We start from the raw sequence: 461,373 nt of genomic DNA, 5'->3' as shown, positions 1-461,373 counted from the left end.
GTCCACTTATTGGTCTGCTAGGTACTGTAACTGGGATGATCGCGGTTTTCGAAACCATGGCAACTCAGGGCACAGGTAACCCTCGACTAATGGCATCAGGTATTTCAATGGCAACAATCCCAACAATGGCTGGAATGGTTGCGGCACTATCGGGTGTATTCTTTAGTACACGTCTTGAAGCACGTGCAAAAATGGCTAAAGAGAAGCTCGTCGATAGCTTGCCTCATCACTAGAGAGAGATTTGAATATGGCACGTAAACAACGTTTTCGTGAAGAAGAAGAAGCAGCCGTCGATATGACGCCGATGCTGGACATCGTATTCATCATGCTTATCTTCTTTATCGTAACTACTTCGTTCGTTAAAGAAGCGGGTATTGATGTAAATAAACCGGAAGCAGCGCAAGCGACTAAGAAGAAGAATGCAAATATCTTCATCGCTATTCGCTCTAACGGTGAAATTTGGATGGACAAGCGTCAGGTCGATGTCGAGCGTGTTGCTGCAAACATTGAACGTCTACTGGCTGAGCAGCCTACCGAAATCGTAATTATCCAAGCGGATAAAGATGCGAAGCACGGTGTGGTTGTGAAGGTCATGGACCAGATTAAAGCTGCAGGTATCGATAAGATATCAATCGCTGGAGATAAGTAATGATTCGTTTTCTGTTTTCACTGATTGCAGGTGGGGCAGTTACTTTCGGCTTATTCTTTTTCATGGCTTACCTAATCTCCGGTGGAGATAACAGGGCAGCCAACGAGAAAGAGAAGATCGTTGTCGAAATTATGACGAATCCACCTGAATCCAAGGTGCAGGAGCGTAAGCGTGTACCGCCGCCGCCTCCACCACCGCCTAAGCAGCCGCCTAAACCGCAGCCGCCACAGCCTGAGAATAGTAACCCTAATCCAGGTTCACTCGGTTTCAATATGCCAAGTGTTAATGTAGGTAGCTCAGCGGGTGGTCTAAGTGGCCCAGGTGCATTTGGTCGAGATGGTGATGCAACACCTCTTGTTCGAATTGAACCTAAATACCCGGTGCAAGCCGCGCGTGATGGTAAAGAAGGCTGGGTACAGCTGTCATTCACCATTAACGAAGTGGGCGGTGTAGAAGATGTAGAGGTAATCGATGCAGAACCTCGTCGTATCTTCGACCGTGAAGCTAAGCGTGCCTTGCGTAAGTGGAAGTACAAGCCAAAAGTAGTTGATGGCAAGCCGGTTAAACAGCCTGGCATCACTGTTCAGCTTGACTTCAAACTTAACCAAGACCAGTAAGGAGAGTGTAGTATGAAAAATCTATCTAAAGTGACTGCACTCGCTCTTCTTATCTCGTTGTCTGGTAGTGTAGTGAGTACTTCGGTATTCGCTGCGCCTAACTACGAAGAGATAGAAAAGCGCAAAAACGCTAAGACCAAGGTCATGAGTGAGCGCACTGGTAAGAAGGTCATGAAAGCGTTTGAGTTTGTTGATGCAGAAGACTTCAACGGCGCAATCGCAGTTCTTAAAGAACTCGACCCGTCTGATGAGTTCGACCGTGCGACTATTGATCGCTACTTAGGTCAGCTGTATGCCCAAGTAGACAACTATCAGTTGGCTATTAAGTATACACAAGACGCAATCAAGCCAGATGAGCTTAACTTTAACGACCAAGAGCAGGCGATGAAGCTGCTTGGTGACTTGTTGGCTAACATCAAGAAGTACAAAGAAGCAAAGCAAGCGTATATCGACTGGATGGACTTCACTGGTGAAGAAGATCCCACTGTATACACGCGTATCGCTCAAGCGAGTTATGAGCTTGGTCAGTTTAAAGATGTGGTAGAGCCTGCTGAGCGTGCTATTGAGCTCAATGCTAAAAAAGAGCCAAAGAAAGCACCGTTTCAGTTATTGATGGCAGCTCACTATGAAGCAAAAGAATTTGATAAAGCAGTTAAAATTCTTGAGCGCATGGTGAAAACCTGGCCAACAGACGGCAAAGCCTGGGTTAACCTTGGTAAGTTCTATATGCAAGTAGAAGACTATGAAAAAGGTCTCACTACGATGGATATTGCTTATGACAGTGGTTTCTTTGAATCAGAAACTGACTATAAAGTGTTAGCACAGCTCTACTCATTTGTAGGCGTTCCTTACAAAGCCGGTTTCCACATGGAGAAGGCCATCACTGATGGTAAGGTTAAGCGCATTAAGCAAAATGTCACGGCAATGGCTAGCTACTTTCATAATGCTAAAAACATTAAGACAGCAGCGAAGTATTACGAGGAAGCCGCAGAGTTTGATAACGATGCAGAGCTGTTCCGTAAAGCCGGTGCCTTGCGCTTACAAGAGGAACAATTCGATAAAGCAGTGGTTTTATTGAAGCGTGCTCTTGATGAAGGCTCTGATAAGAAAGGGACTATTTACTCTGACTTAGCAGAAGCTTACCTACAGCAAGAAAAGTATAAGCAAGCCTACGCTGCGATTACTAAAGCAGCAGAAGATCCAAGCACGCGTAAATTCGCGCGTAGTTGGAAAACCTTCATTAAAGATAAAGCACAACGTAATGGTGTGAGTCTTTAAGCTCCTTATGCAATAATAAAAGGCCCCTCATTGGGGCCTTTTTTATTTCCACGCAATGCTTATTTAAGGAGCCATACGCGGTGCGCATACACAGCTTAATCTTGTTTGCTTTATTAACAACAGGGTGCTCTGAGCCTCAATCTATTTCAGCAACTACTTCGCAGCAGGCCTTAGTACAATTGAACGCCAAACTTACAGGCGATTTAACGAGCCCCTTAACGCCTTGGCCTTATTCTGATGCGTATCTCAAGCAGCGCCATGACCTATATCAGCAGTTTGATAGAGCGGCGCTCAGCAACGCACAGCGCGCAACATTGGACTATTTAATTACCGAGCAAAGGTATGTACGTCGCTATCAGCCTTGGCCCCTGAGCAGCGCTATTTTCCGCTCTGAGCAGGCATTGCAAGATAGTCAAACGCAAGAACAAGCAGCGCAGTGGCTTGAGTTAGTGAAAAGCCGCTTGCAACAAGGTGAACAAAGCCAAATTTTTGTTAATCGCTATGAATTAGCAATGATGCAAGGTGAAGTAGAGCGGTTAATCGAGCTCGCTGATAACAGTAAACTCAAAAGTGCAGCGGCCCAACTACAACAGTATTTAGCTAACTATCGCCCTCGCAACCAGCTGGGGCTAAGTCAGCTGCCAAATGGCACTCAGTGGTATCAAGCAAAACTAAATTACTACACTGGCCGGGTGCAGGCGCCGATTAAATGGCTTATGCAAATTCAAAGTAAGCTGGCCACACTCTCTGAATATGGCATCGCGCCTTTGCGCCAACCAGACAATGACCAGCGCGATGTAGGGCTAGATTGGCGACAAGGCTATGTGAATAAGCGCCTGTGGGCTCAGCAACAGAGTTTGAGTGTGGAACAAACGCGGTTAGCGCTTTTGTATATGGAGCTTGATATAGGTATTCACAGCCAACTTTGGACTGAGCAAATGGCGCTAACGTCGCTAGCCAAACAGGGGATCAGCGAGCGACGAGCAAAGCAAATGGTGTATGAGGTGGTCGCTTATCCAGCGATGAGCTTTATTTATGGCCATTTAATTGCGCGCGACTGATACTGTCGCAGCGCGCGCAGCGCTGCGTCGTCACATCTTGTTCTAAACGGTGTGGCTCTATGGGCTCTTCACAGTCAGAGCAAAAGCCAAATAGTCCCAAATCAAACTGGCACTGAGTCGCTTCTAAGCGCTCTAGCCGGATAATGAGGTCTTTGTATTCTGGGCCTAAATGTTCGCTCAGTAATGCCACCCAGTCGCTTTCCGGCTCGTTGGTAAGCTTAGCATGCAGTCTTCTTTCATGGACTTGTGAAGCTTGTTGTAGCTTTGCCAAGAGTTGTCTGCGCGCATCCGCAAGCGCCTGAGCAACCTGTTGCTCGAAGTCATGGGTGAGGATACTCATAAATCGCCCCGTGTTTGCCTTGAATTGACTTTTATTGTGGCCAATATTCAAACTTGGGAACATGACAAGGATCAACCTTGGCGAATTTAGCAGATATTTTTTATCATCGTTGAGCGTGGTGCTGTAATTGTGCGAGTACTTCGTCCTTATCATGTAGTCGGCGAATATCATCAAATAGCTGATCTGCTTGATGGTAAGTTCGTCGTAGATACCCTAACCACTGTTTAGTTCTGTTGGCAAAATAACGCTTCGCTTTGGTGTCGTCATCGTGCATAGATGAGTGAATAATATGGTAAAGCACATCGTGCCAAGTCATTTTCTCATGTGTTTTGTTTTGGTCTGCGGCTTTGATCCAAGCCGCTAAGTCTGGCATTGCAAGCGCGCCGCGACCGAGCATCAGATGTTGGCATAAGCTTTGATTCCTCGCACTATGAGCATCGTCGAGGCTCCAAATCTCTCCGTTTGCAACAATTTCAATATCAGCGTTACGCTGCACCAGCGGTGCCAGCAAGTGCCAATAAGCGGGAGGGCGATAGCCGTCGCGTTTAGTGCGGGCATGGATAGCAATACTGTCTGCGCCTGCTTGCACAACAGCATCAAAAATTTCACTACTACGTGAGGTATCGTCAAAGCCCAAGCGTACCTTAGCGGTTACCTTGTGTTCCTGTGCTACTGCTTCACGTACAGTTTTAACGATTTGATAAAGCTGTTCGGGCTCTTTGAGTAGTACGGCGCCGCCTTTACTTTTATTGACCGTTTTTGCTGGGCAGCCAAAGTTAAGGTCAATGCCATGAGAGCCGAGCTCTATAGCCTTAATCGCATTTTCTGCCAGACACTGTGGATGCTGTCCAAGTAGTTGAATCCTCACGGGCGTTCCTGCACGCGTATAACCGCCGTTGAGTAGCTCAGGGCAATAGCGTAAGAAAACACGGCGCGGTAATCGCTGATTGACTACCCGCACAAACTCGGTCACACAGAGGTCAAAGCCGCCAATATCGGTAAGTAGTTGGCGCATTTTAAAATCAACAACGCCTTCCATGGGGGCTAAAATTAGTTTCATATATGACCTTTACTGCTAGCTGGGCGCGTATTCTAACCCGTTCGTCGCTATTGATAAAATACCTATATCGCGCCATAGTTATTCTGGTAATCGATATACCACATAAAAATTTAAAAATAATTTGAAAGGATCCAGGATGCATTCGGGTCTGATCTGTTGAATGCTACCAACCGAGAGAGAGCTAAAGCATGAATAATTTAAAAAAGAACTCCATCGCCTTAACCTTAGGTGCTGTTGTTGCATCGGGTGCGGCTGTGACTGCAACTGATGCGCAGGCCAACCCATTTGAAATGCAAGAGATGGTTGCAGGATACCAGCTTGACGCAGCAGAGGGTAAATGTGGTGAAGGTAAGTGCGGCGGCGAAGCCAAAGGCAAAGAAGGCAAGTGCGGCGAAGGTAAATGCGGCGGTGAAGCCAAAGGCAAAGAAGGCAAGTGCGGTGAAGGCAAATGTGGCGGTCACGGTCATGCCAAAGGCAAAGAAGGCAAGTGCGGCGAAGGTAAATGCGGCGGTGAAGCCAAAGGCAAAGAGGGCAAGTGCGGCGAAGGTAAATGTGGCGGTGAAGCCAAAGGTAAAGAAGGTAAGTGTGGTGAAGGCAAATGCGGTGGTCACAGCTAATCAGCCTTGAACTATCGTTAATTACCCGTAGTACCTAACAAGCCGCCGTAGAGCGGCTTGTACACTTTAAGGAGTGCAATATGTTGCAGCAGTCAGCGCCATTAGCTAATGTGGGCCTGGGTCTACGTCGTGAAATGCTGAGCGATATGCTTAATCATATTCCTAAGCAAATTGGCTTTATGGAGGTCGCCCCTGAGAACTGGTTGCGTCTAGGTGGTAAGCTTGGCAAGCAGTTTCGTGCGCTCACAGAACGTCATCCGTTCATTTGCCATGGTTTATCCTTATCATTGGGCTCGCCCGATCCTTTGGATGTGGCGTTTTTAAAAGATCTGAAGCAGTTTTTTGATGTGCACGATATTCGCCTTTACAGCGAGCACCTCAGTTATTGCTCCGCCGATGGTCATATGTATGATTTGATGCCCATTCCTTTCACAGAGGAGTCGATAAGCTATGTCGCTGCGCGGATCCGCCAGGTGCAAGATGTGTTAGAGCGTCCTTTAGTCATTGAAAATGTGTCTTACTATGGCGCGCCAGGGCAGCAGATTACAGAACTTGAATTTACTCAGCGTATATTGGCAGAGGCCGATTGCCAGTTGCTGCTTGATGTTAATAATATTTATGTGAACTCAGTGAATCATGGCTATGATGCCGAGCAGTTCTTGGCCGGTCTCCCCAGCGAGCGGATCGCCTACATGCATGTGGCTGGGCACTACAACGAGGCTGAAGATTTAATTGTCGACACCCATGGCGCTGATGTGATCGACCCCGTCTGGCAACTGCTCAGGCGAGCTTATGAGTTGCACGGTGTACAGCCAACGTTATTAGAGCGGGACTTTAATATTCCACCACTTAGCCAACTACTTAAAGAAATCGATACCATTGCTGATATCCAACAGCCTTTTTTAGCCCAACAGCAAAGAGCCTGATCATGCAGTTTCAACAACTACAGAAGCAATTTAGCGCCCATATTCGCGACCCCGAAGCTAATCCGCGCCCCGCAGATGTTGAAGACCGGCGAATGAAAATTTATCGTGAGTTGTTTTTCAATAACGTCAATGGCTTTTTAGAAAGTGGCTTTCCTGTGCTGCGAAGCTTGTACGATGATCAGCGGTGGCAGCAGTTAGTACGTCGATTTTTTGCTAGCCATCACGCCACATCTCCCTATTTTTTGGATATTTCTAAAGAATTTGTACTGTTTTTGGCACAGCAGTATGAGTTACAACACAGCGATCCGCCTTTTTTACAAGAGTTAGCCCATTACGAGTGGGTGGAGTTGGCAGTGTCTAGTGCACAAGACAGTGGCCAGTTAAAGCCGCTTTTTAATGTGCAAGAGCAACCTTTGTATATGAGTGAAACCGCGCAAGTAGTGTGTTATCACTTCCCTGTACAAACCATCTCGGTGGATAATCAGCCGCAGCAAGCGGATGAACAGCCCAGCTATATTTGTGTTTATCGCGACCAACAAGATGAGGTGCAGTTTCTCGCCTTAAACATGATGACCGCGTTATTGCTGGATACGCTTTCACAGCAACCAGGCATGACCTTAACGCAAGTATGTGAAGCGTTACAGCGCCAGGCGCCGCAATTTAATTATCAGCAGCTTTATCAGGGAGCCCTACAAATTGCAGAGCAATTGGCGCAGCGTCAAGTACTGCAAACGCTGGATTGTTAACCTCGATTCGATTATTATATGCGCCGTTTTATCGTGCTTAAAGAGGTAATGAAGATGGCGCAAAAAGGTGATTTTAAAGACCCTTTCAACTTTAAATATTTCGTCGCGTTTATCGCTGTATTTGCTGGCATTGGTTGCTTAAATGCCATTCTAGGTTGGGCCACATCTTTGGCCGCCTAATCACAGTACATACAAAGAAATTGAAGCCCCGTGTTATTCGGGGCTTTTTAGTTTAACTAAACACCTCTTCTAAAACACGGATACTGCCTTGGTCCGCGTCAAGCTTAACTTGGGCACCTACAGGTAAAATAAATTGTCTCTCAATATGGCCTATCATGGCTCCGTGATAGGCTGGAATGTTCAGCGGGGCAATGTAATCAGCCAAGACTTGCTCAAGTGTTAACGACCCATACCCACTGCCAGGCTGGCATTGGTTGCAATCACCAAACACGAAGCCGTTAATCTTATCCAATGCGCCCATGAGCTTGAGTGTACTCATCATTCGGTCAATGCGATAAGGCGCTTCATCAATATCCTCTAAAAATAAAATCGCGCCCTCAAAATTGGGTAAATAGTCACTGCCCGCAAGCGCCGACAGTACGGATAAATTACCGCCGATAAGGTGTCCTTGCGATTGTCCTGAGGTAATGGTTTGGGTGAGGTAGTGACGATTAACAAGCTCATCATCAGCTTTGTCTAAATTTTGGTAGAGCACTCGCTCGCGGTGAACAAATAATTGTTTAAATTGGTGTACATTAAAGGGATTCCACTGGCTTGTGGCGTTGGGACCGTGGAAGCTGATCAACCCAGTTTTAGCAAGCAGGGCGTTATGCAGTGCAGTGATATCAGAGTAGCCCAGTAAGGGCTTAGGGTTAGCCTTGATAATCTGGTAGTCGAGCAGTGGCAAAATGCGTGCAGCGCCAGAGCCGCCGCGCAAGCATACGATGGCATCAACATTGGGGTCGGCAAAAAAGCCGTTAAGGTCGTCAGCGCGCTGTTGATCTAGACCCGCTAAATGCCCACGCCGCGCCATGATATGGGGGCTGAGCTTGACGCGATAACCCAGTGCTTTGATTAACTGCTGCGCTAATATGATGTCTTTATGTTCAGCTGTGGCTGCTGAGGGGCTAGCTATACCTATGGTTGCATCAGTAGGCAAGGCTTTAGGTTTCAGTGTCGCTAAGGTGCTTTGCTGTGGCACACCAATCGCTTGGGCCGCAGGAGCGAGTAGCGCACCGGCACCGAGCACAGTACAGCTTTTCAGGAAGTGACGTTTATTCATGGTATTGCCTCATCGTTTACCCTATAGGTAACGTAATGAAGCAATTATTTCAAATAAAAAAGTTGGCAGGAATAAAATAGTTTTAAGGCAGCCCTCAAAGTGATCTGAAGGCTGCTTTACAGTTACTCTACACCACGAAGTAGGGCGTTGACGCCAACTTTCTCGCGTGTCTGTTGGTCCACCTTCTTGACAATAACGGCGGCATACAGGCTATGGCTGCCATCTTTGCTAGGAATGGACCCAGGCACCACAACGGCTCCGGCTGGTACGCGACCGTAATGAATTTGCCCGGTTTCACGGTCAAAGATACGCGTGCTTTGCGAGATGTACACACCCATAGAAATGACCGCGCCTTGCTCGACAATAACGCCCTCAACAATTTCAGAGCGCGCACCGATAAAGCAGTCATCTTCAATGATAGTCGGGTTAGCCTGCAGTGGTTCGAGCACGCCGCCGATACCGACGCCCCCGGAAAGGTGCACGTTTTTACCAATTTGCGCGCATGAGCCCACTGTGGCCCATGTATCGACCATGGTACCGTCATCGACATAAGCACCAATATTAGTGTAAGAAGGCATCAGAACGACGTTCTTACCAATATAGCTGCCTTTGCGTGCAACTGCGTTGGGCACTACACGCATGCCTTCACGTTGAAATTGCTCGCTGCTGTAGTCGCTAAATTTTAGTGGCACCTTATCGTAGAACTGATTAACGCCATCGCTAATAGGCTGGTTGTCACGGATCCGAAAAGACAACAGCACCGCTTTTTTAAGCCATTGGTGCACCACCCACTCACCCGAGAGCTTTTCAGCCACCCGAGCATCACCTTTATCCAAACGCTCCAATACCGTATCTATCGCGTTTTTTACATCAGCATCAACCGTACTTGGGCTAATCGCGTCACGGTTTTCCCACGCGTTTTCAATAAGGGTTTTTAAATCTGCCATGGTGTCCTCATTAGTGAGCCGATTAAGCGGTGGTCGCTTCATTATCGGCATTTAGTTTTTTCCGAAGTGCCTGATGGATTTTAACTTGTTCTTCATCCGTCAGAGCTTGGTAATCATTATTTGAGACGACAAAAAAGTCTTCTGCGCGCTCACCCACAGTGGTAATGCGAGCGGCGTGTATGTGTAAGCGATGGCGCTGAAAAACCTGTGCTATTTTTGTTAACAGGCCAGGAATATCCACCGCTTGTATCTCAATTAAACTGCGGTCTTTGCGCGCGTGCGGCCGCAATACAATTTTTGGTTTAATATTAAAGTCTTTAAAACGCTGCGAACGATTTTTCTTGATCCGGATCTTCTTCTTCGGATCCTGCATTATTTGCTCAAGGGCACGGCGCATGCCGTTGCCGCGACTTTTACTCAACGGCTCGCCATTCACCTCAAGAACAACAAAACTGAAAATGACATAGCCATCTTTGGTGGTCATTACTTGAGCGTGCTGAATTTGTGCTTTTTTAGAGCCAATGACGCTAACTAAACGCGCAAATAAACCGCCGGTATAAGGGCTATAGGCAAAAACCTGAGTGCCGCCATGCATCGCACAATCGGAAACGGTGACACTCGGTGCGGATAAGTCCTGTGCATTGAGTAAGTGTTCACAGTGCCAAGAGATTTGCTGTTCACTAAAGGCGGTGAAATAATTGGCTTTAAAGCGGCTCCAAAGCAAGTCGATGTGGCTCTCATCATACCCTAGATTGATTAACCGCTGCTTAGCTTGCTGCTTCTTATCACGAATTTGGTCGCGCATATCCATGGGGTTTTCTAGCCCTAAGCGCAATGCCCGCTGAGTATGCAAATACAGCTCGCGCAGCAGGGTGTTTTTCCAATCATTCCACAGGTTATCGTTGGTGGCACGAATATCGGCCACAGTTAAGCAATAGAGGTAGTCCAGCTGGCGCTCATTTTTTACCTTAGAAGCGAACTCATTGATCACATCCGGGTCGTTAATATCCTTGCGCTGCGCCGTGACTGACATTAATAAGTGGTTTTCCACCAACCAAGCAATCAATTTGCCGTCGGATGTAGGTAGGCGGTGCAGCTTGGCGAATGCAAGTGCATCGACTGCTCCGAGTTCGGAGTGATCGCCGCCGCGACCTTTGGCAATATCGTGAAAAATAGCCGCAAGATATAACAGTTCCGGCTTATCCATGCGGGTGACAATCTCACTGCACAAGGGGAAGTCGCTGACCTTGGATTTATCACTGTACTGATAGATGTTGTTAATCAGCTTATGAGTATGCTCATCGACGGTGTAAGCGTGAAATAAGTCGAACTGCATTTGTCCGAAAATATTACGCCACTGGGGTAGATACGCAGCAATGATGCCGTGTTTGTGCATTAAGGTGAACGCGCGGCCCATGCCGTTGGGGTGTTTTATTAGGCGTAAAAATGCATCGCGACAGGCGGCATAATCTTGCAAGTCACCAAGTAGACGCCGACGGACTTGGCGCATAGTGCGAATGGTGCTGGGGTAAATATGAGTGATTTGCGGGTTACTGGCGATGTGCTCGAACAGCACCAACAGTTGATCGCGGCGGAAAAACACGGAAGGGTTTTTAACGCGAATTTGATGACCAATGCGCTCAAAGCTGCGGTCCAATTCAACCACCGGTAAATCCCGATGATCCGGTAAAATGGATTGCTCAAAATACGACAGTAGCATTTGGTTGAGTTCACGGACCCGACTCATAATCCGAAATAAGCGCTTCATCATACGCTCGACCGAGGCTTTACCATCACTACCAAAGCCAAGTATTTCTGCGGCATGGGGCTGGTAGTCGAACAACAAACGGTTCTCGCTGCGCTCGGCGGCCAAATGCAGAGCAAAACGAATATTCCACAAGTTTTCTAAGCACTCGAGCAGCTCTTGGTACTCCTCATGGGTGAGGTAACCATGGTTGATGAGCTCTTCTAAGGTTTCGGCATGAAAGTGTTTTTTCGCCACCCAAATGATGGTTTGTAAATCACGCAGACCGCCCGGATTTTCTTTGATGTTCGGCTCGAGATTGTAGGCGGTGCCATGGCACTTTCGGTGTCGCAGGTCTTGCTCTTGGCGCTTTGCAATAAAAAACTCGTCAGAGCGCCACACCGGGGTTTGTAAAATATGCTGTTTGAGCTTTTCAAACTCGATATGGTTACCAAAAATAAGGCGGCTTTCCAGTAAGCTTGTGGAAAAACTGACATCTTCACGCTTTTGCTCAATCACTTGCTCTATGGTGCGTACACTGTGGCCAATTTCCAAATTCAGATCCCACAGCAGGGTCACAAACTGGCCTATTTTTTCACGCAGCTCGGCGTTGGGCTCTTCGCTAACCAGCAACAGAAAGTCGATATCGGAGTAGGGGTGTAGTTCTCCTCGGCCGTAGCCGCCTACGGCAACCAAAGCCAGCTCAGGCTCATGGGCAAGGTTGCAGCAGTGAAACAGCTTGATCAATAAGCGGTCGATATATTCCGCGCGCGCACGGATGAGTGACCCTACCGGTTGTTTATCAAATTGGTTGCCCAGCCACTTATAAAAGTATTGGCTACAGGCCTTATATTCTTCCAACTCGTCAGCCTGCTCAAGCAGGTCTTTTAATTTATTCGGTAAGGCCACAGGTTTGCCCCTTTTTAATTAGCTGTGTTCAATCACGCGAGGAAGCTCTTCATCGCTGCGTAGGGTTAGTACTTCTACGCCATTGTCGGTCACCAACAAAGTGTGCTCCCATTGTGCTGATAGGCTACGGTCTTTAGTGATCACCGTCCACTCGTCTTTGAGCAGCTTACATTGGCGTTTGCCAGCATTGACCATGGGCTCAATGGTTAAGCACATACCGGCTTTGAGAGTCTCACCGGTGCCTGGGCGACCATAGTGCATGACTTGCGGCTCTTCGTGAAACTCTTTACCGATACCGTGGCCACAGTATTCGCGCACAATCGAGTAGCTAAAGCCTTCTGCGTATTTTTGAATGGCGGCACCGATATCGCCTAAACGCACGCCAGGCTTCACCATTTTTATGGCCAGATACAAGCTCTGTTGGGTAATCTCACACAGGCGCTTACCTTGAATAGTTGGCTGGCCTACATGAAACATTTTTGAGGTATCGCCGTGGTAACCATCTTTAATCACGGTGACATCGATATTAATGATATCGCCTTCTTTTAATGGTTTATCATTGGGGATGCCATGACAAATAACATGATTAACCGAAGTACAAATTGATTTTGGGAAACCATGATAATTTAACGGAGCCGGAATAGCCCCTTGCTCGTCAACAATGTAGTTATGGCATAGGGTGTTGAGCTCATCAGTGGTCACCCCAGGCTTGACATGTGGGCCTATCATTTCCAATACGTCTGCGGCCAAACGGCCGGCTACGCGCATTTTTTCGATTTCTTCCGGGGTTTTGATCACTGCAGTCATTGATGCTCCAATTGTGTTCTTTAAATAAGTTAAGTGCGCACAAATAGTGCACAAAAGATTGAGTCTTCACGGCCAATATGGTATAAAGCGCGCCGTCTTTTTACAAATTAAAATCACTTGCTTGTTGTTGGTGTTCACCTATAACAGTGAAGTGCTTTATCTGTAACGAAGACACATAACCATTTAATATTAACACACACACATATCGACACATACACTTGGGTGCATCGCGGAATAACTTCCAAGGTGTTGGTGCTATGGGATATGTGGAGGCCTAACCCTAAACATTAGAGGAAAAAATACCATGGCAAACGTTTCAATGCGCGATATGCTTAAGGCGGGTGTACACTTCGGTCACCAAGCTCGTTACTGGAATCCAAAGATGAAGCCGTTCATCTTCGGTGCTCGCAACAAAGTTCATATCATCAACCTTGAGCAAACTGTACCTATGTTTAACGACGCGTTGACTTACCTGTCAAACGTAGCGTCTAACAAAGGCAAAATCCTTTTCGTTGGTACTAAGCGCGCTGCAAGCGAAGCAGTAAAAGAAGCGGCAGTTAAATGTGACCAGTTCTACGTAAATCACCGTTGGTTAGGTGGTATGTTGACTAACTGGAAAACTGTTCGCCAGTCAATCAAGCGTCTTAAAGATCTTGAGACTCAAAGCCAAGACGGCACGTTTGAGAAGCTAACTAAGAAAGAAGCGTTAATGCTTACTCGTGAAATGGCTAAGCTTGAAAAAGGCCTTGGCGGTATCAAAAATATGGGCGGTCTTCCTGACGCGCTTTTCATTATTGATGCAGACCACGAACACATCGCGATTAAAGAAGCAAACAACCTGGGCATCCCAGTAGTATCTATCGTTGATACTAACTCTAACCCAGACGGTGTTGACTACGTTGTTCCTGGTAACGACGATGCAATCCGTGCGATCCAGCTTTACACTAATGCAGTTGCTGATGCAGTTGTTGAAGGTCGTGAAAGCAACATCGCAGTGCAAGCTGAAAAAGACGATTTCGTTGCCGCTGAGTAATTGCAACTCGCTTGTCATCAAGTCTTCATCCTAGTGCGATGAAGACTTGATATTCTTATTTCAAAGTGACCTTGGTCACTTGCTCTAACACATTGATTTGAGGAAATTCCCATGGCTGTAACTGCTGCCCTAGTAAAAGAATTACGCGAGCGCACTGGCGCTGGCATGATGGATTGTAAAAAAGCATTGACTGAAACCAACGGTGACATCGATGCAGCAATCGAAAACATGCGTAAAAACGGTCAAGCGAAAGCTGCTAAAAAAGCAGGTAACATCGCTGCCGAAGGTACTATCATCATCAAAGAAGCTGATGGTGTTGCTGCGCTTGTTGAAGTTAACTGTCAAACAGACTTCGTTGCTAAAGACGACAGCTTCCTAGGTTTCGCTAACACAGTAGCGGACGCTGCAATTGCTGAAAAACTAAGCATTGAAGAGCTTCAAGCTAAGTTCGAAGAAGACCGCGTAGCGCTAGTTGCTAAAATCGGTGAAAACATGAACATCCGTCGTGTTGAGTACATCGAAGGTGCAAACCTAGCTTCTTACCGTCACGGCGAGCGCATCGGTGTTGTTGTTGCCGGTGATGCAGACGCAGAAACGCTTAAGCACGTTGCTATGCACGTTGCTGCTTCTAAGCCTGACTACGTTAACCCTGAAGACGTACCAGCGGACGTAGTTGAAAAAGAAAAAGCAGTACAAGTTGAGATCGCGATGAACGAAGGCAAGCCTGCTGAAATCGCTGAAAAAATGGTTACTGGCCGTATGAAGAAATTCACCGGTGAGATCTCACTAACTGGTCAAGCTTTCATCATGGAACCAAAGCAAACTGTTGGTGAAATGCTTAAAGAGCGTGGCGGTTCTGTTGCAACCTTCAAGCGCCTAGAAGTGGGTGAAGGTATCGAGAAGAAAGAAGAAGACTTCGCTGCAGAAGTTGCGGCTCAAGTAGCTGCTGCAAAAGGCGAGTAATCGCTTAGGTTGGAATTTAACCATGTTGTGTTGGCAATATAAGCAACTTGTTCAAGGCTTCGCGGGTAGCGGGTTTATCCCTCTATTTACGGGGTTGAAGCGATGATTTGCTTTTGCGTCAGACAGCAAAATTAATTAGAATAACCGCGCTCTTATGTACTCACATAGGCGCGGTTATTTTTTATCTCAATTCGTTATTGGCCAGGAAAATATGAATATTAATCGCAAACCTATTTTTAGACGTGTTCTTCTCAAGCTCAGTGGTGAAGCACTGATGGGAGATGAAGGCTTTGGTATAGACCCGAAAGTCTTAGATCGTATGGCTCAAGAAATTAAAGAGCTGGTAGAACTCGACGTAGAAGTGGGTTTGGTGATCGGTGGTGGTAACTTTTTACGCGGTGGCTCGTTAGCAGAGGCGGGTATGAACCGTGTTGTTGGTGACCACATGGGGATGCTGGCCACAGTGATGAATGGCTTAGCGATGCGTGATGCACTTCACCGTGCATTTGTAAATGCTCGCCTCATGTCGGCGATTCCTTTAAACGGTGTATGTGACGCGTATAACTGGGCAGAAGCTATCAGCCTGTTGAAGTCTGGCCGTGTCGTTATCTTCTCGGCGGGCACAGGTAATCCTTTCTTTACCACAGACTCAGCAGCCTGTTTACGTGGCATTGAAATTGAAGCAGATACCGTGATTAAAGCCACTAAAGTGGACGGGGTATTCAGTGATGATCCAGTGAAAAACCCAGATGCCACGCTTTATCGCCATCTTGCCTATAATGAAATTATTGAAAAAGAGTTGAAGGTGATGGACTTAGCGGCATTTACTTTGGCCCGCGACCACAAAATGCCTATCAGCGTCTTTAATATGAATAAACCTGGCGCGCTTAAGCGCGTGATCATGGGTGAAGAAGAGGGAACTTTAATTTCCTCAGAAGCCTCAAGCGAGACAAAATAAGTAGGATACTAGCGTGATAAACGATATTAAAAAAAGTGCGCAAGAGCGCATGCAAAAAAGTGTCGCTGCTCTAGGCAGCCAACTATCTAAAATCCGTACCGGTCGTGCTCACCCAGCATTACTTGACGGCATTACTGTCTCTTATTACGGCGCCGATACTCCGCTTAACCAAGTGGCTAACGTAACAGTTGAAGATTCACGTACATTGGCTATCAGCGTATTTGACAAATCGTTAGCGCAGGCAGTAGAAAAGGCGATCATGACTTCTGATTTGGGCCTTAACCCAGCTGCAGCTGGCACGGTTATTCGGGTACCACTTCCTCCGCTTACGGAAGAGCGTCGTAAAGACCTTATCAAGGTCGTGCGTGGTGAAGTAGAGAGCGGCCGCGTAGCTGTGCGTAATATCCGTCGTGACGCGAACAGTGAAATTAAAGCCTTGCTAAAAGACAAAGATATTTCTGAAGATGAAGCGCACCAAAGCGAAGATGAAATTCAGAAGCTAACAGATAAGTACATCAAAGAAATGGACGCGCAACTAAGCGCTAAAGAAGAAGAATTGATGGAAATCTAACGCCCAATTTATGGGCATATTGCTCATAAATTGCCATTAGGCTTGTAACGCCGTCTAGGGTATACTAGGCGGCGTTTTTTTGTGGATAATGTGAGTTTTATGGCTTTAGACGCACAGCAAATAGCACAACAATCGCTACCTAAACATGTCGCGATTATCATGGATGGCAATGGCCGCTGGGCACAGGCGCAAGGGCGTCCTCGTGTGTACGGACATAAGAAGGGTGTTGATGCGGTTAAAGGTGCAGTGAAATTTTGCTCTAAGCTAGGTATCGAGTCGTTGACTCTGTTTGCCTTTAGCAGCGAGAACTGGCGTCGTCCTGAGGAAGAGGTCAGCACGCTCATGGAGCTATTCATGATGGTACTGGGCCGCGAAGTTAAAAAACTCCATAAAAATAACGTTAAATTATCCATAATTGGCGACATGAGTCGCTTTTCTAACAAGTTACAAGAAAAAATAGCTGCAGCTGAGTCACTAACTGCTGAAAACACCGGGTTACGCTTAAATATCGCCGCCAATTACGGGGGCCGATGGGATATAGGGTATGCCGCACAACAGTTAGCGAAGCAAGTACAAGCAGGCGAATTATCAGCGGATGACATTGACGAGCATTCGTTGGCAAAGCATATTAGTCTTAATGAACAAAGTGAGCTGGATTTATTGATCCGCACTGGTGGTGATTTACGCATCAGCAATTTTTTACTTTGGCAGGCGGCCTATGCTGAGCTTTATTTTACGCCGACGTTGTGGCCAGACTTTAACGAGTCGGCTTTTGCTGACGCGATCGCTTGCTACGTATCGCGAGAGCGCCGGTTTGGATGTACTGGTGAACAAATAAAACAACTACTCTGTACAGCTCAGCCCTAAGTTGAAGGTATAACATTTGCTAAAACAACGAATTTTAACGTCTTTGGTGTTAGCGCCACTGGCCTTGGTGCTGGTATTTTTAACACCGTTAGACTGGTTTAGTTATTGTGCAGGCGCAATCGTCTTACTAGGCGCCTATGAATGGTCTGCACTAATGGGTATTTGTAAGCGTGTACAGCGCCTAGGCTATGTTGCCTTGGTCGGCGTATTGGTGGCATTGATGCAGTGGCATTGGCCAGTCGATAGTTTATGGCAGCAAGGCCAATTGCTGGCAGATGCCAATTATGTGTTCACCTTATCCTTCGCCTGGTGGTTAGTGGCCACCATCTTGGTCATTCGTTATCCTAGATTCAGCGATGCTTGGTCACAAGGCCTGGTAATGCGCGGTGTGGCCGGGCTGTTGACTTTGGCTCCATTGTGGCTGGCATTAAACGTATTGCGCAGTGCCAATTACACCGACTCCAGCCAATTTGGCTCATTTCTTATTCTTGCCGTGCTCGGCATCGTATGGAGCGCGGACATTGGCGCCTATTTTTGCGGTAAAAACTTTGGTAAACACAAGCTGATGCCTAAAGTGAGCCCAAACAAAACAATTGAAGGCTTCGTCGGTGGTCTCGCAAGTGCTGCTCTTTTTGTCGTGGGATTTTGCTATTTCAATGGCATCGACCCCAGCTTATGGCTTATCTACGGCGCTATGGCGGTGATTGTGGCGGCGTTTTCAGCCATTGGCGACTTACTTGAGAGTATGTTTAAACGCGAAGCAGGTATGAAAGACAGCGGTAAATGTCTCCCTGGCCATGGCGGCATTCTTGACCGTATAGACAGCCTAACGGCAGCCGCGCCTATTTTTGTGGTGTTCTACGCATGGACCATGACACTATGAGCAAAAAGTGGGTCACTGTATTAGGCTCCACCGGCTCAATTGGGCAAAGTACACTGGATGTTGTTAGCCGTAACAGCGAGCGTTATGGCGTCTTCGCCCTTGTCGCTGGCAGCAATGTGACGCAAATGGTTGCGGATTGCCAGCGCGTTAATCCAAAGTTTGCTTGCCTTAGTGACGATGTCGCCAATCAGGCGCTCACAGCAGAGCTCAATCGCTTGAAACTGCCCACTAAGGTGATTGATTACCGAACAGACCTCGCTATGGCCTGCCAAGACAGCGAGGTCGATATGGTGATGTCCGCTATTGTCGGAGCCGCTGGGCTATTACCAACACTGTATGCTATGGAAGCTGGCAAAATTGTGTTGTTAGCGAATAAAGAGTCCTTGGTGATGTCGGGGCAGCTGTTTATCGACAAAGTAAAAGCGCATGGGGCGACGCTATTGCCGATTGATAGCGAGCACAATGCTATTTTCCAAAGCATGCCCTCTGGGATTCAAGGGCACAGCGATCAATGCTTGCACCACCATGGGGTGAGCAAAATTTTATTAACCGGCTCGGGTGGCCCTTTTCGTGAACGGCCATTATCGACCTTTGACGATATTACTGTTGCCGAAGCCGTTGCCCACCCAAATTGGTCTATGGGGCAAAAGATTTCTGTAGATTCCGCCACCATGATGAATAAAGGGCTTGAATTTATTGAGGCAAAATGGCTCTTCAACGCAGAGGTCGACGATATTGAGGTGGTTATCCACCCGCAAAGTATGATTCACTCCATGGTGCAGTACGTCGATGGCTCAGTGCTTGCGCAAATGGGACAACCCGATATGCGTACACCTATCGCTCATGCCATGGCTTATCCCGAGCGCATTGATGCCGGCGTAGCACCGCTAAACTTTAGCCAAATGAAAGACTTTAGCTTTCACGCTCCTGACTTTACCCGCTACCCCAACTTAAAACTGGCGATGGATGCATGTCGTGTGGGGCAAAATGCCACCACCACCATTAATGCTGCCAATGAAGAGGCCGTGGCGGCGTTTTTACGCGGTCAGATCCGTTTTCCTGATATCTACAGTATTAATGCTGATACTTTATCAGCGCTGACGCTTACGTATGATGCCAGCCTCGACGGCGTGTTAGCTTGTGATGCGGATGCACGAAAAACAGCGCAGCAATTAATTACAAAGAGGGCGGTTGATGTTTGAATTTGTGTGGCACCTAGGCTCGTTTATTCTCGCTCTGGGCATTTTGGTTACCGTTCATGAATATGGCCACTTTTGGGTGGCGCGCAAAGCGGGCGTTAAAGTTCTCCGCTTTTCTATTGGCTTTGGCAAGCCACTGGTACGCTGGCATGATAAATATGGTACCGAATATGTATTGGCAATGATCCCTCTGGGCGGTTACGTGAAAATGCTTGATGAACGAGTGGATGACGTACCGCAAGAACAAAAGCATTTATCCTTCAATAGCAAATCGGTGTATTGGCGTATTGCTATTGTCAGTGCCGGCCCACTGGCCAACTTCCTATTTGCAATCTTTGCGTTGTCGTTGATGTATGTCATCGGTGTGCAGTCAGTCAAGCCCATCGTCGGTGATGTGACAGAGCAAAGCCGCGCTGAAGCGGCGGGTCTGCAGGCGGGCGAACAATTGCTGACTATTGATGGCAAACAAACTCAAGATTGGCAAGAAGTCACACTGGCATTGATGCAGCACCTAGGAGATGACGAGGTGAATGTCAAAGTGCAAGCTGAGTCTGGTTCTCAGGCAGTGCGCACCTTAAATTTACAAGGCTGGACGCTGCAGCAGCGCGATGAGTCGCCACTGACGTCGATAGGTATCAAGCCTTACCGACCCGATGCAACGCTGACGCTTGCGATGGTTGCTCCGGACTCGCCCGCACACAGTGCAGGACTCAAAGAGGGCGATGTGTTGGTCAGTGTTGAGGGTGAGCTTATCAAAAGTTGGCAGGCCCTGGTCAATCGTATTGAGCGCTCAGCAGGGCAAGCATTGAACTTTTATGTTATGCGCGGTGCCCAAGGCCTTGATGTGACCATTACCCCAGCTAACAAGCCTACTGAAGATGGCTTCTCTCGAGGTTACTTGGGAGTGGTGCCGGTAGTTGAGCCTTGGCCAGAAGAGGCCATTTCAACACGCAGCTACAACGTGATTGATGCAGCTGGCCTGGGCGTGGCAAAAACATGGCAAATGATTAGCCTGAGCTTTGAGATGATAGCGAATTTAGTCACCGGGCAAGTATCAATCAAAAATATCAGTGGCCCGGTGGGCATTGCAGTCGGGGCTGGAACTAGCGTAAGCTACGGCTTCGTTGCCTTTTTGAGCTTTTTAGCGTTAATCAGCGTCAGCCTAGGGGTATTTAATTTGCTCCCCTTGCCGGTGTTAGATGGCGGGCATTTAATGTATTACGTAATTGAACTAATTCGTAAAAAGCCAGTCTCTGAAAAGACACAAGAAATTGGCTTTCGCATCGGTGCCATGTTGTTGTTAGCGCTTACCGCGTTTGCATTACTGAACGACATAGCAAGATTGTAAATAGGTACACCATCCGCTTAACGCGTTAACTGCGTGTTTTTTGAGCGTGATGTATAAAGAAACAGCTGTGTAAGCCAAACAGCAATGATAAGATGGCAGCCAATGATGCAGCCAACGGCCTACTCACCCAGCCAGCCGTGCGCAAAACGGGAATGAGGGTGAGCTGGGTGAAGACACTGTAGTAAAGGACAAAGATAATAAAATGGCTATAAAAAAACATTTGGCAGTTACGAGTTTATTAGGGGCAAGCTTTGCAGCCCTAGGCCAAGAATCCTTTATCGTAGAAGATTTAAAAGTAGAAGGGTTGCAGCGTGTTGCACTCGGTGCAGCGCTGACACATATTCCAATTAACGTTGGCGATCAGGTAGACACCTACACTGTGTCAAAAACCATCAAGTCGCTTTACAAGTCTGGTCACTTCGATGATATCGAAGCGTATCGTGATGGTGAACGCATCGTGTTCAAAGTGACCGAGCGACCCACGATCAGCTCTATCGAATTCGATGGCAACAAAGATATTAAAGACGAGCAGCTTAGTGAGAGCTTGAATCAACAAAATATCCGCCAAGGCGAGCCACTCGACAGAACCGTGCTTGATAGTGTTGAGAAGGGGCTAATCGACTTCTTCCACAGTATTGGTAAGTACAACGCCAAAATCGACCTTGAAATCACTCGCCTACCGCGTAACCGGGTTCGTTTAAAGTTAAACTTCGATGAAGGTGATGCCGCTTCAATTCGCCAGATTAATATCGTCGGTAACGAGTTATTCCCTGATGAAGAACTACTGAACCTCGCAGAGTCTAAGCAAGATTTGCCTTGGTACATGTTCATGTCGTCGGATCGCTACCAAAAGCAAACCATTGAAGGGGACTTGGAGAAAATCCGCAGTTATTACCTCGACCGTGGTTACCTGCGCTTTAATATTGACTCAACCCAAGTATCAGTGAGCCCCGAGCGTGAATCAGTCTATGTCACTGCGAACGTCACCGAGGGTGAGCAGTACATGGTCAAAGGCTTTGATTTCATCGGCGACTTGTTAGGCCGTGAAGAGTTAATTAAAAGCGTTATCCCGCTCAAAACAGGTGAGTTGTATAATGGCTCGGTGGTGACGTCTTCAGAAGAATTCATTAAGAGCTTTTTAGCCCGTTTTGGATATGCCAATGCTGAAGTGCGTACCATCCCTGAAATCGACGATGAAAATAAAGAGGTGCAATTAACCTTGTCAGTTGACCCTGGCAAACGTGTTTATGTGCGCCGTATCGATATTTCTGGTAACCAAAACACCGCTGACGAAGTATTGCGCCGGGAAATGACGCAGCTTGAAGGTGCGTGGTTATCAAACCAAAACCTAGAGCGCTCAAAGCTGCAAATTCAGCGTCTTCCTTACATGGAAAGTGTTGAATTTGATGTTACCCCGGTGCCCGGTACTGATGATGAAGTCGATGTTGATTTCACCGTAAAAGAGCAGTCAGCAGGTAGCTTTACCGCCGGTCTGGCTTATGGTTCTTATTACGGCCTGCAATTTAACATTGGTGTCAGTGAGTCAAACTTCCTAGGGTCAGGCAACCAGGTGTCGTTTAATATCAACACCTCGCGCGGCTCTGAAAGTGTGAGCTTGTCCTACACCGACCCATATTTCACTCCAGATGGGGTATCTCAGGGTTCAAGCATTTTCTATCGTAACTACGATGCCAGTGAGTTCAGCTTGATTGACTATAAGTCAAAGAGTTATGGCCTTGGTACCAATATTGGCTTCCCAATTAATGCCAATAACCGAGTTAATTTCGGTATTCGTTGGATTGAAGAAGAGCTTTCAGACTTAGCCGAATACGAGCAAACTCGAGTATTGCGTGAGACCTTCTTAGACCCTGAAAATCCGGATGCGGGTTTTGAGTTCACTAAATTTGAGCTCTCAACCGGTTGGTCACGGGTGACCGTGAACCGAGGGTTATTCCCAACAGCGGGCTCACGTCAGTCGCTTAACTTGACGGCAACCACGCCGAACTCTGACCTTAACTACTACAAAGTGAACTATAACTCGCGTTTTTACTGGCCTATCAGTAATGACCATCGCTGGGTATTCTCAACCCGTGCAGCGCTAGGCTATGGTAATGGTTATGGCTCTACCAACGGCTTTGACCAAGTATTACCAGTGCAAGAATTCTTCCGAATCACGGAACAAGAGCTTCGTGGATTCGATAGAAACACCATCTTACCGCGCGCAGTGGTAAGAGCACCTCAGAACATTCCTGGCACCACCTTGCCAGATGGCACGCCAGCTGGCAGTATCGGTGGGGCAGAAGAGTTCGACACCTTGCGCCTTGCTGGGCGTATTGGTGGTAACGCCAAGGCCGTGGCTGGTATGGAAATGATTGTGCCAACGCCATTCTTGGACGAGGAAAATACCAGTTCCGTACGTACCAGCTTCTTTGTTGATGCAGCTAACGTATGGGATACTGAGTTTAACGTAGATCGTTATCAAAATTTACAACCTGATGAACGTGCTCGCTTAGATGACTATTCAGATCCGTCACGCTTTAGGGTGTCGACAGGTCTATCCATTCAGTGGATTTCACCTATGGGGCCGATGTTAATTAGTTTTGCGTATCCGTTGAAAGAACAAGAAGATGATGATACCAAGACCATTAGCTTTAACATCAGTAATACTTTCTAATTCTTAAGGAGTTTTTTGTGAAAAAATTATTTAAAAGTACGGCTATGGCGGTACTCGCTGCACTAACAATGGGTACTTCAATGAGCGTTTTGGCGCACAAAGTGGGCATTGTTGATATGCAAACAATCTATGCGCAAGTACCGCAAACTGCAGCCATTGAGAAGACCCTGCAAAGCGAATTTGCTGAGCGTCGTCAGGAGCTAGAAAAGCTACAAGGTGACATCCGCTTTGAAACTGAGAAGTTCCAGCGTGAAGGCACGGTGATGAGCGATGAGCAGAAGCAAGAGCTGCGCGCGAAGATCCAAGGTATGCAAAAGCAACTAATGGAGAAAGGTCGCCCGCTTGAGCAAGAGATCAAGCGTCGCCAAAACCAAGAGCTAGGCAAATTGCAGCAAACTATCGTTGCAGCGATTCAAGAAGTAGCCAAAGAAGGCGACTTTGACGAAGTTAAAGTGAAAGATGGCACTATCTACTTCAACCCAAGTGAAGTGACCGACCTATCTGAAGACGTTATCGACGCTGTTAGTAAGAAGTAATAATGACAACAACACTAGCGAACATTGCTCAGCACTTAGGTGCTGAGCTAGTTGGTGACCAGGGCCTGCAGATTGACGGTATTCAAACACTGGAAAAAGCAGGCCCTAAACATATCAGTTTCCTCGCCAATAAAAAGTACCGTAGTGCGCTGAACACCACCCAAGCTGGTGCGGTGATCCTCAGTGCGGATGATGCCGAGCATTATGATGGCAACAAGGTTATCTGTGCCGATCCTTATGTCGCCTATGCCAAGTTAGCACAGCTATTAGACACTACGCCGGCAGCAGCACAGGGGGTGCACCCCAGTGCGGTGATAAGCAGTGAAGCAACAGTCAGTGAGAGCGCCAACATTGGCCCTTTCGTGGTTGTTGAAGCCGGTGCTCACATTGGCGAACATGCTCAAATAGGCAGTCATTGCTTTATAGGTGCTAATGCGCGTATTGGCGCAGGTACTAAGTTATGGAATAACGTCACTGTTTACCACGAAGTGAATATAGGCGCGCAGTGCTTGATTCAAGCGAATACCGTGGTGGGTGCCGATGGTTTTGGCTATGCCAACGAACAAGGGCAATGGGTTAAGATCCCGCAGCTTGGATCTGTTATAATCGGCGACCGTGTTGAGATTGGTGCCAGCACCACCATCGACCGAGGTGCCATTGACGACACCCTTATCCACGACAATGTGATTATCGACAACCAATGCCAGATAGCACATAACGTTGAGATTTGTGAAGGGACCGCTATCGCTGGTTGTACCGTGGTTGCAGGCAGTACTAAAATTGGCCGTTATTGCCAAATTGGTGGCCTAAGCGCCATTACCGGTCACGTGGAAATTTGCGACAAAGTGGTGCTAACCGGCATGAATATGGTTACCAGTGGCATTAATGAGCCTGGTATTTATTCATCTGGTGTTCCGCATAGCAAAAACAAAGAGTGGCGCCGCACCATCGCGCACTTACGAAATATTGGTGACATGCACAAGCGTATCAAGTCCATTGAAGCGCAGCTGAAGTCGCAAGAGTAAATTAGTTTTAAGGAAAATAAGTTGGCTAATCAGTTAAATAGCTTTGATATTCAAGAAATATTAAGCCTGCTACCCCATCGTTACCCTATGCTGCTCGTTGATCGTGTTATTGATTACACGCCCGGTGAGCGTTTGCATGCGATTAAGAATGTGACCGTGAATGAACCGATTTTTACCGGCCACTTTCCCGATCAGCCCATATTCCCCGGGGTGATGATTCTCGAGGCCCTAGCCCAAGCAACTGGTTTACTCGGCTTTAAAACCACGGAAAATCGCGGTGACAATGAGCTATACTTGTTTGCAGCTATTGATAACGCACGCTTTAAGCACCCAGTAGGGCCAGGCGATACCATGCATTTGCATGTTGAGTTTTTAAAAGAGCGTCGCAATTTATGGAAGTTTTATGGCGAAGCACGCGTCGACGATAAAGTCGTGTGCAGCGCAGAATTGATGTGTGCTAGAAGAGAGTTTTAATCGTGATTCATCCGACCGCAATTATCGAACCGGGCGCAAAGCTTGCCGACGATGTGCAAGTAGGTCCATACAGCTACATCGGCAATGATGTAGAAATCGGTGCAGGGACAATTATTGAGTCGCATGTGGTAGTTAAAGGGCCATCTACTTTAGGTCAAAACAACCACATCTATCAATTCGCATCGGTTGGCGAGGCCTGCCAAGATAAAAAGTACAAGGATGAACCAACGCAGCTGATTATTGGTGACAACAATGTGATCCGCGAATGTGCCACTATCCACCGTGGTACCATTCAGGACCAGGGTATTACCAAAATTGGTAGCAACAACTTATTTATGGCTTATACCCATGTTGCTCACGATGCCGTGATTGGTGATAACGTTATTTTTGCCAACAATGCCAGTGTGGCGGGGCATGTACACATCGGCAATTGGGTTATTTTGGCTGGCAACTCGGGTGTACACCAGTTTTGTAAAGTAGGCGATCATGCCTTTATCGGTATGTACTCTGGGGTGAACCAAGATGTACCGCCGTATGTTACCACCATTGGCACGCCGGCACGCCCTGTGGCAATTAATACTGAAGGACTCAAGCGTCGTGGTTTTGAGTCTGATGAGATTATGGCCCTTCGCCGTGCGTACAAAACCTTGTTCCGTAAAGGTTTAAAAGCCGATGAAGCCGTGGCCCAATTAACTGAAGATGCGCAGCAATTTCCAGCCATTCAGCCAATGATTGACCTCGTTCAACAGTCTGAACGCGGTATCATTCGCTAGACTCGATATTTTGAGTGAATAATAAAAAGCGCCTTGAGGGCGCTTTTTTTGTGGCTTAGTTAATCACACTGGTTAGGCGGACATAATCACGGTGCTTTTGCAGTTGCTGATGTGTGCCCGTGGCCCTAACACGGCCCTGCTCGAGCCAAACCACCTGGTCCATACGGTTTAACAGCGTGCTTTCATGGGTCACGGTGATCACGGTACGAGTGTTAAACAGTGCCATTAAGGCGTCAATAACCAGCTCTTGGTTGCGGTTATCCAGTCCGCGTGTGGGCTCGTCGAGTAACAGCACGCGTGGGTCGCGTAATAATTGCTGGGCAATGTACAAACGTCGCGCTTCGCCTCCAGATAGAGTCCGCCCGCCAGTGCCCACAAGCGTATCGAGCTGATGCTCCGTTGTCGCGACAAAATCCTTCAGCTGCGCTTGAGCAAGTGCCTGCCAAAGTTGCTGCTCGTTGGCATCGTCTTTCGCCAACAGCAAATTGTTCTTAATACTACTACTGAACACATGGCATTGTTGCGACAACATACCCAAGTGCTGGTAAAGCCAATGCGTGTTAAGACTCGAAAGCGGGCGAGAAAAACACTCTAGGCTGCCGGAGCTCGGCTGCAGCTGGGCACTGAGTAATGCCAGCAGGGTAGACTTGCCAGCACCGCTGGCACCAACGATAGCCACTTTTTCGCCTTGCTTAATGGTGAAGCTGATATCCGTTATGCCGTTACTGCTATCGGGGTAGGTGTAATTAACTGCGTCCAGGGAGTATACCTCTTGGCTAGTGAGCTCGCCTATCTCCTTAGCTTGACTGTGCTTGGGCTGTGTCACCAATTTGCGTAAGCGCTCGCTGCTAGCCAATGTCAGTTCGAGTTTAAGCATGGCATCAGGGAGTGTTAGTACAATTTCAAATCCCCCGAGTACCAGTAACATCAACATCGCCAGGTTGACGTTAACCATAGCGCCACTGGTGACCATGGGGATCATGACGATAAGCACGAAAATAATGGTCAGTTGGCTAACAAATAATGACAGTCCTTGATGACGCGCATACCAATTTTGTGAGCGTTGTTGCTCTTTGGCTAGGGCGTGTTGGGCATGATCGATGTGCTCCCAGTAACGCTCACAGGCGCCGGCCAGTTGTAGCTCTTTTAACCCTCGGGTCGCTTCCACCAAGCGCTCATTAAGTTGTGTGTGAGCCGCTTGGGTGTCGGTGCCAATGCTCTTTAAGTTGCGGCTCAACCACCAGGGTAACAGTACGCCGCACAGCAGCAGTGCACTGACGCTGACCACCATCAACATTATGCTATACAGGCTTAATACCCAAGCGAACAAAGGCAGCGCAACAAGGGCAAGTAAAATCGGTAGCAGCACACCAATGTAAAACTCATCAAGGCGCTCAACATCGTCTTGCAATTGCGATAGCTGTTGGCCAATACTGGTGAATTGTTGCAAGGGCACTTTAGTGAGCGCTGCAAACACGCTCACTCGCAAGGTTTTGAGCACCAAAAACGTGGTGTTGTGATTGACCAAGCGTTGACCGTAACCACTGGCGGTGCGCACCACCGCCAAAAAACGAATAATGCCCGCTGGGGTAAAATAGTTCATGGTGATCCCTTGCAGTCCGGCACTGGCCATGGCTGCAAGAAACCAACCGGAGATCGCCAGCAAAGTAACATTCGCTATTAAGGCGCACAGCGCCAGTGTCAAGCCAATGACTGCCCACTTTAGATGGGGGCGCAATAACGATAACAAAAACTGCCAATTAGCCATGATCGACCGCCGCTCCTTGGAGTAAGTGGTTGAGTGCTGAATGAGGTTGCTGTATCAACTGTGAGTAATTACCTTGCTCAGCGATACGGCCTTGCTCCATGACCACCACCTGCTGTGCATCGCTGATGGTATGCAAACGATGGGCAATAACGATAATTAAGCAGTGTTTACTGAGCTGCTCTAAGCACCGCTGCACATGCGCCTCACTGTGCTTATCAAGGGCCGCTGTGGGCTCATCTAAAAACAGCACTTCGGGTTTGCCTAACAGTGCACGGGCCAAAGCTAGGCGCTGTATTTGTCCTCCGGATAACCCTTTACCGAGCTCGCCTATGGGCGTGTCGTAGCCTTGCGTGAGGGTCATAATGTAATCATCCAGGGCAACGTCTTTACAGACCGCGCGAATGGCACCCAGTGGTGCGTCTGGTTGCGCCAAGGCGACATTTTCGGCGATGCTGCCACTAAAGAGTGTCGGCGATTGGGCAACCCAAGTGATGCGCTGTTGATATTGCTGGATGTCTAAAGTGCTTAAGGCGTGGTCGTTTATTTTAATGGCTCCGGCGACACTGGGTTTTAGGCCCATCAAGCAATCCAGTAATGTGGACTTGCCGCTGCCGCTTGCGCCGACAATGGCATGCATGCCGGGGCCGCAGAACTTAAGCGATAGCTGCTGTAAGGTGTCGTGCTGGGCGTCGTCAAAGCGCCAGCACAGATTCTCGGTGCTCACTGTATGGATAGGGATATGGTTCGCTAATTGCTCACCTTTAATAGTGTCGGTGTCTGCTTTTTGTAGCAGCGACAGCATTGAGCTGGCACTGGCTAAGCCTTTGAGCTTGGCATGGTAGTGCTGACCTAACTGGCGCAGCGGCAGATAAAACTCCGGCGCCAACAACAGCACCACAAAACCGGTGGCAAAATCTAACGAGCCAAAGTAAAGGCGAAAGCCAATAATCACAGCCACTAAGGCGATACTGATGGTCGCCAAAAATTCCAGTGCTAAGGTGGATATAAAGGCAATGCGCAGCACCGAGAGGGTGGTGATGCGAAATTTATCGGCCATCAGCGCGACATTTTCAATTTGCTGGCGCTCGTTATTGAATAGCTTCAGCTGCACTAAGCCTTGTAGGCGGTCCATAAAATAATGGCCAAGACGCTGGAGCTGCTGCCAGTTTTGCTCATTGAGCGCCTCGGCTTTATAACCGATTAAAATCATGAAAAAAGGAATGAGTGGCGCCGTAACAAGAAAGATTAACCCAGATTGCCAGTCGATAGGAAACACCACCGCGATAATAGCGAGAGGGATAAAGCCCGCGTAAGCGACAGCGGGAATGTATTTGGCGAAGTAATCGTGCAGTGATTCCACGCCTTGGTTAAGGGTGTTGACCAGCTGCGCTGGGCTGTGTTCAAGCTGACCTTGGCGCTGTTTTGCGACTATGGCTTGCCAAAGTGCATGGCGCATTTGCTGTTTTAGGGCGATGGCGCAGCGCTCACTGACATAGCGACTAACGCCACTGCACAGCGCTCGCAGTACCACTATACCAGCCAGTATGGCTAACTGGGTGTGCTGTTGCGCTAAGTGCTCATCTGCAAACATCACCGCATGGCAAATGTGTGCTAATAAGTAACAGCTCACTATCATCAGTAAGGCATTGACGATACCTAAGGAAATGCTTATCAGCATCGCGCCATTTTGTGAACGTGAAAAGTTTTTTAAAAAAACGCGCAGCTGGTTTTGCTGCGCGCGGTTGGGGCGGGGGGTCATGTATTAATCATGCTCCTTGTGATCGTCGGCCACACAATCATTGTGCTGGCCCATTTCATACCACATGACGTTGATCACGCCGAAGGCAACAGCGAATAATACCCCTAAAATCCACGTAAAATACCACATAGTGCCTCCTTAATAGCTGCCATGGGTGTTGTTTTCAATCTCTTCACTGCTTACTCGGCGCCACATCTTCACATAACACCAAGTGGTGTAAGACAGTACTATAGGGAGCAGTATAGCGACCACAATAAACATGATATTCAAAGTCATGTGGCTGGAAACGGCGTCCCAAATGGTTAAGCTCATATTGGCGTCATGGCTGGAAGGCATAATGAAGGGGAACAGGGATGCGCCAAAGGTCATAATAATGCCTAACAACATGATGCTCGAACAGATGAAGCCAAAACCAGGTCTACCCGTAAGTGAGCACACCAACGCCAACAGACCTCCGGCAAACGCCAAGATTGGGAAGGCGAGGGTCCAACTGCGTTCGCTGTAATTGTTCAACCATAGACCGGTCGCAGTGGTCACTGTTTTTGCTAATGGGTCGGCATGGGCATTGGTATCGGCCATAGTGACAATCTGCATGCCGTCGATTTGCGTCAGCCACGCACCGGCCAAGGCAAAGCCAGCGAGGGCGACAACCAGCGCGATGCGACCGAAACGGGCGCTACGTGAAGCTACGGGCTCAGCGGTGCGCATTTGTAACCATACGCCACCGTGGCCAACCAGCATGGCTACACTGATCACACCGCATAGCAGTGCAAAAGGATTCAACAGCCCAAAGAAGGAGCCGTGATAGCTCACACGCATGAGATTGTCGATATGAATAGGTACCCCTTGCAACAAGTTACCAAAGGCCACCCCGAAAATCAGTGCTGGAATGAAACTGCCGCAGAAAAGCGCCCAATCCCAGCGGTTACGCCATGTGGGGTTATCCAGTTTGGAGCGATAGTCAAAGGCCAAGGGGCGGAAAAACAGCGCAAACAACACCAGCATCATGGCAAAGTAGAAGCCTGAAAAGGCAGCGGCATACACCATTGGCCAAGCGGCAAATAGTGCACCGCCTGCGGTAATAAGCCAGACTTGATTACCGTCCCAGTGTGCACCTACGGTGTTAATCACTACTCGGCGCTCGACATCCTGTTTGGCAACGAAAGGTAACAAGGTGGCAGCGCCCATATCCATGCCGTCAGTAATGGCAAAGCCAATGAGCAATGCGCCAATAAGCACCCACCAGATAAGTTTTAGCGTTTCATAATCAAATATCATGATTTGCTCTCCTGTAGTTGCTGTTGACGCTCGAAGTAATACTTACCTGTATGCAGTGAGCTTGGCCCCTGCTTAATAAAGTGCAACATTAACCAGATTTCGATAATGGCCAATATGGTGTAAAAGGTAATAAAGCCAATTAAGGAGATAAGCACATCATTAAAGGTCAGACTCGAGGTGGCCATAAAGGTCGGTAATACCTCGGAAATAGCCCAAGGCTGGCGGCCATACTCAGCCACAAACCACCCTGTTTCAATGGCAATCCAGGGCAGTGGTATGGCAAATAACGCCGCTTTGAGTAGCCAACGTTTTTGCTCGATTTGGCGTTTAGCATTGTAATAAAACGCGGCGGCAAAGATCAGCAGCATCACCATGCCACAGGCAACCATAATACGAAATGCCCAAAACAGTGGCCCAACTTGTGGGATAGAGTCTTGCACCGCTTTTTGGATTTGCGCTTCATCGGCGTTATACACGTCATCCAAATAACGCTTTAATAGTAAGCCGTAGCCTAAATCGTCTTTGTACTGATTGAATTGACGAATATTTTCTGGTGTTTCCTCGCCATTACGCAGCTTTTCCAAGTAGCGATAAGCCACCATACCACTGCGGATACGTTGCTCATGGTTTTGTTGCAACTCTTTAATGCCGGTGACTTCCTCATCCAGCGAGCGGGTAGCGATAATGCCCATAACATAGGGGATTTTCACCGCCGCATGGGTTTGTTGTGTTTCAGAGTCTGGAAAACCAAATAACGTGAAAGCGGCTGGGGCAGGCTCGGTTTCCCACTCCGCTTCAATCGCCGCGAGTTTCACTTTTTGCACCTCGCCGACCTCGTAGCCGGACTCATCACCGAGCAGAATCACGCACAATACCGAGGCTAAACCAAAACTACAGGCAACCGAAAACGAGCGTTTAGCAAAAGCAACATCACGGCCGCGAAGAATATAAAAGGCACTGATCCCAAGCACAAACATAGAGGCGGCAACATAGCCGGCAGAGACGGTATGAATAAACTTAACCTGTGCCACCGGGTTAAACACCAATTCGGCAAAGCTTTGCATTTCCATACGCATGGTCAGGTAGTTAAACTCTGAACCCACAGGGTTTTGCATCCAGCCATTGGCGACTAAAATCCATAGTGCAGAGAGGTTGGTGCCCACCGCCATAAAGAAGGTCACCCCCAAGTGCTGCACTTTACTGAGCCGATCCCAGCCTAGAAAGAACATGCCGACCAAGGTGGACTCTAAGAAAAATGCCATTAGCCCTTCAATGGCAAGGGGCGCACCGAAGATATCACCAACGTAATGAGAATAATAAGACCAGTTGGTACCAAACTCGAACTCCATAGTCAGTCCGGTGGCCACCCCTAAGGCGAAGTTGATACCAAATAACTTCCCCCAGAATTTCGTCATATCACGGTAAATTTCGCGTCCTGTCATTACATAGACAGACTCCATTATCACCAAAATCCATGTCATCCCTAGCGTGAGCGGCACGAACAAAAAGTGATAGAAGGCAGTGATTGCAAATTGTAGACGGGAGATGTCTACAAAGGATTCATCTATCATGGAACACCCCTTAATGTAAGCTTGTTTAAAGTTTCAGTAATTACTGAAACTTTCGTTAGTATCCAGACTACTGCTTACGAAGTCAACACAATATTAGCAACATCTAATTTAAAAGAAAGGCACACTGGAAAAATATCAACCAGCTCATCAAGCTAGGCCGTAGAAGGATTGTGCATTTAATAGCAACGAGGTTTTAAGCGCATCGCAAACAGGGTAGACTAGGCGGTTAATAACAACAGCCCAAAGTGGAACCTGTCCCCAATATGAGCGCCACTCAACCTCTTCGCATCGGCATCGTTGCCGGTGAAATGTCCGGTGACATTCTTGGTGAAGGCCTAATAAAAGCCATTAAACAACGCCACCCTGATGCCCAGTTCGTCGGTATTGGCGGTCCCCGCATGAACGCCCTCGGGTGTGAAAGCTTGTTTGATATGGAAGAGCTCTCGGTAATGGGACTCGTTGAGGTGCTCTCGCGCTTGCCTAGGCTGTTAAAGATTCGCAAAGGATTGGTGCAGCACTTTATCGACAATCCCCCTGATGTATTTATTGGTATTGATGCGCCCGACTTTAATTTGCGCGTTGAGCTGCCGTTGAAGCAAGCGGGGATCACCACTGTGCATTATGTCAGTCCTTCGGTGTGGGCGTGGCGACAAAAGCGTATTCATAACATCGCCAAAGCCACCAATTTAGTGCTGTCGCTGCTGCCTTTTGAGAAGGCCTTTTATGACAAGCACCAAGTGCCATGCACCTTTGTCGGCCATACCTTGGCCGATGATATCGCTGTAGAGCAAAGCAACCAGCATGCGCGGGCGCAACTGGGGCTCAGTAGCGACGATAAAGTGTTGGCGCTGTTACCGGGTAGTCGTGGCTCGGAAGTGGGGCTACTGACACCCACCTATGCGCAAACGGCCGAGCGTCTGCAGCAAGCCAATCCAGACTTAAAAGTTGTGGTGCCCTTGGTGAACGAAGCGCGCAAAGCGCAGTTCTTAGCGTTGCAACAACAACATGCACCGAAGTTAAACGCGCTATTACTTGATGGTCAATCGAGCTTAGCGATGCAAGCCAGTGACGCCATTCTACTGGCGTCGGGAACCGCCTCACTAGAGGGAATGTTATATAAGAAACCTATGGTGGTGGGTTACAAGCTCAAAGCCATGACCTATTGGATGGTGCAGCATGTGTTTACCTTCACCATCAAATACTTCTCGTTGCCTAATTTGTTGGCTGACGAGGAGCTGGTTCCCGAGTTTTTACAGCACCAGTGTAATGTCGATAACTTATGCGCCGCGCTTGAGCCTAAGTTATACGGGGATAATCAAGCCTTGATTGCGCGTTTTACGCAAATCCATAAAGACATTCGCTGCGATGCCAGTGCTCAAGCAGCCAAAGCCGTATTGGAGCTTATTGATGCAAATTAATCGTCCCGATGTTCAGTATATTGCCGGTGTAGATGAAGTGGGGCGTGGCCCGTTGGTGGGAGATGTGGTGACCGCAGCGGTGATCCTTGACCCCAATAAACCGATAGCCGGACTGAGTGATTCAAAAAAGCTGAGCGATAAAAAGCGCACCGCCTTAAGTGCTGAGATAAAAGAAAAGGCATTGAGTTACTGTATCGCCCGTGCCAGTGTCAGCGAGATAGATGAGCTCAATATCTTGCACGCCACCATGCTGGCCATGTCGCGAGCTGTGGCGGGGCTCGATATTACTCCTGACTTTGTCTTTGTTGATGGTAATCGCCTACCGCAACTCGATGTGGCTGCACAAGCCGTGGTCAAAGGCGACGCGCTGGTGGCTGAAATCAGCGCCGCTTCGATTTTAGCTAAGGTGGCGCGGGATGAGGAAATGATAGCCTTGGATGCGCAATTCCCCGAATATGGCTTTGCGGGCCATAAAGGCTACCCAACTAAAGCTCATTTTGCGGCATTGGCCGAACATGGAGCCACCGAGTTTCACCGCAAGAGCTTTAAACCGGTGCAGCGTGTACTCGCCGAGCGGGGGCAATAATGGCCGCACCTGAATTTGTCCATCTGCGCGTTCACAGCGACTTTTCCATGGTTGATGGCTTGGCTAAGACCAAACCTATTGTCAGTGCGGCGCAAGCACAGCAGCTCAGCGCCTTAGCCATTACCGACCAAATGAACCTGTGTGGTCTGGTGCGTTTTTATGGTGCCGCCCATGGCGCTGGGATAAAACCCATTGTCGGCGCCGATATTTGGCTCAATAGCCCGGAGTTTCCCGATGAGCCTTGTCGTTTGGTGGTATTGGCAAAGAATAACGAAGGCTATAACAACCTCACCTTACTGATTTCTAAAGCCTATTTGCGTGGTCATGTGATGCACCGCGCTATGGTTGACCGTCAGTGGTTAGCCGAGCACAGTGAGGGGCTAATTTTACTCAGTGGCGGCAAAGACGGTGACTTGGGCAAGGCGCTGCTTAAGGGCAATGCTGGAGTGATTGAAGAGATCAGCCAGTTCTACCGCCAACATTTTGCCGGCAATTTCTACCTTGAATTAATGCGCACCGGGCGTGCTGATGAAGAAAGCTACTTACATTTGGCCGTTGAGCACGCGACAGCGCATCAACTGCCTGTGGTGGCAACCAATGAAGTGGTGTTTCTTGAGCAGCAAGATTTCGAGCCCCATGAAATTCGTGTCGCCATCCATGACGGCTACACCTTAGAGGATAAGCGCCGACCGAAGCGCTTCTCCAGCGAACAGTATTTAAAAACCCCAGCGCAAATGGCCGAGCTATTCAGTGATATCCCTGAGGCGCTCGCCAATACCGTTGAAATCGCCAAGCGCTGTAACGTGACCGTGCAGCTAGGCACTTACTTTTTGCCAGATTATCCCACCGGTTCGCTAAAAATAGACGACTTCTTGGTTAAAGTCTCTCGTGAAGGTTTAGAAGAGCGGTTGCAATTCCTGTTTCCCGATGAGCAGGTACGCGCTGAGCGTCGTGGCGAATATGATGAGCGCCTGCAAATCGAGCTCGATGTGATTAACCAGATGGGCTTCCCCGGTTACTTCTTAATCGTTATGGAATTCATCCAATGGTCCAAGGATAACAATATCCCAGTGGGCCCAGGACGTGGTTCCGGTGCCGGTTCACTGGTGGCGTATGCCCTGAAAATTACCGACTTAGACCCACTGCAATTCGATTTGCTATTCGAGCGCTTTTTGAACCCCGAGCGGGTCTCAATGCCGGATTTCGATGTCGACTTTTGTATGGACCGACGGGATGAGGTGATTGATCACGTTTCCAAATTATATGGTCGTGATGCAGTATCACAGATCATTACCTTTGGTACTATGGCCGCAAAGGCGGTGATCCGCGATGTGGGGCGGGTATTGGGCCATCCCTATGGGTTTGTTGACCGTATTTCCAAATTGGTGCCCGGCGACCCGGGTATGACCTTGGAAAAAGCCTTTGAGGTTGAGCCGCGACTGCCAGAGGCCTACGACGGCGATGAGGAAGTGCGCGATCTCATTGATATGTGCCGTATTCTTGAAGGTTGTACACGAAACGCCGGTAAGCACGCTGGCGGCGTGGTGATATCGCCGACCACCATCACTGATTTTGCGGCGCTGTATTGTGATGAGGAGGGCAAGTTCCCGGTCACGCAATTCGATAAGAATGACGTGGAAACCGCCGGCTTAGTGAAGTTTGACTTCCTCGGTCTGCGTACCTTGACCATCTTGCAATGGGCACTGGATATGACCAACGAGCGCCTAGCCCGTGAAGGCAAGGAGCCGGTGGACATCAATGCCATTCCCCTTAACGACCGCGCCAGTATCGACTTGCTGTTACGGGCCGAAACCACTGCGGTCTTCCAGCTCGAATCGCGCGGGATGAAGGACCTTATCCGCCGCCTGAAGCCGGACTGCTTTGAGGATATGATAGCCCTAGTGGCTTTGTTCCGACCCGGTCCATTGCAATCGGGCATGGTTGATAACTTTATCGACCGTAAGCACGGACGCGAAGAAATCTCCTACCCAGACTCGCAGTATCAGCATGACAGCTTGAAACCGATTTTGGAGCCCACTTACGGGGTTATCCTTTATCAAGAGCAGGTCATGCAGATTGCTCAGGTACTCGCCGGCTACTCACTCGGCGGCGCAGATTTGCTACGTCGAGCCATGGGTAAGAAAAAGCCAGAAGAGATGGCAAAGCAGCGTTCAACCTTTGCTGAAGGGGCGCAAAGTCAGGGAATTGACAGCGAACTGGCGATGAAAATCTTTGACTTGGTGGAAAAATTCGCTGGGTACGGATTTAACAAATCGCACTCTGCGGCCTACGCCTTGGTGTCTTACCAAACACTGTGGATGAAAACTCATTACCCTGCCGAATTTATGGCGGCGGTGATGTCAGCAGATATGGATAACACCGATAAAATCGTGACCTTGGTTGATGAGTGCGAGAATATGAAGCTCGCCTTGTTGCCACCGGACGTTAATGCCGGTCTCTACAAGTTTACGGTGAATCGCCAAGGTGAGATTGTGTACGGCATCGGCGCCATCAAAGGCGTGGGTGAAGGACCCGTTGAAGCCATCCTCAGTGCTCGCGAGCAGGATGGTCCGTTTAAAGATCTCTTTGATTTTTGTGCACGGGTGGATTTAAAACGCCTGAATAAACGGGTGATTGAAAAGCTCATTATGTCGGGAGCCATGGATAAACTTGGCCCAGACCAAGTACAAGGTGGGCGTGCTATTTTAATGGCCTCACTGCCCGAAGCGATTAAATCCGCTGAGCAGCACAACAAGGCCGAGCAATTGGGCCAAGGCGATATGTTTGGGCTCTTGGCTACCGAACCCGAGGAAGTCAAACAAGCCTTTAAGCGGGTACCTTATTTTACCGATAACCAATGGTTGGATGGCGAGCGCGAAACGCTCGGGCTGTTTTTAACTGGCCACCCCATTAACCAATATCGCAGTGAGCTTAAACATTACACCAGCGGCAAGTTGGTGGATTTAGTGCCCACAGAGCGTGATGTGCAAACCACAGCGGCCGGTCTGGTGATAAATGCACGCACTTTGGTTAATAAAAAGAATAAACGTTGGGGATTGCTGACCTTAGATGACAAGAGTGCGCGAATTGATGTACGCTTATTCCCAGAACAGTTCGAAACTTTCCAAGAATTGCTACAAATCAACAATATCTTGGTTATAACCGGACAGGTCAGCTTTGATAACTTCTCTGGCGGCATTACAATGACCGCCAGAGACGTCTGTACACTCGCTGAGGCCCGTGAAAAGCGCATTAAAGCGATGAAAATGACGGTAGATATGGCGCAAATTGATGCTAACTTCTTCGAAAAGTTAGAGAAAGTGCTGGAACCATATAAGTTCGGTACGTGTCCGATAAAAGTCGTTTATCGCCGGCCGGACGCCTTAGCCGAGCTAGAACTAGGAACACAATGGTGTGTGACGCCAGCGGATGATTTGATTCATAAGTTATCCTTACTGACGGCGCAAGATATCGAATTAGAATTTAATTAAGTGGGTTAATTAGAGCATGAGTCTCAATTATTTGGATTTCGAACTGCCAATTGCCGAATTGGAAGCGAAGATTGAAGAGTTACGCACAGTGAGTCGTGCTGGCGAACTAGATTTAGGGCTGGAAGAAGAAGTCAGCCGTTTAAAAGAGAAAAATGTCGAACTAACTGAAAAGATTTTCTCTGAGTTAGGCGCATGGCAAGTTTCGCAGTTAGCGCGTCACCCTTTGCGTCCTTATACGCGCGACTACATTGAACGTATTTTTACCGAATTTGATGAACTAGCGGGCGATCGTGCCTTCGCTAACGATCCTGCTATTCTCGGTGGTGTAGCCCGCTTAGACGGCGAACCAGTGATGGTGATCGGTCAGCAGAAGGGCCGTGATACGGCAGAGAAGATCAAACGTAATTTTGGCATGCCTAAACCGGAAGGGTATCGCAAAGCGCTGCGCCTAATGGAAATGGCCGAACGTTTCAAAATGCCTATATTCACCTTTATCGACACCCCTGGAGCCTATCCTGGTGTGGGTGCCGAGGAGCGCGGCCAAAGTGAAGCAATTGCTCGTAATTTGAAGGTCATGGCGGCATTGAAAGTGCCAACGGTATGCACCGTGATAGGTGAAGGTGGCTCGGGTGGTGCATTAGCCATTGGTGTTGGCGACCGAGTGAATATGTTGCAATACAGCACCTACTCAGTGATCTCCCCTGAAGGCTGTGCATCGATTCTATGGAAAAGTGCAGAAAAAGCGCCCTTGGCAGCCGAGGCGATGGGTGTGACAGCGCAGCGAGTGAAAGAGCTTGATCTCATCAATACCGTAATTGAAGAGCCTTTAGGCGGCGCTCATCGTAACTACGATGCCATGGCGAAAAGCCTTAAAGCACAGCTTAAGCGCGATTTAGCCGAGCTGCGTGAACATAGCGTTGACGAGATGCTTGATGCTCGCTATCAGCGCTTAATGAGCTTTGGTTACTGTTAAGCCATCGCTAGTAAGGCCGATATTTGTCGGCCTTTTTATTGCCTACCTATGCAAGATACCTTTTCCTCAGAGCTTGATGCTTTACTAAAATGTGCGCCAGACACAAAAGGGTTGGCGGTGGCCTTAAGCGGTGGCCTCGATTCTATGGTGCTTTTAGAATTGGCCTGGCGCTATGCTCAGCGTGAAAACCTAGCGCTGTGTGCTATTCACGTTCATCATAACTTGAGTGCTGATGCCGATCAGTGGTTAGACTTCTGTGCACAGCAGTGTGAGCAGCGTGAAATCGCGTTTTTCAGCGAGCGTGTCCACATTGGCACACAAACACGTCGTGGTATTGAAGATAAAGCTCGGCAAGAGCGATATCAAGCACTTGATAGCTGTGCGCCAGCGGGTTATGTGTTGCTACTTGGTCAACACCGCGACGACCAAGTGGAAACCTTCTTTTTACGCCTTAAACGTGGTGCAGGGTTGAAAGGGCTTGGTGGCATGCAGGCGTTGAGCTATTGGCATCAACGGCCGCTATTACGGCCCCTGTTGGGTTTTTCTCGCGCCGAGCTTAACGATTATGCAGAGCGTCAGGGCCTGCTTCATATTCATGATGAATCAAACGATGACAACGGCTTTGATCGTAATTTTTTACGCAATCAAGCATTACCGCTGCTCAGTGCGCGTTTTAACGGTTTTTATAAAAAAGTCGCGCAGAGTATGGCAATCATACAACGCCAGCAGCGCTTGTTGGATGAAATTGCGCACGATGATATTGCTAACGCCCACGGCCAGAGCTCACTTAATCTAACATCACTACGTAAGCTCAGCGACGCGCGCTACCACAATGCGTTACGTTATTGGTTACACAGCCATGATGTGGTGATGCCCAGTGAAAAGCAACTACAGGACTTAGCTCAGCAGTTATCTTGCGCTCGCGCTGACAGTCAGATGCAAGTGCCATTGAAGCGTTTGCACGGCTTGTCATGTGTATTACGCCGATATCAAGACCATGCTTATTTGTGCACGGAGCAACCGAGCTTGGAAGCGCAGCGTTTAAGCACTGATTGTACGAGTGTGACGTTGAGTGATGGCACCGTACTGAGTGCTCAACCAGGCGAAGGAGTGCGCCCTCTAGAAGGAGCAGAGCAGTTGAGCGTGCGCTTTGGACAGCTAAGTAGCGTGATTCGTCCTCATAATAAAGCGCACTCTAAGAAGTTGTCACAGTGGTTTAAAGCCCTGCAAGTGCCTCCGTGGCAGCGTCAACGCGTGCCGCTTATTTACTACGATGATGTCTTGGTGGCCGTGGTCGGCTATTTCTATAATTATGATTATTTCAGCAAAAACGGAGTGCAATGGCAGTGCAGCGAACGCCCCAAGTAGGTTTATCTTTAGTCAACAAAGCCCCTGCGGCACTAGCCGTTACTTTCACGTTATTAGTGGTGGCGCTGCTGCTGAGCACATTACATGTCAATGTATTGGCATATGCAGGGTTTAGTGGCGTATTATGCGGTGCTTTGTTACTCGCTTACTGGCTAGGCAAGGGCGGCATGTTTTTCGTGCTCGGGATACTGGCACCGCTGGTGAGTGTTATTGCCATTGATATACCCAGCTTTACATCCTTGTTTCAGCTGATTTTGGCATTCTTCTCTGGGTTTTGGCTGCTATTGTGTGTATTTAAGTTAGTGCGCTCTAAAGTGTGACTGTTAGCCTCACCATAATGGGTATCGCGGCCTAAGTTCTTCGCTTGATATAAGGCTTTGTCGGCGCGGGCAAATAAACTCATACTAGAGTCTTTGGCCTCAGCCAAGGCATAACCAATACTGCTTGTCACACCATGACGAGCCATCAACGCATTGGCATGCACCGCCTTTTGCACTCGCTCGGCGACAACTTGGTTGGTATCAAAATCGTCGTCGTCAATCAGCACTGCGAACTCATCGCCGCCAAAACGAAAGACCGAGTCGGTACCACGTACTGAACTTTTTAGGATCATGGCAAACTCTTGTAGAGTTTCATCGCCTACTTGGTGGCCCTGTTGGTCGTTAACCTGCTTAAAGTTATCTAAATCCAATAACATCAAGCTGAAAGGACGGTTCTGACGGCGGCAAACCTCGAGCTTCTTTTCCATGCCAATATTGAAGTCGCTGCGATTATTGAGCCCCGTTAATGGGTCGCGCGTGGCTAGGCGTAACACCCGATTGTAGGTGAGGGCGTTGCGCAGTGGATAGCTGAGTATTTGGTGCCATTGTTTTAGCTGCGTACAAAGCTGATCGCTAAACGGGCTGTGGCTGTAATACACCAATTGACCGAGATGTTCTTGTTCAACGTCAATATCGAAGCGATTGGCGACGCTGGTGTTGCGGCTGTTGCTCATTTCACTGACGCCTAAACTACTGTGTAATTGCAAACCATCAAAACTGGCATAAGGCGCCACAAATTGCGCGAACGTATCAAGCAACACCACCACCTCCAGACTACGCTGAAGTTGCTGGGTTAACGCCACGACATTGACCGCAGATTGCGGGCGGCAAAACGATGCCGCTTGCTGCTGATCATGGCTTGATTGTGTATTGGCATAAGTCAAAATGTGGACATTATCCATCTATTGCACTCCCAGACTAAATTCGTAGTGTTTATAAGCGAAAAACATGCCAAATTTTTAAACTGGATATAAAACAAGCCCTTGCTATAGTTAATGGTAAAGTATTAGCCCAGAGTCAGGTCTTTGACGCCAAAGGAGTGCCATGCAACAGCTGTTTATTGAATTGATGGGTCTATTACTCAGTGCGGTGATCTTAGTGTGGATGTTTAAACGCCTTGGATTGCCGCCCATCTTAGCGTACTTAGCCACAGGATTGTTGGCCGGACCGCATGGATTTGCCTGGCTTGCCAATGGCCATGAAATGCATGGTATCGCTGAGCTTGGCATTGTCTTTTTACTATTCAGTTTGGGCCTCGAATTCTCCCTGCCACGCTTGATTGCCATGCGTAATATCGTGTTTGGTGTTGGCTTACTGCAAGTGGTGCTCACTTCTGCGGTGTTTTTCTTGTTGTTGTGGGGTTTTGCGTTTGACGCGTTGAGCGCGTTTGCCATCGCAACGCTAATGGCGCTGTCCTCTACGGCGGTAGTGGTTAAATGCTTGAAGGACACCGGGCAGCTGCAGAAACGGCGCGGTCAACTCGCTGTTGGGGTGTTGCTGTTCCAAGATTTAGCCGTGGTACCGCTGCTTATTACCATCCCGTTACTGGCCAGTGATACTGAGCAATCATTAACCTATAGTTTGGCAATGGCTTTGGCTAAAGGGGCCGTTGTGTGCACCTTGCTGTGGGCCATCGGCAAATGGTGTTTGCCACGGATCTTTAATGAAGTGGCGCGAATGCGTAATGAAGAGCTGTTTGTATTAACCACTTTATTGGTGACGTTATTTGCCGGTGGGCTAACTTACTGGTTCGGGTTATCCATGGCTTTAGGGGCTTTTTTAGCGGGAATGATGTTGGGTGAAAGCCAGTACCGGCACCAACTTGAAAGTGATATTCGGCCGTTCCGGGACATCCTTATGGGGCTCTTTTTTGTCACCGTGGGGATGCAGTTAGACCTGGCCTATGTATTAACGCATGCCCATATTATTCTCGCCGCGTTAGCGGTCTTGATGCTCAGTAAACTGGTGTTACTGGCTGGTATTGCGCAACTGATGGGAGAGCGCAAAAGCGATGCTTTAAGTGCAGGCCTGATGCTCTGTCAAATGGGGGAATTTGGCTTTGTATTGGTGGCTTTAGCTGGGAACCAGGGAATTTTTGCCGGTGAGTTGGCGTCGTTTCTCATCGCCTTAGGGGTGTTTTCCATGGCCATTACTCCTTATTTAATAGAGCACTCGCCTAAGTGGGTACATCATCTTTTTCGCGCCAGTACTGAAGCCCCCGAACGCATTGAGTGTGTTGATGAAAGCCTCAGTGAGCATGTGATAATTTGTGGCTACGGGCGAGTTGGACAAAATATCGGGCGTTTTCTTTCCAGTGAGGCATTGCCTTTTGTTGCCATTGAACTGGACCCTTACCTCGTGCAACAAGGAAGAAATTCCGGTTACCATGCCATGTTTGGCGACGTCACGCAAAAAAGCATTCTTGAGCGTGCAGGAACGGCACAGGCGCGTTTGGTGGTGATTACCTTCACTGATCTTAGCAAGGTACAAATGGTGGCCGAGGTAGTGAAACAAGTCGCGCCGCAGGTGAATATCCTCGCGCGCATGCCCGATGATGCCCATCTTGATGAGTTAAAAGAAAGTGGCGTGTCAGAGGTCGTGCCTGAGTCGTTAGAAGCGAGTCTGATGTTGTCGTCTCATGTACTATTTATGAGCGGGGTACCGATGAAACGCATTATTCGTCGGGTTAGCCAAGAGCGAGAAAACCGTTACTCCTTATTGCACAGTTATTATATTAGTGATGAGGCGCCACATCGCGATGAAAACACCGAGCGTTTAGAGTACTTGCATGTGTTTGCTTTGGCAGATAACGCCTATGCCGTGGGTAAAACCATCGCCGAGCTCAACTTGCAAGCGCGGCGTGTGAGTATTGCCGCGCTGCGCCGTCAAGGACGTGAGATAGAAGCGCCCAGTATTGAAACCAGTCTACAGGGGCATGACGTGCTGGTATTAAAGGGCAAACCACGGCGAGTAGAGCGTTGCGAGCGCTTTTTACTCAATGGCGGCAGTTAATCGAGACACAAAAACGCGCGCAGCTGCCCCAGTTGCGCCAGCCCGTCCTGATAACCTAGCTCCATCAAGTGTTGTGTATAGCGGCGTTCAAACAACAAGTAGCTCGGCAAGCTAGACTCACTGTAGCGTTTTACGCCGATACCACGTAGTAGGGTGCGAATGGCCAGCGGCATATCATCGTAATACTCGCTACTAATGGCATTAAAGTTATGTGATGGGTTGATCACCATCGTATCGATATGCTTGAGCTCACGATGTTTATCTTTCGCGCTCAACAACCCCACCGTACGGTTAATGCGCTCAAGACGCTCTAAATCACCATGCAGTGTGTCAGCAAACACACTGTCCAACAGATGCCCCGCGATATGCGAAATGCCCGGGTAGTGCGGCGCATATTTACGATGTTCCTCTTTGGGCTGTTCAACACCGATAACAAAAATGCGCTCGGCACCAAGGTGAATGGCGCTGGATAGGGGAGACATTTGGTGAATGGAACCATCACCATAGTATTGGTGTCGAATCTTTACGCTGGGAAAGACCACGGGAATAGCACTGGAGGCCATCAGGTGTTCTAAATGGATGCGAGCTTTGACACCCTGACGTTTGGCCCGCCGCCAGGGTTTGGCCTCATTGCTTTGATAGAAGGTAACGGAGTCACCGGTACTGTAGTTAGACGCAGTGACTGCTAACGCATCGAGCACACCACGGTGAATGTTACGGTCGATACGCTCCATAGGCAGCACTTCGGCTAATAACTGCCGCAGAGGGGCATTGTTGAATAAGCTCGCTGGGGCATGGTTGGCGTGCCCAGAGCGAAAGCTCGATAAAATATTTTTTATAAGGTGGCCAAATACATGCGCAAAGTCACTGCGATAAACATCGCTGGTGTGAAACTGTCCCCAGACTTGCTCAAGCTTGCGGCTCGCCAAATGAGCACACGAAGCCCAACATCCAAGCGCCACAGAGTTAATTGCTCCGGCAGAGGTGCCTGTGATCACTTTAAATGGCAGTGGCGCCGTTCTTGGAAGGCTTTGTGTTAGCGCTTTGAGGACACCTACTTGATAAGCGGCTCGCGCGCCGCCGCCGCTCAGTAGCAACGCTGTTCCAGCGCGACCGCAATTAGTTTGCTTTCGCATTGTATTTGCACTTAAATGGACACATAGTGTTAATGTAAAAGATTCTAAAATAAAAAGATATGCTCAACGGCGAGTATGCTCGCAGCAATTAGGGCAGATTACTTTTTGAAGATTGGCGATTTTGACTTTTTCATAACGGAGCCTTTATGAGTGAACAACCTACCGAACATGAGAGTAAACGCGGACCCAGCCGTAACAACATCATCCTAGCATTGGTGGTGTTAGTGGTGCTGGCTGTGGTGGTAATTTTTGTCGTCAGCAAACAATCTCAACAGCCTTTACCACTTGAGGCCACTCCTGAGCCTGCGCAGTTGCCAGTGGAAGACAAACCTCAGCCTGTTGCAGAGCCCGAGCCTGAAAGTAAACCCCAAGCCGCGCCGGCAACCACAGACGTGAGCAACCCCGATGAGCAGCAACAGCGTCCACAGTCTCGTGAAAACGAGCAGCCCGAGCCGCAACCCGAGTTGCCGGCCTTGGACGATAGCGATGAGATGGTCAGCGCCAGCTTGCAACAATCACTGGCTCAATCCAGCGCTAATTTGCTGGTCAATGATGACTTGATCCGCCGCACTGTGGTGTTTGTCAATAATCTCGCCGAGGGGCGTGTGGCCACAAACCACTCGCCAGTGGAAAAACTCGAGCAGCCTTTCACCGTGGAAGAGGGCGATGTGCTGACGATGGATCCGAAGAGCTTTGAGCGCTATGACCCGTATGTTGGTATTTTGACCTCAATGAATACCGATCAGTTGGTGGCACTGTATGAACAATATGAACCGCTGATTGAACAGGCCTATGGTGAAGTTGGCGATCCTAACAGTAGTTTTGAGGCGCGCTTAAAGCAGTCGATTGACTTGCTTTTAGAGACACCCGAAATGACTACTCAGGTCCCCTTATTACGGGATTCAGTCACCTACAAGTATGCTTATTCCGAATGGGAGAATTTACCTCCCGCTCAGAAGCAGCTATTACGCATGGGGCCAGAGAATGTTGAGAAGGTAAAAGCGGTATTGAAGAAGCTGCGCGCAGAATTGGATTAATTCAACTTTCGTTAAAAAAGGGGCCATCGGGCCCCTTTGTTATTACTAATTGGCGGTGATCGATAAATTTACACCCGTGGCGCTATTATAGCCGTACAAATCAATGTACCAAGTTCCACTTTGCGGGTTGCTAATGGTACAGGTTTCATTGTTACCATTTTTGTATGGACGGCATTGCCATTGCGACTGACTGGACGGTGAGCCAAGGTTTAAATACAGATCGGCATCGCCGCTACCGCCGGATATACTCACCTGTAATTGCGAATAGCCGCTAGTAAGAGGCTGCTCAAAGCGTTGCCATTGAGAAGACGCGACAGAAATAGGCCCTTCGCTACGATTAATGGGAGTTGGACCGGTTGAACCTGATTGATACTCACCGACCAGATTAACACCGGAAATGGCATTCCAAGCCTCAACCATCACGTAGTAAGTCCCTGTTTGTGGCGCGCTAAAGCTACAGCTTTCGGTGCTTGATGCTGTGGTACTTTTGCAATCATAGCTACTGAGTGTCGGTGGCGTGCCAAATTGCACGTATAAATCAGCATCACCGCTGCCGCCATAGGTATTAAAGTTAAGATCAGTGGCATCGCTGGGTACATCCATGGTGTAAAGCAGCTGTTCCTTAGCACCAGCGCTAAGGCCAGACTCAACCACACCATTAGTGAGCTCGTTATCACTCGGTGGTGGCGGCGCAGAGCCAGCGCTTTTCGCAAGCTCAGCGAGATAAACACTGGCCAAGCGTGCAAAATTGATGGCATGACTGGCATCAAACTGGTCATCACTACTGGTGTGAATTCGGTAGTTGATATCACTCATTTTTGATTCAAACGGCATCGAGGCGGCAAAGCCTTGGTTATGCCAAGAGGCATGATCCGAGCATCCGTAACCACATTGATCATAGCCAATAACCAGGTCACTGAGATAAGTGCTGGCAAGGTTTGCCATAAATTGATTCTGGCCGCTGTTGGTATAGTCGGTCATCAATACAATATCTTCAGCTGAGCCGTTATTACCGGTCATATCAAACTGCGCCATGCCCACCACATTGATGCCTTGGCTTTTGTAATCGCTAGCTATAGCGCCGGAGCCTCTGAGTCCCACTTCTTCAGCCGCAAAGCCCATAATTTTGATGGTGCGTTTAGGCTTAAAGTCACTGTCGACGACCGCTCGCAGCGTTTCTGTTAATACAGCAATGCCGCTGGCATTATCATCAGCTCCTGGTGCACGACCTTGGCTGGGTGATGATTGGTTAATCGAGTCTAAGTGACCGCCAATGATCACCACTTCATCACTTAACTCTTGTCCGGCGATTGTCACCACCACCGAATCTTGAGCCCAACTATGGTTGTAACTTTGCACGGTGATATCGCTGCGACTACTGGCGATTTGTTGCCAGTGGGTGCGTAACCAATCTGCTGCATCGACACCGCTTTGTTGTGAATAATAACGGTTATGGAATGCTGCTAGGGTACTTACGGTGTTATCTAGACGAGTGGTGCTCAGCTCAGCCAGCAGCGCCTGGGCTGCAGCAGGGTTATCGATGCTGTAATTAACAGAGGCAACTGTTTGCGTGTTATTGACTTGAGCCTGTTGCAAGTAGGCTTTCGCCGCTTGCTCAGATTCATGATAAATAAAGCCGCCACAGCGTTTGTATTCATGGTGCATAAAATCGCTTAGCCGATGTATATGCTTAGGATCTATAGCGATAACATCAACTGCTGTGCCAGCGATTGATTGCGTTGCAGCGCTTTGCCACTGTGTTTTTTGCTGTTTTTGATAGTGCGCCATGGCATGGGCCTCGACCGTGAGCCATGCCTTTTCCGGTGCCGCTAAGGCGCTGTTCGTAGCGCAAGCAAGCGCCGCACCGATGGCGAGGTAAGAATATTTCATAAGATGGGTCCTTAAACGAAAAAGGGGCCAGTAGCTGGCCCCTACTCAGGGAGAATGATTTAGTCTGCTTGGATGGTTAGGGTGACACCACTTGCTGCGCGGTAGCCACGTAAATCCATATGCCATGTACCTGCTTGCGGATTGCTAAAGGTACAGGTTTCTGAGTTGCCATTGCGATATGGACGACAATCCCAGTCGCTGGTGGTTGATTGCGAACCAAAGTTGACATACAGATCGGCATCGCCGCTACCACCGCTAATGGTTACCGTGAGGTTACTGTAGCCACTGCCAATGTTTTGGCTAAAGCGAGCCCAGCCGCCTTGGTTAACACTGATGTTGCTCTCGGTGCGATCAATCGGCGTTGGCCCCGTGCTACCATCGTCATAGTTACCTTCTAAGGTCACATTACTGATTTGGTTCCACGCTTCGACCATGACATAGTACTCGCCGCCTTGAACGGGGCTAATTGCACATGACTCAGTACTGGTTGATGACGTGCTGTTACAATCGTAATCGTTAAGCGTTGGACGTGAACCATATTTCACGTATAAATCAGCATCACCTGAACCACCTGAGGTGTTGAAGGTGAGATTCGTAGCACCTGCGGGCACATTCATAACGAAGAACATTTGCTCTTTCGCCGCACCGGAAATACCTGTGCGAGGCACGCCGTTGGTGATTTCTTCATCAGGTATTGGCGGAGTTGAACCACAGTCACTACCCGCGCTTAGGCTTGATGTTACCCCTACGGCCGCGAGGGCTGCTTTAACATCATTCGGCTCATAACCAAGATCGCACGCGGCATCCATCACACCGTTACCTGCTAAGTCCCAGTTGGTGCTCGCTGTCCAATAAAGTTGGTTAGCACGTGCCATGGTCTTAAAGGCCTTTTGTGTATCCCAGCCGCTGGTGGTTGCCAACAAGTAGAAGGCCTTGTTGTACACCCCTGAGCTGTAATGCACATCCATGCCTGAGTAGTAATCTGATTGATTACCAATGGAGCGGCCGTCTTGTGGAGGATTAGCCATGTAACGTAACGCACCATTACCTTTGAAGATTTGCTCACCGACGAGCCAATCATTACTACCCAGCATGTAAGCTTCCGCAGCTTCACCGGCCATATCGGAGAACGCTTCATTTAAGCCGCCTGATTTACCAGAATAAACCAACCCTGAGTTTTGTTCGGTAAAGCCGTGGCTGACTTCGTGTGCAGATACATCGAGGCTAACTAATGGGTAAAAGGTTGTGGCGCCGTCACCGAAGGTCATCGCTTGGCCATCCCAAAACGCATTTTCATAGTTATTGCCATAGTGCACGCGCATACGTAACTGAAATGACAATGGCGCAGTACCAACCCAATCGTTGTACATATTAAACACTACGTTGCCAAAGTAATGGGCATCATTAAGAGGTGAATAGGCGCCATTCACTTGCTGGTAGGTATTTTCTGGGCAGGTAAAGCTGTACGCTGTTGACCCGCTAGTACCATTATTGAGGTTAATGGTGCGCACATTGGCGTTTTCCATGGTACAAGTGCTGCCAGATTGGCTCACATCCAAATAGCCGTAGTCGGTTCCATAATTGTATTGTCCGGTTTTCTGGTTGCCGCCTGGGCCGGTGGCATCAGCATGCTGTAAATTGTCGAACTGATGCAATACATTACCGCTTTTGGCGTCGATAATCATGTAGGGACGCGACGGGGTATCACCATAACTGTTGTAGGTCACCTCATAAGCAAGGTGCGCTTTGTTCGTATCGTCTAACCAAATGACTAAGCGAGATTGCTCATTCTCGATGGCAGGCGCTGCTTTGCCTTGATGCATTTTACGATGCATGGCGCGCACTAGTTTGCCTACTTGTTTCTTACTTACCTTGGCGTTTACCGAGGGGACGTCGGCAGCGATGTTATTGACCACGGCGCCATGGGCACGAATAAGCTGATCATCTTTGTTGTAAGTTAGAATGGCATGATCGCCGATAACAGGAACGCCTTTGTGCATTTGCTGATAGCGAAACGTTTTATCGCCGTTTTGGCTGTTGTACTGCTTTACAACACTGATACTATCCTGAGTATCAAGGCCGAGTACCGTTGCAGCAGGGGAGGCTGAAACGGCAGTCGACTTTGCCATCATAATATCTTTAATTTGATTTTGTTCACTTAGGTAGGTTTTTTGCGCCGCAATACTCGTTGCGGGCAAAATTGCTGCCAGTGAAACGGCTATTGATAAGGTTGATAGCATAAATCCTTGAGGTTTATTCATTGTTTGCTCCCGATTAGTTTTCCCGAATGGGTGGTGCTGAACACCGCTAATACTCGTTTGATCCTGCAAACTTCTCCAAAGCGAGCGATTCTAATCTAGTCAAAATGGGTACTAATGTAAAATAAAAGTAAAAATTATTAATTTAAAATTAAATAAATATTAAATTTATCTATATTACTCAATGCCTTGACGGGTAATTTAATGTGTTAAAACGTAATCAAGGTTAAAATTTGTACACTTTTGTTTCCAAAATGTGTAAGTGAAAGGTTTTTGCCTCAAGATGGGTTAGCGAGTTACAAAAGTGGAGCAGGGCTAAAGTGATGCGTATCACTGCGAAATGGTCAGTTACTAGGCAGTTGGTAGTAAATAGTAGGATTTTCCTTGAATCCCAGTAGTAAAGTCGCGATAATCCCTCCTGCGCCCAACGAAGGCCCTCAATGGTAGCCTTATTGGTCCTCTCGCAACACTAGCAGGTGAATCTGGTCAGGCCCGGAAGGGAGCAGCCACAGCGTGTGACGTGTGTGCCGAGATGTGGCTGGTAAGGCTGCCACCCAAATTTCCCCCTTGTTGTTTGAAGTATAAGTTGACATAAATTTGAACAATAAGTTGTCATAGCCAATTTTTAGTCAGTGCGCTAGAAAGCAGCTATTACTGACGCAAAACCAAGTACTCTAGAGTTAAAAACCTTTTTAAATTCGCCAGTCAAAAGATCAAGGCGACCTGTCTCTTAGAGTCGGCATTAGAGTTCGGTGCTTATTTCCACTTCGAATATTCCCCAGTGATTGTCGCATTCGAGGCTCAGCCTCTAGGCTTTCAATACGACTATGTGAACTGCCGCGTAGGCAGCTGAAATTAGGCTAGGAAGTAATCAACCACAACAGTTACTTTTAACTGCCGAAAAGGCAGGGCTAGACATCATACACCCCTGCAAATACAGGAGATTTTCTTTTATTCAAAAGGTAATCTGAGGTATATCTACTCGTATGGAGTCAGGTTAGGAACTTTCTTGTTAATAGTGTTCGAATATTTGGATTGGCAATGTTATCACTAACAGCCGTTACCTGCCCCAAAACAAGCTAGAAAATTTTGCTCAAAGGACTAACAACACCGTTTGCGTCTTGCTGTAAAACATGCGTATATATTTGCGTTGTCTTCACATCGGAATGACCCAGTTGAGCTTGCACGGTTCTAATATCTGCACCACTTTGTAGTAAATGAGTAGCAAATGAATGTCTAAAAGTGTGGGGCGTTATAGGTTTTATTATTTGTGCTTTTTTGGCGGCCTTTTTAACCGCTTTACGTACACCTGTTTGATGAAAATGATGTCGGCGAATCTCGCCAGTTTCAGGATCAGCACTTAACTTATATGAGGGAAATAGATACTGCCAAGCAATTGACTTATTGGCGCTAGGATATTTTCTTGCTAGTGCCTTTGGCATCCATACACCAGCATATTGTTCATTCTGGGAATCTAATTTTAAGTATTCATCAGCCTGAGCTATTTGATTTCTTAGCAAAGGTATAAGTTCTGTGGCGAGTGTAACCACCCGATGTTTATTCCCTTTACCATTCCAGATCCGAATGCACTTGTAGTCAAAGTCAATATCCTGAACTCGTAGTTGAACAGCTTCCATTACACGTAAGCCGCTACCATACATTAAACCTGAAATTAAATAATATCGTTTACTTAAAAACGACATGAGGAGTTTAACCTCCTCGGGGGTCATAACAATTGGTAACTTAGATTGGCGCTTGCTTCTAACAAACGTTAGATTCGGACACAATTCCTGTTTAATTATTTGCTTATACAAAAAAGATAACGCATTTAACGCTGTCGCTTGTGTTTTAGGCGACACATTCCGTTTAAGTACAAGGTAGTCGAGATATTCGACAACCTCGTTATTGCCCATTGAAGCTGGGTGACGTTTATCATGATAATGAATATAGGAAGAAATCCACTTAAGATATGTATCAACGGTTCTGAGTGAATATTGCTTAGTCAACATTAACTCGGCGATGTGATTTAAAAATGGTGAACGAGTTCTCATTGAGCTAGCTCCGACAAGTATCTGTATATATGTACAGTATTATTGTGTTTCTCCTATAGTCAAGAAAACGACCCACTGGGTCGTTTTTTTCTTATCCACGTTTAGAGCAATGTAACGTAACTTCAATGCTGGTAAGTACTTCCTAAATTTGCTATCAATGGTCTAAGGACTAAAACGAGACAGGTTGCGGTAGAAAAACGACCCAATCGCTCGATATTAAATTGTTATATTCAAAGGAAGGATCGGCGTGTTCAATAAGTTTTTGAGTGGGTTAGTGTTTGGTAGCGGTTTTGCGATAGCCTTTGTTTTTATTACCTATTTAGGTCTACAAGTACTCCTTCCTGCTGTAATAAATAGCTCTAACAAAACTCCTGAATTTAATGATTCGAAAGCAGCCGAGGTCATAGAGCAAGAGCCATCATCTACTCCCAAAATGACAACCAATAATGATTTCAAACTATATAAAAACTCTAGCGCAAAGATGGAAGTGCCAGAAGGTGGCGGAATTTTATCTATAGCTTCAATAAATACTCCCGCTGGAAATAAGTTCCCTAGTACTTATCAACTTTGGATTACAGAATCAGAGTTTTGGCAGGTTAAAACGAATGAACAAAATATCGAAATTGAACAACTTAAATATCCGACCGTTTTGCCAATAGATGCCGTTGACGCAACGATGAGAAAACAAGCTGGGTACGCTATGAGTACAATGACAGTTCATTCTGAAGCAATTACATCTTTAAAAATGGGTAATGGTTCATGGCACGATAAGGACATGAACGGAAAAACGAAAATAACAAAAGAAGGTGTTGTATTTATTCAACCCAATGAATTTTGAATATAACAAGCCAATTAAGGGCGGGACTGCTAAAGCTTGGCTCAGTTTCGCTTCGCTACACAGTTTAGCCAAGCATTACCAGCCCCTTATTGGAGCGTTAAGTTTCAAGGAGAGGCTGTGCCGGAGTTCAAAATACTCAATCACGTCATCGACTATATGGAATCTACAGGCTCAACTTATAAGCTCGTTACTCTTTCTGTTGACCAAGAACTTGTAGATCAGATAAATGAGGAAAACAAAACTTCATATTCGCTTGCTGAGCTAGAGAAAGCCACTGATAAGTGCTTGGCACATGAATGGCTTGAGCATGCAACACTTGGTGGTGGGAAATACGGTAGTTTAAGGATTACTCCTAAGGGTGTTGGTGCAGCAAGGTCTAAAAGAAAATCTGAGGAGCAAAAGGCTTCTAGAAGTCCTCTTAAAAAAGCGTCTGATTATGTCGAAGACCGCAAAGGGCTATTTGTTGTTTTGGGCTTCTTATTAGCTTTAACAACTCTCTCACTAAAGATTTTTGGAGGGTGATATATGAAGGATAAAAGCTTTACAGTTGAATTGAAGTGTTTGTTTTGTGATTGCTCGTTAGAAGGGGATACTGAGAAAGAGTATGTTTCGGGAGATATGCTCGAATGCCAAAATTGCCATGAGCTTAATGATTATGATGCGCTAATTGATGTTGCTGCGGAAGAAGGTAAAGAGCTTGCAGCCGATTATGCGCAGAAAGAGATCGAGAAAATGCTAAAAAAGACATTCAAAAAATGAAACTTAACAAGGCAATGAAAGATCGCCGGTAAAAATACACCGGCTGGACGCCCAACACTCCGGTTGCTTTGTGTTGTCGCTGCGCTCCAAAATAACACAAAGCAGCCTACGTATTGGCCGCCCTTTATTGCGGCGTTATATTCCCTTATAGATATGAGCAAACTCGAACAGAAGATACATGAATTTAGCTGTAGGAAAGAGCATGAGAAACTCGTCTCTAGTTTAGACCCTTTGATGCGCGCATTTTTTGAGTCTGTCCCAAGAACAGATAGGAAAGAGGCAGTTAGAAATTTAACTCTTTCTAGTTGGAATAACGGTGAATTTAAGCCTAGTCGTGAGAGTGTAGTTAGCTGGAGTCGAACTGAATATCTCGATTTCCCATCTACGATAATAGATATCAAAAAATTGAAAATTCCTGACCATTATACAGGTTGGCTAAGTTTTGATTTTCAAGGAATGCATTATCAAATGAGTGCCAAAGGTTTTAAATCAAACTTATTTGGTATCATGCAATTACTAGCTGGCGAAAATGGTGGTTTTAGAGATTTGTCCTGGGTCGGAGAGTCACTGGATTTTGGAGTTATCTTTGAGTTCAACGAAAACCAAAGCCCTCAATTTGAAGTCTGTGTTTGGGGAATATAACAAATTAATCAAACAATGGACGCAAAACAGCAGGCTTGCGCTCATTCTTCGCTTAGTTTAGCCTGCTATTTTTCGCCGCTTATTAAGGCGTTATATGTTATGGACGAATCAACATTGAATAATTTTGAACGCGAAGATTTGATTAAAACAAGCTGGGAATTGCATAGTCTGGTAGAAGCTAATTATTTGGCTAATCCCGTAACTAAAGACGATAAGGAATGGCTTGAAAAGCAGCGTGTTCTATTAGCTGATATGGCCATTCATTTGTTGCAAACAGCAATAAACCCTGGAAATCTTGAACTCGATAAGTTACGGAATAATATTCATTCTATTTTAACCATATCTGATCAGTTCTTACCGAAAGCAGATCTAAAAAAAGCAACGGAAAAGCTTTACGAGTGAACGTATAACAAACTGTTTAAAGTGGACAAAATTACGTTGGCTTGGTTTCGCTCCGCTTCACATTTTAGCCAACATAAATTAGCCCATTAACAGGGCGTTATACGTTTCGATAGTCAGGTACGAAGTCAATGTACGAAGAAGCAAAGACATACGCAAATAAATTGCTCGAAAGCGATGAAGATTACCTTGATAACGTTGTGGCACTTTGGCGTATCGGAACGAAAGATATGAGCATTGTTGGAACACGGAGTTTCATGTGTTTGGAGTCATCGAGTCGGATACTGATCACTTACCACTAAAGCATGTTAGGCCCATGTGTTCAGCTGAATTTCTAGCTAAAGCTGACAAAGAAATAGCTGAAACAATAGAGTTCTACCGTACTGATGTTGTTCGTGCTTGTAATCAAATAATCAGTGGCAAAAACGTATAACAAACGCATTAATGAATGGACGTCTTAAGCTTGGCTGACGCTCGTTCCTCGCTGATTTTAGCCAAGCTTAATCCGCCCATTATGCGGGCGTTAGGTGACTAAATGGCATTACCTCAGACTAATATGGAAGTGCAAAAGCCTTATAGAAAAAAGCCAAAAGTTGGCGATATCTTTAGGCTAAAGTATTCTGGTTGTAGGTATATATTTGGTCAGGTTGTTTCCTTAACCGCAAATACGGGTGGCTTTGAAAACTGCATAAAAGTTAACGTATTCGACTTCGTAACTAGTGACCCTGAAAAAGTAAACGAAGATGAATTTAATGAGTTGATGTTTGCACCTTTATTCATTAATCGCCTAGGCTTCTCGCGCGGGTATATGCCAATTCTGGCTAACAAGCCCTTAATGAAACTCACTACAAAGTATTGCTATTTTGATGTGCCTTTTAAAAAGTACATAGATCCAGATGGTGATGAAATTCCAAACCCTGTAGGGTTGGTTGGAACGTGGGGGTTAAGCAATTACTTAGTTCTTGATGATCTGGTAAGTGAAAAATTGGGGATTCCTTGTATAGATGATATTTAAACGTCACCTAACAAGGCCATTATGGCAAATTGGACGCAAAACGCTTGGCTTGCGCTCCTTCGTCGCTAAGTTTAGCCAAGCATTTGTGCGCCTCATATGGCGGCGTTAGCTGTACACCAATCTGAAATAATAGAGAAATAAATGGAATCAATACTCGGAAGTGTTATCTGGCGTTTTTTCAAATGGTTGCCACCATTCATTCTGAGAAGAATATTCTCGGCCGAATGGATGATGAAAAACATCTATATTGATATTCGCCCGAGGCATACTTCTGTAGAAATTTGTCAGCCTGATAACCCGAGGGTAAGCATCTATTTAGACATTAGAAATAATACCCACTTCAATGTAGAGATTGATCGGATATTGCTCAGCTTTACATATGGTACAGAGCTGGCTAATCCACAGCATTTTAAACGAGAATACTTAAAGCCCGGCGAGTCCCGAACAATATATTTCACTGGCAATATAGATCACAGTAGGTTTCAAGGGCTGGCGTTCCAGTACCAAAATAATTTTCGGCACTGCAATTTGGGTATTCTAGCTGAGTGCAATACACGACTGCATAAATTGTGCATAGAAAGAACTCTCGAGGGTATCAAGCCTGAAATATTAAATGCCCACCTTCTAGAAGCAGTTAACAAGTCAAGCAAAATGGACGCGGAAACAGCGCGCGCCTCTTCTTGAGGCGTTATGTGTTTTTTAAAGTATGAGGTTCCAATATGCCAAATAATACAGATGTGAGACTTGCGTTGTACCTTGCTGATTGGGACTATGAAACAGGGAACAAGCGTAATTTAAGACGAACTGCTGTTCGAGTCATGCCGACAGAATACACTGAGCAAATGCAAGGTAATATTTTTTGTCCAGAATGTTGTGCGCCATTATTTAGGTCTCCACATGATAGACCATTTAATTCTAGAGGAGTCGCAGCGTTTTTTGCTCACTCCAGAGCATTCTCGCCAGAATGCAGCTTACGGGTTAGAAGAGCAGAAGGCAGGACTTTTCTTAATGAAGAATCAGCAAGGCAAGCTATAGAGGATGAAGAACTAGTTGTCATAAGCTCTTTTCTAAGGGACAGACCTGCTTCAGGGAATGGAGAACAAAGAGTTTATGATGGAGATCATATTGAAGATAGCAATGGCCAAACAACAGAAGTAGCTATTGGGAGGCATAATGGTGAATCTTTTAATCTTCCAAGTAGGATAACAACAGTTAGAGGTATTTGTAGAAATTTCGATCGTAATTTCTATAAGTACTATACGTTTCCTGGAAGGAATAATGCCGTTCAATTAAGAGATTTACTCGTCGATGTATCAACAGTCACTGAGACAAATGATTCACCAAGGCTATATTACGGACGAATCTCAAACTCATATAACTGTGGCCCTACACCTCAAAATATCAGGCAAACCATGTTTGATTATAATCGCAACTCTGAGTACGTTGACTTTTGTCTCAAAGTAACAGACCAGCAGTCGAGTGACCACGGTATTAACGATAATTCAGACGGTAAGTTTGTATTGATGTACGGCACAGTTGAAGGAAGTGGTATCGGCTTATGTATTAGAAATTTGGGTTGGGGAGAGTTCGCTACCTTACCAGAGCAATATAATCATCTATTAGAGTAGAAAACACATAACAAAGCCTTAAAGCCGGATTCGCAATAGTTGGCTCGGTTCCGCTTCGCTTCACAACTTAGCCAACAATTACTCACCGCTTAAGGCGGCGTTATATTTACATGGAGTTCACCCGTTGAAGTTTAGTCAATTTATACTTTCTTTTATGATCGCATCGAGTGCTCATGCAGATCAGCAAGCTCTTCGTTTAGCCAAATATATTGGCAATCTAAACATGTATGACGTTACTTTTGCGTTGGTAGACTCCAAATGCAGTACATCCTATTCATTGACGAAAAAGCAAGTTGAAGAAATTAATAAATTAACTTTAGAAAAAACACGGGTATCGTATAAAAAATTCAACTCAATTATTGGCGATCCCGAACTCACACTAGAAATGGCTGAAGAATCAATTCAACCGCTTCTTGATAGCAACTGTAATTCTAAATTACTCGAGTATTGGTATTCTAAAGTATCAAAAGACTTCGATAAAAATTTGTCAGAACTAAGAAATGAAGAACCAACGAGTGTGCAAATAAAGTAAATATAACAAGGCCATTATGGCAATTGGACGCAAAACGCTTGGCTTGCGCTCATTCTTCGCTAAGTTTAGCCAAGCATTTATGCGCCCCATATGGCGGCGTTATGTGATTGGAGTAACATGGAAAAATTAGCGCATGAAATATGGATATTTGATGGTGAACCTGTTCAGTTCTTAGGGTTACCTTTTTCCACTCGAATGACGGTTGTTAGACTTTCTAGTGGAGATCTATGGGTTCATAGTCCAATTAAATTGTCTGAGTCAATTACGGAGCAAATTGACAGTCTCGGTTCTGTTAAATATTTAATTGCCCCCAATCATTTACACCACTTGTTCTTATCTGAATGGATTGCGGCGTATCCAAACGCAGAAGTCCTTGGGACAAGCGAGGTGATTAAAAAGCGTAGCGATATCTCTTTTCATGCATCTCTTAATAACTCGCAAAGTTATGCTTGGGAGCCTGACATTGAACAAGAACTATTTTCTGGTTCTCCGTTAATGGAAGAGTGTGTTTTTTACCATAGCAGTTCAAGTACGTTAATAGTTACTGACTTGGTTGAGAACTTTTCAGGTAAAGACTTTAACTACTGGCAACGGGTTGTGGCCAAAGGTGTTGGTATACTTGCCCCTAAAGGGAAAATGCCTTTGGATTGGCGTTTAAGCTTCATGTTTGGTAAAGCGGACGCGCGGAAACACGTCAATAGGTTGTTGTCTTGGAACCCGCAAATATTGGTCATGGCTCACGGTGAAATCGTCACTGAAAATGCAGACAAATTCTTACAAAAGTCTTTCAAATGGTTAGTATGAGAAACCTTTGAGAAAATCACATAACAAAGCATTTAAGAGGGATTCTCAACGCTTGCCGGTCTTTGCCGGTCTTGGTTCAAAGTTCAGCTTCAATGTTTATGGCACAATGGTTTAGGTCGGGTGGTTTGCGTTGTTCACCCCTTAATGCGGCGTTACCGAATAAATACTCTAACGCGTCTCTGTCCAAAAATGAGTTGGTTTGAATGTCTGATTATTTAATTGGTTGTATGATGCACTAGCCGAACGACTGAAAATGCACAAAAGGGGCACGCGAGGGTCAATATCTGGAAAATAAGGAACTTTTTGTCAGCTTTTACTTCAAATTTATGTCAGTTTATACTTCCATAATATCTGTCTAGAGTCCGGAACAAGGGCTCGTACTATATCAATTTATACTTTAAACAAGCTCACTGAAAAAGCACAGCTGGCTCTGTGTTCTAGCCAGCTGTTTCAATTTCAATAGCCCATTATGTAACCAAATCAGTTAAAGCTCAGCGTGGGGGCCAAACACTTCGTAGTGTATACGATGCTCACTCACCCCTAGGGCGATTAAGTGGGTTTTTACAAATTTCATAAAGGCCAGCGGACCACACACGTAAAAATCACCATCGTCGATGGGCAGTGTGATAGCACAGAAGTCCATGAAGCCGTTAAATGTATTGACCATGTCGCCTGGCTCGTGGTTATACCAGGTCGCATGTTGCCAGTGGTAATCAGCGCATAGCGTTGCGGTGTGCTGAGCGAACGAGTGTTGAGCACGGGTCTCGCAGGCATGGAGATAGGTTACAGGGAAGGGGTAATTACGTGCGGCTAGGGTTTCTAACATGGCTTGCATGGGCGTTACGCCTACGCCTGCAGATATTAATACCACAGGGGCTTGTCGGTCTTGCCAGAAAAAATCTCCCGTTGGTGCATGTAAGTCAACGATGTCGCCAAGTTTAAGATGATCATGTAGGAAGTTCGACATGACTCCTGTATGTTCCCCCACCTCACGCTTGACCGAAATGCGGTAACTTTTGCCATTTGCTGTGCTCGATAGCGAGTATTGGCGGATTTCGATGTGAGCCGAAGTAGAGGGCTTAAGCTCGATAGCAATGTATTGCCCGGGTTTAAAGTCCATCACTGCTTGCTGATCAACGGGCTCGAACGTAAAGCTGGTGACCAGCTGTGACTCTTTTACCTTGTGAGTCAAGCTAAAGGCGCGCTTGCCGCGCCAGCCACCGCTTGCTTGCTCGCGAGCTTTATACAGAGCCTGCTCACGCTGAGTAAACAGTTGCGCCAACACCGCATAGGCAGCGCGCCAAGCCTGCTCAACCTCACAACTAAAGCGGTCTCCTAGCAGCTCGCGCATGGTTTCAATTAAGTGATGGCCAACGATGTGGTAATCATCAGGCTGTATGTTAAAGCTCACATGCTTGTTAGCAATACGCTCCACGGCGTGCTTGAGTACAGCGACATTATCAAGGTTGTTAGCATAGGCCATTATAGCTTCAAATAGTGCTACTTTCTGGCGTCCTGAATGTTGATTACTTAAGTTAAATACGTCTTTTAATTCAGGGTTATGGGTAAACATCCGTTGATAAAAATGATCGGTCACTGTCGTCCCTGCTGCACTTATTAAGGGCAGCGTTGATTTAACCGTGTTGATGTGGTGTGAAGATAACATGCATACTCCGCAAGGTTATTGGCGCGGTGCACTGAGCACCGGCCAGTAGATGAAAAAGAAAATCGTGAATGAAGCAACCCAAAGCGCGGCGCTCAAGGCCCAGCCTATAAATGCATGGCCAGTCAACGTCAGAGTAAAGCGCAGCAATGTAGCCCCAACCAAGCATATAAAAGCGGCTGTGATCTGGGGTTTAACGTTGAGTTTGCGCCCCGTGTGCCCTAACGAGACGCGACTTATCATCGCCAGGATCATCAAACCAATGGCTCCGAGGGTGATTAGGTGCAGGGCGTTGCTAAAGAGTAATGTGTCGATGTAGTAACTCAGACCTAGCGCAATAAGCCCGAGCCCCATAAAGGCGTATGCGCTATGCAGCGACCACAGCAAAGGCATGGTGAAGGTACTTAAGCTAGACCACGGTTTCATACGAATAAGGTGCACGCACCCTGTGATTATCAACAATATGGCTGGGGAAAAGGGCAATAATTCGAAGCGACTGGTGATAAACACAACCAGGCAAGTGACCGTGAGTGGCAGCTGTATTTTCTCTGCCCATATCATCGGTGTTTGGGCATCAATATTTGCACCGCGAGCCGTAAAAAACGGGATCACCCGGCCGCCAATGACCCCAATGAGAAGCGTAAACAGCAATACAGCTGAGCGGATAAGGTGCAACGCGATTAAATGCTCTCCCATGAGCGAGAGCACCAAGGTGGCTGCGTTTAGTGTCGCCAGTGCCATTAGCATGGGCACGAAAAGGTAGTTGCGCACATTGCCCGCGCTGAAAACGATACGCGTAAAAGTGAACACAATGGCGGCCCACCATAAAAGCGACATAATTAACGCGGCGATAATAGTGGTGTGCGTGTTAGTAAATACCAGTATACGAATACACACCCAAAGTAACAGTAAAGCTGCCACGGGGAGGCCCGTTATACTGGGCAACCCTGTCCATGTTTGCACCGCCGTCATTATAAAACCAACGGCGATGAGCGCTGCAAAACCAAAGATCAATTCATGACTATGCCACAGCACGGCTGGCAATATTGGTTGCGGTAAAGTGATGAGCCCGGCCAGCATCGCTGCCCATAAAGCAATAGCTGTCGTCGCAAATAGCGAGCCAGTTAAGAAAAATGAGCGAAATGCTAATTGCCAAAACGGATGGTGGAAGCCATTTTGTTTATTGTCGGGTGTGTTGGGTTCTTGTATTTGCATTTAAAACACCCTGTAGCCCAAGCCATAAACGCCGACACAACGCACCACATACGCCAACTTAAAGATTGCCGCGAACACTATGGTGCCGATATGGGCAGTTATCTGCATGGAGATGGGTAAATATGAGTCGAAATAAAAGCTCATTAATAGGCTGCAAATCACGAGGCCAAGTGACAGCACCATGCTCCAGTTAGCAGCAATAATGCATTTTTGAAAGCTTAACTGTGCCCCCTTGAGTGCATTATTAGCGGGAAGAACAAATTGCGAGTACATAGGCGCTCCTACAAATGAATCTATTGGAGCTATATCAAAACTAATGCCACCTTTTTAACTTGTTGAAAAATATGAGGTATATAATAAAGTAGATTATTTTTGTGTCATTAAGACATACTTGTTGTATGTGTCTTAATGACTACAATAGAGTTAAAATGATTTCGGGCCACGTATATGAACCGCCTTACCGACAACCAACTTTTGGAATTATCCATCACCCTCGCGCAGAGCGTCGCCAGTCAACAGCGCTTTGATGAATTGCTCAGTGCCATTCGTAAAGTGATCACCTGTGATGCCATCATGTTATTGGCTCACAAAGGCGACTATTTACAGCCTCTGGCTCATCAAGGGCTGAGCCATGAAATACTTGGGCGTCGCTTTATTATTGCTGAGCACCCTCGGTTTGTTGCGATTTGTCAGTCATTAACAGCCACGCGTTTTCCCGCAGAGTGTGAACTGGCAGACCCATATGATGGCTTACTCACGGCTATGGAGGGCGACTTACCTGTGCATGCGTGTATGGGGATCCCGCTGTATTTTCAAAATCAGCTACTTGGTGTATTAACGTTGGATAGTCTATCTCCAGGGGTGTTTGATTCACTTTCAGAACGCTCATTGGCGTTAATTGCATCCATGGCTTCGGTGAGCTTACATACGGCACTGACTGTCGATTTGCTTGAGGCCAATGTCAGCCATTCACAAGAAGTATTGCGTGCTCTGAGCGAACCCAGTGCCTCAGGCTGTCCGGCGGAAATCATTGGCCAAAGCCCCTGTATTGATAAACTTAAAAATGAAATTTCCTTGGTGGCCCCATCCAATTACTCGGTACTTATTGAAGGCGAAAGCGGCACAGGCAAGGAGCTGGTGGCGCACAGTGTGCACCAGCAATCAAGTCGTGGTGATCAAGCGCTTATTTATGTCAATTGCGCGGCGCTGCCAGAGAACTTGGTAGAGAGCGAATTATTTGGTCATGTTAAAGGTGCGTTTACCGGGGCTGAGCGCAAACGAGCGGGTAAGTTTGTCATTGCCAGCGGTGGCACCTTGTTTTTAGATGAGGTGGGGGAGTTACCCTTAGCTGCGCAAAGTAAGCTTTTACGGGCGTTACAAAGTAATGAGGTTCAACCTGTTGGCCAAGATGAAGTGATAAAGGTGGATGTGCGTGTTATTGCCGCCACCAATCGTGATTTAAAAGCTGAGGTGGAAAGCGGGCGCTTTCGCAGCGACTTGTATCACCGCCTCAACGTATACCCACTAAAAGTGCCGCCTCTACGTGAGCGTATGGCAGATATCCCACTATTGGCTGGTTTCTTTATCGAGCGTGCAAGGCGAAAACTCGGTGTAAACCAGCTGAAAATTTCCCCAGCGCTTTTAGACAGACTCGCCCAGTATACTTGGCCGGGCAATGTTCGCGAGTTTGAGCACTTGTTGAACCGCGCAGCATTAAAGGCTTGTGCCAAAGTACCGATACACAGCCGCCATGATAGCCTAGTGACTTTGACGCTCGGCGACTGCGATGAACTGCATGAGACAACGCAAAGAAAATCAGACTCGCTAAACACCGAGGAAAACACGCAAACGCCACTTCTATCAGATATAACGCCTGATACCATGACGACAGAGGAACCGATTAATTTGCGCCAGGCTGTGGATGATTACCAACGCCAGATAGTCAAACGTGCCTTACAGGCTCATCGAGGCAACTGGAGCCGAACAGCCAAGCATTTAGGTGTTGATCGCGCTAACTTAATTCGTCTGGCTAAGCGTTTGCAAATACACGTTGAGAAAGTCGTGTTTTGAAAAAGGCGATGATTGACTTCGGGGTTCCCAGCTAAAGAGCGGTCACCACTTAAATGCTCATTAAAGAAAACGCTGTTTCGAAGAGATGAGCTTGATGTGACAACATAATTAAGCAATAAAGTAGACGTTGCGCCCATGACTAAACTCGTTTTGTGGTATCGCTTTTCAAAATGTTTAACGCTATCTTTATTGAGCGTCTTGTTTGTTGTGAGAGTGTAAATGACCGAACAAAGTAAAGTTCTCGTGATTGATGATGAGCCCATTAATACCCTTCAGCTGGAGCATGCGTTGGCGGGGATAGGTGAGGTTCAATCATGTAATGAGAGCAGCGAAGCGATGGCGCTTATTGCCGATTTTAAGCCAGATATTTTGTTGCTTGATTTAGAAATGCCTACTATCAGCGGTTTTGACTTACTGGCTCAAATTCAATACCAGCCCTCACTTAGTGCGCTGCGCATTATTGTTATCACTGCACACAACGACCCGGAAATCGAAGAGCGCGCACTCGCGCTGGGTGCCATCGACTTTATCTCCAAGCCTTTGAATCTTACGTTGTGCCGTATGCGAGTAGAGAACCATGCCAAAGTGCGTGCACAAGAGCGAGCATTGGAAAAGACACAAAGGCTACTGGCGGCAGAAAAAGAGCATCTGCGCATTACCCTAGACTCTATTGCGGATGGCGTAATTTCGACCGATGAGCATGCCTGTATCACCTATCTGAACCCGGTCGCACAACGTTTGACTGGTTGGTCGCAAACCGCTGCTAAGGGACGACATATTGAAGAGGTGATGAGGCTAAGGGATGCCTCAACGAAAGAAGCGTCTATTAATCCTTTGACCGTGGCATTAAAAGAAAATAGGCCTGTGGTCATGGCAATAAATACTCAACTGGTCAGTAAACAAGGGCTGGAGTATCGCGTGGAGGACAGTGCTGCGCCAATCCTTGACGAGCAACGTCAACAGCGTGGTGCCGTGATGGTGTTTCAGGACGTGAGTGAAACCCTCGCTATGTCAGTGCAAATGACCTACCTCGCTCATCATGATCAGCTCACCGCACTGCCTAATCGAGTACTGTTGCACGACCGGCTTACACAAGGTATTGCCAGAGCTTCGGCCGGCAAACGTAAAGTGAGCTTAATGCTGCTTGATTTAGACAACTTTAAATATATAAACGACGCCATGGGCCATCACATCGGCGATGAAATTATCGCGCATGTTGGCCACAGTCTTGACCGCTTTGCCTGTAGTGATATTACTGTTGCTCGTGTCGGCGGCGATGAGTTTGCGTTGGTGGTACCGCAAGAGAAAAGTTCGTTCGGGTTGGAGGGGTTAATTAGCCAGTTGCTAGATGTCATCGCTAAGCCTTTTCGGTTGGGAGGCGAGCAACACAACTTGAGTGCCAGTGTGGGTATCAGCGTCTATCCAGACGATGCCTCCAGTGTTGAAGAAATGCTTCGTCATGCCGACTCAGCTATGTATAAGGCGAAACAAGCAGGGGCGAATAGTTACTGTTATTTCAGCGATGATTTACAACATGAAATGAACCAACGCTTAGCTGTCGGCTATACGCTTCGTGAAGCACTGGAGCAAAACGCGTTAGAAGTTCACTATCAGCCTAAATTTGACTTAAATACCAATGACATTATCGGAGCTGAGGGGTTAGTCCGATTAAGAGACGCAGATGGCAAGTTAATATCACCAGCTCAGTTTATTGAATATGCTGAAGAGTCAGGGTTGATTTATCGCCTTGGTGAACAGGTTTTAGAGCAATGCTGTCGTGACGCCAAAGCATGGCTCGATGCTGGGCATGCGCAGAAAGTAGCGGTTAATATTTCGGCAAAGCAGTTTTCTGACTCTGCGCTGGTCGATACCGTTGCCGCTATACTTGAGAAAACTCAGCTGCCGAGTCGATATTTAGAACTTGAGGTCACCGAATCTGCACTGATAGACAGTTACGAGCAAACAATTACTCAGCTTCAATCCATCGCGGAAATGGGTGTGAGCATTGCTCTTGATGACTTTGGTACCGGCTACTCAAGTCTTTCTTATCTAAGGCTCTTCCCCCTGAATGTGTTGAAAATCGATCAGTCTTTTGTGCGAGATATGCTGGCAGAGCCCCAAGCGTTAGATATTGTGACGGCTATCATAGATCTAGCAAATTCGTTAGGCTTGGAAATTGTCGCAGAGGGCATTGAAACCGAACTGCAAGCCAAAAAGCTCCGTTCTTTGGGGTGCGGCATTGGCCAAGGGTATTTACTGGCTAAACCTATGGTATCTGTGTCATTGTCACATTTATTAGAGCAACAAGCAGCAGGAACGCTATGCACCTAGATATAAAACCGTTTTCCCAGTGTAAAGTGCTGGTGGTCGACGATGATGAAATTGCACGGCTAACCTTAGAAGCAATGCTGGAAGAGTACTTTGATGTCACTACATTGAGTGATAGTTCCCAGGTTTTAGCGCACTGCGCTGCTGAGATACCCGATTTAATTGTACTCGACGTTAATATGCCCCATATTAGTGGCTTAGAGGTCTGTAAAGAGCTAAAACAAAGCGCTTTGCTTGAACAAGTGCCCGTGGTCTTTGTGACTGGCACCTATGATACCCAATCGCAAAATGCATGCTGGGAGGCGGGAGCCAGTGATTTTATCGGAAAACCCGTTGCTGCTTCTACGTTAATTCACCGAACGCAAAATCACCTTGAAAATAAGTTGAGACTGGAAGCACTCATTAAGCTCACATATAAAGACTCTTTGACAGGACTTTACAATCGCCACTACTTAGACGAGGAAGTCGTGAACTCATTGCGTCAATCCATGCGTGAGAGCAGGCCTTTTAGTGTATTGATGATCGATATTGACCACTTTAAACAATACAATGATCACTATGGTCACCCCCAAGGCGATGAGTGCCTTAAGCAAGTTGCGCAGGTGTTGCAACAGAGCTTGCGTAGACCCCATGATGTGGCGGTACGCTTTGGCGGTGAGGAGTTCCTAGTGATCATGCCCTATACGGATGCAAGTGGTTGCAAATTTATTTGCAAGCAAATAATGAATAATTTAAGCGTAGCTAATCTTAAACATGACTATTCGCCGTTTTCGCGGGTGACCGTTAGTATTGGTGCTACAACCAGTAATCAGAGCGCTGAAGTAGCCCTTGAAAAACTGATAGCGGATGCAGATCAAGCCCTTTATGATGCTAAACGAGCGGGTCGAAACCGGTATCAGTGTTTCGATTAAGTACTGCCAAGAGGGAAGAAAATTTTTTCTAATTTAAGGGCTTAGTCTACACTTTGTAGCAAACTTAACGACTGGATTCCGGTTAATGAGCTACTCTCCCACACGTCGGCAATTTTTACGTACTCTAGGTCAGGGAGCGGCGGTATCAACGCTTGCTCTCAAAGCGCCCTATGTCTTCGCAAAGAAAAAAGTCTCCCTCAGGGTCATGGGCACACATGTGACCTTGCAAGAAGAGCTACGCCAACGAGCGATGCGCGAGTTGGGTATTCACTTGGTTTTTTCCCCTATGGGCAGTGCGGCACTGTTACAAAAGGCAGCGGCAGACCCAAGCTCATTTGATGTATACGAGCAGTGGTCGGACTCTATTAATATTTTATGGCAAGCAGGCGCGATACAACCCATTGACGTTGATAGGTTAACTTACTGGGATGAAATTAATAACCTAACAAAAACGGGGCAACTGACCAAAAACGCACGAGTGGGGGCGGGGGATGCGCCCAATAAAATCTTGTATGTGCAGGATGATGGCCAGTTAGGGCCGCAGGCCACAGACAAAGTTAGCTTTATGCCTTACGTGCACAACGTTGACTCCTTTGGCTATAACACTCAGCACATTGCTAAAGGCCGGGCCTATGAAACAGAATCTTGGTCATGGCTCTTGGATGAGCAAAACAAAGGTAAAGTGGCGCTTGTCAATGCACCGACCATTGGTATTTTTGATGCTGCTTTGGCAGTGCAGGGCCAAGGACTCATGACATTTAAAGACATGGGCAATATGTCCATTGCTGAAATTGATAAGCTGTTCAGTATTTTGCTTGCTAAAAAGCGCCAAGGTCATTTCTCTGGCTTTTGGACCTCCGTACCCCAGTCGGTCGATTTTATGAAAACGAGCCGTGTGCATATACAAAGCATGTTTTCACCGGGAGTGAGTGCTTGTCGAGGGCAGGGGATCCCTGTGGTCTATGCAGCGCCTAAGGAAGGCTACCGGGCATGGCATGGGGTCATGTGTTTATCAGCACACACCTCAGGAGCTGTCAAAGACGCAGCGTATGAATATATGAATTGGTGGTTGTCAGGTTACCCGGGGGCCTTTATTGCACGCCAAGGCTACTATATTTCTAACCCCCAACGTAGTCAGCCATTGATGTCCAAAGCAGAGTGGCAATATTGGTATGAGGGTCATGAAGCCAGTATGGATTTGCGGGGCACTGATGGCAAGGTATCGGTCCGGGCTGGGCAAATACGCAATGGTGGCAGTTATACAAAACGTTTTTCTAATGTTGCGGTGTGGAATACGGTGATGCCAAATTACGACTATAGCCTTGATAAATGGTATGAATTACTGAATGCGTAAGGATAGGTGGTGATTGAATTCATATCTCGCTCCGTTGCCGCGAAAATGACACTGGCACTGGCCCTAGTAGTTGCTACGCTCGTTGCTAGTTACCTTGTAATGGACCGCAGGCTACAGAGTATAGAACGCTCTGTTGATGATGTTACCGAAATTAGTAATCACGCTATCGGTATTTTGCGTATTAATAAAGACATTGTTGAAATGCAACGTGATATTTCGGTATATGGGGCCTCTGGGAGTATCGCCGTATTTGAAAAAATAGAGCAAAACTACCGCAGTATTCAGCAGCGCCTTGATATACTCAATGACGCCAGTGTAGCGCCTAGCGAGCAAACCTATATCGATGCAATGAACGACTTGGTCGAGCGCTATGGTAACAACCTCGCGGTGTTGACTAAACGCTACACCATCCGCAGTTCGCTGATTGATGACGAGTTACCAAGAATTTATCAAGGTGCCATTGACCGTCTAGAGGGCCTTAAAGAATTATCCACTAATACCGACGAGCGTCTAGCGCTCACCGAGACAATTAACTCTTGGCACCGCTTGCACTATAACGCTCGACTGTTTTTAACAAAAAAAGACTATGCTAAGCGCCAAGAAGTCAGACAAATTATTAAGACGATTTTATCTTTCGATCGCAATCTCAGTGCGCAGTTAGTGAATAAGTATCCAGAGTTAGTAGGCTCAATTGTGCCATTGGTAAAAGCGTATCAGAGCGCATTTAATAAAAGTGTGCAGGCCAACCGTAATTATTTCACCTTAGTTAATGTAGTGATGGCAGGAGATGCCATTGAATTTAGCGCCCTAGCGGATACATTAAGAGAGCAATCACTTGAAAGACTGCAGCAAATCAAGCATAAGGCAGAGTCCAGTGTTTCGAATACGACTCAGATCCTTAATGTCTTGGGGGTGTCGGCAGCACTTTACATTGTCGTTCTGGCGCTGTTTTTCCACTTTCATATTGCCAAAGCGGTGCGTAGGCTGACCAATAGTTTTCGTTGCTTTTTACAAGGAGATTTATCTGCACCGATTACTGACACTGAACGCAAAGATGAAATAGGCGTCTTAGCTGGCGCTGCTAACCGTTTTCGCGAACTCAGCAAAGACCTAATTGTTGCTAAACAGGCAGCTGAGCGCACGAGCAAGGTGAAGTCAGAGTTTTTAGCCAATATGAGCCATGAAATCCGCACGCCTATGAATGGTATTCTCGGTATGGCAAGGCAGCTTAGTAACACGGCATTAAGCCCAGAACAAAAACGCATGTTGGGTATGATCCGCTCTTCTGGCACGAGTTTGCTGGTAATTATTAACGATATCCTCGACTTAAGTAAAATTGAGGCTGGGAAAATAGAATTAGAATCTCAGCCTGTCGAGCTTACTTCCCTTCTTGAGGAACTCCGTCACCTTTTTGCTGAGCAAAGTCAGGCCAAAGGTGTTCAGTTATTTATTAGCGCAACACAGAGCGACAATGAGCTTATTTTTGACGCAGATGAGACCCGATTAAAGCAAGTACTCATGAATTTGTTGGGCAATGCCGTGAAATTCACCGAAAAAGGCAGTGTGGCTTTGAACGTGACCATAAGCCAGCAAAAAGGCGATGATCTAACATTACTGTTTAGTATCTCAGATACAGGGATTGGCATAGCACCAGAGCATATCTCCTCGCTTTTTGAAGCCTTTTCTCAAGCTGATACATCCATTACTCGACGTTTTGGCGGTACGGGCCTGGGACTCACCATTACCAGCAAACTATTGGCGCTAATGGGAAGCGCTTTAAAGGTGGAAAGTGAGCTTGATCAAGGTACGCATTTTTACTTTGAGCTCAGCACTCAAGTGAGTGCGCACAAGCAACAGACCGAGGTAAGCTTGCAAGAACAGAATATCCACGAGCAAGACCTCTCAACACTGAGCGTGCTGGTTGTCGAGGATAATGAAATTAATCAAGTGGTGACAGAGGCGCTACTTAATGAATTCGGGATATCGGCTATCAGTATGGCAAGCGATGGGGAGCAGGCGATTGCCATGTGTGAGGCTGGATCTTATGACATTATCTTTATGGACATGCAAATGCCAGTACTTGATGGCCCGCAGGCGACGCGAGTAATTAAAGCGTTGCCCAATTACGGCTCAATCCCAGTGGTTGCGCTAACGGCCAATGTGCTATCGGCAGACCGACAACGTTGCTTTGATGCGGGGATGGATGATTTTCTTACTAAGCCTATCGAGTATGAACAATTGGCTGCGGTCTTGCGCAAGTGGTGCACTGACAGTGAACCGCTCTGTGATATAAGTAATTAGCAGGGAAGTAAACATGAGCAAAGCAAAGCACAGCAGTTCAAGAAAACTAAAATCCAGTGCCTTTATATGGGCAGCTACCTTATTATTTGTACTTATTACCACTGCCACAGTGGCCATATTTGAAGGGAGTGTAAAACAAAATACATTAAAGCAGATACGTGTAGACCTGGAGGAAACTGCGGAGCGACTCAAAGAAGTGGTGACCAAATCCGTTGCTAACTATAAGGCCGACCTGCGTTTTTTACATTCTACGCCGCCAATAGCCGGGCTGCCTCGAGCACATTTTAATAGCGGCGTCGATACTTATGATGGGACCACGTACACACAATGGAAAGAACGTCTCGAAACCATTTTTATCGGTTTTATGGAGAACAACCTTGCTGTAGAGCAACTACGGGTCATCGCCATAAATGCCGAAGGCAATGAATTGGTTCGTGTGCAGCGTCGTGGCGCTGCAGTGGAAGCCGTGCCGGACTATTCTTTACAGAATAAAGCGGGTGAAGGGTATTTCTTACCTAGTTCACAGCTGGGGTTAAACCAAATTTACATGTCGCCGTTATCGTTAAATCGTGAATTTGGTGATATATCCTTCCCTTATAAACCTATGTTGCGTTTTGCAATACCTATTTACAGTGAGCAAGGCAAGCGGTTCGCGTTTTTGATTATGAATGTCAATGCCAACCAGCTTATCTCACAACTAGTAGAAACCACGTTTGATTATTCACATCTAGTGATCACCAGCTCTGAGGGGGATGTTATTTACCACCCCAACGAGCAGTATCGATTCACTCGTGATTTAGCTCCAGATATAACCTGGTCGTCGCTATATAGCAGGCCTATTGAGTATGAAAATACATACTTTGCAGAGCAACGCTTTTCAGAGCAACAGGGCGTGTATATCTATTCTGAAAAAGTACAAACTCGGCCTAACAATAAGTATGGGTTTGTTAACTTTAATGTACTCACTCCTGAAACCCATATTAACGGGATTATAAATGAGAAGCGGCTTTTAACTTATTCATTTTTAACCGTGGTTGTGCTGCTCTCTTCAGTTTTAATTGTTACTTTTCATCGCAGTGCCATTCGCAGTCAATTGCTTGCGGACGCGCGTCGTGAGTCCTCAGCGATTGTGGAGGGTTCGATTGATGCCATAGTCGGTATTGATTTAAAGGGGCAAATAACGAGTATAAATCATGCTGCTGAGCAGCTGTTGGTTGTCACTAGCCAAGCTGGAATTGGTAAATATTACGAGCAACTATCGCTGTTACAAAAACTACCGGTGGAAAAGTACATTACTGATTTGCAAACATCGGAAACACAGATAAAAGATCAGTGTGAAGTGGCTATTGACGAGCGTGCTTTATATTTGGCCGTTTCTGTTAGCCCCGTCGTATCTGAATCTCAAGATTTAATAGGTATCGCGCTCATTATTCGCGATATCAGTAAAGAAAAAGCGGCAGAGCTGAAAGTTAAACGTCTAAATTCTGAATTAGAGGCCAAGGTTCGACAGCGTACCCGGGCTCTTGCGCAAGCTAAAGATGAAGCCCTCAAGAGTAGTGATATTAAAAGTGCATTTATTTCTAATATCAGTCATGAATTACGTACCCCACTAAACGGTGTGATTGGCACGCTCAATATTTTAAAGCGTGAGCCATTATCTGAAAAAGCACGGCAATTTACCGATATGATGGAGTTAAGTGCGTCTAACTTAAGGCTGCTGATAAACGATATTTTAGATTTATCAAAAATAGAAGCAGGTAAACTCGATTTAAATGCCAAACCTTTTGACCCCGTTTCGTTACTGGAAAGCTTGGTCGGGTCTTGTGCCGTTCGCGCTTATGATAAGGGGCTGGAAGTGTTTATTGATACCCAGCAGTTGCGTTGCACGCAGGTAGTGGCTGATCCTCTTCGCTTTACGCAAATAGTGAATAACCTTATCAGTAACGCCATTAAATTCACGGAACAAGGATATATTCGTGTCATTGCTTCGGGTGATGTTGTCGATGGCCAATCATATCGTTTACAGGTAAGTGTAGAAGACAGTGGTATGGGTATTAATGAGCAGGCGCAACCACAGTTATTCAAGGCATTCAGCCAAGCCGATGGCAATATTGCCGCGCGCTACGGGGGAACGGGCCTCGGGTTATCTATTTGTAAGCAGTTATGCCAATTAATGGCCGGAGATATAAGTGTAAGCAGCCAAGAAGGTGAAGGCAGCACGTTTAGCTTTTATATCTCCTTACCCTTAGAAAGTGTCGCGATAGCGCAAAAAACAGCCTATTTTGCTGACAAATCCTGTGCGGTGATCTGTACCTATGAGTATGCACGCGCCCATGTACAACGCTTGATTGAAGGCGAAGGAGGGCGTGTTCACACTGATATAGAACAGGTATCCAATGGATCACTAGGGTGCGACTTTATCTTTATCGATGGTGTTTCTTACAGTGTAGAAGAGCTAAGTAAGCTGGTCACCAAGTGGCAGCAAGACTGCCCACAAGCCCAACTTGTATTGCTACAGCAACCGGGTACGGGATCGCCAAAAAGCCTCAGTGTTGATGTTGTTACAATTAGTAAGCCATTGACTCACAGCGACTTACTAAGACTTATAGGCGCAAAAGAGGTCGTACCGTTAATATCGGGGCACAATGACACTAATGAGCGCGCTGATGATATCTCCGAAGAGTTAATGCAGCGCATTAGTGGTTGTCGAGTGTTGATAGTTGATGATAATGAAATCAATGTTGAAGTGGCGTGCGGCGTATTGAATACCTTGCCAGTAGAGCTTGAAAAAACGTATAACGGCAAACAAGCCATTGATATGTTGCAAAGCAGTGCGCGCGAGGGTAAAGCCATTAACTGTGTGTTGATGGATTGTCAGATGCCTGTTCTCGACGGTTACCAAACTAGCGAGCAAATTCGTGCGGGTGTTGCCGGTTCTGAGTTTACTGATATACCCATCATTGCGATGACGGCAAATGCCATGATGGGGGAGCGAGAGAAGTGTTTAACAGCGGGCATGAGTGACTATATTAGTAAGCCTATCAACCCAGATGAGGCATTGGAAAAAGTTCTGCACTGGGGGTTATCAAATTATGACAATCATTCTCAGCCCCAGGCAGGTGAGCAACTTAGCCATACGCAAGACTCTGAACAGCCTCTCTGGGATAGAGACGCGGCGCTCTCTCGGCTATTAAATAAAGAGGTGTTGCTAAATAAAATATGCCGACTGTTTATCAAAACCGCACCTCAAAAACTGGCTCAACTGCACCAAAGCCTGAACGATGAAAATCATGAACAGGTGCGTCAAGTGGCGCATTCTCTAAAAGGCTTATGTGGCGAAATTAGTGCAACAAGATTACATCAATTACTTGCTGAGGTGGAGCACTTGGCTGGCAGTGGAACTTTAGAGATGCAAGACCAAGTGCAAGAAATTGACACTAGCCTACCTGAACTTATTGCAGATATTGAGCATTATTTAGAAGTGTCTGACTAGATATTGCTGTTAAGGGCTTAAGCCCATACAGCGGCAAATGCACCAGCTATAAATAGAAGGCCGCAATGGCCTGCATATAGTTCGGTGCTAGTATCTCTTTTTTAGGTGTTTTGCGCTGTTTCTAGCTCTTTAATCTTTTTATAGATTTCATCGGCCTCGTAGGTTAATTGTGAATAACCGCGAATGTTGCCGTTGCGCTGGGCATGCATAGCTTGTTCGAGTTTCTGCGCGTGTTGGCGTTCAAGTTTTTTGCTGGGATTCGATTTAAACCATGAGAACATCGGCTGACTCCTTTTTTATTGTTCAGATTTGTACGGGGCCTAAACCCAAAGAGTTTAAAAATCATCTATATTTTTCATCAGCGGCAATATTTTTCACACCATTAAGGAGCACGAATGCCCGGAAGTTACTCAGATAAAATACGTGAACTGGCGCTCTATGATGGCCGTTTTGATGCCTACCAATTAAAAGCGCAGGGCTGCGACGTGTTATTTGCTTCATACCCCGCAGGTACCACCATTGCAGCGCACACCCACGACACAGACAACCATGGGGTGATCATAAAAGGAGAATTAATACTGACGATGAAGGGTAAAACGCAGCGCGTTGGTGCAGGGCAGTGGTATTGCGTACCGGCTCATGTTGAGCATGAGGCGCACTTTGAAGTGCAGACCGATGAGATTGAGTTTTGGTTTAACGCAGAAAAAGAAAAATAAATTCACCCCTTTTTGTTTCCCCCGGCGTTTTGTTGCTAAGCCCGTTTAAATGGGTGTGTTTTCAAAAGGGGATTACTATGCAACAAACGCAAACTTTTCATAATCAGCTCTTCGCTCCCAGCGCAAAAATATTGGCGTGTGTATTTCTTGGTAGTGCGGTGACCTTCGCTATTTTCTTATTTATGGTGTCTTTACTCGATGGCCCTGCCAGGGTGCCTGATGCGCCGAAGGAGTATCCCATCGTCGAGATCCTCCAGCCCAAAGAGCCAACCAAGGTCATTGAGAAAGCGAAACCGGTGCCGCCCAAAGTACCACCGCGACCGCAGCAGCGTCCACAAGTGGCGGCTGAGCCTGCCTTTGAGGGCCCGGGGACAATAGCGGTTACTCCTGATGTACCCGCACCCTCGACTCAACTTGATGCTTTTCCAAGTGCGGCACAAGGCGCGGCAAGACCTTTGGTAAGAGTACCGCCTCAATATCCACCGCAGGCGGCGCGCGAGGGTATCGAAGGGTTTGTGGTATTAAGATATGATATCTCCGCAACGGGGGCGGTAATGAATGCCGAGGTTATAGACAGCGAACCCAAACGTATTTTCGACCGTCATGCCTTAAAAGCACTGCGTAAGTGGAAGTTTAACCCCATGCTTGATAACGGTGGTGCGCAAGTACAGCGCAATCAACAAGTAAGGTTAGACTTTAATTTGCAGCAATAAAGGGAGAGCGGCAACTGCGGTTGCCGCACCAAGGAGTCGTTATGATAAAAGCCGCAGCGGCTTGGTTTTTAAAGCCAAAGTTACAACAAAATGAGCCGTTGAGCGATGAGCAGTTAGTGCACCAAGCACTCAAGGGGGATGCTCAGAGCAAAGCGGCGAAACACGCGTTAATATCGCGCTTGAGCGACGATTTACTTTACTTTGTGCAAGCGCAACTAGGCAGTGTGATTGACGATACGCACACCCGTCGGCAGCTGGCATTAGATATGCTGCAGGAAATATGGCTAATGTGGCTCTCGCATCCGCAGCGCTATCAAGACCAAGGTCACGGCAGTTTTAAAGCGTGGCTGTTTCGTGTTGCTCGAAATCGCGTAATCGATTATGCCCGGCGGGTCAAAGTGACGCTAGATATCGACACGGATGAAATAGCTATCACCTTGAATATAGACCATCAGCAGGTTGATAGACTTATTGCTGATGCCGAACTAGCCCAGTTATCAGCGGCCATGCAGCAGCTGCCCTTTCATCAAAAAGAGGCGCTGATGCTCCAACTCGAGGGGTTCAGCTTGGGTGAGATCGCGACCATTACTTACACCGCCAAAGAGAGTGTCAAAACCCGTTTACGCTATGCCAGAGAAAAGCTGGCGATAGTACTGCAAGCAGGAGCAAAGAATGACTAAGTTAAGTGACGAGCGTTTACACCAAGCGCATCAGCGGCAAAAGCGAGAGCAGCGATTAACTGATACTGAAAAGAAGCAGTTGCACCACACCTTGTTTGAATCAAGGCACATCAAGCAAGCATGGTGGATGCGAACACAGTGGCTCATGGCTTGTGTCGCTGTGTTTGTGCTCGGCGCGATAAGTTGGCAGCAGTATCATGGGCCTGCACCGAGTACTTACACCTTGGCGTCTTATCAGCGTATTGAAATCTATGACTTGCAAGGCAGTGAGCAGCGCGTGCGTGTGAGTGCGGTGGTGCCCAGAAAAATTCGCAACATTGAAGATGCTGAGCGTCAATTAAGCGCGCAGTTACAGCGCCAACAACTTGCTTATGGTGCGGCAATTGAGGGTGAGTACCAGCGTATAGCGCGTGTTGTGCACCTTGATGATGATTGGCTACTTGCTGATTGCCAAGAACAAGTACTGCTTGCGTTGAGTGCCCCATTATTGGCGCGTTTAAAAACGCCGGCGAGGATGCCTGAAAAGGATATGCTTATGCAGTTAGAGTTTAATACTCAAGGCCAACTCGTTGCCGTGCGTGGCGCACCGAGTCAATCATGTGGGTAGCGAGCGAGGCAAGCAGCGATGCTACTTGCCGACATTTTTATAGCGGGGTGTAGGGAACATATTTGGCCAGCTCAACCTGGAATTGTTCGACACCATCTTTGCCCTTGTACATACGCACCATCATGTAATTCATTTTGGGTGCAAACCAAGCGATTGCTTGGCGCTTATCGTTATCGTAAAGGCGCTTTACCTTAACTGTTTCTACATTGCCGATAGGCAAGGTGATGGTTTCAGTGCCGACAACCTCAAAAGCATATTCGCGACTATTACCTTTTTTATCCACTATGGGGTAGGCAAATCGCTCTTGTCCTTCGGCTAATGCTTTGCGCAGGGCTATTTGGTAAGACAGTACATCTTGATAATCTGCTTTCCAAGGGCAATCGAGCGCGTATTTAGACTCGTTACTGAATACTTGTTGATTGCTGTGATCGAAACTGATCTTATACTCTTTATCAGGGCCTGTACCGGTGCGCTCCATGGTGTAGTAAATAGGCGTTACTTCGCCATCGGTAAACTGAAAGCGACTGGTTTCTTCACGTTCGTCGGAAAAAATCATCCACTCTATATCGCTGCGGTAACTCAGTTGGTAGTGGCTATCGTCAATACGCGTGAGTGCGCGCCTGGCTTTACCGTGGCGTTCACCTTGGCGAGTGACATGGTACTCCGCGCTGTATTCAGTAAGGGCAGAGGTTGCATCGCTGGCTTGAGATTGCGGCTGTGCATCAGCGGCGAAAGAGCCGCAGCCTAACGCTGCGACCAATAAAATATTAGCTGTCCAAGTACGCGTTAAGGTCGGCACCTTGGCTAGGAAGGGTGTTGTTATCGAGCACTGCATAGTTATCTTCCATCGTCAGTCGTTGTTCGCTGAACCACTTTACTACCAACGGATAGATTATATGTTCTTGTGCATGGACTTTTTGTGCCAGCGTTTGTGCTGTGTCACCATTTTCAATGGGCACTTGGGCTTGGACAATCACAGGTCCGCCATCGAGCTCCTCGGTAACAAAGTGAACGCTAACGCCATGCACTTTATCGTTTGCATCTAGTGCGCGCTGGTGGGTGTTCAGCCCTTGATACTTAGGCAACAATGAAGGATGAATGTTCAACATTTTTCCTTTAAATTTTTGCACTAAGCTAGGGGTTAGAATACGCATAAATCCAGCTAATACAACACAGTCTGGTGAAAAACTATCAATAAGCTCACCCAGAGCCACATCGTATTCATCGCGAGAGGCAAAAGCTTTATGGTCTAGTACTTCAGCGCGGATCCCGCTATTGCGAGCGCGCTCTAGGCCATAGGCGTCGGCTTTGTTGCTGATCACCGCGCATACTTCAGCGGGAATATTTCCCGCTGCACAGGCGTCAATAATCGCTTGCAAGTTTGAGCCGCTGCCCGAAATCAATACTACGAGTCGGGCATGGGCCATTACTTACTTCCACCTAGAATTTCTACTTGCTCTTCATCGGCTCCGGCATCTTGAATTTCACCGATGTGCCATGCGTCTTCACCTGCGTCTTTCAGGATGCTTAAGCTTTGCTCTAGTTTATCGGCTGGCACGGCAATAACCATACCGACACCACAGTTAAAGGTGCGGTACATTTCGTGTGTTTCGATATTGCCGTTTTCTTGTAGCCAGTTAAATACCGCAGGCCACTGCCAGCTATCGCCTTTAATCACGGCTTTAGCTGATTGTGGTAATACACGGGGGATATTTTCCCAGAAGCCGCCACCTGTGATGTGTGAAAGCGCATGCACATCAACTTGTTTAAGTAGTTCCAGTACCGGCTTAACATAGATACGGGTAGGTTCCAGTAGATGCTCGGCAAGAGGTTTGCCCGCAAATTCGCTGCTGGTATCTGCGCCCGACACTTCAAGTACCTTGCGGATCAGTGAATAGCCATTGGAATGAGGACCACTTGAGGCTAACGCAATGAGTTGATCGCCAGCTGCGACTTTGGTGCCATCGATAATGCCTTGTTTTTCCACCACACCAACGCAAAAGCCAGCCATGTCGTAGTCATCACCTTCGTACATCCCTGGCATTTCTGCAGTTTCACCACCTATAAGGGCACAACCTGAAAGCTCACAGCCTGCGCCAATACCGGTGACCACATCGGCGGCGGTATCAACATCTAACTTTCCAGTGGCGTAGTAATCTAGGAAAAATAATGGCTCCGCACCTTGGACGATCAAGTCGTTGACACACATTGCCACAAGGTCAATCCCTACTGTATCGTGCTTTTTTAGGTCGATAGCGAGGCGTAGCTTAGTGCCAACGCCATCAGTACCAGCAACAAGAACAGGCTCTTTGTAGCCAGTGGGAAGCTGGCAGAGCGCGCCAAAGCCACCAATTCCGCCCATCACTTCAGGGCGTTTAGTCTTTTTAACAACGCCTTTAATGCGCTCAACGAGGGCGTTACCAGCATCAATATCGACGCCAGCGTCTTTGTAGCTAAGAGACTGTTTTTGTTCGCTCACAGGTTTTCCTCAAATAAATTTAGGGGTTGCTTAGAAACGCCGGGCATTTTACAGCAAATGCCCCTTGGAGGCTAGAAAAAGGAGGACGAATGTCCTTGTTAGGCTGTGGCAACCAGCACGGCGCGAAGTGGCGCTGGATACCCTTCGATGGTTTTGTTGACATCATTCGGGTCAAGGAAGTCGGCCAGCGACTCATTTTCCATCCACGACGTGCGCCGTTGCTCTGCCAATGACGTCTGATCGGTGTCAACAACGCGGATATCTTTAAAGCCGACGCGTCGCAACCACAGCTGCAATGCGTCGGTGCTTGGGATGTACCACACGTTGCGCATCTTTGCGTAGCGATCTTCCGGCATCAGTACCGTGTGAATATCGCCTTCGACGACCAAGGTCTCTAACACCAGTTCACCTCCCGGGCGCAATTGCGCTCGTAGCTGTGCTAAGAAATCGATAGGGGAGCGCCGATGATAAAGCACCCCCATGGAAAATACCGTATCGAAGGCTTTTAAGGCTGGCAGTTGTTCAACGCCCAAAGGCAGCAAATGCACAGCAGGATCTGGGTGATACTGTTTAATGGCTTGGAATTGACACAAAAACAAGTCACTGGGGTCGATGCCCACCACCAGTTCGGCGCCTTCACCACGCATACGCCACAGGTGGTAGCCTGAACCGCAGCCAATATCTAGGACCTTACGATGTGATAAATCGCTGATATGGGGTAACACGCGCTCCCATTTCCAGTCGCTGCGCCATTCGGTGTCAATGTCGATACCAAACAGTGAAAACGGGCCTTTACGCCACGGCATAAAGCGCTTTAGTAGATGCGTTAACTGTTTGCGCTCGCCGTCACTAATGTCTTCGGCTTGGCCTATTGCGACCTGCGTACGAACATCAATGTTTGATGGCGTTAACTCAGGCAGATTGTTCAGCACTTTTTGCCATTTTGGCATATCGCCATGACGAGCTTGGTCCTGCCAATGTTGCAATTGCCCAGGTAAGGTATTTAGCCAGTGGCTCAAATCGGTGCAGGCGATATGTTGATAAAACTGATTAAACCATTGATTCATAACTGTTCCGTTTATTTAATTGCGACCATAGAGCAAAAGTTAAAGCACTGATACCACACTTGGGTTTGGCTAAAGCCGACGTCTTGCAAGCGTTCAATATGGGTGCTCAAGGTGTCGGTGCGCATGACATTTTCAATGGCGGTGCGTTTTTGGCTTATCTCTAACTCTGAGTAGCCATTGGCGCGCTTGAAATCATGATGGAGGTCAACCAATAACTCGTCGACATCGGCATTTTCGCCTTTGAGTTTTTCACTTAGCAGCAACACACCACCGGGCTTTAGGGCGTTAAAAATGCGTGTTAGCAGGGCATGGCGTTGCTCGGGTGGAATAAACTGCATGGTGAAGTTCATCGCCACGACAGAGGCATTTTCAAGTTTAGCGTCAAGAATGTCGCCAAGCTGCACGTCAACGGGTACAGCAGAGCGAAAGCCTTGTAAATGCATGCGACAACGTTCAACCATGGCTTGAGAATTATCAATGGCGACTATTTCACAGCCACTTTGGGTGAGGTTACGGCGCATACTAAGGGTTACGGCGCCTAGCGAGCAGCCTAAATCATACAGCCGCGTATGTGGCTGTGCATATTTGCCGGCCAATTTACCAAGGGTGCTAACGATGGTGGCATACCCCGGTACCGAGCGTTCAATCATATCTGGGAACACCTCGACGACGTTGGCATCGAAGGTGAAATCTTTTACTTGCTGTTCAGCAGCATAAATACTGTCTTTCACTGACACTTTGCTAAGCTCTAGATAGAAACAATGACAATATTTTATCAAATTTGTTGGCGCTGTGGTGAGCTTTAGCAGCACAAATCGGCCGCATTAGGCTGCATTCGCTTTCGCTGGGTCACAAAAGGTGCCAAAAAATGTAAACAGTACTGGCTAGTTTTTCGGTTATTCAGTAAGTTAACCGCTGTAGTATGGTTTTATGCCAGTAAATAAAGATGTGAGACAGTGCATGAAAAAAAGCAAAGTAATTAGTACCGAGGATATTCTTTCCACGTTATGTCATTCGGTGACCGAGGTGTTGTCTTCTGCCAGCGGCAATAATATTAGCTATTCGGCCATGGTGCAAAAAATAACCCGCACCTGTATGCGCCCAGATATTGGCTGCTTCGTGTTATTCGATGGTGGCTTTACAGGGTTGGTGGTGACGAATTTTACCGCGCAAGCGGCGATGGAAGTCTATTCTGACTACTTGCGTAACATGGGCATGCCCGAGGAAGAGTTAGCGAAGAGCCACCTTTCTGATGATGTTTCCAATGTGCTAGGGGAGCTCATGAACCAAATCGTCGGTGACTTTACTAATAAAGTCAGGGAGCAACTGCACACGTCGATCACCCAAAATCAGCCGAAAATGATGGCCATCAACAAGCAAGTGCAAATCTCTGTGGATACCACTATGGACAGGCCTCAGGCGCGCCGTGTGACGTTTACCACACAGAACCAAAACATTTTTTATCTTGAATTGGCGATGGATAAAACGGAGTTCATCAAGCTTCATGATTTTGACATCACCGATGCGGTAGACCCTGATGACATCATTGAAAGTGCCCACGCCGATAAGCAACAAGCTGAAGAAAAAGCAAAAAAGCAGCAGGCTGAGCAGGATATCGATGACGATTTTATGGAAAACCTAGGTCTTTAATAGCCCCATACACGGCGTGAGGCTAACAATACTTGCGACCCTCTGTGACTGGTGTGATGCCAGTACATAGGTCTATGTAGCCGTGCTAAAAGAGCTGTTCCTGTTGGTGCTTTTCACCCGGGAATGGCTCAACGGCACGATGATAATAGCCACAAAAGCGCTGCAAATCCTGAGCAAACTGGCGTGCCAATAAAGGCGCTCCGTCGTTATCAGCGGTGTGTAAAAACACATAAGGTGACTTGCCTTCATCTAACCACTGTTTAATCTTTGCCAACCAAGGCTGGTAATAGTGCTGATACTCATCACTTAGCGCAGCAATCACAAAACGCACCACTGGGCGCTCGCCCAAGGCCACCGCATGCACTGGTAAATGAGGTTTCTTCTGCTGTGCGTCAATAATGGCGTCACTATAGGGAGAGACGGCAAACAGCGCCCGGGTGTCCATACAAACACGATCAATATTATGTTGATGTAAAAATCGGTTCAGCGCGCGCTCGCTGTCACCTTTGGTAAAAAAATCGCGGTGGCGCACTTCCACGCTGTAGTGCAAGTCTTTGGGTAGTTGGGCAATAAAGTGTTGCAGTCGGGGTAGGTGCGTCGGTGTAAAGCTTGCTGGCAATTGCAACATCAAGCTGCCTACTTTGCTGAATAAGGGCGCCATTAGTTTAAGCCAGTGCGTGAGTTCTTGCTTTGGAGCTTGCAAAGCACTGTCGTGGCTAAAACGCTTTGGAAATTTAAAGGTAAAGCGGAAGTGCTCATCACTGCTGTGCAGCCAGCGCTTTACCACATCGGGGCTGGGGTCGGCATAGAAAGTGGTATTTCCCTCCACAGCATTGAATACTTCGCTGTAACGGGCGAGCATCTGTGATTGTTGGCAGTGTTGGGCAAATAATTGTCCTTTCCACGCGGTATTAGACCACTGTGGACAACCTAGATAAAGCATGGTTAGAGCACGGTTCATAGTGATTGGCAGCTATGCTAGCACAGCTTTATGGCTTTGGATGTTCAATAAGTGTGCAACTCGGAGTTTGCTTCGTGACATTGACTGCCGTTTTTATATAATTGACGCAATTAATTTGGCCACTGCGTGCTTAAACCAATGCGCGCTTACAATTAAAACAGGAATATTATGCGCTCTATATATTGCGGACACTTAAATAAAAGTCATGTCGACCAAGAAGTTACTCTGTGTGGGTGGATCAACAAACGCCGCGATTTAGGTGGTTTGATCTTCGTCGATGTGCGTGACCGCGAAGGTTTGGTGCAGGTGGTGTTCGACCCGGAAGTCGAAGGGCTTATGGATGTGGCGAATAAACTTCGTCAAGAATTCTGTGTACAAGTCAAAGGGGTAGTCCGCGCTCGCCCTGACAGCCAAGTCAACAAAGACATGAGCACAGGTGAAGTAGAAATTCTGGGTACTGGCCTTGAGATCATTAACCGCAGCGACGCTCTACCACTGGATTTTAACCAGCAAAACTCCGAAGAGCGCCGTTTAAAGTACCGCTACTTAGATCTTCGCCGCCTAGAGATGAGCGACCGCATTAAGTTGCGTGCCAAAGCCACAAGTTTTGTTCGCCGCTTCCTTGATAGCAATGACTTCCTCGATATTGAAACGCCGGTACTGACCAAAGCGACCCCTGAAGGAGCACGTGACTACCTTGTGCCAAGCCGTGTGCATCATGGCAGCTTTTATGCGCTGCCGCAGTCGCCGCAGCTGTTTAAACAATTGTTGATGATGTCTGGCTTTGACCGTTACTACCAAATCGTTAAATGTTTCCGTGATGAAGATTTACGTGCCGACCGCCAGCCAGAGTTCACGCAAATCGATATCGAAACCTCATTTATGAGTTCAGACCAAGTTCGCGGTGTCACTGAAAAACTGATCCGTGATATGTGGCAAGAGTTGCTGAATGTTGATTTGGGCGAGTTTCCTGTGATGGCCTACAGCGAAGCCATGCGTCGTTTTGGTTCAGACAAGCCTGACCTACGTAATCCGATGGAGCTTATTGACGTTGCTGATTTGGTTAAAGACGTTGAGTTTAAAGTGTTCTCTGGCCCTGCCAATGATGAGAAAGGCCGCGTAGCCGTGCTTAGCGTGCCAGGCGGTGCGTCTTTATCACGCAAGCAAATCGATGAATACACGAAGTTTATCGGCATCTATGGTGCTAAAGGTTTAGCCTGGATGAAGGTCAATGACCGCGACGCAGGTGTGGAAGGCGTGCAATCACCGATTGCTAAATTCTTGAACGAAGAGGTGATCACCGCCTTACTTGAACGCACCAATGCGCAAACTGGCGATATCATTTTATTTGGTGCCGACTCACGCAATGTGGTCAACGAAGCCATGGGTGCGCTGCGCTTGAAGATTGGTTTAGACCTTGAGCTAACTGATTTGACCAAATGGGCACCATTGTGGGTCGTAGACTTCCCGATGTTTGAAGAAGACGATGAAGGTAATCTACACGCTGTTCACCACCCATTTACTGCGCCAAAAGATGTCAGCCCAGAGGAGCTGGAAGCAAACCCTGCCGACACGCTTTCTGATGCGTACGACATGGTTCTTAATGGTTACGAAGTTGGTGGTGGTTCGGTGCGTATCCACAACAATGCGATGCAACAAGCGGCGTTCCGAGTATTGGGGATCAATGAGCAAGAGCAACAAGATAAGTTCGGTTTCCTACTCGATGCATTGAAGTATGGTACACCGCCGCACGCAGGTTTGGCGTTCGGCCTTGACCGCCTAGTGATGTTGCTTTGTGGCACAGACAATATTCGTGATGTCATTGCCTTCCCGAAAACGACGCAAGCATCTTGTTTGATGACCGATGCTCCGAGTGTGGCAAATCCCGACGCTCTGCAAGAGCTGGGTATCGGAGTGACTGCCTCTGAGAGTGAACAAAGCGAATAAGCGATAGCGATAAAAGAAGCGGCTCAGGCCGCTTTTTTTATGCTTCAGCTTTACACTGGTCATACATACAGTTACCATTTCCATAAGCGAGAATAATAATAAGGTCAGTGGGTGAGTATAATTTTGGGAATTGACCCCGGCTCGCGCTTTACCGGCTATGGTGTCGTGCAGCAGCAAGGGCATAAGTTCCATTACTTGGGCAGTGGCTGTATTAAGCTAGGTGATAACGCCTTCCCGTTGCGTCTAAAAATGATTTTCCAAGGCGTCAGCCAACTCATTGAGCAATTTAACCCTACCGCGTTTGCCATAGAGCAAGTGTTTATGGCCCACAATCCAGATTCGGCATTAAAGCTAGGGCAAGCTCGGGGCGCAGCCATTGTCGCCGCCACCTTGGCCGATATTGACGTGTCAGAATACTCCGCACGGCAAGTGAAACAAGCAGTGGTTGGGCGAGGCTCTGCGGAAAAGGCACAGGTACAACACATGGTGAAGCATATCTTGAAGCTGCCAGCGACGCCGCAAGCAGATGCCGCCGACGCCTTGGCTATTGCCATGTGTCATGGTCACTCACAACAAAACTTAATAAAACTGTCCGGTCAAGCACGTAAAACCGTGCGCGGACGCTTGAGGTAACAATGATAGGACGAATTAGAGGATTGTTGGTTGAGAAGCAGCCCCCTGAAGTGTTAGTGGAAGCAGCGGGCATTGGCTATGAAATCAACCTCCCCATGAGTTGCTTTTATGCACTTCCCGAGTGTGGCGAACAGGTCACCTTGTATACCCACTTTGTGGTGCGAGAGGATGCGCAGCTGTTATTTGGGTTTAATACGAAAAACGAACGCGCCCTGTTTCGAGAATTATTAAAAGCCAATGGGGTAGGGCCGAAACTAGGCCTAGGTATTTTATCGGGGATGTCGGCAGAGCAATTTATCCATTGCGTTCATCATGGCGATGCAAGCACCTTAGTAAAGCTTCCCGGCGTTGGCAAAAAAACCGCAGAGCGGTTAGTGTTAGAAATGAAAGATAGGCTTAAAGATTGGGGTCCTGACTTATTTACCCCTCACACTGACGCGGCACCAATAGATGCGCCCAATGGCGATACTTTGGTCGCGAGTAATGCCCAAGACGATGCGGTTGCCGCACTTGAGGCTCTGGGGTATAAAAATGCTCAGGCAGTGAAGTCGGTAAAAGCAGTCGCGAAGCCAAGCATGGCCTCCGAAGAAATGATTAAGCAAGCGCTCAAAGCGATGCTATAACAGAGATACCATCATGATAGAAGCGGATCGGCTGATTGAGCCAGAGGTACAGGGTAATGAGGATGTGGTCGATAGAGCCATTCGGCCTAAGTTATTGGCCGACTATCACGGCCAACCTCATGTTAAACAGCAGATGGATATTTTTATCGAGGCCGCACGCTCACGTAGCGAGGCCTTAGATCATCTCCTTATATTTGGTCCCCCTGGGTTAGGTAAAACCACGTTAGCCAATATTGTTGCTAATGAACTCGATGTGAGTATTAAAACGACTTCCGGTCCGGTGTTGGAAAAAGCCGGCGATCTCGCCGCCTTACTGACAAATTTAGAAGCTCATGATGTGCTGTTTATCGACGAAATTCATCGCATGAGTCCGCATGTTGAGGAAATACTCTATCCAGCCATGGAAGACTATCAACTCGATATCATGATTGGTGAAGGCCCCGCAGCGCGCTCGATTAAACTTGATTTACCGCCATTTACTTTAATTGGTGCTACGACCCGTGCAGGCTCATTAACCTCTCCGCTGCGCGATCGTTTCGGTATTGTGCAACGTTTGGAGTTTTATTCTGTTGCCGACCTTGCTGCCATTGTCAAACGCTCCGCCGATCATCTAGGTTTAGCAGTTGACGAGCAGGGCGCTTTAGAAGTCGCCAAGCGCTCGCGAGGGACTCCCCGCATAGCTAATCGACTACTGCGTAGAGTGCGAGATTTTGCTGAAGTTAAAGGTGATGGTCGTGTATGCATTGATATTGCCGCACAAGCGCTCGATATGGTCGATGTAGACAAAAGCGGTTTTGATTATATGGACCGTAAATACTTGTTAGCGATTATAGAAAAGTTTATGGGCGGGCCGGTCGGGCTGGATAATCTCGCAGCAGCCATCGGCGAGGAAAAAGAAACCATAGAAGATGTGATTGAACCTTATCTAATACAGCAAGGCTTTATCCAGCGTACGCCGCGAGGACGCATTGTATCAGATCATGCCTATGCGCATTTTGGTCTCAGTAAAACAACAGACTAACTTTGGCACACCATGCCGAGCGTTTTGGCTCGGCCCAACCTGCCTCATTCTCTTCCCAATACACCCAAGTCTAGGTCGACGCTATCAAGCTGCTCGCCTCATAAAGCTTATTAAAAGCAGAGTAATTCACAACAGATTAAGCTGTGCTTGGTATCTTATTGCAGGCAAAAAAAAGCCCGCTAACAAAGCGGGCAAAACAACAAGTTGAAGGAAGTAAATCCAAATAAGCCAAGTGAATGAGCAACGCTAAAGTTAATCAATCAATGGCCGAGGTGGGGAATCAGAAACCACCTCTTGAACTGTGCATAAGAGCTCAATTGGTTGCGCTAGCTCAGTACAGGGTGAATATTACGGACTAAATGGGCCCTAATCAAACTAGAAAAATTATATTTTTCGGATAAGAAAATCTAATATTGAATAGTTTTTTAAGATGGTAATTTTCATCGTAAAGTATGGGGTTATGTTTTTTTAATATTGATATTAAAGGGAAATATTATTTGTGTGCTTTTTTTGTTCTATTAGATTTACTAGTTTCTAACGTGTAGATATTTTGGCAAATGAAAGCTTATGCGCACAAAGTGCATAAAACGCAATTAATTTGAACTTTTGTTAGGGTTTTAGAGCCCAATAATGGCGTGTACTTTTTTACATCGCATCATTAATTAGGTGTTTAACTTGGGTTTGTAGCAATTCGTGGCAAGGCCATTGTCAGCGCTACAACGACTGGTTACACTAGTGCCCATTGTGTCGTGCTCGAAGACACGTGGAAGTTGTAAACTGCGCCTCAGGAGAAAAGACGTGGATTCTGGATTAAATTTTATTGATCTTATTTTAAAAGCCAGCTTTTTAGTACAGCTGGTGATGCTTACCTTAGTAGCTCTGTCGGTAATATCGTGGGCCATCATCATTCAGCGTCGTAAAACCTTGGGCCATGCGCTTAGTAGCGCCAAGAAGTTCGAATCGCGTTTTTGGTCAGGTGTTGATTTGTCGAAGCTCTACAGTGAGATTTCGGCGCGTGGCAATAAAAGTGAAGGACTAGAAGCGTTATTTACCTCAGGCTTCAAAGAATTTGCACGACACAAAAAGAATAATGTTCATTCTGCGGGTATGGTCACCGAAGGCGCACATCGTGCGATGCGTGTGGCACTTTCTCGTGAGATTGAAAAACTTGAAACAAGCTTGTCCTTTCTTGCAACCATAGGTTCAATCAGCCCCTACATTGGCTTGTTTGGTACCGTGTGGGGGATCATGACTGCCTTTATCGCCCTCGGTGAAGTAAAGCAAGCAACACTGCAAATGGTCGCTCCGGGTATCGCCGAGGCCTTGATTGCTACTGCAATGGGCTTGTTTGCAGCCATCCCTGCGGTTATTGCGTACAACCGCTTTGCCAATAAAGTTGAGAAAATAGAGTCGCATTACGCCAATTTCATGGAAGAGTTTTCTAATATTCTTCATCGCCAAGCGATCACCCAAGAGGTAAAGTCGAATGTATCAGCGTAAGAAACGTCGTCCGGTCGCAGAGATCAACGTTGTTCCTTACATCGACGTGATGTTGGTGCTGCTGATAATTTTTATGGCCACAGCACCACTTATCACCCACGGGGTCAAAGTTGATTTGCCAAAGATGGAAAAATCTGAGCTGGTGGAAACTAAAGATGCACCGCCGATTATTGCCTCTATCGACGCCGATGGTAAGTACTATGTGAGTGTTGGTACTGACCCCGAAGCACCGATGGAAGCGGTGGATGTCGCCGCTGTCATCAAGCTCAAGTTAGAGCAAAACCCCGATACTCCAGTGATGATTAAAGGATCAGGCCGCGTCAGTTATCAAGAAGTACTGCTATTAATGGACTTTTTGAAAAACGCCGGGGTACCCGAGGTAGGCTTAATGACGGAGTCGTTTGAGGATTAGCATGCAGCAGTATAAAACGCCACTTCTCATTTCCCTCGCTTTACACCTTGCGCTTATTGGTGTTTTGGTGGGCGTGGGTTTATTTCGTGATTCAGCACCTGAAATCATGAAAGTGACTCTTAATACACCGAGTAATGAAGATACGCCAGAGCAAGCAGTTAGCGCCGTGTCTGTTGATCAAAAACAAGTAGAGCAACGTCTCGCTGATCTTAAGCAGAAAGAGGAAGCCAAAAAGCGTGCCGAGCAACAGCGTATTAAAGAGTTGGAAGAACGCGCCGCCGCCGCCCGCAAACAGCGTGAGGCCGAAGCCGAGCAGATCAAAAAGTTAGAGCGGCAGCGTCAAGCCAAAGAGCGTGAACGTAAACAGGCTGAGGCCGAAGCTAAACGTGCTCGAGAGCAAGAGCGTAAAGAGCGCGAAAAAGCACGTAAAGCCCAGCAGGAAAAAGAAAAGGCAGAGCAAGCGGCTAAAGCGGCTGCTGAAAAACGTCGCAAGGAAGAAGAAGCGGCGCGCAAGGCCGAAGCTGAGCGTAAACGAAAAGAGCAAGAAGCTGCCCGCAAGGCTGAAGAAGCAAGACAAAAAGCGCTGGCTGAGCAACTGCTGCAAGAGCAATTGGCTGCCGAGCAAGCGGCACGCTCGAAAGCGCGTCGACAGCAAGTGATGTCGGAAGTGGATAAATATCGCGCTCTTATCGCCCAACGCATTCAGCAAAACTTGCTATTAGATCAGAGCTACCGTGGTAAAGAGTGTCGATTAAACATTAAATTGGCATTCAACGGCTTGGTCACCAGTGTCAGTTCACTCGGTGGCGACCAGCAAGTCTGTGAAGCTGCGGTTCGTGCAGTGCGCCGTGCTGATACCTTACCGGTCTCCAAAGATCGTGATGTATTTGAAAAATTAAAAGATATTAACTTAACGGTTAAACCAGAGTTTTAGGGGAACACCATGGTAAAGATGTGCCGATACCTGTTTATTTCCATGCTAGCTAGCGTCAGTCTATGGGCTAATGCAGCGTTGGAAATTGTTATTACTGAAGGGGTCGACAGTGCCCGACCTATCGCTGTGGTGCCGTTTGCCTACGAAGGCACCGGTGAAATGCCGATGCGCATCAGTGAAGTGGTCGCCGCTGACTTGCGTCGCAGTGGTAAGTTTAAGCCAATCGCCAGCATTAATATGCCACAGCGCCCAAGTACTGATGCTGATGTGGACTACAGTGCCTGGGTTCAAGAAGGGGTGGAAGCCATTGTTGTTGGTCGTGTACAGCAACAAAATGGCGGCCGATACCTGGTCAGTTACGAGCTAATCGACGTGCTCCGTGGGCAAATAACCGGTGGCGAGACACGCATTCTCAACAACGGTAAGTTAATCAAAAGCCAAGACCATGTACTTGACGCTCGGGAAACAGTCATCACGGCGCAAAACTTCCGCCGTTACGGTCACCGCATTAGCGATGTCGTATACGAGGCGTTAACGGGTGAGCGCGGCGCATTTTTAACTAAAATTGCCTACGTGATTGTACGTGACCAAGATGATAAGCCTTATCAGCTTGTTGTGGCGGATTACGATGGTTATAACGAGCAGGTACTACTGCGCTCTAAAGAGCCACTGATGTCACCCTCATGGTCACCTGATGGCAATAAACTGGCTTATGTCACCTTTGAAAATCGTCAAAGTCAGATTTATATCCAAGATATTTATACAGGCCAGCGACAGTTAGTCACCAGCCACCCAGGTATCAACGGTGCCCCGCAATTTTCACCTGATGGCACGAAATTAGCTATGGTGCTATCAAAAGACCGCACCGGTGCTACCGAGCTTTATTTGTACGACTTACAAACAAAGCAAGAGCGTCGTTTAACTCGCCACCGGAGTATCGATACCGAGCCAACTTGGCATCCAAACGGCAAAGAGCTCCTGTTTACCTCGGAAAGGGGTGGTAATGCCCAGATTTATAAGTTAAATTTAGATTCAGGCCGAGTGAAACGCATGACGTTCGACGGTGATATGAATTTAAATGGCTCAGTTACGCCCGATGGCAAGCACTTAGTGATGGTAAATCGGACGCTGGGCCGTTATCACATTGCTAAGAAGGATCTTGAATCAGGCAACTTCCAAGTACTTACACGTACACGTTTGGATGAGTCGCCGAGCGTGGCGCCCAACGGCTCCATGATTATTTACAGCACGATGCATAACAACAAAAATGTATTGGCTTTGGTTTCAATGGATGGTCGGTTTAAAGCGCGTTTACCCGTACTTGATGGACAAGTAAAAGCGCCAGCTTGGTCACCGTTTTTATAATTCGCTCAGGGTATAGTCAGCTTTGGACGCATAAACTTGAATTTTATGTAAATTGCTTACTATATTAAGACAAATTGAAAATCAGGTGCTGGTTTCACTTTTTGATAATAGGAATCTACTCAATGCAACTTAAAAAAATAGTTAAAGGTCTGCTTATTGCAGTGCCAGTTATGACGCTAGCGGCATGTAGTTCTTCATCTAGCCAAGATGAAGGCCAAGCCAACGAGACAAATCAAGTTGAAACCCAAACAACTGATACAGTTGAAGTGGAAACAGTAAAACGCGAGAAAACAGCAGAAGAGAAGCTGCGCGAAAAGTATGAAGCGCTTCGTCAACAGCAAATCATTTACTTTGATTTTGACAAGGCAACCATTCAGAGCAAGTATGCTGAATTGCTACAAGCTCACGCTCAGTTCCTAACGCAGAACCCTTCTGTAAAAGTACTTATCGAAGGTCACGCAGATGAGCGTGGTACGCCAGAGTACAACATTGCACTAGGTGAAAGCCGTGGTCAGTCTGTAGAAAAATACCTACAGAGCCTAGGTGTTAACCCTAACCAAATGTCTGTTGTTAGCTACGGTGAAGAGAAGCCGATGGTTAAAGCGCGTAACGAAGAAGCGTTCGCCAAAAACCGCCGTGCAGTCTTGGTATACTAAAATTTAAAAGAGTAACAATGAAGCCGAAAATTATTTTGGCAGCCTTACTCATGAGCGGGAGCACCCAAGTTTGGGCTGCTCCCGCTCCTGTTTCAGAGGCCTCTGCCAGTGAATCAAGTGTCGAAAAACGTTTAAGCCGCTTAGAGCAAATGATGCAAACTCGCAATTTGCTGCAAGCCGACCTACAACAGCAACTGGATCTGTTGCAAGATGAAGTGAGTCAGTTGCGTGGCGTCACCGAAGAGCACAGCTACAAGCTAGAAAAGGTGCTGCAACGTCAACGCGAGCTATATCAAGAAATAGAAAACCGTGTTAGCGCCGCTTATTCGCAGCAGCAACAGCCAAGCTATGATGATGGTTACAGTACGTCCAGTGCCGCGACCACCAGTGATAGCGCTGCCAACAGTGCCGCGCCGATGAGTAGCAACCTGTCGGAAAATGAAGCGTATGACAAAGCCGTCAAGCTGATCATGCAGGACAAGCGCTACGACGCAGCTATTCCTGAGTTTCAAGCATTTCTGCAAACCTATCCAGAGTCAGTATACGTGCCGAACGCACATTATTGGTTAGGCCAACTTTTGACGATTAAAGGTGATACGAGCGGCGCCAAGGGCCACTTCGAAACCGTGGTGAATCAATATACTGATTCTAATAAGCGTGCCGATGCGATGCTTAAGTTGGGTACCTTGGAACAACAGCAAGGCCAACTCGCCAAAGCGAAGCAATTGTTTAATAAAGTGATTGCTGAGTACCCTAACACCACAGCCGCTAAATTAGCGACCGAGCGTGTTAGTAAGTTGTAGCAGATTTTGCTAAGTGTTTGCTTTTAGACCGCAGGCAGTTTAAAGCGGTCTAAAATTAGGCAACTAAGCGGAAAAACTAAAAAAAACCGAGCATTTGTATTGCACTTGGTTTTTAAATAAGTATTATAAGCGCCCGCAGCAGACGATAACCCCTCGGGGATAACGCTGCGCAAATAACGATGAAATGGGTCATTAGCTCAGTTGGTAGAGCAGTGGACTTTTAATCCATTGGTCGATGGTTCGAATCCATCATGACCCACCATTTTTTCGTTATCCAGGCATTGCCTGCTCAAGAAGCAAGCAAGGTGTTGGGTCATTAGCTCAGTTGGTAGAGCAGTGGACTTTTAATCCATTGGTCGATGGTTCGAATCCATCATGACCCACCATTTTATATAAAGCCTACTATCAAGCGATTTAGTCGCAATGATGGGTCATTAGCTCAGTTGGTAGAGCAGTGGACTTTTAATCCATTGGTCGATGGTTCGAATCCATCATGACCCACCACTTTATATAACGCCTACTATCAAGCGATTTAGTCGCAATGATGGGTCATTAGCTCAGTTGGTAGAGCAGTGGACTTTTAATCCATTGGTCGATGGTTCGAATCCATCATGACCCACCACTTTACATCATCAGCTACATACGTAGCGCACTTTCAAATATTGAAAGACACCAGTTATGAGTCATTAGCTCAGTTGGTTGAACAGTCAACATCGAAATATTATTTCGATGGTCTGTGAAAGCGAGTCAGGACGACGAGCCGGAACACCGCTTCAGGATGAATTAATGGCATTAAAACTCGGTATGGGTCATTAGCTCAGTTGGTAGAGCAGTGGACTTTTAATCCATTGGTCGATGGTTCGAATCCATCATGACCCACCATCGCCTTTTCTCATTATTACCCAACTTCTTATAATTAAGCGCACAAGAATCTAGTCGTAGCGCAGACCTTTGCTTCTTTTTAGCGTCATAGTTTCGTATAATTACGGCAATACTTTTGCAATGTAGATGTAGTTTGACCAGTATGGGTATCAGCGAGAATATCATGCCGGAGGATTATATTTTTCCTCCTAAGCCAGCTCCTCTTTCTGATGAGCAGAAACAGCAGCACAAGGCGCGCATTAAACAATTACTGCAAGAAAAAAATGCAGTGTTAGTGGCGCACTATTATACCGATCCAGAGATCCAGGCCCTAGCAGAGGAGACCGGCGGCTGCGTAGCAGACTCGTTGGAGATGGCTCGCTTCGGCGCGCGCCAAGAGAACGCTGATATGATTATCGTAGCGGGTGTGCGTTTTATGGGTGAGACAGCGAAGATCTTAACTCCAGAAAAAACCGTGGTCATGCCCACCTTAGAGGCAACTTGCTCATTGGATGTGGGTTGCCCAATTGATGAGTTTAGCCGCTTTTGCGATCAGCACCCTGACCGTAAAGTAGTCGTGTATGCGAATACTTCAACGGCTGTGAAAGCGCGCGCTGACTGGATCGTCACTTCATCTTGTGCGTTAGAAATCGTTGAGCACCTAGACAGCGAAGGCGAGAAGATCATTTGGGGCCCAGATAAGCATCTAGGTAGCTACATTCAAAATCAGACCGGCGCTGATATGATCATGTGGAATGGCGCATGTATTGTTCATGATGAGTTTAAAACCAAAGCGCTCAAAGATATGAAAGCGCTGCACCCTGATGCAGCGGTTTTGGTGCACCCTGAGTCACCTGCTGAGATAGTTGAACTTGCTGATGCCGTAGGCTCCACGAGTCAGCTTATCAAAGCGGCACAAACCATGGACAACAAGAAGTTTATTGTTGCCACCGATCGCGGTATTTTCTATAAAATGCAGCAGCTGTGCCCAGAGAAAGAGTTTTTTGAAGCACCGACTGCAGGTGAAGGCGCAACGTGTAAAAGCTGTGCCCATTGCCCGTGGATGGCCATGAACGGCCTCAAAGCCATTGAGGAAGCGCTCATAGACCCGCAAGGCAAAGAGGTGTTTGTGGACATGGAACTGCGCCAAGGCGCACTGCGCTCGCTTAATCGCATGCTAGACTTCACCGCCGCCATGACACGCTAACGGTGTTTTACTAACCAGTTGATTTGGTTTTGTTAAAAACACCTTGCAACCCCGGCAGTGATTGCATAGTATATGCGGCGATGCCAAGGCAGCGAAAAGTGCGGAGAGGTGGCTGAGTGGCTGAAGGCGCACGACTGGAACTCGTGTATACGTTAATAGCGTATCGAGGGTTCGAATCCCTCCCTCTCCGCCATTAATTAATACAAAAAAGCCCAGCATTATGCTGGGCTTTTTTGTTTCAGTGTCCGGTCGCAAGCTTATTCCCATCTATCAATCTCTACTTTGTAGGCAAGGCATTGGCCTTGCGGTTGTCAGGCTAAAGCCAGACCCACAGGGGGGATGTTTGTAGGCAAGGCATTGGCCTTACAGTTGTCAGGCTCAAGCCAGACTTCCAGGGGATTATGTTGTAGGTAAGGCTTTTAGCCTTACACAGGGTTTAGTCAGGCTAAAGCCCGGCCCATAGGATTGTGTTGTAGGCAAGGCATTGGCCTTGCGATTATCCGACTCAAGCCCGACCTACACGAGTTTGTTGTAGGCAAGGCATTGGCCTTGCGATTGTCAGGCTCAAGCCAGACCTACAGGAGTGTGTTGTAGGCAAGGCATTGGCCTTGCAGTTGTCAGGCTAAAGCCCGACCCACAGGGGATTGCTTGTAGTCAAGACATTAGCCTTGCAGTTGTCAGGCTAAAGCCAGACTTCCAGGGGATTATGTTGTAGGTAAGGCTTTTAGCCTTACACAGGGTTTAGTCAGGCTAAAGCCCGACCTACACGAGTTTGTTATAGGCAAGGCAATGGCCTTGCGGTTGTCAGGCTAAAGCCCGACCCACAGGGTGTGTGTTGCAGGCAAGGCATGGGTCTTGCGGTTGTCAGGCTCAAGCCCGACCCACAGGGGAATTGTGTTGTAGGCAAGCTGTTGCCTTGCGGTTGTCAGGCTAAAGCCCGACCCACTGGAGTGTGTTGTAGGCAAGGCGTTGGCCTTGCAGTTGTCAGGCTAAAGCCAGACCCACAGGGGTTGTTTGTAGGCAAGGCAATGGCCTTGCGGTTGTCAGGCTAAAGCCCGACCTACAGGAGTGTGTTGTAGGCAAGGCATTGGTCTTGCCTTTGTCAGGCTAAAGCCCAAGCCACAGGGGAATTGTGTTGTAGGCAAGGCATTGGCCTTGCGATTGTCAGGCTCAAGCCCGACCTACAGGAGATTGTTTGTAGGCAAGGCATTGGCCTTGCGATTATCCGGCTAAAGCCCCACCCACAAGAGATGCTTGCGCATTGCTGCTCGCGTTACTATTCCCTACTTACACTTTATTTGCTGCTCACCGAGGTGATATACGTTATTAACGGCGACATAGCCACCTGAGAGAATGGCGGTGGCGGGCAGAAGTATCGGCGTGAGTAATATCCCAGAGAGGGAATAATAAGTGTTCGTCTCTTCAGCTACGTTAACAATGCGCAAAGTCTTCTTGTCTGACGAGAGCTCACACTTGCGCTCTACATAAGGGGTATCGCTGGGCATCACAACACAGGCGCTAGAGATGATACACAGCGTGGCTACAACGACTGATTTAAGGTATTGCATCGTAGTCCCTTCGATTAAGCTAGTTCATCAGCGACTTCAGCTATTTTTTGCCGTAACCATACGTGGCTAACATCGCGATGTAATAGCGGCGACCAAATCATATCCAGCTCAAAAGGTGCAATGGGGAAAGGCGGCTCTAAAATGGTGAGCCCGGGATCGTCTTTATAAATCTTTGCGGCTTTGGAGGGCAAGGTGGCAATGAGATTTTGCTCCTTGGCCAAATGAATAGCGACGTGGTAATTACGGGTAAAGGTGGCGATATTTCGATGCTTACCAAAATGTGCTAAGGCTTCGTCCACCCACCCGAGTTTTTGCACATCCTCTGGGTCCATTCCCACGCCCACACCAAAACCGGTTTTGCTGACCCAAATATGGCGGGCATGAAGATAACTGTCGAGGTTAAAGTTATTTAAAATCGGGTTGTCTGATTTGACCAAACACGAGAAGCTGTCTTTCCAGATACGTTTATGATGAAACGACTGAGGCAGTTTTTCAAAACGGTTAAGCGCCATATCAACCTTGCCATTTTCAACATCATGAAAAGTCACATCACTGGGTGTAAGAATATCCAAAGTGGTATCCGGGGCTTCCTCATGTAGCTTACTCAGTAATCGTGGAGCCAAAGTACTGGCTGCATAGTCACTGGCCATCATGCGGAACACACGCTTACTGCTTTGCGGCTCAAAGTCGCGATTCGGCGCTAGCGTCTCCTCTAACGTCATGAGCACGCCACGGATCACGGGTTGCAACTCTAGTGCGCGCTCAGTGGGGACCATGCCCTCACTGGTGCGCACCAGCAGCGGGTCATTAAGCAGATTTCGTAAGCGTTTTAAACCATTACTCATTGCCGGCTGAGTAATACTCAACTGGTTCGCGGCCTTTGTGACATTGCATTCGCGAAGCAAAGTATCAAGATAGACGAGTAGGTTTAAATCAATCTTATTTATATTCATTACTTGCTGCCATTTTTATTATTTATGCCTAGTGTAGCTTAAAGGTGGCTAAGAAAACACACTACCAATGATGTATAAAGCGTTGGCACTGTGGGTAGGGATAAACCTGTTTATACTCACCTTGAGTGATTTTAGCTTGTGCTTGGCGCCAGTAGGCGGGGTCGAGAAGCTCAGGGTGAGTGGCCAGTAGTGCTTGTTTGTGCACCGGGTTGGGTAATACAAAGGTGCTTAGCTGCTCGGGGAACACATCGTTAGGTGCGACCGACAAAGTGCTTTCTTCGCCGCAGGCATCGTCATGGCCAAGCTCGCGAAACTGCATATCGGTGAGGTACTGCACTTCGTCATAGTCATAAAATACCACGCGGCGATGTTTCGTCACGCCAAAGTTTTTTAATAACATATCACCGGGAAAGATATTGGCGGCAATCATATCTTTGAGTGCTTGGCCGTATTCATCAATGGCTTGTGCGGCTTTAGTACCATCCACTTCCTGCAAGTATAAGTTCAACGGCGTCATACGGCGCTCAATATACAAATGCTTGATGATGAGCATATCGCCTTCAATACGAATAGAGTTGGCGATACTCGCCTTAAACACCTCAAGTAGTGGCGCGCTAAAGCAGCTCAAAGGTAAAGCAACATCTGAATATTCCAAGGTGTCCGCCATGCGGCCAACACGGTCATGGCGCTTAACCAACTGGTAGCGCTCGAGCACTGTTTTACGGCCAAAGGGCTTGCTTGAGCCAAAGCGATCACGGATCACTTTAAACACATAGGGAAACGAGGGCAGGGTAAATACCATCATCACCATGCCGGGGGTGCCGGCGGCCAATTCAAACTGCTCATGAGCGTGACCCATATGCTCGAGTAACTCGCGGTAGAATTCTGTCTTACCTTGCTTATGAAAGCCAATGGCATTGTAGAGCTCGGCTTTGGTTTTACCGGGCATCAACTGATTGAGAAAGTGTACCAGCGCCGAAGGAGCATGAGTTTGCACCATAAAATAAGCACGGGCAAAGCCAAAAATGACCCGCATTTGCGACGACCGAGTCAGCAAGGCATCAATATACAGGCCCTTGTTACCATCATGAAGCACGGCGATGACAAAGGGTTGCGTGCCCGTTTGCGAAACCACACGACCAACAATATAGGCGGCCTGGCCGCGATAAAAGGGCGCTTGTAAAATATCAAAGCGCATTTGATAACTTTGCACATGGGTCTCGGGCGCTTGTTTGATAAAGGCTTTCACTAATAAACGAATGTCTCTATCGAGATTGGCAAACGCACAGCCAAATTCAAATTGCGTAATGATTTTACGAATAGTCGGCTTAAGCCCCTCGGTGACCGGAAAATAACTACGATATTCGGCTTCCACTGGGAGCGCGGGAGCATCGGCAAGTGTGGCTTGCACAAAGATAAAGTTATTATGGTAATACTTGCGATGGAACAAGCGACAAAATACCGAGTTATAAAAGGTTTCGGCCAGCTCTGCTTGAGGGTGAAAAGTGAGGAAAGCGCGGTAACATTCTTTGGTTTGGGTCCATAAACTGGCCTGCTCAGCCGGGTCACCGACGCAATCGCGAAGCTGCGCTACAGTCTCATTCACGCGTTTGTCGTAGTAACTAATACGCTTACTGGCGATGGCGCGCATTTGGCTCCAATCGCGCTCAGCAAAAGCCGCAGGAGCTTGAGCTGTTATTGATTGAAACAACTGATAGTGATGGTGAAAGCCATCAAGAATGCGTTGCGCTACGGCCTGTGCTTGCACTGGGATCCCTCTTAGAGTAGAAGCTCTAAACTAGACTATGCCAAGGGCAAGCTATGGTGCAAGCCTTATTGATATTTTTTTAACGACTTTTCTAATTGCGCCAAACGCTTTTCCGTTTGCTTAATGCGTTCATTGTAGCGCTGCTCAATCCCCTTGATGTTAGCGTTAACTTCTTTTTTCAGGGCTTTGCGCTCATCATCAGACATTAAGCGCTCTAAACGCTGTTCTTCGGCGAGTGTTTTAGCGCTACGTTCACGTTTTAAAATAACCAGTCGGTGTTTAGTTGAACGTAACTGCAGTTCGATATTGTCTCGGCGCTGCTCTAGCTGTAGCTCGGTAAGTTGCTTCGAAAAGTTGTTATCAAGCGGCTTAATTTCGACATTAGAGTGACGTACTTCATGCTCTTGTGCCTGCTCATCACAGGGAAACTGGCTAAACGTCGTGCCATTTTTTGTCTCGCATTTATAGTAAACGGTATTAGCCGTAGCCTGTGTAGCGGCGGCCGCATACATTGCCAAGGCAGTGGCAATAACTCTTTTCTTTGTCACTTTGATACCTCTGATCAGACCTCATTCATTTTTTAATATAGATGAACTAAAAATGAATGTCACTAAAGCAATACTAAGGTATGAAAAAGGTTCAATCAGTCACGCTCAGCAGTACCTACTGAGCGTTGAATTTCTTCAGCTGTTTTAAGCCTTGAATAAGGAAGGGAATATCAAGCTGTTGATCAACGCCAAAGCCCTCGGTGGCAGAAATGTGTTTATAACTACCGTCGCTGTTGAGCAGCGTAATGCGGTCTTTACGCATAGCAATAAATACGCCCTGCGAGTAATTGATATTCGCCATGGCGTCAGTGTGAGTCAGGCTGTTAGCGATAAGGGCGGCGCGAGCTAACTCATCGCAGCCCCAATATTCGCTCAGCACTGTGGCGATAATATCTTGTGGCTGGGCAATCAGCGTACTCTGTTGTAGCTGAGGATCATTGCTCCATAGCTGTGAAATAGCGGTGATACGAGAAGGGTGCTCAGCCTCCAAAGCAAAGGCAAACACCTTACGCTGGCCATCTAGTGGTGCGGTATTATCCTGATCGATCCGCACTCGAGGCGACGGATCGCTGTGGATAAAACGGTAGGCATCGATATTGGTATCGAAGGTGATGGGTGTGCGACGCCACAGAGGGTCAATACTGTCTTTAGTGAGACTCTGACGGTAGTAGCTAGGCAGCCCATACACTAAATTGAACAATGCATCTTGCTTGGCAACCGGGTGTAATAGCTTTGCTGCAGGTTGCAGCGCAGGGTTTGCAGCAACAAACTCGGCTAGTTGCTGGGTGGACGAGAACACCCGAATATCGACTTGCGGCGCATCGGCGTCAAGTTCACAGCTCGGTAAGGTTGCGGGCATGACAAAACTAACAGTTGGGCCATTAACATTGACCTGGCGTGCTTGCTCATATTGCTCAAGATCTAATAAATCGTTTTTTGCCAGTAGCGACTTGGCTGTTGTCGGATAAGACAGGGGTAACATATTGTCTTGTTTAGTAATATCAAACTCGAGTGCAGCGTCCGCCCAAATATGAATACTGTGGCTTAGCGCAAAACACAGCACCAACGAAGCGGAGATATATCGGCCAAAACGAAGTCGTTTTAACTGCGCTAGGTGATGCCAAGCATAATTACTTATCAGCAACTGATAGGCGAGTATCATCAAAATTAGGGCGCTCACCAGCAAGGTTGACAACGCGGGCGTGTTGGTTACGTTGCGCCAAAATAACGATAAGATCTCCCCAAGTGCACTGTAATTTAGATGATATCCGAGGTTGTAATACACAAACGCATCGACCGCCAGTAGCGTCATACCTGCCGTGGCAAGTACCGAGGCCATACCGCGAATATGTCTGGGATAGGGGAAGATAAGTGACAGTGGGAAAATAGTCAGCACAAAGGCTAAAAAGGTAATAAAGGCGGTGTGGCTGAGCCACGTAACCACCATATAAACACTGCCAATAGCTGTTGTTGGGGCGGCATCAGCAAAGAGGTAGGCAAGGCTAATAACCAGCGCAAGACCAATATTCGCCAAGGTAAACCAATGGCCCCAAGCAAGAAGCTGACTCGCTTTTGAGGCGAATTGATTTTGCGCAGATAAGTTCATTTCCTTACTTTACCGAGTCGGCAAGGGCGTTGGCAAAGTTTTGTGCAACTGAGGCCCTTTTTGCTTCGGGCACATGCTCTTTAATAATATGCGTGATAGTATTGCCCAAACACATCAGGCTTAAATCTACCGGCGCCTTCTTTTCGGCAAGGACAGCAACTAGCTGGTCGACAAGTTGTTCTACTTCTTCATTAGTATATTTAGATAACGCTGGCATCGGTGGATTTCATACTGATTATATATTCTTGTATTTTAACACCGCAGGAGTGAAAAACAAAGATGAGCACTGAGGTTAAAAAGCTGGTTGTGCACTACGTCGACAAAGAAGACGACAGTACCCAAATTCATTTGCGCAACGACGAAATGCCAATTAATGATCGTGTAAACGTGTTTATTGAACAGCTCCACCATGCTTATAACGGCAAACCTGGAAAAGGCTTTTGCGCCTTCAGCCCTGAGAAAAGCAGTGTGGTTGCCAGCAGTATGCAAAGTTATCGAAATAACGAGTTGGGATTTTGGCAGGTTACCGAGCAAGCGGCGAGTGTGCTAAAAGAAGAGCTCGATAAATACGCTTTCAATGAAAGTGGTTATTTAGTTTTTTGCCATTATCAATATGTCGCCAGTGACTATATTTTAATCGCGCTTATTAATATTAAAGAGCATTATACTATTACCTCCGAACTTGATTTGGCGGCGTCTCGCCATTTAGATATTACCCGTATGCAATTGGCAGCGCGTGTTGACCTTGCCGCGTGGGATACACAGCCCGAGGATAATCGCTATATCTCCTTTATTAAAGGTCGCGCTGGGCGCAAAGTGGCCGACTTCTTTTTAGACTTTTTAGGTTGCGAAGAGGGCATTGATCCGAAGCAGCAAAGTCGCTCTATGCTTAGCGCCGTAGAAGATTACTTAAGCGAGCAAGAGCTAGATAAAGAAGAAAAAGATGAGCGCCGTCGCGAGGTGTTTGACTACTGTAGCGACAGAATCAGTAGTGGTGAAGATGCCAGCATTGAAGACATAGGGCGCGCTATCAGCAAAGATGATGAGCAAAGCTTTAACAGCTTTTACGAGCAGCAAAGCTATGATTTGGCTGAATCTTTCCCGGTGGATAAAAAGACCGTAACCGGCATGGTTAAACTCTCGGGCATGGGTGGCGGCGTGAGCGTGGGGTTTGAGCGCAAGCATCTAGGCGAGCGAGTGATTTATGATCCAGTCAACGACACCTTGACAATCAAGGGCGTGCCGCCAAATTTAAAAGACCAACTCGATCAGCTCGGTGATGAGTCTTAGTACTATACAGTGGGGTTAACGTCCACTGGTAACTGAGCGTTATAGAGATACAAAAAAGCCGCTGTGAAAACAGCGGCTTTTTTTATGATGGTACAAGCGCCTTAGTCGTTGACTGTCTGTGCTTGATGCTCATCTTGGTGTGCAGCATGTGCCACCTTAGTGTCTGTCGACACTGTCTTCGGCGTTGCTGCATCGGCATAAGCATGGCCTACCGGTGCAACCGAACCAGGCTTCAATGTGCTGCTTTGTAGCGTCATACGTGCTTCGCTTGGCATGGCTTTCGGCACTTCAGAAGCAGCCACCAATGCCACCGCTTGCGGTTGTGTCGCAGGCGCACTGGCATGACCTAAAGCTTTGCTTATAGCGGGTGTTACCGCTCGCTGTGGCTCAGGTGCAGGCTCAGCTGAAGGCTCAGCCGATTCTTGCTCAACAACTGCTGCAGATGCAGGTTCAGCTGACGGCTTATCTTCTGGCTCTGATGGCGCTTGCGGTTCGCTCTCAGGCTGTTTCGCTTCGCTAGATGCGGATGCTTCAGCGACTTCAGTCTCAGGCTGCTGCGCAGGTTCTCCAGATTCTACCTCAGCAACGCTTTGCTCAGGCTGTCCCTCGGCTGCTGGCTCATCAGTATCAATGATTTGCTCAGCGGCAGGAGCGGTCTCTTCTTGCACGGCCGCAACCGGAGCTGCTTCAGCTTCTATAGCCGGGGCCTGCTCAGCGGTCTCTTGCGTACTGTTAGTTGGCGCTGTCTCTGCTGCTGCGTTGTCAGTGGCTGCAGTCGTTTTTGTATCGTCGTTCACTTGCTTTGGCGTGTCATCGCTTGGTTGTTGCGACTGCTCAGCCATGGCTTGATCTGCGACGGGTACAAATGCCGGTGAATCACTGTCACCTTCTTGCTTATCACGACGGCGGCGTTGACCCGCAGCGCGTAAGTGACGTGGTGAGCGGCGAGTACGGGTACGACCCTCTTTTTCACCTTCACCTTGCTCATTGCTCTGCGCTTGCTCGTCAATGGTTTGCGGTGCTTCGTCAAGCGATGCTTTCTTTGCAGCCACATCATTGTGCTTGTCCGCAGTATTTTGCTGCTTTTGCTCTTTACCTTGTGTTGGCTTGGTTGGCTTATCCGCCTTCTCAAGTGCCTTTTCTGGCTGAGCCACAGCTGCTTGCTGCTCAGAGTTTTCAACAGCAGCTACTGGCTTTTCTTCGCTAGCAGTGTTGTTCTGAGTGTTTTCTACACGTACTTTCTTACGCAGGTTGCGGCGTTGGCGACGCTGCTTTGGCTTCGCTTGCTGTTGCTCGTCGCTTTGCGCGTCCTTGGCAGTGTTCGCAACATCTTTATTTTCTTGCTCGTTGGTGGTGTTGTTGTCGTTGCGGTTATCGCGACGACGGTTTTGACCGCCACGACGACGCTTATTACGATTACCACCGCGTTCGCCACCACGCTCGTTTCGATTATTGCTTTCTTCAGCCTTATCTTTATCTTGCTCAGCAACCTCGGCGTTTTGCGTGCGCGGACCTTTTGGCTTATTGCGCGATTGATTATTACGACGACGCTGATTATTACGACGACGATCACCGCCGCCACGACGTTCGTTATTGCTCTGTTGTTTACGTTGCTTATCTTGTTCTGGCTGCTCTTGCTCATCACTAAACAAGCTCTTCAACCATTGCCCGATACGGCTTAGTAGACCTGGCTCTTCTGTCGCTTTGGGTTGCGCTTTAGGGGCGCTCACTGGCGCCGGGTCCTTCGGCATAACTACACCCTTAAGCACAGGCTCTTCGCGCTTCGGTGCGACAGGTGCGCGTGAGTACTCGACTGCTTCCGCCTCAGGCTCAGCAATCTGCTCGTAGCTAGCCGCTTCTAAGGTTTCATCTTTACGTAAACGCACTACTTCATAGTGAGGTGTTTCCATGTGTTGGTTTGGAATGATCACTACATCACAGTTATGACGTTTTTCGATTCGTTGTACGCTGCGGCGTTTTTCATTTAACAGGTAAGCACCGACGGCAACAGGGACCTGGGCATTCACTTGCGAGGTGTTGTCTTTGATTGCTTCTTCTTCAATCAAGCGCAAAATTGAAAGCGCAATGGATTCGTTTGAGCGGATTGTGCCTTGGCCACTACAGCGTGGGCAGGTGCCTTGGCTCGCCTCACCAAGAGAAGGGCGCAAACGTTGACGCGACATTTCCAACAGACCAAAACGTGAAATCTTACCGATTTGCACGCGGGCACGGTCTTGGCGTGCAGCATCTTTTAAGCGGTTTTCTACTTCACGTTGGTGACGTGGAGGAGTCATATCGATAAAGTCGATTACGATCAGGCCACCAAGATCACGCAGGCGCAGTTGACGGGCGATTTCATCGGCCGCTTCTAAGTTGGTGTTCAAGGCCGTTTCTTCGATATCACTGCCTTTGGTTGCCTTTGACGAGTTGATATCAATAGAAGTCAGGGCTTCAGTTGGGTCAATAACGATTGAACCACCTGATGGTAAGCGTACTTCACGCTGGAACGCTGACTCAATTTGGCTTTCGATTTGGTAATGAGTGAACAAAGGCACATCGTTTTGATACAACTTTACACGGCTCATGAAGTCAGGGCGGAAGCGCTCAATATGCGCTTTAGCTTCTTCAAATACCTTTGGCTTATCAATTAAGATTTCACCAATATCACGGCGTAAGTAATCACGAATAGCGCGGAAAATCACGTTGCTTTCTTGGTGAATCAAGAAAGGGGCTTTATCGCTATCGGCTGCTTCTTTGATTGCTTGCCAGTGAACCAGCAGGGCCTTAAGGTCATAGTCAAGCTCTTCGAATGATTTACCAACACCAGCGGTGCGGACAATCAACCCCATGCCTTTAGGCAAATCTAAGCGGCTAAGTGCGTCTTTTAATTCGGCACGCTCTTCACCTTCAATGCGACGAGAAATACCGCCGGCGCGAGGGTTATTCGGCATCAGTACAAGGTAGCTACCAGCAACACTAATAAAGGTAGTCAGAGCCGCGCCTTTTTGACCACGTTCTTCCTTATCAACCTGAACAATGACTTCTTGACCTTCTTTGATCACGTCTTTGATGTTTGGGCGACCGTTGAAGGTATAACCACTAGGGAAGTAAGTGCGAGCGATTTCTTTTAGAGGTAAGAAACCGTGGCGTTCGGCGCCATAATCAACAAAAGCGGCTTCAAGTGAAGGTTCGATGCGGGTAATTTTACCCTTGTAAATATTGGCTTTTTTTTGTTCGTGTCCAGGGCTTTCGATATCTAAATCATACAGGCGCTGGCCATCAACCAGTGCAACGCGCATTTCTTCTTGCTGCGTCGCATTGATTAGCATACGTTTCATATTGTTACTCTTAAATTCTGTGCATAGTGCCCGACCACTTAGGTCTTTCGGCGCTCTTATTTTTGTCTTCGGTGCAGTCTCACGACTGGGCTTTTAACGCAAAAGCTTAACGTTCTAGTTTCACCTTGTGTTGCAACTGGCGATAAAAATAGCGGCCAATAGGGCCTTATTTGCCACGCTCAATGCGTGGACTTTACGCAGTGCAGTTTATCTTCAACAAGATGACTGTGTCGTTTTTACCGATACACCTTCACGGTGGTCGATAGCATTATGTTCATTGTCTACATTAGTGGTATTTGCCCTAAGCATGTGCTTAATCAAAGCAAAAACCCATCGTTTTATTGTTCGTTTCCGCTTGCCCTTTTGGGCGCTTGCCACTTGCGGTCGCAGCCAGCGAAGCAATCTATTACGCGCATTGCTTGCTACTGCCGTCACGTGGGTTCTGGGTGATAAAAGCTGTGGAAATACGAGCTCGAATCTGTATGATCGCTTTCCCAGAATGTGTTTCACGCAAGTTTGGCCTAAGCCAATGGCAGCGTAAACACCTACCGCTTAACGGTGGTTTTACGTGCTTGGATTATCCCATTAAAACCACTGCGTTAGCAACTAAATTATGACTCAAATCAGTGATTAGGCAATGAAAGACTCCATAGGCACTCAGGTAAGCTTTGTAACCGTCGATGAAGACTACAGCGGACAGCGCATCGACAACTTTTTGATTACCAAACTAAAAGGGGTGCCCAAAAGCGCGGTATACCGTATTTTACGCAAAGGCGAAGTGCGAGTGAACAAAAAGCGGGTGAAGCCGGTGTATAAGCTGCAAAGCGGCGACACGGTGCGCATTCCGCCGATAAAAATTGCCGAGCGTCCCGAGCAGCAGGTGCCCACTAACCTTGATAAAGTGAGCAAGCTTGAAGACGCTATTTTATTCGAAGATAAGTACCTTATTGTCATCAATAAACCCGCAGGTATGGCGGTGCATGGTGGCAGCGGCTTAAGTTTTGGCTTGATTGAGGCGTTACGAGCGCTGCGACCGCAGGAGAAGAGCCTGGAATTGGTGCACCGCTTAGACCGTGACACCTCCGGGTGTTTATTGATTGCAAAAAAACGCGCGGTGTTAAAAGGCTTGCATGAGCAACTGCGAGAAAAAACCATGGAGAAAAACTATTGGGCGCTGGTTGCCGGACAATGGGATGCTAAGGTGCGCAATGTGACTGAGCCGCTCAATAAAAACACTCTGCAATCCGGTGAGCGAGTGGTGCGGGTTGACCATGAACGGGGTAAAGCGTCCCATACTCGTTTTCGCGTGCTCGAGCGTTTTGAACAGTGCTCCTTGGTACAGGCATCGCCTGTGACCGGGCGGACTCACCAAATCCGCGTGCACACCCAGTGCAAAGGCCACCCGATTGCCTGTGATGATAAATATGGCGAGCAAGTATTCGATACCGCGATGCGCGAATCGGGCCTGAACCGCTTGTTCTTGCACGCTCGCGAGCTGCGTTTTCTTCATCCTAAAACGGAAACCACTTTGGCACTTGAAGCACCGTTAGACAAGGCATTAACGCATTGCTTGGAGAAGTTACGTCGTGCTTAATAGCAAAGAGCTTATTATTTTTGATTGGGACGGCACGGTGATGGACTCGGTAGGCAAAATTGTTGCCACCCTGCAAGGCGCTGCGCGTCATTTTAGCGTGCCAGAACCCACCGATGAGGCCGCTAAAAATATTATCGGGTTGAGCTTAGAAACCGCGATTGCCACGTTATTTCCCGAGCACAGTCAACTCCACACCGACCTGGTGGCGCGCTACAAACATCATTATGTGTATGAAGATAATACGCCAACGCCGCTTTTTGCTGAGGTTGAAACGACTCTTGCAGCGCTTAAGAGCCAGGGTTATCGGCTGGCAGTGGCAACGGGTAAAAGCCGCAAGGGTTTAGACCGTTTACTCGCTGAGTCTCAGTTGACTGATTACTTTGAGTATACGCGCACCAGTTGTGAGGCTCATTCAAAACCACACCCCGATATGCTCGAGCAAATTTTAACAATGTGTGATGTCAGTGCCGATAAAGCACTGATGATTGGGGATACGCAAATAGATATGCAGCTGGCGGCCAATGCCAAGGTCGATGCCGTGGGAGTCACCTTCGGGGTGCATAACGCCGCGCAGTTGCAACAGTTTTCCCCCGTTGCAACCGTCGATCATTTCAGCGAGCTGCGCACGTTATTACAGCGCTAACGGGTCAATTTGCCAATTCAGTAGCATGGCGTTGAGTTGCAACAGCGGCATCCCTATCAGGCTATTGGCGTCATTTCCTTGCATACGGGAAAATAAGCAAATCCCTAAGCCTTCGCTTTTAAAGCTGCCCGCGCAATTAAGCGGTTGCTCTTTAGCAATGTAGTTAGCAATTTGCTGCTCGCTTAGGGTGCGAAACTGCACCGTAAAAGGTTCGACAATCACCTGGGTGTTATCCGTTTCTAAATCAAGCAATGCCAGCGAAGTTAAAAAGGTAACTTCATCGCCACTAAAGCGTGCTAATTGTTGCTGAGCTCGAGCAACCGTATGCGGTTTTCCTAAAATGTCGCCTTGATGCACAGCGACCTGATCAGAGCCTATTACGATGCCTTTGTTATAGTGTTGGTGCGCGGCATTGGCTTTGGCGAGGGCGAGGCGACGTACTAATACTTCTGGGGCTTCATTGTGTTCAGGTGTTTCGTCAATATCTGGGGAAAAATGAGTGAATTCAGGGATAATTTTTTTTAATAATTGCTGCCGAAATGGCGAACTAGAGGCTAAGATAAAAGCTAATTTCATGGCCCGATCATCGATTTGTTAAACATCGGCCTTAGAATACGGCGCAATCGGGCGAAAAACAAAAGGAAAGTCGAATTTTATTTTGACTCTACTAGCAACTATCTATATGATGCAGCCCCTATGCAAAAGGTGAAGATTCCCGTCACCCTTGACCCGGGCAGGGCCGCAACACGCAAGTTAGAATATGACGGCGTGATTCGGTTTGAAGAACTTTCTCGATTCGAGCAAGTTGTGCTGGACTCAAGTGGTGAGATAGCGGTACATGTTCATTGCAAACATGACGAGCAAGGTTTAACGGTGCTGTCGGGGTCGATTAAGACCACGGTGACACTAACCTGTCAGCGTTGCAATGAAGAGTTTAGGTTGGATTTGGATCAACACTTTGCTTATACGCCAGTTGGCATAGGTGCAGAGTCTGGTGATCTTCCGGATTACTATGATGTCGTGGAGCTAGATGAGAACGGCGAAGTCAACCTTCGGAAATTAGTGGAAGATGAGTTGATATTGGCTATTCCTATCGTGCCTATGCATGACGAAGCATCTTGTCGATACTCCGAAGAAGCGAAAAGCTTTGGAGAGATCGAGGCAGAAGATGAAAAACCAAATCCATTTGAAATTTTGAAACAACTTAAGAAAGATTCTTAGGAGAAGGCTAATGGCGGTACAAAAAAGCAAAAAGTCTCGTGCAAGACGTGGTATGCGTCGTTCACACGATGCGATCAGTGGTCCAGCTCTAACAGTTGATAAAGTGACTGGTGAAACTCACCGTCGTCACCACGTCACTGCAGACGGCTACTACAAAGGCGTTAAAGTAGTTTCTAAGTAAGAGATTGCTTTATGCAACGCAGTCTAACCATTGCGTTAGATATGATGGGGGGCGATTACGGCCCCCGTTCATCTATCCCCGCCGCAGTTGAAGCGGTTCATCTACATCCAACACTTACCCTGATCCTCTGCGGTAATGAGCAGTTATTACAAGAGCAACTTTCTCAGCTCGATGCACTGCAACATCCACGATTAAAAATTCAGCACTGCACGCAAATTGTCACCAATGCTGACGAGCCAGCTTCTGCGCTGCGTAATAAAAAAGACGCATCAATGCGTATTGCCCTAGATTTAGTCAAGCAAGGTAAAGCGCAGGCTTGTGTTAGTTCTGGGAATACCGGCGCATTATTTGCTATGGCCCATTATGTGCTAAAAATGCTGCCTGGTATTAAACGCCCAGCGCTGATCTCATCGGTGCCCACAGAGACCAAAAAACCGGTTTATTTACTTGATTTAGGCGCTAACGTTCACTGTGATGCCCATACTTTGTATCAATTTGGCATTATGGGGTCGGTGGTTGCTCGCGAGTCACAAGATATCGAGCATCCCCGTGTGAGCTTGCTTAATATCGGTTCGGAAGATATTAAAGGTCATGAAGGCATTAAAGAAGCGGCGCAGATGATGCAAAAGAACCCCGCGCTTAATTACACTGGTTACAGCGAGGGCAGTGATATTTTTAGCGGCAAGTCAGATGTGATCGTGTGTGAGGGCTTTGTCGGTAATGTGGCGCTCAAAACCTGTGAAGGCATTGCTAAATTGATTATGCACAAGATGACGCGTGCATTGAAAAAGCATTTGCTTTATCGCGGTTTGGCGCTAATTCTTATGCCTGTCATAAAAAAAATATATAAAAAGGTGAACCCCGACCAGTATAACGGTGCATCTTTGGTAGGATTGCGCGGTATAGTGGTTAAAAGTCACGGAAATGCCTCAGCGAGTGCATTTCTTGCGGCAATTAATGAGGCTGTAAGGGAAGTGCAACGACAGTTGCCAGAGAAGATACAAACGGCCTTTGCAGAGCATGAACCCATGCAAGACGCGAGTTAAGCGCTGCGCCAACCTCCCTCCTCATTAACTGCCTGCCAATATTCGCGAACATCGCTAAAACAAACGAAAAGAGCAGCATATGTCTGAAAAAATCGCAATTTTATTTCCAGGTCAAGGCTCACAGAGCGTTGGTATGTTAACCGAGCTATTGGCTGAGTCGAGCACTGTGCAAGAGACCTTCCGTGAAGCGTCTGATGCCCTTGGCTATGATTTGGCTGACTTGGTACTTAATGGTCCACAAGACAAGCTAAACGAAACCCATCGTACGCAACCAGCACTACTGTGTGCATCAGTGGCTATTTTCCGCCATTGGCAACAGCAAACAGATCAAGGTCATGAGTTGGTGCTTGCTGGGCACAGTCTAGGCGAGTATTCCGCGCTGGTGTGTGCTGGGGTATTAAGCCTGGCCGATGGCGTGAAACTCGTAGAAAAGCGCGGCCAATATATGCAGCAGGCGGTTCCTGCTGGCGTCGGCTCAATGGCTGCGATTATTGGTTTAGATGATGATGCAATTGCCAAAGCGTGTGCCCAGAGCGCACAAGATCAAGTGGTTGCGCCGGTGAATTATAACTCACCAGGCCAAGTGGTGATTGCCGGTAACAAAGAAGCGGTAGAGCGCGCTAGCGAAGCCTGTAAAGAAGCCGGAGCGAAACGTGCATTGCCACTTGCTGTGAGTGTGCCGTCGCATTGTGAGTTGATGAAACCAGCGGCAGAGCAATTAAAGGCTGATTTAGATGCGTTGGCGTTGCAGGCACCTAAATACAATGTCATCAATAATGTTGATGTCAGTGCCGAGCAAGACATTGAAGCAATCAAAGATGCCTTGGTCCGCCAACTGTATTCGCCTGTACGTTGGACTGAAACCATGCAAGCTATCGCAAAGCAGGGTGTGACACAAGCGTATGAATTTGGCCCAGGTAAAGTACTTACAGGGCTGGTGAAACGAATTGATAAATCAGTTGCATGCAGTGCAGTGAATGACATCGCCAGCATTGATGCAGCGAAATAAAAGAGAACAATGATGGCAAATTTATTTTCCTTAGAGGGCAAAGTTGTATTAGTAACCGGCGCCAGCCGAGGTATCGGTAAAGCGGTCGCTGAACTACTAGTAGAGCAGGGCGCAACGGTTGCCGGCACCGCGACCAGCGACAACGGTGCAGAGAAAATTTCTGCATACTTAGGTGAAAACGGTAAAGGCTACAAGCTAAATGTTACGGACAGTGATTCTATTGCTGACACGTTAGCGGCCATTAAAGCTGATTTCGGCGATCTTGATGTGCTTGTTAATAATGCCGGTATCACCCGCGATAACCTCTTAATGCGCATGAAAGACGATGAGTGGCAGGACATTATCGACACCAACTTGTCGGCTATTTATCGTTTATCGAAAGCGGTGTTGCGGCCAATGATGAAGAAAAAGTCAGGGCGTATTATTAACATCGGCTCGGTTGTTGGCACCATGGGTAATGCTGGGCAAGCAAACTATGCCGCTGCCAAAGCGGGTGTTATCGGTTTTTCAAAATCCTTGGCCCGTGAAGTGGCTTCGCGCGGTATTACTGTAAACGTTGTGGCTCCAGGTTTTATTCAAACAGATATGACTGATGAGCTGACTGATGAGCAAAAAGCGGCTACGCTTGCCAATGTACCGGCAGGACGTTTGGGACACCCGTCTGAGATTGCCGCTGCGGTATGTTATTTAGCCTCTGATGCGGGCGCATACGTTTCTGGTGAAACTTTGCATGTAAATGGCGCAATGTACATGGTGTAAAGGCTAAAACAGCCGTAAAAAGGTCGCAAAAACTCGGCTCAAAACGTTGAAGTTTTTGTGATCTTGCTTTAAACATACTTGAAATCGCTGTGAAAATGGGCGATAAAAGGGCAACTTTTGAATCTTAGAGGTTTGACCAGCCAAAAAACTCTGGGCAAATCCTTGAATCAGACAAATATGCTGCGTAAACTACGCCGCAATCTGAAAAATAACGCAATAGCGTTTAAATAAAGGAAAGAAGAATGAGCGACATCCAAGAACGCGTAAAGAAAATCATCGTTGAGCAGCTAGGTGTTAAAGAAGAAGAAGTAAAGCTTGAAGCGTCTTTCGTTGACGATCTAGGTGCGGACTCTCTTGATACTGTTGAGCTAGTAATGGCGCTAGAAGAAGAATTCGATACTGAGATCCCAGACGAAGAAGCTGAGAAGATCACTACAGTTCAAGCAGCTATCGATTACGTTACAGCTCACGCTGAGTAATCAACGCATTTCTATTTAAGGGCAGCATTCAGCTGCCCTTAGTCTATCTTAGACTCCCATCACATATTCCCTTTTGGAGGACACCGTGGCTAAACGTCGAGTCGTAGTGACTGGCTTAGGTATGCTAACGCCGCTGGGTAACGATGTAGCGTCTACCTGGCAAGGCTTATTAAATGGACAAAGTGGCATAGGCCCTATCACCCATTTTGATACAACAGATTTTGGCACCAAGTTCGCCGGTTTAATTAAAGATTTTGATGCCACTGATTACATGGCAAAAAAAGATACCAAGAAAATGGATTTATTTATCCAATACGGTATCGCTGCAGGCCTTCAGGCGTTGGACGATTCTGGCTTAGAAATCACCGAACAAAATGCTGATCGCGTTGGTGTAGCTGTAGGTTCTGGTATTGGTGGCTTGTCTCTGATTGAAGAAAACCACGAAAAGCTTCTAAATGTAGGCCCACGTAAACTGTCGCCTTTTTATGTGCCATCGACCATCATTAATATGATCTCTGGCCATCTTTCAATTATGAAAGGTCTGCGTGGACCGAATATCTCCATTGTTACTGCCTGTACGACCGGTTTGCACAATATTGGTCATGCAGCGCGTATGATTGCCTATGGCGATGCCGATGCCATGCTTGCCGGTGGTGCTGAAAAAGCATCTACGCCAATGGGTATGGGCGGCTTTAGCGCCGCACGAGCGCTCTCCACTCGCAACGACGACCCGCAAGCGGCGTCACGTCCGTGGGATAAAGACCGCGATGGTTTTGTACTCTCTGATGGTGCAGGTGTGATTGTGCTCGAAGAGTATGAGCATGCTAAAGCGCGGGGCGCTAATATTTACGCTGAGCTCGTCGGTTTTGGTATGAGCGGCGACGCTTTCCATATGACTTCGCCGCCAGCGGATGGTGCTGGCGCCGGTTTATCAATGGCCAATGCTATAAAAGATGCAGCCGTGAACCCAGATCAAGTGGGTTATATCAATGCGCACGGAACGTCGACTCCTGCAGGTGATAAGGCAGAGACCCAAGCCGTGAAAAACGTCTTTGGTGATGCCGCCAGTAAAGTCATGGTCGGCTCTTCGAAATCGATGATGGGCCACCTTCTAGGTGCGGCGGGTTCTGTTGAATCAATCATCACTATCCTATCGCTGCGCGACCAGCAGGTGTCACCGACCATTAATTTGGATAACCCGGACGAGGGCTGTGATCTTGATTACATTGCCCATACTGCGCGAGATGCAAAACTTGATTATGCACTGTGTAACTCGTTTGGCTTTGGTGGTACAAACGGTTCATTGTTATTCAAAAAAGTATAAAGTGAATCCCTAGTTACGGCGTAGACCGCACTAGGGCGATACTGGTACTATAAGCTCGGTTATGACCGAGCTTTTTTATATGGATAAAACAATAATAAACGGCCAAGTGGCCACTTCTTTAAGTATCAATGATCGTGGGTTGAACTATGGTGATGGTTTTTTTACCACCGCTAAAGTCAGCCAGCGTGAGGTTGAACTGTGGCCTTTGCATATTGCTCGGTTGCAACAGTGTGCAACTCGCCTAGGTTTCCCTGAATTAGACATAGCTGCGCTCGAGGGAGACGTAGATGCTTTAATAGCAATGGCCCCAAGCGATGACTATGTTCTTAAAATAGTGTACACACGTGGCAGTGGCGGGCGTGGTTATGCTCCTCCAACAGATGCCCACATCCAGCGTATTGTGCGATTAATGCCGTACCCCACTCAGTATCAAACATTGGCAGAGACCGGCTTGAGCTTGTCGATTGCGCAGACCCGTTTAGCACAGCAGCCGCTGTTAGCAGGGTTGAAAACGCTTAATCGTTTGGAGCAAGTATTGGTGAAGCAAGAAGCCGCAAAGGCACCCAGTGATGATATGCTAGTACTTGATACAACCGATAATGTTATTGAGACTTCCAGCGCTAATTTGTTGCTGTATCGACAAGGCCAGTGGCTTACCCCAAAACTTGACCAAGCGGGAGTAAAAGGGGTGTATTTAACGCATTTAAGCCAACATTTAGCTGTGCGCGAGCAACGTGTAAACTTGGCCACACTCTTCAGTGTGGATGCCTTGTATTGTTGTAACAGTTTGATGGGAGTGATCCCTATAAAGCGCTTGGCACATCACGACTACAATGTAGATATTAGTAAAAGCGTGCTCACCAAAGCACTGAATAATAAGGGATTGGGTTAATGTTACGGGTGGTCATATCGGTGTTGTTGTTAGCCATTGTTGCGACGGCAACGGGTTACTATCAAATTAAACAAGCTATGGTGGCACCACTGCATTTACCTGAATCTCAGTTGGCGGAGGTACACAGTGGCACCGGGTTCAATCAACTGTGCCGCCAGTGGCAGCAAAAGCAATGGCTTGATAGCTGCTGGCGATTCCAAGTATTAGCCAAGCTTGACCCCACGTTAACTGATCTTAAAGCCGGACTTTATCAGCTCAATCCAGGCACTGCACTTGCCGCATTTAGACAAATTAGCCAAGGCAAAGAGCACCAGTTTAGCTTTACCATTATTGAAGGCGATAACTTGCGCCAGGTGCTAAGTCGACTTCAGCGCGCTCCCTATATAGAAAAGCCGTTGCATTGGGGCGACGAATTTCTTGGAAAGCCACTGGATGAGCAGTTGGAAGGACGCTTTTTTCCCGATACGTATCATTATCATGGCGGAGACCATGCCGTGCAGTTGCTGACTCGCGCCTATCGTAAAATGGAAATTGAATTAGACCAAGCGTGGCAGCAACGTAGTAGCAGTTCGCCACTCAATAGTGCTGATGAGGCATTAATTTTAGCCTCAATTATAGAGAAAGAAACCGGTGTCGCTGGGGAGCGGGCGTTAATTGCATCGGTGTTTGTTAACCGTCTTAACAAAGGCATGCGCTTGCAGACTGATCCTACGGTTATCTATGGTATTGGCCCTGAATTCGATGGCAATATTACCCGCGCCCATCTACGTGAAAAAACGCCATATAATACCTATCGTATTGATGGCTTGCCGCCTACGCCCATTGCCATGCCGTCAAAAGCGGCCTTATTGGCTGCGGTGCAACCGCAACAATCAGACTATTATTATTTTGTCGCCAAGGGCGATGGCAGTCATCAGTTTTCTAAACGGCTTGAAGATCATAACCGAGCCGTACGTCAGTATCAGTTAAAGAGTCGAAATGACAGCTAAGTTTATTGTAATTGAAGGCCTTGAGGGGTCGGGAAAGTCGACGGCAATGAAAATTTGCGCCGACACTTTGGCGCGCGCCAACATTGACTATATTACTACCCGCGAGCCCGGTGGCACGCCCGTGGCTGAGCAGCTGCGCACTATTGTTAAACATGCAGAGAAAGAATCCATTAGTACGCAAACCGAGTTACTATTGATGTACGCTGCACGCTCGCAGCTATTGGAAAATGTGATTCGCCCGGCGCTTGCCAGTGGCCAATGGGTGCTTGGCGATCGTCACGATTTATCATCACAGGCTTATCAAGGTGGCGGTCGACAAATTTCTTGTGAAGTGATGAACTTCCTTAGCCAGTATGTACTGGCCGATACTCGCCCTGATCTTACTGTGTATTTAGACATCGAACCTGCTTTAGGCCTGGCTCGTGCTCGAGGCCGAGGTGAGTTAGATCGCATCGAGCGTGAAGACTTAAGTTTTTTTGAACGAACACGCGCGCGCTATCTTGAACTTGCTGAACAGGATGAACGCATTGTTGTTATTGATGCCTCTCAAGCAATTGAAAAAGTGCATCAGGATATTGAGCAAACGCTCTGTGAGTTTATAGCGAGACGATAATGTACCCATGGTTAAGTGCTATTGGGCAACAGTATGCCCGCCAGTTTGCGCAAGGGCGTTTGCATCACGCACATCTACTCTATGGTCCACAGGGCGTTGGCAAGAGGGCACTTGCTGAGTATTTAAGTGAGGCGCTGTTATGTCACCATAATGAGGGCATGCACCCCTGTGGACAATGCAAAAGCTGTCAGCTCAACCAAGCAGGCACACACCCAGATAGCTTAGTGTTGAGCGATGAGGGGGCCTCTATCGGGGTCGACAGTGTCCGCGCCATTAGTGATTTCGTGCATCACAGTGCGCAACAAGGCGGGGCTAAGTGTATCATTGTCCCTGAGGCTCAACGCATGACGGTGGCGGCCAGTAATGCTTTGTTAAAAACCTTGGAGGAGCCTAACGCGCACTGTTACCTGTGGCTATTAAGTTCAGACAGTGCCACGTTGCCAGCAACGATTCTAAGCCGCTGTGCTAAGCAACACGTATATATTGATGATGAGCATGCAGTGCAGCAGTGGCTAACTCACCATGCGGCGATGGCAATGGCAAGCGCCTTTGCAAAGCACTTTATCTCGCAACCTTTGTTACTAAAGCACTGGCAAGATAATGATGAGCTAGAGCAAATTCAAACCTTGTATCAGGCAGTTAGCCAGCTACAAAATGGCACAGATGGGCACAAGTTAGTTGATATTTTGACGCAAAACTCACAATATATTGCTATCTTTAGGCTGTTTGTCAGCCAATTTTTATTGCAACAGTCTCAAAAAGGGGCCAGTTTTGCGTCGCTGCAACGTTGTGAACAGCAATTACAACGCTTTAGTGAAACGTTAACACAGACCTCAGGGCTGAATATTACTTTGGCGGTGTCGCAGTTGCTGCGCACCCTAAGACGAGAATTCCAATAATAAAGGAGCCAATGTGCAAGAGCTACTTGTAGAATTAGACGATTTGGATGAGTTGTATCGTTGTTATATGCCTTATATAAAAAGTGGCGGCTTGTTCGTGCGTACCAACATGAATTACGAAATGGGCCAATCGCTGGCGCTACGCGTTACCTTGCCAGACTCGCTCGAAGACGATGTGGTCACCGGGAAAGTCGTATGGGTGACGCCTATTGGCGCGCAGAGCTCTAACCCCCCGGGTATCGGCATCGGTTTTATCGACGATAAGACGCATGTGCGCGACAAGATCGAAAAAATGCTCGGCACTATGTTAAACTCCGGCAATCCAACGTACACCATGTAAGGCCCAAGGCCTTACATCAACCAAGCAGTATTCCATGATTGTAGATTCGCATTGCCACCTCGATAAACTTGACTTTGATAAGCTAGACACTGACTTAGACGGTGTTTTACAACAGGCGCGAGAGCGTGATGTTGAACACTTTTTGTGTGTTAACGTGACCTTGGATAAATTTCCACAAATGCTTGAGACGATTGCTCCTTACAGTGATGTATCGGCATCTTGTGGGGTGCATCCATTGGACCAAAAAGACGCGCTCAATATTGACCAGCTCCGACAATTGGCTGCCAGTGATAAGGTCGTTGCCGTTGGTGAAACCGGTCTTGATTACTATTACAGTGCTGAAACCAAGCCAGTACAACTAGAGAGTTTTGTCGGCCACATTGATGTCGCCAACGAGTTGGATAAACCGCTTATTATTCACACCCGAGATGCGCGCGAAGACACCATTAACCTCATGCGCGAACACCACGCTGAACACTGTGGTGGCGTGTTGCATTGCTTTACTGAAGATTACGACATGGCAAAAAAAGCCATGGATTTGGGCTTTTATATCTCTATCTCCGGAATTGTGACATTTCGCAATGCTGAGCAGTTACGTGATGTCGTTAAGCAAATTCCGCTCGACAGGTTACTGATTGAGACCGACTCGCCTTATTTGGCACCGGTGCCGCATCGTGGGAAAACCAATCAGCCTGCGTATGTGCAGGATGTAGCTTACTTTATTGCTGAGCTTAAAGGCATCAGTTATAAAGAGCTGGCAACGGCCACTACCGACAACTTTTATCGCTTGTTCAACCGTATTCCTCGGCGTTAATTAGGGTAGGGCCGGCGCAATGACATCGTTACCTGTGTTGCTTTTAGGCCCTGTGGTGCGCCGCGCTGAGAAACAGCAAATCCGCATCCAGCTGGCGACTTCCCAGGCGTTAGAGCCAGTGTTTAAGCTTCATCAGCACCCCAGTGAGCAACACACCGAAACACTGCGCCTGGGAGAGCATTTATACCTCCATAACTGTACCCTTACGCCAGTGAATGGCGCATTTAGTACCGATATCCACCTCGCTTACAGCCTGTATTTTGGCTCCGAAGCCCATGACTTGGGTGATTATTGTTACGCTGATACCCGGGCGCCAAGTGTACTTATCCCGGAGCAACTGCGCTCTGTGCTTCATGGCTCGTGCCGCAACCCTCATCACTACAGTGAAGATGCCCTCGTGCAGGGCGATAAGCTAATGCAGCAAAGTCATAGTAATGCCGAGAAAAGACCCCAGCTGTTGCTCCTTAGCGGCGATCAAATTTATGCTGACGACGTGGCTGGGCCGATGCTGCTGGCTATCCACCAGCTGATTGAGCGTCTCGGCATTTATCGCGAGGGTGAGCAGCTGATAGCGCTCAGCCAACAAGTACAAGATGACTTGTATAACCGTGCTTGTAAATTGCCCCATACGCCATGGCAAAAGCGCTCGAAGTGGCAATTAGGCTATTGGTTGCGCCGCGACGAGCCGCACTTTAGTAGTGTCAAAAGTGCCAACCACTTAGTGCATTTTGAAGAATTCATAGCGCTTTACCTATTGAGTTTGGGAGCACCGTGTTGGCAACTAATCGACACCGAGCAACTCCAACTCAGTGACAGTCACCCCCATTACCAAACCTTCCAACAAGAGCGCACCCACGTGCTTGATTTTGCTGCCTCGCAGCCTTATGCGGCGCGGCTATTTGCTCATGTGTCGAGTTTGATGATTTTTGACGACCATGATGTGACTGATGATTGGAACCTTACCGCAAATTGGGAGCAAGCGGTGTATACCCACCCGGCTAGCCGTGCGATTATCGGCAACGCCATGCTCAGCTATGCGTTGTTTCAGGGTTGGGGGAACTGCGCCAATGACACGCCATGGCCGTTCTTTGAGGCATTGAAAAAAGCCCGAGGGGATGGCTTTTGGCATTTAGCGCCACTGTATAAGCCATTATTAAACTACGACTATTGGCACTATGAATTGCCAACTAGCCCTAAGGTTGTGGTACTTGACACGCGTACCCACCGCTGGCGTAACGAACAAGATTTTAATGAGCCTTCAGGGTTATTAGATTGGCAGCGACTACTGGAGTTGGAGAACAGTCTTCAGGGCTCGGAGCAAGTATTACTGGTATCGCCTGCGCCGGTATTTGGGGTTAAGTCCATTGAAGCTATTCAAGCTGTGTTTACTCTGTGTAACCAGCCGCTGATGGTGGATTGTGAAAACTGGATGGCACATGAGGGATCAGCTAAAAAACTGCTGAATATTTTCCGCCGCTTGGATACGCCCCAAGAAACCATTATTCTTTCTGGCGACGTTCATTATTCGTTTTGTTTTTCAGTGCGGGCGCGTTTCTCTGAACGAGAAAACCGCATTTGGCAACTAACCGCCAGCGGCATTAAAAACGAATTTCCACGAAAGCTGATTAACGTGCTCGACAAGCTTGATTCGATTTTATACTCACCACGAAGCCCACTGAATTTATTCACTAAACGCTGGCAAATGAAAGTTGATAAACACGACACCACCTCTGGGCCACAAAAGCATTTGGTCAGTCATGCAGCGATTAGTCTTGTAGAGCTAGAACACGGCAAATTGTGTCGTTATCGACTGTTACACAGTGACAACAGTGTCACCGAATATGAGCTTGATTAGCCCTTAGCTACGCTGTAGGCACTGAATGATGCTTTGCGCCAAAACTAAGCTGGTTTGCGGTAAAGTGCTCAGAGAGTTTGCTAGCGGTTGATAGTTTTCGTTGCTGTTATTACAGGTATCTAGAAGAGTGAGCTTGGGCGCTGCAGCAGAATAGCTGCGCTGCTGTAAAAATGCGTAACTGTCTGAGTCTTTGCTGTATTTGGGCGCCACTTGCGCGTGCATCTGTGCATCAATACTGCGCTCAACCAAAATTGGAGGGATCACACCGATAAGACCAAATAGACCAAATGCGTACACTGTGTTTATTATTTTATCCTTCATCGCTGTTTTCCTCTGTGTTTGTAAAGTTTTCGCGGACATTGAAATTTTTATCAATAAATGTCGCTAAATAGCGACATTTTTCGCCTTTGCACGGTTAAGTATCAAAAACAGTGCCAACTTAGTTCAACGTGTTCTATTCGCGCTGATAATGGTGTGAAAGCTCCTGTTGGCGACCTGGATAAAGTGGCAAAAGCTCGACTTCCCCCCAATGTGCTGGTGAAAAGGCCAGCAAAGTGCAAACATAGATTGGTGATGTACGCATTTAATTCGCTGAAGATGATCAACCAGAGGCTAAAGCACAAGTGATGCGCTTTGAAAATGGTGAAACAGTGATGCAGGGAGATGTGACTATCGTGCTCAACAATGCCGTGGCGTTAGCAGATAAAGTAACTTACATATCGTCAAAGAGTGGTTTGATTGCAAAAGCAGATAAAGTGGCGGTTAACTTTAAGTGATTGGCAACGCCTTGACTAAGGTGTAAGCATGCTCGCAGCATTAGTGCGAGCGATAAGACAATATAACTATCTGAGCTAGCTGAGGATATGGTCATAACTGTCAAAGTTCAGATTGGACGCCTTGTTAACTTGAAGTCCAACCGAAGTTAAGGAGCCGTACGATTACTGCGTACGTAGTCGGCGACCTCGCTGACGGTGCCCACCCAAAAGCCATTGTTGGGGTCGTTAATATACGCGAGCAGTTGCTCTAGCGCTTGTGTGTCGACGGTATAAGGGCCCCTTTGGCCAATATCGTGGCCTGCTAAGATAATCCAGCTGTTATTTTCGCGATAGCGCTTTAGTAATTCTTTGATTTGCGCAAAACGCAGACCATCAATACGTATACCAGTGAGCTGGGCAAAGTCGGTAAAGTTGGGATTGTTAGCAGTTTCACCATTCCAAGTGCGGCCGGTGTCAAACAGGGTCGCTACCAAGGGCACATAGCTTTGTGTGTCTTTACCCCGGCCAACAAAAGTATGACCACAGGGATAGGCAAACGCGCGGGGGGTCACACCTAAATGTTTCTTAAAATAGTGGTTAGCCTCTTTAATGTCGTTCTCTAACCAGGCTAGGGTGGTCTGCTCTAGAGACAGGCCTTTTTTACGCAGCCATTCAAAGTTACCAGAGCATAAATGGTGGCTTGTGTGATTGCCTAATTCATGGCCATTGTTAATCGCCGCTTGCCACTGCGCTAAGCGCTCAGCAATGGGCTCAGGCTGGGCATAGAAAGTCGCTTTTACTTGGTATTTGTCTAAAATGGCCATGCCCACATCAACTTGAGAGTGGCGACCATCATCAAAACTTAGACTGATGGCATTGGGCTTCCCATTGGGGTAGCTAAACCCGCTATAAAGACCGCTTTGTTGATCTTGGGCCTTTGCTTTTGCGTCACTCATTCCCAGCGCAGCACTCAGCATAGCAGTTACCAACAAAACTTTTCGCACAACCATAATAACTCACTCCCCATCAGAACCTTATGCCACTATATTAAGGGAGTGTGGGCGCGGCTAGAGAAAAAGGGTAAAAGCAAAAAATTTCATGTTCGTAGTGCCTTATTTGGGGGAACGGGCGCACTGTGTTATTGCTCAGGTAAGGAGTAGACTGCTATGGTCGGCTAGACGTGTCCAATCAACCGAAGGTTGAGGGAAGTTGCTTTAACTTTCAATGCTTTAAAATATTAGAATCGGCTTTCAAAGAAGTGTGAGGCGAAAAAATGCCCAGGACGAATCCGCATTGTCCTGGGCCCAGGGGAATGGCTCATGATGAGCCGTGCGCTAACTAATAAACTTTACACATTCATACGGGAGAAGCGAAAGTTCTTATAATTGTAGTTAACGCCGGGCAAAAATGGAAATAAAAACCTAGTATTAAATTACTATAAAAAACAACTTATTAACTAAACTCTGTAAATAATTGTAAAAAACTGGCCAGTGTTTCTTAACCGTTTATTACCAAGTTATACCCAAGTTATTAACTGCCCATCCATCACTAAATCGCGGGCCAGCGCATTCTTAATTTTCTGCCCTTGCCATTTACCTAAGCCTACGGGCGCGCCGTTAAGCGTGAGGATCACCTCACCTTTGTGCTTGCTCGGCTCATCTAAGCGGATATCTTGACCGTGAAAGTACTGCTGAGCTTGCTGTGGGTTTAGCGCCATGGTATTACGCGTTGCATACTGGCCTAAACAGGTTGCGAACTCATGCTCTAGCCGCACCCCATTTCTGTGGGTGGTACCTATTTGAATACCAATGCGCGAGTATTTAATGGCTGTAAATAATTGCTCATCGTCGATGTCGGGGAACAACCATACTTCCTTATCGCGCTGCATAAGTCGGCCAGCTAATTTATCCATGGCAAATTGTTGCTGCACATATTGCTGCAGTTGCTGTTGGGCCTTTTTTTCCATTGCCGTAAAAGGGAAGCGACCTTTTTTGGTTTTCGGCGTACTGCTACTTTGGCTACCCAACTTTTTAAAGCGGGCGATAAAGAAGCCTTCACTATCGAAAAGCTGTGGCCACACATGTAAATAGCCATGCTCAGTGCAGGCTTTGTCGGCATCAGGGAACAGCCCATGCAAGGGTTCAATCTCGATAAGCCCTGGAAACTGAGCGAGCAAATACGCGCATACCGCATGATTTTCTACCGGGGTGAGTGTGCAGGTAGAATAAACTAGTGTACCGCCGGGTTTTAAAGCATGAAATGCGCTTTTGATCAGCGTTTTTTGTACGTCGCTAATATCAATATTGGATTGCAGTGACCAGTTCTTTAATGCGTCTGGGTCTTTGCGCACGGTGCCTTCACCGGAGCATGGTGCATCGAGCAAAATGGCATCAAAGCTTTCCTGCATATAATCGCCAAAAACGGCACCATCAAAGTGCGATAAGCCAACATTGCGAGCGCCCACTCGTTTGAGTGTGGCACTGAGTGCTTTTAGTCGCGATGATGACAACTCGTTAGCCACCAGCAAGCCTTGGTTATCTAATAGCGCCACTAATTGCGAGGTTTTACTGCCTGGTGCCGCCGCCATATCGAGCACCGTTTCAGCGCCTTCAAGGGCATCGGCTAGGGCCATCGGCGGCAACATGGAGCTGGCCTCTTGCACATAAATACAGCCACTTAAGTGAATGTCGGTGCGGCCAATGGGCAATGCCTGTTCTTCCTCTTGCGGGCGAGTGAGCCAAAATCCCTCAGGGCACCATGGAATAGCAGTAATGTGCCACTGTTTGTCGGCGCAATAATCGCGAAATGCTGCCACCGACATTTTTAATGTATTCACCCGTACCGCGCGCTTCAGCGGGCGTTGGCAGGCGGCAACGAAGTCTTGTAATTGCAAGTGTTCGGGGAGGTAGGACGCAACGTCGTCCAAAAAGGCATCGGGAATATAAGTATGCTTATCCATCGCGATTTTAACTACAGCGGCTGTGACGGTGAGCTATAGTTTATCGCATCCGCTTTGGCATTGCTTTGCTTTTTAAGCTGTCGACACTTTTATGTCATAAAGCGAGTTTACAGTGTGTACAACGCTATAAATTGTGTTTATGTCGACAATTAAAGGTGAGGGTTATTGACAATTACCGGCATCGATCCCATAGTACAGGCCTAGATTGTCGACAATTTCGAGAAAAGCCGTGAGCGAACAGCTGCATTCACACCAACCTATTACCACTGCTGCCGATCAAGTGTTTGTTGATCTGCGCCGCGCTATTGTCGAGGGCGATATTGGGCAGGGCTCAAAAATATCCGAACCCGAGCTGGCCAAACGCTTTGGGGTGTCACGTGCCACCCTGCGCGATGCCCTTAATCGCCTAGAGGCCTGTAATCTGGTCGAGCGCAAAGCCAACGTCGGTTGTCGCGTGGTGGCGCTTACGCCGGAGCGGTTAATTGAAGTCTATCAGGTACGCGCCGCACTCGAGGGGCTAGCCTGTCGCCTTGCCGCCGAGAACATGGCTGATGAAGAAATTGCCTCGCTGAAAGGCTTATTGAATAAACACCTTAACGAGCAACGTGTTAAAGAAGGCGAATCCTATTACCAAGAAGCGGGTGACTTGGATTTCCATTATCGCATTATTAAAGGCTCTAAAAACGAGCATTTATTCAACTTGTTATACAACGACCTATACCAGTTGATCCGCATGTATCGGGTGCAAATGGGAATGACAGGGCCACGGGTATCCAAAGCCTTTGACGAACACCTTGCCATTATTAATGCCATTGACAATCGCGATGGCGAGCTTGCCGAGTTGCTGATGAAACGTCATATCAGCTACTCCATGAATAATATTGAAAATAAGTTTAACGCGGCCCACTCAGGGTAACCGCGCATCTAACAGGAGAACCCCATGTCCGCAGGAAAGAAATTTAGACAAGCATTGGCGGCAAACAAGCCGTTGCAAGTAGTGGGCACCATCAATGCTTACTGCGCCATTATGGCCAAACAACTGGGTCATCAGGCAATTTACCTCTCAGGTGGTGGCGTAGCCAACGCCTCTTATGGGTTGCCCGATTTGGGCATGACCTCATTGAACGACGTAATTGCCGATGTGCAACGTATTACTTCGGCCTGTGACTTACCTCTGTTGGTTGATATCGATACCGGTTGGGGCGGCGCATTCAATATCGCTAAAACCATTCGCGATATGGAAAAAGCTGGGGCCGCAGCGGTGCATATAGAAGATCAGGTGGCGCAAAAGCGCTGTGGTCACCGCCCGAATAAAGAAATCGTCTCAGTTGACGAGATGGTTGATCGCATTAAAGCCGCCGTTGATGCGCGCACCGACCCTGACTTTTTCATTATGGCGCGCACCGACTCGTTTGCTCAAGAAGGTCTAGAGGCCGCCATTGAACGGGCAAAAGCCTACGTGGCCGCCGGTGCCGATGGCATATTCGCAGAAGCGGTGCAAACCGAGGAGCACTATCGCGCCTTTGCTGAGGCCCTTGATGTGCCGATTCTCGCCAATATTACCGAGTTTGGTAAAACCGAGCTTTGGAATCGTAAAGAGCTGGGCGAGTGGGGCGTGGATATGGTGCTTTACCCGCTGTCGGCGTTCCGTGCCATGAATAAAGCGGCGGAGAATGTGTATAAATCAATTCTTGAAAATGGCGACCAAAAAGCGGTGCTAGATGAGATGCAAACACGCATGGATCTATACGATTATTTGGGCTATCACGAATACGAGAAAAAGCTCGACGCCTTGTTTGCCGAAGGCAAAAACAAGTAACGCATTGACAGTTTCAACAGGAAAAAATTCAGGAGCAAGAAAATGGTAGATAAAGCATTAGGTGGCGCAGGCTTGCGCGGACAAGTGGCCGGCGAAACGGCGTTGTGTACAGTAGGCAAAAGTGGCTCAGGGCTGACCTATCGTGGTTACGATATCAGTGAGCTGGCTGACAAGGTACAATTTGAAGAGGTGGCGTATTTATTATCGCGCGGCGAGTTGCCTAACCAAGGCCAGCTGGTTGAATACAAAGCCAAATTAAAGTCGTTACGGGGCCTACCGCAAGCGCTGAAAAGCGTGTTAGAGACCATCCCTAAAGATGCACACCCGATGGACGTGATGCGTACCGGCTGTTCTATGCTCGGTAACCTTGAAACCGAAACTGATTTTGCCAATGCCGATGATGCTATCGACCGCATGGTGGCTATTTTCCCAAGCATTATCTGTTATTGGTATCGCTTTACCCATGACGGTGTGCGTATTGACGTAGAAACCGATGATGACACTGTGGGAGCGCATTTCTTACACTTGTTACATGACAAAGCGCCGTCACAACTGTTTGCCGACGTAATGAATGTGTCGTTGATCCTTTATGCTGAGCATGAATTTAACGCCTCAACCTTTACCGCTCGTGTGTGTGCCTCAACCTTGTCAGACATTCATTCATGCGTAACCGGCGCCATTGGCTCATTGCGTGGTCCACTGCATGGCGGTGCCAATGAAGCGGCAATGGATATGATTGAAGGCTTTAAAGACGCCGAACACGCCGAGCAAGAGTTGATGAGCATGCTGGCACGAAAAGACAAAATCATGGGCTTTGGCCACGCCATTTATCGTGAGAGTGACCCACGCAACGTGATCATCAAGAAATACTCAGAGCGCTTGGCGGAAGAGGTGGGCGATGATGTGCTTTACCCCGTGTCGGTGCGCTGTGAAGAAGTGATGTGGCGCGAGAAAAAGCTGTTCTGTAATGCCGATTTCTTCCATGCTTCGGCGTATCACTTTATGGGCATCCCCACGAAGCTATTCACGCCTATTTTCGTGATGAGTCGCGTTACTGGCTGGACTGCTCATGTTAAAGAGCAGCGTGCCAATAACCGTATTATCCGTCCAAGCGCCGAATACACTGGCTCGGATTCTCGTCCCGTGCCCGCGATGAGCGAGCGCTAAGCACCGTTTCTTTATGGCAGCCTTTGGGCTGCCTTTTTCTGCAATGTAGAGCGAATTATGAATTCTTTATACCGTAAGCCGCTGCCCAACTCGGATCTGATTTACTACGATACCCAAGAGGCGGTGGATGCCATTGAGCCGGGGGCTTATGCCAAGCTCCCTTACACCTCAAAAGTTCTGGCTGAGAACCTTGTGCGTCGCTGCGAACCAGCGCAGTTAACCGCGAGCTTAGAGCAACTTATTTACCGTAAACGCGATTTGGATTTTCCTTGGTACCCAGCTCGGGTGGTGTGTCACGATATTTTGGGGCAAACCGCGCTGGTGGATTTAGCCGGTTTGCGTGACGCTATCGCCGCGAAAGGCGGCGATCCGGCCAAGGTTAACCCTGTGGTGCCAACCCAGCTGATCGTTGACCATTCACTGGCGGTGGAACATGCAGGGTTTGAAGAAGATGCCTTTGAGAAAAACCGCGCCATTGAAGACCGCCGCAACGAAGATCGCTTCCACTTTATTAACTGGACCAAAACAGCGTTCAAAAACGTCGATGTGATCCCACCGGGCAACGGCATTATGCACCAGATTAACCTAGAGAAGATGTCGCCGGTGATCCAAGCCCGTGATGGCGTTGCCTTTCCAGATACCCTAGTGGGCACCGATAGCCATACCCCGCATGTGGACGCGTTAGGCGTTATTGCCGTGGGCGTTGGCGGCCTAGAAGCCGAAAGCGTTATGCTCGGGCGTGCTTCCTATATGCGCTTGCCTGATATTGTTGGTGTGGAGCTAACCGGTAAGCCCCAACCGGGCATTACCGCAACCGACATTGTCCTGGCGCTAACCGAGTTTTTACGTCAGCAGCGTGTTGTTTCAAGCTACTTAGAGTTTTTCGGCGAGGGTGCAAGCCACCTTACCTTGGGCGATCGCGCCACCATTTCCAATATGACACCTGAATATGGTGCCACGGCGGCCATGTTCTATATCGATGAGCAAACCATTGATTACCTCAAGCTCACTGGTCGCGATGACGAGCAGGTACAGTTAGTTGAGCAGTACGCGAAACATACAGGCTTGTGGGCAGATGCGATGACCCAAGCTCAGTATGAGCGGGTATTGCGTTTTGATTTAAGTGCCGTGGGTCGCAACTTAGCTGGGCCATCAAACCCTCATGCTCGCCTTGCGACCGCCGACTTGCAAGCACGAGGCATTGCCAAAGAAATTGAGCAACAGCCTGGGCTAATGCCCGATGGAGCGGTGATCATTGCCGCCATCACCAGTTGTACCAATACCTCAAACCCACGCAATGTGATAGCCGCCGGGTTGTTAGCACGTAATGCCAATAAACACGGTTTAATGCGTAAGCCTTGGGTGAAAACCTCACTGGCGCCGGGCTCTAAAGCGGTAAAACTCTATCTTGAAGAAGCCAATCTACTACCTGAGTTGGAGCAGTTAGGTTTTGGTGTGGTCGGTTTTGCCTGTACATCCTGTAACGGTATGAGTGGCGCACTCGACCCGCAAATTCAAAAAGAAGTGGTGGAGCGAGATCTATACGCCACTGCGGTGCTCTCAGGGAATCGTAACTTTGATGGTCGTATCCATCCCTACGCTAAGCAAGCGTTTTTAGCATCACCGCCTTTGGTGGTCGCCTACGCCATTGCCGGTACCATTCGTTTTGATATTGAAAAGGATATTCTAGGTCACGATAGCGATGGCAATGCTATTACCTTAAAAGACCTATGGCCAAGCGATGAAGAAATCGATGCGGTGATTGCCAAGAGCGTCAAGCCGGAGCATTTCCGTCAGGTCTATGAGCCGATGTTCGATTTAAGTGTCGACTATGGCGAGAAAAACGACCCGCTCTATCAGTGGCGAGAAAAAAGCACCTACATTCGTCGTCCGCCTTACTGGGAAGGCGCGTTGGCAGCAGAGCGTACACTCACGGATCTGCGCCCTTTAGCGGTATTGGGGGATAATATCACCACCGATCACCTGTCGCCATCAAACGCCATCCTCGCCAGCAGTGCAGCAGGGGAATACTTAGCGTCGATGGGGGTGCCGGAGGAAGACTTTAACTCTTATGCCACGCACCGTGGTGACCATCTAACTGCTCAACGGGCCACCTTTGCTAACCCAAGACTACGCAATGAAATGGCCGTGGTTGACGGGGAAGTGCAAGAGGGCTCACTGACGCGTTTAGAGCCGCAAGGCGAAGTCATGCGTATGTGGGAAGCAATAGAAACCTACATGCAGCGCAAACAGCCGCTGATTATTGTCGCTGGTGCTGATTATGGTCAGGGCTCATCACGGGACTGGGCCGCCAAAGGCGTACGCTTAGCGGGTGTGGAAGTGATCTTAGCCGAAGGCTTTGAGCGCATTCACCGCACCAACCTGATTGGTATGGGTGTGTTGCCGCTGGAGTTCAGTGCTGGTGAAAACCGCAAAACCTTGGCCCTTGATGGCAGCGAAACCTACAGTGTGGTGGGTGAGCCAGCACCGGGAGCCAGTCTTGAAGTGCGCATTACCCGTGCCAATGGCGACGAGTTCACAATTACTAGCAAATGTCGTCTCGATACCCAGGAAGAGCTGTCGATTTACAGCGCCGGCGGGGTATTGCAGCGCTTTGCGAAGGACTTCCTCGAGGCCACCACCTAGCAAAAATAGGTGGGCTGCGGCCCACCTTGACTGAGGTAGATAAATGTTACAACAAATAAAAATACCGGCCACATACATGCGCGGCGGCACCAGCAAAGGGGTGTTTTTCGCACTCGATGACTTACCTGAGCCAGCGCAACAACCCGGACCTTATCGTGATGCCTTGTTGCTCCGTGTTATCGGCAGTCCCGACCCCTATGGTAAACACACCGATGGCATGGGTGGGGCGACATCCAGCACCAGTAAAACGGTGATCCTCTCAAAAAGCACGCAAGCCGAGCACGATGTTGACTATTTGTTTGGTCAAGTGGCCATAGATAAAGCATTCATCGATTGGAGCGGTAACTGTGGCAATTTAACCGCAGCGGTGGGCGCGTTTGCCATCAATAATGGCCTAGTCGATAACCACCGAATTCCTGAAAACGGCATCGCCGAGGTGCGTATTTGGCAGGCCAATATTGAGAAAACCATTATTGCCCATGTACCCATGCAAGATGGGTTAGTGCAAGAGTTGGGTGATTTTGAGCTCGATGGTGTTACTTTTCCTGCCGCAGAGGTCAAAATTGATTTTATCTCGCCGGTGGGTGAGGGCGCAGTGCTACCAACGGGTAATGCAGTGGATAGCCTAGCGGTGCCTGGCGAAGGGGAGCTTAAAGCCAGCTTTATCAATGCCGGGATCCCCACCATTTTCGTTAATGCCGAGGCACTGGGCTATCGTGGCAATGAGTTGCAAGAGCATATTAATGGCGACCCTGAGGCGCTGGCTCGTTTTGAGCGTATCCGTGCCTATGGCGCCTTAAAAATGGGGCTCATCAAGAATATCGACGAAGCGCAAGCGCGTCAGCATACACCGAAAATTGCCATGGTCGCACCGCCGAGCGATTATACCGCTTCCAGCGGTAAAGCAATCAATGGCGATGACATTGATGTGCAAGTACGCGCTTTATCAATGGGCAAATTACACCATGCGATGATGGGCACCGCCGCCGTGGCCATTGCTACTGCCGCCGCGATTCCCGGCACCTTAGTGAATATTGCCGCCGGTGGGCAAACGCGCAACGGCGTGACCTTCGGACACCCCTCAGGGACTTTGCAGGTGGGAGCGAAGGTGACGATGCAATGCCAAGATTGTGACGTGCACAGCGTCAGCATGAGCCGCAGCGCGCGACGATTGATGGCAGGCTGGGTTTACGTTCCTGAACCGCAATCGTGACACTCAACTAAACCGAGCACCTTGAGGGTTGCTCGGTTTTTTTGTACCCAGAGCTGATCTCTGCTACCGTAACTGCCGTACTGAAAAACAGTCAATAAAGCTTTGCTATCAAGCGATTATGGCTAATTCTGTTGCTTTTTTGGGTTTTATTTAATAATCTGAATGATAGCTATTAACATTACGGAGAAAGGTATGTTTAAATCTCTCACTGCCATTGCGGCTTTGTTCTTTTCGTCAATGACCTTTGCCAATTGCGAATTTACCATCGAAGGTAACGACGCAATGCAATTCAATAAAAAATCAATGGAAGTCCCTAAAAGCTGTGAAACAGTTAAAGTCACGCTTAAGCACACAGGTAAGATCCCTAAGAAATCAATGGGTCATAACTGGGTGCTAACCACTAAAGGTGACATGCAGGCTGTAGCCAGTGCCGGTATGGGCGCGGGCTTAGATAACAACTACCTGCCTGCAGGTGATGAGCGCATTATTGCTGCTACCGACATCATTGGCGGCGGTGAGCAAACCACGGTGGAATTTTCTACCAAAGATATGAGTGCTGACGGCGAGTATATGTTTTTCTGCTCGTTCCCTGGCCACTCAGCGTTAATGAAAGGCACTTTCAAACTTATCTAACGCCAAACAAGCCGAGCGTCCGCTCGGCTTTGCTCTCTTTCCCGCCTTTACCTTTCGCTGTTGTTATTTTGTGCAATATAAGCGCTCGGCGCTTGCCCGTAGTACTGCTTAAAGCTGCGGCTGAAATGACTAATACTATTGAACCCACAGGCAAAGCAAGTTTCGGTGACGGCTTTAGAGCGCTCTAGCATTAAACCTGCATGTTCTAAACGGCGCTTAAGAATGTAAGCATGGGGAGTCATGCCCAAATGGCGGCGAAACTCACTAAAGAATTTGCTGCGGCTCATACAGGCGAGGCGAGCAAGGGTATCCACATCGAGTGGGGCGGCAATATGCTGCTCAATGTGGCTTAAGACTTGATGAAGAGCGGTTGCCTGCGGGTCGTGTAAAGCGCAGCGCAATAACGCGTGATGATCTTGTTCGCGCAGTAGCCGCACAATCAGCTCGGTGGTTGCCAGCTCAATCAGTAAGGCTCTATCGCTTTTATTTTCCGTAAATGCCCCGGCCAAGCGCTGGTAGATAGCCTCGGTGGTGGTGCTATGGGTAAGCTGCAAGGTTGCAGGTTGCTGCTCATGATAGCTGCACTGGGCGCTTAATGACATTTGCTCGGCCACGTTGGCGATGCGCTCGGCGTCGACTTCAAGGGTCAGGCAACGGGTTGGACGCGCTAGGGTCGCTAATGGAAAGTCGATGTGCAACTGCTCATCGGCGGCGATAACAAAACTTTGCCCTGGGGTGAAATCCCGCGCCTGCTGTAAGCTTTGGTGATGCATTACCTTTTTACCCTCGACCATGGCACAAAACATCAGCTCATCGGTGCTAAAGGGGACTTGTTCACAGCGCTCAAAGGTTTCATACATGCACAATTGAATGCCAGGCGCATTCACGACACTGCGATGGTCAATAAGAGTGTGGACGCTGTCGAAAGCGCTGGGGTTGCCATATAACATGTTTAATTCCTTTGCTTTGTGCTTGCTCTAGCATGGCTAAAAAATGGACATTTAGTCAAGCGCTTTGGATGTAAAGACAACCGCTTCACGGGCAAAGTTGTGTAGTTTTGCAGTGATGCAACAACAAGGACAATAACGATGATATACGCAAATCCTAATACTCCCGGTGCGGTGGTTGATTTTAAGCCGCAATATGAGAACTACATTGGTGGTCAATGGGTAAGCCCGGTGCAAGGTCGGTATTTTGATAACACCACACCGGTGACTGGGGAGGTTATTTGTAAAATCCCGCAATCGTGTGCAAAAGACATTGAACTGGCCTTGGATGCGGCGCACCAAGCGCAGCAATCATGGGGCAAAACGTCGGTGACAGAGCGCAGCAACTTATTGCTGGCGATTGCTCAGCGGGTGCAAGAGCACAGCGAGCAGCTGGCCGTTGCTGAAACCTGGGATAACGGTAAAGCAGTGCGCGAGACGCTGAATGCCGATATTCCCCTAGTGGCCGATCACTTTCGTTATTTTGCCGGCTGTATTCGCGCCCAAGAGGGCAGCATTGGTGATTTAGATGAGCACACCGTGGCCTACCATTTTTACGAGCCTTTAGGGGTGGTTGGGCAAATTATTCCCTGGAATTTTCCGTTGTTGATGGCGGCGTGGAAACTAGCACCGGCACTGGCGGCAGGGAACAGTGTGGTGCTCAAACCGGCGGAGCAAACCCCAGTATCCATTTTGAAATTTATCGAACTCATTGGCGATATTTTGCCTGCGGGGGTGCTTAATGTGGTCAATGGCTATGGCGCCGAAGCGGGTCAGGCATTGGCCAGCAGCACGCGCATTGCAAAAATTGCCTTTACTGGCTCGACCCCGGTGGGAGCGCATATTCTTAAGTGTGCCGCCGAGAATATCATTCCCTCCACGGTGGAGTTAGGCGGTAAATCTCCCAATGTCTATTTTGCCGATGTATTGAATCAAAGTGATGAATTTATTGATAAGTGCGTTGAAGGCGCCGTGCTGGCCTTTTTCAATCAAGGGGAAGTGTGTACTTGTCCATCGCGGTTATTAGTACAAGAGAGTATGTACGACGAATTTATCGCCCGGGTAATTGCCCGCACCAAGCAAATTAAACGCGGTAATCCGCTCGATACCGACACCATGGTTGGCGCTCAAGCTTCACAGCAGCAATTCGATAAAATCATGAGTTACTTTAGCATCGGCAAGGAAGAAGGTGCCGAAGTGCTTATCGGCGGTGACGCCGAACGCTTCGACAATGAGCTTAATAATGGTTTTTATATTCAGCCGACCTTACTCAAAGGGCACAATCAAATGCGGGTGTTCCGCGAGGAAATCTTTGGTCCTGTGGTCAGTGTCACTACCTTTAAGGACGAACAAGAAGCGATTGCCATTGCCAACGATACCGAATTTGGGTTGGGCGCAGGGCTTTGGACGCGGGATATGAATCGTGCCTATCGGGTTGGCCGAGCCATTGAAGCGGGTCGGGTGTGGACCAATTGTTATCATCATTATCCTGCCCATGCCGCGTTTGGCGGTTATAAAAAATCGGGTGTTGGCCGCGAAACGCATAAGATGATGCTTGAGCACTATCAGCAAACCAAAAACCTACTGGTTAGCTACAGTGATAATGCCTTAGGGTTTTTCTAACTCACCATCCCCCATAACGTCTTGATATATTTCCTTGGCAAGACAACAAAAAAGGGCAGGTAACCCCTGCCCATAACTGACTCATAGTGCGCTATCAGTGCACCTTATTTGGTTTTGAGTAACCATTCGCTTAGTAGCCTGACCCCGTAGCCGGTGCCGCCTACATTCACTTCACCGTCAGCCTTGCTTGCTAACGCATTACCGGCAATATCGAGGTGAACCCAGCGAGTGTCTCCAGCAAAGTGTTGTAAGAATGAAGCCGCCGTGGTTGCTCCCGGGCCTCCTGAGCCGATGTTTTGAATATCAGCAATGTCTGACTTTAACTTGTCTTTATAGCCTAAAGGTAAGCGCCATACTTGCTCGTTCACCGCTTTGCCTGCTGCCGTTAATTCGCTGACTAATTGCTCGTCATCAGAGAAAATTGCGCTATAGCGATTGCCTACGGCGCGTACTTTTGAGCCAGTGAGTGTGGCTACATCCACCATAATCTGCGGCTTAAACTGGCTGCGCGCATACCACATGGCATCGCTGAGCACTAACCGGCCCTCGGCATCGGTATTGAGTACCTCGACACTTAAGCCTTCAGCGGTGCGCAGGATGTCTCCCGGCGCTATGGCGGTTTCAGACACCATGTTGGCGGCCATGCCCATTACGGCAACGACATTAACATCGGCTTTGCTCAGCGCCATGGCTTTCACGGTACCTAGCACCGCCGCAGCACCGGCCATGTCGGATTTCATCCGCGCGATTGAAGCGCCGGTTTTAATGCTATAGCCGCCCGAATCAAAGGTAATGCCTTTACCAACCAAAGCAATGGGTGCGTCATCGCTGCCTTGGTAATGTGCAACCACCAGTCGAGCACCGTCTTTGCTACCTCGGCCAACGCCTTCCAACGCCCCCATGCCGAGAGCTTTAATCTGCTCAGGCCCCAATACCTCGACTTTAACACCGAGCTCGCGTAGTTGCTGGGCTGCTTGTGCAAACTCTACAGGGGTTAAGGCGCTCGGCACCTCGGAGGTGAGGTCACGGGCTAAAAATACACCTTGCTCGATATGACTTAAGGCTTGATATGCCTGCTCAGCGCGCGCTTGATCAGCAACATCAAAGTGATAGCTTAGCGTCGTTTTTTCTGCATCGCTTTGTTTATAAGTGTCGAAGCTGTGGTCGCGCAGGTTAACGCCATGGGCAAATTGAGCCGCTAATTCGGTATTAGATAGCTGCCCATTGATAGTGGCAAAATCGATGTTTGCCGTCGTTACCTTCATGCCCTCAAGCAGGCCATGCACGTTGCCACCGAGTTTGGCGGTACGCGCTGCATCAAGCTCATCCTGAGCGCCAAGGCCGACGACAACGACGCGTTCATAGTTTGAGTCTACAGGGGCTAGAAGCTGTACATGCTTATTATACTCGCCGTTAAACTGGGCGGTGTTAAGTGCTTTTTGTAATTGTTGTTGTGCTTGTGGTGATAACACTGAAGTATTGAGCGTTTGGTCTTGCTCTTGCAGCAACACCAAAGTGCCATTACTTGCTAATTCGCTTTGGAATTGGATATCGGCCCCATGGCTGCTGGCTGCAACCATGGCTAACGACAATGCACTGAGTTTAAGGTACGACATAGACTTTCCCTTTAATACGTTAAATCGCAGCCTTTTTACCTTATTTCAGTGCATTTGATAACAGTTTGTCGTTCAATCGCGGGTTTCTGCCGATTAACGCCCTGATTGTGAGCGGCGCTCATGCTTCTTGCGCTGCAACCAGCGTCGGCGCGCGAAACGGCGCATGTTAGCAATTTGGTCGGTTTCATCCAAAATAGCTTGGCCAATAATGGTTTCTATGATGTCTTCTAAGGTGATTAAACCTTGCCATGAGCCGTATTCATCATACACCAAGCACATGTGTTGCTGCTCCTCAATTAACTGGCTTAACAAGTGTTCCACGCTGATGTTATTGGCAACCACTTTAGCCTTACGCGCCAGCTCAATAGCGTATTCTTTGTCGCCGGTGGCAATTAAATCACTTTTAAATAACACCCCATGTGGGGCTTCATCGTCATCAAGCAGTGGGAAGCGAGAAAATTGGCTCTTGATTACTTTTTCACGCACCTCGCTAAGATGGGCATCGGGTTTGAGTGTTTCACATACAATGCGCGGCGTCATAATATCGCGCACCTTGATGGTATGGAGGTCAAGAATGTTGGCGATAGCGCGGTGCTCACTGTCATCAATACTATTTATTTCTGCTCCCAGTGATGCCAAGGCTTTTAACTCGACGCGCAAATCTTCCTCAGTGGCGCTGCCGCCAAGCAGTCGAGTGATTCTGTCTGATATCCAAATAAATGGTTTGAGTACCCATATTAAAAAGTTGAGCAGTGGAGGCATGGCCACCGCAATTTGCGGCCAGAACCGCGCACCGAGGGTTTTCGGGATGATCTCCGAGAGCAACAAAATAAGAATGGTCATCACCGCTGAGGCAATACCTAAGTAACCATTCCCAAACACCACGGTGACTTGCGCACCGACACCCGCAGCGCCGACGGTGTGGGCTACCGTGTTTAAAGTAAGAATGGCAGCCAAAGGTTGGTCGATGCGATCTTTTAAGCGCTTGAGTTGGGTGTAACGCTGTGGGTGTTCAAGCTTTTGCTTGGCGATAAAGCTGGGGGTAATGGATAGCAATGCTGCTTCAAGAACAGAACAAATAAACGACACGGCGATAGATAGCACCGCGAAAGCGATAAGTAATATCATGGTTGCTCTGGGCAATCCTTCTTAGTTAGTTGAAAAATGCTATACGCAAAGCATGTATATTGAGGTCAAAAACAATAGATCAAGCGCGACCTTATGACAATATGGCAATCAAAATAACGCGGGCTAAAACTTATGTTCAGCCCGCGTTTGGGACTAGCCTGCCAGCTTGGCTTGGGTGCTGTGAATAACCCAATATGCCCCGGTTATTACTGCAAGTGTGGGCAGCGCTAATTTGGCAAAATGAACTATCAGCGGCTGCTCAAGGTGTGTGAATACGCTTAGCAAACCATACAGTGTGATGAGCATTGCCAAGGCCAGGGCATTGCGTAAACCTTGGCTTTTAGTCATGTAGGTCACCAACATCCCCGTCAATATGCATGCGCTAGCGCCAATGGCTAAGGTCAGTGCAGTTAAGCTCATATCTCGGCTCGCTAAGCTTTGCGCCTGAGCCATATCCACTCCTTCGGGCAGCCAAACTTGGATTGCTACGGCACTGGCGATTGCGGTAACCAACAGATAAGCTAAAAAAGCCAGTATTACAGATTTTATTACTAATTTGTCGTTGAACATGGTGCTCTCCTTTTTGTTAATTGAATCAGTTAGCAAGGAGTGCAGGGCATGAACTTATAAGTCGAATTTAAACACCTGTTTACGCCAACCGCGATAACAAATAACCGCGATAGACAATAACAGCGTGATGGCAACGGTATCTTTAAGTAGGGTCATGGTCTGTTGGTCAATGCTGCCACTTTGAAAAGCGGAGTATATCCCCCAAAAACCAAAACAGTTTGCGACAATCACCGCCAGCAGCCCAATGAAGTATTTTACTCGCAGGTGTTGCGATGCAGGTAAAGGTTGAGAAGGTATAGGCTGTGATGGTGGCACAGGTGCCTGGGTATTGCTCGTTGTCGATTGCGCAGCCAGTAATTGCTGGCAATCTAAATCAAGGGCGGCAGCAATGCTTTTAATGGACTCGCCGGAGGCCACGCCTTTGGCTTCTATTCTTTGCACCGTGCGTAAGCTCAATCCGGCTATCTCGGCAAGCTGCTCTTGTGATAGGCAACGTTTATCTCGTTGGTTTTTAATTTCTGTAGTATTGACGTTCATTTTCATTGTTGTGGTCTCCTTGCTAACTGAGCCTTTAAATTAGCAAGTGACCCGCTCCTACTGTACGTTAGCGATGTGTTATCTACCCGACACTTTTACGACACTCAAGCGCCAGCGCCTGTCATTAGTGGCTTTTACAAGCCTTGCATGCAATTTAAACAAATGCAACTTGGCGGTAAACATACGGGTTGCTCGATCGTTTTTTCGGCTTTTTTCGTACTAAGTCATAGTTTTAAGATCACAACCAACACGCAAATGAGTAAAGATAAAGCAGTGCCCACTTCCAAATTCTCCCGGGCCTTACGATTTGGTTCATTGGCTGGGCGAGTGGCCAGCAATGTTGCCTATGGCGGCTTAAAATCCATGGTCACGGGGCAAAATAAAAGCACCAAAGAGTTAGTGTTAAACAGTAAAAATATTGAGCAATTGGCGCAGCAGTTAGCACATTTGCGTGGTGCGGCGATGAAACTCGGTCAGTTATTGTCGATGGACGCCGGCGAGCTATTAAGCCCGGAGCTCAGTGCGCTACTGTCGCGGTTACGTAACAAAGCCACACCCATGCCACATAAGCAGCTGACCCAAACCCTAAAGCAGCAATGGGGAGCACATTGGCTAGACGGTCTGGCTAATTTTGAGCTGCGTCCTTTCGCTGCGGCATCCATCGGCCAGGTTCACCGTGCATACACTGATAGCGGCACAAAGTTAGCCGTAAAAGTGCAATACCCTGGGGTCGCCAAAAGCATTGAAAGCGATGTGGATAATGTCGTGAGATTGCTTAAGCTTACTGGTTTACTACCAAAAGGGTTGGACATTGACGAGCTAATTGCCGAGGCGAAAGCTCAGCTGCTTAATGAAGCGGACTACACCCTAGAGGCCCATTACATGAATCAGTACCAAGAAAAGCTGGGGCCAAGTGCACACTTTGTGGTGCCAAAAGCGCAGAGCGAGTTGTGCACTACGCAGATTTTAGCCATGGAATTCGTTGAGGGCGAGGCTATTGAGCAGGCGCTTAGCTGTACGCAAGAAGAGCGCAATCGTTTAGTGATACATCTACTCACCCTGTTTATGCATGAGCTCTTTGACTTTCGCTTAATGCAAACCGACCCCAACTTTGCCAATTACCTGTATCAGCGCGACACCGGTCGTATTGTACTGCTCGATTTTGGTGCGACCCGCGTCATTAGTGAGCCCATTAGCCGGGGATATTGGCAGCTTATTCAGGGCGCCATAACAGGCGAGCGCGGTGTCATGGCGCAAGCGGCCCGTAATATCGGTTATTTTAGTGATGATGTGGATAAGGCCTACGAGCATAACGTGCTCGATATTTTTGCTTTGGCCTGTGAACCGCTAACGGCAGACGGTGAGTACGACTTTGCCAACAGTGATTTGGCTGCGAGAATCAAGCAAAAAGGCTTGGCGATGAGCAGTCGCGAACAGCAATGGCATAGTCCCCCGGTGGATGCACTGTTTATTCACCGCAAACTCGCTGGGCTATTCTTAATTGCAGCTAAGTTGCAGGCGAGGGTCAATATTAGCGATATTTTGGCTAACTTCGATGGTAAGACACGGTAGGCTTTAGCTGCGAATTTTGCTGTAATAGGGCCAAGGGAATGACATTATTGCAAGGAAGAACGAATGGGTTTTAAAGTAAACCATTACGCAGCAAAAACGATCAATCGCACTTTTAGTACCGATTGGGAAACACTCATCATTGAGTTGATCATTGGCGGCATCTGCGCTGTGTTGGCGGTCGTTGGCTATAAAGCAAATTTACTACTGGTGTTTGGCCCTGCAGGGCTCATTAGCGCCATTTGCTTTTTGGGCATTACCTATAACCTATACCAGTATTGGCAGGATAAGCGCCACTCGGCGAAAGGTGATTAGAGAGGCTGTAGGCTCAAGGTAATTCGACGCTAGACTATCCAATGCTGAGCGAGTCGGTTTTCCAGAGCAAAAGTAACCATAAGCGATACGCCTAGCAAGAGAGCATTTGTCGTTGCTCGAACCAACCAAGGGGCGGCTGTATAGGAGAGCCTCTTGGGGGTTGATACTAATGCCAGTGCACCCATCAAGCCAAACCATGGAGTGAAAAATACAACTAGCTGCCATTTGATCAGGGATACCGCTAAATCATGCAGCGCACCACTGAACAAAAACGTAATCCACACAGCTAACGCCTTAGGTAAGTAGATATTAAGAGGGCGCATAATATAACGCGACAAGTAATAGCCCCAGATGGGGTTCCAGTAATGCCAAAAGGTTGCGAACGAGCCTGCTCCAAAGGCGCGATAAAGCATATTCCTCAATGAGTGCGTTGCCCCCATGGGCACGCCATTTGTTCTTTTTACATATTGACGAAGTGACAGCATAAAGGCCTTTATCATAGATATGATGAACATAGCCACGTACAAAGCGGGCTTGTGTGAACTAACGTCAGCTCACAACCGATTAGATCAAACTTATCATCAGTGCTGCTATGTGCCAATTTTAACTATTGGTATAGTCAATTTTACGAGTTCGGCTATATACCTGCTATTTCTATCTCAATACACATACCAACGAATAGTCTATTAGCCCTTAGACTAAGTGAAAACTGGTGAACAGGTACTGGGATTAGGCGGTTTATAGTTATTAAAGAGCCCGGTATCCCACAAGGAATTTAGAATAACTGGCTGGTGGATGGTGTACTGTGAGGGAGCGAAGTAGTAGCTAGAATGTGATAGCAAAGTGCGTTTGAAAAGAAAATCAAAGCAGTGTTTAACTACTGAATTACTAAAGAAATTTCGAGATGAGTTATGTAGGGTATACTAACAAATTGATTCTAGGGGGAGAAAAATGGTCGGCATAGCAGGATTTGAACCTGCGACCCCTGACACCCCATGACAGTGCGCTACCAGGCTGCGCTATATGCCGACTTGGATTGCAATAGTACGGAAATATTTTGTAAATGCAAGCGTCGGCTGGTGCGTTTGCTTATAAAACATTCATATTCGCCGATTTAATTACAAAAAAGAAAAAAGCGCTAATTTTCAGCGCTTTTGTTGAGTTATTTTGGTGTATCAGAGGCTATTTTTTCAGCCAGTTACTGATTTTTGTTTTCATAATATCCCGTAGGATCGGCTGCGCCTCAGCATTAGGGTGAATGTTATCGTTTTGCATTAATTCACCGTTGGTCGCCACTTGCTCTACAAAGAAGGGCATTAAGGTCACTTGCTTTTCCTTGGCCACATCAACAAAGCTTTGCTCGAATAACTCGGTATAACGGCGGCCATAATTGGGTGGAATACGAATTTGCATTAACGCCACCTCAGCACCGGCCTCTCGGCTTTTATCTATTAGTGCATGCAGGTTGGCTTTCATTTTAGTGACGGGAAAACCACGCAAGCCGTCGTTCCCGCCAAGCTCAATGAGCACATGGGTAGGGGTGTGCTCTTTAAGAATCGCATCAAGGCGGCGCAGTGCTCCCCCTGTGGTTTCACCGCTTATACTGGCATTAATCAGGGTAGTGGGCGTATTTTGTTGTTCGTACGTATCTTGTAACAATTGCACCCAGCCTTGGTGTTGTTTTAACCCATAGGCTGCGCTTAAGCTGTCACCTAGGACTAGTATCTGATTGTCAGCCCAAGCGAATAATGGTTTAGTGACAAGCAGTAAGACGATAAAAACACGTAGGATTGAAGCACTCATATGTCAGCGTTATCTCAATTAAATATTATTCAAGTCAAAGAATTAACTAAGTCCGTTAATACGCTTGACGGCGATTTAACGATCCTCAGCGACATTACCTTTAATGTCAAGCCGGGCGAGTCGGTGGCCATTGTTGGCGCCTCGGGCTCGGGTAAATCCACATTGTTGAGCTTGTTAGCAGGGCTTGATGTGGCAAGCTCGGGAAGCATTACCTTAGATGGTGATGCCTTGGAGCAACTGGACGAAGAAGGGCGCGCGGCCTTGCGTGCGCAAAAAGTCGGGTTTGTATTCCAATCCTTTATGCTGGTGCAAAGCCTCAGTGCACTTGAGAATGTGATGTTGCCAGCTGAGCTTGCTAACCAAAGTGATGCCAAAGACCAGGCGCTGGCGCTGTTGGAGAAGGTCGGTTTGAGTCATCGCGTTGAGCATTACCCTTCGCAGCTTTCGGGTGGTGAGCAGCAGCGAGTTGCTATCGCTCGTGCCTTTATTGGCACGCCGCAAATTCTGTTTGCTGATGAGCCTTCGGCAAACTTAGACAGTAAAAACGGTAAAATGATTGAAGAGCTGTTGTTTGAGCTTAACCAACAGCAAGGCACCACGCTGGTGCTGGTTACACACGATGAAGCACTGGCACAGCGATGCGACCGTATTTTGCACATCGAAGGCGGCAGTCTAACCGAGTTGAGTGAGCCGAAGGAGCAGGTCAATGTGGGCTAAATTGGCATTTAGACTGTTTTTGAGAGAGCTGCGCCGAGGCGAGCTCACGGTGATATGTGCAGCCATTGCGTTGGCAGTGATGACGGTGTTGACCTTGTCCTCGGTAACTGACCGTATTGGTCAAGCCATTTTGCAAAAATCCAACGCTTTTATCGCCGCCGATAGAGCGCTGGCCAGTAACCATGCGTTGCCAGATGAATACCGCCAGAAAGCACAGAAAATGGGCTTGAAAACGGCGCAGCTCACGTTTTTCGATACCATGCTCTTTGCCAATGACCGCATGCAACTGGCGGCAATAAAAGCAGCGTCATCGGCCTATCCTCTTAAAGGTGAGCTACTCATTAAAAGCGATTTTGATGCCCAAGAGCAAGTGGCCGAGGGCGGCCCTAAAGAGGGCAACGTTTGGCTCAATGAAACGGTGATGTATTCATTGGACCTGCAAGTGGGCGATGAGGTTGAGTTAGGTGCTGCCACCTTTACCGTTAGCCATATTTTGAGCGAAGAACCGGATGCGCCGTTCAATATTTTCTCTGGCAGTCGCCGGGTGTTGCTTAATGAAGCTGATATCGCCAAAACGGAGGTGATCCAACCGGGGAGTCGGGTGTTTTACCGTCAACTCTATGCTGGCGATGGTGACGATGTCGAAGCATTTTATCAATGGCTAAAACCTCAACTGGCCGAAAACCAACGTTGGTATGGGGTGAAAGACAGGCAGTCGCCCATAGCTAATTCGCTAGAGCGATCGGAGCGCTTTTTACTGTTGGCAGGTTTGTTGGGCATTATTCTCGCGGCAGTGGCTATTGCGGTATCAGCAAAGCGTTATTGCGAGCGCCAATACGACCCAGTGGCAATGATGAAAACCCTAGGCGGGGCTCGTGCACAAATACGCGCCATTTATTTGCTGCACTTGTCACTGGTGTGTGGTTTTTCACTACTTATTGGCCTTGCTGTAGGGTATTCGCTGCAGCACGTGGCCGCCGACTACATGGCTAAAAGTATGGATATTAGCCTTCCGCCTGCGTCGCTGCGCCCATGGTTAAGTGCGGTATTCATCGGGGTTGTGTGCGCGGTGATGTTCTCTATTAAGCCGCTGCTCGATTTATTTGATATTCCGCCGTTACGGGTATTGCGTCGAAACCTCGGTGACAGGTTGGTGGTGAGCAAAATCCACCTCGCGCTCTCGGCGTTAACGGTTTTTGGGTTAATGTGGTTATTCAGCGGTAAAATCAAAATTACCCTAATCTTATTCGCCTCATCGGCCCTTGTTGTAGTGGTGCTGTTTGTCGCCTCAAAAGTGATTTTTGGCACAGGGCGAAAGCTCGGCCTCAGCCCCGGTAACAGTTGGTCTTTAGCGCTGGCTTCAATTCAAAAGCGGGCTAATGCCAATGCCGTGCAATTAATCAGCTTTGCGCTGGCGATTAAGCTGTTACTGTTTCTCATTGTGCTTAAAAATGACATGATCAATGACTGGCAATCGCAATTACCAGCGGATGCGCCTAACGCGTTTCTTGTTAATATTAGCGAGCAAGAAAAACAGCCCGTGGCTGACTATCTCGCGGCTAATAACATTGAGGTGTCGCGCTTTTATCCGACCATTCGTGGCCGCGTCAATGCCGTCAATGGCGAGAAAGTCGCGCGAGAAGTGTCATTAGAGGATAACGAGAAAAAGGATGAAGAAGCACGCTCTGGTGTGGGTCGTGAGCTGAACTTGACGTGGGTTCGCGATATGCCAAGCCATAACACCCTAACCAAAGGGCAGTGGTTTACAGAGCAAAGCCAGGGGGAAGTCTCCATTGAGCAATCAATGGCTGAGCGGTTGGAGATTCAACTGGGCGATACCATTACCTTTTTAATCGGCTCGCAAAGCTTTGATGCTGAGGTTACCAGCTTTCGCGAGGTGAATTGGTCCACCCTAAAACCAAACTTCTTTATGATCCTAAGCCCAGACTTGCTCGCTGAATTTCCGGCAACCTATATTGCGGCAGCACGCATTGATGACGGTGAAAATAAAGCCTTTACTCAGCTATTGCGGCAGTATCCCACCATTACGGCTATCGATGTCGACAACTTTGTCGAACAAATTCGCTCAACCATCGAGCAGGTGTCGTTAGCCATTGGGTTTGTGTTGGCAATCGTGGTGGTCTGTGGTGCCCTGGTATTAATTTCGCAGGTCCAGGCGAGCTTGGGTGAGCGGATGCAAGAGGTCGTTATTTTACGCACCTTGGGAGCGCGCGGAAAGTTGATCCGAGGAGCCACCTTGTATGAATTCTTACTACTGGGGTTGATAGCTGGCGTAGTTGCCGCCTTAGTGAGCGATGTGGCGCTTTTCATTGTGCAGCGACAGTTATTTGAGCTACCTGGAAAGTTCCACCCTGATATATGGTTCATCGGGCCCGTAGCGGGTGCTTTGTTTGTGGCACTGTTGGGATACACTATGATAGCGCGAACACTCAACAAGAACACCAGTGGTTTGCTACGCAAACTGATGTAGACGAAAAGGCCGCTTTAACAAGCGGCTTTTTTAATTGCGGTTAAGGAGTTGAGCCAGGGCAGGTTTGAGTTCGGGATGGCGAAAGCGAAAGCCCTCGTCTATTAGCCGCTGGGGTTGAACATTTTGCCCATAGAGCAATAAATCGGCCATTTCTCCCATCATCAGCCGTAATGCAAAGGCCGGCATGCGCACGATGGCGGGGCGGCGCAGTACTTCAGCGAGCGTTTTAGAGAATTCCTCATTATTGACGGGCTTAGGCGCGGTGGCGTTGATGGCGCCGCTAATATGATCGTATTTTATTAGGTACATAATTAGCTGCACCATGTCATCAAGGTGGATCCAAGACATGTATTGTTGGCCATCTCCTATGGGCCCACCGAGGCCAAAGCGAAATGCGGGGAGCATTTTTCCTAAGGCACCGCCTTGGGCACTTAGCACAATACCGGTACGCAGCAAGCACACACGGGTTTGTGCTTTGTTTGCGGCTGCCTCCCAGTCGCGACAAAGCTGATGGCTAAATTCATCATAGCAGTGGCTGAAGTCTTCGGTGATCTCCACATCTCCTTGGCGGCCGTAATAGCCAATGGCGCTGCCCGATATTAACGCCTTCGGTTTGTTGTCTGCGGCATTTATCTTCGCCACGATAGCGTCGGTGGTATTGAGTCGGGAGTCGTAGATACGCTTTTTTTGTTGCTCGCTCCAACGCTTATTAACGATGGGCTCACCGGCGAGATTGATCACGATATCGACATTATTAAAATCAACCTCATCCAAGCTTTGGATGGCTTCAATACGATGACCCAACTTTATGTACGCCCGTGAGGGGGAGCGAGTGAGTACCGTAACCCTATGGTGGTTAAGTAAATGCTTGTAAAGTTCGCTACCTATGAGCCCTGTGGCTCCGGTGATCAATATATGCATGGGTGCCATCGTGTTGCTAATTCACTTTGTTTCTAGTTTAGTTCAAATACTACGAAACTGGCGAATTTAAGATCATTTCCTATGGCCAATCAATGGTTTATTTTCAATCGTATCTCACCTAAACTAGCATCACTTGTCTGCTTTAAGGAAACGAACTGTGCCCAGCTTCACTGGAGCGAGTAAAAGCCTCCTAGTTATGGCCGCCTTGGTGGTGGTTTTGGCAGGGGTGAAAACCGCAAGCGCCTTGGTGGTGCCTTTTATTCTATCGGTATTCATTGCCATCATCTGCAACCCTTTGATTGATACTTTAGGTCGCTACCGAATTCCCAAAGGCGTGGCAGTGAGCATTGTTATATTGCTGGTGGTCGCCGTCCTTTTGAGTATTGGCGGCTTAGTAGGGCAGTCGGTGAATGATTTCTCGCAAAACCTGCCGCAGTATAAAGAGCAATTAAAGAAAGAGTTTGTGTGGGCGGTAAACACGTTAGCGCAATACAATATTTTCCTAAATAAAGAGCAACTGATCTCAATGTTTGACCCTGGGAAAATGATTGATGTAGCCACCAACATGTTAACTGGGCTAGGCGGGGTGATGGCTAACCTGTTTTTAATCATCATTACCGTGGTGTTTATGTTATTTGAAGGCCCCAGTATTAGTCGCAAAATTCACTTAGCGTTAGATGACCCAGATATGAAAATGGCGCAAATAGACCGTTTTCTTGAGTCCATTAACTCGTATTTGGCGATTAAAACCTTAGTTAGCTTAGCGACAGGCTTTTTAGCGACCATGTTATTGTGGGCGCTGGACGTCGACTACTTTATTTTGTGGGGCGTGGTTGCCTTTATGTTTAACTACATTCCCAATATCGGCTCTATTATCGCCGCTGTGCCGCCGGTATTATTGGCTTTGATCACGCAAAACCCATTGACTGCGGCTTTTGTGGGCATGGGATACTTAGTCATCAATGCGGTGATGGGCAACGTGGTCGAGCCTAAATTTATGGGTCGGGGATTAGGCTTATCGACCTTAGTCGTGTTTTTATCGTTAATCTTTTGGGGCTGGTTATTGGGCACGGTGGGTATGCTGCTGTCTGTGCCTTTGACTATGGTGGTGAAAATAGCCCTAGAAGAGAGCGAAGAAGGGCGCTGGCTTGCCACCTTACTTGGCGCCGACGTAGACGACGCTAAGCAAAGTGACCAAGGTTAATCCAGTGGCACGCGATAACTGTCGATACGTTGCTCAATAAGCCGTAACTCACAATGCTTATACGCCATCGCCGCAGCCGCAGCGTCGGGCATGACACGCAGATAACGCCACCGACAGCTATCTTCAAGATAGCTGTCAAAGCTCTGTTGCGAGCGCAAATAAATATCCAATGGCTGAGTGATCCCCGATTGCTTAGCGAAGTTCTCGAGCTGCAGCTGACGCTTATTCTGCCACGCAGTCAAATCTCGGCGCAAAAGCTCTAACTGGCGGTCAAGACATTGGATATAGTCACGACGACTATCGGGTGTTTCGCCTACCGGCGCGCATTGCGCAATTTCATTGGCATCAACAGTATTGAACAAGCAGGCGCCGAGGCCAATGGTTAACACAAAAAAGTGACGTTTCATAATGACGTTAGGTTATCTCTTGGTAATCAAACTCAAGCATAAAGCGAGCGCCGCCCAAGGGGCTGTCGTCGATGCTTAAAATACCATGATAGCCGTTTACGAGATCAGCGACAATGGCCATCCCCACACCGTGTCCGCTTTCATAGCTATCAAGGCGGGTACCACGTTGCAACAGCAACTCACGCTTCTCTTCAGGCACGCCAGGACCATCGTCTTCAATCATCAGTTTAAGACGCTTCTTACGCTGTTCAACCTTTAAACTCACCTGCGAGACACAGGCTTTACAGGCGTTATCAATGAGGTTGCCAAGCAGTTCCATTAAATCGGTTTTATCGCCCAAGAAAAAGTGTTTGTCGCTCACATCGACACTGAATTCGATGTCTTTATCACGATACACTTTACTCATGGCATTGAAGATAGAATCCGCTACCGGCTTAATATGTGTTTGTTTTTTCCATGTATCGGACGCACCCGTGGCTGCGCGCTTCAATTGGTGTTCGATCATCACATTGATGCGGTCCAACTGCTCTTGGGCATCGTCATCGCTGGCCATAGGGCTTGACTTAAGTACAGCCAAGGGGGTTTTCAGGGCGTGGGCAAGATCACTTAAAGACGCGCGATAACGCTCTTTTTGCCGTTGCTGTGATTCTAACAGTAGGTTCAAATCGGCTTTTATATTTTGCAGCTCAACGGGGTAGTTGCCTTTGATACGCGTGCCTTCGCCCGATTCAATGGCTTTTATCTCTTTATCTAAGCGATGTAATGGACGAGAGTTCCAGATGAAGCCGATGATCATCAACACGGTGATCACCACACCCATAATTAACATCCAGTTTATTGATGTCTCCTTAAACCCTTCCATCAGCCTTAATAAACCATCGTTACTTTTAACTACAATGAAGCGGGCTTCAATGGTTTGGTCGAGATTCGCGAGGATCCCAGTGAGTGACAGTTGCCAGTATTTGCGACCATTGACGGTCACGAGGCGAAAATCCGCTTTACCGGTTTCGGTGATCACTAAGTCTGGTTTGTAATCAATATTTAAGGCGGACTCACTTTGCCAGACTCGCTCGTTGCCATTATAAATCATGGCATAGGTGTCTGATGTGACGCGGTTCAGCTCGGGGGCAAGAATACTGCGTGGCATTTCTACACCACGTTCACTGTATTCAACTTCAGATATTAATGAGTATAAATGCGCTTCGAGGGTTTTTTCAGTGGCCTCCACTAATGAGGCACGATACGCGTTGCCAATCGAAGCAAATAAAATAGGCATGGCTACGATCAACAAAAAGACAAGGATAAATCCTTGTCTTATTTTCAGTGAAACTTGATTTCCTACCACTGGGTGCGCAGCCTGTATCCTCGCCCACGTAGGGTCTCAACGGGGTTCAGGGTGCCTTCTGGGTCCAGTTTCTTGCGCAGACGCAGAACAAATACTTCTATCACGTTAGAGTCGAGATCAAAGTCTTGGTCGTAAATGTGCTCGGTCAATTCCGATTTAGAAATCACTTTTTGTGGATTCACCATCAGATATTCCAACACTTTATATTCGTAAGCGGTCAGGTTGAGCTCGCGCTCTTCTACCCATACCTGCTGCGAGCGTGTATGAATACGGATTGGGCCGTTTTCAATTTCAGGGTTAGCCTGACCCGCACTGCGACGAATTAGTGCGTTACAACGAGCGATTAACTCTTCCACATGAAATGGCTTGGTAAGGTAATCGTCGGCACCGGCATCGAGGCCTTCGACCTTATCTTGCCAGCGATCGCGCGCAGTCAAAATTAAGATAGGGATGTCGACGCCATTTTTACGGGCTTGTCTGATAAGCTCAATACCATCAATTTTTGGTAAGCCTAAATCAACCACCGCCATATCCAGTGGGTATTCACAAATATGGAAAAGGCCCGCTTCTCCATCATTGCACAAATCAACGCTGTAGCGCTCTTTTTCTAGGGCACTACGCAGGTTATCTGCCAAATGTAAGTCGTCTTCAATTACTAGTATGCGCATTAATTATTTTCCTTCTCTACCTGCCCGGTGCGTTTTGAGACGCTGACGTCAACCACACGGCCCTTGGGCTTTAATATACGAACAATAAACTTTTCCCTTTGTTCAGATATCTTTAACACTTTACCGTTTTCGGCTTCTTTGGCAATTGCCACTGCCTGCTTTTTATCAATGTCTTTGGGGGGCGTTGAGCCAGCCTGGGCCACTGACGTGGCTAAAACAAAAGCAGTAAATATAGCGGCTATATATTTAAGCATGGTTCAAAGAACTCCCAATTGATCTTTCGTTGCGCAACATACACTGCACTTGCAGCGGCAATGTCGCAAGCATACAAAAAATCAATTAACCTTTACTGAATTACGCTGGAAGCACCTTTTTGAAGGGCTTGACTACTGAGTTTTCATATACACCAGCGGCGATGTAGGGGTCATCAGCGGCCCATTCCCGTGCATCTTCTAAGGATGCAAATTCAGCTACGACTAATGAGCCCGTAAAGCCAGCTCCACCCGGGTCGTTACTGTCCGTCGCTGGAAGTGGTCCGGCAAGGTGTAAGCGCCCTTGGTGCTGTAACTCTTGCAAGCGTGCAAGATGCGCTGGACGCGCTTTAAGACGCTGCTCGAGCGAATTTTCCACATCGGTGGAATAAATCATGTACAACATAATAATAACCAAGTACTTGGTATCGATTACATTTATGATAGCCAGCAATGATAGGCGTTGTAAATTAATATCGTTGTTTAAATGGGACCGCGCCCACCAGCAGTCGTTAAAGCTTGAAAAGCTTTGTTTAACACTGGTAGAGTCGGGTTAAAACAATAACAAGGTTTTTCTATGAGCGAAAAACGTGAACATTTTAGCTCTCGCTTGGGCTTTATTCTAGCTGCTGCAGGCTCTGCGGTAGGTATTGGCAACCTCGTTGGGTTTCCTGTTTCGGCCACCAAAAATGGCGGTGGTGCCTTTCTTTTGGTTTATGCACTGTTTGTGGCGTTTATTTGTTTGCCGGTCATGATGGCGGAAATGGCTATGGGCCGAAAAGCGCAAAAAGACCCTTATGGTGCATACAAAACACTGTCGGATAATTCACCGCGCTGGCGCGGTGCAGGGGTTCTTGCGGTACTGACGCCGTTTATGATTGCGGTGTTTTACATGGTTATTACGGTGTGGATTTTCGGTTATCTGGCACAAACAGCCATGGGCAACCTTGATGCGCTTGCCGACCCCGGTAACTTTGGCCGCTTCATTAATGAATACAGTATTTTTGGCTACATGGTGGTGGTCGCCATTGTGGTTAACTTAATCCTCGTCGGTGGCGTCAAAGAGGGCATTGAAAAGGCTGCGAAGTTCCTAATGCCAGCCCTTTTTGTGCTGCTCATCGGTTTGGTTGCCTATGTATTGACCTTGGATAATGCTATGGCGGGTGTGCGTTATTATGTGGTCCCGGATTTCTCCAAAATGAATGCCAGCGTACTCAATGGTGCCTTATCACAAGCGTTTTTCTCGCTGTCGTTAGGGATGGGGATTTTGATGACCTACGCGTCCTACATCTCGAAGAAGGATGATATTGTAGGTGGTGCAAAGATGGTCGCCATCACCGATTCACTGGTGGCTTTTACCGCCGGCTTAATGGTGTTGCCAGCTATTTTTAGCTTTAATCCGGATACTGACCCAAGCCAACTCTCAGAGTCGTCGGTGTCGATGATATTTGTTTATTTACCGAAGATTCTTTTGGCACTGCAAACCGATATTGGTTATATGGGCGCGTCTATGGTGGCGTTTGTATTTTTCTTGTTGGTGTTTTTTGCTGCCATTACGTCGTTGGTGTCGATTGTCGAGGTGCCCACAGCAACGCTTATTGAGGAAAAGGGCTACAGCCGCAAAAAAGCACTGTTAGTTTTAGCAGGCGCTATCGGCTTACTCACCATTGGCTGTACCGTATCATTTGGCATGGTCGATTGGTTGACTCAGTTCACCCACTACGGTGATGCTGATAAGAGCTTCTTTGATGTGGTTTATGACGTGTTTTATGACACCATTTTACCTCTTAACGGCTTGATGGTGTGTTTGTTTGTTATGTATCGTTGGAAGAAGGCGCGTTTGAATGATGAACTTTCGCAAGGCTGCGCTAGTTACGAAGGCAGCTTTATGCAAAAGTACGTGAATTTCTCACTATCAACCTTTATCCCAGCGATTTTGCTGTTGATTTTCATCAATACTGTGGCAACCAAGTTTTTCGCTATCAGTATCTTCGGCTTTTAATTCGCCGGTCGGGGGCTAGCCTAAATAGCCCCCGAATCTAAATAACTGCCAAGTCCCAGAGTAAACATCCACAGCCCCCACAAGCTATGTTCCAGCACACACACAAGTGTGGAGCGTGAGTGCGCATAGGTATAAGAAAACAGTAGCCCACCGCAAAACGACAATACTATCGCAACCCAATTCCCATAAACCATGTGTGCCAAGGAAAATACGCTTGCACTTAACCAAATACGCCAAGTTTTGCTAGGAATGATGGGTTTATAGCGGTGAAAGAAATAGGTGCGAAAAATCAACTCTTGTGGCAACACAGAGAACAGCGGGTATAACACCAGTAGCATCAACCAGCTCAATGGTGATTGCAGCGGGTAGCTGAACCAGTTTTCCTGGTTGAGAATGCCATAGAGCACACCCGAGAATAATGCTCCGGTGAGAAAAAACGTGGCAATGCGCTTACGCACCGCTGAGAACTGCCCCATGGATGTGATGCGAAAGCGTTTAAAGTGGGGATCGGTAAGCAGAACAAAACAACACACCGCAGTGAGGGTAATTAACGCCGGGATCAGCCAATTATGCAAATACTCGCGCATCAGCAAGCCGGCAACCGGCAATAGGATAAAGATACAGAACAGCTCTAGCCAGCGATACTGCGCGTTATTCAATGTTTCAGCCCATTGCTACACTCAATATGTACTCAGTGTAGCAGGGCTGTACGACAGCTTTATGACTCTTCTTCAGGAAAGTAAGGGTAAAGACGCATAATCGTGGCAATAATAGCCACAAAGGTGATGCCGATAAGGCCGAACACTTTGAAGTTTACCCAAAAGTCGAGCGAGAAATTGTAGGCAACATAAATGTTGAGCACTGCAATAACGGCAAATAAAATAACCCAGAAAATGTTTAACTGCTCCCAAATCCGCTCTGGTACCGTAATCTCTTGGCCTTGCTCACCGCCTTGTTTCTCTTCTACCGACTTGAGCAACCCAGTGAGTGCCTTTTGCACTAGGTTCTTTTTGAAAAACAGCCGTGCGGCTAATAACACCACCGCTAACAGCGCATAAATGAAGGTGGCCTTCCATTGGATAAAATGCTCATCTCGAAACAGAATGGTCATGGTTCCTAACACCAGGGCGATAGCGAAAAACACCCAATGACGCTTAGCAATATGGCCCTCTTTGAAATAGCCATAAGCAAGCTGCAGGGCACTGGTGCCGATTAATACGCCCGTCGCCCAGTAGATATCAACGAGTTTATAAACAGCGAAAAATAAAATTAGCGGAATGTATTCAATTAAAGTACTCATTCACGACGTCCATTACATTAGGTAGCAGCCGTTTTACCAGTATCTGAGAGCAAGCTCAAGCATCAGTGCGACATTGACATTTTCATTGTCGCCTTTTAGGCTGCGCGGCTTTGAGTTTTCAGTAGGTAGCACCGTGAACAAAAAGCAACTAATTGACGCCATGCATGGGCGCAGTGGATTAACTAAGCAACAATCTGCGGCAGCGTTAACATCACTCATTGAGGCGATAACGCGGTCTTTACACGAAGGGGATGCGGTATTTATACCTAAGTTTGGTAACTTTTCGCTTAGCTATCACCCGGCGAAACGCGGTCGTAACCCGCAAACAGGGGAGGAAATAGAAATAGCAGGGCAAAACAAAGTGGCCTTTAAATGCGCCAAGGCATTAAAAGACCACATACAGCCAGGCTAACCCTTGGTCGCCTCTTTCATGGCGATAGTAAACACTTTCAGCTCTTCACACATGGCCTCTGGGTGGTCCAAGTTGGCGGCAATAATTTTTACCACGGCGGAGCCACTGATAGCCCCCGCAGCACCACTGCTCAGGGCTTGGCTCACATCATCCGGAGTGCTAATACCAAAGCCAAGCAACGCAGGTGCGGCATGATATTCTTTTAGCTTGGCAATCATCGAATCCGCCGGCATTTGCGCTTTGGTTTCAGTGCCCGTGACGCCTGCTCGGGAGAGCAAGTAGGTGTAACCGCGCCCGTAAGAGGCGCACTGTCGAAGGGTGTCATCATCGGCATTGGGGGTGGCGATAAAAATCGGCTCAATGGCGGTTTCAGTGGCCGCTTGGCGGAACATTTTCGACTCATGTAAGGGCACATCGGCGACCAAGATTGAGTCTACCCCAGCGTCTTTCGCTTGTTGGTAAAACTGCTGCGGTCCACGGGCTAATACCAAGTTAGAATACAGTAGTAAACCAATTGGAATATCTGCGTTATAGGCACGAATTTCGCGAATGATGTCAAAGCAATCATCGGTGCTAATGTTCGCCTCTAAGGCGCGAATATTGGCGGCCTGAATCACCGGGCCATCGGCAATTGGGTCGGAGTAGGGGATGCCCAACTCTAATGCGTCGGCACCGCCATCAATCAGGCTTTTAATAATGGCAATACTTTGTGCTTTACCCGGATCGCCCAAGGTCACAAAGGGCACAAACGCGCCTTCATTGTGCTCGGCGAGGTTGGCGAAGGTGGTGGCATAACGACTCATGATATATCTCCTTTAGCAGCAAGCACTTGATGCACATGGGCCAAGTCTTTGTCACCTCGGCCGCTGAGGTTTACAACAATAATACACTCTTCACTTTGTTGCTCCGCATACTGGAGGGCATAGGCCAGTGCGTGGCTCGACTCAAGTGCCGGTATAATGCCCTCATGGCGTGCCAGCGCCTTAAATGCATCGAGCGCCTCATCATCGGTGATCCCCACATATTGGGCGCGGCCGCTTTCATGCAGATGCGCGTGCTGAGGCCCCACTGCGGGGTAGTCTAAGCCTGCCGATACTGAGTAAGACTCTTCAATTTGGCCTTGCTCAGTTTGCATGATGTAGGTGTAAGCGCCATGCAAAATTCCTTTGCTACCACGACATAAGGTCGCGCCATGTTCACCGCTATCAAGGCCCTTACCTGCGGGTTCAACGCCGATCAGCTTGACGCTCGGCTCATCAATGAAATCGGTAAACATGCCAATGGCGTTAGAGCCGCCGCCGACACAAGCAATGACCGCATCGGGTAAACGCCCTTCGGTTTCGAGAACCTGTTGTTTGGCTTCTTCACCTATCATTTTTTGGAACTCGCGTACCACCGTTGGGAAAGGGTGTGGTCCGGCAGCGGTGCCGAGCAGGTAGTGCGCCGTTTTATAATTTGCTGACCAGTCACGCAGCGCTTCGTTCACGGCATCCTTCAAGGTACCAGAGCCGGCGGTAACAGGTATCACTTCAGCGCCCATCAAGCGCATACGAAATACATTCGGCTGCTGGCGCTCGACGTCTTTAGCGCCCATATAAATGCGGCACTTTAAACCCAACAGCGCACAGGCTAAAGCCGTAGCCACACCGTGCTGACCAGCGCCGGTCTCAGCGATGACTTCCTCTTTGCCCATGCGTTTGGTGAGCAAGGCCTGGCCCAACACTTGGTTGGTTTTATGTGCGCCACCGTGAAGTAAATCCTCACGCTTAAGGTACAGTTTGACCTTGGGGTTTTTCACCAAGTTACGCGTTAATGTTAAAGGTGTCGGACGGCCGGCATATTCATTGAGCAAAGAGTGAAACTCTTTTTCAAAAAGCGGGTCGTGTTGTGATTTATTAAACTCGGCTTCTAGCTGTTTAAGCGCCGGCACCAAAAGCTCCGGCACAAACATGCCGCCAAAATCGCCAAAATAGGCTGAATTACTCATAACCACCTCAATAATTCCGAATTGCCGCAAAGGCAGCATTAATTTTCTGTGTACATTTTTTACCGGGTGCGGTTTCTACGCCGGAATTAATATCCAGCCCGGTTGCGTTGTGTGCTAAAGCGTCAGCAATATTGCCAGGGGTCAAGCCGCCTGCCAGCATGAAAGGGGGCTCAGCCTGCGCCAGCAGTTGCCAGTTAAATTGCTCACCGGTGCCACCTTTCGCTTGTTTGCTATACGTGTCATAGAGAATACGGTCGACGCCCGCGAGCGCTTTAGGCAGCTGTGTAGCCACCGCTTGTGCTTTCCAAATTTGGCACGATAACGGCAGCGCTTGGCGTAATGACTGAATATAATACTCATCCTCCCCTCCATGCAGCTGCACGGCAGCCAGTTTTAATCGCGTGGCATAGTCGCTGACTTGCGCAATCGGTGCGTCAACGAAAACCCCTACGTAATGCAGCGGCGCACTATCAACAATGGCCTTAGCGCAATCAATGTCAACATAGCGGGGTGAGCCTGGATAGAAAATCAGGCCACCATAATAGGCACCAGCTTGATATACCGCTTGTGCATCCTGTGAGCGCGTTAGACCACAGACTTTATGCTCGCCAAAAATTAAGGCGCGACAAGCGCTTTCAATATCTGCTTGGGCCATAATAGAACTGCCAACCAGAAACCCGTCACACAAGGGGCTTAAGCGCTGCACGTCTTGATGGCTGTAAATGCCCGACTCAGAAATCACCACTTTATCACTGGGGATCAATTGGCGAAGCCGTTCAGTGGTCGCCAAATCGGTCGATAAGTCGCGTAAGTCACGGTTATTGATACCGATGATCTCGGCGTTCAACGCCAGCGCCCGAGTTACTTCCTGCTCATTGCTCACCTCAGTTAATACATCCATATTCAGTGACTTAGCCAGTTTGCTAAGCGCCGTATAGGTGTCGTCATCAAGCACTGAAAGCATCAATAAAATAGCATCACCGCCGTGTAAACGAGCCAAATAAACTTGATATGGGTCGATAAAGAAATCTTTGCAAATCAGTGGCTGGCTTACTTTCTGCCGTACCTGGGTTAAGTAGTCAAAATGGCCTTGAAAGTACTTTTCGTCGGTCAGCACACTAATACAGCTGGCGTACTTTTTATAGACGGCAGTTATTTCATCCAGGTTAAAGACATCGCGAATAAGCCCTTTTGAGGGCGATGCTTTTTTGCATTCCAGAATAAAGCTCGTTGGGCTCTGTTTCAGGGCACGATAAAAATCACGGTCGCTCGCAGTGATGTCGTCAATAAAACTCGCTAACGGTTGCGTGCGTTGACGCTGCGCTACCTCATGGCGTTTATCGGCAACAATTTTCTCTAATACATTAGCCATGACTTACCTCAATGATGGTATCAAGCGTGCGTTGTGCTTGCTGAGATTGTAAAACGTCTTGAACCTGCGCGCTGGCCTCTTTGAAATTAGCCGCTTTGCCGGTCAATACTAATAACGCTGCGACATTGATCACCACCGCACTGGTGTGCGCTGGCTCTCCTTGGCCGCTTAAAATCGCCCGCGTGGCATTGGCGTTGTAGTCTGGCCCTTGACCACTGAGTTGCGCAAGTGAATAGTTTGCAAGTCCGAAGTCACTGGGGTCTAAGGTGTACTCATGCAGTTGCCCTTGGTTGAGTTCAACCACTTGAGTCTCACCGTGTAAGGCTATTTCATCGGTGCCGGCACCATGGACAACCATCGCCCGTTTGCACCCTAAGGTTTGCAGGGTCTTTGCCATAGGTAAGCATAAGGCTGGGTCGTACACCCCGAGTAATTGATAATCCGGTGCCGCCGGGTTAGCAAGCGGCCCAAGAATATTAAATAGGGTTCGTGTTTTAAGGGTGGTACGCACCGCCATCGCGTGCTTGACCCCTTGGTGGTAAAGCGGAGCGAACAAAAATGCAAAGCCGGTTTGCTCTAGCATCGCGGCGGCTTGCTCTGGGCTCATATCGATATTGATACCCAGGCTTTGTAACAAATCAGACGACCCTGAGTTACTCGATACACTGCGGTTACCATGTTTGACCATATTAATTCCACAGGCGGCGGCTACAAGCGCTGCCGTGGTGCTGATATTAATAGTGTTGGCACCATCACCACCGGTGCCACAGGCATCGACCAAGTGTTGCGCCGAGGTGTTAAAGGGCAGGGCATTGGCGCGCATAGCGGCGGCGGCCCCGGCAATCTCGTCGGCGCATTCACCCTTAATTTTCAGCGCGGTAAGCATGGCCGACAGGGTGATATCATCAATATCGCCGCGCATTACGCTATCGAACAGCTGCTGTGACTCGGCAAAGGTTAAGTCCTGCTGCTGATACAGCTTATTCATTACATCCATGAGTTACCCCTGTGCTGTTAAATATTCAAGGCTTTGCTGCAATAGTTGCGCGCCATGAGGAGTTAGAATCGACTCTGGGTGAAACTGATAGCCAAGCACCTTATCTTGATGCTGACACACAGCCATTGGCATGCCCTGGTACTGGGCGATAATCGCTAATTGCTCGCTTACCTTGGTTGCCACTAAGGAATGGTAACGGGCCACCACGAGGTGCTCGCCAAAGCCGCTAAAAGCGGGGTGGGGCATTAGGCTAATGGTGGATGATTTACCATGCACCGTTTGCTGAGCATGACCGATTTCACCCCCATACGCCTGCGTTAATGCTTGTTGCCCGAGACAAATCCCGAGCATTGGGAAGCGTCCCCGACACAGGTCAATGAGCGCCATTAAACATCCCGCGCTATCGGGTGCGCCGGGCCCGGGGGAAAGCACGAGCACCACCGGCTGGGTTTCTGCGCACATGCGCTCGAATATGACTTCCGCCGCCACGGTATTGCGATACACCACCAACTCTTGGCGCAACTGCGCAAATTCATCCACCAAGTTATAACTGAAAGAGTCTTCGTTATCTAAGAAGTAAATCTTATAATTCATGCGTTTGTTGCTCCTTGGCTGGTGGCGATAGCGCGCAGTACGGCGCCGGCTTTTGCGCGAGTCTCATCGGCTTCACTTTGCGGGTCTGAGTCATAAACCACCCCAGCGCCGGCTTGCACATGGGCTAGGCCATCTTTGACAAAAGCACTGCGGATAACAATGCAAGAGTCCATGGCTCCCTCACCCGTGAGATAGCCGACGGCACCGCCATAGCTGCCTCTACGTTTCTTTTCTACCTCGCGAATTAAGCGTGCAGCGCTGACCTTGGGGGCACCAACCAAAGTGCCCATATTCATACAGGCCGAGTAAGCATGCAGTGCATCAAGGTCTTCTTTTAACTGTCCTACCACCCGCGAAACAAGGTGCATGACATGGGAGTATCTATCGACTTTGAGTAGCTCTTTAACGTGACGCGTGCCGGCCTGGCTGATACGAGCGACGTCATTACGCGCTAAATCGACGAGCATGATGTGCTCGGCGCGCTCTTTGCCATCATTGCGCAAATCGAGCTCGATGCGCGAATCGAGGTCTAAATTTAAACGTCCATCGGCATGCTTCCCACGCGGGCGCGTGCCCGCTATCGGATACACCTCAACTTGATTGCTCTGGGCACAGTATTTCAAGGCCGATTCAGGAGAAGCGCCGAACAGCGTAAAATCTTGATCGCGCAAATAGAACATATAGGGGCTAGGGTTTTGTGTTTTCAGCTGGGCATAGGCCGCTAATGGCTGTTGGCAAGGCAGAGTAAAGGTTCGTGAAGGCACCACCTGAAAAATATCACCATCGATAATATGTTGCTTTAGTTGGCTAACCTGCGCCTTGAAGTCTTCGTCACTGATATCGACACTGGCCTCTACAGGCTGCGCCGTTGCCTGTGGCGCCGGTAGTACCTCCACATCATCACAGAGGGTGTTTAAGCGTTCGACTTTTTGTCCTACCTCAAAGCAATTGGCATGCACTTGCGGGCCATTGAACACGTTACCGATAATTTCAGTGCTCTGTGCTTGGTGATCAACCACCACTAGGGTTTCAGCAAGGTAAAAAACATAGTCTGGGCAGCTGTTATCTTTTGCCTCGACGGCGGGTAGTTGCTCAACATTCGCGACCATGTCGTAGCCCATTACGCCGCCTAAGAAAATGGCAAACGGATTGTCAGAGTTGTTGCTGATGCGATTAATGCATTGACGTAGGGTATCGAAGGCGTTGGCTGCTTTGAGCTTGGCATGCTCGTCTAAATCGCCGGCCACGGGCGGGTAGCTGATTTGCAAGGTGGTGTTATCGAGTGTGGTGGTGCCGGCATCGATGTGGCGCTGCAAATAAGGCAGCAGTTGCGCGCCGTTATTTGATAGCGCGACGACACTGACCTCGCTGCCGTTACACTCTATGCGCAATGCGCTATCAACTAATACGATACTTTTTAAATTGGCTTTGGAGTCTATTTCTGCGGACTCCAGTAACAAGCTATTATCGGTATCGAGCTTGGCGAACAGGCTCAGCGCAGAGGGGATATAGTCTCGCCGCTGGCTAATGCTGGTCACCTGACCGGGCTCGGTCGAGATGTGGCTAAAAATCATAAAAAGTCCTCATTCCCAAAATGTATTGCCATCGGTTTTATTGCTGCTAGCAATGATGATGGCCTAAAAACAAAAAACCCGCATACTTCGAAAAGCTGCGGGTTGCAATTATGCTCAGCCGTAACAAGGCCCACCCGCTATCTCGAGTGCCACCACCAAATTACTGTTACGAACTGCGTTAAAATCATGTTACTTACCTTTGTTTAGATACAAAAAAACCCGCTTGCTGCGGGTTTTGTTAATCAGGCAGTACTCACTGCGCACGACTAAGTCCACCCGCGATTACGAGTGCCACCACCATGTCATATGTGTGTTGTTAGCCTGTGACTGCATGAGCTTGATAACCCTAATTAATTGATGGCTGTTAGTTAAACCTAGCTGAGCATCAGTGTCAACCATTTTATAAATAAAAAGTTATTGCCGCGCTGCGGGGTGAAAAATGATAAGCTAATGGCATTATTGATAGCTGTTAAGAGGGCTGTGTGCTTAAGTACGATTTACATTGCCACAGTAATTTTTCCGACGGGACCTTAAGTGTTGATGAGCTGGTATCAAGAGCCGCCGACAAAGGAGTTGATGTGCTCGCGCTCACCGATCACGATACCATTGCCGGTATCGCTCCAGCGCGCGCTGCAATTGCTGCACAAGCGCTCGACCTAGAATTGGTTGCCGGAGTCGAAATATCCACGCGCTGGCACAGCTTTGAAATTCATATTGTTGGCTTGCAGGTTGACACCCAGGCTCCGGAACTGACAGCATTGTTGGCTGAACAGCAGCAAAAGCGTAGTGAACGAGCGATAAAAATAGGCGAACGTCTGCAAAAGGCAGGATTTGAAAACACCTATGAACAAGCCTGTGAGCTGGCCGCTGAGGCGCAAGTAACGCGCGCCCATTTTGCCCGGGTGTTAATGGCGCAAGGCGCAGCGAAGACCTTTCAAGGCATCTTCAAAAAATACCTCAGTCGCGGCAACACCGGGTATGTACCAAGTACGTGGTGTGACATGCACACCGCCATTAAGGCCATCGCCGCAGCAGGCGGGCAGAGTGTGCTCGCGCATCCGGCTCGATACAAAATGTCGAATAAGTGGCTGCGTAAGTTAGTAAACGAATTCGCCACGCTCGGTGGCGATGCAATGGAAGTGGCCCAAACCCAACAAGCGCCCTGTGAAAGGCAGTTTTTAGGGCAGCTAGCGCGTGAGCATGGGCTGCTGTGCTCGCAAGGTTCTGATTTCCATTTTCCTTTACCTTACATAGAATTAGGAAAGAACCTATACTTACCTAAAGACTGTGAAGGCGTATGGCAGCGTTGGCAGTAGTCGTTATCACAAAGCAAGGATAAACATGAGTCAATTTTTTCACATTCACCCGCAAAACCCGCAGCCACGGCTGATCCAACAAGCGGTGGATATTGTGCGCAAAGGCGGCGTAATGGTCTATCCCACTGATTCTGGGTATGCCATAGGATGCCAACTAGGGGAAAAGGCCGCGCAAGAGCGGATCACCCGAATTCGGGGTATCGAAAAGCACCATAATTTTACTTTGATGTGTCGCGATTTATCAGAGCTTGCGACCTATGCACGCGTTGATAACCAGATGTTTCGGTTGATCAAGAATAATACGCCAGGCCCTTATACCTTTATTTTCAAAGGCACTAAGGAAGTACCACGACGAGTATTAAACGATAAAAAGAAAACCATTGGTATTCGCGTCACCGATCATCCGATTAGTAAGGCGTTACTTGAAGAGCTTGGCGCGCCCTTAATGTCGTGTTCATTGATTTTGCCTGGCGCTGAATTCACCGAGTCAGACCCCGATGAAATTCGCGATCGTTTAGAGAAGCACGTCGATGTGATCATCCATGGTGGTTTTTTGAGTGAACAGGCCACTACTGTGGTGGATTTGTCCGATGACGCAGTGGAGATTTTGCGTGTCGGTTGTGGTGATCCCAGTCCCTTTAAATAATGACCCAAGATACTTTGGTAGAGCAGCAAAAGCTGCCGCTGGCGTTTATTCGCGGCGAGGCCGTGGTTGAAAAGCCAGAAGATTTATATATTCCACCGGATGCCCTAGAAGTCGTACTCGAGACTTTTGAAGGGCCTTTGGACTTGCTGCTTTATCTTATCAAAAAGCACAAACTCGATGTCCTTGAGCTGTCTATTTTTAGCATCACCGAGCAATATATGCGCTATGTGGAAATGATGCGTGAGTTTCAATTGGAGCTAGCCGGTGAGTATTTGGTGATGGCGGCGCTGTTGGCGCAGATAAAATCACGTTTATTGTTACCTGTGCATGAAGAACTCGGTGAGGAAGAGGAAGACCCTCGCGCCGAGCTGGTCAGACGGTTGCAAGAATACGAGCAATTTAAAAAAGCGGCGGAGCAGCTCGATGAATTGCCGCGCATGGAGCGCGATATTTTTACCGCTCATGCGTTAGTTGAAGAAGCGGCTATGCCTGAACCTTTATTTCCCGAGGTAGCGCTAGAAGAATTAATGTTGGCACTCAGTGATGTCATGGCCCGAGCCAAAACCTTTGAGCATCATCATATCACTCCTGAGCAGCTATCGACCCGGGCACGCATGAGCGCTATTTTAGCGCAATTACAAAACCACTCCGGTTATATTGATTTTGCCTTGCTATTTACCCCACAAGAAGGGCGCGCCGGTGTGGTGGTGACCTTTATAGCCATATTAGAGCTCACCAAAGAAGGGCTTATTCACTGCCAACAAGCTAATAGCGAAAGTGCCATTCATGTGCGTTTAAAAGAGCATGCTGCAGCGTGATTTGCATTGCCTTATGGTGTAGCTCTGCCATAATAGCGCCCGCGATGGAGGTCTGAGCATGAGCACGCGACGCATTAGTGACGAGCAGCTTATAGAGTTGCTAGAGGCGGCAATTTTCGTTGCCCCTAAACCGCTGACAAAAAAACAACTCAAAGAAACTGTACTCAGTGATATTAATGTGTCTTCTAAGCGCGTTAATGAAGCTTTAGAGGCCATCAGCGCGCATTATCAAACCCGAGGGATCCGCTTAGTGCACGTTGGCTCAGGTTATCGCTTTCAAGCGTGCAGCAGCTTAAGCCCTTGGCTCAGCAAGCTATTTCAAGAACGGGCACCGAAATATTCAAGGGCGTTAATGGAAACCCTGTCACTGATAGCCTATCGTCAACCTATAACCCGAGGCGAAATAGAGCAAGTGCGCGGTGTGACAGTTGCTAGCAATATTATGAAAACATTGCAGGAGCGCGGTTGGGTGAAGGTGATTGGCCATAAGGAAGTCCCTGGTCGCCCCGCGTTATATGCGACGACGAATGAATTTCTAGATTATTTTTCGCTATCTGGCTTAGAGCAATTACCGCCGCTCCCTGAGCAGCAACAAAGCCAGATAGACAAGTTATTACACGATCCTTCTGTGAGAGAACCATCTGAATGAGTGAAAAGTTACAAAAAGTCCTAGCCAGAGCCGGCGTCGGCTCCCGTCGCGAGATGGAAAAGTACATCGAGGCCAACCGCGTGAGTGTTGATGGCAAAGTGGCGCGCTTAGGCGATCGCGTTGAGCCTAATCAAACCATTCGTGTTGATGGCCACATTGTCAAAGTTGAAGAGCCACAAGAGCGAGTGTGTCGGGTATTAATGTACCACAAACCCGAAGGTGAACTGTGCACTCGTAAAGATCCTGAAGGGCGTCGTACGGTATTTGACAGACTACCGCGAATTGAAGGCGACCGCTGGATTGCCATTGGTCGCTTAGATATTAACACCTCAGGGTTGCTGTTATTTACCAACGATGGAGAGCTCGCCAACAGGGTGATGCACCCGAGCTACGAAATTGAGCGTGAATATTCGGTGCGCGTATTTGGTGATGTAAGCAAAGAAGCAGTTCGCAACCTCACCAAAGGCGTGGAGCTCGATGATGGGCCGGCACGTTTTCATAGTGTTAAGCCTATGGGCGGTGAGGGCATCAATAAATGGTTTAACGTTACATTGAGCGAGGGGCGTAACCGTGAGGTGCGTCGTATGTGGCAATCTCAAGGGGTGGAAGTATCGCGCCTGATCCGCGTACGTTATGGCGAGCTAGAGCTCAATAAGCGCTTACCACAAGGTGGCTGGGAAGAACTTGAGCTCAGTAAAGTGAATTACCTGCGTAAGACCGTTAAGTTAAAGCCTGAAACACAAACTAAGTTATCGGTTGACCCTATCAAGCGAAAAGACAAACGCGCTAAAGTGAACCGCATTAGAAAAGCTGTTAAAAAACACAACCAGCGCGTGCAACAACAAAAGAAACGCCGTTAATTCAGATACAAAAAACGCCGCAATCAACGCGGCGTTTTTTACATCTATGATGTGCTAATTATTTCTTTTTAATTTGCGCATCCAACGACTGACCATTAACGTCACTAGAGTCATCACTCATTAAATAAAGGTACGTGGGCATCAAGTCTTCAGGCGTTGCTAGCTTGTCTTTGTCTTCTCCCGGGTAAGCACTGGCACGCATACTCGTGCGGGTCGCGCCTGGGTTAATACAATTGATGCGAATATTGGTTTTATCGACTTCTTTCGACCATGTCTGCATCATGCCTTCGGTGGCAAATTTAGAAATAGCATAAGCCCCCCAAAATTCGCGGCCCTCGCGGCCAACGCCCGACGACGTAAACACAACCGATGCATTGTTTGATTTCTTTAACACAGGAAACAACGCTTTGGTCAGCATTGCTTGCGCAGTGACATTGACCTTCATGATGTTCTCGAAAGTGGATGTACAGAAATGTTCCATTGGGCCTAATGCACCCAGGATACCAGCATTGTTTAATAAGCCATCGAGCTTACCAAATTGCTGATCAATAGTGGCGGCCAGGTCACGGTAATTTTGCTGCGTGGCGCCTTTTAAATCTAATGGAACAATCGCTGGTTGTGGGCCACCTGCAGCGACGATTTCATCGTAAACTGCTTCGAGCTTTTTAGTTGTTTTACCTAATAAAATTACTGTAGCACCGTATTTGGCATAGGTTAACGCGGCAACCCGGCCGATGCCGTCGCCAGCCCCAGTAATTAATATGACTTTTTCATCTAATGCATTTGCACTTGCTTGGTAGTTTTGCATAAGCTGCACCTAGAGCATGATCTTTTTAAGAATTTTACCATACTCAAATAACAAGTAATCGATTTAATTACAAAATTAAGTGGCGAAAGGCATAGGTTTACGTTAAGTTAAACTGGTCTAATGTGTCATTAACATTTTGCTATCTTTAATACACACATAATAAGCAGATAACAATAAAAAAGGTTTGGAGCCAACAACATGAAAAAATTGCTACTTCCTCTCGCTGTAGCGTCTGCGCTCGCTGGCTGTGGTGGCGGAGAAACGCTCGAAGACGTTAAAAATGAAACACCTACGGTTGTTCCGCAATCCACAGTGGTGTTTGACCCCGGTGCCGGGGAAATCTCCGTACCCAATGATCTGCTTTTAAGCGGCACCACCGATGGCACCTTGAATATTCCTGGTGAAGGCGATGATTACACTAACCCCCAACTGGCGCTCGGTGCGTTAGATGGGTGGTCGACGCAAATGCCGTATGCCATTGATTTCGATTTTTCCCCTGGTGTAAGCCTTGATGCAACATCGGCTGCAACACCGGGTAATGTGCGTATTTTTGAAGTTGTGATGGGCGCCGACCAAAGCTCACAAACCTGCGCCCAAGTACCGGCAGGCATCGCCTGTGAATATGTTAAAGAACTTAACTTTGGCGTCGACTTTATCACCCAAGCCAGTGGTAATTCCGTGGCTGTTGTACCACTTAAGCCATTTACTCAAGGGCGCTCGTACATTACGGTATTGACTAACGGCCTGACCGACTCAGCCGGTAACGCCATTGCCCCGTCATCGACCTATGCTAGCGTTAGCAGTGAAGACCCACTTGTTACTGAGCAGCAACTGAGTTTGCAAGCGGTGATCAATAGTTACGAAGACGTTATTGTTGGCGGCAGTGACCTAAGCAAAGACGACATTATTTACTCAGCGGCGATGACCATGCAAAGTGCAGGTGAAGTGCTCGGCACGATTAAAAGCTTGCTTGCTGCGTCGCTTACTCAAGATAGCTTACCTAAGCCTGAGATGATGATCCCACAACAGCCTGCGCTCACAGTAGGGCAGGTTTTTGCGGCTCAAGGCATGCAAGACATTAATCCTGCATTTAACGCAGTGAGCTATGAAAAAGGCAGCATTGTTCTTCCTTACTACTTAAAAAGCCCACAAGGCAAAGAGCTCAGTGATTTAAACGACACCTACTGGCAAGCAAACTGCGACAGCGCTGTAACCGTGCTTGGTTATAAAGAGCAGGCTGGCGAAGCATTCCCTGAGCAACCAGTGAGTGAAAATGATGCGATATGTGCCGCTCTCAGCGGCGGTCAATTGCGTGATTTAAGCTTGGATGACAAACGTCACCTCACGAAATACAACACCATTCCGAAAGTACAGAGCTATCGCAATATACCTGTACAGGTTACAAAACCGGCAGATTTAATGACCCTAAACGCTATCCGCAGTCAGCTTGGGCTTGATGCCATGAGCATGCCTGCTGCTGGCTGGCCAGTCGTTATCATGCAACATGGGATTACCAGTCGCAAAGAGGACATGCTGGCGTTGACTGCGGCGCTAAGTATTCAAGGTTTTGCCACCGTTGCTATTGACCACCCGGCTCACGGTGAGCGTGGAATCGATGTCGACAATGATGGCACTGACGATTTTAATGCGACCACAGGCTCTGTGCTTGCGTATATGAATTTGAATTCATTGCTGGTGGCGCGTGATAACTTACGCCAATCAGCTGCGGATTTACTTGGTTTGCGCCTAGGTCTTAATTTTGCCAACGACCCTATGCTCAACACGATGGATGTGGGCTTCGTCGGTCACTCCTTAGGTGCGGTTGTGGCCCCGGCGTTCTTATCTATGACGAATGCGGAGCTTGACCCTCAGGTTGATCCATTGTTTAAAGTGAACACTGTGGCACTTGGCAGTGGCGGCGGCGGTATCGCCAATTTCTTACTTGCTTCAGATTCATTTGGGCCATTTATCCAAGGTTCAGTATTAGCTGGCGCAGGAACCGATGAGTCAGCAGCGTTTGGCGCATTCCTACAAGAAGGCGCAGTCTCTAGCTGTGCACAATTTATTGATAACCAAGAGGCGTATGTTGGCTGTGGTTACCAAGCGTTTTTAGCGCAGTTAACAGCTCAAGGTGACACTGCCAGCTTGGCTAATATTCAAGGGTTGTTAACGCAGTTTACCTACGCTGCACAAACATTGCTTGATGCTGGAGACCCAACCAACTACGCAATGCGTGTAAACGCACAGCAAACCCCAGTTTACACTAGTGTGGTTGTGGGTGATGGCATGGAAAACAAGCCGGATACGGTGATCCCACCAATGGTTGAGAGCAACCCCATTGCCGGAACTATTCCACTTGCAATGATGATGGGCGCTGACAATGCAGCACAAACGCAGTTAGCAGATAGCCCAGAAAGCTACCTTGTACGCTTTAGTAAAGGCCACCATGGTACTCTCTTGACGCCAGCTGCGAACCCACAAGCAGGAGCAAGTGCAGCAGATAGCGCTGCAGCGAATGCTGAAATGCAACAGCAAGTAGCGACCTATCTGAAATCCAAAGGTACGATATTGCCTATCACAAATGAAGATGTGATAGCCCAGTAAGCGCACTGGTTTCGACTATCAGCCGCGCAATTGCGCGGCTTTTTTGTGGCTAATGGCTGTGCTACATTGCCGTGCATCAACAATGAAAGAGGGACTCTAGGTGGAGTATATTTATGAATACGGGTTATTTTTTGCAAAAACCCTGACTTTTTTAGTGGCAATCGTCATTATCATCGCAATGATTGCAGGAGCGGCAAATAAACCTAAAAGTAAAGAAGGATCACTTCAGGTTGACGATCTCTCAGCAAAGTTAAAACAGTTGAAAGATGACTTTTTAGCAAACACCCTGGATAAAAAAGCCTTAAAAGCGCTCAAGAAAGAACAGAAAAAGGCAGCTAAAAGTGACAGCGGTGACGCAGAGCAGGGGCGCCTATACGTGATTGATTTTGTTGGCTCCATGGATGCTCATGAAGTTGAGAGCCTACGTGAGGAAGTCACGGCGATTTTAACATTGGCCGATAAGCAAAAAGATAAGGTATTAGTGCGCTTGGAAAGCGGCGGAGGCGTTGTTCATGGGTATGGCTTAGCAGCGTCGCAACTGGCCCGTTTGAAAGCGGCACAGATACCACTGACCATTGCCATTGATAAAGTCGCCGCCAGTGGTGGATATATGATGGCATGTGTTGGCGATGAAGTCATTGCTGCGCCTTTTGCTATTGTTGGCTCTATTGGTGTGGTTGCGCAAATACCAAACTTTAATAAGGTGCTGAAAAAGAACGATATTGATCTAGAGCTCATTACCGCAGGGCAGTATAAGCGGACCCTCACTTTGTTTGGTGAAAACACCGATGAAGGGCGAGAAAAGTTCCGCCAAGAAATCGAGCAAACGCATCAATTGTTCAAACACTTTGTCAGCGAGCATCGCCCTGAATTAGACTTAGGCACCGTCGCTACCGGGGAGCACTGGTTTGCGATTGATGCCAAAGAAAAAGGGTTAGTGGATAGAATCACGACCAGTGATGATGAATTACTGGCACTGAGTAAAGAGCGACAAGCTTACAAAGTGAGCTATAAGAAAAAACAAGGCTTGGCGGATAAAGTCGCGCATAGCCTAAGCCTCGCGGTGGAAAAAGCAGGTTTAAAGATATGGTCTAAGGGTCAGCGCCTGAGACCTTAATTTAGATTTAAAAAAACCTCGCCACAACGGCGAGGTTTTTTTATACAAGTGAAGTTAGCTTCTTGCTTTGGGCTTATATTCTTCCAGTTCTTTAGCCGACTCGAGATCGTTAAAGACGGTCTCATCAAGCTGTCCTTCAGATTTGGCGACAACACAGGTAACCATACAATCACCGGTCACATTAACCGCTGTACGCGTCATATCTAACAATCTATCGACGCCGATAATAATCGCGATACCTTCGACGGGGAGGCCCACCTGATTCAGTACCATCGCCAGCATAATCAAGCCAACTCCTGGCACTCCAGCGGTTCCAACGGATGCCAATGTGGCGGTAAGAATAACCATTAGGTAATCTGAAATACTTAAATCGACACCAAACACTTGAGCGATAAACACGGTTGCACAGCCTTGCATAATGGCGGTGCCATCCATATTAATAGTGGCTCCCAGTGGCACAGTGAATGAGGCTACGGAGTTACTGGCACCGAGCTTTTTAGTCGCGGTCTCAAGTGTAATAGGCATGGTTGCACTGGAACTTGAGGTGCTAAACGCAAACAAACAAGTGTGCTTCATTTGCGATAAAAAGGTGACAGGATTTAAGCCAGTCAGCACTTTCAATAGGATAGAGTAGTTAATTAACCCATGGATCAGCAGCGCTGCGACCACCACACCGAAATACTTCATCAGGCTCCAAATAAGCCCCAGCTCAATGGTCGTAAACAGTTTTGCCATCAAACAAAAGACCCCGTAAGGAGCAATGTTCATAAGTAAAGTAACCAGTTTAAGAATGACGTTATTGAGGTCCTCAAAAACGGCGCTTAGGCGCTGGCCCGCTTCGCCACTGAGGGCCATAGCAATACCGAATAGTAGCGCAAAAACAATGACCTGCAACATGTTACCACTGGCCATGGCATCAATAGGGTTCGTGGGGAACATATTGATGATGACCTGAGCCAGCGTCGGCGCTTCTTTCGCATCAAAGGTCGCATCATTTGGCAAGGTGACGCCATCGCCAGGGCTTACTAACAGCGCTAAGGTAATGGCGACGGTGATGGCAATGGCGGTGGTACCCACATACATGGCGATAGACTTACCACCTAAACGACCTAAGGTTTTCGGGTCACTGAGGCTACAAGTACCACAAACGAGGGACACAAATACCAGTGGCACCACCAACATTTTTAGGCTGGCAATGAAGATTTGCCCGCCAATATTGAATAAACCGTCAACAAAAAAGCCTTTAACAGGAAAGGCAAACAAGCCTAAATCAAGTAATAATTCGTCTTCACCGGCCAAAATCAACTTGAACAAAAAGCCGACAACAACACCTAGCGCCATACCAATCATAATACGCGTGGTGAGAGACATTGAACCTTTTTCAGACATAGGTATGATTCATCTTCGTTATTGTAATTCGCTATAGCCTATCAGCGAAAATCACTCAATGCAGCGAAAAACGACAACTTTTTTCAAAAAAGGAATGCGTAATTCACTCATCCTGGGTTAATATTAAGTAAATAATTTAAACAATAAAACGTTAGGGAGAAGTCAATGCGTTTTGTGCGATTGCTCAGTGCCTCTTTACTGAGTTTACTTCTAGTCGCCTGCGGTGGCGGCGGCAGTTTAGAAGAAGGTGGTGACACGGGGGGAGATGGTAGTTCTTCCGGTAGTTATTCCATTACCGTAACCGTGGTGGACAGTGAAGGCAATGCAATATCTGCCGAAAATCCTATTTCTAATGACAACCCGGCGCAAGCAGTAGCAACGCTCAGCGCAACTTCAGGCTCGGTGTCCGGTAAGGCCATTGAGTTTAGCCTGCAGCAAGTAAGTGGCAATACCCTAGGTGAGCTAAAACCTGCTTCTGCACAAACGAACGCAGATGGTGTCGCACAGGTCACCATTGGTCCAGGTCAAGTGAAAGGCGCGGGTCGTGTAACCGCAACTTACATTCCGGCGGCGGGAGACCAAGTGACAGCGCAAGCGGATTTTACCACCCAAGGTGATGACGTTGTTGTGACAGAGGAAACCGCCGATGTTGACGTGTTACTACTCACTGGTTGTAACGCTGGCTGGGATGATGACCGTGATAACGTCATGCTTGACCCTCGTGACCCAAATACCGGTTGTAATATCGTAAATAGCATTTCTTCTAACGAAGTGGGTGAGATTTACGTTGAAGTAACCAGCATTCAAAGTGGCGACGGCGTGGGCTCAGCAATCGTTAATGCCCAGACCTCAGTGGGTACGGTATTACCATCATCTGGCACTGCATTAACCGACTCGTTTGGCCGCGCTTTATTGCGTTTACAGCCAGGCAACCAAGGTGGCGCAGGCACGATTACCGCCGAAGCATTGGGCGTCACTGACACCACTAACTTTGCTGTGGGTGTGGTAGATTTAGAGCTAACAGTTGATAACGGCTTGGCAACGGATAACAACAATAATGTTATCCCACTTAAAGCCGGTGGCAGTACGGTTATCGAAGTGCAGCTTCGCGATGAGGAAGGCAACCTATTCCAAACTCCGACCGATGTTGAATTTAGCTCTACTTGTGCCGCCAGTGGTCAGTCTACTTTGGATGACAAAGTAAAATCGCGTGCCGGTATCGCTACAGCAACCTACCGCGCGAACGGCTGTAACATTGAAGATAACGTTACTGTAACAGTAGAGACTGGCGGTAAGAACTACACCGCGACAACTATTATTCCGGTTGAAGCGTCACCTGTACAATCTATTCAATTTATGGATGTAAGTGAGGCGTTTATCGCTCTTCCTCCAGGTGAAGGTGGTGTTCCTACACAATCTGTGGTGCGCTTTAAACTTCTTGATGAAGATGGCAATCCAGTCGCTCAAGACCGCATCGATTTTCGTTTGACTGACGGTACCGGTGAAGCGGCACTGACTCAGGCAACGGGTAATACCGATAACAACGGTGTGGTACAAACCACAGTCACATCAGGTGTGGTCCCAGGTGCCCTAGTTGTAAAAGCCTGCTATGTGCCAAAAGCCGATGTTGCCGCCTTGCCTGAAGGTGATGATTTGACCTGTTGGGTTGATGAATTTGAAGCCTGTCAAGCAGCCGATGCACCCAGCTCTTGCCCTGAAGGGGAACTTAATCTTATCCCATTAAGCGAGCAAATCAGCTCAGTATCGAGCTTGCTTACTTTAAGCTCAGGCGTGACCGATCAGAACAGCTTTGATTTAAGCACCGATGTTATAAATTCCAACTCGCTTTATTACAACAATGTGATATCCAATCTTACGGTATTTTTTGGCGACCAGTTCAATCAGCTAAGTGGCGATGGTGTTGAAGCAACCGTATTAACCGAAGCCGGTGTTACGGGTGTTATTGATGGCACGCAGTTTAACCCCACCTTTAAGTGTCAAACCACCGATGCGGCCTGTACTGTTCAATGGCGCAGCCAAGGCGATAGACCGTTTTGGGATTATAAATGGGGTAACCGTATTGGTGATATCGATGGCGACTCATCTACCACCGAGGGCATTAATCCAAAAACCGGTGTGCAAAACTGTGACCCATATTTTGGTGAAGCGGCACCTTGTATCAATGGTATGGTACGCGCTAAAAATGACCCTAACGGTGTTGTTATGGGTGGTCGCGTTACCGTGATGGCGGTAGCCAAAGGCCAAGAAAACTTCGTTGATGAAGAGTCAAGTGGTGGTGTTACCCGTCGTAACGGCCTATTCGATATTGGTGAGTACTATCAAGAGTATGACTTAACCGAGGCCTTTATCGACCATAACGAAAACGGCACCTTCGATAAAGCCAACTGCGACCCTGCACCTGGGCCTACTGACCCTTGTTCAGAGCTAATCTCGCGAGGCGGTCATAACGAAGCCTGGCGTGACCTTGATAACGATGGCATCTTTGATGAAGCCGACGGCAAATACAATGGCTTACTTTGCTCACAAGAAGCTGAGGCGGCCGGAGAGTGTACTCGTGAACTGATTGAGGTGCGCAGCAGCGTTGAGCTGGTGATGTCTGGCGATCAGCCTTATGTACGTTTTGCCACGCTTCAAGAGCAGTGCATCGGCTCTGATTTTATTAAGTTAGAGTCAACTAACGCGGCGCCTGTAATCGGTGAAGACGGCGTAGAGCGGAAGTGGTGTGATGTAAGATTTGTTGACCTGAGCCAAGTCAGTGGCGGTTTTGCTTCTCTGGGCGTTCGTATTTTCTACAGTGATGAATTTGGTAACCCGCTACCAGTGGGCACAGAAATTGGTGTTGAATCATCCAATGGCGATCTTGATATTCGCAGCGGTAACAGCATAATTTCTAACACAAATTCGACGGAAACTATGTACCACGATGTCACTATCTCTAGAGAGCCAGAAGGGAATAACAAAAATGAAGGATCTCTTGTTATTACCTTCACCATTCCATCAGGCTTTGATGATGGTGCTGATAAAATCGTTACTGCCGGTATGACGGTTAGGGATGACAGGTAAATGTCATAACGATTAAACAAAATGCCAACCACTCGGTTGGCATTTTTGTTTCTATTCCTATATATTGCCCGGCGTTAGCCTGTGCACCGGTGATTAATCACCATAACGGACAAAATCACAGCAATAGCTGGTCAAAAAATCGCTGATTAGATAAAAGTTTAGCGTCAAAGCTTGTAACAATAGGTGTTTGTAGATATACCTATATTTATTCGTGCCCACGAACAAGGGCAATCATTATAAAAAGAGATAGGTCAACTTAGGCTATTATGGGCAAATCGCTAGTCATTGTAGAGTCTCCTGCAAAAGCAAAAACAATTAATAAATACCTAGGCAAGGACTATGTTGTTAAGTCCAGCGTAGGTCACGTACGCGACCTTCCCACCTCAGGGTCAGGTAAGGCGAAGGCGCCTGCGGCAAAATCCCCCGCCGAAGTGCGCAAAATGGCCCCTGAGGAAAAAGCCGCCTATAAAAAGAAGCGTGACTATCAAAACCTAGTTGCACGCATGGGTATAGACCCAGAAAAAGGCTGGGAGCCTCACTATGAGGTGTTACCCGGTAAAGAAAAAGTTGTTCAAGAATTAAAAAAGCTCGCCGAAACGGCAGATGAAATTTATCTCGCAACGGATTTGGATAGAGAAGGGGAAGCCATTGCATGGCACCTTGAAGAGATTATTGGCGGTGATAAGTCGAAGTACAAACGGGTAGTTTTTAACGAAATCACCAAAAATGCCATTCAACAGGCCTTTTCTACCCCGGGCGAGCTGAATACCGATATGGTGCAGGCTCAGCAAGCGCGACGCTTCCTAGACCGTGTTGTTGGCTTTATGGTCTCGCCTTTGTTGTGGCAAAAAGTGGCGCGCGGGTTATCTGCTGGGCGCGTGCAGTCTGTTGCCGTTCGTCTGCTTGTGGAACGCGAGCGCGAAATCAAGGCCTTTATCCCGCAAGAGTTTTGGGATATTCATGCCGATGTACAAGCCAAAGCCGATGCGTTACGTCTTCTGGTGACCAAAGAGCAAGGTAAAGCCTTTAAACCGGTTAATAAAGATCAGGCAGACTCTGCTGTAGCGCAGCTGCAATCGGCTCAGTACCAAGTTACCGACGTTGAAGAAAAACCGAGTAAAAGCCGCCCAAGTGCGCCTTTTATCACCTCCACCATGCAACAAGCGGCCAGTACGCGCTTAGGTTATGGCGTTAAAAAGACCATGATGCTAGCGCAGCGTCTTTACGAAGCCGGTTATATTACCTATATGCGTACTGACTCGACTAACTTGTCACAAGACGCTATCGCCATGTGTCGCGGTTATGTGGCCGATAATTTTGGCGACAATTACCTGCCGGAAAAAGCCAATATTTACAGCGCAAAAGGCAACGCACAAGAAGCGCACGAAGCAATCCGACCGTCAGATGTGAACGTTCTTTCAGGGCATGTTGAGGGTGTTGATGCTGACGCGAAGAAACTGTATGAGCTTATTTGGCGTCAATTTGTTGCCTGCCAAATGGTGCCAGCGCAATACGATTTAACCACAGTGACGGTCACAGCGGGTGAGTTTGAGCTTAAAGCCAAAGGTCGCGTATTGCGCTTTGATGGTTGGACCCGAGTGCAACCTGCCGTGCGCAAGAAAAGCGATGAAGAGCAAGCGCTGCCAGCATTGAGTGTCGGTGATGAATTAAGCTTAGATAAGCTGGACCCACAACAGCACTTTACCAAGCCGCCAGCGCGATACAGTGAAGCAAGCTTGGTTAAAGAGCTTGAGAAGCGCGGTATCGGTCGACCCTCAACCTATGCTTCGATCATCGGCACTATTCAGGACAGAGGCTATGTGCGGGTGGAAAACCGTCGTTTCTTCGCTGAAAAAATGGGTGAAATCGTCACCGATCGCCTTGTTGAGAACTTTACCGAGCTGTTGAACTACGACTTTACCGCCAAAATGGAAGAGCGCCTGGATGATATTGCCGAGGGCGAGCGTCAGTGGACTCAAGTGCTGGATAACTTTTATGCTGACTTCTCGGAAAAGTTAGCCATTGCCAGTGGCGATGAGGCGCAAGGCGGAATGCGTCAAAACCAAATGGTCGAGACTGACATTGATTGTCCTAGCTGTGGCAGAAAAATGGGGATCCGCACAGCATCAACCGGTGTATTTTTAGGTTGTACTGGGTATAACTTGCCACCTAGGGAACGCTGCACCACCACCATGAACCTCACGCCTGGTGAGGAAGCGGTCAATGCCGATGAAGTTGAAGATGTTGAAACATCAACACTGATGCAAATGAAGCGTTGCCCTAAATGTGAAACCGCCATGGATTCATATTTAATTGATGAAACCCGAAAACTGCATGTCTGTGGTAATAATCCCGCGTGCAGTGGCTACCTCATTGAACAAGGGCAGTTTAAGCTCAAGGGCTATGATGGTCCGATTATTGAGTGCGATAAGTGTGGCGCCGATATGGAGCTGAAAAACGGTCGCTTCGGTAAGTATTTTGGCTGTACCAATGAAGACTGTAAAAATACTCGTAAACTGCTTAAAAATGGCGAGCCGGCACCACCTAAAGAGGACCCGGTGCACTTGCCAGAGCTTGAATGCGAGAAATCGGATGCCTATTTCGTGCTGCGTGATGGCGCAGCCGGTATATTCTTGGCTGCCTCTACTTTTCCTAAGTCACGGGAGACTCGGGCACCTAAGGTTTCTGAATTAAAGCGTTTTCGCGATCGTATATCACCTAAATTTTACTATTTAGCCGATGCGCCAGAGACTGACTCTGATGGTAACCCAGCGGTAGTACGTTTTAGCCGAAAGACTAAGTCGCAGTATGTAATGACAGAAGTCGATGGTAAAGCGACTGGCTGGAAGGCAACCTACGAAAATGGTAAATGGGTTGAAGAAGAGAAAAAGAAAGCGAAAAAGAAAAAGTAACCCGCAGAAAAAAGAAAAAGCCGCTCACAATGATTGAGCGGCTTTTTTATTCCCCTAGGCCCATATTAGGCAAGTGGCTATTTGATATTCACTTGTTGTACGTGCTGGTAACCATTGTCACTGAGCTCGTCATTGACACAGTCGAGCACATACTGATACTGGCTTTGCGCATCAATGTCATCTTCCGTGGCCCAGTCTAGGCACATCTGCGTGTGCTCCTTGATTATCTCCTCGGGGGCGACTGGTAGGTCATCGCTGGCAAAAGCACTTTGTAAGCCAATAGCAAACAGCGCACTTAAAACAAGGTATTTCATTGCATAGTTCCTCTTTGGAAAGTGCTTTATTTTTAGCTTAATCGTCGGTTTTTAGAAAGTGAGTTATTTTTATCGTCAAGATAACCGACGTTGTCCTTGGGTGAGCAACATGACTTTTGAACAAGCACAAAAAAAGCACCCCGTAGGGTGCTAAAAAATGTCACGTTTTATGACACAAGGGAAGGGGTTAAAGACGAGCAAACCAACAGCCAAATGCAGGTAAATGCAGTGTTTGGCCTTGCAATCGCCCAGTGTGATGGCGCAACGAATCTTGATATTGATGACTGGGCGCGTGCGTTACTTCGACACTCACGGGTTGCTCCGATAGGTTAAAATAACAACATATGGACTCATCACCGTGGTTGCGGATAAAGGCAAGAACGGGCTCATGAGTATCAATAAAGTGAATGTCACCTTCAACTAACGCACGATGCTGACGCCGCCAAGCCATAAATTCGCTGTAGGCATTGAGCGTTGAATGAGCATCCTGTTGTTGTTTGGCAACATGGTGTAGGCTGTGAGCATGACTTACTGGCAGCCATGGTTTTACCGTGCTAAACCCGGCGTGCTCACCGTCTTGCCAAGGCATCGGCGTGCGACAGCCATCACGGCCTTTAAAATTGGGCCAAAAAGTGATGCCATAGGGGTCTTGCAAATCTTCGAATGCAACATCCGCTTCGCCTAATGCCAGTTCTTCGCCTTGATACATGCATACACTGCCACGTAGGGAGCCAAGCAGTGCGGTCAACATTTTTACTTGTTCAGGGTTAACTTCGCCGTTTTTTGCCCAACGGCTGGCAACACGCTCCACATCATGATTACTAAACGCCCAGCAAGGCCAGCCCTCGAGCATATTCGCCTCTAAGGTCTCAACCGTTTTACGAATATAGGCGCTGCTGTAATCATCGGTTAGTAGCTCGAAACTATATCCCATATGCAGCTTGTCGCCGCCGCTGGTGTATTCGGCCATGGTCGCAAGGGAATCCTCAGACGAAATCTCCCCAAGTGCTACCGTGCCTGGGTATTTGTCGAGTAAGGCACGAATATCGCGCATAAAGTCGAGGTTTTCAGGTTGCGTGTTGTTGTAGTAGTGGTATTGAAAAGCGTACGGGTTATCTTCGCTAAAACCACGGCCTTGACGCTTTTCTTTTGGCTTTGCCGGGTTATCACGTAATTGAGCGTCGTGATAGCAAAAGTTAATGGCATCTAAGCGGAAGCCATCAACGCCTTTTTTAAGCCAAAACTCCACGTTATCCAGCACCGCTTGGCGCACTTGCGGGTTATGAAAATTAAGGTCTGGCTGCTCGGTGAGGAAGTTATGCAAATAATACTGTTCGCGACGAGGTTCCCATTGCCATGCCGGGCCGCCGAAAATGGATAGCCAATTGTTAGGCTGCGTGCCATCTTCTTTAGCGTCTGCCCACACGTACCAATCAGCATAGTCATTATTGTTTGATTCGCGGCTTTGCAAGAACCAGGGATGCTGATCAGAGGTGTGGCTCAATACCTGATCAATAATGATTTTAATATCGCGCTGATGTGCTTCGGCGATCAGTTCATCGAAGTCTGTAAGATCGCCAAAAATAGGGTCAATATCACGATAGTCGCTGATGTCATAACCGAAATCCTTCATTGGCGATTTGAAGAACGGTGAGATCCACACCGCATCCACACCCAAGCTTTTTATGTAATCAAGGCGGTTAATAATACCTCGGAGGTCGCCAATTCCATCGCCGTTTGTATCTTGAAAGCTGCGGGGGTAAATCTGATAAATTACCGCACCTTTCCACCAAAGAGGGTTCGCCATGTTTCGCTCCAGAACATCGGTTAATTTTTTTGCTTGGCAAAGAATACGGCAACCTCAGAACGCTTGTAAAAAATCTGCATACGTATGCATGATGTATTCGTATGCAAAAGCGCATTAGGTGGCTTTAGTGTTTGCTTGGCTTTGTCACCAAATTGATACCAAAAGGCTGTTTACCAATGGAAACAGTGCCAATGAGCTGGCTGGTTCCGGTAATCGGGTCTTGCACTTATTTAAGGCCATTCAGCCCACCAATGCACTAAAGTAGTGCGAAAATGAATGGTAAGACCAATTACCACGCCACTGTATGGGCTCTTACTATCATGTTCTCAATAGCCCTACTAGTAAGGGATGTGGGCTTATTTATGGGTTCAGGGGGCTGGCGTAGGCTAGGGCAGCGTATTGTTGGGGGTGTTAAATTGTAACTGTGCTGTAAAGGCTAGCAAGCTCGCATATTTACTGGATTGTTGCTAATTTTGATGTAACTAAAATGTAAAATATTGCAGCTGCAATTACATTGAATACGTATGCATAAGTTTGTTAATAATTTAAGACGAGCGTTAGTATTTTTTGCGACAACAACACGAGCCAAATTGGTGCAGCGCTAACTATCACCAATTGGTCCTAATAAAATGGTTAATCGGGATAAAACACTATGTCTATGTTCAAACCAAGTATGCTAACGCTTGCACTGTTGAGTGCCGGTTTAGGTAGCCAAGTCGCGTATGCTCAAGGCAACGAAGCGCAGGCGCAAGCCGATGAGCAGCAAGATGTTGAAGTGATTGAAGTACGTGGCTTTCGCCGCAGTGTCGTCGAGTCAATCAATACCAAGCGTTTTGCAACAGAAGTGGTAGAGTCAGTGTCTGCTGAAGACATTGGTAAATTACCAGATTCGTCTATTGCTGAATCTATTGCTCGCTTACCTGGTTTGACTGCACAGCGCTTAGACGGTCGCGCATCACGTGTCAGCGTACGTGGTTTTAGCGAAAACGAGAGCGCCACCACCTTTAATGGTCGTGAACAAGTCTCTATCAGCGACAACCGTGGCGTAGAATTCGACCTTTACCCGTCAGAAATTATGAGCGGTGTAACGGTCTATAAAACACCGAGTGCGTCACTTGATGCTGAAGGCATTGCCGGTGTTATCGATATGCAAACAGTCCGCCCGCTAAGCAAGGGCGAGCAGGTCATTCAGTTTAACGGCCAGCTTGAGCAAACTAGTTTCGATAAACTAAATCCAGACGGCGATGACAAAGGCTTCCGTGGTACGGTTTCTTACATTGATCAGTTCGCTGACGATACCTTTGGCGTTGCTTTTGCTTATACAACGATGAGTTCACCCAACCAAGAGAAACGTTGGAACTCATGGGGCTACCCTGAATTTACCACAGACTCAGGGGATACTTATTCAATCTTGGGTGGGGCGAAACCTTTTGTGCGCTCATCAACGCTCGAGCGTGACTCGGCGATGTTAGTGCTTGAATACGCGCCTACCAGCGACTTGAGCATGACCTTTGACGCGCTTTATGTTGATTTTACTGACGAAAAAATCCTTCGTGGTATTGAAGTCCCGTTTGCATGGGGTCAAGGCTCAATCTCTCCTGAGAGCGCAACGGTTGATGCAGACAGCGGCTTTATCACCAGCGCCTTAACAGAAGGTCAACGCGTTGTCGTTCGTAACGACTTTGAAGAGCGTAAAGCGGATCTGAGTCAGTTTGGCTTTAATGTAGAATACCTCCTTAGTAACGACTGGGAGCTGGAATTTGACGCCAGTCGCTCAGAAGTAGAGCGTCAAGTATGGAGTATCGAAAGCTACTCAGGTACAGGTCGTGGTGACAATAACGGTATTTCCGATAATATCGGTTATGCCTTTGATGATGGCAACACCGGCGCCCAATTCTCGCACCAGCTTGATTACAGCGACTTCAACCTTATTCAATTAGGTGGGCCTTTATCTTGGGGTTCTAGTGCGGCATTAAATAATCAATATGGCTTAACCGGCACGCCATATGAGAACACCGCGCAAGATGGCTTTATTAATGCCCCAGAAGTGGAAGACGAATTAACTACGTTGAAATTGGCCGCTAGCAAGGCAATGGATAACGCCTACATCAGCGGTGTGGAATTTGGCGTGTCTTATCGTGACCGTGAGAAAACCAAGGTCTCTGAAGGCTACTTTATGACTTTGGCTGATTTCTCTTACCCAGAAAACGTCGGCATGCTCGAAGTGCCTGAGCAGTATCGTCTTGGCAGCGCCGATTTAAGCTTTATTGGCATGGGCCCAATGGTCGCTTACGATACCCGTGCACTCGTGGATGACGGTTACTATAATCTGCTGCGTGAAAGCCTAACCGACTCTAAGCACTTAACACGTTCATGGACAGTGCAAGAAGAAGTCACCGCCGCTTTTGTACAAGCCAATATTAATGCAGAGCTAGGCGATATCCCAGTAACGGGTAATGTCGGTGTGCGTTATGTGTATACCAAACAGTCGTCACAGGGTAATGCCTTTAATGTCGTTGATGGCCTCGTTGTGGCCGAACCCACCGATATTAGCCACGACTACAGCAATGTGCTGCCGAGCCTAAACCTTAACTTTGCTCTAGATGAGCAGCAAACGCTGCGTTTTGGTGCGGCGAAAACCATCTCTCGTGCGCGCTTAGATGAAATGAATGCCTCAATCAGCGCGTCGTACAATGCCCAGCAGCCAGATGAAAACGGCAATTATTGGTCGGTATCCGGCGGCAACCCGGAGCTTGAACCCAAAGAGGCGACGGGCTTCGACTTAAGCTATGAGAACTACTTTAGTGAAGAAGGTTACTTCTCGGCAGCGGTGTTCTATAAAGACCTGAACCAATGGATTTTTGACGGTAACTATGAGATTGACATGAGCGGCGTGGCCGACCCGGCTACTGGTGAAATTCCACCAAACAGCACCGGTACCGGCTCAGGTAAAATCAATGGCGGTGGCGGTGACCTGTGGGGTTACGAGCTTTCCGTGGCATTACCGTTTAACTTATTCGCCGATGAGCTAGAAGGTTTTGGTCTACTGGCCAGCCATACCGGTGTTGAGCAGGATATGGAAGACCCCAATGGCAACGACTATGAATTGCCAGGTTTGTCTGACAGCATTCAAAGCTTAACCTTGTACTATGAGCGCTATGGCTTCACCGCACGTACGAGCATGCGTAAGCGTAGTGACTTTAAAGGCGATATCTACGGTGTGGGTTTCTCAACTGACCAAGTCGATATCCAAGGTGAAACCATCTGGGATGCACAGCTTGGGTATGACTTTGCTGATTCCGGTATTCAAGGCCTAGAGAGTCTAGAGATTACTTTCCAAGTGCAAAACATCACCGAAGAGCCGTTTATCTCGCTACAAGGTGACAATGCCCTGCAAGTACGTGATTACCAAGATTATGGTCGTACCTACTTGCTCGGTTTCAAGTATGAGCTATAACTCTTAACTGTCGTAACTTGTTTAAAAAGCCCTTGAATTTTCAAGGGCTTTTTTGAAGTTAACAGCTAATAGCGGGGCACACAGAGATGGCAAATATTAATCGGGTGGTGATCTTAGGAGGCGGCACAGCAGGGTGGTTGAGTGCCGCGTTGCTGGCAAAAATGCTGGGTAAACAGCTGAGCATCACCTTAGTGGAGTCCACGGATATTGGAACTGTCGGTGTCGGCGAAGCGACCATACCGCCGATTGTCGCCTTTAACAACGCCTTGGGGATTGATGAAAAAACGCTGATAAAGCGCACCGGGGCGACGATCAAATTGGGGATCCAGTTTGAAAACTGGGGCCGCAAGGGCGACAGCTACATGCATGCGTTTGGTCATTTAGGTAAAGCGCTGCCCTTTTGTGATTTTCATCACCTTTTTCACCATGCAAAAGAGCAAGGTCTTGGCCATTCGTTGTGGGATTACTCACTTAATTTCCAAGCAGCAAAAGCAGGGCGCTTTGCACCACTGCGGCATTTACCCAATACCCCGTTAGCCGGTACTGAGCATGCGTATCATTTTGACGCCAGCTTGTATGCGCAATTGTTGCGCGAGCGCGCCGAACACTTTGGCGTTCAGCGTATAGACGCTAAGGTTGATAAGGTTGATCAAAGTGATAACGGCGATGTGCAGGCGTTGGTGTTGCAATCAGGCGAGCGCGTAGAAGGGGACTTATTCATTGATTGCAGCGGTCAACGAGCACTGTTGATAGCGCAAACCTTAGGGGTCGGTTTTGAGGATTGGTCACACTGGTTACCGTGCGACCGTGCCATCGCTGTGCAATCGCATCACAGCGACGATAAAGACCCGCTACCTTATACCCGCTCCATCGCTCATGATAGCGGTTGGCAGTGGCAAATCCCGTTGCAGCATCGCGTTGGTAATGGCTTAGTTTACTGCTCTCGCTACCTCGATGACGACCAAGCCAAGGCGCAGTTACTGGCAAACCTTCCCGGTGAGGCATTGCATGAGCCCCGGGTGATCCCATTTCGCACTGGTGCTAGGCGCCAGCAATGGCACAAAAATGTGGTCGCCATCGGTTTAAGCAGTGGCTTCCTTGAGCCCCTTGAGTCCACCAGTATCCATTTGATTCAAACTGCGGTGATCCGCTTATTGAAACATTTTCCACACCAAGGCATTGCCCCCGCCTCGGTGCGTGCATTTAACCGCTTATTTAGCACCGAAATGGCGCAAATTCGCGACTTTATTATTCTCCATTATGCCCTCAATCAGCGCCAAGATAGTCGCTTTTGGCGTTACTGCGCCGATATGGAACTGCCGCCATCTCTCAGCGAGCGTATCGCCCAGTTCCAACAAAGCGGGCAAGTGCATCGTTATCAAGATGAACTCTTTGCCGAAGTGGCATGGCAGCAGGTATTGATCGGTCAAAACTGTTGGCCCCAACAGCATCACCCGCTGGCTGAGCAATTATCAAATGAGCAACTTGATGAATTACTGCAAAGTTTGCGCACACTGATTAATCAGGCAGTGCAAAGCATGCCGAGCCACCAACAATTTATTCAAAGGAATCTAAGCTAATGCGTGTATTTATGGTGTTATTGGCCTTATTGGCACTACCCTGTCAGGGCCTCGAAGTGGCGCCAAAACATTGGTGGGTAGGAATGCAAAACCCCGATGTACAATTGCTGCTGCATGCACCAAACAGCGCCCAGCGGCAGTGGCAGTTACGTCCATACGACGGCGTTAAACTAACGCGTCAGCACCATCTTGACTCCGACAACTACCAGTTTCTCAGCGTGCATATCGGTGCCCAGGCGCGTCCAGGCACACTGCAGTTTGTCGCCGACGATGGCGCGCAATTTGACTATCAACTCAAGGCGCGGGCGCACAATTCAAAGCAACGTCAAGGGTTTAGCCGCGATGATGTGATCTACCTTATTAACCCCGATCGCTTTGCCAACGGCGACGTGCATAACGATAACCACCCCAGTATGGTAGAAAAAGTCGACCGTCAGGCGCGCGACGGCCGCCGTGGCGGTGATTTACAAGGGATCACCGAGCGTCTCGATTACCTGCAGCGCATGGGCTTTACGCAACTATGGCTCACTCCAGCGCGAGAAAATAATATGGCCACAGGGTCATACCATGGGTATGCGATGACCAACCTGTATGCCATCGACCCGCGCATGGGCGGCAATGAGGCCTATTTTGATATGGTGGCGCAAGCCGCTGAGCGGGGTATCGGGGTGATCATGGATATGGTGCCCAATCACATTGGCGTTAATCACCCATGGGTAGCCGATAAACCGAGCCGAGATTGGATTAACAATGGCGGTGAGTTTTTGGCTAATAATCATCGTCGACAAACGGTGATGGACCCCCACAGCAGCGTATACGATCGCACTCGCTTTAACGATGCGTGGTTTGTACCAGCAATGCCCGACCTGAATCAGCGTGTAGACGAGCTGAGCACTTATTTGATTCAGCACAGTATATGGTGGATTGAGCAGGCCGGGCTTAGCGGTATTCGCGTCGATACCAATTCCTATTCCGATAAAGCCTTTATGGCCCGTTGGAGTCAGGCCATTATGGCCGAGTATCCCAACTTCAGTATTGTTGGTGAAGAGTGGACCACCAATCCAGGGATTATTGCTTATTGGCAGCGCGGCAAACACAACCAAGACGGTTTTAGCACCGCCATCAATTCAATGATGGACTTCCCGTTGCAAGCGGCTCTGGTCAAAGCCCTCAATGAAGAGCCCGGTTGGCACACCGGCTGGGTACGGGTGTATCAAAGTCTCGGTAATGATTTTATGTATGCCAACGCCGATGACTTGCTGGTGTTTGCCGATAACCATGATATGAGCCGCATATACACCCAGCTCGGGCAAAGCCTTAACAAAACCAAGCTGGCAATGACACTGATGCTTACTATTCGTGGCATTCCCCAAGTCTATTATGGTACGGAGGTGTTACTTGATAACACCCCTTCGGATGCCCATGGGGATATTCGTATTGAGTTCCCCGGCGGTTTCAGTGGCCATCAAGCCGATGCCATCACTGGGCAAGGCTTGAGCGCAGAGCAAACACAGATGCAAGGCTATCTACGCACCTTATTGCAGTTGCGCAAACAACATAGCGCGCTGCGTCAAGGTCGGATGGTGCACTTTGCTCCCAAGGACAATGTCTACCTGTATGCCCGTATTGATAATGAGCAGCGCATTGTGGTGATATTGAACAAAGGCGGTAAACAGCACCTAGAACTGGCACCTTATGCCGAGATTTTACAAGGCGCAAAGCAGGCCAAAAACCTGCTAAGTGGTGAGATGTTACGGTTAAATCAAACGCTGGCAATCGGCGCTGAACAAGCCATGATTTTAGCACTGCAATAGAGTGAATACGTATGCACGGCATATCAAAGGGGCCGTGGAGAACGTAGTATTTTTGTCATAAAAGAAATAACAAAGTGTACCCATGAAAGACAACAAGTTAACAACCACGCTACTGGCTGGGTCATTGGCTGTAGCCCTGCTAGGCTGCTCTGAAAACACCAGTTCCTCGCACAGTAAAGACGCTGAAAAAGAGCTGCAACAAGATGCCGAGCAAGTACAAAAGCCGGTGGTCTACCAAGTGTTTACGCGCTTATTTGGTAACACCAAGCAAACTAATAAACCATGGGGCACGCTCAGCGAAAATGGCGTAGGCAAATTTGCCGATTTTGATGACAAAGCCCTCGCGGGGATTAAAGAGTTGGGGGTGACTCATATTTGGTATACCGGGGTGTTACACCACGCCACGGTCACCGACTACAGTGACTTCGGACTACCAGGTGATGATCCTGATGTGGTCAAGGGGCGAGCGGGCTCACCCTATGCCATTAAAGATTATTATAACGTTAACCCCGACCTAGCGGCGAAACCAAGCGATCGCTTACAAGAGTTCGAGGCCTTGATTGCTCGTACTCATGAGCAGGGCATGAAAGTGCTTATCGATATTGTGCCTAACCATGTCGCGCGTGATTATCACTCGGTATCTAAGCCCGAGGGAGTAGCGGATTTCGGCGCCAATGACGATACCAGCGTCAGCTATCGCCGCGATAACAACTTTTATTATGTGGTCGGTGAGTCATTTCAGGTACCGCAGTCGCCGCAGTATCAAGTACTCGGGGGGGTGAGCCACCCCAAGGCCGATGGCCACTTTGCGGAAACCCCAGCGAAATGGACCGGCAATGGCGCGCGCAAGGCGCAGCCTGATATCAACGATTGGTACGAGACGGTAAAGATCAATTATGGTGTCAAACCCGATGGCAGCTATGACTTCCCGCGTTTGCCTGAGGACTATGCGAACAAAGATTACCGTGCTCACTACCAGTTTTGGCAAGATAAATCCCTACCGGATAGCTGGTATAAATTCCGTGATATCACTCAGTACTGGTTGGCCAAAGGCGTGGATGGCTTTCGCTATGATATGGCAGAAATGGTGCCGGTAGAGTTTTGGAGCTTCCTAAACTCCGCTATTAAAATGACCAACCCCGATGCCTTCTTACTTGCCGAAGTGTATAACCCAAGCCTATATCGCCCTTATATTCACCAAGGGAAAATGGATTACCTGTACGACAAGGTGGGTTTCTATGACACCTTAAAGGCCATTATTCAGGGCCAACAAGGTGCGGATACTTTGCTTGCTAAGCACCAAGAGGTGGCGGATATTGAGCAGCACATGTTGCACTTTTTAGAAAACCACGACGAGCAGCGTATCGCCAGCAGCGATTTTGCCGGCGACATGAACTGGGGCAAGCCCGCGATGACGGTATCGACCTTAATCGGGCGCTCGCCAAGCATGCTCTATTTTGGCCAAACGGTGGGCGAGGATGGCTCTGAAGAGCCCGGGTTTGGCGACCCAACGCGCACCAGTATTTTTGACTACATTGGGGTGCCTGCTCATCAACAGTGGATGAACAATGGCGCTTTTGACGGTGCACTGCTGAGCCCAGAGCAGCGCCAATTACGGCAGTTTTATGTCCAACTTATGGCCCTTAATTCGTTGCCTGCCATTGTCGGCGGTGAGCTGCAAAGCGTTGCCAACTCACAACCAAAGCAGGTGGTTAGCTTTGTGCGCCAACTTGCGCAGCAGCGCATTCTCGTGGTGGCTAACTTCGCGCAGCAGCCACAGTCTGTGCGTATTGATATCGCCAGTGACGAGGGGGAAACCTTATTAGGCACAGAGCCACAGTTCGATGCCCAAGGTATCAGCTTAACACTGCCATATCAGGGTGTCAGTGTGGTGCAATTAGGAAGTAAACAATAATGCAAAATGAAAGACCCAGCTTAAGCTTTTGGCAAATATGGAATATGTGCCTCGGATTCATGGGGATCCAGTTTGGCTTTGCGTTGCAAAACGCTAATGTCAGCCGCATTTTCCAAACGCTCGGAGCAAAAATCGATGACATCCCCATTTTATGGGTGGCGGCGCCGCTTACCGGGCTTATCGTGCAACCCATTATTGGCTATATGAGTGATAAAACCTGGGGGCGCTTAGGACGTCGCCGTCCGTATTTCTTTTACGGTGCGATCGTCACTACGGCGGCCTTAGTGGTAATGCCTAACTCACCAACACTGTGGGTCGCGGCGGGCATGTTATGGATTATGGATGCGTCAATTAATGTGACCATGGAACCCTTTCGTGCATTAGTCGGTGATAATTTGCCGAACAGGCAACGTGCGCTCGGCTACTCACTACAAAGCTTTTTCATTGGCGTGGGTGCGGTGGTCGCTTCCAGTTTACCGTGGATCTTAAGCAATTGGTTTGATGTCAGTAATACCGCTGCCGCCGGGGTGATTCCTCCGTCAGTGCAGTATGCTTTTTACGTCGGCGGTGCGTTTTTGTTGGGATGTGTTATGTGGACGGTGTTCACCACCAAGGAATACAGCCCAGAGCAACTCGCGGCGTTTAATGACGACGCACAGGCCAATGCCACAATCGATACCACGCAGGTCATTAACTTTGCTCGCACTTTAGTGGTTAGCGGCCTATCAGGGGCGGCGATTATCGCAGCCGTTGGGGTGATGGACTTAGAGAAAGAGTTGTACTTGCTCGGGGGCTTACTGCTGGCCTTTGCCATGTTACAAGGCATCGCCGCTTGGCAACAGCGCCAAGGCTACACAGGGAACGGTTTCTTCGCGGTGGTACACGATGTTTTCACTATGCCCAAGGCCATGCGTCAACTTGCTTGGGTGCAGTTTTTTAGCTGGTTTTCGCTCTTTGCGATGTGGATTTACACCACGGCTGCGGTGACCAGCCATCACTATGGCAGTGTTGATGTTACTTCTAAAGCGTACAATGATGGTGCTGACTGGGTTGGCGTGCTGTTTGCCGCCTATAACGGCTTTGCTGCGCTGGCCGCACTGGTGATCCCGGTGATGGTGAAGCGCGTCGGTATTCGCATCGCCCATGCCGTTAACCTGCTCTTAGGGGCACTGTCGCTGGCCAGCTTTTTGGTTATTAGTGACCCGGCCTGGCTGATGCTGCCTATGGTGGGAATTGGCTTTGCGTGGGCGTCTATTCTTTCGTTGCCTTATGCCATGCTTTCGAGCGCGCTACCAAGCTCGAAAATGGGCGTGTATATGGGTATTTTCAATTTCTTTATCGTTATTCCGCAGTTGCTTGCAGCCAGTATTCTCGGGCTTATTTTAAAGCATGGCTTTGCCAATCAACCTATTTACGCGCTCATCATTGGTGGCGTGTCTTTTGTGTTGGCAGCGCTTGCACTTACGCGGGTGAAACTTAATCATTAATCTAAGGGTGATACAGTGAAAGTATTAAACGCAATTGCCAGTGCCATGGTACTGGCAACGGTGGCGGGATGTAACAGTGCCGCCCCCACAGCGAACAGCGATAGCGCGCCAGGGGCTCCTGGCGATAAACCGTTTTGGGCGTATTCGGGCAAAACCGGTATTGGTACCTCTTATGAGGCTTATCAACAAGGCCGTTACGATGACAACAGTGCCACAGGCACAGTATCAAAAGTGTGGTTTTCCTTGGCAAAAGGGATGATCACCGAAACCATGTTTGGGTTGATTCACCAAGCGCAAATTCGTGACATGCAATTTATTGTCAGTGGTGCGGACTTCGTTGTCGCTGAAAGCGATGGTCTTAGCAATCGCGTGGAATACCTTGATGTCGATCCCCAAGGGCGACCGACATCATTGGCATACCGGGTAACCAGTGAGGATAGCCAAGGGCGCTTTCGCATTATTAAAGATATCTTTACCGACCCGGATGCGCAGTCACTGATGGTGCGCGTGCGTTTTCAGGCCAATGAGCCGGGGCTGCGAGCACATGTGCAGGTGAACCCTTATGTGAATAATGATGGCGTTGACGACCGGGCCAAAGTTGCCGACGATGCCCTTATTGCTTATTCCGGAGCCCATTACCTAAGCTTGCAAAGCGCCAAGGGTCTTAGTGACGGCTCCGTTGGTTTTGTTGGTCAATCGGATCGCTACTCGCAGCTTAAAGCGCGCGGCGAGTTCACGCGTTATCAAAGCACTGGCGAGCAAGCGGGGAATGTCGCCATGAGTGCCACACTCGGCGAGATAAGCGAAAACAGCCAGTTTGATCTGGTGTTAAGTTATGGCAGCAGTGAGCAAGAGGCGCTTGCCCAGGGTCAAAAGACACTGAAGCGCGGCTATGACAAGGTGCTTGCGCACTATAATGGGGATGGCGATGCCATTGGCTGGCAGGATTATTTGCAGAGCTTGCAGCTCGAGCGTCTCTATGATGCCAGCACCGATGGCGGCAAATTACTCAATACCAGTGCCTTGGTGCTCAAAGCGCAGGAAGACAAAACCCATGCTGGGGCATTGATTGCCTCTTTATCAAACCCATGGGGTGATACCGTGGCCGCAGAGCAAGGACATACTGGCTATAAGGCGGTATGGGTACGCGACTTTTATCAAGTTGCTATGGCGTTTTTAGCAATGGGGGATACGCAAACGGCAAAAGCGGCGTTTAACTATTTACCTAAGGTCCAGGTACGAGAGGATACCCCAGGCAACCAAGGCGATACCGGCTGGTTTTTACAAAAGACCCATGTTGACGGTGAATTAGAGTGGGTGGGGGTGCAACTGGATCAAACCGCAATGCCCATCATGCTCGCCTGGAAACTATACAAAGGTGGGGTGCTGTCGAAAAACGAACTCACTCAGTGGTATCGTACCATGCTGCAGCCGGCTGCAGACTTCTTGGTCGAAGGGGGACTGGCAAAAATCCTGTGGAATGACACCCAGATCACCCCGCCTTATACGCAGCAGGAGCGTTGGGAAGAGCAAGCAGGCTACTCGCCTTCTACTACCGCCGCCGTAGTAGCTGGATTGATCAGTGCCGGGGAAATTGCCAAGCTAAGCGGTGATACCGACAGTGCCCAGCGTTATTTGGCAACGGCGAAGCAGTATGAGCAAGACATTGAAGCCTTGATGTTTACCAGTAAAGGTACATTAACGGGTGAAGCCAGCGATGGCCGCTATTTTGTGCGTATCGCTCAGGATGAAAATACCAATGGCGATACCCTGCTGGCAGCAAACAATGGTCGTGCCGGTATGGACAAAAAGCAGATTTTAGATGGCGGCTTTTTAGAACTGGTGCGCTATGGCGTGCGTGGTGCAGACAGCGAGTCGGTGATGGCGTCTCTGCCTGAGTACGACGACCAAAGTCTCGTCGATAATCTGCGAGTCAAATATACCTTTACCGATGAGCAGGGGCGGGCCTATCCCGGTTGGCGTCGCTATGGTAATGATGGTTACGGCGAAGATGAAAAACGGGGCAGCAACTATGCCGAGGGCGGCAACAATACCGATGGTCAGCGCGGTCGGGTATGGCCCTTTTTCACCGGTGAGCGGGGTCACTATGAAATTGCCGCAGCCAATGCCGTACGTGGTGGGCTCACAGCGAAAGACTATCAGCGTATTCAGCACACCTATGTGTTCGGTATGGAAGCCTTTGCTAATAAGGGCATGATGCTGCCAGAGCAAGTGTGGGATGGTGTCGGTGTCAACCCGTTTGGCTATGAGCTTGGCGAGGGCACAAACTCGGCCACGCCACTGGCGTGGACTCACGCCGAATACGTGAAGCTACTGCGTTCATTGACTGATAAGACAGTATGGGACCATTACCCCATTGTTGAGCAAGCGTTGCAGTAAACGACCTTGAGAAATACAAGCCGCTGGCGTTATCGCAGCGGCTTTTTTTGTGATTAACTTATTGGCAACAGGCTGCGAGCAGTGGTACTACCGGCTGGATTGGCGCACGATAAGCTGCGGTGGCAAAATGCTATTCGCTAAGTCGACTTCTTGCTCACCGATCAGGCTGAGTAAGTTAGCCACCAACATCTGTCCGGCCAAAGTGGTATTTTGTTGGACGGTAGACAGCGGGGGCGTACAGAAGCGGGCCACAGCTAAGTCATCGAAACCAACGACAGACACATCATGGGGGACCCGAAGTCCCGCCTCTTGCAAAGCACGAATAGCGCCTATGGCGATTAAGTCGCTAGCACCGAATAAAGCGTTAAAGGTAATGTTGTTGGCCAGTAAGGATTTGGTTGCTTGATAACCGGATTCTTCGGTAGAAATAGCGGTGGCCATTTTACGCTCGCTTACATGTTTGCCGTTATCTTGTAAGCGCTGCTCGAAGCCCTTAAAGCGAGCGCTAAATTCTGGGCTGTGGTGTGAGGCATCTCCAATAAACGCACAATCAGTGCGACCCAATTCAATAAAGTGCTCTGCCACTAAGCGCCCCCCATACTGGTTATCACAGCTTACTGTGAGCTCTGGACGGCCATCCACATTAGCGCCCCAGCAAACGAACTTAGTATTGGTATCTAATAAGCGGGCGAATTTGGCTTGGTAGTCAATGTAATCCCCGTAGCCAAGCAAAATAATGCCATCGGCACGATGACTTTCAGCGTAATCGGCGTGCCAGTCATTACTACTGGATTGAAAGGACACTAACAGGTCATAGCCTTCTTTGGCGCAAGCGCGGGTAATAGATCCCAGCATGGATAAAAAGAAAGGGTTAATTTGCGACTCGTCTGAGGTGGGGTCTTCAAATAAGAGTACTGCTAGGGTCGAGCTTTGTTGCGCCCGTAAATTGCTGGCGTTCTTATCCACCTTGTAATTAAGCTTGCGCGCGACTTCAACCACTTTACGCCGTGTCTCCTCATTTACCAATGGGCTCCCTCGTAGGGCACGGGAAACCGTGGACTGAGAAACCCCAGCATAATGGGCAATGTCGAAAGAGGTGGCTTTACCTTTCATGTATTTCCTCATAGAGCGCTCGCAATAGTCCACGACAATACAGCCAAGTACCATTAAAGAGAAGCGAAGTGTCTGCAAAAAACGGGCATTTTGCTACATTTTTGCCGCAAACTGAAAATTTTTATTGATTCATAGCTGACACCGGTGTCATAATGTCGGCGTTTTATCATTTTGTTGTCACAAAACGGTTTGGCTGCCCGCTGCCCGGGCAGCACTTTTTTCAGTAGCGCGAAAAAAGTACAGCTAACATAAAGTTAATAAGTTTATACCAGTTAAGTCAATGGTGAAGAAAAGCGCGGCCTACACACCCACACCATGACGCTGGATAAATAACAAGAGAATACATTATGAGTCCAGCGAGTACACAGGCAGAGAGCAAGGTGCCATTCGCACCCATTTTGGTCGCTGATATTGGCGGCACTAATGCGCGTTTTGCGCTGATCACCGACTACCTCCCCAACGACAACGAGTTTGTCATTAGCCATCGCCATACCTTTCCTAGCAGCGATTTCAGCACCTTTGAAGATGCGATTAGTGAATACCTAGCGCAATTATCAGAAATCACTATAAGCCGTGCATGCCTCGCCGTTGCAGGGCCAGTTAAGGGTGAAGAAGTGATGCTGACTAATCTCGGCTGGCACTTCAACGTCACCCAGTTAAAGGCGCGCTTCGACTTTAGCAATTTACAGGTTATCAATGACTTCGCGGCGTTTGCCTATGCCGCGCCTTATCTTAATGCCAGCGATAACATTGTTGTTAAACAAGGCCAAGCACAGGCACAGGCTAATATTGCCGTGTTTGGTCCTGGCACCGGTTTCGGTGCTGCGTGTTTAGTGCGCTCTCAAGGTAATCAAGCGGTGATGAGCTGTGAAGCAGGGCATATTAGTCTTGCACCAGTGACAGAGCTGGACCGACAACTCCATAACGTGCTGCGCGATGAGTTGCAGCATGTTTCGGTAGAAAATGTCTTTGCCGGCCCCGGCATAGCAAGGCTGTATCAGGCCATGGCTAAGGTTGAGGGGGCGCAGGTCAATGAACTCGATGCAGCGCAAATTGCTGCACTTGCACAAAGTGGTGAATGCCATATCGCTACCAAAACACTGAATCACTTCTGTGACTGGATAGGCAGTGTGGCTGGTGATATCGCCTTGAGCTTTGGCGCTCTGGGCGGAGTGTATATTGGCGGTGGCATTTTGCCGCGCATGCACGAGCGCTTGCTTAATAGTCGCTTTAACGAGCGTTTTATCGCCAAAGGCATGATGTCACAGTACAATAGTCAAATTCCGGTGACCTTGGTGTGCCAAGAGAATATTCCTTTTATTGGCGCTGCGGCGTGTATCCACCAAGGGCAGAGTAAGGACTAAGTTGCGCGGATTATGAAAAAGATAACAATTAATAGTGTTGCCAGTTACGCCGGCGTATCCAAAAAAACTGTGTCTCGGGTATTAAATAACGAGCCTAATGTCAGCGATGCGACCCGAGAAAAGGTGCTTAAAGCCTTTAAAGAGCTGGATTATACGCCGAATCCCATTGCCCGGGGTCTAGCGCGCAATCGCAGCTTTATTATTGGTTGTCTTTACGATAATCCGTCAAAAAGTTACATCACGCGTTTGCAAAGCGGTGCACTGGCAGCGTGCCATGAGCATGGCTTTAATTTGTTGATCCATCCTTGTGAGTTGCGCGCAGAGGCGTTACTTGAAAATATAGAACAGCTGCTGCAAACCTCGCGTCTAGATGGTTTGGTATTGACTCCACCATTTTCAGATCACGCGGAGTTGGTGGCGTTTTTGCGCAAAAAAGGCGTGCCATTTGCCCGTGTCGCCTCGGTGAAACTTGATGACGACTCTATTTCTGTGCGCAGTAATGACGAGCAGGGCGCTTTTGAGATCACCGAGCTATTGATTAATATGGGGCACAAAGATATCGCCTTTATCAAAGGTCACCCCGATCACAGTGCTACCGAGCAGCGCTTTAATGGTTATCGACGAGCGCTCAAGCAACACGGTATTGAATATCAAGAACGGCTAGTGGAAGAGGGTAACTTCTCCTACCATTCTGGTGCCGACAGTGCACGCACCATTTTACATTTAGACCCTCGGCCTACGGCGGTTTTTGCCTCGAACGATTACATGGCCGCAGCGGCGCTCAAGTTAGCAACGCAAATGAACTTGAAAGTACCGGATGATATTTCCATTGCAGGTTTCGATAACGCGCCGATAGCCCGTCATATTTGGCCCGGTTTGACGACCATCGCGCAACCGGTTGAGGAAATGACGCGTCTTGCGGTTGACCACCTGATAGAGCAAATCAATCATGCCACCGATGAGCAGCAAGAGGGCGAGCAGCGTCAACCTCTGCAGCTGACCCTCGAAGCCGAATTGATTACTCGTGAGTCCACGGCGGCACCGAAAGCCTAAATAGCAACCAAATCCCAATTGCAACTGGCCCATATTCAGCTCGCTGATATGGGCCTTTTTGTGATCTAACCAACTATACTTTGAGTCACATTACACCCTGACTAGCGCTGTTATTTTTTCGTTTTTATTTGGTAAATAACTCGCAACATAGAAATTTTAAACTAAATTTATAGACAGGGTTGACACCGGTGTCAAAGGTGTGAGTTAATAACCCTGACACCGGTGTCAGCTTGGTTGTGAGAGACGAGTTGGCAGCGTACCTTTGAACGGGTAAATCAAAGCTGCTCAGTACTTCATTGCCTTGGAGTCGGTATTGAAGTACTGAGCCTTTTATCCACCAACGGCAAGAAGAGCAGAATTATGTTGCATCCGCGTATTAAAGAAGTCACCGAACGAGTTATAGAGCGCAGCAAGGCGACACGCCAAGCGTATCTAGCTCGTATGAACGAAGCCAAATCTCAAGAGCGCGTTCGAGCCGGTATCGGGTGTGGCAATTTGGCCCACGTGATGGCCGCCTGTAGCAGCGACGATAAAGCCCGCTTAAGTGGCGACGAAAAACCAAACCTCGCTGTCATTAACGCCTACAATGACATGCTTTCCGCGCATGTACCTTATAAAGAATACCCTGACCTTATTAAACAAGTAGCGAAAAAGTTTGATGCCACTGCGCAAGTCGCTGGTGGCGTACCTGCGATGTGTGATGGTGTCACCCAAGGCCGTGATGGCATGGACCTTTCGTTATTCTCCCGTGATGTTATCGCTATGTCCACGGCAGTGGCATTGTCTCATGATGTATTTGATGGCGTGTTTTGCCTCGGGGTGTGCGACAAAATCGTCCCAGGCCTAGTGATTGGTGCCTTATCATTCGGCCATTTACCGGTTTACTTTTTACCTGCAGGGCCGATGCCTTCAGGCATTCCAAATAAAGAAAAAGCCCGTATTCGTCAAAAATTCGCGCAAGGATTAGTGAGCCGTGAAGAGCTCCTTAAGGCCGAGAGTGAGTCTTATCATAGTGCCGGTACATGTACCTTCTATGGCACCGCAAACTCCAACCAAATGCTAATGGAAATCATGGGCTTACATTTACCTGGAAGCTCTTTCATTAATCCTTATACAGAGTTACGCGATGGCCTCACTGCCAATGCGGTAGAAACCATGCTTAAGCAACTCGTAGAGAGTAAAGACGCAGTGCCCATGGCCGAGGTGATGAGCGAGAAAACCATCATTAATGGTCTAGTTGGTCTACTGGCGACGGGTGGTTCAACCAACCATGCCATTCACCTTGTGGCTATTGCCAAGGCTGCAGGGGTGGAATTGACGTGGAAAGACATGTCTGACCTATCTGAAATCGTGCCACTGTTGACGCGTATTTACCCCAACGGCCATGCCGATGTGAACCATTTCCAAGCCGCAGGCGGCATGGGCTTTTTAATGAAGCAACTACGTGATAAAGGCCTGTTGCATAACGATGTAAAAACCATTCTTGGAGAAGGGCTCGACCCTTACACCACTGAGCCTCGCTTAGATAAAGATAGTAACCTGATCGTTTCTGACGCCAGCGGCCCAAGCAAAGTGAAGTGGGTGCCATGCCCTGACAATTCACATGATGAGGACGTGTTACGTCCAGCGGATAATCCTTTCCATCGTAGCGGTGGTTTACAGTTATTAAGCGGTAATTTAGGTAAAGCAGTCATTAAAGTGTCTGCGGTCCAAGAGCAGCACCAAGTAGTGAGTGCGCCAGCCAAGGTGTTCTCAGATCAGGCCGAGCTTCAAGCCGCCTTTGGTCGTGGTGAATTAAACCAAGACTTTATCGCAGTTATCAAAGAGCAAGGTCCAAAAGCCAAAGGTATGCCGGAGTTACATAAGCTGACACCCGTTATGGCCAGCCTGCAAGACCAAGGTTATAAAGTGGCGATTGTCACTGACGGGCGCATGTCTGGTGCATCAGGCAAAGTGCCTGCGGCGATTCACTTGGCGCCCGAGGCAGTTGAAGGTGGCCTAATCGCAAAAATTCGCGAAGGCGATTTAATTACCTTAGATGCGCCAAGCGGCGAGCTAAAAGTACACGTCAGCGATGAAGAGCTTGCCCAGCGTGAAGTGGAGCTGGTGCACACAGGGCCAACCTTTGGCACCGGTCGTGAGCTTTTCGCTGGTTTTAGAAATATTGTCAGCAGTGCAGATTTAGGCGCGAGCGCCTTTGCGCCAGCTTACGAACAACAATAATTGCGCTGGGAATGAGGACAAACTATGTCAATTGAACAGATTTTAACATCGGCACCAGTCGTGCCAGTGGTTGTTATCGACCGCTTAGAAGATGCCGAGCCGCTAGCGAAAGCTTTATATAACGGCGGTCTTAAAGCACTGGAGATCACCTTGCGTACACCCGTTGCTGCAGAAGCAGTAAAGGTGATGAAACAGGCCGTCCCTGATGCGTATGTAGGCACCGGTACGGTGATTGATAAAGCCACATTTGATGCCTCTATTGCAGCCGGAGCTGACTTTATGGTCAGTCCCGGTGTTAACGACCAACTGCTAGAGCTTGCTAGCCAGTGCGATACCCCTTTCTTGCCCGGAGCGGCCACGCCAAGCGAAGTAATGAGGCTCGCTGAGCGTGGCTTCTCTTTTTTGAAGTTTTTCCCTGCCCAGGCAGCAGGAGGCCCAGCGATGCTTAAGTCTATTGGTGGGCCATTACCTGGAGTGAAGTTTTGCCCTACAGGTGGCATTAGTTTAGATACCGCACCCCAGTATTTGGCCCTTAACAACGTAGTCTGTGTGGGCGGAACTTGGATGCTAGATAAAACACTTATTGAAAAACAGGACTGGCACGCAATTGAGCAGCTCGCACGTCAAGCCAGCCAACTGAAATAGTCGAGGGGAGAGTAAGATGATTAAAGTTGCTATTAACGGATATGGCCGTATTGGTCGCAACACTTTGCGTGCACTGTACGAGTCTGGTTTAAATACTGATATTCAAATTGTTGCCATTAATGACTTGGCGCCGGCGAACGTCAATGCACACCTAACACAGTTCGATTCCGTGCACGGCCAATTTTCGCAAAAAGTAACCTTGCAAGATGATGTGATGGTGATTGGCAGTGATGAAATTAAGCTGGTACAAGAGCGTGACCCAGCGAACTTGCCTTGGGCAGAGCTGGGCGTCGATATTGTCCTTGAGTGCACAGGCTTATTCACCAAACGTGAAGGCGCCGCTAAGCACATTGAGGCGGGTGCCAAGAAGGTGATTGTCTCAGCACCAGGTACTGATATGGACGCCACCGTCGTTCATGGTGTTAACGATGATGTTCTCGATGCCAGCAGCACGATTATTTCTAATGCCTCTTGCACCACCAACTGTTTAGCACCCGTGGCCAAAGCACTCAATGACAGCATCGGTATAGAGCAAGGCAGCATGACGACGATTCATGCTTACACCAATGACCAAAATTTATCTGATGTATATCACCCCGACCTTTACCGTGCCCGTAGCGCCACGCAGTCGATGATCCCTACCAGAACTGGCGCTGCTAAGGCCGTTGGTTTGGTACTTCCAGAGCTGGCAGGCAAACTTGATGGCATGGCGGTACGAGTACCGACCATCAACGTGTCTTTGGTCGATTTGACCTTTGTTGCCAAACGCGACACCAGTGCAAGCGAAGTCAATGAAATCGTCAAAGCCGCAGCCCAAGGTGCGATGAGCCAAGTGCTTGATTATAACGAGCTACCGTTGGTTTCTATCGATTTTAATCATAACCCTGCATCATCAGTGTTTGATTCAACGCAAACCAAGGTCGATGGTAAATTGGTTAAAGTAATGGCTTGGTATGACAACGAATGGGGATTCTCAAATCGGATGTTAGATCAAGTGAAAAACTTAGCACAGTTTTTATAGTTCCATTGTTGTTAAGTGAAGCCGCCTTGAGCGGCTTTTTTTATGCTTGGCATTTTGACTTGTAGTTGAAGCCAACTATGCTCTTAACTACGCCCACTCTATAAATCAATACATTGAAATTACAACGTTTTGCAACCTGGCTTTTGGGTTCAGCTGTCCTCATTATTGGCTCCTTAATTGCCGCCACAACTTATGTCTACTTCAGTTTGCACACCTTAACTGACGTGCAGCGTCAGGTGCAGCAATATCAGTATTCTGTAGACCGATTAGTGATATTAAAAAACGAGCTGCTACTGAATCGCGACGAAGCCAGCGTGCAGGCACTACATCGGCAAATAGATAGTCATATTGCCGCGCAATTAAGTAATCCTTTTAATGCCCAAACGCATGCCCAATCTGCACTTATCACTGAAACTCAGCAAGCTCTAGAGGAATACATAACACACCTCAATACCTTGGTGAGTTTGTTAACGCGTATGGGACTCAATGAGGATAAAGGTCTACGCCAGCACTTTCGTGCCCAAGCACATAAACTGCAAGAGTTAGCCGAAGAGCAGAACAACCTCATTCTAAACAACGAAGTATTAGAGCTAAGAAGGCGTGAAAAGGATTACTTAATGCGCTTTGATGACCAGTACCTGGCGCAGCATCGCCAGCATTATGACGCTATACTCACCCTTATAGAGCGTCAGCAACTAGGCAATAGTGCCTCTCGTATACTTAAAAGCTATGGGCAAAACTTTGCAGAAGTGGTGGCGCTGTTTAACCGCATTGGTGTGCATGGTGATGAGGGGGTAAGGCAGACGTTAAGGCAGCAGGAAAGCCGCATCGAGGACTTACTGCAGCGACTCGATATTCAATATACGCAAACGCAAATCGATGATGCGTTGCTTGCGATTACGGCCACCTTGGTGGTTGTGGTTCTTGTTGCCGTGGTGCTGTTAGCGTTCTTGCAGCTTCTGAGTATGCGCGTCAATGATTCACTCACGCGCTTACACCGGCAAATCAGGCAAGTCATGGACGAAGAGGACTTCTCCTCACGCACCGGCCTGGATGGGCGCGATGAAATAGGGCGGTTGGGTCAGGATATCGATCAACTCTTTGCCTTTATTGAAGAACTTCTTGAACGCTTAGCGAACGCACAAAATAAGCTGGTAGAGGAGGCTAAGCTCGCCAGTTTAGGCAGTATGGTCAGTGGCTTTGCCCATGAACTTAATACGCCAATTGGTGTTGCCATTACTAGCCAGTCATTATTGAAAGACCAATTTTCCTTACTGAAAACAGACTTCTCTTCCGGAAAGTTGAAAAAGCATACTCTCAGCGCGCTTATTGATAACGCCGAGCAATCATTAGCGCTGTTGGAAAATAACCTTAATCGCAGCGCCAGTTTGATTGATACATTTAAAATGATGGCGGCACAAAACCAGTATGACAAAGAAGGCCTATTTAATGTGCGCACAACTGTGAGTCATATCATGACTAGTTTGCAGTCTGAGTTTGATTCGGCTGTGGCTATCTACCACATTGATATTGATGAGCAGCTTGAGATAATTTCTTCACCCGCAGCGCTGACCCATATTATAACCTGCTGTGTGCGCAATTGCTTGATGCATGGTAAGACAAGCGGGCGCACGCTGGAAGTCGGTATCAGAGTGAAAGAGCAAAATAGCGCGTTGCACTTGTTTATAGAAGACAATGGGCCCGGCATTGAGGAGCCGTTATTGAACAAAGCATTTGAGCCTTTCATTACCACCAAGCGTCATGAAGGTGGTACAGGGTTGGGTTTGGCGATTGTCTACAACCTAGTCCGTAGTAATTTAGATGGCCAAATCACCTTGCACAACCTACCACAACGAGGTTTAAGTGTGCATGTGACCTTCACGCCAAAGTCTATCCAGCGCGGATAGCTTCTATATATAAATTTTCATATATACGTTATTGCACATATCCAATCTTAAGGGTAAGCTAGGTATATTCGATATTTCGTATATGTAGTTTATGGCTGTACATTTTTTTAAAGCGCTCAGTGATGATACCCGTCTACAGACGTGTTTACTTATTGCCGAGCAAAAAGAGCTGTGTGTGTGTGAGTTGGTTTGCGCCTTGGCGCTGAGCCAACCGAAAATATCTCGCCATTTGGCGCTGCTAAAAGAGGCGGGGGTGTTGGCGACACGTCGAGACCGCCAATGGGTGTATTATCGTATCGACCACACCCAACCCCAGTGGCAGCAGCAGATTATAGCCACCACGTTAAATAACCAAGCAGAATTAATACAAGACGCACTGGCGCGATTACAGGCAATGGATAATCGCCCTTCGTGCTGCGATTGATGGAGAAAACCATGACATTGAAAGTAGGCATTAATGGCTTTGGCCGCATGGGCCGGTTGGTGCTACGCGCGGCGTATGACTGGCCGGAAATAGAATTTGTCCATATCAACGACCCCGCCGGTGATGCCGCCACGCTCGCGCACCTATTGGAGTTTGACTCGGTACACGGGCGTTGGCAATACCCAGTTAGCGCCGACAATGAGGCATTGTGCATTAATGAGCAGCGTATCCAATGCAGCGCCAATAAAGCCATTGCCGATACCGACTGGTCGCAGTGCGATATTGTTATTGAAGCGTCCGGGAAGATGAAAAGTACTGAATTGCTGCGCCAGTATCTCGCACAAGGGGTGCGTAAAGTCGTGGTCACCGCCCCCGTTAAAGAGCAAGGCGTTCTTAATGTGGTGATGGGCGTTAATGATGCGCTTTATTGCCCAGATAGCCATGATATTGTCACTGCGGCTTCATGCACCACTAACTGTCTCGCGCCGGTGGTTAAAGTGTTGCAGGATAAAATTGGTATTAAGCATGGCTCCATGACTACCATCCACGATATCACCAATACGCAAACGATTTTGGATGCCCCTCATAAGGACTTACGCCGAGCGCGTGCCTGCGGTATGAGCCTGATCCCAACCACTACTGGCTCGGCCACGGCCATCACTCATATCTTTCCTGAACTCAAGGGCAAGCTCAACGGTCACGCAGTGCGAGTGCCTTTGGCGAATGCATCGATCACCGACTGTGTGTTTGAGCTTAACCGTGAAACCACAGAGCAAGAGTTAAATGCCTGGTTTAAAGAGGCAGCTCAGGGCGAGCTCAAGGGCATCCTAGGTTATGAAGAAAAGCCTCTGGTATCAATAGACTACCGCACCGATCCGCGTTCAAGCATCGTTGATGCCCTGTCGACTATGGTGGTTAATGGCACCCAGGCGAAGCTGTACCTGTGGTATGACAACGAGTGGGGTTATGCCAATCGTACCGCCGAGCTGATGCGCAAAGTCGCCAATAGCCTGTAGGGACCTGCTATGAATACATCGCCAATTCAGCAGTATGGCGTGATCACCGCAAATTATTGGACCTTTACGCTCAGTGATGGCGCGCTGCGCATGCTGGTGGTTCTGTACTTCTACCAGCTCGGCTATGCGCCCTTGGCCATTGCCATGCTGTTTTTGTTTTACGAGTTTTTTGGCGTGGTAACCAACCTTGTGGGAGGTTGGCTTGGGGCCCGTATCGGTCTTAATCGCACCATGCAAATAGGCATGGCATTGCAACTGATTGCTCTGGCCATGTTGTTAGTGGATAAAAGCTGGCTCACTGTACCCTGGGTAATGGCAGCGCAGGCACTCAGTGGCATAGCCAAAGATCTCAATAAAATGAGCGCGAAAAGTGCCATTAAAACCGTGGTCAGTGACACACAACAAGGGCGTTTATACCGCTGGATAGCGCTACTTACCGGGTCTAAAAATGCTTTAAAAGGGGCGGGCTACTTTGCCGGTGGTGCGCTGCTGTCGTTACTCGGTTTTAGCGGTGCGGTGATTGCGTTAATGGCGGTGGTGGGTGCTGGCTTTATCCTCAGTGCCCTGTTGCTCGGCGAGGATTTAGGCCGTAGTAAGTTTAAACCTAAATTTCGGCAATTATTTTCTAAGAACGCGGCACTGAATCGCCTGGCAGCTGCGCGTATGTTGCTTTTTGCCTCTCGCGATGTCTGGTTTGTGGTGGCCTTACCGGTGTTTTTTATTAGCGAGCTAGGTTGGCAACATACCGAGGTTGGCAGTTTTATGGCGCTGTGGATTATTGGCTATGGCATAGTGCAAAGTATCGCGCCGCGCTTTAGCCGTCATGCCCGTGTATCGGTGTTTCACCAAGCAACCGCATTTAGTGCATTGTTGACGCTAACAACGGCGCTGTTAATAGCAGTGTGGTTGCTGTTTGCCACCACCCAGAGTATGCAAAATATTGTCTTGGTGGTCGGGTTATTGTGTTTTGGTGCGGTGTTTGCGGTTAACTCTTCGCTGCATAGTTACCTAGTCGTCAAACTCGCAGACAGAGATGCGGTGTCTTTGGATGTGGGCTTTTATTACATGGCCAACGCCATGGGAAGGCTTATTGGCACCGTGTTATCGGGTTGGTTATACCAACAAAGCGGCCTACTGGCTTGTTTAGTCAGCGCGTTATTGATGCAAATAGCCACCTGGTGGGTGACCCGAAAGGTAGCTTAAATACGCGGCCAAGCATTCGCTTGTGGCCGCGTTGATATATTTTTTTGCTGTCAGCACGGCCGTTTTGTTTTTCAATCAAGGGCAACCGCACACACTCTTTTACATTTTTCGCCGAACTTTTTGTGCTCGCGCCCACCTAAGGCAAAAAGGAGTGAACAATGTCTCAACCAGCTAAACGCCGCCATTGGGCTGCGCAATTAATTAGAAACAACCGTGGATTTATCTGTTTTATTATCGGCATGTCGGTATTTCGCAGCGCTTTTGCTGATTGGTATACTGTGCCGACGGGCTCTATGCTGCCAACAATAGAAGTGGGTGACCGTATTACCGTAAATAAGATGGCCTATGATTTGCGCGTCCCTTTTAGTGATGTTTCGCTGTTACGAATGGGCGAGCCAGAGCGTGGCGATATTGTGGTGTTTGATTCCAAGGCAGCTGATAACCGACTCATTAAGCGTGTTGTGGGAGTGCCAGGCGATACCATCGCAATGCACGATGAGGTGTTAATTATCAATGGCCAGGCGCAGCGTTATAAGGTGACAAAGGAGAACGCTAAGGCGTTATTTGCCACCGAGTTGCTCGGTGAACTCGCCCATGCCATTCGTATAGATAAAACCCGTGCCATGCATGCAGGTAACTTTGCGCCGATACTCATCCCTAACGATCACTATTTAATGATGGGCGATAACCGCCGTAACAGTGCCGACTCTCGCTACTATGGCTTAGTGCCACGGGGAGAGTTAAAAGGGAAAGCTCATCACGTGGCCTTTTCTTTGGACTATGACCATTATTACCTGCCTAAGCGAGAGCGCTTTGGTGAATCCTTATACAGCTATAGTGAGTAAGCGATGAACACCCTAGGCATAATCGGCGGCATGAGCTGGCAAAGTACGCAAAGCTACTATCAACTTATAAATCAGGGCGTGGCGCAGCGATTAGGGGGGCTGCACAGTGCTCAAATAATTCTCAATAGTGTCGACTTTGCCACTATTGCGCAGCTACAGCACGACAATCAGTGGTCGCAACTGGCGGATCGCCTCGGCTATGCTGCAACACAGTTACAGCGAGCAGGTGCTGACTGTGTGCTTATCGCCACCAATACCATGCATAAAGTCGCCGATGAGGTAAGCGCCCATATTGATATACCACTTTTGCATATCGTTGATGCGGTCGGTGAAGCGCTGCAACAACAGGGAATTACCACCGTAGGTCTATTGGGCACGGCGTTTACCATGGAGCAGCCTTTTTACCGCCAGCGCTTGTATGAGCAGTTCAATATCAGTGTCCTAGTGCCGAATGCTCAGCAGCGCCAGCGCGTTCACGAGGTGATTTACCAGCAATTGTGTAAAGGGCATATATGTCAGCAGGCTAAGTCTGATTACCTAAACATTGTCACTGAGCTCGGCCACCAAGGAGCTCAAGGCGTCATCTTAGGGTGTACAGAAATCGGGTTGTTGCTAAAGCAACAAGACACCGCCATGGCATTATTTGACACCACGGCACTGCATGCGCAAGCGGCGGTCAATTTTGCCTTGCGCTAAATGACATAGCGGTGTGTCTAGTCAGTTATATAAAATGAGAACGCCACCAACCATAAGATTTGCCAGCCGTAACTCAAACGTTGATATAGGCCTGGGTAAGTGCGGGCTTTAAAAGCTAGATGAAGCCGATAGCAAAAATATAAGCAGGCGCAGACACACAGTAGCGAGAATCCCCGCATAAGCGATGTGAACTCCGATGATAACGCGACTATGCTCGGGGCAATGAGCAAGGAAAGCAACATCAGCGCCCCACAATAGGAGTGAATGGTGCAGCTCAGGGTAGGGTGCTCAGTATAGGGGTCGCTATCCATCGCAAACAGCCCGCATCCCCAGGTTGATACCCCATGCACAATGACTAAGATGCCGATACTCAGATAGGCCAGTGAACCGTCGCTGACGCTGATGACATAAGCGCCAAACAGAGTAAAGAGCAGCCCTAATGGATAATTATTTATCAGCGGTGAGAGGGTATGTGTCGGGCTGCCTGTGGCGCCAAGCTCGCTACAAAACTGGCGAGTATGGCTGTATTGAGGGTAGAACAGTGACGCAACATAGACCCCAGTGATGAGCCAGATAGAGGCTGCGATCCCCGAATATTGCACTATGCTTTGCATCGTTTTCTTCCCTGATTTATTGCCATTAACGTGTAGCTATGAAAGTACCACTTTTTACTTAATCACACATGATAAACGCTTTTTGAGTCAGATCACTGCGAGCACCAGCTAGTTGAGCAACTTGGAGTAGCTCAGGGGTTATTGCAAATTCGGCCCCCGTGCCTGGCCAATAAAAGTCACTCGGGATGGCAGCGTCCTCATTTAAGCACAGTGTCAGTACCACCGGCGCTGCCGGGAGTACCGCATCTTCGCCTTTTTCCACCAACATCGCGTAGCTAATATCACCACTTTGTTGTCCTCGTATCGGGGTGATAATTTCGCCACGGTAGATATGCCACACCAAAGCCTTATCATCGGTAATACTGCTGACGCTGTGCACGCGCACCACTGCGCTAAAGGGGGTTTGTTGTATACTTATTTGCAAAAAACCTTGCTGGGCGTCAAGCACACTCGGGCTTGGGGCTTGCCCAGCATAACTGCAAGTAAGCGGCAAAAACGCCGCGACTAACAAAGACAACAATCCTTTTCTCACTCTGTGCTCCTAGCGTGGTAGCTAATTTAAAGGCGACAGAAATAAGCGCCTTCCATCGCAGTCAGTTTTTAGCTAGCTTGGTCTTGCTCTACTTTAATCCAGTCACGCTCGTCAACCCAGTTCTGTTTACCATCACCTAGGGTGCGAATCGGGACGATATAGTCGCAGCTTATTTGCGGCTTCACCGAAGCAAAAATAGGCACAAAGCCAAAGCTCAGTGCGGTTTCAATGATCGCCTGTTGGTTTTGTGGGTCAATATCAGCCGCTTCATCAATATATAGAGGCACGCGATACAGGCTTTTTTCTTTGTCGGATAGCAAATGGCGTATAAATAGCATGCCACACAGCAGTTTAATGGTGATACGAGTGCCATTGGAGCCAGCGGAGTCTATTTTATCGAAGTACTCGGTTTCGCCAGCGCGATTAATCACCTGAAAGCGAATATCGAATAAATCACTCAATGTCAGCCCAGCCTTTTCCGAGGCGAGCTTAATTAACTGATCTTTCGCCTCATTCACCTGCGACTCGTTGATATGCTGCTCTGAGAGCAAATCAAGGCTGTCACCTTGTTCATACAGATCAGAGGTCGCCAAAATGGTATCAATGCTTTGCACTAGCATCTGCCTAGGCAGTACATCAATTTTAAAGCCTTGCAGGTTAGAGATTTGCTGCTCACTGATGCCATCGTTAAACAACCGCATCTCTGCCGTTAACCTATCCAGGTCTTGGCGTAACCCTTTGATCGTTGCCGCTACCTCGGTGAGGGCCACACGGGCTTGGCGGTTGACGGCTTCGCGTTCGTTATCAATGTTGTGATAGGCACTGATGAGCTTTTGGTATTTACTCAGCTCATCGCTTTCGTTGTCGAACTTGGTAATCCCGGCATTGTAGATGTGCAAGTAGGTGTTGCGAATATTAATATCGAAGTTGCGCAGCTCCTGACAATCTTTGTTAAAGGTATGAATGGTGTCAGCCAGTGAATCAAAATCAAAGTTAATGTCGATTAAGTACGGCGTCACCTTACCGCCTACAACATCCAGCGTGTGGTCGATACGCTCGCTTTTAACCTGCTCTAAGCGTGCCTTTTGTCGTGCCAGGGCTTCAATCTTGGAGTTCACAATCGCTCGGCTATCGGCAATCCCCGCTGCACTTTGCTGTACCTCGCTGAGATAACCATCCACCTCTTCTTGTTCACCGTTCAGGGTCTCCATCAGTGCCTGCTGCGCTTGCTGCGAGCGCTGCATCACTTGGTATTGCTCATAGCGTTTTAATGCTGCCTCTTGGGCCATCAACTGTTCATAAAGGGCGTCACGCTCAGCTTGTTTGCCGGCGACATCGGCGGCTACGTCACGCTGCGCTTTTAAATCGGTTAATGAATGCTCCAATGACTGCAATTGCTCGGTGAGCTGTGCTTTATCGGCGCCACTTTGCATTTGCACCACAGGCAGTTTTTTAAGCTTGATGGTGGCCCCGGGCAGCACTAACTCACCGCCGCGTATCGCCTCGCTCAACAGGCTTAAGAAGTCGCCAAAGGCGTGCTCATCGTCTATGCTAATTTCGCCGCCGCTGGTGGTGGCAAAAGAGAGCAAGTCTGGGTTTAAAATGCGCGAAATTTCTTCAACCTCTTTAAGCGATAAATCTTCGCGCATACGAGTAAACAGGTTGTACTCAAGGTTTTTGAGTTGCAATTTCAGGCTTTTGATTTGCTTTTGCGTTTCCTTAATACGGAAATCTAAGGTGTGTAAGCTTTGTCCTTCGGCGCTTTTCAGCGAGTGACTAAGGGTTTCATATTCACCTTTCAGTGCTTTGAGCTCGCTGTGTAAGGTATCACTGTTGGCGAGTTCAAACTCATGATGCAGGGCATCGAAATCACTAAACCAGGCGTTGAGTTCGGTCATTTTGCGCTCAATATCCCGAGATTGTTGCACATATAAACGCTGTTTTTGCTCAAACTCGTGCTTTTGCGATTCAATGGCCGAGAGTTGCTCATTGAGCTCGTCATTTTGCGCCTCGAAGTACTCAGCATACTCGCCCAAGGCAACATCTATTTTCGGCCCATAGGCGCCCAGCTTCCCCTTGAGCGCGCTTTGATGTTCCAGCATATTTTCCAAGGCGGCAATGGGCTCTTGCATGGTCTCTAAGGCATTGAGCTCGCGGCGGGCTCGGTTAACCTTATCAAAGGCGCGTTGCCACACTTCGTAGAAGTCTACATGGGCGTTGGACATATGGCGTTCAAACACACGCAGCATAAAGCGTTTAACATCGCCGGCCCCGAGCTTATGAAGATTAAGCATACGGCGAAAAATTTCTTTGTAAGTAGGTGCGTCGCTAACATTATTAAGCGGGATCATGCGTAAATTGATATCGCCGTCAAAGGGTGTAGCACCGCCAATCAGCAAGGCATTGAGCTCTTGCGCCTTAAGCTCGAGCGGCTGGTAGCCTTTGTCTTGTAAATGCTTAAATAACCGGGTGTACTTAACGATGCGTTTATTGTCGGTAAAATCCTCTAAATTTAAAGCGCCGTTATAGCAAAAGTACTGATGAGCGAAACCGGCTATTTTACCTAACCCAGCGACGCCGATAACCACTTTGCCATGAGGAAGATCAGCCTCCAATAAAATGTAGGATTGGTCGGAGGCAAAATAAAACTTACGAGTTTCCTCTAAGTCATGGCCGTCCCACTCGGTGAGCCGCAAATCGTTAATCAAAGGAAACTGTAGGGCATTAATGACCGAGCTTTTTCCGGTGTTATTAGGGGCACATATAGAGCTACTTTTATGCAAGGGGATAACGCACTTGGCATAGCCGGCGGTATTTAACAACGCGAGTTTGCTTAATCCGTGTAACTGCTGCATTTATAGCTCCTCGGCGCTTTCTAGCGCATCACTGTTTACTTCTAATAGGGCATCTAAATAGCGGTGGATGGGCGCGAGCAGGCGAAAGGCATGGTCTTTTTCTTTGCATAGCCCCAAGCGCACCATGCGCATTAACACGTCTTTGCGCAGGTCGGTGCCGGAGAAAATCTCCAGTTGGTCGAACAGCACCTTGTTGTGTAATACCAACTCTTGGCATAGCTCTAAATCCACCTCACTGTCGAAGAGTGCACGCATTGGATCTTTACCGGCATTGGCGTAGTGTTCGATTAAGGTGTAGATAAAAAGCGCAATGGCCCGCGATATTTTGCCCATATTGGCGGTGCCTTCATCCATAGCGAAGTAATAAAAGCCTCGCGCATCATGCACAAGGGTGTGGCCTAAAGCCGTAAATAATAGCTCGTATTGGTCTCGCTGTTGGTCTAGCTCTTGCCAGGCTAAGTTGTCTTGCTCGCTGATGTGGTAGCCACTGACTAGTTTTTTGTTAATGTAATGCAGTTGCGTTAGCTGCGATAAATCAATCTGACTCATACCGGGTCATTACTCTCATTAGTGGGCTCGCTGGCGGCAACGAAGGGATACAAGGTAAAGCGCTTGCCAGCGAAGGTCTTTTGTTCGGGGTGGGTATCTTGCTCGAGTGCTAAGCTCGCGTCGTTAATAAGCTTTTGATACAGGTAAAGTAGCTCGTCGGCTTCTAGTTCTGGGTAGGAGCCACTGAGTACATCGATAACTTGCTGTTTGCCTGCGCGCTTTTTATTGTTGCCTTTAAACAGAGCGCGCACATCGCCATAAGCGGGGATCGCTGGTGGCGTATAGGGCGCAGCTTGGTCGCCATCGGGCAGCTCAAAGTCGTGCTCTTCAAATTCAGCCAACCCAGCCATATAGGCTGTTAGCTGAGCATTACTGCCGAGCTGGTGGCGCATCGGATCGGAGGCGAAAAATGGCTGATGGGCACTCATAACCGTGTCTAACCCGCGCTTTCTTATGTGTGCCAGCACTTTTGCTGCTTGACGGGTGATCAATGTGTTTTGTCGTAACTCCTCACGCAGTGGCATAAGAATATCGGCGCTGTGGCGCAAGCTTTGCTGACCCACTTGATGCATATCGAGGATGCGGGTGCGCAGCTGCTCAAGCATGCGAATACTGGCGCTGTCACGACCACTTTGCTTTAGCGTATACAAGTGCGCGCTGAGGCCTTGCTCAATGGCATCAAAGCACAGCTGAAATGGGCCGTTGATATCGAGCATGGCTAACATCGGCTCTATGTACTCATCGAACGCTTCAATAACGGCTTTGTAGCGCTTTGCCAGCGACAAGTGCGAGGCGTCAGACTTGGCTTGCTCAACCAAGTTGTAAATGGCATTTTCGTTATGTCGATAGAGCTTAACGATTTTGCGAACCCGTTCATCCATAATCCGGCTGTAACGACTAATATCCATGTAATCAGTATCATCTACCGCTTGTGCCAATTTAGTGCTCAAGCGTTGCAGGTCTTCCACCAAAACGTGAATCTCTGCGGCCACACCGAGACTTTCATCTTGCAGCAAGTAAGCGGCAAAATCACTAATGGCGCGGTTAATCTCCAACTGCGAAGACTTGGCCAAGGGCACCAAGATATCTTGATTGAGTAGGCGGTTGGTTTCTTTGTATATTTGCGCGCCGGAATAATGGGGAAAGTGCTGCTTCACTATACTCTGCACTTCTTTAATACTGAAATCGCCCATCTTGTAGCGTTTAATCAGAGTTTCCAGCACCGGCCATAGCTCTGTCAGCGTATTGAGAACGCGCTTGGCTAGTATCATGTTATGTATTCTTTGTGCTTGGCAATGGGGAGCGATTATAACGAAAGCGAACTAAGGGTAAAACAGCTTTTGCGCCGTTGCGCAAGCTTTACACGAGGGGAGTAAAAAAATTGTCATATTAGCGTATTTGGTAATAGCCCCGGGACATAAGCGGTGTTAGAATTCGCGCCGCTTGCAGACCAAAAACCTGTTATTGGTCTGACAATTAACCCAGGGTACTCCTAAGTTTGTTTTTTGTAGCGCGGGTGTGTGCATACGGGCAGTAAACTTAGCAGTATTGTTCTATTCGCCTATAGCAAGGAAAAATACCAAAAATGGTCAGTGCGCTCATCTTGACGCTCATTGCCGTGGCCTTTGTGCTTATTGTCGTGGAAGATGTCATCCACGTGAATAAGGCCAAAACCACGCTGTTTTTCGGCACCCTGTGCTGGATCATCCTCTTTATCTCCCCACTAAACGGTCACTCCCTCGACCACATTAAGCATGAACTCAATGAGAATATTTTAGAAATTGCCACCCTTTGGCTATTTTTAATGGCGGCAATGACCTTTGTTGCCTATCTCAATTCCAAAGGGTTCATTCAAAACTTAGTGCAACGCGTATTGCCCAGCGAAATAAGTGAGCGTAAATTAATGTTCCTGATTGCTGGTTTTGCCTTTTTGTTTTCGTCGATTTCCGACAATATCACCGCAACCTTAGTGTCGTTGGCGGTGGTGATGTCGTTGAAGTTAGACGGACGCAAACTGGTCAAGTACGCTACGTTAATCATCTTCGCGGTTAACTCAGGGGGGGTGTCGCTTATTACCGGTGATGTCACCACGCTAATGATCTTCCTTGCTGATAAAGTCACCATAGCTAATCTTCTGCTGCTAGTGGCCCCAGCAGCACTGAGCGTTATTGTGCTCGCTGCTTTGTTATCGATGAAAATGAATGGTCGAGTGAGCTTCGCCTTGGGCGAGCCTAAAGCGATAGAAAAGACCGATATCACCATTGCGGCTATTTTTATCTCGACCATTGTCGGTACTCTAACCATGAGTGTGCTGTATTCCATTCCGCCTTTGCTGACCTTTTTGTTCGGGCTTTCGGTGATGTTCCTAAGCGCCCAGTTCTTGATGCGTAAAAAAGACGTGAATAAAAAAATCATCGACTATATTCGTGAAATTGAATACGACACCTTACTGTTCTTTGTTGGTGTGTTGCTGTTGGTCGGCGCGCTAAAAGAGGTTGGGGTGCTGGCGCAATTTACCCACTTGTATGAAGTATTGGCACCGAATCAAGCCAACTACTTGATGGGCATACTCTCAGCAGCGGTGGATAATGTGCCACTGACCGCAGCGTTATTAAAAGCAGATATTCACATGCAAACCCGCGACTGGCTCGCGTTTACCTATGCCACCGGCGTGGGTGGGTCGATGCTAGTTATCGGCTCGGCCGCAGGGATCATTGCCATGAGTAAGGTGCGTGACCTTACCTTTATGAGCTATCTGCGCAATACGGTGTACTTATTAATTGCTTATTCAGTGGGCTACAGCGGAGCCTACATGATGGGTGCGTTTGTTTAAGTACTGCAAAGTGGTATATCATTGACAGCATGAGGGCCATTATTTTGGCCCTCATAATGCACACATATAGGCATGGATTGCGATTACACGGTAAAAAGGATTGGCGCCAATTTTTTAGTTATTAGCAGTGATTTGCACCTTGGTTCTTAGAACTGGTCGTTGATCGCTGCAAAACATTTCCTTTCTCTGTAAGCTTCGCTTTTTATATCGGTGTTTAATTAGCTGCATCTATGTATTAAGAGGCCATATGACGTTAGAAGTAATACAGAATCCAGAACAAGACTTACTCGACTTTATTGCTCAGCAAATCAGCCAATATAATTGGGCCCATTGGCAAAATGTAGAACGTAAACCTTTAGCGGTTAGCTGGCGCGATGATCAAGGCGAAGTAAAAGCCGGTGCCAGTGGCCGCACCTTTGGTCATTGGTTGCTATTGGATTATCTTTGGGTGAGTGACACATTGCGTGGGCAAGGCATCGGCTCACAGTGTCTCACTGCCATAGAGCAAGCCGCAAAGGCGCGCGGGTGCACGTATGTGCTGCTCGATACCTTGGATTTTCAGGCGCAACCGTTTTATGAGCGTCATGGCTATGAAACGCAATGGGTGCAACAGCAGTATCCGCTTAACGGCAAAAAATATTTTATGAGCAAACAGCTTCATGAGTAAGCCGAAACGGTACTTAAAAAGAACAAGGAGGTTAGTTTTGGCGGCATTATTGTTTGGTTTTATATTCGCGTTTCTAGTGCCCGAGCCAGTGACTATTCCCGTGCATGGGGCAAGTAGCGCTGATTGGCATCAAGATACCTTTTGGTATGAACCCTGGGGAAGCTCTGGGGTGCATAAAGGGGTAGATATTTTTGCCAATAAAGGCACTGACGTGGTGGCCGCTTCACATCACTTGGTGATTTATCGTGGACAGTGGCCCAAGGGCGGCAATGTGATGATTGCCCTCGGACCAAAATGGCGATTACACTATTATGCTCATCTAGACAGCTTCAGTGATAGCGAACGTCGTTGGTTTAGTGGCGGTGAGCAAATAGGCAGTGTTGGCACCAGCGGCAATGCCCAAGGTAAAGCCGCTCATTTACACTACTCATTGGTGACTTTAATTCCTTACTTTTGGCTTATTGATAGCGCCCCCCAAGGCGTCAAGAAAGCCTTCTACCTCAACCCTATAACTTATTTCGGCAACTAACGGAGCAACGGATGCGATTAGTATTACTGGCTTTGGCGTTTATTTTACTGCTATGCAGTTGCGCAGAACCCGTCCCTGCACAAAAGCGCGATTATGTCGGGCACTGGCAAAGTCCCAGCATGAGTCTATTGATTCTTGAAGATGGCACAGTCGCCTATAAACGCTATAAAAACGGGGGCTCCACCTCAGTGGAAGGGCCGCTGCAATCATTTGAGGGTGACGACTTCAGTGTTGGCATTGGTTTTTTCAGCACCACCTTCATCGTCAACGAGCCACCCAACAACAACGACGGTCAGTGGACTATGGTCGTTGACAATGAACGGCTAATAAAACAACCGTCTGCCTACAGCCACTAAATTCAGTTTTCATCAAACAAGGAAGACCCCAGTGAGTCAACTTACCCGCAAAAAGCAATTTGCCACGCGTGCGGTGATCACCCGCGCTTTATACACCGGTGCATTGTTTATCTATGTACTGTTTTTTATTAATTTTATGATGGAGCAGAGCTTTTGGGCGCAAGCGATATCGGTGTTGATATTTAGTTTTATGCTCAGTGCCCAGTATCAATGGAGCATCGAGCCCATACGCTGTAGTGCCATATTTGTTGAGCATGGGGTACTGAACTTACTTGATACGCCGATAAAGCTCGCTGATGTCAAAGAGGTCATTTACTGCCAGCACCAGCGTTATGAACATATTGTTCGTTTTCGCTATCACAATAGAACTTTTCAAGACTTTGAGCTCTCCTCGAGTGACCTGATAGCCGATTTACAGCTTTATCATTTTTTAGTGGCCGAAGGTTTGGTGGTGCGCATGACTGAAGACAGTAGTCAGTTTTCTTAGATATTGGCGAGCACTCACTATTAGCTTATCTCATGACGATTTTATTCACAGGAAAGGTAACTTTATTTTTCACACAATATCGAGCATTTATTCTTTATAAGCAAATTTTTATAAATTGATTGTTGCGTAATTAAGGAATTATAACGTTGGCTTTTTAATGAAAAAGAGGTGTTCAGATTTATTTATTGTTGATAAGTTAATAGCGGTTTGATTGAAAAATAATCAACTTAGTTTCTGTTTATATAAATGATAATTTTATGTAGCATTTTTATTTCCAAGCTATTGTTAAGGAAATAAAAATGAGACAAAAAATTTTATCAGCCTGTGTGTTGGCGTTGCTCTTTTTTGTGGCCAATAATGTATTGGCATCTAGCTCACAAATAAAAGTAACAGACTACAATACCTTCTATGATACCCAAGTAAACAGTGTAAATTGCGGAGGGTATTGGGACGAGCGATTAGTGAGAGTCTGTGATTATAGAACCGAGTTAGTAGACGTTTCTTACAAACGTTGTCACTACAGGCTTAGCGCATCGGCTCCTAATAGCGATGCGCCAGAGTGGGAAACTCGCGTTGTATTATCAACACAAAGTTGCCCAGCAAACTGGACAATTGCCGGACCTTCTGGCCAGGCTCCCGGTGGCGTATATATGCATCAACACAACTCCTATTTCACCCAACAAGAAGAGCAAACCGTCGAATATAATTGTCGTATGGAAACGCGAACTGTTTGGGTGCCAGTTGATGGTGAGCATTGCCCCATCCAACCTTAATTAGATTCCATAATCGGCAATACACAGGCTGGCTGCGGCCAACTTGTGTATCCAAGCAATCATTCACCGCCAGAACATCTTCCAGTGAAGTGTGATATTGACTTCTAGCCGTCTGCTAGGTACATTGCTGATTCACTTCGGTCTCAGGATCGAATGTGTCGCAGAAGAGGTGCGATAGCTAGGTAGTAAACGTGAGGCCGACGACAGCCTTTGATCGTTTATGAGGGAGACTATCGCCGAGGAAGTGCATTGTGCGTCGCAATGGCTTTCGGTTCTTGAGGCTGAATCCTCGGAACTGTCACCTGTAGGGGTGGAGGGCTTCTGGCAATGGACATTCTTACCTTTTTAGTCTTGCCAAGTTCTCCTGATTGTATTTGAAAAATAACTCGTTTTTCATCTCGGAGAGATAATGAATCAGGAATATTCTGTCGCCAAGTTTGGCGGCACTTCAGTGGCCGATCATGGCTCTATGAGCCGGTGTGCACAAATCATCGCAGATAATAACAACGTGCGTGTAGTGGTGGTTAGCGCCAGTGCCGGGGTCACCAATCACCTGGTAGCGTTATGCCAAAGTGCATTAACGTCACAGCAGCGCCAAGCGCACATCGATGGGGTGATCGCTATCCAGCTTAATATTCTCGAATATGTCAGCCTTGATGCTGATTTAGCCCACGGCTTTGATGTCACCTTGAGCGCCTTTCGAAGCAGCGCTGAGCAAGCGCCACAATCGAGCGCCCACAGCGATGAGCTACTGAGTTTTGGCGAGCGTTTCTCTTCTTATTTGTTTACTCAGGTATTACGGGAACACGGCGTGGCGGCAACGCGCTTTGATGTGCGTTCGGTGCTCAAAACAGATAGTCAGTTTGGCAAAGCCCAGCCCAATATTAAAGCAACAGCGCAGCAAGCCCATGCCCAATTGCTGCCGTTGCTTAAAGATCAAGTGGTTGTCACTCAGGGCTTTATGGGCAGTGATGACTATGGCGATACCACCACCTTAGGGCGTGGGGGGTCGGATTACAGCGCGGCCTTATTAGCCGAGGCGATTGGCGCCAACAGCGTATATATTTGGACCGATGTGGTCGGTATTTTCAGCACCGATCCCAGAGTCTGTGCCAAAGCCGCACCCATTGCCCACTTAAGCTTTGACGAAGCCGCCGAAATGGCAACCTTTGGCGCTAAAGTCCTACACCCGGCGACCATTTTACCCGCTGCACGCAGTGGCATCAGTGTGTTTGTCGGCTCCAGTCGCGAACCACAAGGGGGCGGGACGTGGATACAAAAAACGCCCCAAGGAGACACTTTAGCTGGTGTTCGCGCTGTGACTCAGCGTAAAAACCAAATTCTCTTGACCCTGAAAAGCCCGGAAATGCTATTAGCGAGCGGCTTTTTAGCGCGGGTGTTTACTATTTTGAGTGAGCATAAAATTTCCGTTGATTTGGTCACAACTTCGGAGATAAGTGTCGCATTGACGCTTGATAATGCCCCGAATGCCAGTCGTCCGGAGCTTGATCAGCAAGCCCTCGAGCGTTTAAGCGAGTTTTGCCATGTGTCGGTTGAGAATAACCTCACATTGGTGGCGTTAATTGGCTCGGAGATTGTGCTGCGCCAGAGCGAGCTGAATTTAATGCAGGTGCTCAGTGAGTTTGATATTCGCCTTATTTGTCACGGCGCATCGAAACATAACCTGTGCTTCTTGGTTGAGCAAAGTCAGTCTGATGCAGTGGTGCAAACTATTCATCAACGGCTGCTGGAAGGTTAACAGTGAGCACCGGGCGCTGCGGATCGGTGATAAGACTGATATCAAAGTGCCCGGCAAATAGTTCCTGACAATATACCTGGCCATCAAGGGCGCCGATAAGCTCCAAGATGGGTTGGCCTAACAAGGTGGCAATGGGTTGCTTAGTCGCTTTTGCGTAGGCTTCTTTTAACGTCCAGACCCGGAAAAAGGTCTCAACCTCGCTGCCAATATCCCTTGCCTCGGCCTCAGGATAATAGTGCGCCGCCAGCTTCTTAAAGGCGCGTGCGTTGTCAATTTTCTCAATATCTACGCCTAATAAGGTTGCGCCGCGCGTCATCGCCACGGCAATGTGGCCGTGAGCGTGGCTGATGACTACCCGCGCATCGAGGGGGTGGCCATCAACGCTGAGCACCAGCTGCGCCTGTTCAACGTCAAATTCACTGCACCAGGCAGCAAGAGGGTAATCGCGATACTGTGGGTACAGCTGTCGTGCCAGCTGTTTTATGGCCCAGCGTGTGGCGCGATACTCCAGTTGTGCCTGCACCTTTTTACGCTTTGCTAAGACCGCTTGCTCTGTGCGGTGCAAATGTGCGTCATTTAATCCACCGTGCGCTTTAGCACAATAAAGCAACACCACGTCGCTGTGCTTGGCATATTGCTCGGTATCGGTCGGTAAAGGTGAAAAGCGATAGGCAGGGTTTAGCATCAAGGACATTCCGATAAGCGTGGCTATGACTACTTTAATACGGGTAATTATGATTTAATAGCGGCAAAACAATAACAGATATCCCTGCGAATGACGAATAAGCGTGACGGTTTCCAAAGCCGTATAGGTTTTGTACTAGCGGCAGCTGGTGCAGCAGTAGGCCTAGGTAATATTTGGGGTTTTCCAACTCAAGCAGCGAATCACGGTGGCGGTGCTTTTTTACTGGTGTATTTCATTGTCATCTTTGCCTTGGCACTACCGGCACTGTTCACTGAGCTGTACTTGGGCTACGCCGCTCAAGCCAACCCGGTACAAGCACTTAAACGTGCTTGGCAACCAAAAGCGGCAAAAATAGGGGCAGGGGCTGGTTATATTGGTTTAGCCGGGGCCATTGTCATGCTGAGCTTTTATTCCATCGTTGCCGGATGGATGTTGGCCCATGCCTTAGCGCCGCTGTGCGAGATGCTGGGAATGAAAGACGCTGCCGCATTTTTAAGTGGTGACTCCCTCGCCCGAAACCTTATTTTCACGCCGCTGATGTTGGTGTTAACCGCAAGCATTATTTTAAAAGGGGTCAAATCAGGGATTGAAGCCTGGTCGCGGCGATTAATGCCGTTGCTTTTGGTGCTGTTAGTTGGCTTGATTTTCTATATCGGCTCGTTACCCGGCGCCGGTGAAGGCTTTAGTAATTACCTACAACCTGACTTTACTAAGGTGTGGGACCCAGATTTAATCATCGCTGCCATGGGGCAAGCGTTTTTCTCATTGTCGCTGGGGGTAGGGTGCATGATGATTTACGGCTCGTACTTAAAGCCTGGAGCGAATATCGGCAAGCTGACCCTGAGTGTGGCCGCCCTTGATACATCGGTGGCGTTTTTGGCCGGTCTGCTTATTGTGCCCGCGATTTTTGTCGCCAGCCACAATGGCGTGGAAGTATTCCAAAACGGCAAACTCATTGGCGAAGGGCAACTGATCTTTGCGGTGCTCCCGCAATTGTTTAATACCATGGGCAGCATGGGGCTGGTGATTGCTTTGGCCTTTTTCGTTCTCATGTCGATTGCTTCGCTGACCTCGACCATTTCTTCGACCGAGATCCCGGTGGCGTTTTTGGTGGAAAATCATGGTATCGGCCGTAAAGCAGCCACTTGGCTGGTTAGCGCCGTGGTGATGTTGGCATCGCTCACCATAGTGTTGAACTTTGATTGGCTGTTTGGCTTAGTGATCCAAGTATTTACTCAGTACCAGTTGCCTTTGATGGGATTGTTCTACTTTCTTACCCTCGGTTGGGTGTGGCGCCGTGGTAATCAATTAGCGCAATCTGACAAGATGAGTATTGTGGCGCTGCGCTGGTATATACGCCTAGTATGTCCGGTGCTAATGACCGCCGTGTTTATGAATGTGGCGCTGAAATAGCCGGCGCCACTTAGTGTTTTAAGGGGCGCAAACGCGATTGGTTAGCGCTTCACCTTTGGCGTACTGCAGTAAATTATCAAAGGTGGTTTGCACGATTTGCTGCAACGCTTCCTCGGTGAAAAATCCTTGATGCCCGGTGATCAACACATTTTGGAAGGTGAGCAGGCGGGCGAAGACATCATCTTGAAGAATCTCCTCCGAGCGGTCTTTAAAAAACAATTCCGACTCTTGCTCGTACACGTCTAAACCCAAATACCCAAGCTGACCGCTTTTTAGCGCATTGATACAGGCTTTGGTATCGAGCAGGGCGCCGCGCCCGGTGTTAATCAACATAGCGCCGCGTTTCATGTGGCTCAGTGCGTCGCTATTTATAATATGGTGGGTTTGCTCGGTTAAGGGGCAATGCAAGCTGATAATATCGCTTTGCGCTAATAATGTGGCTTTATCAACCAGGGTAAAGTCGCCTTCAGGCTTCGCTGGGTCGACCACCAGCACCTTGGCGCCAAAACCGTTCAGTATACGGCACAGCGCTAGCCCTATTTTACCGCACCCGATAAGCCCCACTGTTTTGCCATGTAAGTTAAAGCCCAACAGGCCGTTGAGGTCGAAGTTATCCTCACGCACACGGTTATAGGCTTTGTGGGTTTTACGCGATAGGGTCAAGATCAGGGCGAGACAATGTTCTGCCACAGCCTCTGGGCTGTAGGCGGGCACCCGCGCAACCTCAATACCTAAGCGTGCGGCGTGGTCTAAATCAACGTTGTTAAAACCTGCACAGCGCAGTAGAACCAGCTTAATACCTAGCTCGTTGAGCTTATCGAGTACCTGTTTGTTGACCACGTCATTTACAAATACGCACACGCTGTCGCACCCTTGCGCCAGTGAGGCAGTGAGCTCATTAAGCTGAGCATCAAAGAAATGGACCTCAACGTTATCTGGACAATGTTCGCTGAATGCGTGTTGCTCATACCTTTGCGAGCTGAATAGGGCTAATTTCATCAAGTTGACTCTCTATTACCGCACGAAGGGTATCGGGTTTGGTCCGAGGTGCGTAGCGGTTCACCAGTTGGCCCTGAGAGTTTATTAGAAATTTAGTGAAATTCCATTTTATTGCCCGGTTTTGTGCAATGCCCCGAGTGTGTTCTTTTAAATAATTAAACAGCGGGTGGGCGTCAGGACCGTTGACCATTACCTTACTAAACAATGGAAAGCTAACATTAAATGTGCTGGTGCAAAAGGCTTTTATATCCTCATTTGAGCCTTGCTCATGGCGGCCAAATTGATTGCAAGGAAATCCCAATACCACTAAGCCCCGCTGTTGGTAGTCGCTAAAAACACGCTCCAACGCACTATATTGATTACTAAAGTTACAGGTACTGGCGGTGTTTACAATGAGTGCAACGCGTCCTTGTAACTGTTTAAATGAATAGGGCGTGCCATCGATGAGGGTGGCATTGAAATGGTAAATACTATCCATTGTGAGCTCCATAACTCAAAACAAGGCGTTTTTGTACGATGCCTTTGTTATACTTTTTTGCGTTTTCTCGAGGCTATCAGGCAAATAGGTCAAAATTATGTCAAAAATGTGTACCTTTATCGGTTTAGGCGTCATGGGCTACCCCATGGCCGGGCACCTGCAACAAGCAGGGTTTGATGTGTGTGTATACAACCGTACAGCGTCAAAGTCGCAGCAGTGGGTAGAGCAATATGGCGGGCGCAGTGCTGCAACGCCAGAACAAGCGGCCCAAGGCGCAGACTTTGTGTTTGTATGTGTTGGCAATGACGATGATGTGCGCAGCGTGATTTATGGTGAGCACGGGGCGCTGGCGGGTATGCACGAGGGTGCCTTGCTGGTTGATCACACCACCACCTCCGCCGAGCTTGCCAGGGAGTTGGGTGACGCTGCGAAAGCCCAAGGTATTGCCTTTATTGATGCGCCGGTCTCTGGTGGCCAGGCGGGCGCCGAAAATGGCGTACTAACCGTGATGTGTGGCGGGAGCAATGCGGCTTTTGCCAAGGTGCAGCCAGTGATGGCAGCCTACAGTCGCTTTAGCCAATTACAAGGTGATATCGGCAGCGGCCAGCTCTGTAAAATGGTAAATCAGATTTGTATTGCCGGTGTGGTACAGGGCCTGGCAGAAGGTTTACATTTTGCGAAAAAAGCCGGGCTCGATGGCGACAAGGTGGTAGAGACTATCGCTAAGGGAGCAGCTGGGTCTTGGCAAATGGAAAATCGCCATCAAACCATGTGGCAAGGAGAGTATGAGTTTGGTTTTGCCGTTGATTGGATGCGCAAAGACCTAGGTATTGCTCTTGATGAGGCGCGCAATAACGGTGCTAGCCTAGGTCTTACGGCATTGGTGGATCAATACTACAGTGACGTACAAGCTATGGGCGGTGGCCGTTTTGATACCTCTAGCTTACTGGCGCGGCTGGAAAAGCTAAACCCCAGTAAGTAGCGGTATACGCCCACAAGCTAAAGGCTTTGGGCGTAGTGGTATAGGGCTTTGAGCACCGCCATATTGCGCTCATTGCCTTCATTCTCGTGCACTAGGTTTTCTAGGCTGAGCATGAAGTCTTGCGCGCCAATAGAGGGGCTGTCCTCGCCATTCATCAGCTTGTTTTGACAGTACTTTCGCCACGAGTCAAGCTCGCTGGGGGTCAGCGTTTCCGGCCAATTACGGGCGCGATAACGAAATAGCAAGGTGGTGAATTTATCATCTTCAAAGTCTATGTCTAAACCGGCGAGCTGCATGGGCTCAGTGGCGCGAATAATATCAAACTTGGCCTTATCACTGTTGCTGATAAAACCACTATAAAGTTGATAGTCGGGGTTGCCGGTATCAGCAAAATGGCGCGTGTCGTTAAACACTTCGGCGACCTTATCGCGTAGCTCCGGGTGGGCCTTTAGTACCTTTAAGTGGGCTAAACATTGTTCGCGATCGATACCCAAACGTTCGGCGTTCTCTGGCAACAAGGTTTTCGCGGGGGCAAGAATAGGGCATTTATTCACATGCACTAGTTTTAAGCCAATCGGCGCTTGTCCAGGGGGGAGTTCATCATGACGGGTATAGAGGTACTCCCGTAATTGCTCGACACTTAAATCCAAAAGCGGTTGCGGGTCTTGCGTTAAGTTAAAGCACACCACCGCGTTTTTATTACTGGGATGAAAGCTCATTGGCGCAATCCAAGTCGTGCAGCCTTGGCTTGCAGGAATACGCGAAGAGGTATGCACCAGCGGCGTCATGTTATAAACATCCACCAAATCAAGCAGCGCTTTTTTATGGCGCAAAGAGAAAAAGAAGTGATACAGCTTGGGCTGCGTGTCTTTAATCAGTTTTGCCAGCGCAATTGTGGCTTTTACATCGCTCAGGGCATCGTGGGCATCGGCGTGCTCAATGCCATTGGCTTTGGTTAGGTCTTCAAGGCGGAAGCTGACGCTGCCATCTTCCTTTTGCGGCCAGTTAATACCTTGCGGGCGCAGGGCATAACAGGCACGTACTAAATCAATAATATCCCAACGGCTATTGCCATTTTTCCATTCACGAGCGTAAGGGTCATAAAAATTACGGTATAAAGTGTAGCGGCTAACCTCATCATCAAAACGAATACTGTTGTAACCAGCCACACAGGTATTCGGGCGGGCGAATTCGTCATGAATTTTAGCGATAAACTCTGCTTCATTAAGGCCATGACGCAGCGCATGCTGCGGCGTGATCCCTGTGACTAAACAGGCCTCGGGGTGAGGCAGATAATCCGGCGCCGGACGGCAATACTCAATAAGCGGCTCACCGATGATATTTAGATCTAAATCGGTGCGAATACCAGCAAACTGACTGGGACGATCTTTTTGCGGGTTTGCCCCCCAAGTTTCATAATCGTGCCAGTAGATAGTAGGCTGGTCATTGTCATTTCTGAGTTCTGCCATATTGTTTCTTTTTCCCTATAAATCAAATTGTTAACCTGTGTTCTTGTTGCATGACATGTTTTTGTATTTCTCGCAGTGGCCAGCATGTGTGTATATTTTTTTATGGCACTCAGCGATACAAAATTGCGCAAACTTTTGGGCAAAGAACAAGATTTCAGAATACTAACACATCGTGACGGTTTAAGAATAAGGGTAACAACAAAGGGTATCTTAACTTGGCAGTATCGATACCGTTTTGATGGCAAGCAAGTCATCCTTTCCTTAGGTCGCTACCCGGGAATGAGTATCAAAGAAGCCCAGTCTCACATCCCTGATTTTCAAAATTGGCTGGCCCAAGGCCGTGACCCAAGAATTGAATATAAGATAGTGCAATCTCATCAGAGCGAATTACCGCGATTGGATGAGCTTGCTCGGCAATGGCTTGAAATAAAGGTGCCAGATCTTAAAGAAAAGACGCGGACACTGTATAAAAACCATGCTGAAAAGTGGATTTATCCGTACTTTAATGAGAAGTCCTTACCCGTAGATGAAATGCGATTACTTGATTGGGTGGCTTACTTTGACAAAGTAAAAGAAAAGGGGAGCGCCAAAACAGCAGCTGTTATGCTGGTACGGATTAAGACCATAGTGCGCTGGGCCTATAAGCGTGGCGCATTGCACAACCAGTGCCCGGTGCTCAGCCTTAATACTAACGATGTAGGGGAGGCCGCTGCAAAAGGGCAACGGGTACTATCACTAAGCGAACTGGCCCAATTGTGGGTTTGCATCGAGCGTTCAAAGGCTGCGCCGGCAACCAAGTATTGCCTACAACTTATTTTCCTGACCGGTGCCCGTCAGTCAGAAGTGCGCACCGCCAAGTGGGAAGATTTCAACTTCATCGATGGTGTTTGGACAGTGCCAGCGGAGAACTCAAAAACTAACAAGCCAATACGCTGCCCGATCACCGATAAAAAAAGAACTTTTAGAGCATCTAGCGATTGCTTATGGGCGTAGCGGTTATATTGTGCCAGGCACTTCACCGCGAAACCCCATTACATCACACGCAATTAACCGTTATTGCGCCCGTATGAGGGACGCCGTGAACAAAGAGCATGGCACGTCCCAGTTTTTACTCCACGATGCCCGTCGCAGTGTTTCAACCATTCTTAATGAACATAAAGTGCTACCCCATGTAACTGAGAAAATGTTGGGCCACTCTATGCGTGGGGTTATGGCAATTTACAACAAACATGATTGGATTAAGGAACAGAGGGCAGGATATGACATGTATTGGCAATTAATCGCTAAACATGTCAATACGGTTTATGAGCGACAAAACTAAACTATCTTGGTGCCTGCACTGGTCACAATTTGATATACGCAATAGGCTGCGCATATTGCCAGTACAAACCCGATCATAACTATAGCTATCTTCTTCATGTATGGCCTACTCTATAGTAATATCCAGCTTTTCAGCTAAGTGGGCATAAAAATCTTTTCGGCTTCGTGGGTTATCTATATTAAAGCACGCAGACGCAAGTGCATGAATTGCTTGCTGTTCACTAATTACATTGTTATTAATAAAGCGCTTAAGTTTTTCATCGTAGATATATTGAAGCTCGTTATAGTGACCATACTGTCCGCATGAAACAAGAAGCGTGTCCATATCTCCATTCGGTTCTTCATCAACGTAATCAAATAGTTGGTTTATATTGCTAATTTTTGATACAGATATTATACCTTTATTAAATAGTGATTTATTTAATTCACGCTTTATAAAAATATCACTCATTAGTCTACTCCTTTATCAGCTTCCAATTATCTTCAGTGATTATAACCGTGGATAGCCCCTTTTGTTGGTTCTCCAATGCCTTCTCTATCTTTCTGCCATGACTACTAAAGCGCCAGTCACGGCTTGCTAATCCACCAATAACCAGCAGATGAAGCGATTGAGTCACATCTTTTTGCGGTCTAAGGCCAATCTTTTTGGCTTGGTCTTGAAGGTTCATTCTGGTACCTGATAGGAACTTACCGGTAAAGCAAATAGTTTCGAAGTGGTCAGGCAGTGACTCTAACTTTGTGGCGCAGAACTCAGTTGCCATACCGTGGGCTACACCCGTTTCCAAAAATTGTTGTCCGGCCATTAGCTTGCAGGTTTCAACTAGGTCATCTAGTTCATGTTGCTCAACTAGACCATCTTCTAAAATCTCAGCTAGCTTGTTGTATAGGTCATTACCTGGCCAACAAGTAGTAGCGTCAGGGTTGTCATTAAACCAACTTACGAGGGTGTTAAACTCTCCTAATGTAATGACATTGTCGGCCGCAACACCAGAAAGAAATCCAAGTAATTCGTTGGTTAGGTCTTCAACGCAACTAGGTACCAATTCACCGTATTCAAGCACGTCATTAATAACGCCTTTAATTTCATTGAGCTCGTCGACTGTGATAACCCCGTCAGCCAAGATATCTTCTATGGTATCGACTATATCGAGTACATCACCGTCAACTGGCAACTCTTTATGTGAAGCTAGCCAAGTTTGCAAGAACAATAGCTCTTGGTCGTTTAATCGCTGGTCGGACACGACTCCTTTGAGTATTCCTTGCAGTGATAAAATAGATTTCGTTAGGTTTTGTGCCGCACAAAAGTTACGATTGAGCGGTTGACCATGTTGGTCGACTGGTGCTCTTTGCATATGGAAATCCCTTTCAAAGAATGTATTCATCTTTAAAATTATCAGACCCTAATGTGAAAGCAACAGCTAGAAACACATAAACACAACTTGCGCAGAGATCAGTAATCGCTTATATTCTTGATGGTGCCGTCAAAACCTACTGTTTATGTACGATATTCGTTAACAAAACAGTGGCGTAAGCCCCAATGATGATGAGCTTACCAATGCCTAAACATCATTTTATTGGTGGTTTGAAACGGTCACTAATGCTAGTGACCTACGGGAAAGGAGGTGCAGTGTGTCTATTACAGAATCAATTAATAACTGGAAAAGCTATTTTACGTCTTCAAAAAAGAGCAATTCAAAGAGAGCAGAGCTCGAGAAAGAGTTATCTGCTTTAGATGAAACCACGCGGAAGGAAATACTGGCCATGATAGAGAGTTTTGAAGCCGGTTTGAGGAAAGACGAAATAAAAGTTGAGTTAGTGGACTCAAACACCTTTAGGGTTAACATCAAATCTCTTAGGGACAGTGCAGTAGTGCAAAAACAAATAGCAGCAGCTTCTAAAACTCTTAATTCAGCAACATAAAAGCTAAAAGCACCGTCTAGGTGCTTTTTTAATAATAATGATAAAACCAACAGTTCTTCTTTTACTCGTATTTGGCATTTGCGGCTATTTAATATTATCTCAAAACTACAAAACGCGTTTCTCCTATCTGCGTAGTAGTGGCTACCACACATTCTTTTGGTCAACATCTGTTGGCCTGGTTCTCTTTATAGTATCCGCGTTTGTATTCTGGTGTGCCATCCAAGTTGCTACATGTTTTGACATTAAGTTTGATTTTGGGCGTTGGCTTCTAAATAGTGCTTTTCAAGTTTACGACGTTGAAAGTGAAACGGTAGCCACTTTTAATATCAGTGCTATTTCTCTAGCGTTAAGTGGCTTGTATGCTTCAGTAAAATTCTTTATGCCAGGGCGTACAGAGAAACTTAAGAAAGAGTTTGTTAAAGACGCAGATAGCCCGGAGCTAACAAGGTTGTTCGGTTTTTCCTCGCATACCGGTATACCCGTTCTATTTACTATGTCTGATAGAAAAGTATTTTGTGGTTATATATACGAGATGCAGGCAGCAATACATACATCAGATATTCATATCCTCCCAGTATTTAGTGGCTTTAGGGATGAAAAGAACTTGTCTCTTAAAAAGGTAACAATGTATAGGGAAGTAGTTAATTTAGTAAATAGAGCTAATATGGCGAAAGCAGAAGATGAACTTATTGTAGCAGGTATGCCAATAGAACTTGCAAAAACATATGTAGAAGTTAATAGCGAAAATTATGAGTCATGGGATAAGTTCACTATCGCCCTCCCACTGCGTGAAATTATCCACGCTCACTTGCATGATATTACGCATGAAGAGGATTTTAGGAGGGAAGAGCTTAAGCTGGCAACTAGGTTGAGAAATCAACTTCCATATCAAGAATGAGTTTCCATCTCAACACTATCCCGCATAACTAGGTAAACCAAGAGAGTCAACGCCTATGATAAACATTTTTTTCATTAAATAGGTCGCGATAAGCTCAGCAATGATGTGAGCGTGATCTTTACAAGCCATGCTCTGGTAAATCGCATTTGTTTTAACTTCCTTGATTATGACCTTTCTCCTGAATTAGTACCATTCATTCAATGAGATAATTCATATTAAGCGGCGAACTTGGCAAAGCTGGAAGGACAGACAGTATGGGTGGGCAATGAATCGGTGAATATGTTGCAAATATTGCTCGATTTAATTGCTGTGGTAAAGAACACGAATCAGACACTTGCGATGCATACCCACGAGGGGGCAGGTAAATCACAGCAAGCAGGACAGTTTACAGGTTATCAATCAACAATAGCAGGCTTAGGAAAACAACTTTCACCGATTACCGAGAAGTAAACTAATAGGTATGTGTAAAGTGAGATAGTCAAAATCTAAACTGAGATTGTTTATATTTTGAAATAAATAACTTGACTTTATTTTTTAGTATTGAAATTCTCCAGTCTCTATTAAAAGCCTCTTTGCTTTCACTAATCTGTAGTTCATTTTTATGCACATCAAGCTTGAGATTATATTCATGACTAATAGAAAGCTTTATTTTATGTGATAAATAAGTCTTCTTGAGGAAAATTAGTCCCGCTGTTGCTGCCGTGCTAGCAGTAACCCTGCTATTATTAAGTTTGTCAAATTTACCTCCTGCCAGTTAACGCCGCTTTAAGGCTTGATTCGTCGTCTGCTAACATCTTGAGCGAAGCAGAAATAGCAAACGGTGAGAAGTCGCCTGAATGCGATATTATGAAAATATCTGTCGGCTAGGTGGTTAAATCGAGCATTAGTGATAGCATTATCTATTTCAAATGGATTTATCCCTTTTAGGTAGCCTTCTTGTTTCAACACCCAGCCCTAGCTGACTGTGTAACGAAGGCAAACCGAGTCAAACTCTAACGGTTCTGGATGACTTACTTGTTATACGAATTTGTCACTCAAATCAATAAGATAGTCGGCAAAGTCTTCTCTATCAATTTCACTACATAAATTCATCTGATCTAAAAAGTTTACTATTTTTCCTCTGTTGTCTAGTTTGGCTGCTAGAATATGGTAAAGATAGAAAATAGATATACCTTTACTCACGCTACCAACCTCCCCATTAATATCCTTAGCTCTAAGGATTATATTCTTTTTATTCTCATTAATGGTTGAAATAAGTTCTGATATCTTTGTGATATTGAAATACTGTAGATATTTTAAGTGTAGGCTAACAAAATCTGAATCCAGTTCTTTTAAATTAACTTTGGCTTCTTTAGCAACTTTCCGATCTAATTCATCTACAAGGTCACTTTTATTTAAGAACTCTGAAATTGTGACTAAATCAATATCCACTTCATCGGGGTTAGAGCTAATATTTTCTTCTATGTCATTTTGATAGTCATTTAACTCCTCTTTAATTTTAACGAAGCCTTCATCTGCTAATTCTAAAAGACTAGCTAACCTAGAAAATTGCCTTCTTACTTGCTTAGGCACTTCAATTGTAGATTTGTATCCTATGTCATGCTCAATTTCAGCCCAAGCATGTTGCAACACAGAGCGAATCTGAATTTCAACCTTTCTTCCATTGAATCTCTGGTACTCAACTAACTGCTCTCTATCTTGTGAAATTGAAACAACGTAGTGCAACGATAAATAGCCAAATCTGTCTGGATCTAAAGATGCTCTTTTATCGATAGAGTTTTTTGTATCTATAGCAAAGTTATCTTCGATAATTTTAGCTATTTGGTCCACTTCATCAGAATAATTTGAAATTATCCTGATTCCTACGATATCTGTAATGTCTTGGATAGAAGAATATTTATCTTTATTTATTATTTTCCGAGAGAGACTATTCTTGTCTTTAACCCTTGATGATACAGAGTGAGGCACTATTGAATCATTGCTTAATAAAGCCGAGATCAAAGCCACCATAGATTGAGCCATCTCTTCATTTAGAGAAAGTTGCTCATCGTACTCGTCAATAATTTTAGATAACGACACTAACGTTCCTTATTCGTTTAACAGCGTAATACCGATAATTCCGGTTAACACTCAGTGCGCCTATAGCCAGAAATATCAAAATACGACTTTTGATATTATTTATAAGCTACACATAACAACATGAAATTACAATTGTTTAGAATTACTCTATCCGAGAATTCACTTAATAGAAAGTGCACAAAATTACATAGGAGAGTTGATTGGTTTTACGTCAATGTATTGATTATCTTCTATACGCTAGTTGTTGCTTGTCCTGCCAGGTTGGGACGCCTTAGAGCTAGTGTCAAAATCAGTATGAGTTACCAAAACTTATTTATCTCGGGCATGAAGCTTGTGAGGAAACTACTGTGTTTAAACCTGTTATAGGTTCTTATGCCTAGCAGCGAGTGATAGGAACCGTTGTTGCCTCGTGCAAGGTATTGACAGTCACCAGCTGAACACGAGGTAAAAGACTGACTAAACTAATTTCAGGTCCGGGGTTGTTTCCTACAAATCTATAAAATCCATGTGAGTATCTAAGTGTGTATGTTTTTATAGGGGAGTGTAAGAAAAAACATTTAAAACAATAGCTTGAACTTTAATTCACATAATCGTGCCAGTAGATTGTACGCTGGTCATTGTCGTTTCTGAGTTCTGCCATATTATTGCTTTTCCATATAAATCAGTATTTTGCTGCTTTACTACTTTGCCTGTTGTTAGTATGTGTCTTCTTAATCGTCGCGCTGTGTATATAAATATGTGTATGTTTTTTCGCGAAAAAGTGTCTGTTTTTAACGCTGCTTAGCGGCATACGATGATGCAAATTGCTCGGCAAAGAATATGCACTAAGCATACTAACACATTGAGCTGATTTAAGAATAAAGGTAACTGCCGAGCTTGCCTGTTTAACTCGCGAAATGGTTGCTTAGGACCATGAAGGCAATGGCATTGGTCGCACCTAAAGGCACTACCTACAAAAGCTTAAATTTAGGCTTTCAACCTATTCGCCAAAGGCTAGTCACGCTTTTTGCGTTGCCCGGTAATCATGGGCGGTATTAGCGGGATGCGCCCCCACCAGCTAACCACGATAACCGCAATAATATGGATAATGGCGATGGCATACAGAGTATTAGCCGCCAAGGCATGGATGTCTTGCAGTAGTGAGTTACCGAATAGGGCATCGATTTCCTCAAGCATAAATCCAGTAACGGCAAGTGCAATAAATAGCAGCCAAGTTGCAAACACCATAAGCCAGCCAATAGGGTTATGGCCGGATTCGGTAGGGATATGGCGCTCTTTGAGGTGAGTGATGTGCGCGCTTATCGCAGCGCGGTTGATAGCGGCTGCGCGGATACGGGCGTAGCCCGAGGGAAAGAGGCCCCAAATTAGCCGCAGTAGCACTAAAACACCAGCGCTGTAACCCAACCACTGATGCCATGTGCCACCGGCCTCAATAATGAAGTAATTAGTAATAAAGATGCCGACAAGGGACCAATGGACGATACGTACCACCGGGTCCCATATTTTGATTGTGCTGCTCACTAATGCGCTTCTTGTTTAACTACCGAGCCGTCTACTGGGTTAAAGTAAATTTCAACCTTGTTGTTATCTTTATCGGTGCCATAAATCTCATAGCAGCTGCCATCGGTCACTTTAAACTCATTGATGCTATAGCCCTTGGCTTGCAGTGTTGTTTTAAAGTCGCTTTGATCCAGCCATTGGCTTTGTGGCGCATCAGTACAAACGGTGACATCATTAGCAACACCGCAGCCAGATAGTATTAACATCGCTGCTGCAAGCGATAGAGTTCGTTTAATATACATAACCCATTTCTCCTTCTTTGCTGTTGTATCACTAAAACAAACCTGGGGCAGATGATCAATGCGCTTGATCAATAAATGTGCAAAGTATCTGATGCCGCCTACAAACCAAAAACACTATCAGCGTTGCTAAGCTTAGTTGGTGGGCTGCGAAAGCTGGTAGCCTTGCTCACGAAATAAGCTCAACGCTGCTTTAACAACCTGGGGATCATATAATTTACCGGCGTTAGTTTCTATTTCCGCAAGGGCAGCGTCCAGTCCCAGCGCATGACGGTAGGGCCGAGATGTGGCCATTGATTCAATCACATCGGCAACGGCAATAATGCGCGCTTCAAGCAAAATATCCTCGCCTTTCAAGCCTTGCGGGTAGCCGCTGCCATCCATGCGCTCATGGTGCTGATAAGCTACTTGGGCGATAGGCCAAGGAAAAGGAATACTCTTTAAAATTTGATAGCCATGCTCAGCATGCGTTTTAATAATGGCAAACTCGCTGTGGCTTAAGCGTGTGGGTTTGGTCAAATATTCAGAGGGGATGCTGATTTTGCCAATATCATGCACTAAGCCTGCAATGCGTAAACCGTATTGAGTGTCGGCGTTGAGCTGCATTTGCTTAGCAATTTGCACCGCTAAATCACCCACTCTGGACTCGTGGCCAGCCGTGTAGGGGTCGCGCAGTTCAACCATGCTCGAGATAGCTTCAACCGTGCCAAGTACGGTATTTTCCAACCGGCTAGAATAGTGTCTTACCTGATTAAGTGCGCCTTCCTCGGCGCTAATATCGCACAAAATACCAATATAGCGCTGCGGGAGAGAGCCGCTCACCAAGTGCATTTCGTCGTGAATATGAATATAGTGGCCATCTTTGTGTTTGATGCGGTAATAGTGGTGTCCGCCACCGGCGCCGATAATACGATGACTTTCTTCTTGAGCACGGAGTTTATCGTCTGGGTGTAGACTTTTCGACCACCAACCCATCGCCATTGCTTGCTCAGCTTGGTATCCCAGCACTTTGCTGACATTGTCACTCACCCATACGGTTTGGCTGCGCTGAGCAGTCACCTCAATGGCGTAGGTGACAATAGGCATGTGTTTAAAGTAGTTAGGTAATTTATATAGGAGCAGCTGCTCATCGCTCTTGGCGGCAGAGACCAAGGTTTGAGCGTTATTGAGCTTCTTCAGTAAAAAGTGCAAGGCGATAGACATTAGCAGGACAAAACTCACTCCTTTGCCAATAGATAGCGCCAACGAGTCTTCGAAATCTCCCCATACTAATGCCAATAACCAATCGCTGGAAACTATCCAAAGAGTGCCAATAACAGCATAAAGGCCAACTATTTGATTTCGACTTAGCCCTCTCATGTACTGCTCTTAAAAATGTGCGATGAACCCATTTTTTATACTCGTCGCATTTTACTGTTCGTTATATCTGCATAATAATACAATAATAAATCAAAGGGTGAGCATTCAACTTAAGGAGAATGTTATGCGCTATGTCAAATAATGCTGCGATAAGCTGCTTTATGATCCACCACACCATGCAAAACGTTCTTAAACGCTAGCTCTATTATTATTTACTTTGATGGTACCACCATGTTTCTGCGAAAAAGTCACCTCGCTGAGCTGAAAAGCTTGCAAGATGAAGTGCTCATTTACAAGCAAATATTCTCTAGTTTAAGTGAAGAGATGATCCATCTAACCTTGGATTTGCAGGGAGTGATTATCTCTGCCAACACACTTTTTGAAACTGAGACTCAGATTAGCAGCCACGCGTGGCAGGTCAAGGCGTTGCTCGACTTCGTACCAAATTTGGCGCGCAACACAGAGCACTATAAGGCACTTAAAAATGCGCTAACTCAGCGCAAACACTGGGCTGGTGCTTTGGAAATGCAAAACAATGACCAGCACTTGTGGTTACGTGTGGTATTGCAGCCGATTGTGGATGCCAGCGGGCGCTGTACGCACTTTGACCTGTTCGCATCGAATCTAACCCGCACCATTAATACCTCAAGGCACAATGAAAATGTCATCAACGCTATTGAGCGCTCTATGGCTGTGATCCGCTTTAACCCTCAAGGAAATATAATCGACGCTAACGATTTATTTCTAAACACTGTGGGTTATCGCCTTGAAGAAGTCAAAGGCAAGCACCACAGCATGTTTTGTGAGCCGGCACTGGCAAATAGCCATGAGTATCGTGAGTTTTGGCAAAAGCTCAATCGTGGAGATTACATTGCCGACCGTTTTAAGCGTATCGACAAGCAGGGACGAGAAATTTATCTCGAAGCCTCTTATAACCCCATTTTCGACAGCCATGGTCAGCTCTATGAAATAGTTAAGTTTGCCACCGACATCACTGCGCAAGTAGAGCGCGAAAGCCAGGTAAATCATGCTGCTCAAATTGCTTACGACACCTCAATTAACACTCAAAGTAGTGCCAGCAGTGGGGCCGCCATTATGGAAGAAACCGCAGCGGTTATGAGCCAATTAGCAGCAAAAATGGACAGTGCGTCTGAGAAGATCAATGCCCTTGAAGCGCAATCGGCGCAAATAAATAAAATTGTTCAAGCCATCAGCGGCATCGCCGAGCAAACCAACTTATTGGCACTTAACGCCGCCATTGAAGCTGCGCGGGCAGGTGAGCTTGGGCGCGGTTTTGCGGTCGTTGCCGATGAGGTTAGAGAGTTGGCCTCGCGAACCTCAAAGTCGACCGAGGAAATCATTGGAGTGGTCAATGATAACGCGCAACTGACCTTGGAAGCGGTGCAAACCATAGGTGAAAATAAAGACACAGCCACCGAGGTTGCTGAGAAAGTCAATGATGCCAGTGCGGTGATTGAGGAAATACGCGAAGCGTCTCAAAAAGTCGTGGATGCGGTATCACAATTTGCTAACCGGCTGTCTTAAGGCAGCCGCTCAAGCGTTTAGTGACTCGGTATATGTACCTCTGGGAGCCCTTCAAACTGGGGCTTAGCCAACAAATAACCCTGCATTAGATGAATGCCGGCTGCTCGCAACCAATGATATTCGCCCTCTGTTTCAATGCCCTCGGCAAGCACCTGAATACCCAGCTCACGCAGCAAATTCACACAGTTTTTTATGATGATCTGTCGGGTTTTATCCTGGTCGATATTGCGGATCATCAACATGTCTAATTTAACAATGTCGGTTTGAAAGTCAGCTAATAGGTTAAGTCCTGAATAACCGGCGCCAAAATCATCCGTGGCGGTCATAAAACCCAATTTACGATAATACTCAACGATGCGTTTGATATGGTGCGCATCACCTACCTTTTCAGCTTCGGTAAACTCGAACATAATTCGCTCGATAGGAAACTGGTAACGCTCAGCGGCTTCCAGAGTTGTTTTGATACATCGTTCAGGTTCATAGATGGCATTCGGTAAAAAGTTAATGCTCAGCATCGAGGGTATTTGCAGCTTGGCAGCCAAGGCAATAGCTTTAATACGGCAGTGCTGATCAAACATATATTTATTTTCATCGGTGAGCTGGCTTATTACCGCACCGGCGGGTTCATTGTTAACGCCACGCACAAGCGCTTCATACCCAAATACCTCGCCTTGTTGGCAATCAACAATGGGTTGGAACGCCATGGTAAAGTCAAAAGGGAGAGGGGGCGTGTTAATGCAGCGGCGACACTGAGATGCCATCAATGAATTCTCTTATTATTAACTTCAAACACTAGTATTAACACTAGCTGGTATTTGTGGGCTGTACAAGCTAAGTCGATGATTTTTGGAAAGACCTGAGCATAATCTCCACAGTTGGCAGCAAATTTATGATATTTCACACAATTGTTATCTTTTAGTGGTACAAACCCACGTACTTGATAAAATAGCGGCGTTAACAAGCCAACGCCAAAAAGGAACTCTTGTGCGCTATCTCATCTTTTTACTTTTTTCATTCTCGCTCCATGCTCAACTTGTCATTGATGAAACCACACAAAACTATGCCGTCAGCGCCGACGCGCCCGATGGTCTTTTACACGCACTCGATAGTGCTTCGCCGGTAAAACGTGATAACAAGGTTGTGCATGGTTACACCTACTACGACATCCGCTGGCAGTTTTGGTTTGATAGTAAGTCACGCCAATGTGATATTAATAAGGTAACCACTACGTTAGAGCTGGAATACACGCTGCCACAACTAACAGATAGTACTGAGAGTGTGAAAAAAGCGTGGTCACAGTGGTTTTCGTATTTGGCCGAGCATGAGCATGAACATGGTCGTATGATAAAGGCGATGGCACAGCGCATAGACGAGCAACTAGAGGCCATTCCCGAGTTGGGCAGTTGCCGCGTGATTGAACAACAGGCAGCGCTTATCGGCAATGCTCTGAAACAAGAACTAGCGCAGCAACTGCAAGCATACGACGAGCAAACCAATCATGGCCGCACTGAAAAGGCGTGGCTGGTGGATCATCTCCAAGCCACACCCAATTAGCCGTTAAGGGGTTAACAGGGTTGCGAGCTCCTCAACACTGTTAACTACATAATCAGGCGCTGGGGCTAAAGGGTAAAGCTGTTTGCCTGGGCGCGCAATAAAGGCGGTTTGCATACCCGCCGCCTTAGCTCCGGCCACATCCCAGCCATGGGCTGCAACCATCAGCGCCTGCTCGGGCGCAACGTTTAGCTTTTTCAGTGCCCATTGATAAGCGCGAAGATCCGGTTTGTATATTTGCAGGTCTTCAATGCTCAGGCGCTGCGAGAAATACGTTGTTAGTCCTGCATGTTCAAACTGGGTTTTCACGCCATAATTTGATGAATTAGTTAAGCTCACTAAGGTAAAGCCGTTATCTTTTAAGCGCTGTAACCCCGGTTTTACATCAGCATGCGCGGGCAAGCTTAATAAAGCAGGCACGATCGCTTGTTTTGCTTGCTGCTTTGAAAGTTCAATCCCCTGATTTTTTGCCACCATCTGCAATGCGGCAACGCCAATATCACCAAAATCCTGATAGTCGCCGCTGACCGTTGTCACCAGTGAATGGTGTAGCATGGTTGAAAACCACAGCGGTAACAATTGTTGCTGGCCATCCAATGCCCCAGCAACTGAGGTGCGCATTGCTTCAAGATCAAGCAGGGTCTCGTTAACATCAAAAAAGATAACTTTAGGTCGTTGTTGGGCATAGCTTACGGGCATAGTTAAAACTCCAAAAATTAGAGTGAGAATGACGAAATACTTACGCATGGTGGTCTCCATAGTGTGTTTTCATCAGTTTATTGATTTAATTTTTTTACATATAGTGCTAAATAACGAAACTTAAATTCGAAATAATTAAATCATGTATAGCACCGCCGACTTGGAAACCTTTATTGCCATCATTAAGCATCAGGGCATTGTGAATGCCGCTAAACAGCTGCGGCTGTCGCCTGCCACGGTCAGCCATCGGCTGGCTAAAATAGAGCGCCATTTAGGCAGTGTGCTTATTTTTCGTGATGCGCGCTCGTTAAAGCTATCACCGCAAGGAGAGATTTTTTACCAGCGAATTGAGGGAATTTTAGAAGCGCTGTACGACGCTGAATTTGAAATAGGTGCGCGTAGCTCCACGGTGGCGGGCGTACTCAAAGTAACCATGCCGCCTTGGGTCTTTTCTCAGTTTGTTATGCCGAGACTGGGTGAGTTTGAACAGCAATACCCGCAATTAACCTTGGATTTCAATATTACCGACCACTTTGTCAATATCGTTGAAACGCGTCAGGATGTGGCTATTCGCGTTGGACAATTGCCCGACTCAGGTTTGCTTGCGCGCAAACTGGTGGATAACCACCGTTTACTTTGCGCCGCACCTAGCTATATTGCCCGTTACGGTATGCCACAGAGTGTTGCACAACTACAGCAGCATTATTTTGTGTGCTTACCTTGGCAACGGCAATTTAAGCTGCAGGTGGGCAAACAGGTGCGCACTTATAATGCCCGTACTCGTTTTACCATTTCGAATTCAGATAACATGACCTCGGCGGCACTGGCAGGCCATGGTATTGCCATAAAATCACAAATAGCCATTAAGCAGGCATTGGACGGCGGTGAATTAGTCGAAGTCTTGCCTCAAGCGCTTGTCAACCCACAAGCGCCGGTGTGGTTTTTGCGCGCGCAACATTCTTTAGCCACGCGCAGAGTTGAAGTGTTTTGTGATTTTATGAAGATGTGCTTCGCACATTTATAAACAGCGATAGCACAGCGAGCAGGGCACTGGTTAATAAAATAAACAGCCCCTCAACACACCAAGTAATCATTAACGCCACCACCAAGGCACTGCCTAAAGAGGCCATATTCAGTTGGATTTGCGGGCGGTAGGATTGCCATACCGACTGGCCAACATCAATCACCGGCGCAGTCAGCAAGTGCCAATAAGGGTTACTTTGATAATCCGCTACTGCGTTCTCTAGTTGCTCTTGGCGCTCCAAGAGTAGGGCTAAATTGTCACCGCCTTTGGCATAAATGCGGTCGTCACTTTGTTGATAGTGAGCCAACAATTTTTCTAAGGAGCCATTAAAGAATTGCTTGGCGTCGTCTTTAAACGGGGCAATGGCCTGAGTTACCTCGTCGTTGCTTGCACGCAGTGCATGGCCATAATCGTCAACAAAGCCCGGCACTTGCAAACCCAGCAACGCGGCAATAAAAAACACGCACAAACGCACATAATGACGACACCAACGAATAATATCTTTAAGCATACACATCCATCTACGGGCACATTGCCGCACTGACCCCAGTTATGATGATTAAGTTATCACTTCACTCACACAATTGGTATGTCTTAGCGTAGCTAGCGCGCTGCACTGAGCAATCCGTTCGGGTATTGGCGCGGTACTGTTAAAGTTAATAGCTGTTGATGTTGGCGGTAACGATTATGGAGAATATCGACACGTTTAACGAAGTCGCGGGTTTGCTGAAAAGGAGGCACGCCACTGTAATGGGCAACGTTGCCAGGGCCGGCGTTATAGGCCGCTGCGGCCAGTTTCGTATTTCCTTTAAAGCGCTTTAATAGCTTAGCAAAATAGGCGCTGCCAGCAGCAATATTGCTATCGGGATCGAAGGGGTTATCGATGTTGTAGGCTTTGACTAGTAAAGGCATGAGTTGCATCAGCCCTTTGGCGCCCTTATGTGATTGCGCATTAGGGTTAAAGCCCGACTCGGCATGCACAATGGCTTGTAACAACGCCACATCTAAGTCATTTTTGAGCGCTTCTTCGTACAGGGTTTGACGAAACTTGTAGGGGTGCAATGGGGTTGAATACCAGCTTTGATAACGCGATTGCTCGCAGCGTTGGCATTTTACTTCAACAACACGAAAGCCACTGACTTTTGGTTTTTGATCGGTGAATACCGCAATGCCCTCGCTGTTGTAATAGTGGTAGATCACCGGATCGTTGGCGCCAAAGGCGGATATGGAGCAGGCCATCCAAATACTGGAGGCGAAGATGATGCGCGTTAACAACATAGTGCCAAACCCTGTGATAAACGTTCTTTAAGCCTAGCACAGGGTCAGCCTTTTGGCTGATAAATAGCCATTACACGATCGCTTTAAGGCGCTAAGCGATCACCGCTGAAAATCATAAATACTGCCTAAATTCATAAGCTTAGTTAATTCATCTAAGGCGGCGTAAGATTCTTGGATTAGCAGCGGATCGCGCAGATCGTCTTGACATAGCTGGTCACGATAATGACGCTTCACCCAATCACTTAGGGTGTGATGTAACTTATCAGAGAATAAACAGGCTGGGTTTGTGGCAGCCAATTCCTGCTCAGTTAACACCACTCGTAAGCGCAAACAAGCTGGGCCACCGCCATTTTGCATACTTTGTTTAATATCCACGTAATGAACTTCATCCAAGGTATCTGGCTGAGTGAGTAAATCATCTAAATACGCCTTAACCGCTGGGTTCTCAGCACACTCCTGCGGCGCAATCAGCGCTGTGGCATTGCTAGGCAGGGTAATAAGCTGGCTATTAAACAAATAACTGCTCACGGCATCGGCAACACTCACCGCCTCGGTGGGTACTTCAACAATACTAAGGCGATGGGCGTCGTTATACAGTGCACTGTAAGTAGAGCTTATTGTATCCAGGGCTTGGTGTTGCTTATAAAAGGCTTGCTCGTGGCAAAAAAGTAGCTGCTCATTACCAACGGCAATGACATCATTATGAAATACGCCTTGGTCGATCACCTCTGGATTCTGCTGAATGTACAGCTGTTGGCTATCATCGAGCTGGTGCAAGCGAGCAATCGCAGCGCTGGCCTCAAGGGTATGGCGAGCAGGGAATTTTTGTGGTTTCACACTGCCTTCACTAAAGGCCTCACGCCCATACACAAATAAATGCAAGCCTTTATCGCCGTGCTTTGGGCATAAGCGGGTATGATTTGCAGCGCCTTCATCGGCGAAATGGTCGTGCCCAGGTAAGGGGGCGTGATGGGCAAAATAGTTTGAATTAGCGAACGTTGCTTGTAATACCCGGCCCGTAGTTGGGGCTTCAATGGAGCGATGCAGCTTATTGCTTAAATTGGCCGCCGTAAAATGAACGCGGTTATCGGCACTGTCGCTTGAGGGGGATACGGTGGCAGCATTCGCACTCCACATTGCTGATGAAGAAAAGCACGCACTTAATAAAGTCGGGTTATATTTGTACGCTTTTTCGAGTATTTGTGCATCCGAGCCAGTAAACCCCAGCTGCTTTAACAATGCCATATGAGGGCGTGCGTGAGGGGCCAGTACACCTTGGTGTAAACCCAGCTGGCGCATCGTGCGCATTTTCTCAAGCCCCTGCAAGGCCGCTTGTTTAGGGTTAGATGGCTGCGCTGCAAAACGCTTAGAGGCAACATTACCAAAAGACAATCCGGCGTAGTTATGGGTGGGGCCCACTAAGCCGTCAAAGTTTACTTCATAGCTGTGCATAGTACTCCTTAAAAATGCCTGTAACAGTAAAGGGCAGCTTTAAACCTAGCGGTGATGTTGTGCAAGTGCAATGTCAACGTCATTGAGTTGTTTTAATAGCTGCTGGCGCCGTTTGAGCAAAGTGCCTCGCGATGAGCTTTGGTCGTGCATTCGCAGCGCCTTATATATTTCCCGTTTAGAGAGCTTAGTATGAGCGGCCGCTTGCGAGACGCTAATTTGCTTATTCAACAAGCGGGGCATGACAGACGCGAGGCTATTCATCGTCTTGACCCTGCGCATAGTCATGAATTTGCCAAATACTAATATCGAAATGCCAAAGTAGGTAAAGGGTTTCACGTAGCTGTTGCATAACGGCGCTCCTGAGGTGGGTGACGCTGTAGCTAATGAATAATCTGTGCCACTAATGCAAAGAGTAATAAATACATAGGCCTATAGCTTGATGGAAGTATTTAAAAGGGGCGTTAAGCACTGTTTTGGGTCATTTTTAACTGTGGTTGCACCATGCTTTTGCACAGTGTGTGCAAGTATTAAGCAGCAGTCGTTTAGTCATGTAAGTGTTTCATTAAAGCCTGAAAGCTTTGCAGGCAAGCTGTCATTAAAAACACATCTAAAAACTATAAAAGTTATTAATTTCAGTAGGTTATTAATTTGGCACGATGGCTGCTCATACTTAAATGTGTTTAATTTAAAGGAGATTAATATGAGTACACCTTTAGCAGGTAAGAAAGTAGCCATCCTAGCCACTGATGGGTTCGAACAAAGCGAACTGGTATCTCCTCGTAAAGCGTTACTCGATGCCGGTGCCGAGGTAGACATTATCTCTATTAAGCCAGGCACTATTCGAGGTTGGGAGGACGACCACTGGGGCGAAGAAATAAAAGTAGATAAGCTAGCGCAAGAAGTCAGCGCGGTTGAATACAACGCCCTAGTACTGCCCGGCGGCTTATTTAACCCCGATGCACTGCGCCAAGACACCGAAGCAAAACGCTTTGTGGATGGCTTCTTCCAAGAAGATTACATCAAACCCGTTGCAGCTATTTGCCACGGTCCGTGGATGCTAGCGGAAATTGATAAACTAAAAGGGCGCAAAGTCACCTCGTATCCAAGCATACGCACCGACTTAGAAAACGCCGGAGCCAATTGGGTAGACGAGCAAGTTGTGGTGGATAATGGCCTGGTTACCAGCCGTAAGCCCGGCGATTTGCAAGCCTTTAACAAAAAACTAGTTGAAGAGGTATGGGAAGGTCGCCACAGCGAATAATTATCCCCATTTACTTCTCAATATAAAAGCCAGCAGCCTCACTGCTGGCTTTTTTGTAGAAGCAATAAATGAAACAGCATTTTTATTAAACCCCACGAGTAAATGCAGCGAGGCTTTTTATATTAATGCAGCAGCCGCCGGTGCTTAAGCGCTACTTTTTGGGTATTAATATTTCTTCTTAATAGCCATATGGGTTTTTTATGCGTCACCACATTGGACATGCTCATAGGTGAAACGCCCGAAAACCTATCCAACAGGGCGTGTTATGGAATGTAATACCAGCCACTAGTAAGTAGATGATAGTTACAACTACCTGAAATTAAAAAGTTATTTATTTTTCATAACGAGCTAAGCTTGGCTCGATTATCTTATTGCGCGTTTTCCACCTCATGACTGAGTATCGACGTGACGAAACTCAGCTGCTAACTTAATTAACAATAAATAAACATTGGCGTGGTAAAACACAAACAGCTATTTGGTTTAAGTAGAAATGCACGCTAATGAGCTGCTAAGTATAAGTATGGATTGAGAGTTGGCTAAAGAAATGGATAGAGAAGAATTAGAAAAGAAAAAATTATGTGAAGAAATTCGACATTTGCAAGCTCCAATATGGAAGCAACCAGCTTATATAACCATAGTATCGACAGTTTTTTTGGCCATGGTCGGTTTTATTTCGACGCAAAGCTCTGAGCAAAAGAAAGAAATCGAAGCTCTAAAGCTTCAGACACAGGCTTTAAAGGAAGAAACGTTAAGATGGCAGATAGAAGACAAAAAGCGGCAATTAGAAAAATACAAAGAACTTTCAAAGAAAGTTGACGAAATAATATTTGAAAGATATTCAAGAGGCTTTGTCGATGGAGTTATAGCTTCTCCATCTGGTCAAAAACGAGTCGATGAAATAGTTGCGAATCCATCGAAAGAGGCTATAGAGGATTTTGTCGTTCGCATTACAGATGGAACTCTAGACGCTGCGTCAAAAAAACGAATAGAAAAATTGAAAGAGTTACTAGCAGAATAATATCTGCTGAATGAATCAAGGCTGCGGACCTCCTTGAAGTTGGCTGTAACTTGAGGCGTTACACGAAGGTCGAGCCAGAGGAGACTTATTTTGAATTATTGGATATTTCAATCTGTTGTAGACAGATACGATCTCCGCGATGATGAAATCGTAGAAATAGGTAAATCTGATACGTGGTATGCCACTCGCTACAAATCAAAAATGAAAAAGGGCGACAGAGTATATTTTTGGCTTGGTGGTATAGGGAGTAATCGTGGTATCTATGCCGCAGGAATGCTTAATTCAGATTGCTACCAAAAGCCAGAATGGAAATCGTCAGGCATTGATGTAATCTATACAGCCAAGCTTAATAAACCAATCGTCATTAGTGAGATTGTAATTAATCCCCTTTTAAAAGATCTATTAATTTTAAAGGCGGCTCAGGCCACTAATTTTCTTATTGAAGAAGGTCAGGCTGAAGAAATTGAACGCCTAATTAAAGTCAGAGGAGAATAAAATGGCTCCTCAAGAAAGTCGTTCAAAAATAATAGAAACAGTAACTACCCCTCTGGGCTTTTTTGTTTTAGTGGTTCTTGTCGTTGAAGTTGGTTTAATTGGCTTGGCTGCTACTTATGGGCAGTCGGATAGAATATACCTAGGCGCGGTCGTATTCATACTCGTTCTGTTAATTTCTGTTGTCGCTTTTATTTCCATTTTCCGGCCTGAAGCTCTCAGTGGAAAACGACACGAACCGATAGGTGAATCATTGGCATCAAGCTTGGCGATCGAGGTTTACTCTGTTGTAGACGGTTACTTAGAAGACGAAGTGAAAGAAGAAGCATACGGGATGTTAAAAGATGCTTGTCTTGCTACAGGTAAAAGGTCCAATGATGCATGCCTTGAGTTTACACAGCACTTTTCGCAGACTTTAATCGACCGAGCAAAAATACTTGGTTCAGCCAAACCGAAAGGTAAAATGGAAGAAGACGTGTAACATGTCAAGCCAAGGTACGCGGAAAGCTGCGTGCCTGCTTGAAGCGTTAGTCCTTGATGAGGTCAAGTAATATGGAAACAGGTGAAATATCAGAAAGTTTTTGGGGTGATAAGCTATATCAACAGCGTGCAAGAGAAGCTCTACCATTATTAGTTAGACAAGCCCTAGTGGGGGAAAAAATCTTATATTCTCAACTTGCTGATGAAATGAATATGCCCAACGCTCGGAATTTAAATTACGTTTTGGGGTGTATTGGCTCTACATTAATCGAGCTAGGTGAAGCGCATGATATAGACATACCTCCTATTCAATGTCTAGTTGTAAATAAGACAACAGGACTTCCTGGAGAAGGAGTCGGTTGGTTTATCTCGGACTCTGATTTTCGCAAGCTAAACAAGAAACAAAAGAAAGTTGTGGTCGATAGTCAGCTTGCAAAAATATATGCATTCCCAGACTGGCTGAGAATTTTAAAATTACTTGGCTTAAGAAAGCCTGATTTCCCCTCTCTGCCAAAACAGAAGCCCCGAAAAGTTGGGGGTGAGAGTCAAAATCATAAAGCTCTAAAGGAGTATATTGCTAAAAATCCGCTTGTAATTGGGCTGTCTGATAGCTGGCCAATTGGTGAAATAGAGTTTGATCTACCGTCGGGTGATTCAGTCGATGTGATGTTTTCATGGCGGAAACAAATGGTTGCAGTCGAGGTTAAGTCAAGAATATCCGACGTGGCAGATGTTGGTAGAGGACTATTTCAATGCGTAAAATACCAATCTGTTACGGAGGCAATGCTCAGTGTGCAAGGACTTCCACAAAATGTGAGAACTGTACTGGTTTTAGAGTCAAAATGTCCACCAAGCCTGAAAACAATGCAGCATATACTCGGAATTGAAATTATTGATGAAATTCAACCATTGTGAGCTAATAAAGCTATGCAATTTGTCATGCTTTGTGTGTACTGTGCAAAAAAACTCGCCAGATTATTAAGCAGGTGATGGTGGCGCCCATCCCAGGACTCATAGATAAAAGGATTTCTATTTTGCCCCCACAAAATAATGAAGATTTAAAACTCGTTCATATTCCTGCGTTAGTCGCAGTGCTATTAAACGCCGAAACGAAAAAAGGCGCTCCCTTAACTGAGCAAGAGGTGTTAGGTATAAGAGACTCTTCACAATGTATGGCTATGCCACTTGATGTTGCTGAGGAGCTGGCAGAAGAAAGAGGTTATGCCGATATCGACCCAGAGAATGCATGGGATGAATGGCAAAGTGTTAGATTGGAACTGCTTTAAGGCACTTAAAGGTTAGATATTGTTGCCCAAAAAATGCAAAAAAAGAACGCAAACCAGAAACCTAGATTTAGTTGTAGTGGAGCGATGTAAGTTGATATCTAAAGGTTGATTTGGACCACTCAGAACGCATGGAAAAATTAAAAATACTAATTCTAGGATTACTAGCCGCTTTTGTTTTGAGCTCATGCTCAACTATCCACTGGGCCAGTGTAAAAAATGCGATAGCTGAAGAGCTTATGGTCAAAGTAACCTTTAAAACCCAGTACGGCACGCAGGTGATGAACATGCCCTTGCAAGCGGGTGAGGTGAATATTTGGCAATATGAGCAGTCATCTCGTGAGTCAAAAACGATGGATAAAAACCTGCATTCAATTGAAATAAGTGGCGCAGGCAGTTGCTACTTAGTTTTTAACAAAGAGCAGATAAAAGAGAAGGTTAAACATACAAAGCGGCAAATCGTCATTTCAGCTGAGGATTTTCACACCGCTTGCGAGAAAGTTAGGTGATTGAAAACCATGCAAATTATATGATTAACCCAGCCAGTAGCTAGAAGCCCGTTTTAAGATACCTCAGGCCCGTTTCGCTCCACTTACTCTTTCTAAACTTCCCCTTAAGAACAAGCTTTATCGCCTCGCTTTTGGCTATATCTACTGCGCCTTAAACCCTCAGGCAGATTAGGTCGTGGCATTTACCTCATTGCTTTAGGGCGTACAGCGGCGATTGGTGAGTTATTAAAATTTAAGCGGGGTGTTTGCAGTGAACGCCATTCGCCTCAGCTGGCAAAATCCGGTATCTTTGCAATTACAAAAACTGGTCATAACAGCGCTCGGCAACATAAAACATGGGGGTAACATACCGCCAGTGGTGTCAGAGGGGCGTTATGCCCAACAAGGACGTCCACTTTTAGTGGATGACAGCGATTCAAGGAATGTACGTCGATGGACTCATTAAAATTAAAAGACTTTCTTCACCCTCGGCCAGCGCCAAGAGGGATTGATGTTCTGTGCAAATTACAACACTTCTCAATTATTACTTATGCTGTGAACCCTTCACGGTTTGAGGGGCTTTTTCCCGAGCGATTTGAATTGGATACCCTAGAAATTAATGGTGAAGAAAAGGCGTTAATTTCTGTTGTTCCTTTCATTGATGTTGATTTTACCTCGGCCGTTTTTCCATTCCCTAAATTTACCATGGGCCAAACAAACTACCGCATATACATTATCGATAAAAAGACCAACGAAAGGTGTGTTTGGTTCCTAGGTACCACGTTGGATTCTTGGACATTAGCTGTCCCTAGGTTTGTTTGGAACTTGCCTTGGTATAGTGGCAAAGTGAAGTTTGATTGTGAGTTCGATTCATCAACCAGGCTATATTCAAAATATAAAATGGTTACCCAAGCCGATTGGGCGCCAGCACATGTTGAACTAACCCAAAGCCCAGACTCTAAACTGGAGTTACCGGGCTTTCCTGATGTAGAAACGGGGTTGGTGTATTTAACTCATCCGCTCGCGGGCTTTTATTATCGCCGTGACGGTCAACTGGGGACTTATCGAGTCTGGCACAAAGCGCTAGAAGTGAAGCCGGCAAACCTTGAATCGGCCTACTTTGGCTTGTTATCGCGCTTGGGTTTAGTTACGCCAGAGGAGCAACAAGTAGCGCATAGCGTTCTTGTTGAACCTATTAATGAATTTACTATTTATTTACCCCCTAAAGTGATTCGATAAAAATACAGTATGGCGCGGAAACGTCATTGGCAGCCCTTGGCACTAGGATGCGCGCACTTTTTTGCCACGGCTTATAGCGTGGTATAACGCAGAGTCAGTTGCTTTTTTGTTAAATGGTGGGCCCAGAGCGAACAGTTAAAAGAGGAATTCAGATGTATAAGGGAAGTTGTTTGTGTGGTTCAATCCAGTTTCAATTGCAGGGCACTCTCACTGATATCATTCATTGTCATTGCTCTTTATGTCGCAAGGCCAGCGGCAGTGCCTATGCAACCAATGGCTTCATTAATGCAGAAGATTTAAAAATAACAGACAAAGCAGGTACTTTGACTTATTACCAAAGTGCCGAGGGTAAACGTAAATACTTTTGCAGCCAGTGCGGGGCACTCATTTACAGTGCTAATGCACAGTCGCCAAACAGGTATCGGCTGCGCCTAAGAGCATTAGACAGCGATATTATAGAGCGACCCATTTCTCATAATTTTGTGACCTCAAAAGCAAACTGGGATGAGTTAGACGCAGCGCTCCCTCGTTATGAAAAGCACGAGCCTGGGCGCCAGTGAACTTGGCGCTGCGCTAGGCTGCAATCTGGCACCGACGGCGTTGGGTGCTTTGTAGGAAATAGCGCTGCCTTATATTAATTTCTTCAGTCAAACTCCCTCTAAAACAGTGCTAGATTTGCAACAGTTTGTTGCCCCGTGAGCTGCTCGCAAGCACGCGTGAAAATATCTCATTATGCGTTTTGTTGGTTTGTTTCTATTATCCCTTGTATCTATTTGAGGTTCGCAGCAGATGCCTTGGCACTTATCCTGCTAACAGCCTATATGTGGCGGGTGACACCCTCACTTTTCGGGATGTTTGCACCGAGAAAGCGCATTTTATGCACTGTAATAATGCGTCCATATTTCTTTGCTAACCTCGCCATCAGACTTTGCAAAACACACCGATTTGCTGAGCAGTATCCATAGCACATTGATGTGGCGAACAAATATACACTTGTTTGGAGCCCAGCTATGTTAAAGAAGCGTTTTTTCAAAACAAAAAACGAAGCAGAAGTGACCTTTGAGTATGAGCACCCACACGCAGCCCGTGTCGCGCTCGTGGCGGAATTTAATCAATGGCAACCTTTGCCCATGACCTGCTCGAAAAAAGGCGGCACATTTCGCGTTAAAACGCGCCTCCCTAAAAACAGCGAATTTCATTTTCGTTACTTAATTGATGACCAAGAGTGGGATAACGACCACCAAGCCGATGCCTATGTTGCCAATGCCTATGGCACTGACAACAGTGTGGTATCAACCCACGTTCAGCCTTAACAATGCAGACGCTGGCACAAAGCCTCTATCTGATGGGGGTTGGCGACAGCTACGTGGATTACCAAGGGCAACAGCAACAATTTGATCAAGCGTTGCGGGTAAAAGTGCTTGAGGCCATGGGGGTCGATGTTGATAACCTCGACGCCTTAGCCGCGCTTAACTATCAGCTTGACGCGGCCCCTTGGGAGCAACTTTGCGATGACATTATGGTTATCTCGGAGCCTTCGCCACGTTTAGTTATCCGCCTGAGCGAGGCGCAGTTTCAGCGGCAGCAGAGTGCAAGCTTGCACCTAGAGGTGAACGCACAACATGCGAACTGGTGCATTAGCCAAGGGCAAGTCACCGGTGACTACGTGATTGATGGCTGTCACTACCTCGCACTTAGCTATGAACTAGGTCAAGGTTGGTTGGCGCCTGGGTTTTACGCCGCTCGGGTCCGCGTCGCAGAGTATAGCGCTGAGCTAGAGCTGTGGTGGGCGCCACAACACGTTTATCAAGGCGCTTATGGCCAGCAAACAGCTGTTAAAAGTGTGGGGTTATCGTGCGGTTTGTACACCTTGGTGAGCGAACACGGGGTGGGCATGGGTGATTTTGCGGATCTCAAAGCGCTGCTGCGCGAAGCCGCTGCGTTATCCATAGATTATGTGCTACTTAATCCCTTGCACTTACTCGATTGTAATGATGCCAGTAGGCATAGCCCGTACAGCCCTAGCAGCCGCATGCTTATCCACCCGCTGTACATTGCCGTTCAGGATTCACCGGAATGTGATGCGGCGATTTTGGCGCAGCTTAATGAGGCCAAAAGGCACTATAGCAGTATCGAAAGCGCGCCTTGGCTCGATTACGAGCAAGTCTATGCGCTTAAGCTGCCATTATTACACGCGTTATTCCAACGTTTTTGCACCACGGCAAGTGCTGAGCGCAAGGCCGAATTTGCACAGTTTAAAGAGCAGCACCGTGTGGCTCTTGATACCTTGGATGAACCAGATGATGAGCAGGCTTGTTATTGGCAATGGCAAGCCTGGCTGCAGCGCCAAGAATGCCAAAATATAGCGCAAGAGGCGGGTATGAAGTTGGGCCTTATCAATGATTTGGCCGTTGGCGTGAGTGATAGGGGTGGCGAGTTTAATCGTTACCGAGCGCTGTTTACTCCTCATGCCTGTATTGGTGCGCCGCCGGATGATTTTGCGCCACAGGGGCAAAACTGGGGCATGCCAGCATTGTTGCCGCAAGCGATGAAGCGCCACCGGTTTGCCTATGCCAAAGCGTTATTTAGCGCCAATATGCAAGGGGCAGGGGCGCTGCGCATTGATCATGTGATGGCGTTGATGCGCATTTGGTGGTGTGTCGATGAGCAGGGCTGTTATGTCTATTACCCCTTTGATGAGCTGTTAGCGCTAATAAAAATACTCAGTCATCAACATCAGTGTGTGGTGATTGGTGAAGACTTAGGCGTGGTGCCCGAGCAAGTACGACAGGCCTTGGCACAAGCGCAGATATTCTCCAACACCGTGTATTACTTTTGTTACCAGCACTCAGCCTTTAGCGCGCCGCAACACCTTGATGAGCATACCTTATTGATGATCAGCAACCACGATTTACCGCCTTTTGCCCAGTGGTGGCAGGGCGATGATCTTAATCAAGCGCTGCAACTGGCGCTTATCAGTGCGGAGCAAAAACAGTCGTTATATGAGCAACGTCAAAACCATAAAAGCGCGCTGATTGAGCGACTCACTCAACAAGGGCAGTCGGTTTCGTTACACAGCACCAGTGCCGATGTGTATCGCGCCTTGTGCCGGGCACTTGCCCAAGGAAGTAGTAAGTTATTGACCCTGCAACTTGATGATTTAGACGGCCAACATGCGCCGGTCAATATCCCCGGTACGCACCGTGAATACCCGAACTGGCGACGACAGTTGAGCCAATCTGCTGTCGCTATTTTACAGCAGCAACAGCAGTTTATCTGTGAACTGACTAGGAGTCGTCATGGAACATGCGATGATTGATAATACGCCACTTCCTGATTTAGCCGATGCTGTTTGCGCCCTTGAAGGGGCGCAAGTGGGTGAGCCGCGACAGCTATTGGGCCATCAATGCATTGACGGCAGCTGGTATGTGATTCTCTACAAGCCCGGTGCTTTGGCGGTGGAGGTGCAGTTTGCCACTCACACTTGTATTGCCCAGCGCTATTCAGACTCCGAGGTGTTTATCGCGCCGGCGCAGGCGGAATTTGTTCCGTATCAGCTCCGTGTTACTTACCCAGAGGCGGTGGTGGTTCAGGCCGACCCATTTTGCTTACCCTTAGGGCTCAGTGCCGCTGATTTATATTATTTCCGCCAAGGCACAGAGCAACAGGCGCAGCGCCACCTTGGCGCCCATATGATGACCCTGCAAGGTCACCCAGGCGTGCGTTTTAGCGTGTGGGCTCCTAATGCCCTCGCGGTGAGTGTGACTGGGGATTTTAACCACTGGGATAGTCGCCAACACCCTATGGCGCGGGTTGAAGACAGCGGTGTTTGGGCCATTTTTATACCCGATGTAGCGCCGGGCCAATGCTACAAATACCATATTCGTACGTTATCGGGTGAGGCCTTATTAAAAGCCGACCCCTATGCATTTGCTACAGAGCTGCCGCCAAATACCGCCTCGCGTGTCAGCGCTGTTACGTTGCCTAAAGCGCTGGATGAGCAAAGCTATGAGCAACGCGAGCGCCGCAATGCCATCGATGCTGCCATTAGCATTTATGAGCTGCACATTGGCTCTTGGCGGCGCACCGCCGATAACCAATTTTTGAATTATCGTGAGTTGGCCGCGCAATTAATTCCGTACGTTGAAGAAATGGGGTTTACCCATATTCAATTAATGCCCGTTAGCGAGTTCCCCTTTGATGGCTCTTGGGGGTATCAGAGCACCGGCCTTTTCGCGCCCACCTCGCGCTTCGGCAGTGGCGATGATTTTGCCTATTTCTGCGCGCAATGCCGTGCGCACAATATTGGTGTGCTAATAGATTGGGTGCCGGGGCATTTCCCTGCAGATGCTCACGGTTTGGGGCGTTTTGATGGCACGCATTTGTATGAGCATGCCGATCATCGCCAAGGGTATCATCCAGATTGGCATACCTATATTTACAATTATGAGCGCCAAGAGGTACGTAGCTTTCTCACCTCTAGCGCCAGCTTTTGGTTAGAGCAATACGGGGTAGACGGGTTGCGCGTGGATGCCGTGGCATCGATGCTATACCTTGATTACAGTCGTGAGCATGGGCAGTGGTTGGCCAACCACTTGGGTGGACGAGAAAACCTCGGTGCTATTGCTTGCCTTCAGCAAATCAACAGTGTGTGCTATGGCCGAAATCGCGGCATTATGATGGTCGCAGAAGAATCGACCGCGTGGCCTGGAGTCACACAAACCACCGACAGTGGCGGCTTAGGGTTCGGCTTTAAGTGGAATATGGGGTGGATGAATGACTCATTACGCTACATGCAGTTAGACCCGATTTACCGCCAATACCATCACCACGACATGACCTTTTCCATGGTCTATGCCTATAGCGAAAATTACATTTTGCCTTTAAGCCATGATGAAGTCGTTCATGGCAAAGGGTCGCTGCTGAGCAAAATGCCAGGGGATAGTTGGCAGAAACACGCGAACCTGCGCGCCTATTTAGGTTTTATGTGGGCTCACCCTGGCAAAAAGCTGCTATTTATGGGCGGCGAGTTCGCTCAGCAGCGCGAGTGGGACCATAACCATGCGTTGGATTGGCACCTGCTTGATGACCCAGCGCACCAAGGCATGCAGCGTTGGGTTAAATGCCTGAATCAGCTTTATCGTTCTTACCCGGCTCTGCATGAAAATGACTGTGATGAGCGTGGGTTTCGGTGGTTAGATGGGAATAATAGCCAGCAAAGCATTTACAGCTTTGTACGTATTGCCAGTAGCCGCCCGCAAGTCGTGCTCGCGGTTGTGAATATGACGCCTCAAGTACATCATGATTTTCGCATTGGTGTGCCTCACGCTGGTAGTTACCGAGTTATCGCTAATAGCGATGAGAGTCAATACTTCGGCAGTGGCGTTAGGGTGTGCGCTGAGCGACCTGAAAATGAGCAACCACTCCTTTCGGAGCCACTCCCTTCGGAGCCACTCTATTCAGAGCCACTACCCTGGCATGGGCAAAGTCAGTCTATCAGCATCTGTGTGCCGCCATTGGCTTGTGTTTATCTGTTGTGGGAGGCACCTGATCATGAGTAAATTTATTACCAAGCCGGGCGTTGGTGCTCCCTTGGGTGCTTATATTGATGACCAAGGGGTTAATTTTTGCTTGTACTCGCGTCATGCCAGTGCCGTGTACTTGTGTCTGTATGATGCTTCTGGGCACAGTGAAATTGCACGCATAGCCCTACATAAAGGTGAACCCGGGTATTGGCATGTTTATGTCTCAGGGGCTGCAAAAGGGCAGTTATATGGCTATCGTGTGGATGGTCCTTTTGCTCCTGAACAAGGGCAGTTGTTTAATATTAACAAGTTACTGCTCGACCCTTATGCACACTCGCTATTTGGTGATTTTCAACACAGTATTCGCCACCGCGCTATTGATGAGCAAGGTAAGCTATGTCCGTTTGATAATGCTCACTTAATGCCTAAAGCACAGGTAACCGCGCTGAGCCAGTATAAAGGTAAACGCCCGGAGATTGCCTGGCATGACACTGTTATTTACGAATGTCATGTTAAGGGATGGTCGCAGCGCCACCCCGATATTGAGAACGCCCAACGCGGGTGTTTTGCAGCCTTGGCAACGCCGCAATTCATTGAGCATATCAAGGCGCTAGGTGTGACCAGCATTGAGCTTATGCCCGTGCAGCAGTTCATTAGTGAAGCGTTTTTACAGCCACTCGGGTTGAGTAATTATTGGGGCTATAACACCCTGAGCTTTTTCACTCCGCATAGTGATTATTTGGTTAGCGGCGATGTGCACGAATTTCAAGCCATGGTCGCGGAGTTACATCAACACAATATCGAAGTGCTGATTGATGTGGTTTACAACCACAGCTGTGAAGGCGAAGCGCTTGGCCCTTGTTGCCACCTAAGGGGCATCGATAATCGCAGTTATTATCGCCTTGATGATCAAGGTCATTACATTAACGACACTGGCTGCGGTAACACCTTAGATTTAACCCAACAGGGTGCGTTGCGCTTGGTCATGGACAGCTTACGGCATTGGTATCAGGTATATGGGGTTGATGGCTTTCGCTTTGATTTGGCCAGTATTTTAGGCCGAGAGCGCCATGGTTTTAGCCCTGAACATGTCTTTTTTCAATGCCTTGCTCAAGACCCGGTATTACAACACGCGAAACTGATTGCCGAGCCTTGGGATATTGGCCCCGGAGGTTACCAGCTTGGCGCTTTTCCTGCTCCATGGCGGCAGTGGAATGACCAATATCGCGATGTTGTCAGGCGGTTTTGGCGCGGCGATAGCGATTTACTGGGCGTGTTAGCCAAGCGCTTGCATGGCTCTGCCGACATTTTTAGCGCCACCGGCATGGTGCCAAGCTACAGCATTAATTTTATCACCAGTCATGATGGCTATACCTTGGCCGACCTGGTCAGCTACGAGCAAAAGCATAATCACGCCAACGGAGAGCACAATCAAGACGGCCATAATGCCAACTACAGCTGTAATTATGGTGTGGAAGGGCACAGCGACGATGCTCACATCAAGTTACTGCGTTTGCGAGCACAAAAAAACTTACTGCTCACCTTATTACTTTCCAAAGGCGTACCCATGCTCAGCGCCGGCTCGGAAATGGGGCACTCACAGGGGGGCAACAATAATGCATATTGCCAAGATAACGCCATTAATTGGCTTAGTTGGCACGATGTCTCTCGCCACCATCCGTTAGCACTGTTTATCAGCGATGTGCAAAGGCTGCGTCGTGAATTCGCCATTTTTACGCACCCGGAGTACATCCATGACAACGACCCGCGCTTTGTGATTGCTTGGTATCGCCCTGACGGGCGGCCGATGAGCAATGACGATTGGCATGACCCCTCGCTGCATACCTTGGTGTATTACAGTATCGATACCCAGGCCCATCACTATTTATGTGTGGTACTGCATCGCGGCGGGCGTGAGCAAGCCTTGCGCTTAGTGAGCCCTGATAATACGCCTCTGCAATGGCACCTGCGCTTGAGTACGGACGAACACAGTGTGCCTGCAACGCAGGGCATCGCTGTGGATCAAGAAATAACCTTAACTCCCTGTAGTGGTTGGGTGTTTAGTAACGTTGAAAACAAACACAATACAAGGCAAACACTATGACTACGTCTGGCACTGTATGCCACCCTGTGGATTGGCAGGATGCGCCGCTACTTGATAGCGAAACGTTAGCCGATGATTTGGCTCGTCATTTTCACTATACCCTCGGGCGCGACAAAGTGGGCGAATCGCAGCATTATTTGTATCAAGCACTGGCGCTGACAATACGTGATAGGCTGGTGGCGCGTATGCGACAAACCCGCAATGTCACCACCTCAGTGCCAACACGAAGAGTTGCCTACCTGTCGTTAGAGTTTCTCATCGGACGTAGCTTAAATAACGCTATTTTAAACCTAGATATGGCTGCTGAGGTGAGCGCCGCACTAGCCAATTACTGCGCTGAGCTCGAACATATAGCCAGCGCTGAGCACGACGCTGGTTTAGGAAATGGTGGTTTAGGGCGTTTGGCTGCGTGCTTCTTAGATAGCTGTGCGACCATGGCCTTGCCGGTCACAGGTTATGGTATTCGTTATGAATACGGCATGTTTAATCAACGCATTGATAATGGTCAGCAAATAGAGCAGCCCGATCATTGGCTGCGTGAAGGCCATCCGTGGGAATTACCAGCACCGGATAAAACCGTGCGGGTGAAGTTTTTTGGTCATGTCGATATTTATCGAGACCATCAAGGCCGCGAACACCGCCAATGGCTGGACACCCAAGATGTGTTAGCTGTGCCTTATGATGTGCCCGTGCCAGGATATGGTAATGATATCGTCAATACCTTACGGCTATTTAAAAGTGAGGCCACCGATGAGTTTGACCTTGGTGAGTTCAATGCTGGTGGCTATGCCGAGGCCGTGGCGCAAAAAAACCTCGCCGAGCAAATTTCCATGGTGCTGTATCCCAATGACAGCAGTGAAAATGGCAAAGAGCTGCGCCTGCGCCAACAATATTTTCTCTGTAGTGCCGCACTGCAAGACCGGCTCAACCAATGGATAGCAATCAAAGGCGCACAGTTTACAGATTTTGCCGATTATCATGTATTTCAACTCAACGATACGCATCCCAGTATTGCCGTAGCTGAATTAATGCGCCTGCTTATCGACGAACACTGCTTGAGTTGGGACGATGCTTGGCAGATAACCACTCGTACCATGGCCTACACCAACCACACCTTGCTACCTGAAGCGCTGGAAAAATGGTCTGTGGCTTTAATGCAACGGCTACTGCCGCGTTTGATGCAAATTATCTATGAAATTAACGCACGGTTCTTAATCTTAGTCGCCAAACAGTGGCCCGGGTGTGCACAAAAACAGCGTGCTTTGTCGCTTATTGAAGAGGGGGCAAATCCCCAGGTGCGTATGGCTTATTTAGCCATCGTTGGCAGTTATTCCGTTAATGGGGTGGCGGCGCTGCATAGCCGCTTACTAAAAGAGCAGTTGTTTGCAGATTTTTATGCGCTGTGGCCACAGAAGTTTAATAACAAGACCAATGGGGTCACGCCTAGGCGTTGGCTATCTCATTGTAACCCCGAGTTGGCACAATTGATCACCGCCAAAATAGGCGATGATTGGGTAAAAGATTTCGCGCATATTAACCGTATTCGCCGTTACTACGATGATGATAGTTTTATTGCCGCGTGGCAAAAGGTAAAACAAGCCAACAAAGCGCGGCTGTGCGAGTTGGTGCAACAGCGCTGCGCCGTGCAATTTGACTCGACCATGCTGTTTGATGTGCAGGTCAAGCGCATTCATGAATATAAACGCCAGTTGCTCAATATTTTGCATGTGATTCATTTATACCGGCGCATTTGTGATGGCGATACGCAAGGCATGGTGCCCCGTTGTGTGCTGATCGGAGGCAAAGCGGCCCCCGGTTACGATATGGCTAAGCGCATTATTAAGTTGATATGTAATGTTGCCAACACCATTAACGATGACCCCCGTGCGAAAGCATGGTTAAGGGTGGCGTTTTTACCGAATTACAATGTCACAGCGATGGAAACAATTTGCCCTGGAGCGGATTTATCAGAGCAAATATCCACGGCGGGTAAGGAAGCGTCAGGCACCGGCAATATGAAGTTTATGATGAATGGCGCACTGACCATAGGCACCCTAGATGGCGCCAATGTGGAAATGCTTGAAGCACTCGGTGGCGAGCACTTTTTTACTTTTGGCGCCAAGATTGAGCAAATCGACGATATCCGCAGGCACTATAGCGCACGCGCTATTATTGATAACGACCCGCAGCTGCAAAAAGTAATCGCCTTGCTACAAAGCGGTCATTTTAATTTGTGTGAGCCGAATATTTTCGCTCCCATTATTAACCTCCTTTATGACGATAGCGACCCTTGGCTTACCTGTTATGACTTTGCCAGTTACTGCCAAGCTCAACAAGCTGTCAGCGAAGCTTATCAAGACCCTAAACACTGGACTCAAATGAGTATTTTAAATACCGCTGCTTCTGGTCAGTTTTCCAGTGATCGCACTATTGCCCAATACAGTGAAGACATATGGCAGTTACAGGCCATGCCAACGCGCCAAGGAGAATAACGATGCCAAGTTATGCAAATCGATACATTAGTACTTTAACCCGTGATACTTACGCCTTGATCCTCGCCGGAGGCAGAGGATCGCGGTTACATGAGCTGACCAACTGGCGCGCCAAGCCGGCCGTGTATTTTGGGGGTAAACATCGCATCATCGATTTTCCGCTTTCGAACTGCATCAATTCGGGGATACGTAGGGTCGGGGTGGCGACTCAATATAAGTCGCACTCGTTAATTCGTCATGTACATCGCGCCTGGGGACACTTTAAAAAAGAGCTCGGTGAGTCAGTAGAGATTTTACCCGCGTCACAGCGCTACGGCGATGAGTGGTATTGCGGCACTGCCGATGCGGTATTTCAGAATATGGACATCATTCGTCATGAGCTACCCCGTTATGTCATGATTTTATCAGGCGATCATGTTTACCGTATGGACTACGGGGCGTTACTGGCAAAACATGTAGAAACGGGCGCCGATATGACGGTGTGCTGTATTGAAGTCGATACCGAAGAGGCTGCCAACACCTTTGGCGTTATGACCGTCGACGAACAAAACCGTATTCGCCGCTTTGATGAAAAGCCCGCTGTGCCGAATGAAATTCCAGCAAAGCCGGGTCGCTGCTTAGCTTCGATGGGCAACTACGTGTTTAACACTGAATTTTTATTTGAGCAATTGCAAAAAGATGCGCAAAACAGCTGCTCGGGGCGAGATTTTGGTCACGATATCATCCCGGCAATCATCGACAATCACCAGGTATATGCCTTCCCATTTACCGATCCGAGCATGTCTGGGCAGCCCTATTGGCGTGATGTTGGCACCTTAGATTCGTTTTGGGAAGCGAATATGGAGTTGGTTGAACCGGAGCCGAAATTGGATTTGTACGACCCCACTTGGCCAATTTGGACCTATCAAGAGCAATTACCGCCAGCGAAGTTTATTTTTGATGACGATGAACGCCGGGGGATGGCGGTGGATTCAACGGTTTCCGGTGGCTGTATTATTTCCGGCTCGCAAGTGCGCAAGTCGCTATTATTTTCTAATGTGCACGTGCACTCATTTTGTCAAATTGAGCAAGCGGTGGTGCTGCCCGGTGTGGTCGTTCATCGCGGTTGCCATATTAAGCGAGCGATCATTGACCGGGGCTGTGAAATACCAGAAGGACTGAACATTGGCTTAGATCATGAGGAAGATATTGAACACGGCTTTCGCGTATCCAAAAATGGCATTGTGTTGGTAACGCGCGATATGTTGGCGGCGCTTGCGCAAAAAACCGATGCCCAGAGTCAGCAGCGAGCGTAATAATGAAGTCAGTGTTATTTGTTTGTGCTGAGAGTAGCGCCATTGTCGGTGCGAAAGTGGGTGGAGTGGCTGATGTGGTGGGCAATGTGTCAAAAGCGCTGGCCGAGCAAGGTACCCAAGTCGATGTCATTTTGCCGCATTACCAATGCATGGAGCTCATTGAGGCGCAGCCCTGTGCCGAGGTGCAGGTTCACTTTGCTCACCAACGGCTTAATATACAGCTTTTATTGGTAAGCAAACGCGATGGGGTGAGTCATTATGTGTTATCGCATCCGTGGCTGTGCAGTGAACATGTTTATCATCACGATGAAGATGGCCGGCCCTTTGCCGCTGACGCCAGTAAGTTTGCCTTATTTTGCTTGGCGGTGGCGCAGGCGATAGAGCAAGGTGTACTAGCGGCTGATGTGTTGCATTTACATGATTGGCACAGTGCTACGTTGGCAGTGCTTCGTGCTTATGGCAAAGATTTGCAAAGACTAAAAGCCATGCACACGGTGTACACCATTCATAACTTAGCATTGCAAGGTGTGAGGCCGTTTGCCCACGACCCGTCGGCGCTTGAATCGTGGTTTCCATGGTTAAGTTACGATGGCCAGCGTATTTGCGATCCGCGCTATCCCCATTGCTATAATCCAATGCGCGCTGCCATTGAACTATGTGACAAAGTGCACGTGGTCTCGCCCCAGTATATGCAAGAGGTTCAGCGTCCAAGCAATATGGAGCATGGTTTTATCGGTGGAGAAGGGTTGGAAAATCAGTTGGTTGCCGCGCAGCAGCAAAATCGGTTGTTGGGCATCCTCAATGGCTGTGACTACCAAAGCGAGTCGGTAAATTACACTCAAAAACGGTTATGGCAGCTCGCTGAGCAGGCTGTATTACAATGGATGGGCAAGGCCAATCAGTTAAGCGCGAGCCATTACATCGCCCATGTTCGCCTGCAACAATGGCGTGCCAACGAGGTCACACCCTGGCTATGCTCGGTAGGGCGGATCAGCACGCAAAAAGTCGCGCTATTGCTTGATGATGATACGCTGGATGAGCTGCTGCGATGTTTGGCTGAGCAAGGCAAGCACTTTATGATGCTGGGCTCTGGCGATCCGGCGCTTGAAGCGTTGCTAACACAGGCGATGGCCGAGCATGACAACTTCTTGTTTTTGTGTGGTTTCGCCCTGGAGTTGGGTGATGCGATGTACCAGCTTGGGTCATTATTTTGTATGCCCAGCTCATTTGAACCATGTGGCATCAGTCAGCTTTTAGCGATGCGCGAGGGCACGCCCTGCTTAGTACATCAAGTGGGCGGCCTTAAAGACACCATTGCCGAAGGCGTCAATGGTTTCACTTTCACGGGCAATAGCCCAAAACAGCAAAGTCAGCAGCTACTCACTGCCTTGCAGCGTGCTCTTGCTGTTTACCATAACGAGCCAGCGCAGTGGCAGACATTGTGCACGCAAGCCAAAAACACGCGCTTTGACTGGCACCAAGTCGCCGTCAGTTACCTTGAGCAGTTGTACACCCATTAGTTGCGGCGCAAACGACTCAGCGACACCTTGGGGAGCGGCCTAAAACAGGTCGATATCCCCTTCATCCTGATTAGCATTGTCCGGTGAAATTGCACCGGATTGCACAAGATCATCAAAAAAGTGCAGCTGATCACGGCCATTATTTTTTGCATAATAAAGTGCTTTGTCGGCGTTCTCTAATACGCTGATGGGGAAGTCATAAGGGCTGATACGAGCCATCCCCACACTGACTGTCAGCGTTTTTACAAAGGGGAAGTGGGTGTTGCGCACATGGTCCATAAACGCCTGCATTTTTTCATTGATATCTTCTTGTTTGCAAGGCTCAAAAATAAGTACAAATTCTTCGCCGCCGAAGCGAAACATTAAGTCTGAAGCGCGGAAGAAGCCGCGCATCTGCTGCGCTAAGATAAGCAATACCTCATCACCACAGACATGACCATAGTTATCATTAACTTGTTTGAAGTGGTCGATATCCACCATTGCTAACCACGAGTAACTCTCGGGTTGGCGCTTGCGGTTATTATTATCTCGGTTGTGGGCTTTTTGGTTCCTCACTTGCTTTTCTAGCAGGCGTTTAAATTTACGCTCAAAGGTTTGTCGATTTAATAATCCGGTCAGCTTGTCGCGCTCATTCTCATGTAAAATGGTTAGGTAATTTTCGTAAATGCGGCAAAAGGCGTTCAGTAACACTTGTTGTGATGAGCTCAAGTGATTACTGACCACCTTGATGGCGACCACAGGTTTATCAAAAATCGAAATGGGCAGCCAGCGATGCTCAATGCCATTGTTGTTCTGTACGGTAATGATACAAGCGGATTGTAAACACGAGAGAAGTTCAGATTCAGGGGATTCTACAATGTGTGTGTCGTGCCATTGATATTGACCGGCATTCTCATGGTGTAGCACCAGGCTGCACTCGATGACCCTGCGGCCAAAGTCCTGTAAGTCCTTATAAACTGCTATCTCTTGGCACTGTATGAACTCTTGTAGGGTGGTGACTAGGCTGTATTCGAGGGAGTTTACATCTCTGGTTTTAGTAATTTTGATAACCGAGTTTAATAATTCTTCTTGCATGATTCGGTAGGCCCTATAAATTTACCACATAATGCGATCTACATGGTCGCTAGCCCTGAGTATAGTCAATATATAAAAACCGGGACGTCCATTTCCGTCATTGTCATATTTTCTTCTCTTTATTGTTCCGACCCATACGCTTGGCATCTTGCAGCTCGGCTCGCAGCGAGCAATGGCCTAACATGTTGCTTGTAATCAAAAAAGGGAATTTGAATCTAACGATATAACCACAATGAATATAAAATATATTGTATACACTATTAACTAAATGTTAACTTTGCCACGAGTTCAATCAACCCAGAAAAGGTACATTATGAGAAAATCAGCAATTACGTCGGCACTGATGGTTACGCTTGGCTGCGTAGCTGGCCACGTTAGTGCGCACCCGGGCACCAGTGATGGCAAGCGATTGTTTAAACCTATAAGTGCACAGCATTCATTGGCTGTTGCCCATGAGGCGGATCAGCAGAGGCAACATATCGCGCCGCCAACGGCTGATAGGCAAAAGCAGCTTTCTTCAGTCCATTTAGTTAATGAGCTTTCACATTCTAGCTTGATGGCAGATGCGAGTGCGCAGTGTGCCCTGCAGCAACTGGCTGATGCGTCGAGCGCCACCATCGCCGAGCAAGTGACCAGCCAGGGTGTAGATTGCGTCAACGCGCTATTTAGTGCCAGCAATGAAGTCGCTGGACAAATTGTTACTGATGGTAAAATGTTAGCAGTTGCTGATAGGGCGCTTGTGCTTGCCAGCAATTATAACGGCCAAGGCAGTGCTGATTTGGAAGCGCTATTTTTGTTCCTGCGCGCTGGCTTCTATGTCGAGTTCTATAACGATCAGGTAAGCTTATCGCCAGCTGCAACTGAGGCGACCCAGCAAGCACTGGATGCCTTTGTTGCCAATACCCACTTTTATGCCAACAGCGACGCCCATGGCAAGACGCTTAGTGAAGTGATCATCACTATGGATAGCGCTGAATTACAACACCGCTACTTACCGCAAGTTAAACAATGGCTGAGTCGTTGGGACCAAAGTTATGGTAATAGCTGGCATATGCGATCGGCGGTAAATGGTATTTTTACCATTTTGTTCCGAGGCCAATGGAATGATGAATTCATGGCGCTAGCAAAAACCGATACCGAGCTGGCACGACTGTTAGGTGAGTTCACAGCGCAAACCTGGATGATAGGTAGTGACAGCGAATATCTGATCACCAACGCGGCAAGGGAGTTAGCGCGGTTAAAAATGCACAGCGGCGAGCCAATTGAAGATGAGGCCGATAAGCAGCTTAGCGCACTATTTGCACGTTATAACATGGTTGGCTACGGTGATGCCCTCTGGTTAGGCGCAGCCGACATCGTCGATTACTACGGTGCCTGCGCGCAGTTTGAGGTATGTGGTTTTAAAGAACAGGTTGAGCAGCAGGTATTGGGTCAAATTCACCAGTGCAGTGACACCATTCGCATTCGTGCACAACAATTAAGTGCTAGCCAACAACAAGCAGCCTGTGAAAAAATGGCCTACGAAGAAGGGGTGTTCCATGACAAGTTAGCCACTAATAATCAACCTGTTGCCGATGATTTGAACTCCTTCTTACAGGTGAATGTGTTCAATAGCAGCGACGATTATAAAAAATATGCTGGGGTTATTTTTGGCATCGATACCAACAATGGCGGTATGTATTTAGAGGGGGATCCGAGCAACCCTGACAATCAGGCAAACTTTGTTGCTTACGAGGCCAGCTATGCTAACGCTGACCACTATGTCTGGAATTTAGAGCATGAATATGTTCACTACTTAGACGGGCGCTTTAATCTTTATGGTGATTTTAACGCCCCGACAGCCGATATAGTTTGGTGGAGTGAGGGAGTGGCTGAATATGTCTCGTTACTTGAGGACAATAGCGCTGCAATTGAGACCATAAAAGATGGCAGCACTTACCAATTAGGCGAGGTGTTTGCCACCACGTATGCCGGTTTTGACCAAGATAGAATTTATCGCTGGGGATACTTGGGGGTGCGCTTTATGTTTGAGCGTCATCGCAGCGAGTTGGCCAACATGCTAGCGAATACTCGCCAGGGCAACTGGCAAGGCTATCAAAGCCAAATGAATAGCTGGGCGGCGAGTTATGGCAATGAATTCACGACTTGGACACAAGCGCTCGCTGGTGGCGAGAACAATACCGCGCCAACGCCCCGTATTAACGCCCTCGATACCGGGGTTGTGAATCAAAGTGTGAGCTTTGATGGCAGTGCGAGCAGCGACAGCGAAGGCGCTATCGCAAGCTATCTTTGGGATTTTGGCGATGGCACATCAGGGCGAGGGGCTATTGCACAGCATAGCTATAATCAGCCGGGAAGTTACATCGTGACCTTGAGTGTCAGTGATGAGCAGGGTCTGATCCACAGTGTTAGTCACAGTATTACCATTGAGGCCGATAGCAGCGGCGGTATTACTGAGCTGAGCAATGGGCAAAGCGTGTCTATCAGTGGTGCACAAGATAGCGAGCAAGTGTTCCGTATCACATTGCCGCAAGGCACTTCAGCGCTTGATGTGACCCTTTCAGGAGGCAGTGGTGATGCTGACCTTTATGTTCGTGAACAGCAAGCCCCCACCACAGGCGAGTTTGACTGTCGTCCGTATATTGGTGGTAATGAGGAACAATGCCAGCTCAATCTAGGTAGCGCGACCAGTGAAGTGTATATCATGGTCAGAGGGTATAATGCGTTTGCAGATGTGAGCCTAACAGCCAGCTATCAGGCGCCTTCTCACATCGATGATATGTGCGCGCAACAAGGACCGCGTACTGATGGTCGCTTAGTGGCCGGTGAGACTATCTGCTTAGGTGCGCAGGCACCGATGTGGTTTAGTATTGAAAATGTCGCCGCAGCGCAAAGTGTGCGTATCGAAACGGCCCATGGCAGTGGCGATTTAATGCTGGAATATGCCAACCAAGGCTGGCCCAATGGCAGCAATGTTGAGGCCCGCAGCGATACATCAGGAAACGTGGAGTGTTTATCGGTGAGTGGTCAAAGCAACTACTGGGGGTATTTAAAAGTATCTGGCAACAGCGCTGGAGCGAGCTTGAAACTTAGTATTGATGAGGGCCATTGTCAGTAAACTAAAGACACAAAAAAACCTGCGTTAGCGCAGGTTTTTTTTCATATTAGCAATTAGTTATTGCTTATCTCGGCGTAGTTCTTACACGCTTCAACATCTTTACACTCGCCGTATAGATAGAGTGAGTGATTAGTTAGCGTAATGCCGTTTTCTTCTGCGATTTCTACCTGACGACGTTCAATCATGTCGTCTTCAAACTCGATCACTCGACCACATTTTAAACACACTAAATGGTCGTGGTGCGTAGAGCCGGCCAATTCAAATACCGATTTGCCGCCTTCGAAGTGGTGGCGGGTGACAATGCCAGCATCATCGAACTGGTTTAAAACGCGATAAACAGTAGCCAGACCGATCTCTTCGCTGTTATCAAGCAGGATTTTGTAGACGTCCTCGGCACTGATGTGCTGGTTATCCGGAGACTGGAGGATTTCTAGGATTTTAATACGCGGTAGCGTGACCTTTAAGCCCGCTTTTTTAAGCTCTAGATTATGATCAGTCATTCAACTTGTTCTCGATTTTAGATTCTTGGTTGCACCGCTAAGGGACAGCAAGCGGTGCGTGCGACGCATAATAATGGCTAAGAATAACGTGCTTTACTATCAAGTGTAAAGCCAAGTTACCCTTAGCGTTTTTGTTCTTAGTCGGCAAGTTCTGCTAGGCACATTTCATCAAAAATCTGCTTACACCAGGTTTTCACACGCTCATCGGTCAGCTCTGGTTGACGGTCTTCATCAATGCCCAAGCCAACGAAATGCTCGTCATCAACCAGCCCTTTTGATGCTTCAAAATCATAGCCTTCGGTAGGCCAATTACCGACTACAATAGCACCACGCTCGGTGATAATGTCGTTGACCATGCCCATGGCATCAAGGAAGTACTCGGCGTAATCTTCTTGATCACCACAACCAAAGATAGCACATAGCTTGCCGTCAAAGTCGATTTCTTCTAGTTCAGGGAAAAAGTCATCCCAGTCACACTGCGCTTCGCCGTAGTACCATGTGGGGATACCAAAGAGCAGCAGGTCAAACTCTGCAATCTCTTCTTTGCTGCTTTTCGCGATGTCGTGCACGGCTACCATGTTCTTGCCGAGCTCTTTTTGGATCATTTTTGCAACGTGCTCAGTGTTACCCGTATCACTACCAAAAAATATACCTACACTTGCCATGAATAAATAACCTTTTATGTATCTATAGCCAATCGTTCTTGCAAAATGGTTTCAATCAACGCACTTCGGCTAATATTCTGCGCATCTGCCATATCATTTAATGCTTGATACAGCTCTGATGAAACTTTAAATTCGACGCGTTTCAAGCCCCGCGCTTTATCGCGCTTGAGCTGATTACGCTTATTTACTTTCAGTTGTAACTCCCGAGGGAGCGGGTTAGTTTTTGGACGACCCGGGCGTCGCTCATACTCGAATAAATCGAGCGTGGTTCTATCTAGCTCTGACTTGGCCATGGTTAACCCACACCTGCTCCTTGCCAGAAGACTTGAATAAGCCCTTTGGCGATAAAGCCGGAACAGCCTAAAAACAACACAAGCCAGACAATATAACGACCAAATTTAGGCACATCGCCTTTTTTAAGTACGTCTTGAATTGCCATGCCGATGAAAAAAAAGATGCCAGCAAGGCCAAAATATAACCCGAGGGTATCGATCTCATTGATTAATTGGTCGACCATTGACTGCTACCTATCTGTAAAACGGCGCGCATTGTAGCACAGAAAAATCCAATAATTTAGGTGATATTGAGGCTTTTAGCCTCCGTTATACTCACCCTAAATTACGCCCATACTATTGATATGGATTAACGTGTTAAAAAATCAACGATGGATTTATTTACTGCTGCCGGTTTTTCAGCGTGTAGCCAATGTCCGGTGCCTTGAATTACTTTTGCTTTGGCATTCGGGAACAGGGTCATGATCTGTTCTTTGTGCTCAGGCAAAATATAATCTGAGTCGCCACCTTTAACGAACAGTGTATCACACAAACAAGAATCATTTACAACTGGCTGCGATAGGATATTTGCATATTGCTGTTTTAGCACTGGCAAATTAAATTGCCATTCTAGGGAGCCTTTGTCGGTTTTTTTCAAACTTTTAGCCAAAAACTGGCGTACACCCGGTGTGGCTATGTATTCACTCATTAACTCATCCGCTTGCGAACGTGAGCTAACCGATGCACTGGCAACGCCTTCAAGCGCTTGAAAAATGGCGTCATGACGGGAGTGGTAACTCACTGGAGCCACGTCAAGTACAACGAGCTTGCTGACGCGCTCGGGTGCATCTATTGCTACTTGCATAGCCACCTTGCCGCCCATGGAATGACCCACAATGTGCGCTTGTGCGATCTCCAGCTCATCCATCAGCGCAATAATGTCCTCAGCCATAGCCGGGTAGGTCATGGTCTCGCTGTGATAAGATTGACCGTGATTGCGCACGTCCACGTTAATTACATGAAACTGCTCACTGAGGGCTCTGGCAACGACTTTTAGATTATCTAATGAGCCAAATAAACCATGAATAACAATCACAGTGGGCGCATTTTTTGGCGCCTCAGAGCTGCTTTGATAATTTAGTAACATAAACACGTTATCATCGATGAAAGTAGGTAAATTGTGCCCACTGGGCGCGCGCAATGCAACACTTGGTCAAACACTGCTCAGTTGCTAAGGGCCTATACAGGGCACGCCCCCTAGCTTATTCAGGTAACTTGGGTATAATTCTGCAAAGCATTTGTAAACTTGGCAGTAATGACAGGAATATCATGAAAAAAATAGAAATAGACGACGAGCTATACCAATATATTGCCAGCAATACCCAAAGCATTGGCGAAAGTGCCTCTGAGATTTTGCGTCGTTTATTGAATTTGCAAAGCGCAGCGCCCGTAGCTGCGCCAGCCACTGTAGAAACCGATGTAAGCGATGAGCCCGAGCAGCAGCAAGCGCAGCCCATAGCTGAAGCTGATGATAGCCAAGCTAGCGTGTTCGACATTCTTAATAAAGAAGAATTGGCGATGCAAAAGGGCGTTGTTGGCCGCTTCTTGTTTATTCTTGCAGCGCTGCACCGCACCCATAAAACCACATTCCACCGCGTACTGAATATTAAAGGCCGTGACCGTCGATACTTTGGTAAAAGTAAAGAGGAGTTGCAGGCCAGTGGTAGCAGTCTAAACCCAAAGAATATCGATGACAGTCCTTTTTGGGTAATGACCAACTCTAATACCACCCGTAAGAAAATGATGTTGCATGAAGCGGCGTTAGAGCTGGGTTACACTAAAGAGCAAGCAGAAACTATTCGCGACTATTTATAAGGAATCAGGTATGGCCCTTCACCCCAATGCCGGAAAACTCGCCAAGCAAGCCGATCTTGTTAATGTACCTAAATTAATGAGCGCTTATTATCTCAACGAGCCTGATGTGGAGCAATTTCCAGAGCACCGGGTCGCATTTGGTACTTCCGGTCATCGTGGTTGTTCTTTTAATACGCAATTTAATGAATCTCACATTTTGGCTATTACCCAGGCTATTTGTGATTACCGCAAAAAAGAGAATATTTTCGGGCCACTGTTTTTAGGCAAAGATACGCATGCGTTGTCGGAGTCGGCGTTTAATTCTGCCATTGAGGTATTGGTTGCCAACGAAGTGCAAATCATTACCCAGCAAGACGATGACTTTACGCCCACTCCGGTGATAAGCCATGCGGTAGTGAGCCATAATAAAGCCCACCCACATGAATTGGCTGACGGCATTGTGGTGACGCCCTCACATAATCCACCTCAAGATGGTGGTTTTAAATATAATCCACCTAATGGTGGGCCCGCTGATACCAACGCCACAAAATGGATTGAAGATAGAGCGAATCAGTTACTCATTGAAGATCTGGTGGAAGTGGAGCTTTTCCCCTTTGCTAAGGCCGTGCGCTCTGGTTTTATCAAATACGTGGACTTAATAACCCCATTTGTTGCTGATTTAGCCAATGTCGTTGATATGCACGCGATCGCCAAATCAGGGATCACCATAGGTATCGACCCCCTCGGTGGTTCGGGAATTCATTATTGGCCGCATATTGCCAAGCAATACGGATTAAACCTCACGGTTGTGAACGACGCGATAGACCCTCGTTTTGCGTTTATGCCACAAGATAAAGATGGCAAAATCCGAATGGATTGCTCATCCCCTTATGCGATGACCAATTTGGTCGCACTAAAAGACCGCTTCGATATTGGCATTGGTAACGACCCAGATTATGACCGCCACGGTATTGTTACCCCAGACGGGTTGATGAATCCCAACCACTTTCTTGCCGTCGCTATTGATTACCTATTGACTCATCGCAGCGCGTGGCCGGGCGATGTGAAAGTCGGTAAAACCCTGGTTTCCAGTGCGATGATTGATAAAGTGGTACAAAGCCACGGTAAAACCTTGTTTGAAGTCCCTGTGGGCTTTAAATGGTTTGTTGATGGTTTGCACAGCAGCGAATTGTGCTTCGGCGGTGAAGAAAGTGCCGGAGCTTCGTATCTACGCTTAGACGGCTCGGTATGGAACACCGATAAAGACGGATTTGTTATGGGGTTACTTGCTGCTGAGATTCTCGCCGTTACCGGCAAAACGCCTTCGCAGTATTACCAGCAGCTAGTGGAAAAATTTGGTGAGCCTGTTTACAAACGCATTGACGCCCCTGCTAATAGTGAGCAAAAAGCGAAACTGAAAGCACTCAGTGCTGAGGCCATTACGGCCACTGAACTGGCCGGAGACGCGATCACAGCCAAGCTGACTCATGCGCCAGGCAATGATGCTCCGATTGGTGGTCTAAAAGTAGTGACTGAAAATGGTTGGTTTGCGGCCAGACCGTCGGGCACCGAAGACATTTACAAGATTTACCTTGAGTCCTTCCAAGGTGAAGAACATTTACAACAATTAGAACAAGCAGCCAAGGCGTTGGTTGATAACGCCATTGCTTAACCCGCTCATATAAGCCAGTCGTTCGACTGGCTTTTTACTGTTTATCTTGATAACGCTGCCGATAGGCGGCGAAGCTCTCACAATAAAGGTGTACTATGTATTTACAGCGTCTGAAAGAGACCGGTGACTTCCTTAGCATAACCCGTGAAAATGAATTCAATCTGCCGCCAGAGCAGTTCACGCTTGATAATGGCACAATTGTAAAGGTCCTTGACACAGGAGTCATTGAATTCACTCCAGCGCAATACGGTGATAAGGATTTTGTTTTCTCCAGTGCCGTGCATGGCAATGAAACTGCGCCTATAGAAATTTGTGATCAACTGATCCAAGCCATTATCGCTGAACACATTACCTTAACTCACCGTGTGCTGTTCATTTTTGGTAATCCGAAATCAATTAATATTGGTCAGCGTTTTGTCGATGAAAACCTTAATCGTCTATTCTGCGGCAAGCACAGCGAGGGTGGGGTAGATAACCCTGAGCGTCAGCGCGCGAAAAAGCTTGAGCACTATGTAGAGCAGTTCTTTACCATGGCGGGGCAAGGGCGCTATCGTGCACATTATGACCTGCATACCGCGATTCGCGACTCCAAGAACGAGAAATTTGCAGTGTATCCGTTTTTACATGGTAAACCCCATAAACGAGAACAACTACAGTTTTTGCTTAGTTGTGGTGTACAAACGGTGTTGCTAATGTCTGAACCCGCATCCACCTTCAGTTATTTTTCTTCCCGTCATTTTGATGCAGATGCGTTCACTATTGAATTAGGGAAAGTGCGTCCTTTTGGTGACAACGACATGAGCCGTTTCGCTAAAGCCAAAGCCACCCTTGAGGCATTGATCACGCAAGAAACTGTGACTTACCCTGAACTTCATGCGGATGATGTTGAGTTATTTTCGGTGTATCGCACCATTAATCGCCACCATGAAGATTTCAGCTTTACCTTTGCCGACGATGTGCCTAATTTCACTGGCTTCGCCAAAGGTGAATTATTAGGTCATGATGGTGAGCAAGAAATTCGTGCCGAGGTAGAGGGTGAGGCGATTATTTTCCCTAACGCCAAAGTCGCATTGGGGCAACGAGCTTTGCTCACAGTTGTCCCCACAAAACTCACCGATGAGTTCATCTGATCCGACCACTTTGCTCCGTAATATCCATTTATTTCAATATGTTACGGAGCGTACACGGAACTTGCCAAGGCCCCATTCTCAATGATGTGAATATTCGGCTATCATTAGTTGAATATACCTTTACGTTGACGTAAAGTGGCGGCAGCATAATTTAAACTAAGCGCGTGTAGTGGAAGATTTAGACCACTATTTACTAACTGAAAGACTAACTATTGCAAGTTAGTCTTTCAGCAAAGCAACAATAACAACATCTCAACGCTTAGCTTGGTGACAACAACAGAAGGGAAGGTTATGACTAACCCCAATAATGTTTCGTTGAATATTAATCACGAACTAGAATTTATTGATGGCCATGGCCTCGATGTGCCTACTTATCGCGTTCTTAGTGAACAAGGTAGTGTGCTTGAGGGCGCAAAAGAGCCAGAAATTGATAAGCAAACAGCGCTAAGAATATACGATACCATGCGCTTCATTCGTGCTTTAGACGAGCGTATGCAAGCAGCACAACGCCAAGGGCGTGTCAGCTTTTATATGCAGTGTTTAGGTGAGGAAGCTGCGGTAACCGCCAGTGCGGCGGCGCTTGATGATAATGATATGATCATGGCGCAGTATCGTGAGCAGGCGGCGCTACGCTACCGAGGTTTTACCCTAGAGCAGTTCATGAATCAGATGTTCTCCAACGAGCAGGACTTGGGTAAAGGCCGCCAAATGCCAATCCATTATGGCTCACGTGAGCTCAACTACATGACCATTTCGTCACCGCTGGGCACGCAAATCCCACAAGCGACTGGGTATGCTTATGGGCAGAAACTGAAGCACGTCAACAAAGACTCCGGCGAGCTCGATAGCACTATTGATAATGTCACCATTTGCTATTTTGGCGAAGGGGCGGCATCAGAGGGTGATTTTCATGCCGGGTTAAATATGGCCGCTGTACATAAAGCGCCAGTGCTATTTTTTGCTCGTAACAACGGTTATGCGATTTCCACCCCCGCCGATGAGCAGTTTGCCGGCGACGGTATTGCATCGCGTGGTGTGGGTTATGGTATTAAAGCTATCCGTGTAGATGGAGCCGATGCCTTAGCCGTTTATGCGGCGACCAAAAAGGCACGTGAAATTGCCACCGAAACCGGTGAACCTGTGCTAATTGAATCCCTCGCTTACCGTTTAGGGGCGCACTCAACTTCGGATGACCCGAGCGGCTACCGCTCTAAAGATGAAGAAGCGGGCTTTCGTGAAAACTGTCCAGTCGCACGTTTTCGCAATTGGTTGCTGAGTAAAGGCTGGCTTGATGAACAAGAAGACGAGCAAGTTAAAGAGAAAGTGCGTGAGCAAATTCTTGAAGCATTAAAGGCCGCAGAGAAAGTGGCTAAGCCACCGTTGGAAGACCTTATTAGCGACGTGTATGACACGCCCATCCCGAGTCTTGAAAAGCAATACAATGAATTAAAGACTCATATTAAGAAGTACCCCGATGCCTATCCAACAACAGCAGGGAGATTGAAATAATGAAAACAATGAACATGCTTCATGCTATCAACTCGGCATTGGATATCACCATGGCAGAGCACGACCATGCCTGTATTTTCGGTGAGGATGTTGGCTACTTTGGCGGTGTATTTCGGGCCACGTCCGGATTACAAGAGAAATACGGGAAACACCGGGTATTCAACACGCCGCTAACCGAACAAGGGATTGCCGGATTCGCCAATGGTTTAGCTGCGTTCGGTGCGCCAGCGATTGCTGAAATTCAATTTGCGGATTACATTTTCCCTGCGTTTGACCAAATCGTTAATGAGTCAGCGAAGTTCCGTTACCGCAGCGGTAACGAGTTTAATGTCGGTAATCTTACCATTCGTACACCTTATGGTGGTGGCATTGCCGGAGGTTTATACCACTCGCAATCGCCTGAAGCGTATTTTGCGCACACCCCGGGGTTAAAGATTGTAGTACCGCGTAACCCATACCAAGCCAAAGGCTTACTGCGCGCTGCCATCAAAGATGACAACCCAGTGCTGTTCTTCGAACCAAAGCGTCTCTATCGGGCCTCTACTGGCGAAGTGCCCGAGGAAGATTACACCATTGAGCTGGGCAAAGCCGAAGTGGTGCAAGAAGGTAAAGACGTGACTGTATTGGCCTGGGGTGCACAGATGGAAATCATTGCAGCAGCGGCTGAGAAAGCTAAAGAGCAGGGGATCAGTGTGGAGCTGATAGACTTGCGCAGCATCCTTCCCTGGGACGTCGATACCGTTGCTGAGTCTGTGAAAAAGACAGGTCGACTCGTGGTGAGTCATGAAGCGCCTATTACTAACGGTTTTGGCGCCGAGATTGTGGCGACCATACAGCAACAATGCTTCCTTTACTTGGAATCACCCATCACGCGTGTGTGTGGCTTGGATACACCGTATCCATTAGCATTAGAAAAAGAATATATTCCAGATGCGCTGAAGGTATTCGAAGCCATTAAAAACGCGGTTGAGTTTTAAGGGGATAATCATGGCAAAAGATTTTATTTTACCAGATATTGGTGAAGGCATTGTTGAATGTGAAGTGGTTGAGTGGCTTGTGGCAGTCGGTGACGAAGTCAAAGAAGATCAACCCATTTGCGATGTCATGACTGACAAAGCCCTAGTGCAAATCCCAGCGGTACATGATGGCGTGATCACTGAGCTTTATTATGCCAAAGGGGATATTGCTAAAGTGCATCAACCATTGTTTGCAATGGATGTAAACGGCGAGCAAGAAGACAGCTCCAAGGCGCAGAGCACCGAGCAAGAGCCGGAAGTAAAGCAAGCGAGTGCAACGTCTAACAGCGCGGGTACTCAGCGCGAGGACTTTATCTTGCCTGATATTGGCGAGGGCATTGTCGAGTGTGAAATAGTTGAATGGTTGGTGAGTGAAGGCGATACCATTAAAGAAGACCAAGCGGTATGTGATGTGATGACCGACAAGGCGTTGGTACAAATCCCTGCTAAGTACGACGGTCAAGTGGTGAAGCTCTATTATCAAAAGGGTGATATTGCTAAGGTGCACAGCCCGCTATTCCAAATGGAAATTGCCGGTTCGGCACACGCTGAGCAACGTAGCGAGAGCACCGACTCGGCAGCGCAATCACAGCACAATGAAGCAGCGTCAGAGGCCAATACTGACACCTCTGTTGCCCAAGGAAAAGCATTAGCATCACCTGCTGTGCGTCGCCGTGCGCGTGAGCATGATATTGACATCAGCAAAGTTCCTGGCAGCGGTAAAAATGGCCGTGTATACAAAGAAGACATTGAACGCTTCTTGGCATCTGGTGACACAGCGCAAAGTGCTTCGCAGCAAGGGCCAAGCAACACTACATCGAGTAACGCCAATCAACAAAGTGGCGGGTCTCGTGTAGAGCCAATTAAAGGCATGAAAGCGGCCATGGCGAAGCAGATGTCGGCGTCGGTTTCCACTATTCCGCACTTTACATACAGTGACGAAATCGACCTTACGGACTTAATCGCATTGCGCGGAACGCTCAAAGAGCAGTATAAGCAGCAAGGGGTGAAGTTAACTATGATGCCATTTTTCATCAAGGCGCTATCACTGGCGATGCAAGAATTCCCGGTGCTAAACGCGCAAGTCAATGATGAGTGTACCGAGTTAACTTATTTCGATGACCACAATATTGGCATGGCCGTTGACTCTAAACTTGGATTGCTGGTACCCAATGTAAAACAAGTGCAGAGCAAATCGATTGTTGATGTCGCTAACGAAGTAACTCGCCTTACTGACAGTGCCCGAGAAGGGCGTGTAGCGCCAGCCGATTTGAAATCAGGGACTATCTCTATTTCTAACATCGGTGCTATTGGCGGCACGACGGCCACACCGATTATCAATAAGCCTGAAGTAGCCATTGTTGCCCTTGGTAAAGTACAGCAATTGCCGCGTTTTAACGAAGCCGGTGATGTTGAAGCGCGTGCAATAATGCAGGTCAGTTGGTCAGGGGATCACCGTGTAATTGATGGCGGCACCATCGCCCGCTTTAATAATCTATGGAAAGATTTCCTAGAGCAGCCAAGTAAAATGCTGATGGCAATGCGCTAACTGGTCCAATTAGCTGAACAAAAACTGAAAAAACTAGCTCCGGCTAGTTTTTTTTATAGCCATTTTCCTCTATTATTATCCTAACTTTTGCGCTGCAAAGGTGGCTTGCTCTGACGTACATCGCTCAGGACAAAGGAATTTCAAAATAACTAATAGGAAAATAGTGATGAACTATTATATTGAAGCGTTTCAACGCTTTGCTGATTTTAAAGGCCGTATCCGTCGTAAAGCTTACTGGATGTTCTTTTTATTCAACTTCATCTTTAGCATCGTTACTGCGGTGATTGATGGCGTTTTAGGCACGGCTTTTATCGGTTCAATCTACTCGTTAGTGCTACTTGTTCCAAGTTTAGCTGCGGGTGCTCGTCGCTTACACGATACTGGCCGTTCTGGTTGGTGGCAACTACTTTACCTTATTCCAATTATCGGTTTTATCGTAGTTATTATCTTCCTTGCGCAAGACAGCCAAGAAGGTGACAACGATTGGGGTGCAAACCCTAAAGAAGGTGATATCGAAGGCGCTACTGCCTAATTGATAACGAGATATATAGAGCCGGTTTAGTACCGGCTTTTTTTATGTCCACTGGTTTATAAAATACCAGCCATAGCCTAAAACGAGCGCCGGTATCAAGGTATAGACTGTAGCAATAAATGCGGCCTTGGGTGACAGGGCGATGGCAGGGAATAAGGCATCCCCATCATTTGAGATGGCATTGGCCAACAAGGCACTGAATGGGAGCCCACCTTGAAGGTATAGGCCAGTGACAACAATCTGCGGGCCACAACCAGGAATTAAACCAATCAGCGCAGCGATTAAGGGTGTCCAGAGTGCATACTGATTAAACCACACCGCTAAATCAAGCCCTGCGAGGGTGCTGACAAGTTCAAACGTAATAAACGCAGCCACCACCCATACAGTAATAAAGTGGGTATCTTGTATGGCCTTAAGAGTTGCAGATTCTGGCTCGGGCGGACAGTCTTCACAGGCAATAGATTGATAATTACCCTCATTTTTGGTGAGCGCCCACACCAGCATCGACGCCACCGCTAAAAAACTACCGCCATACAGCACCATGGTATCGGCACCTTGGAATAGGGTTGCCGGCTCGATATTAAACGCCAAAACGAGGGCAACAAGTAATAGTAATGGTAATGCCCATATCCATATTTGCTTTGTCGCCATCAATAGCGGGCTTGCAGGTTTGCCTTGCAATACATCGGGGTCTGGTTTTTTATGGTGAAACTCGATATCGGCATGTATTTTATTAACTAGCGTGCCCATTAACGTGCCCGCCACCAGGCTAATAGCAAGGACTAACAGGGCATCAAAAGGACTGGCTGCCAAGAGCAAAAAGGCAGCATCCCCCATTGTGGCGCTTAACACCGCAACAACGGCACCGAAACTGACTTGCCCCCGGGTAAATTGGGTTACGACAATAATGGCGCCACCACAGCCAGGCAATGCGCCTAAGAACGCCGCGAATAACACTTCAAATTTAGGGTAACGCTGAGAAAACTGGCCTAATTCCAGTAAAGGATAACGCTTTATCAGCAGGTAGTAGAGCAGTAGGGTAGCAGCGACAAAGACACTGACCTGAAAGAACGCATCACTGAGCGCCGTTAACGTCAGTTCGCGGGTGCTAGGTAAGGCCAACAGTAGCGCCAAACCAAGAGGGAAAAATAACCGTTTATTAATGACTTTCATCCAATTGGTTGTAAGAACACAGGGTGAGAGAGTCGATACGGGCATAATGTGTAACCTAGATCATAAACTAGGTTACACTATAGTTTAATCTAAATGATAATTAAACCTATTTAGATCTTTGGAACTCCGCGTCTGCATACCACTGCGGCCATTCGCTTTGCTGTGAGATGTCATAGCCCACTTTATAGAACAGCTGCAAATCCTGTACTGCACCGGATAAATCCCATTCATCGCGGTAGCGATCGCAAGGTTGGTGATAACAGCCGCGCAACACTAGGCCCATACGTTTACGGTACTTAGCCGTTTGCGCATCTGCAGGCTCACTGCCACCTCCGGCATACATCGCTGGCACACCCATGTTGGCAAAGGCAAAGTGATCAGAGCGATAATACCCACCTGAGCTTGGTTTAGGGTCACCAGACACACTGCGCTGCTGCATTTTAGCGGCTTCGCTTAGCATATCATCAAGTTCAGACTTACCCATGCCCACAACGCTGATGTCTTTAACCTTACCGAGTAGGTTCAAGCTGTCCATATTGATATTGGCAACGGTTTTATCGATATCGATAACCGGGTTAGCAGCGTAGTATTTTGCCCCTAACAGACCTTGCTCTTCAGCAGTAACGGCTAAAAACGTCATTGAACGGTCTGGGTTTTTGGGCAATGTGGCAAAGGCTTCAGCAACTTCAATCATACCGCCAGTACCGGTGGCATTATCATGTGCGCCATTATAAATCTGGTCGCCCTTACGATTCTTATCGGTTCCTAAGTGATCCCAGTGCGCGGAGTAGATAACGTGCTCATCAGGTTTCGTGCTGCCCGGTAGCGTGGCGATAAAGTTATAGGAAATCGATTTTTTGATTTCGCTGTTTACTTCAACGCTGGCAGTTAAATCGCCCATATCAACATGGTAAGCACCTTCGCTTGCGCGTTGCTTAGCTTGGTCAAAATCCAGACCGGCTTTTGCGAATAGCTCTTTGGCTACATCCACAGTCACCCAGCCTTCAACCGCTACGCGGTCCATATTATTGTTATCTTTTTGGAAACCAAACTGGGGGCCGCTCCACGAGTTTTCGACCACCGACCACGGGTAAGATGCAGGTGCGGTCTCGTGCACAATAATAGCACCAGCAGCGCCTTGGCGGCTTGCTTCTTCGTATTTATATGTCCAGCGGCCATAGTAGGTCATGGCATCGCCGGTGAATAACTCCGGATCTTTGGTCGCAAACCCTGGGTCGTTAACTAGCATCACCACGGTCTTGCCTTTTACATCAAGGCCTTCATAGTCGTTCCAGCCATATTCTGGGGCATTCACACCATAGCCAACAAATACCAGCTCAGAATCGTTGATGGCTTCTTTAGCACTAATACGGCTGGTCCCCATGACCATGTCTTTTTTATATTGGTAGTCTTTACCACCAATATTAAGGGTCATATTGGGGTCCGCTTCAATCGACACCAGCGGCACTTCTTGTAAGAAGCTATCACCATTGCCGGGCTTAAAGCCTAGGGCCGTAAATTGTTCCGTGAGATAAGCCAGCGTAAGCTCTTCGCCTTTGGTTGACGGAGCACGTCCGCCAAACTCATCGGAAGCCAGTGTTTTAACGTGCTGCGCGAGTTGTTCAGCGTTGATGCTGTTCCAGCCCGCCATAACGTCTTGTTCAGTAATTTGTGTGCTTGCACAGCCAGCAAGGATGCCGCCGGCAAGTAAAGTCAGTGGGAAATAGCGTTTCATATTTATTCATTTCATTGCTATAAGACGACAGCCAGTATAAGGATAGCGATGAAATTACACCAGTTTTTGCGCTAAACTAGGCAAAATTTACGGTTAAAATAAGCAGTAATGAAACGTTTTACCCCCTATCCACAGTGGCGCACTGATTGTTTACAAGGTGGTGCATTTGCCCACCTCAACGCCCTGTTTGCTTTAGAGCAATATCGCGACTGGCCGAGTTTAAGTGAGTTAAACCAACATCAATTGGTGAACGCCCAAGGTTTGGCCATAGAATTTATAGCCAATAGCGAGTTTGAACTGGATGGGCGCTATTATGAGCAGTTCATTTATGAAACTGGCAAAGTCCCCACGCGCAGCGAAAACTGGCATGATCTGTTTGGTGCCTATATATGGCGGCTATTTCCTAAAACCAAGGCCTTACTCAATCGCTTACATATTGAGGAAATGGCCCTGCAAACCTGCTCTAAGCGCAGTAAAACCCGTAATGCACTGACCTTATTTGATGAATGTGCCGTGGTATTAGCGGTGAGTGACCCCAGTTGGATAACCGCCTTTCGCCAACACCAGTGGCAGGAGGTGTTTGTAGAGCGCAAAGAGCAGTGGCAACATAGCATTCGTGCCTATACCTTTGGCCATGCTAATTATGAAATGCTGACACAGCCGTTTATTGGCTTAACGGGGAAAGCGTTATTTATCGACGTTGACGCTGATATATTTTGTAAAGATTTAAGTGCCCAATACCGCTACCTCGATGCGCGCCTATATGAGATGATAGCTGAGCAAAATGTGTTGGCTGATAACTCGCAGCTATCCCCGCTTCCCTTGCTCGGGGTACCGGGATGGTATGACGATAATGTCGACCCAAATTTTTATGCCAATACGGACTACTTTCGACCAAAACGAAGGAACACAAAATAATGATAAGAGTGAATGGGCTACAGAAAAAGTTCAAACTCACCAAAGACCATAAGAAAAATGTCAAAGAGTCGCAGCAAGATCCACGTGAAGACAAAGACTTTTTCCATTCGGTACGCGATGTCAGCTTTCATTGCAATCAAGGTGAAGTACTGGGATTACTTGGGCCTAATGGCGCCGGTAAAACCACCACGCTACGAATGCTATCAACCGCATTAAAGCCCGACTCGGGAAGCATTGAAGTCAATGGCGTGGACGCGGTTAAAAAGCCCTTAGCGGGGCGCAAAGCCATTGGTTTTCTCTCGGGGTCAACAGGCTTATATGGGCGCTTAACAGCGAAAGAAAATGTTGAGTACTTCGCCAAACTCCATGGTCTGAGAGGTTCGGCGCTCGCTGAGCGTTGTGAAGAGCTATTTACCTTATTGGATATGCACAGCTTTTTGGATAAACGAGCCGATAACCTGTCTACTGGAATGAAGCAAAAAACCAATATCGCCAGAGCCGTGGTACATAAGCCCGATGTGGTGATATTGGATGAGCCCACCACAGGCTTAGATATTATGACCACGCAAACGGTGATTAACTTTATTAAAGGCCTTAAAGAGCAGGGCACACCGGTGATTTTCTCAACCCATCATCTCGATGAGGTTGCGTTATTGTGTGACCGTGTCAGTGTCATTGACTTAGGGGTCACTTGCTTTGACGGCACCTTAGCGCAGTTTAGCGAGCAAGGGCGCGCGACAGCCCTGAACGACGCGTTTATGAATATTCTTGAGGATCATCGCCATGTATGAAGTATTTTTAAAGGAAATAAAAGAGCTGTTACGCGATAGAAAAACGCTGATGTTCGTGGTTGCGCTGCCGCTGCTTATTTTTCCGATAATTTTTGCGCTTATTGGCTTTTTAGCATCGCAGGCCGCGCTTGAGGCCAAGCAGGAAGTGCACACATATGCCATCGTTAATGCCCAATATGCAGAGCCTTTCGCGAAGGAAGTTTTTTTTCATAAAAGCTTTAAAGAGCTTGAACAAAAGCATTCATACCAGAGCATTGATGACTTAAAAGCGGCGGTGGAAGCCGGGACCATTGATGTCGGTATTTACATTCCACAGGATGCACAAGGTGCGCTGGATAACGGTGAGCAAAGCACCTGGCAAGTTATATTTAATGATGCGCAAACTATCAACTTCTTATTTACCAACTTGAAAGAAGTAGCGGACAAATACGCGCAGCAACTACAAAGTGCCAAGCTTATTGAGCTTGGGGTCAGTGAAGATGCCCAGGCGGCGTTGCTACAGCCCATTGAGCTTGAGAAGGTCAATACCGCAGATCAGCGCGAGAATCTCGGTGAGAAAATCGGTGCCTATATCCCTTATCTGCTGCTACCTTTAGTGCTGACGGGCGCTATGTATCCGGCCATTGACTTAGGGGCCGGTGAAAAAGAGCGCGGTACTCTGGAGACCCTGTTATTGACGCCTCTATCACGTACTCAAGTGGTGCTCGGTAAATTCTTGACGGTATTTTGCAGTGGCATTACCAGTGCCATGGTCACAGTGCTCAGTTTTGGCTTATGGATCACCCTAGCTGGGCAATTTATTGAGCTTGATATGCTTAAAGAAGCCTTTGGTACGGTAATGGTGACCGACTTACTATTGATTTTGTTGCTATTAATTCCGGTTGCCGCGATTTTTGGCTCTTTAGCGCTGACCATTTCTATTTATGCGCGCAGCTTTAAAGAAGCACAAAACTACATGTCGCCGCTGTCATTTTTAGTGTTCATCCCTATCATTGTCGCCATCATGCCGAATATGGAATTGACCGCTAAAACAGCACTGATCCCTATCACTAATATATGCTTGGCTATCAAAGAGATCATTAAAGGCACAGTTGATTTGGGCTTAGTGGGACTTATCTTTGCAGCCACCGTGGTGCTTGCCGGGGCGTTACTGGCATTTTGTACCTACTGGTTTAATAAAGAGGATGTACTATTTCGCTAAATTAGGTAATTTGGTTAACTAATTGTTACCCGATGTAATATCTATATAAGACGTTCCTTCTATACTCAGCTCTACGCTAAATGGTATAGAAGGAACCGTCATGAATCTTACCCAACCGCTCATCTTGGCGACTAGCATCGCGCTGGTGCTTAGTGGCTGTAACAATGCGACCCCAGTGGCTGATGAAATCCAAAGCGGTGATCCGCTGTTTTGCAAGGCCAGTCAGCAATGGGTTACCAACCCCAGTAACCCACCGGCAGAAATACCGGGGGATGGTGAGAACCTATGCCAGTTTTATCAATTTTCTTGGCAGTGGTTTATCAATCTAATGGCAGCGCCACAATCGACACGCAATTTCCTTGATTCCGGCCAATATCCCGTGTTTTTGGGGACTGAACAAAACTCCTGTGCAACAAACACCGTTGCGTCAAAGCTCTTTATTCGCACGCAGAAAGACAGCCACACTAGCAGCAGTGATTTCACTTTGCCTAGCGGCACCAACCAGGCGCTCAACGACGCAGTTATTTATGACCAACAAGGTAACGTCGTTCTCTACGAGGCTCGCTTTAATAAAGACATGTGTAATGTTGCATCAACCTCGACAACGCTGCCTGCTGGCACGACGGAGATAAAGTCGTCTTGGCGCAAGATCAGCGAACAAGAGAAAAGCGACTATGTGTGGATCCAATCTGATACTAACGCCAACGGCAAGCTTGAGAGCGACGAGATTTACGGTATGGTGGGTTTTCATTTAGTAAAAAGTACGGCGCTGCACCCAGAGTTTATTTGGGCTACGTTCGAGCACCGTAGCAACGCACCCGACTGTCAAACTAAGCCACAAACGTCGCAAGGGTGGAGTTTTGCCAGTAGCCAATGCGCAAGCTTCCTACCTAACCCGAAAGCGGGCTGTGACTTCAATAAAACAGCGGATATCTCCGGCAGCACCCCCTTAACTGGCACGCCAACAGAAATTTGCCAAGTCTACGCACAAGGTACACGTGAAGGGGATAATCAAGCGACAAAAAATCGCGCTAATATCACTACCATTAATAAGCAGTTACAAAGCAGCTTTGCCGCCTTGCCTAATAGCAGTGAGCTCCAGGTACTCAGCCAGTACAAGTTAGTTGGGGCATTGTGGGTCAGTGATACCAGTCAATCCAGCAGCCTTGAGAATCAACGAGGCTCTATTCAACTTGCCAATACCACCATGGAGACCAATGCTCAGCAAGGGTTTGGTGAGTTGAGTTACAGTGGTAAAAGTAGCCTGCAACCCGCTGCTAATTGTTTTGCATGTCATGGCTATAGCGGACCGCAAAATAATGCGCAAGTTAGTCATATCTTCACCCATATTCACGGTAGCGGCGAAGGAAAATAGTTAAAGGGCTTTTTCAGCCATGCGCCCTTAGCGGCGCTTTACTTGGCAGCCTAGTTTGCTAATATCGTCCATTATTCAAAGGATTGCTTTATCAGTGGACGATATTCATGCGCTTATTATCGGTCTGGCTGGCGATGGCAGCCAGCTCTGCTTCAGCCCAGTCACTTACCCTCGTTTATCAAGTAGACAACCGCCACACCGATGAGCGCGGTGAAGCGGTGCTACATATATCCAATTCGGCCATTGCCAACCATTACCGCTTGCCCGATATGCAGTTATCGCAAATCACCCGGGAAGGCGAGGGCCAGTATGTGCTTATTCATAGCCACAAGCAGATCTTGTTTCGCGACTTTCAGCCTTTTTATGAAAATGCCAGTAGCCAACTTAAAGCTATGGCCGAGAGAATGGGCAAGAGTGAGCAGCAGTTATGGAAGATGATGCTCGACCCTAGCAACGACCCCAGTGCGGCCACTTTCTCTAAAATAAATACACAGCAATACCAAGGAGTACGTGATGAGGTTGTGGTATATCGTGTGCAGACTGAGCAATCGCGACTTAGTACCTCCGAGCTTGAGTGGCTCAAAAATCGTTTAGAGCAGCAGATGCAAATTCCCCAGTCAGGACTGGGATTAATGGCCGACAACGTCGATGAGTTACTGCGTTTATTTACCTATGATCACGATGCGCTTCCAAGTCGCATTGAGGATCTTGATAGCGGCTATGTATTGACACTACAAAAGCACAAATGGGGGGCCGTAGAGCCGTCGGCCTTTTCTTTGCCCACGGGGTATCTCAAAAAAGACATCACTGAACAAACTCTCAACCTCATGGAGTACCTGCAAAATTTAAACGAGCAGAAAAGCTCAAACTAAATCAAATCAAAGCTCGGTCATAAAAAGGAATAAAAATGAGCCAAGGATTACAGATAAAATCGTTACGGGAGTGGATAGCGATCATTTTAGCTGGCTTCTTTTCACTGTTAGTCGTCCTAGCTATCGTTAGCGGTGATATTGAGTCAGTTGTAATAAACACGCTGTTTACCTTGTTGCTTGCGGCTTATCAGCGGCGCTTTATACTCGATAACGACGCTCTGCTAATTCGCAGCCAACTAAAGTTATTTGGCATCGGGATAACAACCTTTAGCGTAAAGCGTATTGCGCTGTCATCGCTCAATGAGCTTGTGCTAACGTTTGGACGCGCTAAAAACGAGTTAATGCTTACCTTTTCATCTGAGCATAGCACCCAAGTGGAGCGCTTCGACTTTAGAGGCCAAGATGAACTGATCAAGCGCTTACTTTCGGACTCAGGCATTGATTACACCCTACGTAGTAAGGGGACAGCGAGTAAAAAGGGGCACAAAGCCGCTGTAGCCAGCAAAGACACTGTGGCTGATATTTTCTATCGCCATACTTCTCCTGGCGAGATACTCTCAAGCCATAGCGTGTCGCGCTTTGCGATGCCACTGCCAAACAGCCAACGTAAGACTGTATATATTGCGGTCGCTTTTGGTTTGCTTATAACTATAGGCGTCGTGAGCTCCTCCCAAAACTGGATTGCTGGGTGTGTTTTTTTAGCGCTGACCTACCTGAGTTATTGGCTGGTTCGAGCCCATTTATGTAATCAGTATTACTTTATCGCCCAATCACCTCAAAGCGATATTGTGGTTGACGAGCAGTATTTACAACTCCCGGCACTGCTGTTTGCAGACAAAAAAGCGCGTAAGGTAGCAAAGGAGCAAGTCCGCTCGATAGAGGCAAGATGGAATTATTACGTAGTAGATAGCTATTCCATTGGTTGGTCTCGACGCAAAATTAAACGCCCACACGTGGTGTCATTAACCTTTATAACCGACGAAGGCCCGACTATTGCAGTGAGCAATATGGCCATCAATGGTCAAGCGCTGTTATTAGCGCTTACCCATATGAACTATCCGGTATCGCTTGAGCGCTCAACAAAACAGGCACTGCCGATGCTGTTTCATATACGTATTGCCGTTTTATTGGGCGTTGTTGGCATTATCATCTCATCGATGATTCGTTTTCTATAAATAAGGATTGTTATGAAAAAACGAACGTTCATTGTCTTGCTGGGGATTATCAGTAGCACCGCATCTTATGCTCAACAAGTGAAAACTGATAACTCACTGCTTGCAACAGCGTCCTCTGCAGAGCAGCGTAATATCGATGTTCAACTACAAAAAGCAAGAATGGGTGATGCTACCGCCATGGCCAGAACCGGAAGGCTATTTGCTTTTGAAAGACAACGAAGTTCTAAAGCTAACTTCGAGCAGGCACATTATTGGTTAAATAAAGCCATTGAACATGGTAATACTGACGCATTTTATTACTATGCCAAATTGTACGAAAAAGGTGTGTTCGGAAGCAAAGACCCCGAAAAAGCGTTCGATTATTATCAGCAAGGCGCTGACAATGGCAATTTAACCGCTATGTACCATGTCTACGAAGCCTACCGAGATGGCAAAGGCTTTGCCATGGATGAGGAAAAAGCCGAGGAAGTACTCAATGAGTGCGCCAAAGCGGGTGGAGAACTCTGTACAATTTTAAAAGAGACGAGGGCTAACCTCAAACGTTCCAGAAAACAATCAAACTAAGCAGGGGCTGCCAATTTAGCGCTGTTCGCTCAGTTTCAATGTGCATAAAGTGCATAGGGATAAAAGAAGGAAAGATATAGATGAAAGGACAAGGATTAGGGCTTTTAGTGGGGACTGTGGGGATCTCATTACTGTCATTTGCTGCGGTGAAGCTATTTTTATTTGTTGAACCCCCTGGGTTTATCAATATTGGAATGATGGCCGTGGGCAGCATACTGTGTTTATCGAGTCTCTTTCTCGTTACGCGTAAATCCCTAAACCTTTAAGCGTTCCGCTTTCCAGATACAGGTATAAAAGGTTTACAGGGAGTCAGCGGCAGCCGTCATGGTTGCCGCTGCAAATAACTAACCTATCAAGTTATACAGAAGTGCAGAGACCGCCAGTACACCTATAAGTAACACAAAGTACGTACTGAGCTTGCCTTTGTAACGTGCAAGGGAAGGGACTTTGTACACTGCAATCATCGGCATAATAAATAAGATCATCGCGATAATTGGACCTGAAATCGCCCCCATCATATCCAAAATACTGGGGTTATAGATGGCGCAAATCCAAATCGCCACAAACATCAAGGCAACACCTAGCTTATCCGCCCCCTGATAACTTAATTTCGAATGCTTAACCGCTAAGCCATTAAAGCTCTCCCGTGCTCCCAAGAAGTGACCAAAAAACGACGAGGTGATGGCAATAAAGGCTACTAAGGGGCCAACATAGGCCAAAAGAGGGTTGTCATAGGTATTAGCAAGATAAGAGAGCACGGAAATATTGGCTTCCTTTGCGGCTTCAAGCTGTTCAGCACTGAGCGCGAAAACACATGAAAATACAAAAAGAAGTACAAAACTTATCAGCATAATTGCAGTGTACTTGAGGATTTTGTCAGACTTTACACGTGCACTTTGGCCATAATGACGACGCTGTGCGTTGGCAAAGCTGGAGATCGCCGCAGCATGACTAAAAGAAAATACGATAACAGGCACGGCCAGCCATAAGTTTTCAATAAACTGCGGTGCTTGGGCGATATCTGTACTGGGGACCTGCCAGTGTGGAATTAAATACAGAGATAAACCAAACAGTACCGCAACTAAAGGGTAAACCAGGATGGCAAAGGCGCGCAGCATTAGCTTTTCGCCTCCGAGCATCACGGCCACCATGGCTGCCACCAATACGCCGGACAGTAGCGCACGAGGTGGCTGTGCAAAGCCCAGTTGATGCACGATAAAGTCATTCACGGTGTTGGTCAGGCCGACTCCGTAAATAAGTAAAATAGGGAAGATAGATAGAAAATACAGCAGTGAGATTAATCTGCCAGCGCCAGCACCGAAGTGTTCTTGCACCACATCAGTGAAGTCACTGTCGTCGTGTTTAGACGATAACACAAAGCGTGCTAAGCCTCGGTGCGCGAGGTAGGTCATCGGGAATGCGGCACAGGCCATAATGATGAGGGGCCAAAAGCCACCAAGGCCGACATTAATGGGTAAGAATAAAATACCTGCACCGACTGCGGTGCCAAATAAACTTAATACCCAATGGGTATCGTGGCGAGACCACGCCGGTGCTGTGGTGGTGCCTTCACCGCCGAGCACATGTTGAGAGGAACTCATAGATACTACCTTTGAACTGCATAAAAACGTGGCAATCATACAGAATTTGGCAAGGTAATTCATACTTATGCCAAAAATTGTTATAGCAATCCAACTTTGGTCGTACTAATTAGAATAACTAGCTAAATGATGTTCTTTTTTTAGCCAAAGAGTGTGGTGTTGAAATAAAAACGGCCCTATTAAGGGCCGTTTGCAGTGGTGATTTAGTATTAAATCTTTTGTTCTGCAGGTTGTTCGCTTGGGTTCGGTTCAGGAACTTCTGGGGCATTTTGGCCCGCACGCTCCCAATACTTCGCTTTGAAGTTAAACAATACCAAGATAATACCTACACCAATACTGAACAAGGCTATTTGCATGTACAGGCCAGGGATTTCTTGAACGTTTTCTGGGTCAAAGCTACCAGCTAGTAAGCCAGAGATAATATTACCAATGGAGTAGGTAAGAACAAATACGCCCATCATTTGGCCCACATAACGTGCTGGCGACAAGCGGCTTACTGCACTGAGTGCGACTGGGCTTAGGCATAGCTCACCTACTGTATGTAGGAAGTAAGTGGTAATAAGCCAATAAGGAGCGACTTTCAGGCCATCAGCAGCATATTGCGCGGCAAAGAACATGACTAAAAAGCCGGTTGCCATAATGATAAGACCCACGGCACATTTAACGCTGTACGATGGCGTGATCATACGCTTGGCAAGGTTAATCCACAGTGCTGCAAAAAATGGCGACAATATAATGATGAAAAATGAGTTCGCTGACTGGAACCATGCTGTTGGGATCTCAAAAGAACCCAGCATACGGTCGGTGTAGTCGCGAGCGAATAAGTTCAACGATGAACCAGCCTGTTCGAACCCTGACCAAAAACACGCTGAGGCCACACAGACTAAGAATAGTGCCCACATGCGCTGCTTTTCATCGTCTGTTAGCTCACCTAAAAAGTAGATGTAGCCAAAGTAAATGAAAAAGGTGATGGTAAAGACGATGGCTACCGAGCCCGCTAAAGCGACCGGGTCAATGACCAACCAACCATTGTGTGCAGCGTAAACAGTCAGTGCGACCATCGCTATTGATGCGCCAATGACAGTCCAAGCGAGCGATGCGCCCTTGGTCGACAGTGGGTTTGCTGGCTTATCATTGATGCCGCGAATGCTGCCTTGAGTCAGGCGGTACTGCACTAAACCGATGGCCATGCCCACGGCTGCTGCACCAAAGGCCCAGTGCCAACCGACATTTTCCATAAAGTAGCCACATACACCGTAGCCAATCATAGAGCCAAGGTTGATGCCCATGTAATAAATCGCGTAGCCACTGTCGCGACGCTCATCTTCGGTTTTATACAGCTGACCTACCATGGCACTGATGTTTGGTTTTAATAAACCGGTGCCGGTAGCAACAAATATTAAGCCGATAAAGAACGAACTAGGGTGGGGAATTGCGAGGATAATATGGCCGATCATAATAACGATACCGCCATACCAGACAGTTCGCTGACCGCCTAACAGGCGATCTGAGATCCAACCACCGGGTAAGCCAAGGAAGTAGACTGCACCGGTATAGAGGCCGTAAATTGCCGCAGCAGACGCTACCGTGAAGGCCAAACCTTCCTCTTGCAGCGATGCGGTCATAAACAGCACTAACATGGCACGCATGCCGTAGTAACTCATGCGCTCCCACATTTCTGTGAAAAACAGGGTTTGTAACCCTTTGGGATGACCGAAAAAGGCGGTATCCAATTTTGAATCCCCAGCCGCCGAAGTCGGTGGCGTGGGTATCTGCTCATCAGACATAGATTCACTTCCATTATTGTCGTTATAGTGAGCAGTTATTAGTACGTGAAATAAGCTCAATATGCAACCAAATCGCGCCTTACAGAGGCTAGATGGTTAGATTTATAGCAATAGCTGTGAATAAATTAATCAACCTTGGGCGTGTCGTTGAATAATGCCTACAGCCATGTGATGAATTTATGCTGCCTTGCTATTCACTGCGCTTAACGGGTTTGAAGCCATCACATGCTGAGTGTCTGACCAGTGCAAAAGCTCAATACGGCCCTGATGATTCTCTACCAAGGCGCTACAGTTCTCTATCCAGTCGCCATCGTTACAGTAAATAATACCATCACTGACACGTAGCTTGGGTTGGTGAATATGACCACAGACAATGCCATCATAGCCCCGGCGCTTGGCCTCGTGAATAGCCGCATCTTCAAATGCTGTAATCGCTTGTTGGGCCTTGTGTACACGAGATTTTAACCACGCTGCTAAAGACCAATAGTGGCCACCAAAAAGGCGGCGCACTCGATTATGCCAGCGATTTAAAAACAGCAAAAAGTCATAGGCGGCGTCGCCGATAATACTGATCAGTTTGCTGTAACGCGTAGCAGAATCAAAGTCATCACCGTGCAAGATAACAAAGCGCTTACCATTACCTGTGGTATGCACAAACTGCCGGTGTACTTCCACGCCCATGAGCAGCTCTTTATCATACTTACGAAAGGTCTCATCGTGATTACCTGGTACGTAAATGACCCGAGTGCCTGCTTTTACTTTCTCCTGCAGTGCTTGCAGTACATGGTAGTGACTGGAATGCCAAAAGAACCGTCTTTTCATTGACCATAAATCAATAATATCGCCCACTAAATAAAGTGTATCGCACTGAATATGGGCTAAAAAGTCGAGTAAATAGTCGGCTTTACAATCTTTGCAACCTAAATGAATATCAGAGATAAATACGGCCGGGTAATGGGTGGTTTTACGTTGTTTCATAATGGTGTGACTCGCAGCGTAATAATAGCGAGGCTAGAGCGTAGCGATGACAAAAAAAAAACTAAAAAAAGAACAATCCGTGACAACTATCGGATCTGCTTGTCTAACGGTATGAGCCTGATTATTATTGCGACCTTCAGCCAGCCTTGGTGAGCAAGTGCTGGGAGACAATGAGCCAATATGACAGCAAAGCAATGATTTGTTCGCTTTAACAGGCTTTAGGCTTTGCCAAGAACCGGTCATTTTGGCAATGTTTTAGCAGTGCCTCGTCGACCATAAAACTTGGGTGTAACGAGGATAAACGCGTAAAGCGTAATAGGAGAGCAACATGAAGTATCGTTTAGCTGGGCTGTGTATCGTGTTAACAGCTGCGCTTAGCGGTTGCCAAGATGAGCCATTAACGCAACAACTGCCTGTGGATATGAGTAATCCCGCTGCAAAATTCTGTGTTGATCAGGGCGGGCAATACCTTGTTGAGCAACAGCCTCAAGGCGAGAACAGCTTTTGTGTATTGGATAACGGCTCAAAAATTGACGCGTGGGAGTTTTTCCGCAAATACCAGTAACAAAAAAGCCAGTCTCTTGACTGGCTTTTTTCGTTTATGCTTTAGCAAGCTCGGCAACAATGGCGGCTACCGCACCATCAATATCCAGCAACTGCTTTTCACCTGTACGGCGGTTTTTAAGCTCTACCTGATCGTTATCGAGGTTACGCTCACCAATCACTAAGGTCAGTGGCACACCCAGTAGTTCCATATCGTTAAACATGACCCCAGGGCGCTCTTTGCGATCGTCAAAGAGTACATCAATGCCAGCTTGTTGCAATTCGCTGTAAAAGCGCTCAGCAATATCAGGGATACGATGTGACTTGTGCATATTCATGGGCACGATAGCCAGTTCGTACGGAGCGATATTTTTCGGCCAAATAATGCCGTATTTATCATTGTTTTGCTCGATGGCAGCGGCAACGATACGGGATACACCAATACCGTAACAGCCCATGGTCATGGTCTGGTTTTTACCACTTTCTGCCAATACTCCGGCTTTCATAGCCTCGGAATACTTGGTGCCAAGCTGGAAGATATGACCAACTTCAATCCCTCGTTTAATACTCAAAGTACCGTTACCACAAGGGCTCGGATCGCCATCAACCACGTTACGAATATCCGCAACTTGGTAGTCATTGACGTCGCGATCCCAGTTGATGCCACTGAAGTGCACATCATCTTCGTTGGCACCGGCGACAAAATCCGCCATCACCGCCGCTGAGCGGTCAACAATAATCGCTGTATTTAAGCCAACAGGGCCTAAAGAGCCAGGACGAGCGCCTACTGCTTTTACAATGTCCGCTTCGCTCGCCATTTCCAGTGGTGCCTGCACGCCTTCAAGCTTTTCTGCTTTGAGTTCGTTGAGCTCATGATCGCCACGCAGTACTAAAGCAACCAGTGGGCGTTGCTCTTGCTCGTCTGCTTCGCCGTAAACAAATAAAGTTTTCACACCACGGTGCGGCTTAACGCCATAATGCTCTTTAAGTTCAGCAATGGTTTTTGCTTTCGGGGTATCGAACTTTTGCAATTCTTTGCTGGGCTCAGGACGGGCTTCGCTCGGGGCTTTTGCCTCTGCCTTTTCGATATTTGCGGCATAATCACTGCCATCACTGAAGGCGATAGCGTCTTCACCAGATTCGGCCAATACGTGGAATTCATGAGACAAATTACCACCAATGGAACCGGTGTCAGCAAGAACTGGGCGGTAATCTAAGCCTAAACGGTCGAAAATATTGCAATATGCTTGGTGTAGCTTTTCATACGTTTGCGCTAAACACTCGTCACTTAGGTGGAACGAGTAAGCGTCTTTCATGACGAACTCGCGCGAGCGCATGATGCCAAAACGAGGACGAATTTCATCGCGCACTTTGGTCTGTACTTGGTATAAGGTGATTGGCAGCTGTTTGTAGCTACTAATTTCTTTACGTACGCAATCAGTGATCACTTCTTCGTGGGTAGGTCCTAACGCAAAAGGGCGTTTATGACGGTCTTCAATACGCAAAAGCTCAGGACCATATTGTTCCCAACGGCCCGACTCCTGCCACAACTCAGCAGGTTGAATGATGGGCATGAGCATCTCAATGGCGCCAGCCTTATTCATTTCCTCACGAACAATGTTTTCAACTTTTTTCAGCACTTTAACGCCGGAAGGCAGCCAAGTGTATAGGCCGGAGGCGAGTTTGCGGATCATGCCCGCACGAAGCATGAGCTGGTGGCTCACCACCTCGGCATCTGAGGGCGTCTCTTTCAGGGTCGCAAGTAAATACTGACTGGTACGCATGAATATTCCGTTTTTTATTTAATGATTAATAGGTAAGAGCGCTAGTTTAGCAGCGCTCGGGCGCAGGGCAAAGCGCTAAAGCGGGCAAATTTCGAGAACATGATTGTGCTCACCGTCTACTTGCCAGCGAATATTAAAATCATACAAGGTCATGCCGTAGTGCTGCACCCCAGCCAGACTCTTTTTATACGCTGGCCGTGGGTCTTGCTGAAGCACTTGAGTGATAAATTGCTCAAGCACTAAAGCAGGGTCGCTGTTGTCGATAACACTTTGTGCTTGTTCAGAAAAACTGACACTCATCTGGGTGTGCGGCCGGGTATCGGCAAAGCCAGCACTGGCATCCATCATGGCATCGGAATAAGGCAGATAGGGCTTGATATCAATAATCGGGGTGCCATCGAGTAAGTCGATTCCCCCTAAACGAAGACTAAGCTGCCCGTGTTGGTAATTCACACCGAGCAATTCGACTGCGCTCATGCCAATGGCGTTGGGACGGAATGTCGCTCGGGTAGCGAACACACCTTTGCGAGCGTTTCCGCCTAAGCGAGGAGGGCGAACTAAGGGTGAATAGCCTTTATCAGCCGTTTCATGAAAACGAAACAACAGCCATAGGTGGCTAAACTCCTCAATACCACGCACAAACTCCTCTCTGTTAAATTCATCGGTAAAGATAAGATCAGCGCGCGCCGCGCTAACTAGGCGAGGTTGTCGCGGGATAGCAAACTTTTGTTTATACGGAGAGCGAATATGGCCAATGGCGGTGATTTGATACTGGGACGACACAATGTTTTACACAGCGAATTAAGGTGAGCGCAGTGTAGTCATGGCACCGGGTAAAAACAAGGGGCACAGGGCCCCTTGTACAAGTAGGGAAAGTGCTGGGCTAATTAGAATAGGTATTCAACCGAAACAGACGCAACGTCCATTTCGGGGTCAATTTGTTCGTCTAGTTCATAACGCTCGTACTCAAGGTTGAAGCGTACTTGCTCTGTCATCGCAAACTGTACGCCGGCGCCGTAAAATACATCGCCACCATCGGCCTGCGTGGTGGCAATGGTTAGGTCATCAAGTTGCGCACGTAGGTCTGCATCCCATTCTAGCCAACCGGCGGTTGCGTAAACTTTGAAACGCTCACTAACAGGCAGAGCGAGTTTGGTTGATAGCGAAACACCATCTAGTTCTGCCTGTTGGTCGATATCAGACACTTCATCAAAATTGTGATAGCCGAGCTCGAAACTCCAATAATCATTGAGCTGTGTGCCCACGTAAGCTTCAAGCATACCGGCATCGTCATCAAATTCAGTATCTAGATCATCATTGTCGAACTCAAATGAGTATTGGCCGTAACCGATACCGGTGTAGAAACGAGGGTTCACTTCACTGCTTGGTTCATAACTTGAAGGGGCCGCCATCGCTGTGGTTGTCGTCAAAGCCATAGCTAAAGCGCAAAGGGAAAAGCGAGCAGTTTTATTAGTGTGTTTCATCTTGATTCTCCATTTTGTTAGTTCATGCCTAACAAAGCAGAGGCCATGCCAAGAGTCTTAAAACAACTAAAATTAGGTGTTTTATTAATATATAATTCAGTTAGTTACAGAAAAGCGCAGGGTTGTTTACAAAGCCTTAAGGAGTGTAACGCGCGGCTGTTTTGTATGGACCTGAAAAAGGTGTAAAATTTTCCGGTAAATGTCAAAATTACACCCTGAATGGAATCTAACTAATTGATTAATGGTCGATTAACAGGTCTTCTGTAAAAGTGTTTCAGTTTCGATGGCTATCTCTTTCATTTTAATCGCATACGCCTCTAGGCGCTTCTGTTCTTCTGTTTTTGCCTTAAAGCATGGCACCTCTACTGGGTAGCCGGCTTGGTCCATAGCGACAAAGCTGATCACGCAGTGGTTAGTTTCGACCATGTGTTGCGTCTTGGGGTCGCCACAGCGTACTTGTATAAATATTTGCATACTGGTTTTACCGGTATGCGCAATAGAGGCGTTAACTTCAACTAATTGGCCCACTAATACTGGCCGGCGAAATTTTACTCCGGCCACAGATACCGTGACACAGTAATGACCGCTCCAACCTGCGGCACAGGCATAGCCAGCTTGATCTATCCATTTCATGACGACTCCGCCGTGGACCTTACCACCGAAATTGACATCGGTAGGCTCGGCTAAAAATCGAAAAGTAACCGTATCTTGACTCATAGAGCTCCCCAAATATGCTCGACCTGTTACAGCAAGTGTAGTGTATATAAATAAAAAAGGGGCTTACGCCCCAGTTGCAACTTAGGATAAAGTACTTAATAACAACTACATATTAGGGTAGTTAGGACCACCCGCTCCCTCTGGGGTGACCCAGGTGATGTTTTGGCTAGGATCTTTGATATCACAGGTTTTACAGTGCACACAGTTTTGCGCATTGATCACAAACTTTGCCTCACCTTCACTGTCATCCACTTCGTAAACCCCAGCTGGGCAGTAGCGCTGTGCTGGTTCATCAAAGCGTGGCAAATTAACCGTAATAGGTATCGCAGCATCCTTTAATTGTAAGTGACACGGCTGAGACTCTTCGTGATTGGTGTTAGACAAAAAGACCGATGAGAGTTTGTCAAAACTAAGCTCACCATCTGGCTTTGGGTAGTCAATTTTCGGTGCTTGTGAGCTGCTCAGTAGGGTCGCGTAATCAGGGGTGTTGTCCTTAAAGGTAAAAGGTAGCTTTCCTGCGAATAGGTTTTGGTCCAGCGTGTTATACGCGCCCCCGAAGAACTTACCCAATTTGTGCATCGCCGGCCCAAAATTGCGTGAGCGGTAAAGCTCATCATACACCCAAGAAGATTCAAAACGCTGCGCGTAGTCAGCCAAATCAGTGTGCTGATCACCGACTTTAATCGCCTCAAAGATACTTTCGGCTGCCAACATACCGGATTTCATTGCGGTGTGATTGCCTTTGATTTTGGCAAAATTCAGCGTACCTGCGTCACAGCCTACGAGTAGGCCGCCCGGGAAGTGCATTTTCGGTAGCGAATGTAACCCGCCTTTGGCTATAGCACGCGCGCCGTAGGCTAAGCGTTTACCGCCTTTGAGCACATCAGCGAATACAGGATGATGTTTCATTCGCTGAAATTCATCAAAAGGACTTAAGTGCGGGTTGGTGTAGTTAAGGTCGACAATGAGGCCCACCACCACTTGATTATCCTCGCAGTGGTACATAAATGCGCCGCCATTGGTATCTCCACTAAGCGGCCACCCAGTGCCATGAACCACTTTTCCTTGTTGATGTTGCTGTGCATCTACTTGCCAGATTTCTTTAAAACCAAGACCGTAGTGTTGCACAGAGCGATCTTTATCAAGGGCAAATTGATTGATCAATTGTTTACCCAAGTGGCCTCGGCAGCCCTCTGCGAAAATGGTGTATTTTGCTCTGAGCTCCATCCCCGGCATAAACCCAGGCTTTTCATTGCCCTCTTTGTCGCGACCCATATCACCGGTAATGATGCCTTTGACGCTGTCGTCTTCAATAAGTAGTTCGTGCGCGGAAAAACCAGGGAAAATTTCGACTCCTAATTGTTCTGCTTGCTCGGCTAAAAAACGACAAACGTTGCCCATAGAGACGATATAGTTGCCATTATTATGAAATGTTTTGGGCACCATAAAGTGGGGCAGGGATTTAGCTTTTTGCTCATCACTAAACCATAAAATTTCGTCTTCGGTGACTTGGGTATGCAGTGGCGCGCCTAACTCCTGCCAATTAGGGAGTAGCTCATCGAGTGCGCGAGTTTCGAAAACGGCACCGGAGAGCACATGAGCACCTACCTCAGAGCCTTTTTCAACCACGCAAATCATCAATTCTTGTTGTTGTTCTTGTGCTAATTGCGCGAGCTTAATGGCGCTAGCAAGGCCGCTGGGCCCTGCACCGACGATGACCACGTCAAATTCCATGGTTTCGCGTTCTACCATAATGATCCCCTACTTTATATGACGGTATAAGGTGTTACGAAATGCAAATTAATCGTTACACAAAAGGTTATTGTCCAAGGTTATTTTAGGTTGACGTTTACGTCAACAGGAAGTAGTCTGATTTCATCAAATAAATAAGTTTACGTTAACGTCAGGTGTGGGCGTGTCAGTAGTAACCGCGCAGGTTATAGCCGCTTTAGAACGTCCACTCGCGTGTCAACAGGAGCAAATATGAAAGTATTAGTGCCCATCAAACGTGTCATCGACTACAACGTCAAAGTACGCGTAAAGGCAGATAACAGCGATGTCGATTTGGCGAATGTGAAAATGGCGATGAACCCATTTTGCGAAATCGCCATAGAAGAAGCTATTCGCCTAAAAGAATCAGGTAAGGCAACGGAAGTGGTTGCTGTGACTATTGGTGATAAGTCATCGCAAGAGCAGTTGCGCACTGCACTGGCACTCGGTGCAGATAGCGCTATTCATATCGAAAGTGATGAGAAGCTAGACTCACTGCATGTGGCAAAACTACTCGACAAGTTAATTGATGAGCAGCAACCCGATCTGGTTATCTTAGGGAAGCAAAGTATCGACTCGGACAATAACCAGACTGGGCAAATGCTGGCTGCGCTGCGCGGATGGGGGCAGGGTACATTTGCCTCAAAAGTGGATATTAACGATGGCAAAGTGAACGTGACGCGTGAAGTTGATGGTGGTTTACAAACTGTAGCGCTCACGCTTCCTGCGATTGTCACGACTGATTTGCGTCTCAACGAGCCCCGTTATGCATCATTGCCTAACATTATGAAAGCAAAACGCAAACCTTTAGATGTGAAAAGTGCTGCGGATATGGGCGTCGACCTTGCTGCGCGAGTGCAGTTGGTGAGCGTGGAAGAGCCAGCTCAGCGTCAAGGTGGTGAAATCGTTGAAGACGTTGAAACCTTAGTGAACAAGTTAAAAAATGAAGCAAAGGTGGTGTCATGAAAGCATTAGTGGTAGCTGAGCACGAGTACGGTGAACTAAAACCTGAAACCGCGAAAACATTAAGCGCGGCGCACAAAGTAGGCGCTGATATTGATGTGTTGGTGGTTGGTGAGAACCTTAATGACGCGGCTGAACAGGCTAGTAAGCTCAGCGGTGTAAGCCGTGTGTTGGTCGCTGATAGCAGTGACTATGCACACCAGCTAGCTGAAAACACCGCTGATTTAATTGTGAGCCTAGCGGGTGATTACAGCCATCTATTTGCCAGTGCGACGACCACCGGTAAAAACATTATGCCACGGGTTGCAGCGCTATTAGATAAAGCGCAAGTATCGGACATTATTGATGTTATCGACGCTGATACGTTCAAACGCCCGATTTATGCTGGTAACGCCATTGCCACGGTGAAGTCACTTGAGTCTGTGCACGTTATTACTGTGCGTGCCAGTGCCTTTGATGCAGTGAGCAGCGACGGCAGTGCTAGCATCGAAAAGATTGACAATAGCATGGCCTCAACGAACAGTGAGTTTGTCTCTAAAGAGCAAACTGAGTCTGAACGCCCTGAATTAACCGCTGCTGATGTGGTTATTTCCGGCGGCAGAGGCATGCAAAATGGTGAAAACTTCAAACTGTTAGAAGGTATTGCCGATAAGCTCGGTGCGGCTATTGGCGCATCACGCGCAGCGGTAGACGCGGGCTTTGTGCCGAACGATATGCAAGTAGGACAAACCGGTAAAATTGTCGCTCCTGACTTATACATAGCCGTGGGTATCAGTGGTGCCATCCAGCACTTGGCAGGTATGAAAGACTCAAAGGTCATTGTAGCTATCAACAAAGACCCAGAGGCACCGATTTTCCAAGTAGCTGACTATGGGTTAGTGGCTGATTTATTCGATGTTCTACCTGAGTTAGAAGCCAAGCTTTAAAGCGCAACTAGTTTACAAAAAGCCCGCGACTGTTTTTGTGTTGTGGGCTTTTTTGTAGGTAATGTTGTTTCAACAGCTTAGGCGCAAATAAAAACCCGCTACGTGAGCGGGTTTTTGATGTCTATAGCGTGCGCCGTTATTAGTAAGTAGCGCTGCCTTTAGTGCGTGGGAAGGCAATCACGTCACGGACATTGCCCATACCGGTCACGTAAGCGACTAAACGTTCAAAACCTAAACCAAAGCCTGAGTGAGGCACCGTGCCGTAGCGGCGTAAGTCGCGATACCAGCTATAGTCTTCTTTGTTTAAGCCCATTTCCTCTAAACGAGCATCAAGCACATCTAAACGTTCTTCACGCTGAGAGCCACCGATGATCTCGCCAATGCCTGGGGCAACCACATCCATCGCTGCCACCGTCTTGCCGTCTTCGTTCTGGCGCATGTAGAAGGCTTTGATATCGCGCGGGTAGTTTTTGATAACTACAGGCGCTTTGAAGTGCTCTTCAGCCAGATAACGCTCATGTTCAGACTGTAAATCCACGCCCCACTCAACAGCGTATTCAAACTGCTTACCGCACGCCTTAAGAATCTCGATAGCGTCGGTGTAATCAACCTGCGCAAAGTCCTTGCTGACGAATTCTTCAAGACGACTGATGGCCGTTTTCTCGATACGTTGTGCGAAGAACTCCATGTCATCACGACGCTCTTCCAATACCGCAGCAAAGACATACTTAAGCATGTCCTCGGCAAGTTTGGCGATGTCGTTCAAATCGGCAAAAGCCACTTCCGGCTCGACCATCCAGAACTCTGCAAGGTGGCGCGAGGTGTTAGAGTTTTCAGCACGGAAGGTTGGGCCAAAGGTGTAGATCTTTGACATTGCGCTGGCATAGGTTTCACCGTTGAGCTGGCCTGATACCGTTAAAAATGCTTCTTTACCGAAAAAGTCTTCGCTGTAGTCGATATCGCCCTTATCAGTGCGTGGTAGGTTCTGCATATCCAATGTCGACACTCGGAACATTTCACCAGCACCTTCGCAGTCACTGGCGGTAATGATGGGAGTGCTGATCCACATGTAGCCACGCTCATGGAAAAAGCGGTGGATAGCCTGCGATAAGCAGTTACGAACACGGGTAACAGCGCCAATCACGTTGGTGCGTGGACGCAGGTGGGCGTGCTCACGTAAGTACTCAATACTATGGCGCTTTGCTGCCATAGGGTAAGTGTCAGGGTTTTCTACCCAGCCAATTACTTCAACGCTGTCCGCTTGAATTTCAAAGGCCTGACCTTTACCGGCTGACGCTACGAGCTTACCGGTTACGCTTACCGAGCAGCCGGCCGTTAAACGCGTTACTTCATCATAATTATTGAGCGAATTAGGCACTACAGCTTGGATAGGATCAAAACTCGAACCGTCATGAACGGCTAGAAACGAAATACCTGCTTTAGAATCGCGACGTGTGCGCACCCAACCTTTAATGTTGACCTGGGTGTCCACGGCAACGGCGCCTTTTAATAGCTCGGCGATTGCTGTATGGCTCATTTTCACTCCAATGATTACTATTGCCCACTGTGCTGCACCTTGGCAGCAGCAGTATTATGATGAAAGTTAAGAGGCCTATCTTAACCGTGATTTAGGGAGAAAAAAACTGCCAATTGCCTCAATCAGGGCAGAAATACGTAAAAGCGTAGAAAATATCACCTAAACTAATCATATATAACTTATTATTGAGACGCTTTAGCATGTTGAGGGGAGATAAACCGGGCCCTTTTCGATTAGTCGCTTGGTGTGCAGGTGTAGGCTGGGTGCTTTTTGTTGTGGTATTAGTATTGATTCACTACGCTCGCCCCGATGTAGATTACGGCATATTACGTTATTTCGACGTGCCCATTCGCGAGCATTGGCTCTTAAAACCGAAAAATAGCGCCTTAATCATGCTAATGCTGTGTGGTCTTTGCTGCGTTTGTGGCATTATAAGGGCAAGAAATATAAATAAAATGATGCATCTGGCTGCACTTTCGCTTATTGCTTTAGCGTTTTTGTGTGTCAGCTTTACCCTTGCAATCTTAAGTTAAAACGCAGTGAGTAGTTAATGAAACAAGCTTTTATCCTACGCGGCTTGCCAGGTAGTGGTAAAACCCACTATGCGCAGAGCCTTGCCGACGACCTCGTTGCCGGCGATGCTAGCCAATACTTTATTTGCAGTACCGACGATTTCTTCGTGCAAGATGGTCACTATCAATTTGATAAGCACAAGTTACCTGAATATCACAATCTTAATTTAGCCCGTTATATTAAAGCGCTCGCGGAGGGCATTCCGTTAGTGATTGTTGATAACACCAATATCAAAAAATGGGAATTTATTGCCTATATTGAAGCTGCGCATGCGCTCGGCTATCAAGTCAAAGAGGTGATCGTTGGCGAGGTAAAAGACAAAGCAATGCAACACCTTTATGCTCAGCGCAACACCCACAAAGTAGCACTGCGGACGATAGCGAAAATGGCCTATCAATTTGAGTGGTAATTGACCATATCAAGGAGCATTTATGAGTAACAAGCAAGTAGAGCATGACACCCAAAAACCTAAACTAGCGCATGAGCTCCACCAAGAACTTCCGGTTGATCATCCCGATGCGTTTTTTCGCATGCTACACAAAGTGATTCGCTTTGCTATTTGTGTTTTAGCCCTGTGTATGGTGGCAGTTATACTCTGGGGGGTGGGTGATGTTATGTACATAATCTACGAGCGATTAATGCAGCCACCTTACTTTTTACTAGATGTCAATGACATCTTTTATACCTTTGGTGGCTTTATGGCTGTGTTGATAGCGGTGGAAATATTTATCAACATTAGGATGTATCTAGGGAGCAACGTGTTTCCTGTCAAGCTTGTCGTCGCGACTGCTTTAATGGCTATCGCTCGTAAAGTGATCATCCTTGATTTTGATACCCTCACCCCGCTTTACCTGATAGGTATCGCCGCCACAACTTTAGCGCTGGGGATAACCTACTGGCTTTTGGGCAAAGCGCCCAATGATGATTATGATCATTAGATGGATATTGATAAAAAAACCGCCTCAAGGGCGGTTTTTTTATTACATGGCGTTGTATTCGTCTTCCCAGAAGAACTTTTCTTCGCCAAATGCCGGCTTTAAGTCATTAAGCCATGTGGCGTTCTCGTCATACTTGGCGAAGAAAGGACGCTGCACCCAATCTGGGTTGCGAGCTTGAATAAAGCGCAGTACGAAGACCTTTTCACCGGCAATCTCGCTGACACCAGATACTTCTACCTTTCCTGGACCTGCACTCATAGACGGGCCGCGCACGGTACGACTGACGCCGGATACCTGTTTATAAGCCTCGCGGAAGGTTTCCCAGGTCTTATACAGGGGTAATTCAAAGTACCGCTTGGCCCCGGTATCACGTTCAATAAACATGTAGTACGGGATCATCCCTAGCTGCGTTTGCTCTTTCCACATTTCCGCCCACATATTAGGGTCGGTATTAATGTTATTAAGGAGTGGTGCTTGAGTACGGATTTGCGCGCCAGTTTTACGCAATAGGGCAATCGCTTCGCGTGTGGCGGCGGTGCGCAGCTCTTGCTTATGGTTAATATGGGCCATAATAGAAACGTGCTTGCCTGCATCCACGAGCTCTTTAATTAAGGCCAGTAAGTCTTGCGCATCGGGATCGGTTAAATAACGGAATGGCCAGAAGGTCAGTGACTTGGTGCCGATACGGATGGTGCGAATATGGTCAAATTCGGGATCTTTAAGCTTTTCAAGATAGCCACGAAGCTTTACGGTACGCATCACCATAGGGTCGCCGCCAGTTACGAGTAGATCGGTAACCTCTTTGTGCTCACGCAGATAATTATGCAGTAAGTCCGCATCGTTGTTATTGAATCGTGTCGCTTTACCAACAAACTGCGCCCAGCGGAAGCAGAAAGTACAGTAAGAGTGACAGTATTGTCCTTGTGCTGGGAAGAACAATACGGTTTCTTTGTATTTGTGTTGAATGCCTTCAACGCGCTCACCATCGAGCTCGGGCACATTCTTTTCCATTTGCCCGGCAGGATGCGGGTTCAGCTTGTTACGGATCTGTTGTGCCAGTTCCATTACCTGTTCAGCGGTTGGGTCCGTTCTATGCAGCGCAGCCATTTGCTCGTACGACTCGTCATCTAACATACCACGCTGAGGGAACGTAAGTTGGAATACCGGATCATTGGGAACTTTATCCCAATCAATCAATTCTTCAATTACAAAGTTATTTACGCGGAATGGGAATACACTGGCCACGACCTTCATCTCAAAGCGCATATGCTCTGGTAGTTGGTGTAGGGCTTCAATTTTATCAATTTGACGGTGTTGATACACGGTAAACCTAGGCGGGACAAAGGTTTCCGCTGGCTGTATTTGAACGGTTTGCTGCATATATTTTCACTTGCTAGTTGAAAAGGTTGGTACTCTAACAAAAAGGTCAAGCCAATTCCTAGTCCTAAGTGCGAATATAATTGCGCTGTAACACGCAAAGAGCGGCCTTTGGCGCGCTCAAACAGGTATAAAATTGCTACGCAGTGAAACTAATTGTTCAGTGAAAAGTAAGTTAACTCTTTGAGCTGGTTATAAACTGTGGTGATTCCCAGCTCAAAGAGGCAACAGTCACCACCCCATTAGTAGTGACCCTGAGCGATGGCATCGTATATTGCCGTGGCTAAGCGCTGAATGTCGCTTTTGCTGCTAACGAAAGGCGGCATAAGGTAAATCAATTTACCAAAGGGGCGGATCCATACTCCTTGGCTGACAAAGAACTGCTGTATCTTGGCGACATCCACAGCACTATTGAGCTCAACTACACCAATGGCGCCAAGGCGGCGTACATCAACCACGGCGGCTAACTCGCGGCAGCGCTCTAAGGCACCAAGCCAATGATGTATATCGTTTATTTGCTCATGCCAATTATTATCGAGCAACAATTCGAGACTTTTGTTGGCCACGGCGCAGGCCAGCGGGTTACCCATAAAGGTGGGGCCATGCATCAAAACGCCTGCTTCGCCTTCGCAAATACCGCGTGCTACATGACTCGTGGTCAGTGTTGCGGCTAGGGTCATATAGCCACCGGTAAGTGCTTTACCCACACACATAATGTCTGGAGTTATATCGGCATGTTCAACAGCGAACAAGGTACCGGTGCGGCCAAAACCAGTGGCAATTTCATCGCAAATAAGCAATATCTCGTAGCGGTCGCACAACTGACGCACGGTTTTTAAATAGTCGGGATGATAAAAGTTCATACCGCCGGCATTTTGGACAATCGGCTCAATGATAAAAGCCGCCACCTCATGATGATGTTTATCAAAGTATTGCTCTAGGGTGTGCGCCTCTTCTGCGTCAAAGCGTTCATTAAAACGGCTACGGGGTGGCGGCACAAAGATTTGTTCGGGTAAAAATCCGCGATACATACTGTGCATTGAGTTGACCGGGTCGCACACACTCATAGCGGCAAAGGTATCGCCGTGATAGCCCTTTTGCGGGGTCATAAGTTTATGCTTTTGTTTATGGCCTTGGCTATACCAATATTGCACTGCCATTTTTATCGCCACTTCCACACTTACTGAGCCGCCATCAGCAAGAAACACCTTGTCGAGCGCTTTGGGGGTCATCGCCACTAACTTTTTACACAGTTCAACTGCTGGCGCGTGAGTGATGCCGCCAAACATAACATGGCTCATATTGTTGCTTTGGCTTTGCAGCGCTTCATTTAACTGGGGGTGATTGTAGCCGTGCAGGGCACTCCACCACGATGCCATACCATCAATTAAGGCTTCGCCACTTTGTAGATAAATGCGGGTTCCCTCAGCATGGGTAACGGGATAATTGGGAAGAGGGTTGAGCATTGATGTGTAGGGGTGCCAAATGTGCTCACGATCAAACTCAGTGTCGATATGTGTATAATTATTGCTCATAGGTAAACTTCAAATGTCATTGCAGCGTTGACAATACTAAGGCAACTCGTAGACTGATACAAAATTAAATTCTACCGTCGATAATAAAGAGAACTCTATGGAACAGGCCGAAATCCGTCATAACTGGACGCACGAACAAGTTAAAGCCCTTTTTGACATGCCATTTAATGATTTGCTGTTCAAAGCGGCAAGCATTCACCGTCAACACTTTAACCCCAACGAAGTGCAAATTTCGACTTTATTATCGATTAAAACCGGCGCCTGCCCAGAAGATTGTAAATATTGTCCTCAGTCAGGGCACTACAAAACCGACCTCGAGCGTGAACGCTTGATGGAAGTAGAAAAAGTGGTTGAGCAGGCCAGGGCCGCCAAGTCAAAAGGTGCGACCCGTTTTTGCATGGGTGCAGCATGGTCAGACCCTAAAGACCGCGACATGCCTTACATTGAGCGCATGGTCCGAGAAGTAAAAGAGCTGGGTTTAGAAACCTGTATGACACTGGGCAAGCTCGATAACGATAAAGCCAAGCAGCTGCGCGGGGCGGGGTTAGACTACTATAACCATAACCTCGATACTTCTCCTGAATACTATGAGCAGATTATCACCACGCGCACTTACCAAGACCGTTTAGACACACTGGATCATGTGCGTGATGCCGGCATGAAGGTATGCTCCGGTGGCATTATCGGTATGGGAGAGCAGGCTTCTGATCGCTACGGCCTATTGATCCAGCTGGCAAACTTGCCTAAGCAACCAGAAAGTGTGCCGATTAATATGCTGGTTAAGGTCAAGGGCACGCCTTTAGAAAACGTCGATGATTTAGACCAGTTCGAATTCATTCGCACTATTGCTGTGGCGCGTATCATGATGCCGAAAAGCTACGTGCGTTTATCAGCAGGGCGCACGGCAATGAATGAGCAGATGCAAAGCATGTGTTTCTTTGCCGGAGCAAATTCCATCTTCTATGGTGATAAACTGCTGACCACCGACAACCCTGAAGCCGATGCCGATATGAACCTTATTCGCAAACTGGGGATGCGCCCAGAGCAGGCTCAGGATTACTCAGACGAGGCCTATGAAGCGTCATTGAGCTCAGCTATCGCTGATAAGAAAACCTCAGAGCTGTTTTACGAAGCAACCTAATGGCGTTTGAATACATTGATAATGTGCTCGAGGGTGCCAAAGAGCAGCACTTACTGCGCCAGCGCGTGGTAGTCGATGACATTTGTGCGCGCACCTTGGCCGTGGATGGTCGACGCTATTTAAATTTTGCGTCCAATGACTATCTTGCTTTAGGCGATCGGCCGCTGCCGCCATTGAAAGGGCGCAGTGGCGGGCATAGTTCGCCGTTGGTTACTGGGTACAGTCGTGAGCAAGCAGAGCTGGAGCAACGTTTTTGCGCACTTTATGGCTTTGAGTCAGCGCTGCTGTTTGCCAGCGGTTTCAGTGCTAATGCCAGTGTGCTGAAAGCCTTGTTTGCTCAAGCCCGGGAAGGCTTGATTGTGCAAGACAAACTGAATCATGCCAGTTTAGTCGATGGCGGCCTTGCGGCAAACGCACAGATGCAGCGCTTTAATCACAATAATATGGCGCATCTGGATGCGCGCTTGGGTAAATCCAAAGCCCACCATAAACTGGTAGTAAGCGAGGGCGTGTTCTCGATGGATGGGGACTGCGCGCCGCTTGAACAGCTACGCAGTCAGTGTGAGAAGCACCGGGCCTGGTTAATGCTTGATGATGCCCATGGGTTTGGGGTGCTCGGTGGAGGCAAAGGCAGCGCTGCGGTGCTTAAGCCTGATATTTTAGTGCTCACCTTTGGTAAAGCGCTGGCTGCCAACGGGGCTATCGTACTAGCTAGCAACAAAGTCATCGATTTGCTGCTGCAAAGTAATCGCGATTACACCTATTCCACGGCACTGTCCGCTTTGCAATGTGAGGTGATTGACGAGCGACTGACGCAGTTGTTGGCGGCCGACGCCGAGCGCCAACATTTATCTGCACTGATTGATTACTTTAAAAGCCAATGTGCGGCGGCTCATTTAGCACTGATGCCCTCAGATACACCGATACAGCCGTTGATCGTCGGCGATAGTGAATCAGCGTTGATGATGCAAAATCAACTTCGTGAAAAAGGCATATGGCTTAGTGCCATACGACCGCCCACTGTGGCCCACAATACTGCGCGTTTGCGTATCACCTTAACGGCGGCTCATACTGAGCAAGATATCGACACCTTAGTCAGCGCCTTGGAGCAATGCCGATGAGTGCGGCATTAAAACTTACTACCCAGCGGCAATTCTCCAAAGCGGCAACGAATTATCAGCAGCATGCGCGAGTGCAAGCCGCGAGCAGTACTGTTTTGTTAGACCACATTGGCGCCAGACATTTGGGTGTATGTTTAGACTTAGGCGCGGGTCCCGGCGTGAATAGCCATGCGCTCAGTGTCAGGGCACAGCAGTTAGTGTCCCTTGATTTATCAGAATCCATGCTACAGTGTGCACGAATCTTAGGTGGCGATGATAATCAGGTAGTGTGCGCAGATATGGACACGCTACCAATACACAGTGCAGCGATAGACACCGTCTTTAGTAACTTTGCGATGCAATGGTCTGCTGATTTAGCTGCCTTACTTTGCGAGTTACACCGTATTTTAACGGCGAATGGGCGGGCATATATTGCTGTGGTGAGCGAAGGCTCCCTTGAGGAAGTGAAAGCTGCTTTTGCCACGGCAGGGGTGTCAGCCATTAACCAATTTATACGTGTTGGCGATTTGACCATCGCGGCAAAGCAAGCTGGGTTTAAGGTGCAATGGCAGCATCAAGCAAAGCTATTTGATCGTTTTGACAGTGCTAAACAGGCGTTAAAAAGTTTATCGGCTATTGGTGCCAATAGCTGTGAGCATGGCCACCGTCACTTATCGAAAAATCAGTATATGCAGATTCTCAACCATTTACAGGGATCGCAGCCGGGCGTGGAGTTAAGCTACAGCGTCGCATTTTTGGAGCTCATTAAATGAAACAATTTTTTGTTACCGCAACCGATACCGATGCAGGTAAAACCCATGTCACCAGCTTGCTACTGAAACTCGCTGTACAGCATAAAAAGAAGGCGGCCGGGTTTAAGCCCATCGCCGCAGGTGCTGAGGAGGCGTTTGGCCGACTGGTCAATACTGATGCACTGACACTCATCGAAAGCGGCAACATCAATGTGCTCTATGAGCAAGTAAATCCGTTTATTTTTGCGCCACCGATTGCACCTCATATTGCCGCTGCGCAGCAAGGTGAACACATTAGCGTTAGCAAGTTACGCAGCGCGTACGACGAGTTTAAAAGTTGCGGTGCTGATATCCTCATTACCGAAGGCGCCGGAGGTTGGCTATTACCCATTAATGACACGGAGCTGTTAAGTGATTGGGTGCTTGCTGAGCAACTGCCAGTCATTTTAGTGGTGGGTATGAAACTCGGTTGCCTCAACCATGCATTGTTAACGATGGAAGTGCTGGCGCATCAAGGTGTACACGTCGCTGGGTGGATAGCCAACCAAGTGGATCCACAGATGCAGGAATACGATGCCAATTTAGCCACCTTGAAAGCAAGGCTGCCAGCCCCATTTCTCGGAGAAAGCCCTTATACCGAGCACACATCAAAGCTAAAAATCCACCGCGCTCTTATGGAGCTATTCGAGTTAGGTTAAGGTTACAGTTGCTTACAAATCCGTTTGCCGAAATAACTTGATACCGTAAACATCTGCCTATATATATTGAGCATAACGCGTCGATAGGGTGACGCTATCCATTATGGATCACTCGATGATCCCTAATGAATAATCTTACCCGTTGGAGAAATGTAGTATGAAACGTGTTGTGCTCTTTTTATTGACCAACCTTGCCGTTATGTTAGTGCTAGGTGTGGTGTTATCTATCGTATTCTCGGTGCTGGGGATATCAAGTCGCAGTATGGGGGGGATCCTCATCATCGCCGCTGTGTTTGGTTTTGGTGGCTCCTTTATCTCATTGTTGATGTCTAAGTGGATAGCTAAACGCTCTACTGGCGCATATGTTATTGAGCAGCCGCGCTCCGGTACCGAGCAGTGGCTGGTAAACACGGTTGCCGAGCAAGCGCGTCAACGTGGTATCAACATGCCAGAGGTCGCTATTTACGACAGCCCAGAAATCAATGCTTTTGCTACTGGACCATCGAAAAACAACGCGTTAGTCGCGGTAAGCAGTGGCTTGCTTCACAACATGAGCCAAGAAGAAGCCGAAGCGGTACTCGCTCATGAAGTCTCTCATGTGGCCAATGGCGACATGGTGACATTGACGTTGATTCAAGGAGTCGTGAATACCTTCGTTATCTTCTTTGCTAAGGTATTGGCTGGCATCGTTGATAATTTCCTCAATGGCGATGAGGAGCAAAGTGGCCCCAGCTGGACCTATTTTATCTTCGACATGGTGTTTCAGGTGTTATTTGGCATACTCGCTTCCGTGGTCGTTGCTTACTTCAGCCGCAAACGTGAATTTGCCGCAGACAGAGGCGCAGCCGAGTTAGTGGGCGCACATAAAATGCGTGCCGCACTAGAGCGCTTAAAAGGCAACCATGAGTCACAGCTGGAAGGCTCAATGATGGCCTTTGGTATCGCACCAGGGCGCTCTATTGGTGAGCTATTTGCTTCACACCCGCCATTGGATGCGCGAATTCATGCACTGTCAACACAAAGCTAACGGCTGTTGTGGAACTAAAAAAAGCGCACTTAGGAGTGCGCTTTTTTGTTTTCAGTAAAGCAATTACGCGCTTTGTTGCTGGCGTTGCTGCTGGTTGGGGATCAACTCTTCAACCACCTCTTTGGCGCTTAGGGTGTAGCGCACGCCATCAAACATCACCGAGACGAACTCCTCAATGCCAGTGATCCCTGTTAACGTCCAGCCTTCGCCGCGTTTAGGGCAGTACACCGTGGTAGTAGGAGGAACCATAATAAAATCATCAGCCATGAGTGTTTTTAACTTCTAGTGCTTGCTCTTGAGCATAGTTTAAGGCAATAATTCGCTAACTCAAGCCCGATATACTCTTACTGCTATGAATCGCTGCCCATCTCGCGGGCTTAGTTTACGTCCCATAGGCCACAAAGATGCGCCGGCAATGTTTGCTATTCTCTCGCAGCCTTTGGTTTTTCGCTTTAATGATTATTTACCACCGAAAACTAAAACTGAGGTGCGTAGTATGATTCAAGCGGACATCGAACTACTTCTAAAAGGGCAAGGCGTGCGCTTTGCTATCATTCACCAGCACCAGGTCATTGGTAGCTGCGGCTTATATAATATCGCCCAAGGTTGCGCGGAGCTCGGCTTTGAACTTCATCCTCAGCATTGGGGTAAAGGTTATATGCAAGCAGCAATAGCTTTGCTATTAGCCGAATACGGCCGCTATATTGATAAGCCGCTCACGCGTATCCAAGCACGAGTGATGGTCGAAAATCACCGCAGTATTAACACGCTTACCCGTGCAGGCTTCAAACCAAGTAGCGCGCAACTCTATAGTTTAGCGTTACCGGCCTGTACACTCGATGTTGCCGAGCAACTCAATCAAGCAAGTTAATCCTGATTAGAGTAGGGCGAGCTTGGCACTTAGGCGACGCACCATAGCATTAGCGTTAGGGTCTGGCTGATTTAAACCTTCTATCAAAGTCATAAAGTAACAGTCCATCATGGCTGCGGCGCGCACCTCGTCATACTGGGGAGCCGATGCAAATAACAATGCTTTAAATTGCTGTATTTGTTCATCGAAAAACTGTCCTTGCCAAATCAAACTCTGTAGTAGGGTCTTACTGAATTCCACATGCTGCAAATAAAACGCATACAGGTGCGTGGCATAGTGGCGCATTTTCAGTTTTGGCTGCTGATGGTTATCACTGCGTTGGGCATCAGCGATGACGTTATCAATCTGCGCAATCATTAACACCTTGAGCAACTCATCTTTATTCGCAAAATGGCTAAACAAGGTGCCATTTGCTATCCCTGCAGCCTTGGCAATATCACGTGTTGACGTGCTCTCAAACCCTTTGGCAATAAACAGCTCCCATGCGGTTTGGCATATCCGTGTTCGTGTTTGCAGTTTTTTAGGCGTTAATTGGTTACTCAAAACAAACCCTTTTGCTTGATATTGAGCGCGCTCAATTATTATAATGAGCGCGCTCATTTTTATAAGTTAATGGAAAACTACAATGGAATCAGTCGTTAATATAGTATCACGGATAATCGGTTATGTGTTGTTTGTGCCCTTTATATGCTTTTACAGCTATGTGTTAGGGCCGGTGCTAAAGGCGGTGCTCATCCCCGGAGGGGTGGTGGTTTTGGCATTGATAATGGGACCTGCTAAGGCATGGCGAGTTTGGATAGCAGCGAATGGATAACTTTGTTCATTGCCTCTAGCAACAAAACTTAGCCATGCTTTTTATCGGGCTTTTTAGTATAATGCGCGACAATTTTTGCGGTGAAAGAGAATCACTGCGGCGCTAACCCCCTTTGATGCTTGGTCATCATACGGCGTAATTTACATTTATATCGTTCATACTGAGGAGTGGCAATGAAAGTAGGAATTATTATGGGCTCAAAGTCAGACTGGCCCACCATGCAACATGCGGCGGACATGCTGGATAAATTCGGTGTCGAGTATGAAACCAAAGTGGTTTCTGCGCATCGCACTCCTCAACTTTTAGCTGATTATGCCAGCTCAGCTGCTGAGCGTGGTATTAAAGTGATCATCGCCGGTGCTGGCGGGGCTGCGCATTTACCGGGTATGGCGGCCGCTTTTACCTCGCTACCGGTATTGGGCGTGCCAGTAAAATCGAAAGCGCTCAATGGTGTTGACTCGTTATTATCAATCTGCCAAATGCCAAAAGGTGTGGCGGTAGGTACTTTGGCTATTGGTGATGCCGGTGCCGCTAATGCGGGACTGTTGGCAGCGCAAATCTTGGGCTGTCAGCAACCAGAGCTACTGGCGAAAATTGACCAATTTCGTGCCGAGCAGACAGAGACTGTTTTAGCTAACCCTAACCCAGCTGAATAAGCGAGTTGTATATGCAAATGTTAGTTCTGGGCGCGGGCCAACTAGCGCGTATGATGGCGCTTGTGGCAGCGCCGCTGGATATCCATATTCGTGCTTATGACGTGGCTAGCAAACAAGTGGTGCACCCGGTAACCGGTGAGCACTATACGCAAACGTTAGAGCAAGCAATCGCCAGTAGCGACCGTATTACTGCTGAGTTTGAGCATATTCCCAGCGATGTGCTTGCGGCCTGTGAGCAAAGCGGCAAATTCTTCCCCGGTAAAAAAGCAATTGAATGCGGCGGCGATCGCGCCAAAGAGAAGGCGCTGCTCGATAATGCTGGCGTACCGAGTGCTCCGTATATTTTAGTGAGTGAACGTACTCACCTTGAGCAAGCGGTGAATGAACTGGGTTTACCTTTGGTGATCAAAACTTGTCAGGCTGGGTACGACGGCAAAGGCCAATGGCGCTTAAAAAGCATCGACCAGACTGATGAAATCTGGCAAGAAATGCAGGCATTTTTAGATAAAGATGCGTCGCATCGCATTATTTGTGAAAAGATGATTGCGTTTGACCGTGAAGTTTCAGTGATAGGTGCGCGCGATGCACAAGGGAATGTAAAAGTATACCCGGTCACCGAAAATGAACACACTGACGGGGTGTTGACGCTGTCGGTAGCAGGCATCGTCAGCCAAGACATGCAATCTCAGGCGGTTGATGCCTACAGCAAAATAGCCAATGCGCTGGATTATGTTGGCGTACTTGCTATCGAGTTTTTCGATGTTGACGGTGAATTGCTAGTCAATGAGATTGCGCCGCGTGTTCACAACTCGGGTCATTGGACACAGCAAGGCGCTTATTGTTGCCAGTTCGAGAACCATGTGCGTGCTGTTGCCGGTTTGCCTTTGGGCTGTACTTATCTATTGCAGCCGAGTGCGATGATTAACGTTTTGGGTCAGCCAGCAATCCCGGCAGAGGTATTGGCCACCACTGGCGTTCGCAGTCACTGGTATGGTAAAGCGGTAAAACCAGGGCGAAAAATGGGTCATATCAATGTCAGTGCGAATACCTTGCATGAGCTTGGGGAGCGTCTCGGTGAATTGCATGAGCACCTCAGCGAGCAGGATTATCCTGGTATTGAAGCACGAGCCCATCAGTTAATTCTCAACTAGCACCTGTGGTTGCGCAGTACCGCTAGCAACCAACAAGACTATTTTAGCGAATAAACCGAGCCTTGAAGCTCGGTTTTTTTCATCCCAAACGCTGACACAATGTCATTAACAGCTGCTAGTATGGCGTTTTCATTTTGCTTATATAAGAGAAAACCCTAAATGACCTTGTGCAAACGTTTTGGCCTTATTGGCTCCTTGTGTCTGTTCGTTGCGGCCTGTGCGCAACCTCATTCGTCTGTGCCAACAACGCTGCGTATCGCGACCTTTAACGTTAGTATGGATGGCTCGAACTACGTTACTAATCCCAGTGAGCTAAGTGAATCGCCTTTACCTGCCTTGCTAGCCCAAGGGCAACACCCACAAATTCACAATATCGCGCATATTATTCAACGGGTGCGTCCTGATGTGATATTACTCAATGAATTCGACTATAACGAGGATTGGCGCGAACAAGTCGATGCTTTTCAACGCCACTATCTAGGCAAGGATCATGGCAGTGTAAAAGCCATTCACTACCCCTACAGCTATAGTGCGCCCGTTAATACCGGTGTTGCCAGCGACTACGACTTTGACGGCAATGGTGAGCTCTCTGGCAATGGCGGGGATGCTTATGGCTTTGGTTTCTACCCTGGCCAATACGGGATGGTGATCTTAAGCCGCTATCCCATTGACCATGAGCGCGTGCGCACGTTTGCACAATTGAAATGGGCGCAACAACCGCAGGCGCAGATGCCCATGCTTGATGGCAATGCTTTTTATGATAACCGTACATGGCAAGCTGCGCGCTTAAGCTCAAAGTCATTCTGGGATGTGCCTATCAGCGTTGATGGTAAACGTGTGCATCTGTTGGCATCTCATCCTACACCACCGGTATTCGATGGTCCGGAAGATAGAAACGGTCTGCGCAATAAAGCTGAGATTAAACTAATCGCCGATTATTTAGATAATCAAAGCGATTATTTGGTGGATGACCAAGGCCGCCAAGGAGGCCTCGATGACAACAGCCGATTTGTTATCTTGGGAGATTTGAACGCTGCACCGCAAGGCGATAAAGCGCGTCCTGAGGCCATTAATCAAGTGTTAGCTCATGATAAAGTGGATGCCAGTATGGTGCCCGAGAGCACCGGAGGAGCAGGGGTGGAAGAGCAAGCTTATGCGCGTTATTACACCGCAAGCTGGCGTGCTAGAGCTGATTATGTGTTGCCATCAAAGTTCGGTTTTGAGCCTATCTCGGCAGGTGTATATTGGCCGACGGAGCAAAACCCGGCACAATATAAATTAATTAGTGATAGAAAAGCCTCGTCAGATCATCGTCTTGTGTGGATGGACCTAAAATTAATAAAAAAACAGTGAACCATTTAGCCGCTTAGTACTCTATATATATGTGAAGCAGGTCCCGTACTTGTTTCGTTATTGCTAGCGCAGAGTTTTGGTCAGCATCCCTTGCTGACCTTTTTTTTGTCTAAGTAAACTGCCGTTGGTCTTAAAACACTGTCTTTGCTTGTAAGTTTTTGCTTAAATCAGGGCACCGTGTATTTAGTTGAAGACAATCATGTTCCATAAATCAGTACTGGCGGCGACCATTGCTTCCAGTTTTATCCTCAGCGGCTGTCAAAGCACCGCACAACAAAGCAACACGCAGGTAGAAACGAATCAAACTTCCGCCCCAAGTCAAGTGGAGACACCGGCAAAACCAGGTTCAGTGGCTATTACCTTAGAACAAGCCATGGCTGATCCGGACTGGATAGGTAACCAGCCAGAAGGCGCGTTCTGGCACAGCGATTCAAACACCGTTGTTTATCAGCAAAAACAACAAGGTAATCAACTACGCGACACCTACACACAGGCCGTTGGCGCAGACAGTGCAACCAAAGTAACGCTGGCGCAGCTACACACGTTGGGCGATGACAAGGCCGTATACAGTCAAGATAACCGCTTACAAGCCTATGTATTTAAAGGGGATGTATTTGTTCGTGATACCTCTGCCAACACCTTAGTGCAAATCACCAAAACCTCGGCATTTGAATCTGCGCCGCAGTTTTTAAATGATAACAGCCTAGTATATCGCCGTGGCAACGTGTTTATGCATGTAGACTTAGGCACCGGGCTGCACAGTGAGTTAGCCAACCTTAAGCTTGAAGATAAGCCAATCAAGGTTAATGAGCCGAAAAGCTACATTGCTAAGGAACAACATAAGCTTATTGACTATGTTGCACTGCAGCTAAAAAACCAAAAAGATGCTCTCGAGCGCGACCAGCAGTTAGCGAATGAAAATAGCGCGGTAGTCGATGCCACCATTTACCTAGGCGATAAAAAGCGTTTAGTGGATGCCCAGCTCTCTCCCGATGGCAGTAAGCTTATCGTTGCGCTAACCGATGACAGAAGCTGGCGCGCAGACACCGACATCATGCCTAATTACATTACCCAAGATGCAGGGATAGAATCGGTACCAGCCCGTCGCCGGGTTGCGGATGCCAAGCCACAGGGCACAGAATTGGTGTATATCGACTTGCCAAGCAAAGCAAAAACGACACTGACCTATAATACCTTGCCCGGTTGGAATGAAGATGTGCTTGCCGAGGTGAAGCGTGAAAACTATGCCCGCCAAGGCAAAGAGTATGAAAGCGAAACTAAGCGCCGTGAAATCAATTTAATGATGGATTGGGGCTGGGGTCAAAGTGCCATTCAATGGAACCGCAGTGGCTCACAAGTTGCTGTTATGCTTGAGGCTTGGGATAACAAAGACCGCTGGATAGCGACCGTTGACTTTAAAGGCAAAAAGTTAGTGAACCAACACCGCTTACACGACGATGCTTGGGTTAACTACACCTTTAATGATTTCGGCTGGTTAAACACCAGCGACACCTTGTATTTCTTATCAGAGCAATCCGGTTATAGTCACATCTACACTAAGCCGTTAACGGGTAAAGCAAGTCAGCGTACCAAGGGTCAATTTGAGGTTTCCGATCTGACCTTGAGCGAAAATGACCAATACCTGTACTACAAAGCGAATAAAAAGCACCCAGGTATTTACGAGGTGTATCGCTTAAACCTGGATAGCGGCAACAGCGAGGCGCTAACCAGCCTTGATGGCATGACTGACTATAGTTTGAGTCCTGATGAGCAAAAACTGCTGTTACAGCACTCAAAAATCATGCACCCGCCGGAGCTTTATGTCATGGATGCGGCACCGGGGGCTAAGGTTACGCAGCTAACTCACACCGTATCAGAGCAATTCAAAGCGACTAAGCTGGTGGCTCCGAAAGTGGTTGCCGTACCGTCGAGCCATGGTGAGCAACCGGTGTATGCGAAAGTGTATTATCCCAGCGATTACCAAAGCGATGAAAGCGGTAATACCCGCAAGGCGGTTATTTTCAACCACGGCGCCGGTTATTTGCAAAACTCACACTTTGGCTGGTCCGGTTACTTCCGCGAGTTTATGTTCCACTCGTTGCTTGCCAGCGAAGGCTATGTGGTTATGGATATGGACTACCGCGCCTCGAAAGGGTATGGCCGCGATTGGCGTACTGCCATTTATCGACAAATGGGAACGCCAGAGACGCAAGACTTGGTTGATGGGGTAAAATGGATGCAGGCCAACGCCAATGTTGACGTTGAGCGGGTCGGTACTTACGGCGGCTCATACGGTGGCTTTATGACCTTTATGGCGCTGTTCACCGAGCCTGAGCTGTTCCAAGCAGGAGCGGCGCTGCGCCCTGTGAGCGATTGGGCACATTATAACGCCCCGTATACCTCTAATATTCTCAATCACCCAGATGTTGACCCTATTGCCTACGAGCGCAGCTCGCCTATCTACTTCGCTGAAGGGTTAGAGAAGCCGCTATTGATCAATGCGCCGATGGTTGATGACAACGTGTTCTTCCAAGATGTTGTGCGCCTAGTGCAGCGTTTGATTGAACTGGAGAAAGAGGACTTTGAAACGGCTATCTTCCCAGTTGAACCGCACGGTTTTGTGCAGCCCTCAAGTTGGCTAGATGAATACCGCCGCATTTATAAGCTGTTTGAAGAGAACCTTTAATCGCTAATGAAAAACCCGAGCTAAGCCTCGGGTTTTTTTATGCCTCGCCACTCTAGCAGCGCTAAGCCCAAGCCACACAACAGCCCGAATAGATGAGCCTCAATCGCCACGCGGGAGTCAATTAATGCCTCAACGTCACTACTGGCGCCAACAATTTGCTCGTAAGCCACCTTGGCTATTACGCCTACGATAATTAAATACCCGGTTTTTTCACCGCTGCGAATATCTCTCACCGCACCATAGGCAATCAAGCCGTGCAATGAACCACTTAAGCCGACATATAAAGAGATGTTCGGGCTAAAGCCGTATAAACAGAGGCCAACCCCAAAAGACAAGAGCAGCAAATAAAGCCAATACTTACGGACACTAAAAAAATGGCCATGGAGCGACCACAGCACTAGAGCACCTGCCATGTTCATGCCTAAATGCGGCCAATTGCTATGTAAAAAGTGCCCCGTTAGCAAGCGATACCACTGGCCCTCAGCGATGGCGGGGCGCTGGAAAGACAATGGCCCAGCGGCATCAATTACCATAAGCAGTGTACACAGTGCGATCAGTGGCCAGACAGACAGCATTGCGCGGTGCGAAAAGAGGGTTTTAAACACAGTCATAACTTAACAGTGGTCGTTATTTTTTGCCTATTGTGCCCCTTTGCCTTTAAGATGCCAATTAATTAACCACGACAATAACACTCAGCGCTATGTTACGAACTTATACCCAGATAGCAGCGGCTCTCTCGTTGCTTATCAGCTCTGGCTGCACAGCCACCACGACCACCAATAAACAGGTGCTCGCCGATAGAGAGCCTGAGGCCACCACGGCGGTGGTGACAAAACAACAAGTGAGCGGTGAGCATTACATGGTTGCCGCTGCCAATCCCTATGCGGTGCGCGCCGGTGAAGCGATTTTAGCTGAAGGGGGCAGTGCCATAGACGCAGCCATTGCCGTGCAATTGGTACTGACATTGGTCGAGCCGCAATCGTCCGGTATTGGCGGTGGGGCCTTTATTTTGCACTATGATGCAAAGCAGCGCCGACTCACCACCTATGATGGCCGCGAGCAAGCTCCTAGCAAAGCGACACCGGAGTTATTTGTTGACGGCAATGGCAAGGCCTTACGCTGGATTGATGCGGTGGTTGGCGGGCGCTCAGTGGGGGCTCCTGGGGTCTTGAAGGCGCTGGCCAAAGCCCATGAACGTGATGGCAAATTACCTTGGTCTCGTTTATTTGAGGAGGCCATTACTTTAGCCGAACAAGGGTTTAAGGTGTCACCGCGATTACATAAGCTTTTAGCGCGACGTATTAACCCTGGAGTGGAGAAAATGCCTGCGGCGCGGGCGTATTTCTTTCCCGGTGGTGCGCCTTTGGCCATTGGCACCGTTAAGCAAAACCCCGCCTTGGCATCGCTTTATAAACGCTTGGCCAGCGAGGGAGTGGATGCCTTTTATCATGGCGACAATGCCAAAGCCATTGCCAAAGCAGTACAAACAAGTCCCATCGCCCCAGGTTTACTCACTGAGCAAGACATTAATAACTATGTCGCCAAAGAGCGTGCCCCGGTGTGTGTGGGCTATCATCAATACCGAGTGTGCTCGATGGCACCGCCTAGCAGCGGTGGCATGGCGGTTTTGCAAATCTTGAAACTGCTGGAGGATAAAAACCTCAGCCAATATGCGGTTAATAGCCCCAAAGCGCTGCATTACTTCACCCAAGCGTCGCGCTTAGCCTTCGCTGATCGCGAGGTCTATATGGCCGACCCCGACTACCAACCCGTGCCGACGCAAGCGCTACTCGATAATAGCTACCTTGAAAAACGTGCCTTATTGATGCTTGAGCATGATGCTAAAAAGCAAGCTGGGCACCCGGGCGTGGGGATTGCCTATGGTAAGGACGATGCCTTTGAGCTGCCCAATACCAGCCACATTTCCATTGTTGATAATCAAGGCAACGCCGTGTCGATGACCACCTCCATTGAAATGGCGTTTGGCTCTACCGTGATGGTCAATGGCTATCTGCTCAATAACCAGCTCACCGATTTTGCGCTATCGCCGAAGCGTGATGGCAAATATGTATTAAATCGCGTTGAAGGCGGTAAGCGCCCGCGCAGCTCTATGGCCCCCGTGATGGTATTTAATGAAGATGGTTCTTTGCGTTTAGTGATTGGCTCGCCCGGCGGCAGCCGTATCATTAATTACGTGGCCCATGCATTGGTCGGGGTGTTGGATTGGCAGCTGAGCGCCCAGCAAGCGATCAATCTGCCCCGTATTACTAATCGTAACCATATCACTACCTTAGAGCAGGGCACTGAGCTGGTGGAGCTACAAACGCAGCTCGAGCAATGGGGCCATAAAGTGCGTATTGGCGACCTTAACTCTGGCATTCATGCAGTCGAGGTGAAAGGCGGTAAGCTCTATGGCAGTGCCGATCCACGCCGAGAGGGAATCGCTCTCGGAAAATAAAGGTAATCAAACAGCAGGTATTTGAATGCCTGCTGTTTGTTAACAAAGATTCATTGGTGTGTATCAAAAATGATAATGCGCCAATCAGCGATAAATCAATGGTCTGATAAGCCCAAATGGGTTTGCAATTTGCGCGCTAAGGGCAATAATATCAGGCAATCTCCTTCTGTGCTAAGTAGGCAATATGACAGACAAATCCAACGATAAAACCAATACACACACCGATCCCAATTACTTGTACATTCCTTACGCTGGTCCGACCTTATTAGAAACGCCACTACTAAATAAAGGCAGCGCATTTTCTCAGCGTGAGCGTGAAAGCTTCAACTTGGCAGGCTTACTGCCGCCACGTTTTGAGACCATTGAAGAGCAAGTAGAGCGCTGTTACCAGCAGTACTCTAGCTTCCAAGATAACCTTAATAAGCATATCTACTTGCGCGCCATCCAAGACAATAACGAAACGCTTTACTATCGTTTGGTGCGAGACCACATTGAAGAGATGATGCCGATTATTTACACGCCAACAGTGGGTGATGCGTGTGAGCAGTTCTCAGATATTTATCGTAGCTCGCGCGGTTTGTTTATCTCCTATGAAGACCGCCACAATATTGATGATATTTTGCGAAATGCCACCAAAGGCAAAGTAAAGGTTATCGTTGTGACCGACGGCGAACGTATTCTTGGCCTAGGCGATCAGGGCATTGGTGGCATGGGTATTCCCATTGGTAAGTTGTCGTTGTACACCGCGTGCGGGGGCATCAGCCCGGCCTATACATTGCCGGTGATGCTGGATGTTGGCACAAATAACGAGAAACTGCTGAACGACCCAATGTACATGGGCGCACGCCATCCGCGTATTGGCCAGCAAGAGTATGACGAATTTTTAGAGTTGTTCATCAAAGCGGTGAAACGGCGTTGGCCCAATGTTATGCTGCAATTTGAAGACTTTGCTCAGCCTAACGCGATGCCACTGCTGAAACGCTATCGCGACGAAATTTGTAGCTTTAATGATGATATTCAAGGCACTGCCGCTGTCACTGTGGGCACCTTGCTAGCGGCGTGTCGAGTGAAGGGCACCCGTTTAAGCGACCAAAAGGTGGTGTTTGTTGGGGCTGGCTCCGCAGGATGTGGTATCGCCGAGCAGGTGATCAGCCAAATGGTCTCTGAAGGGATCAGTGAAGAGCAAGCGCGCAGTCAAATCTTTATGGTTGATCGTTTTGGCCTATTGAGCGAGGGCATGCAAGGCCTGCGTGACTTCCAACAGGCGTTGGTACAATCTAATGAAGCGCTCTCGCAGTGGCAGTACAGCGGTGATTATGCCTCTTTGCTTGATGTTATGCATTGTGCTGAGCCAGGCATTATTATCGGCGTATCTGGGCAGCCAGGGCTATTCACCGAGCAGGTGATCCGCGCAATGGCATCAAGCCACGAAAACCCGATTATCTTCCCGCTTTCAAACCCGTCCAAACAGGTTGAAGCGCATCCGAGTGATGTGTTGGCGTGGACACAAGGGCGTGCCATCATCGCCACAGGTAGTCCATTTGGCAGCGTGGAATATGATGGCCAGCAGTATGTTATTCCGCAGTGTAATAACAGTTATATCTTCCCTGGCATTGGCCTTGGTGCAATTGCCATTAAAGCTAAGCGCATTACCGATGAAATGTTGATGGCGGCCAGTGAAACCTTAGCGTCGAGCTCACCCCTTGCCAATGATGGCAAAGGGAGCCTACTGCCGCCACTGACTGAGATTGAATCGCTATCTAAACGTATCGCCTTTGCTGTGGCTAAAGTCGCCATCGCCCAAGGTGAAGCGTTGGAATTTAGCGATGAGGATATTATCAAGGCCATCGATAATAATTATTGGCACCCTGAGTATCGTAACTACAAGCGAGTCAGCATCTAGCCTTCGCGAATATGAGCAAACGCCGTGCAACTGCACGGCGTTTTGCGTTGAAGGAAAGGTTAAGTAAGACCAATCACAGTGCCTTTTTAGTTGTCTTTATTAATAATGGCGTTAGATAAGTATGCAACCGCTGTGGATAAGGCTGCGTTGCAAAGGAGTAAAACGAATTTTGAATTGGCAGCAGCTAGTTGATAATCGCCAACGATTCTTTTGGGTGTTACAGATAGCCGGTTGGATAGGTTATGCCCTGGTGAATTACATTGGCTCCAAAGTATTTGAGATGCGCGACATCTATGTCTTTGTGATCTTGCTTAATGCCTATGCGGGCTGCTTAATGACGGTGCCGCTGCGTTACTTGTATCGCCGGGTGTGGAATGCCAAGCCGTGGCTGCTCGTGTTGGTGGTGTTCACCGCTTCCTACGCCACAGGGACCTTGTGGTCGGTGGTACAAAAATTTAATTTGTGGGAAATTTATCGCCATGGTTACCGCCCTGATGAGTGGTTTTATTACTTTCAACAGGGCCTTGATGCGGTCTATATCATCCTTTGTTGGAGTGGTTTGTACTTTGGCATTAAATATTACCAGTTGCTCCAAGGGGAGCGACAAAAAGCGCTGAAAGCCAATACCATGGCTCATGAGGCGCAATTAAAAATGTTGCGCTATCAGCTTAATCCGCATTTTTTGTTTAATACCCTTAATGCGATATCGACGCTGATTTTAGTGGAAGAGAATAAAGATGCCAACAAGATGGTGTCACGGTTAAGCGATTTTTTACGCTATACGCTCAATACCGATCCGATAAAGAAAGTGCCACTCGAGCAAGAGATCCATGCGTTGAGTCTGTATTTGGAAATCGAGCGAGTACGTTTTGATGACCGCCTAGCGGTGGACATGCAAGTCAGTGATGAAGCAAGCCATGCCTTGGTCCCGAGCTTGATTTTGCAACCGTTGATTGAAAACTCATTGAAGTATGCCATTGCGCAGATGACACAAGGCGGGGTGATCAGTATTAAAGCCCAAGTGTTTGCCAACGAGCTGTTACTGGAAGTGAGCGATAATGGCCCTGGCGCTGAGCTTAAAGATGGCCAATTGGTCAATGCCACCGGTGTCGGTGTGGCCAATACTAAAGATCGACTAAAGACACTTTACGAGAACAATTATTCATTTGTATTATCAGGGAATACGCCCACCGGTCTGACGGTAAACATACGTATCCCCTATGAAAAGGCTGTAGCAGAATGAATACCATAAAAACCCTCATCGTGGATGATGAATCGCTGGCCCGTAAAGGGTTGGCTATACGATTAGCTGATATTGAATGCATTGAGCTGGTACAGCAATGCGCTCAAGGGCAAGAGGCCGTCGATATTTGTCGCAGCGAGCCTATCGACTTGGTTTTTTTGGATATTCAGATGCCAGGTATGAATGGCTTTGAGGTCGCGGATGCGTTAGCGCAACTGCCAGACTCACAACAACCTTTGGTGGTGTTTGTCACTGCCTTCGACCGTTACGCCGTTCAAGCTTTTGAAGTCCATGCTTTGGACTATGTACTCAAACCCGTAGATGACAACAGACTAAAACAGGCGGTGGAGAAAGTGCAATCACATCTAAAAACACAACAAGACAACACCCATAAGAAAAAGCTAGCGAGTTTTGTGGCCGGGATCACAGGCAATAATTGCGAAGAAATTCTCAAGAAACTGGCTTCAGGTGACTCATTAGAAACTAAGCGCTACCCAGAGTCGCTGGCGGTGAAAGAGCAGGGCGAGATCATCCGTGTGCCTACCAATACCATCCAATGGGTTGATGCGGCAGGGGACTACATGTGCCTGCACTGTGGGGATGGGCAAACCCATATTCTACGTAAAACCATGAAAGAGCTTGAGCAAGAACTCGACCCTGGGTTGTTTGTTCGTGTGCACCGCAGCGCCATTGTTAATTCAAAACAAATCAACAAGCTGGTGACGCAAGTCAGTGGTGAATACCTGCTGGTGCTCACCAACGGACAGGAGCTTAAAGTCAGTCGCAGCTATCGAGATAAAGTCAAAGCGGCGCTGGCCAATTAACGGCGAAAGCGTTTTAAGCGGGCGACAAAATCACGATTACGCTGTTGTGTGTCGCTGGTGTGCTCAAAAGCCAAAGTTTTCAGCTGATTATTAACGACACCGACCATGACACCATCAGCGCCAGCATTAAGGTGCTCGATGGCGCTGCAGCCTAACTGCGTTGCTAATATGCGATCGCCTGCCACAGGGGCGCCGCCACGCTGTACATAGCCCAGAATGGCACTGCGGCTTTCAACGCCGCTGTGCTCGGTCAGCTGGGCCGCTAATTGTTCGGCGCTAATAGATAGCGAGTGCTCCGCCATGACCAGCACGTAGCTATGACCGGCATCATTATTAATATTTGCTTTCACTTGCTCATACAGTTTTTGTAAAAACTGTGGCTCGTCATCAATCAGTTCCTTACAAATTATTTGCTCCGCGCCACTGGCAAGGCCTGCTTCCATGGCAATGATACCGCAATCTCGACCCATTACCTCGACAACAAAAGTACGTTCAAACGCTTGCGCGGTATCGCGAATTTTATCGATACACCCTAATGCGGTATCTATTGCGGTGTGAAAGCCGATGGTTTCATCGCTGCCATTAATATCGTTATCAATGGTACCGGGAATACCAATAATTTGCCCTGGCCAGTGCTCTGCAAGTGCCTGAGCACCCTTAAAGCTGCCATCTCCGCCAATGACGACCAAGGCATCGATATGGCACTTACGCAGGCTATTGGCAGCTTGTAACAAACCATCTGTGTGGTGCATTTGCGGGCAGCGGGCCGACTTTAAAATAGTGCCACCTCGGTGGATGATATCGGTTACGCTGGCTGCGTTGAGTTCAGTGAAGTGTTCATTGATAAGGCCGTTGTAGCCACTAAAAAAGCCGAAGACCTGATGTTGATGAGATAGCGCGCTGAGCGTAACAGCGCGAATTGCAGCATTCATACCAGGGGCATCGCCGCCGGAAGTGAGTACTGCAATTCGTTTTGAATGAGACATAAGTTGCTGCTTCAGATAGAAAACTTATGTCTACTATTTACCCTACAGTGACAATTTTCAAGGTATTTGTGGCACCGATGGTTTCCATCAAGTCACCGTGGGTGAGGATCACGGTATCGCCTTTTTGCAATTCGCCAAGCTCTACTAAGGTATTCATTGCTTCACTAACAATACATTCTTTGGTGAAGTTAGTAGAGTCAAAACGCACTGGATATACGCCGCGATACAGCGCGGTCTGACCCAATGTTTTGCCATGGCGTGAAAGTGAATAAATAGGCAGACCCGAAGAGATGCGTGACATCAGCTTAGAGGTGTTGCCTGATTCAGTGAGCGCGACAATGGCTTTCACTGTACCCAGGTGGTTAGCCGCATACATAGCAGATAGTGCGATGGTTTCTGCATTATCGGCAAACATGCTATCAAGGCGGTGCTTAGAAATGTGCGTTTCTTTTTGTGACTCAGCACCTAGGCAAACACGGGCCATGGTGGCAACTGTTTGCTCAGGGTAATCCCCTGCGGCTGTTTCAGCAGAGAGCATGACCGCATCGGTGCCATCAAGCACGGCGTTAGCAACGTCCATGACTTCAGCACGCGTGGGCATGGGGTTATCAATCATTGATTCCATCATCTGTGTTGCGGTGATCACCACACGGTTCAATGAACGAGCTCGGCTGATAATGGTTTTTTGTTTACCCACTAACTCCGCATCGCCTATTTCAACGCCTAAATCTCCGCGCGCGACCATCACTGCGTCGGATGCGAGGATAATGTCGTCTATGGCTTCAACCGTCTCTACCGCTTCTGCACGTTCGATTTTCGCTAGCAATTGAGCATCTGAACCGGCCTTTTCTGCCAATGAACGCACATAGCGCATATCATCGCCAGAGCGGGGGAAAGACACGGCAATATAATCGACGCCAATTTTAGTCGCGGTGATAAGATCTTCTTTATCTTTATCAGTAAATGCAGGGGCAGTCAGGCCACCACCGAGGCGATTAATGCCTTTGTTGTTAGACAATACGCCGCCGACTTTCACGCTGCAGTGTACTTTTTGTCCTTCAACACGCTCTACGGTAAGCTGGATTAAACCGTCGTTAAGTAACAATAGGTCGCCAGCTTTAACGTCTTGAGGTAATTCTTTATAGTCGATCCCCACGCTATTAACATCACCCTCACCTGGGGCAAGCGCTGCATCAAGGATAAAGGGGGCGCCAGGGGCGAGGTTCACTTTTCCTTCTTTAAAGGTACTTACGCGGATTTTCGGGCCTTGTAAGTCAGCAAGGATGGCAACATGAGTGCCTAGGCGCTGAGCGATCTCACGCACGGCCTCGGCGCGCGCTTGGTGGTCACTGGCCACCCCATGAGAGAAGTTTAAGCGCACGACATTGGCGCCAGCGCGGATGATTTTTTCTAAGTTATTATCTCTGTCCGTGGCAGGGCCAAGGGTGGCCACAATTTTCGTACGTCTTGGCATGCATTTCTCCTGTAGGCATTATTGCTTATAGCATGTTAGAGCAGGGAAGGACGCTCCGCCAGCTCTAATTCCTATTATTCGTTAACAAGATTTCAGCATTATGACACCGGTGTCAGATTCAGTCAATTAAGCTTACCCGCAAACTTTATCCATGTACCTTGCGTTAATTTGATATAATTCAGCGCCAGGGATTGAATGGGGCATCGTATGCCCTATAATGCCCGCCGTATTTACGTTGAATTACCCAGTCGTACGTTTTACCGAGGAGGAAACTGGATGCAAGTTGCATTAGTAGGTCTTGGGGTGATGGGCAAAAATCTCGCCCTGAACTTAATCGAAAAAGGGCTCACCCTAGTAGCCTATGATACCAACCCCGATGCCGGGGAAGAATTGTTAAGCTGCGCCAAATCACAAGGAATGGCCGAGCGCTTGCACATTGTTTCAGACCTTCACGACATGGTGCGTCGTTTAGAAACGCCGCGCTCTATCCTTTTGTTGGTACCGGCAGGCGAGTTGGTTGACAAAGTCTGCCACGACTTGGTCGATGCCGGTGTCAGTAAAGACGATATCATCATCGATTGCGGTAACAGTAATTATAAAGACGGCATTGCCCGCAAATTGAAATTCCAAAACAAATTTGAGTTTGCCACGATGGGGATTTCCGGTGGTGCAGAAGGCGCACGCCATGGCCCGGCCATGATGGCGAGCGGTTCCGAAGGGGGTTGGGAGCGCATTGAACCTTGGTTTGAGAAAGTAGCTGCCAGTTACAACGGCGACTCGTGTTTTGCCCGCGTTGGCCAATCCGCCAGTGGCCATTTTGTGAAAATGGTGCACAATGGCATCGAGTATGCCCTTATGCAGCTTATTGCCGAGACTTACCAGCTATTACGCTTGGGCGCTGGCAAAACACCACAGCAAATTGCCGAGATTTTTGATACCTGGGCCGAGGGCGAGCTTAATAGCTATTTACTCTCTATCTCTAGCCATATCCTCAAGTTAGCAACCAAGGACGATACACCGCTGGTCGATTTAATCGATAACAAGGTGGGCGCCAAGGGCACCGGCTTATGGACGGCACAAAATGCCTTGGAGCTTGGTATTGCCGTGCCATCACTTGTTGCTGCGGTGCAGGCACGTCACTTAACTAATACCGGTGATACCCACGCGGCTAAAGAAATGACCTATGCAGCAAAGCAAACGGACAGTATCGATATTGATATTGACCAGTTGCAGCAAGCGTTTCATTTAGCGAGCCTGCTTTGCTACCGCCAAGGCTTGGCACTGATCAAGGGCGCGTCACGAAACCATCAATGGAAAGTTGATTTAAACAAAACACTGCAAACTTGGCGTGCAGGGTGCATTATTCGTGCAGATTACCTAGACCAAATTGCTCAGGGTGTTGAGTTTATTGATACCTTAGATGAGCAGGCGAAGGCGCTTCGTAGTGTGACTGGTGCGGCAGTGACGACAGGCTTGGCATTCCCGGTACTGTGTGCAACACAAAATTACCTAGCAACGCTAAGCACTCCAAGTAATGGCCATTTAGTGCAAGCGCAGCGTGACTACTTTGGTGAGCATGGTATTAAAACCCACACTGGTGAGTTATGCCATCTAACTGATCTGGTCGATATTGACGCAAAAGTACGCTAATTAATTAGCTGCTTTTTCAATCAAAAGAGCCCTGTCCATACAGGGCTTTATTGTATATGCTAAAAACACATTCCAAGTTTCTTTTTTGAGGACTTTAAAGTGTTACGCATTCTCTGTTTGGCACTGTTGAGTGTAGGTATTATTGGCTGCACTCAGCCTCAACAACCCGCAAATAAACTCGCAAATGCCGATACCCTATACTTTGGCGGCTCGATTCTAACGATGGTCGGTGATGCTCCCCAGTATGTTGAGGCGCTTGCAACCAAAGATGGTCGGATCCTATTTACCGGTCAACTTAATAAAGCAAATGATCATGTTGGCGAGCAGACTAAACAAGTGAACTTACAAGGGCAGGCGCTATTGCCTGGGTTTATCGATGCCCACAGTCACCTTTTCAATGCTGGTTTAGCACAGTTGAGTGCTGATTTACTCCCAGGGCCTGACGGCCAAGTAAATTCTATTGAGTCGTTGCTGAGCACCTTAACGCAATGGCACCAGCGTCAACCTATGTTAGCGAAAAAGCTCGGCTGGATCGTTGGCATGGGGTATGACGACTCACAACTGGCGCAGCGCCGGCACCCAACAGCCACAGAGCTCGACACAGTCTCCAGCGAACTACCTATTTTGATTATGCATCAGTCCGGGCATTTGGGGGTTATGAATACCAAAGCCTTGGAAATGGTGGGTTACTTACCACAGGCCCCACACATTGATGGCGGCGTAATACGTATTGATGAACTTTCTAATCAAGCGAATGGGGTGCTTGAGGAAATGGCTCTTTTTCAGCCCTTGTTTAGTGTTTTTTCGGCCATTGATAAGCAATTACAAGATGAAATGGCGAGCGCAGGTCTTGCCCTTTACATGGCCAATGGTTACACCACTGCTCAAGAAGGTCGTGCAGATAAAAGCACCAGTATGTATTGGTTAGCACGGGCGCAAAAGCAGTCTTTGCCGATTGATGTGGCTATCTACCCTGATCTTGAGCAGGAATATGATTTTATGCTTGAACAAGGCGCTAGCAAAGATTACCAAGGCGGGGCACGAATAGCCGGCGTCAAATTGAGTTTTGATGGCTCGCCTCAAGGGAAAACAGCCTGGCTCAGTAAACCTTATCTTCATCCGCCAGCAGGGCATAACTCTGAGTATCGTGGCTACCCAGCCATTGCCGATGATAAGGCTCGCTCTAAGCTCGTGGCACGGGCCTATGCCAACAACTGGCAACTGATTGTTCATACCAATGGCGACACCGCAGCAGACGCCTTATTGCGAGATATAGAAAGCGCAGCGACAAGATTTGAGCAGGCAGGTCGCAGGACGGTGATGATCCACGCGCAAACTGTTCGTGAAGATCAGCTTAAACGTATGAAACAGCTAGCAGTGATCCCGTCTTTTTTCTCTATGCATACCTTCTATTGGGGAGATTGGCACCGAGATGAAGTATTAGGGCTGGAGCGTGCTGAGAATATTTCTCCCACAGGGTGGGCGCAAAAACACGCCATGCGCTTTACCCAACATCATGATGCACCTGTGGTAAAGCCCAACCCATTACGCGTGTTATCAACAACTGTTAATCGCAAGACACGCTCTGGCAAAGTGTTGGGGGCGCACCATCAAGTGAGCCCTTATATCGCTTTGAAATCTATGACAGAGTGGGCGGCTTGGCAGTACTTTGAAGAGCCAAATAAAGGGACGTTAGAGGTAGGGAAGTTAGCTGATTTCGTTATTCTTGATAAAGACCCGCTGCGCGTTGAGCCGGAGCAACTTGAGCAATTACAGGTTCAGCAAACCATAAAAGCAGACCAAGTGGTTTATGATGTGAATCACGCCCTGTGATGGGGCTTTTGCAAAGCGAGTTGGTCCAGGCTGCGGCTTATCTTATTGCGCTAGTGAACTATGCGTGCAGATAGATACCACTAGCAATAAAAGGCACAGGCGCTGCTGTGCCTAAATATCACTTAGCGACTCAACTCTCCGCGCAAGTTATCTTGCATTAAATGGCGAATACTTTGCGGGCTTGCGTTTTTGCTTAGCAAGTAGTGTAACTTACTGAGGCAAGCTTCTAGGGTCATATCATAGCCACTGATCACACCGACGTTTAGCAGTGCATTGCCCGTAGCGTAGCCGCCCATATTAACTTGCCCTTGTAAGCACTGGGTAAGGTTTACGACGATAATGCCACGTTCGTTCGCATTTGCTAAAAGCTCCAGAAACTCGTGGTTTTGAGGCGCATTACCGACACCAAAACTCAGTAAGATGAGCGCTTTAATATCGTCATTAATAATAGAGCTGACCACATCGGCGCTGATCCCTGGGTATAAGTGCAGCACGGCAATAGCTTGAGGGGTGATGCGCGAGACTTGTAAATCGTTGTCGATGTAGGGGCTTAGCTGGCCTTCTAGCAGCCGAATGTTAATCCCTGCTTTTGCCAGCGGCGGCAAATTTGGAGAGTCAAACGCATTGAACCCATCGGCGTGGATTTTGGTGGCGCGATTGCCTCTAAATAGCTGATTATTAAAAAACAGGCTGACTTCTGCAATGGGGTAGTTAGCTGCTAAATACATCGCATTTAGGAGGTTCACTTGGCCATCAGAGCGCAGTTGTGACAACGGAATTTGCGAGCCAGTAATAATGACCGGTTTGGTCAGGTTTTCAAACATAAACGATAAGGCAGACGCGGTGTAGGCCATGGTATCGGTGCCATGAAGTACCACAAAACCATCGTAGTCGTGGTACTTGGCTTTAATATCGTCGGCTATCATCTGCCAATGCGCCGGTGACATATCAGAAGAATCGATCAGCGGGCAGTATTCTTCAATATCAAACAGCGGCATCTCGTCGCGATTAAATTCAGCACTGTTTTTCACCGTCTCGGTTAAAAATCCCGCCGCTGGCACATAGCCTTGGCTGGATTTTTTCATACCTATGGTGCCGCCTGTATAAGCGATATAAATGCGTTTACGTTTCATAAAAAAAGCCCGATGAAATTCATCGGGCTAGTATATCATTCCAGGCTTTAAGCGCTAGTTAGAAACACGACATACCAAGCACTTAGCGTAGATGCCATCAGGGTCATTATAGTTTTGTAAACTCTGAACCTGCTGCTCAACCTGTTTTAGTAAGCTGTTGACCTGCATGGTCGCACCAAGGTTTGCGCTTGCCGGGGTCTGCTTATCAATTAGCGTGCTAACCATGGACGAGCTCAATAAGCTATTTAACAGTTGCTCACGCGGCGTCAGCTGTTGCTCAATGAGTTTAACGTCATACTGCTTGAGGCTGGCCATTTCAGCGGCAGCACTGATGGCTGCGTCTTTATCACCAAGCTTATCTACTAACCCGAGCTCTTTTGCTTGAGTTGCAATCCACACTCTACCTTGGGCGATATCATCTACCTCAGCAGGGCTCATATTGCGAGATTGTGCAACCACATTCAAAAAGCGCTCGTAGGCATTCTCAACACTCATTTGGATCGCTTGTGCCATCTTATCTTTTAGACCCAACAGAATGGATGAGCCTTTCAGTTCGGTCGTCCCCACACCATCAGAATATACTCCCAACTCGGCAGCACTGTCTTCAAATGTCATGATTGTGCCAAACACGCCGATTGAACCAGTGATGGTGCTTGGAGCAGCCCATATCTCATTGGCTGCAGAAGCAATCCAATAACCACCCGAAGCTGCCACTGAGCCCATAGAGGCAACCACAGGTTTGCCTGCTTCTTTAAGGGCGATGACTTCGCGACGAATGACTTCTGAGGCAAACATGCTGCCGCCACCGGAATCAATGCGTAATACCACGGCTTTAACCAAGTCGTCTTCACGGGCTTCACGAAGGAGGGCTGCTGTGCTGTCTCCGCCGATTTCGCCAGCGCGTCGCTCACCATCAACAATGGTTCCTTTAGCAACGATAACCGCCACCTTTTCCGTGATTGGGTTTTCGAATGGCATGGGCGATTTAAACGAGGCTAAATAGTCGTTAAAGCCAATTTGTAAAAAGTTTTTACCTTCGTCGTCGTAACCGACTAGGTCGACCATCTGTTGACGAATTTGTTGATTATTTTTAAGTGCATCCACCCAACCAAAACGCTGTGCATACTCACCACTGTTCCCATCTACTTGCGAAAGCTTGCGTAAATAGTCGTCAAGGGTTTCATCAAAGTTGCTGGCATCGAAGCCACGTAGTGCGGTGATTTCATCTTTATACTGCTGCCACAATTCACCCAACCACTCTTTATTCGCTTCTTTTGCAGCGGGGGACATGTCGTTACGAATCAAAGGTTCAACCGCAGACTTAAAGGTACCGACGCGGAAAACGTGTTGCGTCACTTTAAGCTTATCGAGTGCCTCTTTGAAATACACTGGGTAGACACCAAAACCATCGATTGAAACGCCGCCATAAGGATGTAAATTTACTTCGTCAGCATGCGCTGCCAAGTAATATTGGCTTTGGGTGTAATAATAGCCAGTTGCAATAACCGGTTTGCCCTGCGCTTTGAAAGCGTCAATGGCATCGGCAACAGCATTGAGTTTATTAATGTGCGCGCCACCCATCTGCTGTAAATCGAGCAGCATAGCGGTGATACGATCATCTTTAGCAGCGTTATTGATCACATCAACAACGTCATCAACCAAAATTTCTGCCGGCTCATCTTGACCCCCAAACGGTCCAGCAAATACTGCATCGAGAGGGTCAACATAGCGTTTCTGCTCAACTAAATAACCATTTAAGTTAAGTGTCAGCACGGCACCGTCAGGGACGATAATCTCGCCTTCATCACTTGCAATAGACGCTATAATAGCGATAACAAGCACTATAAAAAGAATGTTGACCAAAAGTTGGCGCGAGAAGTTAATTCCATGCCAAGTGGCCTTTACTGCTTTTTTAATCAAAATCAGATCCTTACTTTATCCATTTTGGGGGCGTACGGGATAGAATCCCATATTAGCCTAAAGGGTTGAAAAGTTTAAACAGAAAAAAGTAACGAAGTGTTTATATTGGCGAATACTGTATCGCTAGTGCTTGCTCAATGTGGCAAAGATCGCTACCCTGAAACAGGTATGACCAGATAATAGTAAAGGGGTAACACCATGCTAGAACAACCACTAAAATTGATGCATGGAGAATTAAGAAACCGGCTCGTGATGGGCTCTATGCACACCGGTTTAGAAGAGGGGTGGCATAATCGCAAACGCCTCGCTGCATTCTACGAAGAACGCGCGAAGGGAGGCGTGGGCCTAATTGTTACAGGCGGTTATAGTCCAAATATTCGCGGTAAGCTTACGCCTATTTCGTCCTCCTTTAACAGTGTATTTGATGTAGTAAAGCATAAAAAATACACCCAAGCCGTGCACAAACACGGTGGCAAGATTTGTTTGCAACTGCTTCACGCCGGACGGTATGCCTACCACCCATTTAGCTGCGCGCCGAGCGCTATTCAGGCGCCTATTTCTCCTTACACGCCGAAGGCTATGTCGGTGGGGATGATAAAAAGCACCGTTAAAGACTTTGCCAAAAGCGCCAAGCTAGCGCAAAAAGCCGGTTATGATGGCGTCGAAATCATGGGCTCGGAAGGCTATTTAATAAACGAATTTATGGCACCGCATACCAATAAGCGCACCGACGAATACGGCGGTAGCAATGAAAACCGTATGCGTTTAGCTAAGGAAATCGTCTCAGCCGTGCGCGCTGCTGTCAGTGATGACTTTATGATTGTATTTCGCCTGTCGGTGATGGATTTAATTCCTGATGGTTCGACAGCCGAAGAGGTTACTGCTCAGGCCAAAGCGCTGGATGCGGCGGGCGTTGATATTTTCAACACCGGCATTGGCTGGCACGAGGCGCGCGTGCCAACAATTGCTTCTATGGTGCCGCCAGGGGCCTTTAGAGAAGCTTCAGAGCGTCTTAAACAAGCAACAGATAAGCCCGTTATTGCCGTCAACCGTATCAACACGCCGGAAATAGCCAATAGCATTTTAAACCAAGGTCAAGCCGACATGATATCCATGGCTCGGCCACTGCTTGCTGACCCAGAGCTCTTTAATAAGTATGCGCAACAACGCAGCGAACAAATCAATATTTGCATAGGGTGTAACCAAGGCTGTCTGGATCACGTGTTTAAAGGGCAACGAGCCACTTGCTTGGTGAACCCACTGGCCGCATTCGAGCTTGACTACGCCATTACAAAAGCCGCAAAAGCGAAAAAGGTATTGGTTGTTGGCGCTGGGCCTGCGGGACTTGCAGCAAGTATTTATTTACGCCAACGTGGCCATAACGTCACCTTAATCGAAAAATCCAATGATTTAGGCGGTCAGTTCAATCTCGCTATGCGTATTCCGGGTAAAGAAGACTTTCAATTAGCACTCAAATACTTCAGTGAAGAGGTGGTGCGTCAAGGCGTTGATTTGCAAACCAATACGGCATATGAGCCGGCCATGCTTAACGAATACGATGATGTGGTATTCGCCTGTGGGGTGTCGCCTCGTGAAGCGGATATTGAATGCGCCGATGGTAAACGCATCTATCGTTATGACGAGGTTATTCGCGGTGAGGTGACGCTCACCGACCGCATCGCTATTTTAGGTGCAGGTGGGATAGGCTTTGATATGGTTGCGTTTTTAACCGAGCAACATCACCAAAGCGTTGAGCATTTCAAAGCCCAGTGGGGCATTGAGCAACCCATTGAACTGCATAAAAGCGATAGAAAGATTTATATGCTTAAGCGCAGTGCAGGGCGTTTCGGTAAAGGGTTAGGGAAAACCACTGGTTGGATCCACCGTAAAGTGGCAAAAATGCACGACGTGGAGCAAATTGGTGAATGTCAGTACGAGCGTTTTGATGACGAGGGATTACACATTCGTGTAAATGGCGAAGCAAAAGTGCTGAATGTTGATACTGTGATAGGTTGCATTGGGCAAACTGCCAATGATGCCCAATTTAAGCAAGTTGATCAGCAACATAGTGCTCAAGTCCATGTGATAGGTGGTGCTAAGCTGGCCGCAGAAATTGACGCTAAGCGGGCAATTAAAGAAGCCTTACTAGTAGCGAGAGAAATTTAATAGTGCCTAGCAAAGCAAAAGCTAACTGCTGTCAATAATATGAAATAACTTCCGGCACCCGGCGGTCTGTGTGCTATATCAATATTAGTTAACTCAGACCCAAGGTGCCCTATGCTCACCACCGTTACCGGTGTTTACCGTTCCCTGCTATCACAACTCAGCTTTCTCGATGGGCTACCATCGTTGTGTATGCGCTTAATTCTTGCCCCTGTGATGATCATTGCGGGCTTTAGTAAACTCAACCTTGCTAATAGCGACCTTGCGTGGTCGCAAAGATTGCTCGCCGATGCCAATGTCATTGCTTGGTTCGGCAATAGCGACTGGGGCTTGGGCCTACCATTTGCTGAGGTACTTGCTTTTTTAGCCGGGTGGACCGAGTTTTTAGGTGGATGGCTCATCCTTGTTGGCTTGTTTACACGCTTAGTGAGTATCCCTTTAATGTTTACCATGGTTGTGGCCGCTACAACCGTGCATTGGCATAATGGCTGGTTTGCAATTACGCCAACTAACCCAGATACCAGTGCCGCGAAAGTGCTTGAGTGGGCAGGGGTTCCAGGAGCGCAGCAGAGTCTGGAGAACTCCATACAAGCTAAGCAGCGGCTCGATATTATGAAGCAGCTGATTGCCGAAAATGGCCGCCCTGAGTATTTATATGAAACCGGCAATATCGTCATTCTTAATAACGGTATTGAGTTTGCGAGTATCTATTTTGCCATGTTGTTAGCGCTATTTTTCTATGGTGGTGGTCGTTTTGTCAGCCTCGATTATTACTTGCGTCCAGCACCTCGTGAATAACGCCAGGTGCTAGCCACTCATTCTCAGTGACTACAACTCTATGGCCCGTTTGGGCCATTTTTATCATCGCTTGAATATGGTACCCTTTTGTTAATTATTCACATTCTCATATATAGCCATGAATGCAAAAGAGCTTTTATTAAATCGTCAATCTGATAGCCAGCTTTCTTTTCCCGGGCCTAATGCTCAACAACTTGAACTTATTCAGCAAGCGGCACTGAGAGTACCAGATCATGGCCACCTTGCGCCGTGGAAATTCGTCGTTTTACAAGAACGCCAGCGCGAAAAGCTAGGTGATATTTTCTTACAGGCGGCGCAAAAAGAAGACATGGGCGAGCGAGTGATTGAGCGTGCAGCGTCATTGCCAGAGCGAGCTCCAATGGTGATCGTCTGTATCATGAAGTACATTGAACACGATAAAGTGCCGTGGGTCGAGCAAGTGGCCAGTGCTAGCTGCGCGACATTTGCGATGCAACAAGCGGCATTTGCCCAAGGTTTATCGGGTATTTGGCGAACGGGTGCATTTGCGAAATCAGCCACAGTTAAACAGGCTTTAAAGCTCACTGATGACGACGAAATTGTCGGCTTCCTTTACTTGGGAACGCCCACCGTGGATTGTCCTAAGAAGCGTCGCCACCAAGTCGCTGATTTTTTTATCGACTCGCTGTGAACTATTTTAATAAGTTGGTGTCAAATGCCCTGTGCGGGCAACGAGCATTGTATTGTGCCCGCAGCTACGAATGAGTCATCTTTCATTAACCTTTTATTTGTTATCGTGTGTCGAATTTCGCCAAATTAACGGGAAAATAATCTAAATGCTCGGTTTTTTATCATGATTATTTTTGTTAGGCTAAGTTTTGAGCAGACCCTAATAAATAATAAGAAGAAGATGTATTGCTATGGGTAACCTATTTTTAAGAGAGAAAGAACGCTGGGGCTTATGGACTTTCTGGGGTGTCGTTGGGGCGTTATTAACGACCTATGTGGCGATGCTAACCAAAGCGCCTCTTTACATCACCTTGAGCGCCATGGCCGTAGTCGTGTTTATTGCCATTTGGATGCTTTACACTAAACGTTTTGGCTTTTTACGTGCACTTAAGGTCTCCGCTTATATTTTGTGTTTCAGTGCATTACCGGCTTCGTGTTTGCTCATCGTTCCTGCCAGTAAGAATCAACGGCCAGAACTTATTACCCAAAGTGTGATTTTTGCACTGTTGGCGCTTATAGGCTGTGTTATTTGTGCGCTGATCGCCAAGCGCCCTCGGCAATATTACTAAATTGATTTAAAACGCTTTACAGCGCCAACAAAAGCCATTAATATGCGCGCCAATTCGGAGAGATGGCAGAGCGGTTGAATGCACCGGTCTTGAAAACCGGCATGGGTTAATAGCCCATCTAGGGTTCGAATCCCTATCTCTCCGCCACCTCATTCCCAAAACCGCCTTATTGGCGGTTTTTTTCGTTTTGCTTCCCGTTATAATGGCGGCTATTAACCTATTAGGATTTACTCGCTCATGCATAATGTAATGCGTATTGTTGCTTGGGGCATTGTGGCATTTTTATATGCACAGGGCTTAGATGTGGTGTTAACTCTCGTTCGCGATGCCGAGCTAAACTGGATTATGACGTTAACTGCCATTGTCGGTTTCAACCTGCTTACCGCCCATTTAATCACAAAATACGATAACACCTTGGCTATTTTAAGCGCACTGATTATAAGCTGTTTGGGCATCATCGTATTTGGGGTCATGATCCAGCCATTATTCGTTGGGCTCCCTTATTGGCTATGGGTATTTAGCATTGTGTCTTTGCTGCTTTTCGTTTGGTTAATGCCTTGGATCAGCGCAAAAGTGGCCAATAGTTCGGCAAATGAGCGCTCATCGTCTTAGATTTTCTAGCCAGCACTGACGTGCGTTTTTCAGTGTGTTACCCTGTGCAGGCATTTATAGAAACAAAAGATGAACAACTTTATGTCTGATAAATTTAATACCGACGCGGAAAAGGCAAGCTACGGCATTGGCCTACAAATGGGTGAGCAACTAAAAGCAACCCCTTTCGAAGGAATGAACGTAAATTCCGTGTTTGAAGGAATGAAGGATGCCTTTACCGGTGAAAGCTTCCAAGTAGAAATCCCTGAAATCCAGGCAGCGTTTGAAAAAATTAACGCTGAGATTCAGCAACGCCGCGAAGAAGAAGCAAAAGTATTGGCCGCAGAAGGCGAAGCTTTTCTAGCTGACAACGCTAAGCGTGCAGAAGTAACAGTGACTGAATCGGGTCTACAGTACGAAGTAATCGAACAGGGCGAAGGTGACAAGCCTAGCGCTGATGCGACCGTTCGCACTCATTACCACGGTGCACTTATTAACGGTACTGTATTTGATAGCTCTTACGAGCGCGGCGAACCTGCAGAGTTCCCAGTAGGTGGTGTTATTAAAGGTTGGACCGAGGCGTTACAAATGATGCCTACAGGTTCAAAGTGGCGCTTGTATGTGCCGCATGACCTTGCTTACGGTGAGCGCGGTGCAGGTGCAGCTATTGCTCCTTATTCAACACTTATTTTCGATATCGAGCTTATCGATATCCTGTAAGTGTTATACGCATAAAAAAACCGCCAACTGGCGGTTTTTTTATGGCTTAAATTTAGCTGTCATGGTCAGAGTTTCGAGCTTGCCATGCTTTTTTAACACCGCGACACCACAAAAAATCAACTACTATAAAGCTAATAAGCGCGGCGACTGTGCCACACACCAGCGAACCTACTAAAAACGCAGGCCCAATGGTTGTGAGGCTGTCACTCAGCCATTGCCAACTTGCCTCAAAGTAAAAGGCTTGCTCTTGATGTCCTAAAATCCACGTACCGACCAAATAAGAAAAATAGAAAATCGGCGGCATAGTCAAAGGGTTGGTGATCCACACTAGGGCGATGGACAAAGGCAGGTTGACCCGCAGAGGTATTGCCACAGCAGCTGCTAAAATCATCTGGAAGGGAACCGGAATGAATGCGAAAAATAGGCCTACGGAAAAGGCACCTCGCGCCGATCGTCTGTTTAAATGCCACAGATTAGCGTCATGTAAAAATCGCCCAAATATGCGTAGCGACTTTTGCTGTTTAATCTTATTGTGATCGGGTAAAAACCGTTGAATGGTTTTCTTCGCCATGGGATAGGGCCCTGTACATCTATTGCGGTGTGCAGTGGATTCGCGTTCGGGTGTATTTTGTCACTTTTCACCCCGTCACTGCCAGTACTTTTTATCATAATACCTATAATGGCAATAATCAGAGTGTATTGTGGTGTATTTTTAGGCTTTATTCGCGGTGTGGTCTTCGCCATTGGCTATACCCTGGTTTACCACCAACTTATATTTACCTGGCATGGACCATCGTTGAGTGGTGCATACGTTGAGGTGCATGGCACAGTGCAACAAACACGGGTATTGGGGGCAACTCAATTTGTCACCTTACGCCTCAATGATGTGGCTGATTACGCTGTTCCTTTTTATCAAAACCATTTACTCAGTGTAGCGGTGCATGCCAATCAGCCTGTCGCAATGGGTGCTAAGCTGAGCGCTGATATGCGCGTCAAATCGAAAAGCTGGCGTGTTAACTACGATGTGCTCGATAGGCGAATTTATGGGTTTTTACATGGGTTCACTTTCACAGCAAGCTCAGCTAAAAACATAACGATTACTAACGCACCGCCGTCGATAAGGCAGCGTTACCTGGCTTGGTTGAAAGCGCAGCTGCAACCGCTTGAGTTAAAAGGCGTATACTTAGCACTACTGAGCGCAGAACGCAGTGATATAGAGCCCAAGCACAATCAGTTCTTCAAACACAGCGGTATTATCCATTTATTAGCCATTTCCGGATTGCATATCTCTTTGCTGTACGGGTTGTGCTTTATAGGTATTAAGTGCGGGCTTTGGTGTGTAGCGCATGGGGTGCGCTCAGGACAATGGCAACAGGCCCTTACAAGCCGATTAGTGGCAGGTGTGGCGCTTTTGATATCTGGTATATTTGTGCTGTTATGCGCGTTGCCTATCAGTGCTCAACGAGCTTGGCTAATGTTAGCCGTTTTTGTTTGGCTATATTTTTCACGACAACACTATTCGTTGTCGCAATGCTTGCTTATCGCCTTGGCCTGCGTGTTGTTAGCGAATCCCTTCGCGTTACTTAATATCGGGCTGTGGTTTTCTTTTTTAGCTGTGGCGGCCATTGTTATTGCTTTGGTGCAGTCGCAACGATGGCACTGGCTTAGTCGTTATATGTTCATTCAGCTATGGTTGTTTATTGCCTTAGCGCCATTGAGTGCAGCGACGTTCGGTGGATTTTCATGGGCCAGTGCCCCGGTGAATCTGGTTGCCGTGCCTTTTGTCAGCTTTATTTTATTGCCTTTACTGATTGTCGTGGTATTAACTGGATTCAGTGAACCAATGCTATGGCTATTGCGTCAATTGGACTTGGCGCTATCCTCGACGTTAGAAGGGGTGACATATCTTGGCCCAGTACTTTGGTTTTCCACCGGTGAGCTTGATATCACAGTGGTTATTATTTATTACCTTGCAGTTACGGCCATGCTGATAAAACCCAGTTTATGGCCCGTGTGTTATGCAGGGGGATTGTTTGTTGGCTATTGTGCACAGCAATGGGTTTATCAACCCAGATGGCAACTTGATGTGCTTGATGTCGGCCATGGGCTGAGCATAGTGATCAGCCGCCAGGGCAAAGCCGTGGTTTATGATCTCGGACCTAGTTATTTCTCGCGCTACTCGATAGTTAAAAATACCTTGCTACCTATCATTAACGCACGAGGCTTGCAGGTCGAGCATACCATTATTTCACACAGCGATAATGACCATGCTGGCGGGCTAGAGCACTGGCTACAAGCAGGGTATGGGCACACCTTAAAACCCTTTCATGATGGTAATCTAGGTATCTGTAGAATGAGTGAATTGAGCTGGCATGGCTTGACTGTTCGCTCCATTTGGCCGCACAGCAATCAGCAAAATGACAATGCTAACTCTTGTGTGGTGCACATCAGTGATGGCAAATACAATGTGCTACTAAGCGGTGATATCACCGAGCGAGAAGAGCAGCAGCTGTTAACGCAAGATAAAATAAGGCCAGTGGATGTCTTGGTCAGTGCCCACCATGGCAGTGACAGCTCTTCTAGTGCCGCGTTTATTAAACAAGCCAAGCCTAAGGTGGTGATTCACTCGAGTGGCGCCCGTCGCAATTGGCAGATGCCACACCCCGAGGTGTTCGCACGTTTTGCAGCGCATAATGCTGAGCAATACCAAACTAAATTGCAAGGTGGGATTCGGGTGCAATTTTATGACACCGAAATGCAGATAAAAACAGCAAAAGCAGACAAAAGCTATTGGTTTATCAGTGATTGAGTTTTGTTTTTGCTTTGCTAAAGCTACAATACCCGCTATTGCGTTGATTCGAGAGTATTATGCAGCAAAGCGCCTCCCAAAGTTATAAGCGACTACTTGGTTATGTAAAAACTTATAAAGCCGCCGCCATTGTCGCCATTATTGGCATGCTAGGGTATTCAGCAATGGATGCCACCTTTGTGTGGCTAATGCAGCCATTTATCGATGAAGGTTTAACTGAGCGTAACAGCGCTGTTTTGACTTGGGCTCCTTTTGTTGTGATTGCGTTGGTATTAGGGCGCGGCGCATTTAACTTTGTGTCCAGTTACTGTTTGGCCTATGTGGGTTCGCAAGTGGTGCGCTCATTGCGCCAAGACTTGTTCCAACACATGCTTAACCTACCGGTGAGTTTTCATGATAAGCACTCCAATGGTGAGCTTATCTCAAAGATCACCTTTGATACCGAGCAGGTGCAACAGGCTATTACCAAAGCCTTGTTGGTGCTGGTGCGCGAAGGGGCGTATGTGGCGTTTCTATTGGTGGTGATGTTTGCCGCCAGTTGGAAGCTGTCGCTGGTGTTTTTAGTGATCACGCCGATTGTTGCCATCATCGTGACTGTGGTGTCTAAGCGTTTTCGCCGTATTTCCAAAAATATTCAAAATGCCATGGGTGATGTTACCCGTTGCTCAGAGCAGATGCTCTCAGGACACAAAGTGATCCATGGTTTTAATGGCCAGCAACAGGAAACCGAGCGCTTTGCCCATGTTAACAATATCAACCGCCTGCAACGGGTGAAAATGGATGCCACCAAAGCGCTGAGCGTATCGGTCATTCAAATTCTTGCTGCCTCATCTATGGCGGTGATCTTAGTGCTTATCTCCATGCCCAGCATGCTTAACTCAATCACTTCAGGGACTTTTGTCAGCCTGATCTCGTCGATGATGCTGATGCTACGCCCGCTGAAACAGCTATCCAATGTTAACAGCGAGCTGCAACGTGGTATCGCCGCTGCGCAAAGTATCTTCACCGTGCTTGATACCGAACAGGAAAAAGACACCGGCACGCAAGTACTAGAAAAAGCCAAAGGGCATATTCAAATTACCGACTTGACCTTCCATTACCCCGATGTTGCAGAGCCGGTATTAAAGTCATTGTCACTGGATATTACTCCGGGGCAAAATATCGCCCTGGTCGGGCGTTCAGGCTCGGGTAAGTCGACGCTGTCGAATTTATTACCCCGTTACTATGACGTCGAGCCGGCATCGGCGATTAAACTCGATGGTATTGCCACCAATGAGCTGACTCTGGCGAGCCTGCGTCAACAGTTTGCTATTGTCTCGCAACAGGTGGTGCTCTTTAACGATACTATCGCTAACAATATTATGTATGGCTTGGCGCAACCGCTGAGCGAACAAGCCCTTATCGAAGTGGCCAAAAAAGCACATGTGTGGGAGTTTGTTAAAGACTTGCCGCAAGGCTTAAATACCATGATTGGTGAAGACGGTGTCATGCTCTCGGGGGGCCAGCGCCAGCGTATTGCCATTGCCAGGGCTCTGGTTAAAGATGCACCGATACTGATCCTCGATGAGGCCACCTCAGCACTCGATACCGAGTCGGAAAAGTTAATCCAGCAAGCGCTTGAGTCGCTGATGAAAGACAAAACCGCGATTATTATCGCCCACCGTTTGTCGACCATAGAGCAAGTAGATTGCATATATGTGCTCGACCATGGACAAATTATTGAACAGGGCACCCATGGCGAACTGTTAAATGCCAACGGTACCTATGCGGCGCTGGCAAAAATGCAGCAAGGCGAGGGGCAATGAGTCGCGCCGATAACGGCATCGGCGCTGCGATAGAGCGCTCTTGGTTTCGCCGACTGAGCCTGATTACGGTGCTGTTATTGCCGTTAACGGCCTTATACTGGTTGGTTAGTCATGCTCGTCGCCTTGGCTATCGTTTGGGCCTATTCACGGCCTATCGGGCGCCAGTACCAGTGATTGTCGTGGGTAATATCAGTGTGGGTGGTAATGGTAAAACGCCCATGACACTCTATCTGGCCGAGCTGCTGCAGCAACGCGGTAAGCGCGTTGGTATTATTTCCCGTGGCTATGGCAGCCACCCCCCAGAGATGCCCTTTGTGGTCACAGCGGACACCGAGCCCCATCAAGGTGGCGATGAGCCGGTGCTACTGGCCAAACGCAGCGGATGTGCGGTGGTGATTGGCAGCGATCGCAAGGCCAGTATAGAAAAACTGCTGGCGCTTCAAAGTGTCGATGTCATTCTCAGCGATGATGGTCTGCAACATTACGCGCTAGAGCGCGATATCGAATTATGTATAGTCGATGCCGCGCGGCGCTTTGGCAATGGCCTACTGCTCCCCGCAGGGCCGTTGCGTGAAGGTCAAGGGCGGCTAAAATCTGTCGATTTGGTGATCTACAATGGTGAGCAAGCAGGACAAGCCAGTTATCAGTTAGCCTCATCCGGGCTTTATAGGGTTGCCGATGAGCAACCGCTATCGCCCCCTTTTGCAAAGGGCGTGGCCATCAGTGCTATTGGCAATCCGGAGCGCTTTGAGCAGAGCCTGCAAGCAATTGGTGTGGTTATTAGTGAAGCCGTGCATTATCGCGACCACCACCATTATCAAGCATCGGATTTAACCCAGTTTGGCGAACAGGCTGTCTATATGACAGAGAAAGATGCGGTAAAATGTCGTACTTTCGCTCACCGGCAGTGTTATTATTTACGCGTAGATGCCAAGGCCAACCAGGTTTTGGAAACTCAATTAACAACTATTTTAAAACGTAAAGGGGTGCTGTAAATGGCGTTCGATACTAAGCTCTTAGAAATTATTGCCTGCCCAGTTTGTAAGGGAAAGTTGCGCTACGATAAAGAAAACCAAGAACTCATTAGTACCGCTGCGAAACTGGCTTACCCAATTCGTGATGACATTCCGGTACTGTTGGAAAACGAAGCGCGAGAGTTGAGCAGTGACGAGGTTGAGCAGTGGAATTCGTAGTTATTATTCCCGCACGCTATGCCTCTACACGCTTACCAGGCAAACCGCTGGCTGATATAGCCGGCAAGCCAATGATTCAGCACGTCTATGAGCGTGCGGTGTTATCTGGCGCGACGGCGGTTTATGTGGCCACCGATCACGTTGATGTGGCGACCGTGTGCGAGGGCTTCGGTGCCCCTGTGGTGATGACCCGGGAAGATCACCAATCTGGCACAGAGCGTTTAGCCGAGGTCGTAGCTAAGCTAGCGCTAGATGACGATACGCTGGTGGTTAATGTGCAAGGCGATGAGCCGCTACTAGCGCCAGAAAATGTCGCCCAAGTGGCGCAATTGCTCAGTGGTAACGACGCCCCGATGGCGACCCTGTCGACGGCGATTACAGACCGCGAAGAGGCACTCAACCCTAACGCCGTGAAGGTGGTGAGTAACACCGCACAGCAAGCACTTTATTTCTCCCGCGCGCCGATCCCTTATCATCGCGATGCATTACTAACAAAAAGCTGCGAGTTAGACATTCGCCACATGCAACGCCATATCGGTATCTATGCCTATCGCGCAGGTTTTATTAATGAGTATATCGGCTTGGCGCCATCGCCTTTAGAACAACTGGAGTCGCTTGAGCAATTACGTGTGCTTTATCATGGCTTCACCATTAACGTGGCCGAAGCCAAGCAGGTGCCCGCTGCGGGAGTGGATACCGAAGAAGACCTAGCGCGAGTGATAAGCGCACTTCAATGAGTACCCTCACAGTCATCAATGATGACAGCGATTTCACCGTTGTATATAAACCGGCGGGGATGGATTTTCACTCGCAGGATAACGAGCCAGGGCTGGTGGCCATAGCCCAGCAGCAATTGGACACTAAGTTCTACCCTGTACATCGCCTTGATAAGGTGACCTCAGGTTTAGTGCTGCTACCAAAAAGCAGCGCGGCGGCGGCGACATTCACGGCGATGTTCAGTGCCCATAAAGTAGATAAATTCTATATGGCGCTTTGTACGGCAAAACCGAAAAAGAAGCAGGGGTGGATCAAAGGTGACATGGGCAAAGCCCGGCGCGGCGCTTTCAAGCTACTTAAAACCCAGGAAAACCCCGCTATTACCCGATTTTATAGCTACTCGCTGGCACCGGGACTAAGGGGCATGGTGTTAAAGCCTTACAGTGGCAAAACACATCAGCTCCGTGTCGCTATGAAGTCATTATCGGCACCGATTCTGGGCGATACCCTGTATGGCGCCGAGGCCAGCGATCGCACCTATTTACATGCGTACGCGCTGCGTTTTCAATATCGCGACCAGCATTATTGCTTTTGTGCGCCGATGCAAGAAGGACAGCATGCAGCACAGTTAAATACACTTTTAAGCTTTTGTGACAACCAACCTTGGCAGTTAAATTGGTAGAGACAATGACACAAGATGATTATCAACTTCGCTTCGGTGGTATCAGCCGCCTTTACGGACAACAGCAAACCCAATGGCTGCAGCAGGCGCATTTCTGTGTCATCGGCATTGGTGGGGTCGGCAGTTGGGTAGCCGAGGCGCTGGCGCGTACCGGAGTAGGGCAGCTCACCCTTATCGACCTCGATGATATATGCGTTACCAACAGTAACCGGCAAATTCATGCGCATTCGCAATCGGTGGGCGAAGCCAAAGTGGAAGCCATGAAAGCGCGTTGTCAGCTTATCAATCCACAGATCATCGTGCATGTGATTGATGATTTCATCACTATGGATAACATTCGCGAACACATCCAAGGCTTTGACTACGTCATCGATGCCATTGATGCGGTGAAGGAAAAGGCGGCCTTGATTGCTCATTGCAAACGCAATAAGTTACCTATTATCACCACCGGCGGCGCGGGAGGGCAAACCGACCCCAGTGAGATAAAATTTGGCGATGTCGCCAAAACCACCCACGATCCGTTATTGGCCAAGGTTCGCTATTTACTGCGCAAACAATATAATTTTAGCAACAATCCGAAGCGTAAGTTTGATGTCGATTGTGTGTATTCCACCGAGCAGTTGGTCTATCCCGATGGCCATGGGCAGGTATGTCGAGCTAAGCAAGGGGCCGATTCAACGATGAATATGGACTGTGCCAATGGCTTTGGCTCGGCAACCATGGTAACCGGTAGCTTTGGCTTTTTCGCAGCGGCCAAAGCAGTGCGCAAATACTTAAATAAGCGCCAACGTTTGAGTGAGCAAAGCCAGGGTTAACAGTGGCTTTTGGCAAATTGGTTAATCGCGCTGACAATGGCGCGAATGCCATTACCGCGCGAGGGGCTAAGGTGGCGCATCAACCCTAACTCCTCGAACTCTTGCTCGGCGTCAAGGGCCGCTGCTTGTTGCGGGGTTTTACCGTTGTACATCATGAGAATCAACGCCAGTAATCCTTTAACAATGCGAGTGTCGGAGTCGGCCACCACAACCAGCTTATCTTCTTGGGGAGTGAAGTCGATATACAACCAGACATTACTTTCACAACCGGAAACCTTAGCTTCATCGACCTTGAGCTCATTGGCAAGGACTGGCAAGCTTTTTCCCAACAGCATCAACTCACGATAACGTTGTTGCCAGCCGTGAAGAGCTTGAAAAGCCTGTTTTAGCTCTGGGTAATTGCTATAACTCATGGTGCCATCATCTCCAAGGTATTACGTAGTGCACTGATAAAGTGGTCGATTTCTTCAAAGGTATTGTAAAACGCCAAGCTGACTCTCACCGTACCATTGACCCCTAACGCGTGCATTAATGGCTGCGCGCAGTGGTGGCCATGACGCAGGGCAATGCCTTCCATATCGAGTAAGGTGGCAATGTCATAGGGGTGCTCAGATTGTACATAAAAGCTGACGGTACCGACATTATGCTGCATGTCGCCAAGCAAGGACACTGACTCAATTTCGCTTAAGTGCGCCACTAAATACTGCATTAAGCTATGCTCGTGCGCAGCTAGGGCGGCGCTATCAAGGTTATTTAAATACTCAATGGCGGCAGCAAAGCCAAGCACCGCACTGATATTCGGCGTGCCGGTTTCAAACTTACTCGGGGGCGGGTTAAATTCGGTATGCTCGATACGTACTTTAGCGACCATTTCGCCGCCGGTTTGAAAAACATCGAGTTGCTGAAGACAACTAAAGCGCCCGAACAGTCCGCCAAGGCCGGTAGGGCCAAGACATTTATGCGCCGAAAACACGAAAAAGTCGCAGCCCAAGTCGGCCATTTGTGGGCGCAAATGCAGCAGCGACTGGGCACCATCAACCAAGGTCCAAGCACCTTGTTGCTTGGCCTGACTGAGTAGCGCTTTAACGGGGTTAATGTTGCCAAGAGCATTAGAAACATGAGCCAGGGCAAATACCTTGGGTCGATACTGGGCAATCATTTGCTCCGCTTGAGCGATATCGAGTAGACCAGCCGGGGTGACTGGGACGGCCATCAATGTTGCACCGGTGCGCCTCGCCAGCTGCTGCCAGGGTACGATGTTGGCGTGGTGCTCAAGCTCGGTAATTAAAATCACGTCTTTGGGTTGTAGCTGCGCCGTCAGCCCATAGGCAACCAAGTTAATAGCCTCGGTGGCCCCTTTAGTCCATACCAGTTCGTTATGCTGACAGCCGATAAATTCGGCCACTTGCTGGCGAGCGTGCTCATAACGGCTGGTTGCTTGCTGACTTAATTGGTGTGCGCCGCGATGCACGTTGGCGTTTTCTTGGCTGTAAAAGCGCGTCAAGGTGTCAATCACACAGCGTGGTTTGTGCGCCGTTGCGGCCGAATCAAAATAAACACGTTCGGTGTCACCATGTTGAGTCAGGGCAGGGAAATCTTGGCGTATTGCGTCTATATCAAACATGGTTAGTAAAGCTGGCTGTACAAATGCCGCCATTGTAGAGAACTAGGCTGAAATGGCAATAAAAAAGGCCGCTTGGGAGCGACCTTTTTCAACTCTAAAACGCGTTGCTTAGCGCTTGTCTTGAGCGACGTAATCGCGCTTCGTTGCGCCTTTGTATAGCTGACGTGGACGGCTGATCTTGTGACCAGGCTGAGACAGCATTTCATCCCAGTGCGAGATCCAACCGACAGTACGCGACATAGCGAAAATAACGGTGAACATGCTGGTTGGGATACCGATCGCCTTAAGAATGATACCAGAGTAGAAGTCTACGTTCGGGTATAGTTTCTTCTCAACGAAGTAAGGGTCTTCAAGAGCAATTTGCTCTAGGCGCATAGCAACATCTAGAAGTGGATCTTCGATGTTTAGCTCTTTCAATACTTCGTGGCAGGTGTCACGCATTACCGTGGCACGTGGGTCGAAGTTTTTGTAAACGCGGTGACCGAAGCCCATTAGGCGGAACGGGTCGTTCTTGTCTTTCGCTTTAGCGATGTATTCGTCAATGCGATCCACTGAGCCAATCTCTTGTAGCATGTTCAAACATGCTTCGTTAGCACCACCGTGCGCAGGGCCCCAAAGTGATGCGATACCCGCTGCGATACATGCATAAGGGTTGGCACCTGATGAACCAGCAATACGTACTGTTGAAGTTGATGCGTTTTGCTCGTGGTCAGCGTGCAACATGAAGATACGGTCCATGGCTTTAGCAAGCACAGGATTTACTTGGTAATCTTCAGAAGGCACTGAGAACATCATGTGTAAGAAGTTTTCTGCATAGCTCAGGTCGTTTCGTGGGTAAACGAATGGTTGACCAATGGTGTACTTGTACGCCATCGCTGCGATAGTCGGCAGTTTCGCAACTAGGCGAGTGGCACTGCGCTTACGCTGCGCTGGGTCTGAGATGTCTAGGTCTTGGTGATAGAAAGAAGACATGGCACCAACCACACCACACAGCATCGCCATTGGGTGAGCATCAACGCGGAAACCTTGGAAGAAGGCCGCCACTTTCTCGTGCACCATGGTGCTTAGAGTGATTGACTTAGAGAATTCTTCAAGCTCTGCTTCTGACGGTAGCTCGCCGTTAAGCAATAAGTAGCAAAGTTCGACGTAGTTAGATTGTTCAGCAAGCTGATCAATGGGGTAACCACGGTGTAGCAATACGCCTTTACCACCATCGATGTAGGTGATAGATGAGTCACAAGAGCCAGTCGACATGAACCCTGGGTCGTAGGTGAAGTAGCCGTGTGCGCCTAAGGTACGGACGTCGATAACGTCTTGACCCGCAGTACCTTCGTAAATGGGAAGTTCAATCGGGTCTTGTCCATCAATATGGACAGTGGCTTTCTTATCTGCCATCTAATTATCTCCTATAAGAATAACAAGCTAAAGCTGTTATGCGTGATACTAATGTTAAGCAAATTCCGATCATTCTAACGTACAAGAGGGGTAGAAAGTCAATTTTAATGCATTTGTGTATAATAAATATTCTGCAAAGATTAAATATTATACCAATGGCTAATTCGCAAACCTCCGTGACTAAACAAGAATTGTAATATCCGCTGCAGACTTATATACTGTCAGGGGTTCAATACCGTAACGTCTTTGAGTAAACCGTTTATGACAAACACGTGAAATTTCGCTTTAAAATTGAACAAATAAAGTGATCTTTTTTCGCGTCTGTGGGTTTATTTATGTGAGCGCATTTATGCAGTGACTGCATAAATGGTTATAACAACAATGTAGATGGCTCTATTTATCAATGTGAGCAAGATGGGCAAGTAACTGTGAAAAAGCAAAGACCTGTAAATCTCGATCTAACGACCATCTCTATGCCAGCAACGGCCAAAGCATCAATTCTGCACCGCGTCACCGGTGTCGCAATGTTCTTTGCCTTGACCTTTGTTATCTGGGCATGGGCTGTGTCACTGTCTTCTCCGGAAGGATTTGAATTTGTCAAAAGCCTGTTAACCGGGTTTGTTGCCAAATTTATCGCCTGGGGTACCCTCACCGTTCTCTCGTATCACTTCATCGCAGGTGTACGCCACTTAATCCAAGACTTGGGTCCGTGGAAAGAATTAGATTCAGGCAATGCAACCGCTAAAATCGGCTTTGTATTGTGGGTGATTGTTGCCGTATTGGCGGGAGTTTGGCTATGGTCTTAAATCAAGCATCTTTAAAGCGTGATGGTGTTCAGGATTTCGTATCGCTACGAGCGACCGCACTTATCATCAGCTCTTATGCACTATTTATTATTGGTTATCTGCTATGCACTCCAGCATTAACCTATGAAGCATGGTCGGGGTTATTCGGTAACTTCGCGATGAAGGTATACACCCTAATCGCCCTTGCGTGCATTATGGTGCACGCACGCATCGGCCTATGGCAGGTGCTGACCGACTATGTAAAGAACGCCAAACTACGCGCGTTTCTTGGCTTCGTATTAAACCTTATGGCCCTATCTTACGTAGTAGTTGGCCTGTTTGTTCTATGGGGTGTTTAAGTGAAATATTCAGTTCGCGAATTTGACGCAGTAGTGGTTGGCGCTGGCGGTGCAGGTATGCGCGCAGCGTTAGCAATCACTGAATCAGGCAAGTCTTGTGCGCTTATTTCCAAGGTTTTCCCAACCCGCTCACACACCGTGTCGGCTCAGGGTGGTATTACCGTAGCACTAGGTAACTCGCACGAGGATAACTGGGAATGGCATATGTACGATACCGTTAAGGGCTCCGATTATATCGGTGACCAAGACGCCATCGAGTACATGTGTAAAACTGGCCCAGAGGCAATCACCGAGCTTGAAAACATGGGCTTGCCATTCTCACGTTTTGAGAACGGCCGCGTATACCAGCGCCCATTCGGTGGTCAGTCGAAAAACTTCGGCGGCGAGCAAGCAGCGCGTACAGCGGCTGCAGCGGACCGTACCGGTCACGCCTTGCTGCACTGCTTATATCAGCAAAACGTAAAGAACAAAACCAATGTATATTCTGAGTGGTATGCACTGGACCTTGTTAAAAACGACGACGGCGCGGTAGTGGGTTGTACAGCTATCGACATCGAGTCTGGTGAAGTGGTTTACTTCAAATCGAAAGTGGTTGTGCTTGCCACCGGTGGTGCAGGGCGTATTTATGCCTCGACCACTAACGCGCACATCAACACCGGTGACGGCGTGGGTATGGCCACACGTGCTGGCGTAGCCATGCAAGACATGGAAATGTGGCAGTTCCACCCAACCGGGATCGCCGGTGCCGGAACCCTGGTAACTGAAGGTTGCCGTGGTGAAGGGGGTTATCTTCTGAACAAAGATGGCGAGCGCTTCATGGAGCGTTATGCGCCTAATGCCAAAGACTTGGCGTCACGTGACGTAGTTGCCCGTTCAATGATGACCGAAATCCGCGAAGGTCGTGGTTGTGAAGGTCCATGGGGCCCGCACATTAAACTGAAACTGGATCACCTTGGTGAGGAAACGCTAAATCTACGTCTACCTGGCGTATGTGACCTAGCTAAAACCTTTGCCCATGTTGACCCAGCGAAAGAGCCAATTCCAGTTATTCCAACCTGTCACTACATGATGGGTGGTGTACCAACTAATGTGAACGGCCAAGTACTGAGCGTTGATGCCCAAGGCAACGACACGCTTGTAGAAGGTCTATTCGCAGTCGGTGAAATCGCTTGTGTATCTGTACACGGTGCTAACCGCCTAGGTGGTAACTCTCTACTTGATTTGGTTGTATTTGGTCGTGCAGCAGGTAACTACCTAGGTGTTTACTTGAACGATTACCAAGCGCAACGTGATGCTTCAAGCGACAACATTGAAGGTGCATTGGCACGTTTCAACCGTTGGGAAACATCAAAAGAAGGCCAGGGCGAAGACCCAGTGCAAATCAAAAAAGACCTACAGCAATGTATGCAGCTTAACTTCTCGGTGTTCCGTGAAGGTGATTCAATGGCGACGGGTCTTAAAGAGCTTAAAGAAATTCGTGAGCGTCTTCAGCATGCCCGCTTGGACGACAAATCAAGCGAGTTCAACACTCAACGTATCGAGTGTTTAGAGCTTGATAACTTGATGGAAACAGCTTACTCAACAGCGGTTGCTGCGAATTTCCGTACTGAGAGCCGTGGTGCGCACTCGCGCTTCGACTACCCGGACCGTGATGACGAAAATTGGCTGTGCCACAGTGTTTACAACCCTGAGACAGAAGAAATGTCTAAGCGTGATGTAAACTATGCACCTAAGCTTCGTGAAGCGTTCCCACCTAAAGCTCGTACTTACTAGGAGAGATGACGATGGCAACTTTAGAATTATCTGTTTATCGTTACAATCCAGACGTGGATGATGCGCCATTCATGAAAGACTACACCCTTGAGGTGGAAGAAGGTCGTGACATGATGGTGCTTGACGCACTGCTGATGTTAAAAGAGCAAGATCCAAGCCTGGCATTTCGTCGTTCCTGCCGTGAAGGGGTATGTGGCTCCGATGGTGTGAACATGAATGGTAAAAATGGCCTTGCCTGTATTACGCCAATTTCTGCATTGCAGACAAACGGCAAGGGCAAGGTAGTGATTCGTCCACTACCGGGTTTACCGGTTATTCGTGACCTTGTAATCGACATGTCGCAATTCTACACTCAGTACGAGAAAGTGAAGCCGTATCTCATTAATGATACGCCTCCAGCGGGTGAGCGTTTGCAGTCGATTGAAGATCGTGAAAAGCTAGATGGGCTATACGAATGTATTCTTTGTGCATGTTGTTCAACATCATGTCCAAGCTTCTGGTGGAATCCAGATAAATTTATCGGCCCGGCCGGTCTATTACACGCTTACCGCTTCTTAGCGGATAGCCGAGATACCGCCACCGATGAGCGCTTGGCAGATTTAGACGATGCATTCAGCGTATTCCGTTGTCACAATATCATGAACTGTGTCAATGTATGTCCGAAAGGTTTGAATCCGACCAAAGCGATTGGGCAAATCAAATCAATGCTTCTTAATCGTTCCGTTTAAGGGCATAATAGAACTAAGAATGGCTGGACGTCTGTCTGGCCATTCTTCGATCACTTACTTAAGTTTTAAGTAAGTCAGACAATGTAAATTCTGCGCTAGATAAAAGGGCTTATAAATGCACGATGGTGTGATGAAGGCATGGCTAGAGTCTTCTCATCTGTACGGCGGTAACGTTGCCTATGTTGAGGAGCTTTATGAAGCATATCTTGATGATGTGACTTCAGTGCCAGAAGAATGGCGTGAAGTGTTCGAGCAACTTCCCAAAGTGGAAGGGGTGGATGTAGAAACCAAGCATTCACAAGTAAGAGCTGAATTCGCCAAGCTGGCAAAAAATAAACATCGCGAAGTAGTTGTTGCAGAAGGTGGTCAGGGTGACCCCAAACAGATTAAAGTATTGCAACTGATAAATGCTTTTCGATTCCGTGGTCACCAAAACGCGAATCTTGACCCACTCGGGATTTGGAAACGTGAACGCGTTCGCGATTTGGAGTTAGACTTCCACGGTCTTTCTGAAGACGATTTTGACACTGAGTTTTATGTAGGTTCGTTTGCCGCCGGCGGCGAAATGATGAAACTGGGTGATTTATACAAAGCATTGAAGGCAACTTATTGTGGTTCCATCGGTGCCGAGTACATGCACATCACATCTACCGAAGAAAAACGTTGGCTACAGCAACGCTTAGAATCGGTTCAAGCACGCCCTCAATTCGATAGCAAAACCAAGCAGCGCATTCTGAAAGGCTTGATTGCCGCCGACGGTCTTGAAAAATACCTTGGCTCGAAATTTCCAGGCGCCAAACGCTTCTCACTAGAAGGTGGCGACGCCTTAGTGCCGATGCTTAAAGAGCTGATTCACCGTGCCGGTGAAAGTGGCCAGCAAGAAGCGGTGATTGGTATGGCCCACCGTGGTCGCCTAAACGTGCTAGTAAACGTGCTAGGTAAAAACCCATCGGCGCTGTTCGATGAGTTTGCCGGTAAACACGATGACACGCTGGGCTCTGGTGACGTGAAATACCACATGGGTTACTCATCAGACTTTGCCACCGAGGGTGGCAGCGTGCACATGGCCTTGGCATTTAACCCCTCACACCTAGAGATTGTTAATCCAGTGGTGATGGGCTCGGTACGTGCTCGTCTTGACCGTTTAGATTGTGAAAGTGGTTCGAAAGCACTGCCTATCACCATTCACGGTGACTCGGCCATCGCCGGCCAGGGGTGTGTGCAAGAAACCTTCAATATGTCGCAAACTAACGCCTTTAAAGTAGGCGGCAGTGTGCGCATCGTGGTCAATAACCAAGTTGGTTTCACCACGTCTAAGCAAGACGACACACGTTCTACCGATTACTGTACCGACATTGCTAAAATGGTGCAGTCACCGATTTTCCACGTTAACTCCGACGACCCTGAAGCGGTTGCCTTAGTGACGCAAATTGCACTTGATTTCCGTAATCAGTTCAAACGCGACGTGGTTATTGATTTAGTGTGTTACCGCCGTCATGGACACAACGAAGCGGATGAGCCAAGCGCCACGCAACCGTTGATGTACAAAAAGATCAAAAAGCACCCAGTGCCGCGCCAAATCTATGCTGATCAGCTGGTTAGCGAAGGTGTCTTGAGTGAAAAAGAGATCAAAAAGCTTGCTGATGACTATCGCAACGGCCTAGACGAAGGCAACTGCGTGGTTGAAGAAATCGAGCCAGAAACTAAGCACTCTTCTGATTGGTCGAAATTCGTCGGTCACGATTGGGATACCGAGTATGAAACTCATATTCCTGTTGAAAAGCTTAAAGAGCTTGGCGAGAAGGTGGCTTCTTATCCAGAAGAGCACCAAGCGCAATCTCGGGTTAAGAAGATTTACGATGACCGCAAAGCGATGGCCGCCGGCGAGAAAAAACTCGACTGGGGTATGGCTGAGACTCTTGCATATGCCACTATGGTTGAGCAGGGCACAGACATTCGTCTAACTGGCCAAGATTCAGGCCGTGGTACCTTCTTCCACCGTCATGCTGTGGTGCATAATCAAGAAGATGCATCCACCTATTTACCGCTGCAACACATCAAAGAAGACCAGGGTAAATTTGAAGTGTACGACTCGGTGCTCTCTGAAGAAGCCGTGCTTGCATTTGAATATGGTTACGCCACCGCCGAGCCAACATCACTGGTGATGTGGGAAGCGCAGTTTGGTGATTTCGCCAATGGTGCGCAGGTGGTATTTGACCAATTCCTAAGCTCAGGCGAACAAAAATGGGGCCGTTTATGTGGCCTAACCTGTTTGCTACCTCATGGCTACGAAGGTCAAGGCCCAGAGCACAGCTCAGCGCGCCTAGAGCGTTTCTTGCAGCTATGTGCAGACCACAACATGCAAGTGTGTGTGCCGTCGACACCAGCGCAGGTCTACGCTATGTTGCGTCGTCAATCAGTGCGTCCGCTGCGTCGTCCACTGATTGTTATGACCCCGAAATCATTGTTGCGTCACCCGTTAGCCGTTTCTACGCTAGAAGAGTTATCTGAAGGCGTATTCCACAATATGATCGACGAAATCGATGATATTGATGCTAAAAACGTTGAGCGCGTGGTGTTCTGTAGCGGTAAAGTTTACTACGAGCTGCTGCAAGAGCGTCGTAAGCAAGAGCTGGATAACATTGCCATCGTGCGTGTTGAGCAGCTTTACCCATTCCCGCATCAGGAAATGGCTGACATTATCGAACGCTACAGCCATGTGAAAGATTTCGTATGGTGTCAGGAAGAGCCACAAAACCAGGGTGCATGGTACTGCTCGCAGCACCACTTCTGGCAGGCAATTCCACAAGGTGCAAACCTAACTTATGCAGGACGTAACGCGTCCGCGTCACCGGCATGTGGTTACATGTCAGTACATACTAAAGAACAACAAGCGTTAGTCGCTGACGCGCTTACCATTAAAAAATAAGGGATAAGAGATGACCACAGAAATCAAGGTTCCTGTTCTTCCTGAGTCAGTTGCAGACGCCACCGTTGCAACTTGGCATGTCAGTGTTGGCGACAAAGTAAGTCGTGACCAGAACCTCGTAGACATCGAAACCGATAAAGTCGTACTTGAAGTAGCGGCGCCGGCAGACGGTGTGATCAGCGAGATTAAAGAGCAAGAGGGCGCAACGGTACTTGCTGAGCAAGTGCTAGCCATTGTTGGCGAAGCCGACGATGCGCCTGCTGCTGATGAGAACAGCAGCGACGATAACGCTAAAAGTGAAGAAAAAGCTGATTCAGCACCAGCCAAAGACAGCGGTGCTTCAGAAGGTAAAGAAGTGGATATTAAAGTACCTGTACTTCCTGAATCTGTTGCCGATGCGACCATCGCAACATGGCATGTTCAACCCGGTGAAGCGGTCAGCCGCGACCAGAACTTGGTTGATATTGAAACTGACAAAGTTGTACTTGAAGTGGTAGCCCCGGATGACGGTGTCATGGGCGAGCACGTTCACGGTGAAGGCGATACGGTCACAGCCGAGCAAGTTATCGGTAAAGTGAAAGTAGGCGCTAAAGCTGCTGGCGGTAGCAAAGAAGAGTCTGCTCCGGCTGCCGAGCAAAGTGGTGATGACAGTGCCAGTGATGCATTGACTCCTTCAGTACGCCGCCTCATTGCTGAAAAAGGCCTAGATGCGTCAAAAATCAAAGGTTCAGGCAAAAACGGTCGTGTTACTAAAGAAGACGTAGACAAGTTCCTTAAGCAAGCGCCGGCTAAGCAAGAAAGCAAAGCCGATGATGCTCAGTCAGCGCCTGTGGGTAACCGCACGCAAAAACGTGTTCCTATGACACGTCTTCGTAAGACCATCGCTAACCGCCTACTTGAAGCGAAAAACTCAACGGCGATGTTGACCACCTTTAACGAAGTGAACATGAAGCCCATCATGGACCTTCGTAAGCAATACAAAGACGCCTTTGAAGAGCGCCACGGTATCCGTTTAGGCTTCATGTCGTTCTATGTTAAAGCGGTAGTAGAAGCGCTTAAACGCTTCCCAGATGTGAACGCATCAATCGATGGCGACGACATCGTTTATCACAACTACTTCGATATCAGCATTGCGGTATCAACACCGCGTGGCTTGGTAACGCCAGTACTACGCGATTGTGACAAGCTGTCGGTTGCAGAAATCGAAGCCGGTATTCGTGAGCTAGCGCTTAAAGGCCGTGATGGTAAGCTAACGGTTGAAGACATGACCGGTGGTAACTTCACTATCACCAACGGTGGTGTATTTGGCTCACTATTATCAACGCCAATCATCAACTTGCCACAGTCTTCAATCTTGGGTATGCACAAAATCCAAGAGCGTCCTATGGCGGTGAATGGCAAAGTTGAGATTCTACCTATGATGTATTTGGCCCTGTCTTATGACCACCGCCAAATCGATGGTAAAGAGTCTGTTGGCTTCTTAGTGACCATTAAAGAGATGTTAGAAGATCCAACACGTCTTCTACTTGATGTATAAACATCGAGAATGAATAAAAATTAAGCTGTGGCCCGCGCCGCAGCTTTTTTTTGCCGCCTTTAGTCCCACTAGGGTTTTCAAGCATAGCCATGGGATCTATACTAGGTGCGCAATTTGGGATGGTTGGGTAAATTGCATATTTATTCAGCTCTTTTAGTACAAAAAATTGGATAAAGCATCATGAATTTGCATGAGTATCAGGCAAAACAACTTTTTGCCGAATATGGTTTACCAGTTTCTGAAGGTTACGCATGTGACACACCTCAAGAAGCTGCTGAAGCTGCTGATAAAATCGGCGGTGATAAATGGGTTGTTAAATGTCAGGTTCACGCCGGTGGCCGTGGTAAAGCGGGCGGTGTAAAACTTGCTGACAGCAAACAAGAAATCAAAGAGTTTGCACAGAACTGGCTAGGTAAAAACCTAGTAACTTTCCAAACTGACGAAAATGGTCAGCCTGTTGCAAAGATCCTTGTTGAAAGCTGCACTGACATTGCAAACGAACTCTACCTTGGTGCTGTTGTCGACCGGGCTTCACGTAAAGTTGTTTTCATGGCGTCTACCGAAGGCGGTGTTGAAATCGAAACTGTTGCTGAAGAAACGCCAGAGCTTATCCACAAAGCTGAGATCGACCCACTTGTAGGTCCTCAGGCTTACCAAGGCCGTGAGCTTGCTTTCAAACTTGGCTTGAACCCAACTCAACTTAAGCAGTTCGTTAAGATCTTCATGGGTCTTGGCAACATGTTTATCGATCACGATTTCGCGCTACTTGAAATCAACCCACTGGTTATCACTGACGAAGGCAACCTACACTGCCTAGACGGTAAAATCGGTGTTGATGGCAACGCACTATATCGTCAGCCTAAAATCCGCGCGATGCACGATCCTTCGCAAGAAGACGAGCGTGAAGCACACGCAGCACAGTGGGAACTAAACTACGTAGCGCTAGACGGTACTGTAGGCTGCATGGTAAATGGTGCGGGTCTTGCGATGGGTACTATGGACATCGTTAACCTACACGGCGGCAAGCCAGCTAACTTCCTAGATGTGGGCGGCGGTGCAACTAAAGAGCGCGTTGCTGAAGCATTTAAGATCATCCTTTCTGATGACAATGTTAAAGCAGTACTTGTTAACATCTTCGGCGGTATCGTACGTTGTGACATGATCGCAGAAGGTATTATCGGTGCGGTTAAAGAAGTTGGCGTAAACGTACCTGTAGTTGTACGTCTTGAAGGTACTAACGCTGAACTAGGCCGTGACGTTCTTGCTAACTCAGGTCTAGACATCATTGCTGCAGAATCTCTAACAGACGCAGCTGAAAAAGTTGTTGCTGCTGCGGAGGGCAAATAATGTCTGTACTAATTAATAAAGACACTAAGGTAATCTGCCAAGGTTTCACTGGTGGTCAGGGTACGTTCCACTCTGAGCAAGCAATCGAATACGGTACACAGATGGTTGGTGGTGTATCACCAGGTAAAGGTGGTCAAACGCACCTAGGTCTGCCGGTATTTAACACTGTACGTGACGCTGTTGAAGAAACAGGCGCAACGGCTTCTGTTATCTACGTACCAGCGCCTTTCTGTAAAGATGCAATCCTTGAAGCGATCGATGCGGGCATTGAGCTAATCGTTTGTATCACTGAAGGTATCCCAACGCTAGACATGGTTGACGTTAAAGTTAAGCTTGATGAAACTGGCGTGCGTATGATTGGTCCTAACTGCCCAGGTGTTATCACTCCGGGTGAGTCTAAGATTGGTATCATGCCTGGTCACATCCACAAGCCTGGTAAAGTAGGCATCGTATCACGTTCTGGTACTTTGACTTATGAAGCCGTTAAGCAAACAACTGACGCTGGCTTTGGTCAATCTTCATGTGTTGGTATCGGTGGTGACCCAATTCCTGGTACTAACTTCATCGACGTACTAGAGATGTTCGAAAAAGATCCGCAAACCGAAGCTATCGTAATGATCGGTGAGATCGGCGGTACAGCTGAAGAAGAAGCGGCTGCGTACATCAAAGACAACGTCACTAAGCCTGTTGTTTCATACATTGCCGGTGTAACTGCACCTCCAGGCAAACGTATGGGCCACGCTGGCGCGATTATCGCAGGCGGTAAAGGTACTGCTGACGAGAAATTTGCAGCCTTAGAAGCAGCGGGCGTACAAACTGTACGTTCACTTGCTGAAATTGGCAACGCACTAAAAGAGAAAACCGGTTGGTAAGCTCTGCTAGTGAGTGACATAAAAACCCGCCTTGAGCGGGTTTTTTTATGGCTGCACTGATGCTCAGTTGCAAGCGAGTAGGGCACATGCCAACGGGAGCGAGCACCGGTTCTGCGCTTTCTTTTTTTGCCATGCACTGTATTACCCCAGAGTGTGTTATGATGACAGCGTGATCAGTAAAGAGCACACCTTGAGGCGCCACTGCGCCGACGCTCTTTACGCCTGTGTAGCAAGCAGCTACGCCTTTTTAATTTTTTGGTGATGCAATCGGGTTTAAGCTTGTTTCGCCATGTATACCGAGTTTATATGACCGAACAGCAAGTACCATCAGCAAACAACACCATCAAAACCGAAGACACCATCCAATTCAGTGACTTAAAACTACAACCTAAACTACTTCAAGCGATTGAACGCCAAGGCTACCAGCATCCTTCACCAATACAGGCGCAAGGCATTCCTGCGGTGTTATCCGGCCACGATGTGATGGCCGCTGCGCAAACCGGCACCGGTAAAACGGCGGGTTTTACCTTGCCGATGCTAGAAATATTAAGTAAAGGGCAGCGTGCTCGCGGTAATAACGTGCGTGCTTTAGTGCTTGCTCCTACCCGTGAGCTGGCCGCTCAGGTGGGTGCCAGTGTCGCCACGTATGGTAAAGAGTTAGCGCTGAGCTATTGCGTGGCCTTTGGTGGCGTTAAAATTAACCCGCAAATGATGCAACTGCGTCGCGGGGCCGATATTCTCGTGGCCACGCCCGGACGGTTAATGGATTTGTATCAGCAAAATGCCATTAAATTTGAGCAACTGGAAATGCTGGTGCTTGATGAAGCCGACCGTATGTTAGATATGGGCTTTATCCACGATATTCGCCGCATTATTAAGTTATTGCCGCCGAAACGACAAAACCTCCTGTACTCGGCGACCTTCTCGGACGAGATCCGTGAATTGGCGAAAACCATAGTCCAGCAGCCGCTAGAGATTTCTGTGGTGCCTGCCAATACCACGGCAAAAACCATAGAGCAGTGGGTTTACCCAGTGGATAAATCGCGTAAAACAGCGCTGCTAAGTCATTTAATTAAAGAAAATGATTGGCAGCAGGTATTGGTGTTTAGCCGCACCAAGCATGGCGCGAATCGCATTGCCACTAATTTGGAAAAGCGTGGCATTCACTCTGCTGCGATTCATGGCAACAAGAGCCAAGGCGCCAGAACCAAAGCGTTGGCCGGATTTAAAGACGGCAGTATTAAAGTTCTGGTGGCCACCGATATCGCCGCGCGCGGCATTGATATTGACCAGCTTCCTTGTGTGATCAACTTTGACTTGCCCAATGTTGCCGAAGACTATGTTCACCGTATCGGACGAACTGGTCGGGCGGGGGCCTCAGGGTTGGCTATCTCATTTGTCACAGCCGATGAAGCAAAAGATTTAAACGGCATTGAAAACCTTATTCAAGAGTTATTGCCACGGCAAACTATCGCGGGTTTTGAGCCCACGAATGAGGTGGCACCAAGCACATTGCGGGCGCCGAAAAAGCCTAAAAAACCTAAAAAGCCGAAAGCAGCTAAAGCTGAGCAGCCAGGCAACACCGCTAAGCGAGCAGTGAAAAAGAAGCCTTCGCACGTGAAAAAAGCGGCGAGTGCGCCGCAGCAGGGTAAAGCGCTGCAGCAAGGTAAAGAGCAAGGCGGTGCTAATAAACCCAAAGGGCGCGATAGCGACTCACCCCAAGCCAAAGGCCCGGCAAGAAGGAATAACCGCTGGAAAACACGGCGCGCCAAAACCGGCAGCAGTTAAGTTCTAGCGCTTATCTAAAAAAAGCGAGCTCTTGAGTGGCTCGCTTTTTTAGTTATATTGCCAAGGCTAGTGTGAACTTTCGGCACGCAGTGGCTAGCTGATGCGGTCGCTACCGCCGTGCTCTGCGGTAAATTTGTTTGTCAGCAGCACCTTGTTAGTTGCTTTTTTTTCAACGTGCTTTTTGAAGTTGTTGAGGATACTTTGCCAACCTTGTTTTTGCTGCTCAGCGGAGTTCTCATCTTCCGCCTCAAAGGTTTCTACGACCTTAACGCCATTGATTGTTTCTATGAACTCAACTATCACAACACGGTTATCACCAAGCTTAAAATGAATCGATTCGTTTGACTCAATTTTGGTAAATGTACCTTCAAAATCGAACCCCTTCTAGCCGTCTTTTGCTTCCATCCTGTAATTGAAATTACCACCAACTACCAGGTTTACCTCTGCTCCAGGACAACACCACTCGTCTATAGCAAAGTTCCAGTTTGTTTTATCATTGGGAGTGACCCAAACATCCCAAACAGTGGCTAGTGGTGCTTGTACTTCTGTTTCAATAACAATTTTCATATCGACTCCATTGATTGGTTAAAAACTAAATAGCCTGGACCATAATATGGTCTCAATGGATAGTCGATTAGACCGACCTAAATTCGACAATATGGTGAAATATTTTCGCAAACGAATAACAACTAACAACTAACGCCCACATAAGGGGCAGTAATACGTGGGCTAATATCCGAACGAAGCGACAGAGCCCACATGTTACTGTCCCAGGGAGCTTGCGATCGACTTAATGTGATTGTTATATGTTCTCACTTATAAACGCTAAAACATCATTATGTATTCGTAAGTCTGTACCGTGACCTATATTTTCATAGGTTCTAAATGTGACGTTTGCGTTTTGCCTTAAATATTCGTTTTGACAACTTTTCCAGCGATTTGGCTGCATAATTTTACCTAGCACTGAGTAAATAGTCGCCTTTTCTGAGTCCGAGTAAGCATCGTCGAATTTCGCTGAATCGTTTGTGTCATTTTCGCCCATAAAAAGAAGTTGAGGTAGGGCTGCCCATTGCTCTTTTTTAAAAGCTCTACCAGTTATTTCCTCAAAGTCATTTATTCCTAATGGGTAGTTAAGTTCTTCTCCGCTCAACGAGCTTGAAGGTACCATAAGAATACCGTTTAAGCCGCCAGCGACAACAACTTGAAGAGATTCGGGGTGCAGAAGTGAAAATCTATTCGCAAACGTACCTGATGCAGAAAACCCCGTCATTATAACCTTTTCATTTACAGTAATAGAGTGGGTTTCCAATACAGATTTTGCTTCGTTGATCATAGCTAGTAACTGGAGGTCGATCCTTTTTAATTTTCCAGACTCCACTAACATTGTATCTCTATCCAACGAATGCGTGTACATTTCCCAATCTTTCTCGGGCCTAGGGAAAGAAGGAACAAGAATAGGTGCTTTTAGTTTTTTAGAAACCCACGGACCTAAAGCGTTCCCGAGAACTGCTTTACGGGCACTTTTGCGATGGATGTTTAAGTCGTCCGAAACTTTTCCAGTATTGTTCGTCTCAACAATCAAGTAATTCGTTTTGGTCGCTTCGGGCACTTTCAAAAAGAAAGGATAGAAAAAACCTTTTTCTGGGTTGGCAGGAACTTCAACAACAAGGTCTGCGGCGCAGAGGTTACTTGATACTATAAAAAACAATAAACAAAAAATCTTTTGGCGCATCCATCTTCCTTATTTTCAGACATCCTAGTAGAGCACTGGTCTTCCCCATCAAAAGTAGACAGGTTATTACGCAAACCGTTGTTCATACTCCAGCGGGCTGAGGTAGCCTAACGCTGAGTGACGTCGTTTACGGTTATAAAATATTTCAATGTATTCAAACATACAGGATTTAACGTGTTGTATCGAGTGGAATTTCTCGGCATAAACCAGCTCAACTTTGAGACGACTGAAGAAGGATTCCATCACCGCATTATCCCAGCAATTGCTCTTTCGGCTCATGCTTATTATCGCACCTGATGAACGCACTAAATCCTGATAGGCCACCGCACGGTACTGCACACCTCTATCTGAGTGAAGCATCAAACCTGGTTTAACCTCCCTGCGGGCCAGTGCCATGTTGAAAGCATCTGAAATCAGCTTGACCGTCATCGACGTGTCTAATGCCCAACCGACAATCGCTCTTGAGAGCAGGTCCATCACAGCGGCCAGGTAAAGCCACTGGCCGCGAACACGGATATAAGTGATATCTGATACCCCTTTCCTGTTGGCACGCTCTGTGATGAACTGCTGGACAAGCACATTCCCTTCTACATTCGAGTTTGAATAGCAGCTGCGACTGTAGCGAAACGCCTTGCCATTTCTTGCCTTGAGAGCCAGCTCTTGCATAATTTTAGCGACCGTATTGAGGCTACATCGAACACCGCTGGCATTGAGTTCATAGGTGAGTCTGGGCGCGCCGTAGCGTGCCTTAAAGACCTCATAAGCCTCTTTCACATGATGGGCCAACTCAGTATGTTTCTGTGCTTTATCGCTCGGCTTTCGCCTCAGGTAACGATAAAAACCCGAGCGGGAGACTTTCAATGCTCTGCACATCAGGGTGATCCGGAACTGGCCTACATACTACGCAATCAGCGCGTACTTTACTCCTGGCTTTTCGCAAAGTACGCGGCTGTAGATTCAAGTGGTCAATGCAACAGTTATACTAAAATACTGATTTGCATGAGGACTTTGGATGAAGCGAACAAAACGTACGTTTACTCAAGATGAGAGAACACTTGTTTTTGATTTATGGAAGCAAGGTGCTGGGTTCAGTGATATTGGTCGTATCATTGAGGCAAAGCCGGGATCGGTCTTCACAATTTTACGTGAAGATGGTGGCATTAAACCTAGACCAAGGCGTCGTAATATTTCTCACCTAACACTTTCAGAACGAGAAGAAATCCGTGTTTCATTGTCTGCAAAGATGAGCATTAGAGCGATAGCTAAACAACTAGGCCGCTCTCCCTCGACCATATCGCGTGAAATCGCCAGAAATAGAGGGCGTAGATATTACAAAGCAGTTGATGCTGATAACCGTGCGAAACGCATGGCCAAGCGGCCAAAGCCAGGTGTTTTAGAAAAATATCCAGAGCTGAAAAAATTGGTTATAGAGAAGCTGGAGTTGAAGTGGTCGCCAGAGCAAGGAATATCATTCATCACTCGTTGACTGAGCATTTACGAAGAAAGCGGCCTATGCGGCACAGCCGCTTTCATAGCCGTAAAGGAGACAGAGGCTCCATCAACATAGTTAACGGCATTTCAATTCACGAACGCTCTAAACATATCGAAAATCGACGTTCCCTCGGCCACTGGGAAGGCGACTTAGTAACAGGTTCTAAAAACACTCATATTGCCACATTGGTAGACCGGAAATCGCGTTTCACAATCATCTTGAAGTTAGCAGGAAAAGACGCAGATTCAGTGAATACGGCATTATTGGCGGTGTTTAAAAAAATGCCTTCTAAATACCGCAGATCGCTTACTTGGGATAGGGGAATGGAACTGGCTAAACAAAGCGTTTTAACAGCTGAATTTGGCATGCCAGTTTACTTCTGCGATCCACAATGTCCATGGCAACGAGGTACGAATGAAAACACTAATAGTCTTATTCGACAATACTTCCCTAAAAAGACGGATCTATCACTGCACTCACAAGAAAGACTCAATGAAGTCGCAACTCAACTAAATGAACGACCAAGAAAAACATTGAAATTTAAAACACCGTCGCACATGATTGAACGGAGTGTTGCGATGTCCCCTTGAACTTACAGCTGCTTTTTTAAGAATTCATTTTCCTCTTTCAGGTCGTGTAGCTCGCGCTTGAGACGGCGCAGTTCCTCACTTTCATGTTTCGAGTAATCAACGCCTTGAACGGTATTAAATTGCTTGTCGGAAAGACGGTTGAATTGCCTACGCCAGTTATAAATTTGCTGGGCGCTGATCCCCAGCTCTTCGGCGACGGATTTGTTGGTATTTCCGGGTTGCTCCGCCCTTCGAACCGCTTCGCGACGAAACTCTTCGGTATAGGCCAGGGTTCTTTTCTTTCTAGTCATGAGACACCTCTTTTCTAACTATAGAAGGTGTCTACTTTTTTGGGTAAGTCCTAAACCTTGACTTAACACTTTCTAATTTTTCACTAAAACTCACTACACCCTCCTGAAGCATAACGCGGCGCTCTGCGGCAAATTTGAAGCGCAACGGAAAATTTGTCCGCCAACAGCGCCTTGTTATGCAGACTCTCTTGTGTCAACTTGAGTGGACAGCTGACGCAGACTTAGCAGATCTTCTGATGATAAAACCTTCTCTAAAGCGCGTTCAGCCTGACGAAGATCCTCTGATACAGACGTGGTTTTATCAAGTGGTATCAACTGGATAGAACTCTGAAATTTCGACGAAGCAAGTAATTTATTCGGTTGCTTCCCTAAGTGAGACCGAACCACTATATCCATTGATGCCAAAGTATCGTTTATTGTGTCCTGACCAGTTCTCTTAAGTGAATCTAGTATAGTTCCTACAAATAACTGAGTCAGCTCCGAAATAAAAAAATCAAACTCAGATAAGTAAGCATTCTCATCCTGATAGCATTGCTTAATAGCTGACTCCCACGCGTCTTCTGAGTAGGCCAGCCGTTTCTGTATTGAGTATGAATTACGTAGAATGTTTCTAGCTGCGTAGAGTGATCTAGCGACTCCCGGAAATTCGAAATCAATTTTTGACGCCTCAACTTCGATTTTTTTTAATCCATCTTCGAAATCAGATGTTTTACCAGATGATACTGAACCATAGATAACAGGAGTATTTTCGCTTAGAAATTTTTCTAAATCTTCTAGTTTAGTTCTATCGCTAATAAAAAAATCTTCGTGTAGTTTTTTCAAGAATGGCTGCAAAATGATAGAGTTTGCTATATGCGTTACAACCTCATATGCAATTTCGAAAGATAAAAGATTGTCAAGGTTATGAGAAGTAGAGCTCGCCGCCACCATGCTTTCTCTCATTTCTTTAAGGCGTTGATCTCGCCTACTCAGCTTGTATAGAAAAAAGCCTGACAAAACAGAGACAGCAGCAACAATCGCTGAGGCAGCGGTAGCAAAATGTGCGATTTTCTCAATATCCATATGACGATCCTATATTCGTTGATTTATTGCATAACAATTTAATATCGAGCGATTGGGTCGTTTTTCTGCCGCAATCTTTCTCGTTTTTGTCCTAAGACCATTGATAGCAAATTAAACAAGTACTTACCAGCATTGAAGTTAGGCGATATTGCTTTAACCGTGAACTCGACAAAACGACCCAATGGGTCGTTTTTCTGACTATGGGAGAAACTCAAGGAGTATGGACGATATAGTTCGTTTTCAGGCGGCAGTTATGCTAGTTAAATATCGATTTGTATCTGAACCCCTGATTCACGAACAAAGTCTTCATCATGGCTAACGAGAATAAAGCCTCCAGGGTATTGATTGAGCGCTTGGGCTAGCATAAGTTTTGACTCAAGGTCGAGATGGTTATCAGGCTCATCGAGCAGTAAAAAAGGTTTAGCTTGCTGGTGACTAACAATAAGCATGGCTAACTTCATCTTCTCACCGCCACTAAGCATGTGACCAAGACGAAATACATTATCACGACTAAAACCAACGCCTGCTAGCAATGTTCTGGCATCACTCTCCTTAAGGCCACGGCAAAGTGTTACAAGGTTATCGAGTAGCGATAAATCCCCTCGAATAACCCCAAAATGTTGGTCAAGGTAATACAATGGGGTATTGAGTTGCAGCTCGCCTTGCTGGAGAGAAACGTCACCTAATAGCGTTTTCAGGAGCGTTGATTTACCACTGCCGTTTTTGCCTGCCAGATAAATCTTATCATGAGCGTATGCTTGAAATGAGATAGGCTCAGTGCGACCAAAAGGCAATACGCCTTGATGAATCGAAATGACTTTACGTGAGCGAATAGGGGTGTGCGCTAAATAGAGTTTTTGGTTTTTCTGTGACTCTTTGTGTGCCTTGAGTGAGCGCTCTGATTTAGCTAAATGCGCTCGACGAAGTTGCTCATTTTTAATTCGATTAGCTGCCTGTGCCGTTGCTTTGTCTTTTTTAGCATCAAGCAACACTTTGGGCTGACTGCCATTCTTTCGTAACTGGGTACCTTGAGCCGCTCTTTGCTCTGCCTTTTCACGGTTTTTCTGCGTTTGTACTTGTAACTGCTTTTTTTGTTTATCAACGCTTGCCAGTTTTCGTTCAAGCGCTTGTAACTCGGCCGTTTTTTGTTCGGCGTACAGAGTATAGTTGCCGCCAAATACCTGTAACCCAAGCTCTGAAAGCTGCCAAATTTCGTCCATTTCATGCAGTAACTTTCGCTCATGACTGACAAGTAAAATAGCGCCTTTGAAGGCGCGCATAGACTGAATTAACCAGTGCGTTGCCTGCACATCAAGGTGATTGGAAGGCTCATCAAGTATGAGTAATTCAACATTGCTTGCAAACAACTGCCAAAGCTTTAAACGGGCGAATTGCCCACCACTGAGCTGAGCGCACGGAAAATCTACATCTGTCGGTAAGCCTTGCTCTTTTAATTGCTGAGTGAGCTTTAAGGGCAAGTCCCATTGTTCCTTTATTATATCAAACCAATGCTGTGAACAATCACCCGCCTCAACCTGCTTTATCGCTTTAAGCACCTGATCTTTAACCAAGAACTGAGCAATCGTCTGTTCGCAAGATAATAACGGGGGTGGCTGCTGATGATACACAGCCACTGATTGAGGTAAAGCAACAGCCCCACTTGATGGTTGTTGTTCACCACTTAAAATTGACGCGAGTATTGATTTACCAACACCGTTACGCCCGACTAAGCCAACACGCTTGTTAGACAGTGAACATGACAGTTGTTGAAAGAGAAAATCGCCGTTATCCAATTGATAACTTATATTGTAAGCCTGTAGTAATGGCATAAAGTGCCTCCTGTATGAAAGGGGCAACAGTCGCAGCTAGCTATCTTTGAGAGGTGATTAATACCACTATACGCTTCTGCCAATGGGCAAAATACACAATGCGCTTGTACAGACATATCGGAATGTGAGCTACGCCTACTAACCCTGTAAATCCAAAAAGAAAATAAGAAATGGATGACAGGTTTAGTTGTTCATGTTGGCGCAATCTCCTTAGAAGTGATAAACCAAGGTTACAGTAACCTCTCCGGCCTGGTCAAGATGCCTCCTACTGGCAAAACTATGATGCGCACCAACTCTGGTTGGGGAAGTGCGCACTACCCGAATGCTCAAAAGGCTCATCGCTTAAGCATTACACGCGAGTGCACTGCCGCGAATAGTTAATTATCTTCGCGACTTTGGTACATGCCACTTTAGTTGGTTTCAATTTACTCCACGGATTTATTTTGAACTTCGCTGACGTGCTACAAGCGACAAGCACGTTGCACGACCTGACACCATCACTTGTTACTACTGCTGTTTTATAGGGCAAGAAATGCTTTCATTAAACGGGAGTGAATCGTGGATAAGGTAAAAGGATGGGTATCAAATTGCTCTGATACCCATACTAGGAGTGCTTAAGTTTGGCTAACCTGTTCAAAGGCTGGCATGATGCTTTGTGTGGCCTGCTTTTGCTGCTGATGTTTCGACATTTTAAAGAAAATAACAGCAAACATAGCGGCGACGATATCAACCGTATAGCTTGAGTAAAAGAGCGCATTCCCGTCACTTAGTGCAAGTTTCACCAGCGTTGATAACACCATTAATGCACACAAACTCGCGAGTAAATAAAGGCCAACCGTCGTTGCCTTTTGTACAGGTTTTAAGAAGCTATATATCACAAAAGCAAAAAAGGCGGCGTAGTAACTGTATAGACTGGCGTAGTTTTTTGCATTAGCAACAAATGTAGCTAGCCATTTAGTTGCAACTAACGTGAAGGCAACGGCAATCATCGACCCTAAACAAACACCAATAGTGAGTTTTGCCATAAACAACGTACTGCGTTTGTTGGGGTCTTTTTTGAAGCGCTTATCTATCCATAATAAATTGCCTGAATAGAACAAAAATGCCCCAAGTAAGCCCATTATAAAGTAACCCCAGCGCCCCCATTCTCCACCATAGGTGCCAAAGTGGAGTGAGAAAATACTGGCCACCATGTTACCCCACACTGCATCTTCGCCTTGTGGGTAGCTTGAGTTAGCGACCTCTAAGGTATACGGGTTCATGAACAAATAGTCAGTATCTGGGCCGCGCACAACCGCATTGTTGTTACTCATCATAAACACCGCAGAGGGCGAGGCTGAATTTAAATTACTGTAGCGAATGTGGATAGGCTCATAGCCAGGCGCATAGCTTTTAGCTGCAAGCACTTGCTCATCAATACTAGGTAAGTTGTCAATGTGAAAACTTTGCGCAGCGGGAGTAGGGCGCTGAAACAGCGGTTTATCATCATAAAATTGCGCTAAGCCACCATAAATAAAGTCATGAAATGCAAACACCACCACAGTGAAGGCTATGACTAAATGAAACGGTAAACTGGCAATCCCCACAAGGTTATGGCTGTCGAGCCAAAACCGGCTTGGCCCTTTTTCTTTACGCAGTGCAAAAAAGGTTTTAACTAGTGTCGGCAGTAAAATAATGACCCCAGAGACCAAAGCTAAAAAATACAACACACTGGCAATACCAAGGATATAAACCCCTGATTGATCATGGCCAATTTCACCAATAAAGCCCGCTGTGCGATGTAAGTAATCAATTAAATCGCCAAGTTCGTTTTCAATTTGCGCGCTAACGTTTAATGTGCCATCAGCATTGAGGTGGGCATAGTTGAGCTGTTTATCAAGCTCCATGCCACGGGAACTGCCTTTGATATACCAAGAAAGAGGCGCGTCTTGGGTATGTAAGTCTAGGTTAAAGCCTTTAGCAAGTTGTTCACCACGCACACTTATTACCGTATCTACCAGTTTTTGATAGTCATAATCAGAACTGGTTACTTTAGGCGCGGTAACCGGTGCAGCCCACCGTTGTATTTCGTGTTTAAACATGGTCAGGCTGCCAGCATAAAAACCAATAAACAGCACTAAGCCAGCAATAATGCCCGTCCATGTATGTACACCTTGATAGGTGCGTAAAATATCCGATCTTACTTTCATAGTGCGTTCCTTAGCATGAAAAATACGCCATAAAGCAGCACAGCTAAGCTGCCAAGGACAAGCCAAGCTTGCTTTGCAGAGTTGAACAAATAGCTAAAACTAAAAATGGTTAGCCAAATAGGGGTGATCATCCACATGTTAAATTGCACTTTATCTCGAGCTTCAATGCCTCCAGGGCCATACCAAGCAAAAAACGCAATGAATATAAATGACAGTGCCAACCCTAAAAAGGCACCGGCTAGCGTTTTACCTAACCACGTTGGTTGGCGCTTTGATGAGTTTGTCATGAATTACCCTTTGTTTGCAGCAGGCTAATAAAAGGGATCAGCATTAGCATAAGCATCACGCTAAAGATTATGTAGAACACAGCTGCTGTGGCTGATAGCTGCACAAAGGCAAGTGTTAGTGCACACGCTATTAATGCAAACGATAGTAATCGCCAATGTTTTTTTATCGGTTTTTTTAAAAATCGCTGTTGTTTTCTGGTGCAGTAAAAAGTGCTGACAGCGAAAACGATGAGTAAAGTAACGGTGAAAATGAGCATAAAATGAGAGTTAGAATTTATGTTGTATCTCATTGTAAATGATAACTAAACTCAATTGCAATATCATTAAGCCTGTGTTAATTTCCTCGCGCTTTTTATCAAGCTCGATTTGTTTAATTCTAATAATCTCTTATGGGGAAAGGACATTGGCTACTGCATTAAAACTCAACACAATAACCAAGGTTATTTTTGCATCGTTACTTGTTGCTCAAGGCTCGGCTTGGGCTGACGACGAGCAAAGCAGTCGAGAATCAATGGACACTATTGTTGTTACCGGTGAAAAAACGGAAAAATCACTTAAAGAAACCATGTCGTCGGTAGCGGTTGTTGATAAGGCGCTACTAGAAAACGGCCAGCTTGCGTCTATATCCGAAGCGCTCTCAGAAATGGCAAATGTGGTGGTGTTAACGGGTTCGGTGCCTGATATGCGAGGAGTGTCTGGTAATGGTGGGGCAACCGGTTTTAACTCATTTAGCGGAGGTTCAAAAGCCCGTGTTTCAACGTTAATAGATGGTGTAAGCCAACCCTTTGTTGCTGACTTAACGGGTGATACCGGCCTATGGGATGTAGAACAAATTGAGGTTTACCGGGGGCCGCAATCAACTAGCAATGGTCGTAATAGCATCGCAGGTGCGGTGTACATGACAACGAAAGCGCCAACTCAGGATTTTGAAGGGGCAGTGCGCGTAGGTTATCGCAATCAAGATAGCTACCTTGATACTGCCGCAGTGGTATCGGGAGCATTAGTTGAGGATGTATTGGCATTTCGCTTATCAACTCAGTATGTCGATGGCGAAACATTTTCAAACCCGTTGGTATACGAAACAAACCCAACTGATCGTGAATTAAACAAGTTAAATACCAGCAGTACGCGCGCTAAATTACTTTACACGCCAAGCAAAGACCTTGCCGTGCAGCTGACTTACTCAACTTACAGTGAAGAGGGTAACTCTGGTCGTAAATACTTTGTTGCGGACGAACCATTTGATTATAAGCCGCTATATCAACGTATTGTGGATACAGACTCTGATACTACGCAAGTAAATATTGATTACAGTATTAATGATAATTTTTCGTTAGACGTATTAGTTGCTTACATGGATTATCAATGGAGCTTTGAAGCATACGAGCCCATTGAAAGCGCCGAATCTGACGTATCAATGGATGAGAGCAATATCACCGTCGATACCAAGCTCAACTTTGGGCTAAACAACCACTTTTACTCCGGGTTTATCGGCCTTGCTTACTTTGATCGCGACCAAGAATTTGAAAGTGTGGGGGCAACAAACTACTACGGTGACGATAGCAGTAAATCGACCGCAGTTTATGGCGAAACAAGCTTTAACTTAAGCCAAGAATTAACACTAACAGCGGGCCTTCGTATTGAGCGTGAAGAACAATTACGTAATTTCAATATGGCGTTTCGTGGCGATCAGCTCGTTGAGCAACTTGATAATTCACACACAGTGCGTTTACCAAAGTTAGCGATTCAATATGATGTTAGCGACGAAACGACCTTATTTGCCAGTGCTCGCCGTGGCTATAACGCAGGGGGCGGTGCGCTCGATTTTACCGCTGAAGATTACTACTACTACGACGAAGAAACGGTTAATACCTATGAAATAGGTTCACGCAGCGTAATAGATAATGGCGACATCAATATTAGCGCTAATGTGTTTTACAACAATTTTAACGGGTATCAAGCATTAAGTTCAGCGCGCAGAATCACGAATGTAGAAGATGCTCATAGCTACGGTTTAGAGGTCGATGCTTACAGTATGCTTGCAGAGCAGTGGCAGCTCCATGGTGGTTTTGGTTTATTAAAAACTAACATTGATGAATCATCAGCCTTTCCAGATGCCGTTGGCAGTGATTTAAACTCTGCACCCGAACTAACGGCGAGTTTAGGTCTTTCACACTGGTTTACCGATAGCCTAAAAGTAAATTTAAGCGCCAACTATGTGGGTGAGTATTACGGTGACTTAACAAACACAGAAGAGCGCATTGCAGGTGATTACACTATTACTCGTTTATCGATGACCTACGACACCGAGCATTGGTTGATCAGTGCCTTCATCAATAACGCCCTAGATGAAGAGGCATATACTTCACAAGAGCCGGCAAGTGGCCGTTACCCACAAGGTTATGCGGCCGTTGTGAACCCGCAAACAGTCGGTGCATCAGTTACTTACCGATTCTAATCTAACAAGATAGCTAGTCGCTGATGAACCAGCGACTAGCTTAATTTAACGTGATTAATTTGACCGTTTAAGTTATTCGATGCGCGGCCTGCCCATTTTCTGAATAGACTGGAAGTTAATAGTCCAAACATTAAAAATTGAGGATTTTAAAAACTAAACGGGCGACCTTGATACGTTTGAAACCTATCCAATCTAAGTTCAGTTGCTTCTTTCTCGATCGTGCCTAAAACGAACCTTCGTAACTCGTTTTAGCCCCAAAACAAGCTAGAAGATTTTGCTCAAAAGGACTAACAACACCGTTTGCGCCTTGCTATAAAACATCAGTATAAATCTGAGTGGTTTTAACGTCTGAATGACCCAATTGACTTTGGATTGTGCGACTGTCGGCTCCTGATTGCAAAAGATGAGTCGCGAACGAATGTCTGAACGTATGTGGTGTAATTAACTTTGTGATCCCCGACTGTTTTAAAGCAGCCTTCACCGCCTTCCTGACACAAGTTGGATGAAAATGATGTGGACGAATTTCTCCCGTTTTTGGGTCACCGCTTAATTTATAGAATGGAAATAGATACTGCCAAGCCAACGACTTGTTTGCAGAGGGATATTTTTTTGCTAACGCACTTGGCATTTGTGCTTGCCCAACAGTTCATCACAGAGCGTGCCAACAGGAAATGGGTATCAGATATCACTTATATCCGTGTTCGCGGCCAGTGGCTTTATCTAGCAGCTGTGATGGACCTGTTCTCAAGAGCGATTGTCGGTTGGGCATTAGACACATCGATGACGGTCAAGCTGATTTCAAATGCTTTCAACATGGCACTGGCCCGCAGGGAGGTTAAACCAGGTTTGATGATTCACTCAGATAGAAGCGTGCAGTACCGTGCGGTGGCCTATCAGGATTTAGTGCGTTCATCAGGTGCGATAATCAGCATGAGCCGAAAGAGCAATTGCTGGGATAATGCGGTGATGGAATCCCTCTTCAGTCGTCTCAAAGTTGAGCTGGTTTATGCCGAGAAATTCCACTCGATACAACACGTTAAATCCTGTATGTTTGAATACATTGAAATATTTTATAACCGTAAACGACGTCACTCAGCGTTAGGCTACCTCAGCCCGCTGGAGTATGAACAACAGTTTGCGTAATAACCTGTCTAATTTTGATGGGGAAGACCAATTTCAATCAAGGTGTGTCGGTGACGTCGAAGATTTGGATTCTAGTAATTTCATTGTTTTTTGTTAGCCCCACGATGGCTAAGAGTGAGATGAACCCAAGAGTTTCAGCTATAAAAAGCAACTTAATCTATGAGGGAACCTTTGTAGAGGCCGAAGTAATTGGACTGATCGTAAAGAGTGATAACGATGCTTTTACGCTTGTGCTTGATAGCGATAATCAAATTTGGTTTGACGATTCATTTGTAATGTCCAATGAAGAAAAAAAGCATGTGGCCCCTTATTTAGTAAAAATATTCGAAGAGGCAACTGATCCGCAGCAAAAAGCTGCAATAGCAACAATATTAAAGGCAATGCTATGAAATATAACAAACTGTTTAAGAGGGGTTCGCAACGCGTGGCATTTTTTCTATGCGTGAAGTTTCATGGAGAGCTCGGTGAATAAAGTCGCTATCGGAATTTCAAGTGCGCTATTGCTAGTTATAGTTGTTGGAATATTTTTTCAAAGATATGCATTAGCTTGTGAATTTTCTCATATGCTAGATTTTCGAGAAATAAACAATCAGTTCCACATTGGAAGCGATATACCACCAGAGCGCATCGAAGATTTGTCTCAGATTGTCTTCTCCGCATTAAAGAGGATTGATGGAGTCTACGGGAAGCCTGAATCAACACCAAAAATATTGTTTACATCAGACTCTGCCACGGCAATTATTTTTGGAGCCAATGAAACGGCCACCATGCATCGAACGCCTTGGCGATCATGTATTATTGTTGGTCCTAAAGGCCAAAATGTGGACGTCATAGCTCATGAATGGTTGCACGCGGAAATCCAGCAACGTGTCGGCTTTTGGCGTTTTATTCAAGAAGTTCCTGTATGGTTTGATGAAGGGGTGGCACTCACGTTAGATCATAGAGAGCCTTTTTTGCCTGAAAACATCGACTTGTCAAACGAACGAGTTGAGGACGTCCGTAATTTAGTAACAGGAAAGGACTTCTTTTCTGATAATTTCATGGAGCATTATAAAGCTGCCAGAATAGCGGTGATACCATTAATACAAGCTGACAGCCTATACCAAAAGCTTGAACAAATTTCTAATGGCGGCAGTTTCGATGCCGTATTTTTGAAAGCTAACAAGTCAATACAACCCACCGCTAACGCGTCGGCTGATTGAGGCGTTACATTGCAATAATATATTAAATATGAAGTATAAATGCCCAAATTGTGATAAGACTATTTTCAATCGAAGATTATCGCATTGTGAATTTTGTAGTTTTGAGTTACCACAAGAGCTATTGCTGAGTGATGCCGAAAAAATTAAGCTGAATAAAGAATATAAGAAAGCTCAATTAAATACATCTAGGCGAAGGTTAAGTAAAGATGTTGGCTATTCGGGGGTGACTGAAGCGAACGAAGTTAGCTTTCTGCTCGGAGTGCCGAGTCTTCGCACTAGAGCACCCAGACAATGTATTAAATGTAGTTTACTTGTTTCAGAGGACTTTGAAGATTGCCCATATTGTTTTGGCAAGAACGAAAGTGAAGTAAACAAAGCAAGGGTAGCTTACCAACAAGAAATGAAATTGGTTCAGGGGCTCGGTAAATACTTTATTATAGCTTTTTTACTAGTCGCTTTGATTATGATTGGTGTATTTGCCGTATAACAAGTTAGTTAAACTGTGGGCGTAAAATAACAGGTGGTCGCTTATTTTGCCTGCTATTTTTTGCTTTTTATCAAGCATTATGAAAATAAGGATGGAACCCATTGAAAAGAGTATACCTGACGATATTGATTCTCTCTGTAGTAATGGTCTTGGGAGCTTGGAATATAAGTAAATCAAGAACTTTTCAGGTTTTTGGAGAGGTAGTCGCAAAGGCCGAAACGAATGAAAAGGTTATCGCCTTAACATTTGATGATGGTCCTTGGGGGGCGAAATATACCACTCAAGTGTTGAATATCCTCGAAGAGCATAATGTGAAGGGTACGTTCTTCCTCAATGGGTCGGGAATTCAACAAAACAAGCAATCGGCTATAGATCTGGTTAACGCAGGTCATCAGATAGGCAATCATTCGTACAACCATAAAAATATGACGTTAATGGGGCTTGACGAGGTGAGGGATGAAGTCGACTCCACTACAGCCTTAATTCGCCAGATTGGATTCGAGGGTGAAATATACTTTAGGCCTCCGTATGGTAAAAAGCTTTTTGTTTTGCCCTATTATTTGAATTCGGAAGGAATAAAAACAATCACATGGAACGTTGAGCCTGAAACCTATCCTAAAATTGCAGGAAGTTCTGCGTCTATCGCAGAGTATGTTGTTAACTCTTCTACTCCAGGTTCAATTATTCTTTTACACGTTTTGGGGTCTAAAAACAAAGAGTCGCGAGACGCTATAGGGCCAATAATTAAGGGGCTGAGAGCAAAGGGCTACAAATTTGTTACGGTCTCACAGTTGCTAGGGAAAAATGCATAACAAATGCAAGCAACCTACTCGCTGCGCTCCCGGCTGTGGCGGGCGTTAGCCACAGGACTTACGCAACTATCTAAGGAAGGATGAATAATTAATGTCTGAAAACTCGGAAGCGATATAAATAGCGAGGAGAAAAATCAAGGGAAGGCATCCAAATCTTTCCCATGATTTTCGCGCTACAAGCATTAAGCCTATGTTATTCCTCAATTAACGACCAATCATTGGGGAGCCTTTTGGGTGCAAATGGCTTTTCCCTTGGTAGGTGCATTAACGTTTGGAATTGGTCTCTTTTCTCTTCGCTTCAAATCATGGTCTAGGCGATTAACAAAGTCCACTAACAGACTGTCATTCTCTTATCATCGCTTAACCGTGAGTATGACTCTTATTATTTAACGTTAGGCTTAAAAACTTTAATCTCAAAAATTAAGTTATCATCCTCTTCGGGCAAATAAGATATTTTAACTCTATTACCCTCTTTTATGACTTTTGAATCATGCGCTCTGTTGGCGAAAAACAGGCCACTAGTGCCAAAATCATTATAATCAAAACTAACCTTTCCAACTTTAAAGCTCTCACTTCGACTGCTAGAGCTACTAATACCTAACTCTTTTATTATACCTTCAACAGAAACCAACTCCCCAGATTCAATTCTATCAATTCTTTCCATTCTTTCACAATAAGCATAAATATTAATAGCCAAATAAAACAAAACCAACGAAAATAGCAATCTAAAATCCATTAGATTAGAAAGCTTTAGCTTATCCTCGTATAACTTTCTAAGAAAGAAAAAAGAGAAGATTAAAGATAAGGTAATCGCGATCGTGATATAGAAGTCCCAGCCTATAGTTGGAATTTTAGATTGATAATAAATCTCAAACATTATTGCTCTCTATCTAATCTTGGTTGTACATGCATTTGAACCATGTTCGCTCCGTTTCCCTTGCCTATATCAATCCAGAACCTGCACACCACGAACTATACGGCTTGTATTTAATCGGTTACTAAATTTGGATAAGGACATTACAAAAAGCATTGTTGCTATGTGAGATAGGGATGACCTTTCCCCTGATTTTCGCTCTACCAGCAATAAGTTTATGTTATTCCTAAACTAACGACCAATCATTGGGGAGCCTTTTGAGTGCAAATGGCTTTCCCTTGGTAGATGCATTAACGTTTGGAATTGGTCTCTTTTCTCTTCGCTTCAAATCATGGTCTAGGCGATTAACAAAGTCCACTAACAGGCTGTCATTCTCTTATCATCGCTTAACCGTGAGTATGACTCTTATTATTTAACGTTAGGCTTAAAAACTTTAATCTCAAAAATTAAGTTATCATCCTCTTCGGGCAAATAAGATATTTTAACTCTATTACCCTCTTTTATTACTTTTGAATCATGCGCTCTGTTGGCGAAAAACAGGCCACTAGTGACAACATCATTATAATCAAAACTAACCTTTCCAACTTTAAAGCTCTCCTTTCGACTGTTAAATTTTTCAGTTTTCAGATCTGTTATTATACCTTCAACAGAAACCAACTCTCCAGACTCAATTCTTTCTATCGTTTCAAACAATTCATAATAGCTATAAATTTCAGTGAGAAAATACAAAAAAACCAACGAAAATAGCAATCTAAAATCCATTATATTAGAAAGTTTAAGCTTATCCTCATATAATCTCTTGAGAAAGGAAAAAGAGAAGACTAAAGATAAGGTAATCGCGATCGTGATATAGAAGTCCCAGCCTATGGTTGGAATTTTAGATTGATAATAAATCTCAAACATTATTGCTCTCTATCTAATCTTGGTTGTACATGCATATGAACCATGTTCGCTCCGTTTCCCTTACCTATAACAATCCAGAAACTGCACACCACGAACTATACGGCTTGTATTTAATCGGTTACTAAATTGGATAAGGACATTACAAAAAGCATTTCAGCTATGTGAGATAGGGGTGACGTACATATATGTTATTCATATGGCTGTTTACTCACCTAGCCTTTAAGGTTAGGTGGTGAAAAAGTCCACAAGCGGAGCACTTACCGAACTATTGCGTTTATATAACTCAGTGAAACCACAATCCAGGCAGCTAATGGTTACATATTTACCGGTTTCATAATCTAGAATACTTTCTAAGCGATCAGCCGCAGCATAGAGTTGACCAGCTTCATAACCTTTGCACTTACACTTGGGGCATTGGTAATCACCACCTTGTTTTTCAGCGATAATTTTTTTAATTAAATTAAACCTTTCCGGGAAGCTGTCCTTATCGATAGAAGAGTAGGCGTCAAATAGTTCATCTAAGGAATATGAACTGTAATTTGGTTCATTGTCAAACATCAATCTTTCTCCAACAGTGGGTAGAATACTTATTAGCGAGAATTGTCAGGGCACGCCACTTCGTTAAACACAAGCCTAAACAAATACAAACCTCTGAGTAAGGCGCAAAGAGCTGTCGCAATTTATTAGGTAAATTAAGAACTACCTCAGGCAGTGTGAGTGGAGTGGGCAACATTCTCACCGACATTGGAAAACTGGGTAACTTCGTGTCCATTTACAGTATTTGATTTCTCTAAAGTTGCAACAAGTGGCTTGGGCGTTTTTAGGCAAAGTGTGTTATGCGTCGCTTTCGCTGAGTGCTTCTACTGAGCGGCCCTTCGGAAACGTTGAACATCCCCAAAACTGGGCACCTTTATTGGCGCCGCGTTTGGTTTTACGAATAACCATCGCGGAGCCGCAGCGCGAACACGTTTTTGCGTTGGCTTTGTTCGCTAGCAAGTCTTTTACATGACGACGATGGTTAAAATTAGTAACCACGCCTTTTTTAAGCTTTAACTCGTTAATGGATGCAATAATGTCATGGCACTCGGCGATTGAAAACACTGGCTGAGTAAATTGCTTAATATAAGCCACGCATCCTCGTGCATAAGTAACGTTGTCTGGCATCACGGTTTTAAACTTACTATTACCGATAAAAACGACTACTGAATGTAACGTATTTGGTGCAATCGCCAATAGCGACTCGAGAGTTTTAGTATGTTTATAATTTTGATGAAGTGGGTTCTGAAAACGCGTTGAATGACGGTAAATTTTTTGCGTCCATTGCTTTTGTGTTTTAGAGCCAAATATCCAGCCTTTCATATTTTTGGTTTCCACAACGAACAACCCATATACAGAAATAACAAGGTGGTCTATTTGCGTCGTTCCGCTCTCAGTTGGCAGAGTTACGTCTTTCACTAATGTGTAATCCGACGAGGGTAACTGTGATAACAGTCTATTTATAACAAACTCGCCGGCGCGGCCTTTGAACCAAGGGCTTTTGAATATACAGAGAATAATAATTAGCGGTACGAAGTACCAAACTTTCGCTAACCCCCCGGCTAGCAGTGCTAGTATGTCCACATAACATCCTTATTTAAATCTTACCGCAGTTCAATGCGGCAAATTGGTAAAGTACTCCTGAGTACAGCAGCCTCTGGCGCGACGGCACGCGTATGTAAGTATAAATTAGCGAGCCTTGTTTCTGGCGACGTGGCTGCTCAAAATATAGAGGCTGTATATATAGGTTAAGGGCCAGATTAGCATAATGAGAATTGCCACGAATAGACGTTTATTTTTAAAACAATGAATCAAAGAACAGGCCCAAAGATAAAATAAAGAAAGCAGTGATAAGGCAAGAAGTAGCACTTCCCATACGTACATCTCCTCACCATCTAGGCTTGAGTCAGCAACACGAGGGTCACCTAAGTTACCCAGTAATATGTAATAACCCCACATTGAAAGGCTAAGAATTAACAGCAAACAGAGAAAGCTAGACTTCAAATAATATTTCATCATTTTTATCCGCGAAGCTGCCAGCAGAGACATTGCTTAGCTTTTTGAGCTTGGCAACTTCCTGCCAGCAGCTACTTTGTTTTCCTACAGGTCTTTCAATTTAACGTAGATTTCCATTTCTACGTAGCCATCAACTCTTGCATCATTCAGATAACGCTCCAACATTGGAAAGTTGTCGGGTTCAAATCCGCTATTAGGCAGCCAGTCAGAATAAATACCTAGCTGGGCCTGAATCGTTTCCTCTGGGCTGCCCTTAAAATAGACGACGGCATACTTACCTTTTGGAATTTCAGATGGCGAAAATGGCGGCTTTATACTCACGTTTTCGCCAACCACTATCGAGGCGCTGTAGCGGCACTTATCCTCGGGAGTGACTGTTGGGTTATCAAACGCGAAGGCAAAGCGCTGTTGTTCGTCCGCTTTTATGCCATTATTCGTTGCCCATTCAATTATTTTATCCCATGCGTTATATATAGACTCAGGCTCATAGCCTCGTTGTGAGACTAAAGTACATACGCGCTGGGTATCAAGGTCTTTGATCTCAACATTCATATTTATATCCTTTGATTTAGTTTTAATCATCACTTCATTTGTGATGTGTGCAGGATATAAATCGCGAGGATGGAAATCTTTTCCATATTTGCTAAAGATTTTTCCAATCTTGCTATTTTTAACTTTCTCTGGGTTTCGTATTTGTGATGGCGTGAAGCCAAAGTGAAGCTTAACGGCTTTTGCGAAGTTGGCACTTGATGAAAAACCACAGGCTAAGGCTATTTGGGTGACTGTTAACTGGTCTTTAAAGATTAATAAATTCGCAGCTCGCTCAAGTCTTCGCCGAGCGATGTAATCGTTGACGGTTTCACCGATAACCCCGGTAAAAATACGATGAAAGTGATAAGGCGAGAAATGGCTAACCTTTGCCACATCAGCAAGGGAAATTTTTTCCGTTAAATGAGTTTCAATGTATTGGATTACTCTCTCAATGCGCTTTTTATATTCTCTGTCCATAGAAACCTGATTTAAAATACGGCTACTGTGAATTTTTGACCACAGTATTAAAGGCGAAGCGGGGCAGTGAGCTTACCACCTGCTAGTGGCTTAGCACAGCAGGCAGCAAGGCGGGTATAAAGCGCGGTTAGGCTTTTTTCACAAACTTAGCGGTGACCATCATTTCACCTGCGCCATCGACCTTACAGTCGAGCTCATGGTCTTTACTGTCTTGAATGCGGCGGATCACGGCTTTGGTGCCGATTTTCATTACCATTGAGCTGCCTTTTACTTTCAAGTCCTTGGCAAGGGTCACCTTGTCGCCTTCATTTAATTCCGTGCCGTTGGCGTCTTTGGCCGTGATCGCTTCTTCTTCGATTTGATTGGGGTCCCATTCATAGGCGCATTCAGGGCAAATCAATTGGTTTTGGTCTTGATACACGTATTGTGAATCACATTTTGGGCAAGGAGGAAGAGACATACTATTTAACTACTGAGATTGACAATAGCGCCAATGATAAAGGCTGGGACGGGATTTTGCGAGTGCCTTTGCACACTAAAAAGCCCCAAACAAGTTGGGGCTTAGTATATTACCTTAGGTTTAATCTAAGTAAGTGACTTCACCTAGGTTCAAGCTTTCGATTTGCTCTTTGATTTTAGCAACATCGCCAACAATCACCCATGTAAGCTGTTTGGGCTTAATAAGTGACTGTGCCTGCTTAGCGATAGCCTGCGTATCTGGCTGTTCCACTAGCTGCGGGTACTTTTCTAAATAGCTTACGTCGCGGCCATTGTCGTAGGCATCAGCCAAGGCATTAAGCAGAGAACGTTTCTTCTCATAGCGACCTGGCAGTTTCGCGATTTTATTGGCAACCACTTTGTCCAGCTCTTCCTGGGTAGCTGGTTGCTCGCCAATATAGCCGTTAAGCTCTTTCAGAATTTCCTGCATTGACTCTTTGGTCTTATCGGTTTGCACTGGGGCAAACACAAAGAACGTACTTTGTGCGTCGGTATCCATTAAAATAGTCCGAGCACCGTAAGACCACCCCTTGTCTTCACGTAAATTCATATTCATACGTGAGGTGAAACTGCCGCCGATGATGGTGTTCATCATATCCAAGGTCACTTCTTGCTGGGCGTCAGTGTCGTTGGCATCTGGTCCCAGCAACCCAGAAATAATCAATGACTGCGGCGAGTCTGGTTTATCAAGTACAAAGACCCGCGCTTGCTCGGCGTTGTCCACCGTCGGAATATCTAAACTAGGCGCCGCTTGTTGTGGTGCCTGCCAGCTTGCTAAGGCTTGTTCAAGGCTTTGCTTCAATTGCGCTTGGTCAATATCGCCGACAACCACTAAGCGCGCAAGATCAGGGCGCATCCATTTCTCGGTGTAGGCGAGCAAATCATCACGGCTAATTGCCGCTACTGATTCTTCGTTACCGGTACCGGTCAGCGGTTTACCGTAAGGGTGGCTGGCGCCGTAGAGCAGGGGCGGTAATACGCGTAGGGCATTGCTCATAGGCCGTGCCTTTTCTTGCTTGATTTGCTGCAAAATGAGTGTGCGCACGCGCTCAATGTCGCTGTCATTAAAGCTGGGGTTTTGCAGTACTTCAGAAAACAGCGCTAAGCTTTGTTGCCAGTTAATAGCCATGGCCGACATCGACAGCGAGGTCTTATCAAGGCTTGCACTGGTGTCGATAGATGCGCCAAGTTTTTCGAGCTCTTCAGCAAGGGCCAAGGCCGATAACTCACCGGCGCCCTCATCAAGCATATTGGCGGTGAAATTGGCCACGCCTGGCTTGTTATTATCGTCACTGGCGGTACCGGCAGATATATCTAAGCGCATATTAATCACCGGTGTGTCGCTGCGCTGAGATAACACCACTTCAAGGCCATTACTTAGGGTAAACGTATTCACCTCGGGCAAGTCAAGACTCGGGACGTCACCTGCACCCGGTACTCCAGTGGAACGATCAACGCCTTGTTCGTTGGCGCTAAGCTCGGCAAATGGGTGCACGGTCAACACAAAGTCGCCACTGCTTAGCCAGCGCTCGGCGGCGCCTTGTACATCGCTGGTTGTGGCGTTGCTGGTAATTTCAAACGCGCGTTTATAGTAGCCTGGGTCGTTGTGATACACGGCACCGGAGGCAAGTACATCAGATTTACCGCCAAAGCCGCCCACGCCTTCTACTTGTTTTACCCACTCAGCGGCGTTAGAGAACTTAATACGGTTAAGTTCATCAGTGGTTGGGCCCTTAGCAATGATGTTAGCAATTTCTTCATCGATGATGGCTTCGATTTTTTCAATATTTGACTTATCAAGGGCATCAACACCAATGATCAGCTGACCCGCTAAGGTGCGCAGGTAGTTAAAGCTAAATACGTTAGATGCTAATTGCTCATCGTACACCAAGCGTTGATACAAACGCGAATTCTTACCACCGGCTAACACGTCACTTAGCAGGTTTAAATACTCGCCATCGGTGGTGCCTTTTTCAGCGGTGTTCCACACCTTCACTATACGCGAAGCAGGTACCCGGTCTTTGATCACCATGCGCGATTGCTCATCACGCTTGGCTATCCATTTTTCCAGTTTGGCTACCGGTTTACCCGGTTTAATATCGCCAAAGTATTTGTTGGCCTTTTTCTTCGCAGTCTCAACATCAATATCACCGGCTAGCACTAACACTGCGTTATTGGGGCCGTAATAGTCTTTAAACCACTGATGCACATCGTCTAACGATGCCGCATTTAAGTCTTCCATTGAGCCGATGACTGACCATGAATAAGGGTGGCCTTGTGGGAAAGTGTATTTCCACACATTGTTCCACATGGTGCCATAAGGCTGAGCTTCACCTTGGCGTTTTTCATTTTGTACTACGCCGCGTTGTTCATCGAGCTTGTCTTGAGTGATGGCGCCTAGCAAGTGGCCCATACGGTCAGACTCCATCCACAATGCCATATCGAGGGCAGGGGTCGGCACGTTTTGGAAATAATTGGTTCTATCTGAGTTAGTGGTACCATTTTGCTCGGTGGCACCCGCGCGCTCGAATGGTCCGAAATACTCGTCGTCGTAGTTTTCGGTGCCATTAAACATTAAATGCTCAAACAAGTGCGCAAAACCGGTTTTACCCACCTGTTCGTTTTTAGCGCCTACGTCATACCAAACGTTCACCGCCACAATTGGCGCTTTACGGTCGGTGTGTACGACCACGGTTAGACCATTGTCCAGGGTGAACGTTTGATAATCGATATTAACGAATGGCAGCGCTGGCGCTGCAGTTTGTTCCGCCTGTTGGGTTGCGGAGGTATTCGTTTGCGACGCAGTGCTTGCGCAGCCGCTGAGGGATAACATCACGGCGACACTAATCGCGCTTAAAGACATCTTATTCATGGTAGTCCTTGTTATTCTATTTATGAGTCCAGTAGTAACTTAGCATGATTTTGTAACCAGCGGCATCATCGATGCGAGCACTGGAGAGTTACAAATGTAAGAAAATATGTTTAGTTATTTAAAGTATAAAAAAAACCCCTCAAATGAGGGGTTTTGGGTAACACAGTGCCAACTAGCACTGGGAATGAGGATGGTACATTAACGGGGTGTCCCGTTAGTCAAAGCGCATCTCGGGAACATCGCCTTCAACGATGAGTTTCCCTGCGGTTTTGCTGATTATTTCATCAACACTAACACCGGGTGCACGCTCTAGCAAATGGAACGCGCCGTCTTTGACTTCTAGCACTGCGAGGTCAGTCACTATCTTTTTAACGCAATTCACGCCGGTTAGCGGCAGTGTACATTGCTCTAGCAACTTCGAATCACCGTGCTTACTTGCATGGGTCATGGTGACGATAATGTTTTTCGCCCCCGCCACGAGATCCATGGCGCCGCCCATGCCTTTGATTAATTTCTTGGGGATCATCCACGAGGCGATGTTGCCTTGCTGATCCACTTCAAATGCACCGAGTACCGTCAAGTCTACATGACCACCACGGATCATGGCAAAGCTATCGGCGCTATTAAATATGGCTGCACCTGTGGCTGCTGTAACGGTTTCTTTACCCGCATTGATCATATCAGCATCGAGCTCATCTTCGCTGGGGTAGGGACCCATACCCAATAACCCGTTTTCTGATTGCAACATTACCTCAATGCCGTGCGGTACATAGTTGGCCACCAGCGTGGGAATACCAATACCTAGGTTAACGTAATATCCGTCTTCGAGCTCTTGCGCCACACGTTGGGCGATTTGTTCGCGGTTTAATGACATGCTCAGTACTCCTTAGGCAGTGCGTGTGGTAACACGTTCAATACGTTTTTCAAAATCGCCTTTGATAACGCGATTAACGTAAATCCCTGGGGTATGGATTTGGCTGGGCTCCAACTCGCCCGGCTCGACAATCTCTTCCACCTCAGCAACGGTAATTTTACCCGCCGTTGCGGCCATGGGGTTGAAGTTCATGGCCGTATGGCGAAAAACCAAGTTGCCGTAGCGGTCGGCTTTCCACGCCTTAACAATGGCAAACTCACCGGTGACTGATTCTTCGAGAATATAGGGGCGACCATTAAATTCTTTCACTTCTTTGCCTTCGGCGACTGGTGTGCCGTAGCCAGTGGCGGTGTAAAAGGCTGGAATACCGGCACCGCCGGCGCGCATCTTCTCAGCCAAGGTGCCTTGTGGGGTGAGCTCAACTTCTAATTCGCCATCCAGCATTTGTCTTTCGAATAGGGCGTTTTCACCGACGTAAGACGCCATGATTTTTTTAATTTGTTTATCTTCGAGTAGCACACCAAGGCCGAAGTCATCCACGCCACAGTTATTAGAAACCACGGTGAGGTCTTTCACCCCTAGGCGTTTAATTTCACTAATGAGGCCTTCTGGGATCCCGCACAGGCCAAAGCCGCCTGCGATCACGGTGTCACCGTCTTTAATTCCCGCCATTGCATCGGCGTAACTGGTGACTACTTTGTCAAAACCGGACATGTCTACGCACTCCTTCGTTGTTGTTATTGGTCACAGTGGGCAAGAACGGCGTTTGCGACCTTGCTTTGTGGTTGTTTATCAAGGGCGCGGCATATTGCTGCGCCTGTCTGTGCCAATCTTTGTAAATCAATACCTGGGTTGATGCCAAGCTTTTGTAATAGATAAACCACATCTTCGGTGGCAACATTTCCTGACGCGCCTTTGGCGTAGGGGCAACCACCGAGTCCCGCCACGGCACTGTCAATGGTGGCAATCCCCATTTTGAGCGCCGTGTAGATGTTACTGATGGCTTGGCCGTAAGTATCATGAAAGTGTACCGCCAGCTTGTCAGCGCTAATATCTTGCAATAGCACGCTCAGCAGGCTTTCTACTTGGTTGGCAGTGCCCACACCAATGGTGTCGCCAAGGCTGACTTCGTAACAGCCTAAATCGAGCAGCTGCTGGCTGACCTCGAGCACCTTTTGGGCGCTGACTTCGCCTTGATATGGGCACCCCAGCACACAGCTTACATAGCCGCGCACCTTGATGCCGTTAGCCTGAGCCAATGCCACCACCGGGCGAAAGCGCTCTATGCTCTCATCAATGCTGCAATTAATGTTTTTGTTGGTAAAGGCTTCACTGGCCGCAGTAAAAATAGCAAATTCGCCCACCCCGGCTTGCAGTGCAAGCTCAGCTCCTTTTAGGTTGGGGGTCAGGGCGCTGAATAATACTTCATCGGGGCGCTCAATAGCGGCAAATACCGCGCTGGAGTCGGCCATTTGTGGCACCCACTTCGGTGAAACAAAGGCGCCGCCCTCAATATGTTTAAGCCCAGCGTCGCACAAACCATTTATCAGCGCGACCTTGGCAGCCAAGGGCACACTGGTTTCGTTTTGCAGGCCATCGCGGGCCCCAACTTCGACGATGCGCACTTGATTAGGCATGGCCATTAGCTGTGCTCCTCGACCACGGCAAGTAACGCGCCATGACTAACGAGCTCACCCTCGCCATAGCAGTAACTGCTTAGCACGCCATCATGAGGGGCATTAAGCGTATATTCCATTTTCATGGCTTCCATGACCACGATGGCATCGCCTTGAGAGACCTCAGCGCCAAGCGTTTGCAGGTGTTTGACCACTGTGCCATTCATTGGCGCGGCAAGGGCGTCGTTGGCACTTTGCTCAGCGCCAATGTAGTGCTTCGATGCCAGCTCGAATTGGAATTGCTGGGCGTCACGCATGACACACAAATGCTCGCTATCAACGGTGGCATCGGCGCTAAAGCGCTGGCCATCGACCACCACTACATAGTGGTTGCCATGGCGTTCGCCATTAATGTTATAGCGCTGACCATCAATATCCACCGACATCCCGGTGGTGGCCACATGCATAACCACATCGTGACCAATAAGCGGCACGGCAACTTCATTGACTGAGTTGAGTTTAAAGCCCGCTAAACGTTGCCACGGTGAGGCGCTCGATTGCTGGGTATTTAATTGGCAGAAATACACCCAAGCGGCCATCGCCAATGTATGGGCATCGGCTTGGGGCTCAACGGTCAATGCGTCGCTGTGACTGTCGATAAAGTGGGTATCCATGGTGCCTTGTTGCAACGGCTCGGCTTGAGTCAGCGCCAATAAAAAGCCAATATTCGCTTTTACCCCGGCAATATGAGTTTGTTTTAGGGCATCAGCCAAAAGCGCTAAGGCCTGCTCACGGTTATCGCTGGTAACAATAAGTTTGGCTACCATGGGGTCGTAAAATGGGCTTATCTCATCGCCACTGGTCACCCCGGTATCAATACGTACCTGTGCGCTGGCTGGTGGAAATTGCACATGGGTGAGAGTGCCGCTACTGGGCATGAATTGCTGCGCCGGGTCTTCGGCGTAAATGCGTGCTTCAAAGCTGTGCCCGCTAATGCGTACCCGCTCTTGCGTTAATGGCAAAGGCTGCCCTGAAGCAATGGCAATTTGCCATTTCACTAAATCAACCCCGGTGACCATCTCCGTGACCGGGTGCTCAACCTGCAGTCGGGTGTTCATCTCCATAAAGAAGAACTCTTCACCACAGAGTAAAAACTCCACCGTACCGGCGCCGACATAATCAATGGCCTGCGCGCAGCGCACAGCGGCTTCACCCATGGCGGTGCGTAAGGCATCACTGAGTCCGGGGGCGGGCGCTTCTTCAATCACTTTTTGGTGACGGCGCTGCAAAGAGCAGTCGCGATCGCCAAGGTAGATGCAATTTCCCGACTTATCGGCAAACACTTGCACTTCAACGTGACGTGGGGTGTCCACATAGCGCTCAATGAGCACCAGATCATTGCCAAAACTGCTGGCTGCCTCGCGTTTTGCGCCCTCAAGGTGCTCGACGAAGTCGGCCTTGTCGCGCACTACGCGCATGCCTTTACCGCCGCCGCCATAGGCCGCCTTAATAAGTACGGGGTAACCGATTTTATCCGCCTCTTGGCGTAAAAACTCGGTGTCTTGTTGGTCGCCATAATAACCGGGAACCAGTGGCACATTAGCCGCTGCCATAATTTCTTTGGCGCGGGTTTTAGAGCCCATGGCTTCGATGCTTTTGGCACTGGGGCCAATAAACGTCAGGCCTTCGCGCTCGCAGCGCTCGGCAAAGGCTTCGTTTTCAGATAGGAAGCCGTAACCGGGGTGAATGCAGTCGGCCGCCGCCTGCTTGGCAACGCGAAACAAGGTCTCAATATCTAAATAGGATGATTTGCTTGGCGCCGGACCAATATGAAAGGCACTATCGGCTAATTTAACGTGTTGTGCATTGGCATCGGCGTCGGAATAGACGGCGATGGTGTGCAGCCCCATGGCCTTAGCACTGCGGATAATGCGGCAGGCGATTTCACCGCGATTGGCGATTAAAATTCGTTTTAACATAGCTTATCCTTGTTGTTGCCAGGCTGGAGCTTGCTTTTCAAAAAACGCCGTAAGCCCAGTTTGGCCCTCGTCGCTGACGCGGATCGCGGCGATACGCTCGGCGGTCAGTTGGCGTAAAGAATCATCGATGGGCTGATGAGCCACCTCGGCAATTAGGCGCTTCGCTGCTTTGACTGCTTGCGGGCCATTATCGGCTAATTTACTGAGCAGTTGCTCGGCGCTGGCGTCCAGATCGTCACTGAGCTCGTGGATCAGCCCGAGCGTTTGTGCTTGCTCGGCGTTAAATACCTCTGCGGTGAGGAAATAACGTCGCGCATTGCGCTCGCCCATGGCGTTGATCACGTAAGGACTGATCACGGCAGGAATAAGCCCCAGTTTGACTTCTGACAGGCAGAACTTGGCGCTGCTATCGGCGAGGGCAATGTCGCAACAGGCAATGAGCCCCAGCGCGCCGCCAAAAGCGGCCCCTTGCACTAAACACACCGTGGGCAGGGGACACTCATACAGCACCTGCATCAAGCGTGCGAGCTCCATGGAGTCAGCTACGTTATCCTCGAAGCTATTATCCTTCATGGATTTCATCCAGTTTAAATCGGCCCCAGCGGAGAAGTGCTTGCCTTCACTTTTGAGTACCAAAGCGCGTACATCTAAGGTGCTGGCATGCTCGATACAGCGGATCATTTCGTTGATAAGCACATCGTCAAAGGCGTTGTGTTTTTCAACACGGGCCAAGGTTAAGATGGCGATGCGACTTTTAGTTATTGTTAATGTGACAGACATAGCGCCTCCTTACATCCTAAATATGCCAAACTCGGATTCTTTCGCTGGCGCGTTGGTGGTGGCCTCAAGTGCCAAACCGAGTACCGAGCGGGTGTCGGCGGGGTCTATGATGCCGTCGTCCCAAAGCCTTGCACTGGCGTAGTAGGGGTGCCCTTGGCGCTCATACTGCTCAATGATGGGCTTTTTAAATTCATCTAGCTGTTCATCGCTCATGGACTCGCCTTTGCGCGCTAGACCGTCTTGCTTCACTTGCGCTAATACCCCTGCGGCCTGCTCACCGCCCATCACCGAAATACGGGCGTTGGGCCACATCCACATCATGGTCGGCTCATAGGCGCGGCCACACATGCCGTAGTTACCAGCGCCATACGAGCCACCAATAAGAATGGTAAACTTAGGCACCTCGGCACAACTGACGGCGGTCACCATTTTCGCGCCATGCTTGGCGATGCCCTCGGCCTCGTATTTCTGCCCGACCATAAAGCCGGTGATATTCTGCAAAAACACCAGTGGGATATTACGTTTGGCACACAGCTGAATAAAATGCGCGCCTTTTTGCGCAGACTCGCTAAACAACACGCCGTTGTTAGCAACAATGCCCACTGGGTGGCCGTAAATTTCGGCAAAGCCGGTCACTAGGGTCTCGCCAAAGTAGCGCTTAAATTCATCAAAAGAAGAGTCGTCGACGACGCGCGCAATCACCTCGCGCACATCAAAGCTCTTTTTCAAGTCGGTGCCGACAATGCCGTAGAGCTCGTGGATATCGTAGCGTGGTGCCTTAATCTCTTTTAATACCGGCGCGACTGGGCGTACATGATTGGTGCGGGCAATACATTGGCGCGCAATCGACAGGGCGTGCTCGTCATTGTCAGCATAATGGTCAGCCACACCGGAGGTTTTACAATGCACATCGGCACCGCCTAAGTCTTCGGCGCTCACTTCTTCCCCGGTAGCCGCTTTAACCAAAGGTGGGCCGGCAAGGAAAATAGTGCCTTGCTCTTTGACAATAATACTTTCATCAGCCATGGCGGGAACATAGGCACCACCGGCGGTACACAGACCCATGACCACGGCGATTTGCGGGATCCCTTTTGCCGACATGCGCGCCTGATTGAAGAAGATACGGCCAAAGTGCAGTTTATCGGGAAACACTTCGTCTTGCTCTGGCAGGTTAGCGCCGCCGGAGTCGACTAGATAAATGCAAGGTAGGTGGCAACGCTCGGCAATTTCTTGAGCGCGCAGGTGCTTTTTCACCGTCAGCGGGAAGTAGGTGCCGCCTTTAACAGTGGCATCGTTACCGACAATCATGCACTCCACGCCTTGCACTCGACCTATTCCGGCAACCACACCGGCGCAGGGAATGTCTTGCTCATACACGCCGTGGGCGGCGAACTGGCCGATTTCCAAAAACGGCGAGCCCTCATCGAGCAAATGTTCAATACGGTCACGAACAAATAACTTGCCTCGACTTTGGTGGCGCTCCACGTATTTTGGACCGCCGCCGCCACGAATAGTAGCAGCGCGCTCATGAAGGTCTTGAACCAATGAGCGCATCGACTCGTCGTTAGTGAGAAACTGCGGGTCTTTAGGATTAATAGCAGAAGATAAAATCGTCATAACGCACCTTAGCGGCTTTCAGTGAATAGCTCGCGGCCAATCAGCATACGGCGAATTTCTGAGGTGCCAGCACCAATTTCATACAGCTTGGCATCACGCAGCAGACGCCCAGTTGGGTATTCGTTTATGTAGCCATTGCCGCCCAAAATCTGAATCGCGTCTAAGGCCATTTTTGTTGCTAGCTCAGCCGCGTATAAGATAACGCCAGCGGCATCTTTACGGGTGGTTTCGCCTCTGTCGCACGCTTGGGCAACGGTGTAAACATAGGAGCGTGCGGCATTCATTTGCGTATACATATCGGCAATTTTGCCCTGAATAAGTTGGAAGTTACCAATCGGGCTGTCGAACTGTTTACGCTCATGAATATAAGGAACGACCACATCCATACACGCTTGCATAATACCCAGGGGTCCGCCAGCGAGTACTACGCGCTCATAATCGAGGCCACTCATGAGTACTTTGACGCCCTCATTAAGGTTGCCGAGAATGTTCTCTTCGGGCACGGCGCAATCCTCAAACACTAGTTCACAGGTGTTTGAGCCACGCATCCCCAATTTATCGAGCTTTTGCGCTTGGCTAAATCCAGGAGTGTCACGCTCGACGATAAACGCGGTGATCCCTTTCGGGCCGGCGCTGGCATCGGTTTTGGCATAAATTACAAAGGTGTGAGCGTCAGGACCATTAGTGATCCACATCTTGTTGCCGTTTAGAATGTAGTGGTCGCCTTTTTTCTCCGCTTTTAAGCGCATAGACACCACATCTGAACCGGCACCAGGTTCACTCATCGCCAATGCACCGATGTGCTCGCCACTGACCAGTTTAGGCAGATATTTTTCTTTTTGCTGCTCGTTACCGTTACGGAAGATTTGGTTAACGCAAAGGTTAGAGTGTGCGCCATAGCTTAAGCCAATTGAGGCGCTGGCACGGCTTACTTCTTCCATCGCAATAACATGTTCGAGATAGCCTAAGCCGGCACCACCATATTGCTCATCTACCGTCATGCCTAGTAGCCCCATCTCACCAAATTTAGGCCACAGCTCATTGGGGAACATGTTTTTCTCGTCGGTTTGTTCTGCGAGCGGCGCAATTTCGGCGCTGGCGAATGAGTTTACGTGGGAGCGGATCATATCGGCTGTTTCCCCGAGGCCGAAGTTGAGTTCTTTATAAAGCGAAATTGTACTCATGGTGATTAATCCTGTTGTAAATGTGAGAGGGTTTCACGGCAGCGTTTCTCAGCCGTAACGAGTTCCATTAGCACGACTTTAATGTCGTCCATTTGCTGATTGAGGTGTGCTTTCTTTTCTTCGATAAGATCGAGCATAGTGACAAGCTGCTTGGCACTGGATTTGTCTGCGTCATAAAGTTCGAACAATCGACCCGTTTCTGCTAGGGTGAAACCTAAGCGTTTACCGCGAAGGATCAGCTTCAAGCGCACTTTATCGCGTTTAGAATAGATTCTGGTTTGGCCATTTCGTCTCGGAGTAATAAGCCCTTGGTCTTCGTAAAAACGAATACTGCGGGTGGTTATATCAAACTCCTTGGCAAGCTCACTGATAGAGAACGTTTGCTCGCTGGCCGTTGGGCTTTGCTCTGTCATTGTCTTTTAGTCTTATCTACTACAAATTTTTAACACCAATATAAGTGAAGTTTACGTAAAGGTAAAGCTGCATTTGGTGCTCACTTTTATTCTTCTATTTTATTTTCCATAAGCCCTGAAGCTAACTGTTTATAAGGCTTAGCTTAAACTCGCATTGTTTTTATAGGCGTAACTAGGCGGTGGCTGCTAAAGTTTACAGCGATTGAAATTTCATCATTTCACTTATCTAATTGACGTTGGCGTAAACGTAAATTTTATGTATGCTCAAGTGAAATTGATATGGAGAACACAGTATGAGTACACCATTGCAGGATAACGATATTGTTATTGTTAGTGCCCAGCGTACCGCCATGGGTGGTTTCATGGGTGCACTAAGCGGTGCCAGCGCCACTGAGTTGGGTGCTAGCGCAATCAAAGGCGCCTTAGCGAGCGTTAATCTAGATGCCGGCGAAATCGACGAAGTCATTATGGGGTGTGTTTTGCCCGCTGCTTTGGGACAAGCGCCTGCGCGTCAAGCGATGTTGAAAGCAGGTATGGAAAAGCACACTGGTGCAACAACCATTAATAAGGTGTGTGGCTCAGGTCTAAAAGCGGTAATGCTGGCTCATGACCTAATCAAAGCAGGCAGTGTTAATAGTGTTATCGCTGGTGGCATGGAAAGCATGTCAAATGCTCCTTATATGTTACCGAAGGCGCGCTCAGGCATGCGCATGGGCCACGGCGAAGTAAAAGACCATATGATGATGGATGGCTTAGAGGACGCTTACGATAATCTCGCAATGGGGTGTTTTGCACAAAGCACTGCCGATCAATATGACATGACTCGTGAGCAAATGGACGAATTTGCACTTAACTCACTTGCTAAAGCCAACAAAGCAATTGAAAGCGGGGCCTTTAAAACGGAAATCACCGCGCACACTATCAGCAGTCGTAAAGGAGACGTGACAGTGGAGGTGGATGAGCAACCGGGGAACGCCCGTCCAGATAAAATTCCGTCATTGCGCCCAGCGTTTAAAAAAGACGGCACCATCACCGCAGCAAACTCTTCGTCAATCTCCGATGGCGCTGCGGCACTTGTGGTAATGAGCTATGGCGAAGCGCAAAAGCAAGGCATGACCCCCATTGCCCGGATCAGCGGACACAGCACCCACTCACGTTTACCGGCTGAATTTACCATCGCCCCTGTTGGCGCTATGGAGAAGCTATTGAAAAAGCTTGATTGGCAAGTAGACGACGTTGATTTATGGGAAATCAATGAAGCCTTTGCCATGGTCACGATGCTGGCTATTAATGAAATGAAACTTGATGCTGACAAAGTCAATGTTCACGGCGGCGCGTGTGCACTTGGCCATCCAATTGGAGCCAGTGGTGCACGAATTTTGACCACGCTAATTCATGCGTTGCGTAATCAAGGCAAACAGCGCGGTGTCGCGTCACTGTGTATCGGCGGCGGTGAAGCCGTTGCTTTAGCTATCGAAACACTTTAATTTTTTCGCGCCCATAATTACTACAACACTGGGCGCTGCTATTTTGGGGAGTATGCATCATGCATCAGGTACCACTTTATATCGGCGGCGAAATGCGCCAATCCACATCATCACAATGGCTGGATGTTCTTAACCCAGCAAACCAAGCAGTCTTGGCGCAAGTGCCACTGGCTACCGAAGACGAAGTCAATGAGGCGATTGCCTCAGCTAAAGAAGCGTTTAAAACGTGGAAAGATGTGCCGGTCACTGAGCGAGCACGCATTATGATGCGTTATGCGCAGTTACTAAAAGAGCATCATGATGAAATAGCTACAATTATCTGCCATGAGTTAGGTAAAACTTTTGAAGATGCCAAAGGCGACGTTTGGCGTGGTATTGAGGTTGTTGAGCAAGCGGCGAACGCCCCATCAAATATGATGGGGGAGACGGTTTCTAACGTCGCCCGTAATATTGATACCTATTCATTAATCCAACCTTTAGGGGTATGTGCGGGGATCACCCCGTTTAACTTCCCGGCGATGATCCCACTGTGGATGTTCCCACTGGCTATCGTTTGTGGCAATACCTTTGTCCTTAAGCCCTCTGAGCAAGATCCGCTCACGCCGATGCGCCTAGTGGAGTTATTTGAAGAGGCCGGTGCACCTAAAGGGGTACTGCAGGTGGTGCATGGCGCAAAAGATCAGGTTAATCAGATCCTAGAGCACGATGATGTGCGCGCTATCTCGTTTGTCGGCTCCTGTGCAGTAGGTCAATACATTTACGATAAAGGCACCGCTAACCTCAAACGGGTGCAGTGCTGTGTAGGTGCTAAAAACCACCTCGTGGTTATGCCAGATGCGCATAAAGAGAACGTTATTAATAACCTAGTGGGCTCTTCTGTTGGCGCCGCAGGGCAGCGCTGTATGGGCATTTCCGTGGCGGTGTTCGTGGGTCAGTCAAAGCAATGGGTTGATGATTTGAAAACTGCGTTGAGCAAAGTACACCCAGGTACTTGGGATAACCAAGATGCTGCGTATGGCCCGCAAACCACCGCTGCGGCCAAAGAGCGTATTCTCTTTTTGATTGCCAAAGGTAAAGAAGAAGGTGCCGAGTGTTTGCTTGATGGTTCAGATTGCACTGTAGAAGGCTATGAGAAGGGCAACTGGGTGGGGCCAACTTTATTTGCCAATGTGACTCCAGACATGGCTATCTACCGCGAGGAAATTTTTGGCCCGGTACTGTGCTGTGTGTTTGTGGATACCTTGGAAGAGGCCATCGCCTTAATCAACGACAACCCTTATGGCAATGGTACGTCGCTATTTACCGCCAGCGGCGCAGCGGCACGTAAATTCCAGCACCATATTGAAGTGGGTCAGGTGGGTATCAATGTGCCAATTCCAGTGCCGTTGCCGTTTTTCTCCTTTACTGGCTGGAAGGGCTCGTTTTATGGCGACCAGCATACCTATGGCAAACAAGGTGTGCGTTTTTACACCGAGACCAAAACCATCACCGCACGTTGGTTTGAAGACGACGCAGTCAGCGGTCCCAATATGAGCATCAACCTAAAATAACTGGTTCGGCCGGTTAAATCCGGCCGCTATGTAAGTAGTAAAGAGAGTGCATTATGGATTTTAACCTTACAGAAGACCAACAAGCCTTTGCCGATATGGCTGAGCGCTTTGCTGCCCAAGAGTTGGCCCCGTTTGCAGCTAAATGGGACCAAGAACATATTTTTCCAATAGAGACCCTACAAAAAGCCGGTGAGCTGGGCTTTTGTGGCCTCTATACTCCGGAAGAAGTCGGTGGTCTAGGGCTGTCACGTCTTGACTCAAGCATCATTTTCGAGCAGCTGGCGAAGGGCTGTACCGCCACAACCGCCATGCTTACTATCCACAATATGGCGACGTGGATGGTCGCAAGCTTTGGTACTGATAGCGCCAAGGAGCGTTATTGCCCTGAGCTTGTCACCGGTGAAAAACTGGCTTCGTATTGTCTAACCGAGCCAGGCAGTGGCTCCGATGCGGCGTCGCTGAAGACCAAAGCGGTTCGTGACGGGGATGATTATCTTATCAGCGGCTCAAAAATGTTTATTTCCGGCGCTGGCAGTACTCAGGTGTTAGTAGTGATGGCTCGCACCGGCGAAGCAGGGCCCAAGGGTATTAGCGCTTTTGTTGTGCCTGCCGATGCCGAAGGGATCAGCTATGGTAAAGCCGAAGAAAAAATGGGCTGGAACGCGCAACCAACCCGTTTGGTCACGTTTGAAAATGTACGCATTCCTCAAGACCATTTGTTAGGCCAAGAGGGCGAGGGCTTTAAGTTTGCCATGCAAGGGCTTGATGGTGGCCGCATTAATATTGCGACCTGCTCATTAGGTACGGCGCAGCAGGCATTGAACACCGCCAAAGAGTACCTAAAAGAGCGTGAACAATTTGGTAAGCCATTAGCGGCGTTTCAGGCACTGCAATTTAAACTCGCAGATATGAACACCGAACTGGTAGCGGCCCGACAAATGATCCGCTTAGCGGCGTTTAAGCTCGACAGCAATGACAGTGAAAAAACCACTTACTGCGCCATGGCTAAACGTTTTGCCACCGATGTGGGCGTAAAGGTCTGCGATGACGCACTGCAAATTCATGGCGGTTATGGCTATATCAAAGAATACCCATTGGAGCGCCACCTTCGTGATGTGCGCGTACATCAAATTTTAGAAGGCACTAACGAAATCATGCGAGTGATCATTGCGCGTCGTATTTTGGCCGATCACGTCAGCGAAATTCTATAAGGAGTCATTATGTCGTCAGCACAAATAAAGTTGGAAAAACGTGGCCACACTGCCATTTTAACAATGAGCAACCCACCGGCTAATACCTGGACGAAAGAGACACTGACAGCACTTAAAGAGCAGGTTGAAGCCCTAAACGCCGACAAGGACATTTTTGCCTTGGTGCTTACCGGGGAAGGAGAGAAGTTTTTCTCTGCTGGGGCCGATTTAAATGTGTTTGCCAGTGGCGATAAAGGCGTTGCTGCACAAATGTCACAAGTATTTGGCGCCGCCTTTGAAACCTTAAGCGATTTTCGTGGTGTGTCTATTGCTGCCATCAATGGTTTTGCTATGGGCGGAGGCTTGGAAGTGGCCTTAGCCTGTGATATTCGCATCGCCGAAGAGCAAGCGCAGATGGCCTTACCTGAGGCAAAAGTGGGTCTGCTTCCGTGTGCTGGTGGCACTCAAAATTTGGCGCTCTTAGTTGGTGAAGGTTGGGCTAAGCGCATGATTTTGTGTGGTGAGCGTATTAAAGCAGACAAAGCGCATAGCATAGGCTTAATCGAAGAGGTCGTTGGCAGCGGTGAAAGCTTAGATAAAGCTCTTGCCCTCGCTGAGCAGGTAGGTGAGCAAAGCCCAGTCGCGGTCAGCTATTGTAAAACCCTTATTCAACAGGGCCGTCATGGCGATATTCGCAGCGCTTTGCCACTTGAACGCGAGTTATTCGTGAAGCTATTCGACACCCAGGACCAAACCGAGGGCGTTAACGCGTTCCTTGAAAAGCGTAAAGCGAAGTGGGTGAATGGCTAATGGACGAACTTATCCCGTTAAATAATCAAGACGCCGAAGTTGTCTTTGAACTGGCTCAGTGTAGCAACGGTTCTAAAATTGGATTGGCAACGCTCAATGTCCCTAAGGCTCTCAACGCGCTGAACTTGAACATGATTCGCTTGCTTGATAAGCAATTGAAGCATTGGGCCGATGACGATGAATTAGCCTTTGTAGTTCTTAAAGGGATGGGTGATAAAGCGTTTTGTGCTGGTGGTGATGTCGTCAGCTTGCACAGCGCTATGGCTACAGGGGAGCCTGCAGACTATGGGCAAACCTTTTTCAGTGAGGAATACCGTCTTGATTATGCCATCCACTGTTACAACAAACCGATTGTTGTGTGGGGTGATGGTATTATCATGGGCGGCGGTATGGGCCTAATGGCTGGCGCCAGTCATCGGGTGGTCACTGAGCGCTCAAAGCTTGCGATGCCGGAGATCACCATTGGCTTGTACCCTGACGTAGGCGCGAGCTACTTTTTGCAAAAAGCACCGGACAACATTGGCTTGTTCTTAGGCCTGACCGGGGCACTGATGAATGCCGATGATGCACGCTTCGCTGCCCTTGCCGATCACAGTATCGATAGCAACAAGTTTACCGCCTTACTAGCAACCTTGTGCGAGCAGAGTTGGGGTAAAGTGGCTGCACTTAATCATGATAAGCTCACTCAACTTTTGAAGAAGTTTGATGGTGAGTCAAAAACCATGGAAAAAGGTGGCCTGCGCACTCATTTGAACACCATAAATCGTATGAGCGAATACAGCGATTTAGCAGGTAAGGTAAACTACCTTATGGGTATAGAAAGTGATGATAAATGGTTAGCTAAAGCCGTAAAAACGCTGAAGCATGGATGTCCGCTAAGTGCTCACTTGGTATTTGAACAACTTAAGCGTGCTCAAGGGCTGTCACTCAAAGCCTGCTTCAAAATGGAGCTCGGTATGTCGGTGACGTGCTGTGAAGTGGGTGAGTTTCAAGAAGGGGTGCGCGCATTGCTGATAGACAAAGACATGAGTCCGCAGTGGCAATACCCCAGTTTGCAAGAGGTACCTGAGTCGGTAATTGAGCGCTTTTTTAATCGCCAGTGGCGTGAACACCCACTTGAAACCCTAGTCTAGGAGGCAGCATGGCAAAAATAGGATTTATTGGTTTAGGTAATATGGGTGCGCCTATGGCGCGTAACCTAATTAAGGCCGGCCACTCGGTGAGTGTCTTTGATTTAAACAAGCAGGTGGTCAACGAGCTTGCTGATGAAGGCGCGCATGCAGGTACAACCGCCGATGAGGTCACTCACGGCGCACAGTTTGTGATCTCCATGTTGCCAGCTGCAAAGCATGTTAAGTCGTTATACTTGGCAGACGATGGTTTAATCCATCATTTAGCCAGTGACACCGTAGTGATTGACTGTTCAACCATTGATGCGGCCAGTGCCACTGAAGTCGGACAAGCCTTAGCGGATAAGGGCATTGCCTTTGTCGATGCGCCCGTCTCGGGCGGGGTCGCTGGCGCCAGTGCTGGTACCTTGACCTTTATTGTTGGTGGCGCTAAGACTCACTTTAATGCCGTGCAACCGGTCCTGGAAGATATGGGGAAAAATATCTTCCATGCTGGCGATATTGGCGCCGGTCAGGTGGCAAAAATCTGCAATAACATGCTGCTGAGTATTTTAATGGCCGGGACCAGTGAAGCTCTGCAAATGGGCATTAATCACGGCTTAGACCCCAAAGTGCTGTCGGACATCATGGTCAATAGCTCGGGGCGGAACTGGACGTTAGAATTGTACAATCCTTGCCCTGGGGTACTGGAAAACGCGCCATCAAGCAATAACTATCAGCCCGGTTTTATGGTCGATTTAATGGCCAAAGATTTGGGCTTAGCACTGGAAGCCGCTCAGAATTCTGGCTCGGCTACCCCTTTAGGGGCGCTTAGCAAAAACTTGTACACCCTGCTACAAAACCAAGGGGCAGGGGCGCAAGACTTCAGTGCTATATTCAATTTATTCGAGAAGAAGTAACTATGAAATTAAACAACAAAGTAGTCGTTGTCACCGGTGGTGCCCAAGGTTTGGGATTATCGATGGCCGCTATGGCGGCGAAAGCCGGTGCACATTTGGCGCTGATTGATATGGACAGCGCTTTATTAGACGAGGCGATAGCACAGCTAAAAACTCACAGCACGCTCGCCGATGCCAAAATCCAAGGCTATATCTGCAATGTCAGCGTTGAACAAGAAGTTGAGCAGACATTCGCTGCTATAGCGAAAGACTTTGGTGCTATCCACGGCTTGATAAACAATGCCGGCATCTTGCGTGATGGTTTATTTATTAAGGCGAAAGAGGGCAAGGTGGTCGATAAAATGTCACTAAGCCAATTTCAATCGGTCATTGATGTTAACCTGACCGGGGTGTTCTTGTGCGGGCGCGAAGCCGCCGTGCACATGGTGGAGCACGCCGAGGGCGGGGTGATTATTAATATGTCCAGTGTGGCTCGTTCCGGAAACATGGGGCAAACTAACTACTCAGCAGCTAAAGCGGGTGTAGTGGCCATGACCACAAGCTGGGCTAAAGAGCTTGGTCGTTATGGTATTCGCGTGGGTGCCATTGCACCTGGCGTGATCCGCACTAAAATGACCGACGCAATGAAGCCTGAAGCGAAAGAGCGTCTTGTTAAAATGAAGCCGGTGGGCCGTTTAGGTGAAGCAGAAGAGATCGCGCATACGGCGAAGTACATCTTCGAAAATGATTTCTTTACCGGTCGCGTGGTCGAGATAGACGGCGGTATTCGCCTGTAGTATTGGCAAGCTAAATATAACAAAGGGCGCTGTTAGCGCCCTTTTTAGTGGTTATTTACTTTTGCTGATATTGGTTTCAGATTTCATCTCAACGCCGTTGTCGGTGATATCTGTTGTCAATGATAGCTTCATGTTTTGCTTAGCCAACGAGTGGATTTCAGGCGGCAATTCTTCACCTGTACTGGCGGCTGCTTCAAGGACAATGTCCATCATCGGTGCAAATTGCAGGCTCATACCTAATACACCGTTGGCATCCACGGCTTGTGAACTCATGTCAGCGGCGAGCGCCGTTGATTTTTCACCATTGTATACAGTGATGTGCTGACCGTTTATAGCCAGTTGAGCATCCACATTACCGCTAGCAGGCACTGGCATAATTTCATTCATCGAAATAGGCGTGCCATCACTCGGGATTTCAATTTGTGCTAGCTGCGGCACTAACCCTTTTGCTGTGTTTATGAGTGTTGTTGGATCATCGGCGCTAAGCGTGACTAACGCATCAATATCACTTACTTGTGGGGTATAGCCACTGAAATCCATCACCACATTTTGTACGCTAATGCTGATCCCTTTTACTCCAGCAGCCATGCCGGTGGCCATCGCCATAGCCATTGGGTTTGATTGTTTCGCTTGCTGTTGTGCCATCATTAGCGGCTCACAGGTAAACTCAGCCTGCGTAAATGCGCTCCAAACGGTATTAGCAAGTGGTGCAAGTTTACCCACATCGATACCGTAACCGACGCTAAATAAGCCATCGTCTTTATTGGTCACGTGACTTGGAATAAAGCCGCGAACAGTTTGTAACGCGCCCAAAATATCTTTGTCCGTGCTTTCAATCACAATATCCGCATCAAAGTCGGCGCTGCTGTCACTGACTTTGACATTTGATGTGCCAGAGACGATAGCGGGCCATTTCGCTGCAATAGCTGGAATGTCGGCTTTACAACCTGGGGTGCGCAAAGCTTGCATTGCTTGTGCTTGACCCATTTTCGTAAGGATGGCATCAAGCATACTGCTTAAACGTGAAGGTTTGTCAGCGACTGCTGCTGAAGCTAATGCTTCAAAGTTAACGTAGCTAATCGAGCTGCCGTCCCACTGATACTTATTGATGTAGTCATTAACACGATTGGAGCTGTTTAAACTTGTTTGCGCTTTTTCAGTGGCAAGGGCTAAGGCAAGGTCATCTTGATTGTTGAATTCACTATCTAGGGTCACTGTTAGCCAGTTATCTTTAATCGCAGCGATAATCGCCACGGAGCTGCTGTCATCAAGTGCAAGGGTAAAGCGGGTGTAAGACTGCGAATTCAATGATTCATCAGCGTAGCTCACGCCTGCGTTGTCAGCTGCTTTTTTCAGCGTATTGATAAAGTTTTGCGGTTGTTCGAGCTCAGCGCGCATTACTGGCATTAAACCAATAGCGTACCCTAGGTAGCGTAGGTCATTACCAATGCCCCACGTTTGCGTATAACTGCCATCGCGTACGCTACTCTCGTACTGGTTTAGTAGTTCGAAGAAGAATACGGCGTTAACGTTTCCTTGAGCCTTTGCACGTTCGATAGCTTGGGTAAGCTCTTCGTCGGTGCCGCTGGACATCATGTCAGAGGGTAACAACTGTGCGTATTGCTTATATGGAAACGGTTTTAACTGTGAAGCAAAAAAAACAGTATCAGCAGGCACATAATCTAGCTCAGCCATACTCGCGCCGCCGCCAGCACCTTGGTTTGAATAATAAAGGCCTGCCGCCACAGCAGCGGCAACAGCACCGCCGATTAGTACTTTTTTCATGGGAATTCCCTTTCGTTGTCGTTCAAAGCGTTAAAGAATACGTTATTGCCGTTTTTAGGACAAGCATTTTAGGCGCGCAAAGTGGTGCTTTATGTTGTCGAATATGTAACAAAAAGCGTAAACTTAGCAATTAGTTAGCAGATAACACCCAGAGGCAAGCTTGGCGCAGCGGGCAATCACCAATTTTTATATTAATGAAGAGCAATCTATTTATTTGCTCTCCCATCGCGATGCTAAAAAGCATAAGCAATGGCTGAATATATGCATTAAACAGCTCACCATGCTGGGCTATAAAAATGTTGAGTTAATTGGCTCCGGCGCATTTGGTTTTGTGTTCGCAGGTATTGATGATAGGCAACAACACTGGGTGTTTAAATTCTCTCGTATTACCTTAGCGCAATCAGTGCGCGATAGGCTCGAAGACGAAGCCTATATGCTTTCACGTTTTGATCATCCGATGATCCCGCAATTTTATGCCTTTGAGCGGGTAAAAAAGCAAGGCATATTGATGATGGCGCGAGCCGAGGGTGAAGACTTAGAACAATTGTCTATTCGCCAAGGCAAGTTTACTGCCAAGCAACTTCTCGATTTAGCGCTGCAGCTCCACCAGTTATTACACGTATTACGAAACTACCGAGGTGGGATCACTCCTATGCCCGTTGTTCATGGGGATATTAAGCCTTCCAATTTGGTCTGGGATGAGCGCAGCAAAACCTTGTCACTGGTTGATTGGGGGAGCTCTGTTTATGCGCAGCTGGATGCCAGTGGGCAGCCCATTGCCGCAAATGTGATGGACTTAATGTCTGCGGATGTAACCAATACCAACGCGCGCATGGGGGATGTCTACTTTATTGGTGATGAGCAAATGTCTGGGGCGCAATCGTCTCCGCGTTTTGACGAGCAGGGGGTGGCGTCAACGTTGTACGCGCTGGCGTCAGCGCAGTCGTGTCGTTTTGGTGCGCAAGTGATACCTGCTGCATCACTGGGGTTGCCTAAAGAATTTGCCCGCGTGATTGATGCCATGCTCAGTAAAGACAAGGCAACGCGCGACGCCGGCGGCGACTATTTTATGCGTAATATGCCGACCATGGCCCGCGCCTATGTTCCTGATAATCCGTTGGTTCGAGATAAAGCATTGATCCCAGTTTGGAAGGCGCAGGTAGCGACTTTGCCCGATACAGTAGTGTACAGCTCGCGTAAGCAGTTTTTGCGTCAGGCAGACAGTCAACAGCGGTTGGTTGATGTTAATGATGCGCAATTGGAACGCTATTACCGAGAATTTTTATTTGATACCGGTGATACTGAAAAAGCGTTTTTGGCAGCGATCAGCCGCTTGGCCAAGTACCCCGTTGTGGGCGGTTTGAGCTTTCACTGGAAGCAGTCATCACTGTTTGTTGAATCAAGCTTAATCTTGTATGACGAGTCATTAGAGCCTTCATTCCAAGATGCGGTAGATAACACCGTGAAGTTGGCGCAAGGGATCACCCAAAAAGGGTTGTTTAAATGTTGTCTATTCGATGCCCGACAAACAATTCAACTTGAGCGTGATGCCACCGGTGCCTTTAAGTTCGAGCAACTGCCACAATTGCATTATGACGTTATTAATATACCCGGTACTGAGATGCTGAGGCCGCATTCTTATTTTGAAGATGGTAAAGACCCGGATGAGCAACTTCAGCTTCCCAAGAAAATCATTCAATGCGTATTTGAGCTTAATAAAATACATCACACCGGATGCATCATTTTTGAATCTTTGCCCCAACGTTTGAAGATACACCATTATTATCGGTTATTGGATGCCAGCCAAGAAGTACGGTTTAGCCAACTACTTGATGAGATTATGCAATACGCGATGGCCATTGACGGCATAGGTGTTGCGGGCTTTATGAAACTCCCTTACAAAAACACGCGAGAGTTCGAACTGTGCGCCATGCAGAGCGAAGACTTCCTGGCAAAAAATCCTAAAAAACATAATTGAGCTAGTAATCACGTGCACAGTGCATGACTAAGCACATAACAAAGCCAGCTTGGTGTTGAACTTAGAGTTAGCGTTATACATGAACATAAATTATGGCAAATTTGTGTCACATTAAGGGTTGAATTTAAGGTCAATAGACGGCAGATTAGAACTAAGGGCAGGAACTTTTTTAGCGAAACCACTGTCTTTATTTACAAGCGTTAAGCGCGTGTTTGGTTATTTTAGCGCGCGCGAAAATCCACGTAAAAATAGTCCAATAAAAAGGTCGGCGAACGCGAGGTACGACCACTGAAATTTTTCAAAACTAAATTTAATCCGCGCTCAGCCAGTTAGGGTTTGTCAATAGGCAAAGGTTAAATTTGTTGATTGCAAGTGACAGTTTTATTAACTATCCATTAAATGTAGATGACCGATTCACTACAACGTATCAAAACTATAATGGTGAGGACTTACCTATGAAGAGACAAAAGCGTGATCGTCTAGAACGTGCACATTCTCAAGGTTATAAAGCAGGCATGGCAGGCCGTTCAAAAGAACATTGCCCCTACCAACAAATAGATCCACGATCACAATGGCTCGGAGGGTGGCGTGAAGCCGTCGAAGACCGCTCTATGTATAAAGTATAAAGAGCAAACGAATAAAAGAACGCCGCAATTACGCGGCGTTTTTCGTCTCTAGCGTCTACATTTAAAAAGCGCTGGTATCTTGGAATAAACCCACTTTTAGATCTTTAGCTTCATAAATAACGCGACCGTCTACTTCCACTGTGCCATCGGCCATACCCATGAATAATTTACGCTTAATCACGCGTTTCATCTGGACACGGTAAGTTACTTTTTTAGCTGTAGGCAAAATTTGTCCGGTGAATTTTACTTCACCTACACCTAGGGCGCGCCCTAAGCCAGGGCCGCCAGACCAACCAAGGAAAAAGCCAACGATCTGCCACATTGCATCGAGGCCAAGGCAGCCGGGCATCACCGGATCGCCTTTAAAGTGACAATCAAAAAACCATAGATCGGGGTTAATATCGAGTTCAGCGACAATTTCGCCTTTACCGTATTGCCCACCATCATCAGTGATTGAGGTGATACGGTCCATCATCAACATGTTATCGATAGGCAAGCGGCAGTTACCTTCGCCGAACATTTCACCTTGGCCACATGAAACCAAGTCTTCTTTGGAGTAGCTATTTTTTTGTTCCATAACACACTTTATTGTCGAAAATTTGCCAGCTACTTTAGCGTACACTTGTACGCTAAACAACTCTGAACAGTGCTTTAGGATGTTATTTTTACGCCATTTTTGTGTCTATAGTGTGACTACTTAGTTATTGCCACGTAGCAATGTTGGATTTATCACCAAGGATTCAAATTCAGGCAGCATTTTTACTTCATCCCTTGTATAATTGCGACATCTTCTCAACTGCATGCAAGGACAGTGTATGACGCTCTTCGTCAACGACTTAACCGTGATTGATTTCTCCTTTTTTTGCCCCCAGCGCGGCCCGGTTGGTGAGAGTTGGATTGTTGATTTGACTTTAGACGGCGATTTAAACGATGAATCCATGTTGCTTGATTTTGGTTTAGTGAAAAAACAAATCAAGGGCATTATTGATAGCAGTGTTGACCACACCCTAGCGGTACCCACTAAAGCCAATATCGATATCCTTCAGGGCGATGACAAAGTGACGCTGGAGAGTAACTTTGGCGATAACAACGAATATCATTTCGCTATGAGCGGCCCAAAGCAAGCAGTTTGCTTGATTGACGCACCGAGTATTAATGAGCAAGTAGTGACCGAGCATCTAGTCGCAGAAATCACTCCTCAGCTGCCAGAGAACGTCAAAGGTATTACTTTGACGTTGCGTGCTGAGCAGCATCAGAGCTTTTATTATCACTATTCTCATGGCCTAAAAAAACACGACGGCAACTGCCAGCGAATTGTTCATGGCCACCGCTCAACGTTAGGTGTTTGGCTAGATGGTATGGTCATGCCCAGTGTGCAAAAGCAGTGGGCGCAGCGTTGGGCTGATATTTACTTGGTCAGCGAAGAGGATGTGGTGGAGGCTGCACACTTACAAGATATAAGCGCAGCACCGGGAGACACCTGTAGCCGTTACCATGCTAATCAAGGTGAGTTTGAATTGGCAATCAGTGCAAAGCGTACTGAGGTACTGCCTTGCGATACCACAGTCGAATGTATCGCCGATTATATGGCCAAGCAAATTAAGCAAGCTTACCCGGATAAGCAAGTAGAGGTTCGCGCCTATGAAGGTGTAGGCAAAGGGGCGATTGGTTATGCTTAAACGTATGGCAATTACCGCCTTGCTCCTAGGGGCATCATTGTGTGCGCCCATTAATGGCGAAGCCCAAGAGCTGCCGACCCCATTGATTAAAGGTCAGTTGACCCAAGGCGGTATGGTTATAGGGCAGCTACAAGATGCTAAAAAGGTCGTTTTTGCTAAGCGCGAGCTTAAGCTTAGCAAAGATGGCTATTTTGTTTTTGGCTTCGGCCGTGATGCACAAACTGATCAGCAATTAAAGTGGCAAAGCCAAGATGAGCAATGGCATCAACTTGATTTCAGCATTGCGGAGCGCGAGTATCAGATAGATAAAATAGAAGGTGTGGCAAGTAAATATGTCGCCCCGCCTGAAAAGGTTTTAGAGCGCATCCGTAACGATGCAAAACTGGTTCGCCAAGCGCGTGCTAACAACAGTGAACGCACGGCGTTCCTTGAGCCGGTATATCGTCCTGCAGTGGGTCGAATTTCCGGTGTGTATGGCAGCCAGCGTTACTTTAACGGCACCCCTAAACGGCCACACTTTGGTCTCGACATCGCTAACAAGACAGGTACACCTATCTACGCACCAATCAGTGGTGAAGTCGTGATGGCGCATCCTGAGCTTTATTATTCCGGTGGCACCGTTATTTTAGACCATGGTTATGGCATTACCTCCACTTATATTCACATGCATAAGGTGTTGGTTGATGTGGGCGATACCGTGAAAACCGGCGATGTGATAGGGCAAATAGGGGCTACTGGCCGGGTAACTGGCCCCCATTTAGATTGGCGTTTCAATTGGTTTAATGAACGATTGGATCCACAATTACTTATGATTGATACATTAGCGAGTGAAGTTAATACGAATGAGCAGTAAGTTAGATAAAGAAGCCGTTGTTGCACAGCGCATAGAAGATTCGGAAACATCGGTGACTAAAACCGTGTTTCCTGGGCGTACCAACCATCATAATACCTTATTTGGTGGCGATGCATTGGCATGGATGGATGAAGCGGCATTTATTGCAGCAACCCGTTTTTGTCGCAAACCATTAGTGACTATTTCGTCCGACCGTGTTGATTTTAAAGAAGCAATACCAGCGGGCACATTTGCTGAATTGGTTTCTCGCGTAGTCCATGTGGGCAATACCAGCTTAAAAGTGGATGTGGAGATATTTCTTGAAACCATGCACCGCGATGACAAACATTTAGCGATTCGTGGCAGCTTTACCTTTGTTGCTGTGGATGACAACCACAGGCCAACGCCTGTCGTGTGCGAACGCATGCTCAACGGGTTTAAATAAATTCTTATTTGTTAGGCCGCAGCATCGCGGCCTTTATTTCACCAGCAAGTGAACACATCATACAATATATGGTTTTTACATACCGTAGCATCAGTGTGAGGGGTAGTAATATTGGGCTTTCACAACGCCGCCCATGTCTAACCCCAATAGCAATGAAACGGACTGCTCATCGCTGCTCAGTGGCAATAGGCTTAATACGCCGCCATGATAGTCAGCACTTTTATCATAGTGAAAGCGCTGCCATTGCTCGCCACCATTATCACTTACGTCGACATAAAGAGGCTGGGGAGCACGTTTTTGACTCTTGTTCCATCCAGCACTAATTAGCGTGTGAGTATTTTCTGTATAGATAAAATCAAAATAGAAACGATAGGGTACTTGTTCGTCTCGATAGATTTGTGTCCACGTTTCGCCTTGGTCGGCACTTTTCATTAAGCCACCCTCACCACTGATAATAATCTCCCCCTGGGAAGTGGTCTTAATCGCTTTGATTGTGCTCGGGGCAGGAAACAAGTCGTGGTATTCCTGCTGTGCAAGGTTCTCTAAATCTACACGACGCAATATTGGGTTTTCGATTGCACCTTGGCCACCGTACCACAGCATATTGCCGCTTTTGTGCATAGAGGCTGTCATTCCGGTAGCCGCATACCCATATTCTCCTGCCAGCGCTTGCCAACTTACTCCATCATCATAGGAGGCCGAAAGAACCAAATTCCCCGTCCCGTATAAGGCTGATTCAGTGCAATAGAGTGCGTAGATGTGTTCACTTTCGCTTGGGGCAAAACGATGCTCAATATGACTTAGCTCTTCGTTCATCGACACTTTCGTCAGTGTCGAGCGTTGGGCTGGGCGAGTGGCATAGAAAAGCTCGGTGCTGTTTGCACACATGGCACTGATAGGGGCTGAGGTCGTGGCTACTTTCTGCCACTGAGTAAACGTGTCATTGCTGGATTTAAATAAGCCGGTATCAGTCCCGGCATAAATCGCATCGTTGAAATGAACCAGGTGATTTATGCGCTCGCCCGACAGCCCCGCATCTGTAAAGGTAATACCTGAAGGTGTTGGCTCAGGTTCAGGGGGTGGCTCTATCGGTGTTGAAGTTGCGTTATCGCTGCCGCCGCAGCCAGTTAACGTGGCACAAATAACACTGAGTAATATTAGTTGCTTGAACATCTCACCTCCTTGTGTGGGTACTAATTGGCTAAAATCTGTCCCCTTTATAGCACAAGGGCCGCTAGCCACCCAAACAAAACCAGTGGAATATTAAAATGTAAGAAGGTTGGTACCACGGTATCCCATATGTGGTCATGTTGGCCGTCGACATTCAATCCTGAAGTGGGCCCGAGTGTTGAATCTGACGCCGGTGAACCTGCATCACCCAGGGCGCCCGCCGTGCCTACTAATGCAGCCGTGGCCATTGGGGAGAACCCCAGTTGCAAACACAAAGGAACGAAAAGTGCTGCAATAATTGGAACTGTAGAAAATGAGCTGCCAATCCCCATGGTAATGAGTAGTCCTACTAACAGAATAAGCGCCGCCGCTAATGGTTTGTTGCCCTGAATCATATCTGCGGCACTGGCAACGAGTGAATCAACATGACCGGTGGCTTTCATAACTTCAGCAAATCCTTGCGCTGAAATCATAATGAAGCCGATCATCGCCATCATCGCCACACCTTTGGAGAACACATCTTGATTTTCATGCCATTTAACAATGCCAAACACAGTAAACACAATCACCCCAACAAGACCACCGAGAATCATCGATTGACTCAGAAATTGAGCTGCGAGTGACAGCACGATTGCCAAAGAGCCTATGGCTAAGACCTTTGATGGGTGGGCTATTGCATTCTCAGTCTCTTCTGTAGCGAGCGATATATTGTTATAGCTGCGGCTTTTGCGATAACTGATAAAAAGCGCAACACATAAGCCGAAAACCATGCCCAATGCCGGGATCACCATGGCTAAAGGAACGCTGGTTTTGTCGATTGATAAGCCATTCTCAACCAAATTTAAATGCAAAATGTTGTATAAATAAATGCCCCCAAAGCCATAAGGTAACACCATATAAGCCGTAGCTAAGCCGAAGGTGAGTGTGCAGGCGAGGGCGCGGCGGTCTAACTTTAAGCCATTCGTGATACCTAACAGCGGTGGAATGAGTATAGGAATAAAAGCGATATGTACAGGAATGAGATTTTGTGATGCCAAAGAGCAAAAGAGAATCACTGAAAGCACCGCAAAAGATAAAAACCGCGAAGAAATATGCTCTTGCCCCATCATTTTCAATAGTCGACGAGCGAGTAAAGTGGTGAGGCCAGATTTCGAGATAGCCACTGCAAAGGCGCCGAGCATAGCATAACTGAGGGCAATTTCAGCGCCGCCTGAGAGGCCATTATTGAACGCTTCCACCGTAGTTTTTAAAGGTAGTCCAGCGATTAATCCGCTGGTCACAGCTGCGACAGTCATCGCCACGATTACGTTCACTCGTAACAGGGTGAGTGCAAGCATCAAAATGACGCCAATTAATACCGAATTCATATTCTAGCCTATTATTTTTATTGCTTTTTTTACCTGTTTTACAAGGTCTTTTTTCTGTGCTTTGGTAAGCGGGCGTTGCTTATAAGCGGCCAATGTATAAAGCTGCTCTATGCGTGCAAGTGGCGTTGCCGCGCCGGGGCAGTGTGTTGCTAATTGTGCCAGCTTTTGCTTGGGTGTGCTATTTTGCGTGCTAAGCAGTGCCTGTTTATCTGCATATAAAAACAGCCTATTCAGCCATTTAGCGCTGAAGCTCATTGACTGCTGTTGTTTGCGACTACCCAATAACAATAACCCAAGTAGAACAAGTGCAACCACGCAAAGGGCCAGCACCATGCTGTACTGTGCTATTTGGTTACCGAGTAAATCTTTAAGCACGCTTTTTTGTTTTTGTTGATCAAAACCAAGCACCCACTTTGTCCAGCTGTAATCGAGCTCTTCCAATGTTAATCGCAACCAGTTCAATGCCTCTATATGGCTCAACTGTAATAAGCCGACATCAAGGTTATCCATAAACTCTTGTTGCAATTCTTGAACCTGAGAGAGCGAGCCATTTAATCGCTCTGGCGCGACCACACTGGTTGCATCAAAACGCTGCCATTGATTGCCATCATAATACTCAACCCAGGCGTGGGCATCATACTGATATACACGCAGGTAATTACCCTGTTCACTTTGCTCTCCGCCCAAATACCCTGATACCACACGTGCAGGGATCCCAGCAGCACGCATTATAAATGCACTTGTACTAGCATAATGGCCACAAAAGCCACGCTTAGTTTGGGTGAGAAATACGTCAAGGGAATTGTCATCGGTGATCGGCGTTGGAGTCAACGTATAGCTAAAGCCTTGTTGTTCATAAAAGCCCATCAGCCGGCTAGCAAACTGGTTTGCCGTGTTTGTACTTTGACTCAACAGCCGGGCTAACGCTCTTGCCTGCGGATTCCCATCCGTTGGCAGTAGGCGGTTAAGGCGTGATTGGTAATTAGTCAGGACACTTGCTTGCACCGGTCGGTAAAGCAATGGGTATTGAAAGCTCGATGCTGCTGACTCTTTACGCTTAAGTAAACCGCCTCGTAAATTCTCTACTTTTTGACTCGGGCTAACACTGTCTTGCAATGCATATAGCCAGCGGTTTGCGGAGCTTTCTAAGTACAGAGTGGCCTGAGCGCTATAGCTCTGCCAGTCTATATCTGTACGAGGGCGAGGAGGGCGCTGCGCTTTTATCCATGCTTTGCCGTCGAATTCTTCATGATTAAGCGCTCGCCAATAATAGGGGGGCGCAGGAAGTTGCCCTGGAAATTCAGCACGAAACACCAAGTCATCGGACTTCGCCAGATTGGCAATATTGAACGGGTCTATACGCTCATTAAGGCCTGTTTTAGCACCGCCAGCGCCAGGAAGTTTCCAAAATGCAGGCACTTTGGGAATAAATAACAACAATAACGCAGCGATGGGGATTGCCATAGCGAACGAGCCAAGTGCTTGAAAGTAGGCTCGTTTGGGCGTGCGAGCGCCATGTAAGGCGGCTAAAGATGCCAACAAACAAACGTAAAATATGGCCACTAATATTGAGCTATATAAAGACTGTTGATAAAGGAACACAGTCGATAATGAAAAGAAGGTAAGCACAATGACAGTCGATAGCTGCTTGGACGTTTTCGCTTGTAAGAGCTTTAATATTGCTGCCTGTAACAGCATTGACACGAAAAGTAGGACACTTTCATCGTAGCTGACCGACACAAACAGCACACCTAAACAAGCCGCAGCCAATAAGTTAGTAGCCAGTGCACCTGGACGAGTCAATGACTTGTTTGCCAATAACAAATTCCAAAGACACAGTAACAATAACAGGCTCAGCATTAAGGAGGGGAGTTCTGCGCCTATTAACGTGAAAATACCGATGTAGATGACACTGAGCACCGTGCTAACAAAAGACAGCATCACTTCTCTCCATTTTTAAATAAAGCCAGTGCACGCAATGCATTAGTATAATGGGAGGGGCTGTTATCAGCATCAAACTGAGTACTGCCAATACGCAGCGCAAGCTTTGTTTGGGTGCTTTTCGCCTGCTCAATGGAATAGGCCATCGCACTCAGGCGTTGCTCTACACTGCCTTGTAGTGATGCGTAGTCGAGCATATATTGCGCATCCTGATAAGATACAAACTCTTTCACTAACAACTGCTCACGCTTAGCAAAGTGTTTCCAAGAAATGCGGCGGTAGTCAGCACCTTGTTTATATTCATTCAAGGCATAAAACTCTTCATTTCCTGACTGTGGCTTAAGCGCGTTCACTTCACCTTGGTTTTCACTGGCCTCATAGGTCAGTGCAGTATTGTGCGCGTGTGCAGATGGATAAACAAAGTAATGGGCATGTGGCTCTAAATAGCTCCATACTTTAGCGAGGCCAAATGGGAACCCCGTTGAAATCTGAAGTCGTGTTGCTGGATACTTACCACGGGAACATTTACGGCCACTTACAAGCACGACCTGGGCATCTTGGCTAACGCGTTCCACTTCCTTACATTGACCTTGCCACGTTAGTTTAACGCCATAGCTGGTACGCGAGTTATTGCATACAGTAATATTCAATACAGGTGTTTGGTTCGCAAAAACATCACTAATATTATTAAATTTGACCTCGAGGCCCTTTAAGTTGGTATAGGCCTGAATTAACGACATCAATACCAACACCAACATCAAATAAGAGACAACTTGCACTAGGTTATTCTGATAATTGGCGGCCAAGATAAAGTTCAACACGGCAATAAGTAAAAAGCCCAAGCCCAGCTTAGATGGCAGCACATATAACGTACTGTGACCCAGTGTCAGGTGCTTTTTTTTGTGTTTATCACGCAGCAGTAGGGATTCTATTCGCGTTCGTATGGACGACCATCCCTGTTGCATTGTTGCGAGCATACTAAAGCGGAACCTTGACGCGAGCGAGAATATCACTGCATACAGAGCCTTGACTGTAAACGTCATGCGGATTAATACGATGCTCACAAATACTAGCGAACACAGCTTGCACATCTTCTGGCATAACAAAGTCACGGCCTTCCATAAATGCCCAAGCCCGTGCACCTTGGGCGAGCGCGATGCTGGCACGAGGAGATAAAGGATGACTGATATCTTTATCATGACGGGTGTGAGTCACGAGTGACAAGATATAATCAACAACGGTATTGGCTATAGTGACCTTATCAACATTGGCCTGCATGGCTTGTAATTGCTCGGCACTGATAATGGCATCAATAGCTTTATCACGCTGAGGAATATGGCCACGAATGAGTTGTTTTTCCGCATCGGCTGGGGGGAATCCTAAGCTTAAGCGCATAAAGAACCGGTCTAGTTGTGACTCTGGCAATGGAAAGGTGCCGGATTGATGCTGTGGATTCTGCGTTGCAACCACAAAAAATGGAGTAGGGAGCGTATATCGTTCAGAGTCGATACTGACACAGCCTTCTTCCATGGCCTCAAGCAACGCACTCTGTGTTTTAGGGCCTGCGCGGTTTATTTCGTCGGCGAGTACTACTTGGCTAAATACCGGACCTTTATGAAACGAGAAGCGCTGCTCTTGAGTGTTAAAAATGCTTGCACCCAGAATATCTGCTGGTAACAAATCACTGGTAAATTGAATACGTTGATAACTCATCCCCAGGGCTTGTGCCAAACCATGCGACAGGGTTGTTTTACCCATACCTGGAAGATCTTCTAATAATAAATGGCCGCGCGCTAACATTGCACACAGAGCTAACTTTATTTGCTGTTCTTTGCCATAAATAACATCAGCTAGGCCTAAGGTCAGCTGTTTTAATTGTTCTTGCATAAAGGGGCTTATTAATTTAGTTCTAAACGCTTCATAACCATATCAACCTTATTCGCGTTGAATGGTTTGCTAATGTATTCTTGCGCGCCGAATTCCCAGCTATGTTCTACGTTTTCCTGGGAGTTATGATCAGCGCAAAGGATAATTCGACTGTGGGGGTGTAAATCTTTTAGGTAACTGACGACGTCGCAACCATCAGTGTCTGGGAGCGCTATATCCACAAATATCACCTCTGGCTCCAGTTGTGATAACAGCGGTTTGGCCTCTGCGACATCTGTAGCAACCGCGACTTGGTCGTAACCCAGCTCGGTGAGGATGGTGGTCAAAGAACTTCGCATGGACTGATCATCATCAATGATCAGAATCGGCTCCAAAGGGCGAACAAACTCCATAATACGTCTTTTTATTCGTGGTTTGGTTACTAATACTATGCGATAAGCGCATATTGCTCAATACAACCATAGACTAAAGCGCAGTAACTAACTAGGAAATTGTATAAATTGGTAAATGAACAACACTTGTCACAACATACTAAAAGCCGTAACCACTCTAAAATGTCCGATACCGTCTAGTATTGGACTTTTAGTATCGGTTTCTATGATAGTTATCTGGTTATCATAGTAACCTCCTATAAATTAGATTATGTTAAATAGCATTTAAACCTATTTAACCAACATCAATCGTCTAGTTAATGTATGACACAAACAAGCCTCTTTCGCTTTGAACCCATCAATCTCACTCTCGTACAGAGCAAAGCGTTCATTACGGTTCATCGTTAAAAGCTTGTAGCTAGGCATTTATCTTTTAAAACCTTGAGTCACTCTCACAAGGATTGCCATCGTTATCACCGTCCATTTTTGTATTCGGACAATTTCGAATGAAAAACACAGCTTCTTCTCGCGATCTCATTTGGCTACAGTACTGGCGCCCATCACACTTGAATGTTTGTCGTGGCGTGGTGTCGAATGCGGTGTCTGGGATTTGTTGAATAGCTCTTGGACTGCCGACTTGCTCGGTAAAATCTAAATAGTTAAATAATAAAACCGACATAACCCCAACCACTAATACAGGCACTAGCTTATTCGCACCCGCCTTGTTGGTGCTTTTTGAGGTTTTGAATTTCTTCGCGGCAACTCCCTCTATACGAGCATTTGTAGCGCGCGTTTTCCCTTCATGCCTTTCAACTTCAAAGTGAATATAGTCGCCTTGTTTTGGCGGTCGACTCATGTGCTTAAGCGTTGAAATGTGAATGAAGGTATTTGATGAAAGCTCTGCTGCGCTGATGAAACCGAACCCTTTATCGTCATTCCAATTGACTAGCTTACCGCGATACATGTGCTCATCCTTGTTAGCAAATAAAGCTGCGATATTACAAATAATTACCAAGAAAATCTATAAATTACTCGTTGAATCAATCCGCTAACAGCCATTACAGAAAAGGTTTAGCTACAGTTCCTCAGTCTTTGTCGGCGCTTGTTTTAAATAGTTACACTTTTTGCGTTGCAAACGAACGCTTTGAATATAAAAATTACCTGAGTTACCGCACGTATAGTCAAAATTTTAACAGTGTGGGCATTAAGGAGAAGTCAATGAAGTACGCAATCATCATCTTAACTGCAGCACTGGCTGGCTGCGCATCCCCTGAACAACAGCAATCATTTGAACAAGCTATGCTAGAGCAAGCAAACTGCTCTGGTGAGGTTGAGCAAAGTTATCGTATGACCTTTTATAGCTCAGACAAGCCAGAGAATGTGGGTAAAACCGAGCTGCAAAAAAAATGCAACCCGATCCCTACCCATAGTGATTTTGAGAAAAAGAAATAGCCATTTTCGTTAGGTTAAAATAACAAAATAATCAGGGCTTTATAAATAGAGCCCTAACGTTGCATCGAGCAGTAAGCTAATCGCCAATAAAACGATAACAGAGAATGTCAGCACCATGCTCACCACGCGAATCTTCAGCTGCTCATTGCTTTGGGCGATATTGCTTGCGTGCAGCAACCTCCCTAATACTAAGGCGGCACCAAATAGGTGGCAATAATGACTCGCTAAGCCTTGATACTCATTGAGGAAAAGTAAAATCAGTGCAAATGGCACATACTCAATGAAGTTTCCGTGTGCGCGAATAGCGCGTATTAAGCCTTCATCTTCGCCTGTACCTATGGATTTTTGAGCTTTGCGCCGTGCTTTAATAACATACATACTCAACTGCACGTAAACCAGCGCTAAAATTGCAGCGTAAATTGAGACTATCACCCTAACCCCTTAACAAATCAAAATTTGAGTAAGAACTTACAGGGCTTGGAGTAAAAAGAAAAGTGCCGACGGTAAACAAAATGCGTTTAGCCGCCGGCAGTTGGAGAGGTCGTTTCGATATCATGATTGCATCATGATAATTTCTATACCCTTAGTCCTCGAGCAAAAACACTGCGTTCACTTTCGCAGTGACTTTGATTTCACCGATGTTATAAGCATCTTCCACTTTCGCGCTACCGGCGCTATCAGCTCGTACCATCATGGCCTCGACCTGGGGCATTGGACGCGCGTAATCTTGTTGGGCACTGATACTATAGACTTTTTCAATGCGGGCGTTGAAACCTTCTGCGTAGGTGTTAGCTTTGGCGTTTGCATCTTTGAATGCTTTTTGCTGCGCTTGGCTAAAAAGCTCATCATGATTGGTTAAGCCAAATTGCGACTGCCCTACTTGATTAGCCCCTTGCTGAATAAGGCCTTGCAGAGTTTGCGCATAGCTATCAATATTGCGCAAAATAATGCTGAGGTTACGACTGACTTCATAACCGTCAAATTCGTTGGTTTGAGTATCGCGGTTGTAACGCGTTTTGCTGCGCACATTCAGTTGGCTAGCGTGAATATCTTTGCTGGCAACTCCCTGCTCTTTTAACGCCAGAATCATGGCCGCAAGTTTGTCATCGGCCGCTTTCTTTGCCGTTACAACATCCTTGCTGTGTTCATTGACACTGACATTCAACGTGACCTTGTCGGGAGTGGCCCACACTTCCCCTACACCAGTAACTTGAACGTGAGGTTCATCAGGGATACTGGCGGCATGAGCGCCAAATGCGATGCCTGATGTAAGTATTAGAGAAATAAGCTTTTTCATGTTTTTACCCATTAGCAAATAATGCTATCCAGTTTAGGGCGAAAACGTTAATTGTGCCTGAATAAAAAAGGCCAGCATGACGCTGGCCTGTTATTAAATGTTATCCGAGTTTATCGGAAGCAACCCGGTATTTGGGGTCTTCAATAACATTGATCTCGACTAAATCGCGCGCTTTATGCAGTAGTTGCTTACAGTCAGGGCTAACATGACGTAGGTGTAAGGTTTTACCTTGCTTGGTGTATTTTTCAGCAAGGTTATCTATAGCTTCAATGGCACTGTGATCGGCAACTCGGCTATGCTTGAACTCTACAATGACATCTTTAGGATCATTCTTAACATCAAATAACTCAATAAAGTTTTTCACTGAGCCAAAGAACAAAGGTCCATGTAACTCATATACTTTTGACCCTTCTTCATCAATGTAGCTTTCGGTGTAAATATGTTTAGCATGCTGCCAAGCAAACACTAGCGCAGAGACAATAATACCCACGCAGACCGCAATGGCTAAGTCTGTGGCCACAGTTACGGCACTGACCAAAAAGATAACGAAGGCGTCAGATTTAGGTACTTTGCGCATAATGCGGAAACTTGACCATTCAAAAGTGCCTATAACCACCATAAACATAACGCCAACCAGTGCCGCCAGAGGCACCATCTCAATATAGCTTGCGGCAAACAAAATGAAGGCCAGAAGCATCAGAGCAGCTGTCACCCCCGATAAACGACTGCGGCCACCTGAGTTGATATTAATCATTGATTGGCCAATCATGGCACAGCCACCCATCGCGCCAAAGAAACCACAAGTCAAGTTAGCTGCGCCCTGGCCCATGCATTCTTTATTACTTTGACCACGGGTGTCTGTGATTTCGTCAATTAGCGTAAGCGTTAGTAACGACTCGATTAGACCAATGGCTGCAAGAATCACGGCGTATGGCAGGATGATTTGGAATGTTTCCCAGTTGAGCGGCACTTGAGGGATATGGAATTCAGGTAAACCACCGGCGATTGTGGCGCTGGCATCACCGGTCATATCTTTAACAAAGTCGATAACCGTGCGGGCTTCTAAATCTAACCCTAAAACTAAACCCGTCACCACGACAATCGCTGCCAAACTTGAAGGAATAGCAGTGGTTAGTTTAGGTAAAAAGTGAATGATAGCCATGGTCAAAGCAACCAGACCCAGCATGGTAGCCATCATTTCGCCTTGCATCCACTGCATTTGGCCATCGTCGCCAAGTACTTTAAATTGGCCAAGTTGAGCGAGAAAGATAACAATGGCCAAGCCGTTTACAAACCCCAACATCACAGGGTGCGGCACCATACGAATAAACTTACCAAGTTTAAATACCCCAGCGAGAATTTGCAGTATGCCCATCAACACCACCGTGGCAAACAGGTACTCTACCCCATGGGTCACGACAAGGGAGGTCATGACAACAGCAAGGGCACCGGTGGCGCCAGATATCATGCCCGGGCGACCGCCTAATAAAGAAGTTATTAGGCCAACAATAAAGGCAGCGTATAAACCAACCAGAGGGTCTACTTGGGCTACAAAAGCAAAGGCAACGGCTTCGGGTACCAGCGCTAGGGCCACCGTCAATCCAGACAATATATCGTTTTTAGCAGAGCTTGGGGCTTTGCTTAATAAGTTAAACATTCATTCCTCGTGTACGTTAGGCAGAGCTCTTCGAAAAGGCCGCAGAGTCTAGCAAAATACCGAGAAATTAACAATTGAGTAAAAAGCTGAAGGCAGGCTTACTGCCACTTTTACAGTGGCAGTGCGGTGGAGCGCTTAACACAGGTCATAGTCACATTCGAATGTACTTCTTGCACATAGGGAAGGCTTAATAAGTGGTCTCGAACGAACTGCTCATAGCCTTCAATACCTTTGGAGATAATACGCAACATAAAGTCCATGGTACCCGCCATAGTGTAGCATTCAGTGACTTCATCATAGCTCATAATCAGCTTTTCAAAATCTGCAAGCTGGTCTCGGCCGTGGTTAGACAAACGTACATGGGCGTATACAAGCATATCGAAGCCAAGCTGCTTCTCATCTAGCAAGGCTACCTTGCCTTTGATATAGCCCTCCTGCTCAAGACGTGCAATACGGCGCCAACATGGTGATTGGGAAAGGCCGACTTGATCGGCTATTTCGGCGGTCGATAAACTGGCATCCTGTTGCAGCAATGCCAAGATCTGACGGTCAACTTGGTTTAATGACATTGATTTTTCTTTTTTAATTGTGAATTAGGTAAAATTATACATAACGCAAGGGTTTTCGTCTGTACTTTTTAACCGAATTTTCCGCTAATAAACGGGTTTTTATGGCGCTCTTGTCCTACCGAGGTCTCTTCACCATGACCGCTAAGCAATCGATAGTCATCATCTAGGCTAAGCACCTCTCGTTTGATAGAAGCGATTAATGTTGGGCCATCGCCTTTAGGAAAGTCCGTCCGCCCTATTGAACCTTTAAAAATCACATCGCCAACTATAGCAAGCTTATGACTATGACAAACAAAAATTACGTGCCCTGGCGTATGTCCTGGGCAATGGCGTACTTCAAATTGCTGCTCACCTAAACTTATGGTTTGCCCGTGCTCGAGCCAGGTGTCGGGCAAAAAAGGCACTTGCGGCGCAAAGCCAAACATCTGAGCCTGCTGCGCCAAGGCATCAAACCAAAATTGCTCATCTCGTTGCGGGCCAACAATGTCGATTTGGTAATGTTTGCGCAATGTATCCGCTGCACCAACATGATCTAAATGGCCATGAGTTAGCCAAACTACACTGGGCTCAATGCCGCGCTGTGTTAACGCACGGATGATTTTATCACTATCGCCACCGGGGTCGATAATAGCGGCCTGACCACTTTGTGCGCATTGCAATATGCGGCAATTTTGCATAAAGGGAGTAACAGGAATGGTGGTAATTTTCATAAGTTTAAAACTGCATTAATATTGGGTAGTGCAAATAATGCTGATCATAATACGGTGTTTGCGCATAAAGCCAAGCTCTGCGAGCATCACTGTCGTTTGCAAAGTCTTCATCTTCAAGTTTGGCGTGGTAACGCTCGGCGATATCCGGGTTTGACTCAAGCATTTGCTGCGCATATGGAGCGAGTGCATAGTTCTCAACATACTCAGTGCGTTGAAAAATACTGTGGAAGAAGCCCCACTGGAACAATGAGTCTGGCGCCTCTGGGTGCAGCATATGTGTAGCCAAAAGCCCTAAGGGTTGTGTCGTGCTAACCTTCAGCCACTGTTGATTTACTGTTGTTTTCGCAGTGCTGTAATCAAACTCTGCACTAACGCGAAAGCGCCCCTCAAATGGTGCTTGAGCAAATTGATGATTAACAATTCGTGCTTGTGCCAATGGCAACTCGATGTCTGCAGTAACAGGCTTAATTTCAACCCCCTGCATTTTTAAGGTCGCGATCACATCAGTATATTGGCGTGGAATATAAAAAGCCTTGGGCACATCAACCTCAGTTTTTATCTCCTTTTGCCAGAATATGGGTAACGCATCGTAATGCTTAGGTTTGCCTAAATAACGTACTTCTTTAGCACCCGTTGCTGTGCTTTCATAGTAATCATAGGCAATCCCCTTAAAGGCAATGGTATCAGGCTCTTTGGCATAGCTGCGTTCAACAACGAGGCGTTCTTGCTGCTGCGCTTTAGACTGTGCCACGGCCGCGTTTATATCATCACCATGTCGGGTTAAGGCCGTGATAGCGCCGTCAATAAGCACATAAGTACCCAATACCCGTTGTTTATAGGGCTTAAGCGAATGGTTTTCTACCAAAATGGTGGGTAAATGGCGTAACTCGCCCCAACCATTTGAATAGCGAGGTCCAGCGACCCACCCAGCAAGACCTTTAGCAAAATCCATTTTATCCATGACGAACACTAAAGGCCCTGGAATATGCCCCATTTCTTCAAGTTTCTGGTCAATGACAGGCGCTATCCATTGATCCATCGCGGCTGTCACTTTTGGTGTGGCGCTGGCGAATGTTGGCGCATAACCATAGGTAATATCGTATTGGTAATCTGCGCCATCGGTAACATGAATATCGAGGTACAGACTAGGTTGATACTGATTAACAACCTCAGCTAATGCGCGCACACCAGGGGTATCAAGCTTAGTGAAATCACGGTTTAAATTAAGGTTTTGACCATTGGTTCGAAAACCCATAACAGCAGGGCCGCGCTGATTGATGCGATTATAGGCACTGGCACGCTCGTGACCGTCGACGTTTAAAATCGGTATAAACAGTAGGTTAACGCTTTTTAAGATATCCAATCGTTTACCGGTGGCAATGTCTCGCAACAACATAAAGCCTGCGTCTTTACCGTCAATTTCACCACTGTGAATACCCGCTTGAATCAATAACGTGGGTTTGTCGCTATTAGCAATGTGCGCCGCGCTATTATTTCCTTGCTCGCTGGCAACCAGCATATTGATATCACGGCCAGCGTCACTTTGGCCTATTTTAACTAGGCTGAACTGCGTTGGGTTAGCCTGTTGTAAACGCTTTAAATAGGCCATCGTCGCTTGATAGTCGGGAGAGATCATTCCCCCAGAGTGTTCAAACGCCGTGGTTAACACGCCTTGTTGCTGCATCAACGCTTCGCTTTGGCCTTGCCAAGGGATCAGTTTGGGCAAGTGGGCATCAGCGGCTAGGGCCGTGGCTAATAACAAGCTGGTAAACATAATACGCTCTTTTTGTTGTTGTTTTGCTGTATTTGAGTATAACAAGGGGGCTTTAAAGGTGGCCAGGATTGCGACGAAATGATAGTTTTTCGCTATGACGTTGGCACTGAGTGCAAATTATGAAAACCATTCTTATCACCGGCTGCTCTAGCGGTATAGGCTATTACTGTGCTAAACAACTGCAAAAGCGCGGTTACCAAGTGATCGCTAGTTGTCGCAATGTAGACGACGTACGTGCTCTCAACGAGCAAGGCATCACCTGCGTGCAGCTTGATTACACCGATACTGACTCCATTGAACAAGGGCTAGCCGATGCCCTGGCTTTTAGCGGCGGTAAACTAGACGCCTTGTTCAATAATGGCGCTTATGGTCAACCTGGCGCTGTGGAAGATTTACCCGTGGCAGCGCTGCGCCGGCAATTTGAAACCAATGTTTTCGGCTGGCATCACCTTACCCAATTAGTATGTAAGAAGATGCGCCAACAAGGTCATGGCCGTATCATTCAAAATTCATCGGTGTTGGGGTTAGTCACCTTGCCCTATCGCGGCGCTTATAATGCCAGTAAATTTGCATTGGAGGGATTAACAGATACCTTGCGCTTAGAGCTACAAGGTTCCGGCGTATATATTTCTTTGATTGAGCCTGGGCCGATCAGTTCGCGCTTTCGTGATAATGCACTGCACGCATTTTTAACCTCAGGCATTGATATCGAAAAAAGTGCGCACCGAGATAATTATTTAGCGCAGCAGCGGCGGTTGGAATCCACCAGTGGCCCTCAGCCTTTTACCCTTGGACCTGAAGCGGTTTATAAACGCTTGGTGCATGCATTGGAATCGCAGCGCCCGCAGGCTCGTTACTATGTTACCACGCCCACCTATCTATTCGGTTTCCTTAAACGTATATTACCAAGCAGTTGGCTTGACTGGGTGCTTACTAAGTCGCGCTAATGGCTATAGACGTGATTTTCAGGCATTAAAAAAGGAGCCAAAAGGCTCCTTTCTTCTGCTAACACAGGTAGATTAAGCTGAAAGACCTTCTTTCGCTTTAGCTACTAATGCTGCGAATGCAGTTTGGTCATAAACAGCGATATCTGCAAGGATCTTACGATCGATTTCTACAGAAGTCTTCTTAAGACCGTTGATGAAACGGCTGTAAGACAAACCATTTTGACGAGCTGCTGCGTTGATACGTGCAATCCATAGTTGACGGAAAGTACGTTTCTTCGCACGACGGTCACGGTAAGCGTATTGACCCGCTTTAGTAACCGCTTGGAAAGCTACGCGGTAAACACGTGAACGTGCACCGTAGTAACCTTTAGCTTGCTTTAAAACTTTCTTGTGACGTGCGCGCGCGATAGTACCGCGTTTTACTCTTGCCATTATTCTATACCCCTATTAAGCGAATGGTAACATACGAGAAACTAAGCCGTGATCGTTCTTGTGAACCATTAGCTTAGGACGTAGGTGAAGCTTACGCTTAGAGGTTTTCTTGGTCAGAATGTGACGAAGGTGCGCTTGTTTACGCTTGAAACCACCAGAAGCAGTTTTCTTGAAGCGCTTAGCGGCGCCACGGTGTGTTTTTAGCTTATAAGCCATTGCAATAACTCCAATTGATATTGCTTAAATTTAGCAAGCAGGCGGTTTGAGTTCACAAACACTTTTTTGGCCCAACTTACTCCCAAAACCGGTGAGAGCGCTTAAAAAAGCGCCCTACTTCAACCGGATAGATACAGGTGCCACTGCCTTAGAAAATAAGTCACGTGGCTTGTAAACCTGCACTAATTCGTTAAACGCGCGGAGTATACTATTTTTTAGCCACCGGCGCTAGCATCATGATCATTTGGCGGCCTTCCACTTTTTTCGGGAATGACTCGACCTGTGCCAACTCTTGCAGATCATCTTTAATGCGATTCAAAAGCTCGATACCAATTTCTTGGTGGGCCATTTCACGACCACGGAAACGGATCGTTACTTTTGCCTTATCGCCAGCTTCTAAGAACTTGGTTAGATTGCGAAGCTTAACTTGGTAGTCACCAATGTCTGTACCAGGGCGGAACTTAACTTCCTTAACCTGAATTTGCTTTTGCTTCTTCTTCTGTTCTTTTTGCGCTTTGCTTTTTTCAAAAAGGAACTTACCGTAGTCCATTACCTTACAAACGGGGGGTTCAGCATTTGGGCTGATCTCTACTAGATCGACACCCGCCTCATCCGCCATTGACTGAGCTTCACTCAGGGACACGATGCCTGCTTGTTCACCTTCAAAGTCAATTAGTCGAACTTCTTTTGCCGTAATATCTTCGTTAATACGATTTTTTTGGACCTGTTGTTGGCCCTTTTTTCCGCCTCTAATGGTACGTTCCTCCAAGAATATTAAAAACTAAAAGGGTGTATTCGATACTGTTTGATACACCCTTTCGATCACAAATTACTGTCTTGTTTTAATTTCATTTGTGATTTTAGTGATAAAGTCATCGACTTTAAATTTACCTAGGTCTTCACCTGTACGTGTTCTTACTGCCACTTCTTGCTGCTCTACTTCTTTGTCACCAACAACTAGCAAGTAAGGAATACGTTTTAAAGTATGTTCGCGAATTTTAAAGCCAATTTTCTCATTTCTCAAGTCGGCTGCGGCGCGAATACCCAGTTTATTCAATTTTTGTACAACTTCGTGCACATAATCAGACTGTTTGTCAGTGATATTCATAATCACCACCTGCTTAGGAGCAAGCCAGGTTGGGAACAGCCCTGCGTATTCTTCGGTCAAAATACCGATAAAGCGTTCGATTGAACCCAGAATAGCACGGTGAATCATCACCGGAGTGCGACGCTCATTGTTCTCAGCCACATAAGTTGCGCCAAGACGTCCTGGTAACATAAAGTCTAGCTGTACTGTACCACACTGCCACGCTCGCTCTAAGCAATCATACAAAGTAAATTCAATTTTCGGGCCATAGAAGGCACCTTCACCTGGTAGGTATTCGAATTCAATGTCTTTATCGCTCAATGCTTGCGCCAAGGCTTTCTCGGCTTTATCCCACAACTCATCTTCACCGATGCGCTTTTCTGGGCGTGTAGAAAGCTTTACAACAATCTTTTCAAAACCAAAGGTCGAATAAGTGTCGTAAACCATATCGATACACGCCGTCACCTCTTGCAAGATTTGCTCTTCTGTACAGAAAACATGAGCATCATCTTGAGTAAAGCCACGTACGCGCATCAAGCCGTGCAACGCACCCGATGGCTCGTTACGGTGACAACAACCAAATTCGGCCATACGCAAAGGCAAATCACGGTAAGATTTCAAACCTTGGTTGAAAATCTGCACGTGACCAGGACAGTTCATTGGTTTAATAGCGTACTCACGTTTCTCTGACTCCGTGGTGAACATGGCATCGCCGTATTTGTCCCAGTGGCCTGATTTTTCCCACAGTCCACGGTCCATCATTAGCGGCCCTTTCACCTCTTCATAGTCATATTCGCGCAGTTTTTCGCGAACAAACTCTTCGAGCTCGCGGTAAATGCTCCAACCATCATTGTGCCAAAACACCATACCTGGCGCTTCTTCTTGCCAGTGCCATAAATCTAGGGCTTTACCAATTTTACGGTGATCGCGCTTTTCCGCTTCTTCTAAGCGCTGCAAGTAGCCTTTAAGTTGCTTTTTATCACCCCATGCGGTGCCATAAATACGCTGCAACATTTTATTGTCAGAGTCGCCACGCCAGTATGCACCTGCTACTTTCATCAATTTAAAGTGCTGACAAAAGCTCATATTCGGTACGTGTGGGCCACGACACATATCCACGTACTCTTCGTGGTGGTATAAACCAGGACGGTCATCTTTAGCGATATTCTCGTCCAAGATTTCAACTTTATAAGGTTCGCCACGTTGTTCAAACGTGTCGCGGGCCTGTTGCCAGCTCACGGTCTTCTTAACCACGTCATATTTGGTTTTCGCAAGTTCTTTCATACGCTTTTCAAGCGCTTCTAAATCTTCTTGCGTCAGCGAATGCTCCATATCAACATCATAATAAAAGCCGTTGTCGATAGTTGGACCAATGGCCATTTTTGCATCAGGATACAATTGCTTAATGGCGTGACCGATAAGGTGCGCACAGGAGTGACGGATAATTTCTAAACCGTCTTCATCTTTTGCGGTGATGATCTCTAACCGTGCGTCTTCGCTGATTAAATCACAGGCGTCAACACGCTCACCGTTAACACGCCCAGCGATGGTCGCTTTGGCAAGGCCTGGGCCGATGTCTTGTGCTACGTCTAACGTGGATACAGGGTTTTCAAATGAACGCTGACTGCCGTCAGGAAGAGTAATTACTGGCATGTTTAATCCTTGTACAGTGGTGACACCTACGCCGCGCCACGTGTATTTATTTGTCTATTTAATAAGTCTAATCAACGCTTATACCAACAAGCATTGCGATGATACTGCCGCCCACAAAGCGTGAGCAAGGCGCTATTTTGGCGCGCTATAGAGGTAAATACAAGGCTCGTAGGCTAATTTTCTTAACAAATTTTGTATGCGCTTCTGATATACTAATGCCATTGATAAAAAAGGTGATATTTGACTATGCATACTTGCGGCGTAGAAATAAAAGGCAGTGAAGTTTTACTATGCCTTCTAAGTAAAGAAAATGATGTGTTTGACATCCGTGATGTGCGCCAAACACGTTTTGTTTTAAGCGATGCCAACAATACTGAAGAAATCCAAAAGTTTCATCGCGACTTTAAAAAGCTGATGGAAGATTACCAAGTGGATGCTATCGCCATCAAAGCGCGACCTCATAAAGGAAAGTTCGCTGGCGGCGCGGTTGGCTTTAAAATGGAAGCGGCACTGCAGCTGATAACTAACTTAGATGTGCACATTATTAGTGCCACAGAGATGAAAGAACAGCTTAAGCGCAACCCATTACCTATTGAGTTCGCTGATACGGGACTGAAGAAGTTTCAAGAGCAAGCCTTTATGACGGCGTATGTCGATATTATGCTGCGCACTTACGCTAAGCAGTAATCCCCCCGATAGTAACAGGCCGCAGAAATGGCCTGTTACGTCATCGCCCGGTAATAATCGCTAACGCATGCCTCTCATCCATGTCTAACTCCCCGGTTAAAGAGCGCGGTGTCGCGTCAAAATGCGCAAACGGGTGTTCATTTTCATAGTGTTCGCTGAGGTGTTCTAACACCTTCGGGTGAATATAATACTGTTCGCAAATGTTCGCGGTATTGCCTAACTGCTTGGCGACGAGTTTAACCAGTTGAGACTTAAATTTGCGCCTTGGGTGCGCCTGTACCTGCTCTGCGGCTACGTGGGCAAAGCGTACCGCCATTCGCGTCCCCGCCCAGGTACGATAATCTTTGGCACTAAAGTGGCCGCCAAAAACACAGTGGATAAATTCGTTAATATCATCACTTTGCAGGTCATGCCATTGGCCTTGTTGATAATAACGTAGCAAGCTATACCCTTGTTGCTCTGCACTTGAAGCCACTAATTCAGCAAGCTCAGTATCGTCAATGCGCACCTCTCGGTGTCTTGCGTGTTTACCTTTAAAGCTAAATTGTACATGGTCGTCTTTAATATCCACATGCTTGCGTCGAAGCGTGGTTAACCCACAAGTTTCATTGGCTTTGTAATAATTATTATTGCCTACACGAATCGCGGTAAGGTCTAAGATTGCGCACCCAAGCGCGCACACTTTGTCTTTCGTCCAATCAGGTTCTGCCAATAAGGATAAACAGTGCCCTCGCGCATCTGGAAGCTGAGCAGCGAATTCACCTAACTTGGCAAATTTTTTTTGCTGTTGCGCCAATTGCCAATGGGCGTGGTAAATGTATTGTCGCTTTCCTTTGCCATCAACGCCAACGGCCTGCACCTTATTGTACTGGCAAGCGCTAATACGTACATCACGCCACATAGGAGGCACAACCAACTCTCGCATTCGTTTTAAGTAAGCACGACTGGTTACCTTTTCCTTATCAAGATGGAAGTATTCAAATCCTTTTCCCCGTTTACGACGCGTTGTCGTAAGGGTATTACACTCGTGGTAGGTTGTGCTTGGGGCAACGTTACAATCCATTCTTCTTCCTTCTTTTTCCGATAATAGCTACTACGCAGCACATCTTCATCTGGCGCACTGTGAAAGGTAAAAAATAATACGCTTTGTTGGCTGTACGACTATGACGTTTTTACCGCCTGTAATTGAAAAGCTTTCACAGTTGCCCATGAAAAAGGTGTTGGTTTACACATTTCAAGCGTTCGAAGATAAAGATAAAACACTGTTTAATAATGTTTTTTATGTATTCCCTCGATTTGGCACAAGCATTGCTCCTATTAAATCGAATTCAAAATTGAAGGAGCACAATTATGACAATGCAACGTTCAGAGAAAATCACAGACATTATCAAAGTACTAAAGGGTGGCATTGATTTTTACTCCGATGCCAAAGACAACATTGATAGTAATGATGTACGTACCGTGTTCCAAAACATGATCGATGAAAAGCACAAAGCGGTGACCGACTTGCAACCCTTTGCCATTGAAGAGCAAGGCGAAATTGAAACCGGCTCAGACACCCTGGTTGATGTACGTAAAACCTACACTAAGGTGATGAGCGCGATTAAGAGCAACGAAGAGCATACGTACATCAAACACCTTGAAGAGGTTGAAGATAAAGTGCTTGAAGAGTTCGACGATGCACTAGAAGAGTCGCAGCCACCTCAGTGCGCACAAGTTCTTTCTCAGCTTCGTGAACGCATGCAAATTTGCCACGATAAAATGAAGGCACTGCAAGAAGCAACGAGCTAAATTATTTCTCTCCCCAAGACGATGTAGCGGGCCCATGGCCCGCTTTTTTATGTCGACAAAAACTAAACCTTTAGTCTAATTCCAACAGAAACCACCTCAAAATAATGGAAAGTGTCGACAGTCTGTGCTTGATTAGGTGTTGAAGAACCTAAAATGACAACATCTATCCGGGCAAGGAGGCAGTCAATGCCGCAACAACAAGACAATCACTCCCCTTCACTACCGTTAACATTGAGCCAGTACCACGGCTCATTTTCAACGCCGCTTAGCGAGCGAACCATCGCCGAGCATCTTGATTATATTGTCGACAAACACCCTGACAATGAGGCGATTGTCGTTCGCCATCAAGGGATCCGTTGGACTTACCGCCAGTATTTACGGGAAATAGAGCGCCTCGCTGCGGGCTTACTCGCTCTAGGTGTGCAGCCAGGGGATCGGGTTGGCATTTGGTCACCCAACAATATTGAATGGTCCTTAGTGCAATTCGCAAGCGCCAAAATTGGCGCCATTATGGTGTGCATTAACCCCGCCTATCGCCCTCATGAGTTGGCCTTTGCCATTAACAACGTGGGTGTAAAGTATTTGGTGATGGCCGAGCAATTTAAAGCATCAAACTACGTTGACATGATCTACCAGCTTGCACCGGAATTAAAAGACGGTAGCAAAACCACCCTGCAAGCGCTGCCCACTCTAGAGCAGGTAATTATTCTCTCCGAGCAACCTTTTGCCGGCATGACATCATTTAAGTCGGTTCAACAACTGGGCGAGGATGCGCACTACCAGCAAATGCGGGTTATTGAAGCGCAACTTCGACCTGACGACGCCATTAATATTCAATTTACCTCGGGCACAACCGGAAACCCCAAAGGCGCCACGCTCTCGCACCGCAATATTTTGAATAATGGTTTGCTGGTTGCCCAAGCGATGCACTTTAATGATAAAGACAGACTGTGTATTCCGGTGCCCCTGTACCATTGCTTTGGCATGGTGCTGGGCAATCTAGTGTGTTTGGCCAGCGGCGCCTGTGCGATATTTCCAGCCCCCTCATTCGATGCAGTCAGCACCCTAAACTGCGTTGAGCAAGAACGCTGTACGGCGCTCCATGGCGTACCGACGATGTTTATTGCGCAATTAGAACACCCCGACTTTCAGCAGTACGATCTCAGTACCTTGCGCACCGGAGTCATGGCTGGCAGCACCTGCCCGCAAGAATTGATGCGCAAAGTACACAGTGATTTTCATATGCGCGAGGTGGTGATTGGCTACGGGCAAACCGAGTGCAGCCCCATCAACCATATTACCCAAACCGACGCGCCAATTGACAAGCAAGTGCAAACCGTGGGCCGAGCAATGGCGCACACAGAAATTAAAATTATTGATGAACGCGGTAAAATCGCTGCCATTGGTAGCCCGGGTGAAATTTGTGCTCGCGGCTACTGTGTGATGCAAGGCTATTGGGGCGATGAAGCGAAAACTAACGCCACTATCGACGCTGAGGGCTGGCTACACTCTGGCGATTTAGGGGTCATGGATGAGCAAGGTTACGTGACCATCGTTGGCCGAATTAAAGATATGATCATTCGCGGTGGCGAGAACATTTATCCGCGCGAAATAGAAGAAGTGCTGTATTTGCACGACGCTGTCAGTGATGCGGCGGTCTTTGGTATCCCCGATGATAAATTTGGCGAGCAAGTATGCTTGTGGCTCAAAGCAAAGGACAACCGCGATATCGATGAGCCGCAAATTCGGGCCTACCTAAAAGATCAACTCGCCTATTTTAAAGTGCCTAAGTATATTCGTATCGTCGAGGAATACCCGATGACGGTCACCGGGAAATTACAAAAGTTTAAAATGCGCGAAATGATGCTTGCAGAGCTCAATGAGCAAGCGCAAAGCGCGTAACTAGGTGTCGGCATAGTCACCACAGTGGTGCAAAATTAGCACACTTGTTGCGCTAGGTTTTACGCCGCAAAATCGCTACACTGACGCCTTAAATCAGTTAGTTATGTGTGGTGCTATGCTTTCCTTTTTCGAAAAACTAACCGCCCCTTTTCCCGAGCGCACAACAACCGCGCCACCCAAGGGATTATGGGCTTTTTGCCGTTATTACACCCAAGGCATGGGCTGGCCGCTGGCGGTGATGTCAATCAGCGCCGCCTTATTAGCCATTGTTGAAGTTTCGCTATTTAGCTTTATGGGTCAACTCGTTGACTGGCTTGGACAGACAACCCCGGAACAGCTGTTAAGCACCGAAACCGATACGCTTTGGTTTATGGGTCTGGTCACTATCGTGCTGTTGCCTATTTTAGTGTTTGTTCACTCAGCCGTTCTCCATCAAAGCTTGCTCGGTAATTACCCCATGGCCATCCGCTGGTTGGCGCACCGTTACCTACTGCGCCAAAGTGTGAGCTTTTATGCCGATGACTTTGCCGGGCGCATTGCCACTAAGGTGATGCAAACGTCGTTGGCGGTAAGGGAAACCGTCATCAAGCTACTTGATGTCGCGGTGTATATTGTGGTGTATTTTTCCGCCATGCTGTTCTTTGTTGGCCAGGCAGATTGGCGCTTAATGATGCCAATTTTAGGCTGGCTTGTAGGTTATATTGCAGTGCAGCGTTATTTTATACCCCGCCTGAAAGCGGTCGCCGAGCAACAAGCCGAAGCCCGCTCGCAAATGACAGGCCGTATTGTTGATAGCTACACCAATATCGCCACTATCAAACTCTTTTCTCATTCATCGCGGGAGGAGCAATATGCCCGTGAATCGATGGAGCTGTTTTTAGACCCGGTATATCGGCAAATGCGTCTGGTCACTAAGTTACAAGTGAGCGTGCAGCTGCTTAACTACGGCTTGGTGGCGGTGATTGCGGCGTTATCGATTTACCTTTGGTCTATTAGTTTAATCAGCGTCGGCGCCATTGCCATCGCCGTTAGTTTAGCGCTGCGCCTTAACGGCATGGCGCAGTGGATCATGTGGGAAGTCAGCGCCCTGTTTGAAAATATCGGCACCGTTGCCGATGGCATGAACACCTTAACGAAACCCATAACCATAACCGACGCAGAGGATGCCAACACGCTGAAGGTGACCCAAGGGCGCATCGACTTTAATAACATTACCTTTAATTATGCCAAGCCAATTACCCCGTCACACCCACCGGTGCTCGATGGGCTATCTCTAAACATTGCTGCTGGCGAAAAAGTTGGGGTTGTTGGTCGCTCTGGCGCCGGTAAATCAACCTTAGTTAACCTGTTATTGCGCTTTTATGATGTTGAGCAAGGACACATTCGTATTGATGATGCGCCGATAAACCAGGTGACTCAGGAAAGCCTGCGCCAACATATCGCTATGGTGTCACAAGACACCGCGCTGCTGCATCGTAGCGTACGCGAAAATATCGGTTATGGCTTAGCCGATGCCACGGATGAGCAAATCATCGCCGCTGCGAAAAAGGCTGAGGCATGGGATTTTGTTAGTGAACTGGAAGACAGTCATGGCAACAAAGGACTGGATGCGCAAGTGGGTGAGCGCGGCGTCAAGCTATCAGGTGGCCAGCGCCAGCGTATCGCGATTGCTCGCGTACTGTTAAAAGACGCCCCTATTTTAGTGCTCGATGAAGCCACATCAGCTTTAGACTCTGAGGTAGAAGCAGCGATTCAAGCGAGCCTCGATACCTTAATGGAAAATAAAACCGTTATTGCCATTGCCCACCGCTTATCGACCATAGCGCAAATGGATCGCTTAGTGGTGATGGACAAAGGCCATATTGTAGAGCAAGGCACACACCAAGAGCTTATCGCCCAAGGGGGGATCTACGCCCAACTGTGGGCCCATCAAACCGGTGGCTTTATAGGCACAGACTAATAAACAAGGGGCCATACAAGGCCCCTTTTTTGTTGGTTTGAATATCGCTAGGGAATAAGGTTAACGCATTAACTCTCGTTTACTAACTTTGCCTCAACTAGAAACTCATAAAGCCCATTAGTTATAAATCGACCATAACTATCCTGAGTGAAACTTTCACCATCATAAACCCGACCTACAACAAAAAAATACATTTCATCTTTCTTCGTAAGTGGAACCATAAGGTTCAAACCTATGGTCTCGTCCTTTGTTTTAATTTTGATATATAGTTTGATGTGTTTGGGTGGTTTATTAGCAATTGATGATTGCTCTGCACTAGCAATAGCATGAATTAATAGCTCTTTTGATTGAGCAGAATTCAATGCTAAATTTGTCACATTGATATAATCAGAATTTATCGCTTCGATTGAGACTATGTCTTCAACGGTTAGATTACTAAATTTTTCTAGCTTATTTGCCCCTTCTGATTTATCCCAAAAATAACCAAACCATCCATAAGCAATATAAGCGACAATTAAAACAGCTAAAACTTTCCTCAACAGCGAATCCTTACTTTGAAGAGCTAATGCCTGTATACGGCTGCCAATAACAAGCCTATCACTACTGCTACAATAAGCCATTTAACTTTGTTGGTACCTTTGGGTTCATTTAAAGAACTGGGTAACTCCGCAGGAGAAGAAGGACGTTCATTGATGCCTTTTATAAATTCTTCGTCTCGTTCCATCCTTTTGGCTTTAAGTTTACATTCATACTCCCGCCAAACATCATTATGCATTTCGTGTAACGTCGTATGCTGTTCTGGCTCACCCCAAAGCTCGGAAAGCCACTTTACATCAGTCTTGTTTAGCAATTCTAATTTGTTGTAGCCGAGCGATTTATATGAAAATGGGAGCCCCTTCAATTTCTTACCGGGAACAGATTCGACTACATTGTAGCCGGGCTCTTTCAGTACATTTGAATAAGGTATTGAAAATGAATTAACTGCCGCGAGCCAATATAAAAGTGCCAACTCTTCTTCATATTCAATTTTCTGCTTACGCTTATTTCGAATCAAAGCTCTCGTGGCAACTGCGGCTTCTCTAAATGATGCAGGCAAAGGCAAGTTTTCTATAGCCAACGCCAAACGTTTTTCGGGAGCGTCTCTAAGTTTTTTTATACGATCAGCCCAAAATTCACCTTCTTGTAGTTCTTCTCTGTGGCGCGACCAAAAATCAACAGCATGCTCATCTGCATCTAAATCTGTTTCCGTTTTATGCCATGCTTCAGTCATCGATCTTTCCTTCAAGGCTAACAGGTTATTAGCGGCCTATATTAGGCACGATACTTAAAGAAGGTGGAATTTGCCACAGACCCCAAACCGCTTTAATAAAAAAGCGAGTGAGTTCACCCCACCCGCTTTCAGTATGCCTCTATCTCTAAGACATTTCACCCGCTTCAAACTCGTAGATTCTACAGCTCACAGCATTAACAATTAAATACACCCCACACCGGCGAGATTAAAAGAGTAAGATTTCCAGTGTGAGTAGCACGAGCATCACGATATTCGCGAGCCAGCCGATCATAAAGAAATAACTTCGGGGGCTGGGGTTAGATTCGGTGGCAATCACGTAGTAAAGCAGCATATGAATGACTCTAGCGGCGACAAATACCGCGCTGGCAATAGCGAAGATGGGCCCTGACACCCCCAAGTGCAGACCGACTAGGGCACAAACAATATACAGCGGCGCGTTTTCTAATGTATTTTGAAACGTTCGGTGGGCACGAAAGATAAATGAGTCATGAGACAGGTTATCATCAATTTTTCCTGGAATGGCGTTATCGGCCCTCGCCTTTACAGTTGATGCCACAAACCACTGCGCTACCAACATCCAGGCAAACAACACCAATGACACCAAAATAACCGCAGAATAGTCCATACTTTCTCCTTGTAATTTGCTTTGTATTAGCTACGGTCAAGGCGTGCGGTGCGATCAAAAAAGGCCGCTAAAAATGCGGCCTTTTCAATAAGCTACTAATAATTAAGCAGCACTGATACGCTCTAACCCACCCATGTAAGGGCGCAGCGCCTGTGGCACTTCAATACTGCCATCCGCCTGTTGGTAATTCTCCAAAATAGCCACTAACGTGCGGCCCACGGCTAACCCTGAACCATTGAGTGTATGCAGTAATTCCGGCTTTTTCTCGCCCGCGCGGCGGAAACGCGCTTGCATACGGCGCGCTTGGAAGTCGCCCATATTTGAACAAGACGAAATTTCGCGATAGGTGTCTTGTGCTGGCAACCACACTTCTAAGTCATAGGTTTTCATTGCACCAAAGCCCATATCGCCGGTACACAACACTACTTTACGATACGGCAACTCAAGCGCCTGCAAGATTTGCTCGGCATGAGAAGTTAGCTCTTCCAGTGCCTGCATTGAATCTTCAGGTTTGACCAATTGCACTAACTCAACTTTATCGAACTGGTGCTGACGAATTAAGCCCCGCGTATCGCGGCCATAGCTGCCTGCTTCACTGCGAAAACACGGAGTATGTGCAGTCATTCGTACTGGCAGCTCTTTTTCTTCAAAGATTTCGTCACGCGCACAGTTCGTCAGCGGCACTTCAGCGGTAGGGATCAGGCTAAAGCCATCATCGTGCTCACCCAGTTTCTCTGTGTGGAATAAGTCTTCTGCAAACTTAGGTAGCTGACCCGTGCCTAACAAACTGTCTTTATTCACTAAATAAGGCACATACATTTCGGTATAGCCGTTTTTATCGGTGTGCGTATCGAGCATAAACTGCACCAACGCGCGATGCATGCGCGCGATTTGCCCACGCATTACTGTAAAGCGGGCACCCGAGAGCTTCACCCCGGCTTCAAAATCCAGCCCTTTATCCAGCGCTTCGCCTAAATCAACGTGGTCTTTGACCTCAAAATCATAGCTCTTTGGCTCACCCCAGCGGCTAACCTCGACGTTATCGTCTTCATCGTTGCCTGCTGGAACATCCTCTGCTGGCAAATTAGGCAGGCCTAAGGCAATGTCTTTTAATTCATTGAGGACGGCATCTTGCTCTTTTTTAGCATTTTCGAGCTCATCACCTAAGTTGGCAACAGCATCCAATAAAGGTTGAATATCTTCACCCTTCGCCTTCGCTTGACCAATGGCTTTGGAACGGGAGTTACGCTCGCTTTGTAATTCTTGCGTTTTAGTCTGTAGCGCTTTACGTTGTTCTTCGAGTTGTGCCAGTTTCGCTACGTCTAATTCAAAGCCACGTGCCTTTAAACGGGCTGCTGTTTGCTCTACGTCCTGACGAAGATACTTTGAGTCTAACATGTGAGTTTTTAACCTTTTTGCGTTGTTAGCATGAGGCCTATCCAAGCCATAAATATACACATCCCCACATTAAGGAGGACGTTTAACGCCACTTTCAACCACTGCCCTTGCTGAAGCAACAACAGCGTATCCATGGAAAATGTAGAAAATGTTGTCAGCGCGCCCAAAAACCCGACTCCGAGTGTGACGCGGTGCGGATGCGATAGCATTTCGCGATCCAACAGGCCATATAATATGCCCATTAACAATGAACCGAGAATATTAACCGCCAGCGTGCCAAAAGGGAATCCCTTAGGCAGCAGTTTTAGTGCTAATTCACTTATACCAAAGCGAGCGCAGGCACCCAAGGCCCCGCCAATGGCAATAAAAAAGTAGGTACTAAGAGCGCTCATAGCGCTTCCTGTCGCTTTGCGCATCACGCTCTTGCAAATAAGCAAGTTTATCACTAATGCGTTTTTCTAAACCACGATCGCTCGGGTGATAATAGCGGCTGTCAGCAATCTCCTCGGGGAAGAAGTTCTCGCCTGCTGCATAGGCTCCCGGCTCATTGTGGGCATAGCGATAATCCTCGCCGAAGCCCTGCTCTTTCATTAATTGCGTGGGCGCATTGCGGATGTGATAAGGCACATCGAGGTGAGCGGTCTCTTTCGCGTGACGTTTTGCCTCATTAAAGGCCATATATACGGCATTACTTTTCGGCGCACTAGCTAGGTATAAGGTGGCTTGAGCTATGGCACGTTCACCTTCGCTGGGGCCAACGCGATGAAAAATATCCCAAGCATTCAGCGCCACCTCCATGGCTTTGGGATCTGCATTGCCGATGTCTTCGGTGGCAATTGCTAGTAGCCGCCGCGCAACGTACAAGGGATCGCCTCCGGCGGTAAGAATACGGCAATACCAATACAGTGCTGCGTCCGGAGCGGAGCCGCGCACTGATTTGTGAAAAGCAGAAATCAAATCGTAGTAATGATCGCCCCCCTTATCGTATTGGGCAACCATTTGCGGCGCGACTTGCTTGAGCACCGCCTGATTAATACAGCCTTGGTGTTGCTGCGCCAAATTTGCCGCCACTTCCAGCAGGTTAAGCACACTGCGAGCATCGCCATTGGCGCTGTGGCACAACTGCTCAAGGCTATCGGGCTCGATGGTCACACCTTGCTGGCGAAGAATGTCGTCCTGTTCTAGCGCCTGATTCACCACTGCCTGCAAATCTTCCACTGAAAGCTTTTTCAGCGTGTACACTCTGGCTCGCGACAGCACGGCGTTATTCAGTGCAAAAGAGGGGTTCTCTGTGGTGGCGCCAATAAAGATGAAGGTGCCGTTTTCAACATGCGGCAACAGTGCGTCTTGCTGCGACTTATTAAAACGGTGTACTTCGTCCACAAACAATAAGCTGCGTTTGCCTTGTTGTTGCAGCAAGTCGCTGGCACTGGCGACAGCCTCACGGATATCTTTCACCCCTGCGCTGACCGCCGATAACTCCAAAAACTGGGCATCGCTGTGGTGCGCAATAATGTGCGCCAGCGTGGTCTTACCGACCCCAGGTGGCCCCCACAAAATTAAGCTGTGACAGTGACCACTTTTAATGGCTTGGTACAAGGGTTGCTCTGTGCCTAATATATGGCTTTGGCCGATGTACTGATCCAATGTGTGTGGGCGCATGCGCGCCGCCAACGGGCGCACATCGGGGGCAAAATCTAGGGAGAAATTATTCGCCACGGTCTATCTCGGCTTGTGGCGCACGCTGATCATCAACGAACACATGCTCAGGAATGGTAAATTCAAACACGCTGTCATCAATATCAACATTACGCTTGGGCGCATCAAAATGAAAGTGTGAACGCTGACCTGATTGGTCAAGCACCTCAAGCGCTGCAACTTGTAGCTGCTCATCAAAATGCAACGTCAGCTTTTCTACTTGCGCATCTTCAGTATTTTTCGGGGTAATCTCAAAGCCAGCTTCAATTTGCTTGATAGTAAACTGCTGCCACAGCTCGTCATCTTCTGTGGTGAGCAGAATAAACGGCGTATTATCAATTAGTTTAGAGGTATCCAGTACCGTCACTTGCTCGGCGAAAGGGTCAAAGTAATAGCTATCAACCCCGTTGGAGACAAACAAGGTTTCGTCTGGTTGTTGTTGCTCCCAACGAATTTTCCGTGGTTGCTCTAGTTGCAATTTTCCTTTACTTTCACTCACCAGCTGCCCCTGCGGGTCAAATACTTGCTGTGAAAAAGCCGAACTGAGTGAGTCCAAACCCTTTAGCTGTTGTTGCAGCATCTGTGCGTCGTCGGCAAAAACCGTTGATGAAAACAGGGCGGCACTTGCCACTGCACTGTATAAAAATTGTTTCATATTACTTCCTTAGCCAGCGTTATTCTTAACTAGCACTTCGCGGGCGCCATTATGGCCGGGCGAACTGACTAAACCGGAGTGCTCCATTTGTTCAACCAATCGCGCAGCGCGGTTATAACCAACACGCAGTTTACGCTGTACACTTGATACCGACACACGACCACTTTCAATAACAAAAGCGCAGGCCTCGTCATACAATGGGTCTGATTCATCGTCGCCGTCTTCGGATGTTTCCCCTGGCAGCAATACGTCTTCGACGGCGTCACCATTGAGTATTTCATCCACATAATCAGGTTTACCTCGGGCCTTCCAGTCACTCACAACCGCGTGAACTTCATGGTCATCAACAAAGGCGCCATGAACACGGATTGGCACACTGGTCCCTGGTGGTAAATACAGCATGTCACCCATGCCTAAAAGATGCTCGGCCCCTTGTTGGTCAAGAATAGTGCGCGAGTCTATTTTCGAGGACACCTGAAACGCCATACGTGTAGGGATATTGGCTTTAATCAGGCCGGTGATCACATCCACCGATGGACGCTGTGTAGCCAATACCAAATGAATGCCTGCAGCCCGTGCTTTTTGTGCGATTCGGGCAATGAGCTCTTCCACTTTTTTACCAACAATCATCATCATATCGGCGAATTCATCAATCACCACGACAATGCTGGGTAACTTGTCTAGCTCTTGCGGCCCATCAGCCATGCCATCTGTATCTTTGAACAAAGGATCTAAAATAGGTTCCCCTGCGGCTTTAGCATCAAGCACTTTTTGGTTGTAGCCCTTCAGGTTACGCACTCCTAAAGCCGACATCAGTTTATAGCGGCGCTCCATTTCACCAACACACCAACGCAGTGCATTGGCCGCTTCTTTCATATCGGTAACCACTTCACACAGTAGATGTGGGATCCCCTCGTACACCGATAACTCCAGCATTTTCGGGTCGATCATGATCATGCGCACATCTTCTGGCGGCGATTTATATAGCAAGCTTAAAATCATCACATTAACGCCCACTGACTTACCTGAGCCAGTGGTACCCGCTACCAACAAGTGCGGCATTTTGGCTAAGTCTGCAACCACAGGTTGTCCGGCAATGTCTTTACCTAACACCATGGTTAGTGGCGATTTATTTTGTTCAAACTTAGGGGCATTGATCACTTCTGATAAGCGCACGATTTCGCGGTGTTTATTAGGCAGCTCAAGGCCGACATAGGTTTTCCCCGGGATCACCTCAACCACACGCACACTGACCGCAGATAACGAGCGCGCCAAATCTTTCGATAAACCAGAGATTTTCGCGACCTTTACACCCGGTGCTAAATCGAGTTCAAAGCGTGTAACTACCGGACCGGGATAAACCCCTACAACGGACGCTTGTACGCCAAAATCTTGCAGCTTGCTTTCAACTAACCGAGAGACAGCCTCGAGCTCTTCTTCAGAAATGGGGTTTTTCTGTTTATCCGGTCTATCAAGTAAATCCAACGAAGGAAGCGGCTCCATGGGCGGCTTTTCTTCTAATAGCTGTTCGAATTTCTCTTTGGCTGTTGGCGCTTTCGTGTGTGCCACTGTGGTTGTTGCCACTGAATTGTTGGTCTCTTTGTGCGCTGATGCAACAGCCGTATTTGCCGCTTTATTTTGGGGCTGTGTATTTGGTGTTGCCTCGGTGGGCGCTTGGTCTAGCTCGTTGAGCGCGCTGACGGTATCAAAGCCCTCATCATCAATGGCGCTAAAATTCATCTCATCGCCGAGCATGGCATCAATATCATCAAATGCCGGATGTTGTTTAGGCGCCTCTTTAGCAGCGCTCTGCGTATCACTGTCACTGCTTTGTTCCTGCCAAGGCTCTTTTTTAGGCTCTGGCGCAAACATAGCCGCAGCTTTGTCTAACAATGATTTGTCTTTATCGGCTTCAACTTCTGTGTCGGCGTTATCGCTTTGGATCTCTAGCTTTGGCTCTTGAGCGCTCTGCGTCGCTTCCACTTGTGGATTTGGCTCATTGGCCAAGCTGCGCTGCTCGGCTTCAGCAAACTCACTTTGGTATTGCCCACGTTTGCTTTGCAACCACTGCCATACAAACAAGGCGGCTTTCATAACATACGCGCCCAAGGTATCAACAAATTGAACCCAAGAAACACCTGTAAGTAAGGTCATGCCGGCAAAGAAAAAGCACAACAATAGGATAGAGGTACCCGTGAAATTAAATGCTGGCATCATCGCACCGGCAATAACATCCCCCACTACCCCACCGGAAGAAAAATAAAAAATATCGTCAAAATTAATGGAGCTAATAGCGCAAGCGCTCAATGTAAAAAGCACCAAGCCGATGAGGCGCAGCGCTAAAGTAACATAATCTAAGCTAAGCACTCTGTGGGGGCGTTTAAAAACGAGATACCCAAACAGTTGAATGGCTGCGGGAACTAAAAACGCCAACCAACCAAAACTAAACAATAAAATATCCGCCACCCACGCACCCGCTGTGCCGGTGATATTTTTAACATCGACAAACTCACCTGTTTGCGACCAGGACGGATCGGCTGGGTCAAAACTCACCAGCGCACACAAAATAAAAATGGCTAGCGCGGTGCTGACTATTAAGCCAGTTTCAAGCAGTCTTTGGACACCATTTAGGCGCATATTCCATTATCCTTATTCTTTCTTTCGATACTACAGCGCATTACTCTTACCTTATCAATTCTCAGCTGAATATGCACTGGGTTTATAATCAGTAATTGTAATCGGCACGAGCATTAACGGGCCCTTAAGGAACTTGTGGACGGATAATTAATGCCTCTTCACCCTTTACTTCTTCCATGACCACATAAGTGCGGCTTTCGCTGATATTGGGTAGCTTCAGCAAAATATCGCCAAGCACCTGACGATACTCAGACATATCGGTCACTCGTGTTTTCAGCAAAAAGTCGAAATTCCCTGATACTAAGTGGCATTCCACAATCTCATCGTGCTTTTTTACCGCTTGATTAAATTCGTCAAACACATCGGGAGATGTTTTGGTAATGGTCACTTCCACATACACCAGCAGCGCCTGACCGAGCTTGGCGGGGTCGACCACCGCTTTATAACCACGAATATACCCTTCACGCTCAAGTTTTTTCACGCGTTCCAAACAAGGGGTCGCACTAAGGCCAATTCGTTTTGCCAATTCAACGTTGGAAATACGGCCATCCCGTTGCAATTCGACTAAAATTTTACGGTCGATGCGGTCTAGTTGTGTATACATAGTTAATGAAAGTGGATTTATCTAATTTTACTTTGATTTAAGTGTATTCAACTGGCTTAAAAATGTAAAACAGTGAGACACACTATTTCTGCATAAGTACAATAGTGAAAAATTTTCCTGTTCACAAAAGGTATAGTAACTATGATTATTGGTGTACCAAAAGAGATAAAAAACCATGAGTACCGTGTTGGTATGATCCCAGCCAGCGCGCGTGAACTTATCAACCATGGTCACGAAGTCATTGTTGAAACCAATGCTGGTTTAGGCATTGGTTTTACTGACGAAGATTACATCGAAGTAGGCGCAAAAATCTTACCAAACGCGGCAGATGTGTTCGCCCAAGCAGAGATGATCATCAAAGTAAAAGAGCCGCAAGCTGTTGAGCGTGCGATGCTACGCCAAGATCAAATCTTGTTTACTTACCTTCACCTAGCGCCAGATTTACCACAAACTGAAGACCTAGTGAAAAGCGGCGCTATCTGTATCGCATACGAGACCGTAACCGATGCTAAAGGCGGTTTACCGCTACTTGCTCCAATGTCAGAAGTGGCGGGGCGTATGTCTATCCAAGCCGGTGCTCAGGCACTTGAAAAGTCAAAGCAAGGCCTTGGCATGTTGCTTGGCGGCGTACCGGGTGTTGAGCCTGCTAAAGTTGTGGTTATCGGCGGTGGTATGGTTGGCCGTAACGCAGCCCAAATGGCTGTCGGCCTAGGCGCTGATGTGACCATTTTAGACCGTAATGTTGATGTGCTACGTAGCCTAAACGCTCAGTTTGGTTCGCTTGCAAAAGTAGTGTATTCAACTGCCGACGCGCTAGAGAAGCACGTACTGGATGCCGACTTAGTGATTGGTGGTGTACTTATTCCAGGCGCTGCAGCTCCTAAGCTTGTGACTGCTGAGCACATCAAAGCAATGAAACCTGGTGCCGCAATTGTTGACGTAGCTATCGACCAAGGTGGTTGTATTGCGACTTCGAAGCCTACCACTCATGACGAGCCAACATACATTGTTGATGACGTAGTTCACTACTGTGTTGCGAATATGCCAGGTGCAGTACCACGTACATCAACCTTCGCGCTTAACAACGCGACATTGCCGTACATCATCAAGCTGGCTAACAAAGGCTACAAGCAAGCACTTCTTGAAGACGAGCACTTCCTAGAAGGCCTTAACGTCATCAAAGGTAAAGTAACTTATAAAGAAGTTGCTGAAGCATTTGATATGGAATACCTTGACCCACGCACTGCGGTTGAGAGCCTATAACGACAAGTTATAAGTGACTAAATATAAAGGGCAGATACACTATCTGCCCTTTTTTATTGCCGATTAACAACTATTCCAGATTATCTATGACCCTACCCCGAATACTGCGAAGTTTGTAAGCCATTAATCATAAAGCTCTCTACTCAGTGACTGTTAATTAAGAGGAAGATGAGACGGTCGGACACACTCGTTTTTGAACATTTCCTATTTAGAAGCTCAGCTCTATAGATAGGGGTTTAGATTAATATTTATATGGAAAACACCTTATTGGGCAGCTAAAACGCCATAACTGCCCTGTTGGGAGATAGGTTTTGTGCTTAGCAATCTCCCTATTGAAGGTCGCTGCACCTTGATCAGTCAAATGCTTTTCTTACTCTGAGAGAAACCAGTCTTCCAATTTACTTTTAAAAGATCATAACCGTCTGTAGGCCCCATTCGGTCTTGAAGGTGAGTGCAGGATAGGTTTTCTAACATACATTTGTGTTTCATCTTGGTTAAATTAAGCACAATGTATAGTCGGTAGCATTTGGTGGTAAACCTAACTCAGTTCTCTTATTTCCACAAATGCACTATCAATCATCGAAGTAAAGTCAGACGGAAGTTGCGCTGAATTAACGAGGTATCTAGCCATTAGATATGTAAACTGAAATATTCTTGAGTTTGAACTTATAGATTCTGATAAATTAACCTCTTTAGGAGCTTTTATGTCGACGATAGCTCTAAATGATAGTTCTCTAATTGGGTGTATGCATTCTTGTATACTTGCGGGCGAGTCCATCAGTTTTCGTGTTAACTCTATAAATTCAGGCCATTCTTTTAATGTTGGTTCACTATTGGTTGAGGCCTCGTTTTGTGAGTTAAATAGCTCAGTCATGCTTTTTTTGTGATTAAAGCTATTCTTGCCACCCCAAATATAATATTTTAACAACTTTTCAAATGTTTTCTCTGAAGCATCAAAATCTACAATATTCCTAAGGTCATGGACAATTTGAGCCATTAAATATGTAAAAATACTTAACGAACAATAGAAAAAAGATTGGTGTTTAGGCTTAGCAGGGTCTAATTCTCCTTTGATTTTTTGTAAAGCAGAAAGGAAACGCCTTAATGCACGCACACAGTCTGATTCTAAAGGAATGTCGCTATTTAAGAAGTTTAAGAATTGCTCAAGTTTTTCATTGCCTTTTACACTATTTAATTGCTTAGCCCAGTTGTTGATATCTGTTGAATAGGCGTAGTCAATATTGTAATCAATACTGCAAGAGTTACCGTAATTATCAAATTGCTTATCATCAAACAAGTGAACGTCAATTTGTTTAGCTGATAACCTATGTGCTTCAGAAGCCTTTTTTTTCAATATAATGAAAGCTTCTGAGCATTTGGCAAAATTCATTAATCCTGAAGCCCAAAACGCTCTATTTATAGGGCTTGTTCTTCCCAAAGTCTTGCAGTCAAACACTACTCTTTTAGGCTGACCCATGGAGTCAACTTTTACACCTAAAACATCAATATCTGTAATTAGAGTCGCTGTATCAGATAACTCTCTATAATTTTGAACATTTACTTCGAGAAACGGTATTAAATTATTGACCAAGCAAAAGCGAATCGCTTTTTCTTTTTGATATGTATCTTTGTCTAGAAATCCCATGATTATTCGTACGCCAGTAGTAATTGCTCATATTGTTCAACAGCATCTGCATCGAACGTTATTTGTTCTCTTTTCTTTAATTCGGCAGAAGATATTATAGATTGGATATATTTTTCATCCTTAGATAAAGCCAATCTGGCATCTTGGTTTACGTCCATGTTTGCCAGCTCTCCTGTTCGCAAAAGGCTTATAGCTAAATTTAACGCTTCTGTATTCTCTTCGTTTCTAATCAAAGCAAACTGGCAGCGATCACCAGTAGTGGGAACAAGGTGACCAACTTTAAGAAATACCAAATTTCGATATTGATTTGCGGCTTCCGAATTTGAGCCTATAAAACCTCTATCCCTCAATGTTTCAAGAATTCGAACGGGCATTTTTATTCTGTATTGCTCAGCTAATAATTGACCTTTGCGAACACATGATACAAGCGCCATTGCACGTTCATATATTTCACGGTTACTTGCATCAAGTTTAGTTTGACCAGGACGAGGAGTGAAAATAAATGTTTCTTTTGCTCCGTTAAATTCGATAGAAGGTGGTTTAAGTATGCCTTCTGAGCATAATTGTACTAGCAATGTTTTCTGAGTGGGAGTTAACTTGGTTCCGCCTAGTTCTAGCCTTTTTTCAATTAATGAAAGTGGCCAACCTTGATTGTTTTTGATTATATCTAGCACAACCTTAATATCTCTAGAGCCTGATTTTGCAGTCATATCAGCAAGTTCATCGAGGTTATCTGCAAAATAAAACGGACTTACGATAATATCTTTACCACGCGCTCTAAATTCTTTGAAATAGTGCCCATGTGTACCAATTTGCATACATCTTTCTAATAGAGGGCTTTCTATTCCAGTTGCGTGTTGGACTCTGTGCTTGTTTTCTGGTTTATTTTGGAGCTGGGACAGTATTAACAGAGTGCCTTGTTCATGTTCATTAAGTTCTGAGAATGAAAAGTAGTCGCCTACACCTTCATGTAAATTCTTAAAATGGGGGATGTCAGGGACAATAGACTTTATTGTTGTGCCTTTCTTGATAACTCGGATAAATTCAATTTCACCAAGAATGTTCACTGCTTCTTTTAGCGCATATGATGGTATATTAAAATAATGGTCACTAACCTTTCTCAGAAGTTCATAATTTATTTCAGGCAATCCTCTCAAATGAATGGCTAATGTTGCAGCCATTCCCATTGTGCGAAGTGCATCAAAATCAGGCACATCAGTATTACCTAAGCCAGTTTGAACATCATAAGATAGTTCTATTAGCTTTCTTCCTTTAAGCATTGCAAACCCTTGGATTTCACTTGATTACAACCAAAGAATATACCAATTATATTGTATTGACTATGCCTATTTTATGTGGGTTGATAGTTTCAGGTATCTAATAACTAATGTGGAATTCGCACCCACCAAAATCCCAGCTAAATGACTACATAGGATTAATAAATACTATGACTGCTTAACTATTTGACCCCAAAAAAATAACCACGATGAAAACACCTAAAAAGGTTATCGGGGAACAGACAAATGCAGTAAAGGAAGGTCAAATGCTTCTAACTTCAAACGAGGATTCCTCTGCACGTTTTGGTTCGTTTCGCTGGGTGACCAAAGGGTATACAGCGAACTTTCTAAGTTGCTTTTAAGCAGTTTTTCAAAAAACTATTATTAAACGCTCATAACTAACCTTAGAGTATTTAGGCCAGAAACGAGTTACGGCTGAAACCCTAATTTTGGCACTGAATCAACTCCCGCACAAATTGTTATATCGCTATAACACCCCTATTCCTCCCCCGCACTCGGGTAACAATAAACGGGTTACAACAGCGATTGCGCAAACAAAAAAGCAGCTCATTATAAGCCGCCTTTGAAAGCTAGTAATCGAAGAAGGTTTAAATGAAACGTTTAACGACAAAGTCCACTTTGACGCGCTTAGCCTGTCCAAGAATCTTTTGCACTGGCTCTGGGTAATCAGCCATTTGCTCTAGCTCTTTATAGCTGTTCAAGCGGGTACAATGTTGCATAATCGCCTGCTTTTCTTGCTCAATCGCTGCAACCATTTGTCCATCTTTATCATCAATAAAAATGCCGTTTTCGATATCCAGACCCCAAGCTCGAGGATTAAGGTTATGACCACTTAATAAGTGGTAGCGCTTGTCGCTGCATATGCCCTTTAAGTGAAACGAGTTGCTATCATGTTTCCACAGGTACACATTAAGATTACCCGCTTCGATGAAGCGCTTTTGGTTTTTTAGGAACTTGGCCAAAATGGTTTCGTATAAATAAGGCAGAGCCCCTACTTTCGAAAAGCGCTCAGTCGGAGGGATGTAAAAATCATTGGCGGTTTTATCACCGACAACAATGGTTACTTGCTTACCTTGACGTAAAAGCCTGCGTAGCGCTCTTAACAGCGGCGTCGGGAAATTAAAGTAAGGAGTATAAAGCACAAGCTCATTATCGGTAATATCAAACAGTTGCTTGATTAAACGGTTAAGTTTGTTGTTGCGCCGCCCGAGCCCAATAAAAGGACGTACGGTTAAGGGGGCATGACTGTCTTGGCTGCTCTGGCGATAACTTGCTTTTTTCAGTGCCTTTACTAATTGCTTGTGCTCGGCTTTAATATCGATAAACGCCGGAATTGGCCGTTTGTCTATGCGCGGCACGGCGTCAGAGGCGATTAAGGTCTGCTCTACAAACTCTACAAAGGCGTCACTTAATTGTGCTTGCTTGATAACAAAATACCGGTCTAAGCGGTAGCGCTCGAAATAATGTAGATAAACGTTGTTTAGGCTTGCTCCGCTGTACAGCAAGGTGTCGTCGATGACGAAGCCTTTGAGATGCAGCACCCCAAACAATTCCTTTGCTTTTACTGGCACGCCATATACTTGCACGTTGGAGCCGCTTTGCTGTAAGCGCTGGTAATACAAAGCCGCATTGCCCTCGCTTTTGTCGGCACCAATGAGCCCACGCTGAGCACGATGAAAATCGACCAGTACTTTTACTTCCAACTCTGGATTTTGGCGCGATGCGTCATGTAATGCATCAAGAATTTCCCGACCCGCTTCATCATCTTGAAGGTACAAAGCGGTGATATAAATACGGTGTTTAGCCGAGGCAATCAGCTCAAGCAGTCGCTGCCGGTAGCTTTTTGCATCAAGTAAAATATCAATGTCTTGTTGTTCGAGCGCATAGCCCGCTTGATGTTGCCAAAAATACATGAGGCCCTTATTTTTCTGCGTCGCCGGGGGCGCACCCTCGGGGCGAGTTTATAATTGCCCTAGAACATAGCAAAAAAAATATCACAGGTCATGAAATAACGGTTTGTTATTCGTTATTTGCTGTAATAACGCACAAGTACAGATTTTTTGACATCCTGCGGTTTTAGCGCTGAGTTATGTTTGCAAAATTGTTTACTTATGGATTGTTTTTCTTAGAATCACCCGCATAACTATGTTCACATGAATTAATTGGAAAGTTGTATGAGCGCCAAACACTGTAAATTACTTATTCTTGGCTCCGGCCCAGCGGGATACACCGCAGCCGTCTATGCCGCCCGTGCTAACCTTAACCCTGTGCTGGTTACTGGTATTCAACAAGGCGGTCAGTTAACCACGACCACTGAAGTTGAAAACTGGCCTGGCGATGCCCACGGTTTAACAGGCCCGGCTTTAATGGAGCGTATGAAAGAGCATGCTGAGCGCTTTGAAACTGAAATTGTGTTCGATCACATCAATGAGGTGAATACCCAGGTTCGTCCGTTCGAACTCAAAGGTGACAGCGGCACGTACACAGCCGATGCGCTGATCATCGCCACCGGTGCATCAGCAAAATACCTTGGCCTTGATTCAGAAACTGCCTTCCAAGGCCGAGGCGTGTCTGCGTGTGCGACCTGTGACGGATTCTTTTACAAGAACCAAAAAGTGGCTGTTGTTGGTGGCGGTAACACCGCTGTTGAGGAAGCGCTGTATTTGTCTAACATCGCCTCTGAAGTTCACGTAATTCACCGCCGTGATAGCTTTAGAAGTGAGAAAATCCTTTCTGATCGATTATTAGAAAAGGCTGAAAACGGCAATGTAACTATCCATTGGAATCGTACACTTGATGAAGTTTTAGGTGACGACATGGGCGTAACAGGTGTGCGTATTAAAGATGCCAATTCTGACGCCACCGAAGAGCTTGATGTAATGGGCGTGTTTATTGCGATTGGCCATAAGCCGAACACTGATATGTTCCAGGGCCAGTTAGAAATGAAAGACGGTTATTTAGTTGTTGAATCAGGCCTAAATGGCAATGCTACACAAACCAGTGTGGAAGGTGTTTTTGCTGCCGGTGACGTTTCTGACCACATTTACCGCCAAGCAATTACCTCTGCTGGCACAGGTTGTATGGCGGCGCTCGATGCCGAGCGTTACCTAGATAACTTAAAATAAGTATTGATGGGGCTACGGCCCCATTATTCTATGACTCAATATTTACACCACTTGGGTAGCATTGACGAAGGCTTCCCACACCCGAATACTGCGCTAGAAAACCCTGATGGCCTCCTTGCTATTGGTGGTTGCCTTAGCCCTTCACGCTTAAGCGATGCGTATCGCCAAGGTATTTTTCCTTGGTATAGTGAAGGTGAACCTCTTATGTGGTGGTCTCCTAGCGAGCGCGCCGTCATCGAGCTTGATGATTTCCACGTTAGCCGCAGCCTGCGTAAAAGCGCACGCAAACTTGCTATCAGCGTAAGCGTGAATCAGTGTTTTGCTGAGGTTATCCATCAGTGCAAAGTACAGCGCATAGCGCAAGAAGGTACTTGGATCACAGATGCGATGGAGCACGCATATATCCAAGCTCATCAACAAAACCTAGCCCATAGCGTTGAAGTATGGCAAGGCCCCCGTTTGGTTGGCGGACTTTATGGCATTATGCAGTCACGCGTGTTTTGCGGTGAGTCGATGTTTTTTCGCCAGCGGGACTGCTCCAAATTAGCGATGTGGGCGCTGGTGGAATTGCTCAAGCAACATGGTGGAGATTTTATCGACTGCCAAATGATGAACCCCTATTTGGCGCAGTTGGGGGCAACTCCCCTACCCAGAGAGGATTTTTTAGCTAGACTTAAAGAGAGTAATCAATATCCCATTGATTTGTCTTTTTGGCGAGCACGACAACTAGAGTCTCCTTATGGCGCAACACCTTCCCATAAAAATAGGCCTTAGCCAACGTTTTCCTTGTAGTTATCTTGATGAACAAGAAGAACAGCTGTTGGTTATTCTTGATCCCTTATGTTATACCCCGCAAGGGTTTGAAGCGCTCTTGCAACATGGCTTTCGCCGTAGTGGTGAACAAATATATCGACCCCATTGCCCCAGTTGCACAGCCTGTGAATCAGTGCGCATATTAGCCAGTGAGTTCACACCTTCACGTTCGCAAAAGCGGAAGCTTAATAAAGTCAAAGAGTTTGCCGTGCATGTGAGTCACTTTGAGCGTCCTGAATACTACCCGCTGTACGAGCGCTATATTAATGAGCGCCACAGTGATGGCAGTATGTATCCCGCTGAGCGCAGTCAGTTTGAAAGTTTCTTACTGTGCAAGTGGATGAACATCGCTTTTATTGAGCTTTGGCATCAAGAGCGCTTGATTGGCGTTGCCGTTACCGATGTTATGCCCAACTCCTTGTCTGCGATTTATACTTTTTTTGACCCTGACTATGAGGCGCTTAGCTTGGGAAGCGTGATGATCCTCAAACAGATAGAGCATGCCCAGAAGCTGGCAAAAGACTTTGTCTATTTGGGATATCAAATCGATGATTGTCGCAAGATGCGCTATAAATTGCAGTACCGACCAGCGCAAAGATTGCGTGCAGATGCGTGGATTGCCGTCGAATGAGCACAAATTCGACAAATTCAGTGCCTTGGCTTTACTTATTCGTTGCTTTTCGGCACAATCGCATGCGTTTAACTATCACAGAGGTGTTACGCTAGATATGGCGAAAGAAGACGTAATTGAAATGCAAGGGACGGTACTTGATACCCTACCTAATACTATGTTCCGTGTAGAACTAGAAAACGGCCACGTAGTTGTGGCGCATATTTCCGGTAAAATGCGTAAAAACTACATTCGTATTTTGACTGGTGATAAAGTAACTGTGGAACTTACGCCTTACGACTTAAGCAAAGGCCGCATCGTTTTCCGCGCGCGCTAGTTTGCCAGCGAAGCCAGTTTAGCAAAAAGCCCAGCAAGTGCTGGGCTTTTTGCTAAGTGCCACGCACGTTAGGCGGGGCTAAGCTCTTCAGAGTAGTTAAATTCCAGTTTATCGTTTTTGACATCCACTTTCACATCACCGCCATCAACGAGCTGACCAAATAAAATTTCGTTAGCCAATGGTTTCTTAACTTGCTCCTGTATCACTCGCGCCATTGGCCGTGCACCCATAGCTTTGTCATAGCCTTTATGTGCCAACCAAGTACGTGCTTCGTCGGTCAGTTCAAGGTTAACTGATTTCTTATCAAGCTGTGCTTGCAGCTCTACCAAGAATTTATCAACCACTTGCAATATCACCTCGGTATCAAGGTGGTTGAACCAAATGATATTATCCAAACGGTTTCTAAACTCTGGCGTAAACACCTTGTTGATTTCCGCTAACGCATCATGCGATGAGTCCTGCGTGGCAAAACCAATAGAGTTTTTCACCGTTTCTTGTACACCCGCATTGGTGGTCATCACTAAAATAACATTTCGGAAGTCCGCCTTACGGCCGTTGTTATCGGTTAGTGTGCCGTGATCCATAACCTGCAACAGGATGTTGTAAATATCACTGTGTGCTTTTTCGATTTCATCGAGTAGCACAACGGCATGTGGCTGCTTGATCACCGCATCAGTCAACAGCCCTCCTTGCTCGTAACCAACATACCCAGGCGGTGCGCCTATCAAGCGACTTACGGCATGGCGCTCCATGTACTCAGACATATCAAAGCGGATAAATTCGATACCTAAACACGTGGCCAACTGTTTAGTCACTTCTGTTTTACCCACGCCCGTTGGACCGGCAAATAAGAATGAACCCACCGGTTTATCCTCATTGGCAAGGCCCGAGCGCGACAAGCGTATCGCCGAAGATAAAGCCTCAATTGACTGATCTTGACCGAACACCAACATTTTGAGGTTGCGGTCGAGGTTTTTAAGCACTTCTTTGTCGCTTGAAGAAACACTTTGCTGCGGAATGCGCGCTATCTTAGCGATAATTTGCTCAATATCGGCAACATTAATGGTTTTCTTGCGCTTAGATACAGGCTGCAAGCGTTGATTTGCCCCCGCTTCATCAATGACATCAATGGCTTTATCAGGCAAATGACGCTCATTGATATATTTTGCACTTAGCTCTGCCGCCGCACGCAGTGCCTTTTGCGTGTAGCGTATGCCGTGGTGCTCTTCATAACGTTCTTTCAGACCATTAAGAATCTTTGCAGTGTCTTCAACGCTTGGCTCGCTCACATCTATTTTCTGGAAACGACGCACTAAAGCGCGGTCTTTTTCAAAAATGTTCTTAAACTCGTTATAGGTCGTCGACCCCATGCAGCGAAGCTCACCACTTGAAAGCAATGGCTTAATTAAATTCGATGCATCCATGACGCCGCCCGATGCTGCCCCGGCACCAATAATGGTGTGTATTTCATCAATAAAGAGAATAGCCCCAGGTTCTTTTTGAAGCTGTTTGAGCAAACTCTTTAAACGTTTTTCAAAATCACCCCGGTACTTAGTACCAGCAAGCAAGGCACCCATATCAAGGGAATAAACCACGCCATCGGCGATAACTTCAGGGACTTCATTGTGAATAATACGATATGCCAACCCTTCGGCTATGGCTGTTTTACCCACGCCAGCTTCGCCGACCAACAACGGGTTATTCTTTTTGCGCCGGCACAACACTTGAACAGTACGCTCAACTTCTTGATCGCGACCGATCAGCGGGTCTACCTGCCCTTTTTCTGCCTGCACGTTGAGGTTAGTGGTGTATTTGTCGAGAATATTTTGCTCTTCCGACGCTTCACCACCCATTTCCTCGTGAATTTCTTCATGATCACCGAGTTCTTCACCCTCGTCGTCCATGCGCGAAATGCCATGAGAGATAAAGTTCACTACATCGAGGCGATTAACGTCGTTTTTCTTCAATAGGTAAACGGCCTGGCTCTCTTGCTCAGAGAAAATAGCAACCAGCACGTTTACGCCTGTGACTTCACTTTTCCCGGACGACTGCACATGAAACACGGCACGCTGTAAAACGCGCTGAAAACCAAGTGTTGGCTGGGTTTCCCGTTCTTGTTCAAGATCTGAGATGACCGGCGTTGTTTCATCAATAAACTCAGATAATTCGTTACGCAACAAACTCAAGTCAACACCGCAGGCAATGAGGGCTTCATTCGCGGATGGATTATCTAGTAATGCCAGCAGCAAATGCTCCACCGTCATAAACTCATGGCGGCGTGTGCGGGCTTCTTTGAACGCGTAGTTCAAGGTAATCTCTAGATCTTTATTTAGCATTGGCAACCCCCAAAACTTTCAAACTTTTATTCCTGCTCACAACTGCAAAGCAGTGGATGCTCATGGTCACGGGCGTAGCGGTTAACCTGCTCTGTTTTGGTATGGGCAATATCTGCAGGGTAGATACCGCAAACCGCTTTACCCTCGTGATGGACCTTGAGCATCACGTCTGTTGCTCTTTCGCTATCCATATTGAAAAACGTTACTAACACTTCAATAACGAAGTCCATGGGCGTGTAGTCGTCGTTATTTAAGATTACCTTAAACTTTCGCGGTGGCTGCAGCTTTTGCTTTTGCTCTTCACGACTACGCTCTACAACACCTGAATCTTTCATTCCACTCATATCTAAATATAGTCTTGTCTCTAGATCTCAAGCAAACCTGAAATCAAAAATAAATAAACTGTTAAAAAAATGCACAAAAAACTTGACTGAATGACCAAATAAACTACAGTCAAACGTGGACTGGCTATTCATTCGCCAGTCTAACAAACTATCAGGTTTAGATTAACTAAATTAGTCAACTTATAGAAGGATGTAGAAGTATGGCTTGTGGAAAAGTCAAATGGTTCAACAACGCCAAAGGGTTCGGTTTTATCCAAGAAGATGGTAGCGAAGAAGATATCTTTGCCCACTATTCCACTATTCAGATGGACGGATATAAAACACTGAAAGCTGGCCAAGATGTTACGTTTGAACTGCAACAAGGGCCTAAAGGCCTGCACGCAACCAATATTGCACCAACTGATGGCTCTGAACCGCTTTAATGCGGAAAGACCTAAGTGCTTTTGAGGCGTACGCAGACATTCAACAGTACATCGAAGAGCGGGCTTTGCAGTATTTCGGCTCGCTTTGATCTCCCCCTGACCCCTCCCTCTTTTTTATTTACCGTAAAATTCGTTCATTTGTGTAAACATTACTTGAATTTTTTCTAATCGCCCTAACGTCTAGGTGAATGGAGCTTTTCTGTTTAGCTTGTTACACTGCCATACAGTAACAGCACGAGTTGGCCGCGCTAAACTAGACTTTAAAAGCGGTCGATACGATACAACGATAAATTAGGACACAAAATGACCTCGAAAATCATTTATACAAAAACTGATGAGGCGCCAGCCCTGGCTACCTACTCACTCCTACCTGTTATTGAAGCCTATTCCAAAGCTGCGGGCGTTGAGGTAGAAACCCGTGATATCTCGCTAGCCGGGCGCATCATTGCGCTATTCCCCGATTTCCTAAACGAAGATCAGCGCATTGGCGATGCACTTGCCGAATTAGGTGAGTTGGCAAAAACACCTGAAGCAAACATTATCAAACTGCCTAACATCAGTGCCTCAATTCCACAGCTGAAAGCGGCCATTAAAGAGTTACAAGCGCAGGGTTATGCCCTTCCAGATTACCCAGATGAGCCAAAGAACGAGCAAGAACAAGACGTTAAAGCACGTTATGACAAAGTAAAAGGCAGTGCGGTAAACCCTGTATTACGTGAAGGTAACTCAGATCGTCGTGCGCCTTCTTCAGTAAAAGCGTACGCTCGCAAAAACCCACATTCAATGGGCGCATGGAGCAAAGATTCACAGTCACGTGTCGCGTCAATGCAAGACGGCGATTTCTTCGGCTCTGAGCAGTCAGTGACCGTTGATAAAGCCACTAGCGTGCGTATTGAACATGTTGACGGTGCAGGTAACACCACCGTATTGAAGCCAGAAGTAAAATTACTTGATGGCGAAATTATTGATGGCTCACGCATGAGCGCAGCAAAGTTACAGGCCTTTATTGGCGAGCAAATTGATGCTGCGAAAGAGCAAGGCGTGTTGTTCTCGCTGCACATGAAAGCCACTATGATGAAAGTGTCGGACCCAATTATCTTCGGCCACGCGGTCAAGGTGTTCTACAAAGACGTTTTCGACAAGCACGGTGAGCTCTTCAATGAGTTAGGCGTAGACGTTAAAAATGGTATTGGCGATGTGTATGCACGTATCGAAAACCTTGATGAAGCCAAGCGCAAAGAAATCGAAGCGGACATTATGGCCGTGTATGACAAGCGTCCACGCGTAGCCATGGTTGACTCAGACCGAGGTATCACCAACTTACATGTACCTAGCGATGTGATCATTGACGCGTCAATGCCAGCCGCTATTCGTTCATCAGGCCAAATGTGGAATGCCGATGGCCAGTTGCAAGACGCCGCATTTGTTATCCCAGATCGCAGCTACTCTGGCGTATACGATGCAACCGTTGAGTTTTGTAAAAAGCACGGCGCATTTGACCCAAGCACCATGGGCAGCGTGCCTAACGTCGGCTTGATGGCGCAAAAAGCGGAAGAGTATGGCTCACACGACAAAACGTTTGAGATCAAATCAGCCGGTAAAGTACGCGTTGTCGATGCGAACGGTCACACCTTAATCGAGCACGATGTTGAAGCCGGTGATATTTGGCGTATGTGTCAGGTTAAAGACGCGCCTATCCAAGACTGGGTTAAATTAGCAGTGAACCGTTCACGCGCGTCGAACACCCCTGCGGTATTCTGGTTGAATGAAAACCGCGCCCATGACGCCGAGCTAATCAAAAAGGTGAACACCTATTTACCTCAGCACGATACTGACGGCCTAGATATTCGTATCATGGACCCAGTCGCGGCAACGCAGTTCTCATTAGAGCGTATCAAAGACGGTAAAGACACCATTTCCGTTACCGGTAACGTATTGCGTGACTACCTAACTGACCTATTCCCGATTCTAGAGTTGGGAACCAGTGCTAAAATGCTGTCTATCGTTCCATTAATGAATGGCGGCGGTCTGTTTGAAACTGGCGCCGGCGGTAGTGCACCTAAGCACGTGCAGCAATTCCAAAAAGAAAACCACTTACGTTGGGATTCTTTAGGTGAATTCCTTGCGCTGGCAGCATCATACGAGCACCTAAGCGGTCGCTTTGACAATGCCAAGGCACAAGTGCTCGCCGATACGTTAGATGCAGCAACAGCGAAGTTCTTAGATGAAAACAAATCACCGTCTCGTAAAGTAGGTGAAATCGATAACCGTGGTAGCCACTTCTACCTAACGCTGTTCTGGGCCGAAGCGCTTGCAGCTCAAGATGACGATGCTGATCTAAAAGCACGTTTCTCAGAAATTGCAGGTGAGTTACGTAGCAACGAGCAGAAGATTATGGATGAGCTTAACGGTGCCCAAGGTAAAGCCATGGACATTGGTGGTTATTACCAGCCAAATGAACAACTTGCCTTCGGCGCGATGCGTCCAAGCGAGACATTTAACGCGATTCTAGCTAAACTTAAGTAATCGCCATTAATGCATTGGAAGGCACCCATAATGGGTGCCTTTTTTATTGGAAAAACTAACATTGATGAAACAACCACGTGGATTTAAAAGCGCAAGCGGACATGCGCGCACGCGCCCGAAAAAAGCCAGTAAGCCCCCGTTGCCGAAAGAGCAAGTAAAAGTCGTGCTGTTTAATAAGCCTTTCGATGTGCTTAGCCAATTCACCGACGCTGAAAAACGGCAAACCCTGGCGGATTTTATTCCAATTAAACATGTGTATGCCGCTGGTCGTCTAGATAGAGACTCTGAAGGCCTGCTACTGCTTACTAACTGCGGTAAGTTACAACATCAACTGGCCAATCCGAAAAAAAACACCTTTAAAACCTATTGGGCCCAAGTCGAAGGCGCAGTCAGTAAAGAAGCGCTCGAGGCACTACGAACCGGGGTCGAATTAAAAGATGGTCTGACCCGCCCTGCCAAGGTAAGTGTTATTGCCGAGCCACCTCACCTTTGGCCTCGTAACAGGCCTATTCGTGAGCGCAAAAGTGTGCCCACTACCTGGCTGCAAATTGCTATCAGTGAAGGGCGTAACCGCCAAGTAAGGCGCATGACCGCCCATGTGGGCCACCCCACCCTTAGGTTGGTAAGAGCCAGTATAGGTGAGTATCAATTGGGTGAGTTACAACCCGGCCAGTATCAGGAACTGCGCCCTTATGCATAAGCCAAATGTCACGGTCGCCATGGTCGTAAAGTGCGCAGAACGCTATTTACTGGTAGAAGAGCGCGATAAAAGCACCGGCCAGCGTGTATTGAATCAACCAGCGGGCCATTTGGAAGCGAACGAAAGCTTAATTGCAGCAGCGCAGCGCGAGTTATTGGAAGAAACAGGGCTCAACCTCGCGCCGCAAGGCCTAGTGGGTATTTACAGTTTACAAGCGCGCAATGGCACCCATTATTTGCGATTTTGCTTTTTTGCTGAGCTCGATGAAGCAAGTGAAACCGCTCCCCAAGATAGCGATATTATTGCCTGCCACTGGCTGAACATAGCGCAAATCAAGGAGCTGCCATTGCGTTCGAGCATCGTGTTAACATGCATTGATGACGCCCAAAACCGCCCTATCTTACCCTTAGAATATCTGCGTCATTGTCAAGACTAAGCGCGCAGCAGTACTTCAAGCCCTTATGTAAGCGTGGTATAATCCGCGCCTTAGTAGCAACGTGATAGTTATTTTCAGTTTTTATGACCGATAACAGCCAAATAAAAGTCATCGTCGGCATGTCCGGCGGTGTAGATTCCTCCGTCTCAGCATACCTGTTAAAAGAGCAAGGCTACCAAGTGGAAGGCTTGTTTATGAAAAACTGGGAAGAAGACGACAATGACGAATATTGTGCCGCCGCCGAAGATTTAAAAGATGCGGAAATGGTATGTGAAAAGCTGGGAATTGAGCTGCATACGGTCAACTTCGCTGCCGAATACTGGGATAACGTGTTTGAGTACTTCTTAGCCGAATACAAGGCAGGACGTACCCCGAACCCAGATATCATGTGCAATAAAGAAATCAAATTTAAAGCTTTTTTAGAATTTGCTGCAGAAGCCTTAGGCGCCGATTACATAGCCACAGGTCACTATGTGCGCCGTGAGCAACGCGGTGATAAATTTGTCATGCTGCGCGGCGAAGACGACAATAAAGACCAAAGCTACTTTTTGTATACTTTGAGTCATGAACATATCGCGCAAACCCTCTTCCCGGTCGGTGATATTCCTAAGCCACAAGTGCGAGCTATCGCTGAGCAACAAGGCCTAGTCACCCACGATAAAAAAGACAGCACCGGTATTTGCTTTATCGGCGAGCGCAAATTTAAAGACTTTTTACAGCGTTACTTACCCGCCCAACCCGGTAACATTGAAGACACCGAAGGTGAAGTTGTCGGCGAGCATGAAGGCTTGATGTATCACACCCTAGGACAGCGTAAAGGTTTGCATATAGGCGGTTTAAAAGAAGGTTCAGGTGAGCCTTGGTATGTGGTTGATAAAGACATTGAGCGCAACGTGCTTATCGTTGGTCAAGGCAAAAATCATCCACGGCTATTTAGTAATGGCTTAAACGCCAATCAACTGCATTGGGTTGATCGCATCGGGCCTAAGGGCACATGCCGACTTACGGTAAAAACCCGCTATCGCCAACAAGATATCCCCTGCACCGTGGTCGCTGGTGAAGACGGCGTCGCACGCGTGCTGTTCGATGAACCACAAAAAGCGGTAACACCCGGTCAATCGGCGGTCTTTTATGACGGAGATGTGTGCCTAGGTGGCGGCATTATTGACTCGGTGATTAAATAATATGAATGCCAATCAGATCATGGCCCTAGCCGCTATGTGCCAAGTGGCCATTCAAGTACAAAAGCTCGCTAAGTATGGCCAAGCCCAGCAAAGTGATATCGAACCCCTGCTCAATTCGCTGGTAGTTACCGACCCGGATAACGTCGAAGATGTATACGGCTCTCGTCGCGAGCTATACAGCGGCTATCGCGCCCTGGTGGCGCAGCTAAGTGCCGGCACCGAGAAAAATGTCGAACTCGTAAAATATGTCGGTGGCTTAATTCAGCTCGAGCGCATCTTAGCCTCCAAGCCCGAGGCGTTGAATAAGTTGGGTAGTGAAATTCAAACCACTAAAAATAAGCTGACTCACTTAGAGCTAATGGATGAGTCCATTATTGCCGCTTTTGCCGAGACATATGCGACGGTAATAAGCCCCCTTGGGCAGCGTATCCAAGTATTTGGTCAGCCTCAGCTACTCAAACAAAGCAGCATTCAAAACCGTATTCGCGCCCTGCTATTAGCCGGTATTCGTGCGGCGGTGTTGTGGCGCCAGCTAGGTGGTAAGCGGCGACACTTTATTTTTGCCAAGCGCAAGATGTTGGCATTGGCCAAAGAACAACTTTAAACCCCAGCGCCGCCTCCGGTGGCGTACACATAGACATTATCGTTCAAACGTAAAACTTAGGAGTTAATATGGAGCTTTCAGCGTTAACCGCGATCTCTCCGGTAGATGGGCGCTACGGTAGCAAGACCAGCGAATTACGTAGCATTTTTAGTGAATATGGCCTGATCAAATACCGCGTACAGGTAGAAGTACGTTGGTTACAAGCTCTTGCTGCTGCCGAGCAGATCACTGAAGTTCCGGCTTTAAGTAGCGAAGCCAATGCACTCCTCGATGGCATTGTAGCCAATTTCAACGAGCAAGACGCACAGCGTGTCAAAGATATCGAGCGTACCACCAACCATGATGTTAAAGCCGTTGAATATTTACTAAAAGAAAAAGTGGCTGATAACGCTGAGCTTAACGCCATCAACGAATTCATTCACTTCGCCTGCACCTCGGAAGACATTAACAACCTATCTCATGGTTTAATGCTGCGCGAAGCCCGTGATAGCGTATTACTCCCTTACATGGATCAACTGCTTGAGGCCATTAAAGCCAAAGCGATTGAGTACAAATCGGTAGCAATGATGACCCGTACTCACGGTCAGCCTGCTTCGCCTTCGACCATGGGTAAAGAGTTTGCCAATGTTTATATGCGCTTAAAACGCCAACGTGATCAGGTTGCGAGCATTGAATTGCTTGGCAAGATCAATGGCGCAGTCGGTAACTACAACGCTCACTTAAGTGCTTACCCTGATTACGATTGGCACAGCCACGCCGAGCGTTTTGTTACAAGCTTAGGCCTAAGCTGGAATGCTTTTACAACACAAATCGAACCGCATGACTATATTGCCGAGCTGTTTGATGCCGTTGCCCGCTTCAACACCATTATCATCGACTTTGACCGTGATGTGTGGGGTTATATTGCTCTGAACCACTTTAAACAAAAGACCATTGCCGGCGAGATTGGCTCATCAACCATGCCGCATAAAGTGAACCCGATTGATTTTGAAAACTCCGAAGGTAACCTTGGCATCGCCAACGCTATTTTTGCCCACTTAGCGCAAAAACTACCAATTTCTCGTTGGCAGCGTGACCTAACCGACTCAACCGTATTACGTAACTTGGGTGTGGGCATGGGTTATACCTTGATTGCCTACCAAGCAACGTTAAAAGGTGTAAGCAAACTAGAAGTGAACGAAGAGCGCCTATTGGCCGAGCTTGACCAAAACTGGGAGCTGCTTGCTGAGCCGATTCAAACCGTAATGCGTAAATACGGCATTGAAAAACCGTATGAAAAGCTTAAAGAGCTGACTCGAGGTAAACGTGTAGACCAAGCCGCTATGGCTGAGTTTATCGATACCCTAGCGTTACCTGAGCAAATCAAAGCGCAACTAAAAGAATTAACACCGGCAAATTATATTGGCCGTGCCGTTGAATTTGTAGATAACCTATAAGTCCATCGACAGTGATAACATAAAAGCGAAAGGGCTGCCCTTTCGCTTTTTTATTGGGAGAAACTATGTATAGCTTAACAATCAATGAGCTGACTAAAGAACAGTTTTTGCAGCACTATTGGCAAAAGAAGCCGCTGCTGATAAAAGCGGGCTTTACTGATTTCAATGACCCACTCTCGCCCGAAGAGCTTGCCGGGCTTGCTATGGAAGAAGGGATTGAATCACGAATTGTCACCAATGATGGCAGTTGGCAATGTCTAAATGGTCCTTTTGAAGACTTTAGCGCCCTTGGCGAGTCTGACTCAACCTTGTTGGTGCAGGCGGTGGACCACTGGCATCCTGAGGCAAGTCAATTGCTGGAACCATTTCGATTTATTCCGAATTGGCGTATTGATGATTTAATGGTTAGTTACTCTACCCCAGGCGGCGGCGTTGGCCCCCACTTAGATCAGTATGATGTGTTCATTATTCAAGGGCAAGGGCAGCGCCATTGGCGCGTTGGCGAGGTCAATAAGAACCTACGTCAATTCAGCGCTAATAAAGGCTTACTACAAGTCGAGCCTTTTGAGGCCGTCATTGATGTGCAACTAGAGCCTGGCGATATTCTCTATATTCCCCCGAATGCACCACACGAAGGCTATGCCGTGGCCCCCTCACTGAACTACTCGGTGGGCTTTCGCGCTCCCAACCAAGTTGATTTAATGAGTGCCTTTGCCGATCACCTTATCGATCACGACCTAGGTCAACATCGCTATGGCGACCCAGAACTGGCAATTCGTAGCAGCCAAGGCCAACTTCAAACACACGAGCTCGATAACCTACGCGCGCTAATGCATCAGGTAATCGATGACGATAAGGTGTTTTTGCGCTTTATTGGCGAAACGTTGAGCCAACCTAAACACGACAAAGACTTACTCCCTGTTGAACCCGCCATGTGCGCAGATACTATTTGCGACTATGTGAGCGATTATCCGCATTTATACAAGGCAGGAGGCTTACGAGCCCTATACATTACTCGCGATAACGCGGTCATATTATTTGTCGAGGGGCACAGCTTTTCCCTTCCAATTGAGCATCTTGGCGTTATACGAGCCTTGTGTGATCAGCAAAGCATCTGCACATCCGAACTTGAGCCTGCGTTAAATTGTTTACTTTTTCGACAAACCTTGTCTACACTGATCAATGAGGGATACTGGTACAGTGAATAGGAGGGTGTATGTCCTATCAGATCCACCAAGTCGACTGGGGATCACAAGACAACCCAATAAGGCAAATTCGCGAAAGGGTTTTTGTGTGTGAGCTGAATATACCAAAGGCCATCGAGTTTGATGGCCGCGATACAACCGCCCTGCACTTTATTGCCTATGCAGATAACGGCGAACCCGTTGCCACTGCGCGGCTATGTAAAGATGGCTTACTTGGCCGAATAGCCGTGCTACCGCCCCATCGGAACCGAGGCATTTACTCGCAAATGCTCACTTTCATACTGAGCAACGCGGCCAGCAATGGCTTAGAGTCGATATGCATTAACTGCTTACTCGATGAAGTAGAGCGCTTTAAGAACAAGGGTTTCTCGCCGTGTGGGTGCGTGTTTATGGAGGCGGGCATTCCAAGGCAACGCCTGCAATGCCCTATTGCACAATGTGATTCAAGCCCCTTTACGATGGTTCATTAACCCATAACGCGTCTTTGTCACACAGCTCATACAAGCCGTGAGCGCGCTTGATTAGCAGTTGTGCAAAGTCGTGTTGGGTTTTATCTAAGTTTTGGCTATTGAGTAGCTGCTCAGCTTGCATTTGCCACTGCAACGAGAAATAGCGCATTGCCTCACGTGCGTTGGTCGCTGCTGTAACCTCAACATGATCAGCAGGCAGACGCCCTGTGATCACCCAATAAGTTTTGCCGTTTTGCGCTCTAAACTTCCACACTGCACACAAAGGGGCGAGGAATCGACTGTCTTTGTCGACAACCGATTTAGGCATAATGCCCTTCTCTGCTAAATGCTTTTGCGCACTTTGGAAACAGTGGCGTTGGAATTCGCGAATTTCTTGTTCTTTTTGCTGTTCTTGTTGTTCTGACATGTTACTACTTTTTTATCTGTTAACGCTGGCTTCACTTTACGAATTACCAATCCGTGTTGCAAGAGCTACGACGGATTTTGCCGTTAATTGCCAAGTACTTTAGCTGGGTCCACCTTGCTGGCCTGCCAAGCTGGGTATATAGAGGCTAAAACAGTGATGACAAGGGCAATCACAGCAATAGCAACAATATCCTGCCAATGGATTTGCGAAGGTAAAAAGTCGATAAAGTAGACCCCAGCCAGCTTGTTCTCACCGATAAAGGCACTCCACCAAGCAAAAAGTTCGGTGATGTTCATGGCTAACAGTACGCCGATAACAATACCTACTATAATCGCGAACAGCGCTGACACCACACCTTGCAGTAAAAATGCATGCATAATCACAAAGTCACTGGCCCCCATGGTGCGCAATATAGCGATGGCGCTTTGTTTTTCTTTTACTTCCATAAATAGCGACGAAACGATATTAAAGCTCGCCACCGCGATGATCAGAAAGACACTTAAATACACAATAGTGCGAACCATTTGAA

General features: G+C 47.4%; 423 protein-coding genes, 8 tRNA genes, 1 other RNA gene, 3 pseudogenes and 1 riboswitch (2 of these 436 cut by a window edge). Of the genes and pseudogenes, 260 read left to right on the top strand and 175 right to left on the bottom strand.

Features of this window, described 5'->3' with window-relative positions:
* The 5 genes from MHM94_RS06580 to MHM94_RS06560 all read left to right on the top strand — a co-directional run.
* A protein-coding gene (locus tag MHM94_RS06580; protein WP_045979764.1) for a MotA/TolQ/ExbB proton channel family protein crosses the window boundary here: on the top strand, nucleotides 1-233 show its end. 292 nt of this gene lie to the left of the window's left edge; 233 of the gene's 525 nt are visible here — the last part of the coding sequence; the start codon falls outside the window, past its left edge; the stop codon is at nucleotides 231-233.
* Between the two features lie 14 nt (nucleotides 234-247).
* Entirely contained in the window at nucleotides 248-649 is a 402-nt protein-coding gene (locus MHM94_RS06575; protein WP_053910968.1) for a biopolymer transporter ExbD, read from the top strand.
* Nucleotides 649-1,266: an energy transducer TonB gene (locus MHM94_RS06570; RefSeq protein WP_022946740.1), complete on the top strand. Its 618-nt coding sequence runs from the start codon at nucleotides 649-651 to the stop codon at nucleotides 1,264-1,266. The genes MHM94_RS06575 and MHM94_RS06570 overlap by 1 nt, the downstream gene beginning before the upstream one ends.
* A gap of 12 nt (nucleotides 1,267-1,278) precedes the next feature.
* Complete coding sequence (locus tag MHM94_RS06565; protein WP_022946741.1) at nucleotides 1,279-2,544, top strand: tetratricopeptide repeat protein; 1,266 nt, start codon at nucleotides 1,279-1,281, stop codon at nucleotides 2,542-2,544.
* A gap of 80 nt (nucleotides 2,545-2,624) precedes the next feature.
* On the top strand, nucleotides 2,625-3,605 hold the full coding sequence (locus MHM94_RS06560; protein ID WP_235418835.1) for a hypothetical protein: 981 nt from the start codon (nucleotides 2,625-2,627) through the stop codon (nucleotides 3,603-3,605).
* On the opposite strand, the gene MHM94_RS06555 is transcribed toward MHM94_RS06560, so the two are convergent.
* Together MHM94_RS06555 and MHM94_RS06550 are read right to left on the bottom strand one after the other, a co-directional pair.
* Complete coding sequence (locus tag MHM94_RS06555) at nucleotides 3,574-3,945, bottom strand: TraR/DksA C4-type zinc finger protein (protein WP_235418836.1); 372 nt, start codon at nucleotides 3,943-3,945, stop codon at nucleotides 3,574-3,576. The two genes, MHM94_RS06560 and MHM94_RS06555, sit on opposite strands and share 32 nt — an antisense overlap.
* A gap of 103 nt (nucleotides 3,946-4,048) precedes the next feature.
* Entirely contained in the window at nucleotides 4,049-5,005 is a 957-nt protein-coding gene (locus tag MHM94_RS06550) for a tRNA-dihydrouridine synthase (RefSeq protein WP_235418837.1), read from the bottom strand.
* Between the two features lie 188 nt (nucleotides 5,006-5,193).
* Here MHM94_RS06550 and MHM94_RS06545 point away from each other — a divergent pair, with 188 nt between their 5' ends.
* The 4 genes from MHM94_RS06545 (at nucleotide 5,194) to MHM94_RS06530 (ending at nucleotide 7,474) form a co-directional block, all read left to right on the top strand.
* Nucleotides 5,194-5,622, top strand: a complete 429-nt coding sequence (locus tag MHM94_RS06545) for a hypothetical protein (protein ID WP_022946745.1) — start codon at nucleotides 5,194-5,196, stop codon at nucleotides 5,620-5,622.
* Nucleotides 5,623-5,702: 80 nt separating this feature from the next.
* Nucleotides 5,703-6,548: a DUF692 domain-containing protein gene (locus MHM94_RS06540; protein ID WP_235418838.1), complete on the top strand. Its 846-nt coding sequence runs from the start codon at nucleotides 5,703-5,705 to the stop codon at nucleotides 6,546-6,548.
* 2 nt (nucleotides 6,549-6,550) lie between these two features.
* The gene (locus MHM94_RS06535) at nucleotides 6,551-7,294 is read left to right on the top strand and encodes a putative DNA-binding domain-containing protein (RefSeq protein ID WP_151172532.1); all 744 of its coding nucleotides are present in this window, start codon (nucleotides 6,551-6,553) and stop codon (nucleotides 7,292-7,294) included.
* An 18-nt stretch (nucleotides 7,295-7,312) separates the two neighbouring features.
* Complete coding sequence (locus MHM94_RS06530) at nucleotides 7,313-7,474, top strand: hypothetical protein (protein WP_022946748.1); 162 nt, start codon at nucleotides 7,313-7,315, stop codon at nucleotides 7,472-7,474.
* Nucleotides 7,475-7,526: 52 nt separating this feature from the next.
* Here the strand turns inward: MHM94_RS06530 and MHM94_RS06525 are convergent, their stop codons facing one another.
* From MHM94_RS06525 to map, 4 genes are all read right to left on the bottom strand, one after another.
* Complete coding sequence (locus MHM94_RS06525) at nucleotides 7,527-8,576, bottom strand: LD-carboxypeptidase (RefSeq protein ID WP_235418839.1); 1,050 nt, start codon at nucleotides 8,574-8,576, stop codon at nucleotides 7,527-7,529.
* 122 nt (nucleotides 8,577-8,698) lie between these two features.
* Entirely contained in the window at nucleotides 8,699-9,523 is an 825-nt protein-coding gene (gene dapD / locus MHM94_RS06520; RefSeq protein ID WP_026111377.1) for a 2,3,4,5-tetrahydropyridine-2,6-dicarboxylate N-succinyltransferase, read from the bottom strand.
* 22 nt (nucleotides 9,524-9,545) lie between these two features.
* Nucleotides 9,546-12,176, bottom strand: a complete 2,631-nt coding sequence (glnD, locus tag MHM94_RS06515; RefSeq protein WP_022946751.1) for a [protein-PII] uridylyltransferase — start codon at nucleotides 12,174-12,176, stop codon at nucleotides 9,546-9,548.
* 18 nt (nucleotides 12,177-12,194) lie between these two features.
* The gene (map, locus tag MHM94_RS06510; RefSeq protein ID WP_022946752.1) at nucleotides 12,195-12,983 is read right to left on the bottom strand and encodes a type I methionyl aminopeptidase; all 789 of its coding nucleotides are present in this window, start codon (nucleotides 12,981-12,983) and stop codon (nucleotides 12,195-12,197) included.
* Between the two features lie 304 nt (nucleotides 12,984-13,287).
* On the opposite strand from map, the gene rpsB reads away from it, so the two are divergent.
* The 13 genes from rpsB (at nucleotide 13,288) to lpxA (ending at nucleotide 26,287) form a co-directional block, all read left to right on the top strand.
* Nucleotides 13,288-14,016: a 30S ribosomal protein S2 gene (rpsB, locus tag MHM94_RS06505; protein WP_022946753.1), complete on the top strand. Its 729-nt coding sequence runs from the start codon at nucleotides 13,288-13,290 to the stop codon at nucleotides 14,014-14,016.
* A gap of 111 nt (nucleotides 14,017-14,127) precedes the next feature.
* The gene (gene tsf / locus MHM94_RS06500) at nucleotides 14,128-14,979 is read left to right on the top strand and encodes a translation elongation factor Ts (protein WP_022946754.1); all 852 of its coding nucleotides are present in this window, start codon (nucleotides 14,128-14,130) and stop codon (nucleotides 14,977-14,979) included.
* A 211-nt stretch (nucleotides 14,980-15,190) separates the two neighbouring features.
* A complete protein-coding gene (gene pyrH / locus MHM94_RS06495) occupies nucleotides 15,191-15,937 on the top strand; it encodes a UMP kinase (protein ID WP_026111378.1) in 747 nt (248 codons plus the stop codon).
* 13 nt (nucleotides 15,938-15,950) lie between these two features.
* A complete protein-coding gene (frr, locus tag MHM94_RS06490; protein WP_022946756.1) occupies nucleotides 15,951-16,508 on the top strand; it encodes a ribosome recycling factor in 558 nt (185 codons plus the stop codon).
* 81 nt (nucleotides 16,509-16,589) lie between these two features.
* On the top strand, nucleotides 16,590-17,375 hold the full coding sequence (gene uppS / locus MHM94_RS06485; protein WP_235418840.1) for a polyprenyl diphosphate synthase: 786 nt from the start codon (nucleotides 16,590-16,592) through the stop codon (nucleotides 17,373-17,375).
* A 16-nt stretch (nucleotides 17,376-17,391) separates the two neighbouring features.
* A complete protein-coding gene (locus tag MHM94_RS06480) occupies nucleotides 17,392-18,258 on the top strand; it encodes a phosphatidate cytidylyltransferase (protein WP_022946758.1) in 867 nt (288 codons plus the stop codon).
* A complete protein-coding gene (gene ispC, locus MHM94_RS06475; RefSeq protein ID WP_235418841.1) occupies nucleotides 18,255-19,460 on the top strand; it encodes a 1-deoxy-D-xylulose-5-phosphate reductoisomerase in 1,206 nt (401 codons plus the stop codon). The genes MHM94_RS06480 and ispC overlap by 4 nt, the downstream gene beginning before the upstream one ends.
* Nucleotides 19,453-20,805 (top strand): sigma E protease regulator RseP, encoded by a 1,353-nt coding sequence (gene rseP, locus MHM94_RS06470; RefSeq protein WP_022946760.1) that lies wholly within the window; start codon nucleotides 19,453-19,455, stop codon nucleotides 20,803-20,805. The genes ispC and rseP overlap by 8 nt, the downstream gene beginning before the upstream one ends.
* A gap of 202 nt (nucleotides 20,806-21,007) precedes the next feature.
* The gene (gene bamA, locus MHM94_RS06465) at nucleotides 21,008-23,479 is read left to right on the top strand and encodes an outer membrane protein assembly factor BamA (RefSeq protein WP_235418842.1); all 2,472 of its coding nucleotides are present in this window, start codon (nucleotides 21,008-21,010) and stop codon (nucleotides 23,477-23,479) included.
* Nucleotides 23,480-23,496: 17 nt separating this feature from the next.
* Nucleotides 23,497-24,015, top strand: coding sequence for an OmpH family outer membrane protein (locus MHM94_RS06460; RefSeq protein WP_235418843.1), 519 nt, complete (start codon nucleotides 23,497-23,499; stop codon nucleotides 24,013-24,015).
* On the top strand, nucleotides 24,015-25,040 hold the full coding sequence (gene lpxD / locus MHM94_RS06455) for a UDP-3-O-(3-hydroxymyristoyl)glucosamine N-acyltransferase (protein WP_172972741.1): 1,026 nt from the start codon (nucleotides 24,015-24,017) through the stop codon (nucleotides 25,038-25,040). The genes MHM94_RS06460 and lpxD overlap by 1 nt, the downstream gene beginning before the upstream one ends.
* A gap of 21 nt (nucleotides 25,041-25,061) precedes the next feature.
* On the top strand, nucleotides 25,062-25,514 hold the full coding sequence (gene fabZ, locus MHM94_RS06450) for a 3-hydroxyacyl-ACP dehydratase FabZ (RefSeq protein ID WP_022946765.1): 453 nt from the start codon (nucleotides 25,062-25,064) through the stop codon (nucleotides 25,512-25,514).
* Nucleotides 25,515-25,516: 2 nt separating this feature from the next.
* Nucleotides 25,517-26,287, top strand: a complete 771-nt coding sequence (lpxA, locus tag MHM94_RS06445; RefSeq protein ID WP_022946766.1) for an acyl-ACP--UDP-N-acetylglucosamine O-acyltransferase — start codon at nucleotides 25,517-25,519, stop codon at nucleotides 26,285-26,287.
* Between the two features lie 55 nt (nucleotides 26,288-26,342).
* On the opposite strand, the gene cydC is transcribed toward lpxA, so the two are convergent.
* Genes cydC through MHM94_RS06420 form a run of 5 tightly spaced genes read right to left on the bottom strand, consistent with a single transcriptional unit; the run spans nucleotide 26,343 to nucleotide 32,663 of the window.
* Complete coding sequence (cydC, locus tag MHM94_RS06440; protein WP_235418844.1) at nucleotides 26,343-28,055, bottom strand: thiol reductant ABC exporter subunit CydC; 1,713 nt, start codon at nucleotides 28,053-28,055, stop codon at nucleotides 26,343-26,345.
* Nucleotides 28,048-29,814, bottom strand: coding sequence for a thiol reductant ABC exporter subunit CydD (cydD, locus tag MHM94_RS06435; protein WP_235418845.1), 1,767 nt, complete (start codon nucleotides 29,812-29,814; stop codon nucleotides 28,048-28,050). The genes cydC and cydD overlap by 8 nt, the downstream gene beginning before the upstream one ends.
* Before the next feature lie 3 nt (nucleotides 29,815-29,817).
* Nucleotides 29,818-29,943, bottom strand: coding sequence for a cytochrome bd-I oxidase subunit CydX (cydX, locus tag MHM94_RS06430; protein WP_022946769.1), 126 nt, complete (start codon nucleotides 29,941-29,943; stop codon nucleotides 29,818-29,820).
* 9 nt (nucleotides 29,944-29,952) lie between these two features.
* Nucleotides 29,953-31,092 carry a cytochrome d ubiquinol oxidase subunit II gene (gene cydB, locus MHM94_RS06425; RefSeq protein WP_268837923.1) on the bottom strand — a complete coding sequence of 380 codons (1,140 nt, stop codon included), beginning with the start codon at nucleotides 31,090-31,092 and terminating at the stop codon, nucleotides 29,953-29,955.
* Nucleotides 31,089-32,663 carry a cytochrome ubiquinol oxidase subunit I gene (locus MHM94_RS06420; protein WP_022946771.1) on the bottom strand — a complete coding sequence of 525 codons (1,575 nt, stop codon included), beginning with the start codon at nucleotides 32,661-32,663 and terminating at the stop codon, nucleotides 31,089-31,091. Before MHM94_RS06420 ends, cydB begins: the two co-directional genes overlap by 4 nt.
* Nucleotides 32,664-32,926: 263 nt before the next feature.
* Here MHM94_RS06420 and lpxB point away from each other — a divergent pair, with 263 nt between their 5' ends.
* The 6 genes from lpxB to MHM94_RS06390 are packed head-to-tail and all read left to right on the top strand — an operon-like array spanning nucleotide 32,927 to nucleotide 40,819.
* Nucleotides 32,927-34,081: a lipid-A-disaccharide synthase gene (lpxB, locus tag MHM94_RS06415; RefSeq protein ID WP_022946772.1), complete on the top strand. Its 1,155-nt coding sequence runs from the start codon at nucleotides 32,927-32,929 to the stop codon at nucleotides 34,079-34,081.
* Nucleotides 34,071-34,667 carry a ribonuclease HII gene (gene rnhB / locus MHM94_RS06410; RefSeq protein ID WP_138588302.1) on the top strand — a complete coding sequence of 199 codons (597 nt, stop codon included), beginning with the start codon at nucleotides 34,071-34,073 and terminating at the stop codon, nucleotides 34,665-34,667. Before lpxB ends, rnhB begins: the two co-directional genes overlap by 11 nt.
* Nucleotides 34,667-38,158, top strand: a complete 3,492-nt coding sequence (gene dnaE / locus MHM94_RS06405; RefSeq protein WP_138547521.1) for a DNA polymerase III subunit alpha — start codon at nucleotides 34,667-34,669, stop codon at nucleotides 38,156-38,158. The genes rnhB and dnaE overlap by 1 nt, the downstream gene beginning before the upstream one ends.
* Nucleotides 38,159-38,174: 16 nt before the next feature.
* Nucleotides 38,175-39,131, top strand: a complete 957-nt coding sequence (gene accA, locus MHM94_RS06400; RefSeq protein WP_022946673.1) for an acetyl-CoA carboxylase carboxyl transferase subunit alpha — start codon at nucleotides 38,175-38,177, stop codon at nucleotides 39,129-39,131.
* Nucleotides 39,132-39,179: 48 nt separating this feature from the next.
* Nucleotides 39,180-40,499 (top strand): tRNA lysidine(34) synthetase TilS, encoded by a 1,320-nt coding sequence (gene tilS, locus MHM94_RS06395; RefSeq protein WP_235418846.1) that lies wholly within the window; start codon nucleotides 39,180-39,182, stop codon nucleotides 40,497-40,499.
* Nucleotides 40,472-40,819: a hypothetical protein gene (locus MHM94_RS06390; protein WP_235418847.1), complete on the top strand. Its 348-nt coding sequence runs from the start codon at nucleotides 40,472-40,474 to the stop codon at nucleotides 40,817-40,819. Before tilS ends, MHM94_RS06390 begins: the two co-directional genes overlap by 28 nt.
* Here the strand turns inward: MHM94_RS06390 and MHM94_RS06385 are convergent.
* On the bottom strand, nucleotides 40,744-41,721 hold the full coding sequence (locus MHM94_RS06385) for a GGDEF domain-containing protein (protein WP_235418848.1): 978 nt from the start codon (nucleotides 41,719-41,721) through the stop codon (nucleotides 40,744-40,746). The two genes, MHM94_RS06390 and MHM94_RS06385, sit on opposite strands and share 76 nt — an antisense overlap.
* Before the next feature lie 142 nt (nucleotides 41,722-41,863).
* On the opposite strand from MHM94_RS06385, the gene MHM94_RS06380 reads away from it, so the two are divergent.
* Nucleotides 41,864-43,831: a monovalent cation:proton antiporter-2 (CPA2) family protein gene (locus MHM94_RS06380; RefSeq protein ID WP_235418849.1), complete on the top strand. Its 1,968-nt coding sequence runs from the start codon at nucleotides 41,864-41,866 to the stop codon at nucleotides 43,829-43,831.
* On the opposite strand, the gene MHM94_RS06375 is transcribed toward MHM94_RS06380, so the two are convergent.
* Complete coding sequence (locus tag MHM94_RS06375; RefSeq protein ID WP_130149057.1) at nucleotides 43,828-44,967, bottom strand: patatin-like phospholipase family protein; 1,140 nt, start codon at nucleotides 44,965-44,967, stop codon at nucleotides 43,828-43,830. The genes MHM94_RS06380 and MHM94_RS06375 overlap by 4 nt on opposite strands.
* A gap of 146 nt (nucleotides 44,968-45,113) precedes the next feature.
* On the opposite strand from MHM94_RS06375, the gene MHM94_RS06370 reads away from it, so the two are divergent.
* Entirely contained in the window at nucleotides 45,114-46,004 is an 891-nt protein-coding gene (locus tag MHM94_RS06370) for a DUF3014 domain-containing protein (protein ID WP_235418850.1), read from the top strand.
* Between the two features lie 45 nt (nucleotides 46,005-46,049).
* On the opposite strand, the gene MHM94_RS06365 is transcribed toward MHM94_RS06370, so the two are convergent.
* Together MHM94_RS06365 and MHM94_RS06360 are read right to left on the bottom strand one after the other, a co-directional pair.
* Nucleotides 46,050-47,894 (bottom strand): M20/M25/M40 family metallo-hydrolase, encoded by a 1,845-nt coding sequence (locus MHM94_RS06365; protein WP_235418851.1) that lies wholly within the window; start codon nucleotides 47,892-47,894, stop codon nucleotides 46,050-46,052.
* Nucleotides 47,895-47,953: 59 nt separating this feature from the next.
* On the bottom strand, nucleotides 47,954-50,134 hold the full coding sequence (locus MHM94_RS06360) for a M4 family metallopeptidase (RefSeq protein ID WP_235419143.1): 2,181 nt from the start codon (nucleotides 50,132-50,134) through the stop codon (nucleotides 47,954-47,956).
* 468 nt (nucleotides 50,135-50,602) lie between these two features.
* Here MHM94_RS06360 and ffs point away from each other — a divergent pair.
* Nucleotides 50,603-50,699: signal recognition particle sRNA small type (gene ffs, locus MHM94_RS06355), an RNA gene on the top strand.
* Nucleotides 50,700-51,231: 532 nt separating this feature from the next.
* Here ffs and MHM94_RS06350 read toward each other — a convergent pair.
* The gene (locus MHM94_RS06350; RefSeq protein ID WP_235418852.1) at nucleotides 51,232-52,203 is read right to left on the bottom strand and encodes an integron integrase; all 972 of its coding nucleotides are present in this window, start codon (nucleotides 52,201-52,203) and stop codon (nucleotides 51,232-51,234) included.
* Between the two features lie 247 nt (nucleotides 52,204-52,450).
* Here MHM94_RS06350 and MHM94_RS06345 point away from each other — a divergent pair, with 247 nt between their 5' ends.
* The 9 genes from MHM94_RS06345 (at nucleotide 52,451) to MHM94_RS06305 (ending at nucleotide 58,820) form a co-directional block, all read left to right on the top strand.
* The gene (locus MHM94_RS06345; protein WP_235418853.1) at nucleotides 52,451-53,041 is read left to right on the top strand and encodes a hypothetical protein; all 591 of its coding nucleotides are present in this window, start codon (nucleotides 52,451-52,453) and stop codon (nucleotides 53,039-53,041) included.
* A 117-nt stretch (nucleotides 53,042-53,158) separates the two neighbouring features.
* A complete protein-coding gene (locus MHM94_RS06340; RefSeq protein WP_235418854.1) occupies nucleotides 53,159-53,563 on the top strand; it encodes a hypothetical protein in 405 nt (134 codons plus the stop codon).
* A gap of 3 nt (nucleotides 53,564-53,566) precedes the next feature.
* Nucleotides 53,567-53,800, top strand: coding sequence for a hypothetical protein (locus MHM94_RS06335; RefSeq protein WP_053911657.1), 234 nt, complete (start codon nucleotides 53,567-53,569; stop codon nucleotides 53,798-53,800).
* A 234-nt stretch (nucleotides 53,801-54,034) separates the two neighbouring features.
* Nucleotides 54,035-54,442, top strand: a complete 408-nt coding sequence (locus MHM94_RS06330) for a hypothetical protein (protein ID WP_235418855.1) — start codon at nucleotides 54,035-54,037, stop codon at nucleotides 54,440-54,442.
* A gap of 99 nt (nucleotides 54,443-54,541) precedes the next feature.
* Complete coding sequence (locus MHM94_RS06325; RefSeq protein WP_235418856.1) at nucleotides 54,542-54,844, top strand: hypothetical protein; 303 nt, start codon at nucleotides 54,542-54,544, stop codon at nucleotides 54,842-54,844.
* 532 nt (nucleotides 54,845-55,376) lie between these two features.
* Nucleotides 55,377-55,856, top strand: coding sequence for an Imm26 family immunity protein (locus MHM94_RS06320; protein ID WP_235418857.1), 480 nt, complete (start codon nucleotides 55,377-55,379; stop codon nucleotides 55,854-55,856).
* Nucleotides 55,857-56,575: 719 nt separating this feature from the next.
* Nucleotides 56,576-57,484, top strand: coding sequence for a hypothetical protein (locus MHM94_RS06315; protein WP_235418858.1), 909 nt, complete (start codon nucleotides 56,576-56,578; stop codon nucleotides 57,482-57,484).
* Nucleotides 57,485-57,608: 124 nt separating this feature from the next.
* On the top strand, nucleotides 57,609-58,016 hold the full coding sequence (locus MHM94_RS06310) for a hypothetical protein (RefSeq protein WP_053910757.1): 408 nt from the start codon (nucleotides 57,609-57,611) through the stop codon (nucleotides 58,014-58,016).
* A 117-nt stretch (nucleotides 58,017-58,133) separates the two neighbouring features.
* Nucleotides 58,134-58,820: a DUF4336 domain-containing protein gene (locus MHM94_RS06305; RefSeq protein WP_235418859.1), complete on the top strand. Its 687-nt coding sequence runs from the start codon at nucleotides 58,134-58,136 to the stop codon at nucleotides 58,818-58,820.
* A gap of 484 nt (nucleotides 58,821-59,304) precedes the next feature.
* Here the strand turns inward: MHM94_RS06305 and hmpA are convergent, their stop codons facing one another.
* The 3 genes from hmpA to MHM94_RS06290 are packed head-to-tail and all read right to left on the bottom strand — an operon-like array spanning nucleotide 59,305 to nucleotide 61,971.
* The gene (gene hmpA / locus MHM94_RS06300) at nucleotides 59,305-60,486 is read right to left on the bottom strand and encodes an NO-inducible flavohemoprotein (RefSeq protein ID WP_235418860.1); all 1,182 of its coding nucleotides are present in this window, start codon (nucleotides 60,484-60,486) and stop codon (nucleotides 59,305-59,307) included.
* 15 nt (nucleotides 60,487-60,501) lie between these two features.
* Entirely contained in the window at nucleotides 60,502-61,698 is a 1,197-nt protein-coding gene (locus tag MHM94_RS06295) for an NnrS family protein (RefSeq protein WP_235418861.1), read from the bottom strand.
* Nucleotides 61,699-61,971 carry a hypothetical protein gene (locus MHM94_RS06290; protein ID WP_235418862.1) on the bottom strand — a complete coding sequence of 91 codons (273 nt, stop codon included), beginning with the start codon at nucleotides 61,969-61,971 and terminating at the stop codon, nucleotides 61,699-61,701.
* Nucleotides 61,972-62,145: 174 nt separating this feature from the next.
* On the opposite strand from MHM94_RS06290, the gene norR reads away from it, so the two are divergent.
* The 6 genes from norR (at nucleotide 62,146) to MHM94_RS06260 (ending at nucleotide 74,155) form a co-directional block, all read left to right on the top strand.
* The gene (gene norR / locus MHM94_RS06285; RefSeq protein WP_235418863.1) at nucleotides 62,146-63,768 is read left to right on the top strand and encodes a nitric oxide reductase transcriptional regulator NorR; all 1,623 of its coding nucleotides are present in this window, start codon (nucleotides 62,146-62,148) and stop codon (nucleotides 63,766-63,768) included.
* A gap of 219 nt (nucleotides 63,769-63,987) precedes the next feature.
* On the top strand, nucleotides 63,988-66,099 hold the full coding sequence (locus tag MHM94_RS06280) for an EAL domain-containing protein (RefSeq protein WP_235418864.1): 2,112 nt from the start codon (nucleotides 63,988-63,990) through the stop codon (nucleotides 66,097-66,099).
* On the top strand, nucleotides 66,090-67,007 hold the full coding sequence (locus MHM94_RS06275) for a diguanylate cyclase (protein WP_235418865.1): 918 nt from the start codon (nucleotides 66,090-66,092) through the stop codon (nucleotides 67,005-67,007). The genes MHM94_RS06280 and MHM94_RS06275 overlap by 10 nt, the downstream gene beginning before the upstream one ends.
* A gap of 85 nt (nucleotides 67,008-67,092) precedes the next feature.
* A complete protein-coding gene (locus tag MHM94_RS06270) occupies nucleotides 67,093-68,361 on the top strand; it encodes an extracellular solute-binding protein (protein WP_235418866.1) in 1,269 nt (422 codons plus the stop codon).
* Between the two features lie 9 nt (nucleotides 68,362-68,370).
* Nucleotides 68,371-70,662: an ATP-binding protein gene (locus tag MHM94_RS06265; RefSeq protein WP_235418867.1), complete on the top strand. Its 2,292-nt coding sequence runs from the start codon at nucleotides 68,371-68,373 to the stop codon at nucleotides 70,660-70,662.
* A 13-nt stretch (nucleotides 70,663-70,675) separates the two neighbouring features.
* On the top strand, nucleotides 70,676-74,155 hold the full coding sequence (locus MHM94_RS06260; RefSeq protein WP_235418868.1) for an ATP-binding protein: 3,480 nt from the start codon (nucleotides 70,676-70,678) through the stop codon (nucleotides 74,153-74,155).
* Between the two features lie 101 nt (nucleotides 74,156-74,256).
* On the opposite strand, the gene MHM94_RS06255 is transcribed toward MHM94_RS06260, so the two are convergent.
* Entirely contained in the window at nucleotides 74,257-74,436 is a 180-nt protein-coding gene (locus MHM94_RS06255) for a DUF6435 family protein (RefSeq protein WP_045978446.1), read from the bottom strand.
* A gap of 114 nt (nucleotides 74,437-74,550) precedes the next feature.
* On the opposite strand from MHM94_RS06255, the gene MHM94_RS06250 reads away from it, so the two are divergent.
* From MHM94_RS06250 to MHM94_RS06235, 4 genes are all read left to right on the top strand, one after another.
* The gene (locus MHM94_RS06250) at nucleotides 74,551-74,871 is read left to right on the top strand and encodes a cupin domain-containing protein (protein WP_235418869.1); all 321 of its coding nucleotides are present in this window, start codon (nucleotides 74,551-74,553) and stop codon (nucleotides 74,869-74,871) included.
* Between the two features lie 77 nt (nucleotides 74,872-74,948).
* Nucleotides 74,949-75,584: an energy transducer TonB gene (locus MHM94_RS06245; RefSeq protein ID WP_045978445.1), complete on the top strand. Its 636-nt coding sequence runs from the start codon at nucleotides 74,949-74,951 to the stop codon at nucleotides 75,582-75,584.
* Nucleotides 75,585-75,625: 41 nt separating this feature from the next.
* Nucleotides 75,626-76,264 carry a sigma-70 family RNA polymerase sigma factor gene (locus tag MHM94_RS06240; protein ID WP_235418870.1) on the top strand — a complete coding sequence of 213 codons (639 nt, stop codon included), beginning with the start codon at nucleotides 75,626-75,628 and terminating at the stop codon, nucleotides 76,262-76,264.
* Complete coding sequence (locus MHM94_RS06235; protein WP_235418871.1) at nucleotides 76,257-76,871, top strand: hypothetical protein; 615 nt, start codon at nucleotides 76,257-76,259, stop codon at nucleotides 76,869-76,871. The genes MHM94_RS06240 and MHM94_RS06235 overlap by 8 nt, the downstream gene beginning before the upstream one ends.
* Before the next feature lie 37 nt (nucleotides 76,872-76,908).
* Here the strand turns inward: MHM94_RS06235 and MHM94_RS06230 are convergent, their stop codons facing one another.
* The 5 genes from MHM94_RS06230 to cmoA all read right to left on the bottom strand — a co-directional run bounded on the left by MHM94_RS06230 (nucleotide 76,909) and on the right by cmoA (nucleotide 81,154).
* Entirely contained in the window at nucleotides 76,909-77,706 is a 798-nt protein-coding gene (locus MHM94_RS06230; RefSeq protein ID WP_081604421.1) for a DUF3108 domain-containing protein, read from the bottom strand.
* A complete protein-coding gene (gene purN, locus MHM94_RS06225) occupies nucleotides 77,639-78,298 on the bottom strand; it encodes a phosphoribosylglycinamide formyltransferase (protein ID WP_045978443.1) in 660 nt (219 codons plus the stop codon). The genes MHM94_RS06230 and purN overlap by 68 nt, the downstream gene beginning before the upstream one ends.
* Entirely contained in the window at nucleotides 78,298-79,350 is a 1,053-nt protein-coding gene (gene purM / locus MHM94_RS06220) for a phosphoribosylformylglycinamidine cyclo-ligase (RefSeq protein WP_022945148.1), read from the bottom strand. Before purM ends, purN begins: the two co-directional genes overlap by 1 nt.
* Nucleotides 79,351-79,448: 98 nt before the next feature.
* A complete protein-coding gene (cmoB, locus tag MHM94_RS06215; RefSeq protein WP_151172566.1) occupies nucleotides 79,449-80,417 on the bottom strand; it encodes a tRNA 5-methoxyuridine(34)/uridine 5-oxyacetic acid(34) synthase CmoB in 969 nt (322 codons plus the stop codon).
* 11 nt (nucleotides 80,418-80,428) lie between these two features.
* A complete protein-coding gene (cmoA, locus tag MHM94_RS06210; protein ID WP_138509000.1) occupies nucleotides 80,429-81,154 on the bottom strand; it encodes a carboxy-S-adenosyl-L-methionine synthase CmoA in 726 nt (241 codons plus the stop codon).
* Nucleotides 81,155-81,377: 223 nt separating this feature from the next.
* Between cmoA and MHM94_RS06205 the strand changes: the two genes are divergently transcribed.
* On the top strand, nucleotides 81,378-82,067 hold the full coding sequence (locus tag MHM94_RS06205; protein ID WP_022945145.1) for a DUF3334 family protein: 690 nt from the start codon (nucleotides 81,378-81,380) through the stop codon (nucleotides 82,065-82,067).
* An 85-nt stretch (nucleotides 82,068-82,152) separates the two neighbouring features.
* On the opposite strand, the gene MHM94_RS06200 is transcribed toward MHM94_RS06205, so the two are convergent.
* The gene (locus MHM94_RS06200; RefSeq protein ID WP_151173693.1) at nucleotides 82,153-83,010 is read right to left on the bottom strand and encodes a DUF72 domain-containing protein; all 858 of its coding nucleotides are present in this window, start codon (nucleotides 83,008-83,010) and stop codon (nucleotides 82,153-82,155) included.
* A gap of 186 nt (nucleotides 83,011-83,196) precedes the next feature.
* Here MHM94_RS06200 and aspS point away from each other — a divergent pair, with 186 nt between their 5' ends.
* The 17 genes from aspS (at nucleotide 83,197) to MHM94_RS06115 (ending at nucleotide 95,183) form a co-directional block, all read left to right on the top strand.
* Nucleotides 83,197-84,975 (top strand): aspartate--tRNA ligase, encoded by a 1,779-nt coding sequence (gene aspS / locus MHM94_RS06195; RefSeq protein ID WP_235418872.1) that lies wholly within the window; start codon nucleotides 83,197-83,199, stop codon nucleotides 84,973-84,975.
* Nucleotides 84,976-85,086: 111 nt separating this feature from the next.
* Nucleotides 85,087-85,608 carry a crossover junction endodeoxyribonuclease RuvC gene (gene ruvC, locus MHM94_RS06190; protein ID WP_022945142.1) on the top strand — a complete coding sequence of 174 codons (522 nt, stop codon included), beginning with the start codon at nucleotides 85,087-85,089 and terminating at the stop codon, nucleotides 85,606-85,608.
* Nucleotides 85,609-85,610: 2 nt separating this feature from the next.
* Nucleotides 85,611-86,231 carry a Holliday junction branch migration protein RuvA gene (gene ruvA, locus MHM94_RS06185; RefSeq protein ID WP_022945141.1) on the top strand — a complete coding sequence of 207 codons (621 nt, stop codon included), beginning with the start codon at nucleotides 85,611-85,613 and terminating at the stop codon, nucleotides 86,229-86,231.
* Nucleotides 86,232-86,244: 13 nt separating this feature from the next.
* Nucleotides 86,245-87,252: a Holliday junction branch migration DNA helicase RuvB gene (ruvB, locus tag MHM94_RS06180; RefSeq protein WP_022945140.1), complete on the top strand. Its 1,008-nt coding sequence runs from the start codon at nucleotides 86,245-86,247 to the stop codon at nucleotides 87,250-87,252.
* A 798-nt stretch (nucleotides 87,253-88,050) separates the two neighbouring features.
* Entirely contained in the window at nucleotides 88,051-88,752 is a 702-nt protein-coding gene (gene tolQ / locus MHM94_RS06175; RefSeq protein WP_022945138.1) for a protein TolQ, read from the top strand.
* Entirely contained in the window at nucleotides 88,739-89,164 is a 426-nt protein-coding gene (gene tolR, locus MHM94_RS06170; RefSeq protein WP_022945137.1) for a protein TolR, read from the top strand. The genes tolQ and tolR overlap by 14 nt, the downstream gene beginning before the upstream one ends.
* 1 nt (nucleotide 89,165) lies before the next feature.
* Nucleotides 89,166-90,098, top strand: coding sequence for a cell envelope integrity protein TolA (gene tolA / locus MHM94_RS06165; RefSeq protein ID WP_022945136.1), 933 nt, complete (start codon nucleotides 89,166-89,168; stop codon nucleotides 90,096-90,098).
* A gap of 9 nt (nucleotides 90,099-90,107) precedes the next feature.
* The gene (gene tolB / locus MHM94_RS06160; protein ID WP_045978438.1) at nucleotides 90,108-91,463 is read left to right on the top strand and encodes a Tol-Pal system beta propeller repeat protein TolB; all 1,356 of its coding nucleotides are present in this window, start codon (nucleotides 90,108-90,110) and stop codon (nucleotides 91,461-91,463) included.
* 122 nt (nucleotides 91,464-91,585) lie between these two features.
* On the top strand, nucleotides 91,586-92,119 hold the full coding sequence (pal, locus tag MHM94_RS06155; protein ID WP_022945134.1) for a peptidoglycan-associated lipoprotein Pal: 534 nt from the start codon (nucleotides 91,586-91,588) through the stop codon (nucleotides 92,117-92,119).
* 17 nt (nucleotides 92,120-92,136) lie between these two features.
* Nucleotides 92,137-92,922: a tol-pal system protein YbgF gene (gene ybgF, locus MHM94_RS06150; RefSeq protein ID WP_045978437.1), complete on the top strand. Its 786-nt coding sequence runs from the start codon at nucleotides 92,137-92,139 to the stop codon at nucleotides 92,920-92,922.
* Between the two features lie 186 nt (nucleotides 92,923-93,108).
* A tRNA-Lys gene (locus tag MHM94_RS06145) sits at nucleotides 93,109-93,184 on the top strand.
* Nucleotides 93,185-93,232: 48 nt separating this feature from the next.
* Nucleotides 93,233-93,308: transfer RNA gene (locus MHM94_RS06140), tRNA-Lys, on the top strand.
* Between the two features lie 42 nt (nucleotides 93,309-93,350).
* Nucleotides 93,351-93,426, top strand: a tRNA-Lys gene (locus MHM94_RS06135).
* 42 nt (nucleotides 93,427-93,468) lie between these two features.
* A tRNA-Lys gene (locus MHM94_RS06130) sits at nucleotides 93,469-93,544 on the top strand.
* 184 nt (nucleotides 93,545-93,728) lie between these two features.
* Nucleotides 93,729-93,804: transfer RNA gene (locus MHM94_RS06125), tRNA-Lys, on the top strand.
* Between the two features lie 142 nt (nucleotides 93,805-93,946).
* The gene (gene nadA, locus MHM94_RS06120; RefSeq protein WP_235419144.1) at nucleotides 93,947-94,990 is read left to right on the top strand and encodes a quinolinate synthase NadA; all 1,044 of its coding nucleotides are present in this window, start codon (nucleotides 93,947-93,949) and stop codon (nucleotides 94,988-94,990) included.
* Nucleotides 94,991-95,092: 102 nt separating this feature from the next.
* Nucleotides 95,093-95,183, top strand: a tRNA-Ser gene (locus MHM94_RS06115).
* A gap of 1,090 nt (nucleotides 95,184-96,273) precedes the next feature.
* Here the strand turns inward: MHM94_RS06115 and MHM94_RS06110 are convergent.
* The 6 genes from MHM94_RS06110 to MHM94_RS06085 form a co-directional block, all read right to left on the bottom strand.
* Nucleotides 96,274-96,558, bottom strand: a complete 285-nt coding sequence (locus tag MHM94_RS06110; RefSeq protein ID WP_235418873.1) for a hypothetical protein — start codon at nucleotides 96,556-96,558, stop codon at nucleotides 96,274-96,276.
* A 14-nt stretch (nucleotides 96,559-96,572) separates the two neighbouring features.
* Nucleotides 96,573-97,511 carry a LysR family transcriptional regulator gene (locus MHM94_RS06105; RefSeq protein ID WP_022945972.1) on the bottom strand — a complete coding sequence of 313 codons (939 nt, stop codon included), beginning with the start codon at nucleotides 97,509-97,511 and terminating at the stop codon, nucleotides 96,573-96,575.
* Nucleotides 97,512-97,572: 61 nt separating this feature from the next.
* The gene (gene aceK / locus MHM94_RS06100; RefSeq protein WP_235418874.1) at nucleotides 97,573-99,279 is read right to left on the bottom strand and encodes a bifunctional isocitrate dehydrogenase kinase/phosphatase; all 1,707 of its coding nucleotides are present in this window, start codon (nucleotides 99,277-99,279) and stop codon (nucleotides 97,573-97,575) included.
* A 65-nt stretch (nucleotides 99,280-99,344) separates the two neighbouring features.
* The gene (locus tag MHM94_RS06095) at nucleotides 99,345-99,827 is read right to left on the bottom strand and encodes a DUF4124 domain-containing protein (protein ID WP_235418875.1); all 483 of its coding nucleotides are present in this window, start codon (nucleotides 99,825-99,827) and stop codon (nucleotides 99,345-99,347) included.
* 115 nt (nucleotides 99,828-99,942) lie between these two features.
* The gene (locus MHM94_RS06090) at nucleotides 99,943-101,433 is read right to left on the bottom strand and encodes a DUF3413 domain-containing protein (protein WP_022945969.1); all 1,491 of its coding nucleotides are present in this window, start codon (nucleotides 101,431-101,433) and stop codon (nucleotides 99,943-99,945) included.
* 4 nt (nucleotides 101,434-101,437) lie between these two features.
* Nucleotides 101,438-101,650, bottom strand: coding sequence for a DUF1414 domain-containing protein (locus MHM94_RS06085; protein WP_022945968.1), 213 nt, complete (start codon nucleotides 101,648-101,650; stop codon nucleotides 101,438-101,440).
* A 62-nt stretch (nucleotides 101,651-101,712) separates the two neighbouring features.
* Between MHM94_RS06085 and yejK the strand changes: the two genes are divergently transcribed.
* On the top strand, nucleotides 101,713-102,723 hold the full coding sequence (yejK, locus tag MHM94_RS06080) for a nucleoid-associated protein YejK (protein WP_235418876.1): 1,011 nt from the start codon (nucleotides 101,713-101,715) through the stop codon (nucleotides 102,721-102,723).
* 101 nt (nucleotides 102,724-102,824) lie between these two features.
* Here the strand turns inward: yejK and rne are convergent, their stop codons facing one another.
* Complete coding sequence (gene rne / locus MHM94_RS06075; RefSeq protein WP_235418877.1) at nucleotides 102,825-106,061, bottom strand: ribonuclease E; 3,237 nt, start codon at nucleotides 106,059-106,061, stop codon at nucleotides 102,825-102,827.
* A gap of 637 nt (nucleotides 106,062-106,698) precedes the next feature.
* On the opposite strand from rne, the gene rluC reads away from it, so the two are divergent.
* Both rluC and MHM94_RS06065 read left to right on the top strand, forming a co-directional pair.
* Complete coding sequence (gene rluC, locus MHM94_RS06070; protein WP_235418878.1) at nucleotides 106,699-107,655, top strand: 23S rRNA pseudouridine(955/2504/2580) synthase RluC; 957 nt, start codon at nucleotides 106,699-106,701, stop codon at nucleotides 107,653-107,655.
* Nucleotides 107,648-108,298: an HAD-IA family hydrolase gene (locus tag MHM94_RS06065; RefSeq protein WP_022945963.1), complete on the top strand. Its 651-nt coding sequence runs from the start codon at nucleotides 107,648-107,650 to the stop codon at nucleotides 108,296-108,298. The genes rluC and MHM94_RS06065 overlap by 8 nt, the downstream gene beginning before the upstream one ends.
* Here MHM94_RS06065 and MHM94_RS06060 read toward each other — a convergent pair.
* On the bottom strand, nucleotides 108,287-108,874 hold the full coding sequence (locus MHM94_RS06060) for a Maf family protein (protein ID WP_235418879.1): 588 nt from the start codon (nucleotides 108,872-108,874) through the stop codon (nucleotides 108,287-108,289). The two genes, MHM94_RS06065 and MHM94_RS06060, sit on opposite strands and share 12 nt — an antisense overlap.
* A gap of 120 nt (nucleotides 108,875-108,994) precedes the next feature.
* Here MHM94_RS06060 and yceD point away from each other — a divergent pair, with 120 nt between their 5' ends.
* The 14 genes from yceD (at nucleotide 108,995) to MHM94_RS05990 (ending at nucleotide 120,719) form a co-directional block, all read left to right on the top strand.
* Complete coding sequence (gene yceD, locus MHM94_RS06055) at nucleotides 108,995-109,519, top strand: 23S rRNA accumulation protein YceD (RefSeq protein ID WP_235418880.1); 525 nt, start codon at nucleotides 108,995-108,997, stop codon at nucleotides 109,517-109,519.
* 10 nt (nucleotides 109,520-109,529) lie between these two features.
* Nucleotides 109,530-109,700, top strand: coding sequence for a 50S ribosomal protein L32 (rpmF, locus tag MHM94_RS06050; protein ID WP_045978428.1), 171 nt, complete (start codon nucleotides 109,530-109,532; stop codon nucleotides 109,698-109,700).
* A gap of 11 nt (nucleotides 109,701-109,711) precedes the next feature.
* Nucleotides 109,712-110,746 carry a phosphate acyltransferase PlsX gene (gene plsX / locus MHM94_RS06045; RefSeq protein WP_022945959.1) on the top strand — a complete coding sequence of 345 codons (1,035 nt, stop codon included), beginning with the start codon at nucleotides 109,712-109,714 and terminating at the stop codon, nucleotides 110,744-110,746.
* Nucleotides 110,747-110,825: 79 nt separating this feature from the next.
* Nucleotides 110,826-111,755 (top strand): ACP S-malonyltransferase, encoded by a 930-nt coding sequence (gene fabD / locus MHM94_RS06040; protein ID WP_235418881.1) that lies wholly within the window; start codon nucleotides 110,826-110,828, stop codon nucleotides 111,753-111,755.
* A 12-nt stretch (nucleotides 111,756-111,767) separates the two neighbouring features.
* Complete coding sequence (fabG, locus tag MHM94_RS06035) at nucleotides 111,768-112,514, top strand: 3-oxoacyl-ACP reductase FabG (RefSeq protein ID WP_022945957.1); 747 nt, start codon at nucleotides 111,768-111,770, stop codon at nucleotides 112,512-112,514.
* Nucleotides 112,515-112,756: 242 nt separating this feature from the next.
* Complete coding sequence (gene acpP, locus MHM94_RS06030; protein ID WP_022945956.1) at nucleotides 112,757-112,993, top strand: acyl carrier protein; 237 nt, start codon at nucleotides 112,757-112,759, stop codon at nucleotides 112,991-112,993.
* 85 nt (nucleotides 112,994-113,078) lie between these two features.
* Nucleotides 113,079-114,317, top strand: a complete 1,239-nt coding sequence (gene fabF, locus MHM94_RS06025; RefSeq protein ID WP_235418882.1) for a beta-ketoacyl-ACP synthase II — start codon at nucleotides 113,079-113,081, stop codon at nucleotides 114,315-114,317.
* A 79-nt stretch (nucleotides 114,318-114,396) separates the two neighbouring features.
* Nucleotides 114,397-115,209, top strand: coding sequence for an aminodeoxychorismate lyase (gene pabC, locus MHM94_RS06020; RefSeq protein WP_138542764.1), 813 nt, complete (start codon nucleotides 114,397-114,399; stop codon nucleotides 115,207-115,209).
* Entirely contained in the window at nucleotides 115,209-116,198 is a 990-nt protein-coding gene (gene mltG, locus MHM94_RS06015; protein WP_235418883.1) for an endolytic transglycosylase MltG, read from the top strand. The genes pabC and mltG overlap by 1 nt, the downstream gene beginning before the upstream one ends.
* Complete coding sequence (gene tmk / locus MHM94_RS06010) at nucleotides 116,188-116,811, top strand: dTMP kinase (protein WP_130147591.1); 624 nt, start codon at nucleotides 116,188-116,190, stop codon at nucleotides 116,809-116,811. The genes mltG and tmk overlap by 11 nt, the downstream gene beginning before the upstream one ends.
* Nucleotides 116,811-117,710 carry a DNA polymerase III subunit delta' gene (gene holB, locus MHM94_RS06005; RefSeq protein WP_235418884.1) on the top strand — a complete coding sequence of 300 codons (900 nt, stop codon included), beginning with the start codon at nucleotides 116,811-116,813 and terminating at the stop codon, nucleotides 117,708-117,710. The genes tmk and holB overlap by 1 nt, the downstream gene beginning before the upstream one ends.
* A gap of 13 nt (nucleotides 117,711-117,723) precedes the next feature.
* Nucleotides 117,724-118,050 (top strand): PilZ domain-containing protein, encoded by a 327-nt coding sequence (locus MHM94_RS06000; RefSeq protein ID WP_022945950.1) that lies wholly within the window; start codon nucleotides 117,724-117,726, stop codon nucleotides 118,048-118,050.
* A gap of 34 nt (nucleotides 118,051-118,084) precedes the next feature.
* Entirely contained in the window at nucleotides 118,085-118,864 is a 780-nt protein-coding gene (locus tag MHM94_RS05995) for a YchF/TatD family DNA exonuclease (protein ID WP_235418885.1), read from the top strand.
* A 19-nt stretch (nucleotides 118,865-118,883) separates the two neighbouring features.
* On the top strand, nucleotides 118,884-120,719 hold the full coding sequence (locus MHM94_RS05990; RefSeq protein WP_235418886.1) for a metallophosphatase: 1,836 nt from the start codon (nucleotides 118,884-118,886) through the stop codon (nucleotides 120,717-120,719).
* Nucleotides 120,720-120,722: 3 nt separating this feature from the next.
* Here MHM94_RS05990 and MHM94_RS05985 read toward each other — a convergent pair whose 3' ends face one another.
* Nucleotides 120,723-121,040, bottom strand: a complete 318-nt coding sequence (locus tag MHM94_RS05985) for a hypothetical protein (RefSeq protein WP_235418887.1) — start codon at nucleotides 121,038-121,040, stop codon at nucleotides 120,723-120,725.
* Between the two features lie 305 nt (nucleotides 121,041-121,345).
* On the opposite strand from MHM94_RS05985, the gene MHM94_RS05980 reads away from it, so the two are divergent.
* Nucleotides 121,346-121,495: a hypothetical protein gene (locus MHM94_RS05980; protein ID WP_235418888.1), complete on the top strand. Its 150-nt coding sequence runs from the start codon at nucleotides 121,346-121,348 to the stop codon at nucleotides 121,493-121,495.
* Nucleotides 121,496-121,641: 146 nt separating this feature from the next.
* Here the strand turns inward: MHM94_RS05980 and MHM94_RS05975 are convergent, their stop codons facing one another.
* Nucleotides 121,642-122,451 carry a polysaccharide deacetylase family protein gene (locus tag MHM94_RS05975; RefSeq protein ID WP_239348336.1) on the bottom strand — a complete coding sequence of 270 codons (810 nt, stop codon included), beginning with the start codon at nucleotides 122,449-122,451 and terminating at the stop codon, nucleotides 121,642-121,644.
* A 539-nt stretch (nucleotides 122,452-122,990) separates the two neighbouring features.
* On the bottom strand, nucleotides 122,991-124,433 hold the full coding sequence (gene rsmF, locus MHM94_RS05970; RefSeq protein ID WP_235418890.1) for a 16S rRNA (cytosine(1407)-C(5))-methyltransferase RsmF: 1,443 nt from the start codon (nucleotides 124,431-124,433) through the stop codon (nucleotides 122,991-122,993).
* 229 nt (nucleotides 124,434-124,662) lie between these two features.
* On the opposite strand from rsmF, the gene MHM94_RS05965 reads away from it, so the two are divergent.
* The 6 genes from MHM94_RS05965 (at nucleotide 124,663) to azu (ending at nucleotide 131,911) form a co-directional block, all read left to right on the top strand.
* Nucleotides 124,663-125,349: a GntR family transcriptional regulator gene (locus MHM94_RS05965; protein WP_235418891.1), complete on the top strand. Its 687-nt coding sequence runs from the start codon at nucleotides 124,663-124,665 to the stop codon at nucleotides 125,347-125,349.
* A gap of 24 nt (nucleotides 125,350-125,373) precedes the next feature.
* On the top strand, nucleotides 125,374-126,252 hold the full coding sequence (prpB, locus tag MHM94_RS05960; RefSeq protein ID WP_235418892.1) for a methylisocitrate lyase: 879 nt from the start codon (nucleotides 125,374-125,376) through the stop codon (nucleotides 126,250-126,252).
* Nucleotides 126,253-126,294: 42 nt separating this feature from the next.
* Nucleotides 126,295-127,419, top strand: a complete 1,125-nt coding sequence (prpC, locus tag MHM94_RS05955) for a 2-methylcitrate synthase (protein WP_235418893.1) — start codon at nucleotides 126,295-126,297, stop codon at nucleotides 127,417-127,419.
* A 57-nt stretch (nucleotides 127,420-127,476) separates the two neighbouring features.
* Entirely contained in the window at nucleotides 127,477-130,065 is a 2,589-nt protein-coding gene (acnD, locus tag MHM94_RS05950; protein ID WP_235418894.1) for a Fe/S-dependent 2-methylisocitrate dehydratase AcnD, read from the top strand.
* Nucleotides 130,066-130,108: 43 nt separating this feature from the next.
* Nucleotides 130,109-131,278: a 2-methylaconitate cis-trans isomerase PrpF gene (gene prpF, locus MHM94_RS05945; protein ID WP_235418895.1), complete on the top strand. Its 1,170-nt coding sequence runs from the start codon at nucleotides 130,109-130,111 to the stop codon at nucleotides 131,276-131,278.
* Between the two features lie 192 nt (nucleotides 131,279-131,470).
* On the top strand, nucleotides 131,471-131,911 hold the full coding sequence (azu, locus tag MHM94_RS05940; RefSeq protein ID WP_022943820.1) for an azurin: 441 nt from the start codon (nucleotides 131,471-131,473) through the stop codon (nucleotides 131,909-131,911).
* 47 nt (nucleotides 131,912-131,958) lie between these two features.
* Here the strand turns inward: azu and MHM94_RS05935 are convergent, their stop codons facing one another.
* Entirely contained in the window at nucleotides 131,959-132,861 is a 903-nt protein-coding gene (locus tag MHM94_RS05935; protein WP_235418896.1) for an AraC family transcriptional regulator, read from the bottom strand.
* A gap of 138 nt (nucleotides 132,862-132,999) precedes the next feature.
* Between MHM94_RS05935 and MHM94_RS05930 the strand changes: the two genes are divergently transcribed.
* A complete protein-coding gene (locus MHM94_RS05930) occupies nucleotides 133,000-134,520 on the top strand; it encodes an aldehyde dehydrogenase family protein (RefSeq protein ID WP_045978412.1) in 1,521 nt (506 codons plus the stop codon).
* Nucleotides 134,521-134,624: 104 nt separating this feature from the next.
* Here the strand turns inward: MHM94_RS05930 and MHM94_RS05925 are convergent, their stop codons facing one another.
* From MHM94_RS05925 to MHM94_RS05910, 4 genes are all read right to left on the bottom strand, one after another.
* Nucleotides 134,625-136,136, bottom strand: coding sequence for a leucyl aminopeptidase (locus tag MHM94_RS05925; protein WP_235418897.1), 1,512 nt, complete (start codon nucleotides 136,134-136,136; stop codon nucleotides 134,625-134,627).
* A gap of 93 nt (nucleotides 136,137-136,229) precedes the next feature.
* Nucleotides 136,230-137,264 carry a CNNM domain-containing protein gene (locus tag MHM94_RS05920; RefSeq protein WP_022943816.1) on the bottom strand — a complete coding sequence of 345 codons (1,035 nt, stop codon included), beginning with the start codon at nucleotides 137,262-137,264 and terminating at the stop codon, nucleotides 136,230-136,232.
* A 153-nt stretch (nucleotides 137,265-137,417) separates the two neighbouring features.
* Complete coding sequence (locus MHM94_RS05915; protein ID WP_045978409.1) at nucleotides 137,418-137,834, bottom strand: hypothetical protein; 417 nt, start codon at nucleotides 137,832-137,834, stop codon at nucleotides 137,418-137,420.
* Nucleotides 137,835-137,888: 54 nt separating this feature from the next.
* Nucleotides 137,889-138,377, bottom strand: a complete 489-nt coding sequence (locus MHM94_RS05910; protein ID WP_235418898.1) for a helix-turn-helix domain-containing protein — start codon at nucleotides 138,375-138,377, stop codon at nucleotides 137,889-137,891.
* A 249-nt stretch (nucleotides 138,378-138,626) separates the two neighbouring features.
* Between MHM94_RS05910 and MHM94_RS05905 the strand changes: the two genes are divergently transcribed.
* The gene (locus tag MHM94_RS05905) at nucleotides 138,627-139,943 is read left to right on the top strand and encodes an AarF/ABC1/UbiB kinase family protein (protein WP_235418899.1); all 1,317 of its coding nucleotides are present in this window, start codon (nucleotides 138,627-138,629) and stop codon (nucleotides 139,941-139,943) included.
* A gap of 63 nt (nucleotides 139,944-140,006) precedes the next feature.
* Nucleotides 140,007-140,255: a hypothetical protein gene (locus MHM94_RS05900; protein ID WP_235418900.1), complete on the top strand. Its 249-nt coding sequence runs from the start codon at nucleotides 140,007-140,009 to the stop codon at nucleotides 140,253-140,255.
* Between the two features lie 29 nt (nucleotides 140,256-140,284).
* On the opposite strand, the gene MHM94_RS05895 is transcribed toward MHM94_RS05900, so the two are convergent.
* From MHM94_RS05895 to MHM94_RS05885, 3 genes are all read right to left on the bottom strand, one after another.
* The gene (locus tag MHM94_RS05895) at nucleotides 140,285-140,770 is read right to left on the bottom strand and encodes an acyltransferase (protein WP_328282842.1); all 486 of its coding nucleotides are present in this window, start codon (nucleotides 140,768-140,770) and stop codon (nucleotides 140,285-140,287) included.
* Nucleotides 140,771-141,207: 437 nt separating this feature from the next.
* Nucleotides 141,208-141,284 (bottom strand) — tRNA-Pro (locus tag MHM94_RS05890).
* A 153-nt stretch (nucleotides 141,285-141,437) separates the two neighbouring features.
* Complete coding sequence (locus tag MHM94_RS05885) at nucleotides 141,438-142,058, bottom strand: arylesterase (RefSeq protein ID WP_235418901.1); 621 nt, start codon at nucleotides 142,056-142,058, stop codon at nucleotides 141,438-141,440.
* On the opposite strand from MHM94_RS05885, the gene MHM94_RS05880 reads away from it, so the two are divergent.
* Both MHM94_RS05880 and MHM94_RS05875 read left to right on the top strand, forming a co-directional pair.
* Nucleotides 142,059-142,775, top strand: coding sequence for an ABC transporter ATP-binding protein (locus MHM94_RS05880; protein WP_022943809.1), 717 nt, complete (start codon nucleotides 142,059-142,061; stop codon nucleotides 142,773-142,775).
* The gene (locus MHM94_RS05875) at nucleotides 142,765-145,266 is read left to right on the top strand and encodes an FtsX-like permease family protein (protein WP_235418902.1); all 2,502 of its coding nucleotides are present in this window, start codon (nucleotides 142,765-142,767) and stop codon (nucleotides 145,264-145,266) included. The genes MHM94_RS05880 and MHM94_RS05875 overlap by 11 nt, the downstream gene beginning before the upstream one ends.
* A gap of 30 nt (nucleotides 145,267-145,296) precedes the next feature.
* Here MHM94_RS05875 and MHM94_RS05870 read toward each other — a convergent pair whose 3' ends face one another.
* The gene (locus MHM94_RS05870; RefSeq protein ID WP_151172596.1) at nucleotides 145,297-146,187 is read right to left on the bottom strand and encodes a TIGR01777 family oxidoreductase; all 891 of its coding nucleotides are present in this window, start codon (nucleotides 146,185-146,187) and stop codon (nucleotides 145,297-145,299) included.
* Nucleotides 146,188-146,344: 157 nt separating this feature from the next.
* Between MHM94_RS05870 and MHM94_RS05865 the strand changes: the two genes are divergently transcribed.
* A complete protein-coding gene (locus MHM94_RS05865; protein WP_045978403.1) occupies nucleotides 146,345-147,391 on the top strand; it encodes an AI-2E family transporter in 1,047 nt (348 codons plus the stop codon).
* Here the strand turns inward: MHM94_RS05865 and MHM94_RS05860 are convergent.
* The 5 genes from MHM94_RS05860 to MHM94_RS05840 form a co-directional block, all read right to left on the bottom strand.
* The gene (locus MHM94_RS05860) at nucleotides 147,388-147,798 is read right to left on the bottom strand and encodes a lysozyme inhibitor LprI family protein (protein WP_022943805.1); all 411 of its coding nucleotides are present in this window, start codon (nucleotides 147,796-147,798) and stop codon (nucleotides 147,388-147,390) included. The two genes, MHM94_RS05865 and MHM94_RS05860, sit on opposite strands and share 4 nt — an antisense overlap.
* 7 nt (nucleotides 147,799-147,805) lie before the next feature.
* Nucleotides 147,806-149,143 (bottom strand): ATP-binding protein, encoded by a 1,338-nt coding sequence (locus MHM94_RS05855; RefSeq protein ID WP_026110951.1) that lies wholly within the window; start codon nucleotides 149,141-149,143, stop codon nucleotides 147,806-147,808.
* Nucleotides 149,137-149,811, bottom strand: coding sequence for a response regulator transcription factor (locus tag MHM94_RS05850; RefSeq protein ID WP_022943803.1), 675 nt, complete (start codon nucleotides 149,809-149,811; stop codon nucleotides 149,137-149,139). The genes MHM94_RS05855 and MHM94_RS05850 overlap by 7 nt, the downstream gene beginning before the upstream one ends.
* A complete protein-coding gene (locus MHM94_RS05845) occupies nucleotides 149,811-150,065 on the bottom strand; it encodes a PepSY domain-containing protein (protein ID WP_022943802.1) in 255 nt (84 codons plus the stop codon). Before MHM94_RS05845 ends, MHM94_RS05850 begins: the two co-directional genes overlap by 1 nt.
* Before the next feature lie 100 nt (nucleotides 150,066-150,165).
* Nucleotides 150,166-150,468, bottom strand: a complete 303-nt coding sequence (locus MHM94_RS05840; RefSeq protein WP_026110949.1) for a YciI family protein — start codon at nucleotides 150,466-150,468, stop codon at nucleotides 150,166-150,168.
* A 171-nt stretch (nucleotides 150,469-150,639) separates the two neighbouring features.
* Between MHM94_RS05840 and MHM94_RS05835 the strand changes: the two genes are divergently transcribed.
* Nucleotides 150,640-152,064: a sodium-dependent transporter gene (locus MHM94_RS05835; protein ID WP_151172598.1), complete on the top strand. Its 1,425-nt coding sequence runs from the start codon at nucleotides 150,640-150,642 to the stop codon at nucleotides 152,062-152,064.
* A gap of 20 nt (nucleotides 152,065-152,084) precedes the next feature.
* Here MHM94_RS05835 and MHM94_RS05830 read toward each other — a convergent pair whose 3' ends face one another.
* Together MHM94_RS05830 and MHM94_RS05825 are read right to left on the bottom strand one after the other, a co-directional pair.
* Nucleotides 152,085-152,723, bottom strand: coding sequence for a CPBP family intramembrane glutamic endopeptidase (locus tag MHM94_RS05830; protein ID WP_235418903.1), 639 nt, complete (start codon nucleotides 152,721-152,723; stop codon nucleotides 152,085-152,087).
* A gap of 59 nt (nucleotides 152,724-152,782) precedes the next feature.
* A complete protein-coding gene (locus tag MHM94_RS05825; protein WP_235418904.1) occupies nucleotides 152,783-153,364 on the bottom strand; it encodes an inner membrane-spanning protein YciB in 582 nt (193 codons plus the stop codon).
* A 133-nt stretch (nucleotides 153,365-153,497) separates the two neighbouring features.
* Here MHM94_RS05825 and MHM94_RS05820 point away from each other — a divergent pair, with 133 nt between their 5' ends.
* Nucleotides 153,498-153,776 carry an HU family DNA-binding protein gene (locus MHM94_RS05820; RefSeq protein ID WP_022943797.1) on the top strand — a complete coding sequence of 93 codons (279 nt, stop codon included), beginning with the start codon at nucleotides 153,498-153,500 and terminating at the stop codon, nucleotides 153,774-153,776.
* Here the strand turns inward: MHM94_RS05820 and trpA are convergent.
* Genes trpA through MHM94_RS05790 form a run of 6 tightly spaced genes read right to left on the bottom strand, consistent with a single transcriptional unit; the run spans nucleotide 153,773 to nucleotide 160,300 of the window.
* The gene (trpA, locus tag MHM94_RS05815; RefSeq protein ID WP_045978399.1) at nucleotides 153,773-154,579 is read right to left on the bottom strand and encodes a tryptophan synthase subunit alpha; all 807 of its coding nucleotides are present in this window, start codon (nucleotides 154,577-154,579) and stop codon (nucleotides 153,773-153,775) included. The two genes, MHM94_RS05820 and trpA, sit on opposite strands and share 4 nt — an antisense overlap.
* Nucleotides 154,576-155,763 (bottom strand): tryptophan synthase subunit beta, encoded by a 1,188-nt coding sequence (trpB, locus tag MHM94_RS05810; RefSeq protein ID WP_045978473.1) that lies wholly within the window; start codon nucleotides 155,761-155,763, stop codon nucleotides 154,576-154,578. Before trpB ends, trpA begins: the two co-directional genes overlap by 4 nt.
* Nucleotides 155,764-155,770: 7 nt before the next feature.
* Nucleotides 155,771-157,135, bottom strand: a complete 1,365-nt coding sequence (gene trpCF / locus MHM94_RS05805; protein ID WP_235418905.1) for a bifunctional indole-3-glycerol-phosphate synthase TrpC/phosphoribosylanthranilate isomerase TrpF — start codon at nucleotides 157,133-157,135, stop codon at nucleotides 155,771-155,773.
* On the bottom strand, nucleotides 157,128-158,132 hold the full coding sequence (gene trpD, locus MHM94_RS05800) for an anthranilate phosphoribosyltransferase (protein WP_235418906.1): 1,005 nt from the start codon (nucleotides 158,130-158,132) through the stop codon (nucleotides 157,128-157,130). The genes trpCF and trpD overlap by 8 nt, the downstream gene beginning before the upstream one ends.
* Before the next feature lie 3 nt (nucleotides 158,133-158,135).
* Nucleotides 158,136-158,726 carry an aminodeoxychorismate/anthranilate synthase component II gene (locus MHM94_RS05795; protein WP_045978396.1) on the bottom strand — a complete coding sequence of 197 codons (591 nt, stop codon included), beginning with the start codon at nucleotides 158,724-158,726 and terminating at the stop codon, nucleotides 158,136-158,138.
* The gene (locus MHM94_RS05790) at nucleotides 158,723-160,300 is read right to left on the bottom strand and encodes an anthranilate synthase component 1 (protein ID WP_022943565.1); all 1,578 of its coding nucleotides are present in this window, start codon (nucleotides 160,298-160,300) and stop codon (nucleotides 158,723-158,725) included. The genes MHM94_RS05795 and MHM94_RS05790 overlap by 4 nt, the downstream gene beginning before the upstream one ends.
* A gap of 482 nt (nucleotides 160,301-160,782) precedes the next feature.
* On the opposite strand from MHM94_RS05790, the gene MHM94_RS05785 reads away from it, so the two are divergent.
* The 5 genes from MHM94_RS05785 to rluB are packed head-to-tail and all read left to right on the top strand — an operon-like array spanning nucleotide 160,783 to nucleotide 164,589.
* Complete coding sequence (locus MHM94_RS05785; protein ID WP_022943564.1) at nucleotides 160,783-161,616, top strand: PHP domain-containing protein; 834 nt, start codon at nucleotides 160,783-160,785, stop codon at nucleotides 161,614-161,616.
* A 25-nt stretch (nucleotides 161,617-161,641) separates the two neighbouring features.
* Nucleotides 161,642-162,262, top strand: a complete 621-nt coding sequence (locus MHM94_RS05780; RefSeq protein WP_022943563.1) for an L-threonylcarbamoyladenylate synthase — start codon at nucleotides 161,642-161,644, stop codon at nucleotides 162,260-162,262.
* Nucleotides 162,262-163,080: a ScpA family protein gene (locus MHM94_RS05775; protein ID WP_022943562.1), complete on the top strand. Its 819-nt coding sequence runs from the start codon at nucleotides 162,262-162,264 to the stop codon at nucleotides 163,078-163,080. The genes MHM94_RS05780 and MHM94_RS05775 overlap by 1 nt, the downstream gene beginning before the upstream one ends.
* Nucleotides 163,081-163,138: 58 nt before the next feature.
* The gene (gene scpB, locus MHM94_RS05770) at nucleotides 163,139-163,729 is read left to right on the top strand and encodes an SMC-Scp complex subunit ScpB (RefSeq protein WP_022943561.1); all 591 of its coding nucleotides are present in this window, start codon (nucleotides 163,139-163,141) and stop codon (nucleotides 163,727-163,729) included.
* Complete coding sequence (gene rluB, locus MHM94_RS05765) at nucleotides 163,726-164,589, top strand: 23S rRNA pseudouridine(2605) synthase RluB (protein WP_138507858.1); 864 nt, start codon at nucleotides 163,726-163,728, stop codon at nucleotides 164,587-164,589. The genes scpB and rluB overlap by 4 nt, the downstream gene beginning before the upstream one ends.
* Nucleotides 164,590-164,647: 58 nt before the next feature.
* Here the strand turns inward: rluB and MHM94_RS05760 are convergent, their stop codons facing one another.
* On the bottom strand, nucleotides 164,648-165,397 hold the full coding sequence (locus tag MHM94_RS05760) for a YciK family oxidoreductase (protein ID WP_022943559.1): 750 nt from the start codon (nucleotides 165,395-165,397) through the stop codon (nucleotides 164,648-164,650).
* Between the two features lie 198 nt (nucleotides 165,398-165,595).
* Here MHM94_RS05760 and MHM94_RS05755 point away from each other — a divergent pair, with 198 nt between their 5' ends.
* Both MHM94_RS05755 and sohB read left to right on the top strand, forming a co-directional pair.
* On the top strand, nucleotides 165,596-168,001 hold the full coding sequence (locus MHM94_RS05755) for a VolA/Pla-1 family phospholipase (RefSeq protein WP_235418907.1): 2,406 nt from the start codon (nucleotides 165,596-165,598) through the stop codon (nucleotides 167,999-168,001).
* Between the two features lie 100 nt (nucleotides 168,002-168,101).
* The gene (sohB, locus tag MHM94_RS05750) at nucleotides 168,102-169,118 is read left to right on the top strand and encodes a protease SohB (protein ID WP_235418908.1); all 1,017 of its coding nucleotides are present in this window, start codon (nucleotides 168,102-168,104) and stop codon (nucleotides 169,116-169,118) included.
* Between the two features lie 54 nt (nucleotides 169,119-169,172).
* Here sohB and MHM94_RS05745 read toward each other — a convergent pair whose 3' ends face one another.
* Complete coding sequence (locus MHM94_RS05745) at nucleotides 169,173-170,507, bottom strand: dicarboxylate/amino acid:cation symporter (RefSeq protein WP_045978389.1); 1,335 nt, start codon at nucleotides 170,505-170,507, stop codon at nucleotides 169,173-169,175.
* 165 nt (nucleotides 170,508-170,672) lie between these two features.
* Between MHM94_RS05745 and MHM94_RS05740 the strand changes: the two genes are divergently transcribed.
* Both MHM94_RS05740 and topA read left to right on the top strand, forming a co-directional pair.
* Complete coding sequence (locus MHM94_RS05740) at nucleotides 170,673-173,591, top strand: Ig-like domain-containing protein (protein WP_235418909.1); 2,919 nt, start codon at nucleotides 170,673-170,675, stop codon at nucleotides 173,589-173,591.
* A gap of 266 nt (nucleotides 173,592-173,857) precedes the next feature.
* Nucleotides 173,858-176,503, top strand: coding sequence for a type I DNA topoisomerase (topA, locus tag MHM94_RS05735; RefSeq protein ID WP_235418910.1), 2,646 nt, complete (start codon nucleotides 173,858-173,860; stop codon nucleotides 176,501-176,503).
* A 77-nt stretch (nucleotides 176,504-176,580) separates the two neighbouring features.
* On the opposite strand, the gene MHM94_RS05730 is transcribed toward topA, so the two are convergent.
* Both MHM94_RS05730 and MHM94_RS05725 read right to left on the bottom strand, forming a co-directional pair.
* Nucleotides 176,581-176,817 carry a hypothetical protein gene (locus MHM94_RS05730; RefSeq protein ID WP_022945095.1) on the bottom strand — a complete coding sequence of 79 codons (237 nt, stop codon included), beginning with the start codon at nucleotides 176,815-176,817 and terminating at the stop codon, nucleotides 176,581-176,583.
* Nucleotides 176,818-177,004: 187 nt separating this feature from the next.
* A complete protein-coding gene (locus MHM94_RS05725; protein ID WP_235418911.1) occupies nucleotides 177,005-178,624 on the bottom strand; it encodes an alpha-glucosidase family protein in 1,620 nt (539 codons plus the stop codon).
* A gap of 652 nt (nucleotides 178,625-179,276) precedes the next feature.
* Between MHM94_RS05725 and MHM94_RS05720 the strand changes: the two genes are divergently transcribed.
* The 6 genes from MHM94_RS05720 (at nucleotide 179,277) to MHM94_RS05695 (ending at nucleotide 191,277) form a co-directional block, all read left to right on the top strand.
* Entirely contained in the window at nucleotides 179,277-182,081 is a 2,805-nt protein-coding gene (locus MHM94_RS05720; protein ID WP_235418912.1) for a TonB-dependent receptor, read from the top strand.
* A gap of 86 nt (nucleotides 182,082-182,167) precedes the next feature.
* A complete protein-coding gene (locus tag MHM94_RS05715) occupies nucleotides 182,168-183,661 on the top strand; it encodes a tryptophan halogenase family protein (RefSeq protein WP_235418913.1) in 1,494 nt (497 codons plus the stop codon).
* On the top strand, nucleotides 183,661-185,475 hold the full coding sequence (locus tag MHM94_RS05710; RefSeq protein ID WP_235418914.1) for a glycoside hydrolase family 13 protein: 1,815 nt from the start codon (nucleotides 183,661-183,663) through the stop codon (nucleotides 185,473-185,475). The genes MHM94_RS05715 and MHM94_RS05710 overlap by 1 nt, the downstream gene beginning before the upstream one ends.
* An 82-nt stretch (nucleotides 185,476-185,557) precedes the next feature.
* Nucleotides 185,558-187,390: an alpha-amylase family glycosyl hydrolase gene (locus MHM94_RS05705; RefSeq protein WP_235418915.1), complete on the top strand. Its 1,833-nt coding sequence runs from the start codon at nucleotides 185,558-185,560 to the stop codon at nucleotides 187,388-187,390.
* Entirely contained in the window at nucleotides 187,390-188,877 is a 1,488-nt protein-coding gene (locus tag MHM94_RS05700; RefSeq protein WP_235418916.1) for an MFS transporter, read from the top strand. The genes MHM94_RS05705 and MHM94_RS05700 overlap by 1 nt, the downstream gene beginning before the upstream one ends.
* A gap of 45 nt (nucleotides 188,878-188,922) precedes the next feature.
* A complete protein-coding gene (locus MHM94_RS05695; RefSeq protein WP_235419146.1) occupies nucleotides 188,923-191,277 on the top strand; it encodes a glucan 1,4-alpha-glucosidase in 2,355 nt (784 codons plus the stop codon).
* Nucleotides 191,278-191,364: 87 nt separating this feature from the next.
* Here MHM94_RS05695 and MHM94_RS05690 read toward each other — a convergent pair whose 3' ends face one another.
* Nucleotides 191,365-192,390 (bottom strand): LacI family DNA-binding transcriptional regulator, encoded by a 1,026-nt coding sequence (locus MHM94_RS05690; RefSeq protein ID WP_022945103.1) that lies wholly within the window; start codon nucleotides 192,388-192,390, stop codon nucleotides 191,365-191,367.
* 347 nt (nucleotides 192,391-192,737) lie between these two features.
* Between MHM94_RS05690 and glk the strand changes: the two genes are divergently transcribed.
* The 11 genes from glk (at nucleotide 192,738) to MHM94_RS05635 (ending at nucleotide 204,787) form a co-directional block, all read left to right on the top strand.
* Nucleotides 192,738-193,754, top strand: coding sequence for a glucokinase (gene glk, locus MHM94_RS05685; RefSeq protein ID WP_022945104.1), 1,017 nt, complete (start codon nucleotides 192,738-192,740; stop codon nucleotides 193,752-193,754).
* 12 nt (nucleotides 193,755-193,766) lie between these two features.
* The gene (locus MHM94_RS05680; protein ID WP_138547440.1) at nucleotides 193,767-194,807 is read left to right on the top strand and encodes a LacI family DNA-binding transcriptional regulator; all 1,041 of its coding nucleotides are present in this window, start codon (nucleotides 193,767-193,769) and stop codon (nucleotides 194,805-194,807) included.
* Between the two features lie 360 nt (nucleotides 194,808-195,167).
* Nucleotides 195,168-197,030: a phosphogluconate dehydratase gene (gene edd / locus MHM94_RS05675; protein ID WP_045978380.1), complete on the top strand. Its 1,863-nt coding sequence runs from the start codon at nucleotides 195,168-195,170 to the stop codon at nucleotides 197,028-197,030.
* Between the two features lie 24 nt (nucleotides 197,031-197,054).
* A complete protein-coding gene (locus tag MHM94_RS05670; protein WP_022945107.1) occupies nucleotides 197,055-197,675 on the top strand; it encodes a bifunctional 4-hydroxy-2-oxoglutarate aldolase/2-dehydro-3-deoxy-phosphogluconate aldolase in 621 nt (206 codons plus the stop codon).
* A 16-nt stretch (nucleotides 197,676-197,691) separates the two neighbouring features.
* Nucleotides 197,692-198,696, top strand: coding sequence for a type I glyceraldehyde-3-phosphate dehydrogenase (gap, locus tag MHM94_RS05665; RefSeq protein ID WP_235418917.1), 1,005 nt, complete (start codon nucleotides 197,692-197,694; stop codon nucleotides 198,694-198,696).
* Between the two features lie 143 nt (nucleotides 198,697-198,839).
* Nucleotides 198,840-200,603 carry a HAMP domain-containing sensor histidine kinase gene (locus MHM94_RS05660; protein ID WP_235418918.1) on the top strand — a complete coding sequence of 588 codons (1,764 nt, stop codon included), beginning with the start codon at nucleotides 198,840-198,842 and terminating at the stop codon, nucleotides 200,601-200,603.
* A gap of 91 nt (nucleotides 200,604-200,694) precedes the next feature.
* Entirely contained in the window at nucleotides 200,695-201,027 is a 333-nt protein-coding gene (locus MHM94_RS05655) for a metalloregulator ArsR/SmtB family transcription factor (protein ID WP_235418919.1), read from the top strand.
* Nucleotides 201,028-201,038: 11 nt separating this feature from the next.
* A complete protein-coding gene (locus MHM94_RS05650) occupies nucleotides 201,039-202,043 on the top strand; it encodes an ArsJ-associated glyceraldehyde-3-phosphate dehydrogenase (protein WP_235418920.1) in 1,005 nt (334 codons plus the stop codon).
* Nucleotides 202,044-202,052: 9 nt separating this feature from the next.
* Nucleotides 202,053-203,246, top strand: a complete 1,194-nt coding sequence (arsJ, locus tag MHM94_RS05645) for an organoarsenical effux MFS transporter ArsJ (RefSeq protein WP_235418921.1) — start codon at nucleotides 202,053-202,055, stop codon at nucleotides 203,244-203,246.
* A gap of 158 nt (nucleotides 203,247-203,404) precedes the next feature.
* Nucleotides 203,405-204,091, top strand: coding sequence for a signal peptidase I (gene lepB / locus MHM94_RS05640; RefSeq protein ID WP_235418922.1), 687 nt, complete (start codon nucleotides 203,405-203,407; stop codon nucleotides 204,089-204,091).
* A 3-nt stretch (nucleotides 204,092-204,094) separates the two neighbouring features.
* Nucleotides 204,095-204,787 (top strand): aspartate/glutamate racemase family protein, encoded by a 693-nt coding sequence (locus tag MHM94_RS05635; protein ID WP_235418923.1) that lies wholly within the window; start codon nucleotides 204,095-204,097, stop codon nucleotides 204,785-204,787.
* Between the two features lie 17 nt (nucleotides 204,788-204,804).
* Here MHM94_RS05635 and MHM94_RS05630 read toward each other — a convergent pair whose 3' ends face one another.
* The 5 genes from MHM94_RS05630 to MHM94_RS05610 form a co-directional block, all read right to left on the bottom strand.
* The gene (locus MHM94_RS05630; RefSeq protein ID WP_235418924.1) at nucleotides 204,805-205,401 is read right to left on the bottom strand and encodes a DUF998 domain-containing protein; all 597 of its coding nucleotides are present in this window, start codon (nucleotides 205,399-205,401) and stop codon (nucleotides 204,805-204,807) included.
* 58 nt (nucleotides 205,402-205,459) lie between these two features.
* Entirely contained in the window at nucleotides 205,460-205,933 is a 474-nt protein-coding gene (locus tag MHM94_RS05625) for a hypothetical protein (RefSeq protein ID WP_235418925.1), read from the bottom strand.
* Nucleotides 205,934-206,001: 68 nt separating this feature from the next.
* Nucleotides 206,002-208,788 carry an ATPase gene (locus MHM94_RS05620; protein WP_235418926.1) on the bottom strand — a complete coding sequence of 929 codons (2,787 nt, stop codon included), beginning with the start codon at nucleotides 208,786-208,788 and terminating at the stop codon, nucleotides 206,002-206,004.
* Nucleotides 208,789-209,337 carry a hypothetical protein gene (locus tag MHM94_RS05615; RefSeq protein ID WP_022945119.1) on the bottom strand — a complete coding sequence of 183 codons (549 nt, stop codon included), beginning with the start codon at nucleotides 209,335-209,337 and terminating at the stop codon, nucleotides 208,789-208,791.
* Complete coding sequence (locus MHM94_RS05610) at nucleotides 209,334-210,608, bottom strand: hypothetical protein (RefSeq protein WP_235418927.1); 1,275 nt, start codon at nucleotides 210,606-210,608, stop codon at nucleotides 209,334-209,336. The genes MHM94_RS05615 and MHM94_RS05610 overlap by 4 nt, the downstream gene beginning before the upstream one ends.
* Before the next feature lie 314 nt (nucleotides 210,609-210,922).
* Between MHM94_RS05610 and nhaD the strand changes: the two genes are divergently transcribed.
* The 7 genes from nhaD to lysC all read left to right on the top strand — a co-directional run bounded on the left by nhaD (nucleotide 210,923) and on the right by lysC (nucleotide 216,741).
* Nucleotides 210,923-212,170, top strand: a complete 1,248-nt coding sequence (nhaD, locus tag MHM94_RS05605) for a sodium:proton antiporter NhaD (protein WP_045978368.1) — start codon at nucleotides 210,923-210,925, stop codon at nucleotides 212,168-212,170.
* A 247-nt stretch (nucleotides 212,171-212,417) separates the two neighbouring features.
* Nucleotides 212,418-212,837 carry a GNAT family N-acetyltransferase gene (locus MHM94_RS05600; protein WP_235418928.1) on the top strand — a complete coding sequence of 140 codons (420 nt, stop codon included), beginning with the start codon at nucleotides 212,418-212,420 and terminating at the stop codon, nucleotides 212,835-212,837.
* A 37-nt stretch (nucleotides 212,838-212,874) separates the two neighbouring features.
* On the top strand, nucleotides 212,875-213,366 hold the full coding sequence (locus MHM94_RS05595; RefSeq protein ID WP_235418929.1) for a M23 family metallopeptidase: 492 nt from the start codon (nucleotides 212,875-212,877) through the stop codon (nucleotides 213,364-213,366).
* A gap of 11 nt (nucleotides 213,367-213,377) precedes the next feature.
* Entirely contained in the window at nucleotides 213,378-213,722 is a 345-nt protein-coding gene (locus MHM94_RS05590; protein ID WP_022945124.1) for a hypothetical protein, read from the top strand.
* Between the two features lie 31 nt (nucleotides 213,723-213,753).
* Complete coding sequence (locus MHM94_RS05585) at nucleotides 213,754-214,209, top strand: hypothetical protein (protein WP_235418930.1); 456 nt, start codon at nucleotides 213,754-213,756, stop codon at nucleotides 214,207-214,209.
* A gap of 299 nt (nucleotides 214,210-214,508) precedes the next feature.
* A complete protein-coding gene (locus MHM94_RS05580) occupies nucleotides 214,509-214,982 on the top strand; it encodes a hypothetical protein (RefSeq protein ID WP_235418931.1) in 474 nt (157 codons plus the stop codon).
* Between the two features lie 156 nt (nucleotides 214,983-215,138).
* Nucleotides 215,139-215,311: riboswitch (Lysine riboswitch) on the top strand.
* 80 nt (nucleotides 215,312-215,391) lie between these two features.
* Nucleotides 215,392-216,741, top strand: a complete 1,350-nt coding sequence (gene lysC, locus MHM94_RS05575; protein WP_235418932.1) for a lysine-sensitive aspartokinase 3 — start codon at nucleotides 215,392-215,394, stop codon at nucleotides 216,739-216,741.
* Here the strand turns inward: lysC and MHM94_RS05570 are convergent.
* On the bottom strand, nucleotides 216,713-217,426 hold the full coding sequence (locus tag MHM94_RS05570) for a 4'-phosphopantetheinyl transferase superfamily protein (RefSeq protein ID WP_235418933.1): 714 nt from the start codon (nucleotides 217,424-217,426) through the stop codon (nucleotides 216,713-216,715). The two genes, lysC and MHM94_RS05570, sit on opposite strands and share 29 nt — an antisense overlap.
* 90 nt (nucleotides 217,427-217,516) lie before the next feature.
* On the opposite strand from MHM94_RS05570, the gene MHM94_RS05565 reads away from it, so the two are divergent.
* Nucleotides 217,517-218,839 (top strand): sodium-dependent transporter, encoded by a 1,323-nt coding sequence (locus MHM94_RS05565; protein WP_235418934.1) that lies wholly within the window; start codon nucleotides 217,517-217,519, stop codon nucleotides 218,837-218,839.
* Nucleotides 218,840-218,857: 18 nt separating this feature from the next.
* Here the strand turns inward: MHM94_RS05565 and MHM94_RS05560 are convergent, their stop codons facing one another.
* Nucleotides 218,858-219,838 carry a 2-hydroxyacid dehydrogenase gene (locus MHM94_RS05560; RefSeq protein WP_235418935.1) on the bottom strand — a complete coding sequence of 327 codons (981 nt, stop codon included), beginning with the start codon at nucleotides 219,836-219,838 and terminating at the stop codon, nucleotides 218,858-218,860.
* A complete protein-coding gene (locus tag MHM94_RS05555; RefSeq protein WP_022945131.1) occupies nucleotides 219,804-220,316 on the bottom strand; it encodes a glutathione peroxidase in 513 nt (170 codons plus the stop codon). Before MHM94_RS05555 ends, MHM94_RS05560 begins: the two co-directional genes overlap by 35 nt.
* Nucleotides 220,317-220,413: 97 nt before the next feature.
* Between MHM94_RS05555 and MHM94_RS05550 the strand changes: the two genes are divergently transcribed.
* Complete coding sequence (locus MHM94_RS05550) at nucleotides 220,414-221,298, top strand: NAD(P)-dependent oxidoreductase (protein ID WP_151172631.1); 885 nt, start codon at nucleotides 220,414-220,416, stop codon at nucleotides 221,296-221,298.
* Nucleotides 221,299-221,315: 17 nt separating this feature from the next.
* On the opposite strand, the gene sbcB is transcribed toward MHM94_RS05550, so the two are convergent.
* Nucleotides 221,316-222,767 (bottom strand): exodeoxyribonuclease I, encoded by a 1,452-nt coding sequence (gene sbcB, locus MHM94_RS05545; RefSeq protein WP_235418936.1) that lies wholly within the window; start codon nucleotides 222,765-222,767, stop codon nucleotides 221,316-221,318.
* A gap of 102 nt (nucleotides 222,768-222,869) precedes the next feature.
* Between sbcB and MHM94_RS05540 the strand changes: the two genes are divergently transcribed.
* Together MHM94_RS05540 and MHM94_RS18420 are read left to right on the top strand one after the other, a co-directional pair.
* Entirely contained in the window at nucleotides 222,870-223,760 is an 891-nt protein-coding gene (locus MHM94_RS05540) for an integrase arm-type DNA-binding domain-containing protein (protein ID WP_268837963.1), read from the top strand.
* Nucleotides 223,648-224,088: a tyrosine-type recombinase/integrase gene (locus tag MHM94_RS18420; protein ID WP_268837965.1), complete on the top strand. Its 441-nt coding sequence runs from the start codon at nucleotides 223,648-223,650 to the stop codon at nucleotides 224,086-224,088. The genes MHM94_RS05540 and MHM94_RS18420 overlap by 113 nt, the downstream gene beginning before the upstream one ends.
* 105 nt (nucleotides 224,089-224,193) lie before the next feature.
* On the opposite strand, the gene MHM94_RS05535 is transcribed toward MHM94_RS18420, so the two are convergent.
* Together MHM94_RS05535 and MHM94_RS05530 are read right to left on the bottom strand one after the other, a co-directional pair.
* Entirely contained in the window at nucleotides 224,194-224,538 is a 345-nt protein-coding gene (locus tag MHM94_RS05535; RefSeq protein WP_235418937.1) for a hypothetical protein, read from the bottom strand.
* Between the two features lie 4 nt (nucleotides 224,539-224,542).
* Nucleotides 224,543-225,439 carry an NAD-dependent DNA ligase gene (locus tag MHM94_RS05530; RefSeq protein WP_235418938.1) on the bottom strand — a complete coding sequence of 299 codons (897 nt, stop codon included), beginning with the start codon at nucleotides 225,437-225,439 and terminating at the stop codon, nucleotides 224,543-224,545.
* Nucleotides 225,440-225,716: 277 nt separating this feature from the next.
* Between MHM94_RS05530 and MHM94_RS05525 the strand changes: the two genes are divergently transcribed.
* From MHM94_RS05525 to MHM94_RS05515, 3 genes are all read left to right on the top strand, one after another.
* Nucleotides 225,717-226,007, top strand: a complete 291-nt coding sequence (locus MHM94_RS05525; RefSeq protein WP_235418939.1) for a hypothetical protein — start codon at nucleotides 225,717-225,719, stop codon at nucleotides 226,005-226,007.
* Between the two features lie 37 nt (nucleotides 226,008-226,044).
* Nucleotides 226,045-226,905, top strand: a complete 861-nt coding sequence (locus MHM94_RS05520; RefSeq protein ID WP_235418940.1) for a hypothetical protein — start codon at nucleotides 226,045-226,047, stop codon at nucleotides 226,903-226,905.
* A 228-nt stretch (nucleotides 226,906-227,133) separates the two neighbouring features.
* Nucleotides 227,134-227,355, top strand: coding sequence for a hypothetical protein (locus MHM94_RS05515; RefSeq protein ID WP_235418941.1), 222 nt, complete (start codon nucleotides 227,134-227,136; stop codon nucleotides 227,353-227,355).
* 567 nt (nucleotides 227,356-227,922) lie between these two features.
* Here MHM94_RS05515 and MHM94_RS05510 read toward each other — a convergent pair.
* The 4 genes from MHM94_RS05510 to MHM94_RS05495 form a co-directional block, all read right to left on the bottom strand.
* A complete protein-coding gene (locus tag MHM94_RS05510; protein ID WP_235418942.1) occupies nucleotides 227,923-228,984 on the bottom strand; it encodes a hypothetical protein in 1,062 nt (353 codons plus the stop codon).
* Between the two features lie 993 nt (nucleotides 228,985-229,977).
* A complete protein-coding gene (locus MHM94_RS05505; protein WP_151172633.1) occupies nucleotides 229,978-230,505 on the bottom strand; it encodes a cytochrome b/b6 domain-containing protein in 528 nt (175 codons plus the stop codon).
* Nucleotides 230,505-230,786 carry a PepSY domain-containing protein gene (locus MHM94_RS05500; RefSeq protein ID WP_022946512.1) on the bottom strand — a complete coding sequence of 94 codons (282 nt, stop codon included), beginning with the start codon at nucleotides 230,784-230,786 and terminating at the stop codon, nucleotides 230,505-230,507. Before MHM94_RS05500 ends, MHM94_RS05505 begins: the two co-directional genes overlap by 1 nt.
* 132 nt (nucleotides 230,787-230,918) lie before the next feature.
* Nucleotides 230,919-232,142 (bottom strand): HD domain-containing phosphohydrolase, encoded by a 1,224-nt coding sequence (locus MHM94_RS05495; protein WP_218939690.1) that lies wholly within the window; start codon nucleotides 232,140-232,142, stop codon nucleotides 230,919-230,921.
* A 231-nt stretch (nucleotides 232,143-232,373) separates the two neighbouring features.
* Between MHM94_RS05495 and MHM94_RS05490 the strand changes: the two genes are divergently transcribed.
* The gene (locus MHM94_RS05490) at nucleotides 232,374-233,687 is read left to right on the top strand and encodes a PAS domain-containing methyl-accepting chemotaxis protein (protein ID WP_235418943.1); all 1,314 of its coding nucleotides are present in this window, start codon (nucleotides 232,374-232,376) and stop codon (nucleotides 233,685-233,687) included.
* Between the two features lie 17 nt (nucleotides 233,688-233,704).
* Here the strand turns inward: MHM94_RS05490 and MHM94_RS05485 are convergent, their stop codons facing one another.
* A complete protein-coding gene (locus MHM94_RS05485; RefSeq protein WP_235418944.1) occupies nucleotides 233,705-234,448 on the bottom strand; it encodes an EAL domain-containing protein in 744 nt (247 codons plus the stop codon).
* A 223-nt stretch (nucleotides 234,449-234,671) separates the two neighbouring features.
* Here MHM94_RS05485 and MHM94_RS05480 point away from each other — a divergent pair, with 223 nt between their 5' ends.
* Nucleotides 234,672-235,241 (top strand): DUF922 domain-containing protein, encoded by a 570-nt coding sequence (locus MHM94_RS05480; protein WP_022946516.1) that lies wholly within the window; start codon nucleotides 234,672-234,674, stop codon nucleotides 235,239-235,241.
* Nucleotides 235,242-235,244: 3 nt separating this feature from the next.
* Here MHM94_RS05480 and MHM94_RS05475 read toward each other — a convergent pair whose 3' ends face one another.
* The gene (locus tag MHM94_RS05475) at nucleotides 235,245-235,937 is read right to left on the bottom strand and encodes a haloacid dehalogenase type II (RefSeq protein ID WP_026111338.1); all 693 of its coding nucleotides are present in this window, start codon (nucleotides 235,935-235,937) and stop codon (nucleotides 235,245-235,247) included.
* A 142-nt stretch (nucleotides 235,938-236,079) separates the two neighbouring features.
* Between MHM94_RS05475 and MHM94_RS05470 the strand changes: the two genes are divergently transcribed.
* Nucleotides 236,080-236,961, top strand: coding sequence for a LysR family transcriptional regulator (locus MHM94_RS05470; protein ID WP_235418945.1), 882 nt, complete (start codon nucleotides 236,080-236,082; stop codon nucleotides 236,959-236,961).
* Here MHM94_RS05470 and MHM94_RS05465 read toward each other — a convergent pair.
* From MHM94_RS05465 to MHM94_RS05450, 4 genes are all read right to left on the bottom strand, one after another.
* On the bottom strand, nucleotides 236,933-237,472 hold the full coding sequence (locus MHM94_RS05465; protein WP_235418946.1) for a DUF2937 family protein: 540 nt from the start codon (nucleotides 237,470-237,472) through the stop codon (nucleotides 236,933-236,935). The two genes, MHM94_RS05470 and MHM94_RS05465, sit on opposite strands and share 29 nt — an antisense overlap.
* Nucleotides 237,473-237,564: 92 nt before the next feature.
* Nucleotides 237,565-238,239 carry a lytic transglycosylase domain-containing protein gene (locus MHM94_RS05460; RefSeq protein WP_022946520.1) on the bottom strand — a complete coding sequence of 225 codons (675 nt, stop codon included), beginning with the start codon at nucleotides 238,237-238,239 and terminating at the stop codon, nucleotides 237,565-237,567.
* 99 nt (nucleotides 238,240-238,338) lie between these two features.
* Complete coding sequence (astB, locus tag MHM94_RS05455) at nucleotides 238,339-239,691, bottom strand: N-succinylarginine dihydrolase (protein WP_235418947.1); 1,353 nt, start codon at nucleotides 239,689-239,691, stop codon at nucleotides 238,339-238,341.
* A gap of 45 nt (nucleotides 239,692-239,736) precedes the next feature.
* A complete protein-coding gene (locus MHM94_RS05450; RefSeq protein ID WP_022946522.1) occupies nucleotides 239,737-239,952 on the bottom strand; it encodes a hypothetical protein in 216 nt (71 codons plus the stop codon).
* A 439-nt stretch (nucleotides 239,953-240,391) separates the two neighbouring features.
* Between MHM94_RS05450 and MHM94_RS05445 the strand changes: the two genes are divergently transcribed.
* The 17 genes from MHM94_RS05445 (at nucleotide 240,392) to MHM94_RS05365 (ending at nucleotide 258,888) form a co-directional block, all read left to right on the top strand.
* Nucleotides 240,392-240,952 carry a type 1 glutamine amidotransferase domain-containing protein gene (locus MHM94_RS05445; protein WP_022946524.1) on the top strand — a complete coding sequence of 187 codons (561 nt, stop codon included), beginning with the start codon at nucleotides 240,392-240,394 and terminating at the stop codon, nucleotides 240,950-240,952.
* A gap of 532 nt (nucleotides 240,953-241,484) precedes the next feature.
* Nucleotides 241,485-241,970 (top strand): hypothetical protein, encoded by a 486-nt coding sequence (locus MHM94_RS05440; RefSeq protein ID WP_235418948.1) that lies wholly within the window; start codon nucleotides 241,485-241,487, stop codon nucleotides 241,968-241,970.
* A 90-nt stretch (nucleotides 241,971-242,060) separates the two neighbouring features.
* Entirely contained in the window at nucleotides 242,061-242,465 is a 405-nt protein-coding gene (locus tag MHM94_RS05435) for an EVE domain-containing protein (RefSeq protein WP_235418949.1), read from the top strand.
* A gap of 1 nt (nucleotide 242,466) precedes the next feature.
* On the top strand, nucleotides 242,467-242,943 hold the full coding sequence (locus MHM94_RS05430) for a hypothetical protein (protein ID WP_022946527.1): 477 nt from the start codon (nucleotides 242,467-242,469) through the stop codon (nucleotides 242,941-242,943).
* A gap of 71 nt (nucleotides 242,944-243,014) precedes the next feature.
* A complete protein-coding gene (locus tag MHM94_RS05425; protein ID WP_235418950.1) occupies nucleotides 243,015-243,857 on the top strand; it encodes a hypothetical protein in 843 nt (280 codons plus the stop codon).
* Nucleotides 243,858-243,976: 119 nt separating this feature from the next.
* Nucleotides 243,977-244,228 carry a hypothetical protein gene (locus MHM94_RS05420; RefSeq protein WP_235418951.1) on the top strand — a complete coding sequence of 84 codons (252 nt, stop codon included), beginning with the start codon at nucleotides 243,977-243,979 and terminating at the stop codon, nucleotides 244,226-244,228.
* A 128-nt stretch (nucleotides 244,229-244,356) separates the two neighbouring features.
* Nucleotides 244,357-244,734, top strand: a complete 378-nt coding sequence (locus MHM94_RS05415; protein WP_235418952.1) for a hypothetical protein — start codon at nucleotides 244,357-244,359, stop codon at nucleotides 244,732-244,734.
* A 250-nt stretch (nucleotides 244,735-244,984) separates the two neighbouring features.
* Nucleotides 244,985-245,179, top strand: coding sequence for a hypothetical protein (locus MHM94_RS05410; RefSeq protein ID WP_235418953.1), 195 nt, complete (start codon nucleotides 244,985-244,987; stop codon nucleotides 245,177-245,179).
* Nucleotides 245,167-245,952 carry a DUF2071 domain-containing protein gene (locus tag MHM94_RS05405; protein ID WP_235418954.1) on the top strand — a complete coding sequence of 262 codons (786 nt, stop codon included), beginning with the start codon at nucleotides 245,167-245,169 and terminating at the stop codon, nucleotides 245,950-245,952. Before MHM94_RS05410 ends, MHM94_RS05405 begins: the two co-directional genes overlap by 13 nt.
* 152 nt (nucleotides 245,953-246,104) lie before the next feature.
* Nucleotides 246,105-246,512, top strand: coding sequence for a GFA family protein (locus tag MHM94_RS05400; protein WP_235418955.1), 408 nt, complete (start codon nucleotides 246,105-246,107; stop codon nucleotides 246,510-246,512).
* Between the two features lie 450 nt (nucleotides 246,513-246,962).
* Nucleotides 246,963-247,265, top strand: a complete 303-nt coding sequence (locus MHM94_RS05395) for an isoamylase early set domain-containing protein (protein WP_045978348.1) — start codon at nucleotides 246,963-246,965, stop codon at nucleotides 247,263-247,265.
* 2 nt (nucleotides 247,266-247,267) lie between these two features.
* Nucleotides 247,268-249,271 (top strand): 4-alpha-glucanotransferase, encoded by a 2,004-nt coding sequence (malQ, locus tag MHM94_RS05390; protein WP_235418956.1) that lies wholly within the window; start codon nucleotides 247,268-247,270, stop codon nucleotides 249,269-249,271.
* Nucleotides 249,252-251,513: a 1,4-alpha-glucan branching protein GlgB gene (gene glgB, locus MHM94_RS05385; RefSeq protein WP_235418957.1), complete on the top strand. Its 2,262-nt coding sequence runs from the start codon at nucleotides 249,252-249,254 to the stop codon at nucleotides 251,511-251,513. The genes malQ and glgB overlap by 20 nt, the downstream gene beginning before the upstream one ends.
* A complete protein-coding gene (glgX, locus tag MHM94_RS05380; protein WP_235418958.1) occupies nucleotides 251,506-253,581 on the top strand; it encodes a glycogen debranching protein GlgX in 2,076 nt (691 codons plus the stop codon). Before glgB ends, glgX begins: the two co-directional genes overlap by 8 nt.
* Nucleotides 253,578-256,073 carry a glycogen/starch/alpha-glucan phosphorylase gene (locus tag MHM94_RS05375; protein ID WP_045978345.1) on the top strand — a complete coding sequence of 832 codons (2,496 nt, stop codon included), beginning with the start codon at nucleotides 253,578-253,580 and terminating at the stop codon, nucleotides 256,071-256,073. The genes glgX and MHM94_RS05375 overlap by 4 nt, the downstream gene beginning before the upstream one ends.
* Nucleotides 256,074-256,075: 2 nt before the next feature.
* A complete protein-coding gene (gene glgC, locus MHM94_RS05370) occupies nucleotides 256,076-257,368 on the top strand; it encodes a glucose-1-phosphate adenylyltransferase (RefSeq protein WP_235418959.1) in 1,293 nt (430 codons plus the stop codon).
* Between the two features lie 2 nt (nucleotides 257,369-257,370).
* Complete coding sequence (locus tag MHM94_RS05365) at nucleotides 257,371-258,888, top strand: glycogen/starch synthase (RefSeq protein WP_235418960.1); 1,518 nt, start codon at nucleotides 257,371-257,373, stop codon at nucleotides 258,886-258,888.
* Between the two features lie 39 nt (nucleotides 258,889-258,927).
* On the opposite strand, the gene MHM94_RS05360 is transcribed toward MHM94_RS05365, so the two are convergent.
* Nucleotides 258,928-259,962 carry a GGDEF domain-containing protein gene (locus MHM94_RS05360; RefSeq protein WP_045978342.1) on the bottom strand — a complete coding sequence of 345 codons (1,035 nt, stop codon included), beginning with the start codon at nucleotides 259,960-259,962 and terminating at the stop codon, nucleotides 258,928-258,930.
* A gap of 313 nt (nucleotides 259,963-260,275) precedes the next feature.
* Here MHM94_RS05360 and MHM94_RS05355 point away from each other — a divergent pair, with 313 nt between their 5' ends.
* On the top strand, nucleotides 260,276-263,080 hold the full coding sequence (locus MHM94_RS05355) for a collagenase (protein WP_235418961.1): 2,805 nt from the start codon (nucleotides 260,276-260,278) through the stop codon (nucleotides 263,078-263,080).
* 53 nt (nucleotides 263,081-263,133) lie between these two features.
* Here the strand turns inward: MHM94_RS05355 and fur are convergent, their stop codons facing one another.
* From fur to MHM94_RS05330, 5 genes are all read right to left on the bottom strand, one after another.
* Nucleotides 263,134-263,580: a ferric iron uptake transcriptional regulator gene (fur, locus tag MHM94_RS05350; protein WP_053910451.1), complete on the bottom strand. Its 447-nt coding sequence runs from the start codon at nucleotides 263,578-263,580 to the stop codon at nucleotides 263,134-263,136.
* 137 nt (nucleotides 263,581-263,717) lie between these two features.
* Entirely contained in the window at nucleotides 263,718-264,245 is a 528-nt protein-coding gene (gene fldA, locus MHM94_RS05345) for a flavodoxin FldA (RefSeq protein WP_022946543.1), read from the bottom strand.
* A gap of 14 nt (nucleotides 264,246-264,259) precedes the next feature.
* On the bottom strand, nucleotides 264,260-264,538 hold the full coding sequence (gene ybfE, locus MHM94_RS05340) for a LexA regulated protein (protein WP_022946544.1): 279 nt from the start codon (nucleotides 264,536-264,538) through the stop codon (nucleotides 264,260-264,262).
* Nucleotides 264,539-264,540: 2 nt separating this feature from the next.
* Complete coding sequence (locus MHM94_RS05335) at nucleotides 264,541-264,762, bottom strand: DUF2788 domain-containing protein (protein ID WP_022946545.1); 222 nt, start codon at nucleotides 264,760-264,762, stop codon at nucleotides 264,541-264,543.
* Between the two features lie 125 nt (nucleotides 264,763-264,887).
* A complete protein-coding gene (locus tag MHM94_RS05330; RefSeq protein WP_235418962.1) occupies nucleotides 264,888-265,664 on the bottom strand; it encodes an alpha/beta fold hydrolase in 777 nt (258 codons plus the stop codon).
* A gap of 182 nt (nucleotides 265,665-265,846) precedes the next feature.
* Here MHM94_RS05330 and seqA point away from each other — a divergent pair, with 182 nt between their 5' ends.
* The 7 genes from seqA to MHM94_RS05295 all read left to right on the top strand — a co-directional run bounded on the left by seqA (nucleotide 265,847) and on the right by MHM94_RS05295 (nucleotide 273,779).
* Nucleotides 265,847-266,392 carry a replication initiation negative regulator SeqA gene (gene seqA, locus MHM94_RS05325; RefSeq protein WP_053910513.1) on the top strand — a complete coding sequence of 182 codons (546 nt, stop codon included), beginning with the start codon at nucleotides 265,847-265,849 and terminating at the stop codon, nucleotides 266,390-266,392.
* Nucleotides 266,393-266,402: 10 nt separating this feature from the next.
* Nucleotides 266,403-268,043: a phosphoglucomutase (alpha-D-glucose-1,6-bisphosphate-dependent) gene (gene pgm / locus MHM94_RS05320; protein ID WP_138547355.1), complete on the top strand. Its 1,641-nt coding sequence runs from the start codon at nucleotides 266,403-266,405 to the stop codon at nucleotides 268,041-268,043.
* Nucleotides 268,044-268,138: 95 nt separating this feature from the next.
* Nucleotides 268,139-269,173, top strand: a complete 1,035-nt coding sequence (gene astE, locus MHM94_RS05315) for a succinylglutamate desuccinylase (RefSeq protein WP_022946549.1) — start codon at nucleotides 268,139-268,141, stop codon at nucleotides 269,171-269,173.
* Between the two features lie 291 nt (nucleotides 269,174-269,464).
* Nucleotides 269,465-270,682 (top strand): thiamine pyrophosphate-dependent dehydrogenase E1 component subunit alpha, encoded by a 1,218-nt coding sequence (locus tag MHM94_RS05310; protein ID WP_235418963.1) that lies wholly within the window; start codon nucleotides 269,465-269,467, stop codon nucleotides 270,680-270,682.
* Nucleotides 270,682-271,659, top strand: a complete 978-nt coding sequence (locus MHM94_RS05305) for a transketolase C-terminal domain-containing protein (protein WP_022946551.1) — start codon at nucleotides 270,682-270,684, stop codon at nucleotides 271,657-271,659. Before MHM94_RS05310 ends, MHM94_RS05305 begins: the two co-directional genes overlap by 1 nt.
* Nucleotides 271,660-271,669: 10 nt before the next feature.
* The gene (locus MHM94_RS05300) at nucleotides 271,670-273,247 is read left to right on the top strand and encodes a dihydrolipoyllysine-residue acetyltransferase (RefSeq protein ID WP_235418964.1); all 1,578 of its coding nucleotides are present in this window, start codon (nucleotides 271,670-271,672) and stop codon (nucleotides 273,245-273,247) included.
* A gap of 166 nt (nucleotides 273,248-273,413) precedes the next feature.
* Nucleotides 273,414-273,779, top strand: coding sequence for a DUF805 domain-containing protein (locus MHM94_RS05295; RefSeq protein WP_022946553.1), 366 nt, complete (start codon nucleotides 273,414-273,416; stop codon nucleotides 273,777-273,779).
* 42 nt (nucleotides 273,780-273,821) lie between these two features.
* Here the strand turns inward: MHM94_RS05295 and MHM94_RS05290 are convergent, their stop codons facing one another.
* Complete coding sequence (locus MHM94_RS05290) at nucleotides 273,822-274,997, bottom strand: putative manganese transporter (protein ID WP_235418965.1); 1,176 nt, start codon at nucleotides 274,995-274,997, stop codon at nucleotides 273,822-273,824.
* 61 nt (nucleotides 274,998-275,058) lie between these two features.
* Nucleotides 275,059-276,687, bottom strand: coding sequence for a M28 family metallopeptidase (locus tag MHM94_RS05285; protein WP_235418966.1), 1,629 nt, complete (start codon nucleotides 276,685-276,687; stop codon nucleotides 275,059-275,061).
* A 108-nt stretch (nucleotides 276,688-276,795) separates the two neighbouring features.
* Between MHM94_RS05285 and MHM94_RS05280 the strand changes: the two genes are divergently transcribed.
* The 8 genes from MHM94_RS05280 (at nucleotide 276,796) to MHM94_RS05245 (ending at nucleotide 283,849) form a co-directional block, all read left to right on the top strand.
* Nucleotides 276,796-277,605, top strand: a complete 810-nt coding sequence (locus MHM94_RS05280; RefSeq protein ID WP_152440804.1) for a DUF3025 domain-containing protein — start codon at nucleotides 276,796-276,798, stop codon at nucleotides 277,603-277,605.
* A complete protein-coding gene (locus MHM94_RS05275) occupies nucleotides 277,605-278,396 on the top strand; it encodes an ATP-binding cassette domain-containing protein (protein WP_045978335.1) in 792 nt (263 codons plus the stop codon). The genes MHM94_RS05280 and MHM94_RS05275 overlap by 1 nt, the downstream gene beginning before the upstream one ends.
* On the top strand, nucleotides 278,389-279,597 hold the full coding sequence (locus MHM94_RS05270) for an ABC transporter permease (protein WP_235418967.1): 1,209 nt from the start codon (nucleotides 278,389-278,391) through the stop codon (nucleotides 279,595-279,597). Before MHM94_RS05275 ends, MHM94_RS05270 begins: the two co-directional genes overlap by 8 nt.
* Nucleotides 279,598-279,697: 100 nt before the next feature.
* Nucleotides 279,698-280,972 carry a hypothetical protein gene (locus tag MHM94_RS05265; RefSeq protein ID WP_235418968.1) on the top strand — a complete coding sequence of 425 codons (1,275 nt, stop codon included), beginning with the start codon at nucleotides 279,698-279,700 and terminating at the stop codon, nucleotides 280,970-280,972.
* Nucleotides 280,973-281,079: 107 nt separating this feature from the next.
* Complete coding sequence (locus tag MHM94_RS05260; RefSeq protein WP_235418969.1) at nucleotides 281,080-281,844, top strand: hypothetical protein; 765 nt, start codon at nucleotides 281,080-281,082, stop codon at nucleotides 281,842-281,844.
* A 35-nt stretch (nucleotides 281,845-281,879) separates the two neighbouring features.
* Complete coding sequence (locus MHM94_RS05255) at nucleotides 281,880-283,019, top strand: hypothetical protein (protein WP_235418970.1); 1,140 nt, start codon at nucleotides 281,880-281,882, stop codon at nucleotides 283,017-283,019.
* A gap of 12 nt (nucleotides 283,020-283,031) precedes the next feature.
* Complete coding sequence (locus MHM94_RS05250) at nucleotides 283,032-283,583, top strand: tetratricopeptide repeat protein (RefSeq protein ID WP_235418971.1); 552 nt, start codon at nucleotides 283,032-283,034, stop codon at nucleotides 283,581-283,583.
* Nucleotides 283,584-283,663: 80 nt separating this feature from the next.
* The gene (locus tag MHM94_RS05245) at nucleotides 283,664-283,849 is read left to right on the top strand and encodes a hypothetical protein (protein ID WP_045978329.1); all 186 of its coding nucleotides are present in this window, start codon (nucleotides 283,664-283,666) and stop codon (nucleotides 283,847-283,849) included.
* 78 nt (nucleotides 283,850-283,927) lie between these two features.
* Here MHM94_RS05245 and MHM94_RS05240 read toward each other — a convergent pair whose 3' ends face one another.
* From MHM94_RS05240 to MHM94_RS05230, 3 genes are all read right to left on the bottom strand, one after another.
* A complete protein-coding gene (locus MHM94_RS05240) occupies nucleotides 283,928-285,184 on the bottom strand; it encodes an aromatic amino acid transport family protein (protein ID WP_235418972.1) in 1,257 nt (418 codons plus the stop codon).
* A 209-nt stretch (nucleotides 285,185-285,393) separates the two neighbouring features.
* Nucleotides 285,394-286,971, bottom strand: coding sequence for a peptide MFS transporter (locus MHM94_RS05235; RefSeq protein ID WP_022946566.1), 1,578 nt, complete (start codon nucleotides 286,969-286,971; stop codon nucleotides 285,394-285,396).
* Nucleotides 286,972-287,148: 177 nt separating this feature from the next.
* A complete protein-coding gene (locus tag MHM94_RS05230) occupies nucleotides 287,149-287,949 on the bottom strand; it encodes a UDP-2,3-diacylglucosamine diphosphatase (RefSeq protein ID WP_235418973.1) in 801 nt (266 codons plus the stop codon).
* A gap of 328 nt (nucleotides 287,950-288,277) precedes the next feature.
* On the opposite strand from MHM94_RS05230, the gene MHM94_RS05225 reads away from it, so the two are divergent.
* On the top strand, nucleotides 288,278-288,514 hold the full coding sequence (locus MHM94_RS05225) for a DUF333 domain-containing protein (RefSeq protein ID WP_138590473.1): 237 nt from the start codon (nucleotides 288,278-288,280) through the stop codon (nucleotides 288,512-288,514).
* A gap of 34 nt (nucleotides 288,515-288,548) precedes the next feature.
* Here the strand turns inward: MHM94_RS05225 and MHM94_RS05220 are convergent, their stop codons facing one another.
* The 5 genes from MHM94_RS05220 to MHM94_RS05200 form a co-directional block, all read right to left on the bottom strand.
* A complete protein-coding gene (locus MHM94_RS05220; protein WP_235418974.1) occupies nucleotides 288,549-290,276 on the bottom strand; it encodes a proline--tRNA ligase in 1,728 nt (575 codons plus the stop codon).
* A gap of 75 nt (nucleotides 290,277-290,351) precedes the next feature.
* Complete coding sequence (tsaA, locus tag MHM94_RS05215) at nucleotides 290,352-291,059, bottom strand: tRNA (N6-threonylcarbamoyladenosine(37)-N6)-methyltransferase TrmO (protein ID WP_138590477.1); 708 nt, start codon at nucleotides 291,057-291,059, stop codon at nucleotides 290,352-290,354.
* A 104-nt stretch (nucleotides 291,060-291,163) separates the two neighbouring features.
* Nucleotides 291,164-291,760 (bottom strand): outer membrane beta-barrel protein, encoded by a 597-nt coding sequence (locus MHM94_RS05210; protein WP_045978324.1) that lies wholly within the window; start codon nucleotides 291,758-291,760, stop codon nucleotides 291,164-291,166.
* A 249-nt stretch (nucleotides 291,761-292,009) separates the two neighbouring features.
* Nucleotides 292,010-292,477 carry an acyl-CoA thioesterase gene (locus tag MHM94_RS05205; RefSeq protein ID WP_022946572.1) on the bottom strand — a complete coding sequence of 156 codons (468 nt, stop codon included), beginning with the start codon at nucleotides 292,475-292,477 and terminating at the stop codon, nucleotides 292,010-292,012.
* Between the two features lie 105 nt (nucleotides 292,478-292,582).
* On the bottom strand, nucleotides 292,583-294,229 hold the full coding sequence (locus MHM94_RS05200) for an electron transfer flavoprotein-ubiquinone oxidoreductase (RefSeq protein WP_235418975.1): 1,647 nt from the start codon (nucleotides 294,227-294,229) through the stop codon (nucleotides 292,583-292,585).
* A 231-nt stretch (nucleotides 294,230-294,460) separates the two neighbouring features.
* On the opposite strand from MHM94_RS05200, the gene MHM94_RS05195 reads away from it, so the two are divergent.
* Entirely contained in the window at nucleotides 294,461-295,213 is a 753-nt protein-coding gene (locus MHM94_RS05195; RefSeq protein ID WP_022946574.1) for an electron transfer flavoprotein subunit beta/FixA family protein, read from the top strand.
* Nucleotides 295,210-296,136, top strand: a complete 927-nt coding sequence (locus MHM94_RS05190; RefSeq protein WP_235418976.1) for an FAD-binding protein — start codon at nucleotides 295,210-295,212, stop codon at nucleotides 296,134-296,136. Before MHM94_RS05195 ends, MHM94_RS05190 begins: the two co-directional genes overlap by 4 nt.
* Before the next feature lie 139 nt (nucleotides 296,137-296,275).
* Here the strand turns inward: MHM94_RS05190 and asnS are convergent, their stop codons facing one another.
* A complete protein-coding gene (asnS, locus tag MHM94_RS05185) occupies nucleotides 296,276-297,673 on the bottom strand; it encodes an asparagine--tRNA ligase (RefSeq protein WP_151172680.1) in 1,398 nt (465 codons plus the stop codon).
* 550 nt (nucleotides 297,674-298,223) lie between these two features.
* On the opposite strand from asnS, the gene MHM94_RS05180 reads away from it, so the two are divergent.
* Nucleotides 298,224-298,655, top strand: a complete 432-nt coding sequence (locus MHM94_RS05180; RefSeq protein WP_022946577.1) for an ATP-binding protein — start codon at nucleotides 298,224-298,226, stop codon at nucleotides 298,653-298,655.
* Between the two features lie 22 nt (nucleotides 298,656-298,677).
* Entirely contained in the window at nucleotides 298,678-299,184 is a 507-nt protein-coding gene (locus MHM94_RS05175) for a phosphate-starvation-inducible PsiE family protein (RefSeq protein WP_045978320.1), read from the top strand.
* A gap of 42 nt (nucleotides 299,185-299,226) precedes the next feature.
* Here the strand turns inward: MHM94_RS05175 and MHM94_RS05170 are convergent, their stop codons facing one another.
* Entirely contained in the window at nucleotides 299,227-300,564 is a 1,338-nt protein-coding gene (locus MHM94_RS05170; protein ID WP_022946578.1) for a lysine 2,3-aminomutase, read from the bottom strand.
* 239 nt (nucleotides 300,565-300,803) lie between these two features.
* Entirely contained in the window at nucleotides 300,804-302,096 is a 1,293-nt protein-coding gene (bioA, locus tag MHM94_RS05165; RefSeq protein ID WP_235418977.1) for an adenosylmethionine--8-amino-7-oxononanoate transaminase, read from the bottom strand.
* Between the two features lie 97 nt (nucleotides 302,097-302,193).
* Here bioA and bioB point away from each other — a divergent pair, with 97 nt between their 5' ends.
* The 5 genes from bioB to htpX all read left to right on the top strand — a co-directional run bounded on the left by bioB (nucleotide 302,194) and on the right by htpX (nucleotide 306,814).
* Nucleotides 302,194-303,237: a biotin synthase BioB gene (gene bioB / locus MHM94_RS05160; protein ID WP_045978317.1), complete on the top strand. Its 1,044-nt coding sequence runs from the start codon at nucleotides 302,194-302,196 to the stop codon at nucleotides 303,235-303,237.
* Nucleotides 303,237-304,358: an 8-amino-7-oxononanoate synthase gene (locus tag MHM94_RS05155; RefSeq protein WP_151172685.1), complete on the top strand. Its 1,122-nt coding sequence runs from the start codon at nucleotides 303,237-303,239 to the stop codon at nucleotides 304,356-304,358. Before bioB ends, MHM94_RS05155 begins: the two co-directional genes overlap by 1 nt.
* On the top strand, nucleotides 304,355-305,110 hold the full coding sequence (locus MHM94_RS05150; RefSeq protein ID WP_235418978.1) for a methyltransferase domain-containing protein: 756 nt from the start codon (nucleotides 304,355-304,357) through the stop codon (nucleotides 305,108-305,110). The genes MHM94_RS05155 and MHM94_RS05150 overlap by 4 nt, the downstream gene beginning before the upstream one ends.
* Nucleotides 305,107-305,787 (top strand): dethiobiotin synthase, encoded by a 681-nt coding sequence (gene bioD / locus MHM94_RS05145; protein WP_235418979.1) that lies wholly within the window; start codon nucleotides 305,107-305,109, stop codon nucleotides 305,785-305,787. Before MHM94_RS05150 ends, bioD begins: the two co-directional genes overlap by 4 nt.
* Before the next feature lie 157 nt (nucleotides 305,788-305,944).
* Nucleotides 305,945-306,814, top strand: coding sequence for a protease HtpX (gene htpX, locus MHM94_RS05140; protein ID WP_022946584.1), 870 nt, complete (start codon nucleotides 305,945-305,947; stop codon nucleotides 306,812-306,814).
* Between the two features lie 63 nt (nucleotides 306,815-306,877).
* Here the strand turns inward: htpX and MHM94_RS05135 are convergent, their stop codons facing one another.
* Nucleotides 306,878-307,081: a hypothetical protein gene (locus MHM94_RS05135; protein WP_022946585.1), complete on the bottom strand. Its 204-nt coding sequence runs from the start codon at nucleotides 307,079-307,081 to the stop codon at nucleotides 306,878-306,880.
* 85 nt (nucleotides 307,082-307,166) lie between these two features.
* Here MHM94_RS05135 and MHM94_RS05130 point away from each other — a divergent pair, with 85 nt between their 5' ends.
* On the top strand, nucleotides 307,167-307,685 hold the full coding sequence (locus MHM94_RS05130) for a GNAT family N-acetyltransferase (protein WP_268837975.1): 519 nt from the start codon (nucleotides 307,167-307,169) through the stop codon (nucleotides 307,683-307,685).
* A gap of 6 nt (nucleotides 307,686-307,691) precedes the next feature.
* Here the strand turns inward: MHM94_RS05130 and MHM94_RS05125 are convergent, their stop codons facing one another.
* Nucleotides 307,692-308,228 (bottom strand): TetR/AcrR family transcriptional regulator, encoded by a 537-nt coding sequence (locus MHM94_RS05125; protein ID WP_235418981.1) that lies wholly within the window; start codon nucleotides 308,226-308,228, stop codon nucleotides 307,692-307,694.
* An 82-nt stretch (nucleotides 308,229-308,310) separates the two neighbouring features.
* Here MHM94_RS05125 and MHM94_RS05120 point away from each other — a divergent pair, with 82 nt between their 5' ends.
* The 5 genes from MHM94_RS05120 to MHM94_RS05100 all read left to right on the top strand — a co-directional run bounded on the left by MHM94_RS05120 (nucleotide 308,311) and on the right by MHM94_RS05100 (nucleotide 314,345).
* Complete coding sequence (locus MHM94_RS05120; RefSeq protein WP_235418982.1) at nucleotides 308,311-308,499, top strand: hypothetical protein; 189 nt, start codon at nucleotides 308,311-308,313, stop codon at nucleotides 308,497-308,499.
* Between the two features lie 173 nt (nucleotides 308,500-308,672).
* Nucleotides 308,673-309,155 carry a 5-(carboxyamino)imidazole ribonucleotide mutase gene (purE, locus tag MHM94_RS05115; RefSeq protein WP_022946589.1) on the top strand — a complete coding sequence of 161 codons (483 nt, stop codon included), beginning with the start codon at nucleotides 308,673-308,675 and terminating at the stop codon, nucleotides 309,153-309,155.
* Nucleotides 309,156-309,166: 11 nt separating this feature from the next.
* Nucleotides 309,167-310,306, top strand: a complete 1,140-nt coding sequence (locus MHM94_RS05110; protein ID WP_045978314.1) for a 5-(carboxyamino)imidazole ribonucleotide synthase — start codon at nucleotides 309,167-309,169, stop codon at nucleotides 310,304-310,306.
* A gap of 159 nt (nucleotides 310,307-310,465) precedes the next feature.
* Nucleotides 310,466-311,659, top strand: coding sequence for an endonuclease/exonuclease/phosphatase family protein (locus MHM94_RS05105; RefSeq protein WP_052698113.1), 1,194 nt, complete (start codon nucleotides 310,466-310,468; stop codon nucleotides 311,657-311,659).
* A 199-nt stretch (nucleotides 311,660-311,858) separates the two neighbouring features.
* Nucleotides 311,859-314,345, top strand: coding sequence for a prolyl oligopeptidase family serine peptidase (locus tag MHM94_RS05100; RefSeq protein ID WP_235418983.1), 2,487 nt, complete (start codon nucleotides 311,859-311,861; stop codon nucleotides 314,343-314,345).
* A 20-nt stretch (nucleotides 314,346-314,365) separates the two neighbouring features.
* On the opposite strand, the gene rrtA is transcribed toward MHM94_RS05100, so the two are convergent.
* On the bottom strand, nucleotides 314,366-314,920 hold the full coding sequence (gene rrtA, locus MHM94_RS05095; protein WP_235418984.1) for a rhombosortase: 555 nt from the start codon (nucleotides 314,918-314,920) through the stop codon (nucleotides 314,366-314,368).
* A 125-nt stretch (nucleotides 314,921-315,045) separates the two neighbouring features.
* Here rrtA and ggt point away from each other — a divergent pair, with 125 nt between their 5' ends.
* From ggt to MHM94_RS05075, 4 genes are all read left to right on the top strand, one after another.
* Entirely contained in the window at nucleotides 315,046-316,803 is a 1,758-nt protein-coding gene (gene ggt / locus MHM94_RS05090) for a gamma-glutamyltransferase (RefSeq protein ID WP_235418985.1), read from the top strand.
* A 184-nt stretch (nucleotides 316,804-316,987) separates the two neighbouring features.
* The gene (locus MHM94_RS05085) at nucleotides 316,988-318,706 is read left to right on the top strand and encodes an NAD-dependent malic enzyme (protein WP_022946595.1); all 1,719 of its coding nucleotides are present in this window, start codon (nucleotides 316,988-316,990) and stop codon (nucleotides 318,704-318,706) included.
* 169 nt (nucleotides 318,707-318,875) lie between these two features.
* Complete coding sequence (locus tag MHM94_RS05080; protein WP_045978310.1) at nucleotides 318,876-319,949, top strand: histidine kinase; 1,074 nt, start codon at nucleotides 318,876-318,878, stop codon at nucleotides 319,947-319,949.
* Nucleotides 319,946-320,773 carry a LytTR family DNA-binding domain-containing protein gene (locus MHM94_RS05075; protein WP_022946597.1) on the top strand — a complete coding sequence of 276 codons (828 nt, stop codon included), beginning with the start codon at nucleotides 319,946-319,948 and terminating at the stop codon, nucleotides 320,771-320,773. The genes MHM94_RS05080 and MHM94_RS05075 overlap by 4 nt, the downstream gene beginning before the upstream one ends.
* Here MHM94_RS05075 and MHM94_RS05070 read toward each other — a convergent pair.
* Together MHM94_RS05070 and pyk are read right to left on the bottom strand one after the other, a co-directional pair.
* A complete protein-coding gene (locus MHM94_RS05070; protein ID WP_235418986.1) occupies nucleotides 320,770-321,759 on the bottom strand; it encodes an ATP-dependent 6-phosphofructokinase in 990 nt (329 codons plus the stop codon). The genes MHM94_RS05075 and MHM94_RS05070 overlap by 4 nt on opposite strands.
* A 37-nt stretch (nucleotides 321,760-321,796) precedes the next feature.
* Entirely contained in the window at nucleotides 321,797-323,233 is a 1,437-nt protein-coding gene (gene pyk, locus MHM94_RS05065; RefSeq protein WP_235418987.1) for a pyruvate kinase, read from the bottom strand.
* A gap of 276 nt (nucleotides 323,234-323,509) precedes the next feature.
* Here pyk and gndA point away from each other — a divergent pair, with 276 nt between their 5' ends.
* Together gndA and MHM94_RS05055 are read left to right on the top strand one after the other, a co-directional pair.
* Complete coding sequence (gene gndA / locus MHM94_RS05060) at nucleotides 323,510-324,883, top strand: NADP-dependent phosphogluconate dehydrogenase (RefSeq protein ID WP_138547543.1); 1,374 nt, start codon at nucleotides 323,510-323,512, stop codon at nucleotides 324,881-324,883.
* A gap of 99 nt (nucleotides 324,884-324,982) precedes the next feature.
* Nucleotides 324,983-326,716 carry an amidohydrolase gene (locus MHM94_RS05055; protein ID WP_235418988.1) on the top strand — a complete coding sequence of 578 codons (1,734 nt, stop codon included), beginning with the start codon at nucleotides 324,983-324,985 and terminating at the stop codon, nucleotides 326,714-326,716.
* Nucleotides 326,717-326,838: 122 nt separating this feature from the next.
* Here MHM94_RS05055 and ansA read toward each other — a convergent pair whose 3' ends face one another.
* Nucleotides 326,839-327,849, bottom strand: coding sequence for an asparaginase (gene ansA, locus MHM94_RS05050; RefSeq protein ID WP_022946602.1), 1,011 nt, complete (start codon nucleotides 327,847-327,849; stop codon nucleotides 326,839-326,841).
* 54 nt (nucleotides 327,850-327,903) lie between these two features.
* Complete coding sequence (sppA, locus tag MHM94_RS05045; protein ID WP_022946603.1) at nucleotides 327,904-329,769, bottom strand: signal peptide peptidase SppA; 1,866 nt, start codon at nucleotides 329,767-329,769, stop codon at nucleotides 327,904-327,906.
* A 198-nt stretch (nucleotides 329,770-329,967) separates the two neighbouring features.
* Between sppA and MHM94_RS05040 the strand changes: the two genes are divergently transcribed.
* The 7 genes from MHM94_RS05040 to MHM94_RS05010 all read left to right on the top strand — a co-directional run bounded on the left by MHM94_RS05040 (nucleotide 329,968) and on the right by MHM94_RS05010 (nucleotide 335,318).
* Nucleotides 329,968-331,935, top strand: coding sequence for an NADPH-dependent 2,4-dienoyl-CoA reductase (locus MHM94_RS05040; protein WP_235418989.1), 1,968 nt, complete (start codon nucleotides 329,968-329,970; stop codon nucleotides 331,933-331,935).
* A gap of 111 nt (nucleotides 331,936-332,046) precedes the next feature.
* Nucleotides 332,047-332,730: a DoxX family protein gene (locus tag MHM94_RS05035; RefSeq protein WP_235418990.1), complete on the top strand. Its 684-nt coding sequence runs from the start codon at nucleotides 332,047-332,049 to the stop codon at nucleotides 332,728-332,730.
* A 118-nt stretch (nucleotides 332,731-332,848) separates the two neighbouring features.
* Complete coding sequence (locus MHM94_RS05030; protein WP_235418991.1) at nucleotides 332,849-333,400, top strand: NAD(P)H nitroreductase; 552 nt, start codon at nucleotides 332,849-332,851, stop codon at nucleotides 333,398-333,400.
* A gap of 229 nt (nucleotides 333,401-333,629) precedes the next feature.
* A complete protein-coding gene (locus MHM94_RS05025) occupies nucleotides 333,630-334,007 on the top strand; it encodes a hypothetical protein (RefSeq protein WP_235418992.1) in 378 nt (125 codons plus the stop codon).
* A 56-nt stretch (nucleotides 334,008-334,063) separates the two neighbouring features.
* A tRNA-Ser gene (locus MHM94_RS05020) sits at nucleotides 334,064-334,154 on the top strand.
* Nucleotides 334,155-334,244: 90 nt separating this feature from the next.
* Nucleotides 334,245-334,619 (top strand): hypothetical protein, encoded by a 375-nt coding sequence (locus MHM94_RS05015; protein ID WP_235418993.1) that lies wholly within the window; start codon nucleotides 334,245-334,247, stop codon nucleotides 334,617-334,619.
* 81 nt (nucleotides 334,620-334,700) lie between these two features.
* On the top strand, nucleotides 334,701-335,318 hold the full coding sequence (locus MHM94_RS05010; RefSeq protein WP_026111357.1) for an FKBP-type peptidyl-prolyl cis-trans isomerase: 618 nt from the start codon (nucleotides 334,701-334,703) through the stop codon (nucleotides 335,316-335,318).
* A gap of 52 nt (nucleotides 335,319-335,370) precedes the next feature.
* On the opposite strand, the gene MHM94_RS05005 is transcribed toward MHM94_RS05010, so the two are convergent.
* Nucleotides 335,371-335,889, bottom strand: coding sequence for a DUF2062 domain-containing protein (locus tag MHM94_RS05005; RefSeq protein WP_053910494.1), 519 nt, complete (start codon nucleotides 335,887-335,889; stop codon nucleotides 335,371-335,373).
* A gap of 108 nt (nucleotides 335,890-335,997) precedes the next feature.
* On the opposite strand from MHM94_RS05005, the gene MHM94_RS05000 reads away from it, so the two are divergent.
* The 7 genes from MHM94_RS05000 to tcdA are packed head-to-tail and all read left to right on the top strand — an operon-like array spanning nucleotide 335,998 to nucleotide 343,339.
* The gene (locus tag MHM94_RS05000) at nucleotides 335,998-338,127 is read left to right on the top strand and encodes a DNA internalization-related competence protein ComEC/Rec2 (protein ID WP_235418994.1); all 2,130 of its coding nucleotides are present in this window, start codon (nucleotides 335,998-336,000) and stop codon (nucleotides 338,125-338,127) included.
* Nucleotides 338,128-338,186: 59 nt separating this feature from the next.
* On the top strand, nucleotides 338,187-339,932 hold the full coding sequence (msbA, locus tag MHM94_RS04995; protein ID WP_130147840.1) for a lipid A export permease/ATP-binding protein MsbA: 1,746 nt from the start codon (nucleotides 338,187-338,189) through the stop codon (nucleotides 339,930-339,932).
* Nucleotides 339,929-340,927, top strand: a complete 999-nt coding sequence (lpxK, locus tag MHM94_RS04990; protein WP_235418995.1) for a tetraacyldisaccharide 4'-kinase — start codon at nucleotides 339,929-339,931, stop codon at nucleotides 340,925-340,927. Before msbA ends, lpxK begins: the two co-directional genes overlap by 4 nt.
* On the top strand, nucleotides 340,928-341,125 hold the full coding sequence (locus tag MHM94_RS04985) for a Trm112 family protein (protein ID WP_022944513.1): 198 nt from the start codon (nucleotides 340,928-340,930) through the stop codon (nucleotides 341,123-341,125).
* The gene (gene kdsB / locus MHM94_RS04980; RefSeq protein WP_045978842.1) at nucleotides 341,113-341,862 is read left to right on the top strand and encodes a 3-deoxy-manno-octulosonate cytidylyltransferase; all 750 of its coding nucleotides are present in this window, start codon (nucleotides 341,113-341,115) and stop codon (nucleotides 341,860-341,862) included. The genes MHM94_RS04985 and kdsB overlap by 13 nt, the downstream gene beginning before the upstream one ends.
* Complete coding sequence (locus tag MHM94_RS04975) at nucleotides 341,859-342,524, top strand: TIGR01621 family pseudouridine synthase (RefSeq protein ID WP_235418996.1); 666 nt, start codon at nucleotides 341,859-341,861, stop codon at nucleotides 342,522-342,524. Before kdsB ends, MHM94_RS04975 begins: the two co-directional genes overlap by 4 nt.
* Nucleotides 342,525-342,529: 5 nt before the next feature.
* Nucleotides 342,530-343,339: a tRNA cyclic N6-threonylcarbamoyladenosine(37) synthase TcdA gene (tcdA, locus tag MHM94_RS04970; RefSeq protein WP_235418997.1), complete on the top strand. Its 810-nt coding sequence runs from the start codon at nucleotides 342,530-342,532 to the stop codon at nucleotides 343,337-343,339.
* Here the strand turns inward: tcdA and MHM94_RS04965 are convergent.
* The 3 genes from MHM94_RS04965 to MHM94_RS04955 all read right to left on the bottom strand — a co-directional run bounded on the left by MHM94_RS04965 (nucleotide 343,336) and on the right by MHM94_RS04955 (nucleotide 346,358).
* Nucleotides 343,336-343,752 carry a SufE family protein gene (locus MHM94_RS04965; protein WP_138588116.1) on the bottom strand — a complete coding sequence of 139 codons (417 nt, stop codon included), beginning with the start codon at nucleotides 343,750-343,752 and terminating at the stop codon, nucleotides 343,336-343,338. The genes tcdA and MHM94_RS04965 overlap by 4 nt on opposite strands.
* Entirely contained in the window at nucleotides 343,749-344,996 is a 1,248-nt protein-coding gene (locus tag MHM94_RS04960; RefSeq protein ID WP_235418998.1) for a cysteine desulfurase, read from the bottom strand. Before MHM94_RS04960 ends, MHM94_RS04965 begins: the two co-directional genes overlap by 4 nt.
* Nucleotides 344,997-345,071: 75 nt before the next feature.
* Nucleotides 345,072-346,358, bottom strand: coding sequence for a citrate synthase (locus tag MHM94_RS04955; RefSeq protein ID WP_045978838.1), 1,287 nt, complete (start codon nucleotides 346,356-346,358; stop codon nucleotides 345,072-345,074).
* 428 nt (nucleotides 346,359-346,786) lie between these two features.
* Here MHM94_RS04955 and sdhC point away from each other — a divergent pair, with 428 nt between their 5' ends.
* The 9 genes from sdhC to MHM94_RS04910 all read left to right on the top strand — a co-directional run bounded on the left by sdhC (nucleotide 346,787) and on the right by MHM94_RS04910 (nucleotide 358,476).
* Entirely contained in the window at nucleotides 346,787-347,164 is a 378-nt protein-coding gene (gene sdhC / locus MHM94_RS04950) for a succinate dehydrogenase, cytochrome b556 subunit (RefSeq protein WP_051034453.1), read from the top strand.
* A complete protein-coding gene (sdhD, locus tag MHM94_RS04945; protein ID WP_022944506.1) occupies nucleotides 347,155-347,502 on the top strand; it encodes a succinate dehydrogenase, hydrophobic membrane anchor protein in 348 nt (115 codons plus the stop codon). The genes sdhC and sdhD overlap by 10 nt, the downstream gene beginning before the upstream one ends.
* On the top strand, nucleotides 347,503-349,275 hold the full coding sequence (sdhA, locus tag MHM94_RS04940) for a succinate dehydrogenase flavoprotein subunit (RefSeq protein WP_045978836.1): 1,773 nt from the start codon (nucleotides 347,503-347,505) through the stop codon (nucleotides 349,273-349,275). It begins immediately after the preceding gene.
* Between the two features lie 11 nt (nucleotides 349,276-349,286).
* Nucleotides 349,287-350,003 (top strand): succinate dehydrogenase iron-sulfur subunit, encoded by a 717-nt coding sequence (locus MHM94_RS04935; protein WP_022946093.1) that lies wholly within the window; start codon nucleotides 349,287-349,289, stop codon nucleotides 350,001-350,003.
* A 115-nt stretch (nucleotides 350,004-350,118) separates the two neighbouring features.
* Nucleotides 350,119-352,932: a 2-oxoglutarate dehydrogenase E1 component gene (locus tag MHM94_RS04930; RefSeq protein WP_235418999.1), complete on the top strand. Its 2,814-nt coding sequence runs from the start codon at nucleotides 350,119-350,121 to the stop codon at nucleotides 352,930-352,932.
* Between the two features lie 10 nt (nucleotides 352,933-352,942).
* Nucleotides 352,943-354,469, top strand: a complete 1,527-nt coding sequence (gene odhB / locus MHM94_RS04925; protein ID WP_130147848.1) for a 2-oxoglutarate dehydrogenase complex dihydrolipoyllysine-residue succinyltransferase — start codon at nucleotides 352,943-352,945, stop codon at nucleotides 354,467-354,469.
* Nucleotides 354,470-354,649: 180 nt separating this feature from the next.
* On the top strand, nucleotides 354,650-355,816 hold the full coding sequence (gene sucC / locus MHM94_RS04920) for an ADP-forming succinate--CoA ligase subunit beta (RefSeq protein WP_022946096.1): 1,167 nt from the start codon (nucleotides 354,650-354,652) through the stop codon (nucleotides 355,814-355,816).
* Nucleotides 355,816-356,688, top strand: a complete 873-nt coding sequence (sucD, locus tag MHM94_RS04915; RefSeq protein ID WP_045978833.1) for a succinate--CoA ligase subunit alpha — start codon at nucleotides 355,816-355,818, stop codon at nucleotides 356,686-356,688. The genes sucC and sucD overlap by 1 nt, the downstream gene beginning before the upstream one ends.
* Before the next feature lie 360 nt (nucleotides 356,689-357,048).
* Nucleotides 357,049-358,476 (top strand): DEAD/DEAH box helicase, encoded by a 1,428-nt coding sequence (locus tag MHM94_RS04910; RefSeq protein ID WP_235419147.1) that lies wholly within the window; start codon nucleotides 357,049-357,051, stop codon nucleotides 358,474-358,476.
* Between the two features lie 93 nt (nucleotides 358,477-358,569).
* Here the strand turns inward: MHM94_RS04910 and MHM94_RS04905 are convergent.
* From MHM94_RS04905 to MHM94_RS04895, 3 genes and pseudogenes are all read right to left on the bottom strand, one after another.
* Nucleotides 358,570-359,043: pseudogene (locus MHM94_RS04905) on the bottom strand (SRPBCC family protein).
* Between the two features lie 235 nt (nucleotides 359,044-359,278).
* A complete protein-coding gene (locus MHM94_RS04900) occupies nucleotides 359,279-360,208 on the bottom strand; it encodes a hypothetical protein (RefSeq protein ID WP_235419000.1) in 930 nt (309 codons plus the stop codon).
* 66 nt (nucleotides 360,209-360,274) lie between these two features.
* Nucleotides 360,275-361,090, bottom strand: coding sequence for an IS3 family transposase (locus tag MHM94_RS04895; RefSeq protein ID WP_328283030.1), 816 nt, complete (start codon nucleotides 361,088-361,090; stop codon nucleotides 360,275-360,277).
* Between the two features lie 130 nt (nucleotides 361,091-361,220).
* Here MHM94_RS04895 and MHM94_RS04890 point away from each other — a divergent pair.
* Nucleotides 361,221-362,290: pseudogene (locus MHM94_RS04890) on the top strand (IS30 family transposase).
* A 2-nt stretch (nucleotides 362,291-362,292) separates the two neighbouring features.
* Here the strand turns inward: MHM94_RS04890 and MHM94_RS04885 are convergent.
* From MHM94_RS04885 to MHM94_RS04865, 5 genes are all read right to left on the bottom strand, one after another.
* Nucleotides 362,293-362,580 (bottom strand): transposase, encoded by a 288-nt coding sequence (locus MHM94_RS04885; protein ID WP_235419002.1) that lies wholly within the window; start codon nucleotides 362,578-362,580, stop codon nucleotides 362,293-362,295.
* Nucleotides 362,581-362,754: 174 nt separating this feature from the next.
* Complete coding sequence (locus MHM94_RS04880; protein ID WP_235419003.1) at nucleotides 362,755-363,642, bottom strand: hypothetical protein; 888 nt, start codon at nucleotides 363,640-363,642, stop codon at nucleotides 362,755-362,757.
* A 260-nt stretch (nucleotides 363,643-363,902) separates the two neighbouring features.
* The gene (locus MHM94_RS04875; RefSeq protein ID WP_235419004.1) at nucleotides 363,903-365,471 is read right to left on the bottom strand and encodes an ATP-binding cassette domain-containing protein; all 1,569 of its coding nucleotides are present in this window, start codon (nucleotides 365,469-365,471) and stop codon (nucleotides 363,903-363,905) included.
* Nucleotides 365,472-366,085: 614 nt separating this feature from the next.
* Nucleotides 366,086-367,660, bottom strand: a complete 1,575-nt coding sequence (locus tag MHM94_RS04870; RefSeq protein WP_235419005.1) for a PepSY-associated TM helix domain-containing protein — start codon at nucleotides 367,658-367,660, stop codon at nucleotides 366,086-366,088.
* Nucleotides 367,657-367,947, bottom strand: coding sequence for a hypothetical protein (locus tag MHM94_RS04865; protein WP_235419006.1), 291 nt, complete (start codon nucleotides 367,945-367,947; stop codon nucleotides 367,657-367,659). The genes MHM94_RS04870 and MHM94_RS04865 overlap by 4 nt, the downstream gene beginning before the upstream one ends.
* A 403-nt stretch (nucleotides 367,948-368,350) precedes the next feature.
* On the opposite strand from MHM94_RS04865, the gene MHM94_RS04860 reads away from it, so the two are divergent.
* Nucleotides 368,351-370,405: a TonB-dependent receptor gene (locus tag MHM94_RS04860; RefSeq protein ID WP_235419007.1), complete on the top strand. Its 2,055-nt coding sequence runs from the start codon at nucleotides 368,351-368,353 to the stop codon at nucleotides 370,403-370,405.
* A gap of 310 nt (nucleotides 370,406-370,715) precedes the next feature.
* On the opposite strand, the pseudogene MHM94_RS04855 reads toward MHM94_RS04860, so the two are convergent.
* Nucleotides 370,716-371,033: pseudogene (locus MHM94_RS04855) on the bottom strand (tyrosine-type recombinase/integrase); the annotation flags it as partial.
* Between MHM94_RS04855 and MHM94_RS04850 the strand changes: the two are divergent.
* The 5 genes from MHM94_RS04850 (at nucleotide 370,964) to MHM94_RS04830 (ending at nucleotide 374,049) form a co-directional block, all read left to right on the top strand.
* Nucleotides 370,964-371,548: an IS3 family transposase gene (locus MHM94_RS04850; RefSeq protein ID WP_235419008.1), complete on the top strand. Its 585-nt coding sequence runs from the start codon at nucleotides 370,964-370,966 to the stop codon at nucleotides 371,546-371,548. The pseudogene MHM94_RS04855 and the gene MHM94_RS04850 overlap by 70 nt on opposite strands.
* A 50-nt stretch (nucleotides 371,549-371,598) precedes the next feature.
* Nucleotides 371,599-371,937 carry a hypothetical protein gene (locus MHM94_RS04845; protein WP_235419009.1) on the top strand — a complete coding sequence of 113 codons (339 nt, stop codon included), beginning with the start codon at nucleotides 371,599-371,601 and terminating at the stop codon, nucleotides 371,935-371,937.
* A gap of 75 nt (nucleotides 371,938-372,012) precedes the next feature.
* Nucleotides 372,013-372,750: a hypothetical protein gene (locus tag MHM94_RS04840; RefSeq protein ID WP_235419010.1), complete on the top strand. Its 738-nt coding sequence runs from the start codon at nucleotides 372,013-372,015 to the stop codon at nucleotides 372,748-372,750.
* 28 nt (nucleotides 372,751-372,778) lie between these two features.
* Nucleotides 372,779-373,237 carry a hypothetical protein gene (locus tag MHM94_RS04835; protein ID WP_235419011.1) on the top strand — a complete coding sequence of 153 codons (459 nt, stop codon included), beginning with the start codon at nucleotides 372,779-372,781 and terminating at the stop codon, nucleotides 373,235-373,237.
* Between the two features lie 101 nt (nucleotides 373,238-373,338).
* Nucleotides 373,339-374,049 carry a polysaccharide deacetylase family protein gene (locus tag MHM94_RS04830; RefSeq protein WP_235419012.1) on the top strand — a complete coding sequence of 237 codons (711 nt, stop codon included), beginning with the start codon at nucleotides 373,339-373,341 and terminating at the stop codon, nucleotides 374,047-374,049.
* A 382-nt stretch (nucleotides 374,050-374,431) separates the two neighbouring features.
* On the opposite strand, the gene MHM94_RS04825 is transcribed toward MHM94_RS04830, so the two are convergent.
* The 15 genes from MHM94_RS04825 to MHM94_RS04755 all read right to left on the bottom strand — a co-directional run bounded on the left by MHM94_RS04825 (nucleotide 374,432) and on the right by MHM94_RS04755 (nucleotide 390,719).
* Entirely contained in the window at nucleotides 374,432-374,926 is a 495-nt protein-coding gene (locus MHM94_RS04825; protein ID WP_235419013.1) for a hypothetical protein, read from the bottom strand.
* Nucleotides 374,927-375,331: 405 nt separating this feature from the next.
* On the bottom strand, nucleotides 375,332-375,826 hold the full coding sequence (locus MHM94_RS04820) for a hypothetical protein (protein WP_235419014.1): 495 nt from the start codon (nucleotides 375,824-375,826) through the stop codon (nucleotides 375,332-375,334).
* A 225-nt stretch (nucleotides 375,827-376,051) separates the two neighbouring features.
* Nucleotides 376,052-376,384 (bottom strand): zinc ribbon domain-containing protein, encoded by a 333-nt coding sequence (locus MHM94_RS04815; RefSeq protein ID WP_052698157.1) that lies wholly within the window; start codon nucleotides 376,382-376,384, stop codon nucleotides 376,052-376,054.
* A gap of 276 nt (nucleotides 376,385-376,660) precedes the next feature.
* The gene (locus tag MHM94_RS04810; protein WP_235419015.1) at nucleotides 376,661-377,446 is read right to left on the bottom strand and encodes an NERD domain-containing protein; all 786 of its coding nucleotides are present in this window, start codon (nucleotides 377,444-377,446) and stop codon (nucleotides 376,661-376,663) included.
* A gap of 516 nt (nucleotides 377,447-377,962) precedes the next feature.
* Nucleotides 377,963-378,886 (bottom strand): GyrI-like domain-containing protein, encoded by a 924-nt coding sequence (locus tag MHM94_RS04805; RefSeq protein ID WP_045978815.1) that lies wholly within the window; start codon nucleotides 378,884-378,886, stop codon nucleotides 377,963-377,965.
* A 127-nt stretch (nucleotides 378,887-379,013) separates the two neighbouring features.
* The gene (locus MHM94_RS04800; protein ID WP_235419016.1) at nucleotides 379,014-379,346 is read right to left on the bottom strand and encodes a zinc ribbon domain-containing protein YjdM; all 333 of its coding nucleotides are present in this window, start codon (nucleotides 379,344-379,346) and stop codon (nucleotides 379,014-379,016) included.
* 120 nt (nucleotides 379,347-379,466) lie between these two features.
* The gene (locus MHM94_RS04795; protein WP_235419017.1) at nucleotides 379,467-382,256 is read right to left on the bottom strand and encodes a pitrilysin family protein; all 2,790 of its coding nucleotides are present in this window, start codon (nucleotides 382,254-382,256) and stop codon (nucleotides 379,467-379,469) included.
* A 214-nt stretch (nucleotides 382,257-382,470) separates the two neighbouring features.
* Complete coding sequence (locus MHM94_RS04790; RefSeq protein WP_045978812.1) at nucleotides 382,471-383,130, bottom strand: CoA transferase subunit B; 660 nt, start codon at nucleotides 383,128-383,130, stop codon at nucleotides 382,471-382,473.
* A 12-nt stretch (nucleotides 383,131-383,142) separates the two neighbouring features.
* A complete protein-coding gene (locus MHM94_RS04785) occupies nucleotides 383,143-383,844 on the bottom strand; it encodes a CoA transferase subunit A (RefSeq protein ID WP_045978811.1) in 702 nt (233 codons plus the stop codon).
* A gap of 23 nt (nucleotides 383,845-383,867) precedes the next feature.
* A complete protein-coding gene (locus tag MHM94_RS04780) occupies nucleotides 383,868-384,773 on the bottom strand; it encodes a hydroxymethylglutaryl-CoA lyase (RefSeq protein WP_138547293.1) in 906 nt (301 codons plus the stop codon).
* The gene (locus MHM94_RS04775; RefSeq protein WP_235419018.1) at nucleotides 384,773-386,725 is read right to left on the bottom strand and encodes an acetyl-CoA carboxylase biotin carboxylase subunit; all 1,953 of its coding nucleotides are present in this window, start codon (nucleotides 386,723-386,725) and stop codon (nucleotides 384,773-384,775) included. Before MHM94_RS04775 ends, MHM94_RS04780 begins: the two co-directional genes overlap by 1 nt.
* 3 nt (nucleotides 386,726-386,728) lie before the next feature.
* Nucleotides 386,729-387,505, bottom strand: coding sequence for an enoyl-CoA hydratase-related protein (locus MHM94_RS04770; protein WP_053911614.1), 777 nt, complete (start codon nucleotides 387,503-387,505; stop codon nucleotides 386,729-386,731).
* Nucleotides 387,506-387,514: 9 nt separating this feature from the next.
* The gene (locus tag MHM94_RS04765; protein WP_235419019.1) at nucleotides 387,515-389,122 is read right to left on the bottom strand and encodes a carboxyl transferase domain-containing protein; all 1,608 of its coding nucleotides are present in this window, start codon (nucleotides 389,120-389,122) and stop codon (nucleotides 387,515-387,517) included.
* A gap of 8 nt (nucleotides 389,123-389,130) precedes the next feature.
* The gene (locus MHM94_RS04760; protein ID WP_022944556.1) at nucleotides 389,131-390,306 is read right to left on the bottom strand and encodes an isovaleryl-CoA dehydrogenase; all 1,176 of its coding nucleotides are present in this window, start codon (nucleotides 390,304-390,306) and stop codon (nucleotides 389,131-389,133) included.
* Nucleotides 390,307-390,311: 5 nt separating this feature from the next.
* Entirely contained in the window at nucleotides 390,312-390,719 is a 408-nt protein-coding gene (locus MHM94_RS04755) for a MerR family DNA-binding transcriptional regulator (protein WP_045978805.1), read from the bottom strand.
* A 293-nt stretch (nucleotides 390,720-391,012) separates the two neighbouring features.
* On the opposite strand from MHM94_RS04755, the gene MHM94_RS04750 reads away from it, so the two are divergent.
* From MHM94_RS04750 to MHM94_RS04720, 7 genes are read left to right on the top strand one after another with little or no spacing between them, the layout of a single operon-like run.
* Nucleotides 391,013-392,206: an acetyl-CoA C-acyltransferase gene (locus tag MHM94_RS04750; RefSeq protein WP_053911616.1), complete on the top strand. Its 1,194-nt coding sequence runs from the start codon at nucleotides 391,013-391,015 to the stop codon at nucleotides 392,204-392,206.
* Nucleotides 392,207-392,265: 59 nt separating this feature from the next.
* A complete protein-coding gene (locus tag MHM94_RS04745) occupies nucleotides 392,266-393,756 on the top strand; it encodes a CoA-acylating methylmalonate-semialdehyde dehydrogenase (RefSeq protein WP_235419020.1) in 1,491 nt (496 codons plus the stop codon).
* Between the two features lie 53 nt (nucleotides 393,757-393,809).
* Complete coding sequence (locus MHM94_RS04740; protein ID WP_022944552.1) at nucleotides 393,810-394,967, top strand: acyl-CoA dehydrogenase family protein; 1,158 nt, start codon at nucleotides 393,810-393,812, stop codon at nucleotides 394,965-394,967.
* Between the two features lie 9 nt (nucleotides 394,968-394,976).
* Nucleotides 394,977-395,756: an enoyl-CoA hydratase gene (locus MHM94_RS04735; RefSeq protein WP_022944551.1), complete on the top strand. Its 780-nt coding sequence runs from the start codon at nucleotides 394,977-394,979 to the stop codon at nucleotides 395,754-395,756.
* The gene (locus tag MHM94_RS04730) at nucleotides 395,756-396,889 is read left to right on the top strand and encodes an enoyl-CoA hydratase/isomerase family protein (protein WP_235419021.1); all 1,134 of its coding nucleotides are present in this window, start codon (nucleotides 395,756-395,758) and stop codon (nucleotides 396,887-396,889) included. The genes MHM94_RS04735 and MHM94_RS04730 overlap by 1 nt, the downstream gene beginning before the upstream one ends.
* Before the next feature lie 8 nt (nucleotides 396,890-396,897).
* The gene (gene mmsB / locus MHM94_RS04725; protein ID WP_045978803.1) at nucleotides 396,898-397,785 is read left to right on the top strand and encodes a 3-hydroxyisobutyrate dehydrogenase; all 888 of its coding nucleotides are present in this window, start codon (nucleotides 396,898-396,900) and stop codon (nucleotides 397,783-397,785) included.
* 2 nt (nucleotides 397,786-397,787) lie between these two features.
* Nucleotides 397,788-398,561, top strand: a complete 774-nt coding sequence (locus MHM94_RS04720) for an SDR family oxidoreductase (protein ID WP_235419022.1) — start codon at nucleotides 397,788-397,790, stop codon at nucleotides 398,559-398,561.
* 51 nt (nucleotides 398,562-398,612) lie between these two features.
* Here MHM94_RS04720 and MHM94_RS04715 read toward each other — a convergent pair whose 3' ends face one another.
* Nucleotides 398,613-400,346 (bottom strand): hypothetical protein, encoded by a 1,734-nt coding sequence (locus MHM94_RS04715; RefSeq protein WP_235419023.1) that lies wholly within the window; start codon nucleotides 400,344-400,346, stop codon nucleotides 398,613-398,615.
* A gap of 160 nt (nucleotides 400,347-400,506) precedes the next feature.
* On the opposite strand from MHM94_RS04715, the gene MHM94_RS04710 reads away from it, so the two are divergent.
* Entirely contained in the window at nucleotides 400,507-402,324 is a 1,818-nt protein-coding gene (locus MHM94_RS04710; RefSeq protein WP_235419024.1) for a protein kinase, read from the top strand.
* A gap of 455 nt (nucleotides 402,325-402,779) precedes the next feature.
* Nucleotides 402,780-402,950 carry a ribosome modulation factor gene (gene rmf / locus MHM94_RS04705; protein WP_026111006.1) on the top strand — a complete coding sequence of 57 codons (171 nt, stop codon included), beginning with the start codon at nucleotides 402,780-402,782 and terminating at the stop codon, nucleotides 402,948-402,950.
* A gap of 61 nt (nucleotides 402,951-403,011) precedes the next feature.
* On the opposite strand, the gene fabA is transcribed toward rmf, so the two are convergent.
* A complete protein-coding gene (gene fabA / locus MHM94_RS04700; protein WP_026111005.1) occupies nucleotides 403,012-403,527 on the bottom strand; it encodes a bifunctional 3-hydroxydecanoyl-ACP dehydratase/trans-2-decenoyl-ACP isomerase in 516 nt (171 codons plus the stop codon).
* Between the two features lie 238 nt (nucleotides 403,528-403,765).
* On the opposite strand from fabA, the gene MHM94_RS04695 reads away from it, so the two are divergent.
* Genes MHM94_RS04695 through MHM94_RS04685 form a run of 3 tightly spaced genes read left to right on the top strand, consistent with a single transcriptional unit; the run spans nucleotide 403,766 to nucleotide 405,906 of the window.
* Nucleotides 403,766-404,629: a 6-carboxytetrahydropterin synthase gene (locus tag MHM94_RS04695; RefSeq protein ID WP_235419025.1), complete on the top strand. Its 864-nt coding sequence runs from the start codon at nucleotides 403,766-403,768 to the stop codon at nucleotides 404,627-404,629.
* On the top strand, nucleotides 404,622-405,482 hold the full coding sequence (locus tag MHM94_RS04690; RefSeq protein ID WP_235419026.1) for a M23 family metallopeptidase: 861 nt from the start codon (nucleotides 404,622-404,624) through the stop codon (nucleotides 405,480-405,482). The genes MHM94_RS04695 and MHM94_RS04690 overlap by 8 nt, the downstream gene beginning before the upstream one ends.
* On the top strand, nucleotides 405,472-405,906 hold the full coding sequence (locus MHM94_RS04685) for an acyl-CoA thioesterase (protein ID WP_022944214.1): 435 nt from the start codon (nucleotides 405,472-405,474) through the stop codon (nucleotides 405,904-405,906). The genes MHM94_RS04690 and MHM94_RS04685 overlap by 11 nt, the downstream gene beginning before the upstream one ends.
* 90 nt (nucleotides 405,907-405,996) lie before the next feature.
* Here the strand turns inward: MHM94_RS04685 and MHM94_RS04680 are convergent, their stop codons facing one another.
* The 7 genes from MHM94_RS04680 to MHM94_RS04650 form a co-directional block, all read right to left on the bottom strand.
* Nucleotides 405,997-407,079, bottom strand: coding sequence for a hypothetical protein (locus MHM94_RS04680; RefSeq protein ID WP_235419027.1), 1,083 nt, complete (start codon nucleotides 407,077-407,079; stop codon nucleotides 405,997-405,999).
* 44 nt (nucleotides 407,080-407,123) lie between these two features.
* On the bottom strand, nucleotides 407,124-408,443 hold the full coding sequence (locus tag MHM94_RS04675) for a Na+/H+ antiporter family protein (protein WP_235419028.1): 1,320 nt from the start codon (nucleotides 408,441-408,443) through the stop codon (nucleotides 407,124-407,126).
* Nucleotides 408,444-408,446: 3 nt separating this feature from the next.
* The gene (locus tag MHM94_RS04670; protein WP_235419029.1) at nucleotides 408,447-410,384 is read right to left on the bottom strand and encodes a DUF3488 and transglutaminase-like domain-containing protein; all 1,938 of its coding nucleotides are present in this window, start codon (nucleotides 410,382-410,384) and stop codon (nucleotides 408,447-408,449) included.
* Nucleotides 410,384-411,361, bottom strand: coding sequence for a DUF58 domain-containing protein (locus MHM94_RS04665; protein ID WP_235419030.1), 978 nt, complete (start codon nucleotides 411,359-411,361; stop codon nucleotides 410,384-410,386). Before MHM94_RS04665 ends, MHM94_RS04670 begins: the two co-directional genes overlap by 1 nt.
* 1 nt (nucleotide 411,362) lies before the next feature.
* Complete coding sequence (locus tag MHM94_RS04660) at nucleotides 411,363-412,271, bottom strand: MoxR family ATPase (RefSeq protein WP_045978794.1); 909 nt, start codon at nucleotides 412,269-412,271, stop codon at nucleotides 411,363-411,365.
* A gap of 11 nt (nucleotides 412,272-412,282) precedes the next feature.
* Nucleotides 412,283-412,663 carry a response regulator gene (locus tag MHM94_RS04655; RefSeq protein ID WP_022944208.1) on the bottom strand — a complete coding sequence of 127 codons (381 nt, stop codon included), beginning with the start codon at nucleotides 412,661-412,663 and terminating at the stop codon, nucleotides 412,283-412,285.
* A gap of 412 nt (nucleotides 412,664-413,075) precedes the next feature.
* A complete protein-coding gene (locus MHM94_RS04650; protein WP_130145376.1) occupies nucleotides 413,076-413,606 on the bottom strand; it encodes a cold shock domain-containing protein in 531 nt (176 codons plus the stop codon).
* Between the two features lie 254 nt (nucleotides 413,607-413,860).
* Here MHM94_RS04650 and MHM94_RS04645 point away from each other — a divergent pair, with 254 nt between their 5' ends.
* Entirely contained in the window at nucleotides 413,861-414,094 is a 234-nt protein-coding gene (locus MHM94_RS04645) for a hypothetical protein (protein WP_130145374.1), read from the top strand.
* A gap of 39 nt (nucleotides 414,095-414,133) precedes the next feature.
* Here the strand turns inward: MHM94_RS04645 and MHM94_RS04640 are convergent, their stop codons facing one another.
* The 6 genes from MHM94_RS04640 to MHM94_RS04615 all read right to left on the bottom strand — a co-directional run bounded on the left by MHM94_RS04640 (nucleotide 414,134) and on the right by MHM94_RS04615 (nucleotide 420,101).
* Nucleotides 414,134-414,526, bottom strand: a complete 393-nt coding sequence (locus MHM94_RS04640) for an MAPEG family protein (protein WP_151172792.1) — start codon at nucleotides 414,524-414,526, stop codon at nucleotides 414,134-414,136.
* Nucleotides 414,527-414,677: 151 nt separating this feature from the next.
* Nucleotides 414,678-415,391, bottom strand: coding sequence for an SIMPL domain-containing protein (locus MHM94_RS04635; RefSeq protein WP_171041777.1), 714 nt, complete (start codon nucleotides 415,389-415,391; stop codon nucleotides 414,678-414,680).
* 100 nt (nucleotides 415,392-415,491) lie between these two features.
* Entirely contained in the window at nucleotides 415,492-417,048 is a 1,557-nt protein-coding gene (locus MHM94_RS04630) for a SulP family inorganic anion transporter (RefSeq protein WP_045978789.1), read from the bottom strand.
* A 110-nt stretch (nucleotides 417,049-417,158) separates the two neighbouring features.
* Nucleotides 417,159-417,617 (bottom strand): Lrp/AsnC family transcriptional regulator, encoded by a 459-nt coding sequence (locus tag MHM94_RS04625; RefSeq protein ID WP_022944202.1) that lies wholly within the window; start codon nucleotides 417,615-417,617, stop codon nucleotides 417,159-417,161.
* A 68-nt stretch (nucleotides 417,618-417,685) separates the two neighbouring features.
* A complete protein-coding gene (locus MHM94_RS04620; RefSeq protein ID WP_235419031.1) occupies nucleotides 417,686-418,327 on the bottom strand; it encodes an MBL fold metallo-hydrolase in 642 nt (213 codons plus the stop codon).
* A 4-nt stretch (nucleotides 418,328-418,331) separates the two neighbouring features.
* Nucleotides 418,332-420,101 carry a M14 family metallopeptidase gene (locus MHM94_RS04615; RefSeq protein ID WP_235419032.1) on the bottom strand — a complete coding sequence of 590 codons (1,770 nt, stop codon included), beginning with the start codon at nucleotides 420,099-420,101 and terminating at the stop codon, nucleotides 418,332-418,334.
* Nucleotides 420,102-420,220: 119 nt separating this feature from the next.
* Here MHM94_RS04615 and MHM94_RS04610 point away from each other — a divergent pair, with 119 nt between their 5' ends.
* Complete coding sequence (locus tag MHM94_RS04610; protein ID WP_045978871.1) at nucleotides 420,221-421,048, top strand: SDR family oxidoreductase; 828 nt, start codon at nucleotides 420,221-420,223, stop codon at nucleotides 421,046-421,048.
* A gap of 72 nt (nucleotides 421,049-421,120) precedes the next feature.
* Here the strand turns inward: MHM94_RS04610 and rplT are convergent, their stop codons facing one another.
* The 4 genes from rplT to thrS form a co-directional block, all read right to left on the bottom strand.
* Nucleotides 421,121-421,480 (bottom strand): 50S ribosomal protein L20, encoded by a 360-nt coding sequence (gene rplT / locus MHM94_RS04605; protein ID WP_022944198.1) that lies wholly within the window; start codon nucleotides 421,478-421,480, stop codon nucleotides 421,121-421,123.
* A gap of 15 nt (nucleotides 421,481-421,495) precedes the next feature.
* Nucleotides 421,496-421,696 (bottom strand): 50S ribosomal protein L35, encoded by a 201-nt coding sequence (gene rpmI / locus MHM94_RS04600; protein ID WP_022944197.1) that lies wholly within the window; start codon nucleotides 421,694-421,696, stop codon nucleotides 421,496-421,498.
* Nucleotides 421,697-421,904: 208 nt separating this feature from the next.
* Nucleotides 421,905-422,465 carry a translation initiation factor IF-3 gene (gene infC, locus MHM94_RS04595; RefSeq protein WP_022944196.1) on the bottom strand — a complete coding sequence of 187 codons (561 nt, stop codon included), beginning with the start codon at nucleotides 422,463-422,465 and terminating at the stop codon, nucleotides 421,905-421,907.
* A gap of 60 nt (nucleotides 422,466-422,525) precedes the next feature.
* Nucleotides 422,526-424,436, bottom strand: coding sequence for a threonine--tRNA ligase (thrS, locus tag MHM94_RS04590; protein WP_022944195.1), 1,911 nt, complete (start codon nucleotides 424,434-424,436; stop codon nucleotides 422,526-422,528).
* A 246-nt stretch (nucleotides 424,437-424,682) separates the two neighbouring features.
* On the opposite strand from thrS, the gene MHM94_RS04585 reads away from it, so the two are divergent.
* On the top strand, nucleotides 424,683-425,123 hold the full coding sequence (locus MHM94_RS04585) for a DUF3010 family protein (protein ID WP_235419148.1): 441 nt from the start codon (nucleotides 424,683-424,685) through the stop codon (nucleotides 425,121-425,123).
* A gap of 40 nt (nucleotides 425,124-425,163) precedes the next feature.
* Here the strand turns inward: MHM94_RS04585 and MHM94_RS04580 are convergent, their stop codons facing one another.
* Nucleotides 425,164-426,186 carry a DNA topoisomerase IB gene (locus MHM94_RS04580; protein ID WP_235419033.1) on the bottom strand — a complete coding sequence of 341 codons (1,023 nt, stop codon included), beginning with the start codon at nucleotides 426,184-426,186 and terminating at the stop codon, nucleotides 425,164-425,166.
* A 287-nt stretch (nucleotides 426,187-426,473) separates the two neighbouring features.
* On the opposite strand from MHM94_RS04580, the gene MHM94_RS04575 reads away from it, so the two are divergent.
* The 3 genes from MHM94_RS04575 (at nucleotide 426,474) to MHM94_RS04565 (ending at nucleotide 430,776) form a co-directional block, all read left to right on the top strand.
* Nucleotides 426,474-426,914: a PA2169 family four-helix-bundle protein gene (locus MHM94_RS04575; RefSeq protein WP_022944192.1), complete on the top strand. Its 441-nt coding sequence runs from the start codon at nucleotides 426,474-426,476 to the stop codon at nucleotides 426,912-426,914.
* Between the two features lie 186 nt (nucleotides 426,915-427,100).
* Entirely contained in the window at nucleotides 427,101-428,816 is a 1,716-nt protein-coding gene (locus tag MHM94_RS04570) for an AMP-binding protein (RefSeq protein ID WP_235419034.1), read from the top strand.
* 115 nt (nucleotides 428,817-428,931) lie between these two features.
* Nucleotides 428,932-430,776, top strand: a complete 1,845-nt coding sequence (locus MHM94_RS04565) for an ABC transporter ATP-binding protein (RefSeq protein ID WP_235419035.1) — start codon at nucleotides 428,932-428,934, stop codon at nucleotides 430,774-430,776.
* Between the two features lie 68 nt (nucleotides 430,777-430,844).
* On the opposite strand, the gene MHM94_RS04560 is transcribed toward MHM94_RS04565, so the two are convergent.
* The 9 genes from MHM94_RS04560 to lrp all read right to left on the bottom strand — a co-directional run bounded on the left by MHM94_RS04560 (nucleotide 430,845) and on the right by lrp (nucleotide 439,684).
* Nucleotides 430,845-431,315 (bottom strand): hypothetical protein, encoded by a 471-nt coding sequence (locus MHM94_RS04560; protein ID WP_045978783.1) that lies wholly within the window; start codon nucleotides 431,313-431,315, stop codon nucleotides 430,845-430,847.
* A 23-nt stretch (nucleotides 431,316-431,338) separates the two neighbouring features.
* On the bottom strand, nucleotides 431,339-432,046 hold the full coding sequence (locus MHM94_RS04555; RefSeq protein ID WP_235419036.1) for a hypothetical protein: 708 nt from the start codon (nucleotides 432,044-432,046) through the stop codon (nucleotides 431,339-431,341).
* A 226-nt stretch (nucleotides 432,047-432,272) separates the two neighbouring features.
* The gene (locus MHM94_RS04550; RefSeq protein WP_235419037.1) at nucleotides 432,273-432,692 is read right to left on the bottom strand and encodes an MAPEG family protein; all 420 of its coding nucleotides are present in this window, start codon (nucleotides 432,690-432,692) and stop codon (nucleotides 432,273-432,275) included.
* 102 nt (nucleotides 432,693-432,794) lie between these two features.
* Complete coding sequence (serS, locus tag MHM94_RS04545) at nucleotides 432,795-434,090, bottom strand: serine--tRNA ligase (protein WP_045978778.1); 1,296 nt, start codon at nucleotides 434,088-434,090, stop codon at nucleotides 432,795-432,797.
* Nucleotides 434,091-434,098: 8 nt separating this feature from the next.
* Entirely contained in the window at nucleotides 434,099-434,482 is a 384-nt protein-coding gene (crcB, locus tag MHM94_RS04540; protein ID WP_022944185.1) for a fluoride efflux transporter CrcB, read from the bottom strand.
* Entirely contained in the window at nucleotides 434,469-435,752 is a 1,284-nt protein-coding gene (locus tag MHM94_RS04535) for a replication-associated recombination protein A (RefSeq protein ID WP_235419149.1), read from the bottom strand. Before MHM94_RS04535 ends, crcB begins: the two co-directional genes overlap by 14 nt.
* 46 nt (nucleotides 435,753-435,798) lie before the next feature.
* Nucleotides 435,799-436,443 carry an outer membrane lipoprotein chaperone LolA gene (gene lolA, locus MHM94_RS04530; protein ID WP_235419038.1) on the bottom strand — a complete coding sequence of 215 codons (645 nt, stop codon included), beginning with the start codon at nucleotides 436,441-436,443 and terminating at the stop codon, nucleotides 435,799-435,801.
* A 9-nt stretch (nucleotides 436,444-436,452) separates the two neighbouring features.
* The gene (locus tag MHM94_RS04525) at nucleotides 436,453-439,080 is read right to left on the bottom strand and encodes a DNA translocase FtsK (protein WP_235419039.1); all 2,628 of its coding nucleotides are present in this window, start codon (nucleotides 439,078-439,080) and stop codon (nucleotides 436,453-436,455) included.
* Nucleotides 439,081-439,204: 124 nt separating this feature from the next.
* Nucleotides 439,205-439,684 (bottom strand): leucine-responsive transcriptional regulator Lrp, encoded by a 480-nt coding sequence (gene lrp / locus MHM94_RS04520; protein WP_022944181.1) that lies wholly within the window; start codon nucleotides 439,682-439,684, stop codon nucleotides 439,205-439,207.
* Between the two features lie 141 nt (nucleotides 439,685-439,825).
* On the opposite strand from lrp, the gene ald reads away from it, so the two are divergent.
* Nucleotides 439,826-440,947: an alanine dehydrogenase gene (ald, locus tag MHM94_RS04515; protein ID WP_022944180.1), complete on the top strand. Its 1,122-nt coding sequence runs from the start codon at nucleotides 439,826-439,828 to the stop codon at nucleotides 440,945-440,947.
* Between the two features lie 538 nt (nucleotides 440,948-441,485).
* Here the strand turns inward: ald and MHM94_RS04510 are convergent.
* From MHM94_RS04510 to pssA, 3 genes are all read right to left on the bottom strand, one after another.
* Nucleotides 441,486-442,592 carry a hypothetical protein gene (locus MHM94_RS04510; protein WP_235419040.1) on the bottom strand — a complete coding sequence of 369 codons (1,107 nt, stop codon included), beginning with the start codon at nucleotides 442,590-442,592 and terminating at the stop codon, nucleotides 441,486-441,488.
* Between the two features lie 2 nt (nucleotides 442,593-442,594).
* A complete protein-coding gene (locus MHM94_RS04505) occupies nucleotides 442,595-443,872 on the bottom strand; it encodes a hypothetical protein (protein WP_235419041.1) in 1,278 nt (425 codons plus the stop codon).
* 605 nt (nucleotides 443,873-444,477) lie between these two features.
* Nucleotides 444,478-445,803, bottom strand: coding sequence for a CDP-diacylglycerol--serine O-phosphatidyltransferase (gene pssA, locus MHM94_RS04500; RefSeq protein WP_235419042.1), 1,326 nt, complete (start codon nucleotides 445,801-445,803; stop codon nucleotides 444,478-444,480).
* Between the two features lie 261 nt (nucleotides 445,804-446,064).
* Here pssA and trxB point away from each other — a divergent pair, with 261 nt between their 5' ends.
* The 4 genes from trxB to infA all read left to right on the top strand — a co-directional run bounded on the left by trxB (nucleotide 446,065) and on the right by infA (nucleotide 448,775).
* Nucleotides 446,065-447,015 (top strand): thioredoxin-disulfide reductase, encoded by a 951-nt coding sequence (gene trxB / locus MHM94_RS04495; protein ID WP_045978766.1) that lies wholly within the window; start codon nucleotides 446,065-446,067, stop codon nucleotides 447,013-447,015.
* Between the two features lie 30 nt (nucleotides 447,016-447,045).
* Nucleotides 447,046-447,789 carry a leucyl/phenylalanyl-tRNA--protein transferase gene (gene aat, locus MHM94_RS04490; RefSeq protein ID WP_235419043.1) on the top strand — a complete coding sequence of 248 codons (744 nt, stop codon included), beginning with the start codon at nucleotides 447,046-447,048 and terminating at the stop codon, nucleotides 447,787-447,789.
* On the top strand, nucleotides 447,755-448,459 hold the full coding sequence (locus tag MHM94_RS04485; protein WP_022944172.1) for an arginyltransferase: 705 nt from the start codon (nucleotides 447,755-447,757) through the stop codon (nucleotides 448,457-448,459). Before aat ends, MHM94_RS04485 begins: the two co-directional genes overlap by 35 nt.
* Nucleotides 448,460-448,556: 97 nt before the next feature.
* A complete protein-coding gene (gene infA, locus MHM94_RS04480) occupies nucleotides 448,557-448,775 on the top strand; it encodes a translation initiation factor IF-1 (RefSeq protein ID WP_010560183.1) in 219 nt (72 codons plus the stop codon).
* Between the two features lie 68 nt (nucleotides 448,776-448,843).
* On the opposite strand, the gene clpA is transcribed toward infA, so the two are convergent.
* A complete protein-coding gene (gene clpA / locus MHM94_RS04475; RefSeq protein ID WP_235419044.1) occupies nucleotides 448,844-451,111 on the bottom strand; it encodes an ATP-dependent Clp protease ATP-binding subunit ClpA in 2,268 nt (755 codons plus the stop codon).
* Nucleotides 451,112-451,137: 26 nt separating this feature from the next.
* Entirely contained in the window at nucleotides 451,138-451,455 is a 318-nt protein-coding gene (gene clpS / locus MHM94_RS04470) for an ATP-dependent Clp protease adapter ClpS (RefSeq protein WP_026110999.1), read from the bottom strand.
* Nucleotides 451,456-451,655: 200 nt separating this feature from the next.
* Here clpS and cspD point away from each other — a divergent pair, with 200 nt between their 5' ends.
* From cspD to MHM94_RS04425, 9 genes are all read left to right on the top strand, one after another.
* The gene (gene cspD / locus MHM94_RS04465) at nucleotides 451,656-451,877 is read left to right on the top strand and encodes a cold shock domain-containing protein CspD (RefSeq protein WP_022944168.1); all 222 of its coding nucleotides are present in this window, start codon (nucleotides 451,656-451,658) and stop codon (nucleotides 451,875-451,877) included.
* Between the two features lie 303 nt (nucleotides 451,878-452,180).
* Complete coding sequence (locus MHM94_RS04460) at nucleotides 452,181-454,403, top strand: NADP-dependent isocitrate dehydrogenase (protein WP_235419045.1); 2,223 nt, start codon at nucleotides 452,181-452,183, stop codon at nucleotides 454,401-454,403.
* A gap of 64 nt (nucleotides 454,404-454,467) precedes the next feature.
* Nucleotides 454,468-455,103, top strand: coding sequence for a pseudouridine synthase (locus MHM94_RS04455; RefSeq protein WP_235419046.1), 636 nt, complete (start codon nucleotides 454,468-454,470; stop codon nucleotides 455,101-455,103).
* Nucleotides 455,096-455,539, top strand: a complete 444-nt coding sequence (locus MHM94_RS04450) for an NUDIX hydrolase (protein WP_235419047.1) — start codon at nucleotides 455,096-455,098, stop codon at nucleotides 455,537-455,539. The genes MHM94_RS04455 and MHM94_RS04450 overlap by 8 nt, the downstream gene beginning before the upstream one ends.
* A gap of 83 nt (nucleotides 455,540-455,622) precedes the next feature.
* The gene (gene mnmA / locus MHM94_RS04445) at nucleotides 455,623-456,723 is read left to right on the top strand and encodes a tRNA 2-thiouridine(34) synthase MnmA (RefSeq protein ID WP_022944164.1); all 1,101 of its coding nucleotides are present in this window, start codon (nucleotides 455,623-455,625) and stop codon (nucleotides 456,721-456,723) included.
* A 1-nt stretch (nucleotide 456,724) separates the two neighbouring features.
* Nucleotides 456,725-457,327, top strand: a complete 603-nt coding sequence (gene hflD, locus MHM94_RS04440) for a high frequency lysogenization protein HflD (protein ID WP_045978760.1) — start codon at nucleotides 456,725-456,727, stop codon at nucleotides 457,325-457,327.
* Nucleotides 457,328-457,395: 68 nt separating this feature from the next.
* Entirely contained in the window at nucleotides 457,396-458,763 is a 1,368-nt protein-coding gene (purB, locus tag MHM94_RS04435; RefSeq protein ID WP_235419048.1) for an adenylosuccinate lyase, read from the top strand.
* Between the two features lie 65 nt (nucleotides 458,764-458,828).
* Nucleotides 458,829-459,971 carry a cupin domain-containing protein gene (locus MHM94_RS04430; protein WP_235419049.1) on the top strand — a complete coding sequence of 381 codons (1,143 nt, stop codon included), beginning with the start codon at nucleotides 458,829-458,831 and terminating at the stop codon, nucleotides 459,969-459,971.
* An 8-nt stretch (nucleotides 459,972-459,979) separates the two neighbouring features.
* On the top strand, nucleotides 459,980-460,438 hold the full coding sequence (locus MHM94_RS04425) for a GNAT family N-acetyltransferase (RefSeq protein ID WP_022944160.1): 459 nt from the start codon (nucleotides 459,980-459,982) through the stop codon (nucleotides 460,436-460,438).
* On the opposite strand, the gene MHM94_RS04420 is transcribed toward MHM94_RS04425, so the two are convergent.
* Nucleotides 460,422-460,844 carry a DUF4826 family protein gene (locus MHM94_RS04420; RefSeq protein ID WP_022944159.1) on the bottom strand — a complete coding sequence of 141 codons (423 nt, stop codon included), beginning with the start codon at nucleotides 460,842-460,844 and terminating at the stop codon, nucleotides 460,422-460,424. The two genes, MHM94_RS04425 and MHM94_RS04420, sit on opposite strands and share 17 nt — an antisense overlap.
* An 83-nt stretch (nucleotides 460,845-460,927) precedes the next feature.
* Nucleotides 460,928-461,373: the final stretch of a lipoprotein-releasing ABC transporter permease subunit gene (locus MHM94_RS04415; protein WP_022944158.1), read on the bottom strand. 796 nt of this gene lie beyond the right edge of the window; only the last 446 of its 1,242 coding nucleotides appear in the window; its start codon lies beyond the right edge, outside the window; the stop codon is at nucleotides 460,928-460,930.

It is taken from the genome of Pseudoalteromonas sp. CNAT2-18.1 (assembly GCF_022347865.1).
GTDB lineage: Bacteria > Pseudomonadota > Gammaproteobacteria > Enterobacterales > Alteromonadaceae > Pseudoalteromonas > Pseudoalteromonas ruthenica.
Note: the sequence above shows the minus strand (reverse complement) of the source record. Positions and strands in the feature narration are given on the sequence as shown.

What these genes read in the sequence shown, in the direction of transcription:
- MHM94_RS06575 (WP_053910968.1), top strand. Translation starts at nt 248, where the DNA reads ATGGCACGTAAACAACGTTTTCGTGAAGAAGAAGAAGCAGCCGTCGAT.
- MHM94_RS06570 (WP_022946740.1), top strand. Translation starts at nt 649, where the DNA reads ATGATTCGTTTTCTGTTTTCACTGATTGCAGGTGGGGCAGTTACTTTC.
- MHM94_RS06565 (WP_022946741.1), top strand. Translation starts at nt 1,279, where the DNA reads ATGAAAAATCTATCTAAAGTGACTGCACTCGCTCTTCTTATCTCGTTG.
- MHM94_RS06555 (WP_235418836.1), bottom strand. Translation starts at nt 3,945, where the DNA reads ATGAGTATCCTCACCCATGACTTCGAGCAACAGGTTGCTCAGGCGCTT.
- MHM94_RS06550 (WP_235418837.1), bottom strand. Translation starts at nt 5,005, where the DNA reads ATGAAACTAATTTTAGCCCCCATGGAAGGCGTTGTTGATTTTAAAATG.
- MHM94_RS06545 (WP_022946745.1), top strand. Translation starts at nt 5,194, where the DNA reads ATGAATAATTTAAAAAAGAACTCCATCGCCTTAACCTTAGGTGCTGTT.
- MHM94_RS06540 (WP_235418838.1), top strand. Translation starts at nt 5,703, where the DNA reads ATGTTGCAGCAGTCAGCGCCATTAGCTAATGTGGGCCTGGGTCTACGT.
- MHM94_RS06535 (WP_151172532.1), top strand. Translation starts at nt 6,551, where the DNA reads ATGCAGTTTCAACAACTACAGAAGCAATTTAGCGCCCATATTCGCGAC.
- MHM94_RS06530 (WP_022946748.1), top strand. Translation starts at nt 7,313, where the DNA reads ATGCGCCGTTTTATCGTGCTTAAAGAGGTAATGAAGATGGCGCAAAAA.
- MHM94_RS06525 (WP_235418839.1), bottom strand. Translation starts at nt 8,576, where the DNA reads ATGAATAAACGTCACTTCCTGAAAAGCTGTACTGTGCTCGGTGCCGGT.
- dapD (WP_026111377.1), bottom strand. Translation starts at nt 9,523, where the DNA reads ATGGCAGATTTAAAAACCCTTATTGAAAACGCGTGGGAAAACCGTGAC.
- map (WP_022946752.1), bottom strand. Translation starts at nt 12,983, where the DNA reads ATGACTGCAGTGATCAAAACCCCGGAAGAAATCGAAAAAATGCGCGTA.
- rpsB (WP_022946753.1), top strand. Translation starts at nt 13,288, where the DNA reads ATGGCAAACGTTTCAATGCGCGATATGCTTAAGGCGGGTGTACACTTC.
- tsf (WP_022946754.1), top strand. Translation starts at nt 14,128, where the DNA reads ATGGCTGTAACTGCTGCCCTAGTAAAAGAATTACGCGAGCGCACTGGC.
- pyrH (WP_026111378.1), top strand. Translation starts at nt 15,191, where the DNA reads ATGAATATTAATCGCAAACCTATTTTTAGACGTGTTCTTCTCAAGCTC.
- ispC (WP_235418841.1), top strand. Translation starts at nt 18,255, where the DNA reads ATGAGCAAAAAGTGGGTCACTGTATTAGGCTCCACCGGCTCAATTGGG.
- rseP (WP_022946760.1), top strand. Translation starts at nt 19,453, where the DNA reads ATGTTTGAATTTGTGTGGCACCTAGGCTCGTTTATTCTCGCTCTGGGC.
- bamA (WP_235418842.1), top strand. Translation starts at nt 21,008, where the DNA reads ATGGCTATAAAAAAACATTTGGCAGTTACGAGTTTATTAGGGGCAAGC.
- cydC (WP_235418844.1), bottom strand. Translation starts at nt 28,055, where the DNA reads ATGGCTAATTGGCAGTTTTTGTTATCGTTATTGCGCCCCCATCTAAAG.
- cydD (WP_235418845.1), bottom strand. Translation starts at nt 29,814, where the DNA reads ATGACCCCCCGCCCCAACCGCGCGCAGCAAAACCAGCTGCGCGTTTTT.
- cydX (WP_022946769.1), bottom strand. Translation starts at nt 29,943, where the DNA reads ATGTGGTATTTTACGTGGATTTTAGGGGTATTATTCGCTGTTGCCTTC.
- cydB (WP_268837923.1), bottom strand. Translation starts at nt 31,092, where the DNA reads ATGATATTTGATTATGAAACGCTAAAACTTATCTGGTGGGTGCTTATT.
- MHM94_RS06420 (WP_022946771.1), bottom strand. Translation starts at nt 32,663, where the DNA reads ATGATAGATGAATCCTTTGTAGACATCTCCCGTCTACAATTTGCAATC.
- lpxB (WP_022946772.1), top strand. Translation starts at nt 32,927, where the DNA reads ATGAGCGCCACTCAACCTCTTCGCATCGGCATCGTTGCCGGTGAAATG.
- rnhB (WP_138588302.1), top strand. Translation starts at nt 34,071, where the DNA reads ATGCAAATTAATCGTCCCGATGTTCAGTATATTGCCGGTGTAGATGAA.
- dnaE (WP_138547521.1), top strand. Translation starts at nt 34,667, where the DNA reads ATGGCCGCACCTGAATTTGTCCATCTGCGCGTTCACAGCGACTTTTCC.
- accA (WP_022946673.1), top strand. Translation starts at nt 38,175, where the DNA reads ATGAGTCTCAATTATTTGGATTTCGAACTGCCAATTGCCGAATTGGAA.
- tilS (WP_235418846.1), top strand. Translation starts at nt 39,180, where the DNA reads ATGCAAGATACCTTTTCCTCAGAGCTTGATGCTTTACTAAAATGTGCG.
- MHM94_RS06390 (WP_235418847.1), top strand. Translation starts at nt 40,472, where the DNA reads ATGGCAGTGCAGCGAACGCCCCAAGTAGGTTTATCTTTAGTCAACAAA.
- MHM94_RS06385 (WP_235418848.1), bottom strand. Translation starts at nt 41,721, where the DNA reads ATGGATAATGTCCACATTTTGACTTATGCCAATACACAATCAAGCCAT.
- MHM94_RS06380 (WP_235418849.1), top strand. Translation starts at nt 41,864, where the DNA reads ATGCAACAGCTGTTTATTGAATTGATGGGTCTATTACTCAGTGCGGTG.
- MHM94_RS06375 (WP_130149057.1), bottom strand. Translation starts at nt 44,967, where the DNA reads ATGCGAAAGCAAACTAATTGCGGTCGCGCTGGAACAGCGTTGCTACTG.
- MHM94_RS06370 (WP_235418850.1), top strand. Translation starts at nt 45,114, where the DNA reads ATGAGTGAACAACCTACCGAACATGAGAGTAAACGCGGACCCAGCCGT.
- MHM94_RS06365 (WP_235418851.1), bottom strand. Translation starts at nt 47,894, where the DNA reads ATGAAATATTCTTACCTCGCCATCGGTGCGGCGCTTGCTTGCGCTACG.
- MHM94_RS06360 (WP_235419143.1), bottom strand. Translation starts at nt 50,134, where the DNA reads ATGCTATCAACCTTATCAATAGCCGTTTCACTGGCAGCAATTTTGCCC.
- MHM94_RS06350 (WP_235418852.1), bottom strand. Translation starts at nt 52,203, where the DNA reads ATGAGAACTCGTTCACCATTTTTAAATCACATCGCCGAGTTAATGTTG.
- MHM94_RS06335 (WP_053911657.1), top strand. Translation starts at nt 53,567, where the DNA reads ATGAAGGATAAAAGCTTTACAGTTGAATTGAAGTGTTTGTTTTGTGAT.
- MHM94_RS06330 (WP_235418855.1), top strand. Translation starts at nt 54,035, where the DNA reads ATGCGCGCATTTTTTGAGTCTGTCCCAAGAACAGATAGGAAAGAGGCA.
- MHM94_RS06325 (WP_235418856.1), top strand. Translation starts at nt 54,542, where the DNA reads ATGGACGAATCAACATTGAATAATTTTGAACGCGAAGATTTGATTAAA.
- MHM94_RS06320 (WP_235418857.1), top strand. Translation starts at nt 55,377, where the DNA reads ATGGCATTACCTCAGACTAATATGGAAGTGCAAAAGCCTTATAGAAAA.
- MHM94_RS06315 (WP_235418858.1), top strand. Translation starts at nt 56,576, where the DNA reads ATGCCAAATAATACAGATGTGAGACTTGCGTTGTACCTTGCTGATTGG.
- MHM94_RS06305 (WP_235418859.1), top strand. Translation starts at nt 58,134, where the DNA reads ATGGAAAAATTAGCGCATGAAATATGGATATTTGATGGTGAACCTGTT.
- hmpA (WP_235418860.1), bottom strand. Translation starts at nt 60,486, where the DNA reads ATGTTATCTTCACACCACATCAACACGGTTAAATCAACGCTGCCCTTA.
- MHM94_RS06295 (WP_235418861.1), bottom strand. Translation starts at nt 61,698, where the DNA reads ATGCAAATACAAGAACCCAACACACCCGACAATAAACAAAATGGCTTC.
- MHM94_RS06290 (WP_235418862.1), bottom strand. Translation starts at nt 61,971, where the DNA reads ATGTACTCGCAATTTGTTCTTCCCGCTAATAATGCACTCAAGGGGGCA.
- norR (WP_235418863.1), top strand. Translation starts at nt 62,146, where the DNA reads ATGAACCGCCTTACCGACAACCAACTTTTGGAATTATCCATCACCCTC.
- MHM94_RS06280 (WP_235418864.1), top strand. Translation starts at nt 63,988, where the DNA reads ATGACCGAACAAAGTAAAGTTCTCGTGATTGATGATGAGCCCATTAAT.
- MHM94_RS06275 (WP_235418865.1), top strand. Translation starts at nt 66,090, where the DNA reads ATGCACCTAGATATAAAACCGTTTTCCCAGTGTAAAGTGCTGGTGGTC.
- MHM94_RS06270 (WP_235418866.1), top strand. Translation starts at nt 67,093, where the DNA reads ATGAGCTACTCTCCCACACGTCGGCAATTTTTACGTACTCTAGGTCAG.
- MHM94_RS06260 (WP_235418868.1), top strand. Translation starts at nt 70,676, where the DNA reads ATGAGCAAAGCAAAGCACAGCAGTTCAAGAAAACTAAAATCCAGTGCC.
- MHM94_RS06255 (WP_045978446.1), bottom strand. Translation starts at nt 74,436, where the DNA reads ATGTTCTCATGGTTTAAATCGAATCCCAGCAAAAAACTTGAACGCCAA.
- MHM94_RS06250 (WP_235418869.1), top strand. Translation starts at nt 74,551, where the DNA reads ATGCCCGGAAGTTACTCAGATAAAATACGTGAACTGGCGCTCTATGAT.
- MHM94_RS06245 (WP_045978445.1), top strand. Translation starts at nt 74,949, where the DNA reads ATGCAACAAACGCAAACTTTTCATAATCAGCTCTTCGCTCCCAGCGCA.
- MHM94_RS06240 (WP_235418870.1), top strand. Translation starts at nt 75,626, where the DNA reads ATGATAAAAGCCGCAGCGGCTTGGTTTTTAAAGCCAAAGTTACAACAA.
- MHM94_RS06235 (WP_235418871.1), top strand. Translation starts at nt 76,257, where the DNA reads ATGACTAAGTTAAGTGACGAGCGTTTACACCAAGCGCATCAGCGGCAA.
- MHM94_RS06230 (WP_081604421.1), bottom strand. Translation starts at nt 77,706, where the DNA reads ATGCAGTGCTCGATAACAACACCCTTCCTAGCCAAGGTGCCGACCTTA.
- purN (WP_045978443.1), bottom strand. Translation starts at nt 78,298, where the DNA reads ATGGCCCATGCCCGACTCGTAGTATTGATTTCGGGCAGCGGCTCAAAC.
- cmoB (WP_151172566.1), bottom strand. Translation starts at nt 80,417, where the DNA reads ATGAATCAATGGTTTAATCAGTTTTATCAACATATCGCCTGCACCGAT.
- MHM94_RS06205 (WP_022945145.1), top strand. Translation starts at nt 81,378, where the DNA reads ATGAAAAAAAGCAAAGTAATTAGTACCGAGGATATTCTTTCCACGTTA.
- MHM94_RS06200 (WP_151173693.1), bottom strand. Translation starts at nt 83,010, where the DNA reads ATGCTTTATCTAGGTTGTCCACAGTGGTCTAATACCGCGTGGAAAGGA.
- aspS (WP_235418872.1), top strand. Translation starts at nt 83,197, where the DNA reads ATGCGCTCTATATATTGCGGACACTTAAATAAAAGTCATGTCGACCAA.
- ruvA (WP_022945141.1), top strand. Translation starts at nt 85,611, where the DNA reads ATGATAGGACGAATTAGAGGATTGTTGGTTGAGAAGCAGCCCCCTGAA.
- ruvB (WP_022945140.1), top strand. Translation starts at nt 86,245, where the DNA reads ATGATAGAAGCGGATCGGCTGATTGAGCCAGAGGTACAGGGTAATGAG.
- tolR (WP_022945137.1), top strand. Translation starts at nt 88,739, where the DNA reads ATGTATCAGCGTAAGAAACGTCGTCCGGTCGCAGAGATCAACGTTGTT.
- tolA (WP_022945136.1), top strand. Translation starts at nt 89,166, where the DNA reads ATGCAGCAGTATAAAACGCCACTTCTCATTTCCCTCGCTTTACACCTT.
- tolB (WP_045978438.1), top strand. Translation starts at nt 90,108, where the DNA reads ATGGTAAAGATGTGCCGATACCTGTTTATTTCCATGCTAGCTAGCGTC.
- pal (WP_022945134.1), top strand. Translation starts at nt 91,586, where the DNA reads ATGCAACTTAAAAAAATAGTTAAAGGTCTGCTTATTGCAGTGCCAGTT.
- ybgF (WP_045978437.1), top strand. Translation starts at nt 92,137, where the DNA reads ATGAAGCCGAAAATTATTTTGGCAGCCTTACTCATGAGCGGGAGCACC.
- nadA (WP_235419144.1), top strand. Translation starts at nt 93,947, where the DNA reads ATGGGTATCAGCGAGAATATCATGCCGGAGGATTATATTTTTCCTCCT.
- MHM94_RS06110 (WP_235418873.1), bottom strand. Translation starts at nt 96,558, where the DNA reads ATGCAATACCTTAAATCAGTCGTTGTAGCCACGCTGTGTATCATCTCT.
- MHM94_RS06105 (WP_022945972.1), bottom strand. Translation starts at nt 97,511, where the DNA reads ATGAATATAAATAAGATTGATTTAAACCTACTCGTCTATCTTGATACT.
- MHM94_RS06090 (WP_022945969.1), bottom strand. Translation starts at nt 101,433, where the DNA reads ATGAACTTATCTGCGCAAAATCAATTCGCCTCAAAAGCGAGTCAGCTT.
- MHM94_RS06085 (WP_022945968.1), bottom strand. Translation starts at nt 101,650, where the DNA reads ATGCCAGCGTTATCTAAATATACTAATGAAGAAGTAGAACAACTTGTC.
- yejK (WP_235418876.1), top strand. Translation starts at nt 101,713, where the DNA reads ATGAGCACTGAGGTTAAAAAGCTGGTTGTGCACTACGTCGACAAAGAA.
- rne (WP_235418877.1), bottom strand. Translation starts at nt 106,061, where the DNA reads ATGAAACGTATGCTAATCAATGCGACGCAGCAAGAAGAAATGCGCGTT.
- rluC (WP_235418878.1), top strand. Translation starts at nt 106,699, where the DNA reads ATGAAAGACTCCATAGGCACTCAGGTAAGCTTTGTAACCGTCGATGAA.
- MHM94_RS06060 (WP_235418879.1), bottom strand. Translation starts at nt 108,874, where the DNA reads ATGAAATTAGCTTTTATCTTAGCCTCTAGTTCGCCATTTCGGCAGCAA.
- yceD (WP_235418880.1), top strand. Translation starts at nt 108,995, where the DNA reads ATGCAAAAGGTGAAGATTCCCGTCACCCTTGACCCGGGCAGGGCCGCA.
- rpmF (WP_045978428.1), top strand. Translation starts at nt 109,530, where the DNA reads ATGGCGGTACAAAAAAGCAAAAAGTCTCGTGCAAGACGTGGTATGCGT.
- plsX (WP_022945959.1), top strand. Translation starts at nt 109,712, where the DNA reads ATGCAACGCAGTCTAACCATTGCGTTAGATATGATGGGGGGCGATTAC.
- fabD (WP_235418881.1), top strand. Translation starts at nt 110,826, where the DNA reads ATGTCTGAAAAAATCGCAATTTTATTTCCAGGTCAAGGCTCACAGAGC.
- fabG (WP_022945957.1), top strand. Translation starts at nt 111,768, where the DNA reads ATGGCAAATTTATTTTCCTTAGAGGGCAAAGTTGTATTAGTAACCGGC.
- acpP (WP_022945956.1), top strand. Translation starts at nt 112,757, where the DNA reads ATGAGCGACATCCAAGAACGCGTAAAGAAAATCATCGTTGAGCAGCTA.
- pabC (WP_138542764.1), top strand. Translation starts at nt 114,397, where the DNA reads ATGGATAAAACAATAATAAACGGCCAAGTGGCCACTTCTTTAAGTATC.
- mltG (WP_235418883.1), top strand. Translation starts at nt 115,209, where the DNA reads ATGTTACGGGTGGTCATATCGGTGTTGTTGTTAGCCATTGTTGCGACG.
- tmk (WP_130147591.1), top strand. Translation starts at nt 116,188, where the DNA reads ATGACAGCTAAGTTTATTGTAATTGAAGGCCTTGAGGGGTCGGGAAAG.
- holB (WP_235418884.1), top strand. Translation starts at nt 116,811, where the DNA reads ATGTACCCATGGTTAAGTGCTATTGGGCAACAGTATGCCCGCCAGTTT.
- MHM94_RS05995 (WP_235418885.1), top strand. Translation starts at nt 118,085, where the DNA reads ATGATTGTAGATTCGCATTGCCACCTCGATAAACTTGACTTTGATAAG.
- MHM94_RS05990 (WP_235418886.1), top strand. Translation starts at nt 118,884, where the DNA reads ATGACATCGTTACCTGTGTTGCTTTTAGGCCCTGTGGTGCGCCGCGCT.
- MHM94_RS05985 (WP_235418887.1), bottom strand. Translation starts at nt 121,040, where the DNA reads ATGAAGGATAAAATAATAAACACAGTGTACGCATTTGGTCTATTTGGT.
- MHM94_RS05980 (WP_235418888.1), top strand. Translation starts at nt 121,346, where the DNA reads ATGCGCTTTGAAAATGGTGAAACAGTGATGCAGGGAGATGTGACTATC.
- MHM94_RS05975 (WP_239348336.1), bottom strand. Translation starts at nt 122,451, where the DNA reads ATGCTGAGTGCTGCGCTGGGAATGAGTGACGCAAAAGCAAAGGCCCAA.
- rsmF (WP_235418890.1), bottom strand. Translation starts at nt 124,433, where the DNA reads ATGGATAAGCATACTTATATTCCCGATGCCTTTTTGGACGACGTTGCG.
- prpB (WP_235418892.1), top strand. Translation starts at nt 125,374, where the DNA reads ATGTCCGCAGGAAAGAAATTTAGACAAGCATTGGCGGCAAACAAGCCG.
- prpC (WP_235418893.1), top strand. Translation starts at nt 126,295, where the DNA reads ATGGTAGATAAAGCATTAGGTGGCGCAGGCTTGCGCGGACAAGTGGCC.
- acnD (WP_235418894.1), top strand. Translation starts at nt 127,477, where the DNA reads ATGAATTCTTTATACCGTAAGCCGCTGCCCAACTCGGATCTGATTTAC.
- prpF (WP_235418895.1), top strand. Translation starts at nt 130,109, where the DNA reads ATGTTACAACAAATAAAAATACCGGCCACATACATGCGCGGCGGCACC.
- azu (WP_022943820.1), top strand. Translation starts at nt 131,471, where the DNA reads ATGTTTAAATCTCTCACTGCCATTGCGGCTTTGTTCTTTTCGTCAATG.
- MHM94_RS05935 (WP_235418896.1), bottom strand. Translation starts at nt 132,861, where the DNA reads ATGTTATATGGCAACCCCAGCGCTTTCGACAGCGTCCACACTCTTATT.
- MHM94_RS05930 (WP_045978412.1), top strand. Translation starts at nt 133,000, where the DNA reads ATGATATACGCAAATCCTAATACTCCCGGTGCGGTGGTTGATTTTAAG.
- MHM94_RS05925 (WP_235418897.1), bottom strand. Translation starts at nt 136,136, where the DNA reads ATGTCGTACCTTAAACTCAGTGCATTGTCGTTAGCCATGGTTGCAGCC.
- MHM94_RS05920 (WP_022943816.1), bottom strand. Translation starts at nt 137,264, where the DNA reads ATGATATTACTTATCGCTTTCGCGGTGCTATCTATCGCCGTGTCGTTT.
- MHM94_RS05915 (WP_045978409.1), bottom strand. Translation starts at nt 137,834, where the DNA reads ATGTTCAACGACAAATTAGTAATAAAATCTGTAATACTGGCTTTTTTA.
- MHM94_RS05910 (WP_235418898.1), bottom strand. Translation starts at nt 138,377, where the DNA reads ATGAAAATGAACGTCAATACTACAGAAATTAAAAACCAACGAGATAAA.
- MHM94_RS05905 (WP_235418899.1), top strand. Translation starts at nt 138,627, where the DNA reads ATGAGTAAAGATAAAGCAGTGCCCACTTCCAAATTCTCCCGGGCCTTA.
- MHM94_RS05900 (WP_235418900.1), top strand. Translation starts at nt 140,007, where the DNA reads ATGGGTTTTAAAGTAAACCATTACGCAGCAAAAACGATCAATCGCACT.
- MHM94_RS05895 (WP_328282842.1), bottom strand. Translation starts at nt 140,770, where the DNA reads ATGTTCATCATATCTATGATAAAGGCCTTTATGCTGTCACTTCGTCAA.
- MHM94_RS05885 (WP_235418901.1), bottom strand. Translation starts at nt 142,058, where the DNA reads ATGAGTGCTTCAATCCTACGTGTTTTTATCGTCTTACTGCTTGTCACT.
- MHM94_RS05880 (WP_022943809.1), top strand. Translation starts at nt 142,059, where the DNA reads ATGTCAGCGTTATCTCAATTAAATATTATTCAAGTCAAAGAATTAACT.
- MHM94_RS05875 (WP_235418902.1), top strand. Translation starts at nt 142,765, where the DNA reads ATGTGGGCTAAATTGGCATTTAGACTGTTTTTGAGAGAGCTGCGCCGA.
- MHM94_RS05870 (WP_151172596.1), bottom strand. Translation starts at nt 146,187, where the DNA reads ATGCATATATTGATCACCGGAGCCACAGGGCTCATAGGTAGCGAACTT.
- MHM94_RS05860 (WP_022943805.1), bottom strand. Translation starts at nt 147,798, where the DNA reads ATGAAACGTCACTTTTTTGTGTTAACCATTGGCCTCGGCGCCTGCTTG.
- MHM94_RS05850 (WP_022943803.1), bottom strand. Translation starts at nt 149,811, where the DNA reads ATGCGCATACTAGTAATTGAAGACGACTTACATTTGGCAGATAACCTG.
- MHM94_RS05845 (WP_022943802.1), bottom strand. Translation starts at nt 150,065, where the DNA reads ATGCTTAAATATATAGCCGCTATATTTACTGCTTTTGTTTTAGCCACG.
- MHM94_RS05840 (WP_026110949.1), bottom strand. Translation starts at nt 150,468, where the DNA reads ATGTTGTACATGATTTATTCCACCGATGTGGAAAATTCGCTCGAGCAG.
- MHM94_RS05835 (WP_151172598.1), top strand. Translation starts at nt 150,640, where the DNA reads ATGAGCGAAAAACGTGAACATTTTAGCTCTCGCTTGGGCTTTATTCTA.
- MHM94_RS05825 (WP_235418904.1), bottom strand. Translation starts at nt 153,364, where the DNA reads ATGAGTACTTTAATTGAATACATTCCGCTAATTTTATTTTTCGCTGTT.
- trpA (WP_045978399.1), bottom strand. Translation starts at nt 154,579, where the DNA reads ATGAGTCGTTATGCCACCACCTTCGCCAACCTCGCCGAGCACAATGAA.
- trpB (WP_045978473.1), bottom strand. Translation starts at nt 155,763, where the DNA reads ATGAGTAATTCAGCCTATTTTGGCGATTTTGGCGGCATGTTTGTGCCG.
- trpCF (WP_235418905.1), bottom strand. Translation starts at nt 157,135, where the DNA reads ATGGCTAATGTATTAGAGAAAATTGTTGCCGATAAACGCCATGAGGTA.
- trpD (WP_235418906.1), bottom strand. Translation starts at nt 158,132, where the DNA reads ATGGATGTAATGAATAAGCTGTATCAGCAGCAGGACTTAACCTTTGCC.
- MHM94_RS05795 (WP_045978396.1), bottom strand. Translation starts at nt 158,726, where the DNA reads ATGAATTATAAGATTTACTTCTTAGATAACGAAGACTCTTTCAGTTAT.
- MHM94_RS05790 (WP_022943565.1), bottom strand. Translation starts at nt 160,300, where the DNA reads ATGATTTTTAGCCACATCTCGACCGAGCCCGGTCAGGTGACCAGCATT.
- MHM94_RS05780 (WP_022943563.1), top strand. Translation starts at nt 161,642, where the DNA reads ATGAGTCAATTTTTTCACATTCACCCGCAAAACCCGCAGCCACGGCTG.
- MHM94_RS05775 (WP_022943562.1), top strand. Translation starts at nt 162,262, where the DNA reads ATGACCCAAGATACTTTGGTAGAGCAGCAAAAGCTGCCGCTGGCGTTT.
- scpB (WP_022943561.1), top strand. Translation starts at nt 163,139, where the DNA reads ATGAGCACGCGACGCATTAGTGACGAGCAGCTTATAGAGTTGCTAGAG.
- rluB (WP_138507858.1), top strand. Translation starts at nt 163,726, where the DNA reads ATGAGTGAAAAGTTACAAAAAGTCCTAGCCAGAGCCGGCGTCGGCTCC.
- MHM94_RS05760 (WP_022943559.1), bottom strand. Translation starts at nt 165,397, where the DNA reads ATGCAAAACTACCAAGCAAGTGCAAATGCATTAGATGAAAAAGTCATA.
- MHM94_RS05755 (WP_235418907.1), top strand. Translation starts at nt 165,596, where the DNA reads ATGAAAAAATTGCTACTTCCTCTCGCTGTAGCGTCTGCGCTCGCTGGC.
- MHM94_RS05745 (WP_045978389.1), bottom strand. Translation starts at nt 170,507, where the DNA reads ATGTCTGAAAAAGGTTCAATGTCTCTCACCACGCGTATTATGATTGGT.
- MHM94_RS05740 (WP_235418909.1), top strand. Translation starts at nt 170,673, where the DNA reads ATGCGTTTTGTGCGATTGCTCAGTGCCTCTTTACTGAGTTTACTTCTA.
- topA (WP_235418910.1), top strand. Translation starts at nt 173,858, where the DNA reads ATGGGCAAATCGCTAGTCATTGTAGAGTCTCCTGCAAAAGCAAAAACA.
- MHM94_RS05730 (WP_022945095.1), bottom strand. Translation starts at nt 176,817, where the DNA reads ATGAAATACCTTGTTTTAAGTGCGCTGTTTGCTATTGGCTTACAAAGT.
- MHM94_RS05725 (WP_235418911.1), bottom strand. Translation starts at nt 178,624, where the DNA reads ATGGCGAACCCTCTTTGGTGGAAAGGTGCGGTAATTTATCAGATTTAC.
- MHM94_RS05720 (WP_235418912.1), top strand. Translation starts at nt 179,277, where the DNA reads ATGTCTATGTTCAAACCAAGTATGCTAACGCTTGCACTGTTGAGTGCC.
- MHM94_RS05715 (WP_235418913.1), top strand. Translation starts at nt 182,168, where the DNA reads ATGGCAAATATTAATCGGGTGGTGATCTTAGGAGGCGGCACAGCAGGG.
- MHM94_RS05710 (WP_235418914.1), top strand. Translation starts at nt 183,661, where the DNA reads ATGCGTGTATTTATGGTGTTATTGGCCTTATTGGCACTACCCTGTCAG.
- MHM94_RS05705 (WP_235418915.1), top strand. Translation starts at nt 185,558, where the DNA reads ATGAAAGACAACAAGTTAACAACCACGCTACTGGCTGGGTCATTGGCT.
- MHM94_RS05700 (WP_235418916.1), top strand. Translation starts at nt 187,390, where the DNA reads ATGCAAAATGAAAGACCCAGCTTAAGCTTTTGGCAAATATGGAATATG.
- MHM94_RS05695 (WP_235419146.1), top strand. Translation starts at nt 188,923, where the DNA reads ATGGTACTGGCAACGGTGGCGGGATGTAACAGTGCCGCCCCCACAGCG.
- MHM94_RS05690 (WP_022945103.1), bottom strand. Translation starts at nt 192,390, where the DNA reads ATGAAAGGTAAAGCCACCTCTTTCGACATTGCCCATTATGCTGGGGTT.
- glk (WP_022945104.1), top strand. Translation starts at nt 192,738, where the DNA reads ATGAGTCCAGCGAGTACACAGGCAGAGAGCAAGGTGCCATTCGCACCC.
- MHM94_RS05680 (WP_138547440.1), top strand. Translation starts at nt 193,767, where the DNA reads ATGAAAAAGATAACAATTAATAGTGTTGCCAGTTACGCCGGCGTATCC.
- edd (WP_045978380.1), top strand. Translation starts at nt 195,168, where the DNA reads ATGTTGCATCCGCGTATTAAAGAAGTCACCGAACGAGTTATAGAGCGC.
- MHM94_RS05670 (WP_022945107.1), top strand. Translation starts at nt 197,055, where the DNA reads ATGTCAATTGAACAGATTTTAACATCGGCACCAGTCGTGCCAGTGGTT.
- gap (WP_235418917.1), top strand. Translation starts at nt 197,692, where the DNA reads ATGATTAAAGTTGCTATTAACGGATATGGCCGTATTGGTCGCAACACT.
- MHM94_RS05655 (WP_235418919.1), top strand. Translation starts at nt 200,695, where the DNA reads ATGGCTGTACATTTTTTTAAAGCGCTCAGTGATGATACCCGTCTACAG.
- MHM94_RS05650 (WP_235418920.1), top strand. Translation starts at nt 201,039, where the DNA reads ATGACATTGAAAGTAGGCATTAATGGCTTTGGCCGCATGGGCCGGTTG.
- arsJ (WP_235418921.1), top strand. Translation starts at nt 202,053, where the DNA reads ATGAATACATCGCCAATTCAGCAGTATGGCGTGATCACCGCAAATTAT.
- lepB (WP_235418922.1), top strand. Translation starts at nt 203,405, where the DNA reads ATGTCTCAACCAGCTAAACGCCGCCATTGGGCTGCGCAATTAATTAGA.
- MHM94_RS05635 (WP_235418923.1), top strand. Translation starts at nt 204,095, where the DNA reads ATGAACACCCTAGGCATAATCGGCGGCATGAGCTGGCAAAGTACGCAA.
- MHM94_RS05630 (WP_235418924.1), bottom strand. Translation starts at nt 205,401, where the DNA reads ATGCAAAGCATAGTGCAATATTCGGGGATCGCAGCCTCTATCTGGCTC.
- MHM94_RS05620 (WP_235418926.1), bottom strand. Translation starts at nt 208,788, where the DNA reads ATGCAGCAGTTACACGGATTAAGCAAACTCGCGTTGTTAAATACCGCC.
- MHM94_RS05615 (WP_022945119.1), bottom strand. Translation starts at nt 209,337, where the DNA reads ATGAGTCAGATTGATTTATCGCAGCTAACGCAACTGCATTACATTAAC.
- MHM94_RS05610 (WP_235418927.1), bottom strand. Translation starts at nt 210,608, where the DNA reads ATGATACTAGCCAAGCGCGTTCTCAATACGCTGACAGAGCTATGGCCG.
- nhaD (WP_045978368.1), top strand. Translation starts at nt 210,923, where the DNA reads ATGGTCAGTGCGCTCATCTTGACGCTCATTGCCGTGGCCTTTGTGCTT.
- MHM94_RS05600 (WP_235418928.1), top strand. Translation starts at nt 212,418, where the DNA reads ATGACGTTAGAAGTAATACAGAATCCAGAACAAGACTTACTCGACTTT.
- MHM94_RS05590 (WP_022945124.1), top strand. Translation starts at nt 213,378, where the DNA reads ATGCGATTAGTATTACTGGCTTTGGCGTTTATTTTACTGCTATGCAGT.
- MHM94_RS05580 (WP_235418931.1), top strand. Translation starts at nt 214,509, where the DNA reads ATGAGACAAAAAATTTTATCAGCCTGTGTGTTGGCGTTGCTCTTTTTT.
- lysC (WP_235418932.1), top strand. Translation starts at nt 215,392, where the DNA reads ATGAATCAGGAATATTCTGTCGCCAAGTTTGGCGGCACTTCAGTGGCC.
- MHM94_RS05570 (WP_235418933.1), bottom strand. Translation starts at nt 217,426, where the DNA reads ATGCTAAACCCTGCCTATCGCTTTTCACCTTTACCGACCGATACCGAG.
- MHM94_RS05565 (WP_235418934.1), top strand. Translation starts at nt 217,517, where the DNA reads ATGACGAATAAGCGTGACGGTTTCCAAAGCCGTATAGGTTTTGTACTA.
- MHM94_RS05560 (WP_235418935.1), bottom strand. Translation starts at nt 219,838, where the DNA reads ATGAAATTAGCCCTATTCAGCTCGCAAAGGTATGAGCAACACGCATTC.
- MHM94_RS05555 (WP_022945131.1), bottom strand. Translation starts at nt 220,316, where the DNA reads ATGGATAGTATTTACCATTTCAATGCCACCCTCATCGATGGCACGCCC.
- MHM94_RS05550 (WP_151172631.1), top strand. Translation starts at nt 220,414, where the DNA reads ATGTCAAAAATGTGTACCTTTATCGGTTTAGGCGTCATGGGCTACCCC.
- sbcB (WP_235418936.1), bottom strand. Translation starts at nt 222,767, where the DNA reads ATGGCAGAACTCAGAAATGACAATGACCAGCCTACTATCTACTGGCAC.
- MHM94_RS05540 (WP_268837963.1), top strand. Translation starts at nt 222,870, where the DNA reads ATGGCACTCAGCGATACAAAATTGCGCAAACTTTTGGGCAAAGAACAA.
- MHM94_RS18420 (WP_268837965.1), top strand. Translation starts at nt 223,648, where the DNA reads ATGGTGTTTGGACAGTGCCAGCGGAGAACTCAAAAACTAACAAGCCAA.
- MHM94_RS05535 (WP_235418937.1), bottom strand. Translation starts at nt 224,538, where the DNA reads ATGAGTGATATTTTTATAAAGCGTGAATTAAATAAATCACTATTTAAT.
- MHM94_RS05530 (WP_235418938.1), bottom strand. Translation starts at nt 225,439, where the DNA reads ATGCAAAGAGCACCAGTCGACCAACATGGTCAACCGCTCAATCGTAAC.
- MHM94_RS05520 (WP_235418940.1), top strand. Translation starts at nt 226,045, where the DNA reads ATGATAAAACCAACAGTTCTTCTTTTACTCGTATTTGGCATTTGCGGC.
- MHM94_RS05500 (WP_022946512.1), bottom strand. Translation starts at nt 230,786, where the DNA reads ATGTATATTAAACGAACTCTATCGCTTGCAGCAGCGATGTTAATACTA.
- MHM94_RS05495 (WP_218939690.1), bottom strand. Translation starts at nt 232,142, where the DNA reads ATGAGAGGGCTAAGTCGAAATCAAATAGTTGGCCTTTATGCTGTTATT.
- MHM94_RS05490 (WP_235418943.1), top strand. Translation starts at nt 232,374, where the DNA reads ATGTTTCTGCGAAAAAGTCACCTCGCTGAGCTGAAAAGCTTGCAAGAT.
- MHM94_RS05485 (WP_235418944.1), bottom strand. Translation starts at nt 234,448, where the DNA reads ATGGCATCTCAGTGTCGCCGCTGCATTAACACGCCCCCTCTCCCTTTT.
- MHM94_RS05475 (WP_026111338.1), bottom strand. Translation starts at nt 235,937, where the DNA reads ATGCCCGTAAGCTATGCCCAACAACGACCTAAAGTTATCTTTTTTGAT.
- MHM94_RS05470 (WP_235418945.1), top strand. Translation starts at nt 236,080, where the DNA reads ATGTATAGCACCGCCGACTTGGAAACCTTTATTGCCATCATTAAGCAT.
- MHM94_RS05465 (WP_235418946.1), bottom strand. Translation starts at nt 237,472, where the DNA reads ATGCTTAAAGATATTATTCGTTGGTGTCGTCATTATGTGCGTTTGTGC.
- MHM94_RS05460 (WP_022946520.1), bottom strand. Translation starts at nt 238,239, where the DNA reads ATGTTGTTAACGCGCATCATCTTCGCCTCCAGTATTTGGATGGCCTGC.
- astB (WP_235418947.1), bottom strand. Translation starts at nt 239,691, where the DNA reads ATGCACAGCTATGAAGTAAACTTTGACGGCTTAGTGGGCCCCACCCAT.
- MHM94_RS05450 (WP_022946522.1), bottom strand. Translation starts at nt 239,952, where the DNA reads ATGAATAGCCTCGCGTCTGTCATGCCCCGCTTGTTGAATAAGCAAATT.
- MHM94_RS05445 (WP_022946524.1), top strand. Translation starts at nt 240,392, where the DNA reads ATGAGTACACCTTTAGCAGGTAAGAAAGTAGCCATCCTAGCCACTGAT.
- MHM94_RS05430 (WP_022946527.1), top strand. Translation starts at nt 242,467, where the DNA reads ATGGCTCCTCAAGAAAGTCGTTCAAAAATAATAGAAACAGTAACTACC.
- MHM94_RS05425 (WP_235418950.1), top strand. Translation starts at nt 243,015, where the DNA reads ATGGAAACAGGTGAAATATCAGAAAGTTTTTGGGGTGATAAGCTATAT.
- MHM94_RS05415 (WP_235418952.1), top strand. Translation starts at nt 244,357, where the DNA reads ATGGAAAAATTAAAAATACTAATTCTAGGATTACTAGCCGCTTTTGTT.
- MHM94_RS05405 (WP_235418954.1), top strand. Translation starts at nt 245,167, where the DNA reads ATGGACTCATTAAAATTAAAAGACTTTCTTCACCCTCGGCCAGCGCCA.
- MHM94_RS05400 (WP_235418955.1), top strand. Translation starts at nt 246,105, where the DNA reads ATGTATAAGGGAAGTTGTTTGTGTGGTTCAATCCAGTTTCAATTGCAG.
- MHM94_RS05395 (WP_045978348.1), top strand. Translation starts at nt 246,963, where the DNA reads ATGTTAAAGAAGCGTTTTTTCAAAACAAAAAACGAAGCAGAAGTGACC.
- malQ (WP_235418956.1), top strand. Translation starts at nt 247,268, where the DNA reads ATGCAGACGCTGGCACAAAGCCTCTATCTGATGGGGGTTGGCGACAGC.
- glgB (WP_235418957.1), top strand. Translation starts at nt 249,252, where the DNA reads ATGGAACATGCGATGATTGATAATACGCCACTTCCTGATTTAGCCGAT.
- glgX (WP_235418958.1), top strand. Translation starts at nt 251,506, where the DNA reads ATGAGTAAATTTATTACCAAGCCGGGCGTTGGTGCTCCCTTGGGTGCT.
- MHM94_RS05375 (WP_045978345.1), top strand. Translation starts at nt 253,578, where the DNA reads ATGACTACGTCTGGCACTGTATGCCACCCTGTGGATTGGCAGGATGCG.
- glgC (WP_235418959.1), top strand. Translation starts at nt 256,076, where the DNA reads ATGCCAAGTTATGCAAATCGATACATTAGTACTTTAACCCGTGATACT.
- MHM94_RS05365 (WP_235418960.1), top strand. Translation starts at nt 257,371, where the DNA reads ATGAAGTCAGTGTTATTTGTTTGTGCTGAGAGTAGCGCCATTGTCGGT.
- MHM94_RS05360 (WP_045978342.1), bottom strand. Translation starts at nt 259,962, where the DNA reads ATGCAAGAAGAATTATTAAACTCGGTTATCAAAATTACTAAAACCAGA.
- MHM94_RS05355 (WP_235418961.1), top strand. Translation starts at nt 260,276, where the DNA reads ATGAGAAAATCAGCAATTACGTCGGCACTGATGGTTACGCTTGGCTGC.
- fur (WP_053910451.1), bottom strand. Translation starts at nt 263,580, where the DNA reads ATGACTGATCATAATCTAGAGCTTAAAAAAGCGGGCTTAAAGGTCACG.
- fldA (WP_022946543.1), bottom strand. Translation starts at nt 264,245, where the DNA reads ATGGCAAGTGTAGGTATATTTTTTGGTAGTGATACGGGTAACACTGAG.
- ybfE (WP_022946544.1), bottom strand. Translation starts at nt 264,538, where the DNA reads ATGGCCAAGTCAGAGCTAGATAGAACCACGCTCGATTTATTCGAGTAT.
- MHM94_RS05335 (WP_022946545.1), bottom strand. Translation starts at nt 264,762, where the DNA reads ATGGTCGACCAATTAATCAATGAGATCGATACCCTCGGGTTATATTTT.
- MHM94_RS05330 (WP_235418962.1), bottom strand. Translation starts at nt 265,664, where the DNA reads ATGTTACTAAATTATCAAAGCAGCTCTGAGGCGCCAAAAAATGCGCCC.
- seqA (WP_053910513.1), top strand. Translation starts at nt 265,847, where the DNA reads ATGAAAAAAATAGAAATAGACGACGAGCTATACCAATATATTGCCAGC.
- pgm (WP_138547355.1), top strand. Translation starts at nt 266,403, where the DNA reads ATGGCCCTTCACCCCAATGCCGGAAAACTCGCCAAGCAAGCCGATCTT.
- astE (WP_022946549.1), top strand. Translation starts at nt 268,139, where the DNA reads ATGTATTTACAGCGTCTGAAAGAGACCGGTGACTTCCTTAGCATAACC.
- MHM94_RS05310 (WP_235418963.1), top strand. Translation starts at nt 269,465, where the DNA reads ATGACTAACCCCAATAATGTTTCGTTGAATATTAATCACGAACTAGAA.
- MHM94_RS05305 (WP_022946551.1), top strand. Translation starts at nt 270,682, where the DNA reads ATGAAAACAATGAACATGCTTCATGCTATCAACTCGGCATTGGATATC.
- MHM94_RS05300 (WP_235418964.1), top strand. Translation starts at nt 271,670, where the DNA reads ATGGCAAAAGATTTTATTTTACCAGATATTGGTGAAGGCATTGTTGAA.
- MHM94_RS05295 (WP_022946553.1), top strand. Translation starts at nt 273,414, where the DNA reads ATGAACTATTATATTGAAGCGTTTCAACGCTTTGCTGATTTTAAAGGC.
- MHM94_RS05290 (WP_235418965.1), bottom strand. Translation starts at nt 274,997, where the DNA reads ATGCCCGTATCGACTCTCTCACCCTGTGTTCTTACAACCAATTGGATG.
- MHM94_RS05285 (WP_235418966.1), bottom strand. Translation starts at nt 276,687, where the DNA reads ATGAAACGCTATTTCCCACTGACTTTACTTGCCGGCGGCATCCTTGCT.
- MHM94_RS05280 (WP_152440804.1), top strand. Translation starts at nt 276,796, where the DNA reads ATGAAACGTTTTACCCCCTATCCACAGTGGCGCACTGATTGTTTACAA.
- MHM94_RS05275 (WP_045978335.1), top strand. Translation starts at nt 277,605, where the DNA reads ATGATAAGAGTGAATGGGCTACAGAAAAAGTTCAAACTCACCAAAGAC.
- MHM94_RS05270 (WP_235418967.1), top strand. Translation starts at nt 278,389, where the DNA reads ATGTATGAAGTATTTTTAAAGGAAATAAAAGAGCTGTTACGCGATAGA.
- MHM94_RS05265 (WP_235418968.1), top strand. Translation starts at nt 279,698, where the DNA reads ATGAATCTTACCCAACCGCTCATCTTGGCGACTAGCATCGCGCTGGTG.
- MHM94_RS05260 (WP_235418969.1), top strand. Translation starts at nt 281,080, where the DNA reads ATGCGCTTATTATCGGTCTGGCTGGCGATGGCAGCCAGCTCTGCTTCA.
- MHM94_RS05255 (WP_235418970.1), top strand. Translation starts at nt 281,880, where the DNA reads ATGAGCCAAGGATTACAGATAAAATCGTTACGGGAGTGGATAGCGATC.
- MHM94_RS05250 (WP_235418971.1), top strand. Translation starts at nt 283,032, where the DNA reads ATGAAAAAACGAACGTTCATTGTCTTGCTGGGGATTATCAGTAGCACC.
- MHM94_RS05245 (WP_045978329.1), top strand. Translation starts at nt 283,664, where the DNA reads ATGAAAGGACAAGGATTAGGGCTTTTAGTGGGGACTGTGGGGATCTCA.
- MHM94_RS05240 (WP_235418972.1), bottom strand. Translation starts at nt 285,184, where the DNA reads ATGAGTTCCTCTCAACATGTGCTCGGCGGTGAAGGCACCACCACAGCA.
- MHM94_RS05235 (WP_022946566.1), bottom strand. Translation starts at nt 286,971, where the DNA reads ATGTCTGATGAGCAGATACCCACGCCACCGACTTCGGCGGCTGGGGAT.
- MHM94_RS05230 (WP_235418973.1), bottom strand. Translation starts at nt 287,949, where the DNA reads ATGAAACAACGTAAAACCACCCATTACCCGGCCGTATTTATCTCTGAT.
- MHM94_RS05225 (WP_138590473.1), top strand. Translation starts at nt 288,278, where the DNA reads ATGAAGTATCGTTTAGCTGGGCTGTGTATCGTGTTAACAGCTGCGCTT.
- MHM94_RS05220 (WP_235418974.1), bottom strand. Translation starts at nt 290,276, where the DNA reads ATGCGTACCAGTCAGTATTTACTTGCGACCCTGAAAGAGACGCCCTCA.
- MHM94_RS05210 (WP_045978324.1), bottom strand. Translation starts at nt 291,760, where the DNA reads ATGAAACACACTAATAAAACTGCTCGCTTTTCCCTTTGCGCTTTAGCT.
- MHM94_RS05205 (WP_022946572.1), bottom strand. Translation starts at nt 292,477, where the DNA reads ATGAGTCAAGATACGGTTACTTTTCGATTTTTAGCCGAGCCTACCGAT.
- MHM94_RS05200 (WP_235418975.1), bottom strand. Translation starts at nt 294,229, where the DNA reads ATGGTAGAACGCGAAACCATGGAATTTGACGTGGTCATCGTCGGTGCA.
- MHM94_RS05195 (WP_022946574.1), top strand. Translation starts at nt 294,461, where the DNA reads ATGAAAGTATTAGTGCCCATCAAACGTGTCATCGACTACAACGTCAAA.
- MHM94_RS05190 (WP_235418976.1), top strand. Translation starts at nt 295,210, where the DNA reads ATGAAAGCATTAGTGGTAGCTGAGCACGAGTACGGTGAACTAAAACCT.
- asnS (WP_151172680.1), bottom strand. Translation starts at nt 297,673, where the DNA reads ATGAGCCATACAGCAATCGCCGAGCTATTAAAAGGCGCCGTTGCCGTG.
- MHM94_RS05180 (WP_022946577.1), top strand. Translation starts at nt 298,224, where the DNA reads ATGAAACAAGCTTTTATCCTACGCGGCTTGCCAGGTAGTGGTAAAACC.
- MHM94_RS05175 (WP_045978320.1), top strand. Translation starts at nt 298,678, where the DNA reads ATGAGTAACAAGCAAGTAGAGCATGACACCCAAAAACCTAAACTAGCG.
- MHM94_RS05170 (WP_022946578.1), bottom strand. Translation starts at nt 300,564, where the DNA reads ATGCAGCAAACCGTTCAAATACAGCCAGCGGAAACCTTTGTCCCGCCT.
- bioA (WP_235418977.1), bottom strand. Translation starts at nt 302,096, where the DNA reads ATGAGCAATAATTATACACATATCGACACTGAGTTTGATCGTGAGCAC.
- bioB (WP_045978317.1), top strand. Translation starts at nt 302,194, where the DNA reads ATGGAACAGGCCGAAATCCGTCATAACTGGACGCACGAACAAGTTAAA.
- MHM94_RS05155 (WP_151172685.1), top strand. Translation starts at nt 303,237, where the DNA reads ATGGCGTTTGAATACATTGATAATGTGCTCGAGGGTGCCAAAGAGCAG.
- MHM94_RS05150 (WP_235418978.1), top strand. Translation starts at nt 304,355, where the DNA reads ATGAGTGCGGCATTAAAACTTACTACCCAGCGGCAATTCTCCAAAGCG.
- bioD (WP_235418979.1), top strand. Translation starts at nt 305,107, where the DNA reads ATGAAACAATTTTTTGTTACCGCAACCGATACCGATGCAGGTAAAACC.
- htpX (WP_022946584.1), top strand. Translation starts at nt 305,945, where the DNA reads ATGAAACGTGTTGTGCTCTTTTTATTGACCAACCTTGCCGTTATGTTA.
- MHM94_RS05135 (WP_022946585.1), bottom strand. Translation starts at nt 307,081, where the DNA reads ATGGCTGATGATTTTATTATGGTTCCTCCTACTACCACGGTGTACTGC.
- MHM94_RS05130 (WP_268837975.1), top strand. Translation starts at nt 307,167, where the DNA reads ATGAATCGCTGCCCATCTCGCGGGCTTAGTTTACGTCCCATAGGCCAC.
- MHM94_RS05120 (WP_235418982.1), top strand. Translation starts at nt 308,311, where the DNA reads ATGGAATCAGTCGTTAATATAGTATCACGGATAATCGGTTATGTGTTG.
- purE (WP_022946589.1), top strand. Translation starts at nt 308,673, where the DNA reads ATGAAAGTAGGAATTATTATGGGCTCAAAGTCAGACTGGCCCACCATG.
- MHM94_RS05110 (WP_045978314.1), top strand. Translation starts at nt 309,167, where the DNA reads ATGCAAATGTTAGTTCTGGGCGCGGGCCAACTAGCGCGTATGATGGCG.
- MHM94_RS05105 (WP_052698113.1), top strand. Translation starts at nt 310,466, where the DNA reads ATGACCTTGTGCAAACGTTTTGGCCTTATTGGCTCCTTGTGTCTGTTC.
- MHM94_RS05100 (WP_235418983.1), top strand. Translation starts at nt 311,859, where the DNA reads ATGTTCCATAAATCAGTACTGGCGGCGACCATTGCTTCCAGTTTTATC.
- rrtA (WP_235418984.1), bottom strand. Translation starts at nt 314,920, where the DNA reads ATGCTGTCTGTCTGGCCACTGATCGCACTGTGTACACTGCTTATGGTA.
- ggt (WP_235418985.1), top strand. Translation starts at nt 315,046, where the DNA reads ATGTTACGAACTTATACCCAGATAGCAGCGGCTCTCTCGTTGCTTATC.
- MHM94_RS05085 (WP_022946595.1), top strand. Translation starts at nt 316,988, where the DNA reads ATGACAGACAAATCCAACGATAAAACCAATACACACACCGATCCCAAT.
- MHM94_RS05075 (WP_022946597.1), top strand. Translation starts at nt 319,946, where the DNA reads ATGAATACCATAAAAACCCTCATCGTGGATGATGAATCGCTGGCCCGT.
- MHM94_RS05070 (WP_235418986.1), bottom strand. Translation starts at nt 321,759, where the DNA reads ATGTCTCATTCAAAACGAATTGCAGTACTCACTTCCGGCGGCGATGCC.
- pyk (WP_235418987.1), bottom strand. Translation starts at nt 323,233, where the DNA reads ATGCCAAGACGTACGAAAATTGTGGCCACCCTTGGCCCTGCCACGGAC.
- gndA (WP_138547543.1), top strand. Translation starts at nt 323,510, where the DNA reads ATGCAAGTTGCATTAGTAGGTCTTGGGGTGATGGGCAAAAATCTCGCC.
- ansA (WP_022946602.1), bottom strand. Translation starts at nt 327,849, where the DNA reads ATGAAACGTAAACGCATTTATATCGCTTATACAGGCGGCACCATAGGT.
- MHM94_RS05040 (WP_235418989.1), top strand. Translation starts at nt 329,968, where the DNA reads ATGCTAGAACAACCACTAAAATTGATGCATGGAGAATTAAGAAACCGG.
- MHM94_RS05035 (WP_235418990.1), top strand. Translation starts at nt 332,047, where the DNA reads ATGCTCACCACCGTTACCGGTGTTTACCGTTCCCTGCTATCACAACTC.
- MHM94_RS05030 (WP_235418991.1), top strand. Translation starts at nt 332,849, where the DNA reads ATGAATGCAAAAGAGCTTTTATTAAATCGTCAATCTGATAGCCAGCTT.
- MHM94_RS05025 (WP_235418992.1), top strand. Translation starts at nt 333,630, where the DNA reads ATGGGTAACCTATTTTTAAGAGAGAAAGAACGCTGGGGCTTATGGACT.
- MHM94_RS05015 (WP_235418993.1), top strand. Translation starts at nt 334,245, where the DNA reads ATGCATAATGTAATGCGTATTGTTGCTTGGGGCATTGTGGCATTTTTA.
- MHM94_RS05010 (WP_026111357.1), top strand. Translation starts at nt 334,701, where the DNA reads ATGTCTGATAAATTTAATACCGACGCGGAAAAGGCAAGCTACGGCATT.
- MHM94_RS05005 (WP_053910494.1), bottom strand. Translation starts at nt 335,889, where the DNA reads ATGGCGAAGAAAACCATTCAACGGTTTTTACCCGATCACAATAAGATT.
- MHM94_RS05000 (WP_235418994.1), top strand. Translation starts at nt 335,998, where the DNA reads ATGGCAATAATCAGAGTGTATTGTGGTGTATTTTTAGGCTTTATTCGC.
- msbA (WP_130147840.1), top strand. Translation starts at nt 338,187, where the DNA reads ATGCAGCAAAGCGCCTCCCAAAGTTATAAGCGACTACTTGGTTATGTA.
- lpxK (WP_235418995.1), top strand. Translation starts at nt 339,929, where the DNA reads ATGAGTCGCGCCGATAACGGCATCGGCGCTGCGATAGAGCGCTCTTGG.
- MHM94_RS04985 (WP_022944513.1), top strand. Translation starts at nt 340,928, where the DNA reads ATGGCGTTCGATACTAAGCTCTTAGAAATTATTGCCTGCCCAGTTTGT.
- MHM94_RS04975 (WP_235418996.1), top strand. Translation starts at nt 341,859, where the DNA reads ATGAGTACCCTCACAGTCATCAATGATGACAGCGATTTCACCGTTGTA.
- tcdA (WP_235418997.1), top strand. Translation starts at nt 342,530, where the DNA reads ATGACACAAGATGATTATCAACTTCGCTTCGGTGGTATCAGCCGCCTT.
- MHM94_RS04965 (WP_138588116.1), bottom strand. Translation starts at nt 343,752, where the DNA reads ATGAGTTATAGCAATTACCCAGAGCTAAAACAGGCTTTTCAAGCTCTT.
- MHM94_RS04960 (WP_235418998.1), bottom strand. Translation starts at nt 344,996, where the DNA reads ATGGCGGCATTTGTACAGCCAGCTTTACTAACCATGTTTGATATAGAC.
- MHM94_RS04955 (WP_045978838.1), bottom strand. Translation starts at nt 346,358, where the DNA reads ATGGCAGATAAGAAAGCCACTGTCCATATTGATGGACAAGACCCGATT.
- sdhD (WP_022944506.1), top strand. Translation starts at nt 347,155, where the DNA reads ATGGTCTTAAATCAAGCATCTTTAAAGCGTGATGGTGTTCAGGATTTC.
- MHM94_RS04935 (WP_022946093.1), top strand. Translation starts at nt 349,287, where the DNA reads ATGGCAACTTTAGAATTATCTGTTTATCGTTACAATCCAGACGTGGAT.
- MHM94_RS04930 (WP_235418999.1), top strand. Translation starts at nt 350,119, where the DNA reads ATGCACGATGGTGTGATGAAGGCATGGCTAGAGTCTTCTCATCTGTAC.
- odhB (WP_130147848.1), top strand. Translation starts at nt 352,943, where the DNA reads ATGACCACAGAAATCAAGGTTCCTGTTCTTCCTGAGTCAGTTGCAGAC.
- sucC (WP_022946096.1), top strand. Translation starts at nt 354,650, where the DNA reads ATGAATTTGCATGAGTATCAGGCAAAACAACTTTTTGCCGAATATGGT.
- sucD (WP_045978833.1), top strand. Translation starts at nt 355,816, where the DNA reads ATGTCTGTACTAATTAATAAAGACACTAAGGTAATCTGCCAAGGTTTC.
- MHM94_RS04900 (WP_235419000.1), bottom strand. Translation starts at nt 360,208, where the DNA reads ATGCGCCAAAAGATTTTTTGTTTATTGTTTTTTATAGTATCAAGTAAC.
- MHM94_RS04885 (WP_235419002.1), bottom strand. Translation starts at nt 362,580, where the DNA reads ATGACTAGAAAGAAAAGAACCCTGGCCTATACCGAAGAGTTTCGTCGC.
- MHM94_RS04880 (WP_235419003.1), bottom strand. Translation starts at nt 363,642, where the DNA reads ATGGATATTGAGAAAATCGCACATTTTGCTACCGCTGCCTCAGCGATT.
- MHM94_RS04875 (WP_235419004.1), bottom strand. Translation starts at nt 365,471, where the DNA reads ATGCCATTACTACAGGCTTACAATATAAGTTATCAATTGGATAACGGC.
- MHM94_RS04870 (WP_235419005.1), bottom strand. Translation starts at nt 367,660, where the DNA reads ATGAAAGTAAGATCGGATATTTTACGCACCTATCAAGGTGTACATACA.
- MHM94_RS04865 (WP_235419006.1), bottom strand. Translation starts at nt 367,947, where the DNA reads ATGACAAACTCATCAAAGCGCCAACCAACGTGGTTAGGTAAAACGCTA.
- MHM94_RS04850 (WP_235419008.1), top strand. Translation starts at nt 370,964, where the DNA reads ATGGAAATAGATACTGCCAAGCCAACGACTTGTTTGCAGAGGGATATT.
- MHM94_RS04835 (WP_235419011.1), top strand. Translation starts at nt 372,779, where the DNA reads ATGAAGTATAAATGCCCAAATTGTGATAAGACTATTTTCAATCGAAGA.
- MHM94_RS04825 (WP_235419013.1), bottom strand. Translation starts at nt 374,926, where the DNA reads ATGTTTGAGATTTATTATCAATCTAAAATTCCAACTATAGGCTGGGAC.
- MHM94_RS04820 (WP_235419014.1), bottom strand. Translation starts at nt 375,826, where the DNA reads ATGTTTGAGATTTATTATCAATCTAAAATTCCAACCATAGGCTGGGAC.
- MHM94_RS04815 (WP_052698157.1), bottom strand. Translation starts at nt 376,384, where the DNA reads ATGTTTGACAATGAACCAAATTACAGTTCATATTCCTTAGATGAACTA.
- MHM94_RS04805 (WP_045978815.1), bottom strand. Translation starts at nt 378,886, where the DNA reads ATGGACAGAGAATATAAAAAGCGCATTGAGAGAGTAATCCAATACATT.
- MHM94_RS04800 (WP_235419016.1), bottom strand. Translation starts at nt 379,346, where the DNA reads ATGTCTCTTCCTCCTTGCCCAAAATGTGATTCACAATACGTGTATCAA.
- MHM94_RS04795 (WP_235419017.1), bottom strand. Translation starts at nt 382,256, where the DNA reads ATGAATAAGATGTCTTTAAGCGCGATTAGTGTCGCCGTGATGTTATCC.
- MHM94_RS04790 (WP_045978812.1), bottom strand. Translation starts at nt 383,130, where the DNA reads ATGTCATTAAACCGCGAACAAATCGCCCAACGTGTGGCGCAAGAGCTC.
- MHM94_RS04785 (WP_045978811.1), bottom strand. Translation starts at nt 383,844, where the DNA reads ATGTCCGGTTTTGACAAAGTAGTCACCAGTTACGCCGATGCAATGGCG.
- MHM94_RS04780 (WP_138547293.1), bottom strand. Translation starts at nt 384,773, where the DNA reads ATGGCCATGCCTAATCAAGTGCGCATCGTCGAAGTTGGGGCCCGCGAT.
- MHM94_RS04775 (WP_235419018.1), bottom strand. Translation starts at nt 386,725, where the DNA reads ATGTTAAAACGAATTTTAATCGCCAATCGCGGTGAAATCGCCTGCCGC.
- MHM94_RS04770 (WP_053911614.1), bottom strand. Translation starts at nt 387,505, where the DNA reads ATGTCTGTCACATTAACAATAACTAAAAGTCGCATCGCCATCTTAACC.
- MHM94_RS04765 (WP_235419019.1), bottom strand. Translation starts at nt 389,122, where the DNA reads ATGACGATTTTATCTTCTGCTATTAATCCTAAAGACCCGCAGTTTCTC.
- MHM94_RS04760 (WP_022944556.1), bottom strand. Translation starts at nt 390,306, where the DNA reads ATGAGTACAATTTCGCTTTATAAAGAACTCAACTTCGGCCTCGGGGAA.
- MHM94_RS04755 (WP_045978805.1), bottom strand. Translation starts at nt 390,719, where the DNA reads ATGACAGAGCAAAGCCCAACGGCCAGCGAGCAAACGTTCTCTATCAGT.
- MHM94_RS04750 (WP_053911616.1), top strand. Translation starts at nt 391,013, where the DNA reads ATGAGTACACCATTGCAGGATAACGATATTGTTATTGTTAGTGCCCAG.
- MHM94_RS04745 (WP_235419020.1), top strand. Translation starts at nt 392,266, where the DNA reads ATGCATCAGGTACCACTTTATATCGGCGGCGAAATGCGCCAATCCACA.
- MHM94_RS04740 (WP_022944552.1), top strand. Translation starts at nt 393,810, where the DNA reads ATGGATTTTAACCTTACAGAAGACCAACAAGCCTTTGCCGATATGGCT.
- MHM94_RS04735 (WP_022944551.1), top strand. Translation starts at nt 394,977, where the DNA reads ATGTCGTCAGCACAAATAAAGTTGGAAAAACGTGGCCACACTGCCATT.
- MHM94_RS04730 (WP_235419021.1), top strand. Translation starts at nt 395,756, where the DNA reads ATGGACGAACTTATCCCGTTAAATAATCAAGACGCCGAAGTTGTCTTT.
- mmsB (WP_045978803.1), top strand. Translation starts at nt 396,898, where the DNA reads ATGGCAAAAATAGGATTTATTGGTTTAGGTAATATGGGTGCGCCTATG.
- MHM94_RS04720 (WP_235419022.1), top strand. Translation starts at nt 397,788, where the DNA reads ATGAAATTAAACAACAAAGTAGTCGTTGTCACCGGTGGTGCCCAAGGT.
- MHM94_RS04715 (WP_235419023.1), bottom strand. Translation starts at nt 400,346, where the DNA reads ATGAAAAAAGTACTAATCGGCGGTGCTGTTGCCGCTGCTGTGGCGGCA.
- rmf (WP_026111006.1), top strand. Translation starts at nt 402,780, where the DNA reads ATGAAGAGACAAAAGCGTGATCGTCTAGAACGTGCACATTCTCAAGGT.
- fabA (WP_026111005.1), bottom strand. Translation starts at nt 403,527, where the DNA reads ATGGAACAAAAAAATAGCTACTCCAAAGAAGACTTGGTTTCATGTGGC.
- MHM94_RS04695 (WP_235419025.1), top strand. Translation starts at nt 403,766, where the DNA reads ATGACGCTCTTCGTCAACGACTTAACCGTGATTGATTTCTCCTTTTTT.
- MHM94_RS04690 (WP_235419026.1), top strand. Translation starts at nt 404,622, where the DNA reads ATGCTTAAACGTATGGCAATTACCGCCTTGCTCCTAGGGGCATCATTG.
- MHM94_RS04685 (WP_022944214.1), top strand. Translation starts at nt 405,472, where the DNA reads ATGAGCAGTAAGTTAGATAAAGAAGCCGTTGTTGCACAGCGCATAGAA.
- MHM94_RS04680 (WP_235419027.1), bottom strand. Translation starts at nt 407,079, where the DNA reads ATGTTCAAGCAACTAATATTACTCAGTGTTATTTGTGCCACGTTAACT.
- MHM94_RS04675 (WP_235419028.1), bottom strand. Translation starts at nt 408,443, where the DNA reads ATGAATTCGGTATTAATTGGCGTCATTTTGATGCTTGCACTCACCCTG.
- MHM94_RS04670 (WP_235419029.1), bottom strand. Translation starts at nt 410,384, where the DNA reads ATGCTGTCTTTTGTTAGCACGGTGCTCAGTGTCATCTACATCGGTATT.
- MHM94_RS04665 (WP_235419030.1), bottom strand. Translation starts at nt 411,361, where the DNA reads ATGCTCGCAACAATGCAACAGGGATGGTCGTCCATACGAACGCGAATA.
- MHM94_RS04660 (WP_045978794.1), bottom strand. Translation starts at nt 412,271, where the DNA reads ATGCAAGAACAATTAAAACAGCTGACCTTAGGCCTAGCTGATGTTATT.
- MHM94_RS04655 (WP_022944208.1), bottom strand. Translation starts at nt 412,663, where the DNA reads ATGGAGTTTGTTCGCCCTTTGGAGCCGATTCTGATCATTGATGATGAT.
- MHM94_RS04650 (WP_130145376.1), bottom strand. Translation starts at nt 413,606, where the DNA reads ATGTATCGCGGTAAGCTAGTCAATTGGAATGACGATAAAGGGTTCGGT.
- MHM94_RS04645 (WP_130145374.1), top strand. Translation starts at nt 413,861, where the DNA reads ATGAAGTACGCAATCATCATCTTAACTGCAGCACTGGCTGGCTGCGCA.
- MHM94_RS04635 (WP_171041777.1), bottom strand. Translation starts at nt 415,391, where the DNA reads ATGAAAAAGCTTATTTCTCTAATACTTACATCAGGCATCGCATTTGGC.
- MHM94_RS04630 (WP_045978789.1), bottom strand. Translation starts at nt 417,048, where the DNA reads ATGTTTAACTTATTAAGCAAAGCCCCAAGCTCTGCTAAAAACGATATA.
- MHM94_RS04625 (WP_022944202.1), bottom strand. Translation starts at nt 417,617, where the DNA reads ATGTCATTAAACCAAGTTGACCGTCAGATCTTGGCATTGCTGCAACAG.
- MHM94_RS04620 (WP_235419031.1), bottom strand. Translation starts at nt 418,327, where the DNA reads ATGAAAATTACCACCATTCCTGTTACTCCCTTTATGCAAAATTGCCGC.
- MHM94_RS04615 (WP_235419032.1), bottom strand. Translation starts at nt 420,101, where the DNA reads ATGTTTACCAGCTTGTTATTAGCCACGGCCCTAGCCGCTGATGCCCAC.
- MHM94_RS04610 (WP_045978871.1), top strand. Translation starts at nt 420,221, where the DNA reads ATGAAAACCATTCTTATCACCGGCTGCTCTAGCGGTATAGGCTATTAC.
- rplT (WP_022944198.1), bottom strand. Translation starts at nt 421,480, where the DNA reads ATGGCAAGAGTAAAACGCGGTACTATCGCGCGCGCACGTCACAAGAAA.
- rpmI (WP_022944197.1), bottom strand. Translation starts at nt 421,696, where the DNA reads ATGGCTTATAAGCTAAAAACACACCGTGGCGCCGCTAAGCGCTTCAAG.
- thrS (WP_022944195.1), bottom strand. Translation starts at nt 424,436, where the DNA reads ATGCCAGTAATTACTCTTCCTGACGGCAGTCAGCGTTCATTTGAAAAC.
- MHM94_RS04585 (WP_235419148.1), top strand. Translation starts at nt 424,683, where the DNA reads ATGCATACTTGCGGCGTAGAAATAAAAGGCAGTGAAGTTTTACTATGC.
- MHM94_RS04580 (WP_235419033.1), bottom strand. Translation starts at nt 426,186, where the DNA reads ATGGATTGTAACGTTGCCCCAAGCACAACCTACCACGAGTGTAATACC.
- MHM94_RS04575 (WP_022944192.1), top strand. Translation starts at nt 426,474, where the DNA reads ATGACAATGCAACGTTCAGAGAAAATCACAGACATTATCAAAGTACTA.
- MHM94_RS04570 (WP_235419034.1), top strand. Translation starts at nt 427,101, where the DNA reads ATGCCGCAACAACAAGACAATCACTCCCCTTCACTACCGTTAACATTG.
- MHM94_RS04565 (WP_235419035.1), top strand. Translation starts at nt 428,932, where the DNA reads ATGCTTTCCTTTTTCGAAAAACTAACCGCCCCTTTTCCCGAGCGCACA.
- MHM94_RS04555 (WP_235419036.1), bottom strand. Translation starts at nt 432,046, where the DNA reads ATGACTGAAGCATGGCATAAAACGGAAACAGATTTAGATGCAGATGAG.
- MHM94_RS04550 (WP_235419037.1), bottom strand. Translation starts at nt 432,692, where the DNA reads ATGGACTATTCTGCGGTTATTTTGGTGTCATTGGTGTTGTTTGCCTGG.
- serS (WP_045978778.1), bottom strand. Translation starts at nt 434,090, where the DNA reads ATGTTAGACTCAAAGTATCTTCGTCAGGACGTAGAGCAAACAGCAGCC.
- crcB (WP_022944185.1), bottom strand. Translation starts at nt 434,482, where the DNA reads ATGAGCGCTCTTAGTACCTACTTTTTTATTGCCATTGGCGGGGCCTTG.
- MHM94_RS04535 (WP_235419149.1), bottom strand. Translation starts at nt 435,752, where the DNA reads ATGCGCCCACACACATTGGATCAGTACATCGGCCAAAGCCATATATTA.
- lolA (WP_235419038.1), bottom strand. Translation starts at nt 436,443, where the DNA reads ATGAAACAATTTTTATACAGTGCAGTGGCAAGTGCCGCCCTGTTTTCA.
- MHM94_RS04525 (WP_235419039.1), bottom strand. Translation starts at nt 439,080, where the DNA reads ATGCGCCTAAATGGTGTCCAAAGACTGCTTGAAACTGGCTTAATAGTC.
- lrp (WP_022944181.1), bottom strand. Translation starts at nt 439,684, where the DNA reads ATGTATACACAACTAGACCGCATCGACCGTAAAATTTTAGTCGAATTG.
- ald (WP_022944180.1), top strand. Translation starts at nt 439,826, where the DNA reads ATGATTATTGGTGTACCAAAAGAGATAAAAAACCATGAGTACCGTGTT.
- MHM94_RS04510 (WP_235419040.1), bottom strand. Translation starts at nt 442,592, where the DNA reads ATGGGATTTCTAGACAAAGATACATATCAAAAAGAAAAAGCGATTCGC.
- MHM94_RS04505 (WP_235419041.1), bottom strand. Translation starts at nt 443,872, where the DNA reads ATGCTTAAAGGAAGAAAGCTAATAGAACTATCTTATGATGTTCAAACT.
- pssA (WP_235419042.1), bottom strand. Translation starts at nt 445,803, where the DNA reads ATGTATTTTTGGCAACATCAAGCGGGCTATGCGCTCGAACAACAAGAC.
- trxB (WP_045978766.1), top strand. Translation starts at nt 446,065, where the DNA reads ATGAGCGCCAAACACTGTAAATTACTTATTCTTGGCTCCGGCCCAGCG.
- aat (WP_235419043.1), top strand. Translation starts at nt 447,046, where the DNA reads ATGACTCAATATTTACACCACTTGGGTAGCATTGACGAAGGCTTCCCA.
- MHM94_RS04485 (WP_022944172.1), top strand. Translation starts at nt 447,755, where the DNA reads ATGGCGCAACACCTTCCCATAAAAATAGGCCTTAGCCAACGTTTTCCT.
- infA (WP_010560183.1), top strand. Translation starts at nt 448,557, where the DNA reads ATGGCGAAAGAAGACGTAATTGAAATGCAAGGGACGGTACTTGATACC.
- clpA (WP_235419044.1), bottom strand. Translation starts at nt 451,111, where the DNA reads ATGCTAAATAAAGATCTAGAGATTACCTTGAACTACGCGTTCAAAGAA.
- clpS (WP_026110999.1), bottom strand. Translation starts at nt 451,455, where the DNA reads ATGAGTGGAATGAAAGATTCAGGTGTTGTAGAGCGTAGTCGTGAAGAG.
- cspD (WP_022944168.1), top strand. Translation starts at nt 451,656, where the DNA reads ATGGCTTGTGGAAAAGTCAAATGGTTCAACAACGCCAAAGGGTTCGGT.
- MHM94_RS04460 (WP_235419045.1), top strand. Translation starts at nt 452,181, where the DNA reads ATGACCTCGAAAATCATTTATACAAAAACTGATGAGGCGCCAGCCCTG.
- MHM94_RS04455 (WP_235419046.1), top strand. Translation starts at nt 454,468, where the DNA reads ATGAAACAACCACGTGGATTTAAAAGCGCAAGCGGACATGCGCGCACG.
- MHM94_RS04450 (WP_235419047.1), top strand. Translation starts at nt 455,096, where the DNA reads ATGCATAAGCCAAATGTCACGGTCGCCATGGTCGTAAAGTGCGCAGAA.
- mnmA (WP_022944164.1), top strand. Translation starts at nt 455,623, where the DNA reads ATGACCGATAACAGCCAAATAAAAGTCATCGTCGGCATGTCCGGCGGT.
- hflD (WP_045978760.1), top strand. Translation starts at nt 456,725, where the DNA reads ATGAATGCCAATCAGATCATGGCCCTAGCCGCTATGTGCCAAGTGGCC.
- purB (WP_235419048.1), top strand. Translation starts at nt 457,396, where the DNA reads ATGGAGCTTTCAGCGTTAACCGCGATCTCTCCGGTAGATGGGCGCTAC.
- MHM94_RS04430 (WP_235419049.1), top strand. Translation starts at nt 458,829, where the DNA reads ATGTATAGCTTAACAATCAATGAGCTGACTAAAGAACAGTTTTTGCAG.
- MHM94_RS04425 (WP_022944160.1), top strand. Translation starts at nt 459,980, where the DNA reads ATGTCCTATCAGATCCACCAAGTCGACTGGGGATCACAAGACAACCCA.
- MHM94_RS04420 (WP_022944159.1), bottom strand. Translation starts at nt 460,844, where the DNA reads ATGTCAGAACAACAAGAACAGCAAAAAGAACAAGAAATTCGCGAATTC.